379 protein-coding genes, 1 other RNA gene, 4 pseudogenes and 2 CRISPR repeat arrays (2 of these 386 cut by a window edge) are annotated in these 461,373 nt (G+C 67.1%); of the genes and pseudogenes, 202 read left to right on the top strand and 182 right to left on the bottom strand.

Features of this window, described 5'->3' with window-relative positions:
• Together LZC94_10695 and LZC94_10700 are read right to left on the bottom strand one after the other, a co-directional pair.
• A protein-coding gene (locus LZC94_10695; protein WXB17718.1) for a hypothetical protein crosses the window boundary here: on the bottom strand, window positions 1-1,777 show its 5' portion. The gene continues 305 nt to the left of window position 1, outside the view; the window shows 1,777 of its 2,082 coding nt (coding positions 1-1,777); the start codon lies at window positions 1,775-1,777; its stop codon lies off the left edge, out of view.
• A 346-nt stretch (window positions 1,778-2,123) separates the two neighbouring features.
• Window positions 2,124-3,272 (bottom strand): sigma-54 dependent transcriptional regulator, encoded by a 1,149-nt coding sequence (locus LZC94_10700; protein WXB17719.1) that lies wholly within the window; start codon window positions 3,270-3,272, stop codon window positions 2,124-2,126.
• Between the two features lie 1,981 nt (window positions 3,273-5,253).
• Here LZC94_10700 and LZC94_10705 point away from each other — a divergent pair.
• The 3 genes from LZC94_10705 (at window position 5,254) to LZC94_10715 (ending at window position 7,752) form a co-directional block, all read left to right on the top strand.
• Window positions 5,254-5,673, top strand: a complete 420-nt coding sequence (locus LZC94_10705; protein WXB17720.1) for an SgcJ/EcaC family oxidoreductase — start codon at window positions 5,254-5,256, stop codon at window positions 5,671-5,673.
• 19 nt (window positions 5,674-5,692) lie between these two features.
• Complete coding sequence (locus LZC94_10710) at window positions 5,693-6,652, top strand: alpha/beta hydrolase (protein ID WXB17721.1); 960 nt, start codon at window positions 5,693-5,695, stop codon at window positions 6,650-6,652.
• Window positions 6,653-6,744: 92 nt separating this feature from the next.
• A complete protein-coding gene (locus LZC94_10715; GenBank protein WXB17722.1) occupies window positions 6,745-7,752 on the top strand; it encodes a sigma-70 family RNA polymerase sigma factor in 1,008 nt (335 codons plus the stop codon).
• Here the strand turns inward: LZC94_10715 and LZC94_10720 are convergent.
• Entirely contained in the window at window positions 7,718-9,817 is a 2,100-nt protein-coding gene (locus LZC94_10720; GenBank protein WXB17723.1) for a TonB-dependent receptor, read from the bottom strand. The genes LZC94_10715 and LZC94_10720 overlap by 35 nt on opposite strands.
• A 198-nt stretch (window positions 9,818-10,015) precedes the next feature.
• Between LZC94_10720 and LZC94_10725 the strand changes: the two genes are divergently transcribed.
• The 7 genes from LZC94_10725 (at window position 10,016) to LZC94_10755 (ending at window position 22,394) form a co-directional block, all read left to right on the top strand.
• Entirely contained in the window at window positions 10,016-13,264 is a 3,249-nt protein-coding gene (locus LZC94_10725; GenBank protein WXB17724.1) for a DUF4132 domain-containing protein, read from the top strand.
• 11 nt (window positions 13,265-13,275) lie between these two features.
• The gene (locus tag LZC94_10730; GenBank protein WXB17725.1) at window positions 13,276-14,403 is read left to right on the top strand and encodes an AAA family ATPase; all 1,128 of its coding nucleotides are present in this window, start codon (window positions 13,276-13,278) and stop codon (window positions 14,401-14,403) included.
• Complete coding sequence (locus tag LZC94_10735; protein ID WXB17726.1) at window positions 14,400-17,144, top strand: DUF5682 family protein; 2,745 nt, start codon at window positions 14,400-14,402, stop codon at window positions 17,142-17,144. The genes LZC94_10730 and LZC94_10735 overlap by 4 nt, the downstream gene beginning before the upstream one ends.
• The gene (locus tag LZC94_10740; protein WXB17727.1) at window positions 17,141-18,274 is read left to right on the top strand and encodes a VWA domain-containing protein; all 1,134 of its coding nucleotides are present in this window, start codon (window positions 17,141-17,143) and stop codon (window positions 18,272-18,274) included. The genes LZC94_10735 and LZC94_10740 overlap by 4 nt, the downstream gene beginning before the upstream one ends.
• Window positions 18,271-20,436, top strand: a complete 2,166-nt coding sequence (locus tag LZC94_10745; GenBank protein WXB17728.1) for a hypothetical protein — start codon at window positions 18,271-18,273, stop codon at window positions 20,434-20,436. Before LZC94_10740 ends, LZC94_10745 begins: the two co-directional genes overlap by 4 nt.
• A gap of 35 nt (window positions 20,437-20,471) precedes the next feature.
• Window positions 20,472-21,281 carry a hypothetical protein gene (locus tag LZC94_10750; protein ID WXB17729.1) on the top strand — a complete coding sequence of 270 codons (810 nt, stop codon included), beginning with the start codon at window positions 20,472-20,474 and terminating at the stop codon, window positions 21,279-21,281.
• Window positions 21,282-21,347: 66 nt separating this feature from the next.
• Window positions 21,348-22,394, top strand: a complete 1,047-nt coding sequence (locus LZC94_10755; protein ID WXB17730.1) for a diguanylate cyclase — start codon at window positions 21,348-21,350, stop codon at window positions 22,392-22,394.
• On the opposite strand, the gene LZC94_10760 is transcribed toward LZC94_10755, so the two are convergent.
• Window positions 22,395-24,005 (bottom strand): inorganic phosphate transporter, encoded by a 1,611-nt coding sequence (locus LZC94_10760; GenBank protein WXB17731.1) that lies wholly within the window; start codon window positions 24,003-24,005, stop codon window positions 22,395-22,397.
• 187 nt (window positions 24,006-24,192) lie between these two features.
• Between LZC94_10760 and LZC94_10765 the strand changes: the two genes are divergently transcribed.
• The 3 genes from LZC94_10765 to LZC94_10775 are packed head-to-tail and all read left to right on the top strand — an operon-like array spanning window position 24,193 to window position 26,367.
• Window positions 24,193-24,828, top strand: a complete 636-nt coding sequence (locus tag LZC94_10765; protein WXB17732.1) for a thiopurine S-methyltransferase — start codon at window positions 24,193-24,195, stop codon at window positions 24,826-24,828.
• A gap of 16 nt (window positions 24,829-24,844) precedes the next feature.
• The gene (locus tag LZC94_10770) at window positions 24,845-25,297 is read left to right on the top strand and encodes a DUF6196 family protein (protein ID WXB17733.1); all 453 of its coding nucleotides are present in this window, start codon (window positions 24,845-24,847) and stop codon (window positions 25,295-25,297) included.
• Window positions 25,294-26,367, top strand: coding sequence for an aldo/keto reductase (locus LZC94_10775; GenBank protein ID WXB17734.1), 1,074 nt, complete (start codon window positions 25,294-25,296; stop codon window positions 26,365-26,367). The genes LZC94_10770 and LZC94_10775 overlap by 4 nt, the downstream gene beginning before the upstream one ends.
• A 3-nt stretch (window positions 26,368-26,370) precedes the next feature.
• On the opposite strand, the gene LZC94_10780 is transcribed toward LZC94_10775, so the two are convergent.
• The gene (locus tag LZC94_10780; GenBank protein WXB17735.1) at window positions 26,371-26,940 is read right to left on the bottom strand and encodes a hypothetical protein; all 570 of its coding nucleotides are present in this window, start codon (window positions 26,938-26,940) and stop codon (window positions 26,371-26,373) included.
• 357 nt (window positions 26,941-27,297) lie between these two features.
• Between LZC94_10780 and LZC94_10785 the strand changes: the two genes are divergently transcribed.
• Window positions 27,298-27,750 carry a hypothetical protein gene (locus LZC94_10785; protein ID WXB17736.1) on the top strand — a complete coding sequence of 151 codons (453 nt, stop codon included), beginning with the start codon at window positions 27,298-27,300 and terminating at the stop codon, window positions 27,748-27,750.
• A 362-nt stretch (window positions 27,751-28,112) separates the two neighbouring features.
• Window positions 28,113-30,185: a hypothetical protein gene (locus LZC94_10790; GenBank protein WXB17737.1), complete on the top strand. Its 2,073-nt coding sequence runs from the start codon at window positions 28,113-28,115 to the stop codon at window positions 30,183-30,185.
• Between the two features lie 21 nt (window positions 30,186-30,206).
• Here LZC94_10790 and LZC94_10795 read toward each other — a convergent pair whose 3' ends face one another.
• Both LZC94_10795 and LZC94_10800 read right to left on the bottom strand, forming a co-directional pair.
• Complete coding sequence (locus LZC94_10795) at window positions 30,207-30,611, bottom strand: glyoxalase (protein ID WXB17738.1); 405 nt, start codon at window positions 30,609-30,611, stop codon at window positions 30,207-30,209.
• A 149-nt stretch (window positions 30,612-30,760) separates the two neighbouring features.
• Window positions 30,761-31,702, bottom strand: a complete 942-nt coding sequence (locus LZC94_10800; GenBank protein ID WXB17739.1) for an alpha/beta hydrolase — start codon at window positions 31,700-31,702, stop codon at window positions 30,761-30,763.
• Between the two features lie 54 nt (window positions 31,703-31,756).
• On the opposite strand from LZC94_10800, the gene LZC94_10805 reads away from it, so the two are divergent.
• Window positions 31,757-32,389: a GAF domain-containing protein gene (locus tag LZC94_10805; protein WXB17740.1), complete on the top strand. Its 633-nt coding sequence runs from the start codon at window positions 31,757-31,759 to the stop codon at window positions 32,387-32,389.
• On the opposite strand, the gene aroC is transcribed toward LZC94_10805, so the two are convergent.
• The 4 genes from aroC to LZC94_10825 all read right to left on the bottom strand — a co-directional run bounded on the left by aroC (window position 32,338) and on the right by LZC94_10825 (window position 35,072).
• Complete coding sequence (gene aroC / locus LZC94_10810; GenBank protein ID WXB17741.1) at window positions 32,338-33,474, bottom strand: chorismate synthase; 1,137 nt, start codon at window positions 33,472-33,474, stop codon at window positions 32,338-32,340. The genes LZC94_10805 and aroC overlap by 52 nt on opposite strands.
• Before the next feature lie 92 nt (window positions 33,475-33,566).
• Window positions 33,567-33,944, bottom strand: coding sequence for a YciI family protein (locus LZC94_10815; protein WXB17742.1), 378 nt, complete (start codon window positions 33,942-33,944; stop codon window positions 33,567-33,569).
• A gap of 175 nt (window positions 33,945-34,119) precedes the next feature.
• Window positions 34,120-34,281 (bottom strand): hypothetical protein, encoded by a 162-nt coding sequence (locus tag LZC94_10820; protein WXB17743.1) that lies wholly within the window; start codon window positions 34,279-34,281, stop codon window positions 34,120-34,122.
• A 350-nt stretch (window positions 34,282-34,631) separates the two neighbouring features.
• Window positions 34,632-35,072: a DoxX family membrane protein gene (locus LZC94_10825; protein WXB17744.1), complete on the bottom strand. Its 441-nt coding sequence runs from the start codon at window positions 35,070-35,072 to the stop codon at window positions 34,632-34,634.
• A gap of 143 nt (window positions 35,073-35,215) precedes the next feature.
• Between LZC94_10825 and LZC94_10830 the strand changes: the two genes are divergently transcribed.
• Both LZC94_10830 and LZC94_10835 read left to right on the top strand, forming a co-directional pair.
• Window positions 35,216-36,130, top strand: a complete 915-nt coding sequence (locus LZC94_10830; protein WXB17745.1) for a LysR family transcriptional regulator — start codon at window positions 35,216-35,218, stop codon at window positions 36,128-36,130.
• A gap of 1,084 nt (window positions 36,131-37,214) precedes the next feature.
• Entirely contained in the window at window positions 37,215-37,955 is a 741-nt protein-coding gene (locus tag LZC94_10835) for a hypothetical protein (protein ID WXB17746.1), read from the top strand.
• Between the two features lie 25 nt (window positions 37,956-37,980).
• Here LZC94_10835 and LZC94_10840 read toward each other — a convergent pair whose 3' ends face one another.
• Window positions 37,981-38,703 carry a 2OG-Fe(II) oxygenase gene (locus LZC94_10840; GenBank protein ID WXB17747.1) on the bottom strand — a complete coding sequence of 241 codons (723 nt, stop codon included), beginning with the start codon at window positions 38,701-38,703 and terminating at the stop codon, window positions 37,981-37,983.
• Window positions 38,704-39,054: 351 nt separating this feature from the next.
• On the opposite strand from LZC94_10840, the gene LZC94_10845 reads away from it, so the two are divergent.
• The gene (locus tag LZC94_10845) at window positions 39,055-40,608 is read left to right on the top strand and encodes a S8 family serine peptidase (protein ID WXB17748.1); all 1,554 of its coding nucleotides are present in this window, start codon (window positions 39,055-39,057) and stop codon (window positions 40,606-40,608) included.
• Window positions 40,609-40,785: 177 nt separating this feature from the next.
• Here the strand turns inward: LZC94_10845 and LZC94_10850 are convergent, their stop codons facing one another.
• Complete coding sequence (locus tag LZC94_10850) at window positions 40,786-41,241, bottom strand: (2Fe-2S)-binding protein (protein WXB17749.1); 456 nt, start codon at window positions 41,239-41,241, stop codon at window positions 40,786-40,788.
• 11 nt (window positions 41,242-41,252) lie between these two features.
• Window positions 41,253-43,490 carry a molybdopterin-dependent oxidoreductase gene (locus LZC94_10855; GenBank protein ID WXB17750.1) on the bottom strand — a complete coding sequence of 746 codons (2,238 nt, stop codon included), beginning with the start codon at window positions 43,488-43,490 and terminating at the stop codon, window positions 41,253-41,255.
• A 151-nt stretch (window positions 43,491-43,641) separates the two neighbouring features.
• On the opposite strand from LZC94_10855, the gene LZC94_10860 reads away from it, so the two are divergent.
• Entirely contained in the window at window positions 43,642-44,268 is a 627-nt protein-coding gene (locus LZC94_10860) for a nucleotidyltransferase family protein (GenBank protein ID WXB17751.1), read from the top strand.
• Between the two features lie 286 nt (window positions 44,269-44,554).
• On the opposite strand, the gene LZC94_10865 is transcribed toward LZC94_10860, so the two are convergent.
• Window positions 44,555-45,067 carry a hypothetical protein gene (locus LZC94_10865; GenBank protein WXB17752.1) on the bottom strand — a complete coding sequence of 171 codons (513 nt, stop codon included), beginning with the start codon at window positions 45,065-45,067 and terminating at the stop codon, window positions 44,555-44,557.
• 167 nt (window positions 45,068-45,234) lie between these two features.
• Window positions 45,235-46,164, bottom strand: coding sequence for an AraC family transcriptional regulator (locus LZC94_10870; GenBank protein WXB17753.1), 930 nt, complete (start codon window positions 46,162-46,164; stop codon window positions 45,235-45,237).
• A 248-nt stretch (window positions 46,165-46,412) separates the two neighbouring features.
• Here LZC94_10870 and LZC94_10875 point away from each other — a divergent pair, with 248 nt between their 5' ends.
• Window positions 46,413-47,471: an NAD(P)-dependent alcohol dehydrogenase gene (locus LZC94_10875; protein WXB17754.1), complete on the top strand. Its 1,059-nt coding sequence runs from the start codon at window positions 46,413-46,415 to the stop codon at window positions 47,469-47,471.
• A 14-nt stretch (window positions 47,472-47,485) separates the two neighbouring features.
• Here the strand turns inward: LZC94_10875 and LZC94_10880 are convergent, their stop codons facing one another.
• Complete coding sequence (locus LZC94_10880; GenBank protein ID WXB17755.1) at window positions 47,486-48,499, bottom strand: pirin family protein; 1,014 nt, start codon at window positions 48,497-48,499, stop codon at window positions 47,486-47,488.
• A 32-nt stretch (window positions 48,500-48,531) separates the two neighbouring features.
• Complete coding sequence (gene thpR, locus LZC94_10885; GenBank protein ID WXB17756.1) at window positions 48,532-49,128, bottom strand: RNA 2',3'-cyclic phosphodiesterase; 597 nt, start codon at window positions 49,126-49,128, stop codon at window positions 48,532-48,534.
• 68 nt (window positions 49,129-49,196) lie between these two features.
• Between thpR and LZC94_10890 the strand changes: the two genes are divergently transcribed.
• Both LZC94_10890 and LZC94_10895 read left to right on the top strand, forming a co-directional pair.
• A complete protein-coding gene (locus LZC94_10890) occupies window positions 49,197-49,883 on the top strand; it encodes a DNA alkylation repair protein (protein ID WXB17757.1) in 687 nt (228 codons plus the stop codon).
• Window positions 49,884-49,935: 52 nt separating this feature from the next.
• Entirely contained in the window at window positions 49,936-51,285 is a 1,350-nt protein-coding gene (locus LZC94_10895) for a TrpB-like pyridoxal phosphate-dependent enzyme (GenBank protein ID WXB17758.1), read from the top strand.
• 13 nt (window positions 51,286-51,298) lie between these two features.
• Here LZC94_10895 and LZC94_10900 read toward each other — a convergent pair whose 3' ends face one another.
• The 3 genes from LZC94_10900 to ylqF all read right to left on the bottom strand — a co-directional run bounded on the left by LZC94_10900 (window position 51,299) and on the right by ylqF (window position 53,284).
• The gene (locus LZC94_10900; protein ID WXB17759.1) at window positions 51,299-51,709 is read right to left on the bottom strand and encodes a cyanoglobin; all 411 of its coding nucleotides are present in this window, start codon (window positions 51,707-51,709) and stop codon (window positions 51,299-51,301) included.
• A 75-nt stretch (window positions 51,710-51,784) separates the two neighbouring features.
• Window positions 51,785-52,285 (bottom strand): hypothetical protein, encoded by a 501-nt coding sequence (locus tag LZC94_10905; GenBank protein ID WXB17760.1) that lies wholly within the window; start codon window positions 52,283-52,285, stop codon window positions 51,785-51,787.
• 36 nt (window positions 52,286-52,321) lie between these two features.
• Window positions 52,322-53,284, bottom strand: coding sequence for a ribosome biogenesis GTPase YlqF (gene ylqF / locus LZC94_10910; GenBank protein ID WXB17761.1), 963 nt, complete (start codon window positions 53,282-53,284; stop codon window positions 52,322-52,324).
• A gap of 177 nt (window positions 53,285-53,461) precedes the next feature.
• Between ylqF and LZC94_10915 the strand changes: the two genes are divergently transcribed.
• Window positions 53,462-53,896 carry an OsmC family protein gene (locus LZC94_10915; protein ID WXB17762.1) on the top strand — a complete coding sequence of 145 codons (435 nt, stop codon included), beginning with the start codon at window positions 53,462-53,464 and terminating at the stop codon, window positions 53,894-53,896.
• Between the two features lie 122 nt (window positions 53,897-54,018).
• On the opposite strand, the gene LZC94_10920 is transcribed toward LZC94_10915, so the two are convergent.
• From LZC94_10920 to LZC94_10935, 4 genes are all read right to left on the bottom strand, one after another.
• Window positions 54,019-56,256: a M3 family metallopeptidase gene (locus tag LZC94_10920; protein WXB17763.1), complete on the bottom strand. Its 2,238-nt coding sequence runs from the start codon at window positions 56,254-56,256 to the stop codon at window positions 54,019-54,021.
• 287 nt (window positions 56,257-56,543) lie between these two features.
• The gene (locus LZC94_10925) at window positions 56,544-57,068 is read right to left on the bottom strand and encodes a gamma-glutamylcyclotransferase (protein ID WXB17764.1); all 525 of its coding nucleotides are present in this window, start codon (window positions 57,066-57,068) and stop codon (window positions 56,544-56,546) included.
• A 136-nt stretch (window positions 57,069-57,204) separates the two neighbouring features.
• Window positions 57,205-58,062 (bottom strand): Uma2 family endonuclease, encoded by an 858-nt coding sequence (locus LZC94_10930; protein ID WXB17765.1) that lies wholly within the window; start codon window positions 58,060-58,062, stop codon window positions 57,205-57,207.
• A 57-nt stretch (window positions 58,063-58,119) separates the two neighbouring features.
• The gene (locus tag LZC94_10935) at window positions 58,120-59,037 is read right to left on the bottom strand and encodes a pirin family protein (protein WXB17766.1); all 918 of its coding nucleotides are present in this window, start codon (window positions 59,035-59,037) and stop codon (window positions 58,120-58,122) included.
• Between the two features lie 82 nt (window positions 59,038-59,119).
• Here LZC94_10935 and LZC94_10940 point away from each other — a divergent pair, with 82 nt between their 5' ends.
• The gene (locus tag LZC94_10940; GenBank protein ID WXB17767.1) at window positions 59,120-60,097 is read left to right on the top strand and encodes a LysR family transcriptional regulator; all 978 of its coding nucleotides are present in this window, start codon (window positions 59,120-59,122) and stop codon (window positions 60,095-60,097) included.
• Window positions 60,098-60,172: 75 nt separating this feature from the next.
• The gene (locus LZC94_10945; protein WXB17768.1) at window positions 60,173-60,703 is read left to right on the top strand and encodes a YceI family protein; all 531 of its coding nucleotides are present in this window, start codon (window positions 60,173-60,175) and stop codon (window positions 60,701-60,703) included.
• A gap of 13 nt (window positions 60,704-60,716) precedes the next feature.
• On the opposite strand, the gene LZC94_10950 is transcribed toward LZC94_10945, so the two are convergent.
• Window positions 60,717-61,127 (bottom strand): hypothetical protein, encoded by a 411-nt coding sequence (locus LZC94_10950; protein ID WXB17769.1) that lies wholly within the window; start codon window positions 61,125-61,127, stop codon window positions 60,717-60,719.
• Between the two features lie 208 nt (window positions 61,128-61,335).
• Here LZC94_10950 and LZC94_10955 point away from each other — a divergent pair, with 208 nt between their 5' ends.
• Window positions 61,336-62,076, top strand: coding sequence for an SDR family oxidoreductase (locus LZC94_10955; protein ID WXB17770.1), 741 nt, complete (start codon window positions 61,336-61,338; stop codon window positions 62,074-62,076).
• Between the two features lie 124 nt (window positions 62,077-62,200).
• Entirely contained in the window at window positions 62,201-63,778 is a 1,578-nt protein-coding gene (locus LZC94_10960) for a DUF4173 domain-containing protein (protein ID WXB17771.1), read from the top strand.
• 21 nt (window positions 63,779-63,799) lie between these two features.
• Here LZC94_10960 and LZC94_10965 read toward each other — a convergent pair whose 3' ends face one another.
• Window positions 63,800-64,021: a hypothetical protein gene (locus LZC94_10965; GenBank protein WXB17772.1), complete on the bottom strand. Its 222-nt coding sequence runs from the start codon at window positions 64,019-64,021 to the stop codon at window positions 63,800-63,802.
• 109 nt (window positions 64,022-64,130) lie between these two features.
• Here LZC94_10965 and LZC94_10970 point away from each other — a divergent pair, with 109 nt between their 5' ends.
• A complete protein-coding gene (locus LZC94_10970; GenBank protein ID WXB17773.1) occupies window positions 64,131-64,478 on the top strand; it encodes a hypothetical protein in 348 nt (115 codons plus the stop codon).
• Between the two features lie 10 nt (window positions 64,479-64,488).
• On the opposite strand, the gene LZC94_10975 is transcribed toward LZC94_10970, so the two are convergent.
• On the bottom strand, window positions 64,489-65,520 hold the full coding sequence (locus tag LZC94_10975; protein WXB17774.1) for an SDR family oxidoreductase: 1,032 nt from the start codon (window positions 65,518-65,520) through the stop codon (window positions 64,489-64,491).
• A gap of 143 nt (window positions 65,521-65,663) precedes the next feature.
• Here LZC94_10975 and LZC94_10980 point away from each other — a divergent pair, with 143 nt between their 5' ends.
• Window positions 65,664-66,284, top strand: coding sequence for a WHG domain-containing protein (locus LZC94_10980; protein WXB17775.1), 621 nt, complete (start codon window positions 65,664-65,666; stop codon window positions 66,282-66,284).
• Between the two features lie 27 nt (window positions 66,285-66,311).
• Here LZC94_10980 and nthA read toward each other — a convergent pair whose 3' ends face one another.
• Window positions 66,312-66,941 carry a nitrile hydratase subunit alpha gene (gene nthA / locus LZC94_10985; GenBank protein ID WXB17776.1) on the bottom strand — a complete coding sequence of 210 codons (630 nt, stop codon included), beginning with the start codon at window positions 66,939-66,941 and terminating at the stop codon, window positions 66,312-66,314.
• Window positions 66,938-67,506, bottom strand: a pseudogene (locus LZC94_10990) (nitrile hydratase subunit beta). Before LZC94_10990 ends, nthA begins: the two are co-directional and overlap by 4 nt.
• Window positions 67,507-67,579: 73 nt before the next feature.
• Here LZC94_10990 and LZC94_10995 point away from each other — a divergent pair.
• Window positions 67,580-67,999 carry a RidA family protein gene (locus LZC94_10995; GenBank protein WXB17777.1) on the top strand — a complete coding sequence of 140 codons (420 nt, stop codon included), beginning with the start codon at window positions 67,580-67,582 and terminating at the stop codon, window positions 67,997-67,999.
• Window positions 68,000-68,169: 170 nt separating this feature from the next.
• Window positions 68,170-69,648: a TIGR00366 family protein gene (locus tag LZC94_11000; GenBank protein WXB17778.1), complete on the top strand. Its 1,479-nt coding sequence runs from the start codon at window positions 68,170-68,172 to the stop codon at window positions 69,646-69,648.
• 9 nt (window positions 69,649-69,657) lie between these two features.
• Here the strand turns inward: LZC94_11000 and LZC94_11005 are convergent, their stop codons facing one another.
• Together LZC94_11005 and LZC94_11010 are read right to left on the bottom strand one after the other, a co-directional pair.
• Window positions 69,658-70,065: a VOC family protein gene (locus tag LZC94_11005; protein ID WXB17779.1), complete on the bottom strand. Its 408-nt coding sequence runs from the start codon at window positions 70,063-70,065 to the stop codon at window positions 69,658-69,660.
• A gap of 81 nt (window positions 70,066-70,146) precedes the next feature.
• Window positions 70,147-70,593 carry an AraC family transcriptional regulator gene (locus LZC94_11010; protein WXB17780.1) on the bottom strand — a complete coding sequence of 149 codons (447 nt, stop codon included), beginning with the start codon at window positions 70,591-70,593 and terminating at the stop codon, window positions 70,147-70,149.
• A gap of 214 nt (window positions 70,594-70,807) precedes the next feature.
• Here LZC94_11010 and LZC94_11015 point away from each other — a divergent pair, with 214 nt between their 5' ends.
• Both LZC94_11015 and LZC94_11020 read left to right on the top strand, forming a co-directional pair.
• Window positions 70,808-71,053 carry a hypothetical protein gene (locus LZC94_11015; protein ID WXB17781.1) on the top strand — a complete coding sequence of 82 codons (246 nt, stop codon included), beginning with the start codon at window positions 70,808-70,810 and terminating at the stop codon, window positions 71,051-71,053.
• A gap of 75 nt (window positions 71,054-71,128) precedes the next feature.
• Window positions 71,129-72,154, top strand: a complete 1,026-nt coding sequence (locus tag LZC94_11020; GenBank protein WXB17782.1) for an arginase family protein — start codon at window positions 71,129-71,131, stop codon at window positions 72,152-72,154.
• On the opposite strand, the gene LZC94_11025 is transcribed toward LZC94_11020, so the two are convergent.
• The gene (locus LZC94_11025; protein WXB17783.1) at window positions 72,120-72,650 is read right to left on the bottom strand and encodes an isoprenylcysteine carboxylmethyltransferase family protein; all 531 of its coding nucleotides are present in this window, start codon (window positions 72,648-72,650) and stop codon (window positions 72,120-72,122) included. The genes LZC94_11020 and LZC94_11025 overlap by 35 nt on opposite strands.
• Before the next feature lie 110 nt (window positions 72,651-72,760).
• On the opposite strand from LZC94_11025, the gene LZC94_11030 reads away from it, so the two are divergent.
• Complete coding sequence (locus LZC94_11030; GenBank protein WXB17784.1) at window positions 72,761-74,125, top strand: NAD(P)/FAD-dependent oxidoreductase; 1,365 nt, start codon at window positions 72,761-72,763, stop codon at window positions 74,123-74,125.
• Window positions 74,126-74,437: 312 nt separating this feature from the next.
• Here the strand turns inward: LZC94_11030 and LZC94_11035 are convergent, their stop codons facing one another.
• The 3 genes from LZC94_11035 to LZC94_11045 form a co-directional block, all read right to left on the bottom strand.
• Entirely contained in the window at window positions 74,438-75,082 is a 645-nt protein-coding gene (locus LZC94_11035; protein ID WXB17785.1) for a hypothetical protein, read from the bottom strand.
• Between the two features lie 169 nt (window positions 75,083-75,251).
• On the bottom strand, window positions 75,252-77,423 hold the full coding sequence (locus LZC94_11040; protein WXB17786.1) for an FUSC family protein: 2,172 nt from the start codon (window positions 77,421-77,423) through the stop codon (window positions 75,252-75,254).
• Between the two features lie 125 nt (window positions 77,424-77,548).
• Entirely contained in the window at window positions 77,549-78,469 is a 921-nt protein-coding gene (locus tag LZC94_11045; protein WXB17787.1) for an NAD(P)-dependent oxidoreductase, read from the bottom strand.
• 161 nt (window positions 78,470-78,630) lie between these two features.
• Here LZC94_11045 and LZC94_11050 point away from each other — a divergent pair, with 161 nt between their 5' ends.
• The 3 genes from LZC94_11050 (at window position 78,631) to LZC94_11060 (ending at window position 82,685) form a co-directional block, all read left to right on the top strand.
• Window positions 78,631-80,418, top strand: coding sequence for a cytochrome C (locus LZC94_11050; protein ID WXB17788.1), 1,788 nt, complete (start codon window positions 78,631-78,633; stop codon window positions 80,416-80,418).
• A gap of 289 nt (window positions 80,419-80,707) precedes the next feature.
• Window positions 80,708-82,102: an amidase gene (locus tag LZC94_11055; GenBank protein WXB17789.1), complete on the top strand. Its 1,395-nt coding sequence runs from the start codon at window positions 80,708-80,710 to the stop codon at window positions 82,100-82,102.
• Window positions 82,068-82,685 (top strand): hypothetical protein, encoded by a 618-nt coding sequence (locus LZC94_11060; protein WXB17790.1) that lies wholly within the window; start codon window positions 82,068-82,070, stop codon window positions 82,683-82,685. The genes LZC94_11055 and LZC94_11060 overlap by 35 nt, the downstream gene beginning before the upstream one ends.
• Window positions 82,686-82,757: 72 nt before the next feature.
• Here the strand turns inward: LZC94_11060 and LZC94_11065 are convergent, their stop codons facing one another.
• The 3 genes from LZC94_11065 to LZC94_11075 form a co-directional block, all read right to left on the bottom strand.
• A complete protein-coding gene (locus LZC94_11065; GenBank protein WXB17791.1) occupies window positions 82,758-85,484 on the bottom strand; it encodes a protein kinase in 2,727 nt (908 codons plus the stop codon).
• A gap of 26 nt (window positions 85,485-85,510) precedes the next feature.
• Entirely contained in the window at window positions 85,511-86,434 is a 924-nt protein-coding gene (locus LZC94_11070; GenBank protein ID WXB17792.1) for a hypothetical protein, read from the bottom strand.
• Window positions 86,435-86,639: 205 nt separating this feature from the next.
• Window positions 86,640-87,347, bottom strand: coding sequence for a hypothetical protein (locus LZC94_11075; GenBank protein ID WXB17793.1), 708 nt, complete (start codon window positions 87,345-87,347; stop codon window positions 86,640-86,642).
• A 396-nt stretch (window positions 87,348-87,743) separates the two neighbouring features.
• Here LZC94_11075 and LZC94_11080 point away from each other — a divergent pair, with 396 nt between their 5' ends.
• The 3 genes from LZC94_11080 to LZC94_11090 all read left to right on the top strand — a co-directional run bounded on the left by LZC94_11080 (window position 87,744) and on the right by LZC94_11090 (window position 89,729).
• The gene (locus LZC94_11080; protein ID WXB17794.1) at window positions 87,744-88,358 is read left to right on the top strand and encodes a hypothetical protein; all 615 of its coding nucleotides are present in this window, start codon (window positions 87,744-87,746) and stop codon (window positions 88,356-88,358) included.
• 26 nt (window positions 88,359-88,384) lie between these two features.
• Window positions 88,385-89,212, top strand: coding sequence for an MOSC domain-containing protein (locus LZC94_11085; protein WXB17795.1), 828 nt, complete (start codon window positions 88,385-88,387; stop codon window positions 89,210-89,212).
• Between the two features lie 157 nt (window positions 89,213-89,369).
• Window positions 89,370-89,729 carry a hypothetical protein gene (locus LZC94_11090; GenBank protein ID WXB17796.1) on the top strand — a complete coding sequence of 120 codons (360 nt, stop codon included), beginning with the start codon at window positions 89,370-89,372 and terminating at the stop codon, window positions 89,727-89,729.
• On the opposite strand, the gene LZC94_11095 is transcribed toward LZC94_11090, so the two are convergent.
• Window positions 89,680-91,305, bottom strand: coding sequence for a tetratricopeptide repeat protein (locus LZC94_11095; protein WXB17797.1), 1,626 nt, complete (start codon window positions 91,303-91,305; stop codon window positions 89,680-89,682). The two genes, LZC94_11090 and LZC94_11095, sit on opposite strands and share 50 nt — an antisense overlap.
• 60 nt (window positions 91,306-91,365) lie before the next feature.
• Here LZC94_11095 and LZC94_11100 point away from each other — a divergent pair, with 60 nt between their 5' ends.
• Window positions 91,366-93,036: a DUF3459 domain-containing protein gene (locus tag LZC94_11100; GenBank protein WXB17798.1), complete on the top strand. Its 1,671-nt coding sequence runs from the start codon at window positions 91,366-91,368 to the stop codon at window positions 93,034-93,036.
• A 2-nt stretch (window positions 93,037-93,038) separates the two neighbouring features.
• Here LZC94_11100 and LZC94_11105 read toward each other — a convergent pair whose 3' ends face one another.
• A complete protein-coding gene (locus LZC94_11105; protein ID WXB17799.1) occupies window positions 93,039-93,983 on the bottom strand; it encodes an isoaspartyl peptidase/L-asparaginase in 945 nt (314 codons plus the stop codon).
• 76 nt (window positions 93,984-94,059) lie between these two features.
• Window positions 94,060-95,730 carry an FAD-dependent monooxygenase gene (locus LZC94_11110; protein WXB17800.1) on the bottom strand — a complete coding sequence of 557 codons (1,671 nt, stop codon included), beginning with the start codon at window positions 95,728-95,730 and terminating at the stop codon, window positions 94,060-94,062.
• Between the two features lie 97 nt (window positions 95,731-95,827).
• On the opposite strand from LZC94_11110, the gene LZC94_11115 reads away from it, so the two are divergent.
• Window positions 95,828-96,457, top strand: a complete 630-nt coding sequence (locus LZC94_11115; protein ID WXB17801.1) for a TetR/AcrR family transcriptional regulator — start codon at window positions 95,828-95,830, stop codon at window positions 96,455-96,457.
• Between the two features lie 531 nt (window positions 96,458-96,988).
• On the opposite strand, the gene LZC94_11120 is transcribed toward LZC94_11115, so the two are convergent.
• The 3 genes from LZC94_11120 to LZC94_11130 form a co-directional block, all read right to left on the bottom strand.
• Window positions 96,989-97,897, bottom strand: a complete 909-nt coding sequence (locus tag LZC94_11120) for a hypothetical protein (protein ID WXB17802.1) — start codon at window positions 97,895-97,897, stop codon at window positions 96,989-96,991.
• Between the two features lie 118 nt (window positions 97,898-98,015).
• Window positions 98,016-98,972 carry a hypothetical protein gene (locus LZC94_11125; protein WXB17803.1) on the bottom strand — a complete coding sequence of 319 codons (957 nt, stop codon included), beginning with the start codon at window positions 98,970-98,972 and terminating at the stop codon, window positions 98,016-98,018.
• A gap of 4 nt (window positions 98,973-98,976) precedes the next feature.
• Window positions 98,977-99,372, bottom strand: coding sequence for a hypothetical protein (locus LZC94_11130; GenBank protein ID WXB17804.1), 396 nt, complete (start codon window positions 99,370-99,372; stop codon window positions 98,977-98,979).
• A 511-nt stretch (window positions 99,373-99,883) separates the two neighbouring features.
• On the opposite strand from LZC94_11130, the gene LZC94_11135 reads away from it, so the two are divergent.
• The 3 genes from LZC94_11135 (at window position 99,884) to LZC94_11145 (ending at window position 102,369) form a co-directional block, all read left to right on the top strand.
• Window positions 99,884-100,888, top strand: coding sequence for a LacI family transcriptional regulator (locus LZC94_11135; GenBank protein WXB17805.1), 1,005 nt, complete (start codon window positions 99,884-99,886; stop codon window positions 100,886-100,888).
• Between the two features lie 65 nt (window positions 100,889-100,953).
• Window positions 100,954-101,850 (top strand): AraC family transcriptional regulator, encoded by an 897-nt coding sequence (locus LZC94_11140; protein WXB17806.1) that lies wholly within the window; start codon window positions 100,954-100,956, stop codon window positions 101,848-101,850.
• A 75-nt stretch (window positions 101,851-101,925) separates the two neighbouring features.
• Window positions 101,926-102,369: a VOC family protein gene (locus tag LZC94_11145; protein WXB17807.1), complete on the top strand. Its 444-nt coding sequence runs from the start codon at window positions 101,926-101,928 to the stop codon at window positions 102,367-102,369.
• Window positions 102,370-102,527: 158 nt separating this feature from the next.
• Here LZC94_11145 and LZC94_11150 read toward each other — a convergent pair whose 3' ends face one another.
• From LZC94_11150 to rpoN, 12 genes are all read right to left on the bottom strand, one after another.
• Window positions 102,528-103,565, bottom strand: a complete 1,038-nt coding sequence (locus tag LZC94_11150; protein WXB17808.1) for a zinc-dependent alcohol dehydrogenase family protein — start codon at window positions 103,563-103,565, stop codon at window positions 102,528-102,530.
• 295 nt (window positions 103,566-103,860) lie between these two features.
• Window positions 103,861-104,709 carry an alpha/beta hydrolase gene (locus tag LZC94_11155; GenBank protein WXB17809.1) on the bottom strand — a complete coding sequence of 283 codons (849 nt, stop codon included), beginning with the start codon at window positions 104,707-104,709 and terminating at the stop codon, window positions 103,861-103,863.
• Window positions 104,710-104,827: 118 nt separating this feature from the next.
• On the bottom strand, window positions 104,828-106,696 hold the full coding sequence (locus tag LZC94_11160) for a hypothetical protein (GenBank protein ID WXB17810.1): 1,869 nt from the start codon (window positions 106,694-106,696) through the stop codon (window positions 104,828-104,830).
• A 10-nt stretch (window positions 106,697-106,706) separates the two neighbouring features.
• Complete coding sequence (locus LZC94_11165; protein WXB17811.1) at window positions 106,707-108,281, bottom strand: hypothetical protein; 1,575 nt, start codon at window positions 108,279-108,281, stop codon at window positions 106,707-106,709.
• A 50-nt stretch (window positions 108,282-108,331) separates the two neighbouring features.
• The gene (locus tag LZC94_11170; GenBank protein WXB17812.1) at window positions 108,332-110,722 is read right to left on the bottom strand and encodes a bifunctional metallophosphatase/5'-nucleotidase; all 2,391 of its coding nucleotides are present in this window, start codon (window positions 110,720-110,722) and stop codon (window positions 108,332-108,334) included.
• A gap of 68 nt (window positions 110,723-110,790) precedes the next feature.
• A complete protein-coding gene (ptsP, locus tag LZC94_11175) occupies window positions 110,791-112,776 on the bottom strand; it encodes a phosphoenolpyruvate--protein phosphotransferase (protein WXB17813.1) in 1,986 nt (661 codons plus the stop codon).
• Entirely contained in the window at window positions 112,776-113,051 is a 276-nt protein-coding gene (locus tag LZC94_11180; GenBank protein WXB17814.1) for an HPr family phosphocarrier protein, read from the bottom strand. The genes ptsP and LZC94_11180 overlap by 1 nt, the downstream gene beginning before the upstream one ends.
• Window positions 113,048-114,202, bottom strand: a complete 1,155-nt coding sequence (rapZ, locus tag LZC94_11185; protein WXB17815.1) for an RNase adapter RapZ — start codon at window positions 114,200-114,202, stop codon at window positions 113,048-113,050. The genes LZC94_11180 and rapZ overlap by 4 nt, the downstream gene beginning before the upstream one ends.
• Window positions 114,199-115,350, bottom strand: a complete 1,152-nt coding sequence (gene hprK / locus LZC94_11190; GenBank protein ID WXB17816.1) for an HPr(Ser) kinase/phosphatase — start codon at window positions 115,348-115,350, stop codon at window positions 114,199-114,201. Before hprK ends, rapZ begins: the two co-directional genes overlap by 4 nt.
• Window positions 115,347-115,817 carry a PTS sugar transporter subunit IIA gene (locus LZC94_11195; GenBank protein ID WXB17817.1) on the bottom strand — a complete coding sequence of 157 codons (471 nt, stop codon included), beginning with the start codon at window positions 115,815-115,817 and terminating at the stop codon, window positions 115,347-115,349. Before LZC94_11195 ends, hprK begins: the two co-directional genes overlap by 4 nt.
• A 336-nt stretch (window positions 115,818-116,153) precedes the next feature.
• Window positions 116,154-116,489: a ribosome-associated translation inhibitor RaiA gene (gene raiA / locus LZC94_11200; protein WXB17818.1), complete on the bottom strand. Its 336-nt coding sequence runs from the start codon at window positions 116,487-116,489 to the stop codon at window positions 116,154-116,156.
• A 143-nt stretch (window positions 116,490-116,632) separates the two neighbouring features.
• Window positions 116,633-118,153, bottom strand: coding sequence for an RNA polymerase factor sigma-54 (rpoN, locus tag LZC94_11205; GenBank protein WXB17819.1), 1,521 nt, complete (start codon window positions 118,151-118,153; stop codon window positions 116,633-116,635).
• Window positions 118,154-118,402: 249 nt separating this feature from the next.
• Between rpoN and LZC94_11210 the strand changes: the two genes are divergently transcribed.
• From LZC94_11210 to LZC94_11220, 3 genes are read left to right on the top strand one after another with little or no spacing between them, the layout of a single operon-like run.
• Complete coding sequence (locus tag LZC94_11210; GenBank protein WXB17820.1) at window positions 118,403-119,680, top strand: DNA repair exonuclease; 1,278 nt, start codon at window positions 118,403-118,405, stop codon at window positions 119,678-119,680.
• Complete coding sequence (locus tag LZC94_11215) at window positions 119,680-122,862, top strand: AAA family ATPase (protein ID WXB17821.1); 3,183 nt, start codon at window positions 119,680-119,682, stop codon at window positions 122,860-122,862. Before LZC94_11210 ends, LZC94_11215 begins: the two co-directional genes overlap by 1 nt.
• Entirely contained in the window at window positions 122,843-123,505 is a 663-nt protein-coding gene (locus tag LZC94_11220) for a DNA-3-methyladenine glycosylase (GenBank protein ID WXB17822.1), read from the top strand. Before LZC94_11215 ends, LZC94_11220 begins: the two co-directional genes overlap by 20 nt.
• A gap of 85 nt (window positions 123,506-123,590) precedes the next feature.
• On the opposite strand, the gene LZC94_11225 is transcribed toward LZC94_11220, so the two are convergent.
• Window positions 123,591-124,076, bottom strand: a complete 486-nt coding sequence (locus LZC94_11225) for a hypothetical protein (GenBank protein ID WXB17823.1) — start codon at window positions 124,074-124,076, stop codon at window positions 123,591-123,593.
• A 50-nt stretch (window positions 124,077-124,126) separates the two neighbouring features.
• Window positions 124,127-124,537 carry a polymer-forming cytoskeletal protein gene (locus LZC94_11230; protein WXB17824.1) on the bottom strand — a complete coding sequence of 137 codons (411 nt, stop codon included), beginning with the start codon at window positions 124,535-124,537 and terminating at the stop codon, window positions 124,127-124,129.
• A gap of 161 nt (window positions 124,538-124,698) precedes the next feature.
• On the opposite strand from LZC94_11230, the gene LZC94_11235 reads away from it, so the two are divergent.
• From LZC94_11235 to LZC94_11250, 4 genes are all read left to right on the top strand, one after another.
• Window positions 124,699-126,663, top strand: coding sequence for a hypothetical protein (locus LZC94_11235; protein WXB17825.1), 1,965 nt, complete (start codon window positions 124,699-124,701; stop codon window positions 126,661-126,663).
• Between the two features lie 491 nt (window positions 126,664-127,154).
• Window positions 127,155-127,625, top strand: a complete 471-nt coding sequence (bfr, locus tag LZC94_11240; GenBank protein WXB17826.1) for a bacterioferritin — start codon at window positions 127,155-127,157, stop codon at window positions 127,623-127,625.
• 244 nt (window positions 127,626-127,869) lie between these two features.
• Complete coding sequence (locus LZC94_11245; protein ID WXB17827.1) at window positions 127,870-128,949, top strand: dipeptide epimerase; 1,080 nt, start codon at window positions 127,870-127,872, stop codon at window positions 128,947-128,949.
• A 372-nt stretch (window positions 128,950-129,321) separates the two neighbouring features.
• Window positions 129,322-129,525, top strand: coding sequence for a (2Fe-2S)-binding protein (locus LZC94_11250; GenBank protein ID WXB17828.1), 204 nt, complete (start codon window positions 129,322-129,324; stop codon window positions 129,523-129,525).
• Window positions 129,526-129,968: 443 nt separating this feature from the next.
• Here LZC94_11250 and LZC94_11255 read toward each other — a convergent pair whose 3' ends face one another.
• The 6 genes from LZC94_11255 to LZC94_11280 all read right to left on the bottom strand — a co-directional run bounded on the left by LZC94_11255 (window position 129,969) and on the right by LZC94_11280 (window position 135,575).
• Window positions 129,969-130,724, bottom strand: coding sequence for a cobalamin-dependent protein (locus tag LZC94_11255; GenBank protein ID WXB17829.1), 756 nt, complete (start codon window positions 130,722-130,724; stop codon window positions 129,969-129,971).
• A 6-nt stretch (window positions 130,725-130,730) separates the two neighbouring features.
• The gene (locus LZC94_11260; protein ID WXB17830.1) at window positions 130,731-132,281 is read right to left on the bottom strand and encodes a lysine 5,6-aminomutase subunit alpha; all 1,551 of its coding nucleotides are present in this window, start codon (window positions 132,279-132,281) and stop codon (window positions 130,731-130,733) included.
• Window positions 132,282-132,323: 42 nt separating this feature from the next.
• Complete coding sequence (locus LZC94_11265) at window positions 132,324-132,947, bottom strand: hypothetical protein (protein ID WXB17831.1); 624 nt, start codon at window positions 132,945-132,947, stop codon at window positions 132,324-132,326.
• On the bottom strand, window positions 132,944-133,879 hold the full coding sequence (locus tag LZC94_11270; GenBank protein ID WXB17832.1) for a hypothetical protein: 936 nt from the start codon (window positions 133,877-133,879) through the stop codon (window positions 132,944-132,946). The genes LZC94_11265 and LZC94_11270 overlap by 4 nt, the downstream gene beginning before the upstream one ends.
• Window positions 133,876-134,499, bottom strand: a complete 624-nt coding sequence (locus LZC94_11275; GenBank protein WXB17833.1) for a hypothetical protein — start codon at window positions 134,497-134,499, stop codon at window positions 133,876-133,878. The genes LZC94_11270 and LZC94_11275 overlap by 4 nt, the downstream gene beginning before the upstream one ends.
• Window positions 134,500-134,621: 122 nt before the next feature.
• The gene (locus tag LZC94_11280; GenBank protein ID WXB17834.1) at window positions 134,622-135,575 is read right to left on the bottom strand and encodes a sphingosine kinase; all 954 of its coding nucleotides are present in this window, start codon (window positions 135,573-135,575) and stop codon (window positions 134,622-134,624) included.
• Window positions 135,576-135,687: 112 nt separating this feature from the next.
• On the opposite strand from LZC94_11280, the gene LZC94_11285 reads away from it, so the two are divergent.
• The gene (locus LZC94_11285; GenBank protein ID WXB17835.1) at window positions 135,688-136,674 is read left to right on the top strand and encodes a folate-binding protein YgfZ; all 987 of its coding nucleotides are present in this window, start codon (window positions 135,688-135,690) and stop codon (window positions 136,672-136,674) included.
• Between the two features lie 132 nt (window positions 136,675-136,806).
• On the opposite strand, the gene LZC94_11290 is transcribed toward LZC94_11285, so the two are convergent.
• Both LZC94_11290 and LZC94_11295 read right to left on the bottom strand, forming a co-directional pair.
• On the bottom strand, window positions 136,807-137,604 hold the full coding sequence (locus LZC94_11290) for a DNA-binding protein (protein WXB17836.1): 798 nt from the start codon (window positions 137,602-137,604) through the stop codon (window positions 136,807-136,809).
• The gene (locus LZC94_11295) at window positions 137,601-138,737 is read right to left on the bottom strand and encodes a hypothetical protein (GenBank protein WXB17837.1); all 1,137 of its coding nucleotides are present in this window, start codon (window positions 138,735-138,737) and stop codon (window positions 137,601-137,603) included. Before LZC94_11295 ends, LZC94_11290 begins: the two co-directional genes overlap by 4 nt.
• Before the next feature lie 94 nt (window positions 138,738-138,831).
• Here LZC94_11295 and LZC94_11300 point away from each other — a divergent pair, with 94 nt between their 5' ends.
• Together LZC94_11300 and LZC94_11305 are read left to right on the top strand one after the other, a co-directional pair.
• Entirely contained in the window at window positions 138,832-139,428 is a 597-nt protein-coding gene (locus LZC94_11300) for a Maf family protein (GenBank protein ID WXB17838.1), read from the top strand.
• The gene (locus LZC94_11305) at window positions 139,425-141,287 is read left to right on the top strand and encodes a hypothetical protein (GenBank protein WXB17839.1); all 1,863 of its coding nucleotides are present in this window, start codon (window positions 139,425-139,427) and stop codon (window positions 141,285-141,287) included. Before LZC94_11300 ends, LZC94_11305 begins: the two co-directional genes overlap by 4 nt.
• On the opposite strand, the gene LZC94_11310 is transcribed toward LZC94_11305, so the two are convergent.
• A complete protein-coding gene (locus tag LZC94_11310) occupies window positions 141,222-142,232 on the bottom strand; it encodes a hypothetical protein (protein ID WXB17840.1) in 1,011 nt (336 codons plus the stop codon). The genes LZC94_11305 and LZC94_11310 overlap by 66 nt on opposite strands.
• Window positions 142,233-142,295: 63 nt before the next feature.
• Here LZC94_11310 and rnpB point away from each other — a divergent pair.
• An RNA gene (gene rnpB, locus LZC94_11315) (RNase P RNA component class A) lies at window positions 142,296-142,710 on the top strand.
• Between the two features lie 385 nt (window positions 142,711-143,095).
• On the opposite strand, the gene LZC94_11320 is transcribed toward rnpB, so the two are convergent.
• On the bottom strand, window positions 143,096-143,992 hold the full coding sequence (locus LZC94_11320; GenBank protein ID WXB17841.1) for an NAD-dependent epimerase/dehydratase family protein: 897 nt from the start codon (window positions 143,990-143,992) through the stop codon (window positions 143,096-143,098).
• Window positions 143,993-144,085: 93 nt separating this feature from the next.
• Here LZC94_11320 and LZC94_11325 point away from each other — a divergent pair, with 93 nt between their 5' ends.
• Together LZC94_11325 and LZC94_11330 are read left to right on the top strand one after the other, a co-directional pair.
• Window positions 144,086-144,982 carry a LysR family transcriptional regulator gene (locus LZC94_11325; protein ID WXB17842.1) on the top strand — a complete coding sequence of 299 codons (897 nt, stop codon included), beginning with the start codon at window positions 144,086-144,088 and terminating at the stop codon, window positions 144,980-144,982.
• Between the two features lie 17 nt (window positions 144,983-144,999).
• Entirely contained in the window at window positions 145,000-145,953 is a 954-nt protein-coding gene (locus LZC94_11330) for an Rpn family recombination-promoting nuclease/putative transposase (protein ID WXB17843.1), read from the top strand.
• A 9-nt stretch (window positions 145,954-145,962) separates the two neighbouring features.
• Here LZC94_11330 and LZC94_11335 read toward each other — a convergent pair whose 3' ends face one another.
• The 5 genes from LZC94_11335 to LZC94_11355 form a co-directional block, all read right to left on the bottom strand.
• Entirely contained in the window at window positions 145,963-146,877 is a 915-nt protein-coding gene (locus LZC94_11335; GenBank protein ID WXB17844.1) for an RNA polymerase factor sigma-32, read from the bottom strand.
• Between the two features lie 450 nt (window positions 146,878-147,327).
• On the bottom strand, window positions 147,328-147,651 hold the full coding sequence (gene erpA / locus LZC94_11340) for an iron-sulfur cluster insertion protein ErpA (GenBank protein WXB17845.1): 324 nt from the start codon (window positions 147,649-147,651) through the stop codon (window positions 147,328-147,330).
• Between the two features lie 90 nt (window positions 147,652-147,741).
• Window positions 147,742-149,034, bottom strand: a complete 1,293-nt coding sequence (locus LZC94_11345) for a PQQ-like beta-propeller repeat protein (protein ID WXB17846.1) — start codon at window positions 149,032-149,034, stop codon at window positions 147,742-147,744.
• Window positions 149,031-150,650, bottom strand: coding sequence for a cadherin-like beta sandwich domain-containing protein (locus LZC94_11350; GenBank protein ID WXB17847.1), 1,620 nt, complete (start codon window positions 150,648-150,650; stop codon window positions 149,031-149,033). Before LZC94_11350 ends, LZC94_11345 begins: the two co-directional genes overlap by 4 nt.
• Window positions 150,651-150,905: 255 nt before the next feature.
• On the bottom strand, window positions 150,906-151,244 hold the full coding sequence (locus LZC94_11355) for a helix-turn-helix domain-containing protein (protein WXB17848.1): 339 nt from the start codon (window positions 151,242-151,244) through the stop codon (window positions 150,906-150,908).
• A 345-nt stretch (window positions 151,245-151,589) separates the two neighbouring features.
• Here LZC94_11355 and LZC94_11360 point away from each other — a divergent pair, with 345 nt between their 5' ends.
• The 10 genes from LZC94_11360 (at window position 151,590) to LZC94_11405 (ending at window position 166,435) form a co-directional block, all read left to right on the top strand.
• A complete protein-coding gene (locus LZC94_11360; protein ID WXB17849.1) occupies window positions 151,590-152,753 on the top strand; it encodes an FIST C-terminal domain-containing protein in 1,164 nt (387 codons plus the stop codon).
• On the top strand, window positions 152,750-155,563 hold the full coding sequence (locus tag LZC94_11365; protein WXB17850.1) for a response regulator: 2,814 nt from the start codon (window positions 152,750-152,752) through the stop codon (window positions 155,561-155,563). The genes LZC94_11360 and LZC94_11365 overlap by 4 nt, the downstream gene beginning before the upstream one ends.
• Window positions 155,556-155,963: a response regulator gene (locus LZC94_11370; GenBank protein WXB17851.1), complete on the top strand. Its 408-nt coding sequence runs from the start codon at window positions 155,556-155,558 to the stop codon at window positions 155,961-155,963. Before LZC94_11365 ends, LZC94_11370 begins: the two co-directional genes overlap by 8 nt.
• 67 nt (window positions 155,964-156,030) lie before the next feature.
• On the top strand, window positions 156,031-156,951 hold the full coding sequence (locus tag LZC94_11375; protein WXB17852.1) for a tryptophan 2,3-dioxygenase family protein: 921 nt from the start codon (window positions 156,031-156,033) through the stop codon (window positions 156,949-156,951).
• Entirely contained in the window at window positions 156,948-158,114 is a 1,167-nt protein-coding gene (locus LZC94_11380; protein ID WXB17853.1) for an aminotransferase class V-fold PLP-dependent enzyme, read from the top strand. The genes LZC94_11375 and LZC94_11380 overlap by 4 nt, the downstream gene beginning before the upstream one ends.
• Complete coding sequence (locus LZC94_11385; protein WXB17854.1) at window positions 158,111-159,160, top strand: methyltransferase domain-containing protein; 1,050 nt, start codon at window positions 158,111-158,113, stop codon at window positions 159,158-159,160. Before LZC94_11380 ends, LZC94_11385 begins: the two co-directional genes overlap by 4 nt.
• A 508-nt stretch (window positions 159,161-159,668) precedes the next feature.
• Complete coding sequence (locus LZC94_11390; GenBank protein ID WXB17855.1) at window positions 159,669-161,315, top strand: cytochrome c3 family protein; 1,647 nt, start codon at window positions 159,669-159,671, stop codon at window positions 161,313-161,315.
• 36 nt (window positions 161,316-161,351) lie between these two features.
• Window positions 161,352-162,221 carry an MBL fold metallo-hydrolase gene (locus LZC94_11395; GenBank protein WXB17856.1) on the top strand — a complete coding sequence of 290 codons (870 nt, stop codon included), beginning with the start codon at window positions 161,352-161,354 and terminating at the stop codon, window positions 162,219-162,221.
• Window positions 162,222-162,347: 126 nt separating this feature from the next.
• Window positions 162,348-162,638, top strand: a complete 291-nt coding sequence (locus LZC94_11400; GenBank protein ID WXB17857.1) for an oxidative damage protection protein — start codon at window positions 162,348-162,350, stop codon at window positions 162,636-162,638.
• Between the two features lie 53 nt (window positions 162,639-162,691).
• The gene (locus tag LZC94_11405) at window positions 162,692-166,435 is read left to right on the top strand and encodes an FAD-dependent oxidoreductase (protein ID WXB17858.1); all 3,744 of its coding nucleotides are present in this window, start codon (window positions 162,692-162,694) and stop codon (window positions 166,433-166,435) included.
• Between the two features lie 274 nt (window positions 166,436-166,709).
• On the opposite strand, the gene LZC94_11410 is transcribed toward LZC94_11405, so the two are convergent.
• Window positions 166,710-167,891 carry a VWA domain-containing protein gene (locus LZC94_11410; protein WXB17859.1) on the bottom strand — a complete coding sequence of 394 codons (1,182 nt, stop codon included), beginning with the start codon at window positions 167,889-167,891 and terminating at the stop codon, window positions 166,710-166,712.
• 253 nt (window positions 167,892-168,144) lie between these two features.
• Complete coding sequence (locus tag LZC94_11415; GenBank protein WXB17860.1) at window positions 168,145-169,260, bottom strand: VWA domain-containing protein; 1,116 nt, start codon at window positions 169,258-169,260, stop codon at window positions 168,145-168,147.
• A 373-nt stretch (window positions 169,261-169,633) separates the two neighbouring features.
• Between LZC94_11415 and LZC94_11420 the strand changes: the two genes are divergently transcribed.
• The 3 genes from LZC94_11420 to LZC94_11430 all read left to right on the top strand — a co-directional run bounded on the left by LZC94_11420 (window position 169,634) and on the right by LZC94_11430 (window position 172,348).
• A complete protein-coding gene (locus tag LZC94_11420; GenBank protein ID WXB17861.1) occupies window positions 169,634-170,524 on the top strand; it encodes a lysophospholipid acyltransferase family protein in 891 nt (296 codons plus the stop codon).
• 96 nt (window positions 170,525-170,620) lie between these two features.
• Entirely contained in the window at window positions 170,621-171,352 is a 732-nt protein-coding gene (locus LZC94_11425; protein WXB17862.1) for a DUF72 domain-containing protein, read from the top strand.
• 6 nt (window positions 171,353-171,358) lie between these two features.
• Window positions 171,359-172,348 carry a hypothetical protein gene (locus tag LZC94_11430; protein ID WXB17863.1) on the top strand — a complete coding sequence of 330 codons (990 nt, stop codon included), beginning with the start codon at window positions 171,359-171,361 and terminating at the stop codon, window positions 172,346-172,348.
• Window positions 172,349-172,352: 4 nt separating this feature from the next.
• Here LZC94_11430 and LZC94_11435 read toward each other — a convergent pair whose 3' ends face one another.
• The 12 genes from LZC94_11435 to LZC94_11490 form a co-directional block, all read right to left on the bottom strand.
• The gene (locus LZC94_11435) at window positions 172,353-172,628 is read right to left on the bottom strand and encodes a hypothetical protein (protein WXB17864.1); all 276 of its coding nucleotides are present in this window, start codon (window positions 172,626-172,628) and stop codon (window positions 172,353-172,355) included.
• Window positions 172,618-172,965 (bottom strand): hypothetical protein, encoded by a 348-nt coding sequence (locus LZC94_11440; GenBank protein WXB17865.1) that lies wholly within the window; start codon window positions 172,963-172,965, stop codon window positions 172,618-172,620. Before LZC94_11440 ends, LZC94_11435 begins: the two co-directional genes overlap by 11 nt.
• 255 nt (window positions 172,966-173,220) lie before the next feature.
• On the bottom strand, window positions 173,221-174,507 hold the full coding sequence (locus LZC94_11445; protein WXB17866.1) for a glycosyltransferase: 1,287 nt from the start codon (window positions 174,505-174,507) through the stop codon (window positions 173,221-173,223).
• A gap of 23 nt (window positions 174,508-174,530) precedes the next feature.
• Complete coding sequence (locus LZC94_11450; protein WXB17867.1) at window positions 174,531-175,703, bottom strand: beta-lactamase family protein; 1,173 nt, start codon at window positions 175,701-175,703, stop codon at window positions 174,531-174,533.
• A complete protein-coding gene (locus tag LZC94_11455; GenBank protein ID WXB17868.1) occupies window positions 175,700-181,603 on the bottom strand; it encodes a type I polyketide synthase in 5,904 nt (1,967 codons plus the stop codon). The genes LZC94_11450 and LZC94_11455 overlap by 4 nt, the downstream gene beginning before the upstream one ends.
• 1,866 nt (window positions 181,604-183,469) lie before the next feature.
• Entirely contained in the window at window positions 183,470-183,697 is a 228-nt protein-coding gene (rpmB, locus tag LZC94_11460; GenBank protein WXB17869.1) for a 50S ribosomal protein L28, read from the bottom strand.
• Window positions 183,698-183,759: 62 nt separating this feature from the next.
• Complete coding sequence (locus LZC94_11465) at window positions 183,760-184,704, bottom strand: hypothetical protein (protein ID WXB17870.1); 945 nt, start codon at window positions 184,702-184,704, stop codon at window positions 183,760-183,762.
• A 12-nt stretch (window positions 184,705-184,716) separates the two neighbouring features.
• Window positions 184,717-185,565, bottom strand: a complete 849-nt coding sequence (locus tag LZC94_11470; GenBank protein ID WXB17871.1) for an N-formylglutamate amidohydrolase — start codon at window positions 185,563-185,565, stop codon at window positions 184,717-184,719.
• A gap of 41 nt (window positions 185,566-185,606) precedes the next feature.
• Window positions 185,607-186,488: a site-specific tyrosine recombinase XerD gene (xerD, locus tag LZC94_11475; GenBank protein ID WXB17872.1), complete on the bottom strand. Its 882-nt coding sequence runs from the start codon at window positions 186,486-186,488 to the stop codon at window positions 185,607-185,609.
• A 67-nt stretch (window positions 186,489-186,555) separates the two neighbouring features.
• Window positions 186,556-187,368 (bottom strand): indole-3-glycerol-phosphate synthase, encoded by an 813-nt coding sequence (locus LZC94_11480; GenBank protein ID WXB17873.1) that lies wholly within the window; start codon window positions 187,366-187,368, stop codon window positions 186,556-186,558.
• On the bottom strand, window positions 187,361-188,404 hold the full coding sequence (trpD, locus tag LZC94_11485; protein WXB17874.1) for an anthranilate phosphoribosyltransferase: 1,044 nt from the start codon (window positions 188,402-188,404) through the stop codon (window positions 187,361-187,363). The genes LZC94_11480 and trpD overlap by 8 nt, the downstream gene beginning before the upstream one ends.
• 5 nt (window positions 188,405-188,409) lie before the next feature.
• Window positions 188,410-189,030, bottom strand: coding sequence for an aminodeoxychorismate/anthranilate synthase component II (locus LZC94_11490; GenBank protein ID WXB20176.1), 621 nt, complete (start codon window positions 189,028-189,030; stop codon window positions 188,410-188,412).
• Between the two features lie 187 nt (window positions 189,031-189,217).
• Between LZC94_11490 and LZC94_11495 the strand changes: the two genes are divergently transcribed.
• Window positions 189,218-190,381, top strand: coding sequence for a hypothetical protein (locus LZC94_11495; GenBank protein WXB17875.1), 1,164 nt, complete (start codon window positions 189,218-189,220; stop codon window positions 190,379-190,381).
• Between the two features lie 43 nt (window positions 190,382-190,424).
• Here LZC94_11495 and LZC94_11500 read toward each other — a convergent pair whose 3' ends face one another.
• Window positions 190,425-190,853 carry a hypothetical protein gene (locus LZC94_11500; protein ID WXB17876.1) on the bottom strand — a complete coding sequence of 143 codons (429 nt, stop codon included), beginning with the start codon at window positions 190,851-190,853 and terminating at the stop codon, window positions 190,425-190,427.
• Window positions 190,854-190,902: 49 nt separating this feature from the next.
• Between LZC94_11500 and LZC94_11505 the strand changes: the two genes are divergently transcribed.
• A complete protein-coding gene (locus tag LZC94_11505) occupies window positions 190,903-191,601 on the top strand; it encodes a hypothetical protein (GenBank protein WXB17877.1) in 699 nt (232 codons plus the stop codon).
• A gap of 418 nt (window positions 191,602-192,019) precedes the next feature.
• Here LZC94_11505 and LZC94_11510 read toward each other — a convergent pair whose 3' ends face one another.
• The gene (locus LZC94_11510; GenBank protein WXB17878.1) at window positions 192,020-193,342 is read right to left on the bottom strand and encodes a hemolysin family protein; all 1,323 of its coding nucleotides are present in this window, start codon (window positions 193,340-193,342) and stop codon (window positions 192,020-192,022) included.
• A 96-nt stretch (window positions 193,343-193,438) separates the two neighbouring features.
• Window positions 193,439-194,440 carry a dipeptidase gene (locus LZC94_11515; protein ID WXB17879.1) on the bottom strand — a complete coding sequence of 334 codons (1,002 nt, stop codon included), beginning with the start codon at window positions 194,438-194,440 and terminating at the stop codon, window positions 193,439-193,441.
• Window positions 194,441-194,473: 33 nt separating this feature from the next.
• On the opposite strand from LZC94_11515, the gene cysK reads away from it, so the two are divergent.
• The 17 genes from cysK to LZC94_11600 all read left to right on the top strand — a co-directional run bounded on the left by cysK (window position 194,474) and on the right by LZC94_11600 (window position 209,979).
• Window positions 194,474-195,463, top strand: coding sequence for a cysteine synthase A (cysK, locus tag LZC94_11520; protein WXB17880.1), 990 nt, complete (start codon window positions 194,474-194,476; stop codon window positions 195,461-195,463).
• Window positions 195,460-196,212 carry a HesA/MoeB/ThiF family protein gene (locus tag LZC94_11525; protein ID WXB17881.1) on the top strand — a complete coding sequence of 251 codons (753 nt, stop codon included), beginning with the start codon at window positions 195,460-195,462 and terminating at the stop codon, window positions 196,210-196,212. The genes cysK and LZC94_11525 overlap by 4 nt, the downstream gene beginning before the upstream one ends.
• 7 nt (window positions 196,213-196,219) lie before the next feature.
• Window positions 196,220-196,510, top strand: coding sequence for a MoaD family protein (locus LZC94_11530; protein ID WXB17882.1), 291 nt, complete (start codon window positions 196,220-196,222; stop codon window positions 196,508-196,510).
• A 2-nt stretch (window positions 196,511-196,512) separates the two neighbouring features.
• Window positions 196,513-196,926, top strand: coding sequence for a hypothetical protein (locus LZC94_11535; GenBank protein ID WXB17883.1), 414 nt, complete (start codon window positions 196,513-196,515; stop codon window positions 196,924-196,926).
• Window positions 196,923-197,861 (top strand): cysteine synthase family protein, encoded by a 939-nt coding sequence (locus tag LZC94_11540; protein WXB17884.1) that lies wholly within the window; start codon window positions 196,923-196,925, stop codon window positions 197,859-197,861. Before LZC94_11535 ends, LZC94_11540 begins: the two co-directional genes overlap by 4 nt.
• Before the next feature lie 15 nt (window positions 197,862-197,876).
• Window positions 197,877-198,386, top strand: coding sequence for a Mov34/MPN/PAD-1 family protein (locus LZC94_11545; protein WXB17885.1), 510 nt, complete (start codon window positions 197,877-197,879; stop codon window positions 198,384-198,386).
• A 44-nt stretch (window positions 198,387-198,430) separates the two neighbouring features.
• Entirely contained in the window at window positions 198,431-199,726 is a 1,296-nt protein-coding gene (locus LZC94_11550; GenBank protein ID WXB17886.1) for a hypothetical protein, read from the top strand.
• On the top strand, window positions 199,708-201,498 hold the full coding sequence (locus tag LZC94_11555) for a hypothetical protein (GenBank protein WXB17887.1): 1,791 nt from the start codon (window positions 199,708-199,710) through the stop codon (window positions 201,496-201,498). Before LZC94_11550 ends, LZC94_11555 begins: the two co-directional genes overlap by 19 nt.
• A 250-nt stretch (window positions 201,499-201,748) precedes the next feature.
• Window positions 201,749-202,618 carry an ATP phosphoribosyltransferase gene (hisG, locus tag LZC94_11560; protein WXB17888.1) on the top strand — a complete coding sequence of 290 codons (870 nt, stop codon included), beginning with the start codon at window positions 201,749-201,751 and terminating at the stop codon, window positions 202,616-202,618.
• Complete coding sequence (hisD, locus tag LZC94_11565) at window positions 202,615-203,919, top strand: histidinol dehydrogenase (GenBank protein ID WXB17889.1); 1,305 nt, start codon at window positions 202,615-202,617, stop codon at window positions 203,917-203,919. The genes hisG and hisD overlap by 4 nt, the downstream gene beginning before the upstream one ends.
• Window positions 203,916-204,986, top strand: coding sequence for a histidinol-phosphate aminotransferase family protein (locus LZC94_11570; GenBank protein ID WXB17890.1), 1,071 nt, complete (start codon window positions 203,916-203,918; stop codon window positions 204,984-204,986). The genes hisD and LZC94_11570 overlap by 4 nt, the downstream gene beginning before the upstream one ends.
• Complete coding sequence (gene hisH, locus LZC94_11575) at window positions 204,977-205,600, top strand: imidazole glycerol phosphate synthase subunit HisH (GenBank protein WXB17891.1); 624 nt, start codon at window positions 204,977-204,979, stop codon at window positions 205,598-205,600. The genes LZC94_11570 and hisH overlap by 10 nt, the downstream gene beginning before the upstream one ends.
• A complete protein-coding gene (locus LZC94_11580) occupies window positions 205,597-206,310 on the top strand; it encodes a 1-(5-phosphoribosyl)-5-[(5-phosphoribosylamino)methylideneamino] imidazole-4-carboxamide isomerase (protein WXB17892.1) in 714 nt (237 codons plus the stop codon). The genes hisH and LZC94_11580 overlap by 4 nt, the downstream gene beginning before the upstream one ends.
• Window positions 206,307-206,984 (top strand): imidazoleglycerol-phosphate dehydratase, encoded by a 678-nt coding sequence (locus LZC94_11585; protein WXB17893.1) that lies wholly within the window; start codon window positions 206,307-206,309, stop codon window positions 206,982-206,984. Before LZC94_11580 ends, LZC94_11585 begins: the two co-directional genes overlap by 4 nt.
• On the top strand, window positions 206,981-207,757 hold the full coding sequence (gene hisF / locus LZC94_11590; protein ID WXB17894.1) for an imidazole glycerol phosphate synthase subunit HisF: 777 nt from the start codon (window positions 206,981-206,983) through the stop codon (window positions 207,755-207,757). The genes LZC94_11585 and hisF overlap by 4 nt, the downstream gene beginning before the upstream one ends.
• A complete protein-coding gene (gene hisIE, locus LZC94_11595; GenBank protein ID WXB17895.1) occupies window positions 207,754-208,401 on the top strand; it encodes a bifunctional phosphoribosyl-AMP cyclohydrolase/phosphoribosyl-ATP diphosphatase HisIE in 648 nt (215 codons plus the stop codon). The genes hisF and hisIE overlap by 4 nt, the downstream gene beginning before the upstream one ends.
• A gap of 117 nt (window positions 208,402-208,518) precedes the next feature.
• Entirely contained in the window at window positions 208,519-209,979 is a 1,461-nt protein-coding gene (locus tag LZC94_11600; protein WXB17896.1) for a catalase, read from the top strand.
• Here LZC94_11600 and LZC94_11605 read toward each other — a convergent pair.
• The 7 genes from LZC94_11605 to LZC94_11635 all read right to left on the bottom strand — a co-directional run bounded on the left by LZC94_11605 (window position 209,976) and on the right by LZC94_11635 (window position 216,228).
• Window positions 209,976-211,226 carry a hypothetical protein gene (locus tag LZC94_11605; GenBank protein ID WXB17897.1) on the bottom strand — a complete coding sequence of 417 codons (1,251 nt, stop codon included), beginning with the start codon at window positions 211,224-211,226 and terminating at the stop codon, window positions 209,976-209,978. The genes LZC94_11600 and LZC94_11605 overlap by 4 nt on opposite strands.
• Before the next feature lie 325 nt (window positions 211,227-211,551).
• Window positions 211,552-211,860: a hypothetical protein gene (locus LZC94_11610; protein WXB17898.1), complete on the bottom strand. Its 309-nt coding sequence runs from the start codon at window positions 211,858-211,860 to the stop codon at window positions 211,552-211,554.
• 134 nt (window positions 211,861-211,994) lie between these two features.
• Window positions 211,995-213,134: a hypothetical protein gene (locus tag LZC94_11615; protein WXB17899.1), complete on the bottom strand. Its 1,140-nt coding sequence runs from the start codon at window positions 213,132-213,134 to the stop codon at window positions 211,995-211,997.
• Entirely contained in the window at window positions 213,131-214,084 is a 954-nt protein-coding gene (locus tag LZC94_11620; protein ID WXB17900.1) for a PfkB family carbohydrate kinase, read from the bottom strand. Before LZC94_11620 ends, LZC94_11615 begins: the two co-directional genes overlap by 4 nt.
• A gap of 72 nt (window positions 214,085-214,156) precedes the next feature.
• Window positions 214,157-214,831 carry a guanylate kinase gene (gene gmk / locus LZC94_11625; protein WXB17901.1) on the bottom strand — a complete coding sequence of 225 codons (675 nt, stop codon included), beginning with the start codon at window positions 214,829-214,831 and terminating at the stop codon, window positions 214,157-214,159.
• 13 nt (window positions 214,832-214,844) lie between these two features.
• On the bottom strand, window positions 214,845-215,717 hold the full coding sequence (locus LZC94_11630; GenBank protein ID WXB17902.1) for a YicC family protein: 873 nt from the start codon (window positions 215,715-215,717) through the stop codon (window positions 214,845-214,847).
• 49 nt (window positions 215,718-215,766) lie between these two features.
• Entirely contained in the window at window positions 215,767-216,228 is a 462-nt protein-coding gene (locus LZC94_11635) for a DUF507 family protein (GenBank protein ID WXB17903.1), read from the bottom strand.
• A 117-nt stretch (window positions 216,229-216,345) separates the two neighbouring features.
• Between LZC94_11635 and LZC94_11640 the strand changes: the two genes are divergently transcribed.
• The 4 genes from LZC94_11640 to LZC94_11655 all read left to right on the top strand — a co-directional run bounded on the left by LZC94_11640 (window position 216,346) and on the right by LZC94_11655 (window position 225,051).
• On the top strand, window positions 216,346-222,153 hold the full coding sequence (locus tag LZC94_11640; protein ID WXB17904.1) for a tetratricopeptide repeat protein: 5,808 nt from the start codon (window positions 216,346-216,348) through the stop codon (window positions 222,151-222,153).
• A gap of 59 nt (window positions 222,154-222,212) precedes the next feature.
• Entirely contained in the window at window positions 222,213-223,289 is a 1,077-nt protein-coding gene (locus tag LZC94_11645; GenBank protein WXB17905.1) for an ATP-binding protein, read from the top strand.
• Window positions 223,286-223,969, top strand: a complete 684-nt coding sequence (locus tag LZC94_11650) for a hypothetical protein (GenBank protein ID WXB17906.1) — start codon at window positions 223,286-223,288, stop codon at window positions 223,967-223,969. The genes LZC94_11645 and LZC94_11650 overlap by 4 nt, the downstream gene beginning before the upstream one ends.
• Window positions 223,970-224,259: 290 nt before the next feature.
• Entirely contained in the window at window positions 224,260-225,051 is a 792-nt protein-coding gene (locus LZC94_11655) for a hypothetical protein (GenBank protein WXB17907.1), read from the top strand.
• A gap of 149 nt (window positions 225,052-225,200) precedes the next feature.
• Here the strand turns inward: LZC94_11655 and LZC94_11660 are convergent, their stop codons facing one another.
• Entirely contained in the window at window positions 225,201-226,301 is a 1,101-nt protein-coding gene (locus LZC94_11660; GenBank protein ID WXB17908.1) for a TIGR04552 family protein, read from the bottom strand.
• Between the two features lie 66 nt (window positions 226,302-226,367).
• Here LZC94_11660 and LZC94_11665 point away from each other — a divergent pair, with 66 nt between their 5' ends.
• From LZC94_11665 to LZC94_11730, 14 genes and pseudogenes are all read left to right on the top strand, one after another.
• Complete coding sequence (locus LZC94_11665) at window positions 226,368-227,213, top strand: TIGR02757 family protein (protein ID WXB17909.1); 846 nt, start codon at window positions 226,368-226,370, stop codon at window positions 227,211-227,213.
• 138 nt (window positions 227,214-227,351) lie between these two features.
• On the top strand, window positions 227,352-228,467 hold the full coding sequence (locus LZC94_11670; GenBank protein WXB17910.1) for a hypothetical protein: 1,116 nt from the start codon (window positions 227,352-227,354) through the stop codon (window positions 228,465-228,467).
• Between the two features lie 237 nt (window positions 228,468-228,704).
• The gene (gene ndhC, locus LZC94_11675) at window positions 228,705-229,070 is read left to right on the top strand and encodes an NADH-quinone oxidoreductase subunit A (protein ID WXB17911.1); all 366 of its coding nucleotides are present in this window, start codon (window positions 228,705-228,707) and stop codon (window positions 229,068-229,070) included.
• 27 nt (window positions 229,071-229,097) lie between these two features.
• Window positions 229,098-229,562 (top strand): annotated as a pseudogene (nuoB, locus tag LZC94_11680) (NADH-quinone oxidoreductase subunit NuoB).
• Between the two features lie 214 nt (window positions 229,563-229,776).
• On the top strand, window positions 229,777-230,502 hold the full coding sequence (locus LZC94_11685) for an NADH-quinone oxidoreductase subunit C (protein ID WXB17912.1): 726 nt from the start codon (window positions 229,777-229,779) through the stop codon (window positions 230,500-230,502).
• Window positions 230,502-231,716, top strand: a complete 1,215-nt coding sequence (locus tag LZC94_11690) for an NADH-quinone oxidoreductase subunit D (GenBank protein ID WXB17913.1) — start codon at window positions 230,502-230,504, stop codon at window positions 231,714-231,716. Before LZC94_11685 ends, LZC94_11690 begins: the two co-directional genes overlap by 1 nt.
• Window positions 231,717-231,786: 70 nt before the next feature.
• Window positions 231,787-233,397, top strand: coding sequence for a 2Fe-2S iron-sulfur cluster-binding protein (locus tag LZC94_11695; GenBank protein WXB17914.1), 1,611 nt, complete (start codon window positions 231,787-231,789; stop codon window positions 233,395-233,397).
• A gap of 49 nt (window positions 233,398-233,446) precedes the next feature.
• Entirely contained in the window at window positions 233,447-234,814 is a 1,368-nt protein-coding gene (locus tag LZC94_11700; GenBank protein ID WXB17915.1) for an NADH-quinone oxidoreductase subunit H, read from the top strand.
• Between the two features lie 32 nt (window positions 234,815-234,846).
• A complete protein-coding gene (locus LZC94_11705; protein WXB17916.1) occupies window positions 234,847-235,509 on the top strand; it encodes an NADH-quinone oxidoreductase subunit I in 663 nt (220 codons plus the stop codon).
• Between the two features lie 61 nt (window positions 235,510-235,570).
• Window positions 235,571-236,005: a hypothetical protein gene (locus LZC94_11710; GenBank protein ID WXB17917.1), complete on the top strand. Its 435-nt coding sequence runs from the start codon at window positions 235,571-235,573 to the stop codon at window positions 236,003-236,005.
• A gap of 310 nt (window positions 236,006-236,315) precedes the next feature.
• A complete protein-coding gene (locus LZC94_11715; GenBank protein WXB17918.1) occupies window positions 236,316-236,981 on the top strand; it encodes a hypothetical protein in 666 nt (221 codons plus the stop codon).
• A gap of 67 nt (window positions 236,982-237,048) precedes the next feature.
• Window positions 237,049-238,140 carry a hypothetical protein gene (locus LZC94_11720; GenBank protein WXB17919.1) on the top strand — a complete coding sequence of 364 codons (1,092 nt, stop codon included), beginning with the start codon at window positions 237,049-237,051 and terminating at the stop codon, window positions 238,138-238,140.
• A 1,221-nt stretch (window positions 238,141-239,361) separates the two neighbouring features.
• Window positions 239,362-240,705, top strand: coding sequence for a hypothetical protein (locus tag LZC94_11725; protein ID WXB17920.1), 1,344 nt, complete (start codon window positions 239,362-239,364; stop codon window positions 240,703-240,705).
• Window positions 240,702-241,022 (top strand): (2Fe-2S)-binding protein, encoded by a 321-nt coding sequence (locus LZC94_11730; GenBank protein ID WXB17921.1) that lies wholly within the window; start codon window positions 240,702-240,704, stop codon window positions 241,020-241,022. Before LZC94_11725 ends, LZC94_11730 begins: the two co-directional genes overlap by 4 nt.
• A 65-nt stretch (window positions 241,023-241,087) precedes the next feature.
• On the opposite strand, the gene LZC94_11735 is transcribed toward LZC94_11730, so the two are convergent.
• Both LZC94_11735 and LZC94_11740 read right to left on the bottom strand, forming a co-directional pair.
• Window positions 241,088-241,903, bottom strand: a complete 816-nt coding sequence (locus LZC94_11735; protein WXB17922.1) for a class I SAM-dependent methyltransferase — start codon at window positions 241,901-241,903, stop codon at window positions 241,088-241,090.
• 221 nt (window positions 241,904-242,124) lie between these two features.
• On the bottom strand, window positions 242,125-243,078 hold the full coding sequence (locus LZC94_11740; protein ID WXB17923.1) for a cytochrome c: 954 nt from the start codon (window positions 243,076-243,078) through the stop codon (window positions 242,125-242,127).
• A gap of 374 nt (window positions 243,079-243,452) precedes the next feature.
• Between LZC94_11740 and LZC94_11745 the strand changes: the two genes are divergently transcribed.
• The 5 genes from LZC94_11745 to LZC94_11765 all read left to right on the top strand — a co-directional run bounded on the left by LZC94_11745 (window position 243,453) and on the right by LZC94_11765 (window position 251,177).
• Window positions 243,453-245,075: a protein kinase gene (locus LZC94_11745; GenBank protein ID WXB17924.1), complete on the top strand. Its 1,623-nt coding sequence runs from the start codon at window positions 243,453-243,455 to the stop codon at window positions 245,073-245,075.
• Between the two features lie 115 nt (window positions 245,076-245,190).
• A complete protein-coding gene (locus LZC94_11750) occupies window positions 245,191-247,167 on the top strand; it encodes a serine/threonine protein kinase (protein ID WXB17925.1) in 1,977 nt (658 codons plus the stop codon).
• A gap of 204 nt (window positions 247,168-247,371) precedes the next feature.
• On the top strand, window positions 247,372-248,904 hold the full coding sequence (locus tag LZC94_11755; GenBank protein WXB17926.1) for an Ig-like domain-containing protein: 1,533 nt from the start codon (window positions 247,372-247,374) through the stop codon (window positions 248,902-248,904).
• A gap of 30 nt (window positions 248,905-248,934) precedes the next feature.
• Window positions 248,935-249,795, top strand: a complete 861-nt coding sequence (locus LZC94_11760) for a hypothetical protein (protein WXB17927.1) — start codon at window positions 248,935-248,937, stop codon at window positions 249,793-249,795.
• Between the two features lie 44 nt (window positions 249,796-249,839).
• Window positions 249,840-251,177, top strand: a complete 1,338-nt coding sequence (locus LZC94_11765) for a sulfatase (GenBank protein ID WXB17928.1) — start codon at window positions 249,840-249,842, stop codon at window positions 251,175-251,177.
• Here LZC94_11765 and LZC94_11770 read toward each other — a convergent pair.
• Window positions 251,162-251,317, bottom strand: a complete 156-nt coding sequence (locus LZC94_11770) for a YaeQ family protein (GenBank protein WXB17929.1) — start codon at window positions 251,315-251,317, stop codon at window positions 251,162-251,164. The two genes, LZC94_11765 and LZC94_11770, sit on opposite strands and share 16 nt — an antisense overlap.
• Before the next feature lie 25 nt (window positions 251,318-251,342).
• Between LZC94_11770 and gloB the strand changes: the two genes are divergently transcribed.
• On the top strand, window positions 251,343-252,122 hold the full coding sequence (gene gloB, locus LZC94_11775) for a hydroxyacylglutathione hydrolase (GenBank protein WXB17930.1): 780 nt from the start codon (window positions 251,343-251,345) through the stop codon (window positions 252,120-252,122).
• 166 nt (window positions 252,123-252,288) lie between these two features.
• On the opposite strand, the gene LZC94_11780 is transcribed toward gloB, so the two are convergent.
• Together LZC94_11780 and LZC94_11785 are read right to left on the bottom strand one after the other, a co-directional pair.
• Window positions 252,289-253,074 carry an acyl-CoA desaturase gene (locus LZC94_11780; protein WXB17931.1) on the bottom strand — a complete coding sequence of 262 codons (786 nt, stop codon included), beginning with the start codon at window positions 253,072-253,074 and terminating at the stop codon, window positions 252,289-252,291.
• 80 nt (window positions 253,075-253,154) lie between these two features.
• Window positions 253,155-255,341 carry a TonB family protein gene (locus LZC94_11785; GenBank protein ID WXB17932.1) on the bottom strand — a complete coding sequence of 729 codons (2,187 nt, stop codon included), beginning with the start codon at window positions 255,339-255,341 and terminating at the stop codon, window positions 253,155-253,157.
• A gap of 234 nt (window positions 255,342-255,575) precedes the next feature.
• Here LZC94_11785 and LZC94_11790 point away from each other — a divergent pair, with 234 nt between their 5' ends.
• Together LZC94_11790 and LZC94_11795 are read left to right on the top strand one after the other, a co-directional pair.
• Complete coding sequence (locus LZC94_11790) at window positions 255,576-256,745, top strand: serine/threonine protein kinase (GenBank protein ID WXB17933.1); 1,170 nt, start codon at window positions 255,576-255,578, stop codon at window positions 256,743-256,745.
• Window positions 256,746-256,774: 29 nt separating this feature from the next.
• Window positions 256,775-257,887 carry a YncE family protein gene (locus tag LZC94_11795; GenBank protein WXB17934.1) on the top strand — a complete coding sequence of 371 codons (1,113 nt, stop codon included), beginning with the start codon at window positions 256,775-256,777 and terminating at the stop codon, window positions 257,885-257,887.
• Window positions 257,888-257,998: 111 nt separating this feature from the next.
• Here the strand turns inward: LZC94_11795 and LZC94_11800 are convergent, their stop codons facing one another.
• Window positions 257,999-259,270 carry a hypothetical protein gene (locus LZC94_11800; protein WXB17935.1) on the bottom strand — a complete coding sequence of 424 codons (1,272 nt, stop codon included), beginning with the start codon at window positions 259,268-259,270 and terminating at the stop codon, window positions 257,999-258,001.
• Window positions 259,271-259,726: 456 nt separating this feature from the next.
• Between LZC94_11800 and LZC94_11805 the strand changes: the two genes are divergently transcribed.
• From LZC94_11805 to LZC94_11820, 4 genes are all read left to right on the top strand, one after another.
• Window positions 259,727-261,232 (top strand): hypothetical protein, encoded by a 1,506-nt coding sequence (locus tag LZC94_11805; protein WXB17936.1) that lies wholly within the window; start codon window positions 259,727-259,729, stop codon window positions 261,230-261,232.
• Between the two features lie 99 nt (window positions 261,233-261,331).
• A complete protein-coding gene (locus LZC94_11810; protein ID WXB17937.1) occupies window positions 261,332-261,781 on the top strand; it encodes a hypothetical protein in 450 nt (149 codons plus the stop codon).
• The gene (locus LZC94_11815) at window positions 261,778-263,283 is read left to right on the top strand and encodes a cytochrome c family protein (GenBank protein WXB17938.1); all 1,506 of its coding nucleotides are present in this window, start codon (window positions 261,778-261,780) and stop codon (window positions 263,281-263,283) included. Before LZC94_11810 ends, LZC94_11815 begins: the two co-directional genes overlap by 4 nt.
• 274 nt (window positions 263,284-263,557) lie before the next feature.
• Window positions 263,558-265,150 (top strand): IS1182 family transposase, encoded by a 1,593-nt coding sequence (locus LZC94_11820; GenBank protein WXB17939.1) that lies wholly within the window; start codon window positions 263,558-263,560, stop codon window positions 265,148-265,150.
• A gap of 928 nt (window positions 265,151-266,078) precedes the next feature.
• On the opposite strand, the gene LZC94_11825 is transcribed toward LZC94_11820, so the two are convergent.
• The 3 genes from LZC94_11825 to LZC94_11835 form a co-directional block, all read right to left on the bottom strand.
• Complete coding sequence (locus tag LZC94_11825; protein WXB17940.1) at window positions 266,079-266,582, bottom strand: FixH family protein; 504 nt, start codon at window positions 266,580-266,582, stop codon at window positions 266,079-266,081.
• 41 nt (window positions 266,583-266,623) lie between these two features.
• Window positions 266,624-267,769 (bottom strand): GNAT family N-acetyltransferase, encoded by a 1,146-nt coding sequence (locus LZC94_11830; GenBank protein ID WXB17941.1) that lies wholly within the window; start codon window positions 267,767-267,769, stop codon window positions 266,624-266,626.
• A 67-nt stretch (window positions 267,770-267,836) separates the two neighbouring features.
• The gene (locus tag LZC94_11835) at window positions 267,837-268,433 is read right to left on the bottom strand and encodes a hypothetical protein (GenBank protein ID WXB17942.1); all 597 of its coding nucleotides are present in this window, start codon (window positions 268,431-268,433) and stop codon (window positions 267,837-267,839) included.
• Window positions 268,434-268,505: 72 nt separating this feature from the next.
• On the opposite strand from LZC94_11835, the gene LZC94_11840 reads away from it, so the two are divergent.
• Window positions 268,506-269,144, top strand: coding sequence for an OmpA family protein (locus tag LZC94_11840; GenBank protein WXB17943.1), 639 nt, complete (start codon window positions 268,506-268,508; stop codon window positions 269,142-269,144).
• A 16-nt stretch (window positions 269,145-269,160) separates the two neighbouring features.
• Here the strand turns inward: LZC94_11840 and LZC94_11845 are convergent, their stop codons facing one another.
• The 4 genes from LZC94_11845 to LZC94_11860 all read right to left on the bottom strand — a co-directional run bounded on the left by LZC94_11845 (window position 269,161) and on the right by LZC94_11860 (window position 274,082).
• On the bottom strand, window positions 269,161-269,886 hold the full coding sequence (locus LZC94_11845) for an ATP-binding cassette domain-containing protein (protein WXB17944.1): 726 nt from the start codon (window positions 269,884-269,886) through the stop codon (window positions 269,161-269,163).
• Between the two features lie 18 nt (window positions 269,887-269,904).
• Window positions 269,905-270,384 (bottom strand): hypothetical protein, encoded by a 480-nt coding sequence (locus tag LZC94_11850; GenBank protein WXB17945.1) that lies wholly within the window; start codon window positions 270,382-270,384, stop codon window positions 269,905-269,907.
• 26 nt (window positions 270,385-270,410) lie between these two features.
• The gene (locus tag LZC94_11855; GenBank protein WXB17946.1) at window positions 270,411-272,975 is read right to left on the bottom strand and encodes a dynamin family protein; all 2,565 of its coding nucleotides are present in this window, start codon (window positions 272,973-272,975) and stop codon (window positions 270,411-270,413) included.
• 66 nt (window positions 272,976-273,041) lie between these two features.
• Window positions 273,042-274,082, bottom strand: coding sequence for an NFACT RNA binding domain-containing protein (locus LZC94_11860; protein WXB17947.1), 1,041 nt, complete (start codon window positions 274,080-274,082; stop codon window positions 273,042-273,044).
• A 64-nt stretch (window positions 274,083-274,146) separates the two neighbouring features.
• Between LZC94_11860 and LZC94_11865 the strand changes: the two genes are divergently transcribed.
• Genes LZC94_11865 through LZC94_11880 form a run of 4 tightly spaced genes read left to right on the top strand, consistent with a single transcriptional unit; the run spans window position 274,147 to window position 278,937 of the window.
• The gene (locus tag LZC94_11865; protein ID WXB17948.1) at window positions 274,147-275,877 is read left to right on the top strand and encodes a serine/threonine protein kinase; all 1,731 of its coding nucleotides are present in this window, start codon (window positions 274,147-274,149) and stop codon (window positions 275,875-275,877) included.
• Between the two features lie 55 nt (window positions 275,878-275,932).
• Entirely contained in the window at window positions 275,933-277,105 is a 1,173-nt protein-coding gene (locus LZC94_11870) for a hypothetical protein (GenBank protein ID WXB17949.1), read from the top strand.
• 12 nt (window positions 277,106-277,117) lie between these two features.
• The gene (locus LZC94_11875) at window positions 277,118-277,525 is read left to right on the top strand and encodes a response regulator (GenBank protein WXB17950.1); all 408 of its coding nucleotides are present in this window, start codon (window positions 277,118-277,120) and stop codon (window positions 277,523-277,525) included.
• Between the two features lie 5 nt (window positions 277,526-277,530).
• A complete protein-coding gene (locus LZC94_11880) occupies window positions 277,531-278,937 on the top strand; it encodes a HAMP domain-containing histidine kinase (GenBank protein WXB17951.1) in 1,407 nt (468 codons plus the stop codon).
• Between the two features lie 4 nt (window positions 278,938-278,941).
• Here the strand turns inward: LZC94_11880 and LZC94_11885 are convergent, their stop codons facing one another.
• From LZC94_11885 to LZC94_11920, 8 genes and pseudogenes are all read right to left on the bottom strand, one after another.
• On the bottom strand, window positions 278,942-280,363 hold the full coding sequence (locus tag LZC94_11885; GenBank protein ID WXB17952.1) for a Hint domain-containing protein: 1,422 nt from the start codon (window positions 280,361-280,363) through the stop codon (window positions 278,942-278,944).
• Between the two features lie 1,494 nt (window positions 280,364-281,857).
• Window positions 281,858-282,085: pseudogene (locus tag LZC94_11890) on the bottom strand (DUF1565 domain-containing protein).
• 188 nt (window positions 282,086-282,273) lie between these two features.
• Window positions 282,274-283,170, bottom strand: a complete 897-nt coding sequence (gene larE / locus LZC94_11895; protein ID WXB17953.1) for an ATP-dependent sacrificial sulfur transferase LarE — start codon at window positions 283,168-283,170, stop codon at window positions 282,274-282,276.
• A gap of 53 nt (window positions 283,171-283,223) precedes the next feature.
• The gene (locus LZC94_11900) at window positions 283,224-284,150 is read right to left on the bottom strand and encodes a LysR substrate-binding domain-containing protein (GenBank protein WXB17954.1); all 927 of its coding nucleotides are present in this window, start codon (window positions 284,148-284,150) and stop codon (window positions 283,224-283,226) included.
• A gap of 36 nt (window positions 284,151-284,186) precedes the next feature.
• Window positions 284,187-285,326, bottom strand: a complete 1,140-nt coding sequence (locus tag LZC94_11905; protein WXB17955.1) for a glycosyltransferase family 4 protein — start codon at window positions 285,324-285,326, stop codon at window positions 284,187-284,189.
• A 46-nt stretch (window positions 285,327-285,372) separates the two neighbouring features.
• A complete protein-coding gene (locus tag LZC94_11910) occupies window positions 285,373-285,939 on the bottom strand; it encodes a hypothetical protein (protein WXB17956.1) in 567 nt (188 codons plus the stop codon).
• 285 nt (window positions 285,940-286,224) lie between these two features.
• Window positions 286,225-288,711, bottom strand: a complete 2,487-nt coding sequence (gene topA, locus LZC94_11915; GenBank protein WXB17957.1) for a type I DNA topoisomerase — start codon at window positions 288,709-288,711, stop codon at window positions 286,225-286,227.
• Complete coding sequence (locus tag LZC94_11920) at window positions 288,608-289,705, bottom strand: DNA-protecting protein DprA (protein ID WXB17958.1); 1,098 nt, start codon at window positions 289,703-289,705, stop codon at window positions 288,608-288,610. Before LZC94_11920 ends, topA begins: the two co-directional genes overlap by 104 nt.
• A 124-nt stretch (window positions 289,706-289,829) precedes the next feature.
• Between LZC94_11920 and LZC94_11925 the strand changes: the two genes are divergently transcribed.
• Both LZC94_11925 and LZC94_11930 read left to right on the top strand, forming a co-directional pair.
• Window positions 289,830-292,565 carry a M1 family metallopeptidase gene (locus LZC94_11925; protein ID WXB17959.1) on the top strand — a complete coding sequence of 912 codons (2,736 nt, stop codon included), beginning with the start codon at window positions 289,830-289,832 and terminating at the stop codon, window positions 292,563-292,565.
• A gap of 88 nt (window positions 292,566-292,653) precedes the next feature.
• Window positions 292,654-294,471: a hypothetical protein gene (locus tag LZC94_11930; GenBank protein ID WXB17960.1), complete on the top strand. Its 1,818-nt coding sequence runs from the start codon at window positions 292,654-292,656 to the stop codon at window positions 294,469-294,471.
• Between the two features lie 58 nt (window positions 294,472-294,529).
• On the opposite strand, the gene LZC94_11935 is transcribed toward LZC94_11930, so the two are convergent.
• Entirely contained in the window at window positions 294,530-295,297 is a 768-nt protein-coding gene (locus LZC94_11935) for a hypothetical protein (protein ID WXB17961.1), read from the bottom strand.
• Window positions 295,298-295,815: 518 nt separating this feature from the next.
• Here LZC94_11935 and LZC94_11940 point away from each other — a divergent pair.
• Together LZC94_11940 and LZC94_11945 are read left to right on the top strand one after the other, a co-directional pair.
• Window positions 295,816-297,141: a glycosyltransferase family 2 protein gene (locus LZC94_11940; GenBank protein WXB17962.1), complete on the top strand. Its 1,326-nt coding sequence runs from the start codon at window positions 295,816-295,818 to the stop codon at window positions 297,139-297,141.
• Window positions 297,126-299,099, top strand: a complete 1,974-nt coding sequence (locus LZC94_11945) for a glycosyltransferase family 39 protein (protein WXB17963.1) — start codon at window positions 297,126-297,128, stop codon at window positions 299,097-299,099. The genes LZC94_11940 and LZC94_11945 overlap by 16 nt, the downstream gene beginning before the upstream one ends.
• Before the next feature lie 4 nt (window positions 299,100-299,103).
• Here the strand turns inward: LZC94_11945 and LZC94_11950 are convergent, their stop codons facing one another.
• From LZC94_11950 to LZC94_11960, 3 genes are all read right to left on the bottom strand, one after another.
• On the bottom strand, window positions 299,104-302,676 hold the full coding sequence (locus LZC94_11950; protein WXB17964.1) for a hypothetical protein: 3,573 nt from the start codon (window positions 302,674-302,676) through the stop codon (window positions 299,104-299,106).
• 109 nt (window positions 302,677-302,785) lie between these two features.
• Entirely contained in the window at window positions 302,786-304,633 is a 1,848-nt protein-coding gene (locus tag LZC94_11955) for a DUF2079 domain-containing protein (protein ID WXB17965.1), read from the bottom strand.
• A 44-nt stretch (window positions 304,634-304,677) separates the two neighbouring features.
• Window positions 304,678-306,465 carry a hypothetical protein gene (locus LZC94_11960; GenBank protein ID WXB17966.1) on the bottom strand — a complete coding sequence of 596 codons (1,788 nt, stop codon included), beginning with the start codon at window positions 306,463-306,465 and terminating at the stop codon, window positions 304,678-304,680.
• Window positions 306,466-306,871: 406 nt separating this feature from the next.
• Between LZC94_11960 and LZC94_11965 the strand changes: the two genes are divergently transcribed.
• Complete coding sequence (locus LZC94_11965; GenBank protein ID WXB17967.1) at window positions 306,872-307,876, top strand: PIG-L family deacetylase; 1,005 nt, start codon at window positions 306,872-306,874, stop codon at window positions 307,874-307,876.
• A 16-nt stretch (window positions 307,877-307,892) separates the two neighbouring features.
• Here LZC94_11965 and LZC94_11970 read toward each other — a convergent pair whose 3' ends face one another.
• Window positions 307,893-308,792 carry a PfkB family carbohydrate kinase gene (locus LZC94_11970; protein ID WXB17968.1) on the bottom strand — a complete coding sequence of 300 codons (900 nt, stop codon included), beginning with the start codon at window positions 308,790-308,792 and terminating at the stop codon, window positions 307,893-307,895.
• A gap of 11 nt (window positions 308,793-308,803) precedes the next feature.
• Window positions 308,804-310,768, bottom strand: a complete 1,965-nt coding sequence (locus tag LZC94_11975) for a DUF885 domain-containing protein (protein ID WXB17969.1) — start codon at window positions 310,766-310,768, stop codon at window positions 308,804-308,806.
• Between the two features lie 83 nt (window positions 310,769-310,851).
• Between LZC94_11975 and LZC94_11980 the strand changes: the two genes are divergently transcribed.
• Together LZC94_11980 and LZC94_11985 are read left to right on the top strand one after the other, a co-directional pair.
• Entirely contained in the window at window positions 310,852-311,967 is a 1,116-nt protein-coding gene (locus LZC94_11980) for a pyridoxal-phosphate dependent enzyme (protein ID WXB17970.1), read from the top strand.
• 59 nt (window positions 311,968-312,026) lie between these two features.
• The gene (locus LZC94_11985) at window positions 312,027-313,655 is read left to right on the top strand and encodes an NAD-dependent malic enzyme (protein ID WXB17971.1); all 1,629 of its coding nucleotides are present in this window, start codon (window positions 312,027-312,029) and stop codon (window positions 313,653-313,655) included.
• Between the two features lie 19 nt (window positions 313,656-313,674).
• Here the strand turns inward: LZC94_11985 and LZC94_11990 are convergent, their stop codons facing one another.
• Entirely contained in the window at window positions 313,675-315,228 is a 1,554-nt protein-coding gene (locus LZC94_11990) for a serine protease (protein ID WXB17972.1), read from the bottom strand.
• 98 nt (window positions 315,229-315,326) lie between these two features.
• On the opposite strand from LZC94_11990, the gene LZC94_11995 reads away from it, so the two are divergent.
• Both LZC94_11995 and LZC94_12000 read left to right on the top strand, forming a co-directional pair.
• Window positions 315,327-316,565, top strand: coding sequence for a threonine synthase (locus LZC94_11995; GenBank protein WXB17973.1), 1,239 nt, complete (start codon window positions 315,327-315,329; stop codon window positions 316,563-316,565).
• 55 nt (window positions 316,566-316,620) lie between these two features.
• Entirely contained in the window at window positions 316,621-317,400 is a 780-nt protein-coding gene (locus tag LZC94_12000; protein WXB17974.1) for a nuclear transport factor 2 family protein, read from the top strand.
• Here the strand turns inward: LZC94_12000 and LZC94_12005 are convergent.
• Window positions 317,336-318,355: a DMT family transporter gene (locus LZC94_12005; protein ID WXB17975.1), complete on the bottom strand. Its 1,020-nt coding sequence runs from the start codon at window positions 318,353-318,355 to the stop codon at window positions 317,336-317,338. The two genes, LZC94_12000 and LZC94_12005, sit on opposite strands and share 65 nt — an antisense overlap.
• Before the next feature lie 742 nt (window positions 318,356-319,097).
• Between LZC94_12005 and LZC94_12010 the strand changes: the two genes are divergently transcribed.
• The gene (locus LZC94_12010) at window positions 319,098-319,286 is read left to right on the top strand and encodes a SlyX family protein (protein ID WXB17976.1); all 189 of its coding nucleotides are present in this window, start codon (window positions 319,098-319,100) and stop codon (window positions 319,284-319,286) included.
• Between the two features lie 132 nt (window positions 319,287-319,418).
• Entirely contained in the window at window positions 319,419-320,048 is a 630-nt protein-coding gene (locus LZC94_12015; protein ID WXB17977.1) for a hypothetical protein, read from the top strand.
• Between the two features lie 199 nt (window positions 320,049-320,247).
• Here LZC94_12015 and LZC94_12020 read toward each other — a convergent pair whose 3' ends face one another.
• The gene (locus tag LZC94_12020; GenBank protein ID WXB17978.1) at window positions 320,248-321,276 is read right to left on the bottom strand and encodes an aldo/keto reductase; all 1,029 of its coding nucleotides are present in this window, start codon (window positions 321,274-321,276) and stop codon (window positions 320,248-320,250) included.
• A 108-nt stretch (window positions 321,277-321,384) separates the two neighbouring features.
• Between LZC94_12020 and LZC94_12025 the strand changes: the two genes are divergently transcribed.
• The 7 genes from LZC94_12025 (at window position 321,385) to LZC94_12055 (ending at window position 328,901) form a co-directional block, all read left to right on the top strand.
• Window positions 321,385-322,200, top strand: coding sequence for a (Fe-S)-binding protein (locus tag LZC94_12025; protein ID WXB17979.1), 816 nt, complete (start codon window positions 321,385-321,387; stop codon window positions 322,198-322,200).
• On the top strand, window positions 322,200-323,615 hold the full coding sequence (locus LZC94_12030; GenBank protein ID WXB17980.1) for a lactate utilization protein: 1,416 nt from the start codon (window positions 322,200-322,202) through the stop codon (window positions 323,613-323,615). The genes LZC94_12025 and LZC94_12030 overlap by 1 nt, the downstream gene beginning before the upstream one ends.
• Window positions 323,612-324,220 carry an LUD domain-containing protein gene (locus tag LZC94_12035; GenBank protein ID WXB17981.1) on the top strand — a complete coding sequence of 203 codons (609 nt, stop codon included), beginning with the start codon at window positions 323,612-323,614 and terminating at the stop codon, window positions 324,218-324,220. The genes LZC94_12030 and LZC94_12035 overlap by 4 nt, the downstream gene beginning before the upstream one ends.
• 109 nt (window positions 324,221-324,329) lie before the next feature.
• Window positions 324,330-324,773, top strand: coding sequence for a DUF4377 domain-containing protein (locus LZC94_12040; protein WXB17982.1), 444 nt, complete (start codon window positions 324,330-324,332; stop codon window positions 324,771-324,773).
• A 34-nt stretch (window positions 324,774-324,807) separates the two neighbouring features.
• Window positions 324,808-326,520: a M14 family metallopeptidase gene (locus LZC94_12045; GenBank protein ID WXB17983.1), complete on the top strand. Its 1,713-nt coding sequence runs from the start codon at window positions 324,808-324,810 to the stop codon at window positions 326,518-326,520.
• A gap of 274 nt (window positions 326,521-326,794) precedes the next feature.
• Window positions 326,795-328,090 carry an Hsp70 family protein gene (locus tag LZC94_12050; protein WXB17984.1) on the top strand — a complete coding sequence of 432 codons (1,296 nt, stop codon included), beginning with the start codon at window positions 326,795-326,797 and terminating at the stop codon, window positions 328,088-328,090.
• Between the two features lie 43 nt (window positions 328,091-328,133).
• Window positions 328,134-328,901, top strand: coding sequence for a hypothetical protein (locus tag LZC94_12055; protein WXB17985.1), 768 nt, complete (start codon window positions 328,134-328,136; stop codon window positions 328,899-328,901).
• Between the two features lie 45 nt (window positions 328,902-328,946).
• Here LZC94_12055 and LZC94_12060 read toward each other — a convergent pair whose 3' ends face one another.
• On the bottom strand, window positions 328,947-329,957 hold the full coding sequence (locus LZC94_12060; GenBank protein ID WXB17986.1) for an aldo/keto reductase: 1,011 nt from the start codon (window positions 329,955-329,957) through the stop codon (window positions 328,947-328,949).
• Between the two features lie 123 nt (window positions 329,958-330,080).
• On the opposite strand from LZC94_12060, the gene LZC94_12065 reads away from it, so the two are divergent.
• From LZC94_12065 to LZC94_12115, 11 genes are all read left to right on the top strand, one after another.
• The gene (locus LZC94_12065; GenBank protein ID WXB17987.1) at window positions 330,081-331,082 is read left to right on the top strand and encodes a LysR family transcriptional regulator; all 1,002 of its coding nucleotides are present in this window, start codon (window positions 330,081-330,083) and stop codon (window positions 331,080-331,082) included.
• A complete protein-coding gene (locus tag LZC94_12070; GenBank protein ID WXB17988.1) occupies window positions 331,003-331,767 on the top strand; it encodes a cyclase family protein in 765 nt (254 codons plus the stop codon). Before LZC94_12065 ends, LZC94_12070 begins: the two co-directional genes overlap by 80 nt.
• A gap of 678 nt (window positions 331,768-332,445) precedes the next feature.
• The gene (gene cas1 / locus LZC94_12075; GenBank protein WXB20177.1) at window positions 332,446-334,011 is read left to right on the top strand and encodes a CRISPR-associated endonuclease Cas1; all 1,566 of its coding nucleotides are present in this window, start codon (window positions 332,446-332,448) and stop codon (window positions 334,009-334,011) included.
• Entirely contained in the window at window positions 334,011-334,301 is a 291-nt protein-coding gene (gene cas2 / locus LZC94_12080; protein ID WXB20178.1) for a CRISPR-associated endonuclease Cas2, read from the top strand. Before cas1 ends, cas2 begins: the two co-directional genes overlap by 1 nt.
• Window positions 334,302-334,542: 241 nt before the next feature.
• Window positions 334,543-337,550: direct repeats of the CRISPR family, unit length 36 nt; unit sequence CCGATCCGCCGTGATGAACGGCGGCCACGTTGAAGC.
• A gap of 585 nt (window positions 337,551-338,135) precedes the next feature.
• On the top strand, window positions 338,136-338,510 hold the full coding sequence (locus tag LZC94_12085; protein ID WXB17989.1) for a hypothetical protein: 375 nt from the start codon (window positions 338,136-338,138) through the stop codon (window positions 338,508-338,510).
• Entirely contained in the window at window positions 338,507-340,012 is a 1,506-nt protein-coding gene (gene istA / locus LZC94_12090; protein WXB17990.1) for an IS21 family transposase, read from the top strand. The genes LZC94_12085 and istA overlap by 4 nt, the downstream gene beginning before the upstream one ends.
• On the top strand, window positions 340,009-340,794 hold the full coding sequence (gene istB, locus LZC94_12095; protein ID WXB17991.1) for an IS21-like element helper ATPase IstB: 786 nt from the start codon (window positions 340,009-340,011) through the stop codon (window positions 340,792-340,794). Before istA ends, istB begins: the two co-directional genes overlap by 4 nt.
• 78 nt (window positions 340,795-340,872) lie before the next feature.
• A CRISPR array of direct repeats spans window positions 340,873-341,653; the repeat unit is 35 nt; unit sequence CCGATCCGCCGTGATGAACGGCGGCCACGTTGAAG.
• 595 nt (window positions 341,654-342,248) lie between these two features.
• Window positions 342,249-343,424 (top strand): type I-U CRISPR-associated RAMP protein Csb1/Cas7u, encoded by a 1,176-nt coding sequence (gene cas7u / locus LZC94_12100; GenBank protein ID WXB17992.1) that lies wholly within the window; start codon window positions 342,249-342,251, stop codon window positions 343,422-343,424.
• Between the two features lie 20 nt (window positions 343,425-343,444).
• The gene (gene csb2, locus LZC94_12105) at window positions 343,445-344,830 is read left to right on the top strand and encodes a type I-U CRISPR-associated protein Csb2 (GenBank protein WXB20179.1); all 1,386 of its coding nucleotides are present in this window, start codon (window positions 343,445-343,447) and stop codon (window positions 344,828-344,830) included.
• A 62-nt stretch (window positions 344,831-344,892) separates the two neighbouring features.
• A complete protein-coding gene (gene cas3u / locus LZC94_12110) occupies window positions 344,893-347,706 on the top strand; it encodes a type I-U CRISPR-associated helicase/endonuclease Cas3 (GenBank protein WXB20180.1) in 2,814 nt (937 codons plus the stop codon).
• Window positions 347,703-348,587 (top strand): hypothetical protein, encoded by an 885-nt coding sequence (locus LZC94_12115; protein WXB17993.1) that lies wholly within the window; start codon window positions 347,703-347,705, stop codon window positions 348,585-348,587. The genes cas3u and LZC94_12115 overlap by 4 nt, the downstream gene beginning before the upstream one ends.
• Before the next feature lie 418 nt (window positions 348,588-349,005).
• On the opposite strand, the gene LZC94_12120 is transcribed toward LZC94_12115, so the two are convergent.
• Complete coding sequence (locus tag LZC94_12120) at window positions 349,006-349,548, bottom strand: hypothetical protein (GenBank protein ID WXB17994.1); 543 nt, start codon at window positions 349,546-349,548, stop codon at window positions 349,006-349,008.
• Window positions 349,549-350,278: 730 nt separating this feature from the next.
• On the opposite strand from LZC94_12120, the gene LZC94_12125 reads away from it, so the two are divergent.
• The gene (locus LZC94_12125) at window positions 350,279-351,196 is read left to right on the top strand and encodes a hypothetical protein (protein WXB17995.1); all 918 of its coding nucleotides are present in this window, start codon (window positions 350,279-350,281) and stop codon (window positions 351,194-351,196) included.
• On the opposite strand, the gene LZC94_12130 is transcribed toward LZC94_12125, so the two are convergent.
• From LZC94_12130 to LZC94_12155, 6 genes are all read right to left on the bottom strand, one after another.
• Entirely contained in the window at window positions 351,087-352,130 is a 1,044-nt protein-coding gene (locus LZC94_12130) for a hypothetical protein (GenBank protein WXB17996.1), read from the bottom strand. The genes LZC94_12125 and LZC94_12130 overlap by 110 nt on opposite strands.
• 184 nt (window positions 352,131-352,314) lie before the next feature.
• Complete coding sequence (gene cysN / locus LZC94_12135) at window positions 352,315-353,616, bottom strand: sulfate adenylyltransferase subunit CysN (GenBank protein ID WXB17997.1); 1,302 nt, start codon at window positions 353,614-353,616, stop codon at window positions 352,315-352,317.
• Window positions 353,616-354,563: a sulfate adenylyltransferase subunit CysD gene (gene cysD / locus LZC94_12140; protein ID WXB17998.1), complete on the bottom strand. Its 948-nt coding sequence runs from the start codon at window positions 354,561-354,563 to the stop codon at window positions 353,616-353,618. The genes cysN and cysD overlap by 1 nt, the downstream gene beginning before the upstream one ends.
• Window positions 354,560-355,339: a phosphoadenylyl-sulfate reductase gene (locus LZC94_12145; GenBank protein ID WXB17999.1), complete on the bottom strand. Its 780-nt coding sequence runs from the start codon at window positions 355,337-355,339 to the stop codon at window positions 354,560-354,562. The genes cysD and LZC94_12145 overlap by 4 nt, the downstream gene beginning before the upstream one ends.
• Before the next feature lie 42 nt (window positions 355,340-355,381).
• The gene (locus LZC94_12150) at window positions 355,382-356,071 is read right to left on the bottom strand and encodes a sulfite exporter TauE/SafE family protein (GenBank protein ID WXB18000.1); all 690 of its coding nucleotides are present in this window, start codon (window positions 356,069-356,071) and stop codon (window positions 355,382-355,384) included.
• Window positions 356,072-357,115: 1,044 nt separating this feature from the next.
• A complete protein-coding gene (locus tag LZC94_12155; protein ID WXB18001.1) occupies window positions 357,116-357,922 on the bottom strand; it encodes a 2'-5' RNA ligase family protein in 807 nt (268 codons plus the stop codon).
• Window positions 357,923-358,956: 1,034 nt separating this feature from the next.
• Between LZC94_12155 and LZC94_12160 the strand changes: the two genes are divergently transcribed.
• The gene (locus LZC94_12160) at window positions 358,957-361,398 is read left to right on the top strand and encodes a U32 family peptidase (GenBank protein WXB18002.1); all 2,442 of its coding nucleotides are present in this window, start codon (window positions 358,957-358,959) and stop codon (window positions 361,396-361,398) included.
• Between the two features lie 164 nt (window positions 361,399-361,562).
• Here LZC94_12160 and LZC94_12165 read toward each other — a convergent pair whose 3' ends face one another.
• Window positions 361,563-362,192: a cysteine hydrolase gene (locus LZC94_12165; protein ID WXB18003.1), complete on the bottom strand. Its 630-nt coding sequence runs from the start codon at window positions 362,190-362,192 to the stop codon at window positions 361,563-361,565.
• Window positions 362,193-362,267: 75 nt separating this feature from the next.
• Between LZC94_12165 and LZC94_12170 the strand changes: the two genes are divergently transcribed.
• Window positions 362,268-363,254 (top strand): helix-turn-helix domain-containing protein, encoded by a 987-nt coding sequence (locus tag LZC94_12170; GenBank protein WXB18004.1) that lies wholly within the window; start codon window positions 362,268-362,270, stop codon window positions 363,252-363,254.
• Window positions 363,255-363,304: 50 nt separating this feature from the next.
• Here the strand turns inward: LZC94_12170 and LZC94_12175 are convergent, their stop codons facing one another.
• Window positions 363,305-364,879, bottom strand: coding sequence for a hypothetical protein (locus LZC94_12175; protein ID WXB18005.1), 1,575 nt, complete (start codon window positions 364,877-364,879; stop codon window positions 363,305-363,307).
• The gene (locus LZC94_12180) at window positions 364,880-366,289 is read right to left on the bottom strand and encodes an amidohydrolase family protein (protein WXB18006.1); all 1,410 of its coding nucleotides are present in this window, start codon (window positions 366,287-366,289) and stop codon (window positions 364,880-364,882) included.
• Window positions 366,290-366,438: 149 nt separating this feature from the next.
• Between LZC94_12180 and LZC94_12185 the strand changes: the two genes are divergently transcribed.
• The 4 genes from LZC94_12185 to LZC94_12200 all read left to right on the top strand — a co-directional run bounded on the left by LZC94_12185 (window position 366,439) and on the right by LZC94_12200 (window position 368,841).
• Window positions 366,439-367,011 (top strand): MarR family transcriptional regulator, encoded by a 573-nt coding sequence (locus LZC94_12185; protein WXB18007.1) that lies wholly within the window; start codon window positions 366,439-366,441, stop codon window positions 367,009-367,011.
• 126 nt (window positions 367,012-367,137) lie between these two features.
• Window positions 367,138-367,650: an SRPBCC family protein gene (locus LZC94_12190; protein ID WXB18008.1), complete on the top strand. Its 513-nt coding sequence runs from the start codon at window positions 367,138-367,140 to the stop codon at window positions 367,648-367,650.
• The gene (locus tag LZC94_12195) at window positions 367,631-368,065 is read left to right on the top strand and encodes a metalloregulator ArsR/SmtB family transcription factor (protein WXB18009.1); all 435 of its coding nucleotides are present in this window, start codon (window positions 367,631-367,633) and stop codon (window positions 368,063-368,065) included. The genes LZC94_12190 and LZC94_12195 overlap by 20 nt, the downstream gene beginning before the upstream one ends.
• 140 nt (window positions 368,066-368,205) lie before the next feature.
• The gene (locus LZC94_12200; protein ID WXB18010.1) at window positions 368,206-368,841 is read left to right on the top strand and encodes a lytic polysaccharide monooxygenase; all 636 of its coding nucleotides are present in this window, start codon (window positions 368,206-368,208) and stop codon (window positions 368,839-368,841) included.
• Between the two features lie 100 nt (window positions 368,842-368,941).
• On the opposite strand, the gene LZC94_12205 is transcribed toward LZC94_12200, so the two are convergent.
• The gene (locus LZC94_12205; GenBank protein ID WXB18011.1) at window positions 368,942-370,441 is read right to left on the bottom strand and encodes a glycosyl hydrolase family 28 protein; all 1,500 of its coding nucleotides are present in this window, start codon (window positions 370,439-370,441) and stop codon (window positions 368,942-368,944) included.
• Window positions 370,442-370,718: 277 nt separating this feature from the next.
• On the opposite strand from LZC94_12205, the gene LZC94_12210 reads away from it, so the two are divergent.
• The 3 genes from LZC94_12210 (at window position 370,719) to LZC94_12220 (ending at window position 373,817) form a co-directional block, all read left to right on the top strand.
• The gene (locus tag LZC94_12210; protein ID WXB18012.1) at window positions 370,719-371,543 is read left to right on the top strand and encodes a helix-turn-helix domain-containing protein; all 825 of its coding nucleotides are present in this window, start codon (window positions 370,719-370,721) and stop codon (window positions 371,541-371,543) included.
• Between the two features lie 63 nt (window positions 371,544-371,606).
• Window positions 371,607-372,407, top strand: a complete 801-nt coding sequence (locus tag LZC94_12215; GenBank protein WXB18013.1) for an SAM-dependent methyltransferase — start codon at window positions 371,607-371,609, stop codon at window positions 372,405-372,407.
• Between the two features lie 342 nt (window positions 372,408-372,749).
• Window positions 372,750-373,817: a hypothetical protein gene (locus LZC94_12220; GenBank protein ID WXB18014.1), complete on the top strand. Its 1,068-nt coding sequence runs from the start codon at window positions 372,750-372,752 to the stop codon at window positions 373,815-373,817.
• A gap of 39 nt (window positions 373,818-373,856) precedes the next feature.
• Here the strand turns inward: LZC94_12220 and LZC94_12225 are convergent, their stop codons facing one another.
• The 4 genes from LZC94_12225 to LZC94_12240 are packed head-to-tail and all read right to left on the bottom strand — an operon-like array spanning window position 373,857 to window position 380,686.
• Window positions 373,857-375,005 carry a VWA domain-containing protein gene (locus tag LZC94_12225; GenBank protein WXB18015.1) on the bottom strand — a complete coding sequence of 383 codons (1,149 nt, stop codon included), beginning with the start codon at window positions 375,003-375,005 and terminating at the stop codon, window positions 373,857-373,859.
• Window positions 375,002-377,272: a DUF5682 family protein gene (locus LZC94_12230; GenBank protein ID WXB20181.1), complete on the bottom strand. Its 2,271-nt coding sequence runs from the start codon at window positions 377,270-377,272 to the stop codon at window positions 375,002-375,004. The genes LZC94_12225 and LZC94_12230 overlap by 4 nt, the downstream gene beginning before the upstream one ends.
• Before the next feature lie 7 nt (window positions 377,273-377,279).
• A complete protein-coding gene (locus tag LZC94_12235; protein ID WXB18016.1) occupies window positions 377,280-378,365 on the bottom strand; it encodes an AAA family ATPase in 1,086 nt (361 codons plus the stop codon).
• Window positions 378,362-380,686 carry a DUF5691 domain-containing protein gene (locus tag LZC94_12240; GenBank protein ID WXB18017.1) on the bottom strand — a complete coding sequence of 775 codons (2,325 nt, stop codon included), beginning with the start codon at window positions 380,684-380,686 and terminating at the stop codon, window positions 378,362-378,364. The genes LZC94_12235 and LZC94_12240 overlap by 4 nt, the downstream gene beginning before the upstream one ends.
• A 245-nt stretch (window positions 380,687-380,931) precedes the next feature.
• Between LZC94_12240 and LZC94_12245 the strand changes: the two genes are divergently transcribed.
• The 3 genes from LZC94_12245 to LZC94_12255 all read left to right on the top strand — a co-directional run bounded on the left by LZC94_12245 (window position 380,932) and on the right by LZC94_12255 (window position 385,528).
• Window positions 380,932-384,027, top strand: a complete 3,096-nt coding sequence (locus LZC94_12245; GenBank protein WXB18018.1) for a TonB-dependent receptor — start codon at window positions 380,932-380,934, stop codon at window positions 384,025-384,027.
• Window positions 384,028-384,259: 232 nt separating this feature from the next.
• Entirely contained in the window at window positions 384,260-384,772 is a 513-nt protein-coding gene (locus LZC94_12250) for a hypothetical protein (GenBank protein ID WXB18019.1), read from the top strand.
• A gap of 321 nt (window positions 384,773-385,093) precedes the next feature.
• The gene (locus LZC94_12255; protein ID WXB18020.1) at window positions 385,094-385,528 is read left to right on the top strand and encodes a YvaD family protein; all 435 of its coding nucleotides are present in this window, start codon (window positions 385,094-385,096) and stop codon (window positions 385,526-385,528) included.
• 9 nt (window positions 385,529-385,537) lie between these two features.
• On the opposite strand, the gene LZC94_12260 is transcribed toward LZC94_12255, so the two are convergent.
• The 3 genes from LZC94_12260 to LZC94_12270 all read right to left on the bottom strand — a co-directional run bounded on the left by LZC94_12260 (window position 385,538) and on the right by LZC94_12270 (window position 388,211).
• Complete coding sequence (locus tag LZC94_12260) at window positions 385,538-386,740, bottom strand: ABC transporter substrate-binding protein (protein ID WXB18021.1); 1,203 nt, start codon at window positions 386,738-386,740, stop codon at window positions 385,538-385,540.
• 132 nt (window positions 386,741-386,872) lie between these two features.
• The gene (locus tag LZC94_12265) at window positions 386,873-387,868 is read right to left on the bottom strand and encodes a LysR family transcriptional regulator (GenBank protein ID WXB18022.1); all 996 of its coding nucleotides are present in this window, start codon (window positions 387,866-387,868) and stop codon (window positions 386,873-386,875) included.
• Window positions 387,869-387,875: 7 nt separating this feature from the next.
• The gene (locus LZC94_12270) at window positions 387,876-388,211 is read right to left on the bottom strand and encodes a hypothetical protein (GenBank protein WXB18023.1); all 336 of its coding nucleotides are present in this window, start codon (window positions 388,209-388,211) and stop codon (window positions 387,876-387,878) included.
• Window positions 388,212-388,586: 375 nt separating this feature from the next.
• On the opposite strand from LZC94_12270, the gene LZC94_12275 reads away from it, so the two are divergent.
• Window positions 388,587-389,084, top strand: coding sequence for a hypothetical protein (locus tag LZC94_12275; GenBank protein ID WXB18024.1), 498 nt, complete (start codon window positions 388,587-388,589; stop codon window positions 389,082-389,084).
• A 13-nt stretch (window positions 389,085-389,097) separates the two neighbouring features.
• Here the strand turns inward: LZC94_12275 and LZC94_12280 are convergent, their stop codons facing one another.
• The 4 genes from LZC94_12280 to LZC94_12295 all read right to left on the bottom strand — a co-directional run bounded on the left by LZC94_12280 (window position 389,098) and on the right by LZC94_12295 (window position 391,482).
• Window positions 389,098-389,721, bottom strand: coding sequence for an ATP-dependent Clp protease proteolytic subunit (locus LZC94_12280; protein WXB20182.1), 624 nt, complete (start codon window positions 389,719-389,721; stop codon window positions 389,098-389,100).
• An 88-nt stretch (window positions 389,722-389,809) separates the two neighbouring features.
• Window positions 389,810-390,190 carry an SRPBCC family protein gene (locus LZC94_12285; GenBank protein WXB18025.1) on the bottom strand — a complete coding sequence of 127 codons (381 nt, stop codon included), beginning with the start codon at window positions 390,188-390,190 and terminating at the stop codon, window positions 389,810-389,812.
• Window positions 390,187-390,525: a metalloregulator ArsR/SmtB family transcription factor gene (locus LZC94_12290; GenBank protein WXB18026.1), complete on the bottom strand. Its 339-nt coding sequence runs from the start codon at window positions 390,523-390,525 to the stop codon at window positions 390,187-390,189. The genes LZC94_12285 and LZC94_12290 overlap by 4 nt, the downstream gene beginning before the upstream one ends.
• Window positions 390,526-390,567: 42 nt before the next feature.
• The gene (locus LZC94_12295; protein WXB18027.1) at window positions 390,568-391,482 is read right to left on the bottom strand and encodes a LysR family transcriptional regulator; all 915 of its coding nucleotides are present in this window, start codon (window positions 391,480-391,482) and stop codon (window positions 390,568-390,570) included.
• Between the two features lie 129 nt (window positions 391,483-391,611).
• On the opposite strand from LZC94_12295, the gene LZC94_12300 reads away from it, so the two are divergent.
• Window positions 391,612-392,484, top strand: a complete 873-nt coding sequence (locus LZC94_12300) for a polysaccharide deacetylase family protein (protein WXB18028.1) — start codon at window positions 391,612-391,614, stop codon at window positions 392,482-392,484.
• 50 nt (window positions 392,485-392,534) lie between these two features.
• Here LZC94_12300 and LZC94_12305 read toward each other — a convergent pair whose 3' ends face one another.
• The 4 genes from LZC94_12305 to LZC94_12320 all read right to left on the bottom strand — a co-directional run bounded on the left by LZC94_12305 (window position 392,535) and on the right by LZC94_12320 (window position 395,903).
• A complete protein-coding gene (locus LZC94_12305) occupies window positions 392,535-393,101 on the bottom strand; it encodes a TetR/AcrR family transcriptional regulator (GenBank protein ID WXB18029.1) in 567 nt (188 codons plus the stop codon).
• A 7-nt stretch (window positions 393,102-393,108) separates the two neighbouring features.
• Window positions 393,109-394,098: an alpha/beta hydrolase gene (locus LZC94_12310; GenBank protein ID WXB18030.1), complete on the bottom strand. Its 990-nt coding sequence runs from the start codon at window positions 394,096-394,098 to the stop codon at window positions 393,109-393,111.
• 131 nt (window positions 394,099-394,229) lie between these two features.
• Complete coding sequence (locus LZC94_12315) at window positions 394,230-394,757, bottom strand: GAF domain-containing protein (protein WXB18031.1); 528 nt, start codon at window positions 394,755-394,757, stop codon at window positions 394,230-394,232.
• A 42-nt stretch (window positions 394,758-394,799) separates the two neighbouring features.
• Window positions 394,800-395,903: an agmatine deiminase family protein gene (locus tag LZC94_12320; GenBank protein ID WXB18032.1), complete on the bottom strand. Its 1,104-nt coding sequence runs from the start codon at window positions 395,901-395,903 to the stop codon at window positions 394,800-394,802.
• 218 nt (window positions 395,904-396,121) lie between these two features.
• Here LZC94_12320 and LZC94_12325 point away from each other — a divergent pair, with 218 nt between their 5' ends.
• From LZC94_12325 to LZC94_12340, 4 genes are all read left to right on the top strand, one after another.
• On the top strand, window positions 396,122-396,958 hold the full coding sequence (locus LZC94_12325) for an AraC family transcriptional regulator (GenBank protein WXB18033.1): 837 nt from the start codon (window positions 396,122-396,124) through the stop codon (window positions 396,956-396,958).
• Between the two features lie 43 nt (window positions 396,959-397,001).
• Window positions 397,002-397,961: an EamA family transporter gene (locus LZC94_12330; GenBank protein ID WXB18034.1), complete on the top strand. Its 960-nt coding sequence runs from the start codon at window positions 397,002-397,004 to the stop codon at window positions 397,959-397,961.
• Window positions 397,962-398,132: 171 nt separating this feature from the next.
• Entirely contained in the window at window positions 398,133-398,966 is an 834-nt protein-coding gene (locus LZC94_12335) for a hypothetical protein (GenBank protein ID WXB18035.1), read from the top strand.
• A gap of 17 nt (window positions 398,967-398,983) precedes the next feature.
• Window positions 398,984-399,235 carry a hypothetical protein gene (locus LZC94_12340; protein WXB18036.1) on the top strand — a complete coding sequence of 84 codons (252 nt, stop codon included), beginning with the start codon at window positions 398,984-398,986 and terminating at the stop codon, window positions 399,233-399,235.
• A 522-nt stretch (window positions 399,236-399,757) separates the two neighbouring features.
• On the opposite strand, the gene LZC94_12345 is transcribed toward LZC94_12340, so the two are convergent.
• Window positions 399,758-400,678: a LysR family transcriptional regulator gene (locus tag LZC94_12345; GenBank protein ID WXB18037.1), complete on the bottom strand. Its 921-nt coding sequence runs from the start codon at window positions 400,676-400,678 to the stop codon at window positions 399,758-399,760.
• Between the two features lie 102 nt (window positions 400,679-400,780).
• Here LZC94_12345 and LZC94_12350 point away from each other — a divergent pair, with 102 nt between their 5' ends.
• Window positions 400,781-401,818 carry an NAD(P)-dependent alcohol dehydrogenase gene (locus tag LZC94_12350; GenBank protein WXB18038.1) on the top strand — a complete coding sequence of 346 codons (1,038 nt, stop codon included), beginning with the start codon at window positions 400,781-400,783 and terminating at the stop codon, window positions 401,816-401,818.
• Here LZC94_12350 and LZC94_12355 read toward each other — a convergent pair.
• Window positions 401,805-402,959, bottom strand: coding sequence for a histidine kinase (locus tag LZC94_12355; protein WXB18039.1), 1,155 nt, complete (start codon window positions 402,957-402,959; stop codon window positions 401,805-401,807). The genes LZC94_12350 and LZC94_12355 overlap by 14 nt on opposite strands.
• Window positions 402,960-403,162: 203 nt before the next feature.
• Here LZC94_12355 and LZC94_12360 point away from each other — a divergent pair, with 203 nt between their 5' ends.
• From LZC94_12360 to msrA, 3 genes are all read left to right on the top strand, one after another.
• Complete coding sequence (locus LZC94_12360; GenBank protein ID WXB18040.1) at window positions 403,163-404,143, top strand: glutathione S-transferase family protein; 981 nt, start codon at window positions 403,163-403,165, stop codon at window positions 404,141-404,143.
• Window positions 404,144-404,336: 193 nt separating this feature from the next.
• Window positions 404,337-405,002 carry a hypothetical protein gene (locus tag LZC94_12365; protein WXB18041.1) on the top strand — a complete coding sequence of 222 codons (666 nt, stop codon included), beginning with the start codon at window positions 404,337-404,339 and terminating at the stop codon, window positions 405,000-405,002.
• A gap of 124 nt (window positions 405,003-405,126) precedes the next feature.
• Complete coding sequence (gene msrA, locus LZC94_12370) at window positions 405,127-405,771, top strand: peptide-methionine (S)-S-oxide reductase MsrA (protein WXB18042.1); 645 nt, start codon at window positions 405,127-405,129, stop codon at window positions 405,769-405,771.
• Between the two features lie 24 nt (window positions 405,772-405,795).
• Here the strand turns inward: msrA and LZC94_12375 are convergent, their stop codons facing one another.
• Window positions 405,796-406,479 (bottom strand): NAD(P)-binding domain-containing protein, encoded by a 684-nt coding sequence (locus LZC94_12375; protein ID WXB18043.1) that lies wholly within the window; start codon window positions 406,477-406,479, stop codon window positions 405,796-405,798.
• A gap of 50 nt (window positions 406,480-406,529) precedes the next feature.
• On the opposite strand from LZC94_12375, the gene LZC94_12380 reads away from it, so the two are divergent.
• Together LZC94_12380 and LZC94_12385 are read left to right on the top strand one after the other, a co-directional pair.
• Window positions 406,530-407,525 (top strand): LysR substrate-binding domain-containing protein, encoded by a 996-nt coding sequence (locus LZC94_12380; protein ID WXB20183.1) that lies wholly within the window; start codon window positions 406,530-406,532, stop codon window positions 407,523-407,525.
• Window positions 407,526-407,603: 78 nt separating this feature from the next.
• Window positions 407,604-408,758 (top strand): ABC transporter substrate-binding protein, encoded by a 1,155-nt coding sequence (locus LZC94_12385; protein WXB18044.1) that lies wholly within the window; start codon window positions 407,604-407,606, stop codon window positions 408,756-408,758.
• A 125-nt stretch (window positions 408,759-408,883) separates the two neighbouring features.
• On the opposite strand, the gene LZC94_12390 is transcribed toward LZC94_12385, so the two are convergent.
• Both LZC94_12390 and LZC94_12395 read right to left on the bottom strand, forming a co-directional pair.
• The gene (locus tag LZC94_12390; protein WXB18045.1) at window positions 408,884-410,233 is read right to left on the bottom strand and encodes a GNAT family N-acetyltransferase; all 1,350 of its coding nucleotides are present in this window, start codon (window positions 410,231-410,233) and stop codon (window positions 408,884-408,886) included.
• Between the two features lie 38 nt (window positions 410,234-410,271).
• A complete protein-coding gene (locus tag LZC94_12395) occupies window positions 410,272-410,526 on the bottom strand; it encodes a hypothetical protein (GenBank protein WXB18046.1) in 255 nt (84 codons plus the stop codon).
• Between the two features lie 104 nt (window positions 410,527-410,630).
• Here LZC94_12395 and LZC94_12400 point away from each other — a divergent pair, with 104 nt between their 5' ends.
• Complete coding sequence (locus LZC94_12400; protein WXB18047.1) at window positions 410,631-412,334, top strand: hypothetical protein; 1,704 nt, start codon at window positions 410,631-410,633, stop codon at window positions 412,332-412,334.
• A 128-nt stretch (window positions 412,335-412,462) separates the two neighbouring features.
• Here LZC94_12400 and LZC94_12405 read toward each other — a convergent pair whose 3' ends face one another.
• The gene (locus tag LZC94_12405; protein WXB18048.1) at window positions 412,463-412,942 is read right to left on the bottom strand and encodes a DUF2127 domain-containing protein; all 480 of its coding nucleotides are present in this window, start codon (window positions 412,940-412,942) and stop codon (window positions 412,463-412,465) included.
• Window positions 412,943-413,170: 228 nt separating this feature from the next.
• Between LZC94_12405 and LZC94_12410 the strand changes: the two genes are divergently transcribed.
• Complete coding sequence (locus tag LZC94_12410) at window positions 413,171-414,538, top strand: DNA/RNA non-specific endonuclease (protein ID WXB18049.1); 1,368 nt, start codon at window positions 413,171-413,173, stop codon at window positions 414,536-414,538.
• Window positions 414,539-414,580: 42 nt separating this feature from the next.
• On the opposite strand, the gene LZC94_12415 is transcribed toward LZC94_12410, so the two are convergent.
• From LZC94_12415 to LZC94_12425, 3 genes are all read right to left on the bottom strand, one after another.
• Window positions 414,581-415,819: an MFS transporter gene (locus LZC94_12415; GenBank protein WXB18050.1), complete on the bottom strand. Its 1,239-nt coding sequence runs from the start codon at window positions 415,817-415,819 to the stop codon at window positions 414,581-414,583.
• 115 nt (window positions 415,820-415,934) lie between these two features.
• Window positions 415,935-416,330 (bottom strand): glutaredoxin, encoded by a 396-nt coding sequence (locus LZC94_12420; protein WXB18051.1) that lies wholly within the window; start codon window positions 416,328-416,330, stop codon window positions 415,935-415,937.
• Window positions 416,331-416,418: 88 nt separating this feature from the next.
• On the bottom strand, window positions 416,419-417,321 hold the full coding sequence (locus LZC94_12425; protein WXB18052.1) for a LysR family transcriptional regulator: 903 nt from the start codon (window positions 417,319-417,321) through the stop codon (window positions 416,419-416,421).
• Window positions 417,322-417,487: 166 nt separating this feature from the next.
• Here LZC94_12425 and LZC94_12430 point away from each other — a divergent pair, with 166 nt between their 5' ends.
• On the top strand, window positions 417,488-418,363 hold the full coding sequence (locus LZC94_12430) for an NmrA family NAD(P)-binding protein (protein ID WXB18053.1): 876 nt from the start codon (window positions 417,488-417,490) through the stop codon (window positions 418,361-418,363).
• A gap of 12 nt (window positions 418,364-418,375) precedes the next feature.
• Here LZC94_12430 and LZC94_12435 read toward each other — a convergent pair whose 3' ends face one another.
• Entirely contained in the window at window positions 418,376-418,846 is a 471-nt protein-coding gene (locus LZC94_12435) for an Lrp/AsnC family transcriptional regulator (protein ID WXB18054.1), read from the bottom strand.
• Between the two features lie 105 nt (window positions 418,847-418,951).
• Here LZC94_12435 and LZC94_12440 point away from each other — a divergent pair, with 105 nt between their 5' ends.
• Window positions 418,952-419,932 (top strand): aldo/keto reductase, encoded by a 981-nt coding sequence (locus LZC94_12440; protein WXB18055.1) that lies wholly within the window; start codon window positions 418,952-418,954, stop codon window positions 419,930-419,932.
• 2,061 nt (window positions 419,933-421,993) lie between these two features.
• Here the strand turns inward: LZC94_12440 and LZC94_12445 are convergent.
• The 3 genes from LZC94_12445 to LZC94_12455 form a co-directional block, all read right to left on the bottom strand.
• Entirely contained in the window at window positions 421,994-423,004 is a 1,011-nt protein-coding gene (locus tag LZC94_12445) for a phosphodiester glycosidase family protein (GenBank protein WXB18056.1), read from the bottom strand.
• A 110-nt stretch (window positions 423,005-423,114) separates the two neighbouring features.
• The gene (gene mvk, locus LZC94_12450; protein WXB18057.1) at window positions 423,115-424,116 is read right to left on the bottom strand and encodes a mevalonate kinase; all 1,002 of its coding nucleotides are present in this window, start codon (window positions 424,114-424,116) and stop codon (window positions 423,115-423,117) included.
• 33 nt (window positions 424,117-424,149) lie between these two features.
• Complete coding sequence (locus LZC94_12455) at window positions 424,150-425,106, bottom strand: squalene/phytoene synthase family protein (protein WXB18058.1); 957 nt, start codon at window positions 425,104-425,106, stop codon at window positions 424,150-424,152.
• 160 nt (window positions 425,107-425,266) lie between these two features.
• Between LZC94_12455 and LZC94_12460 the strand changes: the two genes are divergently transcribed.
• The 5 genes from LZC94_12460 to LZC94_12480 all read left to right on the top strand — a co-directional run bounded on the left by LZC94_12460 (window position 425,267) and on the right by LZC94_12480 (window position 430,972).
• On the top strand, window positions 425,267-426,283 hold the full coding sequence (locus tag LZC94_12460) for an NAD-dependent epimerase/dehydratase family protein (GenBank protein WXB18059.1): 1,017 nt from the start codon (window positions 425,267-425,269) through the stop codon (window positions 426,281-426,283).
• A gap of 26 nt (window positions 426,284-426,309) precedes the next feature.
• Entirely contained in the window at window positions 426,310-427,323 is a 1,014-nt protein-coding gene (gene hpnH / locus LZC94_12465; GenBank protein ID WXB18060.1) for an adenosyl-hopene transferase HpnH, read from the top strand.
• 117 nt (window positions 427,324-427,440) lie between these two features.
• On the top strand, window positions 427,441-429,444 hold the full coding sequence (gene shc / locus LZC94_12470) for a squalene--hopene cyclase (GenBank protein WXB18061.1): 2,004 nt from the start codon (window positions 427,441-427,443) through the stop codon (window positions 429,442-429,444).
• Complete coding sequence (locus tag LZC94_12475) at window positions 429,441-430,226, top strand: carotenoid biosynthesis protein (GenBank protein ID WXB18062.1); 786 nt, start codon at window positions 429,441-429,443, stop codon at window positions 430,224-430,226. Before shc ends, LZC94_12475 begins: the two co-directional genes overlap by 4 nt.
• A gap of 2 nt (window positions 430,227-430,228) precedes the next feature.
• Complete coding sequence (locus tag LZC94_12480; protein WXB18063.1) at window positions 430,229-430,972, top strand: hypothetical protein; 744 nt, start codon at window positions 430,229-430,231, stop codon at window positions 430,970-430,972.
• 45 nt (window positions 430,973-431,017) lie between these two features.
• On the opposite strand, the gene LZC94_12485 is transcribed toward LZC94_12480, so the two are convergent.
• Together LZC94_12485 and LZC94_12490 are read right to left on the bottom strand one after the other, a co-directional pair.
• Window positions 431,018-432,961: a DUF4056 domain-containing protein gene (locus tag LZC94_12485; protein ID WXB18064.1), complete on the bottom strand. Its 1,944-nt coding sequence runs from the start codon at window positions 432,959-432,961 to the stop codon at window positions 431,018-431,020.
• A gap of 104 nt (window positions 432,962-433,065) precedes the next feature.
• Complete coding sequence (locus tag LZC94_12490) at window positions 433,066-434,442, bottom strand: outer membrane protein assembly factor (GenBank protein WXB18065.1); 1,377 nt, start codon at window positions 434,440-434,442, stop codon at window positions 433,066-433,068.
• Window positions 434,443-434,622: 180 nt separating this feature from the next.
• Between LZC94_12490 and LZC94_12495 the strand changes: the two genes are divergently transcribed.
• Window positions 434,623-435,336 carry a hypothetical protein gene (locus LZC94_12495; protein ID WXB18066.1) on the top strand — a complete coding sequence of 238 codons (714 nt, stop codon included), beginning with the start codon at window positions 434,623-434,625 and terminating at the stop codon, window positions 435,334-435,336.
• Between the two features lie 79 nt (window positions 435,337-435,415).
• On the top strand, window positions 435,416-436,654 hold the full coding sequence (locus tag LZC94_12500; GenBank protein ID WXB18067.1) for an alcohol dehydrogenase catalytic domain-containing protein: 1,239 nt from the start codon (window positions 435,416-435,418) through the stop codon (window positions 436,652-436,654).
• Here the strand turns inward: LZC94_12500 and LZC94_12505 are convergent.
• Entirely contained in the window at window positions 436,629-437,645 is a 1,017-nt protein-coding gene (locus LZC94_12505) for an NAD-dependent epimerase/dehydratase family protein (protein ID WXB18068.1), read from the bottom strand. The genes LZC94_12500 and LZC94_12505 overlap by 26 nt on opposite strands.
• 110 nt (window positions 437,646-437,755) lie before the next feature.
• Here LZC94_12505 and hpnR point away from each other — a divergent pair, with 110 nt between their 5' ends.
• The gene (gene hpnR / locus LZC94_12510) at window positions 437,756-439,273 is read left to right on the top strand and encodes a hopanoid C-3 methylase HpnR (GenBank protein ID WXB18069.1); all 1,518 of its coding nucleotides are present in this window, start codon (window positions 437,756-437,758) and stop codon (window positions 439,271-439,273) included.
• Window positions 439,274-439,277: 4 nt separating this feature from the next.
• Here hpnR and LZC94_12515 read toward each other — a convergent pair whose 3' ends face one another.
• Window positions 439,278-440,192 (bottom strand): LysR family transcriptional regulator, encoded by a 915-nt coding sequence (locus LZC94_12515; GenBank protein ID WXB18070.1) that lies wholly within the window; start codon window positions 440,190-440,192, stop codon window positions 439,278-439,280.
• 53 nt (window positions 440,193-440,245) lie between these two features.
• Between LZC94_12515 and LZC94_12520 the strand changes: the two genes are divergently transcribed.
• Window positions 440,246-440,923, top strand: coding sequence for a glutathione binding-like protein (locus tag LZC94_12520; GenBank protein WXB18071.1), 678 nt, complete (start codon window positions 440,246-440,248; stop codon window positions 440,921-440,923).
• Entirely contained in the window at window positions 440,920-441,249 is a 330-nt protein-coding gene (locus LZC94_12525; protein WXB18072.1) for a multidrug efflux SMR transporter, read from the top strand. The genes LZC94_12520 and LZC94_12525 overlap by 4 nt, the downstream gene beginning before the upstream one ends.
• Here LZC94_12525 and LZC94_12530 read toward each other — a convergent pair.
• Window positions 441,230-441,808 carry an NAD(P)H-dependent oxidoreductase gene (locus tag LZC94_12530; protein WXB18073.1) on the bottom strand — a complete coding sequence of 193 codons (579 nt, stop codon included), beginning with the start codon at window positions 441,806-441,808 and terminating at the stop codon, window positions 441,230-441,232. The two genes, LZC94_12525 and LZC94_12530, sit on opposite strands and share 20 nt — an antisense overlap.
• Before the next feature lie 62 nt (window positions 441,809-441,870).
• On the opposite strand from LZC94_12530, the pseudogene soxR reads away from it, so the two are divergent.
• Together soxR and LZC94_12540 are read left to right on the top strand one after the other, a co-directional pair.
• Window positions 441,871-442,308: pseudogene (gene soxR, locus LZC94_12535) on the top strand (redox-sensitive transcriptional activator SoxR).
• Between the two features lie 376 nt (window positions 442,309-442,684).
• Window positions 442,685-443,788, top strand: coding sequence for an SDR family oxidoreductase (locus LZC94_12540; GenBank protein WXB18074.1), 1,104 nt, complete (start codon window positions 442,685-442,687; stop codon window positions 443,786-443,788).
• Between the two features lie 12 nt (window positions 443,789-443,800).
• Here the strand turns inward: LZC94_12540 and LZC94_12545 are convergent, their stop codons facing one another.
• From LZC94_12545 to LZC94_12560, 4 genes are all read right to left on the bottom strand, one after another.
• Window positions 443,801-444,406 (bottom strand): hypothetical protein, encoded by a 606-nt coding sequence (locus LZC94_12545; GenBank protein WXB18075.1) that lies wholly within the window; start codon window positions 444,404-444,406, stop codon window positions 443,801-443,803.
• Between the two features lie 342 nt (window positions 444,407-444,748).
• Window positions 444,749-448,978 carry a protein kinase gene (locus tag LZC94_12550; protein WXB18076.1) on the bottom strand — a complete coding sequence of 1,410 codons (4,230 nt, stop codon included), beginning with the start codon at window positions 448,976-448,978 and terminating at the stop codon, window positions 444,749-444,751.
• A 120-nt stretch (window positions 448,979-449,098) separates the two neighbouring features.
• Complete coding sequence (locus LZC94_12555; GenBank protein ID WXB18077.1) at window positions 449,099-452,650, bottom strand: serine/threonine-protein kinase; 3,552 nt, start codon at window positions 452,648-452,650, stop codon at window positions 449,099-449,101.
• Window positions 452,650-453,303 carry a sigma-70 family RNA polymerase sigma factor gene (locus tag LZC94_12560; protein WXB18078.1) on the bottom strand — a complete coding sequence of 218 codons (654 nt, stop codon included), beginning with the start codon at window positions 453,301-453,303 and terminating at the stop codon, window positions 452,650-452,652. Before LZC94_12560 ends, LZC94_12555 begins: the two co-directional genes overlap by 1 nt.
• Before the next feature lie 361 nt (window positions 453,304-453,664).
• Between LZC94_12560 and LZC94_12565 the strand changes: the two genes are divergently transcribed.
• Both LZC94_12565 and LZC94_12570 read left to right on the top strand, forming a co-directional pair.
• Window positions 453,665-454,399 (top strand): class I SAM-dependent methyltransferase, encoded by a 735-nt coding sequence (locus tag LZC94_12565; protein WXB18079.1) that lies wholly within the window; start codon window positions 453,665-453,667, stop codon window positions 454,397-454,399.
• Between the two features lie 32 nt (window positions 454,400-454,431).
• A complete protein-coding gene (locus LZC94_12570) occupies window positions 454,432-454,671 on the top strand; it encodes a hypothetical protein (GenBank protein WXB18080.1) in 240 nt (79 codons plus the stop codon).
• Window positions 454,672-454,699: 28 nt separating this feature from the next.
• Here LZC94_12570 and LZC94_12575 read toward each other — a convergent pair whose 3' ends face one another.
• Both LZC94_12575 and LZC94_12580 read right to left on the bottom strand, forming a co-directional pair.
• Window positions 454,700-455,203, bottom strand: coding sequence for a hypothetical protein (locus LZC94_12575; protein WXB18081.1), 504 nt, complete (start codon window positions 455,201-455,203; stop codon window positions 454,700-454,702).
• A complete protein-coding gene (locus tag LZC94_12580) occupies window positions 455,182-456,231 on the bottom strand; it encodes a hypothetical protein (GenBank protein WXB18082.1) in 1,050 nt (349 codons plus the stop codon). Before LZC94_12580 ends, LZC94_12575 begins: the two co-directional genes overlap by 22 nt.
• Before the next feature lie 76 nt (window positions 456,232-456,307).
• Here LZC94_12580 and LZC94_12585 point away from each other — a divergent pair, with 76 nt between their 5' ends.
• Genes LZC94_12585 through LZC94_12595 form a run of 3 tightly spaced genes read left to right on the top strand, consistent with a single transcriptional unit; the run spans window position 456,308 to window position 459,762 of the window.
• Window positions 456,308-457,132 carry a hypothetical protein gene (locus tag LZC94_12585; protein ID WXB18083.1) on the top strand — a complete coding sequence of 275 codons (825 nt, stop codon included), beginning with the start codon at window positions 456,308-456,310 and terminating at the stop codon, window positions 457,130-457,132.
• A 45-nt stretch (window positions 457,133-457,177) separates the two neighbouring features.
• On the top strand, window positions 457,178-457,582 hold the full coding sequence (locus tag LZC94_12590; GenBank protein WXB18084.1) for a hypothetical protein: 405 nt from the start codon (window positions 457,178-457,180) through the stop codon (window positions 457,580-457,582).
• Window positions 457,579-459,762, top strand: a complete 2,184-nt coding sequence (locus LZC94_12595; GenBank protein WXB18085.1) for a SpoIIE family protein phosphatase — start codon at window positions 457,579-457,581, stop codon at window positions 459,760-459,762. Before LZC94_12590 ends, LZC94_12595 begins: the two co-directional genes overlap by 4 nt.
• A gap of 25 nt (window positions 459,763-459,787) precedes the next feature.
• On the opposite strand, the gene LZC94_12600 is transcribed toward LZC94_12595, so the two are convergent.
• Both LZC94_12600 and LZC94_12605 read right to left on the bottom strand, forming a co-directional pair.
• Window positions 459,788-460,159: a hypothetical protein gene (locus tag LZC94_12600; protein WXB18086.1), complete on the bottom strand. Its 372-nt coding sequence runs from the start codon at window positions 460,157-460,159 to the stop codon at window positions 459,788-459,790.
• The gene (locus LZC94_12605; protein ID WXB18087.1) at window positions 460,140-460,577 is read right to left on the bottom strand and encodes a DUF6272 family protein; all 438 of its coding nucleotides are present in this window, start codon (window positions 460,575-460,577) and stop codon (window positions 460,140-460,142) included. The genes LZC94_12600 and LZC94_12605 overlap by 20 nt, the downstream gene beginning before the upstream one ends.
• Window positions 460,578-460,717: 140 nt before the next feature.
• Here LZC94_12605 and LZC94_12610 point away from each other — a divergent pair, with 140 nt between their 5' ends.
• Window positions 460,718-461,373, top strand: partial view of an MATE family efflux transporter gene (locus LZC94_12610; GenBank protein ID WXB18088.1) — the 5' portion only. 763 nt of this gene lie beyond the right edge of the window; 656 of the gene's 1,419 nt are visible here — the first part of the coding sequence; the start codon lies at window positions 460,718-460,720; the stop codon falls past the right edge of the window.

A 461,373-nucleotide genomic window follows, 5' to 3' on the forward strand; every position in this document is an offset into this window, starting at 1 on the left:
GGTAGGCATAGGTAAACGGATCCTGCGCTTCGTCCACGATCTGCACGCGCGCGGTGCCGTCTTTGTGGATGACGGCCGGGATGGTCGCGTATGCCTCGGGCCGCGCGCGGGCGGTGAGGATCATATAGCGGTACGCGTTGTAGTCGCGATCGGATGCTCCTTCCGATAGCTCGAACCAGCGCAGCGCACCCTCCAAGGTGGCCATGGGCGCGAGGGGGCGAATTCGCTCGCGGTATTTGACGAGCGCGTTCAGCACCTCCAAGGTCTTCGGATTGCACGGATTGGCCAGAATCGACCGATGGCCCAGCGCGCGCGGCCCCGTTTCGGCCGCGCCCTGGAACAACCCCACCACCCCGTCGTGCGCCACGATGTAGCCGAGAAGATCCGCGAGCAGCCCGCGCATGGTCGGGCTCGACGTATCCCCCAGCGCGAGCATCCCCATCTCCGGAACGGCCTCCACGGCCTCGCGAACCTGCGCGCTGCTCGGCGCCGAGCCACAATAGAAGGCGTGCTCCAGCGGCGCTCCGGCAGGCGCCCCTTGCGCGAGCGCAAAGTTGAAGGCCGCGCCCATGGTCACCCCCGAATCCCCGGGTGTGGGCGGCACCCATAGATGAAGGCGGGTCTCTTTTTGGCCCAGGTAGCGCTCGTAGAACGCTCGGTCGAAATGATCCAAAAGTCGCATATTGGCCACGCAGTTCAACGCGCAGCCGCCGGAGAGCACCAGGCGCGAGCTCCCCGTTTCTCGGATGAAGCTGCCGAGCAGGTGAAACAACCCATCTTCGAAGACCAGCTGCAGCGCGGCCGCCTTGTCGACCCGGTCCTGGGTAATCTCGGAGTGCTCGATATCGTCCACATTGAGCACGGCGTCCGGGTTCCACCATCGGTCGCGTGGAATGGGCGGCCCCAAAATGTCGATGAGCTCCTGGGAGTAGGGCTCGAGAAACGATTTGCGGTGCCAGTTGGCGAGGCTTCGATTCAAGAGGACCTCGCCCTGGCCGCCAAAATAGAGGATTTGCCGGAGCCTCGCGTAATAAGGATTGGTCAGCCGATCGCCATTGCCCCAGGCCGCCGCCCCCATGTAGCGACCCTCGGATTGCAGGATCTTCCAGCCGCCTTGGGTGCAGCTGATGAGCGAATACAGCATCCCCAGCGAGTCCGCGGGATCGCGGTTCTTCTTGTACAGCTCGAGCTGCCCGCTACGCGCCAAATAGAGCGACACCGCCCCATCGTCGCCGGAGCCATCGAGGACGGCCACCATGACCGGCTCCTCGCCCTTGGCGAAGGGGGACATGGCGTAGGCCAACGCGGCATGATTGTCGTGATGGCGCATGCCGATGATGGGAAAAGGCTCCCCGAGCCCCAGGCTCTTCCCGAGCCGCGCGGCCGCCTCGAACATCACGGCATGAACCATATCGGGGGTCATGGTCGGGTCTTGGGCGTCGGGATCGAACGCCGTGCGAAAGCTGCCCGGCAGCTCGTCGACCATGGCTTTGACCCCCGTGGCGCCGAGGGTCACGTAATCCCATGAAGCGAGGCATGCGTCGATGTCGCGCGGGCCGATGCCCAGTCGATCCATCTGCGCGAGGAGGTCGGCGATGCTCCGCTCGGGAAAGTCGGTGCAGTTCTTCTTGCCCGAGAAGCGCTCTTCTTCGTTGTTCACCAAGAGCTCGATGCCGCGCTCCTTCGAAGCCCGCACCAGGGCAACCCCGGAGTCGTGCCCGCCCGCGCCAATGCCGAGCAGATAGACCGCTTCGCCTCGCCGGAGCTTCGTTTGCACAGCGGCCGCACATCGCTCTCCGTACGAGCTCTTCTCTTGGTGAAATCCCCTTTTGGCCGCCTGATAGCGGTACACCGCGAGCGCCAAACGACGTGCAAGCCTTCCGAGACGAGGGCGTGTGGGTCCGTGCGTGCCGTAGGAGTGTGACATCGTTGTCTTCCTTTGAAAACGGAGGGGTCGATGGCCGTTGCAGCGCAAACCCGATGCCAGACGTGAACAGGCTCCCCGTGGCCGCGTCATTCTCGATGGATGCGAGGGTACGCCTACGACTCAGCCCCTCGTCCCGCCTCCCTCGCGCCAAACATGTGGACGACTTGCGCGTACAATCTGTTCGGCGAGCGCGGCATCAGTCCTTGCGGCGTCGTGCGCGCGGTCGGGGAAGGTTGTATTCGATGAGGCGCGAGACCAAGGTCGTTCGCGATATTCCAAGCATCTTGGCGGCGGAGGATTGATTGCCCGCGCATTGCTGAAGGGCGTCCGTGATCCGCTGGCGCTCGCTGCGGCCGGGGCCAGCGTCTCCCAGCGGTGGGGGAATCGTCGATGCGGACATGGAGAGGAGAGGGTCCGACGCGCGGGCAAACGCGCAGGCGGCCCTGGCCATCTCGCCCACGGGGAGGTGCTCCACCGTGATCATCTCGCCATCGCCGCACACCACCAGGGCGCGCTCGGCGAGGTTTCGCAGCTCGCGAATGTTACCGGGCCACGGGTGCCGGCGGAGCATGGCGCGCACCTCGGGCGAGAGGGTCGGCGGCTTGCGTCCTATTTGCTTGGCGGTACGGTTCAAGAACATCAGCACCAGCGGCTCGATCTCGGAGAGGCGCTCGCGCAGCGGGGGAAGCTCGAGGGAAATGCCATTGAATCGGTAGTACAGATCGGCTCGAAACGCGCCCCGCGCGACCTCGGCCGCCAGGTTTCGATTGGTCGCCGTGACGAAGCGCACGTTGATGTCCCTCGGCTTCAAGCCGCCCACGCGCGTCACCTTGCGATCTTCGATCACGCGCAGCAGCTTCGCCTGCAGGGAGAGCGGCATTTCGCCGACCTCGTCGAGGAACACGGTGCCGCCGTTCACCATCTCGAGCAGCCCGGACTTGGCCTGGGCCGCGCCCGAGAACGAGCCTTTTTCATGACCGAACAGCTCACTCTCGAGCAAGCTCTCGGAGATGGCCGCGCAGTTGAGACGAAGCATGGGCTTGTCCCTGCGCGCCGAGTGGCGGTGAATCGTCTCGGCGAGGATCTCCTTGCCGCTGCCGGTCTCACCGAGCAAAAGCACGCTAATGTCACTCGCGGCCACCCGCCGCGCCAGTTGATGGATCTGGATCATCGAGGGTTCGAGGATGACGACCTCGTCCCCTCGATCGGTCGTGTCTGCGTCCGCGTCCGCGCCGGCGATGACCCGCACGGATTGTTCTCGAACGAGCTCGACATGGTTCCCATCGGGCGACTCCCTCGCCGATTCGGTCGCCTCGACGCTGACGTTCGCGCGTGAAGTGAGCATCAATGACTCCTGGTGAAATGACAGAGCGGGTAGAAATGGCAGAACGAATTCTGGGTCGAGCTCGCCCATGCGCACGACTGTGCGCGAAGGCGCCCGGTGGCGAATGTCTCGGGTGACGATCCTAGGACGCTGGCCGCGCCCCACTCGTGCGTGAATATCGTATCCAGGCCCCCTCCAAGGTGAAACCACCCCCAGCTACCAAAGTAAGTCGGGGCCCACCTGTAAGCGACTTACTTCTTGCGTTACCTCGCGTTTCGTGCGGCCCCACCGGAGGTCGCGATACGCGAGCGTTCGTGCGCATTTCAAGGGTGCCTCGCTCCTTCTGTGCGATCCACCCGTGGGTGCCCCTCTCGAGGCGCTCTGCCTTCATGCTCTCTTCGACGAGGATCAAGCCATGCGGGTCATCGTCGAGCGTAAACATCGTGTGGCTCGAAGGCCTGCGACCTCGAGCCGAGTCGATCGGCTGTCTTCCATTGGAAAGCTCCTTGCACGAGCCAGGATTTGCGCTCATCTCCCTGCAACGCTCCCCCGATGTAAAGTGCCTTTAGCAAACCATCGTGTCAAGTAAAGATTGGACACCGGTATCACCGCAAGCCCCAATTCGGACAGGTGCACGAGACGTTCCGCGCCGGGCGAAGTTGACACTCGCGTGACACGAGCCGCGCGCGGATTCGAGGGGACCGCGCGGGGGCCGATTCGAATGCATTCAATTGCCGTTGAGCGGCATCGGCATTCGATGTTGGTTGGCTGGTCTCATTCGGTAGCCGCGCTCTGCGTCGGGATCGGACGCTAACGCGCTTGCGCGTTGTTATCACATCCATGGGATGTGAGCCGAAACGGGCTGTCGCACGAAGTGCTTTGGAATGGCTCGAAAGCGCGCGAATCACGCGAACTGCGCATCGCAATCATGCGTGCACGAAACATATCTGTACCGGTTCGAGCTTGTTGGCTCGAGACGCGCGAAACACCCGAACGGCCGCATTCGTCCAAGCGGTATGTCCATCGACCGTGCGTTCGGATCGGAGCGGCCCTTCGCTTCATTACGAGGGAAGCCTAAGCGCGATAAGGGCCGCCCACCATGATTTAATGAATTTCGCACTTCGAGCGGTGTGCATACATGCATTCAGGTGCATCGGCCGCGTGCATCCACGCGCTGCGGCGGGACGCAATAGTCGAGAAAATCGACGGCTCCGTACATGGACTTTCATTCCGGGGGCGACCCCCCGGACATCTTCACGGGCAGGGCCGGTGAACGATCGATCCATGTAGGAAGATGAGACGAAGTTGCAAGGTGGATCGGCGTTGATCCGCAGCTCCGCGCGCTGTCCAGAGAGTTGCCCAACGAGCTGCTCAGAAGGTGAGTCGCTCGGTAATGATGAGGACGCTCATCGTTCCGAATGCGCGCTTGTCGCTGTGCTCGGGCGGAAATCAAAGTGTCATTTGCACACTCGTTGGTCCGCCGCTCACGCCGGCTGACGTTGCGTTCGAAGATGCGCCGCTCGCGTCGGCCGGCGATGCTCGCGGAAGGCGATTCGATGAACGAACACCCCGTGTGCGATAGGACATTTTTCATGTCGTTCCTTCCACCCGCATCGAAACAGGCACCTCGGCCGCACCTCGATCGCTTCGCGCTGCACGATCGAGGCTCGTGCTCTACGCTGGTAATACCAGTGGCGCAAGTAAATTCAATTGACGATGTGGACGTGACGCGTTGAACGATTCACGACCGCAAATCCTTCTTCGTCAACTTCGTTATGTAGTTTTGCTTCGAAGTGCGCGCGCATATCGCATTACGAACACGGGTCCTCGCAAAACGTGATTTGCATGGGGCGAGCGAAAGTCCCGGGGCCGCCGATGCTCTTGAGCCTGGTTGTGGGAGAGCGCGGCACGGACCAAAAAAAACGAGCCGCACCGATTCCTTTCGGGTGACGCGCGGGTCTCATCTCCAGGGCGCACGAAAAGCCCGAGAAAAGAGACCAACATGACCAGCAAGAACCACGACACGAGCCGAGATGGGAACGAGGACGCGGTGCGCGCGGCGATCGCGAGCGTCTACAAGGGGTGGGCCGACAACGACGCGGACGCGTTCGTCGCGGCGTATGGGCCGGACGCGACGGCAACCTTGCCGGGGAGCCACCTGCCGTCCCGGAACGCCATCCGGGCCACCATGGCCGCCTTGTTCGCGGGGCAGCTCAAAGGCTCCCGCGCCCAATACGAGGTGCAGGCAATCCGGTTCCTCGGCGACGACGCCGCCATCGTCACCAGCAAAGGCGGGGTCGTCCTGGCGGGCCAGACCGAGCCGCCCGCGAAGGAGTGGGCGCGCGAGACATGGGTCCTCGCCAAGGTGAATGGACGCTGGCAGGTCGAAGCTTTTCACAATTGCCCCGAGCACGCAGCCTGAAAGGTAAGAGGAAATCATCATGGCAAGCAAGGAATCCCAAGCCATCAAAGACATGTATCGGGCCTGGACCGAGGCTCGGCTCAACCCCGATCCGATCGACCCGCTCGGGCACATCGATCACTGGGGCGACGTGACGGCCGAGCCCCGCGCCGTGGACTACCTCGAGGTGGACGCCAACGGTGTCCCCGCCATGTGGGTGGTGCCGAAGGGATGCGCGGCCGACCGCGTGATCTTGTGCCTGCACGGCGGCGGCTTCGTCGGCGGATCGCGCTACACGCACCGCAAGCTCTTCGGCCACCTCGCCAAGGCCGTCGGCGCGCGCGCGTTGATTGCCGACTATCGCCTCTCGTACCAGCACCCTCACCCCGCGCAAGTCGATGATGCGACGGCCGCGTTCCAATGGCTGCTCGATCAAGGCTTCCGCGCGGAGCGTATGGCGTTCGCCGGAGACTCGAGCGGCGGCGGCCTTTGCCTCACCACGGTCCTCCGCGCGCGCGAGCGACGGCTCCCGCAGCCGGCCGCGCTGATGCTCATATCCCCGTGGTCGGATATGGAGCTCTCGGGCGCGTCGTACGAGACGAACCACGAGAAGGACGCGTTCTTCTACAGGGAGGTCGTGCAAGGGTTGGTCGACGCGTTCCTCGGGAAGGAGGGGAGCGCGAAGGATCCGCTCGCCAACCCGCTGTACGCCGATCTCTCCGGCTTCCCGCCCATCTACATTCAGGTCGGCAGCGACGAGACCTTGCTGGACGACACGCGCTTGCTCGAGGGGCGCGCCCGCAAATACGGGGTCGAGGTGCGGCGCGACGTCTTCCCCGACCAACAGCACACGTTCCAGATGGCCGCGGGCCGCGCGCCCGAAGCGGACGAGGCGATCCGTCGGTTTGCGGCGTGGGTCGCGCCCAAGCTCGGCCTCACGGTCCGCGAGAGCGCAGCCGCGGCGGCGATCGACTCGCGCGATCGCGCCGCGGCGCTCTAAGCTGCACCCGCGTGTACCAACCTGCTTTAACCTGAGAATACGGATCATCGAGCCGAGCGGGAGACGTGACGATGCCTTCGACGGAGAGCGGAATGTCGGATAGTGGGGAGTTCGTTCAACGCATCAAGCCGTTCCGGCGCGAGCTCCTCGCGCACTGCTACCGCATGCTCGGCTCGGTGGACGACGCCGAGGACGTCGTTCAGGAGACCTATCTGCGCGCATGGCGCGCGGAAGGCACGTTCGAGGCGCGCGCGTCCTTGCGCGCGTGGCTCTACAAAATCGCGACCAACGCGTGCCTGACCGCGCTGGAGCAGCGCCAGCGCCAAAGGCGCGCGCTCCCCTCGGGCCTGGGCGCGCCGAGCCGCGATCCGCACGCGGCGCCGGTGTTCGCGGGGCCGGAGGTGGATTGGGTGGAGCCCATTCCAGATGCCCTCGTCAGCTCCGAATCCGACGATCCCGGAGCCATCGCCGTGTCGCGGCAGGATTTGCGGCTGGCGCTGATCGCCAGCTGGCAACACTTGCCCTCGCGCCAGCGCGCGGTCCTGTTGCTGCGCGAGGTGCTGGCCTTCTCCGCCGAGGAGGTGGCCGAGATGCTCGACATCACCGCCGCGGCCGTGAAGAGCATGCTCCAGCGCGCGCGCGCCCGGCTCGACGAGGTGATGCCGGCGGCCGAAGACGTTCGCGAGCCCACCGCGCCCGAGGCCCGCGCGCTGCTCGATCGCTATATCGCGGCCTTCGAGAGCTCCGACGCCGCCGCCATCGAGCAGCTTTTGTGCGAGGACGCGACCTTGGAAATGGTGCCGGCCATCACCTGGTTCTCGGGCAAGACGACCTGCGCCCCCTACATCGTGCACCATGCCCTGGGCTCACCCGGCGAATGGCGTATGGCTCCGACGCGCGCCAATGGCCAGCTCGCCACCATCGCTTACCGTCGTGGAGAAGACGGCGTACACCGTGCTTTCGGCGTTGCCGTTTTGAGCTTCGGAGCCGGCGGCATCGCTCGAATCGTGCTCTTCGCCGACCCCGAGCTGGTGGCGCGATTCGAAGGGCCGGTCGCGGATGGCCTCATTCATCATACTGGTTCGGATCCCGTTTCTTAGGCGGAAGGTGAATCTGCAGCGAGACGAAGATGCTGGCCGGCGGCGCGACGAGGACATGGGGGGACGGTGGGGGCAAGTTCGGGTCCTTGTCGAAGTTGGATACATAAACGTATTGCGAATCGTAATATTGGAGATTGAGCAAATTGATGCCGCTGATTCCGAGCTCCACCTCGCGCCAGCCGAGGGTGGCCAGGGCATCGACGTAGAAGACATTCTTTCCGTCGGTGCCGCCGGGCAGCTCGCGCATGGCGGCGCCCTCCAACCCCAAACCGATCCTTCCGACGAGGTGGTCATCGCCGATCTTGGCCAGATTGCCCATCACGTAGGCGTCCTCCCGGAGGACCATCCGCGGTGCGTAGGGGACGATGTCGCCTTCGCGGAACCGTCGATCCGAGCCGGTGAATACGGCGTAGGTGTACGTGCCGCTGGTGGTGCTGCCGAACATGCCTCTTCGCGCCTGCACCGCGAACGAAACGCCCGTGCGGCGCGAGCCGGGCGCCTCGCTGTTCTGCCGCAAGGTGGGATCGAAGACGCGGTCTTGGCTGAGCCACGATTGAAAGCCCGAAAGCGAAGCTTGCCAGATGCGATCCTTCACCCGAACACCCGCCTCGAAGCTCTGCACGGTGGCGAAAGGTACGCGGTCTCCTTCGCTCAAGGTTCGCGCTTGGGGGGATCGAAATCCCTCGCCGTAGCTGGCGATCCAGTGGACGCCGCTGCCGCTGAAGTAGTCGAAGGTCACCTTGTTGCCGAGGTGAAACCCTTGCGCGGAGCGCTCGAGGCCTTGGTTGTTCGTGCGATCTTTGACGGCATACGTCAGGGAATCGAGGCGGGTGCCGCCGCGCACCGTAAGATGCTTGACGGGATGAAGGCGCGTATCGACATAAGCCGCCAAGTTGGTCGCGCTGACGGTGGCATCCACCAGCCGGGTGTGAACCGTTCCATCGGAAACGAGGCGCGTGTCGCTTTGATCGACATTGTCGAGGCGCGCGTAGACTCCGAGCTCCACCAGATCGCGTTTGGACGTCAATTTCACGTGATGGCGATACCGGGACGAGATGCCGATGGTGGAGGACTCGTTGACCTGTTCCGCGTCATCGCTGGCGGCGGGGGGGATGCCCGCGGTGGCATCGAATACGTAACCGGTGAGGTTCTCGTGAAATCCCATTTTCACGCGCGAAGCAAAGGCGCCAACTTCCATGACGCCGCCATCCATGGTCCATTGTAGGACGGCCCCGAGGTGGGCATGCGAGGCGCGATCGCGGCCCAGGGGTTGCCGCGAGGTGTAGGGGTAGCCGCCTCGCTCGACGAAGCCCTGATCGAGATAGCCCGGGAAATCGAAGCGCCCGGTGCCGATGGCGAGGACGGAGCGAAAGGACATGTCCTGCTTGGCCGTCGCGAATTGCGCGATGAACGAGCTTCGCTCGCCGGCGCGGCCGGTCCCTGCGCCGTCCGTCGAATACGTCTCGAAGGCTGCAAAGCAGTCGCGCCAGAAATCCCCATTTGGCACGTACCCCAGGAAGATGCGCCGCGAGCGAAAGGAGCCCAAGGTCCCTTTACCCCAGAATCCTGCTTTCGGAAGCCCGAGCTCCATATGCGCCGATCCGGCGATGGCAAAGTCGCCTTGGTGGGGATCGTAGGGGCCATTCTGGATGCGCACGGATTTGATGACCTCGGGCATCACCAGGCGCATGTCCGCATAGCCCGGGGCGCGAATGTTCGACGCCTGGTTCAGCGGTATGTTCTCGACGAAGACCTCCACGTCTTGCCCCGACGTTCCATCGAACCCGCGGAGCGAAAGGTGGGGCGCACGCCCGAGCAATCCGCGGTCGCTCACGAACGCCCCCGGAATGACTCGGAGCGCATCCGCGCCCGTTTCATGCGGCGTGGAGCCGACCACCTTTTCGTCCGCCTCCCAGTCGGACGCGCTGCGCGGCGGCGGCTTGGCGCGAACGACGACCTCCTCGATCTTTGGCTCCTCCTTTTCGGGGCTCGTGGGGACGGTCCGTGTCTGCGCATACACCGTGTGCGACACCAGGAACCCGGCCATGGGGATCGTGAGGAACATCCCAATTGGACGCCCTCGTGTTCGCTGGATTCAATCGAACTAGCGAAGATTCGCGCGATGCGCATCGATAAGAACCTGACGTGTCGGGGCGACATGCCGTCGAGCCGCTGCGCGCGGTGTGCGGGGGCTGACGTGAAGGGCTTGACGGCGGGGTCGTTCCCGTTCGGAAATGCTCGGGCGCATGATAGAAGTGCGATCATGCGGAAGGTCGCTCGGGAAAAGGTGAAAACGGGGTATGCCGAGGTCGGAGACGCAAATGGCGCCACGGCGCCCGCCGCCTCCGAGCCCGCGCCGGCCGCGCCCGAAGCTCCGTCATCATCCGGAATCTTCGCCTGGACGGACACCGCGCTTCGCGAGGTGGCCCCCATTCGCGGCTCGAACGTGGTTACCCCACGAGAGCCGGATTCGAAGACGGCATATACGAAGATTGCAAAGGCGATGACGGCGCTCGGCGCGCTCCTCGATCGAGGCCAGGAGAGGCCTGGTGCGCACGAAGCGCGTATGATCCGTGCGCGCGCGGCGTTCGCCGATGGGAAGGTGCCGGGCGCGCTCGACCTCGAAACGCAGGCGGACGCATATGCGCTGATCGGCGGAAAGGTGACGTGGGGCGATACCAGCCGCGCCGATGATTTCATTCGCTATTGGGCTGCGGTGGAGGGCGGCGCATTCGCGCTCCGCGCCCTCGCGCTCGTGTCGGCCACCGGCGTCGAAATCGACAGCGAGCACCTCGCCCTCACCCCGGACGAAGCCGAAAAGGTCCCGTGGTTTCGCGATCCCAGCGACGGCTGGCGCGCGTTGCGTGCGGTCGCGGTCCGCGCGGGCGAGGCGGAGCATGCGGAGCTTCGAAACGAGGCGGAGGCGCTCGCCCGCGGTTCGGCTCCCGGGCTGCGCGCCCTGCTCGCGGCCGCGTTCGAGCGCCCCGAGTGGTCCGCCGGCGATCTCGCCATCCCATCGCCCCAAAACCACCGCTCGCCGCCGTGGCTTTGGCCCCTGCTCGTCTCCGCGCCCTCGATGGACGCAGCGCGCGCCCTGCTCGCGCGAGCCGGCCAACCCGGCGCCTGGGAAGTGGCCAATGCCATCCGCGCGATTCGTTACGATCTCGTGGCCCGCTATGGCGCGTCGGCGACGGCCTTCCTCGTCGAGTCGATCTCCGCGCAAGTCGGTAAAAGCGTCGCGGAGGTGGTGCGCGATCTCGCGGAGGCGCTCGCGGTTTTGGTGACCGACGACGTCGCCGCGTTCTTCATCCAGCAGCTCGCCGTTCGGGAGCTCCGCCCGGTGGCCGCTTCGTACCTCACGGCCCACCCGGCCGTATCGGTGGTGCCGCTCGCGCAGGCGGCCACCGGGAAGGGCGCGGCCGCCGAGGCTGCAAAGACGCTCCTCAAGATCGTCGTCTCCTCGGCCAAGAGCGAGGAGCTTTTGGCGGCGAAGGCGGCGCTCTCCCCGGCCGCGCGGGAGATCTTCGTACAGTTGGAAGCGCAGAATCGCGTCGCCGAAGAGGCCTCGGAGGACGAGGTTCCGCGGGTGCTGCGGCCGTCGCCTCCGGTCGCCAGGCCGGCGAAGGCTGCCAAGACCGCCCATGTGCTGGAGCTCACCCCGTTGCCCTTCGACGAGCCGCTGGAGTGGGCCCCCGGCATCGCGCTGCTCGACTTCGCGATCCGCTCGGCCGAGGGCGATCCCGCCGCCGCGGCCCGCGCCCTCGTTCGGGCTCGCTCGGCGCGCGTCGCGCCCCTGATGGCGCACGCCTTCATGAACCTCAAAAGGGCGCGGCCGGACGCCGTCGCTTGGCTCCTCGCGTTCCCCGAGGCAGCCGCCGTGGGCTTGATCCCGCCTGCGCTCGGGCCCTCGGGCGCGCCGCGCGAGGCCGCGGGGCGGGCGCTTCGCTTCCTCGCGGCGCGCGGTCATGGCGCGATCTTGGAAGCGGTGGCGAAGAGATATGGAGCGGGCGCCGAGCAGGGGCTCCGCGCGGTGCTCGACGTCGACCCATTCCTCGTGTTCCTCGCGAAGGCGCCGAAGATGCCGGCGTTCTGGGAGCCCAGGGCCTTTGCGCGCCCTCTGCTCGCGGGGCGAACGAAGGCGCTCCCGCTCGCGGCCGTCGAGAAGCTGGGCGCCATGCTCGCGTTCACCGCGCAAGGCGATCCGTACCCCGGCCTCCTCGAGGTCGCGGAGGCCTGCGACGCCAAATCCCTGGCCGCCTTTGCGTGGGATCTCTTTCACGCGTGGCTCCTCGGCGGCGCGCCCTCCAAAGAGCAGTGGGCCTTTCACGCGCTCGGCCTGCTCGGCGACGACGAGAGCGCGCGCAAGCTCACCCCGCTCATCCGCGCATGGCCCGGCGAGGCCGCGCACGCCCGCGCCGTGGTGGGGCTCGACGTGCTGGCCCGCATTGGGACCGACGTGGCGCTCATGCATTTGCATGGCATCGCGCAAAAGTTGAAGTTCAAAGGGCTGCAGGAGAAGGCGCGCGAAAAGATCCAGCAGGTCGCGGGCGATCGCGGCCTCACGGGGGACGAGCTCGCCGATCGCTTGGTCCCCGATCTCGGCCTGGACGAGCGCGGCTCCTTGCGCCTCGATTTCGGCCCGCGCGGGTTCCGCGTGCGCTTCGACGAGATGCTCAAGCCGCACGTGGTGGACGACGGCGGCAACCGTCTGCCCGATCTGCCGAAGCCAAAGCAATCCGACGATATGGAGAAGGCGAAGGCCGCCGTCGAGACGTGGAAGGCCCTCAAAAAAGACGCAAAGACGATCGCCAGCGGCCAGATCGTGCGCCTCGAGCTCTCCATGTGCGCCGAGCGGCGCTGGTCCGCCGAGGTGTTTCGCGCCTTCTTCGTGGAGCACCCGCTGCTCATCCACGTGGTGCGCCGCTTGGTTTGGGGCCTTTACGATGCGGATGGCGCGCTCCGGCAGGCGTTTCGGGTGGCGGAGGACAATACGTTTACGGACGTGAACGAGCGCGAGTTCGCGCTGGCCGGCGACGCACAGGTGGGGATCGTGCACCGGCTGGAGCTCGACACGGGCCTGGCCACGTCGTGGGGCCAAATCTTTGCCGACTACGAGATCCTGCAGCCCTTCGCGCAGCTCTCGCGCGAGACGGCGGCGCCCACCGAGGCGGAGAAGAGCTCCACGAAACTGGAGCGGGTCGCGGGGATCACGGTGCCCACGGGGCGCGTGCTCGGCCTCGACGCGCGCGGATGGAGGCGCGGGCCGCCGCAGGACGCGGGCGTGGTCTGCTGGTACGAGAAGCCGCTCGGCGGTGGGCTGATCGCGTGCCTCGATCTGGAGCCCGGGATCTACACGGGGATGATAAGCGAGTCGCCGGAGCAAAAGCTCGGCGTGGTCACCCTCGCCCGAGGTGAGCCCTCTTGGAGCAACGACGACACGGCGCCGCTCGCCGAGCTGTCACCCATCGGCTTCAGCGAGCTTTTGCGCGACCTCGAGTCGCTCCTGGGCTAAAACGATGGTCCGTGACGACGCCCAAGAAGAAACCCGTTTCATCGGCCGGCGAGGCGGAGAAGAGCCATGCCCAGCGACCGCCGGCGGAGGTGGTGTACGCCGAGGAGCTCGACGGTTTGCGCGAGGCGGACAGCGCCCCGAGGCCACCTGGTTGGAGGCTCTCGCCCATGGCCGTGCGCACCTTCATCCTGGGCGATCCGGCGCGCGGCATCCGCCGTAAGTTCGTCGGCAATCCTTCGCTGGTCGATCGGGCGATGGTGGCGCTCGCGACCAACCGCGGCCTCATGTTCGTGGGCGAGCCGGGGACGGCCAAATCGCTGCTCAGCGAGCTCTTGGCCGCCGCCATTTGCGGGCGCTCGACCTTGACCATCCAGGGCGGCGCCGGAACGACCGACGATCAAATCAAATATTCGTGGAACTATGCGCTCCTGCTCGCGGAGGGGCCCACCCCGCGCGCGCTGGTCCCGGCGCCGCTCCATACGGCCATGAAGGAGGGGGCCATCGTGCGCTTCGAGGAGATCACGCGCTGCCCGCTCGAAATTCAAGACTCGCTCCTCGCGTCGCTCTCGGACCGCGTGCTGGCCATTCCCGAAATGGAAGGGGCGAACGGGATGCTCTTCGCCGAGGAGGGCTTCAACGTGATCGCGACCGCCAATACGCGCGATCTGGGCGTCAATGAAATGAGCGCCGCGCTCAAGCGGCGATTCAACTTCGAGACGGTATTTCCTATTTCGGATTTCAACGTCGAAATGGAGCTGGTGCGCGAGGAGTCGAAGCGGCTGCTGGCGCGATCCGGGGTGCCGCACGTGCCGGGGCCCGATGTCCTCGAGCTCTTGGTGACCACCTTTCGCGAGCTGCGCGCCGGGCAGACGGTAGACGGCAAGGCCATGGATCGGCTCTCGGTCCCCATGTCCACGGCCGAGGCGGTGAGCGTCGCCCATGCGGTGGGCGTGCGGAGCCATTTTCTGGGCCAGCGGGAGGCGTCGCCGGCCGATCTCGTCGAGTGCCTGATCGGCGCGGCCATCAAGACCGACTCGGAGGATCTGGCGCGGCTGCGGCGCTATTTCGAGCAGCGGGTCTCGAAGGGGAGCGGTCCGCACTGGCGCGCCTACTACGAGGCGCGCCACCTATTGCCATGACCGCGCGGCTCCACGTGGTGGGGGTGCGGCATCATAGCCCCGCCTGCGCGCGGCTGGTGGATTGGACCATTCGGCGCGAGAAGCCTCGCTTCGTGCTCATCGAGGGTCCCAGTGATATGAACGAGCGCCTGGACGAATTGTTGCTCGAGCATCAATTGCCGATGGCGCTCTTCACGTACCGGCGCGGTCCGGAGGGATCGAGCGGCACATGGTCGCCCTTTTGCGACTATTCGCCCGAGTGGATCGCGCTGCGCGCCGCGCGCGAGGTGGGCGCCACCGCGCTCTTCGTCGATCTGCCCGCGTGGCACGCGGCGTTCGACGGCGAGGAGAACCGTTATTCGGATCGCCACGTGCGCGACAGCGAGCGGCTCCACGAGCTGTGCGCGGAGCTCGGCTTCGAGGACACGGACGCGCTCTGGGACCATCTGTTCGAGCAGCCTTCGGACGACATCGATGCGTTGGCTTCGCGCCTCGCCGAGTACTTCGCCATGCTGCGCGGGGACGAGCCCGGCGGGCCGCGCGACGATCCGCGGGAGGACTTCATGGCCCGCTTCGTGGCGTGGGCTATGGCCGAAAGTGGCGTGGGCGGCGGCGGTGAGGGCACTGGTGGCGAGGGCCGCGATAGGAGCGGGGGCCGCGAGAGCGGCGAGGGCCGCGAGAGCGGCGAGGGCCGCGAGAGCGGTGATGGCCGCGAGAGGGGCGAAGGCGGCGAGGGCCGCGAGGGCGCCGGCGGTGAGGGCTGCGAGAGCGGTGATGGCCGCGAGGGCGCCGGCGGTGAGGGCTGCGAGAGCGGTGATGGCCGCGAGGGCGCCGGCGGTGAGGGCTGCGAGAGCGGTGATGGCCGCGAGGGCGCCGGCGGTGAGGGCTGCGAGAGCGGTGATGGTCGCGAGGGCGCCGGCGGCGAGGGCCGCGAGAGCGGTGATGGCCGCGAGAGGCGCGAGGGCGGTGTGGTGCTCGTGTGCGGCGGGTACCACAAACCCGCCATCGAGCGCGCGTGGTCGCGGGTGCCGGCGGAGCGCCCGATGGTCGCGCCGCCCGAAGGGGTGCGGGTGGGGAGCTACCTCGTTCCATTTTCGTTCCGGCGCTTGGATAGCTTCGCCGGCTATGCGTCGGGGATGCCCTCGCCCGCGTTTTATCAGACCGTTTGGCGCGAAGGGCACGCGCGCGCGGGCGAGGCGATGATGTTCGAGGCCATTCGCCATTTGCGCGAGCGCAAGCAGCGCGTCTCGCCCGCCGATGCCATCGCCGCGGCGACCCTCGCCCGAGGTCTCGCGGCGCTGCGCGGTCACCGAGCGCCCGCGCGGGTGGACGTGCTCGATGGCCTGGCCGGCGCGCTGGTGAAGGACGCGCTCGAGGCGCCGCTTCCATGGACCCGCCGCGGGGTGCTCTTGCCGCGCACCGATCCGCTGCTGGTGGAGATCGTGGCGGCGTTTTCGGGGCAGAAGGTGGGGGCGCTCGCGCCGGGCACACCGCAGCCGCCGCTGGTGCGCGACGCGTTCGAGGAGCTCGCGCGGGCCAGCATCGTTCCCACGCGGGATGTGCAGCGGCTGCGCGTGCAGCTCGCGGGCGCGTCGTCCGAGCCCCCGAAGGGCGCTCTGCAAAGCGCCGTGCTGCACCGGCTGCGCGTGCTCGGCATCCCGGGGTTCACCTTCGTGCGCGGTCCCTCGCTGGCGCGCACGCGAACGGATCTGTCCGAGGAGTGGACGGTGGCGCGCCGCCTGGAGACCGATCCGGCGTTGATCGAGGCCGCCCTGTACGGCGCGACCTTGGAGGGCGCGGCCATCGCCAAGCTGGAGGAGCAAAGCCGCGGCGCCGCGGGCGTGATGGAGCTCGCCGCGGTGCTCGTCGATGCGGCGCTCGCCCGCCTCGAGGCGTTCACGCGGCGAGGGCTTTTGGACATGGCGCGGGTGGTGGCCGCCGAGCCCTCGTTCGCGGAGCTGGGCGGCGCGCTCGCCAAGCTCCTCGCCTTGCGCCGCGGCGATTTCGTGCTCGGCGCCCGCGGCATGGCCGACTTGGACGGCGTCCTGGAGGCGTGCTTCGAACGCGGGCTCTGGCTCTTCGAGGGCATCCAGGGCGCGTCCGCCCCCCTCGACGACGCTCACGTCGGCGCGGTGCGCGCGCTGCGCGATACGCTGCGGAGGGGCAGGGGCGAGCTCGCCCTCGATCCGGCGCGCGCATACGGCGTATGCGAGCGCCGCGCGCGCGATCCCGAGGCGCCGCCTGCGCTTCGCGGCGCGGCGCTGGGGTTTCTCTGGTCGGTACGCGGGGACGACGACATCGGCGAGGACGACGAGGCCTCCGCGCTCGCCATCCTGCGCTCCGCCGCGCGCCCCGCCGCCATGGGCGACTTTCTGGGCGGGCTCTTTGCGCTCGCGCGCGAGCAGGTGGTGCGCGCGCGGCGCCTGGTGCACGCGATCGACGCGGCGCTCGAGGGGCTCTCGCGCGAGGACTTCCTGATCGCGCTCCCCGCGCTGCGCCAGGCGTTCGCATATTTTCCTCCGCGCGAGCGGCTCTCCATCGCCGAGGCCATCGCCCGGCGCGACGGAGGCAAAGCCGATCCCATGGCCTTGCTCGGCGCCAACATCGACGTGGCGGCCGTGCAGCGCGCCGCCACGCTCGAGCGTGCCGCCTCGGAGCTCGCAGCACGCTTCGGTCTCAACGATGTACACGACGCACGCGACGTTCGCGATACAGGCGATACAGGCGATATGCGCGATACACGCGACGGAGACCCGGCATGAGCACGCGCGACGACCGCCTGGTGCGCTGGCGCCTCGTCCTGGGCGACGCCGCAGGATCGCTCCTTGACGGACGCGCCGGGATGACGGCCGACGATCTCGCGGCCGACAGCGCGCTCGCCTGGCTTTACGAGCGCGGCGACGAACGGGCCGAGCGCGATCTCCGCGACCGCGGCGGGGGCTTGGGCGGCGCGAGCCTCCCGGTACCCGACTGGCTCTCCGAGGTGCACCGCCTCTTTCCGAAGGAGACCATCGAGCGCATCGAGCGCGACGCCATCGAAAAGTACCAGATCCACGAGGTGGTCACCGACCCCGAGGTCCTCGCGCGGGTGGAGCCGAACGAGACCTTGCTCCGCGCGGTGCTCCTCACCAAGCACCTGATGAACGCCGAGGTCCTGGCCATGGCGCGGGAGCTCTGCGCCAAGGTCGTTCGAAAGCTCATGGAAAAGCTCGCGCGAAGCGTGAAGACGAGCTTTCACGGCACGCGCGCCCGCGCCCGATCGCGCATCAAGATCGCCCGAAACTTGGACGCGAAGGCCACCATCCGGGCCAACCTCGGGATGTACGATCGCGCATCGCGAAGGCTCTTCATTCGAACCCCGCTCTTCGTCGCGCGCACGCGCAAGCACCTGGAAAAGTGGCAGATCATCGTCCTGGTGGACGAGAGCGGCAGCATGGTCGGATCCATCATCCACGCCGCCGTGACCGCCGCGTGCTTGTGGGGCCTGCCGTCGATGAAGACGCACCTCTGCATCTTCGACACCGAGGTGGTGGACCTCACGGACCGGGTGACCGATCCCGTCGAGGTGCTCATGAAGGTGCAGCTCGGCGGAGGGACCGATATCGGCAAGGCCGTGGGGTACGCGCAAGGGCTCATCGAGAATCCGCGGCGCACCATCGTGGTGCTCGTCACGGACTTCTTCGAGGGGGCGAGCCAGGCCGTGCTCGTCGCGCGCGTAAAGGCGCTGTGCGATCAAGGGGTCATCGTGTTGGGGTTGGCCGCCCTGGACGCGCAGGCGAACCCTTCGTTCGATCGCGAGCTCTCGCAGCGGCTGGCGCAGGCCGGCGCGCACATTGGGGCGATGACCCCCGGGCAGCTGGTGAGCTTCTTGGCCGAGAAGGTCCGCGCGTGAGCCGCCTCGATTTGCTCGCCCTGACCCCAGAGGCGCTCGCCTCGCTTGCCAATGTCGGCTTGGTCAAGCGCGCGCAGCGCGAGCTCGAAGGCGGCGCGGGGCCCGCGCTCGACGAGGCGCCCGACGGCACGGTGAGCGGGACCTTCGAGAACGGCATCGTGGCGCGCCTGCCCCCGAGCACGACGCTCGCAGCCGCCCCTTGCACATGCGGCGCAACCGGCATTTGCCGGCATCGCGTGGCCGTGGCGCTCGCATACAAGCCGTGGCACGAACGCATGCGCACGAACCCGTCCGCGCCGGAGACCTCGTCCGCGCTGCGCGCCGACTCCACACCGGGTACCGAGTCTGCGCCAGGAGCCGAGCCCGCGCCGCGGATCGCGTCCGCGCCGAGGGCCGAGCCCGAAGCGGGCGCCGGGAGCGCGCCGGCGAGCGAGCCACCATGGTCGCCTGCGACCCTCGACGATGCGACGCTCGCGCGCGTGCTCGGTCCGAGGCTGCTCGCGCGCGCGCGGGCGCTGCTTCGACGAGGCCTGATCGCGACGGTGGAGCGCGGCGCGGTGCCGGTGGCGAAGCTCCCATCGTGCACCGTTCGATTCCTCGTCCCCCGCGATATCGCCTATGCGCGATGCGACTGCGCAGCATCCGGCGGAGGTTGCGAGCACCTCGCGCTGGCCATATGGGCCTTTCGCGCCGCCCCCGAAGAGGCCCCCACGGCGGTCGTGGAGCTCGGGGAGCCGATCGGCGCGACCGCTGCGACAGCTACGACAGCCGCGACCGACGCGATCGGCTCCATGGGCGCGACCGGCGCCCGCGCCGCGGTGCTCGACGGCGCCGAAGCGCTCGCGCGCGACATTCTGGCGATTGGCATGGTCGAGACGGCGGTCCCGGTGGCGCGCTTCTCGGAGCTGCGCACCCTCCTCGCGCACGAGGGGATGACCTGGATCCATGGCATCGTGGCCGATCTCGAGGCCGCCCTCGACGGCTACCACCGCCGCAGCGCGCTTCACGGCGCGGGCGAGGTCGCGGCGCTGCTCGTCGAGCTCATGGCGCGCATCCGCGCGGCGCGCACGCCGAAGCTCGACTTGTCTGCGCTGCCCGCCCGCTTCGTCTTGGGCGAGGACGAAGCGCCGGAGACCCGCCTCGATCATCTGCGCCTGGTGTCGCTCGGCGCGCGCATCCGCGCCGACGACCGCGCGCGTTTCGCCGACGTCTATTTGGCCGATCCCGACGCGGCGCTCGTCCTCGTGCTCCGCAAACGCTGGGACTTCGACCTCGCGCGCGAGCCCGACGAGGGACCCCAGCTCGCGCGCCAAAAGGTCGCACCGCGCATCACCCTCGACGCGCTGGCCCGCGGCGATCTCGTCTCGAAGGTGGTCACCCGCCGCGCGAATCGTTCCATCGAGCTCGGATCCGGCCGTATGGCGCAAAGCTCGGTCACCCCGCAGCGCGGCGAATGGGACGCGCTCCCTTTGCCCATCCTCGTGCGGAGCCTCGATGAGCACGAAGCGCGCATCGCACACCGTCCGCCGCGCATCCTCCGCCCGCGCGTGCTCGCCGAGGAGGTCCACGCCCTCCAGGTAACCGCCGTTCACGATGTGACGTACATGGCGTCCGAGCAAAAGCTGATCGCCGAGCTGGCCGATGGCGCGGGCCGGCGCTTTCACCTGGTCGTGCAGCACCGCCGCGCCGCGCCGCATGCCATCGAGGCCGCGGCCAGGGCGCTCGCGCACCGCGTGCGGTTCGTCGCCGGCGATCTGGCACGCGGCCCCTCCGGCTGGCAGCTCGATCCGCTGGCGATCGCGGGAGACGAGCTGGTGGTGCCGGATATCGCAGGTCCCACCCCGTCACCCACCGTGCGCTCGCACACGGTGCGCGAGCCGCTCGATCCCCTCGACCTGGCCATGACCCGCGCCGAGTCGGTGCTCGAGGAGCTTTGCCACGCGGGGCTAAAGGCCCCATCGCGAAGCCTCCTCGCCCGGCTCGAGGCTACCGCCGAGCAGCTCGACGATGCGGGCCTCGTTTCGCTGGCCATGCGCTTCGACGCGCTCAAAAAATGCGCGCGCGAGACCCCCGGTGTGCCAGCCGCTCCAAGGTGGGTCGACGCGGCCGTGCGCCTCGCCGTAACGCGCGCCGCCCAGGTGTCGTCCATTGGCGAAAGGTGACCATGGTCGACCCATCCGTCATGTAACATGGCACGATGCGCCTGATTTCTCTGGTGGTCCTTCTGCCCCTCGCCGCCATTGCCGCCTGCAGTACGAGCAACGACACACCCAACGGTCCCGGCACCCACGAAGATGCCGGCGGCCACCTCGATGCCAGCCTTGACGCCACGATCCAAGGGCCCGCGCCGGGCGGCGACGCCGGAGCCGACGCCTCGCTGGACGCGTCCAGCGACGCCGATGGGGCACCCGATGCCGCAACGTGCCCACAAACATTGCTCGTGGGTGAAATGGCGTTGGCGCCGCAAGGCTGGACCGTTGTAACCATCCCAGGCGGTCGCGCGACCGTGACCCATAGCGCCGACGAGGGCGGTTATGTGCAGCTCGAGACGGGGACCGTCACCGGGGAGCGCAGCGGCGGACAACTGCTGATCACCCGTCCCAACACCTTCGAGCCCGGAAAGCCGTTCAAAATTCAAGTCGTCCTGCGCGTCGTTTCGGTGAACAAGCACAATCAGTTCGACAGCGCCGCCGCCATCCTGGGCTCGCTTCATACTTCGGTCGGCAATGCAAACGATCGAGCCCAGATGATCTATCTCGACAGCAATGCCATAGGATGGGCCGACGATACCGGAACGTTTCCCGTGTCCGTCGTAGACGGTGCGTACCATACCTACGAGCTGTCCGTTGACGCCGCCAATGCCGCGCGTGTGAGCATCGACGGCAAGCCTGCGCTCGTGCGCAACGGATTCACGAGCAATGGTACACTCGCCCTCGGCGATCAAACGAATGACCCGAACGTCGATGCCGTGACCCGCATCCGCTCCGTAACCAAGCTTTGCCCTTAGCGATTTCGCTGGCAAACAATCTGCATACGGAGCGCACTCCGGTATCATCCGAAGCGGGGGAACCCCATGCCGCGCGCATCCGATCCGAACAAACCGCCCTTGTCCCCTACGCCCATTTCGCTGAAAGAGAGCGCAAAGGATCCCTCACGGATTCCGCTCAAGGTGCTCGTCGCCGAAGACGATGCGTCGTCGCGCGAGCTGGTCGTGAAAGCCATTACGCTCTTGGGCTACGAATGCCGGAGCGCGCGCGACGGGCAGGAAGCGTGGGAGATGCACCAAGCCGAGCACGCCGACGTCATCCTGAGCGACTGGCGTATGCCGCGAATGGACGGACTCGAGCTTTGCCGCCGAACGCGGGTCGCCGGCGACGAGGAGGCGTATACTTATTTCATCTTTCTCTCGGCGCTGAGCGATCGGGATCACTTCATTCGGGGGACCGAGGCCGGCGCGGACGATTTCCACTCCAAGCCGGTCGATTTGGTCGAGCTTCGGGCGCGCCTGGTTTCGGCCGGTCGCGTTATTGCACTTCACCGGAAGCTCGCCGAAAAGAACGCCATTCTCCGACGAGATAGTCAGGTGTCGTTTCGTGCCGCGCGAACGGATCCGCTGACCGAGGTCTCCAACCGCCTGCAAATGGATGAAGACCTTGCCGAGCTGGACCGCCGTGTCATCCCGGGTGAGGCGCGTCACTCGATCGCCATCGGCGATATCGACTGGTTCAAAAAATACAATGACCACTACGGCCACATCGCCGGCGACGACGTCCTCCGGCGGGTGGCTCGGATTATCCGCGGCGCCCTTCGCGAGACCGACGGCCTGTACCGTTATGGCGGCGAAGAGTTCGTCCTTCTCTTCCCCGGTCTCTCGCTCGCGCGGGCCGTTCGCGCCGTGGAGCGTGTGCGCCGCTCGGTCCAGCGGCACGCCATCCCCACCCAAGGCGATCTCTCCGTCGTCACGATGAGCTTTGGTGTTGCCGAGCTCGACGCGCGCGCCGATACCTCGCTGCAAGACTGCCTTCGCCGCGCCGATCGGGCGCTCTATCGCGCCAAGGGTGCCGGCCGCAACCGGGTCGAGAGCGCCCGCGTGCCCGAAGCTTCGACCGCCTCGACGTGATCACCCCAGGCGGCTGAACGCCCAAAACAGCGTACCGGCCAGCACGATCGACATGGGCAGGGTGAGCACCCACGCCATGAGCAGGTTGCGCACGGTCGCGAGCTGCAGCCCCGAGCCATTGGCCGTCATGGTCCCCGCCACGCCAGACGACAACACGTGCGTGGTGCTGACCGGAAGCCCGAACAGATCGGCCGCGCCAATGGTCGTCATCGCCACCAGCTCGGCCGACGCGCCCTGGGCGTACGTGAGATGATCCTTGCCGATCTTCTCGCCCACGGTCACCACGATCCGCTTCCACCCGACCATGGTTCCAAGCCCCAGGGCGATGGCCACGGCCACCTTGACCCAAGTTGGGATGAACTTGGTCGCGTCATCGATGTGCTTTTTGTAGTTCTTCACGACGTCGCGGTCGGCCGAGGTCAGGGCCGGCTGCTTCGTTTTGTCGAACAGCCGCAAGGTCTCGCTCACCAAATACATGTCATTGCGGAAGTTGCGTGTCTTGTCGTCCGGCACTTGGGCCAGCTCCTTGAACACCGCCATATCGGCCGCGATATCGCCGATCATCGTTCGGGTCGCGGGGACGGTATCTTGCGTGAGCTTGCGCGTGCGAATGTACCGGGTGACCTCGGCCCGCGCATCGCCGACCACGACCTCGGAGGGCGCGTAGCGGGCCAAGGTCTCCGCGGTTTGGTGCGAGACGGCGATGAAGTCCTGCGTTTGACTGGCGGGGATGGCATGGTTCAACGCGTAGGCCGTCGGCACGGTGCCGATGAGGATCAGCATGATGAGCCCCATGCCCTTCTGCCCGTCGTTGGAGCCATGAGCAAAGCTCACCCCGGTGCAGGTGAAGAGGAGGAGCGCACGGATCCAGAACGGCGGCGGATCGATGCCCTCGGGGGCCTGGTACAAGCGGGCGTTCGTGACGGCAGCCTTCATCACGCGGAGGAGGACGGCCGCGCTCACGAACCCGACCAGCGGCGAGAGGAGCAGCGATTTGCCGATGCTCGACGCCTGCTCCCAATCGACGCCGCTGGTCGCGCTCGGATTGCCCAGGAGCTGATTGGCGAGCCCCACCCCAATGATCGAGCCAATGAGGGTGTGCGAGCTGGACGAGGGCAAACCAAAATACCACGTGCCCAGATTCCAAAGAATGGCGGCGGCCAGCAGGGCAAACACCATGGCAAAGCCCGCGCCGCTGCCCACTTGGAGGATGAGCTCGACCGGCAAAAGCGAGATGATCCCGAAGGCCACCACCCCGGAGGACACGAGCACGCCGATGAAATTCCAAATACCCGACCAAACCACCGCGACATGAGGAGGGAGCGAGTGCGTGTAAATCACGGTCGCGACCGCATTGGCGGTATCGTGAAATCCATTGACGAACTCGAACCCGAGCGCGATGGCCAAGGCGATGCCCAAAAAGACGAAGGGCACCATCGACGAAAAGCGCACGTTGGCGAGATCGCCCGCGAGCTGCGCGAGCACATAGACGACGCCGCCCGCGAGCGCCGTCCCGAAGGCGATGGCGCCCCATTTACCGGGGCCCTTCGATACGCGCAGCTTGGATTCGAGCTTCGAGTCGACGAGATGCCCCGGGGTGGATACGGCCATGACGTCCTCCAGCGCTGGATAGCAGTCCGAAATACATGCGCCTCGCGCACGGCGGACTCGGTGGCAAGTACGTGAACTTTCTCCGACTGGCCACACAGCTAAAGCACAACGGCGCGCCGCGCCAGTGCCGCGAGCACCATGCACGAGCGCCGTCGCGCCGTCCATCCCGAGATTGTAAACTGCGGCGATGGAAACTTCGTTTTGGATCGAGCGCTGGCGAGAAGGACGGATTGCGTTTCACGAGGGCCGCCCCAATGCCTACCTGGCGCGGCACCTCGGCCGCCTCGGTCCTTCGCGGCGTGTGCTCGTCCCGCTCTGCGGGAAGAGCGAAGACATGGCCCACCTCGCTGCCGCCGGGCACCAGGTCATCGGCGTCGAGCTCGTCGAAGACGCCGTGCGCGCGTTCTTTGCCGAGCACGAGGTCGACCCTGCCGTGCGCGAGCACGGTCCGTTCACGGCCTACGAAGCGGATCGGATCACCCTGCTCGCGGGCGATTGGTTCGCGGCGACCCCGGAGCTGGTGGGCCCGGTGGACGCCTTGTACGATCGCGCCGCCCTCGTCGCGCTGCCCTCCGAGATGCGCGCGCGCTACGTGGCCGCCCTCCGTGCGCTCGTGCCCAAAGGATCGCCCGGCATCGTGGTGACCCTCGAGTACTATCAAGCGCGCATCGGCGGCCCGCCGTTCTCGGTGCCCGAGGGAACGTTGCGCTCCCTCTTCGACGGACTCGACGTGCAGCTCTTGGACGAAGGCCCCGCCGACGTGACCCGTTTCCTCGAAGCCGGGATTGCGGCTGTAGAACGATGTTTCCTCATCCGGTTTTGAAGCTCATACTGGTGACATGTACGTGAGCCACGAATCACCGGAGCAAACGCATACGCGCCTTCGACGGGTCCTCGCGGAGGCCGAGTTGAAGACATGGCCAGGCCTCTACGCGTTCGACGAAGTGCCTGCCGCAGAGTTTCCCGCGCACCTCGTTGAAAAGGCCTTTGCCTTCGTACGCGACGAAGACGTGTGGAGCGCCCTCGTGCCTGCTACCCGCCCCGAGCAGGAGCGCTTCGTCGTGTTCTCGTTTCATTTCACGCCCGGCCTGGACAACTCGGGGTTCGTGGGCTGGCTCGCCTCCCACCTCAAAGCAAAGGTGGGCACCGGCGTGATGGTCGTCTGCGGACAAAACTCCGCGCGCGGCGGCATCTTCGATTACTGGGGCGCGCCGGAGTCCGTCGCCGATCGCGTCCTCGCCGAGGTGCAGCGTTTGCGCGGCGAAGACGCGAAGACAGGAGGTGCGCCATGACCACGCGTCTCGATACCTACCGGCAGCTGGGCGAGAGCGGCCTCTTCGTGAGCCCTTTGTGCCTGGGGGCGATGAGCTTCGGCGAGGAGTGGGGCTGGGGCGCGACCGAGGCCGATTCGCTCGCCATCGTGGACCGCTATGTGGACGCCGGCGGCAACTTCATCGACACGGCGGATATCTACACGCAGGGCACGAGCGAGCGCATCGTGGGCAAAGCCCTCTCGGGCCGGCGCGACAAAGTCGTGTTGGCGACCAAGGCCGCCTTGAATGTCAGCACCCGCGATCCCAACGCCGGCGGCACCTCGCGCAAGCACCTCACCCAGGCGCTCGACCGAAGTCTGCGGCGCATGGGCACGGACTACGTCGATCTGTATTGGCTGCACGTGCACGACGGCGTGACCCCCGTGCACGAGACCTTGCGAACCGTGGATGACGCCGTGCGCGCCGGCAAAATCCGATATGTCGGGGTTTCGAACTACCCGGTGCGAAAGGTCGTCGAGTGGCAAATGCTGGCGCGCCAGCACGGTCTCACCCCGATCGTGGCCGCTCAATACGAGTACAACCTCCTGACGCGGGGCATCGAGGTCGAGCACGTGCCCGCGTTCGCCGAGTTCGGCATTGGTCAAGTGCCATGGGGACCTTTGGCGCAAGGAGTCCTGAGCGGCAAATACACGCGCGAAAACCGCCGCCCCAGCGACACCAAGCGCGCCGACGGCGAGCTGACCCAAGGCCGCCTCACCGACCGCGCCTTCGACGTGCTCGATGCGGTCGGCGCCATCGCCCGCGAGACCGGCGAGAGCTACGCGCGCGTCGCGCTCACCTGGCTGCGCGAGCAGCCCACGGTGGTCTCGCCCATCGTAGGGTGCCGCACGCAGGCCCAGCTCGACGATCTGATCGACTCGCTCGGCCTCTCGCTGTCGCCCGACGCGCGCGCCAAGCTCGAGGCGGTGAGCCGCCTCGAGGCCCCGTATCCGTTCTGGAGCTGGCCCGCCGATCAGATGGACAAGAAAATGCGCGGCGGCCTCACCACGGTCCCTTGGCCGTATGGATCGAACCGCACCTCGGCATAATCGTTATTTCTTCGAGAGCACCACCCGCGCAAACGAGGTGACATTGGCGCCGGTGCCCGCGTCGGGGCGCAGATCGCCAATGGGCTCGACCTTGATCTTGCCGGTGTACGTGATGTTCGGCGCCGCCGGATCGGCCACGGGGAAGGGCTCGACCTTGCAATCGGGCGGAGGGATCACCATCACCTCGATCCCTTCGCCCGGGGCGATGTTGTAAATCATGACCGTCGGCGTGACGGCGTCGGCTTGTGTCGTGGTCTCGTTCGAGGGGAGCAGACCCTTGAAGTAGACCACGATGTTGGCATTGGCTCCGGCGTCGGCGCCCGCATCCCCCGCCGCCCCGGTGTCGACGCGGACGGTCGCGCCTCCTTCGGTGGGGCAGGCGCCCTTGAGCAGACCGATGCCAAGGGCGCCCTTGGCGGGGTTGGGGGGCGGCTTTCCGAGCCCCGAGAGCGATTGCACGAGCAGCTCCGTGGCCTGGCGATCGGGCAAAATCGTCTTCGCGCGGTCCGCGTCGCCCGCGAGCTGCCACTCCTGCTCCAGGAGCGACGTGTAACCCGGCTTCGCCACACGCATGAAAAACGGAGCGCCTTTGGCGACCTGAATCGAATACGCGCCCTTGTCGTGTATCTCGCCGGAAGCCGGAGGCCCGCGAGCATGGACGGGCGAACTCGGCTTTCTCTTGGATTGAAATTCGTGAAATAGAAAGAGGCAATCGCGAACGAACGGTCGATTCGAATGGCTCGTTGCACGATAAATGTTTGGGTGTTCGGGGTCGATTTTCGGCCGGCGTCCGTATTGATTGAATATTTATCTGAATGGACCAAATGGCGAAATGGCGCATAAAGAACGAGACGGAGCGCGTTCGATGTGCAAATTTGGCCCCCTGGAGGTAAATTCATGTACGCGATTCACGCTATCGCTCTTGGCTCCATGATCGCATTGGCCGCTGGCGCCACCTTGGATACCGAGGATACGGATGCGGCATTTCGCCTCACGCCCGTATCCACGAACTTTACGGCGACGGGCTCGACGACATTGAAGCAGGGCTCTATGACGCTCCCGTGCACCGCCCATTTCAGCGGGGCCACGGACGCCGCGGGCGGGGGTGCGGTCACGGGCGCGAATTTCTCCGGAGGATCGATCTGCAGCAGCCTCGGTGCGCGCGGCTTTCCGTGGACCATCACCGCGGATTCGCTCACCCAGGTCACCATTCGAAACGTGACCGTCGCCAGCCTCGCGGGCACCTGCGGCCCCAGCACGGTCACGGCCACCTACGACAGCGCGGCAGGCACCCTCACCTTCAACGACGCGCAACTATCGGGCGGCTGTTCGGTGAGCGGCACCCTCACCACGTCGCCCCCGATCACCATCGCGAGCCCGTAACGTGCTTTACGTTCGCGCGTGAGTGTCCGCGCGTGAGCGTTCGCGCGTAAGTGCTCGCGCGCATTCGAGCATGGCCGCCCTCCCGAGGTCGCTTGGCGAGGGCGGTCGTATTTAATTTTGAAGTTTCAATTAACCATTTTGATGAATACCTAACGTCTGCACGGGTCGCTATCGACCTTCATGCCGTGTAAGCTGTCTTCGCCGGTGCATCCGGTGGGTTGCGGAGCGGTCGGCGATTTCCGAGATTGAATGAGCACCTTGTTCGGAGGAACGACATGGGAACGAAAACGCCGTCACATCGACCCGAGAACGACGGTGGGGCCGATCCAAACTCGATGCGAACGGTCGTTGGTGTTCCGCCCATGGAATCGTCGACCAACGAGGTCCATGCGCTCCCTGCAAAGAAGGTCGACCGACCGCTTCGTGTTCCACGGCCGGCGCCCAAGGTCGATGCGACCGAGCGCACCTCGAAGGTGCCGCGCGAAGATCTCGATGCGCGCGCGCTCGGAGACCATGGCGACGACGATATCGACGAACTCGATGATTGGGCGCCCGCCGAAAAGAACGATGAACGGCCGACCTTGCGCGTGCTCACCCCGGCTCGCCCGCCGCGCATGCCCGACGCGCCCATTCCCTTTTACGAGCCCTTGCGAATGGTCGTTCCTCGGCTGCCCGAGATCGTGACCCCCGAGGTGCCGGCCGTCCAATCGAAATTTTCGGCCACGACCATCCCCGCGCCGTCGTTCTCCACGCCCACGATTCCCATACCTCCCATCCCGGGTCCGCCTGCCACGCCCATCCCCGTGTCGGATATTTCCCCGATGACCCTGTCCGTATCGGGATCGGCTATGCGGACCCTCATGGGGGTCGGAGACCCGCCGGGCGAAGGCGGCGCATGCGACGAACCCGCCATGAACCCTGGCGATGCGCAGATCCCGAGCCCGCTCCGCCCAACGGGTCGCGGCGATTCGACGGTGCGCTCCCTCGTTCGGGTGCGCGAAGGCGTGGGTGCAGCGGTATCGCGTGTTCGCGAAGGGCTCGATGCCGCCGTATCCCATGTTCGCGAAGGGCTCCACGGTGCCGGTGCCGGCGAAGCTCCCTATCCATGGCTCGAGCCTGTATTTGAACGCTGGCCCGCGCTTCACCGCGTCCAGGAGGGCCGGCCGCGGCTCCTTTTGCCGGCGCTCGCCGGGCTGGGGCTTTTGGTGTGGCTCTTTGGCGCGGGCATCTTCATCAAAGGAACGATCGCCTTGGCGACCCGCTCGGGCTCGCCGGACGCGCGCACGGCCGCCGTCGATCCCGGCGCGCGCGGATCGATCCCCGCGCCGGTCGCGGCCGAATCGGCCACCGGTGCGGCGACCGGCGAACCCATCGCGCCGCCGTGCACCGTGACGGGCCAACCCAAATCGATCGCCGCGCAAGCGCAGCTGGTGAGCGGGGTCGAGGCCGCGCCCGGTCTGCGTGGAATCGGCCTGGGCTTTGCGCGTGCACCACGCGAGGCCGTTACCTTGCTGCTCGACCCCGCGGCGCTCACCGTGGATTTGGTTCGCGCGTACAACGCGCTCGATCCCGTCCGGCGCACCACGCCCGTTCTCTCCACGGTGCCCGCGTTCCGGGGGCCGAACACCAAAGCGGATCGCATCACCGCCGCCATCTCCACCGACTCCCGCGACGGCGCCATGGAAGGGCGTCGCACGGCGTTTGGTCCATCGCCCATCGATCTGGGGCTGGCGGCAGGGCACCTGGTTTGGGCGCACCGCGATTCGCTCAAGACCAATGCGCTCTGGGCGCTCGACGGCGATTCGCCCGTGGAGGCCTTGCGCGCCGCTCCTCTGGAGCCCGCGGAGAGCGGTTATGCCATCGCATTTCGCCGCGGTGGGGCCATTTGGACGGGCGTCCTCGCCCGCGCCTCCGGCGATAAAGGCTATTTGGCCCGCGGCGAGCTATTGGAGATCCGCGGCCTTGGCTCGCAAGTCGGCTCCCCATCGATTGCCGTGAGCGGCCATGCGCAAATGATCGTTTGGGCCGACCGTGCAAGCTCCGACGAAGCGTGGAGCTTGCGCTATCGACGCATGGATACGAACCTCGGCCAGGTGCCGGAGCCGGCGAAGATCTTCGAGGTTCCATCCGGCGGTTTGGGGGCGCCGTATATGTCCCCCGCCGTCACCTCGCTGGGCGGCGGCCGCTTTCTCGTGGTGTGGACGGAGGGCCCGGTCTCCGGGCATCAAGTTCGCGCCCAAACCATCGGCGCAGACGGCCGCCCGCAGGGCGCACCTCTGACGATCTCCGCCGAGGGCGCCAATGCCGGCCAGGGACAAGCCGCCGTTTTGGCCGACGGGCGAGGCGCCGTCGCCTATCTGGTCGGCACGAACGGTGGCTTCGAGCTGGTGGCGACGTCCGTCGTTTGTCCGTCGTCGCCAGCTCCTACCCCGTAATGCTATCGATGATTCAGCGTCTCACTGCGGAATGGCGTTCGGGTCCATCCAGAACGCCTCCCAGATGTGGCCGTCCGGATCCAGAAAGCTGCGGTTGTACATGAAGCCGAGGTCCAGCGGATCCTTGGCGGGCTTGGAGCCGAGCGCCAGGGCCTTGGTCACCAGCTCGTCGACCGCCTGACGGCTGTCCACCGAGAACGACGTGATCACCTCGACATTCCCGGCCGTGTCGATGATGGACTTCGACGTGAACTCCTTGAACTTGCTCTCGACGAGAAGCATCACGTAGGCGCCCTCGTTGAGGACCATGCAGGTCGCCGTCTCATCGGTGAACGCCGGATTGAAGACGAACCCGAGCTCGGTGAAAAAGGCCACCGACTTCTTGAGATCTTTGACCGGCAAATTGACGAAAAGTTTTCGGGACATGTTCTTTGCTCCGTGGTTCGAAAATAGGGAAACGAGATGTTGGGCAATCGATGATTGAAACGACGTAACGGAAATGCAGTGCTTGAATGCCGTGTTGAAACGCTGTGTTGAATCGCGCAGTTGCCACCGCCGCCGCGCGGCGAAATGCTTCAGCGCGATTCGACACGTCGTTCGAGATGCGCTTCGAGATGCGCTTCGAGACGTGATTCGAGAAAGCGTACGCTCGACGCCACCACCGCTTCGGGGTTCACGAGGATGGCCGAGTGATCGCTCCCGGGCAGCACGGACAATTGACCGTGCGGGAGCAGCCGAACCGTCTTCGCGGCAGGCTCGGGGAGGACCAGATCGCGATCGCCGATCATGAGCAGGGTAGGGGCTTGGATGGATCGAATATCGCCTTCGGACCATCCCTTGAACTCGAGAAGCAACGTTTTCATCTTGGCGACGACCGCCGGCCATCGCTTGGGGTCGGGTGCCGTTTTCGCATAACCATCTTGGAAGACGCTCGGCACCTGTTCCGGGGACATCTGCTCCCAAATCGTGGGAAGCGAGGGGTCCACGTTGTCGTAGGCGACAGGGGCGAGTGCGACCACGTGATCTACGAGATTCGGGTGGCGCATGGCAATGCGCAAAGCGATGTTGGCGCCCAAACTGAACCCGAAAAAGTCGGCCTTGTCGATTCCGATTCGTTCGAGGAGCGCGGTGGTATCCTGGGCCATTTGCTCATAGGTGAAGGGTCGATCGATGTCGCCCGTGTGACCATGCCCCTGCTGTTCGATGGCGATGACTTGGTGCGTCCGCGCGAGGATGGGGATGACCTTCCCAAGGCACACGTCGATGGTGCAAAAGCCTCCGTGAAGGAGCACCAGCGGCCGACCGGTACCGTACGTCTCGTAATACATCGAGAGCCCGTTCACCGATTCGTAACGCCCATTTTGCGAGGTCTCCGCGGAGCCGCCGGGGCCAGGAGACGGGGGCGAATCGTCGTCCGACGCGCACCCCACGGGGCTCAGCGCCACCAGCGCGGCGACCGTCGCCGCAAAACCGATTTTTACGCGCGCCCCAAAGCGACTTTGGTTCCTCCTGAACATAACCGGTCCTTCCTCGTGCTTTCCGAAGCTTTTGCGGGTGGGTGAGCCGCCTCGATGGCCGCTCACTGTCTCGTCGCCTGGCGCCTCTCGGGATCGACACGGGGGCTCATTTTTTTTGCGGGCGCCGTCTTTGCCGTCGATGTTTGCCCCTCGACCATCCGGACGTACACCTTCTTTGCGATAAGCTATCGGCCCATGGACCTTCTCTCGCAATTAGAATCGGCGGGCTCGAACCTCGATGAAGCGCTGCGCGCCGTCCTTCGGCACTTCCAAGCGCAGATCGGTACGATTCACATCCTCCAGGACGATGGGATGTTGCACCTGGCCGCGAGCACCCCCGGCATCCCCGAGCCGGTGCTGGCCGCGTCGCGCTGCATCCCCGTCGGAAAGGGCATCGCGGGGCTCGCCGTGCAGCGCAAAGCGCCCGTCAATATGTGCAATCTGCAAACAGATACCAGCGGCGACGCGCGGCCGGGCGCGCGGGCCACGGGCGCCATGGGCTCCTTGTGCGTCCCGCTTCTTCGCGGCGAGGACGCGGTGGGCGCCCTGGGCATCGCCGTCTTGGGCGAGCGCACGTTTGGGCCGGAGGACGAAGACGCGTTGCTGGAAGCCGGCAGGGTCCTCGCCCGCCTCGATCACCCGGGCGTGCGCGAAAAGGGCCAGCCCGGCGGCCCGCCGCCGACCTGACCGCGGTGCCGCAAAAACGCATCGGCGAGGACGATGGCCATCATGGCCTCGCCCACCGGCACCGCACGAATCCCGACGCAGGGATCGTGGCGGCCTTTGGTGCGGACATCGACCTCGTCGCCAAATCGATCGACCGAGCGCTGCGGCGTGAGGATCGACGACGTGGGCTTTACGGCAAATCGCGCGATGATGGCCTGTCCGGTCGAGATGCCCCCGAGGATGCCGCCCGCATGGTTCGAGAGAAACTCCGGCGCGCCGCCGTTCGTTTCACCGCCCCCGTGGCGCATTTCGTCGGCGTTGGTTTCGCCCTCGAGCGCGGCCACGGCCATGCCGTCCCCAATCTCCACGCCTTTGACGGCGTTGATGCTCATGAACGCACTGGCGAGCTCCGCGTCGAGCTTGCCGTAAAGGGGCGCGCCCCATCCCGGCGGAACGCCTTCGGCCACCACCTCCACGATGGCACCGCACGACGAGCCGCGCTTGCGCACCTCGTCGAGGTACGTCTCCCAGGCGACCGCCGCATGCGGATCCGGGCAGAAAAAGGGGTTCTCGTCGATGGCGGCGTCGCTCCATCGCTGCCGATCGATCGCGTGCGGACCGAGCTGCACCAGCGCGCCGCGAATGCGCACATGGGCAATGACCTTGCGCGCCACCGCGCCCGCCGCCACCCGCATCGCGGTCTCACGCGCCGACGAGCGACCTCCGCCCCGGTAATCGCGGAGCCCGTACTTGGCGTCGTAGGTGAAATCGGCGTGCCCGGGGCGGTAGCGATCCTTGATCTCCCCGTAGTCTTTGGAGCGCGAGTCCACGTTGTCGATGAGGAGCGCCACCGGCGCGCCGGTCGTGACCCGCGTCCCGCTCTCGTCCTCCATCACGCCGGAGACGATGCGCACGGCATCGGGCTCGCGGCGCTGGGTGGTGAAGCGCGATTGCCCAGGCCGCCGCTTGTCCAGGTACTGCTGGATCTCGGGCTCGGTGAGGGGGATGCGCGGGGGGCAGCCGTCGATCACGCAGCCGATGGTGGGACCATGGCTCTCGCCAAATGTGGTGACTCGGAAAAGGTGCCCAAAGGTGTTGTGCGACATCGAACGGGGCGAAGACTACCGCGACCTGACCGAGCGAGCGATGCCCGCGTGCGCCGGCGTACGCCGAAGTCGCTTCGAGCCTCCCGGGAACCTCAGGAGAAGTCCGTCAGCTCGAACACCTGACGAAGCTCGATTTCGCCCACCCCGTTGCTCGAGGGGGTCCGGCCCGCGTCGATGGGGCAGCGCTTGGCCCACTCGATGGCCTCCTCTTTCGACTTGACCTGAATGAGCCAGAACCCGGCAATGAGCTCGTTCGCGTCCGTGAACGGCCCCTCGACCACCGTCCGCTTCCCCCCCGCGAAGCGGATGAGCGCCCCCTTCGACGTGGCGTGCAGCCCCTCGGCCGCGAGCAGCACGCCCGACTTCATCAGCTCTTCGTTGTATTTTCCCATGGCGCTGAGGAGCTTCTCGCCCGGTGGCAAATCCGCTTCGGCGTTCTTGTCTCCCTTGATCAGCATCATGAATCGCATGGTCGTGTCTCCTTCGGGGAGCAGAGCGCTCCATCCAAATGTCGAGCGACGACCCCTTGGATCGACAATGCGATTGTTTTTTCTCGCGGGCCGAGCCCAGTACACGGCTGAGCTCGGCCCCCCCGAGCGTGCAGGGGCGCGCCCGAGCCCTTGGTGCGGCGCAATTCCTGCGCCGTTACGGGCAGGAGCCGGCGCGCTTCAGCGGGATCCGCGCGCTCTGCTCCGGATGGTGGGCCGCCATGCGAAGCGGGGAGGGCGTTCTCGGGGCGCTGCAGGGAACGCCGAAGGTGGTCTCGGCCAGCGCCAAGGTGGCGCCGAGCGCTCGCGTTCGTGCCAATCGTGCTGGACGCCGGAGTGCGAGCACCTTATTTCTTCATACGCAGATCTCGTGCATTCATTTCGACCGGAATACGATATTCCGGCTGGTGCTTCGAGATCGTTTTAGGTGAGTGCTCGCACTACGCCGCGGAACAGGCGAAAGGGTCGGCCTTGTCCAGCCGCCCCGAGCTCCATGCGCGAACCACGAGGTGCGGCCATGTTCGGCAGAGGCGCGAGCTTCGGCTCTTCGGAGCGCGCTCGAAGATCCCGCTCCGGTACGACCAAGCCATTTTTCGTTAAGGGGTTTTCCCGCGTCCTCGATAAATCGATGTCGAGCGCGGAGAAGGCGCGCATCTGGAAGGGAGGCCGTCACGTCGCAGAGCGCACCGCCTGCTCGGACCATTCAGGCTCGGCCGCCGCGGCGCGCGCCGCGAAGAGCGGGCGGAAGGCAGCGCGATGCGCCCACGCGAGGCTGATTTCCAAGGCAACGAGCAAGATCCCTATGGGCAGGCCGGCGGGCGCGAGGACGCTGTGGAAGAGAAAGATGTTCACGTTGATGGGCGCGAGGATCACGAGGGCCAAGGGCACGAAACGGTTCGAGAGCAGAAGCAAACTGCAAATCACTTCGGTCCCTTTGATCAGTGGGATCATGTAGCCGGTCGTGACCAAGGCCCCGAGGAAGGCCTGGCCGCTGTCCGGTATCGGAGGCGGCGGGATGAACTGCAAGAAGCCGTTCAGCCCGAACACGAAGAAGACGAGCCCCAGAAGAATGCGGAGAGCGGTCGGAAGCCAGCGTTGGATCGGTTTCATATCGTTCCTCGATGTCTTTTGCGCCATAGGGCGCCGCTTAGGTCTTTCCGCGATATGCAGATCGTCCGTTACGAATGTGCACCCGCGGGTGGGGTTGCCGCAATGTCTCGAAAAGTGGCAACATCCGCCAACAAATGATCCAAATGAACGAACCGGTGGAGAGCGCGGAGCTGCTCGCGTTCACCAAGATCGTGGAGGCCAAATCGCTGTCCCGCGCGGCCTCGGAGCTCGGTGTGCCGCGCGCCACCATCGGCCGCCGCCTTTCGCGGCTGGAAGAGCGCTTGGGCACCCGGCTCGTGCGCCGCACGACCCGCAGCCTCACGCTGACCGATGCCGGCGATACCTTTTACCGCCACGCGCGCGTCGCGCTGGACGCCGTCCGCGACGCCGAGGCGAGCATCCGCCGCACCGACGCCACCATCCGCGGCGAGTTGCGGGTGTCGGTGCCGCCCACGACCGAGGAGAGCTTCTTCGCGATGATCGGGGCCTTTGCCAAGGAGCACCCCAATGTGCGTTTGCACGTCCACTTCGCGAGCCGGTTCGTCGATTTGCGGCGCGACGGCTACGACGTGGCCCTCCGCGCGGCGCGGGATATCGAGCCGGGGCTGGTCGCGCGCACTTTGTTGCGCTCCAAGCTCATCGCGGTGGCGTCGCCCGAGTACGTGGCGGAGAAGGGGGCCCCTCGCCGGAAAAGCGATTTGAAGAAACACCGCTGCCTCATGGGCTTTGCACACGGCGATTTGCCGCAGACGCATTGGCCGGTCTCCGGCGGCATGGTTCATGTGGAGGGAGCTTTTTTCTCCAACAATATTCGATTACTGGCCGACGCCGCCCTGCGCGGGCTGGGGATCGCGTTCCTCGATGGCCGCATCTTGCAGCCGTACCTTCAGAGCGGGGCGCTGGTGCAGGTGCTGCCCGGCATCATCGAGGCCAATGTGCGGCTCGCCGTCGTCTATCTGGAGCGGGAGCTCGTTCCCGCGCACGTGCGCGCGTTCGTCAACGCTGTCATCGCGTGGGCCCCCGTGCTGGGCAAAGCAGGGGGGCGTGTGCGTCGATAGTCTACTTTGGCGCCTCGTGCGCTCGGCTCCTTTCGGCCGGGCTCGCGCTGGACGCGCCGGTTTTACAATGTGAACATGTATTTTGGTTCATATTTTGCCACGGGCCTTCCGCGCGCCTCGAATCGGCGCAAACGCGGGTGGCGGCATCGGCCGGAGGGTGGGGTTTTGGTGTTCGCCGAAAGGCGGGCGCGAACAAGGTCGTGGTCTATTTGCAAGGTGGCGGCGGCTGTTGCAGCGGGGCCACCTGCGCGCTTCATGACGCGAACCCGGCCAATCCAGTCAAAGATTGGAACATCGTCTACATTCCATATTGCACGGGCGACGTGCAGGGTGGTGCCAACCCGGACGAACAGGTCTCGGTTCCATCTACGATCACCAAGCCTTCACCGGCTCGAGCCATGTCGCCGCGCACCTCGCGCGCAACGTCCCCGCGTTCCCCGGTCCCCGTTTCTCCTCCTCGACGCGGGCCAGCGGCTATCCGACGCGCAACTCGCCCCGTGCCTCCAAGCGCATTGGCGGAGCGTGTGGAAGCTCGCGTTGCCGGCCGACTGCCCCGAGTGCACGAAGCCCGATGGGGAAAGGCTCATCGACGTCGTCGGCCATCTGGGCAAGAAGTATCCGGACGCGCGCGTGGCCTTTCATTCGCGGCGATCGGGATCTCGCGCTCCGCGGGTTTTCGGGCTACGGGCACGTCGGCACCCCGCGCGCGAACGGATTCCACGCGTCGACCCCGCGGTGCGACCGTGCATCTACGCACGGTCGCACCGTGCATTCCTCAACGCTTTTTGGGGGGCGCAGGCCGTCGCATCTAAAAATCTCATCCGTGTTTGACAGACAACCAAAAGAGGTTAACTCGGATAGCAATGGGGTCTTGAGCCTGGCGCAAGCACAATCCTCACAATGTGAGACGAGTGGGGTTGTGCGCCGAAGAAGTCGAGACGCCGTCGGTACGTGCGTCGCGATCTTCCGCGGGGGGCTCGCTTTCGACGATGGTTGACTGCACACGAAAAGAAGCTGTTCGTATGTGCCACCGCGCTGGATGCCTGGGGAGACTACGTCTTCATCGTCTCGGCGAGGGCCGTGCATGAGTATGGCGAACAAAAAATCGAAGGCCGATCGGGTTCCCACGCCTCCAGGCGGTCAGCGTGCCGCCCGGGTGTTTGCCGTCCCCAGTCTCGAGGACGCCGAGCTGCTCGTCGACGGTTGGTCCGAGCGAACCCTCGACATTCGGGTGGCCGACTCCGGCATCGTCACCAATGAGAGCGATCTCGCGGGCGAAAAATGGGCACGTGCGCGCGCCCACCTCGTCAAGCTCGATGACGACGACGATGTCAACGAGGGCGATCGCATCACGCCCGTGTTCCTGGAGACGGTGACGCCGGTCTTTCCGGAGGCCGAGGTCCGGGAGGTGATCGCCCGCGCCGATGCGTTGGAGCGCAAGGCCGCGCTCGCAAAGCGTTCGCCCAAGCCGCCCGCGCCCGCGCCAAAAGCGATGGCGGTGCCCCCGGTCGTTGCGCCGCCGGTGGTCGCGTCGGGCGCGGTGCGGCCGGTGGCTGTGTCGCCCGCCGGTGTGCCTCCGATGGCCGCGTCGCTGGTGGCCGCGTCGCCGGTGGTGTCGAAGATGGCGGCGGCACCCATGGCGGGCGAGGACGAGGACGCCATGCGCAACATCATCAGCCAGGCGGCGTCGCGCGGTCGTCATGTCACATGGATCGTTTTGGTGGCGATGGTTTTGACGCTGGTGGTCATGGCTGCCACCTTGGGCAAGGCGGCCCACGACATTGCTCCGCGCCGGACCCCGGCGCCGGCCGCAGCACCCACGTGATCGTGCTTCGAGTCGGAAGAATCGGTCATCGTGCCGATGCAGGCTGCGCCTCGTAGAGTTGTTCGGCGCGGCGGAACAAGATCCAGCTGGTGGCGATGTATTTGTCGCCGCCTTTGGGGCGGTTGCCGCGGTGGGTATGGGTGAAGGCCGTGGGGGCGATGAGCAGGGAGCCTGCCTTTGGCCTGATTTTGCGCGACTGATAGAGGAACTCGGTCTCGCCCTCGGTGAAGGAGTCATTCAGGTAGAGGGTCCACAAAAGAACGCGGTGGAGCGTCTCGCCGTGATCGTCGCGTTTGGGATAGAGCTCGCAGTGCCAATAGGGATAACCGCCGACGTCGGATTCGTATTTTTGAAGATTGATATCGCCGGGTCGAAACGCTTTGACGGCCAAGGTCGTCAAAAAGCTCTCATCGGTGGTCGCCAGCTCCTCGGCGCGAACGAGCTGGAGGGCGCCGGTGGCCGGGTTGGGCGTTTTGAAGTGCAGCGGCGCCACGATGGCGTGGGCGAACTTCCGCAAGTAGAGGCGCAGACAGCGAAGGGCGATTTGGTTGAGCATCACCGTGGTGGACGACCACTCGGGCGCGTTGGAAATGGACATGTCCCAGCTGTCCTTCAGCTCGAGATCGACGCCGCCTCCCGTCCGGCCCCGTTGCACGCGCTCGCTGGTTTGGAACTGACGGATGATGTTGGTGCATGTGACCAAATCCAATGCGTTCTCGTAGACCTCGATGAAATCGGGGTGTTCCATGGCTGCTGCTCCGTCTCGAAGGTCGAAGGTCGGAGGGTACGTTGTTTCGCCCTGTCGCCCCCGGAACCCGCAGCGGATCGTGCGCATGTTCCCGCGCCGCTGCAAATTCGCTCGAGATGAACGACGAAACGCTCATGTAACATGATTCGGCCTGGCGGGCGCCGAGAATCGACGACCTCGCCCGAGCGAATGTGTGGTGGTACATCGAACTACCTCGCACCTCATTTGATTGTGCCGTTCGTCCGATCGGCGACGGTATTTGATGCGCGCGCCCATAGAGGATTAGGCGTGACACGTTCGTAAAAAACACATTCCACAATCCCCAATCGAGCCGTCGATAGGAGGAGACCCATGAAACGACTCGGCCTCGGTGCAACGAAGGTATCCATCGTCGCGACCGCTCTTCTTTCATTCGCTCCATTCGCTTTTGCTCCGCTCGTTCTCTTTGCGGGCGGATGCAGCGCTTCCTCCGATGAAAGCTGGGAGTCGCGAGGAGCGGCGCTGGGGCAGGGGGTTCGCCCGGCGATGGAAGATGGGCACGCGCCGGTGTCGGTGCTCGTCTATTTGAAGGGCGCCGCGGATCTCGCGCCGCGCGCGGAGCTGGCATCGGCCTCGAAGGAGGCGCGGATCACGTCCGTTCATGCGCGGTTGGTCGCGCACGCCAAGCGCGCGCAAGGACCGCTGCTCGGCTGGCTCCAGCGTCAGGGCGTATCGTATCGGCGCTTTCATATCGTCAACGCCGTGCTGGTGAACGACGCGAGCCCCGGCTTGGTGCGGCACCTCGCGGCGCGGCCCGATGTGGAGCGGCTCGTGCTCGATCGGCCGGTAGCTTTGAAGCGGGTGCAAAGCCCAGGTTCGGAGAGCCTGTCCCCCGAGGCGATCGGCTCGAACATCACCGCCACCGGCGCGGTCCGTGTTTGGAACGAGCTGCACGTCAAGGGCGCGGGGGTGGTGGTCGCGGGGCAGGACACGGGGGTCGATTGGACGCACCCGGCGCTCCAATCGCATTACCGCGGCTGGGACGGCGCCACCGCCGATCATCGATACAGCTGGCACGACGCCATCCACTCCGGCTCCGGAAACCGATGTGGATACGATCTCGCCGCGCCCTGCGACGACGATCAGCACGGCACGCACACCATGGGGACCATCGTGGGGGACGACGGCGCCGGCAATCAAATTGGAATGGCCCCGGACGCCAAATGGATTGCATGTCGAAATATGGATGCAGGGGTGGGAAAGCCTTCGACATACATCGAGTGCTCGCAATGGTTCCTCGCCCCCTATCCGCAAGGTGGCGATCCCGAGACCCAAGGCGATCCTTCGAAGGCGCCCGACGTGATCAACAACTCATGGGGTTGCCCCTCGTCCGAGGGCTGCGAGGGCGCCGAGATCGTGCCCGTTCTTCGATCGCTGAAGGCGGCCGGCATCGTCTTCGTCGCCTCCGCCGGCAACGATGGTCCCGGCTGCAAGAGCATCCGCGATCAGCCGGCCACCGATGGCCCCGACGCGCTGGTGGTGGGCGCGTACAACCATGGCAACGGCGCCATCGCCTCGTTCTCCAGCCGCGGGCCCTCCACCCTCGATGGAGGCCTGGGGCCCGAGGTCGTCGCGCCGGGGGTGTCCATTCGCTCCGCGGTGCCGGGCGGAAGGTACTCCGGCTCCTTCAGCGGCACGTCGATGGCCGGACCGCACGTCGTGGGCGAGGTGGCGCTCCTCCTATCGGCCGTGCCCGCATTGCGCGGCCAAGTCGACAAAATCACGAGCATCGTCACCGGCACCGCCGCACCGAAGACGTCCACGGAGACATGCGGTGGTGTCAGCGGCTCCAGCGTTCCGAACAACACCTTTGGCTACGGCGTCATCGACGCCTACAAAGCCGTCGGATCGCAGCTCGGGCGCTGAGCGTTGAACGCCAAGCGCCGAGCGCCGAGCGTTGAACGCAGAGCGCCGCGCGTTGAACGCGGAGCGCCGAGCGTTGAACGCAGAGCGCCGAGCGTTGAACGCGGAGCGCCGAGCGTTGAACGCGGAGCGCCGAGCGTTGAACGCGGAGCGCCGAGCGCTGAACGAGCACCGCGCGGGTCACACGCCGGCGGCTTTTTTGATCGCCTGCCGGATTCGGAAATAAGAGCCACACCGGCATACGTTTTCGATGGTGTCGATGTCGGAATCGGTGGGGCGCGGCTTGGATGCGAGCAATGCCGCGGCGGCCATGATTTGACCCGCTTGGCAGAAACCACACTGCGCCACGTCGCAATCGATCCAAGCTTGCTGAACGGGGTGCAGCACCCCATTCGTGGCGAGCCCCTCGATGGTGGTGACCGAGGCGCCGGGCGGCAGATCGCCCATGTTGAGCTGGCACGCGGCAAAGGCGGCGCCGTCGAGGTGGCAGGTGCAGGCGCGGCACACGCCGACCCCGCAGCCGTATTTGGGGCCGGTGATTCCGAGCTTGTCGCGCAGGACCCACAAGAGGGGCATATCGGCGGGGGCCTCGACGGTGACCGATTGGCCGTTGAGCGTAAAGTCGTAGGTCGGCATGGTGGTGGTCCTTACCCGGAGATGGGGAAACGGCGAGGGCTCGTACCGGTGGCACGGGCATAGGCATTGGCCACGGCGGCGGCGGCGGCCGGATAGGCGAGCTCCCCGGCGCCGCCCGGCTCTCCGCTGGGGGGCAGAATGTGCACTTCGAACTCCAATGGCGTGTTGCGCATACGCGCATAGCGAAAGTCCGAAAAGCTCCCCTCGCGGACCGCGCCCTTGTCGATGTGCAAACCCGCTTGCAAGGTCACCGAGATGCCATCGGTGGTCGCGCCCATGAGCTGCGCCTCCAGCCCGCGTGGATTGATGGCGCGGCCCACGTCGGCGGCCACCACGGCTTTCGTCACGCGCGGGCCGTTCGCGGCATCCCGGGTGTCGATCTCCACCAGACAGGCGACGCACGATTTGTACTCTTCGTGAAGGGCCACACCTTGGGCCGTGCCGGGTGGCATCGTCCGGCCCCAGTGGCCTGCGCTGGCCACCTTTGCGAGCACCGCCTTGGCGCGGGATGAGGACAAAGTCGATTTGCGGAACGCCACCGGATCTTTTCCGAGGGCGCGCGCGATCTCGTCGACCATGATCTCGTTGGCCACGGCGACGAAACCCGAATAGACCGATCGCCAGCTGCCGGTGTGCATCTCGAGCGGCACCTCGGACAAAAGCTGCGTAGTCACCCCGAAATTGTAAGGGACGTTCTCGGACAGAAGGAAGAAGAGCTGGTTCGGCACCCCGCCGAGGAGCGTAAAGCCAATGGCGGTCAGCGCCTCGCCCAGGCCGTGGCCCAAATCGGTTTTGACGGCGGCCACCCGGTGCTCGTAGGTGAGCACGGATCCGAGCAGGTGTGTGGCTCGGAGCTTATGATGGCTCGCGGGCCGCATCCGGCCATGCCGGGTGTCGTCGTTGCGGCTCCACATCAACTTGACGGGGCGGCCGATGGCCTTGGACACCTGCGCCGCCTCCAGCGCGGCGTCGAAGAAGAGCCGCCGGCCAAACGAGCCGCCGCCGCGCACCACGTGCACGGTCACGGCGCTCTGGGGCATGCCCAAGGTGGCGGCGATGGTCTGCTGCGCGATGATGGGCGACTTGGACGAGCACCACACGTCGGCTTTTCCGCCCCGCACATCGGCCACGGCGCTGAGCACCTCCATGGGCGCATGGCTGACGAACGCAAAGTCGAACTCCGCGTCGACGTGCAGGCTCAGGACCGGCGGGACGGCGAGCGGGAGGAGGGCGGAGGTGAGCTTACGCGTGATGTCCGCGTCCGAGAGCGCGGCGATGGGGCCATCGTTCCACGTGATGCGAAGCGCGTCGCGCGCCATGAACGCCTGGTGAAAGGTCTCGGCGGTCACCGCGATGCCGGTGGGGATCGGGGTGATGGCGAGGACCCCCGGCATCCCACGCGCGGCCGAAGCATCGAACGAGGCCACCGTTCCCTTGATGGTCGGGGGCCGCGCGACCACCGTGGGCATCGCGCCCGGAACGTCCAGGTCCATCGTGTACTTGGCGTTGCCGGTGACGATCTCACGCGCGTCGATGCGCGTGGTGGGCTCGCCAATCACCGTGAACTTGGACGGATCCTTGGGCGCCGGCGAAATGGCGGGCAGCACGATCCGCGAGGCCGCCGCGGAGAGGGAGCCGTAGGTGGCGCGGCGCCCATCGGGCGCGATGACCGAGGTGTCCTTGGTGGTGAGCTTGTCCGCCGGCACCTTGAAGAGCTGCGCGGCGGCCGTGACCAAGCGCGCGCGGGCCGCGGCCGCGGTGGCCCGGATGGGGGTGTAGAGCGAGCGCACCGAGTTGGAGCCTGCGGTGAGCTGGTTGAAGAGGATCTCCGGTTCGGCGTCGCAGAGCGCCACCTCGACGTCGGCCAAGCGCGCGTCCAGCTCCTCGGCCACCAACATGGCGGCCGTGGTGGTGATCCCTTGGCCGACCTCGGCCCGCGGCAAGCGGAGCGCGATGCGGTTGTCGGGTTTCACCTCCAGGGCCAGGTTCCACACGGTGAGCGCTCCGGCGAGGATCAAGGCATCGCCAAGGTCGACGATGTCGGGGATCCCGAGCGGCGCTTGCGATGCACCGGCGGTCTCCGCGGGCAGGGGCGCATCGAGCTGCTCCGAGCGACAGGCCACCGTCAGAATGGGCGCCGCGATCAGGTATGTCAGAAAACGTCGGCGTCCGAGGCCCGCGTCCGTGGGAACATCCACCTCGACGGCCGATTCGTTGCGCAACCGATCGCCGCTCGGATCTTTCTGCATGACTCACCGCCCCTCGATGGAGTGAAATACGAATGGCCGTTTTGCGACTGTACATCAAGGGTATACACTTGTATCGATTTTGAAGTGACGCGTAATGTCATGAACCCGCGAGCGTTCAGCCTCAGGACCGATTCATGAGCACGACCGAATCATGAGCTCCGCGCATAAAAGCCGCGCCGTTCATGCCGTGATCCTGGCGGCGGGCGGCTCGCGCCGTTTGGGACGTCCCAAGCAGCTCGTGGAGCTCGGGGGTGTAAGCCTTTTGCGCAGGGCGGTCGATGTCGCGCAGGCGGCGGACGTGGCCTCGGTGACCGTGGTGCTCGGGGCGCGCGAGGAGGACATGGTGGCGGAGCTCTCGGGGCTCTCGGTTCGGGCGGTGCACAATCCGGATTGGGAGGCCGGCATGGGCTCGTCCATCCGTTGCGGTGCGCGCGCGCTGGGCCCGCTCGCCGAGGACGAAGCGATGCTCTTTTTGCTGTGCGATCAGCTGCGGCTGACGACGGCGCACCTCGACGCCATGGTGGCGACCTTTCGCGCGAGCGAGGCGCGCGCCATCATCGTGGCCAGCGGTTACGCGGGGACGGCGGGGGTGCCCGTGCTCTTTTCCACGGCGTTCGTGGAGGAGCTCACGCACCTGGCCGATTCGGAGGGCGGCAAGCACCTGCTCGCGCGGCACGCGCCGCATGTTCGGGTGGTACCGCTGCCAGATGGCGAGCGCGATCTCGACACGGCCGAGGATCTGCGCCTCCTTCGCGCCCGCGCAAACGAAGACGATTAACGATCGCGCGCCGCGCCGTCCGCGATGCGCCCTCGCGATGGCCGATCCGCGATACGGCGTTCCGCGATACGCCGTCCCGCGATGCGGCTCCCGCGATGCGGCGCCCCGCGATGCGCCATCTCGCGATGCGGCGTTCCGCGATGCGCCGTTCTGCGATACGGCGTCCCGCGATGCGCCATCTCGCGATGCGCCGTTCTGCGATGCGGTGTTCCGCGATGCGCCATCCCGCGATGCGCCATCCCGTGATGCGCCATCCCGCGACGCGGCGTTCTGCGATAGGTCGACGTTAGCCTCGGCGCGATAGTGGCTGCCCGGTCCATCGTTCGTCGACGATGACCGAGGAGATCGTGTAGATGCACACACTATCGCCCCGCCGAAAGCACGTGGGCTGCGAGACCAACGAAGGCGCCCCCACGGCGGCCAGCGCGGCCTTGAGGATCCCTTGCTCCATGATGCAGTGGTGCGGTGTGTTCTTCTCCAGCTCCGCGTGCCCCGGCTCGAAGCGCAGCACCTTCCAGCCGCCGATGCCCGTACCACGGTTGGCGTGCCGGTACATATCGTTGAGGCCATGGATGATGTGATGGGCCGATGTGGCCGAGGCCAGCACCCGCTTCTCGTGCGAGAGCGTAAAGACCATGCGTCCCATTCGGAGCAGCCCGTAGTACCCCACGCGGTCGTCGAGCTTCTCCATCAGCTCCAGGAGCCATTCGATCGGATACCACCGCTCCGGTCGCACATCCGAGAGGCGTCGCACCTCGTCTCCGCCCAGCACCTGCTCCGGCAGCGAGAGCGTGCGCAATACGGAAATGATGTCCGAACCGAGCGTCTCGTGATTCGTACTGGTGTATCCCCGGGGGCGGCGCCCTGAATGATGAAGCGACAACCCCGCGAAGGATAAAGCAGATCCGCTCGTTCGAAAAGCCGGGGCCGCCGTCGTGTCGAGAACGGTAGTTACATAGGTGGTTATCAGCTGCGTGCTGCGCGCAGCTTGGCCGTGTCTACGGCTGGGCTATCGCCAAAGAAACGCTTGAACTCACGGCTGAACTGGGAGGCGCTCTCGTATCCGACATGGCGCGCCGCCACGCTGGCGTTGAGCCCCTCTTGCACCATCAGCAGCCGCGCTTTGTGCAGCCGGATGCTTTTGAGGTACTGGAGCGGGGAGCTCGAGGTGACCGCCCGAAAATGATGATGGAATGTCGAGTGGCTCATTCCGGCCTCGCGCGCCAGTGTCTCCACGTCGAGGTTATCCGAGTACTCCGCGTGAATCCGGCGCAGCACCTTGCTGATCTGCCCAAGGTGACTATGCCGGCTGGCCAGCGCCCGCAGCGCACCGCCACTCTGCTCGCCGCAGAGAACACGATACGTCATCTCGCGCACGATGGACCGACCGAGCACCCGGCGATCGGTCGGTGAGCGAAGGCACTCCAGGAGGCGCACGAGGGCGTCCGAGAGCTCGTCGGTCATGGGGTTCGCATAGATCCCGTGCGCCGTTTCGCCCGCGGGTGGGGTGTCGTCCATTTCCAGGAGCAGCTCGCCCAGCGTGGCGGGATCCACGTGCAAGGAGATCCCGAGCAGCGGCTCGGCGGGCGAGGCGAACGTCTCGCACTCGAAGGGGAGCGGCACCGACAGGACCAGATAATTGTCCGCGTCGTACGTGTACACCTGATCGCCGAGGTAGCCTCTCTTCTGCCCTTGGGCGAGGATCACGATGCTCGGCTCGTAGACGGTGGGCGATCGCGGCAGCGACTCGAACGCGGAGACGATGCCCACGCCGTCCAGACCCGAAGGTCTCATTCCGCAGGACCTCGGTTCATCCCCTCGGGCGACGCACGCGGCGTTGGCGAGCTCCTTCAAGAGCGAGGTCACCCGTTCCCTCGCAGCGATCCAGTGGCTCATCGGGTCATCTTCTCCCTCGCGGACCGAGAGGTCGCATTGCAGAAATGTATTAGGAAAACACTCGAACTTCCACGAAAGATGTGGGGCCTCGGAGGATTGGGCAAGGCTTCCGCACGATCGTGCATTGAGGGGCTCGCGGCGATCCCTTATCTGATCAACTGCCGATCCGACGAAGGGTCACCGCCGCGAGGGCGCGGCCCCAGCTCGGTCGGATGGGTGATCGTGCATCGCTCGAAGGGAGATGATTCGTGAGCAAGACGTCAAGCTACGCAGCACAAAGTGCAACTTCTCCGCTGGCCCCGTTTTCGATCGAGCGCCGCGAGCCCGGTCCGCGGGACATCGAGATCGAGGTTCTTTATTGCGGTGTGTGCCACTCCGATTTGCACATGGTGCGCAACGAGTGGAAGAGCAGCCTGTACCCGGTGGTACCGGGGCACGAGATCGTGGGAAGGGTGAGCCGGGTCGGTGCCGAGGTCAAAAATTTCAAGGCCGGGGATCTGGCGGCCGCGGGCTGCCTGGTGGACTCGTGCCGAACCTGCCCGAGCTGCAAAGAGGGGCTCGAGCAGTATTGCGAGGGCACCTTTACCCTCACCTACGGTAGCCCCGACAAGGACTTCCCCGGCAAATCGACCTACGGTGGCTATTCGGGAAAGATCGTGATCGACCAGGACTTCGTCCTTCACGTGCCGAGCAACCTGGACCTGGCGGGCACCGCGCCGCTTTTGTGCGCGGGTATTACCTTGTATTCGCCGCTCCGGCATTGGAAGGCGGGCCCGGGCAAGAAGGTCGGTATCGTGGGCCTTGGCGGGTTGGGCCATATGGGGGTGAAGTTTGCGCACGCGTTCGGCGCCCAGACGGTGCTGTTCACCACCTCGGCCAGCAAAATCGAAGACGGCAAGCGCCTGGGGGCCGACGAGGTCGTCGTATCCAAGAACGCGAGCGAGATGCGCAAGCACACCGAGAGCTTCGATCTCATCGTGAACACCGTGGCCGTGTCGCACGATCTGGACCCATTTACGACCTTGCTCAAACGCGATGGCACCTTGTGCCTGGTGGGCGCCCCGGAGCACCCGCACCCGTCGCCGAACATCTCGAACATCATCTTCAAGCGCCGCCAGATCGCCGGCTCGCTCATCGGCGGCATCCGCGAGACGCAAGAGATGCTCGACTTTTGCGGCAAGCACGGGATCACCTCCGACGTCGAGGTGATCCCGATCCAAAAAATCAACGAGGCCTACGAGCGCATGCTGCGCAGCGACGTTCGCTACCGCTTCGTGATCGACAACGCGTCGCTGTCGGCGAGCTAGCCGCGCGTCGGGGTCTACCGCTTCTCCACGCGCCCGTCCACGTGGCGGGCGAAGCGGCCTTGGTCGCGCGGGTGCACGGGATCGTCGGCGGGCCACGGCCATCCGCCGAACCGGGTGCGCTGGTAGTCGGCGAAGGCGCGCTCGATCTCGGCGCGGGTGTTCATGACGAAGGGGCCATACTGCACGACCGGCTCGGCGATGGGCCGGCCTTGCAGCAGGAGGAGATCGCATCCTGTTGCCCCGGCAACGATCGGCACCTCGGCGCCGGGATCGAGGCGGATGCTGGCGTGCGAGGCCAAGGTCTCGCCGCCGATGCGCAGATCGTTTCCTTGGAAGAAATAGAGCTGCCGCGCGACCGCGGGGTGATGGGCGCGCGGCAGGGTCCACGCGGCGTGCGGCTCCAGGCGGATGCTCCAGATGGCCACGTCCGTATCGGCGCGCGAGGCCCAGGAGCGGGGCGGGGGTGCGGGGGCGCGGCGCTGGTCGAGGCTCCCGGCGACGACCGTGATCTCGGCCTTGCGACCGTCGCCGTCCACCGCGGTGACGCGGGGGATATCGTGGCTCCAGAGCATGAAGTGCGGCGAGGTGAGCTTGTCCTCGCTGGGGAGATTGAGCCAGATTTGAAAGAGCTCGAGGGTGTTCGGCTGCTCGCGATCGAGGAGCGGGAACATCTCCGAGTGCACGATGCCGCCGCCGGCGGTGAGCCACTGCACGTCGCCCGCGCCAAATCGCGCGGCGGCGCCCAGCGAGTCCGCGTGATCGATGTAGCCTTGCCGGACGATGGTGACCGTCTCGAACCCGCGGTGCGGATGCTGCGGGAAGCCGGGCACGACCTTGCCATGGTACATGCGCCATCCGTCCTTGAGGGTGAAGTCCTCGCCCAAGTTTCGCCCGGCCAGCGAGGCGGCCGGCCCCAGGCGTTCGTTGCCCGCGGGGTAGGTGTCGCGATGATGGACGCAGAACAAGAAGGGGTTGGGCGTCTCCCAAGGAAATCCGAGCGGCCGAACATCCAGTATCGGGCTTTGCATGCGCACGAATCTAGCCACCCCGCGCGGGGCGTCTAGCCGCCCAGCGCGAAGCGTACGAGGGGGGTGTAGCGTTCTCGGGTTTGGGCGCCTTGCGGGGGCGTGCGGCTCTCGTAGAGGGTCATCGAGGTAAAGGGGACGCGCCCCAGGTCGATGGGCGGCATGGCGGCGGCCGCGAAGCGTACATCGCACGGAGGGCGCGCCCGCGCCATGGTCACATGGGGCCGATAGCGCCGGCCCTCGCGGGGAAAGCCAAGCCCGAAGGCGGCGTCTTCCACCGCTGCCGCGAGCTGGGCGCAGGGGCCCTCGTCGTCGAGCTCGAAGACGAGCACATTGGCGCGATCCAAGCGCGGGAAGGCCTCGAAGATCGCGCGGCGAAAGCAGGGCGCGGTGGCCGCCGCGGCGATGGGCCCCAGGGCGGCCTCGATGCCGGCGATGCGCTCGCGCGGGGTGTCGCCCAGGAACTTGAGGGTCACGTGCAGATCGTTGGGCACGACCCATCGAAGGCGGGGCAGCCCGGGGAGGGCGCGTACGGCGGCCATGCGCTCCGTCAAGAGCTCGCGGGTTCGCGGGTCGGGATCGAGCGCGATGAAGGCGCGCGCCGCGTCCTCGGAGCGTGCTTCCTGGCTCATTTTCGCCTCCGCGGCGGGGCGGGGTTTCGCGGGCTCCACGCGCGCCTCAAGCGCGCTACCATCGGCGGATGGACCCCGAGGACGCCGTCCGCTTCTTTCGCGCCCGATTTCGCGCGGAGGGCGATGCCGATCGTGCGCGGCAAGAGAAAGCCTATCTCAAGAGCACCCTTCGCTTTCACGGCGTGAGCATACCCAAAGTTCGCCGGGCCGCCGCCGACTTTGCGCGGGCGCACACGGAGCTCGATCGAAGCGACCTTCGCGCCATCGTGGACGCGCTCCTCGGGACCGACTACCACGATCTGCGCTCGGCCGGCATCGCGCTGCTCGAGCGCCTGCGCGATCGCCTCGACGCGCGCGACGCCGCGTGGCTCCTCGCGTGCGTGCGGCAGTGCCCGGGGTGGGCGCACGTCGACTGGATCGCGACCAAGGTGCTCGGCCCCACCGTGCAAGAGCACCGCTCGATGCCCGGGCTCTTGCGCGCTTGGGCCCGCGATCCCGACTTTTGGGTGCGCCGCACCGCGCTCCTGGCGCAGCACGACGCGCTCCGCGCAGGGGAGGGGGACTTCGCGCTGTTCGAGGAGCTCGCGGTCCCCATGCTGGGCGAGAAGGAGTTCTTCATCCGCAAGGCCATCGGCTGGGTGCTGCGCGAGACTTCCAAGAAGCGCCCCGAGCTGGTGCACGCGTTCGTCGCGCGCCACGGCGAGCGCATGGCCGGCCTCACGCGGCGCGAGGCGACCAAATACCTATCGAGTTGAATCGCGTTGAATCGGATGAGCGATGGATCGCGGGATAGAAAGGAACGAGCCGATGACGACCAAATACCTTCTGAACGAAGATCAGCTGCCGCGCTATTGGTACAACATCCTCGGCGAGCTCTCCACGCCGCCCGCGCCCGTGCTGCACCCGGGCACGCGGCAACCGGTGACCCCCGACGATCTCGCGCCGCTCTTCCCCATGGCGCTCATCGAGCAGGAGATGAGCGCGCAGCCGGAGATCGCCATCCCGGACGAAATTCGGCAATCCTTGGTGCAATGGCGGCCCACGCCGCTCTTTCGCGCGCACCGCCTGGAGCGCGCGCTCGGTACGCGCGCGCATATTTATTATAAATACGAGGGCGTCTCGCCGGCGGGGAGCCATAAACCGAATACGGCGGTCGCGCAGGCTTATTACAATGCGCGGGCGGGGGTGCGCCGGCTGGCCACGGAGACGGGGGCCGGTCAGTGGGGCAGCTCGCTCGCGTACGCGGGGCGGCTCTTCGGGCTCGAGGTCACCGTGTACATGGTGAAGGTGAGCTACGAGCAAAAGCCCTATCGGCGCTCGATGATGCACGCGTGGGGCGCGGAGGTGTTCCCGTCGCCCACGGACCGCACGAACGCCGGGCGGGGCATGCTCGCCAGCGATCCCACGAGCCCGGGCTCGCTCGGCATGGCCATCTCGGAGGCGGTGGAGGACGCGGCCACCCACGCCGATACGAACTATGCGCTCGGCTCGGTGCTCAACCACGTGTGCCTGCACCAAACGATCATCGGCCTGGAGGCGCAGGAGCAAATGAAGCTCGCCGGTGAATACCCGGACGTGGTCATCGGCTGTCACGGCGGCGGGAGCAATTTCGCCGGCATCGCGCTCCCCTTTGCGCGCGACAAGCTGCACGGCAAGGAGGTGCGCCTGCTGGCCGCCGAGCCCACCAGCTGCCCCACCCTCACCAAGGGGACGTACGCCTTCGACTTCGGCGACGCCGTGGGCATGACCCCCATCGTCAAGATGCACACCCTCGGCCACGACTTCATGCCGCCCGGCATTCACGCGGGCGGCCTTCGCTACCACGGGGCTGCGCCGCTGGTCTCGAAGCTCGTGCACGAGGGGTTGGTCTCCGCGGTGGCCTACCCGCAGCTCGCCTGCTTCGAGGCGGCCATCACCTTCGCGCGCGCCGAGGGCATCCTCCCCGCCCCCGAGAGCGCCCACGCCATTCGAGCGGCCATCGAGGAGGCCGAGGCCGCGGATCGCGAGGGCGCGGCGCGGGTCATCCTCTTCAACCTGTCCGGCCACGGGCACTTCGATCTCGGCGCCTACGACGCCTACTTCGCCGGCAAGCTGGAGGACTTTGCCTACCCCGAGGAGGCCGTCGCCCGATCCATGGCGAAGCTACCGCAGGTCTGACGGGGGCGCGCGCTCAACGATCCGGCTTGTTGCGCAAGAAGTCGGCGACCTCGGCGAAGCGGCGTCCGAGGTAGTCGCGCACGTCGGGGTGGACGGTGGGGTGATCGAGCGCCGCCTTCATGCAGCGCAGCCACGCATCGCGCAAGGTGCTCTCGATGGGCACGTGGCCGTGGCGCATGCGCAGCCGCGGGTGCCCGTGGACGCTCGAATAGATCTGCGGGCCCCCGAGCCACTCCACCAGGAAGGCGCCGAAACGGTCGCGAACCTCGCGCGCGACCCGTCCCTGCGCGTCGGTGCGGTGCACGGCCACGAGCTCCGGCTCGTTCGCGTCCATGTGATCGTAGAAGCGGGTCGCGAGCGCGAGGGCTCCGTCGTGGCCAAGGTTGTCGAAGGGGGTATTGCTCGGTCCGATGGGCGATGCCACGCGATGACTGTAGTCGAATTCCGGGCGAACGCAGGAGGTCGGATCCGGTTTCCGGGCGCCGCGCGGGGAGCTCCGCTAGCGGGCGGAGCAGAGCGGGCACGGCTGGCGCCGCTCGTCGATGGTCGGACAATCCATGCATGCTGCACGGAACGCGTGGAACCCCGGATCCTCCGGCGCCACGTGGGTGCGGGCTTTGCTCGCGCGCTTGCCCTCGTACACGACGGTGGCCGGGACGAACGCGGTGGCGGTGAGGCGCTCGCTTCCGCAGCTCGCGCACGCGGCCGGGAGCGGAAAGGCGTTCTCCTCGGCCAGCGCCCGCTCGACCCCACCTTCGGCCTGGCAGCGAGGGCACGCCTGGGCGGAGAAGAGCTCCTTTTTGCAGCTCGCGCACGCGATGAGGTAGGTCCCGCGCACGAGATCCTCCCCCTTGTAGACCCACGAGGGAGCCCCGTACACCTCACCCCCGAGCAGGGGGAGCTTCTGCGCCACCAGCGCTTCGATGGTGACCTTCTTCGTCGGGCAATCGGGGCACCCCGTTTCGACGAGCGCGGAGAAAGCTTCTTCCGAGAGCGGCATGGTGGCGACCATGCCACAAGTTGGCCCGCGCGGCCCTCAGGGATCGCTCGGCGGGCCCGCCTCGGGATCGTCGCCGGGGGTCTCCAGGTCGCCTTGCGCCGCGCGATCGCCTTGCGCGGTACGAGCGCCTTGCGCCGCGCGATCGCGGTCGTCGGGCGCCTCCAGGCTGATTCGTCCCAGGGTGCCGTTTCGGAACTCGTGGACCAGCACGTCGCCCGCCTTGTGCAAGTCGATGACCCCGCCGCTCCGGACGCAGCCGCGCTTTCGTCCAATGGCACGAAGCGTCTCCAGCGGCGAGCCCGGGAGCTCCTCGAGCTTGAAGCGCGCGCGGAGCAGCGGAGCGTAGCGCGCCATGAAAAACTCCGCCGCGAAGAGCCCCACGTGCTCGTAGTCCATGACGGTGTCGGGCACGGCGCCGCCGAGGGCGAGCCGCATGGTCGCGTCGCTGTCGATGTCGCTGCGAGGCCAGAGGATGCCGGGGTTGTCCGAGAGGGTCATGCCGCTCTTGAGGGTGACCAGCTGCTGGCTCTTGGTGACCGCCGGCTCGTCGCCCACCTTGGTGACCTTTCGCTCCATGAGCGTGTTGATCAAGGTCGACTTGCCGACATTGGGGATGCCCACCACCATGGCCCGCACGCTCTTGCCCGGCCCGGTCCGGTGGGGAACGAGCCGCTTGCACAGCTCGGGGATCTTGGCCCGTATTTCACCGGGGCGCGCGGTGGTGAGCGCGATGGCGGCCACCTTTCCGTCCCCGCCCGCGCTCGCCGCCTGCTCGAGATAACGGATCCACGCCTTGGTGACCTCGGGATCGGCGAGATCGCTCTTGCTCAGGATCTTGATGCACGCCTTGTGCGCGCAGAGCTCGCCCAAGACGGGATTGGCGCTGGCGCGGGGCATGCGCGCGTCCAGCACCTCGAGCACCACGTCTTTGGTGGGCAGCGCCTCGGCGATGGCCTTGCGGGCCTTGTTCATGTGGCCCGGGTACCACTGGATGGTCATCGCCCTCCGGTATAGCACTACCTCCTCGGGCACCTAAAGCTTACCGACTCTTCCGTCCTCGGTTGGCATGCGGGAAGACTCGCCGGCGTGCGGAGGGCGCGAGCTTGACACGTCCGCGCGCGACGGCAGTATGTGCCCGTTCGCGAGCAGGCGACCCACGAAGCGAGGAGACGAACCATGATCCGTAAGAGCACTGCCGTGTGGAAGGGGAACGGACTTCAAGGTGAGGGGGCACTCACGACGCAGAGCGGGGTCTTTACCAATCAGCCCTATTCGTTCAAAACACGATTTCAAAGCGAGGATGGTAAAGCGGGCACCAATCCCGAAGAGCTCCTCGGCGCGGCGCACGCGGGGTGTTTCGCCATGGCGCTGTCCTTCGCGTTGACCGACGCCGGCCACGCTCCCCAAGAGCTGCGCGTGGTCGCCTCCGTCGATCTCACCAAGGTCGAAAACGGATTTGCCATCCGAACCATCGCCCTCGAGCTGGAGGCCCGGGTCCCCGGCCTCGATCCCGTAAAGTTCCAAACCCTCGCCGAGGGCGCAAAGCAAAATTGCCCCGTCTCGAAGGCCCTCGCCGCCACCCCCATCACCCTCAACGCAAAGCTGCTTTAGTCCCGTCTAGCCCAAACGCCGTCCGCTATACCCGTACCCGTACCCGCTCCCGTTCCCGTTGTCTCCAGAGAGAAGATCGGGAAAGGGAACGTGTACGGGCGCGCGCGCGCGCGCGAAAACGATTACTTCGCGGTCTTCTTCGCCCCCGAGTCGGCAAAGCCTCGCTTGCGCATGAGCGGCCCGATCCCGGCATCTTTGCCGCGGAACGCGCGGTACGCCTCCGCCGGATCGATGGTATCGCCGGTGGCGAACACGTTCTTGCGCAGCCGCTCGGCGACCGCCGCATCGTACGGCCCCTTGGCCTCCGTGAACGCCTCGTAGGCGTCCGCCGTGAGCGTATCCGACCAGAGGTAGCTGTAGTACCCGGCCGAGTAGTCGTCGCTGGCGAAGATGTGGCTGAACTGCGGTGTGCGGTGCCGCATCACGATTTCATCCGGCATCCCCAGGGACTTCAAGGTATCGCGCTCGAACGCGTCCGGGTCGATGTCCTTGCTCCCAGCCAGGTGCAGCTTCATATCGATGAGCGCACTGGAGAGGTATTCGACGGCGGCAAATCCCGTATTGAAGGTGGACGCCTTCTGGATCTTCGCCAAGAGCTCCTGCGGGATCGGCTGCCCCGTTTTGTAGTGCAGCGCAAATCGATTGAGCACCTCGGGCGTCTCCACCCAGTGCTCGAGCAGCTGCGACGGAAACTCGACATAGTCGCGCGCCACGTTGGTGCCGGAGACGGTCGGATACGTCACGTCGGAGCTCAGTCCGTGCAGGGCGTGCCCGAACTCGTGGAAGAGCGTCTTGGCGTCGTCCCAGCTGATGAGCACCGGCTCACCCTCTTTGGGCTTCACGAAGTTGGAGTTGTTGCTCACGATGGTCGTGATCTCGCCCTTGAAGCGCTCCTGCCGGCGGTAGTCGTTCATCCATGCGCCCGAGCGCTTGCCCGGCCGCGCATAGGGATCGAAGTACCAAAGGCCGACGTGCTTGCCCGTTTGCTTGTTCTTCACCTCCCAGACGCGCACGTCGGGGTGGAACACCTCCACCCCGCTGACGGGGGTGAAGCTGAAGTTCAAGAGCTCGCCCGCCACCCAGAACATGCCCTCGCGCAGCTTCTCGAGCTGGAGGTACGGCTTCACCTCGTTGGCGTCGAGATCGTACTTCGCTTTCCGGACCTTCTCCGCGTAATAGCGATAATCCCAGGGCGCGATCTTCTGCTTCGCCGGCTTCTTGTCCTTCTTGTTCTCTTTGTTGGCGACCGCCAACATGTCGGCCACCTCCTCGCGCACGCGCGCCACCGCCGGCTTCCAGACCGCCTCCATCAGCGCCGTCGCGCGCTCGGGCGTCTTGGCCATCGTGTCGTCGAGGCGCCAGTGCGCGTGGGTCGGGTACCCCAAGAGCTTGGCCCGCTCCGCGCGGAGCTTGAGGATCTCGGCGATGATCTTGTTGTTGTCGTGCGCGCCGCCGCCATCGCCGCGATTGACGAAGGTCTTCCACACCTTCTCGCGCAAATCGTCGCGCGTCGAGTACGTGAGGAACGGCTCCACCGACGAGCGCGTGTTGGTGACGGCCCACTTCCCCTTGGCGCCCCGCGCGGCCGCTGCCGCCGCCGCGCCCGAGCGGACCGAGTCCGGGAGCCCCGCGAGATCGGACTCCTTGTCGAGGATGAGCGCCTCGTTCTCCTCGTCGGCCAGCACGTTCTGGCTGAAGGTGGTGAACAAGGTGGCGAGCCGCTGGTTGATCTCCGACGCCCGCGCCTTGGCCGTGGCATCGAGCTTGGCCCCCGCGCGCACGAGCGTGGTGTAGTGGCGCCACACGAGCCGCTGCTGCTCCGGGGTCAGCTTCGCCTTCTCGGGCGAGTTGTAGACGGCCTCGATGCGCTTGAAGAGCTTCTCGTTCTGGTTGATCTCATCCGAGAACGCCGCGAGCTTCGAGGCCATTTCGCGCTCGATCGCCTGGAACTCGGGGCTGTTCATGTTCGACGACCAAATGTCGTAGATCACCGTCACGTCGTGGAAGGTCCGCCCCGCGTCCTCCAGCGCCGCGATCGTGTTCGCGAACGTCGGCGCCGCCGGGTTGTCCACGATGGCCGCGATCTCGCGGCGCTCCAGATCCATGGCCCCTTCGAGGGCCGGCTTGAACTGCTCGACCTTCACCTTGGCGAACGGGGGCACACCCCCGTATGGGCCGGCCCACTTCGCGAGCAACGGGTTGTTCCCATTGGGCGCCGGCGGCGGCGCGGAGGGCGACGAGCCGCCGGGTGCGGCCGCGGAGGCGCTGTGGGCTGGACCCTTCGCATCTTGCGCGGCCGGTGCGCACGACGCGGAGACGAGAGCTACGGCACCTGCACCGAGGAAAAAGGCATTTCGCATCGACGAACTACTCCTGGACGATAAAAACGAGGAAACCGCGCAAAACGCGGGCAGCGTGCATGATGGATAGGCGTGAACGCGCCCGAACGCCAGGGGTCGCCAGGCGGACGAAAGAGGAATTTTCGCCCGCGATGCGCCCGCGACGGCCCGCGCGGGGCCCGAGGCGCGTATTGACGGACTCGGCGGAGGTTGCACGGGAGCGCGCGCGGGTACGCGTCCGGCCTCCCCGTGGCTCATCGCCGTCCGCGCCGGCGCCTTTTGCAGCGCGCCGACGGCGCCGTCCGCGTTCACCGTCGCGGTGCGAGCAATCGCGCGATGGTCTCCACGTGGGGATCGTCGATCGCGAGCTCACGCAGCGCGACATCGAGCGCGCGCGCATAGTCCGCGTTGGGGCCGCTCGGCCCGTGGCTCCGGTCGATCCAGGCGGCGATGGACGGCTCGTCGAGCGGACCTAAAAAATGCGGATTGGTCATGGGGGCGACATAGGTGAGCCCCTGGGCAAAGGGCGCGGTGCCATCGGGCGAGTCCCACAAATGCAGGTGATGGCGCTCGAAGCCCGCTTGCTCGCGCGAATCGAGCGCCGCGAGCACGGTATCGGCGTGGGCGGGATCGATGCGGTAGGCGGAGCCTCCGCACCAAGCTTTTTCGTCGGCGATCAAGGTGACGACGCGGCCGGGCACCTCCGGGGTGCCGCGATGATCGGGCGAGCCTTGCCAAAAGCGCCGCATCCAGCCCGAAACGAAGGCGCGGCGCTTCTCGAGGTAGTCGAACGAGGGACGAAAGATGAGCGAGCCATAGGCGAAAATCCACACGATGCCGCCAACTTACTCCAACGGGGCCGTTCGGCCAGCCGCCGCGCGCGGGTCCACGGCGCCACGTCCTGGTAGCTCGCACCGATCGCGAGCCCATCGACGGGGCGGGGCACCGTGCTCGCCCTTCGCGCCGTCGCTATTCGAGGATATCGACCACCGACTTGGCATTTGCCACGCGCAGGACCCAACGCTCGAGCACCTTCGGATCCGTTTCGCCCTCGATGCGCGCCCGCGCAAGGTCGTCGACGGCGAGGCCGCGGCCTCCGATCAACGAAAACAGCACCGTGCGCCAGGTTTCGATGGCCCCCGCGCGACGCCCCTCGCGACGCCCTTCGATGGTCCCCGCGCGGTGCTCATCGCGAAGGGCGGCCTCGATGACCTCGTTCTTCTTCACGAGCAGCGCCCGCGCCACGGTCTCATCGGCCATGGCCGCGTCGATCAGGGCGCGCGCTTTGATGGGAACGACCAGGCACGCGTCCTCGATGACGGCATCGGCGGGCATCGGCTGCCAGCCGTCCGTGTGGCGCGACCACTCCAGCACGCGCGGCTGCGCGACCCGCGTCGACTTGACGAGGATGCAGAACACGCGGCGCACCCCCCGGCGAACCAGCTCGCGCGCCTTCTTGCTCGGTACGCTGAGCGCTTGCTCGTTGGTGACCTCGAAGGCCAGCTCCTCGAGCCGGCGGTGACCGCTGGCGTCGGGAGCGCTCGGATAAATGCTCGCGTCCGGCGCAAAGTCGCTGGCGTCGTCCGTGCGTGTCAGGAGGTCGACGGCCGCCGTGTAGCCGGGGCCGACGGATGCGCGAAGCACCATGGCGATGTCGGCGTGGCGCGTCGCGTGGGATGCTTCGGCGGGCGCGGCGAACAACTCGATTCCGTGCAAATACTCCAGGCGCGTCTCCGGCGGGGCGAGCCGCTCGTCGATGCGGGGGGCGCGGACGGGCTCGTCCCGTGCACCCGGCGCCTGCAGCAATTCGTACTTCTTCGAATCCATGCACCCCAATCTAGCACAGACCGCCGCCCCCGCCCCGCCCCGAGCGCCCTTCAGCTTTCACGCCTCGGGCAGCGGAATGAACTCCCGATCGTCGCCCGGAATGAGCGGAAAGCGGCGCTCGCGCCAATCGGCCTTGGCTCGCTCGATGCGCTCCTTCGAGCTCGATACGAAGTTCCAGAAGATGTGACGCGGACCATCGATGGGCGCCCCGCCCACGATCATCACGTCGCCCGCCGTCTTGGCTCGAACGGTGGCGTGCGCGCGCGGGTGCAGCACCAGCATGGTCCCCTCGTGGAGATCGCGCCCGTCGCACTGGAACGAGCCGGTGACGGCGTAGATGGCGCGCTGCTCGTGCTCCTCGTCGATCGCGAGCTCCGCCCCCGCCTCGAAGCGCGCGTGGACGTAGATGGTGGGCGACAGCACGCGCGTGGGCGCCGTTTGGCCGTACGCCGTTCCGGCGATCACGTGGAGCGTGACGCCGGGGCGCTGCAAGATGGGCAAGGTGCGCGCAGGGTGATGCTCGAACGTCGGCGCGCTCTCTTCGTGCTCGGTGGGCAGCGCGATCCAGCTCTGGATGCCGTGCAGCTTGGAGCCGCTGGCCCGGATGGCCTCGGACATGCGCTCCGAGTGCGCGATGCCGCTCCCCGCCACCATCCAGTTCACGTCGCCGGGGCGGATCGCCTGCTCCGAGCCGAGGCTGTCGCGGTGGAGGATCTCCCCCTCGAACAGATAGGTCACCGTGGCCAGCCCGATGTGCGGGTGCGGCCGCACCGTGATGCCGTCGCCGGGCGCGAACTGCACCGGGCCCATGTGATCGAAGAAGATGAACGGCCCGACCAAGCGCCGCTGCATCGCGGGGAGCACGCGCCGGACGGAGAAGCCGCCCAGATCGCGCGCCCGCGCCTCGATGGCGAGGTCGACGGAGGGGGTTTGCACCTGGGTGCACTCGGGCTCGTGATCCGGCAATTGGCTCATCGCGTGGAGTGTACGTGGCCGAACCATCGTGTAAATCGGCAATCGTTTGACGTCGATCATCTGCCGATGAGATGGTCACCGCATGTTCGATCCCTTTACGCTCGACCAGCTTCGCGCGTTCGTCTCCGTCGTCGAGGAAGGGAGCTTCTCCGCCGCCGCGCGCAAGCTCCGGCGCGTGCAGTCGGCCATCAGCACCTCGATGGCCAACCTCGAGAGCCAGCTCGGCCTGCCCATTTGGGATCGATCCACCAAGATCGCGCGGCTCACGGACGAGGGGCAGGCGGTGCTCGCGGGCGCGCGGCGCGTGCTCATCGAGGTCGACGCGCTCAAGCGGCGCACGGCGGGTATGGCCATGGGCCTCGAGGCCTCCGTCTCGCTCTGCGTGGATGCGCTCTTTCCGGTCGGCGCGCTCACCGATGTGTGCGCGCGGTTCGCCGAGGAGTTCTCCGCCGTCGATCTCCGCGTCGACACGCAGCTCCTCTCGGCCGTGTCGAACCGCGTGCTGCAAGGGGCTGCCACCCTCGGCGTGGTGGCGCCGCCCGGGCTCGCGCCGGGGCTCGAGTGCAAGGCCATCGCGGAGGTGCGCATGCTCCCGGTGACCGGACCCGGCCACCCGCTCGCGCGCTTGCGCGCCCCCATTCCCATGATCCGCATGGCGGACGCCGTTCAAATCGTGCTCTCGGAGCGGCCCGCGCCCTCCGACGCGCCGAGCGATCCGCGCGCCGGGACGGGGGTCGAGGATCAAGGCGTGCTCTCGCCGCGCACCTGGCGCGTGGCCGATCTGCATACGAAGCACGCGATGCTGCGCGCGAACCTGGGGTGGGGGAACCTCCCCGAGCACCTCGTGAAGGAGGATCTGCGCGAGGGGAGGCTGGTCAACATCCGCCCCGAGGTCTGGCCCACCGGTGAGCTCATGCTGCGCCTGTTTGCCATTTACCGCAGCGACACCACCTTTGGCCCCGCCCACCGCTGGCTGCTCGAGCAGCTGGAGCGCTCCTGCGCGGGCAGCACGGCGCGACCGAAGCGCCCACGACGGTCCAGCCGGTCATCTCATCGCTAGATGATCGTTATCGATTTTTCATCGATTCCACGAATGGGTGGTGGGTCCTACAGTTTCGGTTCAGGAGGCTCACACATGGCAACGCAGAGCATCGACGTCGCGCATTCCGAGATTGGGTTCGTCGTACGCCACATGGTTTTCTCGAAGGTTCGAGGACAATTCAAGAAGTGGAGCGCCACCCTCGACTACGACGCGGCGGATCCGACCAAGTCGCGGGTCGGCGTCGAGATCGAGACCGCCAGCATCGATACACGCGAAGAAGATCGCGACAAGCATCTGCGCTCGGCCGACTTCCTCGACACCGAGAAGTTCCCCAAGATGATCTTCGCCAGCAAGCGCATCGAGCGCGCCGGCAAAGACCGATACAAGCTCGTGGGCGATCTGACGATCCACGGCGCCACCAACGAGGTGACCCTCGACGTGGAGGCCACCGGCGGCGGCGCCGATCCCTGGGGCAATCAGCGCGCGGGCTTCAGCGCGAAGACCACCATCCTGCGCAGCCAGTGGGGCCTGAAATGGAATCAGGCGCTGGAGGCGGGCGGCGTTTTGGTGAGCGACAAAGTCGACGTCGAGGTGGAGGTCGAGGTCGTGCTCGGCAAGGCCTGAGCGCCCGGCCGGATCACTCGTGGGCGAGCTCCAAGCGCCCTTCGCGGAGCGCTCGCACGACGGCGAGCGCTTCGTCGCGGGTGTTGTAAAGATTGGTCGGGACGTGCAGCTTCATGCCGCGAAGCCGTGAGCCGGTGCGGGTGAGCGGATCGCCGCCGAAGCGGACGATGGTGATGGCACACTCGTCGATCACGCGTTTGACCTGCTTCGCGTTGAAGTCGTTCTCGGTCAAGTTGGTCGAGTAATGCGTGTAGTCGACGACGTAATAAACGCGCCTGCGACACTTCGCGCGCCAGAACTCGATCACCTGATCGAACATTTGCGAGATCTCTTGCCGCGTCTCGAGGTGGAATCCCTCGGGGTAGCTGACGAAGATGATCTCGTCTACGGCGCTGTAGCGTTGAAAGAAAGCCCTGCTCGTCACGGCCTCCAAGGCTCGCTCGGAGCACGGGGCACGTCAACGGCCGCCGTCGACAAACGCTGTGGTCGAGTTCCGTTTCGGCGGATGGCTCACCGTGCCAAATATGGGACAATGGATGCCATTCTTCGCTATGGTGCCGATTCCGGCGTGATCGTACGAGATCCCTCGCAGCGCGCGGCCCTTTTGGCCGCCGCTCGACGAGGAATGGCACATGAATCTCGAAGGTCACAACGTCGTGGTCGTGGGGGGTAGCTCGGGCATTGGATGGGCCGTCGCGAAGGCGGTGCTCGCAAAGGGGGCCGAGGTCGTCCTTGCTGCGCGCAATCACGACAAATTGGAGAAGGCGCGCGCCGAGCTCGGGGCGGGCGCGCGCGTGCGCAGTGTCGTGGCAGACATCGGGCGCGAGGCGGATGTGGCGCGCCTGCTCGAGGAGGCGCGCCAGGGCAGCGCGGCCCAAACCGTTCATCATGTGGTGGTGACGGCAGCCGATCCCGCCTATCAACCCCTACCTACCTTCGACATCGAGGGCGCGCGCCGCGTGATCGACTCGAAGCTCTTGGGGCCCTTTCTGGTGGCCAAACACGCCGCGGGTGTCCTCGATCCCCAGGGCTCCATGACATTCACCTCGGGGATCGCCTTCGAGCGGCCCGCGCCCCAGGGATCCATGGTCGCCGCGGCCAATGGCGGCATTGTATCCTTGGTGCGGGCCTTGGCCATCGAGCTCGCGCCCATTCGCGTCAACACCCTCTCACCCGGGTGGGTCGATACGCCCATTTGGGATCGATTGGCGGGCGATTCGAAGCCCGCGCGGTTCGCACAAATGGCCGAGCGCCTACCCGCCCGGCGCATCGGCCGTCCCGAAGAGCTCGCGCACGCCGCGATCTTCCTCATGGAGAACACCTTCACCACCGGCACCGTGCTCCACGTCGACGGCGGACACCGCATGGCCTAGCGCTCCCGGCGCGGCCGCTCATCCGCGCTTCGCCGTCATCCCGGTCTCTTTTGTTTCTTTTGTCCCGAATGCGCGCGCCGAACGAAGCGTTCTCGTTTGGAACTTCGGGCGAGGAGAAAAGAGAATGCAAGACGATGCAATGCCCCGCGTCGCCGGCGCCGATGTGTCCCTACCGTTCACGGACACGCAGCGCCGCGCGCTCATGACGCTGACCATTGCGCTCGCATTGGGCGTCGCGACGCAGTCCCTCTTTTGGAACACGCGGCTCGGCCTCAATTTTCTCCTATGGGATCTGATGCTCGCCGTCGCCGTCCTCGTGACCATCGGTCCGCGCCGGCCGGTGGCCACGGTCTGGGGGGCGGGGACGGCGAGCGTGCTGTTCGGCGTTTCCATCGCCCTCCGCGCGAGCGCATGGAGCGCGGCCATCGCGGCACCGGTCGCGGTGGCGCTGCTCTGGGCCCTGCCGCTCCTCGCCCGCGAAACGACGCAGCCCTGGGAGCTCCCGAGGGTGCCGCTCCGGCTGCTGGCGCGCCTCGCCAAAGGGCCATCGGCTGCGGCGGCCGTCGTCACGCTTCCGTTTCGGATCGTGGGGGCCTCGCAGAAGACCCGCGCGCGCCGGGTGTTCGTGGGGCTGCTCCTCGGGCTGCCCGCGGCCTCGGTGTTCGTCGTGCTCTTCTCGAGCGATCCGGAGTTTGGTTGGCTCATCCACCGCGCCACGCGCAGCGCCAACCGCGCCGTTTCGTTTGGAGCGTGGTCGCTCCTGACCGCCGCGGGCTATCTCTTCGTCCATGCGCTGCACCGCCCGTCGCCGTCGCAGCAGCCCGCGCGCTCGCCCTTGCCCCCGCCGCCCGCGGTGATCGATCCCGCGCTTCGCCCGCCCCAGTCGTTTGCCTCGGGCGAAGGATCCGCGTACCGCGATTGGATCGCGCCGCCGGCCGCGACCTCGGTTCCGAAGGCGCCGGAGCCGCTCCTCTCTCGTGAAACGTGGGGAACCCTCCTCGTTCCCATCATTGGCGTGTTCGCCCTGTTCGTCGGCCTCAACCTGCGCCATGTGTTCCATGGCCACGCGTACGTGCGCGATGCGTCGGGCCCCAGCTATTCGGACTATTTGCACGCGGGGTTTTATCAGCTGCTGGCGGCGACCATTCTCTCCGTGTGCCTCGTGCGGGTCGGGCATGCGCTGCTTCGCGCGCGCGGCGAGGTCGGCGAACGCGTCCCCGGTGGCGCGCGGATCCGCGCGCTCGAGGTGACCTTGCTGGCCCTCACCGTGCTCACGTTGTTCTCGTGCGTTCAGCGGCTGGCGCTTTACGAAGAAGCGTATGGGGCGACGTATTTGCGATTGGGCGTGGCCGTGATTGCGCTGGGCGTGTTTGGCGTGCTCGGGCTGAGCATCGCCAAATCGATTTGCCGCGGCTGGAGAAATTTCGGAGGCGCGACCATCTTTTGGCTGATCGGCTTGGCGCTGGCGGCCAGCGCGTTCAACGCAGACGCCTACATCGCCATGCGCAACCTCGATCGCGCGGCCATCGGCAAGCCGCTCGACGTCGCCTACCTCTCCGGGCTGAGCGCAGACGCCTTGGTGGCACTAAAACATCCGTACTTGACCTACCCCGGTCATGCCGACCTGCGTTGCGAGCTGGAGCAGGCGTGGCGCTCCGCGCGCCGTTCGCCCCGCGACTGGCGCGAGGCCCGCGGCTTTTGATGGCGCTCGGCGCGCGCTCCGTTACGAGGCGAGCTGGCGACGCAGCCGCAATCCATCGCGCAGCGCCCAGCCGCCGCCGCCCATGAAGACGAGGATGCCGAGCACGAAAAGGGGCGAGAGCGAGCGACCCTCCATGAAGGCCACCACGCTCAGCACCACGCCCCCGACGAGCCCGAGCGTGCCCGTGACGATGCGCTTGTAGGCCACCATTTTTGCAAAGGAGCGATCGACATACTGTGCCATGCGCGCCTTGATCTAGCAGAAGCTGGCCCTCATGACGGGCGACGGCCGATTTTTTCGAGGGTGTTTGCCCGAAGGTGCCGTACAAAGGGCAGAGGAGTCGGGAGCTTCCATGGCGCGCATCCTCGTACTGAACCCCATCGATCGCTTGATCCGGCGCGCGATTGCCGAGCGCCGGCTCTTGAAGCTGACGCTCAACGACCGCGTGCGCATCGTGGAGCCGCACGACTATGGGATCAAAAAAGGGCTCACGCAGCTGCTCGCGTACCAAGTGGCCGGCGAGTCGTCCTCGGGCGGCTTGCCGCAGTGGCGATGGCTGCAGCTCTCGAAGATGAAGAACGTGGAGCTCCTCGACACGCACTTCGCCGGCGGACGCGAGACCGCCACGGGGGAGCACCACGGCTGGGACGTTCTCTTTGCGCGCGTCGAGAGCGCCCCCGAGCACGACGCGGAGACGTAAGCGCCCGCGCTCACGCGGAGACGGGGCGCGCGAGGACGCCGCCGGCGACGGCGTCGTGCGCGCGGTACCACGCGACCTCGTCGCGCAACGTATCGATGAGCGGGCGCGCGCGGAAGCCGAGCTCGCGCTGCGCCTTGGTCGAATCGGCGCGAAGGCGCGCTTGCATCATGCGCACCGCCTCGAGGGTGACCAAGGTCTCACCGCCCGTCAGCCGCGCCCACGTTTGCGAAACGAGCGCGTACGTCCAGGCGATGGCATACGGAAGGCGGGTGCGCGGCGGCGGTACGTCGGAGACCTGGGCGAGGATCTGAACGATGTCCTCCAAGGTCGCGAAGTCTCCGGCCAGAATGTAGCGCTCGCCCGGCCGCCCTTTCTCGGCCGCGCGAATAGCGCCCACCGCCACGTCGCGGGCGTCGACCACGCTGGTGCCGCCCGGAGGAATGGCGGGGAGGGCCTTCGCCAAGTAGTCGCGCACCAATTGGCCGCTGCCCGTCGGTGCGGCATCCCAGGGGCCGAACATCCAACCCGGGAGCACCTGCACGATCGCGAGGCCGGTGCGCGCGCCCACCTCGCGCAGGCGCTCGGCCACCATCACCTTGCTCTTCACGTACAGGTTGTCCTTGGCGAGCGGCGAGGGCGGCGTGCTCTCGTCGCCGGCGCTTCCGTCGGGGCGGAGGCCGATGGTGCCCGAGGAGCTCACGTCGACCAGCCGGCGAACGCCGCGGGCGTGCGCGGCCTCCGCCAGCGCCACGGTGCCGTGCACGTTGATGGCTTCGAGCTTGGGCCAATGATCCCCCGAGCCGTAGTACTCGCGAAAGTACGCGGCCGTGTGAAACACCACGTCGCAACCTTCGAGCGCGTGCGCGAACGCGGGAACGTCCTCCATGTCCCCGCGCACGAGCTCGGCGCCCGTGTCGCCCAGGTAGGTTCGTGCTTTTTCCGTCGAACGAACCAGCGCGCGGACGGTGTGGCCCTCCGCGATGAGCGCGCGAACGAGGTTGTTGCCAAGAAGGCCGGTGGCTCCGGTCACGAAAGCTTTCATCGAACGATCTCCTGCGGTGGATGAATCTGAATGATGTTCAGATAGGCCCCGATCTAAACAGTGTCAAGTCCGAACCAAGCGGTGTTCAGATTGCGGGACGGCCGGCGGCGCGCGCGCTATGCTAGGTGGTAGCGACGGAACGCATGGCGAAGCTGCAGCCGCAAAAGTCGGAGCGGAAGTACCACCACGGCGATCTGCGCCGCGCGCTGGTGGACGCCGCGCTGGCGCTGATCGGGGAAGGGGAGCTCGGCACCTTGTCCTTGCGCGAGGTCGCGCGCCGCGCGGGGGTGACACCGGCGGCGCCCTACCATCATTTCCGCGACAAGACGGAGCTCTTGGCGGCGGTCGCCCAGGAAGGGTTTCTCGCGCTGGGCGAGCGCATGGACGCGGCCGTCGCCGACATCCCCGCGCGGAGCGGCCGGCGCCGCCTCGCGGCCATCGGGCGTGCGTACATCGAGTTCGCGCGCGAGCGGCAAGCGCACTACCGGGTCATGTTCCTACCCGAGATGAAGCAGACCGATCCCTCGCTGGGCATGCACGCCGCGGCCGATGCGGCGCTCGCGCGTCTGATCGCCGCCGTCCAGGCAGCCGGCCCGCCGGCCGACGACGAAACCGCGTGCCGCCGCGCGGTGCTCGCGTGGGCCACGGGGCACGGCATCGTGTCGCTCTGGAACGATGGGCTCCTCGATCACAAGCTGCCCATCGATGCCAGCTTCGTCGACGCGGCCGTCGCGCAAATCGTGGCGGTGGCTCGGGCGGGGTAGTTCAGCCCGTACACGTGTCGAAGAGCGTCAGAGCACCGCGGTGCCGATCAGCGCGTCGCGGGTGACGGCGGCGCCGAGCTCGTCCTCGGTCCATGTTTGGGTCCCGGCGGGGCGGCGGGGGATGACGACATAGCGCAGCTCCGCGGTGCTGTCCCAGACGCGGATCTCGGTGCGGGGATCGAGCTCCACCCCGAACTCGGCGAGCACGCCGCGGGGATCGCGCACGACGCGGGCGCGGTACGCCAAGCTTTTGTACCAGCTGGGGGAGGGGCCCAAGAGGGCGATCGGGTAGCACGAGCAGAGCGTGCACACGATGACATTGTGGACGTGCTCCGTGTTCTCGACGGCGCGCAAGGTCACGCGCGCCCAGTGGCTCATGTCGAGCCCGAGCTCGTCGAGCGCCGCGTTGCCGTCCTGGAGGAGGCGCGCTTTGAAGGCGGGATCGACCCAGGCGCGCGCCACCAGCGCCGCCCCGTTCGACGGGCCGGCCTTGGCCAGAAACGTCACGATGGCCGCGTCGATTTGCTCCTCGGTCACCAGCCCCTTGTGCGCGAGCTTCTCCACCAGCCCGGCCACCCGCGACGCCATCGTCGCGCTGCCCTCGTGGCCATGGCCGTGCCCGTGATCCTGCTCGCCGTGCGGGTGATCGCCGCTCATGGTGCCTCTTCGAGGTATGCGTCCCAGAGATCCGCCGAAACACGGAAGCCCGATGCGCCGTCGCCCCACAGCTCGCGCGCCTCGAAGACGACGCAGTAGATCGCCTGCGGCGCGGCGGCGCGCCCCTCGGCGCGATCGTCGGCCAGCGGGTAGAAGCCTTGCACGCGCTCGATGATGCCCTGGCGCTCCGAGAGAAAATGGGGAAGCCGGGTGTGGCCGGTCGCGCGTGCGGCGCGGGTGCGTACGCGCTGGCCTGGGACGAAGCGCGCAGGGAGCGAAGGAAGCGGGAGCGGGTCCATGGTTACGGCAGCACCCGCTTCTCGGACAGAAGCCGCTCGATGGCGATGAACCACTTTTCGTAATAGCTGGCGGCGCGGTAGGCCGCGGGATCCATGCGCTCGATCGCGTAGCGGAACTCGTCCAGGTTGTAGACCCCCTGCTTCAGCAGCAGCCGATTCAGCGCAAACACGCGGGCCTCCCACTCGTGGTGAAACGGTGGCTCGCCGGCCTCGCGCTCGATGCGACCGAATCCTTCGTCTCCCCCGACGTCGTGCGGTCCTTTCACACCCGCGAGCTTACTTCTCGAACCTGGTAGGCGCCACTAGAGTCGTCGGTCCAAGTCGGAAAGGAATCGCACCATGACCACGACCATTCGACGCATCAACCCGCCTACGCTTGCGACGCCGCGTGGCTACAGCCACATCGTGGAGGCGCGGGGCGGACGAACCGTTTACATCGCCGGCCAAGTGGCCCTCGATCGCGAGGGGAACCTGGTGGGCGGCGGCGATCTGGTCGCGCAAACCGAGCAGGTGTTCGCCAACCTGAAGGCCGCCTTGAGCGAGGTGGGGGCCGACTTTACGCACGTCGTCAAATTCGGCGTCTTCATCACCAAGCCGCTCACCCCCGAGGATCTCGCCGGCGTTCGCGGTGTGCGCGAGCGCTATGTGGGGGCCGGAAACGTCCCTCCCGCGAGCACCTTGGTTCAAGTGGTGGCGCTGGTGCTCCCCGAGCTCCTCATCGAGATCGAAGCGATCGCCGTCGTGCCCGACGCGCCGTAGCCACCCGCCGTCCCGACGCGTCCCCACCTATCCGCGACATCGCGGGGCGCCTTCGGTGTCTCGATGCGCCTTGGCCGCGAGAGAGACAATTGATTGTCTCTGAAACATCGCGCATTATCGCGTTTTCATGGCCTGCGCCCGCCCGCGGGCGCTCCGACGAAAGGTGCGCGATGACCACGAGTGTCCAAGCTCCGAACGGGGGAACGCAGGACAACGCGATTGCACGGCTCGCCCAGCGGTTCACCGTCTGGACCGAACGCTTCCTCCCGGACGCCTTCGGGTTCGTGCTGGTCGGGACGTGCATCGTGTTCGTCTTCGGCCTCGCCACCGGTGAGGCCCTCACCCGCACACCGGAGAACGTGGCCACCGCCACCTCGGGCTTCGGCTTGGTGGACGCGTGGGGCAAAGGCTTTTGGGCGCTGATCACGTTTACCATGCAAATGACGATGATCATCGTCGGCGGCTACGCGGTGGCCATGTCGCCGCCGGTGGCGCGCTTGATCGCGCGGCTGGCGCAGATCCCCAAGACCGCCCGCGGCGCCATCGTGTTCACCGCCGCGGTGGCCATGATCTCCGGCTACTTGAATTGGGCCTTCAGCCTGATCTTCACCGCCGTCCTGGCCCGCGAGATCGCGCGCTTGATCCGCGGCGTCGACTACCGTGCCATCGGGGCCATGGCCTTTCTCGGGCTCGGCACCGTGTGGGCGCAAGGCTTATCGGGATCGGCCGCTCTGCAAATGGCCAGTCCGGCCTCCACCCCGGAGGCGCTCAAAAAGATCATCGCCTCCGCGCGCGGCGGCACGGGTGTGATCCCGCTCTCCGACACCATCTTCTTGTGGCAGGGCATGGCCTCCACCGCCATCATCTTCCTGGTGGGCTTGGCCATGGCGTGGCTCCTCGCTCCGTCCCCCGAGCGCGCGAAGACGGCCGAGGATCTGGGCATCACCCTCAAGCCGCTCCTGGCCGAGAGCGAAGAGGCCAAGATCCGGAGCACGCGGCCCGGCGATTGGTTGGAGCATAGCCCCCTCTTCGCCATCCTCCTGGCGCTCTTGGGCTTCTGGTACATCGTTCGCCATTTTGCGAACGCCACCGGGAGCCCCCTGAATGCGCTCGACTTCAACACCATCAACTTGATGCTGCTGATGCTGGCGCTGGTCCTCCACTGGCGCCCGCTCTCCATGGTGACCGCCGTGCGCTCGGGGTGCACGGCGGCGTCGGGCGTGCTGCTGCAGTATCCGTTCTACGGCGGCATCTTCGGGATGATCGCCTTCACGGGGCTCTCCAAGACCATCGCCGGGTGGCTGGTCTCGGCGTCGAGCACCTTGCTCTTTCCGCCCATCATCGCGCTCTATTCGTGTGTGCTCGGTATCTTCGTCCCGAGCGGCGGAAGCAAATGGCTCATCGAAGCCCCCTACGTGATCGACGCCGCGAACCAGCTCCACGTCAACCAAGGCTGGATGGTGGTCGTCTACGATCTGGGCGAGGCCAGCGCGAACCTGTTGCAGCCGTTTTGGATGCTGCCCACCTTGGCCATCCTCGGCCTGCGGGCGCGCGATGTCATGGGCTACACCTTCGCGATGTTCCTCGCCTGCTTCCCCGTGGTGCTGGTGCTGGTCACCGGCTTCGCGCAAACGCTACCCTTTCCGTAGCGGCGGCCCTCAGCGCGGCTGGACCAGGGCGAACCAGTTGCCCGAGTCGTCCTTGAACACGGTCTCCACGCCGTAAGGACGCTCCTCTGGTTCGCCCATGAACTCGACCCCGCGCGCCTTCAGCTCCTCGTACGTCTTTCGGCAGTCGGCGGTGTGAAAGGCGCCAAAGCCAAAGGTCCCTTTCTCGACCAGGGCCCGCACGGTCTCGGCGGTCTCTGGCTCCCAATGCGTGCCCGGCTTGATCGCCATGAGCGCGATCTGCAGATCCGGCTGTCCCTTCGGCACCACCGTGATCCAGCGGAAGCTGCCGACATGGGCGTCGGTGCGCACTTCGAAGCCCAAGATCTCCGTATAAAAGCGCTTGGCGCGCTCCTGGTCGAGGACGTAGACGCTGGCGATACCCAATCGTTGAATCATGAATGACCTCCGAGGCGTGGGGTACCATTCTCCGCGCGATCCCCGCTTCTTCGAAATTGCTCTTTTGCGCCTCGGTCGTCGTCAGGTCGTGGCGGGCCCGAGGTGCTCGAAGAAACAGAAAGGGATGTACACCCGCACCAACCCTGCGGGAACCTGAACCAGCGGCGCGATCTCGCGATGGTACTGAATGGGCGAGCGCCCCGTGCGTTTCGAGAAGAGCGAGCTGAAGGAGCCGACGCTGGAGAAGCCCACGTCGAAGCATGTCGCGGTGACGGAAGCCCCCGAGCGGGCAAGGAGCTCCTTGGCGCGCGCCATGCGCACGTGCGTGAGGTACTGCCGCGGCGTCATGCCGAACGCCACCTGGAACTCCCGAAGAAAGTGGTAGGGCGAAAACCCCGCCTGCCGCGCCATCTCGCGCACCGTGAGCGGCTCGCCGTACCCGTCGTGAATGAGCTCGCGCGCGCGGCATAGCGCACGAAACGTGGCCTCGGGTACCAGGGGTGGTGAAAGTCGTCGCGGGATCGTCATCGGCGCGCTCGTCGTCCGTTTCTCCTCCCCGGGCAGGCGGTGCGGCAGTGCGGCGTTGCAAAATGCCACGGATGTCGCGCGAGCGCACGCGGTGTGGGGCTCCGCTGCAGCGCCAAAGCATCGGTTCCGGGAACGGCCCTTGCGTTGACCGGGTGCGTCACATGCGGGGTGAGCCCCTGCAATTCTTCATTCGAACGAACGAAAGGACAAGACCATGGGCGAGATCACCACGAACCTGAAGGCGGAGATTCAAAAGGGCCTCTCGCAAATCCAAACCCTCCGCGACGAGGTGCGCGTTCGATTGCACCTGGCGGGAATGGAGGTCAAAGACGAGTGGCAAAAACTCGAGCCGCGCGTGGAGGAGATCGAGCGCCGCGCCGAGGAGGTCACCGACGCCACCAAGACGGCCGTCGAAGACGTGCTGCAAAAGCTCTCCAATCTACGCAAATCGCTTAGTTGACCGCAGCTGACCCACCCCTCCGCCCCACCGACGCCGGCGGTTGACAGCCGCGGCCGCGCCGGGTACGTAACCTGTATGAAGTTGATTACAGGTTACGCGCTCGCCGCGTGCCTCGCGGTGGCGTGTGCCAAACAGCCGGATCGCCTCGCCGCCGCAACATCGGACCTTGCGACCCATGCCTCGACGGCGCCGGCGCCCGACCTCCCAAGGTTGCCCGACCGACCAAGCTTGAAACTCGCCGTGCTGGACGCGCCTTTCAACTTGGGCCTCCGTCCACCGGCGCCCGGCCGCGAGCCCGGCACGCGCCGGTTGGCACAGGCGCTTCGCGCGAACGATCTCGTGGCGCGCTTGGGCGCGACGGATCGCGGTGTGGTGCCGGCGCCCCCGTATGCGTTCGTGAGCGATTCGAAAACGCGCATTTACAATGCAGCCGCCATTCGCGCGTACAGCGAAATACTCGCCAAGCGGGTCCAGAGCATCACCGAGCAGGGCGAGCTCGCGTTGGTCCTGGGGGGCGATTGCAGCATCCTGGTCGGCTCGTTGATGGCGCCCCCGGTGCGCGGGCGACGCGGGCTCGTCTTCATGGATGCGCACACGGATTTTGGCCCGCCGCCGGCGGTGGGCGCCGGCATCGAGCTGGCGCTGGTCACGGGTCATGGCCCCGAGGGGATGCGTGAGTTCGCCGATCGAAGTCCGCTGGTCCGAGAGCGCGACGTGGTGATGTTCGGCCCGCGCGACGAGGACGATTTGCGCGAGCTCCGCGGACAGACGAAGCTGCGCATCCTCGACTTTGCGTCGATCCGCCACAAAGGGGCGAAGGAGTCCGCGCGCGAGGCACTTGCATACCTGCGCGCGCAAGGTGTCGATGAGCTATGGATTCACCTGGACGCGGACGTGCTCGACGATGCCATCATGCCGGCCGTCGACTCCCGCGGCCCGGGCGGCCTCTCGTATGCCGAGCTCCGGGATAGCGTCTCGGAGCTCGTGGCCTCGGGCATGGTCCGCGGCGTGGACGTGACCGTGTTCGATCCCGATCGGGACCCGAAGGGGGATATGGCGCGCGCCTTCACCTCGGCGTTGGTGGAGACGTTTCGCCGCTGAGCGCTCCTCCCGGATGCCACCCCGTGCGCCGCGGAATCCAGCGCGGCACATGGCGCGTGTACTCTGTGTATTCTGCACCGAATCGTTCGACCAGGCCGGGCTCCTCGGACAGCACGAAATAGACATGGTTCACGGCGAAGAACACCGCCGCCCAAATGGAAATGCCGCGCGAGGCAACGAAGAGCGCCTCCCCCACGATCAGGGTGAACACGCCGCTGATCATGGGGTTGCGCACATGGGCATAGGGGCCCACCACGACGAGCTTTCGCGTCGGCTCCCATGGCGCGAGCGTTCCGCGGCCGACGCGCGCGAAGAGCCCAACCGTCCATGCGAGCATGGCCAGCCCCGCAAGGATGAGCGCGGCGCCGGCGGCGGTTTGCAACGTCATCCGCGGGGGCCAGCAGCCCGGCTCGAGGCAGAGCGCCGGAACGAGGATCGCGGCCGACAGAGGCAGCACGAAGGATCGCAGATGGGAGAGCACGATGGTAGCATGCACCTTCGCGCGCTCTTGGGGCACGGATTTCGCAAGTTCGCACGGCGGATTGCGATTCGCGGTTGGCACGCGTCTCGTCGCATCGTCCTTCATCCCTCCGTCGAGGAGCTCGAATGAAACACTACGATTTGGTGGCGATAGGCAGCGGAAACACCGGGCTCGTGGCTGCGTTTCGCGCGGCGGGCGCGAAAAAGAAGGTGGCCATCGTGGACGAAAAGCCGGTGGGCGGGCTCTGTTCCATCGCCGGCTGCAATCCCAAGAAGGTCCTGGTGCGCGCCACCGAGATGCTCGACGAGGTGCGTCGTGCGGACAAGCATGGCATCGCGGCGCGGGACGTGAGCATCGATTGGGGGCGGGTGGTGGACCGCAAAAACAGCTTCACCGATCCGGTGCCCGAGCAAACCGAAGAGTCGCTTCGCTCCAGCGGGATCGATCTCGTGCGCGGGCACGCCCGCTTCACCGGGCCCGATCGCATCGAGGTGCGCGGCGCCGGGCAAACGGAGGAGGTCTCCGCCGAGGCCTTCGTGGTCGCCACCGGCTCGCGCCCCCGCGCCCTCGATTTTCCCGGCGCGGAGCACGTTCGAACCACCGATGACATCCTCTCGCTCCGCCGCATCCCCGCGCAGCTGGTCATCGTGGGCGCTGGCGTGGTGGCCTTCGAGTTTGGCTTCGTGTTCGCGCGCCTCGGCAGCGAGGTCACCCTGCTCGCGCAGGGCTCGAGCGCGCTCGCGGACTTCGACCCCACCTTCCTCGGGCCGGTCCTTGCGCTAGGAGAGCGCTTGGGTTTGCGCGTCCGCCGGCAGACGCGCGTCACGAAGGTCGAGCCAAAGGATGGCGCGCTCGCCGTCTCGGTCCAATCCGATTCGGGCGGCTCCCCCGAGGCGCTGCGCGCCGATTTCGTCCTCAACGCGGCCGGCCGGATCCCGGCCATCGACGGCCTCGGCCTCGACCGCGCCGGGGTCGCCTTCGACAAGCGCGGCGTGCGGGTGAACGAGTACCTGCGAAGCCCGGAAAATCGGCGGGTCTTCGCGGGAGGCGACGCCCATGGCCGCTACCAGCTCTCGCCCATGGCCTCATACGAGGGCCGGGTCATCGCCGACAACGTTCTGCAAGGCGACGTGCGCAAAGCCGATTACACCATCGTTCCGCGCGCCATCTTTACGACCCCGCCGCTCGCGCAGGTCGGTCTCACCGAGCAGCAGGCGAAGAAGCAAGGCGTGGCCGTCGAGGTCCTCGACCGCGACATGGAGACGTGGAAGGTGTTCGCCATCGCCGGCGACGAGCAGGCGCGGGCCCGCTTGGTGATCGACCAGGCCAGCGGCCGGCTCCTGGGCGCCCAGCTCTGGAGCGCGACCGCTGCGGACATCATTCACTTCCTGGCCATGGCCCTGCGCGCCGGCGCCACGCGCAAGGATCTCGCCGAGTTCGTCTATGCTTATCCCACGGCCACCAGCGCGCTCGGCTCCGCGTTCCAGTAGCCCGGGCGGGTCGAGCGCTCATGGCACCCGACGCGCCGGGCCTCCTTTGACGATCATGGCCCGGTCGATCCCCACATCGCCGTCGCCGGTGACGCGCACCGTGCGCGTAGGGGTCCCTTCGGCCAAGGTGGGGTCCGTTCGCGCCCGCGCCGATTTGTGATCGACACGCCGGCGGCGGCGACTTCGAATACGGACCTTACGGCAGAGCGTACGACACGCATCGTACGCTCTGCCGCGCATGACCGCGATGACGTCAGGAAGACGGTGACCTCGGCGTCTCGGGCGTCTCAGGCGTCTCGGGCGTCTCAGGCATCACTGGAGCTCGAGCTCGACAGCGCGCAGGAACGCTTGGCAACCCGTGCGGGTGCCCGCTTCGCTGCCCTTGGTGTCGCCGACGCAGACGACGCGTTCGGCGAGCTCCGGATATCCGAAGTGGAACTCGTCGTGATCGTGATCGGTGTCCGTATAGTCCCACGAGGTGTTTCGGTCGCTCAGGATATTCTTGATATTTCGAGGTGCCGTGTAAACGTGGTACGACTGCGAGCCGCGCGCTTCGGTCCAATCGGATTTGGTCTCCTTGGCGTGGACGGTGATGGTCGCATAGAGATTGGGGCCGCTCCAGTTCAAGGTGACGCTGCCGACGACGTGCGGGCCATGGCCCTTGAACTCGCGATCGCCGCCCACGTGCGGGGGGATGTAAAAGCCCGTGGCGAGATCGAAGACGGTGCAGCGCGAGCCGTCGCAGCTCAAGAGCGATTCGGGGTTGATCGAGGCGATCGCTCGATCGAGGGCCTCGGTGTCGTTCGCGGCCTCGGTGTCGTTCGCGTTCGCGGTGTCGTTGTCGGCCGGGGTGTCGGCGGCGCAGCCGGTCACCGCGGCAAGGCCGAGGGTGGCGGCGAAGAATGGAGCTCGGAGTAGGTTGTTCTGCAGATTCGAAGAAGACGATCGTGCGCGCATGGGCGCTCCTTTCAAAGATGGAATCGAAATAGCGATTCCCGATGTGTGAGTGATATCGAGCCAAAGCGATTTCGCGCCGGCTATATCCCTCTCTACGTGTTGCCGGCTTCGTTCGTTTCGCACGCGGGGCAAAGGCCGGCGCGCGCGCGGATTGCGTCGAGGATGCCGTTTACGCCGGGGCCGCGGAGCCTTCGAGCCGTCGCGCCTCGCGCGGCGCGTTCTCGTTCGGCACGATGCTGGCCACCAGCTCCGCGTGACGGAGCACGCGGGCCAGGGCGTCGCCGATCGACTCGGGGGCGTGGGCTGGAAGCGATGGCGGCTCCGGCAAATGGGGCGGGGGTGCCGTCGGCTGGGCGCGCACGAACGCATCGACGGCCGCCAGCACCGCATCGACGTAGTCGCGTACGGGCGCGATCCGACCCGCGAGGGCGGCCCGTGAAGCTTCGTCATCGAACAGGGTCGATGGCGCGCCCCCGAGCCGAAGATCGAGCGCCGTGAGCGCGCCGGAGAGGCGGCGCGCATAGGTCATGAGCTGCACGGCGTCCTCCGCCCGCTGCTGAAAGCTGCGCGGCTCCGCCAGCATGCGCTCCAGGGACGTCTCGGCCTCGCCCAGCGCGATGCCGATGCTCCGCCGCGCGGCGGTCGTTCGTGCCGCATCCTCGGGGTCCCGCGCGCCCGGCGCGTTCGACGCGTCCTGCCCGTTCGACGCGCGCCGCTCGAGGATGTCGAACATCGTGTGCGCGTAGTGTCCGAGCGAGGCCACCACGGCGGTCATCGCATCGGCCAGCCGCTTTTGTTCGCGGGACGGAAAGAACACGAGGGCCAAGACGATGGCGATCGAGCCGCCGATGAGGGCGTCGCCCACGCGCGCGGCCGCCGTCCACCAATCGGAGCGACCGCGGTCGGCGAAGAGCACGAACACCGGTGTCAAAAAGAACGTAAAGAGACGGTAGCTGCGGGGGCGGGTGACGACGGCGGCCGTCGACAGCGGGAACATGGCGAGCGCCAGCGCCCATGGCTCGTGCAGCACCATCATGAGCACCACCGCCGCCACGCTTCCCAGCACGGTCCCCACCACGCGCTCGATGGCCCGCCCGAGCACCGCACCCGCGTACGGTTGGAGCACGGCGAGGGCGGTGATGCTCACCCACGGGACGTGCGTCGGCGAGACATTGCGCCCGATGACGAAGGCGACGCAGCACGTGACCATCACGCGCGCCGCGTGCCGGAAGATGGGCGAGCGCGGTGAGAAGGCATCGCGAAGCTCCGCCAGCTCGCTTCGCAGGTCGGGGATGCGCGCGCGAAGATCGATGGGCGCCGTGCGCTCCTCGTTGCTCACCGAGACCTCGTCCGGCGCGCAGGCGACCACCACCGCCACCTTGCGGAGCTCGCGCAGCCGGGCCGCGAGCACGGCCACCGGGCCTGCGGCCGCGCGCTCCGGCTCCTCCGGCGGAGAGGACGGGCCCGCGGGCCGCATGAGCAGCCGATCGCGCACCTCACCGTACGAGCTCGCGAGCGCATCGAGCATGCGCGCCATCGCCGCGCGCTCCTCGGGATTGCGCGCGGTCTCCATCTCCTCGCCGAGCGCGATCAACGCAAAGAACGCGAGCTCGGCGTTGCCGATCAGCATGCGCAGGTTGCTCCCGAGCTGGCTCTCGCCCGATCGCCGCGTGCGCAAGGCGACGGAGACCGTGCGCGCGTCCTCGATGGCCGCGCGAATGGCGCGCTGGTGCGTGCGACCGAGCGAGCCCCAGCGCGGGTCTGGCGCGCCGTGCGCGGCCGGCTCGGTGGTGCGGATGCACGCGCCGAGCGCCGTCGCATAGGCCGCGAGCGCGGTGAACGCGTCGCCGACCGCGCGGCGCATGGGCCGATGGGTCCACACCGGCCACACCACCGAGGAGAGCAAGAGCGCCCACGACGCGCCCACGAAGAACAGGAGCGCGTCGCGCGCGGGATCGCCGCCGGTGCTGGAGATGGCGACGGCGGCGGCGATGAGGAGCACCGTCCCTACGCTCGAACCCCAGCCGCCCACGGCGCGCAGCATCGACGTCGCAAACCCAAAGAGCGACAGGACGATGGTCGCCAGCCATGGCCAAGGCGCGACCGCTTGGGCGATCGCCACCGTCGCGGCGCCCACCGAGGCAAAGACGAAGGTGCCCACCGCGCGCACGCGCCGCGCGCCCCCGGGGTCGGCCAGCGAGCCAAGCCAGCCGCCGAGCGCCATCCACACCAGCTCGGGCCGCCCCAGCGACTCCGCCAAGAAAAATGGGACAACGGTGGCGGCGGCAGCGCGGACGCCTCGGGCGATATCGGGGACGATGGCGTCGAGGGTGGCGCGCACCCCTGCATTATGAAGGAATTGGCGGCGCGCTCGCTACCCCATGGCGCGCCTACCACCCCGCCGTGCGCTCGCTACCCGCCGTGCGCCCGCCATCCCGCCGTGCGCTCGCGACCCCGCGGCGCGCCTTAGCGGCGCGCTTCCCAATCGATGCCGGAGATGCGAGCGAGCGCGAGCTGCAGGGCGTGCGTGCCCTTCTTTCCCCAGCCGTTGGCCTGCACCGACAGGTAGAGTTGCTCGGCCAGCGCCAGCCCGGGCAGACTCAAGCCAAGGCGCCGCGCTTCGTCGAGCGCGATCCCCATGTCCTTGATGAAGTGCTCGACATAGAAGCCGGGCTCGAAATTGCCCGCCAGGATGCGCGGCCCATAATTGGCGAGCGACCAGCTCCCGGCCGCCCCCGGCCCCACCGACGAGAGCACCCGCTCCGCGTCGAGCCCCGCGCGGTGCGCGTACAAGAGCGCTTCGCACACGCCGATCATGCCGGTGGCGATCAAAATTTGATTCACCATTTTCGTGTGCTGCCCCGCGCCCGCGTCCCCCTGGCGCACGAAGGTCTTGCCCATGGTGGACCACAATGGCTCGAGCGCCTCGACGATGGCCGCGTCGCCGCCGATCATGATCGAGAGCCGCGCCTCGCGCGCGCCAATGTCGCCGCCGGAGACGGGCGCGTCGATCGCGTGCACCCCGCGCGCAAGGCACGCCGCGTCGATCTCACGCGCCAAGCTGGGCTCGCTCGTGCTCATGTCCACCAAGATTTGTCCCGGACGCGCCGATGCGACCAGTCCTTCGTTACCCAGGAACACGGCGCGTACCTCCTTTGGAAAGCCGAGCATGGTGAACACCACGTCGGCCTCCGCCACCACCGCGCTCGGGCTCTCGGCCCAGCGCGCGCCGCGCTCCAGCAGGGGCTCGGCCTTGCTGCGCGAGCGGCTGGACACGGTGAGCGCGTAGCCCCGCGCGAGCAGGTGCCCCGCCATCGATGCTCCCATGACGCCGGTCCCGATCCATCCGATGCGGGTTTTTCCGGGTGCGATCTCCAGATTGCTCATGGCTTCTCCTTGGTGTCGTTCATTTTCCAGTCTGCCGCCAGGTTTACCCCGTCAGGGCATTTTCGTGCATGTGAATTTGTCATCTTCGAAGTTTGGATGGTCGCGCGTCATGTGACGATGTTTCGAAAATTGAAATGCAATGTTACGAGCGCAATGCCACTATGATGTCCAATGTCATGAACATGCGCGCGAACATTGGATTGTCGGCCATGCTGTTGCTCGCGGGATCGTCCGCCTGCGAGGTGATGACGTCGGGTCCCTCGACCGAGACCGCTCGAGCGCCCGAAGGTTCGGGCGATCGCGCCGTGCGCGCGGGCACGTTCGTCACCACGCTCGATACGCCGGTGGGGTTCGCGTTCGAGATCGACAACGGCAAGGGGGTGCCTCTCTCGGTCCGGCGCGGGCAGACCTTTTACGTCAGCCAGATCGACCTCCGAGCCTCGGTCGAGGCGCGGGCCGACGAGGGCATCCGGGGGCTCGGCCGGGAAGGCGACTTCGCGTCCCTCGACTGGAGCGGCAGGCCCGGCGAGGGGCCCGACGACGAGTCGTTCATCCCCGCCAAGGGCCCGGGCGACACCTTCGTGCGGAGGCGCTTTTACCAGGGCGCGCGGTGGATGCGCGCGCCGAGCATCTTCTCGGTGGAGCAGCTCGACGCCCACGGCCGGAGGACCGCCGAGCCCATTTTTTTGACCATCGACGCCGCCGATTGCGCGAGCGGCGCGGGCGCCTTCTTCACGCGGCGCTTTCGCGCCATCCAATGGACGCACGATTGTGCCTCCGCGTCCGACTGTGCGCGCGCCCAGCGCTTCTCGGAGGAGGCGCTGGTGGAGCTCCGCAACGCGAACCGGCCGGCGCCCACCTCGAAGATGCAGCCCAATACCGTCGCGCTCCGGATCCATTGGTCGCAGAAGCGCGAAGACTACACGATCCCCGTCACGCAGATCGACGCGCCGCGGTGGGACTACGGCTTCGACATGGACATTCAGGCGCTCACGCCCCCGGGGCCTTCGGGGTTCTACGCGCCGGGCCAGCGCGTGACCTTCGAGTTCACGTTGAAGGATGGGGCGGGCAATCCGCTGCACGCGCCGGGGGAGATGCCGAGCTTTCGCGACTTCATGCAAGGAAAGGTCGAATCGGGTATTCAGTATTGGCGGGGGTTCCAGGAACCGAGTGCCTTGTTTTATCGGCGCAAACATCGGGAGAGCCACCTCAACTTCGGTTTGATGGGCCCCATCCACCGGAGCAAACCCATCTACACCACCTTGGACATCGCCAGCCGCATGGATCCGGCCACCGGCATGCTCACCACCGCCTTGCCGAGCACCGATGGAATGTTCGGCCAAGCCACCGCCGTCCCCAGCTTCGCATCGCTCTTCGGCGGACAGCCCGCCTGGTCCAAACCCTCGACCGACACCTGGACCTTCGATCTTCCCCCCGACGCGGAGCCGGGTACGTATTACGTCGTGCTCAAGGCTCGCCGAAAATATTTGGGCGAGGAAGTGCCAATGAGCAAAGTCATGGAGATCCAAGTCGGTAAAACCGAGAGGACCCCGCCGCGCCTCGGCACCGGCGGCTGCGGGAGCTGCCACCGCAACGGCGGCGATTTCAAGCGCGCGCTGCACGGCCTCGGCGTCGAAGCGCGCGCGGCGTGCACCGTGTGCCACGCGCCGATGACCGAAGAGATGGACGCGCCGATCGCCTCGCGCGTGCATTTCATTCATTCGCGCGCGGACAATTACCGCGCGAGCCGCGCGCGCTGCGAGGTCTGCCATCTCACGCGCGAGAGCATCCAGCGGACGAGCAAAGGCGCGTGTCTCTCCTGCCATCGGACGTACCCGGCCGATCACGTGAGCAAGTGGGGACCGATCACCGATTCGTACACGGGCGGCGGTCCCGACGCGTTCGTTTCGTGCGCGAGCGGCTGCCATACGCGGCACGACTTTTACTAGTAGTAACTTGACGGCCGGCGCGCGGGCCCTACCCAGATATGCCATGACGCGTGCTGCTTGGCTGCCTTGCACATTTTCGGTGGTGCTCCTCGTCGCGTGCGGCTCCAGCGCACCGCCCGCTGCGGAGTCTCGCGGCGCGCTCGCGCAGGATCGCGAAGGCCCGTTCGACCCTGTCGAGGCGTCGATTCCCGAATTGCGAGATGCGCTGAATGCGGGTCGTACGACGTCGCGTGCATTGGTTGATTCGTATCTTGCTCGAATTGCTGCTTACGATCAAAGCGGCCCCGTCTTGAACGCCATCTCCGCCATCGCCGCCGACGCGCGGGAGCAGGCGGATCGGCTGGACGAAGAGCGGCGCACCCGCGGTCCGCGGGGGCCGCTGCACGGTATTCCGGTGGTGGTCAAAGACAATTTCGAGACCGCGGATATGCAGACCGCGGCGGGATCGATTTTGCTCAGAGGCTGGACCTCGGGCGAGGACGCCACCATGGTGAAGAAGCTCAGGGCGGCCGGCGCCATCGTGCTCGCGAAGACCAATATGCACGAGTGGGCGTGGGGGTGGGAGACGCGCGGAACGCTCTTCGGGCAGACGCACAATCCGTACGCGCTCGATCGCGTTCCGGGCGGTTCCAGCGGTGGTACGGGCGCCGCCGTGGCCGCGAGCTTCGCCAGCTTCGGCCTCGGGACGGACACCTGCGGCTCGATCCGCGTTCCTTCGGCGAACAACAATTTGGTGGGGTTGCGACCGACCTACGGGCTCACCAGCCGCAAGGGCATCATCCCCATGTCGCACACGCAAGACGCGGGCGGACCTCTGGCGCGGTCGGTCACCGATATCGCGTTTGCGATGGACGTCCTCACCGGTTACGACCCCGCCGATCCGGTGACGAAAGATGGCGCCGGCCGCGCGCCCGCCACCTACACGACGTTCTTGCAGCGCCAGGGGCTGCGCGGCGCCCGCGTCGGGATCCTCGGCAATTTGCTCAGCCGAGGGCCTGCGGATGAGGAGATCGCGGGCATCATCCGCAAAGCCGCCGAGACCATGCGCGCCGAAGGTGCTACCGTCGTCGAGGTGACCATGCCCGCGCTGCCCGATTTCGTCGACGTCGAAGATGGGGCCCCCGCGGATCTGAGCATATCGGAGTTCAAATTCGACCTGAACGACTACCTCCGCGATCACCCCACCGCAAAGGTGCGCACGCTCGCCGACGTCCTCGCGTCGGGAAAGCTGGATTCGAGCATCGAACCTTATTTGCGAATGTCGGAGGCCCAGAAGCAACGCAACTCACCCGATTATCTCCGCCGGGTCGCACAACGCAAGATATCGGGTGCAGCCACCGCGGGCGCCCTCGCCGCGCAGCGCCTCGACGCGCTCCTTTATCCAACCTTGCGCCAGAAGGCGACGAAGCTCGGCGAGGCGCAGCATGGAGTCAATTGCCAACTGAGCGCGCACACGGGCTTCCCGGCCATCAGCGTCCCCGCGGGCTTCACCGCCGATGGCGTGCCCGTGGGGCTCGAGCTCATCGGACCCGCCTGGAGCGAGGGCTCCCTCATCCGGCTGGCTTACTCCTTCGAGCAGGCCACGCGCTACCGCCGCCCGCCTGCGAGCACGCCATCGCTACCGCGCCCGAGCGCGCCCGATCCCCGTCATGCCGCTGACGAATCGCGTCGATCCGTTCGGTGAAATCTTCGCCGATCCGGCGCGGGGTCTTTGGATGGGCAACCGCGGCTGGCTGCACGATCCCTCGCGCACGCTTTTGCGCACGTGGCAGCTGCGCCGGTGGATCATCTGCCAGCTCGAGTTTCGAGGCCGCCACCGCGAGGTGATGAGCCCGCGCCGGACCTGGACCGAGCTATTCTTCTTGGACGAGGCCACCGCGTTCGCCGCCGGCCATCGGCCCTGCGGCGAGTGCCGCCACTCCGCCTACCGTCAGTTCCGCGCGCTCTGGCGCTTGCAAGATCCGGAAGATCCGGCGGGCGCCGATGAAATCGATCACCACCTCCACGCGGAGCGTCTCATCGGCCGCGACACCAAGCGCACCTCGCGCGGCGAGCTCGGAACCTTGCCCGATGGAACCTTCATCGCCGACGGCCGGCGCGCGTGGCTGGTGCTCGACCGGTATCTTTGGGCGTGGTCGCCCGCCGGTTACGTGGAGCGCTGCGCCCGGCCCCTGCACGCGGAGGTCGATGTGCTCACGCCGCCCAGCGTGGTCGGCATCTTCCGCGCGGGCTACCGTCCGCACATCCACCCCTCCGCCGCACCGTAAACGATTCGCGTGCGGCGGCCCGCGTGGGGAGCTCGCCCGCGCATCGGGTCGCGCGCGGCGCGGGCCATGGGATCACTTCAAGCCTTCGACGATGTAGAGCCGCGACAAGGTCTCGCTCGTGCAGTAGGCGTATGAGCGGCCGTCGGCGCTGAGAAAGAGCGTCATGATGGATGCCAGCCCCGGACGAGGTCCGCCGGATGGAAGCGCGAGGTGCTCGGTCACCGCGCCCGAGGTGAGGTGGACGCGGCGGACGTGAACGGGGATGGAGCGCGTGCGCAGGTAGACGGAGGCCCCGTCGTGGTGAAAGCCGATGGCGATGTGATCGGGAAAGCGCCCGGGCACCTCGCCCCGATCCTCGCCGCGCGCTCCGTACAGGTGCATGGTGCCGTCCGCGCCTACGGCGGCGATGCGATCGCCGTCGGGCGAAATGGCGGCGATGGGCGCGACGCCCTCGGCCGTGATCGGGCGCGGCGCGGAGGCGTCGAGATCGTGCACCCAGAGGCGCGGCAGATGGCCGGCGCCCGCGATGCCGCGCAAGAGCAGATGGCGGCCATCGGGGAAGAAGCGGCCATCGAAGAGGGTGGCGAGCGGCGCGATCGAGAGAGCGCGCGCGGTGCCGGCGCCGGTGGGAACGAGCGCCAAGGTGTCGGGCGGTCCCGCGCGTCGGATGGCGGCCCAGCGACCATCGGGCGCGAGGTCGACCGGCGTGCCATCCCCCAGCCGCACGGGCGGCGCGCCGTCGGCGGTCCGCAGATACGCGCCGTAGTCGGGCCCCTCGCTGGCGTCTTCTTCCGCGTACAAGAGGGTGCGTCCGTCGGCGGACATGCCCGTGAGAAACGAGCTGTCCGACCATGTGAGATCGCGCTCGCTGCCGCCTTCGCCCGCGTAGAGCGCGGCGCGATGATCGCGGCGCTCGATCAACGCCCGGCCGTCGGCCGCCACGTCGTGCAGCAGCATGCTGCCGGCGATCCGATCGATCAGGCGCTCGCGCCCGTCTTCGTCGACGGCGTAAAGGGCATATTGTGCTCCGGTGCGGGCGGCCGTAAACCATATTTCCTTGCCGCCGGGGCCAAAGGCCAATCCCCGGGTGCTCGTCCACCCGCGCGACAGCTCGCGCGGCGGCCCGTTTCCATCGAGGATGGCCACCGAGCCCATATCGTCTTTGGGATCGCGGTGGAGCAACAGGGCCACGCGCCGGCCGTCGGGCGCGACGCGGATATGACTCGGCCAAGCTTCGCCCTCGTAGCGAATGGTGCCGATGGGGTACTCCAGCCGGTAGCGCGTCCCGGTCTTGCTGACGGCGGCGAGCTCGTCGCCGCTCGGGCTCCAGTCGGCCTCGAACACGTGCTCGAGCACCGCCCGCGGAGCACCTGCGCCGAGCCGCATGCGCGCCAAGGTGCCGCTGGGCGTGGCCGACTCGAAGAACTGCGGATCGAGCAGCATGGCCAGCTCGCCCCGCGCGGAGATGGCGCGCACATCGGCCTGGATGCCCAGCGGCTTCGTGCCGGGTAGCTCGGTGCGCGTCGTGTAGAGCTGCGGAGGCCCTCCGTCCCACGAGGCGCCATAGACCACCGTGTGGCCGTCGTTCGAATAGCGCGCGGCGAGGATTTGCCCGCGTGCAAAGGTGATGGCGCGGTACGTTGGCGGCTCCGCGGGGGCGGGGTGGATCGCGGTGCGGCGGCCCACGTGAAAGCTGGCGGCGGCGATACCCGCGGCCAGGAGCGCGCCCAATCCCAAGGCGCGCAGGAGACGGCGCGGCCGAGGCGATGGAGGCGCGGCCACCTCGGCGGCTTGGGGCGCCTGCGCCGCACCCGACGTCGTTTCGAGATGAAACGCCAGATCGTGCGCCGACTGGAATCGATCGGCGGGAGACTTCGCGAGGCAGCGGGCGACGATGCGCTCGAGCTCACCGCCGCACGGGGGCGGCTCGTCGCGCAAGGTGGCGGTCATGCGCTCGATGAGGCTGCGGCCGCCAAAGGGCTTTTGCCCCGTGATCATTTCATGGAGCACGGCGCCCAGCGCAAAGAGATCGGTGCGCGGGTCGACCTCTTCGCCGCGGATCTGCTCCGGCGACATGTACCCCACGGTGCCGACCTGCGTGCCGGGCTCGGTGGCCGTCTCCGGGCGGGGCTCCTCGAGCGAGGCCACCAGGCGCGCCACGCCAAAGTCGAGGATCTTGCAGCTGCCGTCGGCGCCGAGGAACACGTTCCCGGGCTTGAGATCGCGGTGAATGACCCCGCGATCGTGCGCCGCACCCAGGGCGCGCGCCAGCTGCGCGCCGATGCGGCGCACCTGCGCGATGGGGAGCTTCCCGCGCGCGAGCCGCTCCTGCAAGGTGGTCCCCGTGAGCCACTCCGTGACCAAGTAGGGGACGCCGTCGTGGGTCCCCGCGTCGAACACGGTGACCGCGTTCGGGTGCACGACCCTCCCGGTGGCCAGCGCCTCGAGGCGGGCGCGGCCCCGGCGGTCGGCGTCGCCTGCGAAGCGGGCCGGCAGCACCTTGATGGCGACGTCGCGCCCGAGCCGCGGATCGCGCGCGCGGTACACGTCGCCCATGCCGCCGCGGCCGGCGAAGGCCACGATGGTGTACGGCCCCACGCGCGCGCCGGCCGCGAGCTCCGCGGGCTTTTCCGCGCGGCCCTCGTCGCGTTGAGCAAACCAGGCCTCGGTGACGCGGGCCACGAGCGCGCAGCACGCGTCGCAGTCACCGAGGTGGCTCTCGAGGTCCGCGCGCTCGCCCGCGGGCAGCCGATCCTCGACGAAGGCTTGTACGAGCTCGTCGGATGCACAGTTCGGCATGGCGTCGATTAACGCCATTCACACGTTCAACGGCGCGAGGGAAGGGGAATTCGCTCCAGACGGAACGGCAAGGTCGGATGGCCGTCCGGGGCCCTCAATTGGCTGATCACCACCCAGGCGCTTCCGCGATAAAGGGCCGATGTCGTGGGCTGGGCCAAGCCGCTTCGAAGGACCTCGCGGCGCCCGCGGGCTCCGTCGATGGTCACCGAGACCACATTGCCCGCACGGTGTTCGCCGATGATCAAGGTGTCGTCGTCCGCCATTTCGATGCCGTCGGGGAATTGCAGCGGCGGGTCGACGGGAATGATCCGGGCCGCCCCGGCGCTGCCGTCGCTCCGGATGGGCACCGACAAAAGATCCCCCGAATCGGATTTGACGACCAAGAGCCGGTGGCGGCGCCGATCGAAGACGATCCCGTTCAGGGTGATGGGGCCCGGTCCGGGTTGGAACAACGGATCGTTCGACCAGGTCTCGAGCTTCGTTCCGCCCGAACGCAGCCGCACGACGGTGTTGGCCGCGGCGTCCGTCGCATAGACATTGCCGCGATCGTCGAGGATCACGTCGTTGCAAAAGCCGTCGACACCGGGCAGCACGTACTTGGCCGTGAGCGCGCCCGTGCGCAAATCGTACCCGTGAAGGTAGGCGGCTTGTTCGGGGAGCAGGTCGTCGTCGGAGACGCACGCCCAAAGCGTCCGTCGCCGCGTATCCACCGTCACCCCTGCGACATAGAAGTTGCTGCGCCCCGCGATGAACGGCTCCGCGGCGTCCGCCCCCGGACGCGCGCGCGCAATGGCCCCCGTTTGAAAGCTCCCGATGTAAAAGCTGCCATCGGGCGCGACGGCGACACCCTCGGGGAAAAAGTCCTCCCCCGGAACGGTGATCCCCGTACGCGAATCGCCGCACCCCGATTGCAGCGGCTCGCGGTCGCCGGAAATCTCCGGGTCGGACATGGCGACGTCGCCATCGGAATTGGCCGCACACGCTGCAAGAAGCGAAGCCAGGGTAAGAGCAAACATTCGAACGATGGTGCGCATGGGACGCTCGACCTCCTACCCCCCTGACACCGCCCGCCCCACCCTTTGCAAAAATAGTCGCCAAGGGTCGTCACTGCGAACGGAGCCAAGGAGCGTCCTCACCCGACGGGAGCCGCCCGCATCAACCCACGCGATTCGAATCCCCGAGAAGCCGCACCAAGCTGATATCGAGCTGGCTCATCACCATGGCGGCAACGCTCTCCGCATCGCTCGGCGCCAGCCGCAGCTCGTCGCTCAACCGGCGCAACGTCGTCTCCGCGATCCGCTCGCGCGCACACGTCAACCAGCGCGACACCGTCGAAAGGTGAACCCGGTAGAGCGCGCCCAGCGCCTCGAGCGCGACCCCCTCGGCGTGGTAAAGGCGCAGAAGCGTGCGATCGCGCGCCGAGAGCTCCGAGACCGCCGCGCGCAGCGCCTCGCCGAACGCATCGCGGTACTGCTCACGCGCGCACGCGAGCTCGGGGCTCAGCGCCACCACGGTGGCCGCGGTCGCGCGCGTGGCATCTTCACGCGCCGACGTCCGCCGCGCCTGCCGTTTCAAATTCAGGGCCGCCCGCACCGCGGCCACACGTACGAATCCGCCCAGCGTTCCACGCCCGCGGTAGGCGGCGATCCCCGGTTCATGCCCATCGCGGCCGGGTGCGAGCAGCGCCACCCGCAAGGTCTGACGAACCTCGTCCGCGAACGCCGGCGTGCGATCGATGTGGGCGACGAAGGCACCGACCGCATCGAGGTGCTCCCTCTCGAAGACGGCGAGCGCCTCCCGATTTCCCTGCAGGCACGCGACCGCCAAATCGAGATCGCGCTCCGAAGGTGACAACCCAGCCATCGAAGGCAATTCTACACCTTTGGCGCCGCTCGCGCGTCCGTTGCGAGGCCGCGAAAGAGAAGATCGAGCGAACGGCGAAGGCTGGTCGCGAAATCGATGTTTGGCGGCGCGAGGCCCGAGAGGTGCATGATGCTCGATGAAGCGAAGCGCCAGATCCGGGTTCTGCGCGAACATGGCGTGGAGCTCCCCGAAGACGTGCATCGAGCGCCCCACGAGCGAGCGCCGTTTGGGGGTGGTCTCCCTGTACGCCACGGGCGGCGCCGTGCCTCTTGGGCGAGTGGCCGCGACCTGACGGCGCGAGGCGTGATCGCGAACCTCCCCGTTGACGCCCGTTCCGCGGACCCTAGATGCGGGGCGCTCGAACGTGAGCGTCGTCAAAAAGGGAGGCATGCGCCCATGAGAGCCTACGATCCAGGGCAGTCTCTTCGCGATGCGCGGGATGTGTACTTCTCCGAGAACGACTTCGGCGCGAACGGCGGTTACGACGAGCCTTGGGCGCGCGTGAAGGTCGGCCCCATCGTGCTGCACTTTCCCAACACCCCAGGGCGCAAGCGCGCGATTCGCTTTCACGATTTGCATCACATCGTCACGGGCTACGACACCAGCCGGGTAGGGGAGTCCGAGATCGCGGGCTGGCAGCTCGGGAGCGGCTGCCTGCGCACGGGCCCGGTGGTGGCGCTGTTCAATCTGACGGCCTTCTTCGCGGGCCTCCTCTTCGCGCCGCGCCGCGTGCTGCGCGCCTACAGCCGCGGCCGTCGAAGCCGGAACTTGTACGCGCGACGCTACGACGATGCGCTGCTCGACACCACGGTCGGCCAAGCCAGGAACGAGCTCGGCCTCGACCCCGCTCCGTCCACCGCGCTCACGCTCGGCGACGCTGCGCACGTGGCGCTGTATGCTCTGCTCGCGGTGCCGGCGCTGCTCGTCTTTCCGCCGATGGTCGCGGTGGTGACCGCGATCGCCCTTCCTCTTTCTTGGGTGAGCGGCCGAAACCGCAGCCCGGCGATGTGATAGAGAGAGACGAAGGAGGCACTTCGTTGCGCGTCGTTTCGCTGCACGTTTATCCGCTCAAATCCGGCGCCGGGCTCGCCCCGGACACCGTCCACGTCGAGCCCTGGGGCATCGCCGGCGATCGGCGCTGGATGGTCGTCGACGCCGAGGGCGTCTTTCTCAGCGCCCGGGAAGAGCCGCGCCTCTTCCATGTGCGCGTGACCCCCGAGCCCGGGGGCGCGCTGCTTCTGCAGGGACCGCACCTCGATCCCCTCCGCGTGATGCCGCCCGCCCCGGCGCCGGTGCCCGTTCGCGTGCAGCGCGATGTGGTGACCGCGACCCCGGCGGGCGCCGAGGCCGATGCTTGGCTGGGCCAACTGCTCGAGCGCACCGATGTGCGCCTGGTTTGGCTGGACGATCCCCGGCGCCGCCCCAGCGATCCAAAGTACAGCGAGCCCGGGGATCTCGTGAGCCTGGCCGATGGCTTTCCGCTGCTGGTCACCACGCTCGCTTCGCTCGGGCGCTTGAACGACTGGATCGCCGAAGGCGCACGCGAGCGCGGCGAGCCGCCGACGGAGTCGCTCCCGATGCAGCGATTTCGTCCCAACATGGTCATCGACCCCGTTCCCGAGCCGTTTGCGGAGGACACCTGGAAACGCATCCGCGTGGGGGACATGGAGTTTCGCGTGGTCAAGCCGTGCGCGCGATGCGTCATGACGACCATTCACCCCGAGACCCTCGCCAAAGGCAAAGAGCCGCTTCGCACCTTGGCGCGCCGTCACAAATGGAACGGATCAGCTTGGTTTGGAATGAACCTCATACCCGTTCGCGAAGGCGAATTGCACCTGGGCGATCCCGTCTCCGTATTGGAGTAAGCCTCCGAGGAGCGTAGTCTCGGACCCGGGATCCTTCATGGATCTTCACGGGCGACGTACGGGCTTCTGCGGGGTTTTGGCGAGGATCTTACTGCCTGTACGGCTTTTACGGGGCCCTAGCGGGGCTTTAACGAGGCTTAACGAGAGAGGTGCTGCGATGAAATCGGTCAATCTCTGGATGGCTGCGGCGTTTGCGGCCTCGTGGGCGTGCGGCTCGCCGCCGGCGGGCTCCGGTGAGTCGGGCGATCATCGCGCGGGCCCGCAAGGGATCAACGTGCCCAAGGCTCCCATCATGGGCGCGCTCGACATGCCCGCGGTGCACGAGGCCGAAGAGCGCGCGGCGGCGGAGCGCCCGGAGTCGCCGGCCCTTCGCCGCCAGTACCTCAATGGCTACTTTCAAACGCGGAACGCGGAGTTCCCGGTCGAGGTGGAGCAAGCCATCGCCGGCGTGCCCACCGACCACCCCGTCATGGTTTGGGCGGGCTCGAACGAGACGCCGCGTCGCCTTTCTCGCTGAGCCGGCGCCGGTAGGACTCGATCCGGCCGACCAGCGCCGGGGCGCTCGCGCCATCGGGAAGCAAGTGGAGCGCGAGGGTCGCCGTCTGCAGCGCCTCGCGAAGCCGGCCTTTCTGATCGAGCATGATCGACGCCGCCGAAAAGCACGGGTAGCAGCTCGGATCCGCCGCGATCGCGCGCTTCTCGTACGCGAGCGCCCGATCCACGTCGTCGTGCACCAGAAGATGCGTCCAGCCCAGTAGATCGAGCTCCGCCGCGGTCTTGGCCAAGGGCTCGAGCTTCTCGGCCACGGGCGTGAGCGCCGCCGGCGGTCGCGTCTTCTGCCCGATGGCGTTCAGCTCGATCCACCCCATGGCGTTGAGCAGCCGAGGATCGTTGGGCCGCTCCGCCAGTGCAGCCTTCAACGTGGCCTCCGCCGCGGCGACATTGCCGCGATCGTTTTCCATGTACGCGGTCAGGATGGCGAGCTCCGGATGATGCGGCTCGTGCGCGCGCGCCTCGTTCATATCGCTGCGCGCCGCCGCGAGCCCGTCCGGTGTTCGCCAGTCGCGAAGCCGCGCCCAGAGCATGTGCACGTCGGCGTCGGAGAGCGTGCGGGTGGCCTCGGCGGCCCTGCGTGCCGGCGTGTACTTCGTTCGGTACGTGATCACCTCGCTCGGCACGAGCGCGTCGGTGTAGTCCTTTTCCAGCTTGCCCTCGGGCACCTTTCCCAAGGTCTCGGCCCACGCTTGCTCGCTCGATTCGCCCTTGAGCAGACGCTGGCGGTAATCCTCGAAGGGCGTGCGGTAGTCGGGGTGGGCCATCAAGAGGTGCACCAGGGTCCACGCGCCCGCGTAGTGCGCGCTCATTTGCTGAACGGCCTTGAGCCCTTCGGGCGTGCTCACATCGCGATTGGAGGCTCCCTCGAACGCCACGGCATCCATGGACAAGAGCGCGCGGGCGGTGGGGGCCTCGCTCATGGGGATCATCCACGTGTACTCGCCGTCGACGAGCTTTGCGCTCCACGGCCCCTTCCAAAACCGAGAGCTCCGCGGCGCGCGCCCGAGGACGGCCATCTCGCCATCCAAGTCCAGCGATTCGTAGTAGTCGGCCAGGCCCTCGTTGAGCCAGATGGGGGCCTGCGGATAGTACGCGTGCACGAAGAAGTGGGTCAGCTCGTGCTGCACCAGCTCCTTGGCGCGTTGGGTGAAATCCCCTTGCAGGATGGCGATATGGCCGCGCTCGAAGTCGCCGCCCTCGCGCCCGAACACGCCCGCGGTCGCTTTGGGCGCGACCTTCTCGTACTCCTCGCGGTGCCGGAAATACACGATGTCCAGCCGCGTTCGCACATCGAGCGGGGGCTCGAACCCGAGATCGGCGAGGGCCGAAAAGCGGGTCTCCAGCTCCGCCGAAACATGGCGTGCGACCTCGGGCTCCAGATCGGTTCGAAGGGTGAAGTGCGTGCTTTTTACCTCGCTCCAGGCCGCGCCGCCCTTTTCCGGGCAGGTGAACGGCCTTCGGGCGAGCGTCCCCCCGCATCCGCCGGCCGCCACGGAAGCAAGCCAAAAGGTGACGGCGGCCATCGCGGTTCGTTTCATCGACATGAAAACGATACCAGAGTCTCCCCACCGCCGAGAATCGCTCTAAAAGATAAAACCATGTCGTCTCCCTCGAATGCCGCTACCGCGCATTGGTGGCAGCGCGGTGTCGTCTACCAAGTTTACCCGCGGAGCTTTCTCGACACGAACGGCGATGGCATCGGAGATTTGCGCGGCCTGATCGCGCGGCTCCCTTATCTTGCGTGGCTGGGGGTCGATGTGGTGTGGGTATCCCCATTTTACCCATCGCCCATGGCCGACTTCGGTTACGACGTCAAAAACTACACGGACGTCGATCCCATCTTCGGCGATCTCGGCACCTTCGACGAGCTGGTCGCGACCGCCAAAAGCCACGGCATTCGGATCATCGTCGACTTCGTGCCCAACCACACGTCGCACGAACATCCATGGTTCCTCGCGGCGCGTACTGCGCGCACCAGCGACAAGCGCGATTTCTACGTTTGGGCCGATGCGCGCCCCGATGGCTCGCCCCCCAACAACTGGGTCAGCGTGTTTGGCGGCTCCGCTTGGCAATGGGACGAGGCCACCGGGCAATACTACCTTCACACCTTCTTGCCGGAGCAGCCCGATCTCAATTGGCGCAACCCCGAGGTCGTCGCCGCCATGCACGAGGTGATGCGCTTCTGGCTCGACCGCGGCGTGGGCGGCTTTCGCGTCGACGCGCCGCTGCCGATGATGAAAGACCCTGCGATGCGGGACAACCCGCCCAACCCCGGGCGCCCCACATTTCACCGTCCGTTCGGCGACTACGACACGCTCATCCCGCTGCACAACCAGGGGCACCCCGACATTCACGGGATCTTTCGCGGCTTCCGCCAGGTGCTGGAGGCGTACGGCCGCGAGGATCCGAGGGTGGCCATCGGTGAGATCTACGAGTTCGATTGGTCGGCGTGGGCGTCCTATTACGGTGTGGACCTCGACGAGCTGCACATGCCGTTCAACTTTGGCCTCCTCGGCATTGCATGGAAGGCCAGCGCGGCGGCCCGTCTGGTGGCGGACATCGAGGCAAGCCTCCCCACCGGCGCATGGCCCAACTACGTGCTCGGCAACCACGACGAGCCGCGCATCGCGAGCCGCCTTGGCTCCGAGGCGCGTGCGCGGGTGGCCATGATGCTGCTGCTCACCCTGCGCGGTACGCCGACCCTTTACTATGGCGACGAGCTGGGCATGCCCAATGTCCCCATCGCGCCCGAGAACGCGCGCGATCCCTTCGAGCACCGCGTCCCCGGCCTCGGCGTGGGCCGCGATCCCGAGCGCACCCCCATGCTCTGGGATGCCTCGCCCAACGCGGGATTCTGCGCGCCCTCGGCCACGCCTTGGCTTCCGGTGGGCGACGCCTACACGCAACGCAACGTGGAGACGCTCCGCGCCGATCCGCGGAGCATCCTGACCTTGACCCGCACCTTGCTCATCTTGCGCCGCCAGATCGCCGCGCTCTCGGGGGGCACGTACCGCGCGCTCGTGGAGGGCGACGACGACGGCTTCGTCTACCTGCGCGAGGCGGCAGGCCGCCGTTACCTGGTCGCCCTGAACTTCGCCGACACGGAGCGCACGCTCACGTTGACGGGCGTCGCGGAGGGGACGTTGCTCGTCTCCACGTACCTCGACGGGGGCGAGAGCCTGGGTGACGGAGGTGGTTCGAGCGCGCCGCGCGATCTGCGCACCCTTCGCCTGCGCCCCGACGAGGGCTGCATCTTCGAGCTCGCGTGACGTTACGATCCCGGCCCGAGCCATGTGCTCGCGCCGGACTCGCGCGCGGCCCACGCCATGGGTGACTCGGTGGCGGCGCTCATGGCGGTGGGGCTCATCACGATGATGCTGCCATTCTTGCCGCCGACGAGATCCACCGCGCGCTTCGCCGCTTGCTCCGCGGGGATCCCGGCGGCGAGCCAGTCGTAAACGTGGCGCGCGAGCCCCACGTCGATGATGCGCTCCCCGGTCCCCGTGGCCGCGACCGCGCCGTGCACACCTGCGAAGAGCCCTGCGCCCGGGATCGGCACATCACCGACCCGCCCGCGCAATGTGAGCGCGGTGCCCCCCGTCGACAGCGCCACGCCAAAGCGCCCATCGGCCGCGCGAACGGCGACGCCCACCGTATCGCTTCCCGCGTCCACCTTGCCGCCTGCGGGCACCTTGCCGTCTGCGGGCACCTGGCCGCTGCCGCCCGCGCTCCCCGCCGATGCGCCCTGGGACAAGCCGTGCTCGAAGTTCCAATGCCGCCGCCAGTCGAAGCGCGCCCACTCGGCGGGCAAGGTTGGATCGCGGGCCAAGAGCCGCTTTTGCAGATCGCGCGCCCGCGCGCGCCCGTCGTCGGTGGTCGGATCGTACGGCGGCATCCCCAGGGTCCGCGCGAAGCGGGTGGCGCCGTCGCCGGCCAGGAGCAGGTGCGGCGTATCGAGCACGGCCCGCGCCACGCACACCGGATTTTTCACCTGCTCGATGGCCGCCACGCCACCGAAGCGCCCGGCCGACGTCATCACCGCCGCGTCCATCTGCACGGTGACCCCATCGATCCGAACGCGCGATCCGGTCCCCGCGTTGTAGCGGGGATCGTCCTCGAGCACGACCACGCCGGCCACCGCGGCGTCCACCGGCTCGCCCCCCGACTCGAGCACGCGGAGGGCCGCATCCACCGCGGCGCGGCAGCCATCGGACACGCTCGCCGGACTTCCCTGACCCCCGTGCGCTATCGCCGCCGCCCGCGCTCCACGCATCCTTGGAGCATATCGCAACTCACCCCAAGATCCGTTCGAGCACGTCCCCGAGCACATGGGCCGGCGTCTCCACGCCCCCGCGCGCTCGAAACGCTACGAACCCATCGGGTCGGACCAAAACGGCTCCGCCAGCCTCGATCCCCGCCGCGTCCGTCCACGATGGCTCGCATCGAAAATCGCCGCCTTCGCCCAAGGTGTAGGCGGCGAGCGGCACGCGCGAGCGCGCCCCGAACGCGCGGGCCGCATCGCAAAAGCTCGCGCCGTCCGGCCCGGTGAGCAGCACGAACGAGCTCCCGAACAGGTCGAGGGTCGAGGTGCGCTTTCCCTCGCGTTCGAGCCAGACATGGGGCGCGCGCGTCCCCGGGCGCCCGTCGAGCTCCTGGCAAGCCACCTCGCCGGGTTGCGCTCGCGTTCCGTCCTCTTCGCTCCTTTCGTCCTTCTCGTCCGCCTCGGCGAGCACGGCGGCCGAGTGGTAGCGAAAGCCAACCGGCGCAAAGTTCTCCTTGAAGCTGCCGGCCCATTTTTCCGGCGACACGATGCCGGTGCGGTCGCCCATGTTCCCCGATCGCTCCGCGGCCAGGCGCGCGACCGGGCGGCGTTCGACGTCGTAGGTGGACAAGAGCGAGGGCGCCGCGCGCCCATCGAGCACGGCGGCGAGCTTCCACGCGAGGTTGTGCGCGTCTTGGATGCCGGTGCTGGCCCCCATGCCTCCCCAAGGCGGCATGAGGTGCGCCGCATCGCCCGCCAAAAACACGCGACCATGTTGAAAGCGCTCCGCCACCGATACGGTGGCCGCCCACGGCAGCACGCTCCGGATGGTGATGGCGATATCCGGTATACCGAGCGCGGTGCGGATCAAATCGACGCAGCGCTCGAGCGGATAATCCTCCGGCTTCTCCCCCAAGCCGGGATGGTAAATCGCGTGGAAGACCCAAAGGTCCGTGTTGTTGATCGAGGTGAAAATCCCGCGCACCTCCGGGTGATCGACGGTGCAAATGCTGAACTCGCGCCCCTTCACCAGCTCGCTCAAGTCCGCCTGAAAGTAGATATTGAGCTGGTGCGATATCTCGCCCCGTCCCTCCATCGCCACCCCGAGCCGGTTGCGGATGGGGCTCTTCGCGCCGTCGGCCGCGATCATGTAGTCGGCCCGCACGGTGTGCGTCTCGCCCGTGCCGCGGTCCAAAAGGGCGGCGGTCACCCCCGAGGCGTCTTGCTCGAAGCTCACGAGCTCCATGTGAAACCGCAGATCGCCGCCGCGGGCGCGCGCGGCCTCGAGGAGCACTGGCTCCAGCCGGTCTTGGGGGCAGCGCGCGGCCGACGTGGGGCTCGCATCGCTCGGCGCGAACGCGAGCCCGAACGGGGAGGGGGAGGCTCCGCCCGTCGCGCCAGGCGCCGGCATGCGAAAGGCCGTCCCCTCGCCGGAGAGCACGCCGAGCAGCGTTTTGCCCATGAGAAAGCCGTTGCTCTTCGCCAGCTCCGCGCCGGCGCGGCGGATGGCATCCTCGAGGCCCAGGCCTCGAAAGAGCTCCATGGTGCGCCCGCTCACGCCGCGCGCCCGCGGGTGAATGCAGGTGGTCGGATGCCGCTCCACCAGAAGATGCGGCACGTGGTGGTGGGTGAGGAACAAGGACGAGGAAAGCCCAACGACGCCCCCGCCCACGATCAACACGGGAACCCGGATGTCAGCCATGTGTGGCTCCTATAAAAATGTGGCAGCAAAAATTATATAGTAACTATAAGTTTGGCGCCGCCCCAGTCAAGCGCCGCTGCGCTAGACTCGGGCCAGCATGTCCAAGCCGGAGGGCCTTCGAGAGCGCAAGAAGCGCAAAATGCGGGAATCCATCGCCAACGCGGCCGCGCGTTTGTTCACGCGACGGGGCTTCGAGACGGTCACGGTGGCCGAGGTGGCCCGGGAGGCCGAGGTGTCGGAGCAGACCGTGTTCAACTACTTTCCGACCAAGGAAGACCTCGTCTTCGACCGCGATCTCGAGATCGAAGAGGGTTTGGTGCGGCTGGTGCGCGAGCTCAAACCGGGCGGAAAGCCGCTCGCGGCCATCCGCGAGTACACTTTGCTCTTCCTCGACCAGCTCGGCGAGGTGCCCCCCGAGAACCACGGTTTCCTGCATCTCGTATCCGAGAGCCCGGCCCTGCAGGCCCACGGCCGGGAAATGCGGGCGCGGCACACGGCCTCGCTGGCCAAGGCGCTGGCGGAGCGCATGCAAAGGCCGGACAGCGATACCGAAGTATGGACCGTGGCGGAGATCCTGATGGTCACCCAATCGTCGTTCATGCGCTCCTTGGTGCAGCACATGCTCGGCGGCAAGGACAAGAAGCGCGCCCTCGCCGCCGTCCGCGCCGAGATGGATCGGGTCTTCGAGCTCCTCGGCGAAGGTTTCTCCAAGTACCGCGTCCCGTGAGCCACGCGCCATCGTAGCCGCGCCATGGCCTCCCGCGGGCGAAGGCGCCTCCGTCTGGAAAGACGGCTGCCGCCGCAGGCGAAGGCGCCTCCGTTGGGAGACGACGACGGCTACGGCCGCGGCCGAAAGCGCCTCCGTCTGGAAAGACGGCTGCCGCCGCAGGCGAAGGCGCCTCCGTTGGGAGACGACGACGGCTACGGCCGCGGCCGAAAGCGCCTCCGTCGGGAAAGACGGCTGCCGCCGCAGGCGAAGGCGCCTCCCGCCGAGCCGAAAGACGGCTGCCGCCGCGGGCGAAGGCGCCTCCGTCGGGAAAGACGGCGCGGGCGAAGGCGCCTCCCGCCGAGCCGAAAGACGGCTGCCGCCGCGGGCGAAGGCGCCTCCGTTCGGAAAGACGGCGACGGCTACGGCCGCGGACGAAAGCGCCTCCGTCTGGAAAGACGGCTGCCGCCGCAGGCGAAGGCGCCTCCCGCCGAGCCGAAAGACGGCTGCCGCCGCGGCCGAAGGCGCCTCCGTTGGGAAAGACGGCGACGGCTACGGGCGCGGGATCACGGCGCCTTTTTCGTCGACGTTGTTGGTCCAGTCCACGAGCTCGGGGTGATCGGTAATGTCGAGCGGACCGTAAATCCAGATGCGATCGATCCGGTTCTCGCGAACGGTCGCGCGCCCCGAGCCGGTGAGGTGATAGATGCGCACGGGGTATGCGCCTTGGGCGTGGATATGATTGTGCTCGATGAGCCAATCACCGACCTCGTCGCCCACCTCGTTCTGGAGCAACGCGGCGTTGGCGCCTGGCGTGGTCACATCGAAGTACGAATAGCGTACGGTCACGTGGGCGACGGAGCCCATGTCGCTCTGCAGGCCATCGGCGTGCGCGTAGGGGAGCGTCGGGTGATCGTATTGAAAGACGCTGTCCTCGATGACGAGGTTGCTCCCCACTTTGGCCGAGTCGCCATAGCCGTCGGAGGTGCCGCGGAAGATGGATGCGATAACCTTGGCCGGCTGCGCGGGGTCGGCCGAGTAAATGGCCGGCAGGGCGTCGGCAAAGTCGTTCCGTTCGAAGATGACGCCGGCCGTCCGCAGATCGTCGAAGTCGGCCGGGTCGAAGGCCCAGTGGTTGTCGCCCTGGGTCGTCACCCATTTGCAATTGCGAAAATGGACGCGGGCGTGTCGGATTTTGGGTTGGGAACGGAAGACGAGATTTTCGATGAGCTGTCCGTCGCGGCTCGTCACGAAGTTCCGCGGTGCATCGCGGAGGGTGACCCCGGGGGCAATGCCCGGCGTCACCCGCGGACCGTATGCCGTACTGCCCGGCGGTGTTTGGGAGCGCGCGTCCGTCTCGGACGGCGCATGGTTCGGAGAGGGATTCGTAGGCGAGGCATCGTCGGAGCTGCAGGCTACGAGCCCGAAGCCCAGGGCAACTGCGAAAGCAAGGTTTCTCATGCTTGCGCACTGTGCCCGGAAGACAGGCGCGCAACATGGCCCCACACGCCAACCGTGCGACGGTTCGCGACAGACTCCTTCGCCGTTCGAACCCCCCTCGAATTCTCCTCCGTGACGGTTATGGCGTGGTGGCCGGCAATGTCCAGCCGATGTCCTTCATCAAGGCCGTCGTGAGATCCAACCCGTGCGTCAAATCCCCATTGATGACCGGCTCCATCAACAGATTCGGCGACAGCGATTTATCCCAATGCGAAACGGAGGACCCCGATTCGAACTTCGCCGGCGTGTACAGGAGCGGGGTAGGGGTGGTGGACGACAGGATCTCCTTCGCCGCCGCCGTGACGGCCGGCCCCTCCCATCGCACGTTTCCATTGTTGAGGGCCGAGGACTTGCGCTGGTTGTCGGTCAGCTGCGTCCACGGTTTGTCTTGCGTCGCATCGTGCAGGAACGTCTCGTAGATGTCGGGGCGGCCGCTCATCTCTTTTCCGGTGGTGCCATCCACGAAGGTGAGAAAGCCCAGCCCGTGCCCGAACTCGTGCAAGAGCACGGTCAGGAAGTCGATGCGCTTGCCGTGATTTCCGTCGAATCCCATGTACCAGCCGCCGCGGCTGGAGAGGCACCCGGGCTTGCCCAGCTCCGAGTTGAATTGAGCTTGGATGTCGGGTTGGTTGGTATTCATATCGCGGTTGGCCAGCTGGTTCGCGAGCGCGACCGGATACCACGCCGAGGCGTTCGGAAACCTCGGGTTGTAATAGGCCGACATGGGCCCCGCCGATCCGAGCGTGCCGTACGTCTCGCTGCACTGAAGCGGCGCAAACGACGCAAGGACCTTGACCTCGACGGTGCCGCTCAGGGCGGAGCCCCAGATCTCGGCCGCCTTCTTGAACACGTTGAGCGCTTGTTCGCCCTTGGTGGTGCCGGGGTTGTCGCCCACGGGGGTGACCGGGGTCGGATCGTTGAATCCCGTGTTGGCACCGTCGTTGTTGATGATCGTAATCGTGACGGCCTTGGCGCTCCCGGCGATGGAAAAGACCGCCAGCGCGCCCAGGGGGCCCGCAATCCTTCGATGGCTCATTGGCTCAGTCCTTTCCGTTTTGCCCGTTCAGCGGGAGCCGGAGCTTGATCCCAATATTCGCCGCGAAGAACGCATTCGCCTGCGGCGCCGAATCGACGCACGCCTCGCTGACCGTGCCATCGGCGTTGATGCGCGCCAACATGGCATTCTGAAACCCACCATTGAAATGGGCACTACCGCCGCCCTCGACGACGCTTACCGTCACATTCGAACGATCCAACATCGGGGCAATCTGCTTCGTCGCCTCATCGACGTCTTTTGCAGTCGGCTCGGCAACGGCCTGGGGCGACGGCGCCTGAAGATCCGTCTCTCCCGTGCTACAGCCGACCAACGAGAACACACCAACGGCTGCTGCGCCCCAGATGAATGAATTCATCCAGGACCTTCGTCGTGATTGCATACATCCTCCCTTGTTCGCCTACGGGGGGTTGATAAGTTTCGGGTGAAGCCGGTCCACCATATCGCGACCTGCTCGCGATGAGTTGCGAATTTAATGAAACTGAAATCAATTGTCGTACAAGTCAGCACCCTCACCCAAAAGGCCGTTGACACGCGGCGAACCCGCAACGCTTCGGCGGTGTCGGAGAAGTTGTTCGGACGTGCGCGGTGGCGTCTCGGCCTGACGGCGCTCGGGCCAAGGAGCGATGCCGCACCCCGCGGCCCGGGGGAACCCGCAACACGCTCGCGCCAAGTCGCGCCGCTGCACGGCGCCCCGTTGGGAACCCACAACACATTCGCGCCAAGTGCGCCGCTGCGCGCGGCGCGGTAGGCGATCGCGTGCACGAAAAATGCGGTTGCTGCTGACAACGTTGTCTCTATGCATTAGTTAAAGCGAGGAGGTCACGGCGCAGGATCGTTCCGGTACGGCCTAGCTCGCGCATATGTCCAAGCTGTCGACAAATCGGCCGACGATGAATGATGTGGCGGCCGCCGCAGGCGTCGCGCTGAAAACGGTTTCCCGCGTGGTCAACGATGAGCCGGGGGTGAACCCGGCCACCGCCGAGAAGGTCCGCGGCGCGATTGAGGCGCTTGGTTTTCGCCGGAACGATGGCGCGCGCACCCTGCGTCGAGGTCACACATCGAGCATTGGCGTCATCGTTCGTGACCTCGCCGATCCGTTCTATTCGACCCTGACGCGCGCCGTCGAAGAGGTGGCGCTGACGCATGGCTTTCTGGTCTTCACCGGATCGTGCGATGAGAGCGCCTCGCGTCAGCGCGAGTTGGCGCTCGCCTTCTGCGCCCGCCGCGTCGATGGAATCATCATCGTCCCCGTGGGCGACGATCAGCGGTACCTCGAGCCCGAGATCCATGCGGGCGTCGCCGCCGTGTTCGTCGATCGCCCGGCCACCAACATCGACGCCGACTCCGTGCTGGTCGACAACGTGGGGGGCGTGCGCAAAGGGATCGAGCACCTGCTCGCCCGCGGCCATCGCCGCATCGGCTACATCGGCGATGCGCCCGAGATTTTTACGGCGGGCGAGCGCGTGCGCGGCTACCGCGAGACCCTGACGGCCGCGGGCCACCTCATCGATCCATCGCTCATCGCCATGGCCTCGCCGAGCCGGCAGGGCATTCGCGCGGCGCTCGAGCGGATGCTCCTCTCGAGCCCGTCCCCGGCGACCGCCCTGTTCACCGGCAACAGCCGGATCACCGTGACCGTGCTGCGCGAGCTCGCCGAGCTCGAGGCCAGCGGCCAGGGGCTCGAGCGCCGCCCCGCGCTCGTCAGCTTCGACGATTTCGACCTCGCCGATCTCCTCACCCCCGGCGTGACCGTCATCGCGCAGGACCCCGCGCGCATCGGGCGGACGGCCGCCGAGCTGCTCTTTCGCCGGATGGAGGGCGGCAACCTCTCGCCCGTGCGCCGCGAGCTCCCGACCCGCCTGATCCCGCGGGGCTCCGGCGAGGCTCTGCCTTGAAGCCGGATTTCGCGCGCATTTCGGCGTAGACTACGCCTCGTTCCGCCAAAGAGGCGCGCTCGAGCATGATGGTCACCCGCGATCCGAGTCCGCAACTTCGCCCCTTCGTCAAAGCGATGTGGGCGACCGACGGCCGTCCCCCCGGGGGAGGACCCGAATCCGAACCCCGGCCCAGCCCCGTCCCGCGCCGCGAGCGCGTCTTGCCCAGCGGCACGATGCACGTGGTCTTTCGCCTCTCGGACGATCCGCTCCGCCTCTTCGAGGACGAGAACGATCCCGTCGGCCATGTGGTGGGGCACTGCATCGTCGGCGGAGCGCGCTCCGCGTATTACGTGCGCGACATCTCGAGGCCCGCGCGCAGCATCGGCGTGCAGTTCCATCCGGGCGTGGCCGAGCGATTGCTGGGCGTGCCTGCGGGCGAGCTCATGGAGCACCACACGCCGCTGGAGGACGTGTGGGGCCGCGCCGCCCCCGAGATCCGCGAACGCCTCGAGCTGGCGGGCTCGCCGGAGCGGAGCCTCGCGCTTCTCGACACCATCCTCTCCGAGCGCCTCGGGGTCGTCCGCGCACGCGGGCCGCATCCCCTGGTGACGAGGGCGCTCGCGCTCTTCGAGGCCACCACCGACGTGCGCCGCGTGGTCGACGCCAGTGGCTACAGCCATCGCCAATTCATCGCCCGTTTCCGCGACGCCATCGGCCTGACCCCCAAAATCTACTGCCGCATCCTGCGCTTCCAGCGCGCGCTCGGCAGCGTCCTCCAAGGCGGGTCAGCCTCGCGGGGGTCGTGGGCCTCGTGGGCCGACTTGGCGATGGCCGCCGGCTACGCCGACCAAGCACACTTCAACCGGGAGTTCCGCGCGTTCTCCGGCATCACCCCAGGCCGCTACCGCGATCTCGCCCCGCCGTGGTCGCATCACGTCCCGATCCCCTCGGCCGCCGAGCCCTCGCCGATCCGGCGGTAGGTCAAATCCGTTCAATACGGCGCCGGCCCGAGGGCCCAGAATGACGGCATCGTTTCCCTTTGCAGGAGAAGTCCCATGTCCGTCCACGAGCTGTTCGCTTACCTCCGCGTCCGCAACGCCGCCAAGGCCATTGCCTTCTACGAAGCTGCTTTCGGCGGCAAAGAGCTATTCCGCCTCACCGAGCCGAGCGGCCGCGTAGGTCACGCCGAAATCGACTTCAACGGCCACGTGCTCATGGTCTCCGACGAGTTCCCCGAGTTCGCCTGCATGGGCCCCGAAACGATCGGCGCCACCACCGTGACCCTCCACCTCCACGTCGACAACGCCGACCAAGTCATCGAACGCGCCATCTCCGCCGGCGCAACCCTCGTCCGTCCCCCCACCGACGCCTTCTACGGCGAACGCTCGGGCGTCGTCCGCGATCCCTTCGGCCACGAGTGGAACATCGGCCACTCCATCGAAAAGGTCACCCCCGACGAAATGCAACGCCGCTACACCGCCATGCTGACCAAATCCTGAGCCCGGGCACCTCTCGGGCCGGTCGCCGATTTTGCGCATCCGGCGAGCTCCCCTCTTCGAGGCAGCAGAGGGGAGCCTCCGATTTGGGAGGGGACGGCGCGCGCAGGTGGCGCGCCCGCCGAGCACCACGGGGTCGGGCGCCTGAAATGAAGGAGCTTTTACTTCGAATCGATTGGCGAATCGCCGTCGACGAGCACCACCGCGCCCTTGCGGCCGGGTGTCTCGGCGCGGCGGACGGCGTCGCGGAACGCAGCAAACGGAAAGGCCGTATCGAGGGCGGGGACGATATCGCCTTGGGCGATGTGGCGCAGGATGTCATCGACCAATGCACGGTGCCGCGCGGGCCCCGCCAGTTCGGTCCACCGGCGTAGCCAGAAGCCGCGAATCGCGATCTCTTTGAAGAGCACCGCGCCCACGGGGAGCGGCAGCGGGCCGCGTTCGAGGGCGCCAAAGAGAACGATCTGGCCGCCCACGCCCATGGCCTCGACGAGCTTGGCCCCCGTGGCCCCGGCCACGGCGTCGATGGCGTAGCGAAGACCGCCCTCGCCCGCGAGCTCACGCACCCGCGCCACGAAATCGTCGTCCTCCGTGCAGAGCACCGGACCGCCGTTCAACGCTTCGAGCTCCTCCACTTGCTCCCGGCGCCGGACCGCGTTGATGAGCCGGAAATTGCGCAGGCGCGCGAATTCCATCATGGCGCGTCCCAGCTGGGAGCCGGCCGCCGTTTGCAGAACGAGCCCGCCCGGCGGGACCGCGAGGAGCTCCTGCACCATGATCCAGACGCTCAAGTAGTTGACCCATACGGAGCCCGCGTTGGCCTCGGGGAGGTTGTCTGGCATCTTGACGACGGCCGCCGCCGGCACGCGCACCTGCTCGCGCCACGTTCCCTCGCCACGGGTAGCGCCGAGGAGCAAAATCACCCGATCGCCCGGCCGCAAATCGGACACCTCCGCCCCGACCTCCACGATCCGCCCCGCCGCGTCGGTCCCCGGGATGCGCGGCAAGGTGGGCTGCACCAGCCCATAGCGGCCGCGGATGTTCATCAAATCCGAAGGATGGATCGCGCACGACGTGAGGTGCACGCGGACCTCCCGCGCGCCGAGCGGCCCCGCCGGCGTTTCGTCCTCCTCGAGCCGGAGCACGTCGGCAGGCTCGCCGAATTCATGGAAGCGGATGATCCGATTCGTCGTCGTCATCAATGCGTCTCCTCGGCCCAATCGGGCCGCGCTGGTCGTTCGTTGGATCGGCTCAATCAAGCCGCGCTCGTATCTCGTTGGATCGGCCCAATCAGGCCGCGCTGGGTCGTTCGTTGGATCGGCTCAATCAAGCCGCGCTGGTCGTTCGTTGGATCGGCTCAATCAAGCCGCGCTGGTCGTTCGTTGGATCGGCTCAATCAAGCCGCGCTGGTCGTTCGTTGGATCGGCCCAATCGGGCCGTGCCTCATTCGCCCGGCCAATCAAGCCGCGCGCATAGCTCGTTCAACGAGCCCAATCAGGCCGCGCCCGCCGCTCGTTCGATATGCTGCACGATGAGATCGTTCACGGCGCCCGCATGGGTGATCGGCGCCATATGCCCCGCCCCCGCGATGGTATGCGCCGTGGCGTCGGGCAGCGATTCGGACAAAAGGTGCACCACCCGGCGCGCGGCGATCGGCGAGCTCTCGCCGGTGAGGAGCAGCGCGGGGGCCTTCACCCCGCCGTAGGCCGCGCACGGCGTGCGATCGCGCAGGAGCGTCGTTACCTCGTAGAACACCTTTTTGCCCACACGCAAGAACGCGTCGCGCGTGGTCGCGGGCAGCGCGCGCCAGCTTCCGGGACCGTTCCAATAGTCGACGAACTGTTCCATCCACGCATCGCCGCCGCCAAGGGCGGGATCGTTGAACGCATCTTCTCCATCGACCGTGCCGAGATTGGCGAGACCTTCCGGGTCCTCCGCGTCGTGAAGAACGCCCATGGCCACCGGATCGAACAGGGTGAGCGAGCGGATGATATCCGGATTTTTGCGGGCCAAGGTCGCGGCGATGAAGCCGCCGTACGAGTGCCCGACGAGGTGGATGGGCCGAGCGAGATCGCGCACGATGGCCTCGACGGCCGCCACGTCCATGTCGAAGTGGAAGGGCTCGCCCTGGGGCCACGGAGGATTGTCCCCCGACCCGATGAAATCCGGAGCAAGAACTCGGTAGCCGGCCGCCAGACGATCCATCAACCTCCGCCACTGACGCGAGGACATTCCCCCGCTGTGCAAAAGAACGACGGGCTCCCCGGAGCCCGCGGAGGCAATGGACGAAATCGAAGACGGGGAGGACGAGACAGACCGGATGGACGCAACAGAAGACGACATGGACGAACTCGTTTTCGCGAAGACGATGTGACCCCCGCCTCGACCTTGTTTGTATGACGACCGTTCATGAAGTCAAGACGATCCAAGGAAAAATAAGCCCCCGGCCGCACCCGGGGACTCAAAATCGCGCTTGCAGACTCATCCCGGCGCCCAACCGGTTCGGACTTTGGAACACGCGCAAGGAGGCGGTGCCCTCGGTCGGATCGCGCACGACCAGGGTGCCGTTGTTGTCCCGGACCCACTGCCCCCACACGAGCGCGCTGAGGATGGTCGACAGATCCCACCGCACGCTCACCCGGGCCTGGAAGATGGCGGTGCGCTCTTTGTTGTAGGGCAGGATCGACTCGTCGCCCTGCTGGCGAACGACGGTGGTGCGCGACGCTTGAATGCCTCCCTCCGTGAACTCGCTGCGGAAGGTGGCGGGGAGCTGCACGCCGGCCCCGAGCCCCGGGGTCAAATGGAGCGGCTCGATGTAGTAGTCGGCCGCTACGGCCCCGAACAGCTCGGGATCGGTCTTGGCGTTCTCGGGGAGCGTCTGGAAGGGGATGAACCCCGGCACATTGCGCTGAACGAAGTTCAAATTGCGGAAGATGCCCGAGACGCTCACCCGCAAGTAGTCGGCCTTGAGCACCGCCTGCAGCGCGCTCGCATACGCCAATTGGTCCTTCACCGCGCCCGGCTCGTCGAAGTCCTTCAAGTGCTGCCCCAGCGCATCGAGCTCGGCGCTCACGCTCCACGCCATCTCACCCCGCCGGTAGCTCTCGGGCGCGAACAGGATCTGCGGCGCCGCCGGATCGTTGCGATAGAGCCGAAAGTCGACCGACTGCGGCACCGGCATTTTATCGTGGACCACCACCCGCACCGCGCCGCCGTACGTGTAAATGGCCTTTCCGCGGACGTCGTCGAGATCGAACTTCCCTTGCTGGAAGATGCCGCCGCCCAGGTCGAAGCGCACGTGCTCGTGCGGATCGACCCCGATGCCGCCGAGGAATCCAAAGTTCGTTTCGCCCACCCGCACCGTCTCGACGTCGTTCTCACCGCCCGGGTTCAGCACCTTTTGCGGCTGCACGATGGTGGCCGTCTTGAACCCTGCGAACGCATAGAATTTGTCGCGATCGTATTGAATCTTCAGACCCGGCGACGAACCTTGAATGCGCGGAAAGATCGATTGATTGATGCTTGGATTGGTGCCACCCCAGCTGATGTCGTAGAGGTATCCCAAGCGAAAACGATCGGTGTCGAGCGGAAAGAAGACGGCCGAGATCCCCTCTCGCTCGTTCGTGCGCCCCGTTTGGTAAAAGACACGCAAATACGAGCCCGAGTCGTACAACGCGCCGTTCAAGCTCCCCGTGTTCGACGAGAGCGAGGCCAGATCGAACCGGAGCACCAACGACGCCTCGGTGGTGAGCCGGGGGAGGAAGCCCGGCATTTTCTTGTACATCACCACGTGCGTAAGGTTCTCGCGGCCTGAAAAGCGCGAGTTCAAATTGTCGAAGAAGAGCCGGTATTGCGGGCGATCGCCGATCGAGAAGGTCGGCGATAGCGGGATGAGCTCTCCGGTCTTATGGAGAAAGTCGTCATCGCCAAATGTCCATGTGAGGCGCGTGTCCATGAAGCTGCTGTCACGGGTCCCCGGCGGCGGCAAACCCACCCCGCGCGCGCCCGCCGTTCCCAACATCGGATCGGCCGGTGGGGTCGGGGACGTCGGAGGCGTCGTCGGGGACGTTGGAAGGGTAGGCCCTGCCGCGGGCGATGGCGCCGCGGTCGATGGCGCAACGGGAGGCGCCGCGGTCGATGGCGCAACGGGAGGCGCCGCGGTCGATGGCGCCACGGGAGGCGCCGTGGTCGCGGGGGGCCCGCCCGGGCTCGGGGTCGCGGGCGGTGAAGGCGGCGGCTCCGGTGCGGCGGGCGGTGTTTGGGCCGATGCGACGGCGGGAAAGGCGAGGATCGCGAGGGAGGCGGCGAGGAGGGAGAAGAAAGCGCGCATCGACGTGGTCTCAATTGCCGGGGTTGTCGGAGGAGGTCCGCTTCACACACGCTCGATCGGAGGCGAGCGCGGGCTGCGCGAGATCGACGACGATGTCGTCGGCGCAGCGCGCTTCGACGGTGAACTGGCTTCCGCCCGAGAAATAGCGGAGGGTCCCGGTGAACGACTTCAGCGGCTTTCCACGCAGCGCGGCCGCGCGAAAGGTCGCCACCGACGAGCCGTTCGCCTGCATCTGCGCGTCGCGCGCCGCGCCCGAGGGCACGCGCGGATCGCTGTCGTGGAGCACCAGCCGAAAATCCCCGCGCGCCGCGTACGCCGACCACTCCGAGCACTGCACATCGCGCGCGCACGCCGCCGAGCACGACTTCTCCGGATCGGTGTCGAAGTCGATCCGGCCGTCGCCGTTCAAGTCGCAGTTGCTCGCGTCGTCCTTTGGCGCGAAGGCAGGCGCCTCGGGAAACCCGGGACCAAAGTGCGCGGCCACCGCCAAGGTGTGCGGGTGCACCCGCGGCTCGGGCGCGTCGGCCGGCTGCGGCACATCGCCCGTCCACGCGCGCACCAAGGACGCCACGGCGCGGAGCTTCGTCGGCGTATCCAGCGCTCGCGCCACGTCGAAGACGAACGGCTCCGGGACCATGCAGGGCCGCGCGCCGGGCACACCGGGCAGCCATCGCTCGACGCTCCACGTGGGGAACCCCAGCTCCGTAAAGCCGAAAAAGTCCGACGCCGTCCCCGCGAGCGACGTAAGCCGATCGCACACGCCCAGGTTCGAGGGCGCGCTGAAGTTGTATGCGAACACGCTCGCGAACCCGCGTGGATCGTCCAGATCCGTCACATAGAAGCCATCCGGCGCGATGCGCGTCACCACCACGCTGAACGCGAAGGTGTTTCGCTCCGGGCGGTAGCCGGTGTCGAGCTGCACCTGCTCGTGCGGAAACGAGGTCGCCGTCCCGCCTTGGGACACGCCCCGCACATCGGCCACCCGAGGGAGCGCAAAGTAGAAGATGGGGCTCACCCCGGTGGCGTAGGTGCCTACGTCCTCCGAGTCGTCGTTGGCGAAGGCGCAGCCGGGATCGGCCGGAAAATCCACGGCGCCATCGCCATCGTCGTCTTTGCCGTTCGAGCATTGGGGCGGCGGATCGACATGGGGCTCCACCGGAAAATAGCCCATGTCCTCCGCCCAGATCCGCGCGTTGCCATAGGCGCCCACCATGCCGACGGTCACATCGTCCGCCACCCCTCGGGCGAGCCTCACATTGCGCCCGACCACGCGCGGCCCGCTCACCGTCTGCACCGTTCCCGGCTTGACGGAGAGCCGCACATACCCCGAAAACTCCGTATCGACGCCCCCATCCGCGCGCTGCGCCGCGATGCGCAGGGTGGCCTCCGCCGGCGTCTGAAAGGTGAGGGGGATGCGCGCGTCCGCCGTCCCCCGCTCCCCCGAGCGCACCTCGACCACCAGCCGCCTCCCCGCGCCCAGCTGCGGAAACGCGTCGTGGCACCCCATGCCGAGCGCGCCCGTCCCCACCAAGGTCGCGAGCGCGCAGCCGGCGCCCATCGCGCGCGCCGCGAGGTTCGTACGCACGGCACGCATCCCCGGGCGCCGCGCGCGCATCGGCCTCGACCGCCGCGCGCTCATCGGCCGATCATCTCCTGGCGATCATCCGAAAAATTCCCCGCCCGCGCGTCCACGCACGACAAGATTTTGCACTCTTCGCCGGCGATGGAGCACGCATCGCGATCGATCTCGCAGTTGGGCCGATCGGGCGACGCGGCGCACACGCGGTTGTGAAACACGGCCACCGAGTCGCGGCATCCGCGATCCACGCAGCGCCCGACGGACGGATCGCAGCTCCCGTTGGTCACGCACACGGCGGCGCCCGATGCCTCCTCGGCCTGCGCCTGGCCGGGGCACGCGCACACCGCGTCGATGCCGGCGCCGGCGCAATCCGAATCGCGGCCGCACGCCTTTAGCCCCTCCGGTGTTCCCGCCTCCTCGCCGATGTAGCCGCATGGCTTCTGCTGCCGCAGATAATCGATCAGCGCATCGCGCTGCTGGATCTTCGTATCGAACTGCGTCGTATTGCGTTGAAGGACGCGAAACCCCGAGCCGCCCGCCGCCAGGTAATTGCTGGTCGCGAGCTCGTAGAGGTTGGTGGGCGCGATCAACGCCAAACACCGCTTGGTCCCGCGCGTATCGCAGGAGCCGGGGTGCGGCTTCCCGTTTGCGTCCGGCGGGCACTCCGCGTCCGCCTGGCACGTGATGCTGGTATGCCCGATGTAGACTTCATCGGCGCAGCTGGTGACGGGGCAAAATCCGGCCTCTTGGCCCGCCGCTCTTTGGCAGAACCCCTTGGTGCCCTCCCGGCAATCGGAGTCGTTCACGCAGCTCGGCCCCGCGCCGGGGCGCGCGCACTCGGCGCAATCGAGCCTCACGCGGGCCCCTGCGATTTGCACCTGCGACGTGCAGCCGCGCGAGGCGGAGCGGCGCGCGACGTAGTCGAAGAGATCCTGCACCTCGACCCCCGTGAGCTGCATCTTGGTGATCGAGTTGTCGAAGGGGAAGATGTTGTACATCTGCTCGATGGTGACCGGCCCGGGATTCAAATCGGCGCGGATGCCGCCCGTGTTGGTGAGCGAAAAGTCCGTTTGGATGCCGAGCCGCAGCCACATGGCCGCCGCGACCAAATTGCCGAGCGGTGAGTCGCCGCCGCCCGGGGCCGTGCGCTTGGAGCCTTGCGGAGCATAGCCCACCAGAAGATCCAAGTCGGCCACCCGGTCCAAGGTGCGCCGGTACGGCTGCAGCATATCGACCACCACCGGATCCTCCGGCACCTGCGCGTCGATGGGGAACGCCGTGTATTTGTGCGAAACGATTTCGAACTTGTTGATGGCCTCGTACGCGCTGGGATCGCCGTTGGGGCTCGCCTCCGCCGGATCGTTCGATAAGACCACGTCGAGGCGGCCCACGTATTTGGCAAATGCCCCCGAGTGCGCGATCACCACGTTTCGTGGTTTGCACAGGCGCTTCATCATGTAGGGGTGATCGACCGGATCGGGGTGTTTCTCGTCGTGGGGTGGCGGCGCGTCGGGATCGAGGTCCAGATCCGGATCGAGGGTCCAGATGAAGCCCGGGTGGGCCGGATCGGCGCTGCAATCGCGGACCTGTTGCGGCGGGTTGATGACCACGTGATTGTGCCCGCCGAGCACCACATCGATGCCGGTGGTCTCGCGCACCATGCGCTGATCCGTCTCGAGGCCCAGGTGCGTGAGCATGACCACGACATCCGCGTACGGCCGCACCAGATCGATGTAGCCTTGCGCGGTCTCCACCGTGTTGAGCGGGGTGATGCCCAATCGATTCGGTTGATCGAAAATCGAGGTGAGGCTCGAGAGATTCCCCATGCCGATGACCGCGATCTTCAAGCCTTCGCGGTTGATGACCGTAAATGGTTTGGCGATGGTGGAGAGCTTCGGGCTATCGGGGTTTTGCGGATTGTCGAATTTGTAATTGGCCACCAACGACGAAAACGAGCCCCAGCGCTGGAACTGCTGCGTCACATTGAGGGCGCCGCGGTCGAACTCGTGATTGCCGATGACCGCCGCGTCGACCCCCATGGCGGAGAGCGCGCGCACCTCGGGCTCGCCCGCGTAAAAATTGAAGATGGGCGCGCCTTGAAACGAATCGCCGGAGTCGAAGTGCACCACCCGCTCGGAGCGCGCCCGCTCGCGCGCGAGCACATACGACATGCGCGCGACCCCGCCCACGTTGCTCAGCTGACCGAGGGTCCCGAGGCCCAGATCCGCGTCGACTTGGGTCACCAACAGATCGTACGGGAGCAGCCGCGAGTGAATGTCCGACGTGTGCAACAGCGTCAAACGCGTTTGGCACGTCTGCCCCGGCGGGCAGGGCGAGCTCGGACCCTCCACCGACGAGCTACAACCCGCCCCACCCCCGACGGCGAACAGGGTCGCCGCCGCAAACCACGCGGAGACCACGCCACGGCACCACGACCCCGACCCCATGCGGGCCGGACCTTAACATATCTTCGTGCGATTCACGCGGGCGACCGGAGGGCGCGAGCCCGATCCGATCACTCCAGGCCCGGCTCCTCGGCGCTGCCGGCGAGCAGGTCGAAGAAGCGCGGCGCGAACACGCGCGCGACCAGCGACTCGACGGTCTCGGCCGAGTCGCAGCCCAGCGCTTGCTCGGCCGCGCTCTGGCACTCGGCCAATCCGACACGGCGGATGGCCTCTTTCAGCTCGGGGATGGCCGCCGCTTCCATGCTGAGCTCACGCAGCCCGAGGCCCAGCAAGAGCGGCGCAGCCAGGACGTCGGAGGCCATGGCGCCGCAAATGGAGACGGGGATGCGGCGATCGTTGGCCACGCGGGCCACGTTGTAGATGAGACGCAAAATCGAGGGATCGAAGGGGGAGGCGAGGCTGGCGAGGGTGCGGCTCGTGCGGTCGATGGCCAGCGCGTATTGGATCAAGTCGTTGGTGCCGATGCTGAAAAACTCGGCCTCGCGCGCGAACACGTCGGCCATGACGGCGGCCGAGGGCACCTCGATCATCATGCCCAGAGGAATGCGCACCGCGTGGGCGAGCCCGCGCTGCCGCACCTCGTTCATGGCGCGGTTCAAGAGCTTTCGCACCTCGCGCATCTCGTGCACGCTCGCCACCATGGGCACCATGATGCGGACGTCGCCGTGCGCGCTGGCCCGCACCATGGCCCGAAGTTGCGTCATGAACACGTCGGGCCGGCTCAGCGCGAGCCGCACCGCGCGCAGGCCGAGGGCCGGGTTCATCTCGGCCGGCAGCGCAAAGGTGCTGGCGAATTTGTCGCCGCCGATGTCGAAGGTGCGCAAGGTCACCGGGTGCGGCGATACGGCTTCGACCACCGCGCGGTAAAGCTCGTATTGCTCGTCTTCGGTCGGAAGGCTGGAGCGATCGATGTAGAGGAACTCGGTGCGGTAAAGCCCGATGCCCTGCGCGCCATGGTCGAGCGCGAGGATCGCCTCCGCCGGGAGCTCCACGTTGGCCTTGAGGGTCACCGCCTCGCCCGACGCCGCCACGCAAGGCTGGTTGCGCGCCGAGAGCAGCCCGCGCGCGAACGCCAAATGCCGCGCGGAGCGGGCGTGCGCGTCGGCGATTTGCCGGTCGTCGGGGTGCACGGTGACCTCGCCGCGCAATCCGTCGACGATGATGGTGTCGCCGGTGCGGACCAAGTTCAGCGCGTCGGCCACGCCCACCACCGCCGGGATCTCCAGCGCGCGCGCCATGATCGACGTGTGGCTCGTGCGGGTGCCGACCTCGGTGACGAAGGCCAGCGCGGGCTCGCGCACCATGCCGGCGGTGTCGGCGGGCGAGAGATCGCGCGCCACCACGATCATCGGTTGATCGAGCCGCGGGATGACGTGGCCCGGCTCACCCATGAGCGCGCGCAAGATGCGGTCGCACACGAACTCCACGTCGTGGCGGCGCTCTTGGATGTACGCGTCCTTCTCACCCGGCCCGCCGTCGAACAGGCGCAGAATGTCCTCGCTGGCGGCGGCGACCGCCCACTCCGCGCACTTCTTCTCGCTGCGCACCTTGCGGTTGATCCGCTCGTGCAGCATCGGATCGTCCAGCATGAGCAGGTACGCATCGAGGATGGGCGCCTGCGTCTTCGCTTGGTCGGTGGGCAGGCGCGAGCTCACCTCGCGCAAGCTCGCCTTGGCCGCCTCCACCGCTTGCCGCACCCGCCCGAGCTCCTGCTCCATGGCCGCGGTGTGAATGTGCCGGCGCGTGTAGGCCGAGCGCATTTCGCCGATGACGAGGGCCGTTCCCACGGCCACGCCCGGCGAGCCCGCGATGCCTTTGACGACGCGCGCCTCGAGCGACGCATCGCCCGACGAGGGCGGCGGCGGCGACGACGGCGACGATGTGCGCGCCGCGGGAACTCCGCCCGAGGGCGTGATGCTCGGCTTCGAGCCCGGGGCCGATGCCACGGGGAGGTTCGGCCTGGAGGACGCGGGGGCGGGGCGGGAGCGTCGGTCTTTGGGTGGGGCCGGGGGCGGGGGAGGGCGCGAGTCGCTCATCAGTTCGCCTCTCCGAATTTGTTGGCGATGAGCTCCCCGATCGCCTCCACGCACTCCGTCGCCTTTTCACCGCTGGCGCGCACCTCCACCACGGTGCCGCGCGAGCCGCAGAGCAAGAGCACCCCCATGACGCTCTTTCCATTGGCGGCCTGTTCTTCCCGTGCGATTTCGACGTCGCACGGAAACTTGGAGGCCAGCTGCACGAGCTTGGTGGCCGCGCGCGCATGCAACCCGAGCGCATTGACGATGGTGAAACGCCCTGTCGCTCGAGTCATGGACTGCCTTTGCTTCCTGGTGAAATGGCCGGGGAGACGATGCCTTTGAGTTCCGTATTGGATTGACGCCCCGAGTCAGGAAAGTCCTCGTCCACCAACATGGGTCGGCTGGGCGTTGGCGCCGGAGGCGGCTTCGTCCACCCATCTTGGAAGCGCGCCACATCGCGGTGCACCACGCTCACCTGCGTAACCTGCGTATCCGTGGTCCCCTCGCGCACGAGGGCCTCGGAGAGCGCCTCGGCCAAGACCACGGAGCGGTGCCGGCCGCCGGTACATCCGACGCCAATCGTGAGATAACTTTTCCCTTCTCGCTCGTACTTGGGGAGCATGAACGTCAGGAGCTCCCTTGTCTTCTTTAGGAACTCCTGGGCCTCCGGCAAGCCGAGGACGAACGCCTTGACCCGAGGATCGGTGCCCGGAAGGCGTTTCAAGTCCTTGACGAAGTAGGGATTCTCGAGAAAACGCACGTCGAGGACCAAATCGGCATCCACCGGCGTTCCGTATTTGAATCCGAACGAAATGATGCGCGTGAGCATCCGCGGAGCTCCCTCCGCGGCGGGACCGAAATGTGCAATTACCGAGCGCCGCAGATCGTGGACGCTCAGGTGGGTCGTGTCGTAGACGTGGGTGGCCTGCGCCCGCATGGGGGCAAGGCGCTCCCGCTCGAGCCTTACGCCGTCGAGCACCGCGATGGCCCCCACCAAGTCGGCCCCGGCGCGCGTGGCCTCCTCCGTGGCCTCCGTCGTCAACGGGTGCGGCCGGCGCGATTCGCTGAATCGATGCAGCAGCGATTCATCCGACGCGTCGAGGAAAATGACATGAACGTGGCGGCGCCCGTGGGCCGAGAGCTCGGAGAGGACCTCCCCGGCCGACGTGATGAAGCTTCGGACGCGCACATCCATCCCGAGCGCGACCCGCGTCATGCCGCCTTCTTCGCAGACGCTCACCGCGCGCGGCGCGAGCACCGTGGGCAGGTTGTCGACGCAGAAGAAGCCGAGATCCTCCAGGGTGTGCAGGGCGGTGGTCTTGCCTGCGCCCGAGAGCCCCGTGACGATGACGACGCTCGTCTTGTTCGCGGCCGCCTCCTCGCCGCCAGGACCTCCCGCGCTCCCCGGGTCTCCCGGATGATGCTTGTCCCCCGGCGGGTTCATTCGTCGTCCCCCTTGGGCACCGGGCGGACCGGGATCCACGCCGAGCTCTCGTTCAATCGGGCCGTCGAATCGGCCAGCGCGGCCCACGAGGGGCGCTCGGCGGTGGCCTCCGGCGAGCTCGGGCTCGAGGCATCGGGCGCGCTGTCGTAGACCGAATCCGGCTCGTCGATCGCGGCGCGCGTCACCAGCTGCTGCTCGAGGCGATCTTTGAACTCGCGCGACGAGTTGGTGCCCGCGCGGCGAAGCAGCTCGTTGCGGGCGGCGATTTCCAGAATGCTCCCCATGTCCCTCCCCGGGCGCACCGGCACCGTGAGCTCGCGAATGGGCGTGCCCAGGATCGTGTAGTACTTGTCCTCCAGGCCCAAGCGGTCGTACTCGACCCGCTCGTCCCAATCGGCCAGGCGCACCACCACGTCGATGCGCTTGCGCTCGCGCACGCTGGTCACGCCGAACAATGCTTTCACGTTCAGCACGCCCAGGCCGCGCACCTCGATGTGATGCCGAAGCAGGTCCGCGGGCGCGCCGAAGACCATGCCGGGCGGGCGCCAGTCGCAGAGGACGACATCGTCGGCCACCAAGCGATGCCCGCGCAGGACGAGCTCCAGCGCGCACTCGCTCTTGCCGATGCCGCTCTTGCCGAGGAGGAGCAGCCCCACGCCAAAGACATCGACCAGCACGCCGTGCAGCTGGGACTGCGGCGCCAGGCGATCATCGAGCACGGCGTGCACCGCGTTGATGGTCCGGCTCGACCGGCTCGGCGAGACGAACAGCGGGGTTCCGGTGGCTTCGGCCGCGACCACCAGCGCGCGGGGCGGCGTGTGGTTGCTCGTAACGATGACGCATGACAGTCCCAAGGAAAAAAAGCCGCGCGCGCAGACGCCGCGCACTTCGGTTTCGAGCGACTCGATGTACGACAGCTCGGTCTCCCCCAGCACCTGAACCCGCGTGGGGACCACTCCGTAGAAGTGTCCGGCGAGCGCCAAACCGGATTTCTGCACGCGCGGGTGGCGGATGGGGCGTCCCAGCCCGCCGCCTCCCGCGACCTGTCGAAGGCGAATGGCAAGTCCCGGATCGGAGACGAAGGCCTCCACCGTGATTTCCCCCTGCGGTTGAGCGCTCGGAGGATTGCCACTCTGCCAATCGGTCATGCAGTACCCCCTTCTTCCGAGGCGATGAGCTCATAAGCCGTGCGCCCGTCCTCGGCCGCGAGGAGGCGCTCTCGGAAGCTGCGGTTGCGAAGCAGGCGCGAGATGCGCGCCAGGGTCTTCAAGTGTTCGCCGGTCGCCCGCTTGGGCCCGATGACCGAGAAGAGCAGGTTCACTTTTTCGCCGTCGATGGCGTCGAAGTCGATTCCGTCGGGCGCGATGAGCAACGCGGCGCATTGCTTGTCGAGCTCCGCGATCGCGCCATGCGGAATCGCGACCCCATCCCCGATTCCCGTCGATTGAAGCTTTTCACGCTCGGTGAGGACGCTCTCGATCGTCGCCCGTGGAATGCGGGCTCCCTCGGCGAGCAGATCCGCAAGCAGGGCGAGCGCCTCGGGCTTGCTCGAAACCGTGTCGTGACCCCGGCGGACGCAAACACGCTCCGCCGAGAGAAGATCCGTAAGTCGCATGGCGTCTTTTCGTCGGTTCACTGCGGCCGGATGGCCGCCGTCGGTCGAGATTACGTAACCCCCGCCGACGGGTAACGGTCCGCCGACCCAAAAAACACTGTAGCAGCCTGTTGGGAGAGTCCGAAGGGGTTCGGGCGGAGAGCCGACGAAATGCCGAGCCTCGTTGCCCGCACCCGTACGCGTGCGCGAACCGACGCTACGGTCTCGGCAGGCACCTGGGAGCCGAGAAGATCGGGCACGTGTACGGGGACGGGCACGTGTATGGGCCGAATGAAGAAAGCCTCTCGAGCGCCTTCTTCATCCGTCGGAGCTAGCCGGTCTGCTCTCTCTTCCGTCTCAGTCTTCGCCGCTCCCGAGATCCGGGATCAGATGGTCCGACGCGCGCTCGAGCCCCTTTTTGACGTCCTTGGTGCTTCGAATCTGGGCCTCGAGCTTGTCGGACACTTTGTCGATGGAGGCGTACATATCCTCGCTGGTCTCTTTCGCGTGGAACCGTTCCGCCGCGGCGTGGAGCTCGACTTCCGCAATGTGAGCACGGTGTTGCGTGCTCAGAACGACCTGCACTTTCATCGGGTGGCGTAAAAATCTTTGAAGCTTGGCGATCTTCTCCTGCGCATATCCCTTGACTGCTTCGGTCGAATCCATGTGCCGGAAGGTGATGGCTATGTTCATGAGACCTTCACACGCTCCTTCCCGGGAGGCTGACTCCTGCAACGAACAGGTAAACAGGAAGTGACTTTTTCCCGAGCCTCTCCGTATACAAACGAGATTACCGATCCCTTGCGGGGAAAAGGTATGAAAGGTCGAAGTACACTCTAAAAAAGCTTCTTCCGCTTGCTGGAGGCCAGGATCCCCAGCATCTCCCGGTATTTGGCGACCGTGCGCCTGGCAATTTGGATGCCATTCTGGGACGCCAGGATCTCGACGATGGCCTGGTCCGACAGGGGATTGGCCTTGTCCTCCCCCTCGATGATCTTCTTGATGGCCTGCTTGACGCTCTCGGAAGCGATGTCTTCTTCCGCCATCCGGCGGATGGAGGAGTTGAAGAAATACTTGAGCTCGAACAGGCCCTGCGGTGTGTGCACGTATTTGTTCGTGGTGACCCGGCTGATCGTGGACTCGTGCATGCCGACCGCATCCGCCACGTCCCGCAGGATCATGGGCTTGAGGAAGGCCACGCCGCGCTCGAAGAACTCCCGCTGCTTCTCGACGATGCACTCCGTCACGCGGATGATGGTCTTGCGGCGCTGCTCGATGGCGCGAATGAGCCACTGGGCATTGCGCAGCTTCTCGCCGATGAACTCCTTGGCGCCCGGATCCTTCAACAGCCGCTTGGTGAGCGACTCGTTGATATAGAGCCGCTGTACGCCGCGGTCGTTGTCCGTCACCACGAAGCGGTCGCTGTCCTTGATGACGTACACGTCGGGCGTGATGCCGATGGTGCGCTCGTCGGTCTCGCTGAAGTTGCGCGCCGGGCGGCTCTCGAGCTTTTGAATCTCTTTGACCGACTCGTAGACCTCTTCGACGGGGACCTTCAGGTCGCGCGCGATGGCCTGGTAGTTGTGCTTCTCCAGGTTATGAAGGTGCTTATCGATGATCTGCAGATCGAGATCCTCGTAGCCGAAGACCTCCGCCTGCACCCGCAGGCACTCACGCAGGTCCCGGGAGCAAGCGCCGACCGGATCCCACTCCTGCATCATGCGCAGGACCTCGGGCGCGTCCTCCGGATCGAGGCCCGACTCGTCGGCGAGCTGTTCGATCGTGAGATCGGGGGTCTTCTCCCCGCTGTCGCGCTCGGTTCCCTTCAGATCGAGCAGCCCATTTTCGTCGAGATTTCCAAGCACCAGCTCGGCAAACCGCCGTTCGGCCTCGGTAAAATCGCTCATCTGCAATTGCCACCGCAGATGATCCACCAAAGACGTGGGCTTGGTCAGGTTTTGCTCGATGGGGGGCAGGTCGTCGAAGCCGCCCCGGTTGGCGGGGAGCGCCTGCTGCTGGCTGCGATTTTCGAGCAGCTGCTCCCAGTCGATGTCCTGGGTCTTCTTCTCGGTTTGAAGCTGCTGGGGATCGGTGTTCTTGAGTCGCTCGAGGCCCTCGAGCCGCTCCACCCGCTCATCGGTCTGAAGCCCGCCACTGGCTGGATCGTTCCCGATTCCTTCGATTCCCCGTGTCCGCGGATCGATGTCGTCATCGGCCAGGACGGGATTGGCATCGAGCTCTTTGCGGATTTCGTCAATCAGCTCGAGGCGCGACAGTTGCAGGAGCCGAATGGCTTGCTGCAACTGCGGGGTCATCACCAGCTGCTGACTCAGTTTGAGCTGTTGCTTGATTTCCATGGTTTCCCTGGCGGGCAGACGCTGCAACCGTCCGCCAACCTTCGAAGCTTATCACGTGGGGAGGGGCGCAAAAGCGATAACCATGCCAGCCGTAAGAAGAAAAACGGCTCAGCGCGGCTCGAACGCGGCATTTGCCCGTACCCGTTCACGTTCCGGTGCCTGTTCCCGATTCTTTGCTCTTGAATTTTCGCGAACGTGTACGGGACGGGCACGTGTACGGAGAGGGAAGGATCGGCTAAAGACGGCCCCGTGAAGTTCGTCCACGCGGCGGATCTGCACATCGACAGCCCACTCCGTGGTCTAACCCGCTACGAAGGCGCACCTCTGGAACGGGCTCGGCGTGCAACCAGGGAAGCGCTCGAGCGCGTCGTCGGGCTCTGTCTCGAGGAGCGGGCCGATTTTCTCGTGCTGGCGGGGGATGTCTTCGACGGGGACTGGAAGGACATCGGCACCGGGCTCTTCTTCGTCAGCCAGCTGGCGCGCCTTCGCGAGACGGGGTGCCGGGTGCTGCTCCTCCGCGGCAACCACGATTTCGAGCTCACGAAGAACCTCTCCTATGCCGACCACGTCTTCGAGTTCGCGGCCGCGGGAGCGGGAAGCGCTGCGTCGAAACGTGGAAAGTACACCCACCTCTTCGAGGAGGAAGGCGTGGCCTTTCACGGGGTGAGCTACGCGCAAAAGAAGACGGACAAGAGCCTCTTGCCCCTCTACGCGCCCCCCGTTCCCGGTCTGCTCAATGTGGGCGTGCTGCACACGAACGCGACGGGTAGCCGCGATCACGCGGCCTACGCGCCCTGCACCGTCGCCGAGCTCGTGGGCCATGGCTACGACTACTGGGCCCTCGGGCACGTGCACTCGCACCTGGTGCTGCATCGGGATCCGTGGGTGGTCTACCCCGGCAACACCCAGGGCCGCAGCGTCCGCGAGCTCGGCGCGAAGGGCTGCGTGCTGGTCGAGGTCTCCGGCGAGCGCTCCCTGGAGCTCCGCTTCGTCCCCACCGATACGATGCGTTACTTCATCGAGCCCGTGGCGCTCGAGCCGGAAGACGACACCTCCGCCCTCTTCGACAAGGTGCGCCGTGTGCTCGACGACGTGGCGGGTCGCGCGCAGGGCACCTTGGCGGCCGTGCGGCTGGAGATCCGAGGCGCGTCCCGGGCGCACGGCGCCATCGTGGCCGAGCGCGAGACGATCCTGGGGCAGATCCGCGCGGACGCCATCGATCGCGGGGGCGATGTGTGGCTCGAGAAGGTGAAGCTGCTGACGACGCCCGCGCAGTCCATCGAGGCGCTGCGCGCGGCCAAGGGCCTGGTGGCGGAGCTCCTGACGTGGACCGAGCGCCTGCGCGGAGAGGACGCGGAGACCGAGCGCCAAGGGCTGCTCCGGAGCTTGGAGCCCTTGAAGAAGAAGCTGGGGCGCGAGCTGGAGGAGCTGGAGCTGGTGCTGGAGGACGGGCCTTGGTTCGAGGGCGTGCTCGATCGGGCCGAAGCTCTTTTGGCCGAGAGGCTGACGTCGGGCGTGAACGACTGATGCGTCTTTTGCAGCTTCACCTCGAGCGATTCCGCCATTTCCGCGACAAGAGCCTGGTGCTCGCGCGCGAGGGGACGGGCAGCGCGGGAAAGAGCAAAGGGCTCTCCGTCGTGTACGGGCCGAACGAGGCCGGCAAGACGACGGTGCTCTGGGCCATCCGCAGCTTTCTCTTCGGCTTTCGCGACAAGAGCCCGGAGTTCGCGCTGGACTTCGAGCAGAGCGAGCTTCGCATCGGCGCGCTGGTGGAGCTCGACAACGGCCGGAGGTTCGAGGCCACGCGCACCAAAGGGCGCAAGCAGACCTTGTTCGGGCGGAGCCTCGACGGCGGCGAGGAGTTCGACGAGGAGTGGTTTCACGCGCGGCTGTCGCATCCGAGCCGGGCGGTGTTCGAGAACGTGTTCGGGTTTTCGCTGGAGATGCTCGCGCGCGGCGCGGAGTCGCTGAAGGAGCACGAGGTGAAGAGCGCCATCTACGGCGCGGGCTTCGGCGGCAACGTGGACCTGGAGAAGCTGCTCGGGGATCTGCGCAAGGAGCGGGAGTCGCTCTTCAAGGAGGGCGGAAAGGTCCCGCGCATCAACCAGCTGGCGCGCTCCCTCGACGAGCGCCGGCGGGCCGTGCGGCAGGCGACGACGCCGAGCGAAGAGCACCGGCGGGCGACCGATCAGCTGCGCGAGCAGAAGCAGCTGGCCGAGAGCACGTACGCCGCCGAGTCGGCGCGCCGCGCGGAGGCGGAGCGGGCGCGCGCGGTGACCTTGGCCATCGAGCCGTATCGCCGGCTGCGGGAGGCGGAGGCGGAGCTCTCGGGCCTGACGTGGCCGAGCGGCTTCGGCGCCGACAGCGGGCGCGCGTACGAGAAGCTGGTCACCTTGCGCGAGCAGGTGCGCGAGGAGCTCGCATCGCTCGATGAGCGCCTGCGCGAGACGCGCGATCGGCTCGGGGAATGGCCGGGCGATCCGGAGGTGCTCATGGCGGGCGACGAAATCGATGCGCTGGTGCACGATCTGGGCGCCTACAAAAAGGCGCTGGCCGAGCGCCCCAAGAACGACGACGCGCTGGATCGTCTGGGGCGGCGCACGGGCGAGCGTCTGCGGGAGATGCACCCCTCGTGGGATCTCCCGGCGCTGCGCGAAATGCGCTTCGATGCGGTGGGCACGAAGCGCGATTTCTCCGACGCGGCCGCCGATCACGAGCGCCTGCGGGCGGAGCGGGAGCAATGGTCGCGGCGGGGGGCGGCGATGGAGGCGTTGGGGCGGCAGCGCGAGCAACAAAGGCGCAAGCTCGATGCGGCGCTCGCGGCCGACGCCTCGGCCGCGGCGCTGCCGGATCCGGCGGCGATGATCGTCCCACCGGTGGCCGAGGTGGCGCGCTACGAGGCGCTCATGGCGGAGGCGGAGCGCGAGCTTCAGGCGGCCCGATCGCGGCGGGCGGATCTCAAGGCGCGGCTCTCGGCGCATCGGGAGGAGCTGTCGGCCATCGAGGCGTCGGGTCGCGCGCCGGCGGAGCGGGAGCTGGAGTCGGCGCGAACGCGGAGGCAGATCGGCTGGCGGCTGATCGAGCGCGCGCTGCTCTCGGGCGCCGGCTCGGTGGAGGAGGACGCCAAGCGCTACGGCGAGGGCGAGCCGTTGCCGCGCGCGTACGAGCGGGCGGTGGCGCAGGCCGACGACGTGGCCGATCAGATGCGCGTGCGGGCCGACGTCGTGCAAAAGCGCGCGCTGTACGAGGCGCTGGCCGCGCAGCTCGGGGAGCAGCTGCGCGAGGTGGACGCGGAGATCGCGCGCGCCGAGGCGGCCGAGCAAGAGCGCCGCCGCGCCTGGTGCGCGCTCTGGGCGAGGTCGGGGCTCTCGCCGCTCGGTCCTGGGGCGATGCGGCGGTGGCTGGAGGACCGGCAAGGCTACGTCGATCTGGACGCGTCCTTCCGCGAGGAGCAAGCGGCGTGGCAGCGCGAGGGCGAGCGCCTCGATGCGGCCGAGGAGGCGTGGAGCACGCGGTTTTCGGCCTTGGTGCAGGGGATGGGGCTCGCGCGCGATCTGGGGGCCGCCAAGGCGCTGCGGACGGTGGAGGAGCTCGCCGACTTGCGGCGGTCGTTCCTGACGGAGGAGCAGCACTTGGTGGACGCGAGCCTTCGTCTGACCAAGGAGCTCGCGGTCTACGAGGAGCGGCTGCGCGCGCTGGATCCTGCGCTGGCGATGGGCGACGTGGTGCGCGCGGTGGAGCGGCTCGCGGCGCGGCTCTCCGCCGCCCGCGAGGCGGTGCGGATGCGCGAGGAGCTCGCGCGCGCACGCAAAGCCGACGAGCACCGGGCCGCGGCGGCCGCCGAGCGGCTCGCGAAGGCCGAGGAGGAGATCCGGGCGTACCGGGCGCTGGCCGGGCAGAGCGACGACGAGGGGGTGCGCCGGGTGGTGGCCATCGCGCTCCGCGCCGACGCGCTGAAGCGCACCATCGACGAGCAGCGGCGCGTTCTTCTGCGTGCGGGGGCGCGCTGGGGTTCGGAGGCTTTCTTGGCGGAGGTCGAGAGCGCGGCGCCCGAGCTCTTGGAGCACCGGATCGCCACCTTGGAGCAGGAGGCCGACGCGATGCGCGAGCGGGCGCGCACCATCGATCAAGAGGTGGGCAAGCTCACCGAGTCGCTGGGGCACCTCGACGGCGGCTCGCGCGCGGCCGACGAGCAAGCGGCGGCGGAGGCCGATCGCGCGGCGCTGGCGGAGGACGTGGAGCGCTACGCGGTGCTCACGTTCGCGGAGGAGATCTTGCACGGGAGCATTCGCCGCTTCGAGCGGGAGCATCAGCCAGAGCTCTTGCAACAAGCCTCCATCGCCTTCGAGCGCATGACGCGCGGCCGCTATTTGCGCATCGAGCGGCGCCTCGATGGCTCGCTGCTCGCGTGCCGAAACGACGGGCGCACCGTGCTCCCCGACGCGCTCTCGACGGGGACGCGCGAGCAGCTCTTCATCGCGCTGCGTCTGGCGTACGTGGCCAGCTACGCCAAGAGCGCGGAGTCGCTGCCGATGGTGCTCGACGACGTGCTCGTCAACTTCGACGAGGCGCGCACCCGCGGCGCGCTGGAGGCGCTGGCCGGGTTCGCGGAGCGCACGCAGGTGCTCCTCTTTACGTGCCACGCGAGCCTTCGCGATCGCGTGCGCGACGTCATTCCCCAGGCCCACCATGCCGAAATCCCTGTCTGATCCCGCACCGGCGATCGCCCCGCCCGCCTCTCCGCCATCGTTCGGCGAGCGCCTCGGTCTGGAGTTTTTCGCGCGCGACGCGTTGGTGGTGGCGCGCGATCTGCTCGGGACCTTGCTCGTTCACCGCCTGCCGGATGGCGAAGCGCGGGCCGTGCGCATCGTGGAGACGGAGGCCTACCGCGGGCCGACGGATCGGGCGTGCCACGCCCGCGTGGGGCTCACGAAGCGCACGCGCACCTTGTACGGCCCGCCGGGGCACGCCTACGTCTATCTGATTTACGGGATGTACGATTGCTTCAACGTGGTGTGCTTCGGGGAAGGGAAGGGCCACGCCGTGCTTGTGCGCGCGGGCGAGCCGCTGTCGGGCATTCCAAAGGAGCTACGCACCGATGGCCCGGGGCGGATGACGCGGGCCCTCGGCATCACGCGCGCGCACGACGGCTTCAACCTGCGCGAGGGCGCGCTTTTTCTGGTGCCGCGCGCGACCAGCCGGCGACCCACGATGACCACCACGGCGCGCGTCGGGGTCGGTTACTCCGGCGTTTATGCCGACAAACCGTGGCGCTTCTTCGATGCGGCCAGCCGCCATGTCTCCCGTCCCAGTCCGAGTCAGATTGGCACGGGTGGGGTGCGCGCGCGTTAGCGGGCTCTCGCCTGATTCCGTTCCCGTTCCCGAGCCGTCGTTCGCCGAGAGCTCGGGAAACGTGCACGGGCAGAAGATCGAATGGTTACCGCGATGTCCACGCGACGTAGCGAACCACCACGTCTCCCTTCGCGCCCCCGAACCGCACGCGCACGGTCTCCCCGCGCCGCGCGCACACGGGGCCGCGCTCGCCGAGCTTGCCGTCCGTGACGGTCGAAGGTGTCTCCGCGAGCACGCGTCCTTTGTCGTCTTCCAGACGTCCGACCACGGCCTCGGCGGCGCTGAAGGCGACACGAAGGCACGCATCGGTGTCGAGCCCCGCGGCGAGCTCCTCGCCCACGTCGCCCGTCCCCGAGAGCTCGGCGCTCTTCAGCACGCGCATCCCGGCCGCGAGCCGCTTTCCTTCCTCGCCCAACGCCTCCAGCGACCGCGCGGGTCCCGATCCCGTGCCCCCGTCGGAGACGACCGCGGCCACTGCCGTTGGATTTTTCCCAGCAGGCGCGGTAGGCGTTTGCAGGTTCGCAGGGCGCTCCTCGGGCAGCCCGCAGGCGGCGAGGACGAACGTGATCACGCACGTCGACAACGCGAAGCGCCGGGTGGGCGCAAACGGCGCGCCGCGGTTCAAGCGATGGGTTGCCCCGCGCGCGGCGGTGCGACGCCGGGCTTGGGGGCGGGGGCGGGTTTGCCGTCCACCGGATCCATGCGGCAGCTGCCTTGGAACTCGACGCCGCGATCGATGAACACGGACGGGGAGTGGATGTTGCCGATCACCTTGCCCGGTGCGTGAATTTCCAGCGCGTGCTTAGCGCGGATGTTCCCGTGCACCTGGCCGCCGCGGACGATGACGGTGGCCACGTCGACCTCGGCGTGGACCTCGGCGCCCTCGCCGATGACCAAGGTGTCGTCGCTCTTGATCTCCCCCTTGAAGATGCCGTCGATGCGCACGCGCCCCTCGAAGGCGAGCTTCCCTTCGAATTGTGTCCCACGTCCAAGAAGCGCCGTAATCTCGGTGGCAGGTAGGGAGGAATCCATGGTCGGGCAGTTAGCAGGCAAGCCGGATCGGGGCAACTGCTCCGAGCCGACGGGTCGATGGTCAGCCCCGGCCACCACCGCCGCCCGCCTGGGATCTCGACCCTGAATCGCGACGACGGATTTTGACTACACCGCCTGTAAAAGTGCTACCAATCGGCACGATGCCCCGCGCGGCACGTGCAGCGCTCGCAGCCTTTGCAGCGCTCGCAATCGGGGCGGCGCTCGTCGCGCCACGTGAAGCGCGCGCCGACATCGCGCCGCTCGAGACCCACGCCGACGACGTGACCCTCGATGCGCGGTTGCGCGAGCTCGAGCTGCGAGGGAACGTCCGCCTCGACTCACCGCCGTTTCATCTGCGGAGCGATGCCCTTCGCCTTCGCCGCACGCCGCATGGAATCGAGGTCGATGGGCGCGGGCGCCTGGCGTTTTGCCAGTGCCTCGGCACCCCGGTGGCCGTGGGGTTCGATGGAGCGGTGGTCGCGCCGCCGGGGGATCTGCTCCTTCGCCATCCTCGCCTCGAGGTGCTGGGGATCCCGCTCTTTTGGTTTCCGTATTTCTGGCTGCGCTCGCCCGCCCGCTTCGGCCTCTTGGCCCCCGATCTCGCCTACCGCGGATCGGATGGTCTCTTTGCCGGCGGCGGCGTTCATTTGCCTTGGGGACCCGACGATCCGCTCTCGGCGCTCGACGTGCGCGCGGGCGCCTATTTTCGCGGTGGAAGCGCGTATGAGATGTACTTGCGCACCCCGTCGAGCCAGACGCGCGTGCGCTACGATCACGTAGGCGGCGACGGCTTGGTCGTCGATGCGCGCGGCGCCATGGTGCCCGCTGCATCCGCGGCTTCGGCCGAGGGCACGCGCCTCGATGGGCAGACCCTCGCATGGGACATCGACGTGCTTCGCGGCGCACGCGGCGTGCGCGCGACGACCGCGCTCGAGGCGGTGGCCCGCAACTACGATCGCGCCCGCGCCGAGGGGCAGCTGCGCGAGGGCGCCTTTACCTTCTCCGCCGGTTTGCGGACCACCTCGGTGCGCGGCGGCGATCTGGGGACCTTGGGCGCGTGGGGGCCGTTCGTCACCGCCCGGCGCGCCGAGGCGATTGGCAACTTCGGCACCTACGAAATGACCTTATCCGGAGGCGGTCTCCATGCGGCGCGGGCGCTCGGCCCCGCGCCGCGGCCGCCCGACACCCCGGACTCGGAGATGATTCCGTACCTCCGCGGCGAGGCCGGCGCGCTCCTCGCGACCCGCCTGGGCGCGATGGGCACCTCGCTGTCGCTGCGCGGGGCAGGGAACGTCGCCGGTGGCGAAGGGCGAAAGGGGGGCGATGGTGCGGCGAGCGCGCGCGCCGAGATGACGTTTCCCCTCGTGCGAAGCTTCGCCTCGGAGGACGCCGCCGATCCCTGGCGCCATCGGCTCGAGCCGCGCGCCGGCGTGGCCGGTCTGGTCGTTCATGCCAACGATGCGCTGGTGAGCGACTTCGGTCGGGGCCGCGGCTTCGGCGGGGTACGAGGTGGGACGTGGGTCGCCGAGCTGGGGCTCTCGAGCGCTATCGGCCGGTGGGGGCGGGGCGACGGCTTCGAGGCCGCGGCCTCCGCCGGCTTCGTCGGCGACGATGCGCGCGCCGATCCCGTGATGCGCTGGCGCGCGGCCGCCACGCACCCATGGTTCGGCCTCGGCGCCGAGGGCGCCCACGTCCTGCGCGCGTTTCGTCCGTCGGCCGACCTCGATCCGGCCGGTCATGCGGTGGTGGCGCGCTCGCGCATCGGGCGGGTCGACGGGCTCCACCTCTCGACCAACATCGCTGTTCGCAAGGACACCGACCCCGTCGCCGCCCGCCTCCTCACCGACGCGCCCCTCGAGCCGTCGGGCGGCTTCTTCGCGGCCCCCGGCACCACCGGAGGCGCAGCCGCATCGCTACCGTTCTCCCGCTCCATCGTCACGCGCGCGGGCGTCGACGCCGACCTCACCGAGCCGCGCCTCCTCGGCACCCGCGGTTCGATCGAGCTGCGCGATCGCTGCCAGTGCATCGTGCTCCGTGTCATCGGCTCGCACCGCTTGGGTCGCGACGGAGTCGACGTATGGATGACGATCGATCTCACCCCGCGCACCTCGAACGGCGGCCCTTGAGCGCGGTCCGCCGTCGTGGTTCGGCGGGGTTCGGAGCGCATTGCGCCGGTGCTCCCGAGGGGCGTTCGGCGGGGTTCGGAGCGCATTGCGCCGGTGCTCCCAAGGGCGTTTGGCGGGGTTCGGAGCGCGTTGCGCCGGTGCTCCCGAGGGCGTTTGGCGGGTTCGGAGCGCATCACGCTGGTGCTCCCGAGCACGTGCGCCGGTGCTCCCGAGGGCGTTGCGCGGGCGGTCCGGAGGGCCCTCCGCGAGCTGCGCATCCGGCGACCGGTTGCCCGCGATAGCCCACTTCGCTGCGCCGTTTTCATGTCGAAGTTGCAAATGAAATTCGGCAACGATCTAAGTGGAATATTCGATGCGGTTCTCCTTGCGACGAAGCTCGAACGGTGGTCTTTGTTCGCTATGAGTCCGCGTTCGATTGAAAACCATTTTCAAGGCATCCAATGCCTTCGCCGAGCGGCTCGCGGCGATGACGGTGATGCGAGGAGGTCGACATGAAAGGCCAGAAGGAAGTCATCGACCTCTTGAACGAGATCCTGACCGGAGAGCTCACCACGATTAACCAGTACTTCTTGCACGCCCGCATGTGTGAGAACTGGGGCTATCAGCGGCTCAACGAGAAGATCTACAAAGAGTCGATCGACGAGATGAAGCACGCCGACAAACTGATCAAACGGATCTTGTTCCTCGAGGGGCTCCCCAACGTGCAGCGCCTCGGCAAGATCAACATCGGCCAAAACGTCCCCGAGATCCTGAAGAACGATCTCGCGGCCGAACAGGCCGCCGTCAAACTCCTCAACGACGGCGTCCAGCTTTGCCGCGACCGAAAAGACAACGCGTCGGAAGATCTCGTCAAGGACATCCTGGTCAGCGAAGAGGAGCACATCGACTGGCTGGAGTCGCAGCTCGAGTTGATCTCGCAAGTTGGCGAGGCCCACTACCTCGCGCAGCAGATTCGGGACTGATCGGTATCTTTCATTTTTCGTCTGCCATCTGCCATCTGCCATCGATTGCGCGCGCGCGCAGGACGTGCGAATGGGTGCGTTCAGGCGGACGCGTGAGACCGGCGCGTCCGAGGCAGGTACGTAACCGGCGCGTGGGACGCGCGCGTCGACGGGGGCGACGATGATGAGGTGCTCGCCGCGAGGAAGTTGCGCGGCGTTTATTTACGGATGTGCCTCGTGCAAAACTGTGCTCGAGTCATGGTCGATGACTCCCACCACGGTCCGGCGCCTCGAAGTCCACGATCTGAACGTCACCCTCCGCGAACCCTTTGGCATTTCGGGCGGCACCCAAGACGCTGTCCGCAACCTGCTGGTCGTAGCCGAGCTCACCGATGGTACGCTCGGCTATGGCGAGGCGGCCCCTCTGCCCGCCTTCAACGGTGAAACGCAAGACGTCGCCCGGGCCGCCATCGAGTCGGTGCGGAGCACGGTCGAAGGAAGCGACGTTCGCGAGTGGCGAGCCATCGCCGATGCCCTCCGCGTCGCCACCCGGGTCGGCTCGGCGCGCTGCGCCATCGAAACGGCGCTCCTCGATGCGCTCACCCGCCGCGCCCAGATGCCCCTTTGGGCCTTCTTTGGCGGCCGCGAAGCCGAGCTCGTAACGGATATGACCATCCCCACCGGCTCGGTCGCCCGCGCGCGCGAGGCCACGCTCTCATGGGCCAGCCGAGGCTTTCGCACCTTCAAGGTAAAGATCGGCGGCACCAAGCTCGAAGAAGACGTCGATCGCATCGCCGCCGTTCGCGATGCAGCCCCGCAAGCGCTCCTGGTGGCCGACGCCAACGCGGCCCTCGACAGCGACACGGCGCTCGCGCTGCTTGCCGCGCTCGAGGCGCGCGGCGTGAAGCTCGCGCTGTTGGAGCAGCCGGTTGCGGGGAGGGACTTGGACGGTCTTGCGCGCGTGACCGCCGGCACGAGCATTCCCGTCGCCGCCGACGAGAGCCTCGCCGGTCTATCCGACGCGTGGACCATCGCCCGCCGGGGCGCCGCGGGCGTGCTCAACCTCAAGCTGAGCAAGTTCGGGGTGGCGGAGGCGCTCGACATCGCCGCCGTGGGACGCGCGGCCGGCCTTGGGCTGATGATCGGCGGCATGGTCGAGTCGAAGCTGACCATGACCATGTCGGCCTGTTTTGCCGCCGGCCTGGGCGGCTTCACGCACATCGACCTAGACACACCGCTGTTCATGGCGGAAGAGCCCCTGGACGGCGGCTTCGAATACCAGGGCGACCGCATCCACCTGCGCCACATCACCGCAGGCCACGGCGTGACCCCGGCCAAGCGCTAGGGCTCGCGAGCCGCGGCGAGACGGCCAACGCTGCGGCGAGACCGCCAACGCTAGGTGCTCGCGAACGGCCAACGCTAGGCGGCTCGCGAGACGGCCCTACGGGCATGAGCCGCGGCCACCAGGGGCGCGAGGCCCGGCCAAACGCTAGGATTGCGCCGAAGCGGTCCGCGTTCGAGGTCGCTCTGCCTCCGCCTGGCGCAGGGGGGCACTTCTCTGCAGGGAATAGGCGTCCCGAAGGCCCGCAAGTGCGCGTGAACGCGGCAGTTTCTCATGCCCTGGCCGGCGTCGTCCAAAGAACGGCTTGAAACTGAAAATAGCTTTCATTATCCTAGCGGAAGTCGAGGCGGCTCTTGAACGTCCGACGTCCGACGCATGTTCATCTGCATTTGCAACGCCGTCACAGACTCGGAAGTCCGCGCCGCCATCGAGGGTGGTGCTTGTTCGCGCGAAGAGGTGACCCAAGCCTGTAGCGCTGGCGGCGACTGCGGCTCATGTCACCACATGATCGAGGACATGGTCGAAGAGCACGAGGAGCTCATCGCCGCCTCCCGCCTCGTCCGCGAACGCGCCGCTTAGGCACTTCTCGCCGAGCTCCCACTCCGCGACCCGCGCAGAGGCACGCCGCGCCCGCGAAAGGCGCCCGACCGTCGAAAGGCGTCCTTAGCCGAAGGCACCTCGACCCCCAGCCGGAAGGCGCCTCGATCAAATCGACGCCGCCTCCCGCCTCGTCCGCGAACGCGCCGCTTAGGCACTTCTCGCCGAGCTCCCACTCCGCGACCCCGGACAGAGACACGCCTCGCCCGCGAAAGGCTGATTTCGCGGTCGAATCGCTTCAGCGAGGCGGAGGAGCGCAAACGGCGCGGTGCGGCGTGCGCTGAAGGACTTGGAGCATGAGCGCGCCATCGGAACGATCGACGACGAGGATTCCGAGGCGCGCCCGTGCTTCCACAGTCAAAAGGCGCCCTTAGCCCAAGGCGCCTCGACCCGTAGCCGGAAGGCGCCTCGAGCGAAAGGCGCTGCTAGCCGCAAATCTTTTCGACCAGAAACGACGCCACATCACTCGGCTTGGTCCCGGGCCCAAACCCCGCATCATACCCCAGCTCCAGCGCGAGCTTATGATCGATCCGCGGCCCCCCGAGCAGCAAGATCACCCCCTCGCGCCACCCCTGCTTCTTCGCCAAGTCGATGAACGCCCCCGCGTTCTCCTTGTGGCAATTGCGCTGCGTGATCACCTGGCTCACCAGGATCGCGTCGGCTTGCAGCGCGCGGGCGCGCTCCGCCAGCTGCTCGTTCTCCACCTGCGCGCCCAGGTTGTACGACTCGAAACCTTTGTAGCTCTCGAGCCCCTTGTCCCCCGCGTAGCCCTTGTAATTCAGCACGGCGTCGATCCCCACGGTGTGTGCGTCCGACCCGGTGCAGGCGCCCACCACCACGATCTTGCGCCCCAGGCGCGCCACGATGCGGTGCTCGATCTCCTCGCGCGACAGCGCCTCCGTCCGCACCTCGGGCACCTCGATTTGCGCGATGTCGATGGTGTGCTGCGAGTGCCCGTACACCACGAAGTACGAGTAGCCCTGCGCGCACTCTTCCATGGTGGCCACGATGGGCTCGCGCAGCCCGTGCAACTCGGCCAGCTGCTTGGCGGCCTCGCGCCCGCGCGCGGAGGGAGGCACCTGCAGGGTAAAGGAGATTTGAACCATGCCGTCGCCCTCGCGATCGCCGTAGGGGGAGAGCGGGCGGCTGGGATTGGTTGCGGTTTGCATCTTGTTCGGCATGGGCGGTCAACCTTTGCCTTCGAGCTGGTCGAGCACGGGGTTGAAATAGTCGGGGGAGCGCTCGGCCACCCCGCGGTAACCTTTTCCACCGGTTCGTGTTCGTTTTACGTCGGCGAAGGCGCCGGTGCCAATCGCGTCCCAGATCGAGTCGCGTTTCACCTCGGTGAGCAGCGCGTGCGCCTCGTCGAGCACTTGGCGGGCGCGGGTGGCGACGATGCCGTCCTTCTTGAACTCGATCTCGTCGCCCAGGTGCTTGGCCGCGCCGAAGACGTAGCGCGTGGCCTTGAGCGACAGGTAGCGGTCCATGAGCAGCGGGGTGTGAATGGCCTCGCTGAACATGCCCAGCAGCTCGATGGACTGGTTCGTCGTGACGCCCACCAGGTTGAACATGGCGTCGTGCACGTGCGCGAAGAAGATGTCGCCCACCTTGTGCTTGGTGGGCGGCATCCACTTGATGGGGTGCCGCGGGAAGATCTGCCGAATGAGCTGCGCCTGCGCGATCTCCAAGAGAAAGCTGTCCTCCAGCCAGGGATCGATCTCGTAGGCGTGCCCGAGCCCCATTTGCTCGTCCGCGATGCCCGCGCGCTTGGCGAAGGCCTCGTTGATGAATTGGCTGGTGAGCACGGTGTGCGCCTTCTCCACCGCGTCCGCCGTGGTGAGGTAGTTGTCCTCGCCCGTGTTGATGGTGATGCCCGCCCGCGCGATGAACCTCCGCGACACGTATTGGTCGACGAAGTTTCGGCACATGTTGATGTCGCGGAACAAGATGCCGTACATGGCGTCGTTGAGCAGCATGTCCAGCCGCTCCACCGCCGCCATCCACGCGATCTCCGACATGCACAGGCCCGACGAATAGTTCGTCTGGTGGATGTAGCGGCCGTACTCGTTGGTGGCTTCGTCGGTGGCCCGGCGGATGATGCGGAAATTTTCTTGGGTCGCGAAGGTGCCGCCGTAGCCCTCGGTGGTCGCGCCGTGGGGCACGTAGTCGAGCAGCGACTGCGCCGTCGCGCGGATGACCGCCACGATGTCCGCGCCCGCGTAGGCCGCCGCCTTGGCTTGCACCGCATCGTCGTAGATGTTGCCGGTGGCTACGATGACATAGCGCAGCGGTGAAGCCCCCGGCACGACCCGCGCCTTGAGCGCCTCGCGCTCCGTGCGCGCGCGGTCGATGCGCTCGATGGCCGCCGCGGTGTGCGGTGCCAGCGCGCCGCGGACCTCTTCGATGGATGGCCCGCCCTCGCCCGAGTCCAGCTCGTGGCCGTATGCCAGCCGCTCGGCCGCGTCTTGAATGGTGCTCGAGCCGTCGAGCAGCGCGCGGCCGAGAAAGTACGTCATCCCGCGGCCGAGCAGACCTGCCTTGTGGTACCGGTCGACCGCCAAGTTGACGAGCGGCGCGCCTTGATCGTCGACGCCGTCGACCCCGTAGGCGCGCAAAAAGGTCCGTTCCGCGCCGACCGTGGTGTGGCGGTCGATATAACGCTGTACGTCATCGGCGATGTCGGAGGCGAGCGCACGGCATTCCGCGACTTTGCGCTCGTCCATGGGTACGGTCGGCATGATCGGCATTTGCCATGACCATGCCTTCGTCCACAACCCCCGTCAGGAGATGCAGCCAAGCGCGGCGAGCAGCGCGCCCGCCGCGACGAGCCCGAATGTCAGCGCCGGTGGCCATCGCTGCGGACCTTGCATGAGGAGCGAGCCGATCCCGAGGTAGAAGAGCAGCCCCCCCGCGCCCAGGGCCGCGTAGGCAAAAAGGCCGGGGCGCTCGTCGCGCGCGAGATCCTCCTGCAACTGCGCCTCGAGCGAGGCCGCCGTTTGGTCGGTGTCCGCGGCCCGGTGGTTCGCGCCGATGCGTGCAAGCTGCACATTCGCCTGGCGCAAGCGCTCGCGGCCGTCTTCCGCGCCCACCCGCGTCGACAGCGCCGCCGCGCGCACCGCCCGCCACGCGCGCGCCGCCTCGGACCAATGGCCCTCCTGCTCCGCCTTTTGGGCCATCGCCACCAGCCGCTCGTAGCCGCGCGCAGGGTAGGGGCTCCCCGGCGCGCGCGCCTCCGCCGCGGCACGCGCTTCATCGATGGCGGCCGGAATGTCGCCGCGCGCGAGGGCCGCGTCGCTCGCGACCATGGAGCGCGCGCCGATACCGAATTGACGCGCGATCGCCACCGCAAAGACGATGGCCATCGCCAGGAGCAATCGGAGAGCGATGCGCGGAACGCTTTTCACGGGAGGTCACGCCGCTGAAACAGGATGGCCGCCAGAGTGACGAACAGGAGCGCGTACATCAACGCATTTTGCGCGGCAGAAGCGACGAAAGACCAAACGGGCATCTCCGGCACCTGCCCCAGGAGCAGCGCCCGCGGCGGAACATAGAGCTGCAGGTTCGGCACGGCGTGGGCGAGCGCCTTCCCGACCGCCCGAAACGTGGGGCCGAGCGGGCCAAACACGCGCGCGGGCAAGTTGCCCAACGCGTCCGCCTCCCGCCCGGCCACGAAGGCCCCCAACGTGAAAACCGCCGTGAGCGCAGGCGACGCAAACGACGCAAAGAAGCTCGCCAAGGCGCACACGATGGCCACCTCGGACACGGCCAGCGCGCACGAGGCGAGCAACAACCGACGCTCCCCGTCCGCCGGCACCAGCGCCGCCATGGCCGCAAACCACACGAACGACCACGGAACGACCGCGTCGGTGCTCCGCCGCGGCATCCACCGCGCGACCACGACCAGCGCCGCGACCAGGGCGGCCGACACCGCGAGCGCTTGGCCGGCCGCCCCCGACTCCGCGGCCAAAAAACCGAGCGCGCAGCCACCTTGCAGCGCGATGAACACGACCAACGTGAGCAAGGTCCCGAGGTATTTTCCTACGAGATACTCGTGTCGCCGCAGGGCGCGGGTCAGCATGGGCACGATGGTTTTGCGCTCGATTTCGCGGTGAAGCGTGGTCGATCCCAGAACGATGGCCGCCAGCACCGCGCCGAGCGAGGTGGACGCCGCCCCGAGGTCGGCCACCACGCGCCGCTCCTCGTGGATGGACAGCGCCCCCACGAACAGCGCGTACACGCTCGCGGCGAACCCCAGCGCGAGCATCGCGTGCAGCACGCGCGCCCGCACCGCCTCGCGGTACGCGTTCAGGGCGACGGCGAGGACGCGCGCCATCATCGCCTGCGCGTGCGCGCCACGTAGTCGCGAAGCCTCTGGGGAAGCGAGAGCATGGCCACCCGGATGCGTTCTTCGTAGAGCGAGCGCACGATGCCGTTTCCGAGGTTCACCAGCGCGCCGTACGTCAGCAAAACCCGCGGCCCGCCGTCTCCGGGCAGCGCGGCGTAGCGGAAGTAGCCCCACGCATCCTCGAGATCGTGCGGTCGCGAGAGATCGACCCAGAAGCGGATGCGCGCGTGCTCGGGCTCCTTTTTGAGGTGCAACGTGTACGCCGCGTCGATCAGCGCATTGCCATGGTGGACTTCCATGTACGCATCGCGGCTCGCGTCCGGCGTGGATCGATCGCGCGTGCGATCGAGACGCCGCACGAACTTGGCGCGCGGCAGGACCTGCCCGTACGCGCTCTCGTCATCCATCAGCGCCGTGAGCTCCTCCGGCGTGGCCGCCACGATGGTGTACGTCACGCCGCCGACATACCGGTGGCCCTCGAGATCGAGCGTCTGCGGCCGCACCACCGTTTCGCCCCGTTCGATGCGCAGAAGCTCGGCTTGCGACAAGCCCTCGGCCCTCGCCTCGCGGCACCCCACCGCCGCCCCGAGGGGCGCCAATGCGAGGGTCAAGAGAAGCGTCCTTCGCGTTGCGCTCGCCATGTGCGATGCACTCTAGCGACAACGCGCGACAAAGCGTCGCGAAACCACGCAGCGTTCATGCGAAGTTCATGCAAACGTGCTCGAACGTTGGCTCACTCCTCCGAGCCGACCACGATCTTCACGCGGGGCCCGACCGCGATGGGGAGCTCCCCGCGCAGCTCGTGCAGATCGCCGTCGATCATGTACCGCATGGTTCCATCGGCGCTCTCGATGTACGCCCGATCGGAGGTCGCCTCGAGCGTCTTGCCCGCCCGCATCGGCTCCGCGCGCCAGATACGCGGTAGCTCGCGCACGAAACCCATCGGTGACGCCGTGATGCCAAGCATGTGAAACGACTGCGGCCGCTCCGCATACCGATAGAACGGCCGGAACCCCAGCCCGATCTGATCGATGGTCCCGCCGGCGACGGCGAGGAAGTCGCGCTTCTCCCAGCGCGTTCCATCGGCGAAGGTGACCTGCCCGCGGAAAGGTTGGGCCATACGCCGGATCATCTCGCCGCCGACCAACGTGCTGCCCACGCCGCGCGCCAAGGTCTTGGCCGCCACCAGCGGGGTCGGATCGCCGCCGCGGTAATACTCGGCGAGAAACCCGTGCACCACGCCCGTGCCAAAGAGAAACCCGTAGTGCTCGCCGATGCGCATCACATGGCGCTCCACATTGAGCAGCGGCCGGGTGGCGCGCTCCGCGTAATCGCGAATGAGCCGCCCGAGCAGCCCCTCGGGCTTGCCCCGCCGGATGCCCACCGAGTTGGCCACCGTGTTCATGGTGCCGCCGCGCAAGAAGGCGAGCTGAGGTAAGGCGCTGCCGTTGTAGACGTTGATGAAACCGGTAATCGTGACGTGGTTCGTCCCGTCGCCGCCGCTGATGCCGAGCACGTCGATCTTGAGCCGCTGGAAGTCCTCCGCGATGCGGTGCAGCTCATCGATCGAGCGCGCCTCCCGCAAAATACCGTGATCGCCGAGCGCGCGCGCCAGACGACGTGCGGCGCGAGGGTCGCGCGAATTTCGCCTGCTGCGGGGGTTGAGGACGACTCCGATTCCCGACATGACCGCTTGGTATGACGATTGTGGGCTCATCGGTCAAGAGCCGCGGTAGCCCGAAGCGAAGCGTGAGGAAGCCGCGAGCGCCTCGCGCACACTCGTGCTTATGATGCCATTCATGGTGACTTCCTCCCTTTCGGGGTCCAGCTTTTCGCCCGAGCCGAGCCTATCCAGCCAAATCGAGCACGCCCGGCGCGCCGCGCTCCTCGTTCGCGCGACCGACCTCGCGGTCATCGTCGTAACCGGTGGCGACCGCATCTCGTGGCTCAACGGTCTGGTCACGTGCAACCTCGCGAACGTGACCCCTGGCCACGCCGTCTATGGCCTCGCCGTCCAACTGAAAGGGCGAATCGTCTGCGATGTCACCGTGCTCGTGGCCGAGGATCGCGCTCTGGTCGTGGTCCCCGCATCGGCCCGCGAAGAGCTTACGCAAGCCTTCGATCACTACTTGGTGATGGAGGATGTGGAGCTCGCACATCTGCCATTTGCCATCTGGCAAGCGCATGGCCCTCGCGCACGCGATCTCGTCGCCCCCGCGCGTGCCGCATCCCCCGCCATCGCCGCCGCGGAGATCGATTTCACGGGTCTCGGCGGTGCCATCGTGCTCGCGCCCGAGTCCGAGGAGGCGGCCGCCTGGCACGCGCTCGAGCCCACCTTGAAGTCCGCCGGTGGTCTCGTAGGCGACGACGCGGGCTGGGAAGCCTTGCGCCTCGAGCACGCGGTGCCGCGCTTTGGAAAGGACTTCGACGCCACCACCTATCCGCAGGAGGCCACCTTGGAGCGCCGCGCGGTGTCCTTCGACAAGGGCTGCTACCTCGGCCAAGAGGTCGTGTGCATGCTCGAGATGCGCGGCCGGGTCAAACGCAAGCTCGCGCCGCTCGTCCTCGCCAACCACGATCCCGGCGATCCGCCCGCCAAAGGCACCGCCGTCTTCGACACGACCGGCAAACAAGTGGGCGAGGTCACGAGCAGCGCCCCCAGCCCCACGTTGCAAACGCACATCGCCTTCGCGATGCTCAAAGCCGCATCCGCCGCCGCCGACACCCTCGTCAAAGTCGGAAGCCGCGACGCGCGCGTCGTCGACAAACCCGCGCGCGCGGGCTGATCGCCCGTCGCTAAACTTGCCAGACCTGCGCGAGCTGCCAGATCTGCGCGACCTGTCAGATCTGCGCGATCTGCCGGCCTTGCGCGATCTGCGCGACCTGGCAGACCTGCACGAGAAGCGAGCGAGACGCGGTTAGAGCTTGCGATCGAGGCGAAAGAGGCGCTTGTCGCCCACGGGCGCCAAAGGCTGTACGCGGAGCATTTCCAATGCGATTTCGCGGATGCGGCTGTCTTTTCCGACCCGCAGGTGCAGGCGGTCGCCGTCGCTCTTGAGGACCTCGCACCGGCCGAAGGCGAAGTGATCGACCAGATCGCCGGCCTCGGGAAAGAGGGTGTCGAAGTCGTCGGAGCCGCGGCGGATGGGGCGCGGTGGAACGGGGGCGTTCGTGCCGACCACTTCCCGCACGCCGGTGGAGGCGGCGATGGCGTCCGACCAGGTGGTTGGCGGCTGGATGCGTTCTTCGGCGGCGGGTGCCGGGGTGGCCGCGGGGCTCGGGACGGCGGTGACGGCGGGCACGGGGGGAGCGAGCGGATCCGTGCGCTCGGCGCCCGCCCCGTCGAGCGCGGTGGCGATGGCCTCGAAGGTGACGATGCGCGCGGCCACGATTTCACCGGCGAGCGTGTCCATGCCGCGATCGGTCTCGCGGGCGAGCACCCCGCGCAAGGAGAGCGCGGCGCCCTCGGCGATGCCCAGGCTCCCCTCGAGAAACAAGAGCTGCACGGGCCCGGCGATGCGCCGGAGAACATCCGGTGCGCCGGCACCTTCGCTCACGGTGCGGAGCACGACATCGGACACGACGCCGCTGCCGCGCAACCAGACGCGTGTGATGCCATGATCGCGGCAGGCGGTGGCCACCGCGTCGGGGAGGGGCTCCCCGCGGGTGCCGTTGAGAAGCAGATAACGAACTTTTTCGCTCAGGGTCGTTTTCATCGCATCATTGGGAACATCGAGGCCGATGCCGCGTGCTGTGCAGGCGCGGTGGGCGTGGTGGAAGAAGAAGCAGCGCGTGGTGCTCTGGGCGCATACACGATGCCCAGGGTGAAGCGAAAGCGCGGCGTGGTGACCGCGTCATCGCCGAAGGGAATGGCGCCGCCTCCGCCGATTTGAAAGGCCACGTCGGCCTGGGCGAAGGGGGCGCTCCGAAGCGCCGCGGTCCACTCGGCGGGCACGATGTGTTTTCCGTTCGGTTCGCTCCCGAGGAAGGCGCCCCTTTGCACGAGCCCGTGTTGTTCGGTGAAAATTGGAAGCACGCGGCCCTCGCCGCTCACGCTGAGGAGCTCCCGCGGCAGAATGTCGAAGCCCGCGCCGAGCGCCGCGTACCCCTGCGTGCCGATGCGCGCGCCCACGAACTCCGAGGTTTGCCGCAGCCGCGCGCCGAGCTCGACCCCGCCAAAGAACCGACCGAGCCGCAGATCGGCCGCGAGCGACGGCACGAAGACCGCGCCTTTGTCGCCGGCGAATTGCCCCGTATCCCCCGTGGGGGCCGACACGACGAAGCGCCCCGCGAGCGACCACGGTCGCACCTCGCGCGCATCGCCTCCCTTGTCGCGCGAAGTCCCCGAATCCCGGGATGGCGCAGGGCTTTCGCGGGGGACGATGGCGTAGGTGAGCCCGAAGCGCAAATCGCGGCGGGCCGTGTCGCGCAAGGGCTCGCCGGCGGTGATGCCGCTGACGCCGCTGCCGCTCTGGACCAAGGTGAGCGGCATCGCCGCATCGAGCTCCAGCCGTTTGGTCAATCCGTAGGCGAAGAGGAAGGTGGCGTTGACTTGATTGTCGACCGCGTTGACGTCCGTGCCGGTGGGCCCCGGTGTCGGCAGGTGCAGAACGATGGGGCGCGATAAGTACGACGTGACGAGCCCGAACCCGATGTGTCCCGGTGCAACCGTCTCGGTGCCGCCCACGCCCACGAAGCGCGAGGGTCCGGCGTGGGGCCAGAGCGTATCGCTGTCGATGCACGTGTTGGTGAGCGGGTTGTCGCAGCGCGCATGGGCCGCGCTCGGCGCGAACGCCGCCGCGAAGGACCCGAGGACGAAGGGAAGCACGAAAGGCCGCGATCGGCGCATGCGCGGGCACGTTATCATGGTGCACATTGGCGCTCGTTGATTTAGAACGCCCGGCGTGTCGTTCTCATCGTCGGACCAACCTACGCCTACACGAATGGCCGCGGCGCGATTGGTTTTGGGCAGCGGCTCGCCCCGCCGTCGCGAGATCCTCGAGTCGCTTCGCATTCCGTTCTTCGTGCGCATCCCGCACGTCGACGAGACCGTGCAACCCGGCGAGGGCCCGGACGCGTACTTGGAGCGGGTCGTAGGGGCCAAGCTCGGCGCCGTTCATGCTTTGCTCGACGAGGCGGAGCAGCAAACGGCCGCTATCATTCTGGTGGCCGACACCAGCGTGATCCACCGCGGCGAGATCCTCGGAAAGCCTGCGAACGTGGAGCACGCCGAGGCCATGGTGCGCGCGCTCGCCGGCGACACCCACGAGGTGAAGACGCGCTTTGCGCTCGCATCCAGCGCGACGGGCTTGCCCTTTCACGCGGAGACCGTGACGACCAAGGTCACCTTCCGCGCGCTCTCCGACGAAGAAATCCGCGACTACGCGGCGAGCGGGGAGGGGGCGGACAAGGCGGGCGCGTACGCCGTCCAAGGCTTTGGCGCATCGTTCGTCTCCCGCATCGACGGCAATTATTCCAACGTGGTGGGCCTCCCCGCGTGCGAGCTGGTGGTCGCGCTGCAACGCCACGCGCCGCGATGAAATACGGCGCCGCGCTGGCCTCGGCGCTCGCGTTGGCCGTCCGCCTCGCGACCGTCGTGTGGGCGTGCGATCGCTTCCCGCCCGCAGGCGACGGGACCTACTACCACGTGTTGGCCACGCGCATGGCGGAAGGTCACGGCTACACCTGGCTCTGGCCCGATGGCGCGGTCACGTATGCCGCGCACTACCCGGTGGGCTACCCGGCGCTGCTCGCGTTGGGGTATGTGGTGTTTGGCGCGCGGCCCGTCGTGGCCATGGTGATCAACGCGCTGCTCGGCGCGGCGATGACCTTCGCCGTGTACCGCTTGGTCGACACGGGTGCGCCTGCGCCGGGTTCGCGGAACGGTGCGCTGGATTCGCGGAGCGGTGCGCCGGGCTCGCGGAGCGGTGCGCCGGGTTCGCGGAGCGGTGCGCTGGATTCGCGGAGCGGTGCGCCGGGCTCGCCGATCGGTGCGCTGGATTCGCGGAGCGGTGCGCCGGGCTCGCCGATCGGTGCGCCGGGTTCGCGGAGCGGTGCGCGGGAATCGCGGAGCGGTGCGCCGGACTCGCCGATCGGTGCGCCGGGCTCGCGGAGCGGTGCGCCGGACTTGCGGATCGCGGCGCCGGACTTGCGGATCGCGGCGCCGGACTTGCGGATCGCCGTGCCGGACTCGAGGATCGCTGCGCCGGGCTCGCGCATCGCCGCGTTGGGCTCGCGGATCGCGGCGCTGGGTTCGCGCATCGCCGCGTTGGGCTCGCGGATCGCGGCGCTGGGCTCGCGCATCGGCGCGCTGGGGTTGCGCGTCCGCGCACCGTGGATCGTGCCGCTTGGCGCCGCGCTGGTGGTCGGGCTTCACCCCGCGCTGGTTCCGTACACGGCGGCCGTGATGACGGAGGGTGTGACGGCCGCGTTTCTCGTCTTTGCCGCGGCGATTGCGGCGCCGGCGCGCTCGGTGGTGCGCACGCGAAGCTTGGCGCTTCGTCTGGGCGCCGCGGGCATCGTGATGGGGCTTGCGACCCTGGTGCGCCCGCAGTCGCTGGTGCTGGCCCCCGTGCTCGGGGGGCTCGCGCTCGGCCCGGGCTTCTCCGTTCGCGCGCGCGCGTTCGCGGCGGCCTTCGTGTGCGCGTCGACGGTTCTCGTGTGCGCGCCTTGGACGGTGCGCAATTGTTTGCATATGCAACGATGCGCGCTGGTGAGCGTCAACGCCGGGTGGAACCTGTTCATCGGCGAGGAAACGAAGAGCGGCGCGTGGGAGGAGATCCGCTTTCCCGACGCGTGCAGCACCGTGTGGGACGAGGCGCAGAAGGACGTCTGCCTGGAGCGGGTCGCGCGCCGAAATATCCGGGGAGCGCCCGTAGGCTGGCTCGCCCGCATGCCCAAGAAGCTCGCGGTGACCTTCGACTATTTCGGCGCCGCGCCTTGGTACCTCCACGTCTCCAATTCGCAGGCCTTCCCCGAGCGCGCCAAGGTGGTGCTCGGCGCGATCGAGACGGTGGTCTCGCGCCTTCTCCTGATCGCGGCCCTCGTCGCCCTCGCCGCGCGCCAAGGTGCACGGCGCGCGATGCGCGTGGCCTTGGGTGTCGCCGGCATCGCGCTCGCCTTGTCGCCCTCGGGCTGGCCCGCGTACCTGGTGCTGGCGCTGCTCGCGGCCGAGCGCGCCCTCGAACACGACGCCGCCGACCGTTTTCTCCTGGGCTGGACCGCCGCCGTCATCGCCGCCACGGCCGCGACGCACGCGGTGTTCTTTGGCGCCGGGCGGTACGGCCTGGTGGTCGTACCGTTCGTCTCCGCGCTGGCGTGTGGGGTGCTCGGATCAGGGACCGGGGCCGGGAAAGCGTCCCGTGAGGGCGAGACCGCCGGGCACCTCGAGATCCTTTAAGAACTCGAGGAGCAGATCGTTCTCCTCGCTCCCGCGCGCCGTGCGGAGCTCGCGCAACGTGGGCGGTGTCGCGTGGCGCGCGAGCGCCTTGTACTGAAAGAAGCGGATGAACGTATTTTTGTCGATGCCGGTCTCGATCCCGCCGAGCCAGGGCCGATCGGGCGCGCTGGCCATGGCGACGGCGTTCCAGGCGGCCGCGCGCGAGACATCGTCGAGATCGCGCCGGTGGGCGGCGTCCGCGAAGGGGCGTACGGTCTCCGGATCTTGGGTGAGCGCGGCGGCGCCGGCGGGGGTGTCGTTGACCCCGGCCAGCTGGCGCTCGGCGTCCTGATCGGCGAACACACGGGCGGAGGGCTTTCCCTCCAGATCGAGCACGCGGATGGCCAGATCGCTGGCCAGCTCGCGGGTCATGTCGCTGATGGCGCGGTCGGCGAGGATCTGATCCATCACGCTCGAATCGGAGAAGTACTGGAGCGTGCCGAGGGCCGCGCTGCGGCCGCGAAGCTCGCCGCGCCAGACGGGCGCCTGGTCGGCCTTGCGTTTCACCTCGCAGCCCAAGTCCGCGTAGACGATGACATAGCCGTGCCCTTTGTCCGAGGCGCGCCGCAGGGCGAATCGATCCAGCCGGCAGCGGGCGACATACCCGCCGGGCTCGCCGCCGTGAAACGCGCGCGCCTCGATTTCACTGCGGATCCCGCTAGCCAGCACGGCCGCCGGCCCCGGGGCTCGAACCCCGCCGGGCACCACGATGGCCGCCTCGGGATCGAGCGGGGGGCTGATGGGCTCGAAGTCCAGCACGGGCGGGCCTTGCCGCGGGTTGGGGCTGAGGGTCGGCGTGTGCAAGGCAAGGGGGCCGGAACCGCAGCCGGTCGCGAGGGTCGCGGAGGTCGCGAGGGTCGCGTAAGCCGCGAGAGAAAGCGTCCATGCAATCGTCTTCGTGCGCATCGCGCGCGACTTAATCACGCTTTCATTGCGAAGCGTCGCGCAAAGTGCCACTTTGCGCTTCGTCGACGCCGAACAAGCGATCGCCGGTTCGAAAACGACGGCCTCCGGGCCCACTTGACGAACGGGAGGAAAGTCCGAGCTCCAAAGAGTGCGATGCCGGGTAACGCCCGGTGGCGGAAACGCCCAGGAGAGTGCCACAGAAAACAAACCGCCTCGCCCCGGCGCACGTTCGTGCTCCGCGCGAGGTAAGGGTGAAACGGTGGGGTAAGAGCCCACCGCATCGGCGGCAACGTCGATGGCATGGCAAACCCCATCGGGAGCAAGGCCGCGTAGGCAGGCGCTACAAGGGCTACTCGCCCAAGCCTGCGGGTTGGCTGCTCGAGGCGTCCGGTAACGGCCGCCCTAGAGGAATGATCGCTGCCGCGCAAAGGGCAACCCTTGCGCGGAACAGAACTCGGCTTACGGACGACGTCGACCACGCGCCTGCGTTTCCCGCGAGGGAGCGCAGGCGTCGTGCTTTTTTGCGGCCGCGTTCCGCGAGGGGTCGCCGGCGTCGTGCTTTTTTGCGGCCGCGTTTCCGCGAGGGGTCGCAAGTGTCGTGCTCTTTGCGCCCCGTTCACCGCGAGGGGGTCGCCGGTGTCGCGATTTTTTGCGGCCACGTTCCGCGAGGGGTCGCCGGCGTCGTGCTTTTTGCGCCGCGTTCACCGCGAGGGGTCGCCGGCGTCGTGCTTTTTTGCGGCCGCGTTTCCCGCGAGGGACCGTGTCGTGCTTTTTGCGGCCGCGTTCCGCGAGGGGTCGCCGGTGTCGCGCTTTTGCGCCCGTTCACCGCGAGGGGTCGCAAGTGTCGTGCTTTTTGCGCCCGTTCACCGCGGCGGGGACGTATTTTCGAGCCAGGCGACGATGGACGGATGGTGCGGTTTCCACCCGAGCTCGGCGCGGGCTCGCTTGGCGCGCACGCGGCTGTTGGACGCAAGGTGAAGGTGCGCATCGGCGAAGCCCCAGAAGCGCGCGGCCTCCTCGATCGAAAGGCTGGCCGCCGGCAGCCCAAGCCGCCGCCCGACGGCGGTGACCACGGTCTTCAGGTCCGCTTCGCCGTTTTCGGCATAGTAGAACGCACCCCCGGGCGCCTTCTCCAGCGCGAGCAGGTACAGATCGGCCAGGTCCTCTACGTGGACGTTGGACCAGACGTTCGCACCCCGCCCAATCCAGTGCGCCGCGCCGCTCGCGCGCGCCTCGCGCTCGATGTTCGGGATCTGGATGCTCTCCACCTTCAGCCCCAGGCCGTCGCCGTACACCATGGTCGGGCAGATCACGATGGAGTGGACCCCCTGGTTCGCCGCGCGCTGCACGGCGCGATCGGTGGCGACGCGATCGGCCTTGTCCGCGATGGGCTCGTAGTCCGTGTCCTCGTCGAAGACGTCGGCCACGAGCTCGCCCTTGGCGTCCGTGGAGACGATGCTCGAGCCGCTGGTGTGAAGGAACCGCTTCCCCGAGCCTTCCACCCCGCGCAAGAGCGCGTCGACCGAAGCCCGATGGTCGGCGTCGGCCGCGCTGATCACGGCGTCCGCCTCGCGCGCCGCCTCCGTGAGGGCGGCCAAGTCCGAGAGGCTCCCGAGCACGGGCTCGATGCCCCGCGCGCGCAGCGCCGACGCGCGCTCCTCCGTGCGCGCGAGCCCGCGCACCCGATGCCCCGCCCGCCGAAGCCGCTCCGCGACCGTCCCGCCGATGTACCCCGTCGCACCCGCCAAAAAGATGTTCATGGTCCGCCTCCTTTGCTGCCCCGGACCTTAGGTCGCGCCATTTACGCTCGATAGACCCGTTTCTTTCGCAGGACTCGTTCCTAGAATTCGCGAATGACCATCCTTCAAGAGCCGCTCACCGGCCTCGCCGCCTTCGTCCACGCGGTGGAGACCGGGAGCTTCAGCGCGGCCGGGCGCCTGCTCGGCGCGTCGCCCTCGGCCGTGAGCAAGGTGGTGGCCAAGCTCGAGAGCCGCCTGGGCGTGCGCCTCCTGCAGCGCACCACGCGCGCGCTCCACCCCACGGCCGAGGGCTTGTGGCTCTACGAGCGCGGCCAGCGCATCGTGACGGAGCTCGCCGAGACCGAGGTGGCGCTGCGCGAGGCACACGGCCCGCGCGGGCTGCTCCGCATCACGGCCCCCGTCGATCTGGGCCGCCACTGGCTCACCAAGCAGCTGCCGAAGTTCTTCGCGCAGTACCCCGAGATCACCTGCGAGCTCAGTCTCACGGATCGCTTCGTCGATCTGGTGGACGATCGCTTCGACGTGGCGCTTCGCATGGGCGAGGCGGCCGACGGCCCGCTCATCCGGCGCAAGCTCGGTCCCACCCGAACCTCGATCTGCGCGGCCCCGCGCTACTTGCGAAGGCGCGGCACCCCGCGGCACCCCAAGGATCTCGCGGCGCACGACTGCCTGCCGTACGCGCGCGACGGCAAACGCCAGACGTGGACCGTCGGCAATGTCACCGTGTCGGTCACCGGCCCCTTCGCGGCCGACAACTGCGACGCGCTCCTGGCCATGGCGCTCTCCGGCGCAGGCGTCGTGCTTCTGCCGCGCATCGTAGCCGCGCCCGACGTGGGCGCGGGTCGGCTGCGCGCGCTCTTTCCCAAGTACCCCTCGTACGGGCCCAACGTGTATGCCGTTTATCCGGAGCAGCGGCATCTCTCGCCGCGCGTGCGCGCCTTCGTGGACTTTTTGGCCACCGAGTATCCGCGGTCGCTCGATGTCCTCTGACGTGCGTCGATGGTAGAATGAGCGCCGTCATGCGGCCGCTCTTTGCCGATCCTCGAACCGACTACGCATTCAAGGCGATCTTCGGTACGGAAGAGCACAAGCCGTTGCTCGTCGCGCTGCTGAACGATCTCTTGGAGCTCGACGAGGCGCATCGGGTGGTGCAGGTGGAGTTGCTGTCGGCAGAACAGCGTCCGAAGGTAAGTGAGCTCAAACACTCCATCGTCGACGTGAAGTGCCGCGATGCACGCGGCACCACGTACGTGGTCGAGATGCAGGTGCTCAATGTGGAGGGCTTCGAGAAGCGCGTCGTCTACAACGTGGCCAAGGCCTACACGAGCCAGCTGGGGATCGGGGAGCATTACCCGACGCTGAACGACGTCATCGGCGTGACCATCTGCGATTTCAACCTCTGGCCGGAGGCGGAGGTGCCGCTCTTGAGCCGCTGGCGCATGCAGGAGCAGCACACGCGGCGGGTCGGCTTGCCCGAGCTCCAGTTCGTCTTTTTGGAGCTGCCAAAGCTCGACCGAACGCGCGAGCCGCAAACGGTGATTGAAAAGTGGGCCTACTTCTTCCGCGAGGCCTCGAAGCTGAAATCCGTTCCGCCCGTGCTCGCGCAAAAACCCCACCTCGACGCGCTGGATGCTGCCCGCACCGCCCGATTCTCCGAGGAAGAGTGGGAGGCGTACATCCGCGCGGGCATGGCCATTCAAGACGAGCGCGGCGCGCTCTCGCTCGCCCGGCGGGAGGGGCGCGAAGAGGGCCACAAAGAGGGGCACAAGGAAGGGCACACGGAGGGCCAGCTTATCCAAGCTCGCACCACACTGCGCCGCGTGCTGCGCGCACGCGGGCTCGCCATCTCCGCCGAGGACGAGGCCCGCATCGATGCGTGCTCCGACCTCGCCACCCTCGACCAATGGCTCGATCGCAGCCTCACCGCCGACACGGTCGCGGCCGCCCTCACATCGGCATAGACTCGGCCGCTAAGCGGCTTTGCCGGTCGTCGCAACAGGCGTCTCCGCCTCGGCGACCATCGCGCCCTTCATCTCCAGCTCCTGACCGAGACGCCGGCGCAACTTCATCTTGGCACGCGACTCGATTTGGCGGGCCCGCTCGCGCGACACGCCCAGGCGGCGTCCGATTTCGGCGAGGCTCAGCTCGTCGGGATCGTCGGCCATCACGCGGACGGTGACGATGTAGCGCTCGCGTGGATCGAGCTCGTCGAGCGCTTCGCGCACCCGGTGCTCGATCTCGTGCGTGCGCTCGTAGCGCAGAAAGCGCTCTTCCTGCGAGGGAAGCGGGGAGGGGAGCGCGTCGACAATCGATGCGGTCGTATCGTCGTGGGCCTTGGTGTCGAGCGACAGATCGCGCGCCTCCACCCGCTGCGCGAGCTGCGAGATCTTTTCCTTGGTGGTGCCAAAACGGCTCGCGAGCTGTTCGGCGACTTCGTCCGAGTCGGAGGTGAGCGCCGAGATTTTTGCTTTCTCCCTTCGGAGTCGAAAGAACACCTTGGAGCGCAACGGACCGGCTCCAACGCCCACGATGCTCCACGCGCGAATCACGTAGTCGAGAATGTACGCGCGGATCCAGTGCGCGGCGTAGGTCACGAAACGCGTTCCGCGGTCGGGATCGAATTTCCGAAGGGCGGTCATCAGGCCCACATTTCCCTCGGAGATCAGATCGGCAAGGCGCAGTCCGTAGCGGCGGTAGGTCAGAGCAATCGCGACCACGTGCCGCAAATTCGCCTCCACCAGCGCCCCCACGGCCTCGGGATCGCCGAGGTCGCGCACCCGCACGGCGAGTGCCCACTCGTCTTCGCGCGATAAAGCGGGTGCTCGCTGCACGCGCGCGATGTACCGCGAGACGCTCGAATTCGGATCGAGGGAACTCTTCATCATGGTCGCTCCCTCCGCATCTCGGCGCCCCGTGCCGAAGAAAGGACGATGCTGGCGTTGTCCACGCCGCGCATCGATGCAGGATCAGTGCGAGCAGTCCGTCCACGCTCCCGTCGTCAAGGACTTGACGTGGCGTCGGCGAAAAACCGCCACCTCAGCAAGTCGACGCATCGCGCTAGCCGCCGTCTGGCATCGTTCGCCACGTGGCAATCTTGCCCTCCCGTGGCAGTCCGGCGCCCGCTTGCGGTTCGCCCAATCCGCGACTTTTTCAGCGCCGCGACCGTAGAACCGCCGCGCGTATCCCGCCCTGCACCGCCCCCGCGGCGACGCTTCAAAAACGGCGCGCCGCTCCACGCAAAACCGCCGGTCATCGCAACGCGTTCGTACGCGCGCGCGACACCGGCGGCCTTTCACAACGAAAATGTACGCGAGCCCGCGATCAGCCGGGGCCGATCAAGCCGAAAAAGACGACCCGCAACCGCAGGTGCCTTTGACATTCGGGTTGTTGAATTTGAACCCGGAGCCGTGCACGCCCTCGACGTAGTCGATCTCCGTCTCCTCCAGGTACTGGTGGCTGAGCGGGTCGACATACAGCTTGACGCCGTTGGACTCGTATTCCTCGTCCATCTCGCCAACCGCGTCCTCGAAATAAAGGTCGTAGCTGAAGCCGGCGCAACCACCGCCAACGACGCGCAAACGCAACCCTTGCCCCTCGAGGGCCTCGGCGGAGGCGATCTCTTTGACCTTCGTGGCGGCTTTCTCAGTGATGGTGATCATAGTGATTGTGGCGATTATACGGACGGAGCCGCATCCGCGCCAGGGGAGCCCCCCGAGATTCCCGCGCCGCGCTGCCCCTGCGGCTCGCGCCTAGCGCCCCGCGGCCTCGGCACCGACGACCTCGACGAGGTTCCCCGTGTCGGACACCACCACGAATCCATCGCGCGTCGGCGCCATTCCCACGATATTTCCGCTGCGCGGCTTGCCCGCCGCGGTGATGCGCGTGGCCCAAGGCGTCTCGCCCAACAGGCGCACGCCGGTGTTGGCGGATGCCACCCCAATGAATCCCTCTGGGGTCGCGAACGCGACCGTTCCCGCGCCATCGACGAGCACGCCCGAGTGCGTCGGCGCCACCAGCGCCAGCTGCCCACCGTCCGACAGGGCCATCGGGGCAAAGGTCGAGACGGGATGGCGGGCGAGCTCTTGCCCCGCCCCATCGATGGCCACCAGCAAGGTTCGGCCAGGGGACATCGAGAGCAGATGCGCAACCTCGCCCTGGAGCGCGGGCGGCCCGAGGTAGACCCCCGCTTGCACGGACGAGCGCGTCACCACCGTACCGTGCGCGAGGTCCATCGCCGCGAGCCGCGTTCCCTCCACCACGGCCAGCAAGGTCGAGGGGCCCCCAAGCACCGCGCTGCCATCGATGGGCGCGCCGAACGTGCCGATTTTTTGCGCCTCCCGCCCCGGGATCCACCCGTACACCGCGCCCGTCGCGCTCACCGCCAGGACCTGTCCGCGCGCCGCCAGGAGCGGCGTCGCCAGCGGCTCCGGCACCGAGGCCCGCGCCCGCACGCTCCCCTCGGCGTCGAGGGCCGCGAGCTCGGTCGACGTGGCCACCACCACGCCGCCGTCCTCCAGCGAGAGGGGCGATACGCGCCCGGCCAGCGAGCGCTCCCCGCCAAGGCGCGTTCGAAAACGCACGGTCCCATGGCGCACCCCAAGCGCCTCGCCGGCCGAGTTGACCGCCACGATGGTCCCGTCGGAGAGCGCCGTGAGGGGGCCCAGCGCGCCGCCCCCGAGCAAGCCCACGTACTTGGGCGTGCGATCGCCGGCGAGGAGCACCAGCTCGTTGCGGTTCACCACCACCGCGATGCTGCCATCGTCGAGCACCAGCGGCGCGTGCTCGATGACCTGCTCGAACGCGTGACGAAAGCTCGTGCGCAAGCCGGAAGCCGGGAGCCGCGTGCGTGAAAAGCCGCTGCGGCGCGCGTCGACCCGATCGGTGGGCGCCAGCGCGCGCGAGGCCCCGACGATCACCGTGCGCGGCCTCCCCGGCTCGACCCGTTGGGCGGAGGCCGCGGCCGCGATGCCCAGCGCCGCACCTCCCATGACGCCGACGAGCGCCGCGCGCCGTGCCCAGCTCGCGCGGAAGGCGCGGATCACTTCGACTTCCTGCCGTTCGAAGCGCCTTGCTTCGCGCGCAGCACGAAATCGGCCTCCACCTCGGGGATCGGCTTTCCGCCCGGGGTCGCCGCGTCGCTGGGGCTGAAGCCGCGCGTCACGCGCCCGTAGGCTTTCAGCTCCTGCCGCGGCTGCAGATCGAGATCCCCGCCGTACAGGACGCGCACCAGGCAAGGGTGCTTCGCGCACCCGCGCGCGTCGTCCACGATGATCACCGTCTGGTGGTTCACCGTTCGGGCCTGGCGCACCTCGCCCTCGATCGCGATGTCCTTGCCGATGTGCCCCTCGATGTTCGCCGCCACGGCATCGTAGCCGAGCGGGTTCGCGGCCTCGAACGACTTGGCCTCCGCCTCCAAGCTCGCCACCCGCCGCACCGAATAGCGTGCCGTGCGCGCGGCTACGTGCGGCGCGGAGGCGCGGATCTCCACCGGGGTCTCCTTGCCCGCCGGCAGCTCGAAGGTGCCGAAGAAGATCCCGGTGCCCGACTCGATGGGCCGCCCGTTCACCGTCACGCTCGCGCCCTTGGCCGTGCGCCCCGCCACCACGAACCGATCGAGGTCCGTCATCAAGCGCGCGCTGGGGGCGTCGATGTGCAGCGGCACCACCCCGAGCCGCGCCGTGAGCGTCCCGCGTTCGGTGGCGCTGCCCTTTGGCGTCACCTCGTAGGGGATCGATTTCTCGAGGACCTTGCCCTCGTCCGAAGCGCCCTCGGTCTCCGCGCGCACGTCCACCGGCTGCGCGCCGCGCCCCTCGCCGTCGAGCGCCACGTCGCGTCCATCGACCTTCACGACCGTTCCGGGCAATGTCTCCACCCGCACCACGATGGGATCGGTCGTGCCCGACAGATCGACCTTCATACGGTAGGGCACCGGGATCGATGCCTTCACCGACTCATCGCGCCCCATCCCGGGCCGATCGAGCCGGATCTCCAGCGGGTTGTCGCCGACCTTGAGCGGGCTCGTAAGCTCGAGCAACGCCTCCTTGTCCTTGAATGTCGCGCTCGCGCCGCCGAGCGCGGCCGTCGTTCCATCCGGACAACTGGAGCACACCAGCTGCAGCTGCTCGTTTCCTTGCGCGCCCAAACGCGGCCGCACCACCAACGGTGCGCCCGCCCTCCAGAAGAAGTAAACCGCGACCCCCGCGCCCGCGACCAACACCGCGATGAGCCCCGCCACCACCCCGAGCGGAAATCCGCCCTTCTTTGGCACCACCGGCGCCTGCGGAAGCGGCTCCTGCAAGAGCGGGGGAGGAGGCGGCACGATGGGCGGAATGGCCGCCGGCGCCAGCGGCGCACGCGCGATCGGCGCCATGGGCGCAGGCTCCTGCGTGGGGGCAATCCCCGGCATGGCTACGCCCAGCATGGTGCGGTTCTCGCTGCGCATCGGCCCGGCACCAGGTGATCCGGGTGCGGCCGGCGCAGGCGAATCCGCCGCGGGCCTCGTGGGCGCGATCCCCGGCATGGCCACCCCCAGCATCGTCCGATTCTCGCGCACGGGCGGCGCCGCATGCGCAGACTGCGCCGCATGCGCGGATTGCGCGGCCATCGGCACCGTCTGCTGCTGCGCGGGAAAGACGTCCGCAGCCGACAGGCCAATCATGGTGCCGGCTGCGGGTCCACGCCCGCTCGGTGATGCCGCGGGCGCTTGGGGTGCGGCCTTCTCCGCCTCTGCGATCAGGGCGCCGCAGCGACCACAGAAGCCAGCGTTTTCAACGATCTCGGTTCCGCATTGCGGGCACGATCGGGTGGCCATGGGGGTCGATACTAGTCAACCCACACGGCCCTGGACCATTTCTCATTTTTGTCATTTTTCGCCTTGGCTCGCTCACGGCGCGCGCGCTCGGCCTTTGCGGGCCTACGGCTCGCGCGCTTCCGAGCTCTCTTCGGAGGTCTCGCGTGAGCTCGCGCTCGTGCGAATCACACCGTTGAAGCGTTGCCATCGGCGTTCGAGCGCCTTTCGGTCCATGCCGAGCACGCGCGCTGCCTCGCTCTTGTTGTGACCACAGTTTCGCATCGTGACGGCGATGGCCGCGCGTTCGATTGCTTCTAATTTGCTTCCCAAGCTGCCTGGGAGGGCGAGCAGCTGGGTCGCCATCGCCTCCAGCTCACTCGTCGTGGAAAGCGCCACGATCGCTTGAGCCGATTCGCGGCTCCCGTCCATTGCATATTCGTCCTCGACAATCGGAGCGCTCATGTGAAGTAAGAGGGCACGCGAGCTGAAACAGAGCCGTAGATGCCCGTGATATTCCTAACCCTTTTTGGGCGCAAACTTCAAGCAATCACGCTTCGACATCGCGATCGATCGACGGATGTCGTCGAAACACCGAGAAAATGCGTGGTTGCCCCACGGCCAATCCCGTCCATTCTTTGGACGAATTCGGGCGAGCGATGATTCCGTGCAGGGTTGTTGTCGCCCTTTCCCAACAAAGTAAACTGGCCCGACCAGTTCTCGAAAGGTTCCGAAAGCCGCCTTTGAAAGCTGTCCCCCGAAAGCTCTCTGAAAAGCTCCCTAAAAAACCTATGCAAACGGCGAGCCCCCATGTCATCCGTTGAGCTCCATCGTGCCCGTACGCTCGTCGCCGATCCGAAGGAAGCGGCGGAGCGTCTTCTCGAGCAGCTGCCCTCGGCCGCGACGCCGAAACTCGTCACCGTCTTCGCCTCCCGAGGCTACGACCAACTCGCCTTGAACCGCGCCCTGCGCGAACGCCTCCCCAAGGGGACGCGGATCGTGGGGACCACCAGCTCCGCGGAGCTCGACAACGAAGGTATCCATGAGCGCTCCATTGTCTTAGGGGCGTTGTCGGGGGACTTCGAGGTGGGCTTGGGCGTGGGGCGCGACTTGTCCCAAGACGCCATCGTATCCGGAAATGTGGCCATCTCCTCGGCCTGCGATCAGCTGGGCATCGCCCCGGTGAACCTCGGTTCCCGCCACGTTGGAATGGTGATCGACGACGCCTTTCGTTACAAGAAGGAGGAGTTCCTTCTCGGGATGCTGGAACCCAACCCGGCGCTGGTCCTGGTCGGCGGCGGAGCGTCCGATATGGAGCTCGATCCCGCCAAACAGAGCGCGCAGATGCACGTCGATGGCGACGTGGTCACCGACGCCGTCGTCGTCGCGCTGTTCAAGACCGACGTGCGCTGGGCCGCGATGCGCTCGCACTGGTACGTACCCACTGGCCGCACCTTGCGCGTGACGCGGGTGGACGAGACGTGTACGCGCGCCCTCGAAATCGACGGAAAGCCTGCCGCCAAGCGTTACGCCGAGCTGCTCGGCGTGTCGCCGGAGGATCTGGAGTTCGGCAAGCCCCGTGGCTTCGCCACCCAGCCTACGGCGCTGCGCGTCGGACGCGAATACTTCGTGCGGGCGCCCTGGAAGCCGCTCGACGATGGCTCCATCCTCTTCGCCAACCTGCTCGAGGAGGGGACGGAGCTCGAGATCATGCAGCTCGGCGACATCGTTCGCTCCACCACGCACTTTTTTCAAGAGGAGCTCCCCTTCCGCGTCGGCAACCCCAGCGCGGTCCTCCTCTTTCAGTGCAGCGGGCGACAATGGTTCGCCGATGCGACCGGTCAGCGGGCCGAGCTGGCCAAAACGTTCGCGGCGGCGCCGCCGGCCGTCGGCTTCAATTGCTACTTCGAAATATACTGCGGGTTCCATATCAACACGACCCTCACCGCGCTGGCGTTCGGATCCACCTCGTGAAGAAAATCGTCGTCGCACAGTCTCGAATCTCACCACCTGGCACGCCGCCGCGCCTCCTCGTCGCGCTCCCTTCGGGGGATGCCGTCGCCGCCGTCTCCGAGGAGCTCGCGCGCTGGAACGTCACCTCCGAGAGCCGGACGGTGCACACCGCCTCCGAGCTCGAGGAGGCGCTCGCGAGCGCCTGGGATCTGCTCGTCTTTGGCGCGGAGTTCTTCCCCGCCGTCCGAGCTGGGGCCCACGAAGGGCGCTCGGTGCTCGTCACCCGCGCCCACGATCCCGCGCTCGAGCGCGAGGCCATCGCGGCCGGCGTTCGGGACGTCATCGAGCTGGGTCGCATCGGCCGGCTCACGGCCGTCCTCGAGCGCGAGATCGCGTGCGTCCGCCGCCACGGTGCCTTGGCCGCCAAGGCGACCCTGCTCGAGGGCGCCATCGATGCGCTCCCGTTCATCGTCTTCGTCAAGGAGGCGGCGACCCTGAAGCAGGTCTTCGCCAACCAAACCTTCGCCGACGCGTTTCATACCACCAAGGACTGGCTGGTCGGCAAGCACGATCACGAGTACTTCCCCGAGGACCAGGCGGAGTCGTTCGCCGTCATCGACCGCGAGGTGCTGCGCAACCAGGAGATGAAGACGTTCGAGGAGATCGCCCGCACCGACGGCATCAACCGCACGTACCTCACGCGCAAAGCGGCGCTCCTCGACGAGCACGGCAACTCGGCCTATTTGCTCGGCGTCACGGAGGATATCACCGAGCGCAAACGCACCGAGGAGGCGCTCCGCCGCACCCGCGAGCTCTCGGCCCGCACCTTGGCCGGCTACCAGCGGCGCGTGCTGCAGATGGAGATCATCCGCCAGCAGAACGAAGATCTGGAGCGGCTCTCGGCCGACTTGGTGCGCGCCAAGCGCATCGAGGAGGAGCGCGCCCGCGAAATCGAAGCGGCCGCGCGCCTCAAGAGCGAGTTTTTGGCGAACTTCTCCCACGAGATCCGCACCCCGCTCAACGGCATCCTCGGCTACTGCGATCTCTTGATGCGCGGCGAGGGGACGCGCCTCACGCCGCACGGCCGGCGCGACTTGAACGTCATCAAGACCAACGCCAAGACGCTCTTGTCCCTCATCAACGACATCCTCGACCTCTCCAAGATCGAGGCGGGCCGCATCGAGATCGTGCGCGAGCGGGTCGACGTGACGGAGCTCATCGAAGAGTCGGCCGCCACCATCAAGGAGCTGATTCGCAGCAAGGACGTCGAGCTGGTCACCCACGTGGCCGACAACGCGGCCCTGGCCTTCACCGACTCGCTCAAGCTGCGGCAGATCATCCTGAACCTGCTCTCCAACGCCGCCAAGTTCACCGACACCGGCGAGATCCACGTGTCGGCCAGCGCCACCGGCGACGATCTGGTCATCGAGGTGGAGGACACCGGCGTGGGCATCCCCGCCGAGGAGCTCCGCAACATCTTCGAAAAATTCCGCCAGGTCGATGGCTCCAGCACCCGCCGCGCCGGGGGCACCGGGCTCGGTCTGGCCATCGTGCGCGAGCTCGCCCGCGTGCTCGGAGGCACGGCCTCGGTCACCAGCGCCGTCGGCCGCGGCTCCAAGTTCACCGTCATTCTACCGGGCGCCATCGACGCCGGCCGGGTCACCCCGCCCGTGGAAAATCCGAATGTCATCGCCCGCGCCCTGCCCGTCGACGGATGCAGCGTGCTCGTGGTCGACGACGATCCCATGGTGCAAACCCTCGTCCGCAGCGAGCTGGAGACGGCCGGGTTCACGGCCATCGTGGTGGGCGACGGGGTGCAGGCGCTCCAGCAGGCGCGCGCCCGAAGGCCCAATGTCATCTTGCTCGATCTGCACCTGCCCAAGCTTCACGGGTGGGACGTGCTCACCGAGCTCAAAAGCGATCCGGCGCTCTCCAGCATCCCGGTGGTCATCGTCTCGGTGGAGGAGCAGCGCGCCCGCGGCTTCTCCATGGGCGCGTGCGAGTACCTGGTCAAACCCGTGGAGTCCGACCACCTGGTCAGCGTGGTGCGCCGCGTGATTGCGCCCGGCGGCGGCGAGGTCCTCATCGTCGACGACGACGCGGCCACCCGGGAGCTCGTGACCCGCGTGCTGCAAGGCCACGGCTTCCCCACCGCCGATGCGCGCGATGGCTCCGAGGCGCTGGTTCGGATGAAGGTCAGCCCGCCATCGCTCCTCATTCTCGATCTGGTCATGCCCAAGGTCGATGGCTTCGAGGTGATTCGCCGCATGCGGGCCGAGGGGCCCAATGTCCCGGTGGTCGTGCTCACCGGCAAGGATTTGAGCAAGGTCGAGGAGCAGGAGCTCTCCGAGGCGTTTACCCGCATCGTCCGAAAGGGCGGGCTCGCCATGGCGGACTTGGTCGCAGAAGCTCGCCGGTTGGTGGTCGAGCAGCGGGTCCAGCAGAAGGAGCGCCTGCCGCGCATCCTCTATGTGGAGGACTCCGCGCAGAACCGCGACATCGTGCGCCGCTATTTGGAGCCGGAGTTCAATGTTTTCGAGGCGGAGGACGGCGAGCACGGCCTGGAACGTGCTCAGCGCGATGCCCCCGATCTGGTGCTCATGGATTTGTCGTTGCCACGAATCGACGGGTGGGAGGCCACCCGACGTATCAAGTCAGACCCTAGACTTCGCCACCTCCCCGTGGTTGCACTCACAGCCCGCGCAGGCACCGAGGACCGCGAGCGGGCCGACAGCGCCGGGTGCGCGGACTACTTGACCAAACCGGTCGAACGCGAGCTCCTCATTTCCACCATCCGCAAACACCTCCGGGGGCGCGCCGGGCATGGATAAAAAGCGGGCCCGCATCCTCGCCGTCGACGACGATCCTTTGCAGTTGGACCTTTTGTACAGGGGGCTTACCCTGGAGGGATTCGAAGTAGCCACCCACGAGGGTCCCATTGGCGTCACCAACATGGTGCGCGCATTTCGCCCCGACATCGTACTCTTGGACCTCAACATCCCGAGCTTGCGCGGTGACCGGCTCATCGAGCTGATTCGCCGCGCCGCCGGGCCGAACACCAAGTACTTCTTGCTTTCCGCCAGCGACGAATCGGAGCTTCGCTTACGCGCAGCCGAAACGAGTGCTCACGGTTGGCTCTCGAAAAGTCTTACAATGAACGAGATTGCCCATCGACTTCGAGAGATCCTATCGCCTCCATCGGAAGGTCCGGTATCGAGGCGTCCACGGTAGCATCCGCCGTATGAGACGTAGTATCGTCCGTACGAGACCAGCGAGACTGGGGTAGAGGGGGATAAGCATGGAAAGCATTTCCTCCAAGAAAGCGTTTCGGAGTGCGCGGGCCGAGACGCTGAATACAGCGCTCCAAGCGCCACTCGAGAACCGCTACTTGGGAAGGCCCGTGGGGGCGGGCCTGCTCGATTACGAGATTTACCTGCGGACGTCGGAGCTGCGCTCGCTGCAGTCGTCGCCCAGCGATCTCGTCGTCCCCGACGAAATGTTGTTTCAAGTGACGCACCAGAGTCAGGAGCTCTGGCTCAAATTGGCCGCATTCGAGTCGGTCACCCTCGTCGAGGCCATCGACACCGACGACCTTTGGGCCGCGTGCGAGACCTTGAAGCGCCAGGTGCTGGTGATGCGAAACCTGGAGCACGAGCTGGGGGTCATCTCCACCTTGTCGCCCGAAGCGTTCCTCGTCATACGCAAATTCCTCGGAAATGGCAGCGGGCTCCAATCGCCAGGCTACTTCGAGTTGCTCCTCGGGGCCGAGAGCTGCAACGAAGCACTGCATCAATTGCTCGAACGGCGCGCGGCCAAGCTTCGAGACGTGTACGAGTCGCCCTCCCGATATCGCGATTTGCACCACATATGCGAGCTGTTTCTCGATTGGGACGCCGGATTCCAATTGTGGCTCACCGCGCATTTTTCGCTGGTCCGTCGCACGTTGGGCATCGATCGCACGGTCAAAGCGCTCGACGGCTTCCCCACGGTTGCCCTCGGTCCCCGCACCACCAAGCCGCTGTTCCCCGCGCTCTGGGAGATTCGCGTCGAAATGTCGCGCGTCTGGACCCGCGAGGGCGGCCCGACCCCCGGGGCCCGACCGCGTTCGCCTTCGGAGGGCCGCGCGCCCAGCCACCCCAGCGTGGTGGCCAGTCCGCTGGTGGCCTGCGACGAAGACAGCGCATCGGGCGTGCGCACCGGTTTCCGGAACCGGAAATGAGCGAGGCGCTCGACGTCGTACGATTGCGGGCGCAGTTCCCGCAATTGGAGCAGTGCGTTTATCTCAATAGCAACTCCACCGGCATCGTGCCGAAGGGCGCCAAGGCGGTGCTCCAGGACTATTGGGAGACCCTCGCCCATTGGCGCGATGACGCGTGGGCCGTCTGGTGGACCGAGCTGCACCGCTACGCCGACGATCTGGCGGCTTTTCTGGGCGCCCCCGCCGGCTCGGTGATCTGCGACGTCAATGTCGCCACCTTGCTGGGCCGATTCGCGAGCGCGCTCGACTACACGCCGAGCGGCCCCGCGGCGAAGTACCGCATCGTGACCAGCGATTTGGAGTTTCCGACCGCCAAGCCCCTCTTTCGAGGCTTGGCCCGCGCGGGCGCGGAGACGGACGTCGTCCCGTCACGCGATGGTTTCAGCATCGACGAACGAGCCGTGATCGACGCCATCGATGCGCGCACGCGCCTCGTTTTTCTCTCGCTCGCCACCTCCAATACCGGGGCGCTGCTCGACCTTTCGGGCATCGTCGCCAAGGCGCACGAGGTGGGCGCATTGGTGGCGGTCGACGCCTATGCCGCGCTGGGAATCGTTCCGCTGGACGTCACCGAGCTGGGGGTCGACGTCCTCTTCGGCGGCGCCAGCAAATGGCTGTGCGGCACCTACCACGCGGCCTTCATGTACATCCGGCCGGAGCTCACCGCCACCCTTACGCCGCTCACCCCCGGGTGGATGGCCACGCGCGAGCCGCTCACCTTCCAGCCCCAGGGCGAGCTGGCCGAGGGGGCGCGGCGCTTTGCCGGGGGCACGCCGCTGGTGCTTCCTCTTCTGATCGCGCGGGTCGGCTTCGAGTTGATGCGCACGTTTGGCATCGTCCACCTTCGGGCGCTCTCCCTCGCGCACACCCAGCGCGTGATCGACCACGCGGACGGCGCGGGCCTGACGGTGGCCACCCCGCGCGAGCCAAGCCGGCGCGCAGGGATGGTCTGCCTTCGGTTCGAGGGCGACGAGGACGTGGCGCGCGCGCTCGTGGGGCGCCAGATGATCTGCAGCTACCGGGGCGGGTTGCGCATCGGGCCGCACGCATTCAACACGGCGGGCGAAATCGACACCTTTATGCGCACCCTCATCGAGCTGGCCAAGGCCCGGGGGCGTGGGTGAGCGGCGAGGCCGCCGAGCCGTTCTCACCGCGGGCTCTTTTGAGCCTGCTCTTCAACGCCAGCAAAGGCCTCGATGTAGTTCGTGCCTCGCTCGATCTCGGCGTTCTGGCGCGCCTCGATCGGGGCCCCGTCACCTTGGGCGAGCTGGCGCACGAGACGGGCGCGGTTCCGCTGCGGCTTTACAAGCTGCTCGACGCGCTGGAGACCTTGGGCTTCGTTCGCCGCGAAGATCTCGGAAACGAGCTCGAAACGACGCGCTACACCGCGCGCGAGCCCTTGGAGGCCGCCGCGCGCGCGGTCTTGGGCGAGGGCTCGATCGAGCGCGATCGGGACAAGTACCCCTGGCGCATCCTGGAAGGAAAATTGCCCGCCACCTTGCGCGGCGAGCATCACATCCCCCGCGCGGCGTTCGACTGGCCTCCGTCCACCTTCGAGCAGTTCGAGCAGTTCGAGGCCAGCATGGCCGCGGGCGTCCCACCCATCGCCGAGGCGTTTCGTGCGGCGCACGATGACCTTTTTTCCTTTGGCGGCGCCGGCGCGGATCCCGTGCGCTGGCTCGATATCGGCGGCGGCGATGGGGCGCTGGCCGCCTCGGTCCTCGCGGCCGACGCCCGCGTCACGGCCGATGTGTACAACCTCGGCATGACGGAGCCGCTCGTGCGAAAGCGCGCGCGCGACGCGGGCCTCGAGGGCAGGCTCGGGTTCGTGGCCGGCGATTTCGCGAACGAGGAGCTCCCGGGCGGCTACGACGTCGTCTCCTTCGTGCGCGTGCTGCACGACTGGCCGGCCCCGTTCTCGCGCATGCTGCTCGACAAGGCCACGCGGGCGCTCGCACCCGGAGGCCGCCTCGTGGTGTGCGAAGAGTTCCGAACGCGCGAGCGCTTGGCGATTCAATTTTTCTGGACCTATTTTCTGATCGGTGTCGATTCGTGCGTGAGCCGCTTGCGCGAGGTCGAATTCTATGTCGGCGAGCTCGCGAGGCGCGGTTACCGCGATCTCCTCGTGCGCCCCGGTGCGTTCGATGTCCTCGTCGCGACGCGCGCGTGAGTCCATCGAACGCCAAAGGTTCCCGTCTTCCATTCGGTTGATCGCGGAAGCGTGCGCGCGCGCCGGCGCCGCGCGGTCGGAAACGTCCACCTACAGCGGAGTTGGACGGACACAAATCACCTTCAAATTTTCGTGATTGGAAATCATTCAAGTAGAAACTCACGGTTCAGCACCGTATTGTTTGGATATCGGGTTCTTCCGGTGCGGGATCACTTCGGTATTGCCCCGCGTCCGGGTTGCGCTGGATCCCGACAGAACCAGCGAACCTTCGTACTCGAGGGTGCGTGCATTCACGTGCCTTCGGGGGTAACGAAAGAACGCGCCGGGAGCGGCGAGCGGCGACGAAAGGAAAACTGAAATGGGGCGGGCAAATGCGGCTTTCTATCTCGCGTTGGTAGCGAGCGTGTCGGGAGGACTGCTCAGCGGTGCGTGCGTTTCGGCGGACGCGGGCGAGTCCAATGCGGCGTCCCCCGATGAGGGCGCCGCTTCTACGGTTGAAGCGTCATTGATGTCCCACGCACCAACCACGCGCCAAACGCCGATCGCGCTCGCGCTCGACGTGGACAATGGAAAAGGGACTCCCATCCAGGTTCGCTCGGGGCAAACGTTCTTTCTCAATCAACTCGATTTGCGCGCAGGCTTCGACACCGACGTGGACGAAGGCCTCGACGGACTGCGTCGTCACGGTGACTTCTCCGATCTTTCCTGGCGGGGGCTCGAAAAGGCGGACGAATCCGCCCTGGACGCGCCGGATGCCACCACCCGCTTGTTTACCAATCGCCGTTTCTATCGCAATGCGCGGTGGATGAACGAGCGTTCGTTTTTCGTCCTCGAGCAGCTGGACACGCGCGGCCGGCCCACATCGTTCCCCCTGCTGTACGACGCGGGGGTGGATCGGGACCGGCGTGATTCGGATTCCTTTTTCGTGCGAAGGACGCGCGGCATTCAGTGGACGTTCGATTGCGCCACCCGAACGGATTGCCGCAGGGCAAAGCGATTTCGCGAGGAGGCTTTGGTCGAGCTGCGCAACACCCTCCACCCGGAAAAGACCTTCGTCATCGCCAAGGCGACCACGCAATTCCGATTGACTTGGTCGCTCCATCCGACCCGCAGCTACACCATCCCCGTCGCGCAAGATCCATCGCCTGCCTTCGATTACGGATTTCAGATCGACGTGAAGGCGCTCACGGCGCCCCGGGCCGATGGAACGTACCCGCCGGGATCGAATATCAAATTCAAATTGACCCTCCGGGACGGCGCCGGCAATCGGCTGCACCCGGAGGGCTCGCTCCCGACGTACAACGATGTGCGCTTCGGGCGTGTAGATAGTGGCATATATTATTATCGCGCCTTCTTCGACGCGACCACCACGTACTACCGCCGCAAGCACCGTGAACGGATGCTCATGAGCACCTTGGAGGGGCCGGCCCAGGATATCCAGGCTGGACGCAATATCGTCCCCGGGAGCCTCTTCTTCGATCCCGAAATCGATGTTCAGCCCACGGCGCTGCCCGAGCGCGACGGCTTCCTGGCGGAGTTCCGGACGTTCCCCACCTCCCACGATTTGTTCGGGGGCGAGCGATTCTGGGACAATCCGGTGACCGATACGTGGGAATACCCCATTCCCGCCAACGCCAAGCCGGGCACCTATTACGTCACCACCAAAGGCCGCCGCGTCTACCGCGGCGAAGACATTCCGGCCACGCAAACGCTGAAGATCCAAATCGGTTCGCCCGAGCCCACGACGACCCCCTTGCCCACCGGTCCGTGCAACACGTGCCACGCGGGCGGCTCGTCGCTGGCCGTGGTGGCCCACGCCAACCCGGATCGCGCCACCTGCACCGGGTGCCATGTGCCGTTGGAGTTCGAGCTCGAGGGGCCCGTCTACGTGCGCACACACTTCATCCATTCCCGCTCGAACCGGGTCGACGCGCGCATCGACCAATGTGAGAAGTGCCACCTCACGGCCGACAGCATCCAGCGCACCAGCAAATCGGCGTGCCTCTCGTGCCACAAGACCTACCCCCGCTGGCACGTCCAACGGTTCGGGCCGATTGACAACATGTACGTGGGGGAAACGTCGCAGCGAAGCTTCGACCAATGCACCTCGAGCTGCCATGCGACGCACCCGGGGAGCAAACTCGGGCGGGAGTAGCGGCGCTCTTCCACGTGTACGGGGAGGGGGAGCCAGGTGTACAGTGCGCCCGTGCGCGTCTGGATCCTGGGAAGCGGCTCGAGTGGCAACGCCACGATCGTCGAGGCCGGTGGCGCGCGGGTGCTCATCGATTGTGGGATGGGCCCGCGCGCCCTCGCGAACCGCATGGCGGCGCACGGGGCGGGCAAGCTTTACGCGGGGGATCTCGACGCCATCGTGGTCACCCACGAGCACCAGGATCACGTGGCGCATCTGGAGGCCCACGCCCGCACCTTCGATGCGCCTGTGTATTTGCACCACGGCATCGCGGCGCGCGAGGTTCGAGACCGCTACGAGGTGCGCCCGTACGAGGCGCGCGCGCCGTTTCGGGTGGGCCCGTTCTCCATCGAGGCGCTGTCCGTGCCCCACGATGCGCCGCAGGTGGCGCTTCGCATCGCCACCGAGCAACACGCCTTTGGCTTGGTGACCGACGTGGGGCACGTTCCGCCGGACCTCGCGCCGTTTCTGGGCACGTGCGATGCGGCGTTGGTGGAGGCGAATTATTGCCCCGAGCTCCTTTGGATCGGGCCCTATCCGACGTTTTTGAAGCGCCGGGTCTCGGGTGGTCTGGGGCACCTGGCGAACCATGAGGCAGCCGAGCTGGCGTCCCGTTTGGTGGGAACGCGTCTGGCGCGCTTGGTGTTGGGGCATGTCTCGCGCACGAACAATGAGCCGGAACGGGCTCTGGCGGCCGTGCGGCAGAGGTCTGGTCCCCTCGATGTGCGAATGGTACGTCCTGGTGCTGTGTCCGTGCTCGACATGGCCTCCCTCGAGGCGGCTGCGTCGTCCGGAGCGCGTGGCAGCGTCACGAAAGCCGGCAAAAACGCCCGAAGAAGCGCAGCGGCGCAACTGACCTTCGGGTTCTAAGCTTTCGAAGGCTTGGGATGGCATCGGGCCGGATTGGCCCGCCACCGCTCCTGGATTGGCCCGTCATGGCGCTGTCATTGCCCTGGGGTGGAACGACGGAGGAGCGAGTGGTAGAAGCACAACGCCATGTCAGAAGAACGGATCGTCCATTGCCGCCTGCTCAAGAAAGACCTCCCTGGCTTGCAGAAGCCACCCTACAAGAACGAGCTCGGGCGACAGATTTACGAGCAGGTCTCCAAGGAGGCGTGGGACCGATGGTTGAAGGACTCGGTCAAATACATCAACACCTACCGCCTCGACCTCGCGTCGCCCGAGGGGCAAAAGTTCATGCTCAAGCAAGCCGCCGTCTACTTCGGCTTCGAAGAGGGCGATTTGGCCCCCACGGCCTTCGTGCCGCGCGACGACGAATCGAAGTGACCTAGCTCATGTAGCGAATCTCAGCGCATTGCAGCGCAAAACCGAGGGGAACGATGACCGCTCATCCCGACACCGCCACCGCGCCGAGCGACGGACAAGGTCCCGAGCTCCACCTGGGCATCCCCGGGTTCTCCTACGAAGATCTGTACGATCCGGCGCGCCTCGCCGAGCTCCACGCCATCTTCGACCTGGACTTCGCCCAGCGCGCGCCGGAAGCGTACGCGCAGTTCGACGCTTACCGGCGGGTGCGCGGTGAAGGGATGACCCCCGAGCAAAAGAGCGAAGCGCTGCTCGCCGCCGCCCCCCACGTGAGCGCCTTCGTGGGGCGCCTCTTCGGGGTCGAAAAGGAGCTCGCCGTTCTGCGCGATCAGATCGCGTCGCGCGGGCCGCTCTGGCAATTCAAGCACGAGTTCGCGAAGAAGCGCGTGCTCGGCCCGAGCGCCGGCAAGGCCTGGAAGGCCCTCGGCTACGACTCCGAACGCGCCGCCAACGTGTCGCGCCTCGCGCTCACCACCGTGCTCGGTGGCAACGGGCCGCTGGAAGCCGACGAGGAGCTCGCGACCGCGCGCGCCGTCCTCGCTTTATTCGAAATCGACGATACGGCGCGCAAGGTGAAGAAGGGTGGCGGCGCCACCTGGACCGACGAGCTTCGCGACCGCGCCCATGCCGTGGCCGAGGCCCTTCGCGGCGCGGGCTTGGCGGGCGAGCCCTCGGCCAACCTCGACGACGCGGCCTTGGTGGCGCACGCGCTCGACGCCATCGAGGCCTACCTGGCGAGCCGCTACGCCGATCACCACGATCCGGTGTCGGACTGGCCTTCGCTCCACCAGCCGAAGAACCTGGACTATGCGAACCTGGTGCAGCTCCGCCGCCCGGAGCCCGACATGCCGGAGCTGTTCGTGGGCCCCTCGCACGAGCGGCGCGAGCGCGGCAGCTTTACGTTGACCGATCGCAGGTTCAACGCGCGGCAGGCCGAGCAAGAGATCAACTACTGCATCTTCTGCCACAACCGCGACAAGGACTCGTGCTCCAAGGGGCTGCTCGATCCCAAGCAGCACGTCATCAAGAAGAACCCCTTGGGCGTGAAGCTCGACGGGTGCCCGCTGGAGGAGAAGATCAGCGAGATGCACACCGTGCGAGGGCAGGGCGATCCGCTGGGGGCGCTGGCGCTGGTGACCATCGACAACCCCATGTGCCCGGGCACCGGTCACCGCATCTGCAATGATTGCATGAAGGCCTGCATCTTCCAGAAGCAGGAGCCGGTCAACATCCCGCAAATCGAGACCCGGGTTTTGACCGAGGTGCTCGACCTGCCCTGGGGCCTGGAGATTTACGGCTTCCTCACCCGATTCAACCCGCTCAATGTGTTTCGGCCGCACATCAAACCTTATTGCGGCAAGAACGTGCTGGTGGTGGGGCTCGGCCCCGCGGGCTATACGCTCGCGCACCATCTGGCGTGCGAAGGCTTTGGCGTGGTGGCGGTCGACGGGCTGAAAATCGAGCCACTCCCGGCCGATATCATCGGGCGCGGCCGCAGCGCACCGGTCCCCGTTCACGATTTCCAAAAGCTCTATGGAGAGCTCGACGAGCGTATTCTGCTCGGGTTCGGCGGGGTGAGCGAATATGGGATTACCGTTCGCTGGGACAAGAACTTCCTCACCGTCGTTTACGTCACGTTGGCCCGGCACCGGAATCTGCGCATCTACGGGGGCATCCGCTTCGGCGGCACGTTGACCTTGGACGACGCGTGGGATTTGGGGATCGATCACGTGGCCATCGCGGCGGGGGCAGGAAAGCCGACCATCATCGATATGAAGAACAACCTTTCGCGCGGCATCCGAAAGGCGTCGGACTTCTTGATGGCGCTGCAGCTCACCGGGGCTTACAAGAAGAGCTCGATTGCCAATTTGCAAATCCAATTGCCGGCCGTGGTCATCGGCGGCGGCCTCACGGCCATCGATACGGCCACCGAGCTATTGGCCTATTACGTCATCCAGATTGAAAAGACGCGGGAGCGCTTCGAGCAGCTCGGGCGCGATCGCACGGCGGATGAATTGAGGTCGATGTTCGACGCGGAGGAGTGGGAGCTCTTGCAGCAGCACCTTTTGCACGCGAGAGAGCTGGCCGAGGAGAAGGCGCTCGCGCAAAAGGAGAACCGCGAGGCGCGGGTGCAGCAGCTCTGCGACAAGTGGGGCGGCGTTTCGCTCGTGTACCGCAAGACCTTGCAAGACTCGCCCGCGTACCGGTTGAACCACGAGGAGGTCGAAAAGAGCCTCGAGGAGGGGGTGCGCTACATCGAGAACATGTCGCCGGTCGAGGCGGTGCTCGACGAGCGCCGCCACGTTCGGGCCATTCAATTCAAGCGCAAGGACGGCTCGCTGGTGGAGCTGCCGGCGCGCACGGTGTGCGTCGCGGCCGGCACGAACCCCAACGTGACGTACGAGCGTGAGTACGAGGGGACCTTCGAGCTCGATGAGCGGCAGTACTTCTTCAAGGCGCACTACGCCACCGTCGATGCGGCGGGGAAGGTGACGTTGCATCCGATTCAGGCGGGGGCTGCTGCAGCCGTGAATGGCGGCGGGGCGCCGGCGCCGAAGATTGGCTTCTTTACGAGCTATTCGAAGGACAACCACACCGTCACGTTCTACGGGGACAACCATCCGCACTACGCGGGGAGCGTGGTGAGGGCGATGGCCAGCGCCAAGGATGGCTACCGTCACGTGGTGGCGCTGTTTCCGGACATTCAGCGGCTCGATGCGGCGGCGCAGCCGGAGCGGGATCGGGCGCTGGCCGCGACCTTCGAGCGGCTCGATCGGGAGCTCATCGCGCAGGTGGTGGGGGTGAATCGGCTGACGCAGACCATCGTGGAGGTGGTGGTGCGCGCGCCGCTGGCGGCGCGGAAGTTCAAGCCGGGGCAATTCTACCGGTTGCAAAATTTCGAGACATTTGCGCCCATCGTGGACAACACGCGGCTGGCGATGGAGGGGCTGGCGCTGACCGGTGCGTGGGTCGACGAGCAAAAGGGCGAGATGGGCACCATCGTGCTCGAGATGGGCGGCAGCTCGCGCTTGTGCGCGGCGCTTCGGCCGGGGGAGCCGGTGGTGCTGATGGGGCCCACGGGAACACCGACGGAGATTGCCCATGGTGAGACGGTGCTGCTCTGCGGCGGTGGGTTGGGCAACGCGGTGCTCTTCTCGATCGCCCGGGCGTTCAAGGCGCTGGGGTCGAAGGTGCTGTACTTCGCCGGGTACAAGCGGGGCGAGGATCTGTTCAAGCAGGACGACATCGAGCGGTACACGGACCAGGTCATCTGGTGCACCGACATGGGCAAGACGATCGAGCCGCGTCGGCCGCAGGACCGTCAGTTCCGGGGCAACATCGTGGAGGGGATGCGGGCGTATGCCGAGGGGCTGCTCGGCGGCGTGGACATCCCGCTGTCGACCGTGAACCGCATCATCGCCATCGGCTCGGATCGGATGATGGCGGCCGTGAAGGAGGCGCGCCATGGGGTGCTGGCGCCAAAGTTGAACCCCGTGCACCGGGCGATCGCGAGCATCAACTCGCCGATGCAGTGCATGATGAAAGAGGTGTGCGCGCAGTGCTTGCAGAAGCACGTGGACCCGGTGACGAAGAAGGAGACCGTGGTGTTCTCTTGCTTCAATCAGGACCAAGAGATCGACTCGGTGGACTTCGCCCACCTGCGGGAGCGGCTGCGCATCAATTCGATGCAGGAGAAGCTGGCGGATGCTTGGTTGATGCGGCTCTTGGCGAAGAAGCCGGATTTGTTGCGCGTGTAGGGGCGGGGGCAGCTGCGGCTGCGGGGGGGCTGCGGCTGTGACGCTGTGAAGCGGCGGTGCACACGGGTGTGTTGCGGTGCGTTGTCACGCGGCTTTTCGCGCGATCCCGGCAAGGGGGTACATCGCCGTAGGCGGTACAACCCCCGCAAGCGGGTATACACCCCCGTAGGCGGGGACACCGCCGCAGGCGGATACAAAAAAGAAACCGCCAGGGGCTTCGAGAGCACCCTGGCGGTTCGTTCGCTTGGTTCGACGTGGAGTTGGGTGTGGCCGATCAGTGGATCGGGCCGCCGCCGTTGCCCTTGCAGTCGAAGGCGATGTTGATCTTGCCGTTGGGGTCGCCCTGGATGGTGCTGCACGTGTTCGCGCAGAGCGTGATGCTGTGCGGCTTCACGGTCGCGGACGGTTTCACGTCGTAGCGCCAGCCGTCGTTGCCGGCGCACGTCTCGTTGTACTTCAGCGTCGTCGCCTGGCCGGCTCCGTTCGTGAAGTTCACGCGGACGGCGTCGAAGTTGATCTCGCGTTTGTCGGACGGCTCCGGGATCGCGAAGGAGCAGGACATGACGGAGCCGCGGATCTTTTGGAGCTCCGATACGAGCTGGCTCGTGGTTTGGTCCGGGTTGTCTACGTCGACGTGAACTCCGGTCGTACCACCTGCGGTTGCAATGCGGTCGATCGCTCCCGTCGAGGGTCCGACCCCGATGGCGTAGACTGGAACCGAGGGAATCCCCGCCGCCGGAATTCCTTTGTAGGAATCCTCGGCGATTTTTGCGGCTCCATCGACGGTGCTGCTGCAACCATTGGGCTCGCCGTCGGTGACGAAGAGGACGACGGCCTTTTCTCCTTTGCGGCTCGCGAGAATGGCCCTTGCTGTATTGACGGCACCCTGGAGCGAGGGCTCCGTCGGGGTATTTCCTTCCGGAGTGGTGGCGCTCAACGAGTTCGAGAAGGCACCGTTCGGTAGCGGGGTTAGCCCGACCGAAGGACTACTGTAGGTGCCCACGTTGCAAATGTTGCCCTTGCTGTCGGAAAGCGGGAAATACTGGAGCGTCGCATTCATCCCCGCCGATTTGGGATCGGAGTAGAACGCCGTCATTCCCTTGCTGACCGGCGTCCACCTCTTTGCGGTGTTGTCGATCCAGTTGCCGCTATCGTCCTTGTACCTGCCCATGCTCCCCGACTTATCGAACATGGTGATCAAGTTGACCTTCACGAGCGCGCTCTGAGCCGTCGCGGCCGCGCAGTTCGCCACGTCGCCGATATTTCCGCTCGTGCCACCGTCGCCTTTGCCACCACCGCGGATATCACCGCCCGGGTTGTCGCCGTTCGGCCCGCCAGGATTTCCACCTGGGTCGTTGGGAAGCCCGGAGCCACCATCACTGCCACACCCCGCAAAAGCAACGGTCGCAATCATGGCCGACATCGCGGCGAGAGAGATGCTTCGAAGTCGGATCATGGAAGAGCCCTCCTAGGAGAAAAGGAATGTGACAAAGCAGGTGTACCCCTACTCCGTCGACCAATGGCCGCTTCTAATCCGAATTGTGATGTAGGTCGCAAGTTTTATATGTGACTATCGGTACCTCGCACACACGGGCGCGCATTTCGTTCAATGGAAAATGCCGACCAGACGGTTCGAATGCGCACGGGTTCTGCATTAATTTTCGAGAACGTCACAGCAGCGTGCAGGAGAAGCGAACGCCACGGAGCTGTTAGTTGATTTTGCCGTTGAGAGCACAACCAAAGGCAATTTGAATCGTGCTCCCCTTCGCATTTTTCACGCTGTCACATGTCGCGGGGCAGAGCTCGATGCTCTTCGGGGCTGCAACATGGTCGTAGTGCCACCCTTGTCCACCGTCGCACGAAGAGTTGTACGTCATGGTCGTGGGCTTCCCGCCGGCGGGGGTCAACACGACGTTGACGGATCGAATGTCAAGCTCCTTGCCGTTCGGTGGTCGCGGCAGCGTGAACGAGCACGATGCCACCTGTCCGCGAATTTTATCGAGCTGCGTGAGGAGGTCCGCGGTGGTCTTCGCCGGATCGGCGCTGGCGGCCACGTAGATCGCGCTCGCCGTTCCGCCGCTCTTCGCGATGTCGTCGAGGTTGCCGGTGTCGGGGCCCACGCCGACGACATAGGTCGGGACCGATGGCGTCCCTTCGAACCCCGCTTTGGCCGTCGCGTAAACGTCCGGCAATTTCCCGCATGCCGTGGGTTGACCGTCGGTGACCAAGATGATGACGGCGCGCTCTTGCGGCCGTGAAGCCAAGGTGGACTTTGCCGTTGCGATGGCCCCTTCGAGCGCACCCCGCGTGGGCGTGTCGCCGCCCGGCCGGATGCCGCCGATCGAGGTCTCGAAGCTGCGGCTCGGCAACGCGGTGCGCGGCACCGCGGGGTTCGTGTACGTGCTCGCGTTGCACTCGGCGCCGCCGATGGGAAAATATTGAAGCGACGCGCTGAGCCCCGCCGATTTCGGATCGCTGAAGAACGTCGACATGCCTTTGCTGACCGGCGCCCAGCGCGTGCTGTAATTGTTCCCCGCGTCCGTGCCGTCGCCCATGCTGCCGGACTTGTCGAACATCACGATCAGGTTGACGGGCCGGAGCGAGCCTTGTTCGCGCGCCGTCGCACATGCCTCGAGATCGCCGAGCCCGCCGATGGAGGGCTTGCCGCCGAACTCACCGCCGATGCCGGCGTTTCCGTCGCCGCTCCCGCCGTTGCCATCGTCATCGTCGCTGCCGAACACCGAGCCAACGACGCCGCAGCCCGACGACGCGGCGGAGGCGAGCAACGCGAGTGCTGCCCAAGCAAGTCTTTGCATTTGCACCATGGAGCCCTCCTCGGGACCTGCGCGGTGCTGTGCTCTCCACGCTTCGTGCCAGGTGCGGTCGCTCGCTGCACGCGTAAGCGGTGCAAGGCGGGATATGTGAATTTGGGCGCGCGACGCGAAGGAGGCCGCGCGAAATGTCACCCGAGGTCATCCGAGCGCGTGGGGAGCGCGCGATCGACGGTGGAGGATCGGCGCACCAGTGGATCGTCGGTCCCGCTGTACGCGCGGCGGAGCGCTCGCGGCACATGCGCATGCGGAACGTCCGAGTGACGGGCCGGTGTTGGGCGTGCGCGGGCGCTCGGCGGGATCCGCGGGTATGGTCGCGAGATGCGATGTCGGAAAGGGCTGTGGTAGAAGCGGGCCGATTCCAACCATGTTCGAACGTATGAAGCTCGGGCGCGAAGCACTTGCCCACGATGGCCTGTTCTGGCGACGGATCGCAGCATGGGGCGCGCAAAGCGGTCCCGAGTGGTGGGTCAAGTACAGCCCCGCGTTCTTCGGGCTCGCGGGGGCGGTTCTGGTGCCTAGCGCGCGGCGCAAGGTGGTGGCCAACCTGCGGCGTATTCGTGGGGAGACGTCGGTGTTGCGCAACGCGGTCGAGACCGGGCAGACGTTTACGACCTACGCGGGCTGCTTGGCCGAGGTGCTGTCGAACGGGTCCAAGAACGGGCGGGTGCCGCAGGCCGAGCTCATCGGGCGCGAGCGGGTGCTCGAGGTGGCCGCGCTCAAGAAGGGCATCGTCGTGGTGACGATTCATACGGGCGGGTGGGAGACCGTGGGCCCTCTGTTCTCGCGCATCGGGCTCCGGGTGATGATGGCCATGGAGCCGGAGCGCGATCCCCGCGCCCGCGAGCTGCAAGACGAAGCGCGGCGCGCGGCGGGGCTCCTGGTGGCCCACGTAGGGGGCGATCCGCTCGACTCGCTGCCGCTCCTGCGTCACCTGCAAACGGGCGGCGTGGTGGCCCTGCAGGTCGACCGCTTGCCCCCCGGCATTCGAACCGAGAGCGTTCGCCTCCTGGGCGCGCCGGGCGAAATTCCGCTGGGGCCCTTGCGCCTGGCGCAGCTCTCCGGGGCGCCGCTGGTGCCGATTTTTTGCGCCCGTGAGGGCTACCGCCGCTACCGCCTCGAGGCGAGCCCGCCCATTTTTCTACCGAGGCGGGCGTCGCGCGACGAGGTCCACGATGCGGCGCAAAAAGTGGCGGACGCCGTCACGGCATTTCTACGGGTTCACCCGACCCAGTGGTTTCATTTCGGCGACTACTGAGCCCCGCGCCGAGCCTACCGGGCGCCGCGGCGCGGCAAGTACGGTGCCGCTGGCACTTTACGTCGGGCGAGCTTGGTGCTGGTATGCGCCCCCTCCATGAGCACGCGTTATCACATCGGTGCCAAAAGTCTGCGCGGAGGTATCCCCGCGTACTCCAAACGTTTCGACCTGCTCGAGGTGCACGCCGATCCGACGTCGCCGTCGATTGCGGCGCTTCGGCGCTGGCGCAAGGCGGTGCCTCCACACTTCGAATTTTGCGTCGTCGCGGGCAAGCACCTCGGGGCCGTCAAGGAATCGCCGGAGCTCGTTCGCGAGCTGGAGCTGGCCATCGAGATGATCGCTGCGCTCCAGGCGCGCTGTTTTTTGCTCCCTACGCCGGTGGAGGTCACTCCAAGCTCGCTTTGGCGCGAGCGCATCGCACGTTTGCTCGAGCGGCTTCCGCGCGATGCGACGTCGGTGATCTGGGAGCCGCGTGGCGTGTGGGAGCATGAAACCGCGGCGGCCGCGGCGAAGAAGTGGGGCGTGGTGTTGTCCGTCGATCCGGTGCGCGAGACGGTTCCTCCGGGGCCGGTGGCGTATGCGCGGCTGCGTGCGCTGGGCGAGACGCAGTCGTACGGCGAGAGCGCGCTCGCGCGCGTGGTCTCGGCCATCGGGCCGCGCCGCGATGCGTACGTGGTGCTCGAGACGGCGTCGGCGCTCGCGGAGTGCAAGACGTTGCGGCGCTTGGCCGCGCGCGGTGATGGCGCCGTCGAGCGGGGCGGCGGGGGGCGCGTGGTTCGGCCGCGCACGGTCACCACCATGAAGGTTCGCGACGACGAGCAGGAGTAACGGGACGTGCATTATGCGCTGGCTGCCTCGCAGCCGAAAATCGTCGATGCGGTGATGTCGCTCGCCCCGAAGGGCAACGCCGTCGATCTGGTGGTCGCCGCCGTGTTCGCGGCGGCGGCGCTCTCTCCGAGCACCTTGCTCGGGCCCGTGCAGATCTTGATGGGCGGCGGCGGCGCGGGCCTTCGCGCCATCGATGGGCGCACGCGGCAGCCCGGCATGGGCGCTCCGCGTCCGCGCGGCTTTCTGCCGAGGGACGTCATCCCGGAGGCGGCGTACGTCGGCGTGCCGGCGCTTCCGGCGGCCCTCGCGGCCGCGCACGCGCTCGCCGGCGAGCTCTCGTTCGCGCGCGTGGTCGGGCCGGCGGTCGCACTCGCCAAGGACGAGTCGGATGCGCGCCGCGAGGTGCTCGCGCGCGTCTCGCGACGGGGGGCGTTGGCGCTGGGCGAGGGGGATCTCGGCGAGGATCTCGTGAGCACGGCCGGGCGCCTCGGCGGCGGTCTGCTGACGCACGAAGACTTTGCGAACGCGCGCCCGACGGAGACGGAGTGCCAACTCGAGACGTGCGGCCCCCGCGCCATTGGACGCGCGCCGTGGCTCGATGATGGCGCCCCCGCGCCCACCTTCGCCACCGAGGTCCATGTCGTGGCCGCCGCCGATGTGCGCGGCCGCATCGCCATCGCTTGCTACAACGTCACGGCGGAGGGCCTCGATCTGCCGGCTTGGGGGCTCCTCGCGCCCCGCACCGCCGCGCCCGTGCGCCGCGGTGAGCCGCGCATCCGGCCCGGTGAGCCGCGCCCGGCGCCGGCGCCCTGCGTCCTCCTCAGCGCCGACGGTGTGCTCGGCGGGGCCATTGGCTTCGTGGGGCCGCGCGGCGCGGTCTCCCTGACGTCCGCCGTGGAGTCGTTCTTCTCCGGCATGCCCATCGAGTCGCTCTCGCCCGAGGGCACCCGCCCCACCGGCGTCCTTCGCACCCCGTCGAGCGCGCGCGCCCTCTGATGGCTCAGGGACGGCCGCCGAAGCGGGCCAGCACGAGGAAAAGCACCACCAGCGCGGCGTAGCCCGCCCAGGCGCGGGCGCCGCTCTTGGCCGTAAAGCCAAAGCACGCGCCGGCGATCCACAGCGGCACGAAGCCGTAGTGCGCGATCGCGAAGCGCGTCGAATGCGAGAACGGCGCCACCCGGCCGATGCAGATGCTGGCCGCGATCGCGAGCGCCAAGGAGCCAAAGACGGCGGCCGTGATCCGCACGGCCGTGTGGCCGGCGGTTTTACGGGCCATGCAGGCCTCCCACGACGATCCCCAGGGTCGCGGCGACGGGCAAGAGCAGCGCGAGCCCCCACGACAAACGTGGTGCCACGGGCGCCGCCACGACGAACACGCTGCCGGAGAGCACCCACGACAGCACGAACAGGATGCCTCCCGTCGGCCAACCGCCCTCTCCCGAAACCCAGAGCGCGAGGGAGGCGCCCGCGCACGCGAGCGCCCCCAGGCGGAGGAGCGTGCCCCACCGCGGGTGCCGTTTGGCGCGCAGCTCGAACGACAATCGATGGGGGACGGCCGCGTGCAGGAGCGCGAAGCCGAGGAGACTCAGTGAAAAGGCCCAAAGATCGTGCATCGGATGGCGCCGCGCACGCGCGTGCGCGCTCCTTTGCTAGCACGCCCGAGCCGTCCGGCGCTCGGCGATTCGCAGCGCGCGCCGTCCGAGCCGTCCGGCGCTCGGCGATTCGCAACGCGCGCCGTGCCGTGCGCCGAGCGCCGCGTATCGAGCGCGCCGGATGCGGAGCGCGAGCCACGACGTTTCGAACAGGTGCAAAGCGACGCGCGGCCGCCGAACTTTGCAAAGTAAGACTGCCCCTTCGTTCACTGCACGCTAATTGCTGGCGGCGATGCGCTCCACGGCTTCGACGATGCGGCCCGCGCCATCCTCGGTGCGGATGCACTCGGCCACGCGCTGCGCCGCTTGGCGGTGTTGCGGCTGCGTGACGGCTTGCTGGACGAAGTACGAGAGCCGCGCCGGCGACAATTTCTGGAAGCGAAGGGCGCCGGGGGCCACGCCGAGCTTCACCAGGCGCTCGGCCCAGAACGGCTGATCGTTCATCGCCGGTATGGGCACGGCGGGCACGCCCGCGCGCAAGCCCGCGCCGGTGATGCCGGCGCTCCCCGCGTGCACCACGGCGGCCATTTGCGGAAAGAGCCAGTCGTGCGGCACGGGGCCGATGGAGAGCACATCGTCGCGGTGGGCCCCGTTGGTGGCGCCGTCGATGGCGAGGCTCCCCCATCCCGCTTGCACCACCGCCCGCACCTTGGCGTGGCGCACGGCGGTGGCGATCAGCTCGGCCAGTCGCTCGCGCTCACCGGGGACCAGGCTTCCGAACCCGATGAACACCGGCGCCGGCCCCGACTCGAGGAAGTCCACGAGCTTCGCCGGCGGCTTCCAGTGCGGCGCGTGCTCGGGCCAGAAATAACCGACGATCTCCAGGCCCGGCCGCCAGTCCTTGGGGCGCGGCACCACCGTGGGGCTGAAGCCGTGGTAGATGGGCCATTGCTCGAGGTCCATCTGCCGATAGAACTCGGCGAGGGTGATGGGGGCCAAGCCCAGCTCCTTCTGGAAGTCCTGGAGCTTCGCGATCAGCTTGGCCGACTTTTCCGTGCTCGCCCGCAGGAGCTGGTAGACGGCGCGGTTTCCCCAGCTTCCGAGCGAGCCCGCGCCGAACACCGCGGGGAGAAACTCCGAGGTGGGCGCGATGCCGCTCGGAAAGAGCTCCAGCACCATGCTCGGGATGCCCATGGCTTTGGCGACGAACTGCCCGTGCATGAGCGCGATGCGGTGGATCAGAAGAAGATCGGCGCCGCGCGCGGCCTCGGCGATGCCGCCCGCCAGATCCTCGAACATCTTCGACGCCAGGCGCATCATGGCCGGCGCGGCTTGGATCCACGAGCCGGCTTGGTGCAAGCGCTGGCCGTTTTCGGACGCGAGATCGGCGCGGATATCGCCCGGGAGCAGCCGGAACTCCAGGCCGGCCTCGTGCACCCTCTCCGCGAAGCCCTCCTGGGCTGCGATGGCCACATCGTGGCCGGCGGTCCGGAGCCGAACGCCTAGGCCGATGTAGGGAGCGGTGTCCCCGAGCGAGCCAACCGTCACAATGACTATCTTCATCGAATCTACCTACTACCTTGCTCCTACGGCGCGTGCACCGCGCGCTTGATGTCGTCGGCGAGCGGACCGAGGGTGCAAGCAAGCGCCACATTGGTCAGGATGACCGCCGACACGCCCGCGCGGGGATCCACCCACCCATGGTGGCCATAAGCGCCGCCCCACTGAAAGCTCCCCGCCGTCAGCGCCGAGCCGCTCTGCGATGGATCGCGAACCACGGCCACGCCATAGCCATATCCAATTCCGGGGCGCAAAAGCGATGACGTGAAATCGCCAATTTGATTGCGCGTCATCTCGGCCACCGTCTCCTCGCGCAGGATGGGCGCGCCGCCGGTGCGCAGCGCCTCGAGGAACCCGAGCACGTCGCGCGCGGTGCCGGCCATGCCCGCGCCGCCCGAGGGATACGAGTCGGGATCGAAAATGCGGGTGGGGCTGAATTGGATTTGCGTGGGCCCCAAGGCGACCACGTGCGGCTCCGACATGGGGACCGGCCCTTTCGGTCCGCTCGCGTAGTGCGTGACCAGGCGCGTTCGGTCGACCACCTCGAACGCCGTGTCCTTCATCCCCAGCGGCGCCGTGATCACCCTTTGAACCACCTCGGCGAAGCCCGCGGGCGATCCGGCGCCGCCCGCGCGTGCCACCACCCCGCCGAGCACGTCGGACGCGAGCGAGTAACCCCACGCGGAGCCCGGCTCGTAGAGCAGCGGCACCGAGCCAAGGCGGCGCAGGTTCTCCTCGAGCGACACGCCGCGAACGTCACCGCCATCGGAGACGCCGGCGCGGTGGTATGGCCCACCCTCGATCTCGAGGAACCGATAGCCGAGGCCCGCCGTGTGCGTGAGCAAGTGGCGCACGGTGATGACCGGCTCGCGCCCGTCTTCGAGCTTGGGGCGAAATGCGGGGAGCCAGCGGGTCACCGGATCGTCCAGGCGGAGCGCGCCCGCGTCCAGGAGCGCGAGCGCCGCGGCTGCCGCGATGGGCTTCGTGAGCGACGCGAGGAGGAAGATGGCGTCCTCGCGCATGGGGCGCCCAGCCTCGCGATCGGCGAAGCCTACGGCGCGCTCGTAGGCGAGGTGCCCATCGCGGGCGACGAGCACCACCGCGCCCACGATGCGCCGTTCGCCGAGGGCCCGTTCGAGCACGGCATCGACGCGGCGCGCGAGCGCCGCGTCTGGGATGGATGCCGTGCCGTTCGTCATGCTCCGTTCCGCGCGAACCAACCGCGGAGGATGTCGGCCGTGGTCTCGACCTGCTCGTTCATCAGGGTGAAATGATCGCCCGGGACGTCGAGGATTTCGAGCGGGATGTCCCAGGTGGCCTTCCAGAACTCCTCTTGCACGTCCTCGGCCTTCCACTCGGGGATCGGCTCGGTGGCGCGGATGAGGACGATGGGGGCCTGGATCGACTCGGGCTTCCAGTGCTCGAACTGGTCGAAGTAGCCGGCCATGGCCGTGAGCTGGTCGTCGGTGGTCAGGCCGAACGACTGCTCGCGCACCGCCAGGGTCTGCAGCGGGCGGTGCACCTTCTCCCAAGCGCGCTCGCGCACCGGGAGCGCGTCGAGGAAGACGACCGCCTTCGGAAAGACACCCTGCTTCTCGAGGTACGCGGCGACGGCGTGGACCACCCAGCCGCCGGAGGAGTAGCCGGCCAGCATGAAGGGCGTATCGCCCATCTGACGGCGGATGGCGTCGGCGTGCATCTTGATGACCACCTCGCGGGTGGCGGGGAGCGGCTCGCCGTCGCCGAAGCCGGGGTTGGCGAAGGCGTAGACATCGCGCTCCTTGTGGAAGCGCGCGGCGAGGTGCGCGTAGTTGTGCGGACCCGAGGGGGCCACGATGGGGGGCAGGCACACGAGGGCCGTCTTCGGGCCCTCGGCGAGCTTGACCGCCTCCATCGGCTTGCCGAACTCCTCCGCGTTCTGCATGACCGGGCGCAGCTTGGCGCATGCGCGCAGCAGCTGGATGCCTTCCGCGACCAACATGCGCTGGCACGCGCTTCGGTAGAGCAGGCGGATGCTCGCCGTGGGGCTGACCGCCGAGGCGTTGGCGTCGCCGGCTTCGCCCGCGGCTCCTTGGTTCGCGGTCGGTGCGGCGGCGGCGCGCGGGGCATGCTCGGCCCACGCCTTGGCCACTTGCTGCGAGAGCGCGACGCAGTTGGGGTGCTCGAGCACGATGGCGGCGTGCAGCTTCAGACCGGTGCTCGCCACGAGGCGCTTGCGCAGATCCACCGCGGCGAGCGAGTCGAAGCCGAGGTCGAGGAAGCGCACCTCGGGGTCGACGTCGTTCGGCGAGCCGTAGCCCAGGATGGCGGCGGCGTGCGTGCGCACCAGCTCGACGAGGATGGGACGAATCTCGGCCTCGGAGGCGGCGGCCAAGCGCTGCACCCAGGGGGAGGGGGCGTTCGCCGGGGTGGCTTCCGCGGGCGCATCTGCGCTGGGCGACGAAGCCGGCGCCGGACGCGTCTCGGGGATGTCGTCGAACAGGCGGATGGTCCTGCCGGGGCTCAAGGTGGGCAGGAAGGTGGGCCAGTTCACGTCGATGACCGTGAGCGCCGTGTCACCGCGGGCGACCGCTTGCCAGAGGGCTTCGGTGGCCACCGTCGGGGCCATGGGCGGCACGCCGTGGCGGCGCAGGTGCTTGTCGAGGGTGGGATCGGCCGCCATGCCGGCCTCCGCCCACGGTCCCCAGGCCACGGAGGTCGTGGGGAGGCCGCGCGTGCGGCGCTGATGGGCGAGGGCCTCGAGGAACGCGTTGGCCGCGCCGTAGGCCGTCTGGCCGCGCGCGCCCCACGTGCCGGCCACGGACGAGAAGAGCACGAAGGCATCGAGCGCCGGGATCGACGGGAGCGCCGTGAGCGCGTCGAAGTGAACGGCGCCCTCCACCTTGCCGGCGACGACCTCGGCGAACTCCTCCAAGGTCGTATCCGTCAGCGGCGCGATGCGCCCCACGACGCCGGCGGCATGCACCACCGAGGTGACGGGCTCCGGGAGCGATGTGAGCAGCTTGACGATGGCGTTCGAGTCCGCGATGTCGCAGGCCGCGACCGTGACGTGCGTGCCCAGCGCCACCAACTCCGCCATGAGCTCCGGGGCGCCCGGCGCATTCAAGCCGCGCCGGCTGACGAGCACCAGGCGCTTGGCCCCATGGCGCGCGAGCCAGCGGGCCGACTGCGCACCCAGCGCGCCCGTGCCGCCGGTGATGAGGACCGTTCCCTGCGGCTGCCACGGCTTCTCCGGCGCGGGCGTCTCCGCCCGCACCAAGCGCCGCACCCACGCGTTCTCCCCGCGCAGCGCGATCTCGCGCTCCGCCTCGTCACCATGCTCGCTGGCGAGCACGCGGGCGAGGGCCGAGGCGCTCGCCGGATCCAGGTTGGCGTCGCCCGCGGGAAGGTCGATGAGGCCACCCCAGCGGGTCGGCTGCTCCAGCCCGACGATGCGTCCGAGGCCCCACACCATCGCTTGCGTGGGGCTCTGCAGCGCGTCCGCATCGGAGATGGACACCGCGCCTTGCGTCACGCACCAGAGCGGGATCTGCGTGTTCAGATCGTGAAGCGCCTGCGTCGCGGCCACCGTGAGGGCGACACCCGTGGCCAGCGCGCGGTGCTCGCCGTGCGGCGCCTCGTCGAGCGCGAGCAGCGACAGCACCCCGCGCACGCCCTCCGCGGCCAGCTCCTGCTCCAAGCGCGCGCGCAGCGTCTCGCGGTGCGCGTCGCTGCCTTGCAGCTCCATGCGGATGACCGAGGCGCCCGAGCCCTCGAGCCCGCGCAGCACCGTCGCCACGCGCGCGTCGTTGCTCCGCGAGGCCGGCACGAGCGCGAGCCATGTGCCACCGGTGCGCGGCGGCGCCGAGGGCTGGAACGGGTTCCACGTGACCCGGTAGTGCCACTTGGCCACCGGGTTGGTGGCCGGCGCGGCGCCGCCCTCGGGCGCGAGGCGCGGGGCCTCGAGCCAAAAGCGCTGCCGCTGGAAGGCGTATGTCGGCAGATCGATCCGCTGCGGGCCGCGGCCGGTGAAGGCCGCCTGCCAGTTGACGTCGACGCCGCGAACGTACAGCTCGGCGAGCGCCGTCATCAAGGTCTCCACCTCCGGGCGCTTGGCGCGCAGCGACGGCACCAGGACCGCGCGCTCGCTGTGCTCCTCGCTCAGGCAGCCCTGGCCCATGGCCGTGAGGATGGCGTCGGGGCCGAGCTCCAGGAACGCCGTCACGCCCTTGTCTTGGAGGGTGCGCATCCCGTCGAAGAACCGCACCGCCTGGCGCACGTGCCGCACCCAGTACTCGGCCGATCCGAGCTCCTGGGCGGTGGCGAGCTCCCCGGTCACGTTCGAGACGATGGGGATGGCCGGGGGCGCGAACGCCACCGACTCGGCCACCCGCCGGAACGTGTCGAGCATGCTGTCCATGTGCGGCGAGTGGAACGCGTGGCTGACCCGCAGGCGCTTGATTTTGCGGCCCTTCGCCTCCCACGCGCGGGCGACCTCCATGACCGCCTCTTCGTCCCCCGCGATCACGGTCGACAGCGGGCCGTTCACGGTGGCGATGTCGACCATGCCGCCCTCGGGCAAGGTCGCACGAACCTCGTCCTCGCGCCCCTGCACGGCGACCATGGCGCCGCCCGGGCGGCACGCTTGCATCAACCGGCCGCGCGCGGCGACCAGGGCGCACGCGTCCTCGAGCGCGATCACGCCGGCCACGTGCGCGGCCGTGAGCTCGCCAATCGAGTGCCCGATGAGGAAGTGGGGCGTGATTCCCCACGCTTCCATCAGCCGGAACAGCGACACCTCGACGGCGAACAGGGCGGTCTGCGTGTAGACGGTCTGGTCCAAGAGCTGCGCGTCGGGCGAGCTCTCGTCGGCGAAGATCACCTCTCGCAGCGAGCGCCCGAGGTGGCCATCGAGCTGCGCGCACACGGTGTCGAACGCATCGGCGAAGGGCGGAAACGCCTCGTAGAGCGCGCGGCCCATGCCCAGGCGCTGGCTTCCCTGGCCGGTGAATAGGAAGGCGAGCTTGCCGCCCGGCTGCACCACACCTTGGAAGATCCCCGGCGCGCTCTGCTCGTTCGCGATGGCCGTGAGGCCCCGAAGAACCCCTTCGCGCCCTTCGGCCAGCACCACCGCGCGGTGCTTGAAGTGCGTGCGCGCGGCCAGCGAGTAGCCCACGTCGATGGGCTCCCAGTCGGCCGCCTCCCAGCGCAGTCCGAGCTGCGCGGCTTGCGCGCGAAGCGCCGGGGCGCCTTTGCCCGAGATGGGAAACGGCAGGAGCGACACGGTCCACGGCTCACAATTCGCGACGCCGGACGCCGGCGGCGCACTCTCGGGATCGTCCGTCTCGAGCACACCCACGGCGGCGCCGGGGGCCTCCTCGAGGATCACATGGCCGTTGGTGCCGCTGACCCCGAAGGCCGACACGCCGCACCGGCGCGGATGGCCCGCGCGCAGCCACGGCTTGGCCTCGGTCAACAAGGACACGGCGCCGGCCGACCAATCGATGTGCGGCGAAGGCTCCGATACGTGCAAGGTCTTGGGGAGCACCCCGTGGTGCATCGCCATCACCATCTTGATGACGCTGCCCACCGCGGCCGCCGCCTGGGTATGGCCGATGTTCGATTTGAGCGAGCCCAGCGCCAGCGGCTTACCGTCCGGACGCCCTTGCCCGTAGGTAGCGAGCAGCGCCTGCGCCTCGATCGGATCGCCCAAGGTGGTTCCGGTGCCGTGCGCATCGACGGCATCGACCTCCGCCGCCGTCAGCCCCGCGTTGGACAGCGCCTGGCGGATGACCCGCTTCTGCGCCGGCCCGTTGGGGGCGGTGAGGCCATTGCTCGCACCATCTTGATTGAGCGCCGTGCCGCGAACGAGCGCCAGCACCTGGTGCCCATTGCGCCGGGCATCCGACAGGCGCTCCAGAACGAGCATGCCGGCGCCTTCGCCCCAGCCCGTGCCATCGGCGTCCTTCGAGAACGACTTGCATCGTCCATCGGCCGACAGGCCGCGCTTGACGCTGAACTCCAGGAACACGCCCGGCGTGGCCATCACCGTGGCCCCGCCCGTCAACGCCAGCGAGCACTCGCCGTTGCGCAGGGCCTGGCACGCCAGGTGGAGCGACACCAAGGACGAGGAGCACGCCGTATCGACGGTGAGCGCGGGGCCCTCGAGACCCAGAGTGTACGCAACGCGCCCCGACGCGGCGCTGGTCAGGCTCCCCATGAGGAGGTGCCCATTGAAGTCTTTCGGCGGCTCGTGCCAATTCGGACCGTAGTCCTGGTACGCGATGCCGACGAACACCCCCGTCCGGCTGCCACGAAGCGACACGGGGTCGATGCCCGCGCGCTCCAGCGCCTCCCACGAGGTTTCGAGCAGCACGCGCTGCTGCGGATCGAGCGCGGCCGCCTCGCGCGGGCTGATACCAAAGAACGCCGGATCGAACTGATCGACGTCGTGAATGAATCCGCCCTCGCGCGTGTACGTCTTACCGAGCTGGCCCGGCTCCGGATCGTACACGCCGTCGACGTCCCACCCGCGATTTTCGGGCATCGTCGAAATGGCATCCCGACCGGCCGAGACGAGCTCCCAGAGCTGCTCGGGCGAGGTAATTCCACCGGGATAACGACAACCCATGCCAACGATGGCAATCGGATCGTCGTGCATGCCCGATTTTTCCGGCTCGGGGACGTCGGCCGCCGTGTGCTCTCCCAGGAGCTCGGCCACCAGATAGTCGACCAGCGCGCCGGGCGTGGGGTAATCGAAAAACGAAGTAGCCGGCAAGCGGAGCCCGGTAGCCTCGGACAACCGATCGCGCAGTTGGTTGGCGTACTTTTGATAAATTCCCAACTGCCGCCAAGGGGCATCGGCCTCGATGATCTGCGGATTGCCGCGGCCGGTGATCCCGGCGACATGGCCTGCGACCAGCCCCAACAAGATGCTGGTCCGCTCCGAGCCGGAGACGCCAACCAATCGCCTTCGCAGCCCGCCCGGCCAGCCGCGCTCGCGGCCCTCGCCGATTTCCCGAGCCGTACGGAGGCCCGAGACGGGTGTTAAGTCCGCTGCACCGATATTTTCGGACGGGTCGATCCTCCGCGGGATGACGGACTCAGACGACTTTGCCATATGAAACTCCTTGCTGGGAAAAATCTGCAGGAGACGGATTGTTGTTTGTAATTCACCGTGATCGAATTAATTCCAGATAAAGATCACGGCTGCGTCACTGCCTCGACCTGCCAAAACGCCGCAGATTCGGCGAAAGCGAAAACGGAAACCGCTAGGAAAACCTTCCCCGGAGTGACCAGGAACGGGAGCTCGAGGATCGAGCTCCTACACGCGCACGAACTGACGGTTTGATCTTCGTTATTTGCAGTACGCACGAGCGCTCATCGCGAGACCCGGCATTTGCCGATGTCTGCGACACATTTGTGTGATTGGGACGAATCGAATCGAGTTGAGGTCTCCCGGGTGTCGTCGGCATACCTGCATCACGACCGCGCGCGGGGTGGTAGTGGTGACCACCGCAAAACGCGCCCGACGCCGCACCAAACCAGCGCTGCATCGGCCAAACGGGAAACCCTCGCTCGCCCTTCCCAATCGCAGGTGCTCGCAATCGGAATGGGAGGCGACTACTAGGCAATTAACATCCCCAGCTCTCGACCGCAAGCGTCATTTGCGTAAAAGATTTTGCAGATCAATGTCTTAGTGAAATTCCAATCTGCCTACCGTTTGGCCAACGCATCGCCCCTTGTCTTACCCTCGATGTCCATCACTCATGGCCCCCGCCATGTGCGCGGCGTTCCTCTCCATGTGAACAAATCCCATGAATCCGAATGGGAATAACGAATATTCACAATAAGACCAAATACGAATTAGTCTTCATGTTACCGGTAAAGAGATACAAACCGGTGATGGTTTTGAAGGGCGTTCGCTAAAATGAGCGGAAAAAGCCAGGGTGAGAAGGGGAGGGGCTCAGATGGGATCGCAGGATTCAAGCGATCGTATGATTTGTTCGAAATGAGCGAAAGTCGCATGCGTGGCACGCGCGGGCGAATCATCGATGAACGGCGTGCGCCAGTGGCTGGCGTGAATCTGCAATGTGCGGTTGTTTGATGTGCACGGTCGTCTGCGATGTGGAGGGGTTTGCGGTGCCCCGCCATTGGCGATGTGCCCTTGCGAGGACGGTTGTCCGCGATGCGCCCGCGAGGACGGTCGTCTGCGATGCACCTGCGAGGACAGGTCGTCGGAATGCGCCTGCGTGGCGTGAGTCGAACGCTGCGCCGTCTTCGGCGATGTGAAGGCGTCGGCGATGGGCCTGCCGTGGGCGGTCGTCTGCGACGTTTCTGCGACGCGAAGGTGTCGTGTTGTGCCTGCGATCACCTTCGTCACCGGGCGCGACGGGGAGCACGGAGCCCGCACCCGCGATGCACGCCACGGATAGGGCGCCGCGCGCGCAGATCGCCAAGCCTCGCCACGTACGAAGGCAGACGCCTCCCAGCAGAGCACGTCCACACGTTACGCGGAGGCGGACGGCACCCTCAGAGCACGCCCACACTCATGGAGGCGGGTAGCACCCTCAGAGCACGTCCACACTTTGCGCGAAGGCAGACGCCTCCCCGAGCACGTCCACACTTTGCGAAGGCAGACGCCTCCCCGAGCACGCCCACACGTTACGCGGAGGCAGACGGCACCCTCGGAGCACGCCCACACGTTACGCGGAGGCGGACGGCATCCTCAGACCACGTCCACACGTCTCCGCGCAGCCCGCGACGGCGTTTGGCGCGCAGGGGCCAAACGCTCTTTGCGGATACTTTGAAAAATTCGCCGCGAGGGCAAACCGACTCTCGGCCCACCGCCCGCGCCCGGCGCAGCCCCGAAGGGGCGCCATTTCGGCGCAAGCGAGCCGCCTCGCCGCTTCCTCGGGGGTCGCGGCGGTGCATCCCTGGTGGCGCGCTGCTGCAGAATTGCAGCCGACGGCCAACCTTCGACGAACTAAGCTAGCTTGGCGTTGTGCTGCTTCGCGAACTCGGACAGACCGATCTTGTCGATCGTGCGGAGATCGCGCGTGGTGACGTTCAACGTCACGAATTTGTTGAGCTCGGGTACCCAGAGCCGGCGCGTCTGGATGTTCAGATTCTGCCAGCGCTTGGTCTTGATGTTCGAGTGCGAGACGTTTTGCGCCTTGAGCTTGCGCTTGCCTGTAATGTCACTTTTAGCCATGGCGAGGGGCGCAACCTGGCGAAAAAAACGCCTCGTGTCAAGAGCTGCCGAGCTTTCCGGCGCTATTCGGAGGTCATCGAGGTGAGCGGAGGGCGATCTTCGGCCCCAGGACCCACGATCCGGTGCACATCGACCTTCCGCGCTTCCCTGGCGAACGCGACCGCGAGCAGCTGAAAAATCGCAAACGCCATCAGCGCGGCCGATACGAACTCGCCCACCGCCCCCACCACGAAGCCCCACGGCCCGTACAGCTGGCTGTTGCTGCCCAAGGTCTGCAGCCCCAAGCGGACCGCATGCCCGAAAATCACGAGCAAGGCCCACGCGGTGCACGCCCCCGTGGTCTCCTCGCCCATGAAGCCGCAAAAGGCCGTCAGGGCGGTCAGCAGGGTGGCGCCGTGGATGATGCGCAGCACGGTCTCCCCCTCGGCGGCCGCGTCCAAACCAAGGCCCACCATGGCCGGCGCCGACAGCAAAATCGTGAGCGCCAGGATGATGCGCGCAGCCCGAAAGGCGCGGTAGCGGGCCCGAAAGAAGAGCGCGCCCGGCAGCAAGGTCACCATCACCAGGCCGGCCGCCGCCCAGAAATGACCCTGGAAGCCCAGCGCGGCCAGCGGCCCCTCCCCGAGCGCGCCAAGGGCCAGCGGGACCAAGCCCGCGATGACCGCAAGCGACGCGCGCGCGGCATACGGCGCGGGAAGGAGCGCGGCCAGCAGGGCCACCACCGCGGTCGCGAGCGAGCCGTTGAAGACGTTGCGCGAGTGCGGTCCAAACCCCAGGCGCGATGCCACGGCGACCGCCGCAAAGGCGAGCGCAAAGCCCACCAACCAAATGCGCACCGCGCGCTGGGCCGGGGCGATGGGGGCCACCTCTTCGCGCAGGATGTCGGACGCCAGCACCGGCGGCTTGATGGGGGCCGGCGGCACGATCGTGATGGGGCGTACGTCGGGCGGGAGGGAGGACGTCGACATCGGCGGCGGCGGAGGCGTGAGGGGCGGCACCGAGTCCATCAGCCTTCGCCCCTAGCGTAGCGCCGTTCGGACGAGCTTTGCCACCAAGCTTCGACACCAATTTCGCACGGCGTCGAAGCCCACCCCGCGCGCGAGCGACCGTTCGTCCATGTAAAGACGTCGCGCCAGCTCGACCTGCACGGCATGGAGCCCTTTGTGAGGCTGACCATAGTGCCTCGCGGAAAAGCCACCGCGGTAGGGATCGTCGTGGCGCACGGTGTAGCCATATGCGCGGGCGTGTGCATCCACGCATTCGATGAAGACGGAGGCGGACGTGGTTCGACCTTGCGTTCCGGGTACAATGTCGGCTCTTGGCGCACCGGGTTCTCCGTTCAGCGTTCGCGCGCTGCTCGGCATCGAGTGCGCGGCGAGCAAAACCGCGTATCCGAACCGCTCGCGTTTGCGCTCCAGCACCGACCAAAGCGTGCGGTGGTAAGGGCGATGGATGCGATCGATGCGCTCGTCGAGCTCCGCGAGCGAGAGGGGGCGCGCGAGGGCCGGCTGCCCATCCGTGGTGAGGCGCCATACGAGCCCGCGCGGCATGCGCGCCGAGCCATGGTTCGTGCCCCCACGAAACGAGGCCGGCGCCGCGACGGCCTCGCGATCCCAATCTTCTTCGCCGCGATTCAAATCGAGCACGTAGCGCGACGTGTGCGCGACCAGCAAGGTGGCCCCTTCGCTCGGCGCGTCGGCATAGAGCTCGTCGACATAGAGATCCGCGTCTTGGGCGATGGAGCGCGCGGGCGCGGTGAGATTGGCGAGGTAGGTGGCCGGAACCTCCAACCCCGCGTGAGGCACCTCCACGACGACCGGGGACTCCCCGCGCTCCGGCTCGATGAGGGTAAAGAGCGCCTTCTGCACGACAGCCCCCAACGCTAGCCTGATTTTGCGTCACGCGCGAGTCATGCGCGAGGGTGGGCGCGCGCATGGGCACGACGAACGTGCTCCTGGGCGACGCGGGTGTAGATTTCGGTTGTGCCGAGGTCAGCATGACCGAGCATGGCTTGAACCGCGCGCAAGTCGGCGCCGCCATGCAGAAGATGCGTAGCAAAGGAGTGGCGCAGCTTGTGCGGCGAGAGCGTGGCGGTGATGCCGGCGATGGCCGCGTAGCGCTTCAAGAGCTTCCAAAAGCCTTGCCGCGTGAGCGGCCCACCGCGCGGCGAGACGAAGAGGACCCGGGTGTCGGGGCGCGCATGACGGTTGCGCGCGCCCTCGACATAGGTCTTCACGTGCGCGAGCGCGACCTCGCCCACCGGCACCAGCCGCCGCTTTCCTCCTTTGCCGAGGCAGCTCACCACGCCGCGCTGCATGTCCAGCTCCGAGAGCTTGAGGGCGCATAGCTCGCTCACGCGCAGGCCCGACGCGTACATCAAATGAATCATGGCGGCGTCGCGCACGCCCCTCGGCTTCGCGAGGTTGGGCGTGGCCAAGAGGCGCTCCACCTCGGGGAAGGAGAGGATGCGCGGGAGCTTGCGTCCCAGCTTGGGGCGATCGATGAGCGCCGTGACGTCGGCGGGGATGACGCGTTCGCGCACCAGGAACCGAAAGAAGCCGCGCAGCGCGGAGAGCTGCCGCGCGCTCGAGCGGGCGCCGAACCCGCTGCGCACGTTGTCGGCCAAGAGCTCGGCGATGTGGGCGATCGTGATGGTCTTCACATCGTCCGTGGCCACGTGCGACGCGAGCCGGTTCAAGTCGCGCGCGTACGCGTCGAGCGAATTTTTGGCGAGCGCCCGCTCGACCCGCAGGTGGTTCAAATAAGCGTCGATCCAGCCGTACAAGTCCATGCGCGTAGGTCACGCCATGTTACGGGAGCCGCCCGCGCAATGCGATTTTTCAGCGGGCCGCCGCCGATCACGCCGCGGCCACGAGCTCGGCGAGCAGCGCGGTCGGATCGTCTTGCCGCATCAGGATCTCGCCGAGGAGGGCGCCATCGGCCCTTCCTCGGGCCACCGCGCGCACATCGTCGGGCGTCTTGAGGCCCGAGAGATGAAGCGCCACCCGCCCCTCGGGAATGGCCGCCACCAGGCTGGCCGCGCGCGCGGGATCCATGCGCAAGGTGTCGAGATCGCGCGCATTGACGCCGATGAGGCGCGCCTCCGTGGCGAGCGCGATGCGGAGCTCGGCCTCCGTGGCCACCTCCACCAGCGGCTCGAGGCCCGCGTCGCGCGCCGCCGTGACCAAGCTGCCCAGCTGCTCGGGGCTCACGATGCGCACGATGAGCAGCGCCAGATCGGCCCCCGCCGCCGAGGCGCGCCGGAGCTGCACGGGGTCCAAGATGAACTCCTTGGCGAGGATGGGCGTGGATAGCCCTTCGCTCTCCAAGGCCGCACGCACGCGCGTGACGTCCTCGTAGGAGCCCCCGAAGAAGGGACCGTCGCAAAGCACGCTGATGGCGCTCGCCCCCGCGCGGGCGTAGGCGCGCGCGCGATCGTCGACGCCCATGGCGGTCGAGAGCGCGCCCGCGCTCGGGCTCTTGCGCTTGATCTCCGTCAGGAGCCGCAGCGGTGCCCCCGATGGGCGGGCCAGCCGCTCGGCCACGCCTTCACGGCGCGCGCCGGGGGCCGCGGGGCTCTCCTTCGCTAGCTCGAGCTTCAGGGCCTCGATTTCGGCCCGTTTGGAGGCCACAATGGCGTCCAGAACCCTTTCGCGACGCGCTTCACCCATGGTCGGGCCGCCTCCTCGCGGTGGCTCTTCGCCAAGCTTCGAGCACCGCGATCGCCTTGCCGGAGACGATGGCCTCGCGCGCGCACGCAGCCGCATCCTTCGGATCGCGCGCCACGCCGGCCACCACCAGCGCCGCGGCCGCGTTGAGCACGACGGCGTCGGTCGCGGGGTGCGGCTCGCCGCGCAGGATCGTCAGGATGGCGCGCGCGTTCTCCTCGGCCGTGGAGCCGGCGAACGTCTCGCGCCCGCGCCGCTCGAGGCCGAAGTCCTCCGGCACCACCACGCGCTCGACGAAGGTGCCGTCCTCGGTGAGCTCGGTCACCTTGGTGGCGGACGACGCGCTCATTTCGTCGAGGCCGTCGTCGCTTCGGACGACCCAAGCGGCGCGCACGCCAAGGCGGGCGAGCGCCCGCGCCATCACCGGGCGAAGCGCATCGTCGTACACGCCGACCAGTTGATGGGTGGCCCGCGCCGGGTTGGCCAGCGGGCCGATGGCATTGAAGATCGTGCGCACGCCCAGCTCGCGCCGCGCCTGGGCCGCATGCTTCAGCGCCGGGTGGTGCGCGGGCGCAAACAGAAAGGCGATGCCCACCTCGGCCAGCACCTCGGCCTGGAGCGAGGGCGGAATGTCGGTCGGAACGCCCAGCGCCTCCAGCACGTCGGCGCTCCCGCACCGGCTCGAAACGGAGCGGTTTCCGTGTTTGGCCACGCGCGGGCCGCAGGCGGCGGCCACGATGGCGGCGGCGGTCGACAGGTTGATGGTGTGCGATCCGTCTCCCCCGGTTCCGCACGTGTCGAGCACCGTCCCGCCGCCGGTGACGTCGACGGTGGTCATGGTGGCCCGAAGCGCCTCGGCGGCCGCCACGATGATCTCCGACGTTTCGCCCGCGAGGCGAAGGGCGACCGCAAAGGCGCCCGTCTGCATCGGGGTCCACTCTCCGCGCAAAATGGCGTCGAAGGCGGCGCGCACGGTGACCGCATCCGGCTCACGGGCGGTGAGCCGCGCGAGCACCTCGGCGAAGGTGATCGGGCTCACGGCGCTCACGCTGTGCCCTGCGCGGCGGGAGCGTGTTCGCGGTGCGGGGCGAGGCGCGCGAGCCAGTTGGCCATGAGGCGCTTGCCCTCTCGGGTCAGGATGCTCTCGGGGTGGAACTGCACCCCTTCGATGGGGAGCGTGCGATGGCGCAAGCCCATGATTTCCCCTTCCTGCGTCCAGGCGGAAATCTCGAGCTCACCCGGAAACGAGGCGCGCTCGACCAGCAGCGAATGGTACCGTGTGGCCTCGAAAGGGGAGGGGAGTCCGGAAAAAACACCCCGTCCGTCGTGCACGATGGGGGACGTCTTGCCGTGCATGAGCCGCTCGGCGGAAACGACATGGCCACCAAAGGCTTGCCCGATCGCCTGGTGTCCAAGACACACACCGAGCAAGGGCATCGTACCGCCTCGTTGTTGGAGCTCGCGCACCACGTCGAGGCAGATGCCGGCCTCGTTCGGGGTGCATGGGCCGGGCGAGAGAAGGATCCCGTCGGATCCGGAGGCAAGGACATCGGCGGCCGCCATTTCGTCGTTTTTGACCACCCGCGTTTGCGCTCCGAGCTCGCCGAGGTATTGCACGAGGTTGAAGGTGAACGAGTCGTAGTTGTCGACGACGAGGACGCGCAGCGGCGGCGATGGCGCGGAGGAGGAACGCGGTGTGGAGCCGAAAAGAGTCCCCGAGGCAGTGGGGGCGGGCGCGGACATCGCGCACAAGGTGCACGCGAGCGTCCGCCATGTAAAGTGTGGAACGTTGACATTCAAGGTGAAGGGCACGTAACTTCTCGCGAAAGTCTCTGGCGAATGCAGGAGCCCGATGGCCGAAGAAAGAAAGCCTAAGATCGATCTGAAGGCGCGACTTGGAAAGGGCTCCGCAGGTGGGGGTGCAAATCCCACGGCCGGCGCCGCGATTCCGGTTCCCGTCCCCCAGCCTGACCAGGCGCCGCCGCCGGTCATGCCGCCGCCTCCGATGCCGGGCATCCCGGTCGGTTCACCGTCCCCGTTCGCGGTCGATCCGTCGAATCCCTTGGCCGCCGTGGCCGCTCCCTACCGTCCGCCGGCACCGCCGCAGCCCACGCGGATCGAGGTCGATGAGGCCACGGTCCAGCAGGCCCGCACCGGCGCGCGCAAGCAGGGGTTGCTGGTGGCCGCCGTGGCCGCGGTCGTCTTTTTGGGGGTCGGCTACATCGCAGGCCAAGCCGCGGAGAGCGGTGAAGGTCGCAACAAGAGCCGAAAAGACGCGTCCGAGCTCGCGAGCGATGTGGGCGCGGCCAAGACGAAGCTGCAGCAGCTGGCCGAGAAGCTCGAGGCCGGGCGCACGGCGCTCCTCAAGGATCGGAGCTACCCGTCGACCCTCGCGAAGGATCTCGGCGGCATCAACATCGACTTCGACGGGAGCAAGCTGGCGGGCCGGCGCTTCAGCGGTTTTCCGACCGACGTGACCTTCCAGCTCGTGGAGTTCGTGACCGCCGTGCAGGCGCTCAACGATCGCAAGCAGCTGGTGCAGGGGCTCCTCACGAAGCTGGAAAAGCCGCTCACCGACCAGCTCAAGGCCCCGCCGGGTCAGACGACCGTCAACTACGTGGTCGTCGTCGACAAGGATCCGGGCGGCAACAACTCCGCGATCCTCGCGCCCCTCACGGCGCCCATCCAGTTCACGCCGCCGAACCTGTCGCTCCCGGGCGAGTTCAATTTCACGAACCCGCTCACCGGCAGCGCGAGCAAGCTCGCCGCCTACAAGAGCGGCGACGTCTCGCGCGCTCCGGGCGCCATCTACGTGGTGCCAAAGACCTTCGACAAAGCCTGCCCCAGCGAAACCTCCGGGCAGACCGCGCAACTGGCCGCGCAGTTGGCCAACGCCATCCGCGATATCCGCGGCGAAAAAGGCGGCCCGCAAGACGTGGTCACCGACTCGAAGCCCGGCTTGCTCGAGCGCGCCGATCTTCTGGTCACGGGCCTGACCCAGCGCGTGGCGAAGTAGCCGGCCTCGAACGCGCCGAGCTAGGTCGGGATCGCTCGACCCATCACGCCGGCGCAAAGCCCCACACGAGATCGTGCGCGCTCGCCTCGTCGCGAGCCGCGCCGATCCGCGTGTAGCCGCGGGCGAGAAGGGCGGATGCGCGGAGGCTGCGGGCCACGGGTTCGGTTCGGCGGATGCTGTGGAGAAACCGAGCTACGAGGCCGGCTTGGGCGGGGGCTTCCCCCAAGACGATCACGAGGCTGCCGGCGGGCAAGCTCTCGGGTGCGGGGAGCGCGTCGGCAATTTGCTTGGTGCAGTCGAGAAATGCGCGGCCGGTGAGGGGGCCGAGCTCGATGGCCACCGCCGGCGCCGCCGGATCGTCGGACCACGCGGGAAGGCCGAACGGAACGCGGGGGACGGCGGTGCTCGCCGCGCCGGGGCGGCGAAGATGGATGGCGCGTGGCGTTGGGGGGAGCGGGCGTTGCGCGGTCATCGGGTACGCTTGCCTAGCACGGGTCCGCCGCGTAGAAGAGAGAGCGACGATGGCCACGCGCAAGGCGGTCCGCTCGAAGCCGAAAACGAGCACACGCGTCAATCCGGCGCTGGAGGCGGCCCTCACGGAGCTGCGGGAGAACGACCGGCTCCAGGCCGAGCGGCTGGCCGCCCTTTCGGGCACGGTGGCCACGCTCGCGGACACCGTTCGAGCGCAAGGGATCGAGTTTCGCGAGGAGATGAAGTCCCAACGCGAGGAGATGCGCTCCCAACGCGAAGGGATGTCCTCCTTTCGCGAGGAGATGAAGTCCCAACGCGAGGAGATGTCCTCCTTCCGCGAGGAGATGCGCTTCCTGGGGGTGCGCTTCGAGCAATTGCAGTCGCAAGTCGCGACCATGCTCGAGGGGATGCTGGCCGGATTTGCGCGGCTCGATGCCAAGATCGACGCCGTGGAGGCGCGGTTGTTGGAGCGCATCGGCGTCCTCGAAGAGGTCGTGCGCCAGAACTCGGCGGACATCCGCCAAAATTCGGCCGACATCCGCCAGAACTCGGCGGACATTCGCCAAAACTCGGACGACATCCGCCAGAACGCGGCCGACATCCGCAGGCTCGACCAACGGATCGACTCACTGCAGGAAGAGGTGGCACGCCTGCGCCACGATTTCGAGCATCGGAAGGAGCACGAGCGCTTCGACGTCCTGGAACGTCGGGTCGCCGCGCTGGAGGCGCGCCTGGGAATGCCCTCGTAAGCTATTCGCTCGAAATCGTTCGCAGCCCTGGTTTCGCAGCCCTAGCAGCCCATCGATGCTCCGCGCGTTCCTCGCTGGAGGCGCGCCTGCGAATGCCCTCGTAAGCCGTTCGCTCGAAATCGTTCGCAGCCCTGGTTTCGCAGCCCTAGCAGCCCATCGATGCTCTGCGCGTTCCTCGCTGGAGGCGTACTCGGAATGGCCTCGCAAGCCATTCGCTCGAAATCGTTCGCAGCCCCTGGTTCGCAACCCTGGCAGCTTATCGATGCTCTGCGCGTTCCTTCCGGCTTGGTAGCGCAGGGATCCCCCTCGGCCCCCCTCGCGATCGGCCCATGCCGCCCGCTGGCAGCGATCGCCCTCGTACGCATCGAGCAGACCGCCGCGCCGGCGAGGGGCCGCGCACCCCACGGCGCCCGCTCGGCTAGGATGGAGGCGCCGAGGCCGCGGGCCGCGCGCTCATTTCAATCGGCACGATCTCGACCTTGACGACGCGCGTTTTGTCGGCCTCGCGAACAATCAACTTGAGCCCATCGACCGTGAGGGTGGCCCCCACCTCCGGCACCCGCCCCGCGCGGTGCACAATCAACCCGCCCAGGGACTCGAACTCCCCATCGGCCGGGATATTGCGACCCAGGCGCGCCGAGAGATCGGCCAGCGGCACGGCTGCATCGGCGACCAAACGCCCCTCGCCGAGCTCCTGGATTTGCGTCTCGGTGTCGTATTCGTCGTGAATTTCGCCCACGATTTCTTCGATGATGTCCTCGAGGGTCACCAGCCCCGAGGTGCCGCCGAACTCGTCGCTCACGATGGCCATGTGCAGCCGCCGCGCGCGCATCTCGCGCAGCATGCTCAAGATCGACTGCGTCTCGATCACGAAGAGCACCGGGGAGCGCGCGATGTCCGAGAGCTTGGTGGTGTGCACCTTCTTCTCTTTCACCACCGCGAACAGATCCTTCGCGTAGAGGAGGCCGACCACGTTGTCGAGCGTCTCGCGGTAGACCGGGTAGCGCGAGTGCCCGTCGGCCGCGACCAGCGCCACCACCCGCTCGAGCGACGTCGACACCTCGATGGCCGAGATGCGCCTGCGCGGGACCATCACCTCGCGCGCCGTGAGATCTTTGAACTCCAGCACGTTGCGGATCATCTCCGCCGGCTCGTTGGCGATGGCGCCGGTGCGCTCGCCCTCCATCACCACCCACTGCACCTCGGTCTCCGCTCGGCGCGCGTCGATTTCGCTCTTCTTCTTCTCGAAGCGGTTGCCGATGAATCGCCCGAAGGCCGCCAGCGGATCGGCCAGCGGGACCAGAACGAGCTCGAGCGGGCGCAGAAAGCGCAGGGCAAGCGTCCCAAGGACCTCCGGCCGCCGTCGCGCTGCGTTGAGGAGGCCCGCGGAGAGGGTGCCGTAGGTCGACACCGCGCACAGTACCGCCGCAACGGTTTCCAGAGCGGGTGAAGCCCCGATGGATGTGGCGACGAAGACCGACTCCGCGACCCGGCTGTAGAGCACCGCCGCCACGCTGATGGCGATGATGCGCCCGACCAGCCAGCGCGAGAGCACCACGTGCCGGTTTTGCACATAGCGGCGGAAGGCGTCGCCCACGACCCCGGGCTGCTCGCTCAGCGACTGCAGATGCGCCGCGGGAATGGCAGCCAGGGCTCCATCGGCGGTCGCGAACAGCGAACCGACCGCCGACGAGATGATCCCCGCGATGATCCAGGTAACGGACTGTCCTGGATTAATCATTCCAAGGCTATCCTACACGAAATCCATCGATCGCGGCCCATGCTCGCGGGCTCGGGTCCCAGCTGAGTCGGTGGTCGCCGACCGAAAGGTCCTTCCTCAGCCCGCTTCAAGCACACGAAGCACATTCCGTCGCAAAATTTTGCCGATGACCCGCTCGTGCACCCCGGCGGCGAGCAGCGCTTCGGTAAGGAGTGGAAGACCGGTGGGATCCTTCAAGGGCGAGGTGGGAACGATGAACCCATCCCAGTCGCTTCCCAGCGCCGGCACGTCCTCGCCCACCACATCGAGGATGTGGAGCATGTGTTTGACCACCGGCTCCAAGCCGTTCCCGCCCAGGTAGCGCGGATAGAAGATCACCCCCACGCACCCGCCTTTGTCGGCCACCGCGCGCAGCTGAGCATCGTCGATGTTGCGCCAGTGATCGAACACGCCGAGGACACCGGTGTGGCTCACGATGGGCGGCCGGGTGGCCATCGCGCACGCATCGAGAAAGCCGCGTCGATTGATGTGGGCGAGATCGACCAGCACCGATGCGTCCTCGCAGCGGGCCACCAGATCGCGTCCCCACGCGGTGAGCCCGCGCTCATCGTCGCGCCCTCGCCCATAGGCCGGAAAGCCCGCCTCGTTGGCGCTGAAGTGGAGCAGCCCCATGTAGCGCACCCCCCGCCGCGCAAAGTGGGCGACTCGGTCGAGATCGCCTTCGAGCGCATGGGCGCCCTCGATGCCGAGCAGGGCCGCGACTTGGCCCTCGTCCTCGCACGCGCGAATCTCGTCCGCCCGTTTCACCAAACGAAGGGCCCGCGGTCGCCGTTCGATGGCCTCCACCAGCGCGTCGATCTGCTCGTCCACCGCCCGCGCGAGCCCGGCGCCGCGCTCGCGCAGCGGCAGGGAAACCAGGCTAAAAAACTGCGCGGCCATGCCTCCTTCCCGCATGCGCGGGATGTCCACGTGACCCCCCAAGGCAGCCCACGGCAACGGCGGCGTGTGGCGCGCGTGCAGATCGTAGCCAAGCCAGCGCGTCCACATGAGCGTGTCGGCGTGAAGGTCCACCGCCGGGTAGGCTGCATGAACCGCTTTCGCTTCATCAGAGACCATCATGGGTAGGTCGCGCATGTTACTCTGCCATACGTCATGTCCGTTATAGCGAACGATCTCCTGGAGCTGGTTGGCAGCACGCCGCTCGTGCGTCTGCGTCGGATGTCCGGTGGCGAGCCTGGGGAGCGTGGCGCGCGCGATGCGCGAGGCGAGCGCGCCGAGCCCGCTGCGACCATCTGGGCAAAGATGGAGCAGATCAACCCCGGCGGATCGTTGAAGGATCGCATTTGCTTGGCCATGGTGGAAGAGGCCGAGCGCGAGGGAAAGCTTCGCGCGGGGGGCGTGGTGGTGGAGCCGACCAGCGGCAACACCGGCATCGGGCTGGCGCTCGTGTGCGCCGTGAAGGGGTACCGCTGCATCTTGACCATGCCGGAGAGTATGAGCCTGGAGCGAAGGCAGCTCCTCGAGGCCTTCGGGGTCACCATCGTGCTCACGCCGGAGGAGCAGCAAATGGAGGGGGCCATCGCCCGGGCGCGCGCCATCGCCGCGGATACCCCGGGCTCATTTTTGCCCCAACAGTTCGACAACCCCGAGAACCCCGAGGTGCACGCGCGCACCACGGCGCGGGAGATCGTGGAGGCCATGGAGGACCTGCGCATCGACGCGTTCGTGGCCGGGGTGGGGACGGGAGGCACCTTGACCGGCGTGGGGCGGGTGCTTCGGGGCGAGCTTGGCGCGCGCGCGTCGGGGGGGCCGCTCATCGTGGCCGTCGAGCCCGAGTCTTGCGCCACCTTGTCGCGCGGGGAGCGCGGGCCCAGCAAGATTCAAGGCCTGGCGCCCGGGTTCGTCCCACGCAATTACGATGCGAAGGTCGTCGACGAGGTGCGCACGGTGAGCGACGCCGACGCATGGCGCACCAAGACCGAGCTGGCGCAGCGCGAAGGCCTGCTGGTGGGAATCAGCTCGGGGGCGACGGTGGCGGTGGCCCTGGATGTCGCGCGCGAGCTCGGACCCCATAAGAATGTGGTCACCATGCTTTTCGATACCGGCGAGCGCTACTTCAGCCTGGGCGAGTACTTCGCATGAGCCTCCGGAACGCGCGCGTCCTCGTGGTGGGAATGGGCGGCCTCGGCGCCCCGCTTTGCTTGGCCCTGGGCCGGGCGGGGGTCGGCACCTTGGGCCTCGTCGACGACGACGCGGTGGAGCGCTCGAACCTGCACCGTCAGATCCTCTTTCGGGACGGCGACGTGGGCACCTCCAAGATCGCCGCGGGCCAAAGGGCGCTCTCGGAGCTCTTCCCCGATCTTCGCTTCGAGGCGCACGAGACGCGGCTCCTGCCGGACAACGCGGTCGAGCTGGTTTCGCGCTACGATCTGGTGGTCGAGGGGAGCGACAACTTTGCGACCAAGTTCCTCACCGCCGACGCGTGCGCGATCGCGGCGCGGCCCGTCGTGCACGGAGCGGCGGTGCGCTGGGTGGGAACCGCGCTGGCCGTGCCCCCGTCGGGCGGGCCTTGCTACCGCTGCCTCTTCGAAGACCTCCCGCGCGATCACGTCCCCAACTGCGCCGAGGCGGGCGTGATGGGGCCCGTGGTCGGCTTGGCGGGCGCGCTTCAAGCCGATCTCGCCCTGCGCTGGCTCGAGGGGGCGCGCGAGGTGGCGGGCGAGCTGGTGACGGTGGACGGGCGCGCGGAGCCCTCGCGCATGGTGCGGCGACGCCGCATTCCCCGGCGCAGCGACTGTTCTTTGTGCGGAGTGCTCGGCGACAGCAAGAGCAACATCACGGCGATCGACCGCGGCCGCTACATCATGGCGGACGCCTGCTTGGAAGGATGAAAGGCCAATGAGTCAAGAGACGAAATTCGAAACGAACGTGCGCATCCCCGCCAGCCTTCGGACCCTCACCGGGGGCAAAGAAGAAGTGACGGCCGCCGGCTCCACCATCGGGGCGCTGATCGACGATCTCGATCATCGGCACCCCGGGGTCAAAGCCCGCCTGCTCGACGAGAAGGGCGTGCGCCGCTTCATCAACATCTATGTCGGCGAGGAGGACGTGCGCTTCCTCGAAGGGCTCTCGACACAGCTCAAAGCAGGCGATTTGGTCAGCATCGTTCCGGCCATCGCGGGCGGCTGAACGTGGCCTCGCTTCGGTACACGAGGCAAACGCGTCTGGCAGATGTAGGGCCTTCGGGGCAAGCGCGCCTCGAAGGCCTTCGCGTGCGCGTCACGGGGAGCTCTCTCGACGCGCGGGTGGAGGCGCTTTACCTCGCCGGCGCGGGCGTGGGCACCATCGTCGAGGACGAGACGATGGCCGAGGTGGTGCGCGGGATCAACCCGGGGGTGGGGGTGACCATCGCGGGCCCGCGCGCGCAAACCGATGCGGGCGCGGCGAACGGGGCTACGGCGGGGTCGACCTCCGCGGTTTCGGAGGGCGACGCGGTGGAGAAGCTTGGCGCGCTCCATGGAGGGGCGGCGGAGGTGGCGCAAGGGGCGATGCGGGCGTTGTTGGCAATGCGAAGGGGGCTTTTCGACGGGGAGACGGGGCGTTGAGACGGAGTCGGCGAATCGAGTCGGTGGTGGATGCGGTGGGAAATACACCGCTCTTGCGTCTGCGGAACGTAACGGCGAATGCGCCAGGGGTGGAGGTGTATGCGAAGTTGGAGTTCGCCAATCCGGGCGGGAGCGTCAAAGATCGGCCTGCGCTTCGGATGATCACCGACGCGCTCGCGGATGGGCGGCTCACGAAGGACAAGATCCTCATCGATTCGACCAGCGGAAATACGGGGGTGGCGTACTCCCTGTACGGCGCGGCGCTGGGGGTGAAGGTCCACTTGGTCATGCCCTCGAACGTGTCGCAGGCGCGCAAGGACATCACGCAAGCGTTTGGGACGGAGATCATCTATTCCGATCCGCTCGAGGGCTCGGATGGCGCCATTCGCATGGTGCGCGAGGTGGTGGAGCGCGATCGCGAACGGTATTTCTATCCCGATCAATATGCCAATCCCTCCAATCCGCGCGCCCACTACGAGGGCACGGGCCGCGAGATCCTGGAGGCGGTGGGCGATCGCATCACCCACTTCGTGGCTGGTCTGGGCACCACCGGAACGATGATGGGCACCACACGGCGGCTGAAGGAGCACGTGCGTCCCATTCGGTGCGTCGCGGTGGAGCCCGAGGACGCGCTGCACGGCCTGGAGGGCTTGAAGCACTTGGCGAGCAGCATCGTGCCCCCCATCTACGACGCGGGCGTTCCCGATGAGACGCGGCCGTGCAGCACCGAAGATGGCTGGGACATGTCGGATCGGCTCGCGCGCGAAGAGGGGCTGCACGTGGGGCACTCCTCGGGGGCCAACATCTTCATCGCGGTGAAAATCGCGGAGGAGCTCGCGCAGCGCGGGGAGAAGGGTTGTGTCGTGGCCATCGTGGCCGACCGGGGTGACCGGTATTTCGCGCCCCTCAAGTGGGAGCGGCGCTACATTTGGTGATGGGAGCTGGCAGGGATGAATGACAAAAATCCGTGGGTAGGCGGTAACCTCGTCCTCGACAAAGCCATCCTCGAGGATGTCTATGCCCATGCGCGCGAAGGCTACGCGCGCGACGAAGAGAGCTGCGGGCTGCTCTTCGGCCCTGCGAGCGATGCGCTCTTCGTCGGGAGCACCCAGCGCTTCGTCAACCGCGCCAACAAGCTCCACGAGCTCGATCCGGAGCGCTACCCGCGAACGGGGCGAATGTATTTCGATATCGATCCGCTGAAGTTCGATCGCGCGGTGCGGGAGGGCGCGGCCTCGGGCGCGCCCGCCAAGGTGCTCTACCACTCGCACCTGGACGTGGGCGCGTACTTCTCGGAGACCGACGCCACATCGGCCACCATGGGCGGCGATAGCCCGACGTACGAGCTCGCGTACCTCGTCGTCAGCGTCCGCGCCGGCGAGGTGGACGACGCCAAACTCTTCATCTGGAGCGCAGCCTCGCGCACCTTCGTTCCTTCGAGCTTCACGGTCAAAGGCTGAGCGCCGTGCGGGGCGGGCTGGCCGCGCTATGTTTCGTCGCGAGCATGCTCGCGTGGCCGGCGGCTGCCTCCGCCGATCTGCGGGAGGTCGCGTCGCGCGCCCGGAGCGAGTGGCGCAACGCCGGCGCGACCTTGGTCGATTCGGTGCCGCGTTTTCTCTTCGAGGGCGACACCGTCACCATCCGCATCCCGCCCACGCCGGGCTCCGCGCGCTGCACCACCATCGGCTTCATCGGGGCGCGCGGGGTGAGCTTTCACGCGGCCATCGCCCCCGGTAAAAACCAGGGAGGTGGCGACGCGGGCGACGACGTGATCGGCAAATCGTCGAGCATGGCCGGCTTGCTCGAGCTGGTGCGGTGCTCGGGCGCGCCGGTGGAGCGCGTGATCCTCACCGGCGACGCAGGGCGCGGGGCGGTGGAGGTGGTGGTCGCCCGTTCGAAGGCGCCGCTGCCCTCCTTGCGCACCGTCTTTCCCGAGCGCACCGGCGGTGTCTTGCCGCCGACGCAGGAGCCGGGCACCTTCCCGCCGTTGCCCCCGGTGGGGCGCCGGGTGGAGGTGGCGGAGGCGCGCGCCCGCGCCGATGGCGGCGCCGTTCAAAAGCGCTCCGGCTGGGAGTCGGCCGACGATGGAAGCGGCGTGGGCGAGCTGGAGCTCGGCGCCGGCTGTCACCGCATCGAGCTGTTCGCCGCCGAGCCCCCGCGCCCGGCCGCGCCGCCCGCGCAAGGCGGGTGGGAGCGCGGCCCGCGCCGCCGCTACCGCTACGATCTCGACGCCGAGCTGCGCGACGGCGACGACGATCGGCTCCTGGCGCGCGACCGCACCGACACGGCCGACGCCCGCCTCGATGCGTGCGTGGGCGGCCCCACCTTGGGCAACGTGGTCTTCGTGGGCGCCGGCCCGCGCGCGCTCATCGTGGCCATGCACGCCTGGTGGCCGATCCCCGAGGGCCTCCCGCGGATCTGGGGGCCGGAGGCGCGGTCCAAAATGGCCTCGGCGCTGCTCGCGCGCCGGCTCTCGCCGCCCAAGGGACGCGAGCCGGTGCTGGTGGTGCAAGGCGCCTCGGGCATCACCCCGGTGCCGGTCGAGCTCGAGGCGGGGGCCTGTTACGTGGCCGTGGCCGCCGTCGCCCATGGAAACGCGCGCGGCATCGGGCTTCGCGCGCTCATCGGCGGCATCGAGTCGGCCGACGAGCGAGGGCACAACGACAACTCCGGAGTGGTTGCATTCTGCACACATGATCGCACCCGCGGGCGGCTCGAGGTGGAGGCGCGCGGGGCGCGCATGACGTGGGGGCTCGCCTTGTACCGGGTGGAGAGTGGCGCATGGGAGTTGCCGCGATGAAGGGGGAGCGCTTTCGGGCGACGGGGTGGTCCGCTTGGTCGTGCGTGTGGCTCCTTTTGGTGGTGGCGTTGGCGATGCTTTCGGCCTGTGCGTCGGCGACGTCGGGGACGTCGCCGCGGAAGGTGCAGCCGGCGCCTGCGGGGGCGCCGCGGATCGTGCTCGGGGAGCTCGACGCCAAGATCATTCTCGGCGATCTTCCGGCGCGGGCGCTCAAGCTCGGCGCGGGGCCGCTGGCGATGTTGAGCGCGGGCGAGCAGGTGGAGGGGGAGCGGATCGGTGGGTTCTTCGAGGCGCCCGAGAACGCCTGTTTGCTGGCGTATGCGCGCGGCTCGACCACCATCGACGATCTCGACGTCGTGGCGTTCGCCGAGGAGGGCAACCCCATCGCGGCCGACCAGGCGCCCGACGCGCACCCGACCATTCTCGTCTGTCCGCCGCACCCGGGGCGCATGTACATCGCGGCGCACGTGGCGAACGGGGAGGGGCTGGTCGGCATTGGGGCGCATATCGTTCCGGTGGCGCGGGCCGCGGAGATCGGGCGCGCCTTCGGAGCGCGCGGGAGCCACGGCGATGGAACGCGCGCCGCGGAGGCGTGGCCGGGGCTCGACGATCGGCTGCGCACCCATCGGCAAGCGGTGGGGGGAACGTGGGAGGATTTCCGGCGTGTGGCGGTGCGCGTCGATTCGCGCTCGCAGGCCAATGTCGCGTTCCCGGTGGAGGCGAACCAATGCATCCACGTCGTGGTGGTGCCCGACGAAGACGTGGCGCTCCTCGAGGTCGAAGCCCTGGACGACGCCGGCCGCGTGGTGGCGCGCGCCCACGAGGGCCTCAAGGAGCCGAACTTCGTCCTCTGCTCGCCCGTGGCCTTCGAGGGCGTGCTCACCGTGCGCCCGCACGTCGGCAATGGGCTGGCCGCCGTCGTGCTCGCCCGCACCAAAGGCGAGGGCGCCCGCGAATTTTCCGGGCGCGCCTCGGTGGTCTGGACCGCCTCGCCCCTCTCGCTCGACCTTGCCCGCACCGCGCGCAACGCCGAGCTCACCCGAGCCGGCTATGCCGCGCCGACCTCGACCCGCAATGGCCAGCTCGTCCTCGGCCGCCGGTTGACCGTGCCGCTCGATCTGCCGCCTCAAACCGGCGGCCCGAGCGCGTGCGCCCGGGTCGACGTCGTGGGCGGCGCGCCGCTCGCGCTGGTCGAGGCGAACATCTGGGCGGCGCCGTCCGCCTCGGCGCCGTCCGCATCGAGCAGCGACTCGGGCGGCGCGCTGCTGGCGAGCGGGGAGGGCACCGGCTCCACCACGCTCTTCGTGTGCGGACGCACCAAAGCGCAGATCGAGCTGGAGACGCGCGGCCGGCCGGGCCCGTTCTCCGTGCTCGTTCGCCCCGAGCGCTGGCAAAATGCGCTCTTCGCGGCGCACCCGCTGGCGGCCACCCGCATGCTCGCGCGCGCGGCCGTCGGCGAGAGCCTGGTGCACGAGGGCGTGGTGGCCGGCGTCAAACACGTCACGCTCGACCCCGCCCGCCGCGTCACCTACGCCATGACGGCGGGACCGGGGCAGTGCGTGCGCATCGCCGTGGGCATCGACGGCGAAGGCTCCGGCGTCGAGCTCCGCCTTTTCGATGCCGCCACCTCCGAAGAGTTGGACCGCGCCGCCGGCGAAAAGGGCGTCTCCGCCCGCGCCTGCGCGCCCCCTTCGTCACCCCGCTCCCTGCGCATCGAAATGCGCGGCACGGCCGGCAAACCCGAAGCCATCGTCGGCGAGCGCATTCGCTGAAACGCACGCCGCGCTTGACGGAGCGGCGATTGCCGCCATAATGCTCACCGTCGTGCCGCGTCATCCCCACCACGTCCACCATCACCACCACCACCATTGGGTCCGTGGTGCGCTTCGTGTGGACTGGTTGGCGCATCCCGGTACGTAGTCGCAAGCTCTCGAGCGCGACCTTCGACAGACCAGTCCCTCCCGCTCACCGCGCGGGGGACACGCGATGCCATTTCGCCCAAAGGTCTCTGGAGGTTTTCGCATGCTCAAGATTGCTCTTCCGAACAAAGGACGCCTCGTCGAAGACGTCCGAAGCGCCCTGCTCGATGCGGGGTTGAAGGTCCGCGCCGCCAACGAACGCGCGCTGGTCGCGTCGATGGGGGACGAGTTTTCGGCCTTGTTCGTTCGCGCCGAGGACATCCCCGAGTTCGTGGCCGACGGCGCCGCCGACGCGGGCATCACCGGCTGGGACTGCGTCGGCGAGTCCGGCCGGGAGCTCGACGCCCTGGTCGATCTCGGCATCGGCCGCTGCCGCCTGGTGGTGGCACTCCACCCGCGCCCGGGCGGGCCGACCACCGTCGACGAGATCCCCGATGGCGCCCGGGTGGCTACCTCCTTTCCGCGCTTGGCCGAGCAGTTCTTTCGCGCCCGGCAGCGCAAGGTGCAGCTGGTCCCCGTCAACGGCGCGGCGGAGGTGGCTCCCCACCTCGGCATCGCCGACGCCATCGTCGATCTCGTATCGACGGGCAGCACCTTGCGGGTCAACGGCCTGTTCGAGGCGGCGACCGTCCTCGAATCCTCCGCGCGCCTCATCGCCCGCCCCCGCCGCGAGCTCACGGAGGAGACGGCGGCGGCCCTCGACGATCTCGCCCTCGCCCTCTCGAGCGTGGTGCGCGCCCGCGAGCAGCGCTACTTGATGGCGAACGTCCCGCGCGATCGGCTCGACAGCGTGCGCGACGTGCTGCCGGGGATCTCGGGCCCCACCATCATCGAGGTGCGCGGCCAGAGCTCGGATTTCCTGGCGGTGCACGCGGTGGTCCCGGAGAACCAGGTGTACCGCATCGTGTCGCGTTTGAAGGGGCTCGGCTGCCAGGGCATCCTGGTGACCCGCATCGAAAGGCTGGTGCCATGAGCGCCGCGCTCTCCGTGCGATTCACCGGCCCGCTCGAACGCCTCTCGAGCCGCGCCCGCCGCGACATCATCGACCGCGCGCGCGCCGACGAAGACGTGCGCGTCACGGCGGTGGTGAGCGGCATCCTCACCCGGGTGAAGCGCGAAGGCGACGCCGCCCTCATCGCCCTCGCCCGCGAGCTCGACGGCGCCGCCCTCGCGAAGCTCGAGGTGCCCCGCGCCGCGATCGAAGCCGCCAAAACGAACCTCGATCCCGACGTGCGCCGCGCCCTCGAGCGCACCAACGAAAACCTCGCCACCGTGCACGCGGCCATGATGCCCAAGCTGGTCGAGGTGGAGAGCGAGCCCGGGATCGTGGTGGGACGCCGTCCCGATCCCCTGGCCGCCGTGGGCATCTACGCGCCCGGCGGCCGCGCCGCCTACCCGAGCAGCGTGCTCATGGGCGTCGTCCCCGCGCGCGTCGCGGGCGTCCCCGAGATTGCCGTCTGCTCGCCGCCGGGCAAAAACGGTCTTCCGTCCGACGTGGTGCTGGCGGCGGCCGCGATCGCGGGCGCCAGCCGCGTCTTCGCCATCGGCGGCGCGCAAGCCATCGCCGCCCTCGCCTTTGGGACCGAAACGGTGCCGCGCGTCGATCGCATCGTGGGCCCGGGCAACGCGTACGTGGCCGAGGCCAAGCGGCAGATCGCCGGCTCGGTGGGCATCGACGCGCCGGCTGGACCGAGCGAAATCCTGGTGATCGCCGACGAGACGGCGGATCCCGAGCACATCGCGCGCGAGCTCGCGGCGCAGGCCGAGCACGATCCGGAGGCGAGCTGCGTGGCGCTGGTCCTCGGGGACGCGCTGGCGGCGCGGGTGGTGGAGGCGCTGGGCCGCGTGGTGGTCGATCGCGGCGAGGTGGTGGCTGCGTCCTTGGGATCGCGCGGCGCGGTGCTCTCCATCCAATCCTTGGACGATGCGTGGCCGTTCGCCGCCGATTACGCGGCGGAGCACTTGATGCTCCTCGTGCGTGAGCCGCGCGCCGCCCTTGCGCGCGTGCGGCACGCGGGGACGGTGTTCCTCGGCGATGGCTCCTCGGTCGCCTTTGGCGACTACATGACGGGCGCCAACCACGTGCTGCCGACGGCGGGGGCCGGTCGCAGCTTCTCCGGGCTTTCTACGCTCGATTTCGTGCGTTTTACCACGTATCAAACGGTCACCCGGGAGGCGGCGGCGCGCATGGCGCGCGACGTCTCCGTGCTGGCCGAGGCCGAAGGTTTGAAAAATCATGCCGCCGCTGCCGCGGCGTTTGGAGCATCGCGATGACCCGTCCGTCCGTCGATACCCTGGTGCGCACGAGCATCGCCAAGATGACCCTCTACGCCTCGAACCGCGAGCCGTGCGCCATCGACCTCTCCGACAACACCAACCCGCGCGGCGCGCCCCCCAGCGCGCGCGCCGTGGTGCCGCAGACCAACGTCGATCTCTTCGCCCGCTACCCCTCGCACTACGCGGCCGATCTCAAAGGCGCCATCGCCGCGCACCTCGGCGTGGGGCCCGACGAAATCGTCACCGGCTGCGGCAGCGACGACGTGCTCGACTCGGCCATCCGCGCCTTTGCCAACCCCGGCGGCGCGCTCGCCTACCCGGATCCCACCTTCGCCATGGTGCCGTACTTCGCCCGGGTCAACGATCTCGAGCCGCGCCCGGTGCCGCTCCTGGGCCCCGAGCGCGGCTACGACGTGGACGCGGAGGGCCTCCTCGCGCAGCGCGCCTCCATCACCTACGTGTGCTCGCCGAACAACCCCACCGGCACCCGCACCTCGGCCGCCGCCATGGAGCGGCTCTTGGCGGAGGCCGAGGGCGTGGTCCTGCTCGACGAAGCGTACATCGAGTACGCGGGCGACTCGCTGGTGCGCCGGGCCAAGAGCCAGGGCCGCCTGCTGGTGGTGCGCACCTTCTCCAAGGCGTTCGGCCTCGCCGGGGCGCGCGTGGGCTACGCGGTGGGCGCGCCCGAGCTGGTGGCGGCGGTCGAAAAATCGCGCGGCCCGTACAAAGTCACCGCGCTGGCCGAGCAGGTGACCGTCGCCGCCTTGAAGAACGACGCGGCGTGGGTCGAGACGGGCGTGCGCGACGTGCTCTCCGCCCGCGAGCGGTTCGTCGCGTTCCTCGCGCAGCGCGGGATCGCGTCGCTTCCATCGTCCGCCAACTTCGTCCTCGTCCCGGTCCGCGACGCCGCGGGCCAAGCCAAGGCGCTGCGCCAGCGTGGCGTGGCGGTGCGGCCGTTCCCCGGGCTCACCGGCATCGGCGATGCGGTGCGCATCTCCATCGCCCCGTGGGAGCTCCTGGAGCCCGCGCTCCCGGCGTTCGAAGAGGTGCTGTCGTGCGCGTGACCTTGCTGGATTTGGGCATCGGGAACCTTCACTCGCTCGGCAAGGCGCTCATCCGGGTGATCGCCGGCGCGTCGGTCACCGTGGAGACGGACATCGCGCGCGCCATCGACACCGAGCTCCTCGTCCTCCCTGGCGTGGGCGCGTTCCCCGCGGCCGCCGCCCGCCTCGCGGCGCAAAAAGGCACCTTGCGCGACGCGGTGGCCGCCGGGCTCCCGTGCCTCGGCATCTGCGTCGGGATGCAGGTCATGTTCGACGCCAGCGACGAGGGCCCGGGCGAGGGCCTCTCGTTCTTCTCCGGCCGGGTCACCCGGCTCACGACGCCGCGCTCTCCGCACATGGGGTGGAGCCCGATCGCCCCGGCCGCGAAGGCGCCCGCGTGGGTCGCGCACGGCGCGCGCGGCGTCTACTATGCGCACTCGTTCGCGTGCCGGCCGGACGATCCCAACGTGGTGCTCGCGACCACGGAGCTCGACGGCGACGCGTTTGCCGCCATCGTCAAGAAGGACCGGGTGGCGGGCCTTCAGTTCCACCCCGAGAAGAGCTCGGCGGATGGAATGGCGCTCCTCGGCTCGTTGGCGCGGGAGCTCGTCGCGCCGGGGAGCTCGCCGTCATGATCGCGCTCCCGGCCATCGATCTTCGCGAAGGAAAATGCGTGCAGCTCGTCGGCGGCGACTACGCCAACGAGCGCGTTCGAATCGACGATCCCCTGGCGCAGGCGCGCGCGTTTCACGCCATGGGCTTCACCTGGCTCCACGTGATCGATCTGGACGCGGCCACCGGCCGCGGCGAAAACCTGGCGCTCACCGAGCGGCTGGTGCGCGAGTCGGGCTTGCGCGTGCAAGTGGGCGGCGGCGTGCGCACGGTGGAGCGCGCCGCGCAGCTGTTCGACGCCGGCGCCGAGCGGGTCATCGTCGGCACGCGCGCCATCGAGGACCCCGCGTTTCGCGAGGACGTCGTCCGCGCCTTTCCCGGACGCATCGTCGTCGCGGCCGATGTGCGCGATCGCGAGGTGGTCACGCGCGGCTGGGCGGCGCGCACCGGCCTATCCATCGCGAGCTTCGCCCTGGAGCTGGGCGCGCTCCCCATCGGCGGGATCCTCGTCACCGCCGTGCACCGGGAGGGCGCCCTCGCCGGCGCCGACACCGCGCTCTGCCAAGAGCTCACCCAGGTGACCGCCGCGCCCATCTTCGCCTCGGGCGGCGTCACCACCCTGGACGATCTGGCGCGCCTTCGCGACGCGGGCGGCGCCGGCGCGGTCATTGGAATGGCGCTTTACACGGGGGCATTGGACGGGCGCGCGGTCGCCCGGGAGTACGGCCGATGAAACGCATCGTTCGCGAGACGAAGGAAACGCAAATCGAGATCCGCATCGGGGTCGCCAAGGCCAACGAGGCAAACAAGGGAGCCCCGGGCGCCGGCGGATCGGGGCTGGGCGGAAGGGTTCAGGTGTCGACGACCCTGCCGTTCTACGACCATATGATCTCCACCTTCGCGCGCTACGCGGGCTTCGATCTGGTGCTGAACGCCAAAGGCGATCTGCGCCACCACATCATGGAGGACGTGGCCCTCGCCCTGGGCCACGCGGTGCGCAGCATCACCCCCAAGAGCGCCGCGCGCTACGGCGAACGGACCATCCCGATGGACGACGCGCTGGTGCAAGCCGTGATCGACGTGGGCGGCCGCGCCTTCTTCGTCGGCAAGCTGCCCAGCCGCCTCTACACGCACGTGCTGCGCTCGTTCGCCGATGCCGTAGGGGCGACCTTGCACGTGCGCGTGTTGCGCGGCGAAGATCGGCACCACATCATCGAGGCGGGCTTCAAGGCCACCGGCTTGGCGCTTCGCCAGGCGCTCCGCGAGACCGACGCGGGGATCTTCAGCACCAAGGGCCAAGTCCGGCTCGTCGAAGAAGAGATCGAAGAAGCCGAAGAGGCGTTTTGTGGCGGCGGCGGCGGCGGCTCGCGCGCGGCCACGGATTTTTCACGCGGAGGTGACTCGTGAGTGCAAAGCTGAGACGCGTGGTCGTCTGCCTGGACGTCGATCATGGCCGTGTGAAGAAGGGCGTGCAGTTCGAGAGCTTGCGCGACGTGGGCGATCCCGTCGAGCTCGCGGCCCGCTACGAGGCGGAGGGCGCGGACGAGATCGTGCTCCTCGACGTGTCGGCCAGCGTGGAAGGGCGCGCCACCCTGCTCGACGTGGTCCGCCGCACCGCCGAGCGGCTCTTCATCCCGCTCACCGTGGGCGGAGGCGTCCGCACGGTGGACGACTTCGAACGCGCCCTGCGGGCCGGCGCCGACAAGGTCGGCATCAACTCCGCCGCCGTGGCCGATCCCGAGCTCATGTCCCGCGCCGCCGAACGATTCGGCGCGCAGTGTGTCGTTCTGAGCATCGACGCCAAGAAGCAGGACCCGAGCGCGTTCCCCTCGGGGTATGGCGTGGTGACCCACGGCGGCCGCAGGCGCACGGAGCTCGACGCCATCGCCTGGGCAAAGCGCGGCGTGGCGCTCGGCGCGGGCGAAATCTTGCTGACGTCGATCGACCGCGACGGCGTGCGCGGCGGCTACGATCTCGAGCTTACGCGCGCCGTCGTCTCGGCGGTGACCGTCCCCGTCGTCGCCTCCGGCGGGGCAGGAAATGCCTCGCACGTGGTGGACGCGCTGGGCTCCGCGGGGGCCGACGCCGCGCTCGTCGCCGGCATTTTGCACGATGGAGAGACCACGGTGCGAGCCATCAAAGACGCGGTGACCCGCGCCGGGATCGCGGTGCGCGCATGACCACCGAATCGACCCCCCACTTCGCGCTGGACCCGGCCCAGCTCGACTTCGACAAGGGCAACGGGCTGCTCGTCATGGTCGCCCAAGACGCGGCCGACGGCGCGGTGCTCATGGTCGCCTTCGCCGATCGCGAGGCGGTGACGCGCACCTTGGAGACCGGCGAGCTGCACTTCTTCTCGCGCCGGCGCGGCCTCTGGAAGAAGGGCGAGACCAGCGGGAACACCCTGCGCGTGGTCGACCTTCGCGCCGACTGCGATGGCGACGCCATCGTCGCGCGCGTCGTGCCCGCCGGCCCCGCGTGCCATACCGGCGCCACCACCTGCTTCGGCGAGCCCCAAGGCGATGCGCTCCGCGCGCTCGAGCGCGTGATCCAGCAGCGCGCGGCGGAGGCCGCGCGCCCGCCCGATCCCGACGCCACGCAAGGTCGCCCTTCGTACACCCGGAGGCTGCTCGCCGATCGCAACCTGCGCTTGAAGAAGCTGGGCGAGGAGAGCACCGAGCTCGTGGTGGCGCTCGCCGACGGCGACAAGGCGCGCGCGGCCGAGGAGGCGGCGGACGTCGTGTACCATGTCATGGTGGCCCTGCGCGCGAGCGGCGTGGAGTGGGCCGACGTGCTCGAGGTCTTGCGCAAGCGGGCGAGGTAGCCGGACGGGCGATAGAGAACGGCTATCACACTGAGCCAGACAAGGTCTTGGATCTATCACGCCGCCAGGGGCAAGGTGCTCTTCACGAGGCGCACCCGAAGCGCCCAGGAGGCTTTGATGGCGGACGAGACGAATGAAAAGAAGCTCACCACGGCGGCGGGCATCCCGGTCGCAGACAATCAGAACTCGCTGACGGCCGGGCCCCGCGGCCCTGTGTTGCTGCAGGACCTTCACCTGGTGGAGAAGCTCGCGCACTTCAACCGCGAGCGCATCCCCGAGCGCGTCGTCCACGCCAAGGGCGCCGGCGCGTACGGCACGTTCACCGTCACCCGCGACATCACGGCGTATTCGTCGGCCAAGCTCTTCAGCGCCATCGGCAAGAAGACGCCGCTCCTCCTCCGCTTCTCCACCGTGGCGGGCGAGAAAGGCTCGGCCGACACCGTGCGCGACGTGCGCGGGTTCGCCCTGAAGTTCTACACGGAGGAGGGCAACTGGGATTTGGTCGGCAACAACACGCCGGTGTTCTTCATCCGCGATCCGCTCAAGTTTCCGGACTTCATTCACTCGCAAAAGCGCGATCCCAAGACCAACGCGCGCTCGGCCACCATGCAGTGGGACTTTTGGTCGCGCTCCCCCGAGAGCCTGCACCAAGTGACGATTCTCTTCTCCGACCGCGGCACGCCCAAGAGCTACCGGCATATGCACGGCTTCGGCAGCCACACGTACAGCTTCCTCAACGCCCAGGGCGAGCGCTTTTGGGTGAAGTTCCACTTCAAGACCCTGCAAGGCATCCAGAATTTCACGCCGGAGGAGGCCGCAAAGGTGGCCAGCGAAAATCCGGATCACACCACGGTGGACCTGTTCGACGCCATCGCGCAAAAGAACTTTCCCAAGTGGCGCGTGTGCGTGCAGATCATGCCGGAGCGCGAGGCCGATCGTTACGCCATCGACCCCTTCGATCTGACCAAGGTGTGGCCGTACAAAGATTACCCGCTCATCGAAGTCGGAGAGATCGAGCTGAATCAAAACGCCCGCAACTACTTCGCGGAGATCGAGCAAGCGGCCTTTTCGCCCGCCAATGTCGTCCCCGGTATTTCGTATTCACCCGATAAGATGCTCCAAGGCCGCCTGTTCGCCTATGCCGACGCGCACCGGTACCGGCTCGGGGTCAATCACGGCGATCTCCCCTCGAACCGCCCGCGCTGCCCCGTCCACTCCGCGCACCGCGATGGCGCCATGCGCTTCGATGACAACGGCGGCGACGCGCCCAACTACGAGCCGGGCAGCTACGGCGCCCCCACGGAAAATCCCGCCTACCGCGAGCCGCCGCAAGCGCTGCCTGCCACTTACATCGATCGCTACGATCACCGCCAGGGCAATGACGATTACACGCAGGCGGGCAACCTGTATCGGCTCCTCTCGGCCGACGAGAAGACGCGCCTGGTGCAGAACATCGTGGGCGCTTTGAAGACCGTGCCGCGCGCCATCCAGGAGCGGCAGATCGCGCACTTCGCCAAAGCCGATCCCGAGTACGGCGCGCGCATCGCCGAGGCGTTGGAGCTCGGTTCGGCGCGCTAGCCGCGGTCGTCGCGGGCGTGGGCGATGGTCCCCAGCACGCCGTCGGCGCTGGCGATGTCGACCGAGCCGACGCAGACCGAGGGGCCCTTGCTGGGTACGAACACCACGCGGCAGCGACCTTGGGCGCCGGGAACGATGCTCGAAAAGAGCAAATCGAGCCCGACGCCCGCGGCCACCACGATCAGGCCCACCAGGAGCAGGGAAGGGGAGGCGGCGCGCACCCCATCGATCAAGGTCGATACGCCGATGTACGTGCCCACCGCGAGCGACAAGAGCCCCGCGTAGAACCCCAGGCGCGGATAGCGCACGTCGCGCACCGCGCGAACGAGCCCCTCGCGGCCGATGACCGTGGACCTCTCGCGCAAGGTGCGCCCCAGCATCTCCACCCGCGAATCGACCCGCACGCTCTCCGCCGTGAGAACGATGTCCGCCGGGCAGCGGTACGCCAGGGCCAAACGCGCAAGGGCGCGAACGCCGTGGTACACGAAGAGCAGCCCGGAGAGCGCCAGCGCCGTGGTGACCACCCAGCCCCGCGGCGCGGGGACCAGCTCGCCGTGCAGCTGCGCGGTGGTCTTCGCCGCCTCGCCGGGGCCGGCGAGCCCGGGGCCCGCGCTCGCAGCGGCGCCGGACAGCACGCGCAACAACGCAAGGTCGTGAAGCTCGGAGCGGAGCGAGGTGACGAGCTTTTGCGCGTCCTCGGACGGCGACGCCGCGAGCGCGATGCAGCCGACGAGCGCTTCGCCGCGGCCGAGCTCGGGCAGCTGGTGCGCGTCGATGCGGCGCACGCGATCGGCCACCGCGCTCCAGACGGTGACCGCCTCTTCGCCGAGGGCGCGGTCCACCAGGGCGGTCGCGTCGAACGGCGTGTGGGTCGCGAGCCAGAGAACGTCGGCGGCCAGGCGGTTGTCGACCTCCCGATCGCGCGGTCCCTCCTGCAAGAGATCCTCGACCACCGCGTGCGCATAGAGGCCGCACGCCACGGCGCGCTCATCGTCGTCGGCCGGACCGCGCTCGAGCACGGCCACCGCATCGATGCTGGCGGCGTCGGCGCCGAGCGACACCTTGAGCTCGGGGTTCTCGGCATGCGCCTTGGCGTCTTCGGGGTTGAAGGTCGTGCGCCGGGTCGAGACCATGCGGCGGGTCACGCCTTGGGTCAGCGCCACCAGCTCCGCCAGATGGCCATGTTGGCCAAGCGCATCGAAGGCACGGATGAGTGCTTCTTCTCCACCACCGCTCGGCGGCGTCATCGGGGGCCTCGCATCCGCCTCGTGTACCCTACTGTGCACGGCAATTGAAGTGCACAACGCCAGCTTCCGTGTCGCGATTCCCGGTCTCCGCGCGCCCGAAGGCCAACGGCGCCCGCTTCGCCCTCCGCAGAGACGCGACGCCGCGGCCGTCTCGGCGTCCACGAAGACGCTACGCTGCCGCGTTTCGTCCTCGACGCTACGCCGCGGCCGTTACGACGTCCACGAAGCTACGCTGCGGGCGTTTCGGCGTCCACGAAGACGCGACGCTGCGGCCGTTCGCCGTCCACGACGCGACGCTGCGGCCGTTTCCGCGTCGGCGAAGAGGCTACGCCGCGGCCGTTTCGCCGTCCGAGTCGTCGCCGTCGCTGAAGGCCTCGGGTGGCAAGCTCGGGGACGAGTCGGAGCGGTAGATGGGGCGAATGGCGGGGCCGGCGGCGCGCTCACGCTCGGTGGCGACCATCTCGACCAGCTCGCCCCGCGTGGCCAGGCCCGTCTCGAGCATCGCCCGCATGTACCCGTCTACGTATCCGTGCGCGCGCGCAAGGCGGACGTGCGTCTCGCCGGCGGCCTTGGCGGTGAAGATATCGCGTAGCATCGTGCGAAGCTCGCCCAGGATCTCGGTCTTGTTGCGCATGCGTATGGGCTTACCCACCCCATCGCCTACGGGCCAAGTTTCGGGTGCGATTCCTGATTACGGTTGCACCCGCTCCCCGACCGTTCGCCTTCTCGTGCGATCGGGGAGCGGACGTGACGCGCTTCGACGGCTCGTTACGGATTGCACTCCGCGACGCCGCTGCCGTCGTGGATGGTCGCGGCGCTGGCGGCGAAGGTGGCGGAGAGCCAGAAGCTATCGCGGCAGCCGCCCGGACCCGGCGGGGTTCCATCGGCGCCCGAGCAGTAGTCGCCGCGCTGCGATTCTTCCAGCTTCAACGAGCCGTCCGGATTGCGCGGACAGCGGGGGAAGCCGTCCTTGATCTCGCCCTTCGGCGAGTCGGCGAGCACCACGCAGAGGCTCGAGCCCAAGTCTTTGACATTCACGTTGTCGGCTTCTTCCAGGGTGATGAAGCCGCCGAGCGATGCGCTGGTCTTCCACTTGGTGCAGGTCTTGGGGGCCTCGAGGCAGTCGCTGTCGAGCGCCTTGAGGTCGAACTTCCCCACGCAGTTGTTGTCGTCGGAGAGCACGACCTTGTTCATGACCATGTTGGTCAGCGGAAGGACGATGGCGTTGTTCTTGTCCCCGCCGACGAAGATGGGCACATTGAGCTTCGCGAACTTGTCGCTCGTGAACTCGTTGCCCGTAAAGGTGGCGTTGACCTTTTGCGGCGAGACCGCGATGCCGCTGGGCGTGGTGTGGTTGTAGAAGCAGAAGCCCTTGCCGAAGGGATCGTCCGAGGGCGGCGCGCCGCCGGTCTCCACCGTGCCGGTGTTGGAGCCCGCCTGGTGGGTGACGCGCAAGAGCCAGTTGAACGAGCCGGTGCCCACCTCGCCGCAACGCGACTCCTTCAGATCCATCTGCCCGGTGACGACCACCGCCTCGATCTGCTCCTTCGCGAGGGTCTTGGGGCTGATGATGTGGAGCCTTCGAATGCGGAGGTCGAGCGTCTCCTTGCCCTTGTTGTCGTCGAGCGGCATACAGGTCGTGGGCGAGCCGCAGAGCGCCTCGTTCTCGCTGATCTTCTTGCAGCTGTCCTGCGTGCACTCGTTGGCGGAGTCGTCGCAGTTTCCATTCGGAAATTCACCCGGCGGCGCGCTGCACTTCTGGCCGGGCGGGGGTTCGGGCCTTCCCGGATTTTTCTCCGGCGGATCGTAGCAGGCCGGCATGAGCGCCGACAGCGCGAGGCCAAAGACGCCTGCTCCGATCACGATATTCTTCCACCCCGAAACCATCGCGACTTTTCCTAAGGTCATCGACTCTCCTCCTCCACGGGAAGCGTCAAGTTGGCGCCGTAATCCACGAGGCGAACGAAGGACTGAATGCGCGCGTCGAGCTCCGCCCGCGTGACCTCTCCGATGCGCGTCGTGCCAACACCTTCCACGCAGAACGAAGCGAGCGCCGATCCGAAGAACATCGCGCGCCGCAAGGTGAGCGGCGACGTGTCGGCGTGACGGGCGACATAGCCCAAAAGGCCGCCGGCGAACGTATCGCCCGCGCCCGTGGGGTCGCGCACTTCTTCCAGGGGAAAGCCCGGGCAAAAGAACGTTCCCGCGTCGTCGAAAAGCAGCGCGCCGAACTCGCCGCGCTTGATGATCAGGTGCGACGGGCCGCGCTTTCGGATGTCTTGCGCCGCCCGCGAGATGTTCTGAATGCCCGAGAGCTGCCGCGCCTCTTCGTCGTTGATGATGAGCAGATCGGTGCGCTTCAAGAGCTTGGCCAAGGTCTCCGGCTCGCTCGAGATCCAGTAGTTCATCGTGTCGACGGCGATGAACTCGGGCTTCTCCATTTGATCGAGCACGTCGATCTGGAGCTGCGGGTGGATGTTTCCGAGGAGCAGATAAGGCGTCGCGCGGTGCGACGCGGGGATCTTCGGTTGGAAGTTGGCGAAGACGTTCAGCTGCGTGTCGAGCGTCTCGCGCGTATTCAAGTCGGCCGAGTAGCGGCCGCGCCAGAAGAAGCTCTTGCCCGGCACGCGCTCGACGCCCACCGTGTCGATGCTGCGCCCGCGCAAGGAGGCGAGATAGTCTTCCGGAAAGTCCTCGCCGACGACGCCGACGATGCGCACGCCGCGCGTCAGGAGCGAGCCGGCAATCGACGCGAAGCTGGTGGAGCCGCCAACGACGTATTCGAACGTACCGTAGGGCATCTCCAGGGAGTCGAACGCCAGCGATCCGACGATCAGCAAGGATTGGGAAGAAATCACGTTTGTCTCGCTCCGGTTTCTTTAGTCGTCCAGCAAATGATCCGACGTCGATAAGCCTTCGTCAGGCCGAGCCTAACTCCTCAAAAGCAATTCGGCTATGTGAGCTTTGCGTATTCGGCGGGCCCGCTCGGCGAGGATGATCCCGCGCAGGGTGGCGAAGGCCGATTCGAGGTCGTCGTTGACGAGCACGTAGTCGAACAGGGCGTAGTGCTCGATCTCACGCATCGCGGCGCGAAATCGGCGCTGGACGACCTCCTCGGTCTCACTGGCCCGGCCCCGCAGGCGCCTCTCGAGCTCCGCCATCGAGGGGGGGAGGATGAAAACACCCGCCACCTCCGGCAGCTTGGCCCGGATTTGACGCGCGCCTTGGTAGTCGATGTCGAAGATCATCCCGCTCTTGCCCTCGGCCTTGGCGCGTTCGATCTCGGCGAGGCAGGTGCCATAAAGGTTGCCATGGACCTCCGCCCACTCCACGAAGCCATGGGCGCCGGCCAGCCGCTCGAACTCGGCGCGATCGACGAAGTGGTAGTCCCGGCCGTCGATCTCGTTCGCGCGCGGCTTGCGGGTGGTATGCGAGACGCTGAAATGCAGGTCCGGAAAGGTCTCGAGCAGCTTGCGGGTGAGCGTGGTCTTCCCCGCGCCGCTGGGCGACGACAAAATGAGGAGCAGAAAATCGAGCGGCGCGCTCAGCTCTCCCAGGTTGCCCGCCTGCTTCAGGGTTTTGAACTCGGCCTTCTGCGTTGACATAGCGGCGCTCTCGTCACTCCACATTCTGGACTTGCTCGCGCATTCGCTCGAGCTCGGCTTTCATTTCCACGATGGCATGCGCAATCTGGGCATCGGGGCTCTTCGCGCCCGCCGTATTGGCTTCCCGCACCATTTCCTGCAAGAGGAAATCGAGCCGGCGTCCGCACGATTTTTCGCCCTCGAGGAGCGCGATGAACTGGCTGCAGTGGCTGATCAGCCGCGTGAGCTCCTCGGAAATATCGACCCGCTCGGCGAAGAGCACCACCTCGGTCTCCAGCCGGCCGGCGTCGATCTGCAAGTCCATGTTCGAACGGAGGCGCTCGGTGCGCTCGCGCAGGCGGCGGCGGTGCTCCTCCAAAAGCTCGGGCGCGCGGGCGGTTACGGTGGTGGTCAGATCGCGCACGGCGGCCAGGCGGCGGCCGAGGTCCTCGGCCAGGGTGGTGCCCTCGCGCTCGCGCATCTCGTCGAGGGAGGCGACCGCGAGCTCGAACGCGCGCCGCGTCGCGTCCTTGGTCGTCTCCATTTCGCGCTCCACGGAGGAGACGAAGAGATCCGGTATGGCGCCGAGCAGCGAGAGGGGGACTTCGGAGCCGGGCGCGATCTCGTCGCGCAGCTCGCACAGGGCGCGGTAGGCGCTCTTGGCCCGCTCGCGGTCGAGCGTGGTCAGCCCGAGCCCGATTCCATCGACCCGGACCGTGACCTCGAAGCGCCCGCGGGTCAGCCGCTCGCGCGCCAGCTGCTCGACATAGCCGGCGAGATCGCCGAGCTCGCGGGCGATGCGCACCCGCACGTCGAGGAATCGGTGATTCAAAGCGCGAATTTCGACGCCGAGCCGACCGGCTCCAAGGGGATAATCCCCGGCTCCAAAGCCGGTCATACTCCGCATGGGAACGCCTCGTTCATCAGTCTCGTGGGCCCTCGTTGGCGGCAATCCTTCAGGACACGCCCTTTTTTCGCTTCACCTGCTCGAGGACGCGCGTGTATTCGACTTCCCAGGTTCGGGAGCCTTCGCTGACGTGCTTCAGTTGTGCGCGGACCTCGGCGTCGATTTCATTATCGAGCGCCATGTGCTTCTTGAAGACGGTCGCCATTTTGCGTCGTAGCTCTACATCTTCGACGTAAATTTCCTCTACGTGTGCAGAATGGTGAAAGATTTGGACCACCTGGTCCAGTAGGTAATCGAGCATCTCATCGCCGACTTTGATACCTTTGCTATCGGCGATTTGTGTGCGGACACGGCCAAACTCGTTCATGGAACGTCCAGTGCGCTCGAGAAGCTCTTTGGTGCGATCGTTTACGTCCCGCTCGGCCGCGAGATAGCTCCGAAGCACGGCCTCCACGTCCGCTTGGACCTCTTTTTGCGACTCCGTCTCAATGTCTCCCGCCGCAACGAGCACGCGTACGACTTCGGCCGCTATGGGCGCTACCCGCCCTGCAAATAGACGCATCCGAGCACTTTACCTTTCTTTTACCCGGCGCGGAACGGGCGCCACACACCCTGCGAGGAAAAGATCGTGAGTGACACGGTGACCGGACTGCAAGCACCGACGGTCCCCCAGGGGGCCAAGGGCCCTTCGAACGAGACCGCTGCGGCCGCCGCCTCCAAGCCCGTCCAAGCCGAAACTGCGGGCAATGCGGGTGGCGCCACCAGCTCGAGTGCTGCGCCAACCGCGGGTGGGGCGACGGAGCCGAACGCCGTGCCTTTGGGCCAGGTTCGGACCGTCGAGCTATCGCTGCTCGACCTCGAGGAGGGCTGGAATGTCGAAGAGGCCCGCTCCACGTTGCTCGAGGCGGCGAGCCAAGCCCAGCAGGTCGCTAAAGTGCCGGTGGTCGAGTCGCGACGGCGCCCGCCGCCTATCCCACCGAGTACGCCGCGGTCGGGCGACCGCCCGTCGTTTCCGCCGCGGATGCGTCCACCCCTTCAGGTGCCCTCGGTCATCCCGCCGAAGCCCGATGCCGTCCGATCCGACGCCCCCAGCGTCCCGCCTCCGTTGCCGAGCCGGGAAGGGCGCGAGGTGCGCGAGAGCGCATCGAGCACCCCCAGCACGTCCACCGTCTCGGCCCCCGCGGCGGCGGAGCGGGCGCGCGCCGAGACCCCGATCGAGCAACTGACGTCGCTCTTGGAGGTGCGCGTCGCCGCGTTTCGGGCGCGCACCAGCGGCGGCGACAAGCTGGCGCACGCGCGGGCGCACCTGGAGCTCGCGGTGCTCGACGAGACGGCGGGCGACGGGACCAAGGTGCTGGAGCACGCGGAGAGCGCGCTCAAGATCGAGCCCTCGCTGCTCATGGCGCACAGCTTGGTGCGCCGCGCGCGCCATGGACGCGGGGCCGCCCGCGAGCTGATCGAGCCGCTGGAGTTCGAAATTGTTGCCTCGGCAACCGACGGAGAGCGGGCCGATCTCTTGGCGGAGAAGGCGCGCTTGCTGGAGGCGGCCGGCGGGCGCGAGATCGCGGTGCGCGAGGCGTGGGAGGCGGCGCTCACCGTGTCGCCGAACCACCCGGCGGCGCTCAAGGGGCTCGAGGGTGCGCTCACCACCGCGCACGGCGAGCGCGAAGGCACCAAGGTGGCCGAGCGGCTGGCGGCGCACCTCGGCCGGATGGCCGACGCGTACGAGGAGGAGCCGAAGCTCGCGGCGTGGCTGCACGTGGAGCGGGCGCGCATCCTCGATCGAAGGCTCCACGATCCGAAGGCGGCGTGGGGGGCGCTCAAGCAAGCGCTCGCGCTCGACTCCGGGGTGGGACCGGTGCGGAGCGCGTGCGTGCGCCACGCCGCGCGCCACAACGACGTGTCGGCGCTCTTCGAGCTCTTGGTCGAGGAGGCCCAGGTGGAGACGGAGCCCGCGCGCCTGGCGCGGCTGGAGCTCGACGCGGCCACCTTGGCGGCCACCCGCTTGGGCGACCTCGATCGCGCGGTGGCGCTGCTCGAGCGCGCGCACACCCGGGCCCCCACGGCGGAGACGGTCGACCGGCGCGTGCTCGATCTTCTGGTCATGCTCCACGAGGCCGCGGGCCGCCTCCACGACGCCATCCGCGTGCGCCGCGCGCGCGCGTCGTACATCGAGGAGCCGCGCCGGCTGGCGTACGAGCTGCGCGTGATGGCGGCGCTGGCCGAGCGGGCAGGGGATCTGGTGAGCGCGCTGGCGAGCGTGGAGCGCGCGATGGCGCTCGACCCCAAGGATCCCACCTTGCTCGAGACCATGGACCGCCTGTTCGCCAGCGTGGCGCGCGAGGACCGGCGCGCGCAGCTGTGGGCCGACGTGGCGGCGCGCACCGAGGAGCCGCGGAAGCGGGCGCGCCTCTTGATGCGCGCGGCGAAGATCTCGGAGGGCATGGGGCGGCCGGCGGAGGCGGTGATCCATCTGCGGGCCGCGCTCTCGGCCGCGCCGGCCGACGCCGAGGTGGTGGAGGCCCTCGCGCGCTTGCTCACACCGCAGCCGGCGGAGGCCAGCGAGGCCCGCGCGCGCATCGCCATTTACATGCACGCGGCGGAGGAGGTCACCGATCCGGTGCGCAAGGTCGGGTACCTGGAGCGCGCGGCGCTCCTCTGGGAAGAGTCGCTGGGCGACGCCGTGCTGGCCACGCGCGCCTATCAACAGGTGCTCGAGATCGACCCCGACCGGCGGAGCGCCATCGTGGGCTTGCAGCGCACCGCGGCCCGCGTGGGCGACGCGCGCGCGCTCGGCCGCGCCTTGCTCGACGAAGCGCGGGTCCTGGGCGACGCGGCGCACCGGAACGAAGCGCTCGACTTGATGACCCGCGCGGCCGCGGCCTTTGCCTTCGAGGACTCGGAGCGGGCGCTCTCGCTCGTGGTCGACGTGCTCGAGAAGAACCCGGCGCACGAGGAGGCGAGGGCGCTGGAGGTGCGGCTGCACGAGGTGGCGGGCCGCTGGGAGAAGGCGGTCGAAGCGCTCACCGCGCGCATCGAGGCGACCAAGGACGACGAGTCGAAGATTTACCTATGGCTCGCGCGCGCCGACATCGTACAGACGCGGCTCGGGCGCATCCCGGAGGCCATCGCCTCGCTCCGCGCCGTGCACGCGCTCGATCCGGCGCACCCCGTCCCGCCCGACACCATCCCGCGCTTGCTCGAGTCCTTGGGCGAATGGAGCGGGCTGCGCGACGAGCTGGTCTCCCTGGCGAACAAGGCCGACACGCCGTTCGAGCGCGTGCGCCATCTCTTGCGCGCGGCGGAGATCGACGAATATTCGCTGCGCGAGGACGAAAAGGCGGCCGCGCTCTACACGCGCGCCCTCGGCGAAGCGCCGTCGCACCCGCTCTTGCTGGAGCGCTTGGTGCGCCTGGCCGCGCGCCTCGGCCCCGATCGCGCGGATCCCACGGGCAAGCTCGAAGGGGGAGGGAGCCAGGGCGCCTTCGAGCGGGCCATGCTCTTCGTGGAGGCGGGCGCCGATCCGCAGCGCGCGATCCCGCCCTTGGAGACGGTGACCGCCCGCCAGACCACGCACCTGCCCGCGCTGCGCACCTTGGAGACCTTGGCGCGCACGACCCAGGCGCTGCCGCTGCTCGCCAACGCGCTGGCGCAGCAAGCGACGACCTTGCACGCGCCCGTCGCGCGCCTGGGGGCGCTCTGGTCGATGGCGCAGCTCGTGGAGTGGCGTCTGCCGGAGAGCGGCGACACCTCGGCGTACGCGCGCATTCTGGAGCTCGCGCCCGAGGATCGCAACGCGCTGGAGGCGGTCTACCGGCGCACCGTCCCGCTCGCCCGCGCCGGCGACGGCGTGGCGCGCGCCGCGGCCACCAGCGCGCTGCTCGTGCTCCTGGCGCTCAAGTCCGGCATCGCCAAGGGCAACGACGATACGTCGCGCCTCATGATGCACCTCACGTTGGCGCACCTCTATGTGCCGCTCAACGAGGCGAACGGCGCGGCCAACGCGCACCTGGCGGCGGACATCCCGAGCGTGGCCGCGCGCTCGGCCCTCGATCACCACCGCAAGGCGCTGGCCATGGATCGCCTGAGCGTGACCGCGGCGCTGGGGACGGCGCGCTTCGCCTCGCAGCTCCGCGATGGTGAGGCGGGGATCGCCGCGGCCACGTCGCTGGCCGATCTGGCGCAGGATCCCAAGGTGGCGGCGCGCCACTTGCTCGAGGCGGCCGATCTTCTGCTGTCGGCCCCCGAGGACACGCGGCTCGGCTCCTCGGATCAGCGCCGCACGCGGGCGGTGGAGCTGCTCGAGCGCGCGCTCGACGCCGATCCGGAGTCCATCCCGGTGGCCGGGCGGCTCGCCACCGTGCGCGCCGATCAGCACCGGCCCGATCGCCTGGTGGAGGTGTTCCGAAGCGCCATTCGCCGCGCCAACGCGCCCGACGCCATCGTGATGCTCGGCGGCGAGATCGCCCGCCTGGCGCGCACGGAGCTCAAGGATCTCACGGTGGCCGTCGACGCCATGCGCAGGGTGCGCGAGGTGGCGCCGCGCCATATCCCGTCGCTGCTCACCTTGGCGGAGCTCTACATCGCGCAGCGGGCGTGGCCCGAGGCGGTGGACGCGCTCGAGGCGGTGGTGCAGCACGCGCACGGCCCCGGCGTGGGGCGCGATGGCGTGAGCACCGTCTCCGCCGGCGATCCGCGGCTGACGGCGCTCTTTGCGCTGGCGAGCCTCTACGAGCGCGTGCTCTCCAAGCCGGAGCAAGTCGATCGCGTGCTCCGGCTGGCGCTCGACATCGAGCCGACCAGCGCGCGCGCCCTCCGCGGGCTCATCCGGCGCCTCGGCAGCTCGCCGGAGGCCAACGATCGCGCCGTGCGGGAAGAGGTCGCCTCGCTCCTGGAGCGCCTGGCGATGGTCGAGACGGCGCCCGATCAAAAAGGCGCCATCTTCTTGGATCTCTGCGGGGTGCGCGCCACCCTCGAGGATCGCGCGGGGGCCGAGCGGGCGCTGTGCGAGGCCATCGCCTGGATCCCGTCGCTCTTGGATCGCCTGCTCGCGTTCCACACCACGCCGCAGGGCCTCGACCGAAAGCCGTACGGCGCGGCCCTCCGGGCCATCTCCAAGCGCCAGCAGGAGATCGGCCGCCCCGATCCGCTGGTGCTCGCGACCTTGGGGCAGCTCGAGCTCGACGCCGCGCACCTGGTCGCGCCGGGCCAGCCATCGTCGCAGCTGGAGGAGGCGATCGCGCACCTGCGCGCGGCGCTGTCCCTCTCGCCCGGCATGCACGAGACCCGGCTCTTGCTCGCGGCCGCCCTGAGCCGCGCGGGCCGCCACGACGAGGCCTCGAAGAGCGTGGTGGATCTGCTCATCCCCGACTCGCGCCCGTTCCTCTCGCTGCGCGCGCCGGCGAGCGCCCTGGAGCTCCTCGAGCGCGCCTTCGCCGCCGATCGCCGCACCGAGGAGGCGCTGGTCGCGCGCGAGCTCCGCGCCTTGGCCGGCACCCTCGACGACGCCAGCCAGCTCTGGCTCCGCGGCCGCCGTCTCTCCTTCGACAGCGCGAGCACCGAGCCGTTCGACCGCGCGGCGCTCATCGGCCAGGTGCTGCCGCCCGAGGGCCGCCACGTCTTGCTCGACGTATCCTTTGCGCTCTCGGGGTGCGAGGGAAAGCTCTTTCGCTCCACCGCCCACGAGCTCGGCGTCTCGTCGCGCGATCGCGTGAGCCCGCGGAGCGGTCACCCGCTGCGGCCCGTCTTCGATCGCCTCGCGTGGCTCCTGCGCATCCCCGAGACGGAGCTCTATGTCTCCGAGGCGGTCTCCTACACGCGCGTGGTCTCCCAAGACGTGCCGTGGGTGGTCTTTCCGCAGAGCCAGCTCGAGCAACCCGAGTCGCGGCAGCTGGCGTCGCTCGGCCGGGCGCTCACCCGCATCGCCCTGGGCGTCCCCTGGATCGAAGACCTCCCGCCGCCGCACGTCCAAGCGCTGCTCACGGCGGCCGCCCGCCACGCGAACCCCTCGTACTCCTACGACGTCCGCGATCGCCACCTGGCCGATCTCATCGCCGAATACGAGCCCCGCGTCAGCCGCGCCCTCGGCCGCAAGCAGCGCAAGCTCCTCTCCGATCTGGCCTTCCGCCTCGACGCGCCGTCGAACCCGAGCGCACAAGAGATGGAAGCCTTCGTCCGCGCCATCGCCCGCGCCGAGCTGCGCGTCGCCTTCCTCGTCACCGGCGATCTCCTCGCCACCTTCGACGAGCTACGCACCCTCGACGTCCACTTCGCCCGCAGCATCGGCGCCGTCAACGAGCACTCCGTCGCCTCCATCTTCTCCCACCCCCTGGCCGGCGATCTGGCTCGCTTCGCGCTGTCCAAAGAAGCAACGGCGCTGCGCTGGCGCATGGGCAGCACCTGGGGCGGCGCGTCGAATGGTGCGCCGGGGCGGTAGGCGGTCGGCGTGCCCTGCGGCGTTGATCGTGCTGTCCGCTCCGCGTAGGCTCGCGGTCGATGACGAATCCGTCCATCGAGCGGCTCGAGGTCGAAAACTACGGATGCATCCGTAAAGGGTCGTTTCGCCTCACGCCCCTTCACGCGCTCATCGGCCCGAACGATAGCGGCAAGAGCACGGTGCTTCGTGCGCTTCGTACGGCGGCGCAGCTCGGAGCCGAGCAATTCCGCGTGAGCGACGACGGCGCGTGGTCACCCTTCGATCCCACGCTCGGCTTGACGCCGAACACCCGCATTGGTTTTCATGTTGCGGACGAATTGGTCTATGCCATCCGCGCTACGGAAGACGGTCTCGAAGAGGCGGTCTACGTGGATGGGAAGGGGATAGCGGAGACGCAAACGCGCTCGTGGAATCGGCGCGGGCTGCTCGCCGTGAAAGACGCATCACCCAGCATCGAAAAACTTCGGAAGCGATTCACTGTGGCGACCCTGGTCCGCTTCGATCCGGATCACCTGCGGGTCCCCGTCGAGCTCATTCCGGAACGTGAGAAGATCGCTTTCGCAGACGAGCGGGGGACCGGGCTGGCGAGCGTCTTCGACGCCATTATCAATCGGGATTTCGAGGCGTTCTCCCAGATCCAGGCCGGTGTTCGAACGCTCTTTCCGAGCGTCGCGAAGCTCGGGCTCATCAATGTCTCCAGCTCGCACAAGGAGATCGCCGTAACCCTGGCCGACGGCACCCGAGTCGGAGCACAGGGCATGAGCGAAGGGCTCCTCTATTACCTCGCCTTCGCGGCCTTGAGGCATATCCAAGGCTCCCGTCTCTACCTGGTCGAGGAGCCCGAAAACGGCCTTCACCCCGCACGAATTGCCGAGGTCATGGGGGTCCTTCGCGAAATTTCGAGGACGAATCAAGTGGTGGTCGCGACCCATAGTCCCCTGGTCGTGAACGAGCTTCGTGGAAACGAGATCAGCGTCGTCACGCGAGACCCGAGCACGGGGACGCGCGCGGTGCTCCTCGAAGACGTTCCCGGGTTCGACGAGGCGTCGGCGATCTACCAGCCCGGCGAGTTCTGGGTCAGCTACGCGGACGGCAAGTCCGAAGAACCCCTGCTCACGGGAAAACCCCGGCCATGAGCGAAAGCCCGCGCACGGGCAAGGTGAACGTGTTCCTCGGCGGCGAGGGGCCAAACGAATTGGGGGGTCGCGCTGGGGACCCCGTTTACCAAACGGGCACCCTCCCTGGCGTTGTCGAGACCCTCTTGCTCCGGGTTCAGCCCGATGGCTGGAACGTCGTTGGCGCCACGAAGTGGTCGCAGATCCGCAAGCTGCGCGCAAAAGGACCGACTCCGAACGAGGAGCGGAACGTCCTCGGCCTGGTCTACGAGGCGAAGCGTGCGGGGGCCCATGTCGCAGCCTTCGTTCGTGACGCCGACGACGACAAATCCCGACCGAAGGTGATCGAGGATGCCATCGCCAAGGCCGAGCTAGCGTTTCCCGAGGTCCAGGTGATCGGCGGCGCCGCCCTACCCGTGCTCGAAGGTTGGATTCTCGCCATCCTCGGCGCCGAGGGGACCGAGAAGCTGGGCAAAGTCGCCGCGCAATCGAAGCTCGACGAGCGGGGGATTGCACGAAAAGATACGGCGGCGATGGTCCAGGTTGCCGTGGACGCGGCGCTGGACGAAATCCCAGCCGACGCGACGAGCCTCCGGAAATGGCTGGGCACCGCCGCGAATGTCTTGCCCCGTTTGGTCCAAGGAGCGGTCCGGCGTGATGTCCAGGCGCCCGAGAACGATACGCCTACCCCGCGTCGATGAGGTTGCGGTACGCGACCGCCGTGCAGCCCCACGATCCGTCGAACCTGCGATCCACCTCTGAAAACGCTGCTCCGACGCGGATCGCTCGCATCTGCGAACATGTGACAGATTGCCCCTCCAAGGCGCTTTGCCACGAGAGTCGCATTTCGCCGGATTGTCGCGCGCATCGAGAAAAGCTCACGCGATCGCGAAGAAACGCGCCAGCCGATGCGGAAAAGGCACCGCGGTTGCAACTCGGGCGGGCATGCGATTGGCGATCGGTTCGCCATTCTTCGAAGAGGAGCGAAGTCATGAATCCCATTCTTGGACGTGCGCGTCTTCGCGCGATCATCGCAGCTTCTGCGTCGCTATGTACATTGGCCCTCGGAGCCAACGGATTTGCGCAGACGGCTCAAACGCCGCAAACCCCGCAAACGCAACCCCCGCCCCAAGCGCCGCAGGCCCCGCAAACGACCCAAGCCCCGCAAACCACGCAGGCCCCCCAAGCGCCTCAAACCCCCCAGACCCCCCAAACGCCGCAGACTCCTCAGACCCCGCAATCCCCGGCGCCGCCGGCCACGCAAACGCAGCCCGCGCCCACGCACATCACCTCGGCCCCGGTGGTCGTATCGGAAACATCGCAGCCCCCGCCCCGGGAGCGCGACACGACCTCCACGGGATATCGACCGAACCGCGCGCTCCTCTTCGGCGGCGCCCTCACCCTCGGCCTCTCGTACGCCCCCGCGGCCATCGTAGGCTCCACCAGCGATCACCAAGGCGATCGCAACCTGCTCATCCCCGTCGTCGGCCCCTGGATCGATCTCGCCGACCGCGGCGGGTGCAATGGGCCCGGGCAGCCGCGATGCAGCGACGATACGGCGCCCCGCGTGCTCATCGCCATCGACGGTGTGTTGCAGGGCCTCGGCGCGTTGCAGCTGGCCAGCGCGTTCATCTGGCCGGAGACCCGGAGCAGCAAGACCGTCATCGTGGAGGGCCGCTCGCGCACACACGCGCCCGTCGCCGCGCAAAAGCTTCAATGGCAGGTCGCGCCCGGGCACGTGGGACGGACCGGTTATGGCGTCTCGGTGGTCGGCACGTTCTAATCCAGGGTGCACGAAGGTTCGACATCCGGGGGAGGTGGCACTCCGGCCCGCCGGCCGCCGTGGGGCTCTTCGCGCTTCGAAAATCGACGATCGCGAGGGGCATCGCCCACGGGAACCGTCCTAAATAACGCCCGACGAAGAGCCGGGCGTCATTTCTTACGGCGACTGGGCGGACCGCTGCTTCCGGGGGGGAGCCGCATTTCGCGCATGCCCAGCTGAAGGCGCCGCATCACCGCCTTTTTCTGGCGCTCTTTGTATTTCGCGTGGCTCGCTTCGCCGCGCTCATTGTTGGCCTCCGTCTCGCGGTCGATGATTTGGAACTCGCAGATGACGAAGATGACGGGCCCGAGGCCCCAAGCGCTCGAGGGCGCCCGCTCCAAGAGCTTGCGCGGCAGACGCACCGGCATGTCGACCACGAAGTGGATGATCTTGTACGTGTCGGCCGTAAATCGATTGTCGGTCGGCGTGTAGTCGAGATCTTTACCGGCTTGCATCTCCGGGAGCATCGGCCGCAGGTGCGCGTTCGCTTTGCAATATTCGCGAAACGGAAACATCGAATTGATGCTCTGCCCGGGTATCACGTAATTGAATGGAAACAGCCGCTTCGACAGATATTGCATCACCGGGAAGATGTCGTCGTACGACCGGGTGACGATGCGAAATCGCAGCTTGTCGTAGATCTGCGCGGCGACCGTGTCCTGCTTGGAGAGCAGCTTCGTGTAGAGCGAATCTTTGTTCTTCCGCCCGCCGATGAACTCGGTGATGGGAAAGCCCCCGGCCAGCATGCTCCCGATGACGCGGTAGACCTTCTCCTCCACCACGTGGAAGATCTCCTGGTCCGAGAGCGGCAGCAGGAAGAGCAGCTCGCGCCCCTCCAGGTGCTGGATGATGTGCATACACTTCAGGATCGTGCACGCACAGGTCTGCCGGTGCCCGCGGTTGGAGGCGAGCAGGAGCAGCTCCTCGATGGTGGCGCGCTCCACCGGCTTGGGAATGGGGTACTCGAAGTGACGGCGCAAGTAGCTGACCGCCTCGTTCTTGAGCCACTCCATGCGCGTCCGGTCGGCCGGCTCGTCGGGGTGGAACTCCTGCGCGATGAGCAGCTCGCGCACCTCGTCCTCGCCCTGAAGGTTCAATCGATGCCAGTCGATCACCGAGTCGCCGCGCAAGATGAGACGAACCGTTTCCAGATCGGCGAGCGTGAACTCTTCGAGGCGCTTCAATCGCTCCGGCTGCTTTTCCTCCGTCATCGCCCCCGAAGATAGTACGGGAGAGGTGCCCGAGGTGCGTTATACGTATCGGTCGACATGGCGGTCGTGAGCGATGCCCAACTGCGCGACGCGCTCGATGCCGTGCGGGCGCGGGCCGATCTGGCCGCGCGCCGCACCTCGGATCCCGTGGGGGTCGTCCACCGGTACGAGGACCCGCTCGACCGGGAAATCGTAGGCTTGATCGCGGCTGCCATTGCCTTCGGCAATGTCAAGACCATTCTGGCCAAGCTCGGCGATCTGCTCGACCGCGTCGGCCCGAGCCCTTCGCGCGCCGCCGATCACCCCGCCGAGCTCAAAGCGCGCCTGCGCGGCTGGAAGCACCGCGTCTTCATCGGCGACGATCTGGCGCGCCTCCTCATCGGCGCCCGCTCCGTGCAGCTCGCCAATGGCTCCCTCGGTCGCGACTTCGCCGCCAAATTCGAGGAGCACGGCGCCATCCGTCCCGCGCTCGCCGCCTTTTGCGATGGCATCCGCGACGCGGGCAAGCTTCGCTCGCGCACCCGGCGCGGGCCTTCGCATTTGCTCCCGGATCCCCGAGGGTCGAGCGGGGTCAAGCGGCTGCTCCTGTTCCTGCGGTGGATGGTGCGGCCCGCCGATGGCATCGACCTGGGCCTCTGGTCGCTGGATCCCGCCCACTTACTGATGCCGGTCGATACCCACATCCATAAGCTGGCGCGAAACCTGGGCCTTACGCGCGAAGAGCGCCTGACGTGGCGGGCGACCGAGGAGATCACGGCCGCGCTCTCCCGGCTCGATCGGCGCGATCCCACCAAGTACGATTTTTCGCTCTGCCACATGGGCATGCTCCAGCGGTGCCCCTCGCGCCGCGATCCCGTGCGCTGCGAGGGCTGCGGGGTCATGCCCGTCTGCCGGCACTGGCATGTGCGCTGAGGCATGTGCGCGGACGTCCCCCTTCCGGCTGCTCCTTCGACATCCGCCGCGACCTACACCCCGTCCGATACCTCCACCCGCCCATGCTTCACGTCTTGCGGAAGAGACGAGAAACATGGCACGGTAAAAGCTTCCCGTATGGCCGAAAAACGACAAGAGTTCTCGCTCGACGCCGTTCGCACCGATGGCTGGTTCGAGCGCATCGGCGAAGGAATCGGGAGCTTTCAAGCGCTCTGCGAGATCGTGGGCGAGCGCTTCTTCGCCTTCTCCATCATCGTGGGGGCGCGCATCACCGCGCTCACGGTGGACCGGCGTAGCCCCGATCAAACCTTGGTCGACTTCGTGGTCGGCGTGGGCGATGGCGACACCGATCTCGAGCCCCAGCGTCTGACCCTGGCCGATTTTCGCCGCCGCCTGGTGGGCGCGCTGCTCGTCGAGGAGGAGCGCGATCCGGCCGTTCCCTCGCGCGAGACCGACACCGAGGCCATCCAGCTCTACATCGGCGTGCGCTACCTGCTCCTGGCGCCGCTCTACGGCTACTCGCTCCGCAAGCTGATTCTCACCAAGGGGCGCCAGCAGCTCGTCGTCTCGCACGACGGCAGCGACGAGGACTACGAGCTCGAGGCCTTTCGCACCCGCATCCGCTCGCTGGTGCGCGACGAGCTCGATCGCATCGCCGCCGGCTCCCGCAGCGCCATCGATCTGTCGAAGGTCGCCGAGGCCGAAGCCGCCGCCCTCCGGCAGGAGTGGCCCAAGGTCGTCTCCTTGCTCGGCGCATGGCCTGCGCCCCTGGCCATCTTCTTGCGCACCCCCGAGGGCCAGATGCTCGCCCCCGACGCACGCGGCCTCATCGCGCGGGGTCTGGGCCTGCTTGGCTCGGCGTGCGTCCACCTTGGCGAGGTCGACCAGGCGGAAGAGGTCTTCCGCATCGGCATCCAGTACGCCCAAGAGGGGGTCGCCGCCGCGGACCTGTTCCGCCGCCTGGGCGAGGCGCTGCTCATCAGCGAACGGGCCGGCGAGGCCATCGCACCCCTCCGGCGCTCCCTGGCCTTTGGCGGCAGCCCCGCGGAGGTCATGCCGCTCCTCGGCCGTGCCCTGCTCAATCGTGGCAAATACGTGGCGGCGTACGGGTGCTTCCGGGATGCGCTCGAGGCCGGTGTGGGCGAACGGGAGCTGGCGGAGGAACTCCAGCGGATCGAGGTCGCCCTGGGCCCCGCGCTCACCGCGTGGAAGGCAACCCGCGTCACCGGCTAGGCGATTTCGCCCGGAAAGCCACCTTACCCGTACACGTGCCCGTGCCTGCACACGTCCCCGAAATCCTCGAGGAAAGAGGCTCGCGTGCGGGAACGGGGACCGGAACGTGCACGGGCGGGGGTAGGGGGCCGGGAGGACGCCGTTACGAGCTCGTTGACACGGTTCGGGCTTACCACTATTCCCCCACCCAAAGAGTCGTTCCCACCTGCGGAATAGCGCGCTAATCAAGAAGGCACGATGACCCTCATCCAAAAGTACGGGCCGATGTTTCTGATCATCGGTGTGGCTGGCGCCGTTGCGTGCCTCTTTTTCCTGGGCGCAACCCTGCTCGGGCCCAAGAAGCCCACCCCCGAAAAGATGCTCCCCTTCGAGTGCGGCTCGGAGAGCTCGGGTGGCCGCCACGTGAAGCTGAGCGTCAAGTTTTACCTGACCGCCATCCTGTTCGTCGTGTTCGACATCGAGACGGTCTTTATCTACCCGTGGGCGGTCCAATTCCGGTCGCTCGGCTGGTTCGGCCTGGCCGAGATGATCGGCTTCCTCGTCGTGGTCGTGGTCGCCCTGATCTACGTCTGGCGAAAAGGCGCTCTGGAGTGGGAAAACTAGGAAATAACCAGGGACTCTAGGAAAATCATGGCACCGACCAGCACCGTCACCCTCGAAGGGGCCGAGAAGGGGTTCGCCACCACCCGCTTCGATGCCCTTCTAGGCTGGGCCCGCAAGTACTCGCTGTTTGCTTACCCCTTCGTCACCGCCTGCTGCGGCATGGAGTTCATGGCGCTGACGAGCCCCCGCTTCGACATCGCCCGCTTCGGCGCCGAGGCCCCGCGCTTCTCCCCGCGCCAGGCCGACCTGCTCTGGGTGGTCGGCACCATCAGCCAGCGCCAGGCCCCCGCCTTGAAGCGCATCTACGAGCAGATGATGGAGCCCAAGTACGTCCTCGCCTTCGGGACGTGCGCGAGCTGCGGCGGCTTCTACGACAATTACACCACCGTCCCGGGCATCGACAAAGTCATCCCCTGCGACGTGTACGTCCCCGGCTGCCCCCCGCGCCCCGAGGCCGTGCTCGACGGGTTGATGCTCCTGCAGGACAAAATCGCCCGCGGCGACCGTACGCCCGCCGTCGTCAAGCCGCGCACCGATCCGGTGCCCAACCTGGTGCAGCTGCGCCGGGGCGACGACGAGCTGACCCTCGGCGAGCGCGAAGCGCGTCTCAAGGCCGAGAAGGCGCTGCGCGACCTGGGGCACGTCTCGCCGCACGAGGCGCATGCGGCCGCCGCCGCCGCTCACGTGGTCGGCAATGGAGCGCGCCATGAGTAGAGCCGTCCTCGAGAAGCTCAAAGCCAAGTTCGGCGCGGCCGTCCTCGAGACCCATAGCGACTTCGGCGACGACACCGCGGTGGTCACCGCGCAGAGCTGGAAGAGCGTCTGCGAGTACCTCCGCAACGAGCCCACCCTCGACTTCGACCTGTTCGTCGATCTCTGCGGGGTCGACTACCCCACGCGCCTGCCGCGCATGGAGGTGGTGCTGCACCTGTACTCGATCGCCCGAAGGCACCGCATCCGCCTCAAGGCGCGCGTGGGCGACGAGGACATGGAGGGCGCGCAGATCGACAGCGTCACCAGCATTTGGTCCGGCGCCGACTGGTTCGAGCGCGAGGTCTACGACTTGAGCGGCGTGACCTTCCGCGGTCACCCCGATCTGCGCCGCATCCTGATGTATCCGGAGTTTCAGGGGCACCCGCTGCTCAAGGACTACCCGGCGCAGAAGACGCAGCCCCTGGTCGAGTACCGCACCGAGGAAGAAGCCGGCGTGCCGCTGGGCAAGCAGGCTCCTTTCCGCGCCGACGAGGGCATGGCCTTCGGCCGCGTCGACTGGCTGCACCAAGACGATCAAGACGAAGACGGCAAGCCCCGCCCCAAAGGCGTCGTTCGCTCCGTGAAGGCGTCGGAGGCCGGGCACTACAACGGCCAGGACCCGAGCGCCAAGCATACGCACCCGGAACCGACGCAACCGAATCAGGAAAAGGTGAGCTGATGGAGCCCATCGACCTCGAGCTGGAGGAGGGCGAGCTCGAGCTCCCCTCCGAGCCCATGCACTTGAACATGGGCCCCTCCCACCCGGCGATGCACGGCACCGTGCGCATCGTCCTCGAGCTCTCTGGCGAGACCATCGTCAAGGCCGACGTGCAGATCGGCTACCTGCACCGCGGCTTCGAGAAGATGTGCGAACGCGGCACGTGGGCGCAGGTTTTCCCGTATGTCGACCGGCTGAACTACGTCTCGCCCATGCTGAACAACGTGGGCTACGCGCTGGCGGTGGAGAAGATCTGCGGCATCCAGGTGCCCGATCGCTGCCAGTGGTACCGCATGGCGCTGGGCGAGCTGGCGCGCATCAGCGACCACCTCACGTGCACGGGCGCCATGGCCATGGAGCTCGGCGCCTTCACGCCGTTCCTCTGGTTCATCAAGGCGCGCGAAATGGTGTGGGACATCCTCGAGGAGGAGACCGGCGCCCGCCTCACGCACTCCTTCGGCCGCATCGGCGGCATGGCCTCGCCCCCCACCCGCGGCTTCAAGGAGCTGTGCCGCGGCGCCCTCGAGCAGATCATCGACATCGTCGAAGAGGGCGAGAAGATGCTGCTCAAGAACCGCATCTTCATCGACCGCCTCGAGAACATCGGGATCATCAGCGGCAAGGACGCGGTGGCCCTCTCCTGGACCGGCCCGTGTTTGCGCGCCTCCGGCGTCGCCTACGACGTGCGCAAGGCGCACCCGTACCTCAAGTACGACGAGGTCGACTTCGACGTCCCCATCGGCAAGACGGGCGACAACATGGATCGCTTCCTGGTCCGCCTCGAGGAGATCCGCCAGTCGAAGCGGATCATCGAGCAAGTCCTCGACCGCATGCCCGACGAAGGTCCGGTCAATGTCAACGATCCGCGCGTGATGCTGCCGGAGAAGAAGGACGTCTACACGACCATCGAGGCCACCATTCAGCACTTCAAGCTGATCATGGAAGGCGCCAAGGTCCCCAAGGGCGAGGTCTACTCGTACACGGAGGGCGGCAACGGCGAGCTGGGCTTCTACCTGGTCTCCGATGGCTCGGGCACGCCGTACCGCGTGCGCATCCGCCCCCCGTGCTTCCCGATCGTCTCGGGCCTCCAGAAGCTCATCACGGGCAACATGCTCAGCGACATCGTGCCCACCTTCGGCTCGCTCAACATGATCGGCGGCGAGTGTGATCACTAGTCCTTCGGGCCCCGCGAGCGTCCGCCCCGTCCGTTCTTCGCCTTCGACGAAACAACCATAGGTTCCACGAATGCCGACCTTCACCTACGACGGGACGACCATCCCCTTCGAGCCCGGCGAAACCATCATCAAAGCCGCATGGCGCCAGGGGATCGAGATCCCGCACTATTGCTGGCACCCCGGTTTGAGCGCACCGGCCAACTGCCGCATGTGCCTCGTGGAAATTGCGCCCGCACCCGGCCAGCGCGCCATGATGCTCGACGTCCTCGAGTGGGATCCGGCGCTCAACGACTACCGTCCCCGTCAGAAGCCCAAGCTCCAGCCCGCGTGCCAGATGCAGGCGGCGGAGGGCATGCAGGTCCGCGGCGACACCAGCGAGAACGTGCGCGAAGCCCGCAAGGGCGTGCAAGAGTTCCTCCTGCTGAACCACCCCGTCGACTGCCCCATCTGCGATCAGTCGGGCGAGTGCAAGCTGCAGGACTACTGGCTCGAGCACGGCCAGTACCAAAAGCGCATGCGCGACGAGCCGATCCACAAGCCCAAGGCCGTGCGCTTCGGGCCCTCGATCGTGTACGACGCCGAGCGCTGCGTCATGTGCACGCGCTGCATCCGCTTCATGGATGAAGTGGCGCAGGATCCCGTCCTCGACATGCGCGAGCGCGGCAACTTGAACGAGGTCTTCGTCGCCCCCGGCCGCGAGCTCACGGGCCACTACACCTTCATGACGGAGCACGTCTGCCCCGTCGGCGCGCTGACCACCGTCGACTTCCGCTTCAAGGCGCGCGTGTGGTTCCTGCGCACGGCCAAGAGCGTCTGCCAGGGCTGCGCCACCGGCTGCAACGCGCACCTCGACTACGATCCGCGCTACAACAAGGTCTACCGCTACCGCCCGCGCGACAACGAGCAGGTCAACCAGTACTGGATGTGCGACGAGGGCATGGTCAGCTACAAGCGCGCGCACACCGATCGCGTGCTCGACCCGCGGGTCAAAGGCGCCACCGCCACCGTGAAGAAGGCGCTCGAAGCGGCCAAGAGCCAGCTCGAAGGGGTGCCGGGCGAGGGCGTCGCCGTGGTGCTCTCGGCCCAGCACTCGCTCGAGGACAACTGGGCGCTGCGCGAGCTCGCCGGCACCTTCCTCGGCACCCGCAGCTTCTACGCGACCGGGTTGGGGGAGGGCTACGCCGACACCATCCTGATCCACGCGGACAAAAATCCGAACACGCGCGGCGTGCTGGAGCTCGTGCCCAGCCTGCGCTCCTTCGGGCAGCTGATCGACGACATCGAGGCGGGCAAGATCACCCACGTGATCGCCCTCGGCGGCGAGACGCCGGTGGCCGATTCGCGCACCGAGGCCGCGCTCGACCGCCTCGCGGGCTTGGTGGTGATCGCCGCGCACGATGGCCCGCTCGCGCGCGCGGCGCACGTCATCTTGCCGGCCACCTCGTGGGCGGAGTCGTCGGGCACGTATGTCAACGCCAAGGGCTTGCACCAGGTGGCGGAGAAGGCCATCGAGCCGCAAGGCGCCGCGGCGCCGGGCTGGCAGCTGGTGGCGGAGCTGGGGCAGGCGCTCGGCTACGACGCCCAATGGACCAAGTTGAAGCAGGTGCGCGCCCGCATGATCCAGGTGCCCACCGTCCCCGAGTCCTTCACCGTGCGGCCATCCTCCCAGGCCACTCCGTGAGCCCCCAACGTGAATTGAGCGCGAAGCACCGAGACGAAAGCAAACAGCGATGACCTTGGCGCAATGGATTTGGACGATCGTCAAACTCGCGGTGATGATCGGCTTTCTCATCAACGTGGCCGCCCTGCTCACGTGGCTCGACCGCCGTCAGAGCGCGATGATGCAAGACCGCGTGGGCCCCAACCGCGCGGTGCTGAAGATCGGCAAGTTCGAGCTTCGCGTGGCCGGCCTGCTCCACACGGCGGCCGACGGCTTGAAGTTCTTCTTCAAGGAAGACTTCGTCCCCCCCAAGGCGGACAAGCTCCTCTTCGGCCTCGCGCCCATCCTCTCCATGATGCCGGTGCTCGCGCTGGTGGCCGTCATCCCCATGGGCGACACGGTCTTCCCGCAGTACCTGGTGCGCTCCACCGATCACGGCTACGTCTTCCCGGCCATCGAGCGCATGGGCCAAATGGTCGCGCGCGGCGTGGCGCCGGTCGATCTGGCGGTGGCGCCGCTCAGCTCGGGCATCCTCTTCATCTTTGCCTTGGCGGGGCAGGGCATCGTGGGCGCGGCCATCGCAGGTTGGTCGAGCGACAACAAATTCAGCTTGATGGGCGCCCTCCGCGCCGCGAGCCAGATGGTCAGCTACGAGGTCACCATCGGCCTCTCGCTCATCGGCGCCTTCATGCTCTACGGCACCGTGCGCCTCGAGGAGATGGTGCGCTGGCAAGGTGAGAACTGCTGGGGCCTGTTCGCGCAGCCGGCGGCGTTCTTCCTCTTCTTCGCCTCGGCGGTGGCCGAGTCCAAGCGCATCCCCTTCGACCTCCCCGAGGCCGAGAGCGAGCTCGTCTCCGGTTACTTCACCGAGTACTCCGGCATGAAGTTCGGCATGTTCTACTTCGCCGAGTACATGGAGGTCGTCACCAGCAGCATGCTGCTCGTCACGATCTTCCTGGGCGGCTGGCAGCTGCCGTTCTTCCACCGCGACGGCATCACCATCGCCATCGGCGATTGGACCTTGGTCCACCAGGCCATCCCGCACATCTGGATGAGCATCATCGGCGTGGTCGTCTTCTTCGGCAAGGTGCTGGCGACCTGCGTCTTCCAGGCCTTCGTGCGCTGGAGCCTCCCCCGTTTCCGCTACGACCAGCTGATGAAGCTGGGCTGGCGCGTGCTCTTGCCGCTCTCCCTCGGCAACCTCTTCCTCACGGGGGTCATCCTGCTCGTGATCGATGGCTCGCCCGAGGTCTCCTCGACCCTCAAGGTCGCGGCCGACATCAGCCAGCTCGTGGTCGCCCTCGTGATCACGCTCTTCGTGCTCCGCGGCCTGGTCGGCTTCTTCGCCCCCAAGCGCCGGTCCCTCTGGATCGTGGGCACCTCCGCGGAGATGGCCAACGCCCGCGGCGGTACGGTCACCGGCCCCATGCAACTGTAAGCTCCGCTCGTTACCCGAAATCGAGACATCCCATGGCGACTGCAACCTTCCCCAAGAAGCCCCCGTCTCCGAACAACGCGTACGTGGTCGAGCACGTGGAGCCCACGCCCGCCACGCAGGTGTACCTGCCCGAGATCTTCAAGGGCCTGGGCGTCGCCATGAAGCACTTCTTCCGGAACACCAAGGAAATGGTGCGCGGCGAGCGCCCCGATCCGGTGACCGAGAGCATCTCGCAGGGCATCACCACCATCTCGTACCCGGAGCAAAAGCGCCCCTATCCGGAGCGTTTCCGCGGCCTGCATCGCCTCACCCAGCGCGACGATGGAAGCCCCCGCTGCGTGGCCTGCCTTTGCTGCTCCACCGCGTGCCCCGCCCAATGCATCTTCATCGAGGCCGGCGAGTACCCGGAGGGCGACGCGCGCCGCGGTTACGAGCGCTACCCGGTGAAGTTCGTCATCGACGAGCTGCGCTGCATCTTCTGCGGCTACTGCGTCGAAGCCTGCCCCTGCGACGCCATCCGCATGGACACCGGCATGCACGCCGTCCCCTACGACTCGCGCGAGCAATTCATCTACCGCAAGGATCTCCTCCTGGCCGCCTCCGGCCGCGACGGCTCGCACGAGACGGCCAATCCTCGCCACGAGCCGGGCGACGAATCGCACCCCGGCGTCACGCGTCATCATATGACGCATTGATTTTCATCGCGGAGTTCGCCGCATTTTTGGGAGCCGCCGCGCAAACGCGTATTCTTCGTGCATGATGCACGGAGTTTCTCGCGTTCTGCTCGCGGCTTCTTTTGCGTCGTGGTCGGCCGCGTTCATCGCGGGCTGCGGCGGCGCGTCGTCTTCTTCGCAGGCGAGCGCGCCCGCGGCGGCGGCGCCATCCGGCGGTAGGCCGGATCCCTACGACAAAGAGTTCTTGGCGCGCCCCCCGCCGACCAAAGACGTGGAGGTGAAGAACCTTTGTCCAAACGGTGTAGCCGTCTACATAGGCGACGTACCCAATGGCACGACGGGTGATCATCTGATGTTGCGCGGGGGCGGAACGTCGCATTTCCCGAGGCGCCCCGACGGGACGTTCACGATTTGGCTCGAGGACGAGCGCGGATATGGTCTCGCCAAGGTGCACGTAAAAAAGACCATGAGCCGCGTGGAAATCGGCGCGAGCTGCCGAACGCTCAGCGCACATTAGCCCCATGGGCTGCTCACCCCAGCCGGCGCACCCATTCGTCATGTCGCGCGCGCTGTGCGACCGCGACATTTACTTGAAGTACCCGAACTCCATGGTAAGCGATCCCAGGCTCGTTGTAGCGTCATAGGACGCCGAGGTGACACTGATGATAGCCAGACTTTCTCTTACCGCACTGGCAGCGGTAGCCGTAATCGTTCCCATTACCGCCGGATGCGACGATCTCTCCCCGCAAGACAATCCGGGGTCGACCGACATTCCGCTCGACAAATCGGATGCAAACCAAACGGTGATACGCGGTGAAACGAAGGAGATGTTCGGGAAGCGCGTGACCAACTGGGTGGTGCTCGACAAAGCCGGAAAGCTCAAGGCCTTCAAATGGACCTTGCCCGTCACGGCCGTCGAGAACGTCCCCTCGGGCGTCACCTCGGACGTGCGCTTCTGGATGAAGGTACCCACCGAGTTCTCGACCCAGACGGTCTTCACCGGAATGTCGTACGACTATCTGCCGCACGGCCACGCTCCCGCGGGCGTTTACAACGTCCCGCACTGGGAGAATCACTTCATTACGTTCTCGCAAGAAGAGTCGGTGGCGATCAACTGCAAGAATCCCAAATACCCGAAGGACAATCTGCTCCCGCCGGATCCGGGCTGGTTCATTCTGCCGCCGCCCGACAATTGCGTGGCGGGCATGGGCCTTCACGCCGTCAACGCGGGGATGCCCGAGTTCAACAAGGAAGATTTCACCAAGAGCTTCGTCCCCGACTACTACGACGGAAAGTTCGCGTCGCTCGAGGCCAAGGCCACCTCCAAGATGCTGATCCAGCGGAAGTCGTTCGAGATGATCGCGCCGAACGTCCCCGCGCCGCGCGCGTCCTTGCTGCCCGGCAAGATCGAGGTGACGTACTACCGGCTCCCGGACACGTACGTTTTTTCGATGACCGACTTCACCGAGGCGAGGGTGGTGGCGCCGGAGTAAATCCGATATCGATGTTTTCGAGGGATGCTTTGCAGAGACTTTTCCTCATCAATCCTTGGAGTCACGGATGAGTTTTCGCCGTTCCTGCCTTTCCATTTCCTGTGTACTGAGCATCGCCGCCGTCGGCGCTGCGCTGTTGAATTGCAAAGACGACGACAATAAGAGCAACCCCCCCGTCGACACGGCCGATGCGTCCGCGTTCGAGGACGTCGTCATTCCGGACTCCGAGGCGCCGCTCGTGAAGTTCCAGGGGACGGTCATCGCCGGCGAGTTGCGGAGCCAGCCGAGCTCGCGCGTGGCGGAGAGACGCGTCTATCCCGGGGTCGTCACGCAGCTTCAATCGAGGCCGCCCAAGCTCCAGCCGACCGCCGGTCAACCCCCGGCCAACAACGTCATGATCGACGGCATGGGCTGCGTCGGGTTCAAGGCGCCGAACCCCGCGCTCCGCGGCGACGCCGACATGGGCAAGATCACCATCGAGGGCCTCAGCGCCCCGTCCGTGCCGAAGCCGTTCATCTGCGATCGCATGCAGCTCGGCCCCGTCCCCGGAGTGCTCAACTACGGGTGCAATCTGCCGCCGAACATGGGGCCCGCCGGGCCGCTCGGCGGCATTGCGCTGCCCTACGCGCCCGTCGCCAAGTTCGTCGATCCGGCCGACAGGTTGGTCGCGACGATCGCGGGCGGCGCCGACGTGCCGGCCATCAAGAAGACCGAGCCGGCACCGCCGGCGGCCAACAACTTGAACGTCTCCACGGATCTCTGGAGCATCAAACCCGGTGACGTCGACGGTACCAAAGACTTCACCATCAAGTTCGATTGCGGCGGCAACAAGTGCTTCCAGAGCGCCGCCATCGCCGTGACGATCATCTCCTCGGACGGCGACATTCCGGCCAAGGACGCGGGCGGAGACGATCCGTACTTCTTCCCGATGCCGAAGCCGGGGCCCAACTGGGGTCTCGTCGTTTGCCAGGAGCTCCCGGCGCAAGTCGAGACCTCCCTCACCGTGAAGGCGAACGTTCTGCAGACGCTCGGGAACTCGTGGAGCCGCCTGTTCGTGCAGGTGGTGCCGGCGTCCACGCGCACCGCCACCTCGGACAACAACGACTTGGTCGTCCTCGGTACGGGCATCGGCCTGTTCGGCATCAGCGCCCGCAACTGAGCATCGCGCCCGCCCGTATCGCGCCCGCCCGTATCGCGTGCGCCGCGAACCGCGTGCGCCGCGAGGCGCGCGAGCCTGGATGAGAAAGAAGGAGATCCGCTCGGGTCTCCTTTTTTCATTTGGCGCCGGCCTCGACCACCTTCGACATGCCGGGAGGGGCCGCGCGCAACTCATGAGGCGCACCGTGGGCACGGATTCGGCACAGTGCGCGGCATGTGGGTGGGCCACACGCGCATCGTTCGTAGGTCGATGCGAAGCCAAGGTCTCGACCGGCTCGAGCCGTCGATGGATCCCCGAGCGTCCCGACGAGCTATCCGGAAACCTCGTAGGCGAACCGCTTACGTGTGGGAGGGTACCCGCGGCACGTGAACAGCGTCATGCGCCATCGCGCAAAGCGGATGTCGGCGATAAACGAAGGATCGCGATATCGCAGTTGCGATCGCCGCAGGGTGCGAGCTCGCAAGCCGCGGCCCGCAAAGGCTCGCGAGCGCTCGCGAGGGGCGCGTCGCAAGTGAGGATTGTGACGCACGGCAACGGATCTTCGCCGTGATGCTGGATCCGTGCCCGGAGCTCGTGCCGGCTGGGTTTCCGAGCTCCGCGCGCGCGCGCGCACCCGCCGGAGACGCGACATGGTTGGTTATCTCGACAATTTGTATGGGCAATTCGTTCGTCCAGAACACGTGGAGGTCCACGCATCTCGGACAGCGACGGTGCATTCGTCGCGGCTGCGCGAACCGGCCTGTCGCGCGTGCGTCCGCCCTCGTCATGGCGATGACGATAAGCGGCATCGCGCAAGGGAGGTGAGCGGAGCGAGGAGCACGAAAAGAGCAGGTGCCCGAGAGCGTCCGGCGGAAGGCGCGAAACGATATGCGATTCCAACGAACGCCCTTCTTTTCTCCCGTTTCCGTCACACGCTTGGCAGCGGGCGGCGCTCGTCTTGGCGGCTTACTCTTTGCTTTGCAATCATCGCACTGCGATCGAAGTGCTGCCCGTTCGTATTCGAGCACTGGGCTTGTCAAACCTTGCCCTTGTGTGTAAAAGATAATGCAATCAGACTCGTCCGTGAACCCCACGTGAACCACACGTAAGGACGCACACCTCATGCTGCGCAGTCCAGTTCGAGAAAGCCAGCTACGTGTTCAGATCCGTCCGCTTTCCGAAGATTCGGTATGCATTCCTTTCTCGGAGTTAAACCGGGACGTTCGTCATTGGAAGGAGTCCGTGCTCGACATACCCGCCCCGCTCGAAGTCCCGTTTCTCGTTTTGGAAGGCAACCGTTTGGAGTTCGACTACGGCAGCGAAAAGATTGATTTCGAGGCCCTCGGGCCCCTTGCGTCATTGGGGATGCTCGCGTCGACCCAATGTGGATTTCTGCGGGAGACGGCGCCCGACTTTCGTTTCCCGGCGCCGCTGGACTCCATCTGCGAATTGTGTACAGCGGCAGCGGTCGAGTATGCCAAGCAAGACAAAGATGGATTTCGGGCCTGGCTGACGGAGCAGAGCCATCTTTTCGCCGAACGGGCGGGGGACTTGAGCGTGCTGCGTCAGCACGTGGAGCCTCTGTCCTTGTCTCAGCGCGAAATGCTGATGATCCCGCTCATTTACCTGAACCATATGTGGCGTCAGGGGAGCCCGGTCATCGAGCCCGCGAAGGGGCCGAGCCGCATGCCGGATCCTTTGCACGCCCTGATGCTGTCGCTCTCCGAGGACACGCGCATCATTCCGCGTTTCAACCAGATCATCATGACCATGCGCGCATGGCGATTGGACGGCAAAGCCGACGGCGAGCCGACGTCGTACCGAGAGCTCACGGCCCTCGATCGCATGGATCCGTATTTCTGGATGAACACGAACAACGAGAGCGAACGCAATCTGTACCGCGCATTCTTCGCCGTGGAGACATTCGGGATCCCGCTCTATGGCTGGGGATGTCTCGCGCTCGAATGCGCCGAACGGGACGACGTGGAGAGCGCCGTCACCGCGTTGGCCATGGTCCGCGCGACCCTTCGGAACGTCTATACGTTCACCAAACACATGATTCCGCGCGTCACGGCGGAGGAGTTCCGGAAGATTCAGGTGACCGGCGGCTGGATCGAGGACGACGTCACGGGGGTCGCGTCGGGCTACCAGCTGCCCTTCATGCTCATGATGGATTCACTCTTTCACGTGAATTTCACGCACGCGGGGGTCATCGAGGCGAGGAGGAACAACCTGCGCTTCGTGCCCGAGCACTGGAAGGGCTTCTTTCGAATGATTTACGATCGGCAGCCTGCGCTCAAGACGTGGGTCCACGAAAAGGGGAGCCCCGAGCTGACGGAGGCCTATCAGTCTTGCGTCAACCTGTTCACATTGTTTCGCTCGATGCACAAGCATTTGGGGGGCCAGGTCATCAAAGGCAGCTCCACCACCGGCCGTGCCTTCGCGTCCGCCGACGACAACTACCGGCAATTCATCGATGAAATGAGCGGTCTCATCACCGATACGGCCGCAGCGGGCGATACGTCGGCCCCCGCGGCCCCCGACATCCCCGCGGCGGCGGCCAGCCGAGGGGAGCGCCGATCATGATGCTCGCGCACGAGCCGCGACCGGAGCCTCGAAAAGTGGTGAAGCTGCGCATCGCCACCGACGCCCTCGAGATCCCCGTCGAAGTCGGCACCACCCTTCAAGAAGTGTGCGCCGCGAACGAGACGAGCATCATTTTCGGATGCCGCAAAGCATGCTGCGGTGCATGCATCATCCGAGTCATCGAGGGCGGCGAAAACCTCAGCGGCCTGGCCGACTCGGAGCAAACCGTGCTCGAAGTTCTAGGAGCCGACGCCGACCGCCGGCTCGCGTGCCAATGCACCGTGCTCGGTGACGTCACGATTGAAATCGCAGGCTGAGCGCGCGCCCCCCCGGGTATTTCGCGGGCGCGGGCGCTCGATCTCGTTGTATCTCGTGTTTTACGCTAGCCTTTTGTCGCCCAGGCCGTGAGCAGGGCAGGGTGCACGAATACGGCATCGGCGGCGGCGAAATCGGCGCTGAGCCGCGACGCGAGGGTCTCGATGGCGATGTCCTCCGCCTTGGCGACGCCGGTTCGTTCGATCACCGGTAGCAGCGATTTGACGATGCCGGCGAGGAGCGCGGAGCCATTCGCATCGTCGGAGCCGAAGTGCGGTTGGACCCCAATCATTCCGCGCGGCGTCAATCCCGCTTTGCGCAGCACGCTCCAGAGCTGGGTGCCCAGCGCGGGCGCGATGTTCGCGCGCTGAAATGTCTCGCCAATCCAAGACAGAAGTTGCGTGACCAGCGGCACGGCCGGCAAGGAGCCCGCGATCCGCATATCGAACTCGATGGGCGCCACGAGCCCGCCCGGGCGCAGCTGCGTGGCCTGCGTCGCAAGCACCGCGGCCGGATCCGGCACATACATCAGGACCAAGCGCCCCACGATGGCATCGAACGGCCCATCCGGCGCCGGCTGATGAATATCGCCCTCCACGAAGGTGACCGCATCGAGCCCCGCGGCCTTGGCGCGGGCCTTCGCCGACACAACGGCCTCTGGCGATCGATCGATGCCGAGCACACTGCCCGTCGGTCCCACCAACTCGGCCACGGCGAAGCTCACGTCCCCCGCGCCGCACCCCAAATCCAGCACGCGCATGCCCGGGCCGATGCCTGCCGCCTGGAGCAACATGCGGGTGGCCGGTGCCAGCGCGGCACCCTGACGCGCGAGTCGGTTCAGCTCAGCTGCATCGCTTCCCAAATGATATTCCGACCCACTCATGACACCACCCTGCGCGTTGGCGACGCGTCCATGAAATCGTCGCGAGCAACATCTGCGAAACGATTTTGCCAATGGTGAATGACGAACGAATGAATGAAAGGAAGAAGAACAAGAAAAGGGCCTGCCGACGCGCCCCCCTCGGCTCCTCGATACCTTGTGGTTTCGAGCTCGAACGCAAGGAGGGAAAAGGAGGGCGCGCCGCGGCGCGATGCCATCGGCGGTTAGCGGATGGCCGACGCAGGCACCGTGTTGTTGACGGGGGGAATGGTTCGCAGGGCGGCGACGATGGCGCGCTTGTCGTCATCGGTCAGGCCCTTGAGGGCCGCCCACGGCATCAAATAGAGGGGACGACCGTTCTTCGTGACACCCTCGTTTAGCACCTTCAGCAATTCTTCGTCGGTGTACGCGCCAATCCCGGTGCTCTTGTCGCTGGTGATGTTCGAAGCGTAAACCGTGCCGGCCGCGATCTTGAACTCCTGACCGCCGGCCAGGTGCTTGCCTTCGATGGGCTGGTGACGGCTATCCATCGTATCGTGGCACATACCGCACGACTCCATCTGAATGAGCCACAGACCGCGGCCGACGGGATCCGCGGGCGGCGGCGGGGGCGGCGCTTCGACGGGCTTCGGTGCCGCGCGGATGAACATCGAAACGGGGAAATCAATCTGCGTCGCCGGCCCCGGATCGTTCTTGATGGCCGGGAGGCTGCGCAAGTAAGCAATGATGGCGAGCGCGTCTTCGTCGGTCAGGTTTGCGAAGTTTTGATACGGCATCAGCGGGAAGAGCGCGCGCCCATCGCGCCCGATCCCTTCCCGCATCGCGCGGAGAACTTCACCGTCCGTCCAACTGCCGATGCCCGTCTCCTTGTCGGGCGTCAAATTGAGCGCGCGAATATTGCCGGGAAATCCTGCTTCTTTGGGATACATACGGCCGGCGCCGCGCTTGGCCTCGACCACCACGTCGCCGGGGACCTTTTCATCGACCGTCGAGTGACACGTGGTGCATTGCGCGACGTGATCCGCGAGATATTTGCCGCGTGCGATGGCTTCGGCCGACGTTGGAGCATGAACGTCGGGGGCTGCGCGCACGACGGGTGAGAGAACGAAGAACTTGACCACCAACGCCAGGATCGCGAGGGCCAGGAGCCCTCCGATCCCGATGAGAACCTTCTTCATTCATGACCTCCGACCGTCGGTTCACGCTCGTGAATTCCGTTCCGACGGCGGCTAAGGGGACCCAAAATTGCGCGCAATTCTGCCCGTACCCAGCTCAGCATGTCAACTTCCGACAGGGCTGTTCTGGCGTGAAAGGACGAATGTTGGGTGCGTATGTGTGCGGGGGGCGCGCAACCCTACCTCGCCCGGAACTTGCACCGGCGATTTGGGACGTCGATCCCCGTTCGGACCCGCTTTGGACGCCATCGACCATGTCTGTGAGGTCGCGACGAATCTTGCCCCAGGAGGTAGGACATTCTAACCTTGGCCTAAGCTCAGTGGTCGAATCGAACCGGGGAAAGTACCGCGACGTCATCCCCCTTGGTCGTGGTGGAATGGGGGATGTAACGCTTGCCGTTCTCCAGGGTCCGTCCGGCTTCAGCAAGCTGCAAGTCATCAAGCGTCTGCGGATCGAGATCGCGGACAACTCTGAGTTCGTGGAGATGTTCCTCCACGAGGCGCGGATCGCTGCACGTCTGTCGCATCCGAACATCGTTCAGACGAACGAGGTCGGTCAGGACGGTGACATCTTCTTCATCGCCATGGAGTACCTGGAGGGCCAGACGCTCCACGCGATCTTGCGGCAGTCGCGCCGGAAGGAGAGCCTCGATCCCCTGGTAGCCAGCACCGGAGCCGGAGCCCACATCAGCGATCCCACACCGCTGTCGGGCAACCTGGCCCCTGGGATACCGACCCACACGCCGCAAGCCGAGCGCGCGCTCCCGGTGGCCATCGGCCTGCGCATCGTCTCCGATGCGCTCGAGGGGCTTCACTACGCGCACGAGCTCACCGACGAAAGCGGCACCCCGATGGAGCTGGTGCACCGCGACTTCTCTCCGGGCAACGTGTTCGTCACCTACGACGGAAACGTCAAGGTGCTCGACTTCGGGATCGCCAAGGCGGCCGATAGCCATGTGTACACGCGCACCGGCATCATCAAGGGGAAGGTCCCCTACATGGCGCCGGAGCAGTTCCGCAGCCGCACCATCAACCGCCGTTGCGATCTTTACGCGGTGGGCGCCGTGCTCTGGGAGATCGCGGCCGGCGTCCGGCTTTGGCACGGGCTCTCCGATCTCGAGATCATCACGCGCCTCTCGAGCACGGGCATCCCTTCGCCGCGCACCGTCAACCCCTTGGTGCACCCGCGCCTCGAGCAGATTTGCATGCGGGCGCTCTCGCTCAACCCGAACGAACGCTACGCCACCGCCGCCGAGATCCAAGCCGACATCGACGCGGTGCTGCGCGAGATCGGCGGGGCGTCGGGCCGCGCGGTCAGCAAGTACGTGGGCTCGCTCTTTGCGCAGAAGAGAGCGCAGCAGCAGGCCATCATCGAATCGAAGCTGCGCGAGCTCCGGCAGCAATCGGGCTCGGGGCTGCACAACTTGTCGGTGGAGATGAGCGCACCGTGGACGGTGTCGCGCCCCTCGGCCAGCTCCTCGTCGACCAACTCCGCGGTGAACTCCGCCGTGGCCTCGGGCGCGGTTCGGTTCGGACAAGTCGTACAAACGACCAGCGGGGTCACCACCCCCAACCCGCCGTCGACCTCGCAGCGATCGCTCGGGTGGATCATCGCGCTGGGCTCCCTGGCCGTGATCGGCCTGGCCATCGGCGGCGCCTATTGGGTCACGCGCATGAACCAGCCCCAGACCCTCGGGGGACCGCCGCCCTCCTCGAACGTTGCGGATCCCACGCCGGGCCCCAGCGCGCCTCCGCCGATGCCGCGCACCCGTCTGGTGGTGCAAGCCTCGCCGGCCGACGCGCAGCTTTTCCTGGATGATGCGCCGCTGATGATCAACCCCTACAGCGGCGAGGTCCCGCAAGACGGGCGGGTGCACTACATCCGCGGCGAGGCCAAAGGCTTCGTGTCGCAGACGCAACCCGTGACCCTCTCCGGGCCCACCGCGGTGATCAACCTGCGGCTCGAACGGGGCACCCGCCGCCGCGACGGTGGGAAGTAACGCTCCACGCGCGTCCACCACGATGTGAGGGCTATCGCCCACGGACCATCTCACATCGTGGGGGCTTCGATCATCGTTCTCCGAAACGCGGCTCGTCCCTGCTACCGTTAGGGCGGTGACGGAATCGGTCCAGGAAGGAAGCCCCACATCCGAAGCGCCCAGCTTCGTGGGGCAGGTGATCTCCGGCCGGTACAAGGTGCTCGCGTTGATTGGCGAGGGCGGGATGGGCGCCGTGTACCTCGCCGAGCATGTGCACATGCGCAAGCGTGTAGCCATCAAGGTGCTGCACCCGGACATGGTGGGTCGCGCGGAGGTGGTGGCGCGTTTCGAGCGCGAGGCCATGGCCGCGGCGCACATCGAGCACCCCAATGTCGCCGCCGCGACGGACTTCGGCCGCACCGACGATGGCGCCTTCTTCCTGGTGCTCGAGTACATCGAGGGCACCGATCTGCGCAGCGTGCTCCGGCAGGGGCCCATGGATGTGGCGCGCAGCTTGGACGTGGCCCGGCAGATCGCCTCGGCCTTGGTGCGCGCGCACGAGCTGGGGATCGTCCATCGCGATCTGAAGCCCGAGAACGTAATGCTCGTGCATCGCCCCGATGAGGGCGAGTTCGTCAAGGTCCTCGACTTCGGCATCGCCAAGGTGCACGTCGAGGCGCTGGCCGCGACGCATGGCGAGCCGGGTGCGGCGCCGGGGCCCGCGCTGACCCGCGCCGGCGCGGTGTTCGGCACCCCCGAGTACATGGCGCCGGAGCAGGCCCTGGGCGACGCGGTCGATCATCGCGCCGATCTGTATGCGCTCGGCGTGATGCTCTTCGAGATGCTGAGCGGCCGGCTGCCCTTCGAGGGCAACGACACGCTCTCCCTGCTCGCCCGTCAAATCGCCGAGAACGCGCCGATGCTTCGCACCTTCGCGCCCGACCGGCCGATTTCCCCCGAGCTCGAGGCGCTGGTCATGCGGCTGCTCGCCAAGCAACCGCGCGAACGCTATGGCAAGGCCGAGGAGCTGCTGGTCGCCATCGACGCGCTCGCGCAACCGGCGCAGCCCGTGTCCCTCCGCGCGCAGCCGCGCTCCCTGCCGCACGCGGCCACCGTGGCGGTGGGCCCCGAATCGGTCCCCTCGTCGCGGGTGCTTCCTCCCTCGTCGCCCGCGATCTTCACCCCCGCCGACGCGATGGCGCGAACGAGCCCCGAGCTCTTCGTGGCATCCTCGGCACCGTCGGTGCGCTCCGATGGGCGGATCCCCATGATCGCCCCGGCTTCCCCGGCGGAAAACCGGCGGCACGTCTGGGTGGCCATCGTCGTGGCGTTGTGCGGCGGCGCGCTGCTGGTGGGCGCGCTGTCCCTGATTGCCTTGTTCCGGCATGTGAAGGCGAGCGTCCTTGGCGAGAGGGCCGATGGCGGGGTGCTCTCGTCGCTCGTGGGCGGTGGCAGCGATGGCACGGCGACCCCGCCGCCAAAAGTGTTGGCACAGGAGCAGCTCGACGCCACGGCGAGCAAAGGGGCGGAGGCGCTCGAGAAGCTCTCCGTCGAGTTCCCAGCCGACGCGAGGGTCTTTCGGGCGCTTTTTCGCAGCTATTTTATGCGCGGCGACACGCCTGAGGCGATTCGCACCATCGGTCGTTTGGCCGCGGTGGACCCCGCGGCGGCGGGCGATCCGGACCTCATCGCGGCCGTCACGGCAGCGGCAACGAACGATCCGAGCCCCGAGGCCCGCGACGCCGCGATCACGGTGCTCGAAGGTCCACTGGGCCCGAAGGGCGTCGACGTGCTGTACGATCTGGCGAACCGTACACCTGCGCTACCGGGAAAAGCGCGCTTTGCGGCAAGCTTGGCCAAACCCGAGGTTCTCGCGCACGCTTCGCCGGCATTGAATGTGCTTATGGACTTTCGTGCCGCAAAAAAGTGCGAAGACAAGCGCGATCTCCTTCCAAGGGTGCGCGAACACGGTGACGCACGGCTCTTGCCGCAGCTCAAGACCCTCCAGAAGACCCGCGGCTGCGGGTTCTTCGGAACGCGTGACTGCTACCCGTGCCTCCACAAGGACGGCGATCTCGATCTCACCGTCCTGACGGTTCAATCGCGTCTTTAAAGCCGGGAGGGCGGAGCCCCCCTTCAACCGTGCCCGATTTATCGAGCTCGTCGATTTCAAACCGACGAACTCTTGCGAAACATGCCGGAATTGTGGGAATCAACGTCGACAACTCGTCACACGGCACCCGTCGTCCCGTTACACAACTTTAGTCAGCCGCGGCCGATACCCATCCCAGGCCGCCGTCGCGTTTTTCGGAGCTTCGTGCGGATACCCAACCATAGATGCGAGAGGGGTAAATCGATGCGAATCCGCAGAAGCGTGAGGGGTGTAGGCGGGGTGACCTGGTTCATGATGACCGCCGTTGGCATGGCGGGGAGCGCGACCGCGTGCGGCTCGAGCGAGAGCTCGCCGGCATCGCCGAACAAGGACGGTGGACCGAACGACATAACCATCCACGCGCCGGTCACCATCGTGTCGCGCACCCCCGCGGACGGCGATGACAACGTTTCCGTTCACGCTCCGATTCAGGTGACCTATTCGGAGCCGGTCAAGCTCGGGCCGAATGCGGTGAGCCTGGTCGGGCCGGGGTCGGTGACCTTTGGGGCGACGGCGTCGCTCTCCGACGATCGGAAGACGCTGACGGTGAAGCCGGTGGCTCCGTTGGTTGCCCCGGGGGCGCTGGCGGTGACGATGAATGATGTCACCAGCGTGAACGGGGGGCCCGTCGAGAAGAAGGCGTGGGGGTGGACGGTGCCGCTTTGGTTGCGGGTGGGGGAGAAGACGAATGGTGCAGCGGCCTACTTGGCGGCTCCCGTCGTCGCCGCCGGGCCAGGTGAACGGATAAGTGTCGTGAGTCGGCTCTCCAACGATTCCATCGTGGAAACGATCGACGGCTTCCAAGGCAAGTGGTCGCAAATCGGGAGCCCCCTGCTCACCCCCGCGAGCTTCAAGCCGAGCATGGTGCTCGACCAAGCGGGCGCAGTGGTCATTGCGTATGCGGACAGTAACCTCGACGTGCGCGTTCGACGATGGTCGGGTGTCGCCTGGGACGACGTGGGGGTTGCTCTCGGTAAGAGTCGCGGTGACGTCGGGTTTCGCTCGCCCGCTATTGCCGTAGACCCTACAACGGGGAACCTCTTCGTCGTGTACTCGCCTCTCGACGCCGCCGAGGCACGCTCGATTGTATACGTCAAGACATTCCAAAATGGAAATTGGCTTCAAGTTGGCGGTGAAGTAAATGATCCTTCGGAGTCCGGAGAAGATCTCGGAATCGCCATCAGTGGTGGTGGAGTCAAGTACGTTCAGTACAGGTCCGGCAGCTCCGGAGCTTTGAACCCGCTTCGAGTCAGGCAATTTGTTTCGGCGACCAACAGGTGGGACCTCGTTGGGGCTACACCGAATCCACCCGGCGAAGACCTCTCGACGCAGAGCAGGAGCCTGGTGGTAGATGACTCGGGCAATCCGGCCGTCCTGGCCTGCTTCAACAATGCTTTGCGACTTCGCCGGTGGGATGGTGCGAGCTGGGTAAGTGGTGGCGACCTCCTTGGCGCCAACTGCACGCAGTACGCGATCAACTTGAAAGGTCAAAGCGGACGTCTCTTTGCGTTTTGGTCCGACCAGGACAAGACTCTCAAAGTCGCCGATGTCACGAACAAGAGCTGGACGGCGCTCGATCCGACGACCGCGTCCAAAAAAGTACGAGCAAATTCGCTCGCAATCGATCCCGGCGGTCGTCCGATCATCGCCTGGTCCGAAGACGACGATTTCATCAAGGTGAGCCGACTCAATCGCTAACTGGCGATTATCAACAAGTGAGGAACCATCATGTCTTTTTCGACTTACAAGATTGCAACGGTAATCGGCCTAACGGCGCTCAGCGTTGGCGTTTCTTTCATCGGATGTTCGTCGGACGATACGTCGAACCCTCCGCCAACGCAGGATGGCGGTAAGGACACCGGCACGCCTTCCGGTCCGCAGCAGAAGGGGACGATCGTCAGCCTGATCAGCCCGGCCACGGTCGCCCCGGGGCTAACGGTCGACCTCGGAGGAAAGACCGGCGTGACCGACTCCAAGGGCGCTTACGCGATTGCACCGACGCTCAATACGCCGTTCTTCATGAAGGTCTCCGGGCCGAACTACACGACCTTGATCGAGCAGGAGTGGAGCATCTCGGGAGACGTCGAGCGCGGCAAGACGCCGGTGCCCGACATCGGGACGGCCAAGCTCCTTGCCGCGGGCCTGCCGGGCCTCGATGCCGCCAAGGGCGTTCTCGGTGTTGGCGTCGCCATCAGCAAGACGGGAACCTGCACGTCCGAAGAGGGTGCGAAGATCCGTATCGACACGGGAACCGTTGCGGACGCAGGCGCCGACGGCGGCGACGCTGGGGCTGACCCGAGCGCGCCTCGCGTCGTCTACTTCGACGGCCCGACCGCGCGTGGCGATCAGAGCTTGGGCGTGAAGAAGGATCAGACGCAGCCGTCGGCCATTATTTACAACGTCCCGCCCAGCGACAACGTGAAGGTCGTCGTGACCCTCACAGGATGCACGCAGCTCAAAGATTCGGATTTCCCGATCGCCGATCCCACGGCTCCGAACCTCAAGTACACTGGGAAGATCAAGGTCGTTGCGGCGGGTGACGTCGCCAAAGGCGGCACGATCTCCTTCGGACGCGTCTTCCTCAAGTGACAAGACCCGGCACCGCGCTGCTCTCGAGATGCGCCATCCTCGCGATGGCGCTCGCCGCTTGCGCACGCAAAGAAGACACGAAGCCCGCGCAAGACCTGAACGCATCTGCACCCGCGTCCTCGAGCAGCGCGACCGGATCCCCCGTCGCCGCAGCCAACGACAAACCCACTCCGGAGAAAGCCGCAGGTGTCGCGGGCGCTTCTCCGGATCCCGCGGCACAGAAGCCGCTGAACGTCGTTCTCATCACCATCGACTGCTTGCGTGCGGACATGCCGTGGGCGGGCTATCCACGTCCCATTGCGCCGCGGCTCACGGAGTTTGCGGCGCGCGCGGTGGAGTATACGCATGCGTACGCGCTCTCGTCGTACACGTCGATGAGCGTGGGGGGCTTTCTCTCGGGGCGCCTGCCGGGCGAGCTCAAACGCGACGGTTACTTCTTCGGCACCTACGCCAAGGAGAACCTCTTCTTCCCGGAGCTGCTCCAGGACGCGAAGGTCTTCACGGCGGCGGCGCACGCGCACGGCTACTTCAAAAAGTCGGGCCTCGAACAAGGCTTCGACGCGTGGGAGATCGTCCCCAATTTGAAGTGGAACAACACCACCGACGAGAACATCACGTCGCCCGAGCTGGAGGCCATCGCCGAGCGCCTCCTCTCCGATCCCCGCGCCGAGCTAGGGCGCCTCTTCGCGTGGGTCCACTTCCTCGATCCGCATGACAAGTACATGCCGCACGACGGCATCTCCTGGGGCAAAACCCAGCGCGATCGCTACGACGGCGAGATCACGTACACCGATCGCTACATCGGAAAGCTGCTCGACTTCATCGCCGCGCGCCCATGGGGCCCGCGCACCGCGGTCATCATCACCGCCGACCATGGCGAGGCCTTCGGCGAGCACAAACAATACGTCCACGGCTTCGAGCTCTGGGAAAACCTGGTCCGCGTACCGCTCCTCGTTTCCATCCCCGGCGTGGCCCCGCGCAAAATCGACACCCCCCGCAGCGCCATCGATCTGGCACCCACCGTGCTCGATCTCTTCGGCGTGCCCACGAGCCCCGATTTTCTCGGCAAGAGCCTGGTGCCCGAGATCCGCGGCGCCGCCGAGCCCACGCGCGACATCCTCGTCGATCTCCCGGCCACCAGCGACAACGACCGAAAGCGCGCGTTCCTCCACGGCAACCTGAAGGTCATCGCCGCGGGCGAGGCCGATCTGGCCCAAGTCTTCGACATCAAGGAAGACCCCGGCGAGCTATCCCCCATCCGCGGCACCGACGCCACCAAAGAAATTGTTGCACTCTACAAGGAACGCCAAAGGTCCATCCGCGACGTTCCGCCCACCAAGTGCAAAGAGGGGTGCCTCAACGGCGGCTACCGCAAAAAGTAGCCGTTCGCGTAGGCGAGCAACCGCAGCGGCATGAGCTCGTCGGGCTCACTCGGATGCCCGGCGAACACATAGAAGGTCGCGACCGTGGTGCGCGGCGGGGTGTTTCGCCGGCGAAGCGTGCGCTCCCTTTCCTCATGCATGAGGAGGAGTAGAATCCCGCGCACGATGAAGATCACTCCGATCCCCTGTCTCTCGGACAACTACGCCTACCTCGTCGAGTGCGAGGCGACGGGAGCGAACGCCCTCGTCGATGCTTCGGAGGCGGCGCCCGTGTTGAAGGCCCTCGAGGCGCGCGGCGTGCGGAAGCTCGGCGCCATTTGGAGCACGCATCATCATTTCGATCACGTCGGGGGCAACGAGGCCGTGGCGAGCGCGCTCGGCGTCTCCGAAATCGCGGGGCATGCCTCCGACAAGGGACGCATTCCGGGGCAGACCCGGTTCGTCGAGGAAGGGGAGGAGTCGGCGCTCGGCGCCATTCGCGTGAAGACGCTTCACATCCCAGGGCACACCTTGGGCGCGGTCGCCTATGTGCTGACGGACGATACGGGAGCGCCCGCCGTGTTTACGGGGGATACGCTGTTTCTCGCGGGGTGCGGCCGACTCTTCGAGGGGACGCCGGCCATGATGCACACGTCGCTCTCGAAGCTGGCCGCGCTTCCTCCCGATACGCGCGTCTACTGCGGCCACGAGTACACCCAGAGCAACCTGCGCTTTGCCGCGCACGTCGAGCCGGGCAACGCCAAGGTGCGCGCGCGCGCCGAGAGGGCCTCCGAGCTTCGCGCCCGCGGGGTCGAGACCGTGCCGGGGACCATGGCCGAGGAGCTCGAAACGAACCCGTTCCTGCGCGTCCGCTCCGAGGAGATCCGCCGAACCCTCGGCATCCCACAAAACGCGAGCGACGCGGAGGCCCTTGGGGCCATCCGCGCCGCAAAAGACGCGTTCTAAAACCGCACCGCGGCGAACGCGCCAACCGCGCGCCCGCCGCGACCTATTCGGCGGGCTCCGCTTTCGAATCGCCTGGCTCCCAGCGGATCATCTGGGGGCCGAGCTTGACGATGCCCAGCTTGGCGAAGATGCGGATCACCACATAGGCCGGATCGATTCCCGCGACCTATTCGGCGGGCTCCGCCTCCGAATCGCCTGGCTCCCAGCGGATCATCTGGGGGCCGAGCTTGACGATGCCCAGCTTGGCGAAGATGCGGATCACCACGTAGGCGGGATCGATCTCGAACCAACGGGCCGCGAAGTTGGGGCTCATCGAGAACTTGTGGTGGTTGTTCTGAAAGAGCTCGCCGGCGGTCAGGAAGTCGAAGACCAAGGTGTTCTTCGAGTCGTCGCCGTTGCTGAAGTTGCGGTAGCCGTACTTGTGGCCGCACCAGTTCACGATGGCCCCGTGGATGGGGCCCATGACGAAGTGCGCTGGCAGAAACAGGTACATCCACCAGGCCGTTGCAAAGTGCACGTAAAAGGCGATGTACGCCGCGATCCAGACGAAGCGCATCACCCAGTTCTGGCCCAGCCGGTCGAGCGCCGGCCACTCGGGGTAGCCGCCGAGGAAGCGCGGCTCGGGCTGCACGCGGTCATAGGCGTAGTCGTCGTAGGTGTGCTTGGTCTTCCACATCAAGCTGAACACGTTGCCGTGGTTCGTCGGCGAGTGCGGATCCTTCGGCGTGTCGCTGTACGCGTGGTGCATCCGGTGCAAAATCGCGTAGCCGCGCGGCGAGAGGAAGCTCGAGCCCTGCGTGATGTATGTGCAGAGGTGGAAGAACCGCTCCCAACCCTTGCTCATGGTGAACTGCTTGTGGGCGCCGTACCTGTGCAGAAAAAAGGTCTGGAAAAAGACCGAAGCCTGCCAGTGACCCACGAACAAGACGAGGATGGGAAGGAGTCCGTTCACGATGCCGGCCATCCTAAAGGCCCCGAGCCACGAGGGCCGCCATCCTTACGTCAGCGATTGTCAGATTTTCGTCACGTCCGTCAGTCGAAGTTGAACGTGTAGGTCACGTTGCCGCTGACGCCGCCCGCGGGCTGCGGAAATGTCCAGCTTTGAAAGGCGCCGATCAGGCACTGCTCCAGCCGCGTGCTGTTCGCCGAGGAGTTGGCAACCCCGGCGTTGGTGACCTGACCTTGCGGTCCGATGGTCGCCGACACCACGACTTTTCCGTGCAAATCGCTGCGGTCGAGGCGCGCGCGGTCGTAGCAAACCTGCACCTCCGACGAGTGCGCCCGCACCGTCGCCTTGACACCCCGCGGATCGACCGTGCCAGGCGCCGGGGCCGCAACGGTGGGCGTGGTGGTCGGCGGGGGCGGCTGCCCGGTATTTTGCGGGGGAGGCGGCGTGGTCGCGGTGACGGTCGGCGGCGTATAGGTCGACGTCGGCGGGGAGGTCGGCGGCGGCTGCGTGATCATCGTCGGCGCCGTGGTGGTGGTCGTCCCGCTGCTCCCTCCGTGCCCTTTGTTCGGCAGCCGCGCCCCTGGGTTCCCATGGGCCCCAGCAGGAGGAGATGGAGGGGCGACGCCATCGCGTTCGAGCTGGATGACCACCTGCTTCTCCGCTTCATCGTAAACGACGAGCTCGACCTGGCGCGCATACCCCGGCGCTTCCCCGAGCACGCGGTGCGGGAGCTTGTCGCGGAAGAACCGAGCGCTCGCAGGGTTCGACGAGAGCGGTACGTCATCGACGAAGACGTTGGCGCTGTGCGGGATGACCTCCACCTTGAGCAAGGTGAGCGTATCCTGCGCCGCCCCCGGATCCGCCGCAGCGGTCGGGTGCGCGCCCGTGCCCGATGATGTGCCTGATGATGTGCCTGACGACGTGCCCGTGCCTGGTGATGCGCCTGGCGAGCCGAGCGCACCGGGCGTTCCTGCCGAGGTCGTCGTACCGCCGCCGAGCCCCGGATTGTCGGCCATTTCCTGATGGCTCTTGCGCCACCAGAGCGAGCCCAGCACGGCGCCTGCCACCACCACCGCGGCCAGGCCGATGAGCACCACCGCCTTCGTCTTCGAAACGCCTCCCCCCGCGGGTGCGCCGGGCGATGGCTCGAGCAGGCGAATTTCGGGGGTGGGGACCGCGTTGCTGGCGCCGGCTACAGGCTGCGAGTTGCTGTCGTCGCGGACGGCGTCGGGGTCGACGAAGATGGGGATTTCGCCGGTGTTGGTCGGGTACGTCTCGTTTCGCTTTCGCTCCGCCTCGATGGCCGCCTTGACCTTGGCGCGGCTGTCGGCGAAGAGATCGCTCACGTATTTGCCGATCTCGCGCGAGGAGGGCACGTCGGGCAAGGTGGCGAGGTAGGCCTCGATGGCCTCGCCCAGCTCCTGCGCCGTGCCGAAACGAAGATCGCGGTTTGGGGCGAGGGCGCGCTCGCAGATGGCCACCAAGCCCGTGGGCATCGAGGGATCGATGCTGAGCGGCGAGGGGATCTCACCCGTGGCCAGCCGGTGGAAGATCTCGATGTCGGTGAGACCCTTCCAGAGGCGGGTGCGCGTGGCCGCCTGCCATGTCATCACGCCCAGCGCAAAAATGTCGGCGCGGCGATCGATGCCCTCTTGCCGGAACTGCTCCGGGGCCATGTACGCGCACTTGCCCTTGACCACACCCGTTCGCGTGTGATGCGACGAGTCGGCCGCCTTGGCGATGCCGAAGTCGAGCACCTTGATCTGCCCCGCGTAGGTGACGAAGACGTTGTGCGGCGAAACGTCGCGGTGGACGATGTTGAGCGGCTTGCCGTCGATGTCGGTCAGATCGTGCGCGTAGTGCAGGCCCGAGCACGCGTCGGCGATGATGCGCAAGTGCATGGCCAGCGGCAGGCCGCCGCGCTTGGCCGAGGCCCGGACCACCGCGTCGAGGGTCTGCCCCTCGAGGTACTCCATGGCCATGAAATGGTTCACGCCATCGAAGCCGATCTCGTTGATCTGGACGATGTTGGCGTGATTTAGCCGCGCGGACAGCCGAGCCTCTTCCAGGAACATCTCGAGGAACTCGGGATCGGCCGCGAGGGTGGGCAGAAGACGCTTGATGACCTGCAGCTTGTTGAAGTCCCCCGGACCTCGCACGAGCGCGAGGTACACGCGGCTCATTCCGCCCTGTCCGATTTCCAGAATCGGGCGGTACTTCGACTGAGGTTGGGCGATCCCGTCCGGCAGCGGACCGGGTTGACCCCGCATCGCACTCATAGAGGAGGCCATTGTATCGGGAACCTTGGCGCGATCCAACACGATGTCGTACTTTTTCACCTGTCTTTGAGGAAAAAACGGTGCGAAAATCCAGCAGCCGTACTTTCCATACGGGCCAACGGTCGGATTCGTTCTAAGAATTCATGCGGAGCCCGCGGCCTGGGCCCACCACCGCCACCCATCCAGCGCTTTTCCACGTCGTTGATGCAAACAGGTCACAAACCCATGGGGCAGCATCTGTTCTTCGCGCGTTGCCGGCATTGTGGGTATGCCCATCCGCTCAACGAGGCGGTCTGCAAGCTCACGGGTGAGAAGATCACGCCCACCAAGGGCTTGACCAGCCAGCATCGCAGGGCGGTGGCGCCGGCGGGGAGGTCGATCTCCGGACCCCGGCTCGGGACCCTGCTCGGGCGCATCGTCGGTGGAAAGTACCGCGTGCTCCGGGAGATTGGGCATGGCGGAGCCTCGACGGTCTATGGCTGCCTCGATTGCAAGAGCGGCGTGCATGTAGCCCTCAAAGTGCCCCTCGAAGAGATGGCCGCGAGCGAGACGAACTTGCGGAGATTCTATCAGGAGGCGAAGGTCATTGGCACCATCCGCCACCACAACGTGTGCGCGGTCATCGACACCGGGCAGCTCGAGAACGGTGTCCCGTACATCGTGCTGGAGTTGCTCCGCGGCGAGTCGCTGCAGGTGCGCATCGAGCGAAAGGGCCCTCTCGGTTTCGAGGAGACGTGCGCGATTGGACTGCAGGTCCTGGAGGCGCTCGCGTTCACCCACGAGCTCAAGGTCATCCACCGCGATATCAAGCCGGCCAACGTCTTCTTGTGCGAGGACCAGCAGGTCAAGGTGCTCGATTTCGGCATCTCCCGGTGGCTCTCGCAGGATGCTCCGCAGCTCACACCGGCCGGTCGCATCATGGGCACGCCGGTCTACCTCGCGCCGGAGCAAATGAAGATGGAGCCCATCGACGGCCGCGTCGACATCTACGCCATGGGCATCGTGCTCCAGGAGTGCCTCTTCGGCCGCGCGCCCTTCTCCGCGCAGACCCTGGACGAGCTCTTGCGCGAGATCCTCGAGGTGGGCCCGATCCCCGTGCGCGTCGGCCGGCGCGATGTCCCGAGCGTGCTGGCGTCGGTGCTCGAGCGCGCCGTGCACCGCGATCGCGATCAGCGCTTCGCCACCGCCGCAGAGATGTACAACAGCCTTCGCTTCGCCTGGTCCAGCCTACCCGAGCGTCGGCAGGAGCCGCCGCCCTCCCTCCGGCGCACCTTGCCCGCGAGCCCGCTCCGCAATCCGCCTCCGTTTTCCCTTCGGGTGGTGCCCGGCAACGCGGGGCTCGACTCCGAGGATGACCTGGACGAGGAAGATACCAGCCCGGATTCGCACGTGTAACCCGAGTCCGTTCTGCTAGGTTCAGGGGCGTGCGATTTCCCTCGATCGGAGCGACGATTCGATTTGCGCTGGCCGCATCCACCGTAACCGCAGCATCCGTGCTGGGCGCGGCCTCCGTGCTGGGCGCGGCAGGCTGCGGCGACTCGGGCCCCGTTCAACAAGCGCCTGCGCGCCTCCCCTCGACGGCGCCCATCGAGGCCATCACTTACGACGCGCTCTTCGTCGTCAACGGGGGCGATCACACGATCTCGGTCATCGACACGGAGCAGCGGCGGGTGGCGGGGGTCATTCGCGTGGAGAACGCCCTGTTCCCGCACCATGTGTACTTGAACCGCGCCGGCACCAAGATGCTCGTGGCGGCGCCCGGCATGGATCTCAGCGGCGGACACGTGGGGCACCACGGTGGGTCCAGCCCGCCCGGCGCCGTGTTGCTCTTGGACACGCGCACGGGGGCGACGATCGCATCGCGCACCCTGCCGCTCATGAACCACAACGCCATCTTCTCGCCGGGGGACGAGTCCGAGATTTGGACCACGCAGTTCGATGGCTACGTCTGGGTGCTCGACGCCGTGACCCTGGAGCGAAAGGCCATGATCCGCGTGGAGAACGGCCCCGCCGAGGTCACCTTCTCGCTCGATGGCCGCTATGCGTACGTGGCCAACTCGGAGTCGCGGAGCGTGAGCATCATCGACCCATCGACCAAGACGGTGACCAAGACGATCCCCGTGGGCAACACCCCGGTCGGGGCCTGGCAGGGCTCGAACGGTAAGGCGTACGTCGACAACGAGACCGACGGCACCATCTCGGTCATCGATACGCTCAACCTCAACGTGCTTCAGACCTACCGCCTCGGTTTCACGCCGGGGATGGTCAGCTTCGGACCCGATCAGAACGTGTGGGTCGCCGACACCTACAACGCCAAGGTGGCCATCCGCGACGGGGTCGAGCCGGATCGGGTGGTGGCGAACGTCTCCGCCGGACAAGGCGCCCACGGCATCGTCTTCAACGGCGACAAGAAGACCGCGTACATCTCCAACCAAGACGCCAACACGGTCACCGTGCTCGACATCGGATCGCGCGCCGTGCTCGCGACCATCCCGGTCGGCACGAAGCCGAACGGAATGGTCTGGCGAAAGAAGTAGCGCGCCGTTAGGGGCGCCGCGCCGGTCGAGCGCGGCGGCGTCGCGCGAGCAACCCGAGCCCGGTCGGCACGAAACCGAACGGAATGGTCTGGCGAAAGAAGTAGCGCGCCGTTAGGGGCGCCGCCCTGGTCGAGCGCGGCGGCGTCGCGCGAGCAAACCGATCCCGAAGACGGCGGCGGCGATGCCCGTCGCCGTTTTGGGGGCGGCGCTGGGGATGGTGCGCAGCGCGCAGCCGCCGCCGTCCGACGGCGCGCTCGGGTTGCCGGTCCCCGCGTCGGGTTGAAGGACCTTGGCGCACTCGTCGAGCTGCCCGGGCTTGGCGAAGAGACAAGCCTGGCGGGGCCAGTCGGGGATGCATTTCTCGTTGTAGTCCGAATTGGCCGGACAGCGCGTGAGGGTGGCGCTGATGTCCTCGAGCGCCGTGATCATCGGGGTCCAGTGGGCGCCGTCGTCTTCGGAGTGCGCCACCACGAAGGTGCCTGGCCCTTGGTTGGGATAGCCGCACCCGTACAGCGTTTCATCCGTCCAGCGCAAACAGTTGACTGGGGTCTCCGCCTGCTTCTTGAAGACGTAGCCGATGCCGCTCGCCGGGCGATCGGCCATCCAGACGCCGTCGGCCGAGCCCCCGATGACCACCTTCGAGCCCGTGGGGTGAATGGCGAAGCCGTACATCGATCCCTTGAATTGAATGAGCTCCTTGTACGTGGCAAAGCCATCGTCCGAGACGAGCAAGGTATCTTTGTTGTCCGGGCTGTAAATGCGCGCAAATACCCGGTCCGCGTTGGTGGGATCGACCCCCGACATGTAAATGGCGACCGCGGGCTTTTGCCGGCTCCCAATGCTCGTCTTGGGACCCCAGGTCTTGCCCCGATCCTTGCTGGTCATCACGAATCCGAACCGCTCGCCGTTAGCAAAGTACGATCCGGAGATGTAGAGCCGCTTGGGATCGGAAGGGGCCACGTCGATGGTGGTGACGACGAGCTGCTCCTTGATGTCGTCGCCCGTGGGCTGCCAGGTCACGCCGTTGTCGCGGGTCTCGACGACCTGAATGTGCGTGGACGGCAGCCCCTCTTTGAGCGCCGTGATGGCCACCGCGTTGCGGGGAGTCTTGGCGTCCACCGAAATATCGATGACGTACTGGTCCTTCAAGCCGCCGCCCATGAACGGAAAGGAGCACGCATTGTCGTGGCTCACCGCCAGCCCATAGTACCCCGCGACGGCGTACGAGCCGTCTTCGAACACGCCGACACCCGGATCGAGCCCGTTGCTGAATCCGATGATCGGCTCGCAAATCCAGTGAAACGATTTGCCGTGATCTTCGGACAAGAGGATGCCGAAGGTCGTTCGCTCCAAGATGATGTCGGGGTTTCTTGGATGGACCATAAGCTGATTACCGTACGGATAACGCGAGTTCGCGTGCGCCGTATTCGGGAGCAGCAGAGGGAGCGCCAGCGAGGCTGCGGCGATCGACGTGAGAAGGACCGAGGCCCGCGCCGCGCGAGGCCGTGAAGAGCGTATGCGCATTTCGAAGGTTCCGTGACGATAGGATGAGCCCTCGCCGGAAGCGAGCAGTCAATTTGGGGAATCATTCGTGTAGCATGCTTCACTACCCGGCGCCGCTTTACGAAGAATCGGTTGGTGGCGTATGTCGTCCTTTGCATCCATGTGACGTGGGGGTGCCATCCACCGCATATGGGAAACACGAGAGGCATGAACGGATTGTGTCCGGGCCTCTCTTTGGTCCGGACGAGGCAACATCCACCTTCGGGAACGACCGTCCCGCGAACGACTGAGATCGATTCGTGTGGCGTGCTCACGGGATGTTGGACTAGATGAGGTATGCCGCAGACGCGTTCGCTCTTTTCCTCCTTGGTGATGGCCGGTTTGGTGTCCTTGGGTGCCGTGCCGGCTGCATTCGCGCAGACGACTCCAGGTAGTCCGACAAATCAGCCAAATCCGCAGAGTCCTTCGACCAACCCTCCCGGCGATCATCCCACGCCGCTGCCCGCGCCCGCGCCCTCCAATGGCGGGAATGGGAAAGCCGGAACGAGCTTGGAGGCCCCTATCTCGGGAGAAGCTTCGACGAGCGCGCGTCCGGGCGCACCGACCCCGGTGAATCCGCCGCCGGCCGCGGACGAAGGCGACGATCTGTCGATGACGTTCCACTCCTCGCGTACGACGGACATGCAGCAGTTCGCCGAGGGGAGCATGAACGAGATTCACATCGGCACCGCCAAGCCGCGGTTCGCGCTGAACCTCTTCGGCGACGTCTCGTTCGGCATCGCGAACAGGGACGAAGGAAACGCCAAGTCGGAGCCCGCGTTCGCGGCCGGCGTGTTCGACCTCCTGTTCAACGGCGATCTCGATGGGAAGATCCTCGCCACCAGCGAGGTCACCTTTCAATACGACGCCAGCGCGCCGTTGGCGTCGCTCGAGCGCCTCCATATTCGATGGAAGCCGACCAAATCGTTCTTCGTGGAGGTCGGCCGCTTCCACACCGATATTGGCTATTGGAACGTGGCGTACCACCATGGAAAGTGGCTGCAGCTCACCATCGAGCGCCCGCGCACCATTCTCCTTCACGGCGGCTTGCTCCCCGTGCACTGGATGGGGCTGCAGAGCGGCGTGAGCGCCCCCGTGGGCAAGGCCACCCTCTCGCTGGTCGGCTCCATCGGCAGCTCGCGCGATCCGCTCCCGGACAGCGCGCCGGGCGCCGCGCACAACTCGCACGGCACGGCGTTCACCCCCGTCAACGGCGGCCACGCCAAGCTGGAGCTCGCGGGCCTCGGCCACAGCGATCTTCGCGTGGGCGTGTCGGGCGTGTACACGCGCATCCGCGGTGAAATCTCCGCGCTGCGCGCCGGTCTCCCCGATACACCGATGGATGAGTTCATCGGCAACGCCTACATTGCATTCCCCAGCGTGCCGTTCAACTTCATCGCGGAAGGCTATGTCATCGAGCACCGCGTCTCCTCCGGCGCGCAATCCTCCGGTCTGGCGGGCGCCAAGTGGCGAACCTACGCGGCCTTTGCGGTGGCCGGCTACACCTTCGGCCGCATTACGCCGTACATCAAGGGCGAGTACGTGACGAACAAGAAGAACGTGAGCCAGGCCGACCCCTACTACATCCCGAAGCCGAAGGTCCCCACGCCGCCGGACGTGACCATGGACTTGGTCGAGGGCACGATCGGCGCACGCATCGATACGAGCACGTGGAGCGCGCTCAAGCTCGAATACCGCATCACCGGCGGGATCGGGCAGCGCCGCGAATACGATGAGCTGGACCAAAAGCTCAACAACCCCATCATCCACACGTGGACGGCCAACTGGTCCTTCGGTATCTAGTCCGCATCCCCGAGGATCTCGATCCCGTGGGGTTCTCGGGATCCTCGGGCTCGACTGCACTTGGATTCGTTCGTTGGACGCGGGGGACTGGAGCTTGACGTGGGGCGTGCTGCAATTGGCTCTCTTTTCGGTTCTCTCGTTCTTCTGACGATTTTTGCGGCCTGCGGGGGGGACGACGACCCCCCCGGGAAAAAGTGCGCGGCCACGCAGCCCGCCGACTGCAAGCCGTTGTACGATCCACCTGTGTACTCCACGGTGTTCGAGAAGATCCTGCGCCCGACCTGCGCGTCGGGCACGGGGACGTGCCATACGGGTGACGCGGCCAAGGGCGGTCTGGTGTTCGAAGACGCCGACGTCGCCTACGCCGCGCTGACGGGAACGAGCGGCGGCAAAAAGCGCGTGTCGGCCGACGATATGGCGTGCAGCCTGCTCGTGCAGCGGATCGAGTCGACCGATCCGCTCGTGCGCATGCCGCCGGGCAATACACCGCTCTCGGCGGCCGAGCGGTGCGCCATCGAAAAGTGGATCGCCAACGGAGCCAAGCGATGAAGGTGTTTCAACGGCGGGCCCTCGGCTCGTTGGTCTCGCTCGGGGTGGTTCTCGGCGTCCCGGCCATGGCCGCGAGCTGCTCGAGCAGCTCGTCCAGCGGCCCCGACGATCCGCCCCCAACGCTCGACCGCCAAGCGTTGCTCAACCCGGAGTCGTGCAAGAAGTGCCATGTCAACCACTACGAACAGTGGTCGGGGAGCATGCACGCGTACGCGTCGGAGGACCCTGTGTTTCGCGCGATGAACGCGAAGGGGCAAAGGGAGACCAAGGGGCAGCTCGGCGACTTCTGCGTCAAGTGCCACGCCCCCATGGCCGTCCGCGAAAACGCCACCAAGGACGGTCTCAACCTGGACACCGTGGACAAATCGCTCCACGGCGTGACCTGCTACTTCTGCCACAGCGCCGACAAGATCGAGGGCACGCACAACGCGCAGCTCGGCCTCTCGCAGGATCTGGTGATGCGCGGCTCGTTCGAGGATCCGGTGAAGAACACCGCGCACCGCTCGGGCTTTTCGGTGCTGCACCACCGCGACCGCATCGAGTCGTCCGATCTCTGCGGCTCGTGCCACGACATCGAGACGGGGCACGGCGCCAAGATCGAGCGCACCTACATCGAGTGGAAAGAATCCATCTTTTCGCAACCGCCGATTGGCGCAACCTGCGGCCAGTGCCATATGCCGCAGAGCACGAACAAAGAGCCGATTGCGCAATACGACGGCGTCTTTCAGCGGCGCACGCACGATCACTCGATGGTCGGCGTCGACGTGGCCCTCACCCCCTTTCCGCACAAGAAAGAGCAGCGTGAGCAGATCGACAGCTTCTTGAGCACCACGCTCCAAAGCGCCATTTGCGTCTCCACCGCGGCCGGTGGAGCCGTGCGCATCATCCTCGACAACGTCGGGGTGGGGCACCACTTCCCGAGCGGCTCGTCGCAAGACCGCCGTCTCTGGACCGAGGTCGTCGCCTACCGCGGCGGCCGCAAAATCTACGAGAGCGGCGTGGTGGCCGACAATGTCCCCGCCACGAAGAACCCCGATCCCGACATGTGGATGATGCGCGACTGCATCTTCGACCCCGCCGGCGTCGAAACGCACAACTTCTGGGAGGCCGCGAGCTACGAGGGCAACGCCATGCCTGGCAAGCTCACGTTCAATCCCCTCGACAAGCGTTATTACCAGACGCACGTCATGCAAAAGTACCCGCGCACGGGCGGCATCCTCCCCGAGGTGCCCGACAAGGTCACCCTCCGCGTCCGCCTCCGGCCCATGGACGTCGACGTGCTCGAGGACCTCGTCAACGACAAGGACAAGCTCCTCGACCCCGCCGTCCTCAAAGCGGTGCCCACCTACGATCTCAACGGGACCCTCACCTGGACCCCCGAGACCGCAAAAGACGACTTCATCGACGCCAGCCGTCAGGCCTACAAGTGCATCACCAACACGGCCTTGAACTTCAACATCGAAACCGTCGTCCCCATCGAACGCAAACGCTGCTCTCCCTAAAACGGCGCGCGGAGCTCTCGAACGGGAAGCGTTGACCGCCCAGGCTCCCGAGGTTTCGCCCAAGGCGGCCGGCGCGTGTTCGGAACGAAAAGAGTCGACCGCGAGGGCGCTAGGTGGGACCAAAGGTCTGTCGACCTAGCGCCCCTAGAGCAGCGATCAGTTCGTTTTCTCGACGATTCTCGATCATTTGCGCGAGGGGGATCGACACGGAGATCACGGTGTGATCTTTTCGGTCCCGCGGATGCTGTCGTGCTCCGCGGAGGTGGTGAGGATCATGATTCGTTGGTCTCCGAGTGTATCGATGAGCAAGCGAGAGAAATTTCTCATCGGTCGCATGACGCGCACGGGGAAGCTCTTCGCGTTCCTGCGTACCCACCGCCACGAGCTGTTTGACGACGCCTTCCAGTCGGAGCTCGAGGGGATGTACCGCGAGTCTGGCGAAGGAAAGCAGCCCGTGGCGCCTGCGCTGCTGGCGATGGTCATTTTACTGCAGGCATACACGGGCGCCTCGGACGCGCAGGCGGTTGAACTCTCGATTGTCGATGCTCGATGGCAGATGGTACTCGGGGTGCTCGGCGAGGATGACCCGCCGTTTTCTCAGGGCGCGCTGCCCGCATTCCGCCAGCGGCTCATGGCTCACGATATGGATCGCCGGCTGCTCGAACGCACGATCGAGCTGGCTCGCCGAACGGCGGCATTCGATTGGAAGAAACTTCCGAAACAGCTACGTATCGCGATCGATTCGCGACCGCTGGAGGGGGCCGGCCGCGTCGAGGACACCTTCAACTTGTTGGCGCACGCCGCGCGCAAAGTCCTTGCGTGTGCGGCCCGCTTGGTGGACATGACGCCCGAAGAGATCGCTCGGCATGCGGGCGCTCCACTGCTTCTCGACACGAGTATCAAGGCCGGTCTCGACATCGAATGGAGCGATCCAGCGAAAAAAGCGGCCGCCATCGGGACACTCGTGAAGCAACTCGATGGTCTCGAGCGATGGATTGCGCGCGAACTCGGCGAGGAAGCGGGCGAACCACCGCTCGCTGAACCGCTTGCAACCCTCCGACAATTGCGCGAGCAAGACCTCGAGCCCGAACCGCCCGATAACAAGCCGCGCATTCGCAAGGGCACCGCTGAAGACAGGCGCGTGTCCGTCGAAGACAAGGACATGCGCCATGGGCACAAGAGCAAGGCGAAGCGCTTCAACGGATACAAGGGACACATTGCCTGCGACCTGGATACAAACTTGATCGTCGCATGCGCGATCACGCCTGCCAATCGTCCCGAGGTGGAGGCCTTGCCGAGTCTGCAGGCCGACATCGCGCGCATCCCCCAGCGCAATACGATTGCGCAGCTCTCGATCGATCGCGGCTACATCAACAGCCCTATGGCTTCCGAAGTCTTCGCGCGTGGCGGCGAAGTGCTCTGCAAACCTTGGGTTTCACGCAACGGGACGCTATTTCCGAAGAGCGCCTTCACCATCAACATGCGCTCGCACACGATCACCTGCCCCACCGGGCAAACCAAATCGTTTACCCCCGGTGACTTCGTCGAATTCGACGCCGAAGCGTGCGGCCGGTGCCCACTCCGTGCGAAATGTACATCCGCGGCACCGGGTCGTGGCCGCAAAGTCGCCATCGCACGCGACGAACCCCTGCAGCATCGCCTACGAAAGCTCATGGCCTCGTCCAAAGGGCGCGAACGCTTACGCGAGCGCGTCAAGGTGGAGCACGCTCTTGCGCACCTCTCTCGCAAGCAGGGGTGCCGTGCGCGATACCTTGGAGTCCGAAAAAATGTCTTCGACCTCCGCCGCCACGCAGCCGTCGTCAACCTCGAGGCCATTCACCGGACTGAGAGCGCGATGGCTGCGTAATTGCTGGTAAATTCAAACTGTTTGTCGCTCTAGCGTCCTTGCGGTTCTCTCTCCACGAAAGCACGACGTTCGGCCCAAGGCGGCCGGCGTGTATTCGGAACGAGAAGAGTCAACCGCGAGGGCGCCAGGTGGGACCAAAGGTCTCTCGACCTAGCGCCCCTAGCGTCCTTGCGGTTCTCTCTCCACGAAAGCACGACGTTCGGCCCAAGGCGGCCGGCGCGTGATCGGAACGAGAAGAGTCAACCGCCAGGACGCCAAGGGCGCTAGGGGACGCGTCTATTTGTGATTGCGCGCTGAGGTTGGCGATCGAGCGCTCGAGACGAGGCGTTTTCACCCGAGGTAGAGGTGGCTGTTCGGGCGCGTTTTCATCTCCCAACACGCTGAAAGACAACCGAGACACCAAGGACCAAAGGTCTCTCGACCTAGCGCCCTTGCGGTTTCTCTCTCTCCACGAAAGCACGACGTTCGGCCCAAGGTGGACGGCGCGTGATCGGAACGAGAAGAGTCAACCGCCAGGACGCCAAGGGCGCTAGGGGACGCGTCTATTTGTGATTGCGCGCTGAGGTTGGCGATCGAGCGCTCGAGCCGAGGCGTTTCGCGGGAGGTAGAGATGGCTGTTCGGGTGCGTTTTCATCTCCCAACACGCTGAAAGACAACCGAGACACCAAGGACCAAAGGTCTCTCGACCTAGCGCCCCTAGCGTCCTTGCGGTTTCTCTCTCTCTCCACGAAAGCACGACCCTTCGGCCCAAGGCGGACGGCGCGTGTTCGGAACGAAAAGAGTCAACCGCTAGGGACGCCAGGGGGACCAAAGGTCTGTCGACCTAGCGCCCTTGCGGTTTCTCTCGTTCCACGAAAGCACGACCTTCGCGGTCGAGGAACGCCGTTGTTCTTCCCTTTACGGGGCGCGCGGAGCGCGTGGAGAAGTGTCAGCCGGGGACGCAGAAGTAGAATTCGGCGGAGTCGAGGACGGTGTTGGGGATCTTCACGTTGACGGTGATTCGCCACACGCCGGGCATGAAGAAGTGGAGGGGGCTCGTGAAGCCCACGTCGTAGTTGCCGTCGCCGGTGGGGATGACGCTGGGGGTGACGGAGCTGCCGTGGCCGTGGTCGGGCATGAAGGGCGGCGGGACGGTGACGACACCGTCGGGGATTTCCGCGCCGTTTTGGTCGACGATTCGGATTTTCCACTTGTTGTGGTTCTTCTGGGGCGGCGCGGGGTCGGCCGACACCAGCTTGAACTTGAACTTTTTCTGCGCCGATGCGACTTCCATGTTGGGCGTGTACGGAATGACGCGCTTGTCGTCGTCGCACTTGACATAGACATTGCCCGCGTCGCCGGGGTCGGCGGGGGAGTCCGATGTCGAACAGGCAGCCGTACAGATACCCAGAATCGTCGCCATGGCGGCAACCGCGAAGTAAGAACGAGCCATTGGCTGATCCATATAGCTCGAAATTGAAAATCGGCGAGCGCTTACCCGTCGTGATCCGACGATGCCTCGTCCGATTCCACGTGCTGCATCACCACGGCACGCTCGCGCGCGAGGTGCGCTTCGAGGATGCGCCGCATCCGGTTCTCGACGATCCAGTGGACCGAATGGGTCAGGGTGGGCTCGAAACCACGCACGCGTTTGTGTTCACCCCCCGCGCCCGGTTCGAAGACCTCGATGCCCTGCTCGATGCATTGGCGAATGCCGTGGTAGTAGCAGACGTTGAAATGCAGGAACGGTAAGTCGGTTTTGGCGCCCCAGTACCGACCGTAAAGGCGTTTGCCTTTTTTGACATTGAACGCCCCCGCGATGATCTGCCCCTCGCGCCGCGCCACCACCCACGAGAGGCGCGGGCGGAAGGACTCCGCGACCTTCTCGAAGAAGTCGAGATTCAGGTATTGGCGGCCCCAATGGAATTTTTCCACGGTCGAGCGATAAAGCTCGAACATCTCGCGGACGGTGTCCGGTGTGTAGCCATCTTCGGCGAGCGTCTCGATGACCACCCCGTCGCGCTCTGGCTGGCGCATCTCGCGACGAAGCTGCGTTCGCTTCTTGGAGGGGAGCTCGCGCAGGAAGTCCTCCACGTTCGTGTAGCCCCGGTTGCGCCAGTGAAACTGAATGCCGTAGCGCTCCACGTACCCCGCGGAGGCAAAGGCCTGCGCCTGCTCCGCAACGGGAAATAGCGTGTGCACGCTCGACGCGGAGATCTTGGGCGCGATATCGCGAAGGGCCCGGGCGATGGCGCCGAGGATGGTCGCGCGATCGGGGCCCGGGCGGGTCAGCACGCGCGCCCCGGTGGCGGGGGTGAAGGGCACGGCGACGATGAGCTTCGGGTAGTACGGGAGCCCGATGCGGTCTGCGAGATCGGCCCAAGCGTAGTCGAAGACGAACTCGCCCTCGCTGTTGGACTTCAAGTACATCGGCGCCGCGGCCACCAAGGCGCCGCTGCCGTCGCGCAAGGCCACGTGGCAGGGAGCCCAGCCCGTGCCGCGGCCCACGCAGCCCGAGGTCTCCAGCGCATCGAGCCAGGTCCATTCGACGAACGGCGAGTCGTCCTCGCCCACCAGCGCGTCCCACTCTTCCCGCGGGACCTCGCTCACGCGTTCCAGCAATTTGAGCTCGTAGGTCACGTCATCCGTTCTCGCCCGATCGCGCTGCTCGCTCGGATCGCGGAGGCCGAAGAGGGCGGCTGGCAGGCTAAGCGCTGGGTTCTTCTCGGCAGAGAACGAACCACGCGTCCATGAAGGTTCCTTTTTTCTTCGCGCGGCCAATCGAGACATGCTGGGAGACGCCGCGCATCACGTCCACCATGCCGCCGTACACCAGGCGGGCGAGGCCGTGATCGTTGTCTTGAATGGGAGGCCATGCGGTGGGTTTGTCCTTTGGGGTCCGCAGGTAGTCGATGTCCACCTCACCGGAGGCCTCCGACGGGTGAACGACGAAGTAGCCCGGACCCGTAGCCCACATGAGCGTCTGATGGTTGTAGCCGAGCAGCTCGGCTTTGTCCTCCGCCGCCGCGTCGGTCGGCTTACAGAACCGCTTCTGGAAGTGCGAGAAGCTCGGAAGGGTGTTCTTTCCGTGGTGAATGACTTCGTGCAGCGGATCGGTGGCGGGCGGGACGAAGTCGTCCAACGTGATGGGGTGAAAGCCCTGCGCGGCCTCGTAAAGGCGGGCCTGCGTCCTTCGGCCCCAGCCCCGGATGGTGTCCAAGCGGCCCAGGTGGCCGAGCTCGTCGAGGATCTTCGCCAGGCTCGGGAGATCGACAGCGGGCTCGAGAAAGACGTCCAGATGCATGGGTGGCTCCGCGTCCTCGGGCCAACAACCACAAAGTTGGCCGCTCGATCTTTTCGCACAAAGATCGCGCCCATGACAGCGTGGAAAACGGTGGCGGCGTTGGTGTGTGCGGGCGCGGGTCTCTTCGGATGCGCCGAGCAGCCCAAGGCGGTCAAAATTCCCCCCACGGGGACCTCGGAGACGGCGTTCAAGAGCCATTGGGAGAAGGGCGCCAAGAAGGAACGCGGCGTGGCCGGCAAAGACGACGCGGCGGGTGCGATGTCCGCGGCGCAGGCCAAGCGCGATGGGGCGTCGGGCGACGAGGGCTCGGTGCTCACGTCGGGCCTGCGCGTCCCCTCGGAGATCGTGCGCGCGTGCGACCTTCCGCAGCAGCAAGCCTCCGCGACCTTCGCGCCAAAGTTCGACTTCGACGGGGCGACCATCGGCCCCGACGATCGCGACGTGCTGGCCACCCTCGCGCGATGCCTCAGCGATGGCGCGCTTCGCGGCCGCCGCGTGACCTTGGTCGGACGCGCGGATGCGCGGGGCGAGGCGGAGTACAACATGTCGCTCGGCGAGTCGCGCGCCGACGCGGTGCTGCGCTACCTGCACGATCTGGGCGTGGCGCGCGATCGCGTGAAGACGAGCTCGCGCGGCGAATTGGACGCGGCGGGCAACGACGAAGCGTCGTACGCGCTCGATCGACGGGTGGACATCGAGCTCGCGAACTGACGCGCCCAACGCGACGCTACGCGACCCGGGGGTGGAAGGTGCCGAGGTAGCGCCCGCGCACGAGCGGGTGCTCCTTGAACGCATCGGGGGCCGCGCTCACGGCCACGGCGCCGTCGAGCAGCAGGATGGCGCGCGTGCAGACGGAGAGCGCCTCCTCCACGTGGTGATCGGCGAGGAGGACGGCGGTGCCGTGCGCGGCGCGGGCGCGCAGAAGCTCGCCCAGCCGGGCGGCGCCCACCGGATCGATGCCGCTGAACGGCTCGTCGCACACGAGCACGCGCGGATCGCCGGTGGTGGCGCGCGCGAACTCGAGCCGGCGGCGCTCGCCCCCCGAGAGCTCCCCGGCGCGAACGTCGAGGCGTTGGTCGAGGCCGACGGCTTCGGCGCGCTCCTCGGGCTTGCCGTCGGTGCCGTGCACGATGCGGTGGAAGGCGACGAGGTTCTCGCGCACCGTCAGATCCCACAGCACGCTGGGCGACTGCGGGATGTAGCCGACCCCTTCGCGCGCCCGCTTCCAGAGCGGCCACTGGGTGACGTCTCGTTCGCCGAGCCGCACGGTGCCCGCATCGGGGAGGCGCTCGCCCACCAAGGCGCGAAACAAGGTCGATTTGCCGGCGCCGGACGGGCCGAGGACGCCGAGCACCTCCCCCTCGTGCGCGGTGACGTCGACGTCGCGCAGAATGACCTTTCCGCCTCGTAGGACGCGCAGCCCCTTGGCCTCGAGCGCCTCGCGTTTGGCCATGGCCTCGCCCACGGACCTTCAGGGACCCTTCGGCGAGACGGGGATGGAGCCTTTGACCTGCGTCAAGGTGACCTTGGCGGTGGCGATGTCGATGGTCGCCTTGTCGGCCTGGAGCCAACCTTGTCCGCGCGTGAGCCGGACGCCGCCGCGCAAGTCGAGCAGCTGCTTTTTCAGGTCCAGCTCGACCTCCGGCGCCTCGGCGTGCACGCCTTTCACATCGGCCAGCACGCCGCCCGAGCCGCGGGCCCAGTTCACGTGCGGGGTCTGATCGAACTTCAAGTCGATGCGCGGGCAGTTGACCTTGAGGCCACCTTTGGCGAGCGACACATTGCCCGTGAGCAGCGCCACGCCCTCGGTCACGTCGACCTCCAGCTTGTCGGCTTGCACCTCGAGGGGCTCGCCGCCCACATTGAGGATCGGCTGCGCCCCCGCCGGCGAGGAGGGGATGGACAAGACGCCGATGAGCGCGGCGAGAACGAGGGTCCGAAGCGGCGTCATGTCGTTGGATCCATGGTACCTCGTTGTTACCCGAGAGCCTCGGAAAAGCTGAAGAGCTCGCGTTCCAGCCAGGTGGCCGCGCCCGTCCGGAGCTCCGGGGTCGCGCGGGCCGACGCGTGCTCGATCAAGGTGCCGAGGGCTGCGCGCGCCAGGGTGTGGCTGCTGGTCGCGCCGGTGAAGGCCAGCTGGCGAACCAGCGCGCGCGCCAGCGGGGCGAGCTCCGAGGGGGTGATCCCGGGGTCGAGCGGAGGGCCATCCCCATCGCCGGCGCCCAGGCTCGCGCCGATGCGGCTCGATTTGTCGCGCGCGACCGCGGCCATGGCATCGGCCAGGGGAGGGGCGAGCCGCGCGAGCGCCCGCTCGACCCGGTAGCGCATCAAGACCGGATCGCTGGAGACGGCGTCGCGATCGCGCCCGGTGACCACCACCGAGAGATCGCCTTGCCACGCTTGGAGCGCGGGCTCGAGCGAGGCGCCCAGCGCCCGGGCGATGTCCTCGGTGTCGCGATCGAGCGAGGCCGCGAGGCGCGCCATGATCTTCGCCCGCTGGGCGGCCCGGCTGTTCCGGTCGTTCTCGTCGTTGGCAAGGCCGAGGGCGCGCTCGCGAAGGCGCGCCACGATGCTCGCGGCGCGGCGGCGCAGGGCGCGCTCTTTCAGCTCGGTGCTGCGGCCGACCAGGTGCTCGTCGAGCAGGGCCTGCACATCGGCCCACCCCGAGGCGGCGAGCGCCTGCGCATCGCCGAGCCGGCCCGCCAGCGCGAGGCGCGCCGAGAGCGCGCGCGGGGCCGTCCACGAGGTGACCCCCAGCTCGCCCAGCTCGAAGGCGACCCGTTCCATCACCTTGGCGAGATCGGAGGGGGTCAAGCGATCGGCCTTGTTCACCAGGATCTGCACGGGGATGCGCGCGGCCTTGGCCTCGTCGAGGACGAGCCGCTCGCTCTGCTTCAAGGCTTGCCCCGCGTCGAAGAGCCAGATCACGGCGTCCGCCTCCTCGAAGGCGGCGCGCGCGGCCTTCCCGTGCGCGACGTCGGGCGCGTTGAAGCCGGGCGTGTCGATCACCTCGACCCGGGTGAGCGAGGGCAGGGGAAGCAGGATCTCGACCCGCCGAATCGTTGCGTGGGCAACGGTTTTCAAGGTGGCGCGCAGCTCGCTCACCGGCACGATGCGCTCGCGCGGGCCCTCGGCCTCCGGCTCGAACCAAATGCGCGCGATGGGATCGGACGCATAGCGCAGGTGGTGCAAGGTGGCGGTGGTCGGCAAAACGCCGGTGGGGGCGACGTCTTTGCCCATCAGCGCGTTGATGAAGGTGCTCTTTCCGGCGTTGAACTCGCCCACGATGGCCACGCGCACGGGCCGGCTTCGCTCGGCGGAGAGCTCCGACAGGCGCGCGGTGCTCTCGAGATCGTGCAGGGTCTGGGCGTGCCGGTCGAGGCGCGCGAGCAAGGGGCCCCACGCGGCGGGATCGCCGGACGGCGGGATCCACCTGAGCGCGATTTGCTTGCGCACGGCCTCCGCCCAAGGCTTGGCGCGCCCTTCGGTGACGGTGGCCAGGTGGTCGAGCAGGGGCGCGAGCTCCTCGCCGGTGCCGAGCTTGGCGGGATCGGGGAGCTTGCGCGCGTCGGCCACCACCGGATCGGGATCGTCGTCGAGCGCGGCCAGGGCGACCTCGAGCCCCGCGGGATCGCCGTCCTCGAGGGCCGCGTCGAGCAGGGGGTGCGCCGCGCTTCGATCGCCGCTCTCCAGCGCGTCGCGCAGGGCGGCGCGCGCTTCGTCGCGACGGCCATCGGCGCGGGCGAAGGCGGCGCGCCATCGCGCGAGCTTGGTCTCGCCCCGGTGCTCCACCACCAGGCGCACGCGGGCGCGGATCGCGTCGTCGCTGGGGGCCCACGCCAGGGTCGACGCGAGCAGCTCGCTGGCGCCGGGGACCTCGAGCACGTACGCGCGAATGAGGGAGACGAACGCCGCCTTGTCGCCGGAGACTGCGAGGATGCGGCCGCGCACCAGCTCCGCGCGTCCATGCGTCGGATCGGTGGGCGCCTCCTCGATGGCCGCGTGCGCGCCTTGCACGTCGTGCTGCGCCAGGCGCGCCTCCGCGCGGCGGAGCGCCACCTCGGGCGAGCGCCGATCGGCCAGGCGTTCGAGCCATAGCTCGGCGCGCGCGCCGTCGCCCTGCGCCAGATCCAGATCCGCCAGGGAGAGGAGCGCCTCGCGGCGGGCGTCGCTGCCGGGGCCGGCCACCGCCAGCGCGCGCACCAAGGTGTCGCGCACCTCGTCGGCCGGGGCCATCGTCTTTTGGCGGGCGCGCGCCAGCCGCACCCACACCTCGGCGTTCGAGCCGGCGAGGCCCGCGAGCTCCTCCAAGGTGAGCGCCAGCTCGGCGTCGAGGCCCGCCGCTTCGCAGGCGTCGGCCAGGAGCGCGAGCCCGAGGAGCGAGCCGGGGAGGCGTTTGAGCACGGCGTGGGCGAGTGCGCGCGCGAGCATCGCATCGCCGGAGGCCAGCGCGTCTTCGCCCGCGCGCAGCTCCTCGTCGGCGCCGGCCAAGACGACCTCGACCCGCCCCATCCATCGGCTTATGATCTCGAAGAGCCGCATTCGGTCATCCCTCGTCCTTCTGCGTTCCTTTTTCGGTTCTTCTTCGCTTCGTTCGAGCTTCCGCGCTCACCCTTCCACCTCGGTGGCCAGCAGCGCCTTCAGGTGCGCGGGATCGATGCGCACCGAGAACACCTTCGCGCGATCGGCGATCACGAGCCCTGGCGGGGCGCGCCTTGGTTTTCGCACGTACCGGCGCGGGGTGTACGTCACGTCGATGATCGGCTCGCCGCGCGCCTCGGAGAAGTGTCCCGCCAGGCACGCGGCGTCCGCGAGCTCGGCCTCCGTCAGCGCTTTTCCTTTTTCGTTCCATGCAATGACGTGTGCGCCGGGCTGGTCCTTCGCATGCAACCAGAGATGATACGGGCGCGAAACTTGAAACGTGAGCTCGTCATTCAGCTCGGCCCGCCGCCCCACCAAAATCCGCATCCCGCTGCGCGCCGTGAACGTCCGAAAGGGCGGCTTGCGTCCCTCCGACAGCGCTTTGGCCTTCGGGGAGATCGGGCGAACGGCGCCGGGGATCACGCCGCGAACATCGTGCGGGAGCGCCGCGATGGCGCGCTGCCGTAACTCCGCGAGGCGCCCTAAGGGCGAGGGAGCCGAATCGCCATTCCGCTCCCCGTCGCGAAGTTCCCCGCCGTCACCCATCCCGCCGTCACGCGCCCCCTCGTCGTCCGCCACGATCCCGTGCAACTCTGCCCGCAACTCGTCCACCGCCACGATGGCCCGCTTCGCCTCGGCGAGCCGCTCGCCGGCCAGCGGCCTCCCACGCCGCAGCCGGCGCGCCCGTTGAAAGGCCGCCTCGACTTGTTCGCGTGCCGTTCGGCTCGGATCCAGCGGAAACGTCAGCTTCTGCTCCTCGCCCTCGGGGGACCAGTCGCTCACCTCCAGGAACCGAGCTCCACGGGGTGCGCGCGCCGCCGCCGCCACCAGCCAAGGTGCGCGGGCCGCCCAGGCCTCCGCTTCGTCGATGCGGTCGAGATCGCGTTGGATCGCGAGGACGCGTTGCGACAGGCGCTTTCGTGCGCGGGTCAGCGCGGAGGTGAGGGCGAGCGCGTCCTCCCGCGTGGAATCCCGCGATCGGCCGTCTTTTTGCGGTGGGTTGGACATCGGTGATCCTTTGTCATCCTACCTTTCGCCGAGCGGCTATAGTTGGAAACAGATTGGAGAGGGCGTGAATCGAACGAGCTTTCCCGCAGGCCAGGTGAGCACTTCGTTCGTGAAGGCGCTCTTGATGTACCTCGAGGCGGAAAAAGGCCCGGCCGAGGCGGACGCCTGGCTCCATCGTTGCCACATCCAACGCGACGATCTCGATGACGAGACCCGCCCCATGTCCCTCATGGCGCTCCACGATGCGCTGGTCGCCTTCGTCGACGTGGCCTCGCGCGCGGCCATCATCCAGGCGTGGCGGTTCATCATCCTGCCCGACAACCTCGGGTTCTGGATGCGCGTGCTGCGCGGAACGAGCGGCCCGCTCGATGCGTTCTCCCGCCTGGACGCCAACGAGAGCGAGTACGGCCGCACCACCCGCTGGCAGACCCTCGTCGCCGGAAACGCCATGTGGCGCGGAAGGGTGCATATTGCACACGATCCCCGCATCGAGGAGGATGGCCTCCTCGACGATATGCGCGTCGCCCAGCTGAGCGCCGTCCCCGCGCTGTTCGGCTACGGGCGCGGCCACGTGGTCTCCCTGGGCAAGCGCAAAGGCGGCATCAGCGAGCTCGCGTGCGACTACGAGGTGCGCTGGTACCCGTCGCGCGTCGCGGTCTGCACCACCATCGCGGGCGCCATCGGCTCGATCTTGGGCGGCGCCACCTTCTTCACGGACCTGTCGCTCACCGGGCAGCTCCTGTGCGTGGGCGCCACCGCCACCGGCGGCGCCCTCTTTGGCGCCGCGTGGGCGCGCGAGCACCGAAGGCGCGCCGAGGTCTTCGCCCAGTCGATGCGGGTCAACGCGCTCGAGCGCAACCTGGCCCTCAAAGAGACGCGCGAGCGGGTGGCGGCCGGGAGGCTCGAAGGCACCGTGGTGGCCGGCCAATACCGCATCAAGCAGCGCATGGGATCGGGCGCCAGCGGCGTCATTTACGAGGCGTGTCGTGTCCGCGACGATCTGCCGGTGGCGATCAAGCTCCTGCGCGCCGCCGCCGCGCACGACGCCGTGGCCTCGGACCGCCTGCGGCGCGAGGCGGAGGCGCTCGGCCTCGCGTGGCACCCCAACGTGGTGGAGATGATCGACCACGGGCACCTGCCCGATGGCACCGCGTACCTGGTGATGGAGCTGCTCGAGGGCGAGTCCTTGGCCGTGCGCCTTCGAAACAAGGGCGCCCTCTCGCCCGATCACCTCCTCCCCGTGGCCCTTCAAATTTGCGAAGCGCTCATCGCCGTGCACGCGGCCGGCGTGGTGCACCGCGATCTCAAGCCGTCGAACCTCTTCATCGAGCAGCCGGTGCCCGAGGCCGGCGCCGCGCGCCCGCCCGAGCGGGTCAAGCTCCTCGACTTCGGCATCGCGCGCGTGGAGTGGGAGGAGACGCGCATCACCAACATGGGCGCGCCCCTCGGGACCCCCGGGTACATGTCGCCCGAGCAAGAGACGGGCGGCGAGGTCGACGCGCGCAGCGACTTGTTCGCGCTCGGCGCGGTCCTCTACGAATGCCTGGTGGGCGAGCCTCCGCCTCCCACCCCCAGCGGTCTCTGGCTCTCGGGCCCGAGCCCCACCGGCACCGGCCCGCGCGCCGCCCGCATCAAGATCGCGCTACGCAATCTCCCGCTCGGCTGGCAAACCGTGATCGAGCGCGCCCTCGCGCCCTCGCCGCGCGACCGCTTCCAAGACGCTCGAGCCTTTGCCCACGCCCTGCGCGAGCTCGGCGAGGCCGCGCCGCCCGCCGTGGGGAGCACGACCTCCTGAGACCTTAACAAGGGGAGTGACGGCACCCACGCCACCGACGAGAATAGGCGCGCTCATGAAGCCGTCCTACCTCGAGTCGATCATGCTTCGCCCCTCGCGCGCGCTCCTCCCGCTCCTTGCCCTTCTCCCCCTCGTCCTCGCCGTGGCGAGCGGGTGCGCCTCGTCGGATCCCCCGCGGCGCACCTCATACCCGCCGCCGCCCGGCGCCTATGGCCAACAAGGGCCGTACGGCCAGCCCGGCCCGTATGGCCCGCAAGGCCCGTATGGCCAACCGGGCCCCTACGGCCAGCCGCCGCCCTATGGCCAGCCATACCCGCCGCAAGGACAGCCCTATCCGCCGCAGGGCTACCCTCCTCCGCAGCAGCCCCCGCGCGCCGCGCCCATGCCGGGCGCGTCGCAGCCGCCGCCGGGCGCGCCCTCGATCTTGCCGCCGCTGGTGGGCGCCATGGCGCAGCAAGCCGAGGTTCGCGCGATCCTGGGCGAGCTCATTCTGCAACTGAACCCGACCAATCAGCAAAAGGTCCGCGGCATCCCGCTGGTGTTCGATGCCGATCCCGATGTCAACGCCTACGCGGGCTGCGACGACAACGGCGCGCCGTTCCTCGCGGGCACCGCCGGTTTGCTGGACGCGGTCGATGGTGTCGCGCAGACCCGCGCGACCGACGAGCTATTCGGCACGCAGACGTACGAAGCGTACATGAGCGCGGTTCTGCCGCGCTTGATGCAGGCCAAGCCGCAGAGCCCCGCGCTCCCGCAGGGCATCATCCCCATCCAGTACGCCATGAACCCGCAGCGCCTCTCGCACGCGCGCGAGCTGTTCGACGACATCATCGCCTTTACGTTCGGGCACGAGCTGGCCCACCACTACTTGGGTCACACGGGCTGCGCCAACGGTCAGGCGATGAGCTCGGGGCCCAACCCCGCGGTCGTGGGGCACATGGTGACGCGCATCCTGCCGGGCCTCAACCAGTTCAACGAGGCCGCGGCCGACAACTTCGGGTGCATCGACGTGCTCGACACCGGCCGCGCGCGGCGCCCGCAATACCGCTGGTCGGAGAAGGGGGGCATCTTCCTCTTCGACTTCTTCTCCCGATTGGAGCGCGCCTCCGGAATATCGGTTTTCAACCCAATCGGCTTTTTGCGCACCCACCCCAATCCGCAACTTCGCACGCCGCTCATTCAAGCGACGGCGCGAACTTGGTATTCGCAGCACCCCGACGTCCGGTAGTAGAATACGGAGATGGAGGACACCCCCCGCCCCAAGCCGTCCAGGCTCCCGACCGTTTTGATCGTGGATGACAACCCCGACATGCTGGTGCAAGTGGGGTCGTATCTCGCGGCGCGGGGCATCCGGGTGGTGCCGTCGAACTCGGCCCTGGGGGTCAGCTCGCTGGTGATGCGGCACCGCCCCGAGATCGTGGTGCTCGACGTGATGATGCCCGCGCTCGACGGCGGCGCCCTCGCCAAGCTGCTGCTCGGCCTGCGCTCGGTGCCCGACATGCGCATCGTCTTCTATTCGTCGATGGACGAGGAGCGGCTCTACGAGCTGGCGCGCAGCACCCCGCGCGCCTCGTACGTGCTGAAGTCCGACGGGCTCGCGGCCCTCTACGACGCCGTCTCCACCATCTTGGAGCACCGAACCGGATGAAGCCCGTGGGTGACCTCTCGGCCGCCCGCTCGTCGAAAAGCCCGCCGCCGGCGCCCGCGTCGCGCCGTTTTTTGCTCGCCACGGCGCTTCTCGTCATCGGGTTCGTGATGCTCCAAGTCCACGCGGCGCGGCTCCAAGTCGAGCTCGACGAGCTGCACCGCCGCGGGTCCATCGAGCGCGTGCACATCGAGCTGGGCACCCAAATCCGCCGCAACTGCCGCCTCCTCTACGTGGCGCTGCTCGAGCACTGGCACGGGCACCCGAGCACCGTATGGGAGAGCCGTTTCACCGAGGTCGGGCGCCTGCTCTCCTCCTTGATGGCCGCCTCCGCCGACGATCCCGAGGAGGACCAAGCGCGCGCCCACCTGCGCGAGGTGGTCGACGCGTGGGTCGAGCGGCTGCGAAGCGTCCTCGCGCGCGGCGAGGGGCCCTCGGAGCTCGACGGGATGCGCCTGCTCCACGCGCACGTCGACGAGTGGGCGGACAAGGTGCTCGACGCCGACGTGCGCGCGGGCCAGCTCTTCGACGCGCAGCACGGCACGGTGCGCAACCAGTGGATCATCGTGGAGGCGATCGCCGCGTCCATACTGGTGTGCATCGCGGTCGTCGCCGTGTGGTGGCGCCTGCGCGTGCGCGCCGCGAGCTCCTATGTGGAGCAAACGCGCCGCGATCACGAGCGCGCCGCGCGGAGCGAGTTCTTCACCAACATGTCGCACGAGCTGCGCACCCCGCTGGTCTCCATCGGCGGCTTCGCGTCGATGATCGAGGACAACCCCAGCACCATGCCCGACGTGCGCAGCTACGCGCGCAAGATCAACCACGTCTCGCGGGAGCTGCTGGCCATCATCAACAACATCCTCGACGTGGCGAAGCTCGAGTCGGACCATATGAAGTTCTTCATCGAGCCCGTCTCCATTCAAGAGGTGCTGGAGCGGTGCATCGCCCGCGCCGAGGGGCTCATCGGCCACAAGCCGCTGAAGCTCGCCCTGCAGGTCCCGGCGCCGGAGAGCGTGCCGCGCGTGCGGGGCGACTTCGTGAAGCTCCAGCAAGTCTTCACGAACATCATCGGCAACGCCGTGAAGTTCACGGAGAAGGGCCAGATCGTCACCCGCGTCTCCTCCGAGGGCAAGAGCGTGGTGGTCGAGGTGCAAGACACGGGCATCGGCATCGAGCCGCAATCGCTGCAGACCATCTGGGAGCCCTTCCGCCAAGTCGATCACAAGGTCTCGCGCAAATTCGGTGGCTCCGGCTTGGGCCTGGCCATCGTCCACGCCGTCATCACCCGCCTCGGCGGCGCCGTCTCCGTCGAATCCACCGTGGGCGTGGGCACCACGTTCCGCGTCACCTTGCCGGTCGACGCCAACCCCGCCGCCGTCGTTCGCGAACGCAGCTCGAGCCGCACGTTGCCCTGAGCGATCATGGCGCGGACGGGCGTTTGAGCTCGGGCGCGATTCCGCCGGTGCTTTGTTTGCCCGTTGGGTTTTCGATCCCGTACTGCTCTTGCAGCCTTTGGCAGTCCCGGCATGCGGCCCCGTTGTGGCCGGCGCCCGAGCTCGACCACTGCTTCGTCGGCATGCTGCCGTGTTGGAGGGCTCCCCAAATGCCCTTTCCTTCTCCGTGGTGTCCGCTGTCCGTGGGCCGGCCGAACTCGGAAGCCACACCATCGGGGCCCGCCTTGTAGATCCGACCCGGGTCCCTGGCGCCGAGATAGGCGAGGTTTCCTCGCTCGTCGGCGATGAGCACTTTGTTGGCGATGACGTCTTCCCGATACCCCGCGCGCCTCAGCGCTTCGCGCAGGGCCTGGCGCTGGGCGGGGCTCGTCCCGGACTGCTTGCCGGACGTCGTCAAGAGCAGGCTTCCGTCCGCCAAGAGGGTGATGGTCGTGGTCGTTCGGTTGCTCGCGATGGTCCCGGGCGCCCCCACCTTGTTGTGAACCCCTTCGACGAGCATTTGGCCGACGGTGTCGTCGAGACGGGAAAAATCGTCGTGTTGCCTGTAATCGTCGGGAAAGTCGTCGACGAATTGCCGATCCCGCTGCGGCGGGGGTTGTTCGCCGGGATCCGGTGGTGGGGTTTGCCCGCCTTGGCCAGGCGCCGGAGCTTGCCCGCCTTGGCCAGGCGCCGTGGCTGGCTCGCCACCGCAGCCCGGCGGATTGTGGACCCATACGGCGCTGTGGCCGACGAAGTACGTATGATCGACGTCGACCTCGACATTGTAGACGACGGCCTCTTGCGCAACGGCCGCGACCTTGGTCACGCGAACGTCGCGCCCTGCGCGATCGAGCAGCATTTCCCCCGGCCTGAGATCGCTCGCCGGCAGCCATCCATAAATGTGTGCAAAATACAAATGCTCGGGGGTCGAGCGGATCGTCTCGCGCGCGCCATCGTCGGTGACGACGTGCACGTCGACCAGCGAAGGGGCCGGACGAACGAACGTTCGAAGGATCGGGCGCGCCGTCACCGCGTCATCGAGCTCACCGCGTGCGAGCACGAGATCCCCGGCGCGAAGGCTCTCGATGGCCCGCTCGCCGGACGGCGTGGCCACCTGGGTTCCCGCCACGAAGCAATTGCCGCCGGGGGTGATGCAGCCCAGGGCATTGCACGCGGCGCCCGAGCTTCCCCACTCGAGCGAGCCGCCGATGGGCGCTTGGCCGCCGAAGAGGACCGCGGTCGTATGGTTGGCCGCGATCGCGTTCGCTCCGCCGAGGGCGCGAAAGCCGCCGGCGACCGCGAGCAGGATCCCGACCAGCAAGAGCACGTACTCGACCGAGGAGGCACCGCGTCCATCCCGAAGCAGGCGCGCACACGCGATCCATGAGCCAAAGCCGCTATTTTTCATTCGATATCGCTCGCAGGGAGAAGGAGACCCGAGCACCAACCTGTCCTCGGACGCCCCTGTAAGCGACTTAAACGGCGCGCGTGTGCGCCAGCTCGCAGCTCTCTCTGTCCGTGCACGAGCGTCGCCGGACGCCGCCTTCCGCGTCACGTTGCCGGTCGACCCGAACCCCGTCGCCGTCCGCGAGCGCAGCTCGAAGCGTACGCTTCCCTAGCATGACGTGATGCCGTTTTTGTAGGGCGGTACGAGCTCCAACTCGCAGGCCGCTGTGCTCGGCGCGTTGTCGCGGTCGACCTCATTGGCCTGCCATCCCGTTTTGCCGGCGCCGGTCGAATTGCTCGCGGGCGGACCTCCGTTCCCTTGATCACCCGCCGCTCCGGCTTTGCCAACCACCACACCGGTCGCGGGGTCGCGCGAGGGTTTCGGACCGACGTACGCGATGCCCACCGAGAGACCACCCGCGCCGCCGCCACCACCGCCACCGCTCGCGCCATTGCCGCCGTCGCCACCTTGGCACCCCGTCGTCCCCAGAGATACAGGTCCCCGGGTGGCTCCGGGTTGTGCAGCCTCTCCATCCGCCCCCCGGGCACCGTCGCCACCATCGGCAGCGAGGAGGCTGCAGCTTTCGAGTGTGACCGGCGATTGATACACCAGGAGCGCAAAGCTCGAACCACCCCCGTCGCCCCCTGGTCCTCCCGCGCCTCCGCAGCCACCCGCGCCGCCGCCACTTCCGCCGAGGGTCGACCCTGCGGTTGCGCCGCCGCCTCCACCACCTTGTCCGGGAAGCCCGTTGGAGCCCTTTTCACCCGATGCGGGCGTCCACCCCGAAGGTTCTAGCTTGCCCAAGGTTTTGGCACCCCACGCGATAGAGCCCCGCTCACCGTTCGCGCCCGGTAGGCCGGCCGTGCACGCCGCGCCGCCTGTTCCGCCCTCTCCCGTGCGCCCTGGCTCGGTGATCGGGTTCGGGGCCGAGCTACCTCGGGTGCCGCTCGTATCACCACCTGCTGCGCTCCCTCCTCGTCCGCCCTCCGAAGACCTTTTGTCCGTGCACTCGACGCGTCCCCCGCGTCCTCCCGAGACGCCGGATGGAGCATCGCCTGCGGGGTGGTCCATGGCGTTGTCGCCGTAGTTTTTTCCCGTCGGCAAGGTAACGCCCCGCCGCCCCGTGCCCGCTGTCATTCGAACGCGCCGAAAGAGGACTTGGCCCGAAGCCGTCACGAACACCGCAATGCTCGAGCCGGAAGCGACCGTCGTCGCATGGGCGGCGCTCGCAGCCTCGATGTCGAGATCCGCGATCGTCGTCCCCCCGGGGATCGTTCGGATGCCGTCGATCTTCAGTGGAATGGCCGGCGGTGCAGCCCTCAACTTGGTCGCGCCCTTTCCAAAACTCCACGTGCCGCAGGTGAAGCCCCCGAAGATGGACACGGCCTTGTCGAGGGTCACGGCCTCGTTGTACTCGCCTTCGCAAATGTAGATGCGCGGCTTGTCGTTCGCGAGCTGGATCGCCTTACCCAGGGTGCGGACAGGCTGCGCTTTCGTTCCAGGATTGGCGTCGTCGCCCAAGGGCGATACGAAGATGCCGACGCGATCATCCACGCACGCCGGATTGTCCTTCGGTTCTTGCGTCAACGTGCAGTCGCCAGGTAGCGCGACGCCACCTCCCGAACCGCGCGACAAATCATCCGGCGAAAACGCCAACGAGCAACTCGCGGCGGCGGCGAGCATCGGCGCCAGGGCGATCCCCATTCCGCCGTCGCGGAGACTTGCTTTCATGAACGCCAGCGATAATCACGGCGAGCGGTGGTGCAATGGCTGCGTTATCGTTCATGCGCGACATTGTCCACGCGACATGGTGACGGAGCATGCGTGAAGCCCGTCGCACATCGAGTAGCTTGTTTCGCCTTGGTGTGTCGTCAGCTCACCACCCGCAAGCTTCGCCCGACGAGCACCTCGTTGTGGCTCCCGGTTCGATACCCTTGCAGATCCAAGGTCACATAGCGGAAGCCGCACCGCTTGCCGGCTTCCACGATGGTGTCGCGCAGCTCGAAGGCTCTCATCAGCTCGCGCGCCTCCACCTCGATGCGCGCAATCGCACCGGGCGCCGTGTCGCGCGTGCTCCCCAGCGCGTGCCAGCGGACGCGCACTTGCTCGAGACCGAGGCGATGGAGCTCGCCCTCCAGGCCATCGATTTGCGCGAGGCGCTCGCGGGTCACCTCGGTGCCATAGGGAATGCGGCTCGACAGGCACGCGGAAGCAGGTTTGTTCCACACCGGAAGCCCGAGGAGGGCCGCCCCGCGGCGCACGTCTTCTTTGCGAAAGCCGCACTCGACCAGCACGCTGCGCACCTCGGCGTTTTTGGCGGCCTCGAGGCCGGGGCGGTAGTCGCCGAGATCGTCCAGGTTGGTGCCGTTGGCGACCCAGTCCAGCGACCAGTCGACCTTCTTCTTCGCGCTCAACCGATAGAGCTCGGACTTGCAGTGAAAACAGCGGTCGACGTCGTTCTTCGTGTAGTTCGCGTCCTCGATTTCGCCCGACTCCACCAGCTCGTGGCGGGCGCCAATGCGGCGCGCCAGATCGACGGCCGCATCGCGCTCGAACGAGGGGAGGCTCGGGCTGACCGCCGTCATGCCCACCGCGCGCGGCCCGAGCACGCGATGCGCCGCCGCCAGGACGAAGGCGCTGTCGACCCCGCCCGAATAGCAGACGAGAACCGAGCCCATCTCGGAGAGCAGCGAAAAGAGCCGCTTCAGATGCGGATCGTTCTCCACGGTGGGGTGCTCGGATTGCGGCGGGGTGGGCGAGAGAGCCATGACGGGCCTTTGATCTAGCAAAATCCCGCGGCTTTGCCCGAGCCGGCCGCGCGCTATTTCTTCCTCGGCCCCAGGGCCTCGAGCGCCGGATCGGCCTTGGCCTCGCCCAGGATCCAGCTCACGAAGGTCCGGATCTTCTCCGACCGGCGCCGAAACTCGGGGTAGGCGACCCAATATGCGTTCCGATCCCGAACCACCGGCCCGAAAGGGTGGACCAAGAGCCCCGCCTCGATCTCCCGCGCAAAGAAGAGCGGCGAGGCCAGCGCCACCCCGTGCCCCTCGATGGCCGCCGTTACGTCGAACTGCTCTTGGTACAGCGCGAGCTCCACCCGGCCCGACAAGTCGACCCCTTCGACCCCGGCCTCGGCGAACCATCGGATCCACCAGGCCGTTCGCCCCAAGAGCGAGAGCTTGAGAAGATCCAACGGCTTCGGATGGGGCCCGAGCGTCCGCAAGAGCTTCGGGCCGAGGAGCGGGGTGTACGCGTTGGGTAGGAGAAAATGCGATGCGAGCCCCGGCCACTCACCGCTGCCGAGCCGCACGCTCACATCGAACGCTCCGCCCGTGAGATCGACCAAGCCAATCGACGTATCCAGGCGCACGGCCAGCTTCGGGTTTCGCAATTGAAACGTCCCGAGGCGGTGAACGAGCCACTTGGACGCGAAGGTCGGCAAGGTGGAAATGGAGAGCTCCCCCTCGGCCCTCTCCGAAGTGTCGGCGAACGCCGCGCGCAAGATCGTAAAGGCCTCCACCACCGGCGACGCCAGCCGCTTGCCGGTGGCCGTCAGCACCACCTTTCGCGGCAGCCGCTGAAAGAGCGGCATCCCCAGCTCTTGCTCGAGCAGCTTGATCTGGTAGCTCACCGCGGCTTGCGTCATCCCCAGCTCCTCGGCGGCGCGCGTAAAGCTCTCGTGGCGCGCCGCCGCCTCGAAGACGCGAATGGCGCTGAGCGGCGGCAGCGGGGGAGGGCGGAGCAACATGCGTAGGGCTCTCGATGAGCGTGATGCGCGCCCGGACTACGACAGGCCCACGTACGTATCGAGGATGATCTTCGCGTGCGACGTCCACGAAAAGCGCGCGGCCTGCGCCAAGCGCACCGTTTCGGATGGCGCGTGCGCCGGGTTGCGCAGGAGGTCCGAGACGGCGGCGGCCCACGCGCCCGTGTCGCCGACGGGGAGGAACGGCACGGCGTCGCCGCCCACCTCGCGCAGCGGCGGGATATCGCTCGCGAGCACGGTGGCGCCGCACGACAGGGCTTCGATGACGGGCAGCCCGAAGCCCTCCGCCTCGCTGGGCATCAGCACCAAGGTGGCGCGCCGGTAGATCTCGGCCAGCTCGGTGCGATCGATGCCGCGCAGCTGCACGAGCGATCCGCCGATGTGAAGGCGCTCGATGCGCGCCTTTTGCTCGTCGGTGAAGCTCCCGCCCACTTGCACCAGGCGCAGATCGGGGCTCTCGCGCTGGACCTCCGCGAACACGTCCAGGAGCACGTCGATGCGCTTTCGCGGGATGCAGCTCCCGACGTGCAGCAAAAAGGGGCGATGGCCGATGGTGCGAATCGGCAGATGCTCGAGCGAGATCGTCGGCCCGGCCGCGGGCACGAACTCGGGCGAGACGCCGTAGTGCGCTTGCACCAATTTTCGGTCGTCGATCAAATCGTATTTGCGAATGCCATCGCGCACGGAGTCGGTCGAATAAAAGACCACCCGCGCCTTCTCGAGGCCGCGCAAGAGACGGCGCGACATGGCCCGGAACCAGAGCGGGCGCGGCTCGCGCGCGGGCTCGAGCACCGAACGAAAGGCGTCCAGATCGTGGCAGAACACGCCCACCCGTTCGGCGGGCAGGGCGTGGACCACGTGCGCATAGCTGTGATCGCACACATGGAACAGATCGCTGGTGCGGTGCAAACCCCGTGCGGCGCGCGGCACGTCCCACATGCGGTTGATGAGTCGGTCCGCGTTGAAGCCGAGGTTCTTGCGGCGCGCGCCGAGCGGCAGGCGCGAGACCCGGCGCTCGAACACTGGGCGGATGCGCGTGGTGGTGACCCGCGCATCGCGCGCGAGGTGGGCGAGCAGCATCTCGGCGACGAGATCCATGCTCGGCCATCCTTCTTCCAGAAGATCGCAGACCACGGCGAGCCGAAGCGGGGCGTTCATGCGCCGCGCAGTTTGCAGCGCGCGCCGCGAAGCTTCAACCGAAGCTTTAACCGGAACGACTTGGCTCGCCCTTGGCGGGCGCGGTCTTCGGCGCTGCCCCACCCGGATCGGACGATGCGTGCGCGCGCGCCCAGCTTTTCGAGAGATCGCGCGAGATCTTGTCGAGCGTCACGGAGGCGAACGGGTCGAGCTTGAGCTCGTCGGCGATGGGGTTCAGCACGCACAACCACGGGCTCGGAATGGCGCGCGGTTCGTCGTGCTCGCCCAGCACGATGGGGAACTGCCCATGTGCGCCGCCCGCGATCTCGAACCCCGAGCTGGAGCTCCCGTTTGGAACGCGCACCAAGAACAGCAAGGACGGCCACGTCTTTTGCAGGACCGCTTCGCCGTCGACGAACTGGCAAATCGAGCCGATGGTCCCGCCCTTGGTTCGAATCCAAAGGGGCTCGTTGCCCAAGTGACCGGCGATGGCGCGGTCGATGCGAACGCGGGAGTGCGTGACGATGCGCCCCTCTTCCCAGGAGCTTTTGTCCTCGAGCGCAGAGGCGATGACGATGGCGTCGGCCACGTCAATCAGCGATGGAAGGTCCCAAATTGGCGTACCAACACGCATTTGACCAGACGAAACCCTTCGAGGACGCGCGGGTCGCGCACGCTCTTGCGTCCACAGCTTCATTGGAACCCCCTTGGACCGCACGTGCGTTGGTCCTTAGCACACGGCAGGACTCGATGGTCGCGTTCTTTTTGGGTTTTTGCGCTCATTGGAATGGTTTTGTCCCTGGCCGCGTGAATGCCGGCACCCGCCATCGCGGGCGCCGGATCCTTCGAATGGACAAAGCCTGAGCAAACTGTGGAGCCCTCGATGTCGTTCGTCTACGGCTTAGCTGATACGAAAATGTCATCGACCCGATGCCGTGGACGCTTCCGCGCCGCCTACACTCGGAAGAGGAGCCAACTTCGATGCCGAAGGTCGGGTTTTGGATGCGACCTCTTCCTCGCCAGGGGTCGCGGGCGATGCGGCGGCCGTTTCCTCGGGTAGGTCGGGCGAACGCTTGTAGCCGCACTCTTTGTTGGCGCAGGCGATCATGGGTTTGGCTTTGGTGCCGCCCATGACCAAGAAGGCCGCGCCGCAGTCCGGGCAGGGGGACTGAATCGGCTTCTGCCATAGTTTGAAATCGCACTTGAGCGTTTCGTGATTGTAATTCGAGCAGCCGTAAAAGGTTTTTCCGCCCTTCTTCTTCGGCCGTACCTCGATGAGATCGCCCCCGCATTTGGGGCACGCCACGCCGAGCGGAACCGGCTTGGCGTTCTTGCACGCCGGGTATCCGGTGCACGATAGGAACTCTCCGTAGCGGCCGCTCCGGATGACCATCGGCTTCGAGCATTTGTCGCAGACGATGTCGGTCTCGCGCGTCTGCGTGCCCTTGCCGTCGGGCCCGAGATCGCGCGTGTTCTTGCACTTGGGGTAGTTGGCGCAGCCGAGGAACCAGCCGTTCTTCGACCAGCGCTTCATCATGGTCCCCTCGTTGCAGACCTCGCAAATCTCGTCGGTCGGCTCCGGGTCGGGGTTCCAGCGCTTGCCCTTCTTGCCGACGTCGAGCTGCTCGCGGAAGCGCTTGTAGAAGCGCGTGAGCAACGCCACCCGGTCTTCGTTTCCGGCCTCGACCTCGTCGAGCTGGACCTCCATGCTCGAGGTGAACGCCGGGTCCATGAAATCGAGCTCGCTGCGCACCAAGCCATCGACCACGTATTTGCCGAGCGTGGTCGGGCGGAAGCGCCCGTCGATCTTCTCGACGTAGTCGCGCGCTTGCACCTTGCTGATGATCTCGGCGTACGTGCTGGGGCGGCCGATGCCTCGGTCCTCGAGCTCGCGCACCAGCGAGCCTTCGTTGAAGCGCGGGGGCGGCTGGGTGAACTTCTGCTCCGTCAAGACGCCCGGCGGATCGACCACCTTGAGCTTCTCGCCCTCGGCCAGCTCCGGCAAGGTGGCCTCATCCTCGGAGGCACCTTCGGCCGACTCCAGCTTGAGCGGGGCGGCGTTGGCTGCTTCGTCGGCCTCTTCCTCGCCGGCCATCTCGCCTTTGCCGCCGCCCTCGCCGTAGGCCGCGAGCCAGCCGGCGAACTTGAGCACGCGGCCGCTGGCGCGCAGACCGTAAGCGGGACCGCCCGAGACCTTGGCCTCGATGTCGACGCCCGTTTGATCGTAAACGGCTTCCTTCATTTGAGACGCCGTAAAGCGATCCCAAATCAACTTATAGAGTTTGAATTGCTCCTCCTTGAGGTGCTTGCGCACCGTCTCGGGGGACAGCTCGAGGCTCGTCGGGCGAATGGCCTCGTGCGCGTCTTGCGCGCCCTTCTTCGACTTGAAGGTGTTGGGGTTCGCGGGGACGAACTCCTTGCCGTACACCTGCTCGATCCGATCGCGGCACGCGGCCACCGCTTCCGGCGACAGGCGGGTGGAGTCCGTACGCATGTACGTGATCAAGCCCACCGGGCCGCCGTCTTTGCCCAAGTCGACGCCTTCGTAGAGGCCTTGGGCCACCTGCATGGTGCGCTTGGCGCCAAAGCCGAGGCGGTTGACGGCGTCTTGCTGCAGCTTGCTCGTGGTGTACGGCGCGGGCGCCTTCCTCTTGCGCTCCGAGCGCGTGATCTTGGTGATCGCGTACGCGGCCGACTGGAGGTGCCCCTTGACGACGCCCGCGTTCTCGGTGTTCTCGACCGCGTACTTCTTTCCGTCGCGCGTGGTGAGCCGCCCCACGAAGGACTGCGGACGCGCTCCGTTGGACTTGGCGCTCGCCAGCGCCACGCTCGTGTTCCAGTACTCCACCGGCACGAACGCTTCGATCTCGCGCTCGCGATCGACGATGAGCCGCAGCGCCACGCTCTGCACGCGGCCCGCGCTCAGCCCGAAGGCGAGCTTGGACCACACGAGGGCCGACACGTCGTAGCCGACGATGCGGTCCAGCACCCGGCGCGCACGCTGTGCGTCGTAGAGAGGTTTGTTCAGTTCGCGCGGCGACTCGATGCCACGCTGGACACCGGCCTTGGTGATCTCGTGAAATTCGACGCGCTTGGTGGCGGTCTTCTTGTTCCCCAGCTCGTCGGCCAAGTGCCATGCAATGGCCTCGCCCTCGCGATCGGGGTCGGTCGCCAGAAGCACTTCCTCCACGTTCTTCGCGGCGCTCTTGAGTTCGGCGAGGACTTTTTCTTTCCCCGCGATGACCTCATAGGTCTCCTCGAACCCGTTCTCGATGTTGATACCGAGCTTCTTGGGAAGATCCTTAACGTGCCCCTTCGATGCGACGACGTCGTACTGAGCCCCCAGATACTTCTTGATCGTCTTCGCCTTGGCGGGCGACTCGACGACTACGAGCGTCTTCGCCATCGTTCTCTGCGTCTTTCGGCAAAAAGTTCAATGATGACAGGTGTTTATAACCTTCAGCCCGACGGAAGAAGCCGTTCGGGCCCTCTACTAGTACGTTCTCTAAGGCGAGGGTCAAGAGTGCCGTGCTTACCGTAGCGGCCGGTAGCCTCGTTCGCTCAGTGAGCTCATCTATATGAAGTGGCATGGATTCGGCCACCTGAAAGACCGCTTGAGCTCCATCGGTCCCAACGAAACTTTTATTGGAGACGAGACAACCGTCCAGGCGGTCGGTGTGCTGGGCTTCCTTTCGAGGCGGACCGCTCGCCCTGGGCCTGCGTGGTTGGATGTCGGCTTTGCGCGGGGTGACGCGCGGCACAACCCCCAAAGCGCAAAGTAGCTCACTCCCCCTCGTTAATACGCGCGCGCCCAGGTCGACCAGCGCAAGCGATCCGGCGAAGCGCTCGCTCCATGCAGGCGGCGCCACCACCCAAAGCGGGCGCTCGAAACGGCGCGCGTGCTTGGCGGTGTTGAGGGCACCGGACGGAATGCCGGCTTGCACCACCACCACCGCATCGGAGAGCGCGACGAGCACGCGGTTGCGCGCATGGTACGTGTGGTAGTGGGCCCGCTGATCCGGTGGAAAGGGCCAAATGAGCGTGCCCTCCTCCTGCGCGATGCGCTCGAAGAGCGAGGCATGCTCGCGCGGCGAAACGTGGTTGCACCCGGTGGGGAGCACGGCCCATGTGCGCCCTCCCGCTTCGAGCGCCCCGCGGTGGGCGGCGGCATCGATCCCGACCGCGCCCCCCGAGGCCACCACGATCCCGGCCGCCGCGCACTCGGCCGCGAGCTCGCGGGCAAACTGTTCGGCTTCCGGGGCGGGCTCGCGCGTGCCCACGATGGCGACCACCAACCCCGGACCGAGCGGGCTGCTCAACGTGATCGCGGGCAACCGAAGCCCCACGAGGCGGGGCGGAAACCGCGGATCGTCGGGCGTGAGTGTGTGCGAAGTCTTCACGCTTTTTCGATTCGGCCGGCGCCCGGCGCACGTTGCGTGGTACGCGGTACGCGGTGACCCGTGCGCGTCTGAAATTTATTCCCGCGCGCGGCGAAGACTCGTTTGAACCCCGAGGAAGCGATCGATGCCAACCTTCCACGTCCCGACCGTTCTTCTGCCCGCGCTGGCATGTGTCCTCGCCGCCAGCGTCGCAGCCTGCAGCCCGAGGCCCGGAGCCTCGCCGCCGCCGTCCGAAACGGCCCCCGTCGCGTCGGAGCCCGCGCGCCCCGAGGCTCCTCCACCGCCCGAGTTGCGGCTTCCGGAGACCGTGCGCCCGACGGCCTACGATGTCGCGCTCACGGTGGTGCCGACGGAGGATCGCTTCGAGGGGCACATCACCATCGCGCTCGACGTCGCGGCGTCATCGCGGATCGTGTGGCTGCATGCCCTGGGGCTCGACGTGCGCACCGCGACCATCGACGGAGCGCCCGCGAAGGTGCACTCCACCGGGAGCGGCGGCCGGATCGGCCTCGAGCCGGCGCGCCCGCTGTCCGTCGGGCGGGCCACCGTGGTGATCGACTACACGGGCGCGATCTCGCCGAAGAACGAGTTCGGGGTGTTCAAGCAGAAGGAAGGGGAGCACTGGTACGCCTTTACGCAGCTCGAGGCCATCGACGCGCGGCGCGCGTTTCCTTGCTTCGACGAGCCGGGCTTCAAGGTGCCTTGGAAGCTGCGGCTGAAGGTGAAAAAGGACGATCGGGCGCTGAGCAACACCCCGCCCATCTCGGAGAAGATCGAGGGCGACTACAAGATCGTGCAGTTCGCGGAGACCAAGCCGCTGCCCGCGTACTTGGTGGCCTTCGCGGTGGGACCGATGGATGTGGTGGACGCAGGCACGGCCGGGAAGAACCACACCCCGGTGCGCATCGTGGTGCCGCGCGGTCGCGGTGCCGAGGCGCGGTTCGCCAAGGAGGTGACGGGCAAAATTCTCGCGCAGCTCGAGGACTATTTCGGTATTCCGTATCCTTACGAGAAGCTCGATTGTGTGGATATCCCGGTCTTCTCCGGGGCCATGGAAAACCCGGGCCTCGTCACCTTCGGGCAGTCGCTCATCTTGTCCGTTCCCGAAAAGGAAACGGTTCGCTTTCGCCATCAGTACATCGATATTACGGCGCACGAGCTCGGGCACCAATGGTTCGGGGATTTGGTCACCACCGCGTGGTGGGACGACGTCTGGCTCAACGAGGCCTTTGCGAGCTGGATCACGAACCGCCTCATCGAGACATGGCAGCCCGAGCGCCACAAAGACACTGAGCGCGCCGCCGACACCGCGCGCGCCATGCGGGCCGACAGCTTGGTGAGCGCCCGGCGCATCCGCCAGCCCATCGCGACCGAGGACGACATCGGCAACGCCTTCGATCACATCACGTACGAGAAGGGCGCGGCCGTCATCGACATGTTCGAGAACTGGGTCGGCCGCGACGCGTTCCGCGCCGGGGTCACGCGCTATCTCACCAAGCACGCGCACAAGAACGCGACCGCCGAGCAGTTCCTCGCCGTGGTGTTCGAAGGTGAGCGCGCGCCGGTGGGCGCGGCCTTCGAGACGTTCTTGAATCAACCGGGCGTGCCGCTGGTGACCGCGTCCTTGCGCTGCGACGCGGGGCAGCCGCCGAAGCTCGCGCTCGCCCAAAGCCGCTATTTGCCTGCAGGTGCGCAGGCGCCGGAGACGTCGTGGCAGATCCCCGTGTGCGCGCGCTACCCCGGCGCAAAAGGCGTCGCCTCGTCGTGCACCTTGCTCCAAAAGCCTCGAGGCGAGCTGACCTTGGGCGAGGCGCGCGCGTGCCCCGCGTGGGTCTCCGCCAACGCCGATGGGCACGGCTACTACCGCGTTCTCTACCAAGGCGATCTGCTGGCCAAGCTGCTCGCGCCGCGCTCGGGTGACGCGGAGCTGACGCGCGCGGAGAAGGTGGCGCTGCTCAGCGATCTGGCGGCCCTGGTGCGCACGAGCAAGCTATCCTACCAAGACGTGCTGGCCGTGGTGCCGAAGCTGGCAGGCGATCCGGTAAAGGACGTGGTCGAGGGCACGATCGAGCTGGTGGCCGATCTGCGCAGCACCGAGATGGTCCCCGAGGCGCTCCGGCCGCAGTATGCGCGCTTCATCCGCGACACCTACGGCGCGCGCGCGAAGAAGCTGGGCTTCGTCTCGCGCCGTGGGGACAGCGACGATACGCGGCTCCTGCGCGCGAAGCTGCTCCTGCTCGTGGCCGACCAGGGCGAGGATCGCGCGCTGCAAAGCGAGGCCAAGGCGCTCGCATCGAAGTGGCTCGCCGATCGCAAAGGCGTCGATCCCGATGTGGTGGAGACCGTGCTGGCCATTTCGGCCCAAACCGGCGACCGCGCATGGTTCGAGCGCATGCGGGCCGCCCTGCGCGCCACCACGAGCCGCTTCGAGCGCAACCAGATCCTCGGCGCCCTGGCCCACTTCCGCGATCCCGACGCGCTGCGCGCGGCGCTGGCCGTGAACCTCACCGACGACGCCGACATCCGCGACTCGCTCTGGACGATCAAGTCCGCCCAGGCCACGCCGGCGACACGCGCCATCGCCTACGCCTTCATGAAGGAGAGCTTCGAGGCCCTCGCGGCGCGCATGCCCGACGAGGCGGGGGCCTTTGGCTTCGGTGCGGCTGCCCCCGCGCTGGCCGGCGGCGGCTTTTGCGACGAGGCCCACGCGGCCGATCTGGAGGCGTTCTTTCGCGAGCGCGCAGCGCGGTACTCGGGTGGGCGGCGCTCGCTGGCTCAGGTGGTCGAGTCCGTGAAGGGATGCAGCGCCTTCCGCGCGCTGCAGGCGCCGAATGTGGGCGCATTTTTCCAAAAGCGGTAGCAACGCTTTTTCCGCAACCCCCGCCTCCGGCCAGCCGACTTAGACGAGCAAGATGGCTCGTCGTGATTTTTGGAGGAGGGGGGAGCTCATGGCCTACAAAGTGCGTCGTTGGGGTGGCCCCATCGTGGCCGCGTTCCTTGCGGTGGGGTCGGCCGCGTGCGGCGGGGCGCAGACGGTCGAGGCTTCGCGCCCGGCGGCCGTGTTCCCGACCCGCGCCGAGATCGAGGCCATCCCGGAGAAGAAGGTCACCCCGGCGGCGTTCGACATGAACAACGTGCAGGTCGAATCGTGGAGCTACGCGTCGTCCGGCGGCAGCACCGATGTTCCGTATGAAGACGCATCGCCCTGGACGGGCGCCCTCACCGACGCGATGCGCGTGGCGCCCCGCGCCCGGGTGCGTCTCTCCAGCGCGCTCCGTTGCGCGGCCGAGCAGGTGGCGCGCTTCGAGTTGAAACACGGGCGTCCGCCGTCGGAGAGCTGGCGGCGCTTTACGATGGCGCGTTGCGGAAGCGCATCGCCGCTCGGGTCGACGTTTGCATGGACGAACGACGTTCCACAGGGCGCGCCGGAGGCGCTGCTGGCCGATGGCTTTCGCAAAGCCGCCGCGCCGGTGCTGGCCCAGGTGTTCGGCACCGTGAACGAGCCCATGGCCGCGGGGCTCTCGGTGGTTCGCGAGGGCGCGCGGCTGGCCGTGGGCATCGTCCTTGCGCGCGACGGCGTGCAGATTGACAGTGGCCAGGGTGGCAAGCTGCGCGCCGATGGCCGCCGGCGGGTGAGCGTACGGGGCGTGCTTCGCAGCGGGGAGGCCGAGGCCATCTTCGGGCTGGTGAACCGGGGGAAATACGGCGTCGCGGAGTGCATCAACGAGCGGGGCGTCGCTCCGCCGTACTTTGCCTTTACGTGCGAGATGGCCGAAGGCGACACGTGGGCGTGGGTGGACGTGCTGGCGCGAAAGCCCGGGCGCGCGCTGGCCAGCGGCGTCGCGCGGGTGATGGTCGCGGCCGAAGGCGAGGAGCTGCCCGCCGAGTACGTGGCCCCGCGCGGCTCGGGCCCTCCGATGCCGGTCCGCACCACGGCCGAGTTTCGAAAGGTGCTGGTCGAGGGGTTGAACCGCGTGCGCGCGGCGGGCCGGCTCGCGCCCTTGGTGCTTTCGGCCGAGCAGAGCGCCACCAGCGAGCGCCTGGCCGGTGTGCTGCTCGACAACGAGGTTTCCCATGAAAACATGGCGGATCGTGCGGCCATCGGCCTCTTGGCCGGGTGGAACGTTCGCGGGCTCATTCGCAGCGGGTGGCTGTTCGCGGCGGCGCAGCCCTCCACCCGCGACGCGATGGTCTGGCTCGACTTTGCGCTCGAGCGTCCCTTGGGGCGTCTGACCTTGCTCGATCCGCGGGCGCGCATCATCGCCGTGGGGGCAGGCATGCCCGAGACGGTGGAGGCGCTGGGGGCGGTGGTCACCACGTATTCGCTCTTCGACAACCCCGATCACAGCGCCGAGGCCGAGCACGTGTTCGCGTGGATCGCGGCGGAGCGCGCAAAGGCGGGGCTCTCGGCGCCGGTGCGCCTGATGAACGTGCCGTGGTTGGCGGAGGAAGCGGCGCTCGTCCGCGCGGAGAAGAAGGCGCCGATGGCCGTGTTGAACGACGTTCTTGCCGATGTGGCGTCGCGGCTGCCCACCGGGCGGGTCCAAGGCTTCGTCTTCGAGACCATCGACGTCGACCGGCTCCAGCTTCCCAAAGAGCTGCTCGATCCGGGGCCCGTGCGCATCGCCGTGGAGGTCACGCACCACCGTGCCCCCGGCGCGGCGTGGGGGCAGTACGTGGTGTACGTGTTCATGCACTCGAAGTTCGGGCCGGAGACGATGACGACGGCGCGGCTCCCGCGCCGGGGCGGGGGAGCTGCGTTTTAATGCGCGTTCGGACGCCGTGCTGCGCTGCGTGAAGGGCGCGCGCTTTGGGCAGCTAATTTCATTTCATGCGCGAGAACACCTGCACCCCGAATTGCCCGCCGCCTTTTTGCGCGTGGATATCCAATTTGTATTGGAGCGGAAACGGCGTGATGGGGCAGGTGGCGGCGCTGCTTTTGCCGACGATGGGGGTGCCGTCGACGGTGTCGTCTTGGCCGGCTTGCACATTGTAGAAGGGGGGCGAGAGCAGGCGCAAATCCAAGTTTCGAACCTGCCCGGCCGGTGAAAAGCCGATGATCGTGTAACACTTGCCGCCGGTGAGGGTGACGAGCATCGTCTTGTGCTCGTTCTCACGGAGCGAGTCCTTGGCCATCTGCCCCTCGGGCTGCATGTTTGGCGCAAAGCGGGTGGCGGCCGTTTTGATGCCGCCCTCGATGGGATCGCCCGCCACACCCCCGGGGGTCAGGACCGCGAGGCTCGCGGAGCCCACTTGGGCCATCAGCGCCGGATCGAGCGGGATGCCGGGCAGCGGGCTCGGTGCAGAGCCGGGGGCCGGTGCGGGGGCATTCGCCGGCGCGGACTCGGGTGCGGGCGCCGCTTGCATGGCAAAACCCTGCGGGGGGGCTGCGCTCGGCGCGGGCTGCACACCCACTTGAAGCTTCTGCGCTTGCGCCATTTGGCGGGGCGCCGCGGGACCCGACGCGGCGGGCGCGGACTCGGGCGCCGGCGGATAGTTGTCCTGGAGGTTGTAGCCCTGCGGCTGATCGGCGGGCTTGCCGTTGTCCACGCACGCGACCAGCGCGCCGCTGAAGCTCAGCACCAGAGCCATGGAGCGTGCACCTCGATGCACCGTGCCATGTTCCTTCACGCTCTTGCCGGGACCCCCAGGCGTCACACGGCTCTCAGCCATTCCGCGACAGTTTTTTTTCACGTCGTGGAAGCCTACCACTTCACGCCGGCGCCTAATGAGCCTACGCGATGCGGCCCATGAAGCGATTCGACGCGGTCCTCGCTCGAGCTCCGCGGGCTCGTGCGCTCGTTCGCGCGGCGCAGGGGTGCTCCCGAGCTCCCGGCTTCAACGCCGCAGCTCGAGCGTTGCGCGCTTTTTGCGCACGACCGCGCCTCAGATAAGATGATTTCGCTGTTTGAACTACTTTCTAGGCTCATGTGGGAAGTTTTCGGATTGGGGGCCGTTTGTCACCCTGAATGAAGCGCTGGTTTCATTCTGGTTGTATTTTAGAAACCCCTTGGATGCGATGGCGCCCCTGAATTCGATGTGAAGTCTTGCGTCAAACCGGGGTCACGCTATCGTCCGGAACGAAACGTGGGGGGCGAGCTCAACATACAATGATCCGCGCGTCTCACCTCAAACGCATCGCATCGGCCACACTTGGAGCGCTGCCTTTCGTCGGCGCGTTCGCGAGCGTCCTCTGGATGCTCTGGGGAAGCGGAAGCCTCCAGTCACGCGGCGTTGGTGCGCTCGGTGACTGGGCCATTGGTTGCGCGACCCACCCCATCGGCGCCATCGTTCTGATTCAGGCGCTCTACACGGGGCTGCAGAGCCTTCTGTGGATGCGGTACCGGCCCTTCGAGCGCCCCGAGGGCGTGGTGTGGCCGAAGGTCTCGGTGGTCATCCCCGCCTTCAACGAAGGCCCGATGGTGGAGCGAAGCATTCGCTCGGTCGCGCGCTGCGCGTACCCGAAGGAGCTGCTCGAGATCATCGTGGTGGACGATGGATCGCGCGACGACACCTTCTTTCACATGCAGCGGCTGCGTCGCGAGTTCCCCGACGTCGTCCGCTTGATCCGCTTCATCTCGAACCGCGGCAAGCGCGCGGGCCTCGAGGCGGGCTTCCGCGCGGCCACCGGCGAGATCGTGGTCACCATCGATTCGGACAGCGAGATCGAAGCGCAGACCATTCACGAGATGGTGACGCCCTTCTTGGTGGATCCCAAGATTGGCGGGGTGGCGGGCCGGGTGGCGGTGCTCAATCGCGATTCGATCATCAGCCGCATGCTCGAGGTGCAGTACGCGCTGGCCTTCGACTTTGCGCGCGCCGCCCAATCGACCTACCGCTGCGTGGCCTGCTGCCCGGGCGCGCTCTCCGCGTTCCGCCGCGAAGCCATCGTGCCGCACCTCACCGAGTGGACGAACCAAACGTTCCTCGGGCGGCCCGTGGGTCACGGCGAGGACCAAGCGCTCACGAACATCGTGCTGCGCCAGGGCTACGATACCGTTTATCAGCGCAGGGCGGTGGTCCACACCCTGGCGCCGACCACGTACGGCCAGCTCTCGCGCATGTTCGTGCGGTGGGACCGGAGCTACATCGTCGAGGGGTTCTCCTTCGCGAAGTTCATGTTCAGCGGCTACCGCGAGAAGAACCGCGTGCTGCCGGTGGTGACCTTCATCGTCTCCAACATGCGCCTGGTGCTCTTTGCGTGGGGCATCGTCGAGCTGCCCCTGGTCTTCACCGAGGACCTGACCACCTTGGTTCACGCGAGCATCGCGCTGGCCGTGGGCGCGCTCTTCTCCGCCGCCTATTACCTCCGCATCGAGCGCAGCTTCCGCTTCATCTACGGGCTGCTCTACGCGCTCTTCAGCGTCTGCCTCCTGCAGTGGATCCTCCCGTGGGCGCTCATCACCGTGCGCGATGAACGGTGGGGCACGCGCTGAGACGCTGGCTGCTCGACGTTCGCTTCGTTCGTCTCCTTCGTCTCTCGAGCGTCGTTTTTCTCGTTCCGCTGGTCGTCTACCTCGCCGTCTACCTATGGGCGGGGGAGGCCTTTCAGCCGTCGCCGGACGGGTATTACTCGTGGTTGTTCGCGCGGTCGCTGGTCTTCGACGGCGACTTCGACTTCACGAACGACTACGCGCTCTGCGGCGACGAGTTCGACATCGGCATCGTTCATGCGACAGGCCGCCCCGACAATCCGTTCTATGTCGGGCCCGCCGTGTTCTGGACGCCTTGGCTGCTCGTGCTCCGCGCCGGGTGGACCGTCTTTTTGGGCGCCCAGGCGGCCGAGCGCGCGTCGTGCGGCGGCTGGATGACCGTCCTTGGTTTGCTCACCGGGCCGCTCGCGGGCGCGCTGGTGGTCTGGCTCTCGTACGCGACCGCGCGCATGGTGGTGAGCAAGCGCGCGGCGGCCGCGTGTGCGCTGCTGTTCGCGTTTACGTCGCCGCTGTTCGGGTATTCGACCACCATCGCGCAGTACTCCCACGTGTACCTGACGCTCTGCGTGGCGGTCCTGGTGTACGTTTCCTTTCGAGCGGTGTCGTCCCAGCCTTGGGCCCGAGGGGGCCGCGCGTGGGGCCTCGTGGCGGCAACCTTGGCCGTGGCGGTGCTGCATCGGCTGCCGGCGGTGCTCTATGCGGCCATTCCGGCGGCGGCGGTCGTCATCCTTCTTTGGCGCAGGGCGCGCTCGCGCGGGTGGGCTGCGGGGAGCGTGGTGCTGGGCACGGCCTCGGGGATCGGGCTGACATTCGGCCTTTACGTGTACCTGTATGGCTCGATGTTCGTGACCCCGCAGGGATCGTATTACGTTCACCTTTCGCAGCCGAATCCGTTTCTTCTGCTCTTCGGCGTGCAGGGCGGGTTCTTCTTCTGGATGCCTGCGGCATGGCTCGCCGTGGCCGGTGCGGTTCTGGCGCTGGTGGGGAAGCGCCCGCGCGCAGTCGACCCGCAGCCCGGTGCGCCTGCGGCGGAGGCGCCGCCTGCGGCCGAGGTGCCGCCTGTGCTCGGAGCGCCCGAGCTGCGTATCGTCGCGCTAGGGTGCCTCGCCGCGGCCGCGGCGGAGGTGTACGTCTCGTCGTCGGTCCTCGATTGGTCGGGTCGCTTCTCGCTCGGGGCCAGGCGGCTGCTTCCGCTGACCCCGATCGTCGTCCTGTTCGCGGCCTTGGTCGTGGAGCGGCTCGTTCGATCGATCCCCCGGCGCGCATTCGACGGTGGCGCCGCGATCGGGATCGGGCTCACCTTGATCAACAACGTCCCTGCGACGACGAGGATCCCGTATCGCTACCAGGATCTCACGCAAGAGCAGCTCTACGGCGCGTGCTCGCCGTTTCGGCCGCTGTGGGCATGGGCCGATCGCCACATCGGCGACGTCGCGCTGCTGCCCGCCCAGCTCTACTTCCGCTACCGCTACGGCCTCCCCCCGGCGGGTTACCGGGCTGCGATCGTTCGCCGTTACCAGAAGGAGCTCCGCAATTTGCAGGACCAGACCGCGGAGTTTCGCTTTGGGAACGCGTGGATGCGGGAGACGTCCACCGGGTTCGTGTACGCCGAGGATGGCGCGCGCATGACCGGCGATGAAGCGCGCGTGGTGTTCGCCGCCGAGTGGCCATCGGCGACGCACGTCGCGGTGCTCGCCAAGACGAACGAGCCCGTCGAGCTCCGCATCGAGCGCGGCCCCGCGGGCGCGCACCCGCCGTTCTTCACCGCCACCCTCGCGCCCACCCGCGAGCCCGTCTGGATCGAGCTTCCGGTATCGGGCGCGGCGCTGCGATCAGGGTTGAACGAGTGGATCTTTCGGAAGCAGGGGACGGCCGATCTGGTCCTCGTGGCCATCAAGCCCGACGATCATGCCCTCCCCAAACCGGCCGGCAACGCCTCGACGCAGCCTCGAAGGAACTGAACCATCACACGGACGACTCCGGCCCGAGGCTCGTTGGCTCGGCGCGCGCGGAGCTCGTTCGCTCGGCGCCGGCTCGCAGTACGCGGCGGATGGCGCCGTCGGGGAGCTCGTACGCCTCGGGGCCCGTCAGATCGCCGATGGGCTCCACCAAGCCCGTCTCGCCGAGCAGCCGCAGCATGACGCTCGCCGCCTCGTGCGCGCGGCGGCGGAGCTCCTCCTCCGGCAGGTGGCTGGTGAGCCCCGTCGACGCGAATTGGGCCAGAACATGGCGCTCCGCGATGGCGCTCAGCTGGGCGACCGACACGCGGCCTTCGACGGCCAGCTTGCGCAGCATGGCGCCGGCCGGTCCTTGCGCCTCCGCGATCTCCGACTCGACCCAGACGCGCAGCGGTGCGCCTTCGCGCTCCTCGCGGGCGATGGCCTCGCGCGCGCCCTCGATGCCGATCTGCACGGCGCCGAGGCCGCCTTGGCGGGCATGGTCTGCGTCGTAGAGCTCCAGGATGGAGGCGCCGATGCGGCGGAGCAAGAGCGGCACGCCTTGCGCTTGCTGGACGATGAAGTCCAGCGCCTCGTCGTTGAAGCGGATCCCCTGGCGCGCGCCGAGGCCGCGCATCATTTGGCCGGCCGCCTCTTGCTGCAGGTGCGGCACGCACACGGCGGGGTAGGCGCCGATGATCGATTGCCCGCCCAACGTGCGGAGCGGCGCCCAGAGGAGCGGGTGCAGGGCCGAGCAGAGGATGATGCCGACCGAGGAGCTCCCGCCCGTTCGCGGGGCATCGCCCACCGCGTTGCGCAGGCGCCCGAGCAGGATGGCCAGGGCGTCGAGCACATGGCCGAGGCGCTCGGGGCCGACCGTCAAGAGCTGCTCGATCTCGTCGACGATGAGCAGGATGGGCGGCGGGCGGTGATCGGTGAACGGTGAGCACGCCGCCGACAGGGCGCGGATCCAGCGGGTGAACGCCGCCGCGTCGATCTCGGCCCCGGGCGGCTCCGGGATGTCCGCCTGCGGGTAGAGCGTGCGCGCCGAGTCCACCAGGCGCTCGCAGAACGAGCGAAGCACCGCGTCGACCGCGCGCCCCGGATCGCCCACGAACGCGAACTCGTGATGGAAGCCGGCGAGATCCACGTAGGCCGAGGGCCCCGTCAGACGGCGCGCGACCTCGAGGGCGAGCGACGATTTTCCAAAGCGCCGGAGCCCGGTGACGATGGACCAGCGGCCCGCCCGCGTCTCGGCCAGGAGACCCGACACCAGGCGCTCGCGGTTCCAGAACTGGCTCGACGACGTGATGCGCCCGCGCATGTCGAAGGGGTTGCCGCGCAGGCTCGTCTCCTCCACGAGCTCCAGCAAATCGGAGGCGTTGTGGGCCCAATGAAGGCGCGAGATGGCCAGCGGCAAGACGTGCATGGTGCGCGCGCCGCCTTTGGCCGCCCAGTCGAGGATGGCCCGCACGGCCCCCAGCGAGAGCGACGCCGTGTCCTCGTGCAGCAGAAAGACCACGCGCGCGCCCACGCGGCGGCTGATGGCCACCGCCTGATTCACGTCGCTCTCTTGGATCTTCCCGTCCGGCGCGTCGACCCGCGCGACGCTGGCGCGCGTTCCCCACGGCTCCCACGCGGGATCGTGCGGCAGCTCCACGATGAGCACGTCGTGGTGGGAGGGGAACACCACCCGCATGGGATCGGGGCGCGAGGTGAGCCCCAGGGCCCCGAGCCGCTCGCCGGCGGCGACCGCCCACTCGGAGAATGCGCGGCGCGCGCGGTGCATGCGCATGCCCCAGACCAGGAGGGTCACGGCGAGGAACAGCACGAACGCGGCGCCGATGGTGACGCGGGCGCGGTGGGTCCACACCTCGTCGAGCTCCAGCTCGATGCGGCAGTCGTAGAACGACTCGCGCGGGAGCTCGAGGCACTGCTGGCACCGCGCGTCCGGGATGCCCACGGCCTGGCACGACGTCTGGCGCGAGAACAGGTGCTTCACCCAGGCGCCGTACGTCTTGGCCTGCGCGAAGCGCACCTTTTCGATGGGCGCGTGGGTCGCGGGGTCCACGCGCCACGGGGCCGCGGCCGGGGGTTCGCCGAAGCCGCGCGCGATCTGCGAGAGCTGGTGGATGCTCTCGCCCACCGCCTCGCCCTCGCCGTGCCGGTCCTGGCACGCGCGCCGCAGACGGGCGAACGACGTCTCGGGGACGCGCACGTCGACGATGACGATTTCATCCGGCGACGGCGGGCGCTCGAACGATCCCGGGATGGTCGCCGCGCGCCCTTCCCAGAGGAGCCGCGCATACTGCGAGCAAACTTGGAGCGGAAAATCGTCGTCGGCCGGGTTGGTCGCGATGGCCGCCCAGCGCTCCACCGGCGAGCGGATCTCGGGGGGCGGCGCCGTGCAGGCCGACGGCATGGCAAACTCCTGCATCGCGCGCACGGCACGTCCGCAGGTGTCGGCCGGTGAGCCATCGCGGGCGCGCGAGCGGATGTCGTCGATGCGCGCGAGCGTCTTGGCCGTGAGGCGCTTGGGGCTCGGCAGCTTCGACTCGAGCCAGGTGCGGAAGGAGGGCTCGCCGCCCGCGTCCTCGAGGAAGCAGGTGAACAGCTTGGAGTGGGCGGCCGCGGCGACGTCCGAGTAGTCGGTGCTGCGGGCGGTGATGTGCGGGGTCGGGAAGTCTTGCGCCCACGCCAGGATGCGATCGGGGCCCACGTCTTGGCACTCGGAGGCCCACACGTCCTCGATGCGGCGGCGCACGAGCAGGGGCCCGGTCGACTCGAAGAGCTGCTGCAGCTGCCGGGCGCGCGTGCACGCGGGGGTGGGGGTCTCCTCCGTGCAGCGCGCGATGTAAAGGTACGACTGCACCAGGCGGAGTGCCGCCGAGACGGGCGGGCTACCCTGTCCGTTCGGCGCAGCGTGGGAGCGGTCGACCTCTTCGACCAGCTTGGGCTCCAGCGGCGCGGTGGACGAGAACCAGCCCTCGATGCCGGTGGCGCCCCCGGTGCGAATGCGCTGCCACGCTTGGGGCGCGGCGAGCCGCAGCGCCTCGGTGAGCAGCCGGCGGTAGAACATCGGCTCGTGGGGCCCCTTGCCGATGAGACGCTCCACGGCCCTCTCCGCCGCGGTCGTCCCGGTGGGAGCACGCGGGAGCGTGTCGCTCTCGCCCGCGCCGAAGGCGGCCAGCTGTCCGAGGGCGGCCGTGGACGTCTCCCACCCTCGAAGCAGGGCGCTGAGCTGCATCTGCTCCTTGCTCGGCACGCACGAGCCCACGTTGGCCACGCGCCCGTCGAGCAGCGAGCGCGCGAAGCTGGCCGCTTCCGTGCAGAGTGCATCCTTCGACGTGCGGCACGCCTTGTCGCTCGCCTGCGCATCGTCGAGCTTGTTCGACGTGGAGGAGAGCTCCTCGTTGCACGTGGCGCGCTCGCCCTCGGCGGTCTGCCGATGGCGCTCGCAGGTCTCGAGCGTGCGCCGCGTTTCGGCGAGCCGCTGCTCGATCGCCACGCACGAGACCGCGCCTGCGTCCGGGGCGTTGGGGGGAGCCGCAGGGGCCGCTATCGCCAAGGTCGTGACGACGAGGGCGATGCACAAGGTCACTATTCTTCGAAAACCGAGCATGGACTGGATGGGAGACTCTTTTCGTAGACCGAACTTACCCTTCAATTGGAAGAAAAGAGCCGCGTGCTTCAAATGCGCTTGAGGTTGGTCACGGCGGCAGCCTCTCGTAAACCGCACATGGGTTCCAAGGGCAAGCAAAGAGTCGAGCGACCCGGTCCGCATGCGCGCGCACCCATTGCGCGCCCGCGCTGTCGTCCTCGACGCTGAAGACGCGCACGTGCTCGCGCTCGAGCAGCTCCCCCACGCGATCGGGCGTCAGATCCTTGGGGATGAACACGACCCGGTAGCGCAAGTCGGGCTCCCAGGACAGGTACGCCGTGTCCGTGCGATCGTACGCAAAAGTTTCGTGCTCACCGATGCGCTCGCGTGCGCCTTGGTACAGGGCGTTGGGGCACGAGATGGGGATGGAGTTCGCGCGCTCGGGATCGGTCATGCGCGCATACGCCCAGAGCGACGATGCGCCGCCAAAGGGCCCCGCCGCCAAAATGCCCGGCCACGCATACGCCATTTGCGCGATGCCCACGACGCTGCACGCCGCGAGGATCACGGGTCGAATCGTCATTCGCAGCGTCGAAAGACGGGAACCGCACGAACCGCGCGAAAGACGGGAAAGGCGCGACAGCTGCGGCGCGGCCAGCGCGAGGACCAGCCCGGGGAACGGCAGAACGAAGCGGGCCCACGTGGGGTACGGGTTCGCGAAGATCGCGAGCAGCGCGACGACGAGGGTCACGTTCCGCGCGCGCACGAGGCCCCAGAGCGCGAAGGGCAGGGCGACGAGAAAGAGCGGCCCGTATCCGCCCACGCGAACGTCGTACGCGGCCAGGTGCGTGAGGTTGAACCACGATTGGACCATGCGCACGGGCAGGGGGCCCAAGGTGGGCGAGAGATCGGGCGAGGGATCGAGCACTTGTTTCAGGCTCACCGTGCCCGGAAGGTGCAAGGGGCCCACATCGATGGCGACGGGCCAGGTCGGGTTCCCATGCCGAACGAGGTTGCTTACGTACGAGCTGACGCCGAAGGCCGTCGCGAGCGCGATGGCCACCAGGGTCGGCCCCACGAGCTTGGCCCGCGCCCCGCGCACGACCAGCAGCAGCCCGAGCACGGCGGCCGCCAACGGGGCGCTCGGCTTCGATCCGAGGAAGAGCCCCAGGGCGAGGCCGGCCAGGGCGATGCTTCGAGGCGTCGGCGCCGCGAGCACGAAGTAAACGGCGGCGAGGTAAAACGCGGCGCTGCCGACGTCGACGTAGTTGGTCGGGAGCTCCATGAAGACCGCAGGAATGACGATCCACGCGCAGCCCGCGGCCAGGGCGTGCGGCCGCTCGGCGCCGTGCATGCGCGCGATGCCCGCGACCGCCATGGCCCCGAGCACGCCGAGGGGCACCTGCGCCAGATCGACGAGGCGGTCGTCGGGGAGCATGGCCCGCATGGCCACGGTGAACAGCTCCACGTTGTGCGGGTACGTGGAGAGGTACGGGACGTCGGACGGAACCCCCGCCTGGCCGTGACCCATGGTGAAGAAGTTCACGTATGGCAGATGGTACGCGAGCGAATCCCACGCCCAGATGGGCAGCCAGCGCGCCACGAGAACGGCCGAGCCGAGGGCCGCGAGGGCCACGAGCAGCATGGGAAGCACCTCGAGCGACAGCGCGGCGCGAAAGGGAAAGGCGAAGCGGCGCTCGCGTTGGACGAGGACGAGCGCCACGGTGACGATCCCCAAGGACACGGCGGCCGTGGTCGGGGTGAAGAGCCGAACGGCGCCGAGGAGGCTCACATCGGCCACGACCAGCGCCAGGGCCAGCACGGCGCCGCCGAGCGCCCGGTGCGCGGCGTTCTCGGGGAACGCCAGGCTCCCCAGCCGCGCGGCGACGAACATGAGGGCGGGGACGGCGAGAGGCAGGAGCCCCCAGGCTCCGGTGAGGGTCGCGAGCGCGCTCATGTCAGAGGCCCCACGCGCCCGGGATGGTCGGCCATGAGGTCACGTCAGCGTCTTTCGTATACGGAACCCGGTCCGGTGCGAAAGGAAAAGAGCCGCTCGAAGCGCTCGGGGTGGGCCTGGGCCCAGCGCCCGACCGCGCTATCGTCTCGGGTCATCACCACGCGGACGTGCTCGCGCGCGAGCACCTCGTCGATGCGCTCGCCCGACGCCTGCTCGCCGATGGCGACCACCGGGTACGTGAGCTGCCCGTCCCACGCCAGGTAGTAGAGCAGATCGTCGCCGATGGCGAACGCGTACGTCTCACCGGGCCCCACCCGGCGTTGTGCCTCGAGGTACGGCGCGACGGGCCCGCCCACGCCGATGGCCATCCTGCGCTCGTCGTCGGACATGCTCGCGTAAGCCCGAAGCGGCGGGCCGCCCGCGAACAGGCCCGGCCATGCGTAGACGATCTGCGCGATCCCCAGCGCGGCGGCGCCCGCGAAGACGAGGCTGCGCGGGCGCGGCGCGAGGCGCGCGAGGTGGGGCGCGGCGAGCGCGAGCACCATCGCAGGAAAGGCGAGGACATAGCGGGCCACCTCGGGCGCGGGGCTCGCGAGGGTCGCGGCCAGCGCAACGCCGAGCGCCACGCTTCGCGCGCGCACCAAGATCAGGACGGCGAAGGGGAGGGCGACGAGAAAGATGGGACCGTAGCCCCCCAGGCGCATGTCGTGCACCGGGGGCGCGGCGAGCGCCGCCCACGACGAGAGAAGGCGCCAGGGGAGAATCCCGTGGGCACGGATGACCAGCGGCCCGCCCCCGAGGAGATCGTTGGCGCTCAAGGTGCCGGGCAGGTGCAAAGGCCCGAGCACCACGTTCACCGGCCACACCGGATTGCCATAGTGGATCCAGTTGGTGATGTACGTGTCCGCGCCAAACGCCAAGGCGGCCGCGAGCGCGAGCAGCGCGGCGGCGCCGAGCTTTGCGCGCACGCCGCGCACGAGCAGGACCAAACCGAGGATGGACGCGGCGACGGGGGCGTTCGCTTTGGAGCCCAAGTAGAGCCCCAGCGCGATGCCCGCGGTCATCAAGGTGGCGCGCGTGGGCGGCGCGAGCACGAAGTAGATGGCCGAAAGAAAGAACGCCGCGCACCCCACGTCGATGTAGTTCGTGGGCAGCTCCAGAAACGTCGCCGGAACGAGGATCCACGCGGCGCCTGCCGCGACCGCGTGCGCGCGCTCGGCGCCGGCGAGGCGCGCGATACCGGCCGTCGCCGCCGCGCCGGGGATGGCGAGTGGAACTTGGGCGAGGTCGACGAGCCGATCGTCGGGGAGCATGGCCCGCAGCGCCACCATGAACCGGTCGACGTTGTGCGGGTAGCTCGAGAGATACGGGATGTGCGTGGGCACCGCGTCCAGGCCGCGCCCCACCAGCACGAAGTTCACATAGGGGAGGTGGTAGCCGAGCGAGTCCCACTGCCAGATTGGGAGCCAACGCGCGACCAGGATCGCGATGCCGAGCGCGGCCCCGGCGACCACCAGCAGCGGAACCGTGTCGCGGCTCAGGACGGTGCGAAGCGGAATGTCCAAGCGGCGATCGCGCCGCAAAAGACCCAGGCCGACGGCGGCGATCGCCAGCAGCAGCGCAAACACGCCGAACGACACGAGATGGACCACGCCTGCCAGGCCGACGGTGGCCACGATGAGGGCCAACGTGAGAAGGGGCCCACCCACGGCGCGGTGCGCGGCGCTCTCCGGGAACACGAGGGCCCCGATCCGGATGGCGACGAAGATGCACGCGGGCACCGCGACCGGCAGAAATCCCCACGCACCCGTGAATGTCTCGAGAAAGGTCAACGTCGATCGCGCATACCGCATGCGAGCGTGAATGCCAAATCGTTACGCACGCGCACATATCCGGATGGCGACGAAGATGCACGGGGGCACCGCGACCGGCAGAATCCCCACGCACCCGTGAATGTCTCGAGAAAGGTCGACGTCGATCGCGCATACCGCATGCGGGCGTGAATGCCAAATCGTTACGCACGCGCACATATCCGGATGGCGACGAAGATGCACGGGGGCGCCGCGACCGGCAGAAATCCCCACGCACCCGTGAATGTCTCGAGGAAGGTCGACGTCGATCGCGCATACCGCATGCGAGCGTGAATGCCAAATCGTTACGCACGCGCACATGCGTCGGCGCAATACACACATGGAGCGGCGCGCGCCTTGAGGTATATAACGCGGTGAAAGAGTCGGAATGATTGAAGGTAAGCTTCGGCGCTATGGTTTGGGCCTCTTCGCCGGTGCCCTGATGGTCGGTGTTCTGGTCGTGAAGGGAGGGACCGCGCTTTCTCTTCCGTCTTCGCCGCCCGCATCGGCATCTGGAGCTGGCACCCCGGTGGAGCTCGCGCCCGTCGATGTTGTCATTTTCGCGCCGCACCCCGATGACGAGACGATTGGATGTGCAGGCGTGATCCAGCAGGCGGTGGCCGCCGGCAAAAAGGTGCGCATCGTCTTCTCCACCCTGGGCGATGGATACTCGCTGGCGGCGGGGATGCTCTTGCACAAGGACGAGAGCACCCTGGCCCAGGCCGACTTTTTGGCGCTCGGGCGCGCGCGCCAGCAAGAGGCCATCGACGCAAACCGCACGCTCGGCGTCAACCCGGCAAACCTCGTCTTTCTCGGCTACCCCGACGGCGCCTTCGATCGCGTGGCGGCCAATACCGACGGCAAGCCCGTGGTATCGCCCACCACCGGGCGCTCCTCCACCTACGGTCCCGTGGTGCCCGACTACCACGCGAGCGCGCACGGCCAGCCCGCCTCGTACACGCGCGCGGAGGCCCTCGCCGATCTCACCGAGGTGCTGCGTCAGTCGCACCCCTCGCAGGTCTATGTCACCGATCGAAATGACGCGCACCCCGATCACAAGGCCACCTACGAGTTGGTCAAGGCCGCGGTGGAGGCATCCGGCTACAAAGGCGCCTTCTTCACCTTCGTGGTGCATAGCGGCCCGCCCCTCGATTGGCCCTGGCCGCAAGGCGCCACCCCGCAAGCTCCATTTCAGCAGCACACGGCGAACGGCCACACCTATCCGCTCGGCGTCCCGTGGCCGCCCAATGTGCGCGTGCCGATGACGGTGGCCGAGTCGGTGCTCAAGGCGAACGCGCTGGCCGCGCACCGCTCGCAGTGGAACCTGCCCTCGGATCGCGGCCTCCTCGGCGCGTTCGTGAAGTCCGAGGAAATTTTCTGGACCGGGCGCTGAGCCGCGGACCCGCGACCTAGGATCCCATCCGGCGGCGAACGTCGTCCGGCGTGGGGAGCGCTTCGATGCCGAACCCCTCGAGGGAGCACGACGCGGCGGCGCAAGCCCAGCGCGCGGCGTGAATGGGATCACCGTCTTGCTTCAACGCGGCAAAGAACGCCGCGGCAAAGACATCGCCCGCGCCCGTGGGATCGACCACATGGGCGGGGTAGGCGGGAACGTCGGTCGGCCGCCCCGAGACGAACACGGTGGCCCCGCGCTCGGCGCGCGTAAAGACCACGAGCGGCAGCATGGCCGCGAGCTTGCGCACCAGAGGCTCGTCGTGCTGCACGTCTTCCTCGCTCAAGACGACGATTTCGCGACCGACCCAGGGCAGCTCCAGGAGGGTCTTCGGATCGGTCGTCACTGACTTGGACGGATGGATGGTGCGCAGCCAGCCCTGGGGCGTGGCCCCGACCAGCGCGCCCTCGAACAGCTTGCAGCCGTCCTTTGGCACCTCCTGGATGATGGGCGCAAGGTGCACGATGGCCGCCTTCTCCCACCCCGCGGGGAGCGCACCGGCCGCGCCGGCCGCACCCGCACGCGCGCCGGCCGCACCCGCGCCGCCCGCACCCGCACCGGCCGCACCCGTCCCGAGCTCGATGCTCCGCGCCCGCGCGTGCACCGTTTGAACGCGCCCGGTCTCGAGGTAGCGATTCTCGAACACCGTGGTCACGGGCGAGGACTGCCGCACCACGAGCAAATCGGACGGCAGCATCGACAAATCGAAGTCGTCTGCGCACGCCGTGATCACGGCCGTTCGAAGCCCGAGCCGGTGCGCCGTGAGCGACGAAAAAAGCCCCGTACCGCCCAGCCGCGTGGACCCATCGGGCTGCCGATCCGCGCAGATGTGCCCAATCACCAAATAGTCAATCATCGATGGCCCGATCAGCGCGCCGGGGCCGGCGCCGCGGCAGACCCGGCAGGTGCCGACCCGGCAGGTGCAGACGTCGGTGCCGGCGCGGGCGGCGCCGCGATTAGACCGCGCAGATGACGGAACGAGGGCTCGCCGAACGACAGGAGCCGGTCGTGGTACGTGCGCTCGGTGAAGCCCGGCTGCTTCTCCGCGATGGCGCGCAGCTTCATCATCTCCGTGAACCCGTAATAATACGTCGTCAACTGCGCGCTGGTGAGCCGCGCCCGCTGCCACTTGGCGACGGCCTCGCCCTCTTCTTGGAAGCCGTCGTTCATCATCAGCGCCAGCGCTGCTTTCTCGTCCATCGTGCCGGCGTGGATGCCATGATCGAGGATGGCGTTGCAAGCGAGCCGCAGCACCATTTTCTGCCGTTGAAGGCGCACCTTCGGCCCCCCGAAGCCGTGCTGGGCCATGAACCACTCGGCGTACACGGCCCAGCCCTCCACGAACGCCCCGTTGGCGAAGACGGCGCGCACGTTCGACTTGAACCGGTTGGTGTGCATCGCCTCCAAGTAGTGACCCGGCATGGCCTCGTGGATGGTCAGATCCGCGAGCATGCTGCGGTTGTACTCGCGGTAGAACGAGTCGACCCGCTTCTTGGGCCAATCCGACGGCGTCGGCGCGATGGCGTAGAAGGTCTCCTGCTTCTTCTCGAGCGGCCCCGATGAATCGCAGTACGCGATCGAGACGCCGCGCCGGTACTCGGGCATCTCGATGATGCGACAGGGCTCGTCGGACAAGCCCACCAGGTTCTTCTCGCGCACGAACGCCGTGGCCTGCTCCAGCAGCTGCTGCGCCTCGGGGATGATGGTGGCGTTGGTCGAGTGCTCGGCGCTCAGCTGATCGAGCACCTTCTTCACGACCTGCCGTCGCTCGGCGGGCGACTTCGGATCGAAGGCGGCGCGGATGCCGTAGAGCGTGGGCCAGAGCTCGCGCGCGGTGGCGTACATTTGCTCCTGCGTCTCGGTGAGCAAGGCGCGCGCGCCCTTGGCGATGGCGTCGATGTCGACCTCGTCGTCGAGGACGAAGCGGAGCTTCTTCTCGAACTTGGCGCGGCCGAGGCGCAGATCGCCATCGCTCCGCGGCAGGACCTCGTGCTCCAGGAACGTCTGCAGGTCCTCGAGGCTCGCGGCCGCCCTCTTGGCCGCCGCTTCGACCTCGCGCCGAAGGCCGGGCGACACCTTGCCGAGCTGCTCCGGAAAGCCCGCCTTGCAGAGCGCGATCAGGCCCTTGTTCTGCGCGATGGCGGTCTCCGTCTGCACCCGCGCCGGATGGCCCAGGCGCTTCTTGGCCGCCGCCACCAGGGTGGGTACCCCGCGCAGGCGGTTGCGCAAGCTCTGCATCCGCTCCTCGATGGGCGCGAACTCCCGCGACACCAACGGATCGATGCCCTCGCCCAACGCGGTCGTGTACAGGGTCGGGTTGAGGACCGCCTCGCGCAGCTCGTCGAGGCCGAACTGCCAATAATCGAGCTGGTTCTGTAGAATGGCGGCGTCGATGCGGTTCTGCACGCCCAGCCCCTCGCGGCGGATCTTGTCCAGCTCCGCCCGCGTCTGCGCGATGAACTGACGGGTGACCGCCTCGCCGGCCTCGCTCAAGTCGGGCCAGCGGCCATCGTGCCGGTGCTCTCCCAGGCGGGTGGCGTCCACCGGCAAGAGCTCCAAGTAGCGCGCCAAGAAGCGCTCGCCCAGCCGCTGGAATGCTTGGTCCTCCGGGGTGCCCACCTTGCTCTCCTCGTGCATCGCCGTGTGCGCCTCATGCTCGCCTCCGGAGGTGAGCGCCATGGTCGGCGGCGGTACATCGGGCGGCGGGGGCTCCCGCGAGCCGCACGCCGCCGCGCCCGCGATGGGGACCAGGGCCGCGAGCATGACGGGGTTGACGAAAATTCCAAACCGCGGCCCAGGCGCGCTTTCCTTGCGGGTCTTTCGTGTACGCACCCTCGCTGTTTATCTCATTTTAGATGCCATTTGAACGGATTGCCCCCTGGATCTGGCGCGATTCACGCACTAGACGGAGGACCATGGCAGCCGAATACCTCAATCCACGTACGGGGGAAACCTACGCTCTTGACGTGCCGCGTTGGTGCAGCCCCGATCGCGCGCCGCTGCTCCTGACACCGCAGCCGGGCATCACGCGCGACGGTGTCGACACCTCCACGCGAAGTCTCTGGCGGTATCGTGCTGCGCTCGCTTTATCGATCGCGGAGCCCATCACCCTGGGCGAGGGGTGCACCCCGCTGGTGCCGCGCGTTCTTCATGGTGCGCGCGTGCACGTGAAGTGCGAGTGGTTCATGCCCACCGGCAGCTTCAAAGATCGCGGCGCCTCGGTGATGCTCTCGTTTCTGCGCGCCCAGGGGATCGACGCCGTGCTCGAGGACAGCTCCGGCAACGGCGGCGCCGCCATCTCCGCGTATGCCGCAGCAGGCGGCCTGCGCGCGACCATCCTGGCGCCCGCGTCCACCAGCCCCGCCAAGACGGTGCAGATGCGCGTGCACGGCGCGGCGGTGGATCTGGTCCCCGGCACCCGGCAGGATACGTCGGACGAGGCCGTGCGCCGCTCGGACAGCGTGTTTTACGCGAGCCACAATTGGCATCCGTTCTTCCTCGAGGGCACCAAGACCTTGGCCTACGAGCTCTGGGAGGATTTGGGCTTTTGTGCGCCCGACAACGTGATCGTCCCCTGCGGCGCGGGCTCCAATGTGCTCGGCTGCGAAATCGGCTTCGCGGAGCTTCTGCGCGCGGGCGCCATCGCGCGCATGCCGCGCATCTTTGCGGCGCAGCCGGCCAACTGCGCGCCCATCGCCGATCCCGGCGCGCCCATTCTTCCGACCCTCGCGGAGGGCACGGCCATCGCCCAACCGATCCGTCGTTCGGAGGTGCTCGCGGCCTTGCAGTCGACCGCGGGACGCGCGGTCACCTCCACCGAGGCCGAAATCGCGGACGCCACGTTCGATCTCGCCAAGCTCGGCATCTACGTGGAGCCCACCAGCGCACAAGTTGCGTCGGTGTTTGCGAAATTACTCGCATCCGGCACGATTGGGGCGCATGAGACGACGGTGCTCGTGCTCACGGGCTCTGGCTTGAAGGCGACTCCCCGCATGGCCGATCTGCTCGAGCTGCGGTCGAGACCCGCCTGAACGTTGCGCCGAACGACGACGCGATACGCAATCGATAACGTGGAAAAAAGGATCTGGGAATGACGATTCCGTTACGTGGCGCCCCTCTCTTGCGCGATCCGCGGTTCAACAAAGGGACGGCTTTCACCCTGGAAGAGCGCGAATCTTTGGGCCTCCTGGGCCTTCTGCCGGAGGGGGTCGACACCCTCGAGAACCAAGTTCGCCGCGCGTTCACGCAGCTGGCGGAGAAGAACAGCAACCTCGGCAAATACATTTACCTGTCGAGCCTGCAGGACAACAACGAGACGCTCTTCTACAAGGTGCTCCGGTCGGCGCCGGCCGAGCTCCTGCCGCTGGTGTATACGCCCACGGTGGGCGAGGCGTGCGAGCGATACGGCCATATCATGCGCCGCGCGCGCGGGCTCTATGTCCCCATCACGCGAAAAGGGCATGTGCGCGAGCTCTTGCGCAACTGGCCCGTGACCGACGTGCGCTTCATCGTGGTCACCAACGGCAACCGCATCTTGGGCCTCGGGGATCTCGGCGCCAACGGTATGGCCATCCCCATCGGCAAGCTCGCGCTCTACACGGCCTGCGGCGGGGTGCCGCCGGAGCTCGCGTTGCCGGTGCTCATCGACTGCGGCACCGACAACGCCAAGCTCCTGAACGATCCGCTCTACCTCGGCTTGCGCCGCCCGCGTCCCTCGGCCGAGGAGCTCGACGAGTTCGTGGAGGAGTTCGTCGAGGCCGTGAAGGAGGTCTTCCCGCGCTGCTGCATCCAGTTCGAAGATTGGGCGGGCATCGACGCCATGCGCCTCTTGGAGCGCTACCGCGATCGCGCGTGCTGCTTCAACGACGATATTCAAGGCACCGCCGCGGTGGCCCTCGCCGGTTTGATGGGCGCGACCCGCATCACCGGAACGCCCCTCGCCCAGCAGCGCGTGCTCTTCCTGGGCGCAGGCTCGGCCGGCCTCGGCATCGCCGGCTTGCTCACGCAGGCGATGGTGCTCGACGGGCTCTCCCTCGATCAGGCGCGGTCGCAGATCGCGTTCTTCGACGTTCATGGGCTCATCGAATCGACCCGCACGGATCTGCACGCGTTCCAGAAGCCGTACGCGCACGCGCACGCGCCCACCACCGATTTCGTGGAGGCCATCGAGGCCATCCGTCCGACCGCCATCGTGGGGGTGAGCACGGTGGCGCGAGCCTTCGACCGGAGGGTGATCGAGGCCATGGCCAAGGTCAACGCGCGCCCCATCATCTTCCCCTATTCGAACCCCACCTCGCGCTCGGAGTGCACGGCCGAGGAGGCGTACCAGTGGTCGCAAGGGCGCGCGGTCTTCGCCAGCGGCAGCCCCTTTCCGCCCGTTCGCTACGAGGACAAAACGTTCGTGCCGGGGCAGGGGAACAACGTGTACATCTTCCCGGCCATCGGCATGGCCGTGTACGCGACCCAGGCCACCCGGGTCACCGACGAAATGTTCATCGCCGCCGCCCGCGGCGTCGCCGAGCAGGTGACGCAGGCCGAGCTGGACGTGGGCCTCATCTACCCGCCCCAGTCCGTCCTGCTTCAAACCGAGCTCTTTGCGGCGACGCGCGTGGCGGAGATCATCTACGACCGCGGGCTCACCCGCATGCCGCGCCCCGACGATCTCGAGGGGCTCATCCGCGCCCACGCCTACGTGCCCGAGTACCGCAGCATCCCTTGAGCGGCGGCGCGCTCGGATCCTACGGCGTATCGAGGATCCCGGCCGCGTAGCGGATGTCCTCGATGTAGAGCTTCTGGCCCAAGCTGGCGCGATCATCGGCCGCCAGCTGGGCGAGGAGCTTCTTGGTCTCGTCGGCCTTCATCTGACCGTCGTTGTTGAGCCAGAGGGCGGTGGCCGCGATTCCATTGAGCGACAGCTCGTAGTGGACGGTCTTCGTATAGTTGCGCACGAAGTTGGCGATCGAGGTCCCGCCGTAGTCGGTGACGCCAAAGACGGCGAGGTAAATCGAGAGCGAAAAGTCGAGCGGGGGGCGGACGTCGGACAGCATTTGCTGCAGCTTGCCCCGCGCGACGGCCTGGCTCTCGTTGCCGCTGCGTTCGAGCGACGCCGGGGCGTAGGTGATCATCTCGAGCGGGAGCTGCCCGTTGAACGCGCGGTACTTGTCGAAGGCGCTTTGAAAGCGCGTCCTCCACGCCGCCTTGGCCTCGTCGCTCGGGCAGAGGTGATAGCCGTCGGATTTGGCGCTGGCATCGCACACGATCCAGTTGATGGCATCGGTGCAGGGCGCGAGGGCGGACGCCAGATCCTCGGGTGAATCGAAATCGGCGCGGGCGAGGCCTTTGTCGCACGCCGCGCCCAAGATGGTCACCAGATCGCGCGTAGGGTTCGGCGGCGGATCCGTCGTGGGGTTCGCGGGGGGATCTTGCTTCACCGTCGCGGTGGAGACGTGCGCGTTCAGGTAGACGGATTGATGCTCGGCGATGTCGGCCTCGGTGGCCGGCTGGGTGAGCGATCGCGTGGCCGGCGGGAGCGGCGCGTTCATGGCCGCGACGACGGCGGCCGAGGCGGTGCCGATCGAATAGACGTTGATGCCTTTGCGCGTGACCAAGTCTTGGGCGGTGGGCCCGCGGTGAAGCAAGCCGACGATCTTCCCATTGTCATCGAGGAGCGGCGAACCGCTGTTGCCCGGCAGGATGAAGGCCGTGCTCTTGAACCACGTTCCATAGGTTTGCGCGACGTCGCCCGAGGTCCACTTCTTGAGCTTCCCCTCCGGGTGGCCCACCACATTCACGTGCGTGCCCAGGAGCGAGGCCGAATCGCGCGCCTCGATGGTCAAAAACTGCGGGGTCGCGAGCCGCTCCTGCGTCCTCTTTCCATCGGTGCCGACCTTGTACGCTTGCAATACGGCCATATCGAGCCCCGGGTCGATGTGCTGCGGCTCGACGAAGATCTCTTCGGCGCTGCGGACGGCCTCGTAGCGCTGGTACATGCGCGTGATTTTGACGTAGCAGCCCTCCTTCGGACACACGTCGACGCCGAGGACATGGTTGTTCGTGAGGAGCAGGCCGTCGCCCGAAATGAACGAGCCCGTGGCGTACGATTCGGTGGTGCGGATCCGCACCACCGCTTGGGCTGCGGTTCGAATGGCCGGCGGCGCCTCGGAGAGATCTTTGAATGCCGAGAACTCGGGGATGTCCCCCGATCCCGGGGGGTCGTCGTCGGACGAGGAGCAGGCGCTGGTGGCGGTGGCCGTTGCAAGGAGTAAGAGCGCGGTCAAGCGATAGGCGTTCATTGGAAACGATCTCCCTTGGAGTCGAAAAAGCTCGTTCGACAGTGTCTCGATCTATCGCCCGCGCCAAGTACCAAGTTTCCGCTATTCTCCCGGTCGCCATGACGGATCCGGTAACGAGCGCCACGCGTGAGCCGAAAAGTACAGTATCCCCCTTTTCGCACCCTTCGCATTTGTCGCACCTGGAGTGCACCGCGTGCGGCGGTCGCCACGACGCCGATCGGCTGCTGCGCCTCTGCCCGGATTGCGGCAAGGTGCTCTATGCCCGCTACGATCTGGCCGCCGCGCGGCGCACCCTGACCAAAGAGTCGCTCGCCCTGCGCCCGCGCGGCATGTGGCGCTGGCGCGAGATCATGCCGGTGCGCGATGCCTCGCACATCGTCTCGCTCGGCGAGGGCGACACCCCGCTGCTTCGCGCGTCGCGCCTGGGGCCCAACCTCTTCATCAAAGAAGAAGGCGTCTGCCCGACGGGATCCTTCAAGGCGCGGGGCATTTCGGCGGCCGTGTCGCGCGCGCGGGAGCTCGGCGTCACCAAAGTGGCGATTCCTTCGGCGGGGAACGCGGCCTCGGCGCTGGCGGCGTATGGGGCGCGCGCGGGCATGGAGGTGCATGCGTTCATGCCCGTCGATACGCCGCTGCTCAATCAGAAAGAGTGCGTCGTTTATGGCGCCAAGGTGACCCTGGTGCGAGGGCTCATCAGCGACTGCGCGGCCATCGTGCGAAAGCGCGCGGAGGCCGAGGGCTGGTTCGATATCTCCACCTTGAAAGAGCCTTATCGCGCGGAGGGCAAAAAGACGATGGGGCTCGAGCTCGCCGAGCAATTCGATTGGGAGCTCCCCGACGCCATCATCTATCCCACGGGCGGCGGCACCGGCATCGTGGGCATGTGGAAGGCGTTCGCCGAGCTCGAGGCGGTGGGGCTCATCGGGCCGAAGCGCCCTCGGATGATCAGCGTGCAGGCCGAGAACTGCGCGCCCATCGTGCGCGCGTTCCAGCGGGGGCTCGATCACGCGCCGCCTTGGGAAAATGCGTCGACCCGCGCCAGCGGGCTGCGCGTCCCGAGCGCGGTGGCCGACTATTTGATTCTCCAGACCATCCGCGAATCGGGCGGCACCGCGCTGGCGGTGAGCGAGGATGAAATCGACGTGGCGTTGCACGAGGTCGCCGCGCGCGAGGGGATCTTTGCCGCCCCGGAGGGCGCTGCCACGTGGGCGGCCGCCAAGCGGCTCTACGCGGATGGAACGCTCCGCCCCGAGCAGCGGGTCGTGCTCTTCGATACGGGTACCGGGTTGAAGTATCCCGACTTCGTGCAGCTCGATCTCGAGGTGGTCGATCCGTAGCCGTTTTACCCGCAGAACCTTGGCAAACCCCCATCGCCACTCTACGAGGCTTTCCATGTTCCTTTTTCGTTCTCGGGTGCCCGCGGTCCTCCTGGCTCTCTCGGCTCTCGGCGCCTTGGGCGCAGGCAGCGCGGGCTGCGCGGCCCAACCCGGCGGAGGAGCCACCGCTCCGACCCGCGGGGGTGGAAAGGACGAGCTCGTGCAGGTGACGCAGGAGCTGCTCGACGCCATCGCGCCCGGGAAAAAAGAGGTGTGGGATCGCTACTTGGCGGCCGACGCCATCTACACCGACGAGAACGGAAAGACGTTTACGCGCAAGGAGTTTTTGGAGGAGCTCAAGCCTTTGCCGCCGTACGCGCGCGGGACGCTGAAGATCAAGCACTCCATCGTGCGCCTCTCCAGCGATCACGCGGTGGTGGTGCACCAAGACGAGGAGAACGAGGAGATCTACGGGCAGAAGATCACCACCGGCTTCGTCATCACCGACACCTGGCGCCTGCGGCAAAATCGTTGGGAGCTCTTGGCCTCGAGCGTGGTGGGCCTCGCGTCGGATCCGGTGGCGGTGAAGCTCGGGTCCGCGCGGCTCGATGCCTTCGCGGGGGAGTACTCGGTCGGCTCCGGCGCGAGCTTCGTCGTGCGGCGCGAGGGCGATCATCTGGTCGCCGCGCGCGAGGGGCGCCCGCCGATCGCGCTCTACGCCGAGGGGGATGGGCTCTTCTTTGCGCGCGGCAGCACCGATCGATGGGCCTTCGTGGCCGACGACTCGGGGGCTATCGCGGAGATGAGGCAGCGCCGTCGTGGGAACGACGTGGTGTGGAAGAAGAAGCGTCCTTGAGCGGCTCCGGTTCGGCGGGCGCGCGTCCGATCTGAGCGAGGATCACGCCCACGAAGAGGGTGGCCGCGCCCGCGAGCTCGATGGCGCTGAGCGTCTCGCCGAGCAGGAGCCATGCGGTGGCCGACGCCACCACCACCTCGAAGGTGCTCAGCACGCCGGCCACCGGCGAGGGCAGGTGACGCAAGGCCAAGAGGCCCGTGACATAGGCGGCCACGGTGCCGATGACCACGACATACGCGAGCGCGGCCCACGCCGGTACGCTGACGGGGCCCAGCTGCGTGCTGTTGGTGAGGCTATCGAGCGGCAGCCGCCACATCGGTGAGATCACGTTGGAGGCCACGGCGCCCACCAGCGCGCCCATGGCCGAGAGCCCGAACGGATCGCGACCGCGGGTCCCCCGCTCGCCCAAAAGAAAATACGCGGCGAGGCAGACGGCCGCGCCCAAGCCGGCCAGCGCGCCGAGCCCATCGAGGGTCAGGCCCTTCCACACTTGCTCGATGAGCCCGAGCCCGGCCACGGCGAACCCAATGCCGAGCCACGTCGTGCGCGCAAGGCGCCTCTTCTCCACGAACCTCGCCCAAAATGCGACCAGGACGATGGCCAAATACTCCAAAAGGAGCGCCACGCCGACTGCGAGGCGCGAGAGCGCAACGAAGTAGAGCGCCTGGACCCCGAAAAAAGCCAGCAATCCGTACGCGAGGAGAAACGGCAGATCCCTGGGGGTCACCCGCAGCGACTTGGGGTCGCGCGCAAACGCAATCAGCGTGAGGAGAATGGCGGCGCCGGTCACCCGCAGCAGGACGACTTCGAGCGGCGAGAGGCCCACCAAGAGCAGCGCCTTGACGGCCGGACCCGCCGTGCCGAAGCACACCGTGGACAAGAAGACGAGGAAGACCCCGAGCGAGGGGCGGGCGCTGGACTTGGAATCAGGGGACACGGCGTAAGCGGAGACCATAGGGTCAGTCTGCTAACGGCGCCAGGGTAGCGTTGGATGGAGCCGCTCGCGCGGTCCGCCCCGGGCTTTGCGTCGCTGCCGCTGCACGCAGCCAATTGGCGGGGGGTCGATTCCGCGAACCGGCGTTTTCGACCAACGGGGTCGCGGTGGGTTGCCGCGAACCGGCCGCGTTCGACTGCCACCGTTCCCCGCGCCGCGCTCGAATTCCACGCCTTCGGCCTCCGCCGACTCCACGCCCCGCGCCGCGCTCGAATTGCGCTGCCCCAGGCCTCGCCCGATTCTGCGCGCCGGGCCGCGCCCGGATTCTGCGCGCCGGGGCTGCGCTCGGATTCTGCGCGCCGGGCTGCGCTCGGATTCTGCGCGCCGGGCTGCGCTCGGATTCTGCGCGCCGGGCTGCGCTCGGATTCTGCGCGCCGGGTCGCGCTCGGAATTCTGCGCGCCGGGCTGCGCTCGAATTCTGCGCGCCGGGCTGCGCTCGGATTCTGCGCGCCGGGTCGCGCTCGGATTCTGCGCGCCGGGCTGCGCTCGGACTCCACGCCCCAGGCCTCGCCCGATTCTGCGCCGGGCCGCGCTCGGACTCCACCCCCCAGGCTGCGCCCGATTCTGCGCGCCGGGCCGCGCTCGGATTCTGCGCGCCGCGTCGCGCTCGATTTCGGCGCCCCGGCTCGCGTTTCGTACGGAGAACACCGGGGATGGTCGATCCCGCTCACCATGACGGTCCCAGGGAGGCTAGGTTGCGCCGATGGAATCGCGATTGACCGAACTGGAGATTCGTTATTCGCATCTCGAGCGGCTCGTGGACGAGCTGAATCGAGTCGTATTCGAACAAGGCAAAACGATTGACCTGTTGCGCCTGGAGTTGCTTCGCCTGCGCAGCCTGCTGGAGGAGAGCGGCGAGGCCATCAAAGACGAAAAGCCGCCGCATTACTGACACGATATCGACATCGTATTTGGACTCATCGACATCTCGGCTTTCACGTAGTTGGAATGACGACGTGATTCTGCGGTTAAGTCGTCATTTAGGGGGTTGAAGTGGGTTATGCGACGCGTTAAACGAACGCGCATGAAAACCCTATTTACTGCCGTCCCTGTTGGGATATGGGCTGTCATTTCGACCTGTGCGTTCATGGGCTGCGCTGCGTCCTCCGATGATCCGTCCGCCCGGGCAGGTGAGTCGTCGGGTGAATCCTCCGGCCAGGTCTCGGAGCCGCTCGCCGAGGCGCCGGACTCGGTGGTGGGCGCCTACGAGTCGACGACCCCGACCACCGGCTACCCCGACCTTCGCGCCATCGTCTTCACCCGCCACCGCGCGGGGAATGGGCTGGAGTTCTTCGCCGACGTCGACACCGGCATCCGCTGCGTCACCACCCCCTGTCCATCGATGGCGCGCATCGAAGGTTGGTACACCGCGACCGATCGCGTCGTCACCCTCCACACCACGCGCGTGGTGGTCGTCCCTCGAACGGACGTCTTCGACGAGGGCCGCTTCGACGGCACCTACGACTACCGCCGCGAGCCGAACGGGGCCTTCGCCGTGACCCGCGAGGGCGAGACGCGCCATTTCCAATCCGTCGACACGTACTGCCGCGCCGACAAAGATTGCGATCATCAAAGTTACATCCGGCCCTATTGCTTGGGCCACGCCATCTGCGGCGATGATTCGCGCTGCGGCTGGCAGTGCGGCAACCCCTAGCTCGAAATTCGTTTTTACGTATCTTAGTTACTTATGCGCTCTCCACCGGAGCGCCAAACATAATCGGAACGATGGAACGAGCTTGCCTCGTGCCGCTCGCGGCTTTGGGCCGATGGGCCTCTTGCGCGCGCGGCACGGGGCGTATGCCGTATGGCTCTTTATGCCGTATGCCTCTTATCGAGCTAGTCTCGATCCCAAATCAAACCAACGCCGGATTGCGCTCGTACCCGCGCTGGTGCCAATAGGGGTAGACGGGGGTGGTCGCGCTGGCCTGGTCGAGCTTGGCCACCTGCGCGGCGGTGAGGCTCCAGCCCACGGCGCCGAGGTTCTGACGGAGCTGCTCTTCGTTGCGCGCGCCGAAGATGACGCTCGACACGGTGGGGCGCTGGAGGACCCAGTTGAGGGCGATCTGCGCGACGGTCTTGCCTGTCTCTTTGGCGATTTCGTCGAGCACGTCCACCACCTGGTACACGTACTCGTTGGACACCGGCGGGCCGTTGTCGACGGTGACCTTGGTGTGAAGGCGGCTGGTCTCCGGCAGCGGCTGACCGCGGCGAACCTTGCCGGCGAGGCGTCCCCACCCGAGGGGGCTCCAGACCAAGGTGCCCACGCCCTCCGCCACGCCGAGCGGCATGAGCTCCCACTCGAGCTCGCGACCAATGAGCGAATAATACGCCTGATGAGCCACATAGCGTGTAAGGCCATATCGGTCGGAGGTCGCCAGCGATTTCATCAGGTGCCAACCCGAGAAGTTCGAGCAGCCGATGTAGCGGACTTTGCCGGACTGCACGAGATCGTCGAGCGCGCGGAGCGTCTCGAAGATGGGCGTCTGGGCGTCGAAGCCGTGCATTTGGTAGATGTCGATGTAGTCCGTGCCGAGCCGCTTGAGCGAGCCCTCGCAGCTCTTGATGAGGTGGTGGCGCGAGGAGCCAACGTCGTTCGGGCCTTTGCCCAGGCGAAAGCTGGCCTTGGTGGAGAGGATCACCTGCTCGCGGCGCCCGCGAATGGCCTGGCCCAGGATCTCCTCCGAGAGCCCGTCCGAGTACACGTCCGCCGTGTCGAACATGTTCAGCCCGGCCTCGAGGCAGATGTCGACCAAGCGCGTGGCCTCCTCCACATCGGATTTGCCCCAGCTGCCGAAGAATTCGCCGCGGCCTCCGAACGTTCCCGTGCCGAAGCAGAGAACCGGTACCTTGAATCCCGAACCGCCAAGCTGCCTGAACTCCATACGTTCTCGACCTTTCTTCGTGATCCCGTCAACGCGAGCCGAGACGGGCCCGCTCCGATGTGGTAAGCGCTTCCCTTTGGGGCTGGGATACGACCTTGTCGAGACCCGATGCGTGACGTCGCTCTTTTTGTCCCTTGTTACATCGATCAATTCTACCCGCAGGTAGGGCTTGCCGCGCTCGAGGTGCTGGAGCGCTTCGGCGCCGAGGTGGACTTTCCTCCCGCGCAAACCTGTTGCGGTCAACCCGTCTTCAACTCGGGCTCGTTCGACGCCGCCTTGCCGCTGGCCGAGAAATTCCTCGATGTCTTCTCCTCGTACCGCTACATCGTGAGCCCCTCCGGGAGCTGTACCTCGATGGTGCGGCATCACTATGCCGAGCTCGTGCCGCATCGGATGGGTGAGCTTCGCGGAAAGACCTTCGAGCTGTGCGAGTTCCTCCACGATGTCCTCGGCGCCAAGCCCGAGGGCCACTTTCCCCATCGGGTCGGACTGCACGCGTCTTGCCATGGCCTTCGTGAGCTTCGTTTGGCCAGCGGGAGCGAGCGCCGCATTCAACCCTTCGACAAGGTGCGCGCGCTCCTGTCCGGGCTCGAAGGCATCGCGTTTGCCGAGCTCGCGCGCAAGGACGAGTGCTGCGGGTTCGGCGGCACCTTCGCGGTGGCCGAGGAGGCGATCTCCGTGGCCATGGGCAACGGCCGCATCGCCGATCACGAGCGCGGCGGGGCCGAGATCATCGCGGGGGCCGATATGAGCTGCCTGATGCACCTCGACGGCTTGATCCGGCGGCAGAAGAGGCCCGTGCGCGTGATGCACGTGGCCGAAATTCTGGCGCAGGCCGCGAGGGATCCCGGCGCCGAAGGGGCGGGAGGTGCGGAGGGGGCCGAGCGCGCAGACGGCGCGGACGAGTTGGTGGAGGCACGCTGATGGAGCACCCGGAGCACGTGAAGCACCCGGAGCACGTGGAGCACCCGGACCGAGCCGCGGCCTTCGTGGCCAACGGCGAGCGGCTCCAGTGGCACGACAAGTCGCTCTGGTTCGTGCGCGAGAAGCGCGATCGCGCGTCGGGGGTGATCCCGGAGTGGGAGGAGCTGCGCGCGCTCGCCGCCGGCATCAAGGCGCACACCTTGTCCCGGTTGGCGGACTACCTGGAGGCGTTCGAGGCGAAGGCCACGGCCCTGGGCGCGCACGTGCACTTTGCGCGCGACGCCGAGGAGCACAATCGCATCGTGCACGAGCTGCTCGCCCGGCGCGGGATCACGCGCGTCGTGAAGAGCAAATCGATGCTCACCGAGCAGTGCGGGCTGAATCATCACTTGGAAGCGCACGGCATCGAGGTGATCGACACCGACTTGGGCGAGCGCATCGTGCAGCTGCGCCACGAGCCGCCGAGTCATATCGTGATGCCGGCGATCCACCTGAAGAAGGAAGAAATCGGCGACTTGTTCCACGACGCGCTGGGCGGCGCCCAGGGCATCTCCGATCCCAAGGCGCTCACCGAAATGGCGCGGGGCCACCTTCGCGACAAGCTCCTGGGCGCGCAGGCCGGGATCACCGGGGTGAATTTCGCGGTGGCCGAGACGGGCGGGTTCGTGGTGTGCACCAACGAGGGAAACGCCGATTTGGGCACCGCGCTGCCTCGATTGCATATTGCATGCATGGGGGTGGAGAAGATCATCCCGCGCGCCAAAGACCTGGGCGTCTTCTTGCGGCTGCTCGCGCGCTCGGCCACCGGGCAGCCGGTGACCGCGTACTCGTCGCACTTCCACGGCCCGCGGCAGGGCGGCGAGCTGCACATCGTCATCGTGGATCACGGGCGCAGCACCATCCTCGGGCGCGAGCACTACCGTCGCACCCTCCAGTGCATCCGCTGCGGCGCGTGCATGAACACCTGCCCGGTCTACCGCCGCAGCGGCGGCCATAGCTACGGCGTGACGGTCCCCGGACCGCTCGGCGCCGTCTTGGCGCCGCACGTGGATCCGGCCAAGCACCGGAGCTTGCCCTTTGCATCGACCCTCTGCGGCTCGTGCACCGACGTGTGCCCGGTGAAGATCGACCTGCACGAGCAGCTCCTTTTGTGGCGCGGCGATCTCGGTCGCCAAAAGCTCGTCCCCTTGAAGAAGCGCATGGCGTCGCGGGTCGCGGGGTGGATCCTCGTGCGCACCTGGGCGTATCTGCTCCTGGGGAGCATCGCCCGGTGGTTCATTCCAAAGTTGCCCAAGGCGCTGGCGCAGCACCGCTGGAACGATTGGGGGCGCCAGCGCGAGCTCCCACCGGCGCCCAAAGAGACGTTCCGCGAGCTGTACGCGAAGCGACGCCGCACGTCGGGCAAGGCCAAATGAGCGACCGCAGCCGCGATCACGTGCTTCGTTCCCTGCGCGCCGCCACCGCCGGGATGACACCGGTGGCGTTGCCGGAGCGCAGCTTCACCGGGGTGCGCTTTGCCGACGTGGAGGCGCAGTTTGCGAAGAGCGTGGCGGAGGTGGGCGGACGCTGCATTTTTGCAGAAGATGCGGCCCTCGAATCGACACTTTTGCAGCTCCCCGCGTACGCCGCGGCCAAGCGCGTTTTATCCCGCGTGCCCGGCCTCGCGCGCGCGAACGTGGAGCGCGCCGAGCTGCGCGCGCCGCGCGAGACGTGGAATATCGACTTTTGCGTGCTGCCGGGGGAGCTCGGCGTGGCCGAGAACGGCGCGGTGTGGGTGGTGGAGGCGGGGTTCTCGCACCGCGCGGCGTGGTTTCTGGCCGAGCATATGGCGCTGGTGGTGCCGGCGCGGAAGCTCGTGCACAACATGCACGAGGCGTATGAACGGATTGAGCTGGGCAGCGCTGGATTTGCCACCTTCGTCTCCGGGCCCTCGAAGACGGCCGATATCGAGCAGTCGCTCGTGATCGGTGCGCAGGGGCCCCGATCGTGTACTGTGCTCGTCACCCGCGGGCCGGCCTAGCGGTACAGGCCTGAAACGCGGATAAGCCGGATAGGCCGGACCAGCCGGATAAACCGGATAAGCCAGCGCGATAGAAAACGAGAAAACGGAAGGGGAGGAGGCACGAGCGATGAAAACGAATCGGAGCGTGGGAAGCATCGCGAGCACGGCCGCGCTTTGCGCGATGGCCGCCATCATCTCCGGCTGCGGCAATGGCACGGCCAGCGGCTCCGGCACGGCATCGCCCACGGCGGCATCGACCGACGACGGCGGCGCATCGAGCGGCGGAGGGTCGGGCGGCGGCGCGGCGGCGGGCGAGGTCCGCGAGATCGAGGTCGACTCGCAGCTCGCCGACTGCACCGGGGTGGGCCCGCAAAAGTGCCTGAAGATCCGGCGGACGCCCGGCGCGCAGTGGGAGTTCTGGTACTCGGGCATCGAGGGCTTCAAGCACCAGGCGGGGACCAAGTACCGCCTTCGCATCCGCGAGGAGAAGGTGCCGAACCCGCCAGCCGACGCGCCCAACGTGCGGTGGGTGCTGGTCGAGGTGCTCGAGCAAAGCGCGGCGAAGCCTTAGCGCGGAGCTCCAGCAAGGGTGCTAGGGTCGCCGGATGACCCAAGCTTCGAACGAAGCGTCGCTTCGCACGCTTGCCGAGCAAACCGATTTCAAGAAGACGGGCCGGTACGACGAGGTTCTTCGTCTGGCCAAAGCTTACGAGCGGACATGGCCCGAGGCGGTCCGCTCGTTCGAGTACGGCCACACCCCCGAGGGGCGGCCGCTGGTGGCGCTGGTGGCCTCGAGGACGGGGGCGCTGACCTCCGAAGAGGTCGCGAAACGAAAGATCCCGGTGCTGCTCCTTCAAGGAGGCATCCACCCCGGCGAGAGCGACGGCAAGGACGCCGGCTTCATGGCGCTGCGCGACATGCTGGAGGCCCGGCACCCCGCGCTCGAGCGCATCGCGATTGTGTTCGTCCCCGTGGCCAACGTGGACGGCCACGAGCGCTTCGGCCGCTGGAGCCGCCCCAACCAAGTCGGCCCCGAGGAAATGGGCCGGCGCACCACCGCGCAGAACCTCAATATGAATCGCGATTACACCAAGGCGGACGCCCCCGAGATGCAGGCCCTGCTGCGCCTGCTCACCGCGTGGGATCCCATCGTGTACGCGGACCTTCACGTGACCAACGGCGCCGACTTCGAGCACGACGTGTCGGTCCAAGTGGAGCCCATTTACGTCGGCGATCCGGGCTTGCACCCGACCGGAACGGCGCTCCGCGATCATGTGATGCAAAAGCTCGCGGCCAGCGGCTCCCTCCCGCTGCCGTTCTATCCGAGCTTGCTGCGCCGCGACGATCCGGCCTCGGGTTTCCAGGTGGACGCGTATTTGCCCCGGTTCTCGACCGGCTATTTTGCGCTTCGCAACCGCTTGACGCTCTTGCTCGAAACGCACTCGTGGAAGGATTACCCCACGCGCGTGCGCATCACGCTGAACACCATTTCGGCCTTGGTCGAGTGGACCGACGCCGAGGGCGCGCGCGCCCTGGCCCTCGCGCAGGAAATCGATGCAAAGGCCGCCAAGCTCGGGGGAACGGCCGTTCCCGTGGAGTACGAGACCGGCGAACACGTCACGACCGTCGCGTTTCGCGGATATGCCTATACGCGCACGCCGTCGGCCGTCTCCGGTATTCTGGCCACCCGCTACGATCCCACCAAGCCGGAGATCTGGCACGTTCCGCTCAAGGACACGGTGCAAACCAAGCGCACCGAGATCGCGCCCAGAGGCGGTTACGTCGTCTCGGCGGCGTTCGCGGAGCTCGTCGGCGAGCGGCTGGCGCTGCATGGAATCGCCTTCCGCCGTCTGACGGCGGGCATCGCGCGAGCGCCGGTGGAGACGTTCCGCGCGAGCCAAGTCACCTTCACCCCGAAGCCCTTCGAAGGGCGCACGATGGTGTCGCTGGATGGTCAGTGGCGCTCGGAGCCGAGGGACATCGCCGTAGGCTCGCTGTTCGTGCCCATCGAGCAAGCCGGCGCGCGCCTGATCATGGCCTTGCTGGAGCCGGCGGCGCCCGACTCGTTCGCGTCGTGGGGATTCTTCAACGCCATGTACGAGCGCAAAGAGTACATGGATGCCTACGTGACCGAGCGGGTCGCGGAGGAGATGCTCGCGCGCGATCCCGAGCTTCGGGCGGAGTTTGCGCGCAAGCTCGACGATCCGAGCTTTGCGCGCAATCCCGAGGCGCGCCTCGACTTCTTCTACCGACGTCATCCGTCGTTCGACGACCACTTCGAGCTCTATCCGGTCTTCCGCGCGAACACCGTGCTCTAGGCGGCTCGAGCGGCGCTCTCGTTGCTCCCGCGGCGCGAGCTGCTCCCGCGGCGCGAGCTGCTCCCGCGGCGCGAGCTGCTCGAGCTGCTCGTGACGCGGGAGCTCCGCTCGAGGTCGATCGCCCCTTGCGCCCTTCGTGTCGAGCGACTAGATACACCGCCCCCCCGGCCACGCCCCGTGCGTACGCCTGCGCCGTGTACAAATGCCACGGCGCGCTGCCCGTCCCCGCGACCCGCCAAGCTTGGCCGGTCCGGGGGCGACGAGGAGGTCCATCATGCGGAGATGTCTTGGGCTCGACTTAGGGACGACGAACAGCTCACTTGCTTTGGCCGATGCAGACCGTGCCGTCTCATTGGCTCGATTCCCGCATAGCGGCGGTCTCTCGGAGACGTTTCGCTCGATTCTTTATTTTCATCCCGACGCGCAGGATGCCCGCCGCGGAATCACCTCCATCGCAGGCGGGGAGGCGATAGACCGTTATCTCGAGGCCGATGGAACGGGCCGCCTGATTCAATCGCTCAAATCGTACCTGGCCGACACGGGCTTCGAGTCGACGAACGTCTTTGGCCGCACGTACTCGCTGACCGAGCTGCTCTCGTTTTTGGTGCGCGCCCTGCGCAAGATCGCCGAAGAGCAAATGGGCGAGCTCGGCCCGCGCATCGTGGTGGGGAGGCCGGTGCACTTCTCCGGCGGAAGAGCCGACGACGACGACGCCTTCGCGGAGGGCCGCCTGCGCACCGCCATCGCCGCCGCCGGCTTCGAGGAGATCGTCTTCGAATACGAGCCGGTGGCGGCCGCCTATTATTACGAATCGCGCCTCGACCACGACGAGCTGGTGCTCATTGCCGACTTCGGCGGCGGCACCAGCGACTTCTCCCTCATCCGCGTAGGCCCCAGCGCACGAAAAGCCAAACAGGCCGATCGCATCTTGGGCAACGATGGCGTCGGCATCGCCGGCGACGCCCTCGACGCCAAGATCCTCCACAACCTGGTGTCGCCCTCCATCGGCCTCGGCTCCTCGTACCAATCGATGCTGGGCAAAGAGCTCCCGGTGCCGGTGTGGATCTACGCGAAGCTCCGTCGCTGGCACCATTTGTCGTTTCTCAAGTCGAAGCGCACCACCGAGCTTTTGCGCGAGATCCTCGATCAGTCGTTGGAGCCCGAGAAGATCCAAGCGCTCGTGCACATCATCGACCACGATCTCGGCTACCATTTGTACCGCGCCGTCGAGCGGTCGAAGGTGGCCCTCTCGAAGAGCGACCGCACCACCTTCCTCTTCGAAGACGACACCCTGCGCATCGAGCACCCGCTCTCCCGCACCGACTTCGAGGCGTGGATTGCCGAGGAGACGGACGCGATGTCCGAGTGCGTCGATCGCCTGCTCACCCGCGTCGGCGTCGACGCCCGCGAGGTGGACCGCGTGTTCATGACCGGGGGAACCTCCTTCGTCCCGGCCGTCCGCAACATCTTCGACACGCGCTTCGGCTCCGCAAAAATCGAAGCCGGCGGCGAGATGATCTCGGTCGCCAGCGGCCTTGCCCTACGGGCGCTCGATCTGGATCGCGCATAACCGGTATGCGTCGCGCCGAGATGAGCTATCGTTTCGTTCCACGATGAACCAGTATCCGCCGCAAGGTCCGTCCGGGCTTCCCCCTCAAGGTCCGCCCGGAGCACCGCCGCAAGGTCCGCCCGGTCCTGGCATGCCGCCGCAAGGTCCGCCCGGTCCTGGCATGCCTCCTTACGGGACGCCGCCGGCGCGCAAGTCGGGCAAAGGATGGGTGATCGCGCTGAGCATCCTCGGCGGGCTGACGTTCCTGGCCCTCGTGGGCCTTGGCGTTGGGGTTTATGTTTTCACCAAGAGCGACGTGGGGCAAGCGGCCTTCAAGATGGTCGACGTCTCGAAAAAGTCGCTGAACGCCCCCGGAACCGAGGAGCTCCGCCGTCTTGGATGTGCGCAGGCGTTGGTGGTCGACGCCACCGAGTTTGCATCCGCCATGGCGGGCATCTTCGACGGCGGCACCGGTGTGCCCGAAATCGATCGACTGGTCGTGACGTGCCAGCTCGAGAAAGAACCGGGCCCCACGTGCAATGACGTCGCCGCCGCCTATGTCCGCGCCGTCGGCACCGTGAAGAAGGAGTTCATGGTGTCCGTGCAAAAGCCGAACGACTCCGAACCTGCGTGCCAAGCCGCCTACGATTCGTCGGGCAAGTTCGTTCAGGATCTGTCCGGCGCCGTCGGCGGTCTGGGGGCCCAGCCCGGGGAGGCGCTGCAAGTTCCGGAGAACCTGCCGACGCCGACGGACGAAACCGCGCCCGCGCCGGAAAATGCCGCGCCGGCCGAGCAGCCGGCGCCGGCGAAGAAGGCACCGGCGGGTAAGTAAGAAGGGGAAGTTGGCGCGCGGGGCGCGGGGCGGCGTGCGCGGAGGTTAGCGCTCGCTGTCCAAGTGCGCCATTTGGCCGGCTTGGTAGCGGTCACCGCGGATCGAGCCGGGGGGGACGATGTCCTCCAATGCGCGAAGCTCGTCGGCGGAGAGCGGCTTGGCGAGGGCGCCGAGCACGTCGTCGAGCTGCTCGCGCGTTCGCGCGCCGACGAGGGGAACGAGCTTCGGCTGTTTGGCGAGCGCCCACGCGACGGCGATTTGGGCGGTGGTTCGGTTCGACCTCGCCGCAAAGGCGCGGAGGCGTTCGACGATGGCCTCGTTGTGGGCGCCGTTCTCACCGGTGAACCGCGGAAGGTGCGCGCGGAAGTCGCCGGGGCCGCTCGGCTTTCGTCCGCTGAGCAACCCGCGCGAGAGGACGCCATAGAGGGTCGCGCTGATGCCCAGCTCCTCGAGCACGGGGAAGATCTTCTCCTCCGGGCCGCGGCTCGCGAGCGAATACTCGATTTGCAAATCCACCACGGGGTGCACGGCATGCGCGCGGCGGATCGTCTCGACGCCGACCTCCGACAACCCCATGTGCCGGACGTATCCTCGTTGAATCAAATCGGCGATGGCCCCCACGGTGTCCTCGATGGGGACGTGCGGATCGAGCCGCGCGGGCCGATACACATCGATGACGTCCACCCCGAGGCGCTTCAAGCTATACGCGGCGAAGTTCTTCACGGCGGCGGGCCGGCAATCGATCCCGATGAAGGCGCCATCGGGTGAGCGCATACCCCCGAACTTGACGGATATCTGCAGCTCGTCGCGGCGCGCGCCCAGCCCTTCCAGGGCACGCCGCACGAGCAGCTCGTTGTGCCCATGGCCATAAAAGTCGCCGGTGTCGATCAACGTCACGCCGCGCTCCACGGCGGCGTGGATCGTTCGAACGCCCTCGTCGTCGGCGCTCGCGCCGTACATCCCGGACATGCCCATGCAACCGAGCGCGATGGGAAAGACCTTCGGACCGGTGGCACCGAGCGGGATCGCGCGGGGGCTCGTTTTCTCTTGGCTCATGGGGACTCCTTTTCGTGTGCAAGGAGCGTAAGGCGCGCCGTCCCATCAGACCAACGAATAGGATCGATACGAGACATGAACGTAGTTTATGTATTGCGCCGGTGAATGCGTTACATAGAAGCCATGAACGAGGATTATGGACGAAACCTCAATCTGAACCTTCTGCGCGTCTTCGTGGTGGTGGCCGATTGCGGGAGCGTCACGGCGGCGGCGTCGCAGCTGTATTTGACCCAGCCGGCCATCAGCGCCGCGTTGCGAAGGCTGACCGAGAGCGTCGGCGCCCCGCTCTTCATGCGGCAAGGCCGAGGCCTGGTGCTCACGCACCGCGGCGCGAGCCTGCTGGCCACCGTGCGTCCGCACCTCTCGGCCCTGGTCGAGGCGGCGCTGGATCCCGCGCCCTTCGATCCGCGCACGAGCGAGCACATTTTGCGATTGGGTTTCGCCGACGCCATGGAAGCGTCCCTCCTTCCGGGCCTCTTGCGGGCGCTCGAGCGGGAGGCCCCACGGATGCGCGTCATCTCCGTGCCCATCCAATTCCGCACGGTGGCGGCCGCCCTCATGTCGCGCCAAATCGACGCCGCCATCACGGTGGCGGACGAAATGCCGCCGGGCATCGAGCGCCGCCCCTTGTCCAAGGGCAGCTTCGTCTGCCTGTACGATCCACGCCACGTGCGTCTGAAGAAGCCCTTGCGCGAGCGCGACTACTTTGCGCGCGACCACGTCATCGTCTCCTACAACGCGGACCTCCGCGGCATCGTCGAGGACATGCTGCACAAGAAGCGCAAGGTGCGCTGCTCGGTCGCGAGCTTTGCAAACGTCGGAGCCATCGTCGATGGCTCCTCGCTCTTGGCGACCGTCCCCCACGACGTCGCCCATCAAATCTGCGCGACCCGCCCACATCTGCGCACGATGGCGTTACCCTTCGACCTCGGCGGCGCACCGCTGGAGCTTTTGTGGCACGGCGCCGACGACGACGCAGCCGGCCGTTTCATTCGCGAAAAGATTATCGCGCTGGCCGAGCGGGGAAAGCACTATTCTGACGAGAATGTCCGTTCTCGCGCAACTCGTCGAAGCGATCGCCCACCGCCACATCGCCGTCATCGATCTGACCGCGCCTCTTCATGAGGGCACGCCCATCTTGAACCTGCCGGAGCCGTTCGGCAATACATGGCGCTTCCAGCTCGAAGAGATAAGCCGTTACGACGAGCGCGGGCCCGGGTGGTATTGGAACAATATCCGCACCGGGGAGCACACGGGGACGCACCTCGATGTGCCCGTACATTGGGCGACGGGCAAAGACGGAGTCGACGTATCGCGTGTACCGGTGGAGCAATTGATCGCGCCGGCCGTCGTTCTGGACTTTACGGAGCAGTCGGCGGCGGACCACGATTTCTTGTTGCAGATTGCCCATGTGCGAGCGTGGGAGTCCGCTCATGGGCCGCTGCCTCGCGGGGGGTGGCTTTTGTATCGAACCGGGTGGGATGCGCGCGGCGAGAGAGAGGCGGACTTCTTGAATGGCGGACACACGCCGGGGATTTCTCCGGAGTGCGCAAAGTGGTTGGCGGAGGAAAGTGCGATTGTGGGGATTGGCGTGGAGACGGTGGGGACGGACGCCGGGGCGGCGCACTCGTTCGAGCCGGCGTTCCCTTGTCACGCGCACTTTTTGGGCAAAGGGAAATATGGGCTTACGCAGCTGCGGCGATTGCGTGAATTGCCGGCGCGGGGCGCGGTGCTGATGGTGGCGCCGTTGCCGATTGTCGGCGGGTCGGGGAGTCCATGCCGGGTTTTGGCGTTGGTGGAGAGGGGGTAGGGGGTAGATGGGGAGGGGGGGGCATGGACGAGTGGGCTGGGGCTACGGGTAGGGGGTAGAGGGGGGCGCCGCGCGGCAAGTGAACGGAGGGGGGTGCGGCGGTCGCGGTTGCATGCGGGTCGTGGTTGCATGCGGAGGGGCGGTGTGCGGCTCTTGGCTTTGCGGATGTTTATCGAACGCCGGACGTCGATGCATGGCCGTGGATTTCGTGGTGGATGAGGGCGGGCGATTGGGGTCGAATGCGAATTGATTCGGTGCGCATCGAGCTGTCGGGGTGGGGCGTGTCGCGGTTGGAAGCGAAGAGGGGCGGGGGGGACAATGGTCGAGGAAGCGAAGAAGACGGAACGTGCGGATGCCGCGTCCGTAGAGCCAGTTGCTCCGCGCGCGAAGACGCTCGGGCGCTTTCCGTTGGAGCCCGAACCACCTCCGCTCATTCCGGCACGCATGATCAACGAGGTGCTCTATTGCGAGCGGCTGATGGCGCTCGAGTGGATGCAGGGGGAGTTCGCGGACAATGCGTTTACCGTGGAGGGGCGAACCGTGCATACGCGGGCCGACCTTCCCGGGGGTGCTCTGCCGCCGGTTCCTGCCGGTCCGAAACGGGGCGTGCGCGCAAAGAGGGGCGGGTCGGTGGCGGGGCGGGGGACGGGTGACTCGGAGTCGACGGCCGCGGTGGAGATGGTGCTCGCAGACGAGTCGGAGTTGCGCTCGACGGACGAGCGCGGGTTGGCGGATGAGGGGAGCGTATCAGAAGGTCCTCGGCCTTACGTCGCCCGCTCACTGTGGCTCTCGTCCGAGGCGCTCGGGCTCACGGCGAAGATCGATGTCGTCGAAGGGAGCGAAGATGGGAGTGTCATACCCATCGAATACAAGCGCGGCAAAGCGCCTGAAGTGCCCGAGGGGGCTTATTTACCGGAGAGGGCGCAGCTCGGCGCGCAAGTCCTGCTACTTCGGGAGCACGGTTACATTTGTAACGCGGCCGATATTTACTTCGCAGGCTCGAAAAAGCGGATCTCGATTGGAATCGACGACACGCTCCTGACGACGGTGCGCGACGCCGTGCGGAGGGTGCGCGTCTTGTGCTCGCGGACCGAGCTTCCTCCGCCGCTCGAAGACAGTCCGAAATGCGACGGCTGCTCCCTCATCGGAATTTGTTTGCCCGACGAAACAAATCTTTTACGAAAGGAGCGTTCGCGCGCAGACGACGCGGCGCCGTCTGCACTACGACGTTTGCATCCTGCACGCGACGATCGTCTTCCGCTCTATGTGACAGAGCCAGGCGCACGTATCGGTGTCGATGGCTCGGAGCTCGTCGTGCGCGGCAAGGAGCAGACGACACGTGCTCGGTTGCCGAACACCTCGCACGTCTCGCTCTTCGGCAACGTGCAAATCAGCACCCAGGCTCTTCGCCGTCTCATGGAGCAAGGAATTTCCGTAACTTTTCTGTCGAGCGGCGGCTGGTTCTACGGTCGCGCGGAAGGCATCGGCTCGAACAATGTCGATCTTCGTATGGCCCAACACCGGGCTGCGGCAGACCCCGCGACATGCCTGCAGCTCGCGCGTGCCTTCGTCGAAGCAAAGATCCGGAATTCCCGCACCATGCTACGTCGCAATCACGACGGCATTGCGCAGAGCGTACTCTTCGAACTCGAACAGCTCGCGCGCAAGGCCGCGGAGTCCGAGCGCATCGAGAGCCTGCTCGGCCTCGAGGGAACAGCCGCCCGGGTATACTTCGGCGCTTTCTCGGGCATGCTGCGTGGCGAGGCAGCGCGAACATTCGACCTGGATGGCCGCAACCGGCGCCCGCCGAAAGATCCGGTGAACGCGCTGCTGTCTCTCGCCTACGCGACGCTCGCGCGCGAGCTCACCGTTGCTCTTGGTAACGCCGGACTGGACCCGTTGCTAGGATTTTATCACCGTCCTCGATTCGGCCGTCCGGCACTCGCGCTCGATATGATGGAGGAGCTACGGCCGGTCATCGCCGATTCGGTGGTGCTCACCGCGCTCAATACAGGCGTCGTGGGCGAAAGCGATTTCTTGCGGCATCCCGTCGGCGTTTCGCTGACACCAGCCGCGCGAAAGCGCCTCCTGCTCGCACACGAACGCCGAATGGACCAAATCGTGACGCACCCCGTTTTCGGCTATCAAGTGAGCTGGCGCCGCATGCTCGAAGTGCAGGCGCGCCTCCTCGGCCGTTTCCTGCTCGGCGAGATCCCGACCTATCCTCAACTCCGACCTCGGTGATGCGACAGGCCTTCATCGTCACCTACGACGTCCGCGACCCGAAACGCTTGCGCCGCGTGTACCGCGTGCTTCGCGGATACGGGCGCCATTTGCAGCTCTCCGTCTTCCAGTGCGAGCTCGATGCACGCGAGCGCGTCGAGCTCATGGCCAAGCTGCGCAAGGCGGTTCATCACGATGAGGATCAGGTGCTCTTCGTCGACATCGGGCCCGCAGATGGTCGCGGCGCGACCTCGATCGAGTCGATTGGCGTGGCGTATGTGCCGGAGGAAAGGCGAGCTATTATCGTTTGAAGGGAGAAAGGGGGTGGAAATGTGGTTGTAGGGGGGCGGTTGGAGGTGGCTTGCGAGCGGTGAGGTGATCGGCAAATGCCGGGAGGCGCTCGCAGTGCCTACTTGTTCTTTGAAAATAAGGAGTTACGGTTCGTATACATGCCGGTGGTCGTGTTGACGCGCTGCGGAATTGGTCGGGGGGAGGGGACCGCTCGCAAAGTGGGTCGCAAGAAAGTAGTTTCATTGGGGTTCTGGGCGACCCCCGATCCGCCGTGATGAACGGCGGCCACGTTGAAGCCCAGTTGTCCGCCCGGAGGACGAACGCCGGGTGGAGCGCCGATCCGCCGTGATGAACGGCGGCCACGTTGAAGCTAGAGCAAATCGGTGTCAACGCTACGCCCTGGACTGCTCTGGCCGATCCGCCGTGATGAACGGCGGCCACGTTGAAGCGAAGCGGGGGAACGCGCCGCGAAAGAAGCCGGCAACGAAGCTTGGCCGATCCGCCGTGATGAACGGCGGCCACGTTGAAGCTCGTCGCTGGCGAAGACGTTCGCGCCGAAGCTCGCGATGGTCCGATCCGCCGTGATGAACGGCGGCCACGTTGAAGCGGCGATGAAGCAGGTGTCGCGAACATCATCGGCAGCCGATCCGCCGTGATGAACGGCGGCCACGTTGAAGCGTCGTCGGGTGCAACTCGATGGCGTCGACATAGGTCCGATCCGCCGTGATGAACGGCGGCCACGTTGAAGCCACCTCGTGGGCCATGAGGCGTCGAAGCCCCCGCGCGCTGGACCCCGATCCGCCGTGATGAACGGCGGCCACGTTGAAGCGGCATCTCCTCGAGTAAGTTCAATAATATTCTCTGGGAGCCGATCCGCCGTGATGAACGGCGGCCACGTTGAAGCCGTCGGGAGCCCCGTCGACGGGACGACGCCGCGGATGGCCGATCCGCCGTGATGAACGGCGGCCACGTTGAAGCTGCCTCTCCGGAGTCGAGCCCCACGGGGCGCTGGGCCTCCGATCCGCCGTGATGAACGGCGGCCACGTTGAAGCATGACCGCCTCCACACATTTAACATAGACCCAAATATTTGCTCGCCGATCCGCCGTGATGAACGGCGGCCACGTTGAAGCTCAATCGCTTCGGGCGTAGCGCGAGAAACGCCGCTCTCACCGCCGATCCGCCGTGATGAACGGCGGCCACGTTGAAGCTCTTTCCGGTATTCCCGGATGGTGCGTCGGAGGAGGCCGATCCGCCGTGATGAACGGCGGCCACGTTGAAGCCAAGACTTCTTCGCCGCGCGTTGGCCCGTACGCCTCCCGATCCGCCGTGATGAACGGCGGCCACGTTGAAGCGTCGCCGAAGAACATTGGGGCGATCGCCCCGGCGAGCTCACCGGCCGATCCGCCGTGATGAACGGCGGCCACGTTGAAGCATCCAGGGTTTCGACTTGCAGTCGAAGCAACTCTATTTCGGCCGATCCGCCGTGATGAACGGCGGCCACGTTGAAGCATGTGCACACCGACGCCGGTCGTGCACGTGGATTACGAGCCGATCCGCCGTGATGAACGGCGGCCACGTTGAAGCACGACGCTGAAAATCCAATGCGCGTCCAAGATGTGACGCTCCGATCCGCCGTGATGAACGGCGGCCACGTTGAAGCCAGCGCTCCAAGCGCCCGCCGAGGAGTGCATCGAGAAAACCGATCCGCCGTGATGAACGGCGGCCACGTTGAAGCACGAAGACCCCGGCGACTGCAGGCGTAGTCTCGAGCGTCCGATCCGCCGTGATGAACGGCGGCCACGTTGAAGCATGGTAGAGTGCAATGGCGTCGTCGTCAGAAAGAATCTTACCCCGATCCGCCGTGATGAACGGCGGCCACGTTGAAGCGCAACGACGGAACCCATATACCAGAGTATAAGGTTTGATCTCCGATCCGCCGTGATGAACGGCGGCCACGTTGAAGCAAGTCGATCCATATTTTCGCGAATATTAGCCGCACGAGCTTTCCGATCCGCCGTGATGAACGGCGGCCACGTTGAAGCCTTTCCAAGCACTCTGCCTTGCGCTGTGCCATCTGGACCCGATCCGCCGTGATGAACGGCGGCCACGTTGAAGCATCACATATCCATCGCTACAACTCGTCGGCATCTCACCGATCCGCCGTGATGAACGGCGGCCACGTTGAAGCGCTACAGGATGGCTCGAGAGCGAAAGGACCCGAAAAAGAGCGCCGATCCGCCGTGATGAACGGCGGCCACGTTGAAGCACACCGACTTGTCCAAGCTTACGGTAGAGGAGCTCGAGAACCGATCCGCCGTGATGAACGGCGGCCACGTTGAAGCGAAGTTTGACGCCAAGGGCAAGTCGGAAGAGTACCTCCGCGCCCGATCCGCCGTGATGAACGGCGGCCACGTTGAAGCCACCCGAATATACGGGCCGGTCAAAAAGAGCCTCGCCAAGCCGATCCGCCGTGATGAACGGCGGCCACGTTGAAGCACCGAGAATGAGACGTTCCAGCGTGACGGTAACGTTCGCCAGCCGATCCGCCGTGATGAACGGCGGCCACGTTGAAGCGGGCGCACCTTCCGCCAGCGAAGAGGACGTGACCCGTGGCCGGCCGATCCGCCGTGATGAACGGCGGCCACGTTGAAGCACGACCCGGAGGAGGTGGACGCGTGAAATTCATAACGAAAGCCGATCCGCCGTGATGAACGGCGGCCACGTTGAAGCTTCACGTCCTTCATGCGCCGATACCCCTCGTTTGCGCCCGATCCGCCGTGATGAACGGCGGCCACGTTGAAGCTTTTTGAGCACCGCGGGCCTTCGGTTGTCGTGTTCCGCGAGGCCCGATCCGCCGTGATGAACGGCGGCCACGTTGAAGCGAGAGGACTCTGCTAGGATCAGCGCACCACGACAAATCCGTCCGATCCGCCGTGATGAACGGCGGCCACGTTGAAGCCACTCTACGTACGTGGCTTGACCCCAACGGGCAACCGGGGCCCGATCCGCCGTGATGAACGGCGGCCACGTTGAAGCATGTCCGCCATGGAGTTATCTAGTGCGAGGCCCGACTCCTTGCCGATCCGCCGTGATGAACGGCGGCCACGTTGAAGCACTTCGACCGTCGAACCCTTCAATCGGCGAACCGCCGCGGCCGATCCGCCGTGATGAACGGCGGCCACGTTGAAGCGCGTTCGGCATCGCCGACCAGCGCTTCGCGTTCTCGCTCCGCCGATCCGCCGTGATGAACGGCGGCCACGTTGAAGCGGGAAGTGAATGCCCGACGCTGATTATGTTGGCGGGCGCCTCGAAGCGGGGAATTTCGGGCAGGCCGGTCTCGTGACGTAGTTGGCCACCGCGCGCCGGTTCTGGGACGATTTGGGATGACCGCCTGAAAAAAGAGAAGGGCCCGAAGTCTGACCACTTCGAGCCCAGGTCGCCCGCGGTGTGCACGCGTTCGACGATGACGTTGTCGCACGAGTGCCCAGCGCCGGCCCAATTCCTGGCGGCGCCGTGTGCACGACGCTCTCGATCTTCGACAAATTCAGTGCATTCGCGACACCTGTCGTCGGCTCATCCTGCTTTGCTCGTCTTGCGATCGGGGTCATCTCTATTGCAGTGAGACCTGTCGCGATTTGCAACGCGCCGAGGCTCGAGCCTTATCGAAGCGAAGGCATTGGCAGAGCTTCGAAGGTCGGTGGGCCACCGCCCGTCGGGTCGCTCGCCTCCGCGATCGCGGGCGAAATGTAACGGACACCGGTCGCCCAGAAGTTGGCCCTCCAGCAACCCTCGTTTCGCCCGAGCCGCCCGCCGTCACGGAGATGGCGCAGCCCTCGGCGATGGAGACGCTCGATGACCGACATTTGGATGGGGATCTCCCCCGGACCGCTCACCACCCGCGTACTCGCGATGGCCGGCGCCCGCGAGACGATCGTAAAGGCCAATCTGCGCGCGGACCCTGCGCACCCGCGCGCCCTCGCGACGCTGCTCGAGGCCGTGGCCCTCTGGCAGGGGCAGAAGGTCCGCGCTGCACTTTGTGCCAAAGACCGGGATGGGGCATCCGACTCCATCCTCTATCGCGCGGCATTCGGGGACGAGGGCGGATTGCTCTATTCGCTCGATTGGTTGCCCGCGCTCCCCCCGAGACGACGGCGCCATCGTGATCTCGCGGGCGTTGGCGATTTCAACGACTTGCGACAGTTGCTCCTCTTCGAGGTGGCTCGATGATCGCGCCCGAGCTTCGCTCGCGCATTCGCCGCCTCTTCTTCGCCGAGCACTGGAAGATCGGCACCATCGCGGCCGAGCTCCGGCTCCACCGCGACACCGTCGAGCACGCGATCGAGCCACAGCGATTCGCCAATGTCGCCTATCGCGCGAGCGCTTCGATGCTCGATCCGTACAAAGCCTTCATCCGCGCGACCCTCGAGACCCACCCGCGACTGCGCGCCACCCGCGTGCTGGAAATGATCGCGCAGCGTGGTTACGAAGGCTCCGTGTGGCCGCTTCGGCGATATGTTCGGCGCGTCCGGCCCATCTCTCGGCACGAAGCCTTTTTCCGTCTCACGACGCTCCCAGGGGAGCAGGCTCAAGTCGATTGGGGCTCGTTCGGTTCCATCACCATCGGCGAGACACGGAGACCGCTCTCGTGCTTCGTGATGGTGCTCTCGTATTCGCGGGCCATCTTCGCCCGTTTCGTTCTCGATCAAACGCTCGAGAGCTTTCTGCGCTGCCACGTGGCGGCTTTCCATACGTATGGCGGTGTCCCGCGTGCCCTCCTTTACGATAATCTCAAGACGGCGGTGCTCGAGCGCGTGGGCGATGTCATCCGATTCCACCCTCGATTGCTCGATCTCGCCGGGCACTACCACTTCTCCCCCCAGCCCGTCGCGCCGGCGCGCGGCAATCAAAAGGGTCGTGTGGAGCGCGCCATTCGGTACCTACGCGAATCGTTCTTTGCCGCCCGCGCGTTTCGCTCCGTCGAAGAGCTCAATCGCAAACTGGACGACTGGATTGGCAGCGTCGCACATGCGCGCATCGTCCCTGGCGATCTGCACAAGCGCACCATCCATGACGCCCTCGAGCAGGAGCGCGGACGTCTGCTCGCTTTGCCCGAGCACCCTTTTCTCTGCGACTACGTTCGAGCTACCGCCTCCGGCAAATCACCCTACATCCGTTTCGACGGCAACGATTATTCGATTCCTCATACCCTCGTGCGCAAGCCACTGACACTCGTCGCATCCGACGCCCTGCTTCGCATCCTGGATGGCAACACCGAGGTCGCGCGCTACCCGAGGTCATGGGAGAAAGGACGGCAGATCGAGACGCCGCAGCACCTCACGGCGCTCGCCGACGAAAAACGACGTGCGCGCGAGCATCGCGGTCGGAATCGACTCTTTGCCGTGTGCACGAGCGCCGAGCCCTTCCTCCACGAGGTCGCGCGCCACGGCGGACACCTCGGAGGGACCACGACCCGATTGTTGCACCTGCTCGAGGAGCACGGCGAAAGCGAGCTCCAAGCCGCCCTTTCCGACGCCCATCGGCGTGGCGCGTTCACCGCGCAATCGGTTGCTCACATCCTCGACCAGCGCCGACGCGCCCGCGGCGCTCCGCTGCAAGTGCCCCCCGTACTGCCCAACGATCCGCGCGTGCGCGACATCGTCGTCGCACCGCGCTCACTCGCCGTCTACGACAAACTCGCCAAGAGCCACGACGGGGAGGACGAGCCATGACCGAGCTTCGCGAGCGCCTTCGCGCCCTCGGACTGCTCTCCACCGCGAGCGCCTTCGACGATCTGGTCGCGCTCGCGACGAAAAAGCGTTGGGGATTGACCGAGATCCTCGAGTACATCGCCGACCTGGAAGAGAAGGACCGGGCTAGGCGCGGTCTCGAGCGGCGGATGTCGCGCAGCCGGCTGGAGAAATTCAAGCCGATGAGCGACTTCGAATGGGACTGGCCGACCAAGATCGACCGACCTCTGGTCGAATCCGTCCTCTCTGTCGACTTCGTCGCGGCGCATCGCAACGTCGTGCTCGTGTCGCCGAGCGGGCTTGGAAAAACGATGATCGCGCAAAACATCGTACATCGCGCGGTGCTCGCCGGGCATTCCGTGCTCTTTCTTTCGGCCGCAAAGCTCTTGCTCGATCTCGGAGCTCAAGAGTCGGCGCGGGCGCTCGAGCGCCGGCTGCACTACTTCTCCAAGATCGGCCTTCTCGTGATCGACGAGGTGGGGTTTCTCGCCTTCGACAATCGCAATGCCGATCTCCTCTTTCAAGTCGTCAGTCGAAGGTACGAAAAGAAGAGCCTCGTGCTCACCACGAACCTCGCTTTCAAGGACTGGCACACGATCTTCCCATCGGCCACCTGCGCAACGGCCCTCGTCGAGCGAGTGATTCATCACGCCGACGTGGTCACCATCGAAGGAGAGAGCTACCGAATGCGCGAATCCGAAGCCACCGCGAAGGACAGGCGGGCAGCCCGCAAGGCGAAGAAGGACCCGCCGGCCGACTCGTGACGGAATGGGCAGCCCGGATCATCCGCGTTCACGCGGCGACCGGGCTGCACCGAATTCTGCGCATCGACACGCTCGGCAACAATCCGCCGTGATGAACGGCGGCCACGTTGAAGCGCAACAGTTGCGTCGGCAATCGTTGCGCTCGTGAGCCGATCCGCCGTGATGAACGGCGGCCACGTTGAAGCAGGAAGCGCTCCTCGAGTTGAAACGACGCCCACCAACCGATCCGCCGTGATGAACGGCGGCCACGTTGAAGTTGCAAGTGTCTCACCTGCCCATGGCGCTGAATCCACGATCCGATCCGCCGTGATGAACGGCGGCCACGTTGAAATACCAACCCTGTTCATGCCGATCGGCGCACACGTCACACCGCTCCGCCGTGATGAACGGCGGCCACGTTGAAGTGCTCGGCTCTACGCATTTGCCGCATAGTCGACGGGACCGATCCGCCGTGATGAACGGCGGCCACGTTGAAGTCACAGACTCGGGATTGCGCCGTCCCTACTGACGCCTCGGCCGATCCGCCGTGATGAACGGCGGCCACGTTGAAGTAGAACCAATCTCCAGAGCGCGTACGCCGAGGTCAGGTACGGCCCGATCCGCCATGATGAACGGCGGCCACGTTGAAGCGAGCTATGTGTCGACCACGCTGGGGCCGGCGGTGCAGCTCGGGCCGATCCGCCGTGATGAACGGCGCCACGTTGAAGCGGCCATCCTTCCTCGCGTCGCACCCGCTCACGGAACAGCGCGCCGATCCGCGGTGATGAACGGCGGCCCCGTTAAAGCCTCAGCATCGACCGACACGGAAACATGAGCTATGAGGCCCGCTCCGCCGTAACGAACGGCGGCCCCGTTGAAGCCATATGTGCGGTTGCAACGGGGCCGCCGTTCATCTCGGCGGAGTGGCCGTCTTTGGCGCACGGGGCTCGATAGTGCAGGCGCCAGCTTCACGTGGCCGCCGTTCATCGCGGCGGAGCGGTCATCGCTCGTTCGGCTACGACCCGGAGTTGTTCCTAGGTCAACAGTTCCGCCAATCTGGAGACGAAAGGTCGCTGCATTCGTGATGCGCTCTGAGGCTGTACTCAGGTTGCCGCGCTCCGCCAATCCGCCCAGATGAATGGCCGTCACGTTGAAGCCTGTGCCGCGTCCAAAACGGACGCGCACGTTTCGGTTGCGCTATGAATACATGCTCCAAGAACGCTTCGGCGTCATGTCCACACGTTGCAAATTTGACGATGTCTCTCCTCTCGGCGAAGGGAATGCCCTCTTCGTCGAGGACGGATTGCGGCCTCCCTTCTTGATCGACGCGCCCCGCATGGCGAGTCCTTGCGCAGGCTTCGTGGAGTGAGCAAGCTTCGTCGGTTGCCTCGCTGCCGCCCTCCGATGCACGGAAACTCGCCGCCAGTTCATCGGCCGTGGCGCGTCTCGACTTCCTCGATCCCGGAGAGTGAAACGTGAACTTGAGTGATCTCCTAGCTGGTCCGTATGCCGCCATCCGTTTGACCCAACGATTGCAATCCTCCGCGGGAGACGGTTCGAAGGTTTTCCCGCCAACGTTCGAAGGTGGTGTGTACTGCCTCGAGCAGCGCCGTATTGGTGGAATTTCGGTCCCATGCGTGATTCTCGATAGCGTACCGTCGAGTGCCAATCGGCAAGAGGAGGTCCTTGGGGCTCTCGTCGAGGCAGGGAAAATCGAAATTCCGCACTTTCGAACGGAGTTTTCGGAGTTTCCAGAGCTTGGAGAGGTGACGACATTGAACGCTCCGCATCGCGTGTTCGATGCTATTTTTCGTGATTCAGAGCTCGATGGGAAGCCGTTTCCCAAGCATCCGCTCTATGCCGAGTTGTGTCGGAGCAATACGCAAAATGCAACGGCGCTGTTCGCTCATGGCCCGAGTGCGCTCGTGTTTGGTACTTGGGATTCGACTGGGTCGGCGGGTGGTCTCGGCAACAAGTTTGCGCGTAATATGGTTACCGAGATCATCGGGGTTCACGTCGAGCGGGGAGAGACGCGGGGTGGGGTGCGGCAAGATCCACTCGGCATCAGTCGACACGTCGAAATCGAGATTGATAAGTCGGGTGATTGGAGACCGAAAGGCGTGGCGACAAAGAAGGACGATCGGGCCAAAGGAACGCGGCCTTCGGAGGTCAATCACGGTAATATCTTGGTTTCGGTTGCGTACGAAGGGGCCGGTGCGGAGCGTCGCTCGCTCAAGGGTGGCGTGACGTGTGATTACGCGCTGCAGCTGAGCGTCATCACTCTGGCGGGCCTTCGCCGCCTTAGATTCCCGCTCGCAGGGCGGCGTGACCCGGCGGTGGACGAAGCTGCGCGTGCCGTTCTCGTCGCGCTCGGACTCGTAGCTCTTACAAGTACGAGAGAGCGCGGTTATGCATTGCGATCGCGTTGCGACCTCGTTGCGGATGGCACGAGTAGCTTCGAAATCGTGGGGCAAGACGGCACCGTGACGACGGAGGCGCTCGATTCCAAGGGCGCAATCGCCCTCTACCATGAAGCCGTAACCCGCGCGAAAAAAGCCGGGCTTCCCTGGGATCCCGCCCCGAAGGTGATGAAGCCGCACGCCAACCTCTCGAAATTGATTTCGCTCAGCCGACAGGCTGGTGCGGAGTAATCGACGTGTTCGCGATCGAGGTGGAATACCTACTTGGCCGTGCCGTCGCGAGCGACGTCAGCCAACGCGACGCCGCCGAATGGCCGCCGCACCCGTCCCGATTGTTCTCGGCCCTGGTCGACGCACTTGCCGACGTTCGCGTGGACTCGAGCGATGAGCATGCGAGGTGCGAGGCGGCACTTCGATGGCTCGAGAAACTTCCTGCGCCCGAGATAGCGGCGAGCATCGACGACGACGTGTCGTGTCGCACGATGGTCAAGCACTGGGTACCGATCAACGACGAGACGGTCGAGCGTCTCCGCTCCGCTCCGCTCGTCGAGCAACGAAAGCGTCAGGAGCGCTTTTTCCCGGCGATCATACCCGCCAAACCCGTCGTAACGTTCATTTGGCCATCGGTCGAGCCCGAGAACGAGCACGCCCGTGCGTTGGATCGTTTGGTCGAGCGTGTGCCCTATCTCGGTCACAGCAGCTCCTTGGTTCGGATGACGCGGCGCTCGGACGCCCCTCCGCCGACCCTCGCGCCGTCGCTCGACGGCAATCATATTTTGCGCGTTCCCGGCCCGGGACGACTCGATCGGTTGAACGCCGTGCACCAGCTTCGGAAATCGGACACACTGGTCCAGCCCCCGAAGGGGCGTGAAGTCGCATATGGCCGGATTCGCCCCGCTCGACCATATGGCCCGTACGGGGCCGCGCGGATCGTCACCGTCGGTGGTGTCACCCTCGGGCTCGAGCACATGGCGTCGCTGATTGTTCGCTACCGCGAAGCTCTTTTGTCGTTACTCGGCGATAACGCTCCCGAAGTCCTCACCGGGCACTCCGGGCGGGGCATCCCGGCGGCTCGGACGCATATTGCGTATGTGCCGCTTGCCAATATCGATCACGAATTTGCCGACGGCACCATAAAGGGCATTGCGGTCGTGCTACCCCGCGAGATCGCCGATGACGAACTTCTTCGGCTCGACGTCGCCATGTCTCGTTTGCGAACACTTCACTTCGGATCCCTTGGAAACATCGCCGTGGGGGCACGACATCGCGAGGACGGTCGCCGCTCGCTCGACTTCCGACGCTATGCAAGGGCCGCGACCACTTGGGTGTCGGTCACGCCGGTCGCGCTGAGCCTTCACCCCAAACCGAAAAAGGGCCTCTCCGAGGAGCAAGTCGTGCTGAAGGATTTGGCAAGACTCGGCTTACCCCAGCCCGTCGAATTGTACCTGCAGGACGTCGCCTTTCTCCGTGGAGCACCGCGAGCCCGCGACGTTCTGCGTCGGGGAGTGTCTTCGGTTCGAGGTCGCCTCCTTCGGCACGTTCACGTCCGCTTCCCTTGCGAGGTGGAAGGGCCGCTTCTCCTCGGGGCCGCGCGCCACATGGGACTCGGGCTGCTCCTACCAAGGGGGAATTCGTGAACGCCGATTCGTTCCGAGAATATTTTCTCGCGCTTCATGCTCATGAGCCATTCCCATGGCAAGTGCGCCTCGCAGCATTGCTTTGTAAGACGAACGAGTGGCCTCGTATGATTGATCTGCCGACCGGTGCGGGGAAGACGGCATGCATCGATATTGCCCTCTTTCATCTGCTGGTCTCGTGGACCCATGGACAATTTGGAAATGCGGCGCGACGGATTGCGTTCGTGGTCGACCGCCGCATCATCGTCGATGAAGCTGCAGATCGCGCGAAGCACATCGCAACATCGATTCGCAACGCGAAAGACGGCATCCTCCGCCGGGCGGCCGATCTGCTCGCGGAGCACTCCGGCCGAGCCGAGATCGACGTCATGACGTTGCGAGGAGGTGTCGCCCGTGAGAGAAACCTCGTACGCGATCCAACGGCGGTTGCCGTCGTGTTGTCGACGGTCGATCAACTCGGATCGCGCCTCTTGTTTCGCGGCTATGGCGTGTCCGATTTCGCGGCACCGATGCACGCGGGAATGTTTGGATTCGACACGCTCGTTCTTCTCGATGAAGCTCACATCGCCGAGCCGTTTCGGAAGACGCTAGCGGGGCTCGAGCGCGAACAAAAACGAATGACGGAGCCCCTCGGCGTCCGAGCGCTGCGATGGAGCCAACTCTCGGCGACACCCTCGGTTGGTCCGGACTTCTCCTTGGACGAAATGGACGAACGGCACCCTGTGCTTCGACGAAGGCTACAGGCCAACAAGCCAATGCGCCTCATCGAGGTGCCGAAGCGCGACGCGTTGCCGAAGACATTCGTCGATCTCGTGAAGGTGGAGCTGAATGCACCCCCGCAGGCCGTGGGCGAAAAGCCCCGAATCGGCATTGTGGTCAATCGTGTCGCCACGGCGCGAGAGATTCACTCCTCGCTGCTGCGAGCGCTCGAAGGTACGGCGGACGTGCATCTTCTCATTGGCCGTATCCGACCTCTGGACCGCGATACCCTGATGGCGGATCTGACGCCGAAGCTCAAGTCGAGCCAGGCTCCACGCGCTGGTGAGCTTCCTATCGTGATCGTTGCCACGCAGACCATTGAAGTCGGTGCGGACTTCGATTTTCACACCATGTTCGTCGAGGCGGCGAGCTATCCGGCCATCCGGCAGCGGGTGGGGCGGCTGAACCGGCTCGGCATACGAGATAGCGCGCGGGGGGCGCTTGTTTTGGCGAAGGCCGACGCCGAAGATGATCCCGTCTATGGCGCCACGATCGCCTCGACATGGACGCTTTTGGAACGAGCCGCGTCCGACGGAATCGTCGATCTCGGAATCCGGCAAGCGCCCGAGGCGACGCCGGACACGATTCCATCGAGCCCCGCGACCCCCGAGCTCTCTCCCGCCCTCGTTCATCTTCTTGCGCAGACGAGCCCGCGGCCTGCGATCGAGCCCGACGTGGCACAGTTCCTTCACGGGTTCGTGGAACAGGCGCCCGATGTCGCCATCGTATGGCGCGATGGGATTTGCGATGGCGACAAAAACCTCGATAGCGCCAAAGCAAAGCAAATTCTCGACGTGCTTCCGCCGTTGGCGTTGGAAGCGATGAGCCTCCCCCTTTCCAGCTTTCGATCGTTGGTGCGAGCTAAGGCCGCGAAGAAGCCGATCAAGCTCGTGGACGCCGGAGATCTGGACGGGGATGTCGTGGCGGACGATGACGATGGACGGACGAATGCCAACGTACTCGTGCTCGATGATGATGGGGTGAACACGGTGCCTTTCCAGCAGGTCCGACCCGGATCGATGGTAGTGATTCCGTGCGAGTGGGGCGGGACGGATCGCTATGGTTTTTCGCCCGGAAATAGGGACCATGTACGCGATCTCTCTCTTGCCGCGCGGCGCCGGGGTTCGCGCGCTGCGATGTTGGTCTTCACGGACGAAATAGCGCGAGGGTGGGGCAAGGATGGGCTCGGAGAGGGCGACCGGAACGAGCTCCGGGAGGCTGCTCGCGGAATAACGAGGATACTCGGGGACGAGGAGGACTTCGACGGTGCAGGCGTGCGAATTGCGCTCTTCGAATGGTTCAAGGTGTACGGCCCTCTGCTTCGAGACGAAGTTGTCGAACTAGCAAAGAAGTTGCGTACCCGGCCAAGCGTCATCGAAGCATTGTCCCAGGCAGGGAAAGATGCCTTTGGCATTGCATTGCGGGCTCGATATCCGAAAGCGGATGACTTGAGTGATGACGTGATTGGCCTCCAACGTACGGTGGAGGTCCCCTTGGAGGAGCATTGCCTTGGGGTGGCGGAATACGCGAAAAGGTTTGCACGTCATGTCGGGCTTGCGAGCGTGCTCGTCGATGACTTGACGCTGGCCGGGCGTCTTCACGATCTCGGCAAAGCCGACCCCCGTTTTCAGGCGATGCTTGGCGCCGACGGTAGCCGATTGCTCGCGAAGGGCCGTTCTGTCGATCGGGGGGTCGTCCTCGGCGCACGTCATGAGTGTTATTCGGTTGCGCTCGTCGACCGATATCCCGTGCTCATGGCGAGCGCACACGATACGGGGCTCGTGCGCTACCTCATTGGGTCGCATCATGGTCGTGGTCGCGGCCTTCAACCCATTGTCGATGATGCCGGCACATGGTTCGAGCTCGAAGTCGACGGTCACGAACTTCTCTTTCGCGGGCGACCGAACCTTTTGGCTGTCGACTCCGGATGGGTGGAGTTGTTCGTCCGGTTGCAGCGGAAGTATGGTGTTTGGGGGCTCGCCTACCTCGAAACGATTCTTCGACTCGCGGACCACCGACGGTCCGAAGCGGAAATCGAGGAGAAGAAGCGTTTGGAGGCCGGGCGAGGGATCGAGAACAATGAAGAGGAGATGCGGGTCGAGGAGGCAAGGGGATGAGCGTGCTCGAGCTCGATGGGCTGATTGGGAGTCATCCTTTGGGAGCATTGGCATCCTTCGGGCTGCTTCGTGTGCTGACGCGGCAAGGTGGTGAGCCGCGCCTTTACTTCGAAGAGCGTGACGATTGGGTGGCGCGAATCGAATGTGAGCACGCGAGCGTCGACGACCTGATCGGCATCCTGGCGAAGTGGAGTCGCTCGAGCCGCGATGAGTTACTCTCCTGGGCGAAGGCCGACGTGCGTGTGCCGCTGGAAGAGTACCGAGCGGTGCTCGCTCGCGCGTTGGGAGAAGATCACGAGCTCGCCAATTTTCTTTCTGCGCTTGCAGCAGACGGCGCCGTGGACAAGTCGAAGGGTCTGATCAAGCCGACGGCGTTTTACATGGCATCGGGGCAACAAAATTTCATTGAAACGATGCAAAGCATTCTCACATTCGTCCGCGAGGCGCCATCGAAGGTGTGGCGTGAGGCGCTCGTCGGGCCATGGGCGTATTCGGCGCCGATCTGGGGAGCCGGTTGGGATCCCGGTACCGAACGGATGCATGCTCTCCGCCATAAGGCTCCAACGAAGGACAAAACATCGTGCGTCCCCGGTGCCGTTTGGCTTGCCTTCGAGGCACTGCCGCTCTTTCCGTCGTTTACGCGCGATGGTCGAGATCGCACCGTGGGTTTCGTGCTTCGCGATCGCGTACGACATTGGCGCTGGCCCGTACCAATCCGACCCGTGACCTTGGACGCGCTCGCGATGCTCGTGAGCTCGCGCGAGGTGGCATCCGCCACCGAGGCTCGACGGCGTGAGGGAATTGGCGCCGTGTACGAATCAACGCGATCCGAGTTCGGTCAGGGCTATGCGGTGTTTCGCCCGGCTCGTCGAATTGTGTAAGAAATGGCAGTGAAGAACATGCGGTATTGGTCCGGCGGACGATCCCGATCCGCCGCGACGAACGGCTGCCACACTGAATCCACACGGCCGCCGTCCTTACTCGTTCGAGGGTCGGCCGGGTGCCTTACCCGACAACCACATCGCGAGGGGTAGACTACTACACAAGTCGTTCAAGAAGACTTCCGCGTGAAGCTCCCAGTCTGCGGAGCCACACTGCTCTTCTTCGAGTCCACCGGCGGAATGGACCATTGCGAGGCCGGGCTGGGTGCGGCGCCAGCCCATCGCCAGCTCGAATATTGCGCACCGTCCCCGGCCGGTCCGGCATTCACCCACCCGCGCATACGCAACGTCGACCATGACAGTCGACACGTTCGCGCTCAATTCGAGCCGCATCTTACCGCTGCGACGCGCGAACGAATTACTCGAAGGAGGCGACGGGGGGCGGCTCGAGGGGCGGCGCGGATGGTTCGAGCCACCGGACTTCGTCGAGTAGGCTGTTGGCCTTGCTTTCTACGTCGCGGTAGCGGCCCCCGCAGCAAGAGACTTGCACCTTCTGCGCGATGTCGTGCGCAGGCAATCCAGGGTATCGCCTCTCCACGTCCATTGCCCGATTGAAGAAGCTCGCCGCAGAGTGCTCGACGTTCATGACGTCGTCGCGCGAGCCCCAGCCCATGGACGGGCGCTGTTGAAACACTCCGAGCGAGTCGTCCAGGCCGCACCCGAGGTTGTTCATGTGCGACTCCACCCAGCCCGTCTCGAAGCTCGCGAGCATCACGCGGTCGGATACCCCAAGGCGTTTTCCCGTGGCATACACGGCCTTCGTGACATTCAAGTCGCGATTCGCGGGAATGGCGGAGCACGCGAACGGGGACTCGGCGCGTTCGCTGCGGGCGGCGCACGCCATGAGCGAGCAACAGGCCATCCATCCAGCAAGGAGCGCACGACTTCGCTGAAAGCTCATGGCGATAATCATTTGCAGACGCGTCTCGCCGTGGGCAACTTCTCCGTTGCACCTCCGGCTCGTGCGGGAGGAGGTCTCCCGATGAAGAGCCGGCGGCGGGCCCGGCCCGCTTGCCCGCGGTCAACGACACCGCGGGAGGGCGCGCAGGCAACATGGTCTATTCTCCGTTGCACCTCCGGCTCGTGCGGGAGGAGGATTCCCGACGGAGAGCCGGCGGCGGGCCCGGCCCGCTTGCCCGCGGCCAATGACACCGCGGGAGGGCGCGCAGGCAACATGGTCTATTCTCCGTTGCACCTCCGGCTCGTGCGGGAGGAGGTCTCCCGATGAAGAGCCGGCGATGGGCCCGGCCCGCTTGCCCGCGGTCAACGACACCGCGGGAGGGAGCGCAGGCAACATGGTCTAGCTTCGTTGTCGAAGCTTCGTCGTCGAAGCTTTGTTTCGAGGGGCAGGACTCGAGCCGAAGGCGCGATGGCTCCAACGTCTCCTCCGGGGTCCGCCACCTCGCGGCGTGACGGCGAGACGGCGAACGCGCCGCGGCCGGCTCAACCAGGGCGATATGCGATCAGGTCGGCTAAAATGGTAGCATCACGGCCGTGATCTCCTTCTGGCGGCGTCGCCAAGGGCGGGCTCGAACGTGAGCGAGCAGCTCCCTGACCCTCGATTGCGAGCCGGTGTCGCATCGGAAGCATCGGAAGCCACGCCGTCGCAGACGAGCGCGCTCATCGGGCCGATGCGGCCATCTCGGCTCGAGCATCCCGCGGTCTTCCTGCTCGCGACCTTGCTCGGCGCGGGGGCCGTCTGCCTCGCCCACGTCGGGCACGCCGGTGGGGGCTGGCCTCCCACGTTCAAGTTTGCGGTCTCATTGGCGCTCATGGCGGTTTGCGTAGGCCCTCGGCCGTCGTATCGGCCTCGCCTGCGCACATGGGTCGCGGCGGCGATCGGGGCGATGGGGTTTATCGCGTGCAGTGTCGTGGCGCCGGTATTTCGTGAGGTAGAGCCCGTGGTGCCCGTTGGCTGCTCGTTCGCTTGGGCCATCTTCGTGTCCGGATCCCCGGAGGCTCCGATGGCGGTCCTGTTCGTGTCGGCCATGCTCCTTGGGGTGCTCGCGCTCGTGTCACCGCTTCGCCGCGCGCCGGCGTTGCGCAATGCCGCGACGGCGATGTGGCTCGTTGGAACGGGCTCGCTCGCCGCGTGGTGCGCGGCAATCCGGGTTCCCCACGCGCTTCACTGCGCCTCTTCGAGCGACCGCATCGCCAATGGGTCATGTGCTCCTTTTGGTGAAAATGCGGAGTGGGTGCAGTGCTTGCTCCCGCTGCCGCTCGGCCGCGCACCCGAGGTCCTGGGGCTTCTCGTCGCTGCGGGTGGCGTCGCCTTCGGAATTCACGCGGCCGTCCTCGATGGGCGACGACGGCGCTGGCTCGACGCCGTGAGCCGCGGCGCCGTGGAAGGTGTGCGTCTCGGCCTCGCCGAAGACGAGCAGACCCTCGAGATCGCGGTGAGTGTCGGCCGCTATCGGGAGGGAGCCGACTGGCGGCGGGTCATGAGCTGGCCTGCCCTCGCCCTCCGCAATCGATCCACGGCTCACCGTCTTCTTTGTCTCCAAAACGATTGCGCCGACCTCCCGGCGCTGTGGCGAGCTCGCCGATGAAGGCATTTCGTGTCCGTGGATCCGATTCGAGCGCGTTCAGGTCTTCGAGCGACGAGTCGCTGATCCCCGCGAGCCACTTGGCGTTCGCCCCCAGGCTCCCCCTCAGGCCCGGCGTCGCGCCGTAATAGTGAAACTGGGGCATGGTCCCGGTGGGCATTCCTCCCCTGAGATCGTTGAAGAAGCGATGGCCGACCGTGGAGGCAAATCCTTCGGCTTCGATGACCTTCAGGCACTCGGAAATGAAGCGCGACATCGTCTCCCGCGAAGCATCGGGCCTCCAGCTCTTGGTGTGGGGGCGATGGTAAAAGGGTGTCGCGTTGACCAGGTTCCAACGAGGCTCATTGACGACCTCCCAAGCGAATACCGTGCTTCCGAACGCCTTGCTCTCCTGGACGAGAGGTTTGAGCATCGTCTCGATGAAGGCCGCCCGTTGGAACGAGAGAATGTCCGCGCGTCCGCCGCCGGCACCCTCGAAGGGTTCCACGGGATAGAAGGCCCCGAAGTCGATCAAAGAGGGGAGCATCTGCATCCCTTCGTCTTCGAAGATTCGAAGCATCTGGCGAAAATGCTCCCTGAAGAGAGGGTGAGCCACGGACGGCGCCGTGAACTTGAATCGTCCGTGCCTCGTCTCACCGTGCCCGAGCACGGGCACCGGCCGGTTCCCATAATTGTAGGCATTTCCGAGCAAGAAGATTCGTACTTTACGGATCTCGAGCTCGTCGCGCAGGACGCGGAGATTTCGCGCGAGGGAGCCACCGGGTGGCGAAGCACCCACGTGGAGCCACTCCGGAGGATCCCGGTCGTTCGCGCCGGTGGGGGGATCGTTCTCGATATCCCTCGGTCCGATCGTGGTGCCGTATCGGGCAAACGGCCAAGTGTAGTTGTAGCCCACCTCGAGGCGCGGTGGCTCCAAATCGGGGACGGCGGATGCCACCAGAACCCTGGTTACGTCGCCCAATGGATCGACCTGCCTTTCACGAGAAAGGTCATCGCGATCGAGCACGGTAGGCGAACGAGCGCGCCGTCGTCAACGCGACGAAGGCGCGCGCCATTTTCCACGAAGATCCCGGAGAGCGCTCGCGGAAGGTGCGGCGGCGGGCGAGGGGGCCTGGGCTCCGCTACGCGGCCGGCGCGGAGAGGAGCATTCCCGCCCCGACGGTGTTGTTCGTGGTCGAGTCGATGAGGATGAAGGCACCGGTGGCGCGATTGACCTGGTAGGCGTCGAACGCGAGCGGGTTTTGCAGCTTGAAGCGAACCTGCCCAATATCGTTCATCTTCAACTCCGCCGCGCTCTGGCGGGTCAGGGTGTTGACATCGAGGCGATGGTCGATCCCCTCCACCCGCGCATGGACGGTGCGCGTCGTGTGCTTCATCAGGTACTTCCGGCGCGGGTCGAGCGGCGCGTCGCCCATCCAGCAAACGGTGGCGCGAGCCTCCCGCGCCACCTGAACCCGGTGTGTCCTATCGAGCACACCGGAGCTGCTCTCCGATTTGACGATCATGTCGCCGCGGGAAATGTCGATTTCGTCTTCGAGCATCAAGGTGATGGATTGCGGAGCGAAGGCCTCCCGGAGCGCGCCGTCGTACGTGAGAATTCCCTTTACCCGCGAGTTGCGCCCCTGTGGAAGGATGGTGACCGCGTCGCCGATGCGGATGCTGCCGGATTCGATTCGTCCCATGTATCCACGGAAATCATGGTGCTCCCGCGTCTGTGGACGGCTCACCAGCTGGACGGGAAAACGGAAGGGCGCGAGGTCGATATCGCGCTCGACCGGCAGATTCTCGAGCAGCCCGAGCAAGGTCGGTCCGGTGTACCACGGTAGATTGTCCCCGCGCTCCACGACCATGTCGCCGTGCAGCGCCGACATCGGGACGTAGTGCAGGTGGGGGAGCTCGAGCGCTTTGGCGAAGGTCGAAAACTGCGCCTCGACCGCGTCGAAGGAGCTCTTCGAATAGCCGACGAGATCCATCTTGTTGACCGCTACCACGATGTGCGGAATCCCGAGCAGCGCGGCGATGGCTGCGTGACGGCGGGACTGCACCGACGCCCCCTTGCGCGCGTCGACCAGGATGATCGTGAGCATCGCGGTGGAGGCGCCCGTCACCATGTTGCGCGTGTACTGCTCGTGCCCCGGCGTGTCGGCGATGATGAACTTTCGCTTCGGCGTCGCGAAATAGCGGTAGGCCACGTCGATGGTGATTCCCTGTTCGCGCTCGGCGATCAGTCCGTCGGTCAAGAGCGCGAGATCGGCCGCCGCGCCCCCGCGACGGGCCGTGGTGCGCTGGATGGCCGCGTACTGGTCCTCGAAGATCGACTTCGAGTCGTACAAGAGGCGCCCGATCAAGGTGCTCTTGCCGTCGTCGACGCTGCCGGCGGTGGAGAAGCGCAAGAGATCGGTCGCATGGTTCGCGTGGGACATCAGAAGTATCCTTCCTTTTTACGGAGCTCCATGGCCGCTTCGGCGACCTGATCATCCATTCGGGTCGCCCCCCGTTCGGTGATGCGCGTCGAGGCGGTTTCGCGGATGATGGCCTCGACGTCGGCAGCGTCGGACTCCACCGCACAGGTACACGGCATGTCCCCCACGGTACGAAAACGTACTAGCCGACTCTGGGTGGTCTCACCCGGCTTCGGTTGCACCAGCTCGTTGACCGCGAGAAAGCCGTTTCCACGCGCGACCACCTCGCGCCGGTGCGCGAAATAGATGGAAGGAACCTCGAGGCGCTCCTGGGCGATGTACTGCCAAATATCGAGCTCCGTCCAATTGCTGATGGGGAACACGCGCATGTGCTCCCCCTTGTGAACGCGCGTGTTGTAGAGATCCCAGAGCTCGGGGCGCTGGTTCTTCGGGTCCCACTGACCGAAGTCGTCCCGGAACGAGAGAATGCGCTCTTTGGCGCGTGCCTTCTCCTCGTCCCTCCGCGCGCCGCCGAAACAGGCGTCGAATCCGAGCTCCGCGATGGCATCGAGCAGGGTCACCGATTGCATGCGGTTGCGGCTCTCGTCGGGGCTCTTGGGCACCACCCGTCCGCGGTCGATCGAGTCCTGAACCGAGCGTACGATCAGCCGCTCGCCCAGCTCGGAGGCACGTCGATCGCGGTACTCGATGACCTCGGGAAAATTGTGCTCGGTATCGATGTGGAGCAGGGGAAAGGGGAATCGCCCTGGGCGGAAGGCCTTCTCCGCTAGGCGCAGCATGACGATCGAGTCCTTACCGCCGGAGAACAACAACACCGGGTTGCTGCATTCGGCGGCGACCTCCCGCATGATGTGGATCGATTCCGATTCGAGAACTGCGAGATGACTCAAACGCAAACGCGCAGGTGATTTTCGTCCGGCGTTCGATGGCTGGTACGTGACGTTCATGAATCGTGACTCCTCGGAGGGTTCTCATGGGTTTCGCGGCGGTCGCGCCCACTGCCGTCGGGGCTCTCTGGGCTGCCACCGGTGAGCGGATCCGTGGCAGCCCCCCGGATGTGTAGTCCGCACTCTTTCTGATCGGGGCGCTCCCACCACCAGCGACCCGCGCGGATATCTTCTCCCTTGGCGATGGCGCGTGTGCAGGGTGCACACCCGATGCTCGGATAGGAGCGATCGTGCAGTCTGTTGTACGCAACATGGTGCTCTCGGATGTAATTCCAGACATCCTCCTCGGTCCAATCGATGAGCGGATTGAACTTGACGAGCCCGTTGTCGGCGTCCTCTTCCTGCTCGGCGAGGTTGGCTCGGGTCGCCGCCTGCTCGCGCCGCAGACCGGTGACCCATGCCTTCTTGCCGACGAGCGCGCGCTTGAGCGGCAGCACCTTTCGCGCATGACAGCACGCCTTGCGCGCCTCCACGCTGTCGTAGAAGCCATTGATGCCGCGGAGCTCGACGAAGGCCTCCACGTCGCGGCTCTCGGGAAAGTAGATGCGGAGCCGGATGGGAAAACCGTCCGCGACCTTGCGGATCAAGGCGTACGTCTCCTCCGGCAGACGACCGGTGTCCAGGCTGAAGGCCTCGATCTCGGGAGCGTTCTTCGCGATCAGATCCAAGAGCACCATGTCCTCCGCACCGAGGCTGCTTGCAAATGCCGCGGGCGCGAAGTCGGCCGCGATGCGCTTCAACAGCGCGACGGTTCGCTCGATTTTGATATTTCCCATGACGGATCTCCGGAGCTCGGCCCTTGGAGAAGTTGAAAGCGTTTACAGCACCAGGCGCCCACCAATGATCGCCAGCACCGACGCGAGGATGGGTCGGAGCACCTTGTCGGGCACGCGGGTCGCCAGGCGGCTTCCAATGTAGATCCCGGGGATCGATCCGAGCAGCAGATTGACCAATAGCGAATAGTTCACCGTCCCCAGCACGGAGTGCCCCAACCCCGCCACCGCGGTCAGCGGAACGGCGTGCGCGATGTCGGTGCCCACATTGCTCACCGTCGGCCTTTCGGGATAGAGAAAGACCAACGCGACCATCCCGAGCGCGCCGGCACCCACCGACGAGATCGAGACCAACACGCCCAGCACGACCCCCGTGGCGATGGTGGCGGGAACGACGCCGCGAGTCCGCCACCTTCCATTACCGCGGGTGAGGCGGAGCAGGCGCTCGCGGAAGAACACGGCCCCCGCCGTAAGCATCAGCGCGATCCCCAGCGTATAGGTCACCACTTGGGAATAGTGTTTGCTGTCGACGCCCAATCGCCGGAGGGTCAACAGACAGAGGATGGTGGCCGGAAGACTGCCGGCCGCGAGCAGACCGACGACCCGCCAGTCGATGCATCCGCGCCGCCCATGAACCCATGTGCCGGCGGACTTCGTAATCGATGCATAGAGCAGATCGGTCCCCACGGCAACGCCGGAGGGGACGCCGAAAGCGAGAACGAGAATCGGTGTCATCAACGATCCACCGCCAACTCCCGTGAGTCCGACCGCAAAGCCGACGAATAGACCGGCAAAGGTATGGATCCACTGCATGCGTGCCTGACCTTTCTCGAGCGAAGGATGAGCGCGTGACGCAAGGCTCCACGGCGACGGGTGACCGGCCACGTGATTGGGATACACGTCGGCCGAGCCACCGGCGGTCGATGCGGCGCCGGAGGTTGTATAGACTACGAATCGAAGGAGCATGGCCGGTCAAAAATGGCCGACCCCTCGTGCCTCGAGCAGCGAGCAGACCGAGGTGAGCAGATGTCTATCGTCTAGGGAGCGGGCCGGGGCGCCAAGGTCGCAGGCATCTTTGGGAATTAGCAAGTTGCGTCAACCCGCATAATCCTTCGATGCTGTGCGATAGACAGCATTTCTCGACGCGATCGAGCCGTTATTGTAATGACCTTTCGTAATATCGATGTACCTCGAGGATATCTGCGTATCGACACTTCCGGCTCGATGCTTCAGTAAGGTTGATGGTGTATTCGTGCGTGAATTATGAAGATGAGTTCTGCGTCGAAGGCAATTAATGCTTGTGCGCGACTGTCATCCGATGTGCTGCCCGCCGATGGGATCTTCAGCGCTACGGTATTTGGATGAGTCGTATGCTTGAGCAGCGGAATCACTCGCCGCCGGGGTCGGGCCCGAGGATCGGCGGCGCCGACCGGGGCGGTGGCGTACGGGTGTGCTTCCTCGAATTTCCTCCACGGAGGCGCTGCAAATTTCAGGGCAGGAAGCTGCGGGCGAGCCGCCTAATTGTCTTTGAAGGAGCGTTGCGCGCGCACCGTACACCGACCCGTGGACCAGTCAACAACACAATTGTCGGCGTCTGCCGTAACAGAGATTCATGTCTTGCAATACAATCTCCGTTATCCAAACAAATTCGCGGGCTCGTGAACAAGGCCAGTGTCCTCCAATGGCCGCGGACTTTCCGCAGTGCGCCGCCTCCCAGCCTGGATGGTTGCGCGCGCCAACGAGAAGGCGCGAAGCTTGAATCGATGTATGCGCAACATCCTACGACGAGCTCGGTGGGCGCGGATACGCGGCGGGGACTGGGTCTCGACCTCGACGGTGCGAGCAGGCTTCGAGCATCGCGTCGTCGACCTCGACGCGGCGCGTCCCGCCCCCCCGTCGCATCTGGGATGCGGAGCGCCCCCTTTCCAATCTATTGTAAGATACACGCATACCGCTGCCGTCGAAGATGGCAATCTCGAGGGCGTGCCGCCGTCGACCTCGTCGACGATATCGAACCGTCATCGCGAGGCGATTGCCATCTTCGTGCCCCGGCCCCGCACCCACCGGCCGGCAGCCGGCAGGAAAGGACTCGAGCGGCCTGCCGTCCACGAGACCGACCTCCGCGACCACGACGTGACGGACAGTAAACGGGTGCAACAAGGAGACGGCACGGCGGATGCTCGTGCCGTCGAGGTTCACGGCGAGGGTAACGTGCGGCACCCACGTGCCGGGTACGTATGGGTCCCACGGATCCTGGTAGCTCTTGCCGAGCGCTCGATGAACCGCGGCGTGGGCATCGAGCAGCGGGCGGGTCGCGGTCACTGCGAGGAAGAGTGCGGCCTGCGCACCCGGAAAAATACCGACGCCGTGCATGCGGATCTCCATCCCGCGCAAGACGCGAACGGCTTCGGCCACCTCCGGTGTCACGGAAATGGCCTTCGCAACGGCCAGCGCGATGTGTGGCCGGTGCCGACGGTGCGAGAAGGTCGCGAGGCTCCGCACGCCACCTCGTTCGAGTCGCGACCCCAGCTCCTCGACGCGATCGTTCGTCTCGGGCTCGAACAGCATCTCCAGGGCCTTGCTCATCGGCACCTGCTCAAGGTGGGATGGCATACTGTGCAAGCAGAAAGCCAAGGACGAGGACGAGCAAGGCCGACATGGCCGCGGGAACGAGGCATCCAAGCCACTTTGGCTTCATGAACACGAAGGCACCGCAAACTGCGACGGTGCCGAATATCCAAATGAGCCCAACCCCACCGAAAAAGCGCTCGCCGGCTCCTCGGGGGCCACGGACAATGCCGTTTAGGAACGCGGCCAATCCAAGGACCAGCATTCCGAAGGCTTGAAGGCCGGCGCCGACCAGATTGAATATTCCACCCACATTGGGGGGCCTTCGAAAGACGAACCGGTCACTGTCCAGAGCTCCAGGGGCGAGCTTCGGTGGAGCGTGAACCTCGGTGCCCGCGTGCAATGCTTGCACACTGGATGTCTGGAAGCATGTCTGACATATCGGGTCCCCCTTCGGCGTAACGATATCCGCCTCCCGGTCGTTGCAGAACGCGCAGGTGACCATCGACACCAGTAGTCGCAGTTTTCGAGCACGCGCGCAATCGCCGCCGCGGACCAAGCCTTGTTCGTGGTGTTCGACGCGCTGAACCTCGCGCGGATCGCCGCCGCCTCGTTCCAGCCATTTCGGTCCCATATGCCAGCAGGCACGATCTCCGGAAGCTTTCCTGGATGCGCCATGACAGCACCTCGAACGGCCGTGCGACGCCGGCCGGCCGTGGTGGCCGATTCGAAGGGTCGAACACGAGGTGCGCACCCCGCGGAGTGATGCCCTCCGCTCGCACGCCATCGGCGGCATCGCCCACACAGGGGTCGTCGGGCGGAGTCGAAGCCGTGCGCGAGGTCGCGAGCTCCTCACACGCCGTGGGGCCGCCGTCGTCGTCGCGGTGGCGGACCTCGAACCAACCCCGGGCGAGCTCCGAAGAGCAGCGGGACGACAAGGGAAATCGGGCGCGGCGAGCTCGAGTGTGCTCAGGGTGGGGATTTTATGCTTTTTCAGGCGAAGAAGAGGTGAAGAGGAGCGCGGCCAAGCGGAGTGGGGTAAGAAGCGGGCCATGTTCCCCGAAGTTCTCGCACCGGCTGGAGATCGCGCGTCACTCGAGGCTGCCGTTCGAGCAGGGGCCGACGCGGTGTACTTCGGGTTGCGTGGGTACAACGCGCGCGCGCGGGCGACGAATTTCGACGAGGAGGAGCTCGCGCAGACGATTCAGTATTTGCACGACCACGGGGTGAAGGGGTACGTGACCTTGAACACGCTCGTCTTCGACGACGAGGTGGCCGGGGTCGAGCGCGCGATTCGGACGTGCGCGGCGGCGGGGGTCGACGCGGTGATCGTGCAGGATCTCGGCGTGGCGAAGCTCGCGCGGGCGATCGCGCCGGCGCTCGCCGTGCATGCGTCGACGCAGATGACGTGTACGGACGCGGCGTCGGTCGAGCTGGCGAAGGAGCTCGGCGCGACCCGCGTCATCCTCGCGCGCGAGCTCTCGCTCGACGACATCGCGAAGATTCGCGCCGGCACGGACGTCGAGGTCGAGGTCTTCGTCCACGGAGCCTTGTGCATCTCGTATTCGGGGCAATGCCTCACCAGCGAGGCGATCGGCGGTCGAAGCGCCAATCGCGGCGCGTGCGCGCAAGCGTGCAGGCTCCCGTACGAGCTCGTGGTGGATGATCAGCGCGTCGATCTGGGCGACCGCGCGTATCTGCTGTCGCCGGAGGACCTGGAGGCGTCGAGCATCGTCGGGGATCTGGCGCGGCTCGGCGTGTCGTCGCTGAAGATCGAAGGGCGCCTGAAGGGACCCGAATACGTCGCCGCGACGACGCAGCTCTATCGCGCCGCGCGCGATGCGGCCCTCGGGGCGAGCGCCGGACCGACGGACGAGGATCGCAACGACGCCCTGCAAACGTTCACGCGCGGCTCGGGCGTCGGTTTCTTTCGCGGCGTCGATCACCAGCGCCTCGTCGAAGGCCGCTCGTGCGATCATCGCGGCCTCCTCGTCGGCCACCTCGAACGGGTCGAACGCGCGCGCGGCCGCGCGTGGCTGTGCATCCGCGCGGAGGCGGAGATCGCGCGCGGCGACGGTCTGCTCGTCGAGGGCGGCTTCGCGAGCGCCGGCGAGTTCGGCGGCCGCGTCTGGGACGTGATCGGCGCCGGTGGTGCCGAGCCGAACGGAGCCGTGGTGCGCGTGTGGCTCGGGCCCGATGCCCAGGTGCCTCCGGATCTCGCGCGCGGGCGGGTCTTCAAGACGAGCGCGCCCGGCGTCGAAAAGCGCATTCGGGCGCGGGATGCGGCGAACAAAAAGACGCCTCTTCGGATGACGATCTCGGGCTCGATGGGCGGGCCGTTCGTGCTCGAGGGAGCGGCAGGGGAGCGCCGCGCGCGTGTCGTGGGCGATGGATCGATCGAGGCGGCGCGCTCCGCCCCCGTCGATGAGGCGACGTTGCGCGACAAGCTCGGGCGCCTCGGTGATACGCCGTTCGAGCTCGACACCTTGGAGATCGCGTTGCCGCCGCACGTGATCGTCCCGCTGTCGTCGGTAAACCGCGCGCGCAGGGCGCTCGTCGCGGCGCTCACCGCGCGGCAGCCCGTCGCGCTCACGGACGCGCGCGCCGAGGACTTGATCCGCGCGGCCGTGCCGCCCGACCGCGCGCCGCCCCAGGGCGGGCTCTATGTGCTCTGTCGCACCTTGGAGCAAGCCGCGAGCGCATTGGATGCCGGCGCCGCGGGCGTCTATCTCGACTTTCTCGAGCTCACCGGGACGGGGGAAGCGGTGCGGGCGCTGCGGGCGCGTCCGGGAGCGTTCATCGGCGTAGCGCCGCCGCGGATTCGAAAGCCGGGCGAGGAGAAGATCGATCGCTATCTGGCGTCGCTGTCTCCCGACGCGGTCCTCGTCCGTGGGCTCGGCGCGTTGCGCGAGCTCGATCGGGCACGATCCAACGTCGGCGACTTCTCTCTCAATGTGACGAACCGCATCACGGCCGCGGAGGTGCTCGGTCGCGGGCTCGATGCGTTCACGCCCTCGTTCGATCTCGACGCCGCTCAGCTGCTCGTTCTCGCGCGCACCGGCTTCGGTCCATGGATGGAGACGGTGCTGCACCATCCCATGGCGCTCTTCCACATGGAGCATTGTGTGATCGCGGCGCTGCTCTCGGAGGGGCGCGACTACAAGACGTGCGGCCGACCTTGCGAGAAGCACCGCGTCTCGCTGCGCGATCGCGCCGGGATGGATCACCCGGTCGAAGCCGATGTCGGCTGCCGCAACACCGTCTTCCACGCGCGCCCGCAGAGCGCCGTCCAGCTCCTCCCGGAGCTCGTGCGAGCGGGCGTGCGCCGCTTCCGAATCGAGCTGGTACGCGAGACCGCGGACGACGTTCGCCGCCTCGTGACCGCGTACCGCGAAGCCATCGACGATCCATCGAGCTCGTCGCGCATCTGGAAGACGCTCCGCACGGACAGCGGTTACGGCGTCGTCAAAGGTTCACTGCGCGTCCTCGGATGACGAGCGGCAAAGCGTAACGCGAAGCCGCATGGCGTGAAGCTCTCCCCGGGCAGCGCGGGGTGTGGCCGCTCCGCCGTGATGAACGGCGGCCACGTCGAAGCCACGCGGCCGCCGTCCTTGCGCGCTCGCGGTTCGGGCCCGATGCTTACCTCCGCAGCCCCGGCCTACGCCGCCCCCCGCTTGTTGCGCGCCGTTTGATTCGACACGAGCAAGTTGCCCCGCTCCGGCGCGCGCCCGGTCTCGACGCTCTCGATCCACGCGCTGGTCTCGAGCACCGCCGCGAAGTTCGAATGCATCACCACGGTGAAGACGCGATGAATCTCCTCGGCGCTGGCCGCCCCCGCGCGATTCTCGTACGGCAGCGATCCGGTGGCGTCCGACAGCACCTCGACGGAATAGCCCGAGCCTGCGGCATCGAACGTCGTGGTGGCGTCGCAATTGTGCGTCATGTAGCCAACGATGGTCAGCGTATCGATCTTGTGCGCGGTCAGCCACTCCCCGAGGCCCGTGCCGGCGAAGGAGCTGGCGGACGTTTTTTCGAACAAAGCGGCGTAAGGTCGCTTGGCGATTTCGGCGTGAAGCTCCCAGCCCGGCGAGCCTTTGTCGAAGATCGGTGCTCCGGCCGGAGCCGTGTGCTGAATGATGATGACGGGGATATCGGCCGCACGGGCCGCGTCGATGGCGCGGGTGATGTTGGGGAGCGATATCTCCGTGGGCGGATATTCGATGGGCAGGTTGCCCGTGAAGTATTCGTTCTGGACGTCGATGACGAGGAGGGCGCGTCGAGGTTTCATGGTCCTCGAAGATGGCACCCGTGCGCCGATCCGGCTAGTGGCCCAAAAGCCAATCTTCGATAGAATCGGGCCACCATGTCGTCCTCCGTGAAGCCGTCGACCGCCTCGCCCTCCACCGTGGCCGTCGTGGCCTTCGATCGCATCAGCCCATTTCACCTATCTGTGCCGTGCATCGTCTTCGAGGAGGAGCAACCCGGCTTGCTCGCGGAGCGGTACCGGTTGCGCGTGTGCTCGGCCGAGCCTGGGCCGCTTCGGGTGAACGCGGGGTTCGAGCTTCGGATCGAACGGGGGCTTCCCACCTTGAGCCAGGCCGACATCGTGATTGTTCCCTCGTGGCGCGCCATCGAGGAGCGGCCGCCCGAGGCGCTCCTCCAGGCGCTACGACGCGCGCATCGCAGGGGGGCGATCATCGTTGGGCTGTGCCTCGGTGCGTTCGTGGTGGCCGAGGCGGGGCTGCTCGATGGGCGCAAGGCGACGACGCATTGGCACTGGGCGGCGGATTTTGCGCGGAGGTTTCCGGCGGTGGAGCTGCAGCCCGATGTGCTCTATGTCGATGAAGGGGATGTGCTGACGTCGGCTGGAAGTGCGGCCGGCATCGATTGTTGCCTGCACTTGATTCGAAAAGAGTGCGGTGCGGAAATTGCCAATCATGTCGCGCGGCGGCTCGTGGTTTCGCCGCATCGTCAGGGTGGGCAATCGCAGTACATCGAGCAGCCGTTGCCCGTCGTGCCCCACGGTCATCAATTGGGCGCGCTGCTCGACTGGGCCCGCGCCCACTTGGATCAGCCGCTGGACGTCGATGCGCTCGCGTCGCGCGTGGCCATGAGCCGGCGCACATTTACCCGCCACTTTCGGAAGGTCACGGGGACCAGCGTCACCCGTTGGTTGCTCGAGCAACGTCTTTTTCTGGCGCAGCGGCTGCTCGAGACCAGCGACGAGTCCATCGACGCGATCGCCGCCGCCGCGGGGTTCGGCGGGGCGGCTTCTCTGCGGCAGCACTTCGGTGCGGCTTATGCGACCAGCCCTTCCGCGTGGCGCCGCGGGTTTCGCGGGCCTCGCTAGGGGGGCCCTCATGGACTCGGCGCGGCCCGCGTCGAAATGGCGGAAATGACCTACCACGTATCGACGAATCGGCGTTTCTCCCCCCGCACCGCCTTGGGCACGGACCGCAATCCGCGCAAAAGCCACGCGCGCGTCTCCGCCGGATCGATCACCGCATCGATTTCGAGCAGGGACGCCATGTTGATCGCCTTTCCGCGCTCGTACGCCTCGGCCACCGTGGCTTGGAACGCCTTTTCGCGCGCCTCGGTGTCGGCGATGGCTTCGAGCTCTCGCCGCATGGACAAACGAACGGCGCCCTCGAGGTTCATCGCCCCGAACTCGCCGGTCGGCCATGCCGCGGTGAAGAATGGCGCGTGAAAATGCCCGCCCGCCATGGCCTGGGCTCCGAGGCCGTAGCCTTTGCGCAGTACGACCGTGAAGTACGGAATGGACAGGCTCCCCGCCACCACGAACATGCGTGAAACGTGACGGACGAGCGCCGTGGTTTCGGCCTGCGGCCCGACCATGAACCCGGGGGTATCGCACAAGGATACGATGGGCAGCCCAAACGCATCGCACAGCTGAAAGAAGCGCGCCGCTTTGTCCGAGGCGTCGGCGTCGAGCGCGCCGCCGAGGAAGAACGGATCGTTGGCGACGAGGCCCACGGGCTCGCCCTCGAGGCGGATCAACGCCGTCACCAAGCTTCGCCCGAAATCGCGCCGCAGCTCGAGCACCGAGCCCGCGTCGGCGATCGTCTCCACGATTGGCCGAACCTTGTAAGCCCGGCGCCTTCGCTCGGGGAGCGCCGCGCGAAGCGTGGTTTGGTCCGCGCTGCTCCAAGGGTCGATCCGACCTTGGAAATAGCCCAGGTACTTCTTGGCGACGGCGACGGCCTCCGCCTCGTCGCGCACGCGTATGTCGACGACGCCGTTCTTGCTTTGGACGTCGATGGGGCCGACTTCGTCGGGCGTGAAGGAGCCGAGGCCGCCGCCCTCGATCATCGCAGGGCCACCCATGCCGACGGTGCTGTTCTCGGTGGCGATGATCACGTCGGAGCAGCCGAGCAGCGCGGCGTTCCCAGCAAAGCAGCGGCCGGAGACGATGCCCACGCGCGGGGCCACGCCGGAGAGCGATGCGTAGGCGAGAAAGCTCGGGGTGTCGAGCCCCGCGACCAGGGGCATGTCGGTGTCGTTGGGGCGGCCGCCGCCCCCCTCGGCGAAGAGGACGATGGGCAGGCGCCAGCTGGCGGCCAAGGACAGCATGCGATCGAGCTTCTTGTGGCCCATGCCGCCTTGGGTTCCCGCGAACACCGTGTAGTCGTAGGCCAGCACCATGGTGCGGGCGCGCTCCTCGCCCACGAGCGCGCGGTTGACGGTGCCCACGCCGCAGACGATGCCGTCGGCGGGGCTCTTGTGCACCAGCTCCTCGACCGTGTGCCGCCGCCGTTGGGCCGCCAACGCAAGGGCGCCGTACTCCACGAAGCTCCCTTCGTCGACGAGATCGGCGACGTTTTCGCGCGCGGTGCGCTGGCCCGTTTTGCGCCGCTTGGCGACGGCGTCGGGACGGGCCGCATCGGTCGTGGCATGAAGGCGGCTCCGAAGCTCGGCGAGCTCGGGACGGACAGCGTCATCGTCGGAGGTGCTCATTCATCCGTTGTACCCGTTCTCCATCCGACCTACCCGCCAACCAGCTGTCCCGCGTACCGCACGCCCTACCGCTCGCGAGCGCCTCGCGTCGCCCTCTTCACCCAGCAAAAACGCCTGCGAAGCGGCCAACCGCCTGCGCGCGCCGTCGAGATCCGCGAGCAACCGGCCGCCGCGTTTTCGAACGCGACCCTTTACGAGCACCGTATCGACATTACCCGGGTGCGCCGCGGTGACCACGGCATTGGCCGGTGTGCTGACCGGAAAGAGGTTCGAATCGGTCGCACGCACGAGCACGATGTCCGCGTCCTTGCCCACCGCGAGCGATCCGGTGCGCCGATTCAAGCCGGTGGCGCGCGCGCCCTCGATGGTCGCCCACCCGAGAACGTCGCGCGCCGTCACCGTGGGGACCGACACCCCGCCCGCCGGGAGCGCACGATAGGCGGCATACGCCATCCGCATTTGCGTGAACATATCGGACGAGGCGCTCGTTTCGGCGTCGACGCTCAAGCTCGGCGTGATGCCCGCGGCCAGCATGCGCCCGACGATGGGCGTGCCCAGGCCCTCCATCACCAGCTCGATCTGCGGCGACACGGACACGGTCACCCCGCGATCCGCCAGAAGGCGAAGCGCTTCGTCCGTAGCCGCCGCCGCGTGAACCAACGTCAGGTCCGAACCCAACAAGCCCGCCGCGTGCATCCACTCGATGCTGCGGTTGTCGGAGCTGGGATCGCCCGCCGCCACGTGCGTCGTGATCCGCAGGCCGAGCTCGCGCGCCGTGGTGAAGTCGGCCGCGGCGACGTCGCGCGCCGAGAAGTCGGGGCCGTCTGCGGCCATCGCCAAGGTCACGAGCGCATCGTCACTGGACAGGCGCTCGCGGCGGATGCGGCGAAGATCCGCCGGGTGGGGCTGCGTCTGCGGATCGATCCCCGGCCCCGGTTTGGTGCGGGGTCGCCCATGGCCAAAGACGGCGCGCAGACCGGCCTCGGTGAGCGCATCGATGGCGGCGTCGGCGTGGGCCGGGGAGTTTTGCACGTGCGACCAATCGAGCAAGGTGGTGATGCCGCTGTCGAGGGCGGCCAGGGCGGCGAACGACGTGCTCGCGTACACGTCCTCGGGGCGGATGCGCGGCCCCACGTCGAGAAAGAGCGCGTTGAAATATTCGCCCAAGGACCAGCAGGCGCCGCGGTGCCGGAGCGCCGTTTGCCAGGTGTGGCGGTGGGTATCGATCAGCCCAGGGAGCACCAGCATGCTCGATGCGTCGATCACCTCGGTGTCCGGTGCGACGGCGACGCCGTGCCCGATGTGCGCGATCGAGCCATTTTCGATGAGGAGATCGGCGTGGGGCACGTCGGGTGCACCCGCGTCGACGCCGACGATCGTGCCGCCGCGGAGGAGAAGTCTTTCGGTCATGTCGAGCTCCGTTCGTTCGAGGACGCTTCGCGAGAAAGATTCTCGAAAAGATTTGTAAAAAGCTTTTCAAAAATCTTTCTAGAAAGCTTTCTGGTGATCTAGTGGCCGGGCGCACGTCCGTCAAGCGCGCGCCTGCTATGCTGCGCGTCATGAAGGAAGAGCGCGCGACGGTCCCCGACGTCGTGGACGAGGTCATGGCCGATTGGCGAGCGGAGATCCCCGAGGCCGCCGAGCTCCCCGGCGAGCTCGCCAAGAGGGTGCAGCGGCTGGCGAGCATCTTGAACGAGGCCACCGATCGCGCGCTCGCCCCGTTGGGCCTCCAAAAGGCGGAGTTTGGCGTGCTTTCGACCTTGCGGCGCGTGGGGCCTCCGTACCGCCTCAAGCCCAATGAGCTCACGCGCGCGCTCTTCATCTCGTCCGGCGGCACCAGCAATGTGCTGCGCCGGCTGGAGAGCGCGGGCTTCATCGAGCGCGGCGACGATCCCACCGATCAGCGCAGCTCGTGGGTCCGCCTCACCCGCGAAGGCGTGCGCATGGCCGAGCAGGCCGTGCAAGCGTGGGCCGCCGCGCAGACCAGCGCGCTCGCCCCCGTCCCCGAACGCGCCGCGCGCGAGGCCGCCAACCGCCTTCGCGAGGTGCTCGTCGCCCTCGGCGATGCGCGTCCGCAAAACCGCGCCCCAAGCCGCACCCGACGCCGGCCCGATACGCGCAAGGTCGGTTGAGGCGCATCTCCCGCCAAGCCAGCCCATGCACAGCGATCCGATGTGCAATCATTTGGTTGCATGTCCCGATGGCCATGGTAAGCAACCAAAAGGTTGCATATCGCACCGCTTGCAAAGGAAGACGGCATGAGCACGACGGATCGCATCGAGAAGAGAATCGTTCTACGCGCACCGCGGTCGCGCGTTTGGCGGGCGCTCACCAACGCCGAGGAGTTTTCGGCTTGGTTCGAGGTGAGCCTCGAACACCAAGGCACGTTCCGAGCGGGCGACGCCGTGCAGTGCCGATGGTCCGGCCATGATCCGGGGTGTGAAGGGTCGACGTCGCCCGAGGGCGCGCAGGAGCGCGGGCAGCTTTATACCTACATGACCATTGATCGGGTCGAGCCGGAGCGGGTGTTCGCGTATCGTTGGGTCCCTGGTGATCACCAACCCGGCACCGATTTTTCGAAGGAGCCAACGACCCGGGTGGAGTTTCATCTGGACGAATCGCCGGAGGGAACGCTCCTTCGCGTGGTCGAAACGGGGTTCGACGCCCTTGCACCGGAGCGCCGCGCTCGGGCGCATGCGTTGAACGACAATGGCTGGACACACCAAATGAAGAACATCGCGCGCTACCTCCATGAACGAGCAAAGAGCTGATTCGCGCGGCGCACACGGCGCCCACCACCCCCACGATGCGCACAACGCGCACAACGCGACAGACCTCCGCCTCACGAGCTCGGTGGCGGTCTTTGCCGCCTTGGGCGATCCGCTGCGCATGCGCATCGTGGGGCGCCTGTGCTCCGATGGTCCGCTGTCCATCACCCACCTGACGTCCGGCTCCGGGGTGACGCGTCAAGCCGTGACCAAGCACCTCCAGGTGTTGGCCGATTCCGGCCTCGTTCGAAGTCTCCGCGATGGGCGCGAGCGCATCTGGGAGCTCGAGCCCCAGAAGCTCGAGCAAGCGCAAAAGGATCTGGAGCGTATCTCGAAGCGTTGGGACGAGGCGCTCGGTCGCCTCAAGGCCTTCGTGGAGACGGTTTCGCGGGACACGGGGCAGGGAACGCGCAGGTGATCGTTTGTCGGGAATCCAGGCATGGGGCGATCATGGATCATCCAATCACCATGATCGCATCGTGCACCTGGCGATGGATTTGGGCCTAAATGGCATTGGTACCGGCATTGCTCGTGGGCGCCCCAATCGGAGGGAATCCCATGAAGAACACTACGGCTACCTTTCTCAAGTTCGTCCTTCTCGCGGGAGCACCGGTCTTATTGTCGTCGGTGTCCGTCGCAACGGATGTACATGCACATGGTGCGTTCGAGTTCCCGCTCAGCCGGACATATGGATGCCGGCTGGAAAACCCCGAGAGCCCCAAGTCGGAAGCGTGCAAGGCGGCCGTCGCCTTGGCCGGCACCCAGGCTCTCTACGATTGGAATGAGGTCAACATTGGTAATGCGGCCGGACGTCATCGCCAGATCATCCCCGATGGCAAATTGTGCAGTGCCGGGCGCGACAAGTACAAAGGCTTCGACCAAGCGCGCGCGGATTGGCCGGCCACGAAATTGACGTCCGGTGCATCGACCACCCTCCGCTACAAGGCCACCGCCGCCCACCGCGGCGGCTTCGAGCTCTACGTCACGCGCAACGGCTACAGCCCCACGCAGCCGCTGAAGTGGTCCGACTTGGAGAAGTTCCACACCGTCAGCAATCCGCCGATCGTCAGCGGCTCGTACCAAATGCCCGTCACTCTCCCCGCCGGCAAGAGCGGGCGCCATTTGATTTACGCCGTCTGGCAACGCACGGACAGCGAGGAGGCCTTCTACAGCTGCGCGGACGTCGACTTCTGATTCCTCGTGAAGGTAGCTCCGGCGCCACGGTCCCCGTGCCCACCTCAGGGCACGGGGAGTAGGAGCCTGACGGCATCGATCCCGGCGCGGGGGGGCGCGGCTAGGGGCAACTCTGCGACGAGCTGGACGCGTCGATGCGCAGCGCGCCGCCTTTGGTGTTGGTCGCGTTCTGGACGCAGTAACCGGTCACCGATTGAAAGCCGATGTCGAACGGGCTGTTCGAGCCGCGCTCGTCGATGAACTTGTCGAACCGGAGGAAGCTGCCGTTGCTCGCCAGGATGCCCGGGCGGCCGTCGTTGTTCTTGAAGTGCACCTCGCTATTCAGCCACGTGATGTGATGTGCATTGTGCACGTACCAGCCATACGACGGGCGGGTGCCGATGCTCTTGGGATTGTACTCCTTGGGGTCGTTGCTCGGCAGCCCGGTGCCCATGGTGCCGCTCCCTCCGGGGACCTCCAGGTTCACGTTGTTGAAGGTCACGTTGCTGATTTGGTGACTGTCGGCCTCGCCCCAGAGGGTTGGACTAAAGGCGCCATCGCCCGTGTAGCTGGCCTTGATGTTGTCGTACGTGATGTCGCTGATCTGGCCCACGCCCGGGTTGTTTCCGCAGCGCTTTCGTGTGCCGACTTTCTGCATGATGTGTGACTTCGTGCCGGTCATCGTGATGTCCCGGTAGTGAACATCGGAGATGATGGCGCCATCCATGGAGACCAGGCCGAGGCCGGATTTGCCCGCGCCTTGGATGGTGATGCGCTCGAATTTGTAATCGGTGAAGTCGCCGCACGTCTCGGAGCCGAACATCAAGGCGTTGCAACACCCGGCGGTGAGGGTGGAGTCGGTGACCGTGACATGGCCGTTGGGGAGCTTGGCGCCGAGGGCGTAGTCGCTCTTGAAGGCCAGCGCATCGTCGTTGGAGGCGATGTTGGCGCGGGTGATGGTGACGTTCTGGGCGCTGATGATGTTCCAGCCGTCGCGATCACTGGCCGTGTCGATTCGGAGCTGATCGGAGCGGATGTCGTTGCAGTTGTTGGTGAGGATCGCAAAGTGGCCGCCGCGCCGGAAGCGCACGCCGTTCAAGGTGAGGCCGTCGCAGCGGGTGAGCGAGAGGATCTTGTCGGCCTCGCCCCGTTTGGGGTTGCCGGTGATGAGGTGGCCCCCGCCATCGATGGTGCCGGCGCCGACGATGGCGATGTTCGTCAGGCGGTCGCCGTAGAACATGGCATTGTGAAAGTGGCTGTGGCCGTAGTCCTGATATTTGTCGTAGGGGTTGTCCTCCGGCGGATCGTAGGTGTCCGCGTTCGAGCCGACGATGGTGGCCTCGGCGTCGATTTGGAGGGTGACCTGGCTCTTCAAGTGGACCGTGTTGCCGGACTTGTAGGTCCCCGCCGGGAACAGCACGATGCCGCCCCCCGCCTTGTTCGCCGCCGCAATGGCCTTGTCGATGGCCGCCGAGTCATTGGCGGACCCATTGCCAGCCGCGCCGTAATCTTTGACGTTGAAGGTTGCCGCCGGTGCAGACGCACTGACGCTCGGCACCGCATCGATGGCCGCCAAGGTGATGGCGGCGAGGACCGACTTCGTGAGCCATTGTCCGCTCATTGCAGACCTCCTCCCAACTGGGTGTACGTGGGAACCATGTTGTCGTTGCAACATGGTCAGGTTGCCAAGTGGCCTTACCAATTCGAGCATGGAATTGGTCGGATCTCTTGTCAAGAAACATCTTCGATACGGCTCGGGTGCTCCGCGCCGTGGGCGTCGAAATAAACATTCGATCCATCCCATCATGATTTCGCGATGCACGACGCTTCGCGCGCGCGGACGGTGCGCGGTCACGCCGCGGGTGCCCCTTGGCCGAAGCGGCCCTACGATCGCGCGCATGAGGATGGACGCGCGCATTCACCGACCGAAGGGCCCGCTCGCAGGCTTCGTCGACTGCATCTGGAGCTGGCAGAATGACGGCGGGGGACAGCCCAAGGAGCGCGTCATCCCCTCGGGCGCGCTCGCCATCGCCATCCACCTCGGCGAGGATCGCGTGCGCATCTCCGAGCGGGGCGACGCAGCGCGGTTCGTGTCCCATGGTGGGAGCGCGATCACCGGGGCGCACTCCCGTTATTTCGTCATCCAGACGCCGCCGCGTCCATCGGTCATGGGCGTCCTCTTCAAGCCGGGCGGCGCGTTCCCCTTCCTTGGGGTGGAGGCCGGCGATCTGGAGGACGCGCACGTCGATCTCGAGGCGCTCTGGGGGCCTCGCGCGCGGCGGTTGCGCGAGCGGCTGCTCGAAACGAGCGATCTCGCGGCGCGCGTTCGCCTGATCGAGGCGGCCTTGCTCGAGGGCGCCGTTCGTTCGCTCGAGCGAACACCCGCCGTGGCGCTCGCCCTCGAGGCCATGGAGCAGCCGGATTTCACCCGGGTGGCCGATCTTCGCGCGCGAACGGGGCTATCGGCCAAACGCCTCATCGCTCTCTTCCGCGATGAGGTCGGGATCGGACCCAAGACGTATTGGCGCATTCGACGGTTCCAGGCGGCGCTCCGCTCGCTCGAGCGCGCGCGGACACCCCGCGGCGCCGAAGTGGCAGCCCAGTTGGGGTATTTCGATCAGGCGCACATGATCCGCGATTTTCAGGCGTTCGCGGGGCTCAGCCCTCAGGGGTACCTGCGGGCTGGGGTGGACCGTCCGAACCACGTTCCGCACGACGGGTAAAAATATCCAATACGCGGGAGGCGCCGGGCCTCATGCTTCGGGGCAAAGGAGAACGCTCGGATCATGAACCCCGTTGCCATCACTGGACTGATCGTCGCCGCCATCCGCGCCGAGGAATCGAAACGCTCGGACCGTCTCTTCGAGGATCCCTTCGCCACCGTGCTCGCGGGCGAAGACGGCCGCCGCGCCCTCGCCAAATATCGGGAGGCGGCGGGGCTGTCCGTCCCCATCATCGAGGTTCGAACCCGCTACTTCGACGAGGGCCTCACGCGGGTCGTGAACGCGGGCATCCGCCAAGTCGTGATCCTCGCCGCGGGCATGGATGCGCGCGCGCATCGCCTGGTGTGGCCGTCCGGCACGCGCGTGTTCGAGCTCGATCAACCCGAGGTCCTCGCGCACAAAGCGGAGGTGCTGGCCTCCGTGAAGCCGAGCTGCGATCGCGTCGTCATCCCCGTGAACCTGGAGCACGATTGGACCGAGCCGCTGCGCGCGAGCTCCTTCGATCCAGCCCGGCCGACTGCGTGGCTGGTCGAGGGGCTCCTTCAATACCTCGAAGAGCCGTCGGTGCGAACGCTCTTCGCGCGGATCGAGGCGCTCTCGGGCTCGGGCTCGGTCGTCTTTTACGATGCCGTGGGGCGCGCGCTGCTCCATGCGCCGCAGGTCGCGAGCACCTTGGCGGTGATGAAGGAGCTCGGCGCCCCGTGGGTGTTCGCCACCGACGATCCCGGATCGCTCCTCTCGAAGGGCTGGGCCGTCACCCTTGACGATCCCGCCGAGTTGGGCCGGCAGTGGACGCGTTGGCCTCTTCCCGCCGTGCCGGGAATGCCGCCGCTCGGGCATTTGATCGAAGCGCGAAAGGCGTAAAAAAAACGCCCGTCAAGTGGCCATTTTATGGCGCTGGATGTGGTGAAGACGCCTATCGAAAACATCGTCCGAAGGCTGCCAAAGTTGCGTTTTGGGAGTGCGTATAAATCAAATAAAGGAGGGGAGGTTTCAATCGTCAGTACGTAGAATGAACGAACCCTGCGGACGTTCGCTGCGGGCGATGACGGCTCTACCTGCCGGCTCGGCTCGATGCGGACGTCTGCCTTTGCGAGGAGCTCGTTCATGCTTCCATTTTCGAACCTTCGTCGCTTTTTGTTTCTTTCACTCGCACCGTGCGCGCTCGCCGCTTGCGGCCTTTCGAGCGACGAGGATGCCCCCTCCGTGGAGCCCAGCGAAAATCGCGAGCTGGAAACGCGGGTCACCCCCGGCGGATCGGATTTGCCCGGCCGTCTCAAGGTCGTCGCCCCGGGTGTGCCATCGGGCGAAACGCGTATTGCGGTGCTCAGCACGTCGCCTTATCTCGCCGGCGCCCTCGGCGAGGAAATGGGGCCGCACCGCGTGGGGGCGGCCAACTATCGCCTGACGTCGGGCGGTTTCTATACGGATGGAACGGCGCAGATTGCGGCCAATCAGCTGACGACGGTGCAGGTCGGGCTCTTCGCGGTCGACCTCAAGAATGCGCCGCCAACGTTGGGTTTGCGAAATTACGCGTCTGCGGCCGCGCCCAATCCCAGGATCTATCGATCGGCGGGCGATTCCCAAGCCATCGCGACCACCTCGGACGGTACTTACTATTGGGGTGTCGTTCCAGGTTCCTACTATCTGGAGTATGGCATGATCGACGGCGTGCCGATCGACGTCGCGGCAAGTGAAACCAAGCGTTTCAAAGGCTGGGAATACGCGGGCCGTCGCGTGGCCAAAATCATCGCGCCGGTGCGCGAGCTGCCGACGGCGTCCTGCGCCCAGGGGGGAGGAAGCCTGGCCGTCCCGAAATACTCCCTGACCGCATACCACCCGAGCTTGGGATCCCGCTATGACTACCTCTCGCTCGCCGACGGCGAAACGGTCGAGGTGGGGGCTGCCGCGAAGCATGCGAGCCAGGGGTACACCTTGACCATCACGGGCGTCTCCGGCTCGTTCTCCTTGCCGCTCGGCGCGACGGGGGCGGGGCCGCAGGCATTTCCCATCGGCCGCCTCGATGTGGACGATGTGCGGGTTACGCAGGCCGATGGCTCCGTCAAAATCGTGCGCGGCACGTATGCGGCGTACCTCAAGACGGGCGTCGATTCGAGCGGGAACGAGGTCTTCGCGTACTCCAACTCGCTCAACTGCACGCCGGACACCAACACGGGCGTGGACCTCATTCGCGGGCGATACAAAGTGGTCGTGGCGTATCCGACCGTGGAGCAGGGGACCAAATACAGCAACATCGTCGTGGACGTCGAATAACCGCGCGTCGCGCGGCGTTCGTCGCGGAATCCTTCCGATCTAACCGCTCGATCGCACGGTGACGATGTCGTGGCGCGCGGCCCACGCCGAAATGTCGCCCCGTGCGAGGGCGGTCGCCATGAGATCCGGAAAAAGATCGGGTGTGCAGGCGAAGGTGGGGATCCCCAGGCTCGCGAAGCGGGCCGCGTTGGCCGAATCGTGGCTTGGGGCTCCCTGATCGGAGAGGGCGAGCAAGCACACCATTTGCACCCCGCTTCGCACGAGCGCGGCGGCGCGGTCGACCATTTCGTCCGAGCTGCCGCCCTCGAACAAATCGGTAATCAGCACCACGATCGTCTCGAGCGGGCGCACGATGATGCGCTGGCAATAGGCGAGCGCTTGGCGGATGTCCGTCCCGCCGCCGAGCTGCGCGCCAAAGAGAAGATCGACGGGATCGTCCAGCCGCTGGGTCATATCGGCGATGGCGGTATCGAAGAGGAGCATGCGCGTGCTCACCGAGCGCAGGGACGCCAGGATGGCTCCAAAAATGCTGGAGTAGACGACGGAGCTGGCCATCGAGCCGCTTTGATCGACGCAAAGAACGATGTCGCGCAGGCCGGTGCGCTTGCGGCCGTGCCCCACCAGGCGCTCGGGAACCAGGACGCGCTCCGCGGGGAGGTACGTCTTGAGGTTGGCTCGGATGGTGCGGTCCCAGTCAATCTCGGAGGTGCGCGGGCGACGCACGCGGCTTCCGCGATGGAGGCTGCCGCGAACGGCTTGGAGCATGGGCTCGCGCAGCCTTCGTTCGAGCTCGGCCACCACGTTCGCCACCACCCGCCGGGCGGTGTCCCTCGTCTTTTGGGGGATGACTTGGCTCAACGAGAGCAGGGTGGCCACCAAGTGAACATCGGCGTCCACCGCCTCGAGGGTCTCGGGCTCGAGGAGCATCTGCGTGAGGTTCAAGCGGGAGAGCGCGTCGGCCTGCATCACGCGCACGATGGACGAGGGAAAATATTCGCGGATGTCGCCGAGCCAGCGGGCCACGTTGGGCGAGGAGCTTCCAAGGCCGCCCTTGCGATCGCTGTCGTAGAGCGCTTGCAGCACGTGGTCCATGCCCGCGTCGTCGCCGGCCAGCGGACCCAGATCCGGATCGGTCTCCGCGCCCAACACCAGGCGCCATCGGCGCAGTCGCTCGCGATCGTCGCTCATGGAAGGTCGACCCCCAGGATTTGCGAAAGCACCGGGTGCACCAGCGCGGCGCGCGCCGCATCGCGGTCCGTGTCGCAGGTGGCCTCGGCGCGCGGTGCGGGGTTTCGCAGCTGCCGCACCCGCTCGCCCATGCGGCGGCGCTCGATCGGACCAAAGGCGGAGAAGCCGCGGCGCACCAGCGGCAGCATCTCGACGAACACCTCGTCGCGCAGCCCGCCGAGCCACGCGTCGAGCGCGCCCCAGAGGCCATCATGTTGCAACAGGAGCAGCGCGCTGCCCCGCAAGAGCCCTTCGATCCAGGCGGCGGCTTGCGCGGGCACGGCCACCGGCGAGAGGGCCAGGCGCGCGAGCCGCTCGAGCTCGTTCCGATCGACGCTCCCTCGCTCGACCAAGATGCGGCACGCGCTCCCGCGCACCAGGCCGTGAATGGGCTCGCGCCCGAGCACATCGTGAAGGAGCTCCGTCCAGGCGCTGCCCAAATGGTGGAGCAGCGCGACGCTCTCGTCCATGTGCGCGATGGCGCCGCGCATGTCCACGGCGGCCGCATCGTCGAGGGAGGCGCACGCGGGGACGAGGCCGACCGCGATGCGCTCGAACAAGCCGTCGACGATGGTGACCAGGTGCTCCGAGCGTGTCTGCCTGACGCTGCCGTAGCGGGTGGCGCGCGCGAGCGGTGGAAAGGCGGTCATCAGGGCGAGCACGTCGGCCGAGAGCGCGGCGCGCTCCTGAACGCACGCCAATACGCGATCCGTCGCCTCGGGCAGATCGCTCAGGATCGTGGCATCGAGCGAGGCCGTGAGCCGCGGCAAGCTCGCGCCCTCGGCCTGCTCCGAGACCTTGGCGGTGGCCGCCGACTCCAACGTGTTGCCGTAGATGCTGGCCTCCACCAACGCGACGGTGAGCTCCGGCCGCCAGGCCAGCGACCAGTGCTCGTGAAAGGTCCCCGTCTTGCTGGCGCTCACCTGCTGCGGCGTGCCCCATGGAATGTCGAGCAGCACCAGCCGGTGGAGCAGGTGGCTTCGTTCGCGATCGTGCTCGCCGCGCAGATCGAGCTCGAGCGGCTTGGGCTCGGCGGCCGGCTTGAGCCGCAGGCGCCGCTGCGCCGCCGCCAGATCGCGCTGCAGCGGCACCGCGGGCGATTCCTCCGGCACCTCGCCGAGGTCTTCGCCCACCTCCAGCTTGGTGCGAATCAGCTCCATGGGCGCCGGTGCGCCCTGGCACAACACCGACAGCGCCGCGTCCGAGAGCTCGGCGAGCCCCGGGATCGGCAGCTCGCGCAACGCGGCGAGGGTCTCCGCGAGGCGCACCGCTTCGATCACGCTGGCCGGCGGCGCATCGAGATCCGCCTCGCGCAGCAGCCCTGCGATCTGCGCCATCCACGTGATCGACGCGCGCCCCGGGCGATCGCCCGATCGCCAGAGGTGCGCATACCAGCCGGGCGATGCGATACCAGCGCCATATCCGCTTCGGTACGCGAGGCGCGCCGACGTCCACGGCACCCAGGTGGCCTCCGTCTTCGTGCGCGGCAGCTTCTTGAGCAGCGCTTCGTCGCGTCGATCCCGCGCTGCGCGCTCATCGTGCTCGTCGCGCGCGGCCCGCCCTTCGCCATCGCCCCCGGCGGGGTCCTCCAACGCCGGCGCATGCCACGCCCCGCACACCACGGCGATGCGCGCGAACCCCTCTCGCTGCGCCGCCCGAATCGTCCGGCGCATGTGCGCCTCGCGCCGCGCCTCCCGGACCGCGTGCGCCGACTCGCCCGCGTGCGGCGGCAGCCCCGCGCGCAGGGCACGCATCGCCTCCAGGATCGCTTCGAAGACGCCGCGGGGATCGGCGCGCTGCTCGATTTGCTGCTCCCACCAGAGCTCCCGATCGCGGTATCCGGCGGCGGCCGCCAGCGCAGCCAGGGGATCGTGGACGGCCTCGTCCGGCGCGGAGGGCGTCTCCTGCGCGGTGTCCCCGAGCTGGTGCGCCAGCGGCAAATCCATGAAGCGCGCGGGGATGCCCCGCTCCAGCGCATAGGTGAGCGCCTGCCACTCGGGCGAGAAGATGGCGAAGGGGTAAAAGACCGCCTGGCTCGGCGCGTCGCTCGCATAGACCAAGAGCGCCACCGGCGGCTTCATGGCCGGGTGAACGAGGAGCGGCAGCACCGATTGCGCATCGGGCGGACCCTCGACCAGCACGATGTCGGGCCCGAGCTCGTCCAAGGCAAGGCGCACCGTGCGCGCGCTGCCCGGGCCGTGGTGCCGGATGCCGAAGACGTGCACCATCACGGCGCTACACGACGTCCATGCAGGCGCGGTAAAGCTCCTGCCAGCTCTCGCGCTCCTTGGCGACCGTCTTCAGGTACTCGAGCCACACCAGCCGATCCTGCACCGGATCGCGCACGATGGCGCCCGTGAGGCCCGCCGCCAGATCGCCGCCGCGCATCACGCCGTCGCCGTAGTAGCCGGCCATGGCCAAGCCTCCGTTGATGACCGAGATGGCCTCCGCCGTCGACAGCGTGCCGGAGGGCGATTTCAGCTTGGTCGCCCCATCGACGGTCATCCCATCGCGCAGCTCGCGGAAGATGGTCACCACCCGCCGGATCTCCTCGATGGCCGGCTTCTCCGCCGGCAGCTCCAGCGCGCGCCCCAGCTCTGCCACCCGCTTGGCCACGATCTCCACCTCTTGCTCGAGGGTCTCCGGGACGGGCAGGACCACCGTGTTGAAGCGCCGCGTGAGCGCGCTCGAGAGCTCGTTCACCCCCTTGTCGCGGTTGTTCGAGGTGGCGATCACGTTGAAGCCTTTTCGCGCTTGCACCTCGCTCGAGAGCTCGTGGATGGGGAGCGTCTTTTCAGACAGGATCGTGATGAGCGCGTCCTGCACGTCGCCCGGGATGCGCGTCAGCTCCTCGACCCGCGCGATCTTGCCGTCGCGCATCGCGTGCATCATGGGGCTCACCACCAGCGCGCGATCGGACGGCCCTTCGGCGAGCAGCCGCGCGTAGTTCCATCCGTAGCGCAGGGCGCTCTCGTCGGTGCCGGCGGTGCCTTGGATCAGCAGGGTCGAGTCGCCGCTGATGGCGGCCGCCAGGTGCTCGCTCACCCAGGACTTGGCCGTCCCGGGGACGCCATAGAGGAGGAGCGCGCGATCGGTGGCCAAGGTGGCGATGGCCACCTCGATGAGGCGCACGTTGCCGATGTACTTGGCGCTCACCTCGAAGCCGCTCGCCAGCTTGCCGCCGCAGAGGTAGATGCGCACGGCCCAGGGCGAGAGCCTCCAGTTCGGCGGCCGCGGTCGTTCGTCGGCTCGGGCGAGCTCCGCGAGCTCCTCGGCGAACTGCTGCTCGGCGTGATGACGAAGAACGGGCGATGGGCTCAAGGTGCGATCTCCTGAACGAGTTCGTGGCGGATGCGGATGACGTCCATGAATTCGACGAAGGCGCGATGGCTCGAGGGCGGAGGACCCTCGCCATCCAAGGTGGCACACGCCAGGCGCACGCTCGCGTGCGAGAGCGCCAGCGACGCATCGCGGAGCGACGCGACGATCGCGTACATGCGCGAGGAGCCGGTGCCGAGCTCGCGCCGGATGGCCTCGATGTAGCGCGCGCCGATGGCGTCGGGCCACGGGGTGCTCAAGGCGCAGAGCGCCATGGGCAAGGTGATGCGGCTCGGGATCGCCATCTCGCCGAAGAGCGGCTCCACGCAGGCGCACGCCTCGGCCTCCGGCAGGTGCTGCACGATCTGCACGAGCATGGCGTTGGCGACCGACAAACTGGCGACCTTCTCGTCGCACCGCTGCCAGAAGTCCCACAGCGCCCGCAGCCACTCGGTGCTGCCATGAAGGAGCGCGGCCCGCGTCCACCCTTCGCAGAGGGCCGCGGCCCAATCCGTTCGCTCGGCGGCCGCCACCAGCGCGGCGGCGCTCATGGTCCATCGCTCGGTCCAGTGCGACGGCGGGATCTCGGCCAAGGTGCGCGAGAGCCAAAACGCCCGCGCGCCGATCCCTTGCGGCCGCAGGCGCACCACCAGCGCCGTGAGCTCCCCCGCGTCGAGGGCCAGCACCTCGTCGAGCCGCGCCACGTCTTCGGGCGCGAGCGGCGCCGCCGCCCGCGGACGAAAGGCGGGCTTGGACGCAGGGCTGGTGAGCGCCCACTCCCACGCGGGGTTCATGCGCGCGAGCCAGATCCCGCGCTGCCCCATCACGCGCCGCGTGGCCGCCCGATGCGCCTCGCTGCGGGCGTTCAGCGCGCGCGGGAGGAGCGCGTGCGGGAGCCTTTGCCCTGCGCGGTCGAGGAGCACCAGCGCCTCCAGCAGGAGCTCCTTGTGCTGCCCACGCAAAATCGTCTCCAACAGGCGCGCCGCCTTGGCGGAGCACGCCGGGCGGCTCTCGGCCTCCGCCGGCGGAAAGGGATGGTGGCTCTCCAGCGCGCGGGCACCCGCCGTTTCGGCCACCGCGCGCGCGCCGGCCGCCAGCAACATGCGATGCTCGAGCGGCGCGTCGAGCGCGCCCACGATCCGCTCGGCCAGCGGATCGGCGTCCCCGGTGAGCTCCGTCTGCCGCGAGGTGCCGGCCACCGCCCAGCGGGTGAGCGCATCCATCGATCGGCGGCAGGGCGAGCCCGCGGCCAGCTGCGCACCCCCGCTGCGCGGAGAGTCGGACGCCGCCACCGGTACGCTCTCCGGCGCGTGGTATTCGCCCGCGGCGAGCACGGCCAGCGGCGTGAGCGACTGTCCGTCCCACTCGGCCGCGAGGTCGACGGGCGCGCCGCCCGACAAGGCAAAGAGCGTCCACACGTCGCCCATGCCCAGCGGCAACGCGGCCCCCGCGGTGTCGCGCACCAGAAACGCGCCCTCGTGGTGCACCGGGGTCACCGCGAGCAACCCCGCGAGCATCCGATCGAGCCACGGCTGACACCCCAGCGCCCGCGCATACGCCGTGCGAAAGGCCTCGATCCGATCGAAGCCCGGCAGCGCCGGGGGAGAGGGGCGGAGCGCCTCGCCGCGCGTGCGAACCAAGGCCCGCTGCGGACAAGCGCTCGGCCAATAAACCAGCTCGCCCTCGAAGACCGTCCCCGGAACCCAACTCTCGGCGAACGCCGCGCTCCCCGCCGCATATTGAAGGAGCAGCGCCGTCTTGCCCGAGCGCATCCCGGCGAGCCAGGTTCGCTGCACCCGCAACCGATCCTCCTCCGTGATCGATTGCCCCGCGACCATCCACGCATCGGCCGCCGCCTCGCCGCGCGCGAGCACCTCCTCCTGCGTGAGCGACCAGCCCACGAGCTGGCGCACGTCGGCCTGCAGCGGCTCGGGGAGCGCGTCGAGGCGGCGAAACGCGTGGGTGAGCATGGCCACGCGTCCCAGCTCGTGGAGCAACCGGACGGGCCAATCGGCGTCCTCTTGCCGCCGTGAATCGGGCGGCGTGCGCCGCGAATCCGGTGGCGCGCCGCGCTGGAGCTCGAGCGGGACATCCGCACCGCAGCGCGCCAAGCGCCGCACGCGCGCGGCCAATCCCGGCGCTTGCGCATCCACCAGCCGCGCCGCCTGCGTCTCCCAAAACGCAGCCGGTCGCTCCTCGAGGCCCGCGAGACCATGACGGATCACGTCTCCGAGCCAGCGATCGAGGGCCTCGATCCCCTCGAAGACCCTTTTGCGCCGTCGCTCCGCGCGCGGCGAACTTGGAGCTGGCGGCGTCGAAGCCACGCGACTCATCCCTTCGGGGGTTACCACAAGTAGGAGCTCACCAGAAAGAGTGGATATTCGTCGCCGGCCGATGAAAGTCAGGGGCGGTAAGCGGCCTCCTCCGGTATTGTGCGCCGTGTTCGAACCTCATCGCATAGGTCGGACAGGGAGGGGGAATCATGCGATTGCCATCGTTCCGGGGGATGTTCTCGGGTCTTTGCGGTGTTTCGACGTACACGCCGCATGGGGCATTGGGTTTGGCCGCTTTGGCCGTTTCCGTCGCATGGACGACGTCCGCCCGCGCCCAGCAAGGCGCGGCGGTCCTCACGGGCAAAGTTGTCGATGCGTCATCCAAAAAGCCGCTGGTCGATGTTGTTGTCACAGTCACATCGCCGGCACTCCAAGGGGAACAAATCGTCACCACGGACAAATCGGGTGCGTACCGGGTGCCATCGTTGGCGCCGGGCGTCTATACGCTGCGTTTGGACAAAGAAGGCTACAGGCCTCATCGAAAAGACGAAATCCAACTTCGCGCCGATACGACCATTCGCCTCGACGCCGATCTTTTGCCCGAGGGGCTCGCGGCCCAAGAAGTGGTCATCGTTGCCCACGCTCCCACCGTCGACGTGGGCTCCAGCACCACCGGCGGAAATATCGATAGTAGCTTTACATCGCGCATCCCGGTGACCAACCCGGGGGCCCGCGGCGGCGCCCAGCGCACCTTCGAATCGGTCGCCGAGGCGACACCTGGCGCATCCTCCGATCAATTCGGCACGGCCATCGCGGGCAGCACCTCGCCCGAGAACACCTATGTCATCGACGGACTGCGAACGAGCAACGCGCGCTACGGGACCAATGGCTCGCCGCTATCGATCGAGTTCATCAAAGAAGTCAATGTGCTCTCGGGCGGCTACATGCCCGAATACGGGCGCTCGACCGGCGGCATTTTCAATGTGGTCACCAAATCCGGCTCCAACGAGCTCCACGGCAACGTCTGGGCGAACTGGACCCCGGGCGCCCTGGAAGGCCCGCGCAAATACCCCTACTTTCAGGGCTACGCGGTCCAGACGCGGCGCTCGCTCGGCGATGTCTTCGACCTCGGCTTCGACCAGAGCGGCCCAATCGTCAAAGACAAGCTTTGGTACTACGTGGGCTTCGGCGTCTCGCGGGCCATCTACGATTTGGATCGAAGCATCCACCGCGACGTCCTCGATCCCAACGATGGCGCGGTCCTCGGCCGGGAGCCAATCCCCGGCTCGACCGAGTCCTTCGAGGCCACCCAGACCTCGTATCAATTCTTTGCCAAGGTGGATTATCGCATCAATCCGGACAACAAGCTGGCGTTGACCTTCGCCGCCACCCCGACCTTCGCGGGCGGGGGAGGCGATTACGCGGTCAACCCGCAATCCGGCCTGGTCGAAGGTGCCATTACCGAGTTGAACCTCGCAGGCGCCTATGGGGCATTGGCGCACACCTACCGCTCCGGCGCCTACGATACGGTCCTCAAGTGGACCTCGGAGCTCGACAACAAAGCCAAGATCATCGAGACCTCGGCGGGTTGGCATCACGAGCTCGGCGGAAAGCTCGGGGCCGATGGCTTCGACGTGGGGAGCGGGTTGGGGCTCTCGGCCGTCGCGCAAGTGCCCTTTCGCCGCACCGATCCATCGTTGCACAATTTGACCGACTTCGAGAATGTACCAGGCTGCCGTCCCATGGCCTTGCGCAATGGCAATATGGGCTCTCCCTGTCCCATGCTCACCTATACGGGCGGCGGACCCGGGCAGCTCGAGCAGCTCGTCCTCGATACCTATGCGGCCAAGAGCATCCTCACCGTCCTCGCGCAGGGCGCAGGGCATCATGTGATCAAAGTGGGCGCGGAGCTGGAGCTCTCCACCTCGTGGTACAGCCGCGGTTATTCGGGCACCGTGCAATGGCGCGAGGCCACCGACGGAGCGACCTTCTTTGCCGCCCACGGCTACGGTCAATTGACCCGGCCCGACGAGGCCTTGCTGCTCGATCGATTGGTGTCGCGCTCGCACTCGCTCAACGCCGGGGGCTTCATCCAGGACAGCTGGCAAATCGTCGACAGGATCACCTTGAACGCCGGCCTTCGCTACGACAACCAATTCATGTTCGGCACCGATGGCAAGCTCCTGATCACGATGCCCCATCAACTTTCACCGCGCATCGGCGTGATCTTCGATCCGACGCAAAACGGGCAATCGAAGCTCTTTTTCAACTATGCGCGCTTTTACCAGAGCGTCCCCCTCGATCTGATGGATCGCCAGACCGGCGAGGAGGAGCTGCGCCAGGCGGTTTCATCGTCCGCGTGCGATCCGCTGAACCCCAATCAGGCGTCTGGCGTCTGCCGCACCTCCGCGGCGCGCGTGAGGTACCCGGCCTCGGGCGGCTTTCAGGCCAACGGGCTCACCGATCGGCAATACCTGCCGTTCGGCGCCGGCAAAGCCATCATCGATCCGGATCTCGACCCCCAGTCGTCGAGCGAAATCGTGGCGGGCGGCGAATACCAGATCTCGAAGAACGCGCGGGCCGGCATCTCCTACACGCGCCGATGGATGAACCACGTCATCGAGGACATGAGCAAGGACGAAGGCGCCAGCTTCTTCATCGGCAATCCCGGCAAGGGCCTGGCGAGCAGCTTTCCGGAGGCCACGCGCAACTACGACGCGGGTACCGCGTACGTGATGAAGGCGTTCGCCGATCGCTGGCTCGCGCAGGTGAGCTACACGCTCTCGTGGCTGCGGGGCAACCAGGCGGGCCTGTACGATCCGGCCACCGGGCAGCTCGATCCGAACATGAACTCCACCTTCGACCTGAAGTCGCTCCTGCCGAACCAACAGGGCGATCTGCCGAACGATCATCGTCACGCCATCAAGGTCTTCGGCGCCAAGGATTTCGCGGTGACGCGGGAGTCGGAGCTGCAGCTCGGGGCCTCGGTCTCCGCGCGCTCCGGCGGGCCCACGAGCTACCTGGGCGCGCACAACCTGTACGGGCCCGACCGCATCTACATCCTGCCGCGCGGCAGCGGCGATCGCCTGCCGTGGAACGGCAGCGTGGGGACGCACGCGGGCTATGTGTGGCGCTTCCAGAGCGGCACGTCGTTCGGCCTCACCTTGGACATTTTCAATCTGCTCAACCTGCAAGGGCCATTGAGCTCGGACCCGACGTACACGACGTCGGACGTTCTCCCCATCGTGAACGGCTCGCGCGGGGATCTGGGGAACATCCAAACGCCCACCGGCGCCGCCTTCGATCCGAAGAGCCTGAATCCCAACTTCGGGAGCGCCAACTCTTACCAAGAGCCGCGGCAATTCCGCTTTGGCGTTCGCGGAGGCTTCTAGCGGTCCGCGGCAGGCGCCCGCTGCAGGGTATTGGTGCCTGAAGCGAGATCGGAGGTGCGCGTGCCTCGACACACGTGGTCGCGGAATGGCTTACATTGCAAGGGCCGATGCTGGGTGATACGCGAGATGGACCATGAACCATCGCCCATCTCGCGCCTCTGTCGCGTCTGTCGCGTCTGTCGCGTCTTTCGCGTCTTTCGCGTCTTTTGCGGCAGCGACCTTCGTCTCGTTGATGGCATCCATTGCGTGCGGCGCGTGCGGAGGGTCGAGCTCCTCGGGCAACGGCGGCGACGTTTCCCCCGATGGAGGGCCGGGCGCGCCGCCTTCGGGTGGTAAGATCAACGCGACGAGCACCAACGCCGAGCGCCAGGGGCTCTGCTCCCTCATCGAGTCGAAGAAGTGCGAGGCGTACCAAGGCAAGGCGGGCAACTGCCTTGCCGATCACGGTCGGGCGGCCGGGTGCTTCGTCAGGACGGTGCGCGACTGCGTTGCGCAGCTCGCGACATGTGAGTCGGAGAACTACGACGGCTGCATGACCGAGGGCATTCGTGCCTGCGATCCCAACACGCCCGATTACGTCCAGCGGTGCTTCGAAAAGAACGAGGCTTGTCATTCCACACAGCGGGTCAAGGACGCGTGCACCTTGCTGGCAGCCCTCGACGACGAGGGCCGCGCCATTGGCGCGGGGTGCGTTGCGGGTTCGTGCAGCGCGCTCGACAAGTGCCTGAACGAGCTCACGCCGTAACGAGGGGGCGTCCAAGGTTCGGGGCGACGGGCGCCCTGGGCGATCAGGGCCGCGCCATGGGAGCGGCGGTGTGGGGGCCTGCGACAAGCTCGATACGTGTCTGAACGAGCTCACGCCGTAACGAGGGGGCGTCCAAGGTTCGGGGCGACGGGGGCCCCGAGCCTTTGCCGCCGGATGAGCGCCGCGTCGTGACGCCGTTGTTTCCTTCGGGTGAAGGTCGCGCGGCTTCGCGCCTGTGGGGGCCGAGGCTCGGGGCACCCGGCGGGAGGGCTCACGTCGTTCCCTTGACGCCTGGCGCGCTCGGGCTAATGCCGTAGAGGAATGCTCCCCACGTTTCTACGGCGCGTGCGCCCGTTCTTTCTGCTCACCGATATTGGGTTTCTCCTCTACTGGGCCATCACGGCGCTGCACGTGCTGCCGGCGGCGTGGCTGTTCAAGGACTACGATCAGTCGCTGGCGGTCGCCTGGAATTGGTCGTTTCTTCCGCTCGATCTGCTGATCTCGGCGACCGGGCTCGGCAGCCTTGCCATCGGCCGAAAGCGTCCGGTGGTGGCCGTGCGCCTGGCCGTGTTTTCCCTGGTGCTGACGTCGTGCTCGGGCCTGCAAGCCGTTGCGTTCTGGGCGGCCCGATGCGACGTGGACGTGGGGTGGTGGATCCCGAATTTGTACTTGCTGCTCTACCCGCTGCCTTTCCTCGGGTCGTTCCTCCGCGCCGAGGCGCCCAAGGCCCCCGAAGCTTCCATGGCGGGCATCTGAGCGGGCGTATCAGGGATTGACGGTCGAGGCGAACTTCGATTTGTTCTTCTCGATCCCCAGCACGGCGGCAGGTTTGATGGGGTTGTGATCGGCGTCGAACGCAATGGCGCCGGTCACGCCGGTGAAGTCCTTCGTTTGCTCCAGCGCATCGCGGATGGCCGGCCCCGTGAGCTCCTTGGCCCGCTCCAGCGCGCTCACGGTGAGCCGCGCGGTGTCGTAGGCGAGGGTGGCCCACGCGTCGGGCACCGTGCCGTAGGCCGTTTTGTACTTGGCCACGAACTCCTGCACCACCGGCGCGGGGTTCTCCTCGCTGTAGTGACCCGAGTAATACGAGCCATCCAGCGCGCCCTTGGCGATCTCGAAGAGCTTGTCCGAAGGCCACCCGTCGCCGCCGAGGAGCGGCTGCTTCAAGCCGAGCTCCCGCGCTTGGCGGGCGATGAGCGCGACCTCCGTGTAATAACCTGGCACATAGATGGCGTCGGGGTTCTTGCCTTTGATGGCCGTGAGCTGCGCCTTGAAGTCCTGATCCCCGGACTTGTAGCTTTGCTCGGCCACGATGGCGCCGCCCAGGTTCTTGTACGTGCCGGTGAAGAACTGCGCGAGGCCCACGGAGTAGTCGCTCCCCACGTCGCGCAGGATGGCCACCTTGTCGATCTTCAGGTTCTCGCGCGTGAACTTCGCCATCACCGTGCCTTGAAACGGATCGATGAAGCACGTGCGAAAGACGTATTGCCGCGTTTTGTCGCCGTCCTTGGTGACCTTCGGGTTGGTCGACATATGGGTGATCATCGGGATGTGGTTCGACTCCGCGACCGGGGCCATGGCGAGCGATCGGGTCGAGGCCACCTCGCCAAAGATGACCGATACATGATCCTGGGTCGCGAGCCGAATGGCCGCCACCGCCGCTTCCTCCGGCTTGCCCTGATCGTCGAGCGTCTTCAGCTCGATCTTCTTTCCCTTGATGCCGCCCTTGGTGTTTTGCTCGTCGATGGCGAGCTTGAACCCGCGGTCGCTCGACTGGCCGAAGGTGGCTTCGTTTCCCGTGAGCGAGCCCACGTGCCCCAGCACGATGGTGCTCCCCGCCGACGAAAGCTTCGTCTCGGCGGCGGCCTGCGCGGCCGGTGCGGCTTCCTTGGTGACGTCTTTCTCTTTGCAACCTGCGGCAGCGGTCATCGCCAGAACGGCGACCAGCAGTCCACGTACGTGTTCCATGGCGTCCTGTATAATGACGATGTGTCTATTATACAAGACGCGTTGTGAAGCATCGCGTCGAAAGCCTCGGCGAAAGCGTTCGAGCACGGCCGCGCTTGCCGCCGCCGGCGCCATCGCCCGGTGGCACCCTCGTTACGAGATGCGAACGTGCGCGACCAAGTAGTCCAAAAAGGCGCGGACCCGCGCCGGGAGGTGACCGCTCTGCCGCACGAACACGGCGTGCACCGGCTCCACCTCCCCGGGGTTGTACGCTTCCAAGATGGGCACCAGCCGTCTTGCTTCGACATCCGGGCCCACGTGAAAGGTGGCCAGGCGGGCGATGCCAAGGCCCGCGAGCGCGAGCTGCCGCATCGCCTCTCCGTCGCTGACCTGCGCGTTGCCGCTCGGCGCAAGCAGGGTCGTCGCCGGGGCGGCGCGCGCCTCACGGGAAGCGCCGGAATCGCGGGAAGCGCCGGAATCGCGGGAAGCGCCGGAAGCGCCGGGATCGCGCGCGGCGCGCACATCGAGAAAAGGCCAGCCGCTCGTCTCGCGGGCGAAGCAAAAGCCCAATCGATTGTGGGCGGCCAAATCGGCGGGGGACTTTGGCTCGCCGTGCTTCTTCAAATAGGCGGGCGAGGCGACCACGATCATCCGGCTCTCGCCCAGCTTGCGCGCGACCAACCGCGATTCACGGAGCGCGCCCGTGCGGATGGCGACGTCCGTGCGCTGCTCGAGCAGGTCCACCACGGCGTCCGTGAGCACCACCTCGATGGTGATCTCCGGGTGGCGCTCGAGAAACCCGGGAACGAGGGGGAGCAAATGGTGCAGGCCAAAGGGCACATTCGCGTTGACCCGCAGCCGCCCGCGCGGCGTCGATCCCGCCGCCACCTCCCGCTCGGCGCTATCCATGTCGCCCAGGATGCGAATGGCGCGCTCGTAAAAGGCGCACCCCTCGGGGGTGAGCGTGAGCTTGCGCGTGGAGCGGTTGATCAGCCGCACCCCGAGCCGCGCCTCCAGCCGCGCGAGCAGCTTGCTCACGGCCGAAGGGGTCATCTTGAACGCGCGCGCCGCGGCCGAAAAGCCCTCGAGCTCCACCGCGCGGACGAAGACCTCCATCTCGCCCGATCGATTGACGTCCATACGTGCCATGGGACTCTCAGCGCACCACGAGGGCCGAGCCCTCGATCGCGCGCCGCGCGCCTCCGCGACCGGCCTCGGCATCCGCCGCCGCGCAATGGAGGGCGTCACGGATATCCCATTGGGGATTGCCAAATACGCCGGCGCCGATCCACGTGAGCACCGCCGCGCGCTCTCCGAAGGCGCCCTCCGGTGATCCGGCGTCGAAGGGCTCGATGCGTCCGAGTTGCTCGCGCACCGCCAGGGCGCCCGCGCCGCCGACGAGGGGCGCGTCGAGGGGGCCGAGGTGCGAAGGCCCGGCGAGCGCGGTCGCGTGCCAAGGGGCTTCGTGGGGGGTGAGGGGAACGTAGGTCATGGCTCGAGGGCATGCTAGCGCCTCGGTGCGCTTCTTTGAACGGCAGAGTCGACCTTGCGGTTCGAACCTCCTGGAGCGTGATGGGCGCGCGAACACCGCCGAACGCATGGCGCTGCCGAGGTCACGAAAAGGATGCGACCCACATCAGCGGAACGGACGATGCGAATTGCAAACGCAAAATGCAAATCAGGATTTGACTCCCCCTCGCCCGACGGTCAATGTCGTTATTCGCGACAGCGGGGGGCCCTGTCCATGGTGTGTGTGGGTGGTGGCACCCAACTCGACCGTTTCTGACAGGAGGGGTGGTTCATGTCTCTACAAGACCTGTCTCTCGGCGGATTGCTTCCGCCCATCGGCATTGAAGTTCCATGCACCATGCATGCTGCTCACGTCCCGCTCAAGGTGGACGTTCTCGGCGTCGTCTCACTCGACTTCAAGGGCGGCATGATCGTCCGTGTCGAGGACATCATCAAAGGCGGCAAAGGCGGTTTGGGTGGGGTCAAGCTCAAGGTCATTGGCTTCGAGGTGTCGGCGAGCTCGCCCATGCTCGGCGCGATCACGCTCGCGCAGGCCGACGTGAACACGACCCCACTCAGCCCGCTGGAGCTCGTGAGCAAATTTCCTCCGAAGTTCACGAGCGCCCTGCTCCTCGACTTCGAGGTTACCGTCGAGAGGCCGCCCAACGGTGGACCTCCTCTGGTGCTCGCGAACACCAAGACGGCCACGCTCTTCGACGACAGCCTGACCGTCTTTCCACCGCAGGGGAGCGTCTACCAGCTGCAACAACCGGTCGATCTCGCGCCGGCAGACGCACCCACGCAGGTGATAGGTCAGCTCCTGCAGTTTCCCGTGACGGTGAGTCACAATCCCTGAGCCACCCCGAGCCCTACGCCGCAGCTTTTTTCGGGTGCGGCTCGAGGATGGTATCGATCAACCCGTACTCCTTCGCGGCGCCCGCGCTCATGTAATTGTCGCGATCCATATCGGCCAGGAGCGTCTCGCGCGATTTGTCGGTGGCGTTGGCGAGGATGCGCACGAGCGTATCCTTCAAAAAGCGCACCTCGCGCGCTTGAATTTCGATATCCGACGCTTGGCCGCGGGCGCCGCCGTGCGGCTGATGGATCAAGATGCGCGCGTTGGGGAGCGCGACCCTTCGCCCTCTCTGCCCAGCCGCCAAGAGCACGGCGGCGGCCGACGCCGCCATGCCGACGCACATGGTGGAGACGGGCGTGCGGACGTGCTGCATCGTATCGTAGATGGCGAGGCCGCTGTAGACGACGCCGCCCGGCGAGTTGATGTAGAGCATGACCTCTTTGTCCGGGTCTTCGCTCTCCAAAAACAGAAATTGTGCAATGATGATGTTGGCGACCGTATCGTCGATCTCATTGCCCAAAAAGACGATGCGGTCCTTGAGCAGTCGATCGAAAATGCCCCAAGCGCGGTCCCCCTTGTGCGTGGTCTCGACGACGGTCGGCAAAATAATGTCGCGGGCGCGCTCCAATGTCTCCATGGCCTGCGCGCGCGTCTCCGGACGCTTCATGGACGTGTGCCTCCTAGGTGCGAATAGGTTTTTCGAAATTGAAAGAACGAACGAACGATTAGGCCGCGAGCCGCTGGGCGCAGGCCTGGGCCGGCCCGTTGTCGTTCGCGGGCTTCCGCTCCGTGCTCACGCCGTCGCGCGCAAGCTCGGTGTGGAGCACGAGCACGCATCCCTCGGGGGTGGGGGAGAGCTCCCAGCGGAGCGACTCGTCGCCCATGGTGTACGCGAGAACGCGCGGCGGGTCCCACTCGGTGATGGTCCCCCCGACCTCGGGGCCCTCACCGTTGCGAAAGACGAAACGAAGCTGCGCGCCTTTCCCGCGCTCGCCCTCGATGGTGGCGGGGAACCAACCCGAGAGCTCGCCCTCCTCGGTGAGCGCGCGCCACACCTTTTCGGGGCGGTGCGGGAGCTTGCGCTCGAAGGTCTCGCGCTTCTTCATCGGCGGCGCCCCCGCGCAGGGGCATCGCCATCGACCATGGTCGAGAGGTGGCGTTCGAGCGCATCGAGTCGGTCATCCCAGTGCGGCCGATACGGCGCCACCCACTCGTCGAGCTCCCGAAGCGGCCCCGCTTGCAGCCGATAAAGACGCCGTTGGGCGTCCACCTCGGCGGAGACCAGGCCCGCCTCGCGAAGAATGCGAAGGTGTTTGGAGATGGCGGGCTGCGCCAGTCCCACCTCGCGCACGAGGTCGCCCACGGCGCGGTTCTCCACGCGCAGGAGATCCAGGATGCGCCGCCGGCTCGGCTCGGCCACGATCTCGAAGGTGCTCAGCATGGTCTATATATGTCTCGCACGGCATATGTCCGTCAAGGCATTTTAAGTTTTGCGCCCATCGAGCTCGGACTCGGTCGCAAAGAGGCGCTCGGCCATGAAATCCACGAACACCCGAAGCTTGGGGGACAAGTAGCGGCTCGATGGCCACAGCATGCGAAAGATGCCCTCGTGGTGCACGTAAGGATCGAGCACGGTGACGAGGGTGCCCGCTTCGAGCTGACGGCGGACGCCGAAGTCCGGCAGGCACGCGATGCCGAGGCCTTGCTCGGCCATGGCGATGAGCGGCTCGATGGTGTTCACCACCGCGGTCGCCGGCAGCTCCAGGTCGACGTCTCTGCGTCCGCGGCGCAGGGGCCAGCGCTCGAACTTGCCGCTGGTGGCATAGCGGTGAAGCAAGCACGCGTGCGATCGAAGATCGTCGGGCTTTTGCGGGGTGCCCCGGCGGGCGAAATAGTCGGGTGAGCCCACCAGCTTCAGCCGGAAAATGCCCAGGGTGCGGTTCATCAGCCGTGAGTCGTCGATTTCGCCCGCGCGCACCACGGCGTCGAAGCCCTCTTCGATGATGTCGACGAAGCGGTCGCTGAAGTCCACGTCGAGCTCGACGTCGGGGTAGGCGCGCATGAAGGCCGAGAGGGCGGGCATCATGAGCATGCCGGCGAGGGGCATGCTGACGCGCAGCTTTCCGCGCGGCGCGCCTTGCGTTTGCGCCAGCTCGAGCTCGGCCGCCTCCACCTCGGAGAAGATGCGGCGGCAGCGCTCGAGAAACAGGGCGCCCTCCGGGGTCAAGGTGATGGTGCGGGTCGATCGGTGAAAGAGCCGCACCCGAAGGCGCTCCTCCAGCCGGGCGATGGCCTTGCCGATGGCCGAAGACGAGACGCCCAGCTGCCGGCCCGCCTCCGTGAAGCTGCGGGCCTCCGCGGCCTGAACGAAGGCGTTGAGCGCGCCGAGACTGTCCATGTGCGGTCCCTCGATTTCGGACACACATGTCCGATGTGTTCGGAACTATAGCGCAGTTCTCCGCAGTTTCAGATGCATTTATCTTCCTCCTCGACCTCGCAATCCTCCCATTCGGAGCGGAGACCCAACATGGATAACGCACTCTACGACTATTCGCCCATCGTTCATCGCCCCAAGCTCGTCTGGCCCAATGGCGCGCGGGTCGCGTTCTACATCGGCTTGAACATCGAGCACTACGAGGTGGACAAACCCTCCACGAGCATCTTCGCGGGCACCTCGCACCTCAAGCCCGACGCGCTGAACTACGGCTGGCGCGACTACGGGGTGCGCGTGGGAATCTGGCGCATGATCGAGGCTTTCGACCAATACGGCGTTCGCCCATCGGTCTTGCTGAACTCGGACGTCGCCCGCCTCTATCCTCAAATCATCGAAGCCGGAAATCAACGCCGGTGGGCTTGGCTGGCGCACGGAAAGAACAACTCGATCTTCCAGGCCGATATGACGGTGGAGGAGGAGCGGAGGTATTTGAAGGACGTGGTCGAAACCATCTCCGGCGCCACCGGGCGCCCGGTCAACGGCTGGATGGGGCCGGCCCTCACGGAGACCTTCGAAACGCCGAGGCTCATCAAAGAGCTGGGGCTATCGTACGTGCTCGATTGGACGGCCGACGATCAGCCGTTCCCGCTCAACGTCCCGGGGGTGCTCTCGGTGCCGTATTCGGTCGAGTTGAATGACATTGGATTGTTCGTCGGGAAGAGCCTATCCGGCGATGAATTTTACCAGCGCGTGGTCGACCAATTCGATCGGCTCTACCAAGAAGGAGAGCACACCGGCCGGGTGATGGCCCTCGCCCTGCATCCCTTCGTCATGGGCCAGGCGTTTCGCCACAAATACCTGGAGAAGGTGCTCGCATACATCACGGGTCGCGAGGGCGTTTGGGTGACCACGAGCGATGAAATCGCGGCGCACTATGCCCAGTCGTATCGGACGCTGGGTCGGTAAAGGGGACACGCGGAGCGCGTCTCCGCGGGGGGCGGCCGCGAGCCTCGGTGTCACTCGAGAAAATGCCGGCGCAGATCCGCCATGGTCCGGTGGAACGGCTTTGGATCGTTGAGCCCCGCCGAGACGACGAGGGCGCCTTCAATGCGGAGCACGGCGTCTTCGGCGCGGGCGTGCGCTGTTTCTTTTGCGAGCCCCGCCTCGAGGGCGAGCCGTGCGAAGGCCTCGATCCACGCGTGGAAGGAGCGTTTGAGCCGCTTTTGAAAGCGATGACGGGACGAGGCGGCGCTCAGGACCCCGAGGATGCACCCTTTGCGGCCTCGCGCGTAGACGCCCTCGAGGGTCTCGAGCGCGCGTTCGAGCTTTACCTGGGGCGATACGTCGTTTGCGTCGTCGAGCAGCGGTTCGATGAGGTCTTTTTGCATCGAGGCATCGACGAGATCGAGCACGGTGAGCGCCATCTCCTCTTTGCCGCCGGGAAAGTAATGATACAAGCTCGATTTGCCGAGCCCCGTCTCCTTGGAGAGCTCCGCCAAGGACGCGCTGTCATAGCCATTTTTGCGGAACGTCTCGTAGAGGAGCGCGACCACGTCCTCTTTGCTCATGATGGGGGCCGGCATCGGGCGGTCATCCCGAGTGCTTACCGATGAAGCTGCGGATGAGCGAGCTTATCGCCTCGGCGTGCTCCTCGAGCGCAAAGTGGCCGCCGTCGAGCAGGTGCAGCTCGGCGTCGGGCACGTCGCGCAAATAAGCCTGCGCGCCCGCGGGGACGAAGAACGGATCGTTCTTTCCCCACGCGAGGAGGACCGGCGGGCGATGTTCGCGCAGCCACGTTTGCCACGCGGGATAGGCGGCGATGTTGGTCGAATAATCGTCGAGCAAGGAGAGCATGACCGCGTCGCGGCCGGGGAGGTCGAGGAAGTACTGGTCCATGGTCCAAGCGTCCGGCGAAATCCGGTCCGGGTGCTGGGCGCCCGTGAGGTATTGGCTCTTCGTCCCCTCGCGGGAGATCAAATGGCGGCGCGCGGCGAGCTTCTCCTCGGGGGGGAGGCTATGCTCGGCGCGGATCATCGCGCTGAGGCCCTCCTCGTAGGCGTTGCCGTTCTGCGAGACGATGCCCGCGATCCATTCGGGATGCCGCACCGCCAGGCGGAACCCCACCGGCGCCCCGAAGTCGAACATGTAAACGAAGAATCGCGTGAGCCCGAGCTGCTTGCAAAACGCCTCCGTGACATCGGTGAGCCGGTCGAAGGTATACGGAAACGATCCGCCCGCCGTGCGGCTCGCGGGGGCATCGGAGTGGCCGAAGCCGGGATAATCGGGGGCCACCAGGTGAAACTCGTCCCCGAGGAGGTCGAACAATCGACGGTACTGGTGCGACGACGAGGGAAATCCGTGCAGGAGCAGCAAGGTGGGGGCATCTTTGGGGCCCGCCTCGCGGTAAAAGATGCGCAGCCCGTCCACCTCGACCTGACGATGCGCGACCGCAACGGCGCCCCGGGCTGGCTCTTTGGCGGGAGCTCCGGCGCCTCCGGCCTCGGCGCAGCTCTCGGTGACCGTGGTCGCCGAGCACAAAAGGGAAGGGGGCAGGTTCTTCATCGGCGGAAAGGTGTTCATCGAAGGCTCGCGGCGGGTTGTACGGAACGTTCGGTACAATAGGTGGCGCGACGAACCGCGTCAAGCGCCTGCGGCGATGGTCGTGCGCGGCTGTACGGTAAGAAGAAGGCTCCGCGTGAACAGCGTTGGCCTCAGGGCCACCTGACGGAGCTTGGAAACGCCGCTGCCAGGAGGTGTTCGAGGCGGGTGGCCTCGGTACGGGAGAAGGCGTCGAGCAGGTGCGAGTCGAGATCGAGCACGGCTTGGACGGTGCCGGAGGGATCGCGGATGGGGAGCACCAGCTCGGAGAGGGTCGAGTCGTCGCAGGCGATGTGGCCGGGGAAGAGGCGGACGTCGGGCACGAGTTGGACTTCGCCGGTGCGGGCGCAGGCGCCGCAGACCCCGCGATCGAGAGCGATGTGGAGGCAGCCCATGGCGCCTTGGTAGGGGCCCACGGAGAGCTGTTGCGGGGCCACGCGCCGGTAGAAGCCGACCCAGCTCGCTTGCGGGAGGGTCTCCCAGAGCAGCGACGCGAGGGTGGCTTGGATGACGATGGGATCGTCCTCGCCGGAGATGGCGGCGAGGATTTGCGGCGCGGCCTCCTCGATGCGCGCGAGGCGCTCGATTTCGGGAAGCAAGACGCCGCGCGGTGCGGCCTCGAGGGCGATGCCTTCGCTCATGGGGCGAATCCTACACATACACGCGCGTGCGATTGAGAGGAATCACACGGGCGTCGCGCGCTGCGGCTGCTGCTGCGTGACGCAGTGGATGCCCCCGCCGCCCTCGCAGATGCGGTCGACGTTGAGCTGCACGATCTGCCGCCCGGGAAAGAGGCCGGCCAGGATCTCCTTGGTCGCCCGATCGGCGCGGAGATCGCCGAACTCAGGGGCGAACACGGCGTGGTTGGCCACGTGGAAGTTCACGTAGCTGTTCACGAAGTCCCGTCGACGGGATCGAACCGTGCGCGGCTGACGCACCTCGACCACCTCGAGGCGCTTGCCGCCGAGGTCGTGGGCCTCGCGCAGGAGGTCGCGCGTTTCGATGGCCGAGACCCACGCAGGATCGCGCGGATCGTCCTCGGCCGGAAGCTCGACGAGCACCACGCCCGGCCGTACGAAGCGGGCGATGCCGTCGATGTGCCCATCGGTGATGTCGCGGCCGGCGAGGCCGGGGACCCAGATGAAATGATCGACCCCGAGGAGCCGCCGCAAGCTCTCCTCGATCTGCGCGCGGCTTCGACCGGGGTTGCGGTTCGCGTTTTGCCAGCAGCTCGCGGCCGCCAGGAGGGTGCCCGCCCCATCCACCTCGAGGCCGCCGCCTTCGCCCACCACATCGGACGCCACCTGCGGGATCCCGAGGTGCTCGGCGATGCGCCGGGCGAGGGTTGCGTCGTGGTCGTGCGCTTGCTTTCCGCCCCACCCGTTGAAGTTCAAAATGCCGGCCGCCAGATCGCCATGCTCGTCGAGCAAGAAGCAGGGGCCCGTGTCGCGCATCCAGATGTCGTCGATGGGCATGGGCAGAATGGAGACGCGCGGCGCGCAGGCTGCCGCGGCGATGCACGCATGTTCGGGCGGCACCACCAGGGTCACCGGCTCGACCTCGGCGATGGCGCGCGCCAGGCGCACGATGGTCTGCTGAATCGGACCCAGCTCGTCGCCCCAGAGATCGCGCCGGGTGGGCCATGCCATCCAGGTGCGCTCGTGGGGCCATGCCTCGCCCGGCATGAACCAGCGCACACCCCCCAACCTCGACACCTCGCGCTCCGGCACGGAGACCCGCGTGCACGATTCTGCGGGCGCGCGGCCCACCCCCGTTGTGTTCGTCATCCACCAACTCCGATGCTCGCGCCCGCTCGTGCGGCGCATTCTTCTTTGGGTGCAGTTGCTTCGTTTGCTTCGATGCTTCCCTCGAAGGACGCAGGTCGCGCCAGGTTGGTGCATGGAAATCGGTCGGCGCATGGTAATTTTCACCCTGGTCGATGGCAGCGCGCGAGCTCTCTCGGTCTTCGGAGTCTTCTCCCTCGCCCTCCTCGTTGGAGGTTGGGTTGGAGGTTGCGGCGGCCTCGGCCGCGGCTCCGCGCGTCTCGGTGCGGTGCTATCCACCGGAGAGCGACAGCCATCAGCATGATTGGCATCAAATCGTCGTGCCGCTCGAGGGCGCGCTCGGTTTGGAGCTGGGCCACCGCTCGCACCGGGTGGATCGCGCGCGCGGCGCTTGGATTCCGCCCGGGCAGGCGCACGCCTTCATCGGCATCGGCGACAATCGTTTTCTGGTCTTGGATGTCGCCGAGGAGGGGATGGGCGAGCTCGGTGGGATCCCGGGCATGGGGCGCGGGTTGGGGGCGCTCGAGGGAAGTCTCTCGTTTCGGGTGGAGGCAGGGGTCGACCATCTGGCGCGCGGGCTTCTCCATCTGGTGGAGCAACGGCCGGAGGATGCGCGGCTGCACCGGCATGGCGCGGGGTTGATCCTGCTCGCGCTCGCCGAGCTCGGAGCGGGGGGCGCGGACCATGCGCCGGAGCGGCTCCAGCGCGCCGTCGATTTTATCCACCGCCACTTTGCGCGTCCGCTGCGGGTGGCCGACATCGCCTCGGCGGCGTCGCTCGGCGTGAGCCAGCTGCACGCGCTGTTTCGTACCTTTTACGGGGTGACGCCCATGGATTACGTGGCCGAGCGCCGGCTCGATCGGGCCGAGCGTCTGCTTGAGGCGGCGCGCCTCCCCATCGCGGAGATCGCCCTTCGCTGCGGATACTCCGATCAGGCGAGCCTCACGCGCGCCATGCGCGCCCGCCGCGGGGTGACGCCGGGAAGCGTGCGCCGAGGTCGTGCGATGGCGAACGGTGCGAACGGGCGAGCATCGCAGTCTGGAACAAAGCGGCCGTAGTCCGCGCCAAGACGGCGCGCCGCACGCGCTTTATACGGCTCGTGTGCCGACACGCCGTCATTCTTCTTCTTCTTCCTCTTCTTCTTCTTCCTCGCAGGCGGCGCATGCGCGCGCGGCCGGTCCAACGCATGCGACGGCGCGTTTGCGAGCGACGCAAATTGGAGCGCTGGCGATCCTGCTTTGGGCGATGCTGGCGCTGCTCAGCACCCAGGCCCGGCGTCTGCCGCCCTTCGAGCTCCTGGCGCTGACCTTTGGCGTCGCCAGCTTGCTTGGAATTTTTCGGATCGTGCAGTCGGGGCGCTCCGTGCTTTCGGCGCTGCGCCAGCCGGTGGCGGCGTGGGCGGTGGGCGTGGGAGGACTCTTCGGGTACCACGCGCTGTATTTCTTCGCCCTCGCCAAAGCGCCAGCCGTGCACGTGAGCTTGATCGCGTACCTCTGGCCGCTGCTGCTCGTGCTCATGTCCGGGGGCTCGCCGCGCGGGCGAAGGCGGTTTTCGAGCCTCGCGGGCGCCGCGCTGGGGATGGGCGGCGTGGTGCTCCTGGTGGGCAGCGGGCAGGGCGGGGGGATGATGCGCTTCGATCGGGCGTACGTCGCGGGCTATGCGGCGGCGCTCGCGTGTGCCTTCACATGGTCGGGCTATTCGCTGCTGAATCGCCGGCTCGATAAGGTGCCCGTCGACTTCGTGGCGGGGGCCTGCCTCGTCACCGCCGTCCTCGGGGGCATCGTTCATGGTGCGATTGAGACCACCGTGGTGCCGACGGGGCGCGAGGCGATGGCGGTGCTGGCGCTTGGTGCAGGGCCCGTGGGTGCGGCGTTCCTCCTGTGGGATCATGGGACGAAGCAGGGCGATCTGCCGCTGCTCGGCGTTTTGTCGTATGCGACGCCTCTTCTCTCCACCTTCGTTCTGGTGGCGTTTGGCGCGGCGAGCCTCTCGTGGAGTTTGGGGGCGGCGTGCGTGCTCATTACGGGCGGCGCGTGGATCGCGGCGCGCGGCGCGGCGTAGTGAGAAGACCATTTGCCTGGAGAGGCGCGGGTTCATGAGCTGGGACACGTCCAAGCCGGAGAGGGCCGATCGGCGCGCAATGTGCAGAAAATGATGCCAATTTGGCGCTGATTGGACGCAATCGGGGCATAACGCTCGAGGCACGCGGATTGCTCATCGCGCGGCATGGACTTGAAACGTCATTCCCTCGCCGCGAAGGCGGCCGGCGGCTGGACCCGTCTCGTTCGGGATCGCCGCGGCGTCACGACGGCCGAGTATGCGCTGCTCCTCGTTGGAATCGTGTTGGTGGTGGTGCTCGGCTTCCGAGCCCTCGGCCTTGCGACGCAAAAGACCTCCACGACGACCACCGCGGTTCTCATGGGCGGCACGGGCACCGGCGCCGGAGGAACCGGCGGCGCCAACCCGGGCTCGGGTGGGCCGAGCAGCGGCACCGGGGGGACCGGAGGAACCGGCAGCGCCGATCCCGGCACCGGCAAGGGCGGCACCGGTGGTACGGGCGGCACCGGCGGTACGGGGGGCACCGGTGGTACGGGGACGGGCGGCACGGGCACCGGTGGTACGGGTCCGACCACGGGCCCGGTGACCGGCAACCCGAGCGGCCTCACCGACGCGCAAGAAAAGGCGCACCTGGAAACGTTCCGCAATGGCGGATCCTTCTTGGTGCCCGAGGGCGCGTACAAACAGTTCATCGAGGGCAAGCCCACGGTGGGGCGTCCGGATGGACTGTTCATCACCACCCGCGGAACGGTGGACCAGATCCTCCGCGACGCGAACGGCGATGTGAACATCATCAACCAGCGCCTCGGAACGAATTTTCCGCCCGGCACGAAGATCATCCGAATCGATGTGCCGGCCCCGCTCAACCATGGGGCGCGGCTGCCCACCGGGCGCGAATCGGGGGCCAACGAGCACTTTATCCCTGGCGGATATACCAGCGGTGGTATCCCTGAAATCGTGACCAACCCGGTGCCGAGCACGGATATCACGGTCACGCCCATCAATTGATAAACCCGGGGGAGACCATGAAAGCCGTACGATCCGTCGATTGGGAATACACACTCCTCGAAGGGGACGGCGGCGAGCGCTTCATCGACGTCCTCTGCGGAACCAGCGCCCTCTTCGCCCGCCGCGTCACCCTTCGCCCCGACGAATACCAGCGCGCCCTGGACGACGAGCGGTATGCGCGCGAGCTGACCCTTCGCATCCGCCGCGAGCCCGCCGCGTTCGAAGGTCGCTACCAAGACAATCCGCCCAAGGCATTTGGTCGCGATTAGCGGGGGCGCTGCGTGAACGTGACGAGTGAACGCGACGCGTGAATGCGATGGGTGAACGCGACGCGTGAATGCGATGGGTGAATGCGATGGGTGAATGCGACGCGTGAATGCGATGGGTGAACGCGACGCGTGAATGCGATGGGTGAACGCGACGCGTGAATGCGATGGGTGAATGCGACGAGCGAGGATCGCGCCGCGACCCACGAGGAGCGCGTCACCTTCACGCGCTGAGGAAGCGCAGGACCGGTCGCCCCTTGGACCATGGATCCCCGGACCGCGAAATGTACCAACGCGGTACACACGGTCCGGACCTGTACCGGATCGACGGCGCTTTTGGTACACGAACAACCGGCCGTTCGTCCTCGATTCGCCCTGGATTCGAGGACGCGGCCCCGACGGCACCTTGGCATTGGACTTGATAGTCCTTGCGCACAATGCCGATACGAACGGAATGGTGGCGGGACATCCGCGGCGCGGGCACGGTCAAGTATGCGCTGCTCTTATTTGCGATTGTTCTTGCAATTACCGTCGCGCAGCGCGACGCGGTTCCGTCCTCGGCGCCTTTCGAAACAGGGTTGCGAGGAAGTCGATGAAGACGCGCACCTTCGGCAACAGGTGCCGGTTCTTCGGATAGAGCGCGTGAACGGGCCACGAGGGCAGCGTATGCTCTTCGAGCACCCGCACCAACTGCCCCTTCGCCAGCGCCTCGTCCACCGTGTACTCGAAGAGGGCGATCAGCCCCTTGCCGGCGATGGCCCCGTCGCACAAGGTCGCGGCGTCGTTGGCGTGGTACGGCCCCGCGATGTCCACGGCGATGATGCCCCCCTCGGTCTGGAAGCGCCACGCGTCGGGCCGCCCCTCGCGCAAGTAGCCGAGGCAGTCGTGCTTCGCCAGATCCAAGGGCGTCTTGGGGCGCCCGCGCTTCTTCAGGTACGCCGGCGACCCGCAGACGTAGACGCGGGCGTCGCCGAGGTGGCGCGCGATCAAGGATGAATCGGTGAGGGGGCCGATGCGGAGCAGCACGTCGATGCCCTCGGCCGCCGCGTCCACGAACTGATCGCGCAAGGTGAGCGCCAGCTTGATCTCCGGATAGCGATCGAGAAACTCCGGCAGCCGCGGCACCAGCATGTTTCGGCCGGGCGAGAGCGCCGCGTCCACGCGCAAGAGCCCCGACGGCTTCTTGCTCGCCCGCGCGATGGCGTCGTGCGCCTCGCGCAGCTCCTCCAGGATGCGCACGCACCGCTCGTAGAACGCGCGCCCGTCGTTGGTGAGGCTGAGCGAGCGCGTGGTGCGCGCCAGAAGGGACACCCCGAGCTCGCGTTCGAGCTGCGCGACCCGGCGGCTCACGGCCGACGCAGTGACCCCCAAGCGGCGCGCCGCCGACGCGAAGCTGCCGGCTTCCACCGTGGTCGTGAAGAACTCGATCCCTGCCAGCGCGCTCATGATTCATTCCTTTTTATCACGAGTGACATTCCAAGCGCGGCTCTACTGCCGCGAAGGTACGAATCTAACGTCTCCCGCAGAACACACTGCTCGGAGGAACTCATGAAAGCTTGGATCATCGACGGCAAATTCGGATTCGACGCGCTCAAGATCGTGGAGCGCGAGACCCCGAAGCCGCGCCGCGGAGAGGTGCTGGTCCGCGTGCGCGCGGCGTCGCTCAATTACCGCGATCTCACCTTCGTCGAGGGCAACGCCAACCCGGACCACCCGCTGCCTTTGATCCCCGTCGCCGACGGCGCCGGCGAGGTCGCGGCCGTGGGCGAGGGTGTGACGCGCGCCAAGGTGGGCGATCGGGTGACGTGGACCTTCGCGAGCTGGCTCGGTGGCCGCCCCACCACGACCAACATGTTCGACGCCACCCCCGGCGGTCTCTATGTGCTCGGCCTGGGACGCCCTCCCACCCAGGGCGCGCTCGCCGAGTACGCCGTCTTCGACCAGGAGCGCATCGTCCACATCCCGGAGCACCTGTCGTTCGAAGAGGCCTCCACCTTGCCCATCGCGGGCGTCACCGCATGGCACGCGCTCTTCGGCGAGCACCCGGTGCGGTCCGGCGACACCGTGCTCGTGCAAGGCACGGGCGGCGTGGCCACCTTCGCCATCCAGCTCGCGCGCGCGGCCGGCGCGCGGGTCATCGTCACGTCCAGCAGCGACGAGAAGCTCGCCCGGGCGCGCGAGATCGGCGCGCACGAGGGCATCAACTACAAGAAGACGCCGGCGTGGGATCAGCGCGCGCTCGAGCTGACGGACGGCCGCGGGGTCGACGTCGTGGTCGATGTGAGCGGCGCGGAGCTCGGACGCTCGGTGAACGCCCTGCGCGTGGACGGGCAGGTGAGCGTCATCGGCTTCCTCTCCGGCTTCGCGGCGCAGGTGGACATCCTGCCGCTCCTGATGAAGAACGCCCGCATCCAGGGCATCTTCGTGGGCCCCCGCGACTGGTTCGAGGACTTGAACAGCGCGCTCGTGCGCCATCGCATCCACCCGATCATCGACCGCACCTACCCGTTCGAAAAGGCCGCCGAGGCCATCGCGCAGCTGCGGAGCGGCAACTACGTCGGCAAGCTCGTGATCAAAGGGGTGTAGCCGAGGTCACCGAGGGCGCCGATGCCGCCGGCGCCGCGAGGGCAGGGGATGCCTCGGCCGAGCCCGAGCCCGAGCTCGCGCCCGAGCCCGAGCTCGCGCCCAGCGGAATGCGGACACAGGCCTCTGCGCCCCCGGTGGCGCGGGGTGACAAAGTCGCGGAGGCCTGCTCGCCGTAAAGGCGGACGAGGCGGGCCCGCGTGTTGCTCAACCCCACGCCGCCCTGGACGGCCGGCTTGGCCGCGGCGCCGGGGCCCACCCCATCGTCCATCACGCAGAGCTCGAGCACGTTCGACTGGATGCGGGCGCGCACCAACACCTCGCCCGCGCCTTGTTTTCGCGCCAGGCCATGCCGAATGGCATTTTCCACCAGCGGCTGAAGGACGAAATGCGGCACCTGCACGTCGCGGGTGGCCGCGTCGATTTCCCAGTGCACCAAGAGCCGCTCTCCGAATCGAATGCGCTGCAGCTCCAGGTAGCGCTCGAGGAACGCGATCTCGTCGCGCAAGGCCACCGTCTGCTGCTCGGAGCGCGAGAGCACCTGCCGCAGAATGTCCGACAGGAGCAGGAGCACCCGCGTCGCCTCCGCGGCCTGGCCATCGCGGTTGAGCGCCACCGCCGTGTTGAGCGCGTTGAAGAGGAAGTGCGGGTGGAGCTGCGCTCGAAGCGCCGAGAGCTGGGCCCGATCGAGCGCCGCCGAGAGCTCGCTCTCCCGTTTCGCCCGCTCCGCCGACTCCTGTCCGAGGCGCCACGCGGTGGCCACCGCCGCCGTCAGGCCATAACAAAGGATCGACATGGGCATCCAGCTGAAGAGATCCGGCTCGAACGCGCGCGGAACGGGGCGCACGGCCACCCACCGATTCGTCGCCGTCCAGAGGACGACGAAGGTGAAGTGAATCGTTGCCAAGGCAGCAAGATGCGCCAGGGCCGCGCGCAGGTGCAGCGGGCGCTGGAGCCGATAGCGCTCGCTCCAGGCGAAAATAAAGGGGGTCCCGAGGATCCACAGGCCCCGCGCCGGCAGCTCGGCCAGCGCCACCCGCCACAGCGGTGCATGGAGGTACATCTGCACCTCCAGAAGCTTGAGCAAGGCGAGCGCCGCCCAGCCCAGCATCATCCACAGCCACGTGGCACGCGAACGCCGCATGGATTCGTTCTAACGATCGCGTCCCGCGAGCGGCCAGGGCAGTGCAGCGAACGGCGCCCGGCGTGCAGCGAGCGCGCCCGCCGATGGCCTGCTCGGCTCGCCGAGTCGGTTCATGGCATCATCGCGCCAGGCCGCGCCAAGCAACATTTCGATTCCAATCGGGTGAGGGGTGGCGGATAGCGCTTTTGCGCTATGGTGCGATCATGGGCCTGCTCATCGATGGCGCGTGGCATACACACTACGCGCGCACCACCAAGGACGGTCGCTTCGCGCGCCCGCAAACGCAATTCCGGCATTGGGTGACACCCGATGGCGCGGCCGGTCCCACCGGCGAGGCGGGATTTCCGGCCGAGGCGGGGCGCTACCATCTTTATGTCTCGTACGCCTGCCCATGGGCGAGCCGGGCCTTGATCCTCCGTGTTTTGAAGGGGCTCGAGGGCCTGGTGGGGCTCTCGGTCGTGCATTGGTTTCTGGGGGAGGATGGGTGGCATTTCGATCCAGCCGATGGGGTGATCCCCGACACCGTGAACGGCGTGCGTTTTTTGCGCGAGCTCTACACGCGCGCCGATCCCGCGTGCAGCGGTAAGGTCACCGTGCCCGTGCTCTGGGATAAAAAACGGGGAACCATCGTCAACAATGAATCGGCGGATATCTTGCGCATGTTCAACCGTGCGTTCGATGGGGTCGGCGCCAATCGCGAGGATTTCTTTCCCGAGCCGCTCCGCGCGGAGATCGATCGCATCAATGCGCGGATCTACGACACGGTGAACGACGGCGTGTACAAGGCGGGGTTTGCCACCTCGCAGGAGGCGTACGAATCGGCGGTGGTGCCGCTGTTCGAGACCTTGGATTGGCTGGAGGAGCGCCTCGGCCGCGCGCGCTTTCTCGTGGGGGCGCGCCCCACCGAGGCGGATTTTCGCCTATTCACCACCTTGGTGCGGTTCGACGCCGTTTACCACGGTCACTTCAAGTGCAACCTTCGGCGCCTGCTGGATTATCCGAACCTCTGGGCCTACACACGTGATTTGTACCAGTGGCCGGGTGTGGCCGAGACCGTGCGCTTCGACCACATCAAGGGGCACTATTATGGAAGCCACCGGAACATCAACCCTACGGGAATCGTGCCGGTGGGCCCTGCGCTCGACCTGCTCGAGCCGCACGATCGCGCCTCGAAAGGCGGTTGACGCACCCCGAGCCATCTCCAGACCGTACGGGCATAAGCCCATGTGGGCGCGCCGCGTCAGGGTTTTGCCACGCCCTCGGCGGCCGTGCGCGCGTGGCGCCTGTTCGAGCGGATCCCGCGCACTGAACAAAAATGTCGTTGGGGCCACGGAACCGCTCGACGCCGCGCGCGCGACAACGTAAACCCTTGCGCCCGTGAAGCCTCGTTCTATTTCCTTCGCCGACACGGTCGCGCGACTCGAGACCGAATTCGTCGATGCTCTTCTGAAAGCCGTTCGCGAATGCGCCCTTGCCGCGCTCGACGACGTGCTGTCCTCCGCCCCCGGCGTCTTCCGCTCCATCGACTTGGTCGACGCGAGCGAGTCGCGCGAGGTCCGCGAGGCCCGTCCGGCGCGCGCGCCTTCGCGGCCGAAGGCCCGCCCTGCGTCGCGACGCACCGAGCGCTCGTCGGCCCGCAAGAGAGAGTCGGAGCACCTCGCAAATGGGTTTACGACGTTCTCCGATGACGACGATCTCCTGACGGCAAAGGACGAAGCGGCCTTCGTCATCACCGATCCTTCGGTGGTGTTGGCGGAGGTCGCGGCCCTCGAAGAACCTGCGCCCGAGGCCCCGCTCCGCCGCCTGCGCCGCGTTCGATCGGGTGTAACGTCGCGCCTGGTGGAGGTCCCCGCTCTGCCGTCCGAAGATGGAGGTTCTTCGTCCGAAGCGTCCGATTCATCGGGCTCGCCCGGCTCCCTCGATGCATCCGAATCGGCGCACGAGGAAGAGCCTGCCTCTACCGCACCCGCCCTTCGCGATGGCGAAGAGGTAGCCCGCGCGGTCGTGGGTGGCGGTGTGGTGCTGCGCCGCCGCCGCGGTTGATCCGACGCACGAGCCGGCCGAACAACAGACCGGAAAGCGGCGCGCACGCGAAACCGGGCGTGCGCTTGCGCGTAATCGGGTCATGATCTCGGCGATTCGGTCGGTAGCGTGGTTGGGAATTTCGATGGCAGTGGGCTCCGGTTGTCGTGCAGGCTCCGTTCAGCCCGCGCCTGCGCAAACGACATCGGCGACGGTGGCGAAGACCAACGTCGGCGCCAATCCGGGCAATGTGGTGACCATTGCGCGCGGTGCGCCGCTCACCCCTGCAAAGGGGCACGAGCTCGCCGCCTTTGCGGAGGGGTGTTTCTGGGGCTCGGAGAACACGTTTCGACACGTGCCCGGCGTGGTGGCCACCGCCGTGGGCTACACGGGCGGAACGACCGCGTCGCCCACGTATGAAGACGTGAGCTCGCACACCACCGGGCACGCCGAGACGGTGTTGGTGGAGTTCGATCCGTCGCAAGTGACCTATGCGAAGTTGCTCGGCGTCTTCTTTCGCTCGCACGATCCGACCACCAAGAACCGGCAAGGGCCGGACGTGGGGAGCCAGTACCGAAGCGCCATTTTCACCTTCTCGGCGGCGCAAGAGCGCGACGCGCGCGCCGCGCTGGCCGACGCGCAGCGCACGACGAAAAAGCCCATCGTCACCCAAATTGCGCCCATGGGCGCCTTCTGGCGCGCCGAGGACTACCACCAACAATACGACGAGAAGACGGGGCGCGAATCGTGCCCGCTCCCCTCGGTCCTCGGCACGCAGCAAACGCAATAGACGCGCGCGCAGTCCGCACACGCACTACTTCAAACGGGTCGCCGTGCGGCCGCCGAAGCGCGATGAGGCGGCAGGGAGCACCTCGACGGAGATGGTGGTGTAAGGCCCGCGGTGGTCGACACCCATCATGTAGCGAATGAAATCGCCGAGCCCCTCCAGCATGCCCGCCGCGCGGAGCGGGCCGGCGTCCACCGGCACCAGCCCCATGTCCTCGGCCAGCTTGGCGACCACGCGCTTGGCGCCAACGTCGTCTCCCGCCAGAAACGCGGAGACGCGGTGGGCGCGAAGCGTCGGCGGTGAATGATTGAAAATCTCCTGCGCCGCCGTATTGAAGGCCTTGATCACGCGCGCCCGCGGCAGCTCCACGGCCAGCCGCTCCGCGTGCGAGAGGAGGCCCGGCCCGGGGCCCAAGGTGAAGTCGGCCGGCAAGGGGCCGTTGTTGGGATCGATCACGATCTTGCCGTCGAGCGCCGTGGGGCGGTTCAGCACCTCGCTGGCGTTCACGTCGCGCACCGTCCAGAGCGCGACCTCGCCGAAGCTCGCCGCCTCGTCGTTCGAGCCATGACCCACGCTCCGCGAGGAGCGCGCGGCGGCCGCCTGGGCATCTTCCAAATTACGCGCGCCGAAGAACACTTCGTGCCCGGCGGCCGCCCAGAGGAGGCCCAACGTCCTCCCCATGTTGCCGCTCCCGATGATTCCGATTCGCATCGGAAAGAAAACTAGCTTGGCCGCCAGGAGCGTACAAATTGAACACAGTGATGAACGAGATCAACGAAATTGATCTGAGGCGTGTCGACCTGAACCTCCTCGTGGTCTTCGCGGCGCTCATGCGCGAGCGCAGCGTGCGGCGCGCGGCCTCGTGCCTCTACATCGGCCCTTCGGCCGTGAGCATGGCGCTCGGCCGCTTGCGCGAGGTCTTTCACGATGAGCTCTTGGTGCGCGGCCGTGAGGCGATGGAGCCCACCCCGCGCGCCGTGGAGCTGTACGAGCGGCTCGGCCCTCTCCTTCGTTCGCTCCACGAGGTCGTACTCACCCCGCCACCGTTCGATCCGGCGCGCGCCGAGCGCACCATCCGCCTCGCGTGCCCCGACGATCTCGACGCCGTGCTCTTACCGCGCCTCATGGCCGTCCTGCAGCGCAAGGCGCCGGGCATGAAGCTCATCGTGCGGCCCAGCGACTTCCGCGTGGCCACCGAGCTGCTCGACACGGGCGACGCCGACGTGGCCATGACGCCCACGCGCCCGATGGCGCCGCGGTTCGAGGGCCGCTACCGCAGCGAGACCCTCTACTCCGATGGCTTCCTCGCCATCTTCGATCCGAAGCAGATCCCCGAAGGCGCGCCCCTCGGCATGGATCGCTACCTCGCGGTGCCGCATCTCCTCGTCTCGTTCACCGGCGTGCTGCGCGGGGCCATCGACGATCGACTCGCCGAGCTCGGCAAATCGCGGACGGTGGCCGCGGCCGTCGCGCGCTTCGCGACCTTGCCGTTTCTCTTGAAGCGCGCGCCCATGCTGGCGAATGTTCCCTCGCTCACGGCGTGCCGCTACGCCAAGGCGTTTCGCCTGGCGGTAAGCCCGCTTCCCTTCGACTCGCCACGCTTCGATCTCGCCCTGGTATGGCACGCACGCTTCGAGGGCGATCCCGCGCTGCGATGGTTTTGCGATCAACTCCGCGCGGTCCTCGCGGCGGCGCGATTGGCCGCGGTTGACAACGCATGTGCGGCGACCCTAAAGCACCCAACTGGGCGTCTCTAGTTTCAATTGGCGGGGAATGGCAAGGTGGCGATGGGCAGTGCACGTGCATTGGTAATTGCGGTTTGGGCGTTTGCTGCAATGGGCTGTCGGGAGAAGACGGCCACGGAGAGCAAACCGGCTGGAGAATCGACTGCAGCGAGCGCAGCAGCAGCGACGGCGACGAGCGATACCATCGTCATTGGTCACGTTGGCGCACTCACCGGTGGCGACGCGACCTTCGGCACGTCCACCGACAACGCGTTCAAGATTGCAGTCGCCGAGCAAAATAAGAAAAACGGTATCAAAGGAAAAAAGATCGAGCTGAGGTCGCTCGACGATCAGGGCAAGGCGGACGAGGCCTCCGTGGTCGCGACCCGGCTCATCACCCAAGACAAGGTCAGTCTTCTGCTCGGTGAGGAGTCGTCCAGCCGTTCGCTCGCCGTGGCCCCCATCGCGGATTTGAACAAGATCCCGATGATTACGGCGACCTCGACCAATCCCAAGGTCACCCAAGACGGCGATAAAACGCGCCCCTACGTCTTTCGCGTCTGCTTCATCGATCCCTTCCAAGGGACGGTGATGGCCAAGTTCGCGCACGACAACTTGAAGCTCACCAAGGTCGCCATTTTGCGCGATATGGGCAACGACTACTCGGTTGGCCTCTCGAAGTACTTTACGGCCAAATTCACCGAGCTCGGTGGGCAAGTCGTTGGCGAGGTGAGCTTCAAGGTGGGCGATCAGGACTTCAAGGCGCAGCTCACGGCCCTGAAGTCGAAGAACGCCGAGGCCATCTATATCCCTGCATACTACACAGAAGTCGCGCTCATCGCGCGCCAGGCGCGCGAGCTCGGCATGAAGCTGCCGCTCTTGGGCGGCGACGGGTGGGACTCGCCCAAGCTCTACGACGTGGCCAAGGGCGCGCTCGACGGTTCGTACTTCTCGAACCACTACAGCCCCGAGGATCCTTCGCCCATCGTTCAGGACTACATCGCCAAGTACAAGACCACCTACGGCGTGGCGCCGGACGCATTCGCCGTTCTGGGCTACGACGCCGCCAACATCGCCTTCGCCGCCATGGAGCGCGCCAAGGATCTCACCGGCCCGTCCATCCGCGAGGCGCTGGAGCAGACCAAGGACTACAAGGGCGCGACGGGCACCATCACCATCGACGGCAAGCACGACGCCGTCAAATCGGCGGTGGTCATGACCATCGAGAAGAATCAGCCCAAGTACAAGGCGACCATCGATCCGTGATGGCGTGATCGCGTCCGGCCCGGCGCGCCGATTTTCGAATCGGCGCGGCGATCTCGAGCCGTGGCGCCGATTTGGCTGACGCGCCGATTTCGAGTCGTGGCAGCCGATTCGGCTGGCGCGCTGAATCACGGCTTCGAGAATGGAATCGTCGTGGTGAGCCGGATGAACCCGAGCCGCTCCAGAATGGGGCGGCTCTCGGGGGACGCATCGACATGCAGATACCGCACGCCCCGCTCTGCCGCGAGGCGTGCGCGGTAGGCGATCAGGGCGCGGTACAGGCCGCGCCCGCGCCATTGGGGGAGGGTGCCGCCGCCCCACAAGCTGGCGAACTCCGCGCCGTCGTGAAACTCGATGCGCGCGGCGGACACCGGGCGATGCTCCGCGAGCACCATCACCGGCACCACGCTGTGGGGTGCGGCCGTCATTTGCGCGAGCAGCGCTTCGCCAAAGCCGGGGCGCGGGCCGAACACGTCATCGTGCAGCGACGCGAGCAGGGCGATGCTCGCCGCGTCGGTCGCGGGCACGAGGCGCACGCCGTCCGGCACGATCCCATCGGTCGCGAGCTCGGAGACTTGGGCCACCATGACCGACTCGGGCTCCCCCGCGTCGAAGCCCGCGGCCTGCAGGCGCTGGGGCAAATCCGCGGGCTGGTCGTGGCCGTGGTACTTCCACTCGAACGATCGACCGAGCTTGGCAAAGTCGTGCACCTGTTCGGCGATGAGGGCGTCGGCGTTGGCGGCGTCGAGATCGGACCAGAGAACGGCGCACTCGCGATCGAGCTCCGCGTTCACCCAACGAACGATGCGCCCCGCGCGCTCCTCGGCGCGGGTGCCGGGATGATTCGGCTTGGCGTGACGGCGCATCTGCGCGTCGAATGTGGCGAGCATGGCCGGCGTGGGCGAGATGGAGGACATGGACGATGGGGGCGGGCTGCCCGCAGGGTGCGAGCTCGGTTGGGGATGGCTCATGATGTCGGTGTCGGTACCCCCATGGGATGACCGCACGATGCGGGCGGGCGCTTGCGGAGTGATGCGGCTGGCGATGCGGGCGGGCCAATCGTCGACGAGCAAGGTCATGCAGCGCTGCGAAAAGAGGCGTTCGAAAGGCCCGGTCGCATGGTCGGGAGGCCCTGCGACCGCGTGAAGCGCGAAGCCCTCGTGGATGGGAACGAGCAAAACGCCGCGCGCGCCGGGTTTTGCTTCGGGAACGATGCCCATGGCCACCCGATCGCCGGCCCGCAAAGTATGGTGGAGCAGCTCAAAGTCGGTGTGGTCTTCGGTGGTGAGCGCGGTGACCAGCCAGTAGAGCGACGGCCACCGCTCGGCGCGCAGCTCGCGTTGGGGCACGAACTCCACGATTCGGATGGTGCCCGGGGTGGGGTCGGCCTTGAGGAGGCGGCCGCCCTCCGCGCGCGCGAAGGCATCGATGGGACGCACGATGGTCTCGATGATTCGCGTGGGCGCACGGCGGGGCATGCAGACCGTATCGGCCGGCAAGCTCGGCGTGTTGTGCCCTATTTCGTGTCGATCTTTTGCACCACCATCTTGTAGTAGACGGTGACCTTGTCTCCTTTTTTCGCCTTCAGATCCTTGGACCCCTCGGTGGAGAACTGCCAAATCTCTCCGCCCTTGTCGACCGAGATGGTTCCGGAACCGACCTCGGTCACGGTCCCCGTGTACTGATACTGCTTGGCGGCGGCGGCATAGCCGGCGCCAGCGGCGAGCACGAGCGAGAGGGCAATCGCGCTGACGATGGTGAGACGACGCATGGGTACGGCCTCCTGGTACGAAGTCATCCGCCTGGATCGGCGGGCGCCGCGATCCTAGCAGTGTGGAACGAAGCTCCGACAGGAGTGTTAAGCTTGCGCCCGAAATGGTCACGCCCATGGAGCCCCTCGCGCTCGCGGCAAACGCAGCGCCGGAGACCTTGCTCGACGAGTTCGCCGAGGAGCGCGTTTACATCGCGGTTCACGATGCCTCGCGGCTCGCGTGGAACGTGTCGGTGCCGGTGCTGGAGAGCGGCCGCCTCGCCTACGAGCTCACGGTGGAGCTCGAAGTGCCCACCAACGTGGTCGGCTCGTTCGATCCCTGGGCCGGGCTGCAGTCGTACGCGCGCCTCGATGGCGAAAGCGAACGAGGCGCCAAGAACGAGAGAGGTACCAAGAGCCCACCTGGAACGCCGGAGGCCTTCCGCCGCGAGATCATCGGCGTCTCCTTCAAGCTGGCCCGCGCGCGCAGCGGTTTCGCCCGGCACTGCACCTTGGTTCAATCCTCGAACCTCCCCGACGCCGACCATGTGCACGCATTGGTCCTCTGGATCGCGGCCGGCCGCGGCGCGCTCGCCCAAGCGCGCTCCAGCCTCCTGCGCGCGGCGCCCGCCCGCGATGCCCGCGACGAACGCAGTTCGCCGGACGAACGCGCCGCCCGCGACGAACGCGGATCGCCGGACGAACGCACCGCCCGCGTTGAACGCAGTTCGCCGGACGAACGCGCCGCCCGCGACGAACGCGACGAACGCGATCCCGGCGACGAACGCGCCAAGGAACGGCGCCTGGCCGACGAGTTCCTCAGCGCGCAGCTCTGGAGCGTGCTGACCGACTGCGCGCGCGCGCTGGCCGACACCAAGCGGGCGCTCTTGGAACGTTCACGGAGCGAGGCCGACGCGCTCGACGCCGTCGAGGAAGCGCTCTCCGACGCGCTGCGGGAGGAGATCGCCTACCGCCGGCAAGCGCAGTTCATCTATGCCGAGCCGGCGAACGCCCTCGAGCTCGAGCGGCTCGTGGCCCGGCTTCGCGGGTTGAAGAAGCACTTCGAGCGGGTGCTGTTCCTCGAGATCGAGAGCTACGAGGTGCTCAATCGGCTGGGCAGCTGGTTCTCGGCGGCGGCGGCGATGCTGGCCTACCTCTGGTTCTTCTTTTGGCAGCTCACCTTGGAGCGGCACCGCGGAACGGCGGCCATTGGCTCGGGCGTGCTGGTGTTCGCCTTGGTGACCGCCGTCGTCTACGCCTCGCGCGAGCGCCTCAAAGAGGCGGGCCGCAACTGGCTCGCAGGGCGCGCGCAGAGCATGTTCGCCCAAAGGCGGACGCACTACCGCCTGCCCGCGCAGCCCGTGCTCCCCGCGCAGGCCGTGCTGCCCCTACGACCGAGCCGGCGCGGCGCCGTGGTGGGCGCGGCGCGCGAGTCGTTCTCCCAGAGCGTTGCGCAGCGCCCCGATCCGGTGAGCCCCGAGGCCTCGTCGATGCTCGATGTCACGGTGCTGCGCTTTTCGCACCGCGGCTTCGTGGCGGCGCCATCGGAGGTGGCCGGCCCTCTGCAGAGCCGCGGCCGCGCGGCCCAAGTTCGCCTGGTCTTCCGGCTCGATCTCTCACCGCTCTTGCCGCGCCTCCACGACGCCGTACGCGGCTTCGCCTCCCCCAACTGCGAAACGGGACGCATCGTCATCCTCGACGTGCCGCGCAACTACGAGCTCCCGGTGCACGCCACCTTGCGCTTCCCCGGGACCCACGAGGACGTGCACCGCACCCTGGTGCTCAACAAAAACGGCCTTTGCCGGATCGACGAGCGCGCCGCTACCTAGCTCCTGCCGGATCGACGAGCGCGCCGCTACCTAGCTCCCGCCGGATCGACGAGCGCGCCGCTACCTAGCTCCTGCCGGATCGACGAGCGCGCCGCTACCTAGCTCCTGCCGGATCGACGAGCGCGCCGCTACCTAGCTCCTTCGTTCTTCGCGTGCCGCCGCGCATGCCGCGCGAGGTACACCACGATGATCCCATTGATCACCAGCACCGCCCCCCGAACGGCGCTCGCATGACGCGCGAGAGCAACGATCTCCGGCGGAAGAAGCAACGATGTGGAGGCGACGACGAGCCACGGTCCCCACCATGCACCGTGGTGCAGCGCCCACCCTTCGAGCAGTGTAAATGTGCCATCGGCAGACAGCACGGTCGCCGCGATCATCAAATAATGCCCGCTGAGCGCACGAACGATGGCATCGCCCAGCCGGTATGCCCATGGGTGTGCCAAATGGTGCAAATGGCGTGACACCATTTCCGCGAGGGCCGCGCCCGAACCCCCGAGGGCCACGATCCAAACGAGGATCGCCAGCACCAGGGTCGCTCCTCCTTTAATGTACTTGTAGGCGATGATGATCCGCAGCCCGGAAGGACGCTCGGATCGCGCAGCCATTCCGGGGGCCATCCGTCGAATGTACACCCATCGACATGGAAACCACTCCGCGCGCGGCAACCCAACCGATGCCGAGATCCCGCGGCGGAACCGAAAATTACCGCACCAAGACAATCATGTGCCGGGAGCGTGAATTCGAATTCGGAGTGCTACCACTTCAATTTGTCCAATTGACATGCAATTCGAGCCCATGAGAGCTTGAGCTCGTATCGTATCGAAAGGCATCCCATGCGATCGAAACGCGATTGGCTATTCGTCCTCGTCGCCGCCAGCAGCATGATTGCGTTCCCGGCCTGTGCCGTGGCGACCGCGGATTCGGGTGGTGAGCCCCGCTCCGAAGGGGCGCTCGCGCCCGCGGCGGCGACGGCGGAGGATTTCGAGGCTGGAACCAAGACCGCGTACGCGGCCGCCAATGTCACGTTCGCGTCGGGCACGTGGAACCTCGACGATGCGCTGGTCGGCACCTTGGACACGGACGTCAAGAATGGCGCCAAGGCCGCGCGCATCCGCAACTCCGGGCGGGTGACCATGGGGTTCGACCGCACCACGGGCGCGGGCACCGTCACCGTCAAGCACGCGACCTTCGGCTCCGACGCCAATGGATCGTGGGGCCTCTTCTACTCGCTCGACCAAGGCAGCACGTGGACCCAGGCCGGCAGCTCCGTCACCACGGCGCCCAGCACGCTCCGCACGGCCACGTTCACCGTCAACCGCGCGGGAAACGTGCGCCTGCAAGTGCGCAAGTTGGACGGTGGAGCCAATCGGGTCGACATCGACGATATCGCCATTGGCGACTATTCCGATGGGGGTGACGGCGGGACCGACGGCGGCGATGGCGGCTCGGACGGAGGCGGCAGCGGTGGCTCCATCAGCGTGCACACCACGCTCGGGCTCCCGTCGCCTGCGACCACCACCAACGCGAACGATTACCTCTCCGTCAAATCGCAATACGTCATTTCGTACAACGGCAGCCGCAAGATCCCCAATTGGGTGAGCTGGGAGCTGAAGACGAGCTACCTCGGGAGCAGCGGCCGCTCCGACGACTTCCGCGCGGACGACACCTTGCCGTCGTGGGTGCCCCAAGCGCTCTTGAGCGACTACAGCGGCAGCGGCTACGACCGCGGCCACATGTGCCCCTCCGGCGATCGCACCGTGACGGCGGCCGCCAACTCGCAGACCTTTTACCTGACGAACATGCTCCCGCAAGCGGCCCACAACAACCGCGGCCCGTGGGAGAAGCTCGAGTCGTACAGCCGCACCCTCGCCAACGCGGGCCGCGAGCTCTTCATCATCTCCGGCGGCATCGTCACCAGCGGCTCGTCCACCATCGGCGCCGGCGTGGTGGTCCCCGACAGCACCTTCAAGGTGGTGGCCGTCCTCGATCACCCCGGGCAGGGCCCCGCCGATCTGACCACCGCCTCGCGCGTGATCGCCATCGTCATTCCAAACGACGACTCCCAGGTGAACCAGAGCGACGATTGGAAGCCGTTCCGGGTCACCGTGCGCAGCATCGAGGCGGCCACGAACTTGAACTTCCTGTCCGAGGTCGCCCCGGCCGTGCAGGACGTGGTCGAGAACCGAATCGACAATCAGTGACCGCTCGGGCGTCCGCGCGTCCGCGTGCGGAAAGGTGAGCGGTCAGCGGGCCGGCGCCGGTCGCGGAGCGGTCTCCGTGCCCGCGGCCGCCAATTGTGCGTTCACCTTGTACATGAGGCCGATCGTACACAGCACGGCGGCGCACACCACGTACCCCAGAACGTCGTACCGATCCAGCTGCCCGCCGGGCGTTTGCACGACGATGAGCCCTGCGATGGATGCCGCGACGCCGCCCGACAGCTGCTGAATGGCCGCGTTGATGGCCATGAACGCGCCGCGATCTTTCATCGCCGGCACGGCCGACAAGAGCGACTGCGACGAGATCACCCGGGCCATGATGCACGCGAAGAGCAGCACATTGAGGAGGATCACCACCTCGATGGGCGTGATGCCGCGCGTGCAATAGATGACGATGATGACCGTGCACACCAGCGAGCCCGCGAGGAACACGCGGTACTTTCCGATCGCGTCGCTCAGGCGGCCGAGCAGCGGGCCCACGACCATCGCCGAGATGCCGGTCACCATGTAGACGAGCGGCAGGCGCCCCAGCGAAATGCCCAAATTGTGGACGCTGAAGGTGCTGCCGAAGGGCATGAGCATGAAGCCTCCCGTCGACAGCAGCATGGTGGTCAGGAACGCCCAGAGATAGCGCGGCTGCGACACGGTCGCGACGATATGCTTGATCGGATTTTGCTCGGACGGGACCTTGAGGTGCGCGTCGATGGGCTGCAGGCGGAACAGAAGGACGAACCAGACCAGGAGCGCCGCGGCCACGATCATCAAGAAGGGGGAGTGCCAGCCCCAATGGTTCGAGAGGTACAATCCGACCGGAATGCCCATGACTTGGCTGGCGGCGAAGGCCGTTTGCACGAACCCCATCACCCGCCCGCGCATCTCGAAGGGAAACAAGTCGGCGATGATGGCGAAGCTGATCGAGCCAATCACCCCGCCGAACAGCCCCGTGACGACGCGGGCCACGAGCAGCATGTGGTAATCGCTGGCGACGCCGCATAGGAGCGTGCCGACGATGAATCCCGAATAGAAGAACATCAGGAGCTTCTTGCGATCGAACTTGTCGGCGAAGCCCGCCGCGAGGATCCCCGAGAGCCCTGCGCTGAACGCATACGCGGACACCACCAAGCCGAATTGGGCGGTGGTGATGTGCAGCTCTTGGAGCAGCAGCGCACCGAGAGGCGACAGGATCATGAAGTCAAGGACGATCGTGAATTGGAGAAACGCGAGTACGGCGACCACGAAGGTCTGATATCCGGTGAATTTCATGCGGCGTGATGCGTTCCTATAGGGCGAGGAGCTCGTCACGACGAGGCCGTAATCGCGCGGTGAATGCGCTTGACCTCGAGGGCGCTCGCGGCCCTACGATATGGCGCGGGGGCGTCTAGCGCGAATCTTTGGACGAAAGACGGCCTTCGGCGATGGCGGCCACCGTGAGATCTTCGCCGCCCAGCAAGGTGCCGCGCAAGAACACCTGCGGGAAGGTGGGCCAACCGCTCCACAGTTTGATGGCGAGCCGCTTTTTCCACCCAGAGAAATAGCTTCCGTACTCGAGATACTTAAATGTGATTCCGGCGGCGGTGAGGGCCTTGCGCGCGCGCTTCACATGTGGATTCTGCGCCATGCCGACCACCACCACGGGGGACACAGCGATCGCGCGCTCCACCTCCTGGATCACGTCCGCGTGAAAGGCGGACATTTGCCGGAGGGCCTCCGGCGCGATGCGGGCTGGTACGAGGAGCGGTTTGCCGGCGAGGGTGCCGGCGACTTGCAGTGCCATGGCGCACATCTTACGTCGCGGTGCGCGGCAGGCTCGACCCGCCGGCCAAAATTCACGAATTTTCACACTTCGGCCGGTCGGCGGGGCTTCACAGATTTTCACACTTCAATCGCGCCGCGAGGAACTCGGTGAAGAGCCGCGTCTTCGCGCCCAGCCGCGCGTTCGTCGCCGGAAAGACGGCTTGAATCGGGACCGCGGGCGTCTCGAAGTCCGCGAGGATCAACTCGACCGCGCCCTCGTCCACCAACGGCCGGATCTGCCAGAGCGGCGCATTGCCCACGCCGAGACCCGACGCGACCGCGGCGTGGGACGCGGCCGCGTCGTCGGTGAAAAAGCGCCCCGCTACTTTGATGTTCACGGGCTTGCCGTGAACCTGAAAGGGCCATGACGTCGGGCTCCGATCCGCGGTGCGGATGACGCAGACGTGCTTCATCAGATCGCGCGGATGCTCGGGCCGTCCATGTGCGGCGAAGTAGCGCGGCGCCCCGAAGACCACCAGGCGAAGGCTCCCCAGGCGGCGCGTCTTGAGCGGCGAGTCGGGCATGGTCCCGATGCGCACCGCCAGATCCAGCCCCGACTCCATGAGATCGACGAAGCGATCGGACAGGAGGAGCTCCACCTCGATCTTGGGGTGCCGATCCATGAAGGCCGCGATCACGGGGACGATGTACGCGGGCCCGAACAGCACCGAGGCGCCGATCCGCAGCCGCCCCGAGGCTTCGTCGCTCTGCTGGGCGGCCTCGAGCGCGGCCTCGCGGAGGGTGTCGAGCGCGGGCTTGATCCGCTGGTAAAAGGCCGAGCCGGTGTCGGTGGGCAACACCCGCCGCGTGGTGCGGCGGATCAACGAAGCGCCCACGTTGCGCTCGAGCGCCGACAGCGATCGGCTCACCGATTGGAGCGTGCGCCGCAGATGGCGCGCGGCGGCGGTGAGGCTCCCGCGCTCCACGATGGCCACGAACGCTTCGAGATCGTCGATTCGGTCGATGCTCATTGTTCCGGTACGCGGAACGAATTCTCGCACTTTTCGCGCGTTGCCGCGAGCCTCGGGCGAGCCAATCCTCTCCGTCGTGAAGGTTCGAGGGCCTCCCATCGCGGAGCGTTCGAGGACCGCATCGCCGAAGTGAACGCCGACGCGCGCGCGCGCGAAAGGAAAGAACATGTCCGGATCGAGACCCGTCGTTTTGGTGGTGGGCGCCCCAGGCCGTTTTGCAGGGCTGGTCGTCCCCGAGCTCGCCCGCCGCGGCGCCGTGGTGCGCGCGCTGGTGCAGCACGAGCACGAGGTGGACGCCGTGCGCGCGAACGGCGCCGCGGAGATCGCCGTGGGCGATCTGCGCGATGGCGCGAGCCTCGATGCGGCGGTCCGAGGGGCCTTCGGGGTCTTTCACATCGGCCCCGCGTTCGTGGCCGACGAGGCCGAGCTCGGTCTCGCCATGGTCGCGGCCGCCCAGCGCGGCGGGGTGCGCAAGTTCGTCTTCTCGAGCGTGATCCAGCCGACGAACTTTCGTCTGAAGAACCACGCGACCAAGCAACCCGTCGAGGAGGCGCTCTTTGGATCGGGCCTCGAATACACCATCTTGCAGCCGACGAACTTCTTCCAAAACATCGGCGGCGCCTGGAGCGCGGTCCTCTCGACCGGCGTCTTCGCCGAGCCCTTTCCAAAGACCGCGCGCGTCGCCCGCGTGGACTACCGCGATGTGGCCGAGGTGGCCGCCATCGCGCTCACCTCGGACCGCCTGACGTATGGAACCTTCGAGCTCTGCGAGGGCACCATGCCGAACCGCGAGGACATCGCGGCCATGATGAGCCACGCGCTGGGCCGCCGCATCGAGGCGGGCGAGCCCACCTTCAAAGCGTGGGCGCAAAATGCGAACCTGCCGTACGACCTTCGCCAGCGGGAGCTCCTCGCCCGCGTGTTCGAGCACTACGGCGCGCACGGCTCCGGCGGCAACGGCTTGGTGCTCCGCGCCATCTTGGGCCGCGCGCCGCGCACCTTGCCGGCTTACATCGACGAGCTGGCGCGCGCCGCCCGCTGAGTCACGCGCGGCTCACCCCGCACCTGGGAGCGGGGGCGCGCGAAGGGGGACGGGGGTCGACTGCACGATGGAGGTCGTGGTTTGGCCGAAGAGCAAGAAGCGGTCGAGGATGCGATCGAGGTTCTCGAGCGCGTCGATGTGCAGCTTCAAGATGAAGCAGTCCTCCCCCGTGACGCGATGGCATTCGACGACCTGCGGGATGGCCTGCGCGAGCTCGATGAGCTTGGGCAGCTTGCCCGGCATGGGGCGAATGCGAACGTAGATGGTGATGGGCAAGCCGAGCGCGGCCGGGTCCAGCTCGAGGCGGTAGCCTTTGATGATCCCCGCGTCCTCCATGCGCTGCACGCGCTCCTTGACGGCCGGCGCCGACATGCCGATGCGCCGGGCGAGCTCGGACACGGGGATGCGCGGATCGTCTCGCAAGAGCCGCAGGATCTCGGCGTTGCGCGGGTCGCAGACCAGGTTCATGGTTCGCAGGCTCAATCGCATCTACTCCTTCGAAACAAAGGCAAAACCGCTTGAAAAGCTTCGACTCGGCATGGACGAAGCGGCGGTTCTTCCCCATTATGTGAAGCACGAGGAGCGAACATGCAATACGTGAGGTTGGGATCGTCGGGGTTGAAGGTCTCTCGGATCTGTCTCGGGATGATGAGCTATGGCGATCCGGCGCACCGCAAATGGCATTTGAGCGAGGCCGATGGCGAGCCGATCGTGCGCAAGGCCGTGGAGAGCGGGATCACGTTCTTCGACACCGCCGACATGTACTCCAACGGCGTGAGCGAGGAGGTCACGGGGCGCCTCCTCCGCAAGCTCTTTGCCCGCCGCGACGAGTACGTGCTCGCCACCAAGGTCTATTACCCCATGGGCTCGGGGCCGAACGATCAGGGCTTGTCGCGCAAGCACATCATGTCCAGCATCGACGCGTCCTTGAAGCGCCTGGGGCTGGACCACGTGGATCTCTATCAGATCCACCGATGGGACAACGAGACGCCCATCGAGGAGACGATGGCCGCGCTGCACGACGTGGTGAAATCCGGAAAGGCGCGCTACATCGGCGCGTCCAGCATGTACGCGTGGCAGTTCTCGAAGGCGCAATACACGGCGTCGCTCGCGGGCACCACCCGGTTCGTGTCGATGCAGAACCACTACAACTTGGTCTATCGGGAGGAGGAGCGCGAGATGATCCCGCTCTGCATCGATCAAGGCGTGGGGCTCATCCCTTGGAGCCCGCTCGCGCGCGGTCTGCTCGCGGGCACCTGGGAGCGCGGCGGCGGCCGCAACACCGTTCGCGCGGGCAGCGACGCCTACGCCGAGACACTCTACACCGACGCGGACTTCGATGTCGTCGACGCCGTGCGCAGGGTGGCCGAGGCGCGCGGGCTCCCGGCGGCGCAAGTGGCCTTGGCGTGGCTGCTCGGAAAGCGCGAGGTGTCCGCGCCCATCGTGGGCGCCACCAAGCTGCGTCACCTCGAAGATGCGCTGGCGGCCGTAAACGTGGCCCTGAGCGCGGAGGAATCGGCGCAGCTGGAGGCGCCGTACAAGCCGCGCGCGCTGGCGGGGCTCGCGTAAGCGGCGCGCGCGACCGAAGGCGCGGTGCGGACCATGGTGGTCGTGTGGCGAATGTTGCGATGGGTGATGTCGCGAGTGTTGCGACAGTCGTGACAAGGCCGAGGTGACATATTTGGATCGCCGCGATCGTGGACGAACCCCGAGGAGTTTCGAGCATCGCCGTGGGCGATGTCGCGAAAGCCATTGCGTCGGTTGAAGGCTTTATGCAGATTCGCACGCCCTATCGCGGAGGGTGCCATGAATCGGCCGGCGTGTGTGCTGTCAATCGGACTGGGTTGGATGGTCGTGGCGTGCGTCCACTCGGAGATCTCTCCGATCAACGGGGTCAAGCTTTCACCGCGCCCCGAGGGTTGCTGCGCTCCGAAACCAATTGCTCGATGCGCTTACACAGATCTTCGTGGCCGTTCGTGCTCTTCATGTGATCCAAATCGCACCTTCGCCATCATGCCGGCAAGCCCACACCGAACGGTTGCCGTCAATATCTTGCTGGCGCGTGCTCGTCTCGTCGCGTGGACGTCCGCGCTGTCGATCGCCAGCAGCGAACCATCATCCGTCAGTCCAAAGGCGCCCACCACGCGTCAAGACTGCAGCCTCCACCGCCCAGCGCCGCTCCAACGGCGGTCAAGCAGACGTGCTCTTGGAGCCACTCGGCAACTTGCAGCGATCGATTCTCGAAGTCGGGGGCATCGAGCCCGCCAAAGGACGTGCTGGCGTCGTAGTGTTTCCGGCAATCGATTCGAAGCTGCGCATCAGGCGGCATCGGCGGCGTTGCCTGCCATGCATACTTCCCGCGCGATCGGAAGCTGTCGAGGCATTCGGAGGTGCAGAACCACAGTCCGGGGCTGACGACGAGCGGTTCGCGAGCCGCGACGTCCACCTCGGATCGCAATCGCGTGCCGCATGCGGCGCAAAGCATTCGCGTCTGAATGGAGAGTGCTTGGTACTCGATGGACCGCCACAACCCTCGTGAGCGCAGGTCCTCGTGCCACTCGACGTCCAAGTCGTCATTCCAGGGCGGGTCGATCGCCGTGAGGTCGGAGACGACCACGAGTCTGCAAGCATCGGTGAGACGCGCAACCGTGTGAACCGCGAAGAGCTCCGCAACGGCCCGGTTGCCAGCCTGAAAACCATCCCACTTCCACGGCTTCTGCGAGCCGAGCCACGCATGGTGCCGACACGTCGTGCAGGCCAGAGTCCACTCGACACCCATGCAAGCTATCTAAACACCGAACGTGCACGCACGCATACCTCGATCGCGCTACGCTAGTCCTCACGGCGAGGTGGCGCCCTTCGCCCTCGGGAAATATCGCGTGAGATGGCGACACCCGACGGCACGGACCCGACCGGCCCGCCGCAGCAAGGTCACCGACCGGTGCAGCTCGCGCGCGGACACGCCCACTGCGGGGCCAGTACCGTCATCGTTTCGCCGGGCTTGGCGCACACGGCGCGGTAGAACCGTTCGCCGAGCGCCGCGACATCCGCCGATGGGCGTCGCTTTCTCTCATCCAACGGTCTGCCCCGTCGGGGAGCGACCGCCGGCGCCACTGCGGCCGATACAAATGCCCGATCGACCGCTTCTCGCGCCGCCCTGTGGCTCGCTACGATGTGCTCCAAAACCAATTGCGCGATGCGCTTGCACAGATCTTCGTGGCCGTTCGTGCTCTTCATGTGACCCAAATCGCACCTTCGCGATCGGGCCCGCAAGCCCACCTCTGAACGGTTACCATGGAGAGGCTGGCGTTGCCGCGACCGACAGGCGCCTCAACGGCTCGGGAGCGCCGGCCCCCGGCCTCGGAGGAGTTGGTGTTGACCTTTGGAAGGAGATCTACGAGGACAGAGGGACCACCATCATCCATCCATTTACGCGTAAGCCGGTTACGACGAAGGTGCGAGGGAACGCGAAAGGGCGCCCCTGGGGTTCATAACGATCGTTGACAGATTTCGACGACCGAACGCGGCGACGGGACGAGCTCTCGTCGGACGAGCCTCAGCGCCGTCAGTATCGGGCGCTGCGCGGAGGCTGTTGCCCTCGAGAAGAAACACGTGCCCAGCGATGTGGGGCTATGGAGCTACGAGGTTCGGAGGTGTGCGGAGCGAAAGGCCATCCGCATCTTCCCTGTACACGCGCGGACATGCGGACGCGGGGCCGTCGCCGCGGGCGAAGATGGCGAGGTGGTTGGCGACTTTGCGCTCGCGGCCGTCGGTGGGATAATTGAGGACGCCTTGGCCTTGGAGCCACATGGTGGCGGAGCCGCCGCCGTCCAGGTTGAGCGCATCGTCGGCGCCCAGGCGGAGCATGAGCTCTCCGAGCTCGTTGCACGTCATGCCCACGCGCGAGGTGGCGCGCCCGTCGACGACGGCGACGAGCAGCGTGCTGCCGTCTTTGGTGAGGCCCACGGCCGTGCGCGGGTTTCGTTGGCAGAGAACGGCGTGGCCCGAGGTGTCGGGGATCGTTCCATCCACCAAGACGGTGGGGCGACCGCCGACCACGTCGGTCATCCACGCTTCCGGTTTTCGAATCCCAAGGTCGCGAAGGATCTCGAGGCGATGTGCGCCAATGGCCAATTGGCCGGTGCTGGCGTCGTCCGGTTTGCCCGCCGGCCATAGCGCGCCGCCGCCGATGGCGAATCCGCGCTCCAGACCAAAACCGGAGACGAAGAAATCGCCGTTGATGGCCGCTTGGGCCCTCATCGATGCACCGAACGCCGACGTCGTCTGCCCGCGCTCCTCGTACTTGGTCGCGCGAAACGAAATACCGCTCTCGCACAAATCAATCGCGAGCGCGTGGATGTTCTGATTGGGATTCGTGGTGACCCGGTGCAAATGCCGCACACCGCGAAAAGGCTCGGTCCACGTGTCCCCGATGAGCAGGGGCTCCTCGAGCCCCGCCTCGTCGCGCGCCGATTCCTCGAGCCCCGCATCGTCGCGCGCCGATTCGGCACGCGCCGCCTCGGCAAACACTGCATCGGCACGCACCGTCTGCGCACGCGATGTTTCGGGGCCCATGGCCAGCGCGAGGAAGGAGACGCCGACGAACATCATCCGCCCAACGAAATTCCGGATTCGCTTCATGCTGCACCTCCGCGTAAGGGGTGCTCTTAGACGTATCCGAACCCCGCGCCCCCACGTGTCACGATGCCGTGACACGCCCGGGTCGCCATCCGCTCGCCCATCTGCTTCGTCTAATCGACGCCGGCGCGCGCACCCGCGCGAACCTCGAGCGCGTCGCCCGAGCGCGCCTCACTCGCGCGAAGAGCTCGCGGCACAACCGGCTTTTCCTGGCCGGCCACGGTGGCAAATCCCGTGTATCCTGCATGTTTCCAACGGGCCACGATGCCGCGCGCCACGTGGGCCGAGGGCGCGAGCGCCACCGCGCAACCGCCGCCGCCGCTGCCCGTCAGCTTCGCCCCCAGCGCCCCCGAGCCCCGCGCGAGCTCGCACATGCGTTCGAGATCCGGGGTCGAGAGGCCGAGCGCCGCGAGCAACCGCTGGTTCGCATCGAGCAGCTTCCCCAGCTCCTCCCGATCGGACGCTTGGATCGCGCGCGTCGCCGCCGCAGAAATATCGGCGATGGATGCGAACACCTCGCCCACGAACTCGGGACGCCGTTCCATCTGGCGGGCCACCGACGCCACCATGGCCTTCGTGGACGCCGCCATCCCGGAGTGGCCGATGGCCAAATGAAGCACACCGTCGAGCGCCATCGACACCCCCGGCCCCGGGCGCCGGTACGAAAGCGCACCGCCCCGCGCGCACACGGCCGCGTCGATGCCCGATGGATTGCCATGGAAGACGCGCTCCCAAGCCATCGCCCGCGCCTCGATCTCCGAGACGTTTGCGCCCGGATCCAGCGCACGCGCGATCGAAATGGCCACCGCCGCCGAGCACCCGAGCCCCGCGCCCGCCGGAAGATCGACCGACACCTCCACCGCGAACGCCCCGCTGCCAATCGCGCCACGCGAGGCGTCGAGCAGCGCGCGATAGCCCCGCGCCAGATCGCTCGCATCGTCTTCGGCGATGCCCGCGTTCCACGCGGCGATGGATAACTGGCTCGGCCCTCGGGGGAGGGGACGCGCGCTCGCCACGCAGCCTCGATCGATCCCGACGGCGATGGCAGGGACGCCGTGGACCACGGCGTGCTCGCCTACCAAAATGACTTTTCCGTGCGCACGGCCCGATTGCATGGTCGTTCGTGGCCCAGGCGGGCGTTTCGTAACCTACGTCCCGTCGCTCGATTCTTCCAAGGCGCCCACAGTAGCTGCACTGCGCACGCGTTCCTGAATCCGCGCGACCAGGGACAGCACGCTGGCGCGCGGCACCTTGGCGCCTGCGCCGCGCTTCTCCACTTGGGTGAGCGCGCGCTCTGCGAGCTCCACCGGCAAGGTGGTGAAGGCCACGTACCCTGCGGGGGCGCCCGCCGCCGACAGCGCCGCGATGTACGCGCGCGCCTCGTCGAGATCGGCCCGGGCGAGGGCCACCACCTCGTCGCGCGGGACGCTGGGGGGCAGGTAATTGCGGCCGTCTTGGGCGTCGGCGCGCTCGTCTTTGAGGATGTTCACCAGCTGCAGCGCCTCGCCGAACGCGCGCTCGTGTCGAACGAGCGTCTCTTTAACGGAGACGAGGGTCGGCGCATCGTTGACGAAGAGCGCGGTGACCAGCTCGCCCACGATCCCGGCGACCACATAGCAGTAAGCCCGCAGCGCGGGGAGGGAGCGAAGCCGGACTCGGCCCGCAGCGTCCGCTTCGCGCAGGGTTTGCGCCATGCCTTCGGCGGTGCGGGCGGCGTGATCGCACACGATGCGCACGCGCACCGGTTCCCAGGTGGACACCTCTTCGAGGAGCGCCGGAAACGCGAGCAGCAAATCGCGGCACCCTTCGTCGCGCGTCACGTCGCGTTCCACCCACTGACGGCTTGCCGTCCGGGCGCGCGCGATGTCCACGGTGCGAAAGATGGGTAGCAGCTCCTCGAGCGCGGCGACCCGTTCGTCCCGCGACCAGTGCGCTGCGTCCTCCACGGTGTCGGTGACGCGAAAAAGAAGGTAAGCGAGGGCCAGGGCGTTCTGCGTCGGCTCAGGGAGAAGCGGAATGGACAGAGCAAAGGTGCGGCTTGTCCGCTCCAGCAGATCTCGTATCGTGGCTTGTGCTCCGCGCAGTCCTGTCGCGAATCGATCCATATCTCCGACCTATAGGGTAATCCCGCTCGAGGTCGAGAGTTTCTGGCTTAGCCTCATTTCGAATCTCAACGGAGCAGAACAATAAAAGTGTCTTTCCATACCAGACATGCGGACGCACGATGGCCCTAAACAAAGAAAACGAACAGCCCTAATCGGTGACATGAACGTGACCAAGGTGTTGGTAACAGGTGCAAGCGGCTTCGTCGGCGCAAACGTCGTCCGAGCTCTCCTCGAGCGTGGACGGTCGGTTCGCGTCTTGGTCCGTCCTACGTCCGACCGGGGCAACATCGAGGGCTTGGACGTGGAGGTCTTCGAAGGGGATCTGCGGGACGAAGGCGCCGTGGCGAGGGCAGTGCGGGGCTGTGACGAGGTGTATCACGTGGCGGCGGAGTACACGTTCTGGTCCAGCGCACCGAAGGAGACGTACCGCAGCAACGTCGATGGGACCGCGCACGTCATGGAGGCGTGCCTGCGTAGCGAAGTACGCCGTGTGGTCTACACGTCCACGGTTGGCACCATCGGCCTCGCGCCCGGCCCCGGCGGGGATCTCGGCGCCCGTGACGAGCGCACCCCGCTGGCGGAGGGCCAGCTCGCGGGTCACTACAAGCGCTCGAAATTCGATGCGGAAAAGCTGGTCCTCGATTATGCAGGGCGCGGATTGCCGGTCGTCATCGTGAACCCCAGCGCTCCGGTCGGACCCTGGGATCGCAAGCCCACACCGACCGGCCAGATTCTCGTAGACTTCATGCTTGGAAAGCTGCCGGCCTTCGTGGACACCGGCCTCAACATCGTTCACGTGCGTGACGTGGCGGAAGGACATCTTCTAGCGGCGGAGAAGGGCCGTGTGGGGGAGCGGTATATTCTGGGTCACCAGAACATGACCCTGGCGCAGATTCTACAGACCCTGGGTCGCATCACGGGCAAGCGCGCCCCCACCACACGCATCCCGTATGGGGTGGCGTATGCGGCGGGCTGGTTGAGCACCGCATTCTCCGACCTGGTGACCCACAAACCCCCGGCCATCCCGCTCGAGTCGGTGAAGATGGCCAAGCGACACATGTTTTTCAGCTCGGCGAAAGCACTGTCCGAGCTGGATTTACCGCAAACCCCCGTCGAAAAAGCATTCGAAGATGCGCTCGACTGGTTTGCAAAACGCCACTATTTCAAGGCGGCTTAGCTGGGTAGACAAGCGGGAGATCACGTATGGCAATTCCGATGAAGCAGGCAGCGGCGGTCGGCAAATACATCCTTACGCAGAAGCTGAAAGGACGAAAACGCTACCCCCTGGTCACCATGCTCGAGCCGCTGTTTCGCTGCAACCTGGAGTGCATTGGCTGCGGAAAGATTCAGTATCCCGAGGAGATCCTGAAGAAGACCGTCACCCCCGAGAAGTGCTTCTGGGCGGTCGAGGAGTGCGGGGCCCCGGTGGTCACCGTGGCCGGCGGCGAGCCGCTCATCCACCCCCAGATCGGGGAGATCGTGGACGGGTTGGTGGACCGGCAGAAGTTCGTCTACCTGTGCACCAACGCCATTCTGCTCCGCCGCAAGCTCGACATGTTCAAGCCGAGCGATTACCTCACCATGAGCATCCACCTCGATGGCGTGCGGAACCACCACGACGAGTGCGTGAGCCGCGAGGGCGTCTACGACACGGCGGTGGCCGCCATCAAAGAGGCCAAGAAGCGCGGCTTCCGGGTCACCACCAACACGACCATCTTCGAGGGGCACCCCGCGAAAGATTTGCACAAGTTCTTCGACGACATGATGGAGCTCGGCGTCGACGGGATGATGATCTCGCCCGGCTACAGCTACGAGCGCGCGCCCGTGCAGGACAAATTCCTCAAGCGCAACCAGACCAAGGCGCTCTTCCGCGAGGTGCTTGCACCTGCAAAGGAGCGCAAGTGGACGTTCAATCACTCTCCGTTCTACCTGGATTTCCTCCAGGGTGATCGCGACTACGAGTGCACCCCGTGGGGCAATCCCAACTACACCATCTTCGGCTGGCAGCGGCCTTGTTACCTCATGAGCGAGGGCGGCTACACCGAGACGTTCAAAGAGCTGATGGAGACCACCCCGTGGGAGAAGTACGGCACCAAGAGCGGCAACCGTAAGTGCCGCGACTGCATGGTGCACTGCGGGTACGAGCCCACCGCCGTGGAAGACAGCATGGCGAGCCCCAAGAACATCTACCGCTCCATCACCGCCGCCTTCATGTGATTCCGGCGGCCTTCCCGAGATTCCTTCGATCCTCGTGACGCTTCCTTCCGTGATGCCATGACAACTTCCGCGATCCTTCCCAGCACAGCACGCGAAACCAGCCAACCCAGCGACACCGTGGCGTCAGCCGCCGCAAAAGCCATTCAGCGGGCGGTGGGCTACACGTACGAGAAGCAAAGGGCCGATGGGCACTGGTGCGCGGAGCTGGAGTCGAACTGCACCATCACCGCCGAGTACGTGCTCATGTGCCAGGCGCTCGGCCTGAACCTCGACGCCAAGCGCGCGGGGCTGGTGCAGTACCTCGCCGATCATCAGAACGAGGACGGCAGCTGGGGGATCGCGTACGACGTGGCCGGCGATGTGTCGACCACGGCCGAGTGCTACTTGGCGCTGCGCATCCTCGGCGTCGCCACCGACGATGCCCGGCTGCAGCGCGCGCAGCGCTTCATTCTGGCCAAGGGCGGGCTCGAGAAGATACGGGTGTTCACGCGCATTTTCTTCGCCCTGTTCGGGCTCTTCCCGTGGGGGGCGGTGCCGATCCTTCCGCCGGAGCTGATCCTGCTGCCGCCGGCCAGCCCCGTGAACATCTACGCCTTCGCCAGCTGGGCGCGCGGCACCATCGTGCCGCTGCTCGTCCTCTTCCACCACCGTCCGCTCTTTGCGCTGCCCAACGGCAAGCGCAGCGACAACGACTGGCTGGACCACCTCTGGCACGACCCGCGCGACAAGAACGTGCCCTTCTCCGATCCGCTCCTCGACATCGTGCGCAAGCACGGGGTCTCGTGGAAGTCGGGCTTCTCGGTGGGGTACTTGGCGGTGCGCGGCTACGAGAAGCTGCTGGCGCAAGGGATCTCGCCCGTGTCGAAGCTGCGCCAGCACGCGGTCGAAAAGTGCGTGGCGTGGGTGCTGGAGCACCAGGAGGCGGACGGCGATTGGGCCGGCATCTTCCCGCCCATGGTGAACGGGGTGCTGGCGCTCTTTGCGCACGGCTATGCGCTCGACTCGGACCCGATGCGCCTGGGGCTCGAGGCGATCGAGCGGTTCACCATGCAGGACGGGAGCGGGGTGCGGGTCGAGGCGTGTCAGTCTCCGGTTTGGGACACGTGCCTCACCATGATCGGCCTGCTCGACTGCAACGCGGGCGACGTCCGGCTCTCGGCCGCGCGCTCGTGGATCACCAAGCTGCAGATCCTCGAGGATCGCGGCGACTGGAAGGTCTACAACCCCAAGGGCCGCCCGGGCGGGTGGTCCTTCGAGTACGCCAACACCTGGTATCCGGACGTCGATGATACGGCGGCCGTGGTCATGGCCTTCCTGAAGCAGGATCCCTCGTCGGCCAAGACCGAGGTGGTGCGAAGGGCCATGGAGTGGGTCGTCAGCATGCAGAACGACGACGGCGGGTGGGCCGCGTTCGACCGCAAGAACGACAAGCTCTACCTCAACGACATCCCGTTCTCCGACATGGACTCGCTCTCGGATCCAAGCACGCCCGACATCGTCGGCCGGGTGCTCGAGGCGCTCGGCATCCTCAAGGATCGCCGCTACGAGCGCGCGGTGGCCCGCGGCATCGCGTACCTGCGCACGTCGCAGGAGCCCGAGGGCTCGTGGTTCGGGCGCTGGGGCGTGAACTACGTCTACGGTACGTCCAACGTCTTGTGCGGGCTCTCGCACCATGGATTCACCGCGCGCGATCCGATGATCGCGCGGGCGCTCGCCTGGCTCAAATCGGTGCAGAACCCCGACGGCGGGTGGGGTGAGCACGTGAACTCGTACGCGGACCGAAGCTTGATGGGCAAGGGCACCTCGACCGCCTCCCAGACGGCGTGGGGGCTCATGGCGCTGCTCGCCTTCTTGCCGGCGAGCGATCCCGCCGTGCAGCGGGGCGTGGCGTGGCTCTCCGCCCAGCAGACGGAAGAGGGGACCTGGAACGAAAAGGAGTTCACCGGCACCGGGTTCCCGCGGTTCTTCTACCTGCGCTACCACATGTACCGGCACTACTTCCCGCTCATGGCCCTCGGTCGCTTCGAGCAGGCGAGCCGGTCGCCGCACGCGGCGGATCCTCGGGGGCAGGCGAGCCGGCTGCCACAGGCGGCGGAGCTCCGGGCGCAGCGCGTGTCGTGAGCTCGCTGAGCCTCCTCTGGGGCAGCGTCGTTCATCGGCCGTACGTCTACGCGTTCCTTACGTGCTTTCTGGTGTTCGCCGTGCGCCACTTGGGCGTGCGGCGGATGCTGCTCTTCTGGTTACCGACGCACCTGGTGGCGTTCGCGTGCGAGTACAGCTCCACCCGCAACGGCTTTCCCTTCGGTCCCTACCGCTATTTCGACGACACGCGCGGGCAGGAGCTCTGGATCTCCAACGTCCCGTTCTTCGACTCGCTGTCGTTCGTCTTCCTCTCGTATTTCAGCTTCGTGCTCGCGTCGGCGCTGGTGGGCGACGTCGCGCGGCCCGTGTCGCGCGCCATTCCATGGATCGGCGGCGTCTTGATGACCATCCTGGACGTGGTGATCGATCCGGTGGCCCTGCAAGGCGAAAAGTGGTTTCTGGGCCGCATTTACGATTATCCGTACCGCGGGTTCTATTTCGGGGTGACGGCGGCGAACTTTGCCGGTTGGTTCTTCCTCGGCTTCGTCAGTCAGGCGCTCTTTCAGCTCCTTCGAAGCGCGTTCGGCTGGGCGCGCGCGCCGTTGCCGCCCACGGGACGGCTGTTCGTGCTCGGTTGCTTTGGCGTGTACGCGGGGATTTTCCTCTTCAATTTGACGATGACCGTGATCATCGGTGATCACCGACTGGCGATGGCGAGCGCCATCGTCACCGCCGGGACGTTGGCCGCCATTGGGCTAGGGTTGCGCCAGCGAAGCCTCCGGCGCGCGCCGGATTTGCCCTCGGGCGCGGGGGGAGCGTAGGCGTGCTCCTTCTTTGCGCCGCCACGCGGACCGAGCACGACGCGTGCGCGGAAGGGCTCCGGGACGCGGGGCCGGAAGCTTCGGGGCGCTTCGAGCTCTTGCTCGTCGGTGTGGGGCCTGCGCGCGCGGGGCGCAGCTTGCGCGCGCGGCTCGCCAAGGAGGCGGCGCCCCGGCGCGTGATCTCCACCGGGTTCGCCGGCGCGCTGGTGGAGGGCGTTCCGCTTGGCGCGTGGGTCGAGGGGGAGACCTTGTCGGAGTGGACGAACGGCGCGCGGGTGGCCATGGCGGCGCCTCGGGCGCTCTCCGTTTCGAGCGCGCTCTTTCCGCGCATCGCGTGCGATGTGGTCTCCGCCGATCATCTGGTGGGGCGGGATTCGCCGCTTCGTGCGCCGGGCGCGTCGGGCGTATCGGGTGCGCCGGGGGCGCCGGGTGTGCGGCCGCTGGTGGCCGACATGGAGTCGGCGGCGCTCGCGCGCGAGGCGGGGGCGCGCGGGATACCGTGTTCGATCGTGCGCCTGGTGAGCGATACGCCGGAGCATCCGCTTCCGGAGTTTCTCGCGCCGTTCACGGCGGCGATGGCGGGCGACGGTGCACGTGGACGGCTCGGCCTGGTCGCGCGCGGCGTGGGCTCGGCGCTCACCGATCCGCGCGGCGTGGCCCGGCTGCTCGGCGAGGGCCGGAGCTGGACGAAGAAGCTGCGCGATGGAGTGGGCACCCTCGCGCGGGCGCTCGCCTCGCTCGACTGAACGCGAGCCACGCGTCCAAGCGCAATCAAACGCGATGAAACGCCACTAAAACGCGAGCTTCTGCAGCCCCAGGGTCGCCGTCACCAGCGCCTGCCACGTCCCCGGCGAGGAGGTCGACACGAACGGCGCGGCGATCTCGGGGTACGCGTTCTCCGGGCGTGCCCAGTACGAATAGCTGCCCTCGAGCCCCACCGAGGCAAAGCCCCAAGGCCCGCTGCGCGCCTGATCGGTCGGCGCGGCGCCCACCAGGAAGTGGTACGCGAGGCGAAGATCCGACTCGAACACGCCGTCGCGCGGGGTGCCCGGGTGGAGCCGGTAGCCGGCGGCACCGCGCAGCTCGACCCGGCGCGCGGGGGTTCGCAGTAGAAACGAGAGGCTCGCGCCCGTGCGCGGGATGGTTCGGCTGCCGAGCCCTTCGCTCCAGATGTGCTCGACCTCGCCGCCCACGTGAAGGAGCAGCCGCGCGGCGTCGTAGCTCGCCGATTGTCCGTTGCCCAGCGGGTTGACGACCCCCGCGAGGCGAATGGGCCGGAGCGCCGTTCGCCCGGTGCCTCCATCGTGGAGCGCCTCGCCGATGGCGCCGCCGATGCCGAGCCACTCGCCCGGCGCGCAGGGCCCGAGCAAGGAGACCAACGGCGCGCGCAGCTCGCGCGTCTCCGGATCGTGGCAAAACCAGAGCGCATCGGCCTGAAAAAAGGCGGCGCCCGCCATGAGCCCGCGGGCGGGCGCGTGCAACATGTCCAGCCGCAGCACCCCGAAATCACCGCCGCGCGTATCGCCGCGGACGATGGTGAGCGAGCCGCCGCCCGCGCCCTTGGGCTCGTCCCCGGTGCCGCGCACGCCGCCCATGCCCGAGAGCTCCACCAGCCGGATGGACGTGACATAGTGCCCGACCTCGCCGCGCACCCCGGCCTCGCGCGGCGCGTTCGGATCGTTGACCTTCCCTGTGTCCAGGACCTTGCGCACCTCGTCGATCAGCCGCGGGATGTCCTCTTCGCCGAGGGCCTTTCCCTGCTCCTCGCGCGGAAAGCGCACCATCTCCCCGAGGTGCGGCCGGATCTCGAGCTTGTAGTAGCTCGCGAGCGGCTCGCCGTGCTCGTCCGTCTGGGGAACGTCGAGCGGCATGGGATCGCCGTTCGACGCGATGACATCGGCGGGGGCGAGCGTGGGGTAGATCCGCGGGCCCGCCGCATAGCTTCGCTTGATCGCAATCTGGGGCGCGGGCCACGCATGATCGGGGCTCCACCACCGGCCCGCCAGGCGATCGAGCGTCCTGCGCGTCTCGGCTTGCGAGACGGCGCCCAGCCGATCGAAGACGGTGGCGAGGCCCACGTCCATGGCGCGGTCGTAGGGCAGACGGCTCTCGAGGGCCGCGATCCCCAGGTGGGCGCCGAGCAAGTTCGAGTACAGATCGTCGGGCGTGAACGAGGAGTAAATCTCCTCCGCCGCGCGGTACTTGGTGAGCCCGTAATATTGAACCAGCTCCGCCCAGACCGAGAGGTGGAAGCCGATGCGGAGGCCAATGAGGTTGCTCGTGCGCTCCAGATCCTCGGCGGGGACCGCGCGGGTGATGCGAACGATCCGCTCGGCGCCCTTGGGTCCCAGATCGAAGGTGCCCGCGCCGCGCGCGAGCAGCGGCCGCAGATGCATCGCCAGGTACGCCGCCGTGTCGGCGTTGTCGCGCGTGTGCCCCAGATCGACGAAGCCGCCGCGGCGCGTGTACAGAAAGCCGCTGTTCTCCGTGAGCTCACCGCTCTTGGCGTAGGAGTGGTTCCCCACGCCCGCGGCCGAGATGACCCCCGCGATGACGACGGGGATGTGCGTGGCCCCCAGGTGAATCGGCATGTCGGGCGCGAGCGCGCAACAAGGCCTCCCGCGCGGCGAGAGGGCGCCGGGACCTTCGGCATCGGCGCGCGCGACGGACGAGACCAGCGGCAGCGCGAGGGTGAGACACCAGGGTAAAAGACGGCGGAGGGGGCGGCGCATCATGAACGAGAACGAGGAACGAAGGCGGGGAGGCGGACGAGCGGACGAGCAGGCGAGGGCAGACCAGAACGAACAGCGAACGAGTAGAACAAGAGAGGGCGCTGCGATCAGAAAATGAGACCGTTCGACACGTAATACGCGACCGGCATACCGGTGCGGGGATGGTCCGTGGGCGAGTACGCCACATCCACCCGGAACACGCTCGACCGATCCCAGTGGAAGTAAAAGCCGCCGCCCACGCCATATTTGATGCCCGGCGTTCGGCCGTCGGGCGCCGAGGAGCGGTAGTCGGCCCAAACGCGGCCCGCGTCCAAGAAGGTGGTGGTGCCGACCTGGAGCATCCACCGCGCCACGCGAAAGCGCGGGAAGGGCGTGGTGCGCACCTCGTAGTTCACCATCATTTTGACGTGGCCGGCATACCGCCCGAAGGGAATACCGCGCACGCCCAGCGCGCTCCCAATCGTGTACTGCTGATTGAACACGCCGCCTTGCTCCAGATCGTAAAAGGGCACGCGGCCAAACTGGAAGCTCGAAAAGACGCGGCTGGCCAAGGTCACCGGGCGGGCGATGGGGATGTACGAAGCAAACACCCCGGCCACCTCGCCATAGGACACGCGCTGGGCGCTGCCCACGGTGGCGCCCGCACCCAGTTGGTAATAGACGCCCTTGTGCGGGGCGAATTCGTTGTCGCGCGTATCGAGGATGACCCCGCCCGCGAGCGACGCGAGGAAGGCGTTCCGGGTGCCCGGGAGGTCGGCATTCTTCGCGTCCAGATCGAGCTTCGAGCCCTCGTAGAGCTCGGGCGCGTTGTAGCGAAGGCTCACGCCGATGGCGGCGTCGAACGGGGTGCCGGTCTTCACCCGCACCAGCGACCGAAGGCGCACCTCTTGGGCGACGTATTGATTGGCGTGCGCGGCATCGCTGCCCGGGGCGCCGCCGCCCGGGTGGGAGTCGTTGCCCAGCCCATACCAGCGCGCGCTGATGACGCGCACGAAGTTCAGTCGGGAGTCGATGCGAACCCGTCCGCCAAAGAGGTTGGGCACATCGAATCGGAGGACATGGTATTGCTGAACGAGATGTAAGCCATGCTCCGAATCGTTCTTGACGCTGGTGCTGACCACGCCACCCAGGAGCCATCGGTAGGGCTTGGCGTTGTCGTAAAAACGCACGAGGGTGAACGCGGCGCCCAGCTCCACACCGACATCGCTGTTGCCGCCGATGTTGGGGACCGGCAAAAACTCGTAGCGCCGGGGCGGCGGCTCATCATTTGGAAGGGTGGTGGCGCTCGAAGGGCCGCTCGCGCGCGCCACGCCCGAGCTCGCGATCAGCGCCAGGCCCGCGAGACCGGCGAGCGACGCACGAAAACCCTTTCGCGAAGGGCGGCGAATTCGGTAGGTCGAGCGCGAGAGCTCCGCGAACGACGATGACGACGGAGTGGACGAGGGTTGCTGCGGATGATGACGCAAGAGGCACACGATGAGCATTCACTGCCAGGGGCCAAAATGTTTGGTCCCGCTTATAGGGCGCCGCGGCCGGGTGACCGCACGAAAGACGAAGAATCGATGCGCACGCAGCATTTTCGGACCGACGGGGTGGGCGGTTCGACGGGACGTGCCGCAATCGCCACTTGCCGGCGGCCTTCGATACGCCCTAGGGTTCGGCAGATGAACAGCCGCCATGGAGTTGCCGCGGCGGTGGCGGTTCTCCTCACCGGCGCAATCAGCCTCGAATCCTCGCCGGCCGTGGCGGACGACGCGCCCGCCAACGCGGCGCCGGCCGCAGGCGACGCGGGAGCCTGCGATGCATGGCAGATCGAATACGAGGTGAACGCGACGGTCGAGATCAGCGACACCACCATGGGCGCGGGCGACGGCAAGTTCCCGAACGGCCCTGGAAAGGTCGTGCTTCGCTTCGAGAACCGCGGCGGGCAGCCCGGCGGCAATGTGAGCTTGCTCGACTACGAGATGAAGGACAACTTCACGGTCGTGAGCCACGCCCTCATGTGGGAGGCGCGCGTCACCGCCGACACCATTAGCCGCACCACCAAGAACACCTGCGGCGCATCGGCCGAGGGCGTGCTCGATGGTCGCACCCTTCGCTGGTCGGGTCCCTGGCGGGGCATGCGCAGCGACGGCGCCGTCATCTGCCAGGGAGGCCTCTGCGGAAAGTTCGGCGCGCCGCCCTCGGGCCGCAGCCCCATGCATGTCCCTCCGCACTCGGTGAGCTTCAAATCCTTCGACTACAGCCCCGATCTGAAGACGTTCGGCATGGGCTACTCCATCGTCTCGCAACAGTCGTCCCCCAGCCAGACCTCGCGCATCGCCCTGGCCGGCCGCGAACGAAAGCGCTCCTGCGTCACGGTGAAGCCGTGCCCGTGATGCGGACGACGCCGCTGTCTCGGGCGACCTTCGCGCCCCGACCGAGCCACGCCGCACGCGCCGCACACGAGGAGCACCGGTGAAAGCCCTCACCTTCGACTTTCACTTCCCGAGGCTCGCGTTCGCGCGCACCCTCGGATCCATCACGGCCAACGGCTACCTGAGCCCCCTCGGCCCTCTGCGCCTCTCCGAGGTCCCCGACGCGCGCATCCTCGGCGATCGCTGGGTGGTCGTCGAGACCAAGTCGTGTGGCATCTGCGGGAGCGACGTGAAGGAGGTCTTCATGGACGGCGCGCTCGACAACCCGCTCACCGCCGTCATCTCGTTTCCGCACGTGATGGGTCACGAGCACGTGGGCGTCGTGGCCGAGGTCGGGCGCGCGGTGACCAAGGTCAAGGTCGGCGATCGGGTCGCCTGTTCGCCTTGGTTCAGTTGTGCGGTGCGCGGCCTCCCCGAGTGCGACGCCTGCCAGCGCGGGCACATGTCGCTGTGCGAGAGCTTCTCCGGCTCCGAAGCGAAAGGCGATCGCTTTGCGCCGGGCATGCACGCCGGCACGTGCCGGGATATCTCGGGCGGCTTTGCGCCGTGGGTCCCGGTCCATGAATCGGCGTGTTTTCCCCTGCCGGAGCCGGTGCCCCTCACCACCGCCGTCCTCGCCGATCCATTGGCGGTCGCGCTCCACGCGGTCCTGAAGTCGCCCCCCGAGCCCGGCGAAACGGTGCTCGTGTACGGGTGCGGCGGCCTGGGGGTGCTGGTCGTTCATATGCTCGCGCGGCTCTTCCCGCGCACGCGCATCGTGGCGGCCGATCCGCGCCCGCACGCGCGCGCGCTGGCCGAGGAGCTCGGCGCGAGCGCCACCTTCGCCGGGCGCGGCGCGGAGCTGATCGAGGCCATCGCCAAGGCGACGGACGCGCCCGTGCGCCGGCCGAAATTTGCGCTCCCCTGGCTGCACAAAGGGGTCGATCGCGTTTACGACACGGTGGGCTCCGCGCAGACGTTGGAGACCGCCGTGCGCGCCATCAAGCCCATGGGGGCGCTGGTGCTGGTGGGGGTGGCCACGCCCGCGCGCTTCGAGTGGACGCCGCTCTATTTCAAGGAGCTGCAGATCCTCGGCTCCAGCGGCTACGGCATGGAGACGCTCTTCGGCCGCAGGGCGCACGCGTTCGAGCACGTCTTCGAGCTGCTCGCGCGCGGCGATCTCGATCCCGCCGGCGTCGTCACCCACCGCTTCCCGCTCGAGGGCTACAAAGAAGCGTTCTTGACCGCGCGCTCGAAGGGCACGGCGCCCTCCATCAAAGTGGTGTTCGACTTTGTGTAGCCCCCGCGCCTCCCCGATAGAGCGCACGAAGCTCTTCGAAGGCGCGGGCGAACGAATACCTCGGGGCGAAGCCCAAGAGCTCGCAAATCTTGCGGCTCGACATCGCGCTCGTGGTGGTCACCATGTCGATGGCGGCGTGCGTGAGCAGCGGCCGCGAGGTCGCGCGGCGAAGGCGCGCGATGGTCTCGAAGGAGGAGGCCATGGTGCGCGCCACCGCGAGCGGGATGGACCGCTCGATGGGCCCGCGCCCCGCGAGCGAGGCCACGGCGCCGAAGAACTCGCGAAAGGTCACCGGCTCGCCGTCGCCCACGATGAACGCCTCGCCCAGCGCGCGCGGGTGCTCGGCTGCGAGCAAGGTCGCGTCGACCAAGTTCTCGATGTAGCAAGGGTGGCAGGTGCCGGCGCCGCCGCCCAAGAGGAACATCTTGCCCTGGCGGATCATGGAGAGCGGCTCTTCGAGCCATGTGCCGCGCGGACCGTACACCACCGCGGGGCGCAGGATGGTGAGCGGCAGCCCGCCCGCAAAGGCCTTTCGCGCCACCTCTTCGCCTTCGGCTTTGGTGGTGGAATATCCATCTCGAGACTTCGTTCCATGGGTGGGGGTCGCATCATCGAAGTAGGCCGGCGACGGCGTCCCGAACACCGCGATGGAACTGAAATGAACCGCACGCTCCACCTTGGCCTCGCGTGCCGCGCGATAGAGCGCTTCCGTGCCGCGCACATTGGTAGCGGCGAACTCATCTTGCGATCCCCAATCCGACACATGGCCGGCGCAATGAAAGATGCGCGCGACACCCGCGACCGCCCGGCCGAGGGACGCGTGATCCCGCAGATCTCCGTGCATCACCTCCACGCGCGGCCGGAGATCCGCCGGCAGCTTGCTTTCGCTCCCTGGCCGGCAAAGAACGCGCACCCTACGCCCCTCGCGGACGAGCCGCTCGGCGAGGTGGCTGCCAATGAATCCCGTTGCACCGGTCACCAGATCGGTCATTGCGCTTCCGCTTTTAGATCGGGTGCACGGCGGTGCACCATCGTATTCGAGCCTGTGCAGTCGTGAGCGAGCACGTGCACCCGTGCGGTACGGGTGCCGGGAGGTTAGCCATGAAGGTCCTGTGCGTTCATCCGAGTGGTCTCATGTACACCGAGATTTTCCTGCGGCTCGAGCCGCTGGGGGTCGAGCTGGTGGCAGCGTCGGTTCGAAGAGCGGGGCACGACGTGCGCCTCTTGGATCTCCAAGCGGCCACGCACAAAGACTTCTTCCGCATGCTCGACAGCTTCCGCCCCGACGCGGTCCTGTTCGGGATGAACTACCTGGCCAATGTCCCCGAGGTCGTCGACCTCTGCAAGGCCGTCAAGCAGCGTCTGCCGCGCACCCTCACGTGCGTGGGCGGCCATAGCGCGTCGTTCACCGCCCGCGAGCTGCTCGAGCATGCGCGCGGCGACATCGATTGCGTGGTGCGCGGCGAGGGCGAGGAGGCGGCGCCGCGCGTGCTCGATGCCTGGCGCGACGATCCGAAGAATTTGCACCTGCTCGACGGGGTCATCACCCTCACGGGCGAGGGCCCGCCGCCCAAGCAGATCCACTCGCTGGACGATCTGCGCCCCGCGCGCGATCTCCTCCCGAACCGCAAAAAGTACTTCATTGGCGTCTTGGATCCGGCGGCCTCCATCGAGTTCTCGCGCGGCTGCCCGTGGGACTGTTCCTTCTGCAGCGCCTGGACGTTCTACGGCCGGAGCTACCGCAAGGTCGCCCCCGAGCTCTGCGCGGAGGATCTGGCGAGCATCCGCGAAGAGGGCGTCTTCATCGTGGACGACGTGGCCTTCATCCAAGCCGAGCACGGCCACGCCATCGCCGACGCCATCGAAAAACGAAATATCAAAAAGCGCTATTACCTGGAGACGCGCGGCGACGTTCTCCTGCGCAACAAGGAGCTCTTCGTCCGCTGGAAGAAGCTCGGCATGGAGTACATGTTCCTCGGGCTCGAGGCCATCGACGCCGAGGGCCTCAAGGCATTTCGCAAGCGCGTGCCCTTGGGGAAGAACTTCGAGGCCCTCGAGTACGCGCGGTCGCTCGGCATCATGGTGGCCGTCAACATCATCGCCGATCCCGACTGGGACGAGGCGCGCTTCGCGGTCATCCGCGAGTGGGCCCTCTCGGTGCCCGAAATCGTGAACATCAGCGTCAACACGCCCTACCCGGGGACCGAGACCTTCCTCACCGACGCGCGCACCTTCACCACCCGCGACTACCGCCTCTTCGACATTCAACACGCCGTTTTGCCCACCAAGCTGCCGCTCGCCCGCTTCTACGAGGAGCTGGTGAAGACGCAGCAAGTCCTGAACAAGAAGCACCTCGGCCTCGCCGCCCTGAAGGCCACGGCCGAGATCTCCGCGCGCCTCTTGCTCCAGGGGCAAACGAACTTCGTGAAGATGCTCTGGAAGTTCAGCTCCGTCTACAACCCCAAGCGCCAGCTCGCCGACCACGCGCAGCCCGTCAAATACGAAATGAAGCTCCCGGTGGTCGCCGAAAAGAAGAAGATCGATCCGCGCAAGCTCTACGTGCTCCCGCCGAACAGCAAGGCGGCGCAGGCGAACCTCTTGATCACGCGCGAGTCGTAGCCGCTCACCCGCGGGGGCGCTCGCCCTCCAGCAACGTACGATGGCGCACCAGCTGCTCGGCGAACGCGTCGAGCACCACGCGCACCCGCGCGGTGCGCTGCAAATCGGGGTGCGTGAGGAGCCAGAGCGCGCTCGCCATCTCCGCGAGCGGCGCCATGGCGCGCACCAGCTTGGGGTCGACGTCGCCCATGTAGCAAGGCAGCGCGCAGAGGCCCAGGCCCGCGCGCGCCGCCGCACGCAGCGCGGGCAGGGCGCTGGCGCGGTGGACGATCCGCTCCGCCGGTACGTGCGCCGCGATCCAGCGCGCGGAGCCCAGGTGCGCGAGGTTGTCGTCGGGGGCGAGCCAGTCGAGCGCCAGCGGATCGGCCTTGCTGCGGCCGCGCAGATACGCCGGTGCGGCATACACCGCGGTGGCGATGCGCGCGATCTTGCGCGCCGCGAGGTGCTCCGGGGCGGTGGCCGAGGGGCGCAAGGCGATGTCGGCGTCGCGGCGGGTCAGGTTGAAGAAGGCGTCGGCCGTGACCACCTCCAGCACGATGCCCGGGTGCGAGGCGCGCAAGGTGACGGCCACGGGGGCCAGTAGCTCCAGCAAGGTCTCCGTGGTGGTGAGGCGCACGGTCCCCGTGGGGCGCACGTCTTGGCCGGCCAGGGTTCGCTCCAGCTCGTCCAGCTCCGACGTCATGCGCGCGGCGGCGGCGATGGCTTTTTCGCCCGCGAGGGTAGGGGTGTAGCCGTTTCGATCGCGGTCGAAGAGGCGCACGCCGAGCCGCTCTTCCATGGCGCCCAGGCGCCGCCATGCGCTGGCGTGGTTCACGTGGAGCCTCCGCGCGGCGCCGGCGAGCGAGCCCGATTCGGCCAAGGCGGTGAGAAGTCGGAGATCCTCCAGGGCGAACGATGTTTGTCCTGAGCGCAAACTCACATTGCAATTTTGGCATATTTTCTTGCGCTCAGGTAGGCACCAACATCGGGCGCATGAAACTCTATTACGCCCGTGGAACCTGCTCGCTCGCGTCCCATATCGTCGCCCAAGAGGCCGATATTCCGTTGGAGCTCGAGCGGGTCGACATCGCCAAGACGCCGCATCGCACGAGCGACGGCAAAGACTTCGGCGCCATCCACGCGAACGCGTACGTTCCGGCGCTGCGCTTGGACGATGGATCGCTGCTCACCGAGGGCGTGGCCATCGTGCAATACCTCGCCGACCGAAGGCCCGAGTCCCGCTTGGCACCCCCCGCTGGCACCCTGGAACGCTACCGGCTCCAAGCGTGGCTCACGTTCATCTCCTCCGAGCTGCACAAGATGTACAGCCCGTGGCTCTTTCACCCCGAGTTCGGCGAACAGGCCGCCGAGGTCGCGCGCGCGAAGATCGCCACCCGCCTGGCCTTCGTCGAGGATCACTTCGCGGGCAAGGGGCACCTGGTGCCCTCGGGGGCGGCCGAGCTCTCAGGGCCGTATCTCCTCGGTGAAACGTTCACCGCGGCCGACGCGTACCTGTACACCATCGTCGGCTGGTCGCCGTTCACCAAGATCGATCTCCAGCCGTTCCCGCGCATCCGCGCGTTCATGACGCAGGTCTCGTCTCGTCCCAAGGTTCGCGAGGCCCTGCGCGGCCATGGGATGAAGGTCCCTGCCGAGGGAGAATGGCGATGACCTCGCTGGTTGCATGGCTCGCCCTGGCGTTCGCGGGGCTGCTCGACGTGGCGTGGGCCATCTCGATGAAGTACGCCGAGGGCTACACGCGGCTCGGGTGGAGTCTGGTCTCGCTGGTGCTCCTGGGCGGCTTCGTCTTTCTGCTGGGACGAGCGCTCCAAGTGTTGCCGATGGGGACCGCCTACGCGGTGTGGACGGGCATCGGCGCCGTGGGCACGGTGCTCACCGGTGTGCTGCTCTTCGGCGAGGCGCTCAACGCGGTGCGCGTGGGCGGCATCGTGTTGGTGCTCGCCGGGATCGTCGCGCTCAAGCTGGCGCCGTCGTGAGGGCGCGCTGCCTTCGTCCTTCTTGCAAGAGGCGCCCCCACCAGAGGAGCTCCTCGACCATCGCGCGCGCGCTTCGAAGGGCGCCTTGGTCGGCGGGAAATCCGCGCTCGTTGGTGGCGTAGGCGCCCACGCGCAGGTTGACCTCGTCGCGCACGGCGACCATGCGAAGCTCGCCCACCACTTGGCGCAACTGCTCCACCGCGCGGGCGCCGTTGGCGGAGAAGCCGTAGCTGACGAACGCCACCGGCTTGTGATTCCATGGATTATACAAGGAATCGAGCGCCGTCTTCAGCTCGCCGGGGTAGCCGTGGTTGTACTCGGGGGTCACGATGACGAAGGCGTCGAGCTCGGGGATCCGCTCGGTCCATGCGCCGAGCTCGAAGTCGCGCAGATCGAGCAGCTCCGCGTGAACGTCGGGGGATTGGCCGAGGAGCTCGACGACCCACTTGGCCAAGATTTCACCGCGGCGGCCCTCGCGGACGCTCGCGAGGATGACCCCAATGGATAGAAGACGCCGATCGGACGACGACGCAACGCGTTCGGTAAGAAGTTCGTTCATGCACCAACCGTAGGACCTCGACTTTGCTTGAGGTCAATGCGAAATCGACTAGGGTACGAAGCATGAGCGCTCAAGGATTGTCGGTGGGCGAGCTCGCGACCCGCAGCGGGGTCGCGGTCTCCGCGCTGCACTTCTACGAATCGAAGGGGCTCCTCCGCAGCCATCGCACGCGCGGCAACCAGCGCCGCTACGCGCGCGACGCGCTCCGCCGCGTGGCCTTCATCCGCGCCTCGCAGCGGGTGGGCATTCCGCTGAGCACCATTCAAGATGCGCTCGCGAAGCTGCCCGAGGGGCGCACGCCCACGCAGGAAGATTGGGCTCGCTTGTCGGCGGCCTGGCGCGACGAGCTCGATCACCGCATCGAACAGCTCCGGCGCTTGCGCGACAACCTCACCGATTGCATCGGCTGCGGCTGCCTCTCGCTCGAACGCTGCGCGCTCGCCAATCCCCACGACGTCCTCGGCCGCGAGGGGCCGGGCGCGCGCCGCCTTTTCGTGGATCTGGAGGCGCGCCCTCGGCGGGAGAGCGGGCCAAACGGTGCCAATGAGCCAAGCGGCGCCCCTGGGCCGAACGGTGCGGGCGGGCCAAATGGGCCGTGCCGCTCGTGCTCATGAGGCGCGGCGCTGTGCGTGGGTGAGGCGCGGCGCTGTGCGAGCGTGAGGCGCGGCGCTGTGCGAGCGTGAGGCGCGGCGCTGTGCGTGGGTGAGGCGCGGCGCTGTGCGAGCGTGAGGCGCGGCGCTGTGCGAGCGTGAGACGCGCTGGTTTCCGCGTGTGAAACGCATCTGGGAGGCCGCGGCACAAGTGCTGTGACGTTGGTTCGTCTACCGGCGCGGCGGGGGGCCGATTAGGTTGCGTGCATCCTCGAAGGAGAAAGTCATGCACGTTACGAACGCTTCGTCCGAGTCCGATGCACGTCGAAAGAACCTTTTGCTGGTGGGCGCCCACGGTGTGATCGGCCGCGCCATGACCGAGCACTTCGTGGGGCTCGAGCCTTGGTCGCTGACGACGGCGGCGCGCCGCGGCGCCGTGACGGGGCTCGATGTGCGCGGCGGCACCCCGCCGAGCGCGCTCTCCGTCGATTTGCTCGACCCGCGCGCGGCGACCGCGCGGCTCGCCGAAGCGCGATCGACCACGCACCTCGTGTATGCCGCCTATGTGGAGCGCCCGACCATGGCCGAGACCGTCGCGCCCAATGTGGCCATGCTGGCGAACACCTTGGACGGCCTCGCGCAGGCCGGCGCGCCGCTCGAGCACGTGGTGCTGGTGGGCGGCGGCAAGTCGTACGGCGAGCACCTCGGGCCCTACAAGACGCCGGCGAAGGAGAGCGATCCGCGCTTTCTCGGACCCATCTTCTACAACGACCAAGAAGATCTGTTGCTCGACCGCGCCGCGAAATATGGATTCAAATGGACGGTCCTCCGCCCCGACGCGGTGATTGGCTTCAGCGTCCAATCGCCCATGAACCTGCTCATGAGCATCGCCGTGTACGCCGCCATCAGCAAAGACGCCGGCGTGCCGCTCCGCTTTCCGGGCAAGCACGGCACATGGTCGGCGCTTCATCAAATCACCGACGCGGGATTGTTCGCGCGCGCGGCCGAGTGGGCCCTGACGTCGCCCGCCGCGGCGGGGCAAATCTTCAACGTGACCAATGGCGATCTCTTTCGATGGCAGCACCTCTGGCCCGAGATCGCGGCCTTCTTCGATATGCCGGCCGCCCCGCCTCAGCCCATGAGCCTCGTCGATCAAATGGCCGACAAAGAACCGCGATGGAACCAATTGGTCGCGCGCCATGGTTTGGTGCCCACGCCGTGGTCCCAAGTCGCCTCGTGGGGCTTTGCCGACGCCGTCTTCGGGATGGAGTTCGATCTCGTGCAGAGCACCATCAAAATCCGAAAAGCAGGCTTCCACGGCGCCGAAGATAGCCATGAGAGCGTCCTTGCCCACCTCGCCCGCCTGCGCCGCGAAAAGTACATTCCGTGACCCGCAAACGCATCATCGCGCGCGCGGCAAGAGCTCCGGCGGAATGGGGTGCTGGGGCGTCTCCGCTTGCCAGATGGCGCTGGTGATCCACCAGCGCTTCCCGTCGAAGTAGAGCTCCAAGCTGTTGACGCCGCGCGAGAGCTTGCCCTCGGGCCCCACGCGCAGCTCGTAGGTCGAGTCCACGTGCGCGATGTCGCCGTAGCGGCGAACGGTGCGGAAGATCTCGCGCTCGTGCAGCCCCTTGCGAACCAGGGGCTCGCTGTTGTCGACGAGCTGCTGATGATCCATCACGCGGATGCGGTCTCCGATGGCGACGAACCGAATCCAAGGGCTAAAGAGCGTCCGATCGCGCGCCCACTGGCGGGGTGCGTCGGGCGCCACGTCGACCACCTCGTAATAGGCGCGCACCATCCCATCGATGGACGAGACATCCTCCGCGCGCGGAGCGATCGTCTCGACCGGAAACGACGTTGTGGTCGCAGCGGGCGTGCCCGTGGTCGTGGTCGCAGCGGGCGCGCCCGTCGCCGTGGTCGGCCGGGCCGATTCGCCCGCGTTTCCCGTCTGGGGAGCATGCGCACACGCCGAAAGAACGAGGAGCAAACACGAGAATCGTCGCATGGGCGCGAAGATGCCCAAGCGAAACGACCCTGGCAACCTGTTTCCGAACCGCGGCGAGAGGGCGTCAGCCGCCGGCTCGTGTGCGCAACCTTCGCCCGCCGCCCTTGGCGATGTGCGGAGCGAGCCGCGCAAGCTCGGTCGGCGCCAGCGTACCGACCCTCGGATGTCGAGAGCCGCCGAGGGCTCGGGCAGAGCCGCGTTTCCGGCAAAAGGGTGATGCCGACATCCGTTTCCAAACGCGGCGGCGCGCGACATCGGCTTTCGCTGCATCTGGATCGATCGCGGCACCGGGCGCACCCCCGACTACCACGATCCCGACGCTCTCCGAGGTCCCCGCGTATTTCACCCGCCTCGGCTGGATGTAGCCTCGCGCGGCTCGCGCAACTCGAGCGGCTCGCACAACTCGAGCGAGTCCAGAAACGCGCGCGCCTCGCGCACGTCCGCCGTATCGCGCCCCTCCGTGAGTGCCGCGAGGGCGGGGGCGAGCGCTGCCTTCGCCTCTGCGGTGCGCGAAAGGCGCGCGAGCAGCCGCGCGTAGCTGTGCGAAAGGCGCAGCGCCCAGCCGGTGGCCCGTTGACCTTGTGCGATCACGAGGCCTCGCTCGAACAGCTCCAGCACCGAGGACGGATCGGCGCCTTTGGCGAGCAAGATCTCACCGCGAAGGCGCAAGAGCTCCACCTCGGCCGTGCGTTCGCCCTTGGCCACCAGCACCATCGCCTCGTCGATGGTACGCAGCCCCTCGTCGAGCTCTCCGTCCTTCCACTGGGCCCACGCCAAGGTCATGTAGCAGAGCGTGATCGCGGTCATCCGCCCCGACTCGAGCTGGCCGGTGAGGCCCTCGCGGATCTCACGCACGGCCCCGCGCGCGCCCTTGGCTCGACGCGACCAGCCGCGCACCACTTTGGCGAGCGCCAGCACCGCATCGAGCCCGTGCTCCTCCCCGAGCCGTGAGGCTTCGTCGGCCCGCTTGCGCGCCAGGTCGTGCTCCCCGCGGCAGTTGTGCAAGTTGCCCAGATGAAGGAGCGCCAGCGCCAGGCTGAACACGTGCTTCTTGCGCCGCGCTTGCCGAACGGCGTCGGTAGCGTAGCGCAGGGCTTCGTCCGCGCGGCCGAGGACCCACGACGAACAAGCGAGGCACATGCCGCTGTCCACCCAAGGGTCGACCCCCGCGTGGAACGCGAGCTCTCCATGGGCTTGCTCGTCGTAGAACGAGCGCGCAGCCTTCTCGTGCGACTGGCAGCCCTCGAAGTCCCCCTCGAGGATGGATCGCATCCCCATGGCGATGTGCGCGAGCAGCATCGCCCCGGGATCGGCGCTCATTTGGGCGTGCGCCATCAGCTGCCGCCCGAGCTCCGCCGCCAGCGCGATTTCACCCGCGAGGGAGTAGAACCGCCAGAGCCCGAGCAGCGAGGGGAAAGGCAGCGCGCCGCCCGCGCCGTCCGCGCCCGCGCCGTCCGCGCCCGCACCGTCCCCGCCCTCGTCGCGACCGAGCTCCCGAATGCGCGCGTACACCCGGCGAATGTCGGTGGACCAGTTGGTGGCCAAGAGCGCCCGGCCGAGCGCGAGATGCAGCGCGAGCTCCCGCTGATCGCGCGCGCGTCCCTCGGGCAGGTGCCGGAGCTGGGCGATCGCGCGCCGGCAATGAGCGGCCGCGTCGACGTTGGCCGAGCGCGCGAGCGCCCGCTCACCGGCGCGGTGGAAATAGACGACCGCGTCCTCGTGGCAGCCTCCTTCCACGAAGTGCGCGGCCAAGAGCTCCGGGTTGCGTTCGCCCACCCGAGGCGCGTGCTCGATCAGCACCTCGGCCGCGCGCCGATGGAGCGCGCGACGCTTCCCCTTGGTGAGCGACTGGTACGCCGCGTCCTTCACCAGCACGTGCTTGAACCGGTAGCGCGCCGCGCACGGCCCATCGCCTTCGTCGCCACGGCGGAGGATATCGGCCTCCACCAGCTGCCTCAGGCCCGTCCGCAGGGACTCCTCCGCGTGCTCCCACACCTTGGCCATGACATCGTAGCCCGCGTCGCGATCGAGGACGGCCACCAGCTGCGCCACGTCCTGCGCATCTTGCGGCAGCACGTCGAGCCGCGCGCGCAGCGAGGCCTCCAGCGTCGCGGGGATGCGTGTAGACAGCGCGCCCCCCGCGCGCGCGGCGTCCTCGGGGCCGGCCTCGCCCAGGGCATCCGCCACCCGGTGCGTGAGCTCTTCGATGAACAGCGGCACCCCGTCCGCCCGCTGCACGAGCTGCGCGACGATCGGCGGCGGCAAGTTGCGTCCTTGGCTCGCGAACGCGATCATCGTGGCGGTCTGCTGCGCCGAGAGCCTCGCCAGCGCAAAGCGGCGCAGGTGCGAATGCCGCGACCATGGCTCACGAAAATCGGGCCGCGCCGTGACGACGATCATGAGGCGCGCCTTGGCCATGGCGGCGAGCAAAAGGCGGAGCAGCTCGAGGGTCGAGTCATCGCTCCAGTGCGCGTCCTCGACCACCAGGATCGTGGGCCGGCGCTTCGCCAGGCGCAGAAAGAGGACGACCCACGCATCGAGCGTCTCCCTCGTGATCGACGCGAGATCGAGCGAACCATGCGCCGAGGTCGAGGGCGGCGAAATCTCGGCCAGCGCCGCTTCGAGGGCCGTGAGCTTCTCCTTCGACGTCTCGCTCCGCACCCCGAAGGTGGAGAGCAGACCCTCGGAGATGGGCTGCAGCGCGCTGTTCCGGAAGTACGCCCAGCACTGGCAGCGCACGATGTGGCGCGGCGCGTTCGCCGTCCGCGTCAGGTGGTGCTCGAGCAGCCGCGATTTACCGATCCCGGGCTCGCCGACGATCAAGGCGAGCTGCCCGTTGCCCGCCCGCGCCTGGTCCCAGAGGGCGCGCAGCCCCTCGAGCTCCTCGTCGCGGCCCACGAACGGGGTCAGCGCCCCGCTGGCCACCGGATCGAACCGGCAAGGGGCCTCTTTCGTGCAGATGACCCGATGGATGCGGATGCTCCGCGCTCCGCCATCGAAGCTCGCCTCGCCCAGGGACGCCAGGTGAAAGACGTTCCGCACGAGCACCTGGCTCAATGGCCCGACGAGGATCTCGTTCGGCCCTGCGCGCTGCTCGAGCCACTGCGCCACGCGCGGCGCGTCGCCCAGCAGGTTTTGCGGGGTGGCCGATCCGTCGATGCCATTGACGATGGCCACGCTGGTGTCGATCCCGATGCGCACGGCCAACCGCGCGGCGCTCGCCGTCGCGCAACCCGCGATGGCCTCGACCATCAGCGACGCGGCCCGGAGCGCGCGCTGGGCGTGGTCCTCGTGGACCATCGGGTAGCCAAAGCAGGCCACGATGCGGGGGCCGATGCTGGTGAGGAGCGTCCCCTCGAGCTGCCGAACCACGGTCGTTCCCATCTCCAGGAACTCGGAGAGCACCTCGTCGATGTCGTCGAGCACCGAGTCGCCCGAGAGCTCGGGGGCTCCGTCGAGCGAGCACGATAAAATGGTGATCTGGCGCCGATCGGGCTTGGGGCGCTTGGAGCGCACCGCCGGCTCGCTTCGGCCCTGGCGCTTGTGAAATACGCGCAAACGTGAGAGGGCAATCTCGAGCGCGAGCAGGCCATAAAGGAGCTCGTCGGCCGTCCCATAGCGGGCGTCGGGATCCTTTTGCAGCGCGCGCCGCACGATGTCCTCCGCCTCCGCGGGCAGATCGGGCCGCGCGTGGCGCACGGAGGGCGCAGGGGTGGGCGCGACGACGGCGTCGCGCAGCGCCGCGAGCGATCCACCCGAGAAGGGCAAGAGGCCGGTGAGCAGCTCGAAGAGCACGACGCCCAAGGCCCAGAGGTCCGTGCGCCCGTCTTGGGCCTGCCCGTTCCATTGCTCGGGGGACATGTACGCGGGGGTTCCCGCGAAACCCTCGCCCTCGGAGTCGGGCACATCGGCGACGCTGGCCACGCCGAAATCGAGGATTTTGACCGTTCCATCGCGGGTGATGAAGATGTTGCTCGGCTTGAGATCCCTGTGCACGATGCCCATGCGATGGGCCTGCGAGAGCCCTCGGCAGACATCGATCGCGATTCGCACCGCGCGCTGCGTATCCAGCCGCTCGTCGCGCAACATCGCGTCGAGCGACCGCCCATCCAAGTGCTCCATGACCAAGAACGGCGTGCCCGCGTCCGTCCCCATATCGAACAGCCGCACGATATTTTCATGATTCAGGCGCGCGCACGCGCGAGCTTCGAGCCGAATGCGCTCGAGCGCCTCCGCCGTATCGAGGCCGCCGCTGGTGAGGAACTTGATGGCCACCATCCGGTGAAGCACCGTATCCCGCGCCAAAAATACAATGGACATGCCGCCGCCGCCCAATCGCTCCAGCACCTCGAACCGCTCCCCGTCTCCCCCGCCGAGCCGCTCGCCCGGCCGTCGATCGACCACGACGTGCGTGGCCTTCGGCGATGCAAGGGTGGCATCGATGGGGCGCGCCACCTTCCACTCTCGCTCCGTGACGGTGGGGGTCGGGGGCTCCTCGTGACGAAGGCCGCTCTGGGGTCTCTTCGAACCCACACCCGCATCGAAGCCCTCGATTCGATTCGCGACACCCATCGTCGGACTCTCCCAGCTGTCGAAACGGATGGTCTCTTGCTCCGGCAACGATCCTGTTCGCAAAGCGGGATGGGCTTCGTAGGTGGAGATGCGCATTTCTTCATGACCCTTCCCAGCTCTTCACGTTTCGCATCGAAGGGCTCGTTGATGTCGTTCTGCCTCCTGGGCGGTGAGCGAGAGGGGTTTCGCGTTTCCCCAGCGCTGCATGACCCGGCCATACGCCTGGCATGCGCCGGCTCGATCGCCCAGCTTCTCCTTTGCGAGGCCCAGCCAGAGATGGCTTCGCACATGGAGCGCGGCTCGCTCGATGCCGAGACAACCTTGGCTGGCGGCTTCCAGGAGCGGCAAGGCGCCTTTGGCGTCGCCCGCATCCAAGCGAATACGTCCTTCGTACGCTTCGCGCGTTCCAATCAATGCCCCGAGCAAGCGCGTGATGCGGGGCGAATCGTGGAGTTCGCCCGCCGCCCTCGGTGGGGCCTGGCGAAGGGCTTCCTTCCCGGACACCCGTGTACCGATGGCCGGCCCCCATCGGTAAAGCCACCGATAAAAGGGGGTAAGCTGGGTGTTCTCGGATCGCTCCCACGCCTCCGTCGCTTTGGACCAATCCGCGGGCGACAATCGGCCGTGTTCGAGCATGGCAGCCAATAGAGCGGGCCTCGCGCGATCGGACCGATCATCCTCGTCGTCGTTGCTCCAAGCCGCCTGGCGGCCCACGAATTGTGCTGCGACGGCGCCCGCCTCCGGGCCTTTGTTGCTCTCCGCCAGCGCTTCGACGATCGTCTCGGTTGCGCACGAGTGCCGTTCGACGACGCCGAATCCGTCCGCGTGGTGCTCCAGTCGAACGGCGAGCGCGAGCGCTCCGTCGAAGTCGCCGGCCCAGATGGCGAGCTGCGCCGACCTGCACATGTGCCCAACGTCTCGGCTCGTCGTCGGGTCACGTTGGGAGGCGAGGGTGAGGGCCTCGGCGATGGCCTCCCGCGAAGCCTCTCGTTGGGATGCGAGCGCGTTCGCGAGCGCGATAAAAGCGAAATGATGACGGGGGTTCCACTTGATCCAACGGCGGGCGACATCCAGCGCTTCGTCGCATCGTCCGAGGTCGCGCAGGGCCGTAATCCTCTGATCCATGCACGCCGTGGCGCCCGGGGAGATCTTCAGGCACCGATCCAAGGCCGCGAGCTCCTCCGCGGAACGCTCGAGAAACCCTAGAAGGACGGATTTGTGCAGCCAGGCGTCGGCGTACTCGGGATCGAGCCGGGTCGCGCGGTCGACGCGCTCGATCGCCGTTTGGATGTCGCTGCTCAGGGGCCGGCGATAGATCGGCCACGATGTCGTGACGAGAAGCTCCGCGTCGTTCGGGAATCGGCGGGTCGCTTCCTCGAGGATCTGCCGCGATGCCTCCTCACGCGGCGAATCCTCGGTCAGGATGGGGACCAGCGCATCGAGGACGAGCTGATCGCGCTCACTGAGCTGGTCGCGAAGAGCGAGCGCCCGGCCCAGCTGCTGGCGTCGCTCCGCCGGCAACAGGTAAAGGTAGGTCGTGATCGTCAAGCGAAGTTGGACTTGCGCACACGACGGATCCAAGCTCGCGGCCCGTTCGAACGCATCATGGGCCTCCTCCCAATTCGCCTGTCGGAGGAATTGCAATCCCTGCTCGTACTGCGAAACGGCCTCGGGGGAACACGAAGGCGACGCAGGAAGATCCGTCATCACCGTCACGGCCGGACGTTGCGGCCCTTCGGATCGCGCGCGCGAGGGCTGCGGTACCGCGAGCGCGCGCTGGACCACGAAAATCCCCAACGCGATCGCCACCGCGGCCAGCGCGAACCATCGCCCGGGGCGGAGCCAAAGACCCTGCGCTCGGCCGGTGCGAGACCCGTCGGGCGCCACCTCGATGTCTTCGCGCGCCGGATCCGATTGAAGCGCTTCAATCAGCGCATCCATCGTAGGAAATCGCTCTGCGGGGTTCGTACGAAGCGCGGTCGCCACCGCACGGAAGACGCGTTCGTCCTCGGCGCAAAGCGCGCTCGGGATCGGGATGACCTGCGGGCCGTCGCCCTGGGCAGGTGGAAGCCGCCCCGTGAGGAGCTCATGAGCCGTTACGCCCCAAGCAAATTGCTCCGCGAGCGCGTCGGGCGGTTCACCGTGCACTTGCTCCGGCGCCATGTACGCGCGCGCGCCGGCCCCGCCCGCGGAGATGGCATTCGCATCGGCAAGAGCAAGTCCGAAATCGACGATTTTGATTCGGCCGACGGCGCCGCCGTCCGCTCCATGCGTATCTTCGACGAGGACGTTATCCGGACTCACGGCGCCATGAACGATCCCCGCGCGATGCGCGGCCGCAAGCCCCTGCGCCACCTCGGTCAGCCATTGGACCCGCACCGCACGATCCACCGAAGACGTCTCTTCCACGTAGGCCCGCAAGGCCTTACCCGCGACATACTCCCGCACCAAAAATGGAATCCCCGCGTGCTCCCCCGCATCGTACAGTGTCGCGATGTTCGGGTGCCGCAGCCCCGACCCGATCCGGGCCATCCGCCGCAGCTGCGCGACGCCGATTCGGTTTTTCGAGCCGTTGAGCAGCTTGAGCGCGACCGGCCGGCCCAGATCGGCATCGCGCGCACGAAAAGCCCCTCCTGGACCGGTCGCCTCGTCCTCGACGATGTAGCGCGCAAAGAAGACATGCGCCGGCGATTCCAAGGTCCGCATTTCGCTCACCGGCGCGGATCCGAGCTTGTTCAAATCGTCCAGGATCCGCTCGAGCGCATCGAGCACGAGGGACGCCGACCCAGGGCGCTCCTGGATATCCTTCGCCAGCAAATGGGCGACGAGCCGCTCGAAGGCGGCGGGGACGCCTGCCCGCAACTCCGAGACGCGAGCCGGCTCGAGCAGTGTCACGCGCGCGAGCGACGTGAGCTCGCTGGTCCCTTCGAACGGCCCCACGCCCGTCAGGCACCGATAGAGCAAGCACCCCAGCGAAAACAAATCCGTACGAGCGTCCAGCGCGCACGTACCCCGCGCCTGCTCCGGGGCCATATATCCGGGCGTACCTACGATGATCCCGACCGCCCCCGCCGACGAAGGGGGATGCTCGACGCCGGCCCCCTCTCGGGAGCGCTCCCGTTCGCCGGGACCAACGGCTTCGCCGGGACCAATGGCTTCGCCGGGGCCGATGGCGCGCGCGAGCCCGAAATCGGTGAGCTTCGCCTGGCCGACGTCCTTCGCGGGCAATAAGACATTTCCTGGTTTGATATCGAGGTGAAGAATGCCGAGCGCGTGCGCCTCGGCCAGGGCCCACGCGATGCGCTTGCCGAGCATGGCCGCCTCGGCCACGTCGAGCGCACCCCGTCGCAGCCGCGCGTGGAGGCTCTCGCCGTCGATCCACTCCATGGCCAAGTAAGGCTCGCCCTCGTCATCGACGCCGTGGGCCACATAGCGAACGATGGCCGGGTGCTGGAGCCTCGACAGCGCCTGCGCCTCGGCGTCGAAGCGCTGCACCACGGCAGGATCGGTCTTGCAAACGACTTTGAGCGCGACCACCTCCCCGAGGTGCTGATCGAACGCCCGGTACACGGTCCCCATGCCGCCGATACCGGCCTCTCCCTGGAGGCGAAATCGTCCGGCGAAGACGTCGCCGGCCAGCTCCATGGCCTCGCGCAGATCGGGCGCGCGCATCAGAGGATGTTCCCCAAAAGGAGGCGGGCCTCGTCGTTCATTTCCTCGTCGGTGGCCGTGCAGGCCCGAAGGGTGGCGAGGATGGCGCTGCGAAAATGGCGCCGCGCGTAGACCAGCCGATTGTTCACGTCCACGACGGAGATGCCCAAGGTGGTCGCGACGCGCTCGTAGGAGGGCTTTTCTGCCCCGTCGGTCAAATAAAAGAGCTCGAACGCGCGAAAGTGCACTTCCTTGGCGTTGCGCGTGCAGTGCGCGCGCAGGCTCGCGACCGCGGTCTGAAAGAGACTTCGGAGCCACTCGGCCTCGAACAGCTGCTCGGGGTCCACGCCGATCGGGTGCTCGCGACCGAGCTCGTTCTCCGCCTCGTGAACCTCGAAGGGCACGAACGCGGCGGCGCCTCCGCGCTTCTTGGCATGGCGCGAGCGCCGGTGGCTGATCACGAAGCGGTCGACGCACAAACGTACGAAGGTACGAAAGCGAGCGCGTCGCGGATCGAAGGCGGCGAAGACGTTCTTGTCGGTGACGAACACGAAGAACTCCTGCACCAACTCTTCGGCTTCGAAGCACGGTTTTTGCCATCGAAGGCGGACGTACTTGTAAATCGCCTTCCAGTAGCGCTCCGCGATGGTTTCGCGGGAGCGGGCCCGCTCCATCGGATTCGCATGGCGCACCGCCAGTACGGTCGACGGAGAGGTCGTGGGAAAACTCTCGTCAATTCCCATATGCACGCACCCCATGGCTCGCCATTGGCATTGGCTCTTTCGTATGCGCACGGAGGAGACTAGGTCACCGACCGCGAGGATGTTTCGCTCGGCACTTTCACAAATTTCGTACCAACTCGTGCGATATGGCGCATTTGCCGAATGCCGCCACTTTCACCTTCTTTCGCCGCGAGGTGTACCGATGGTGGCGTCGGACTGCCGGTACACCGGGCGGTTCATCTGGTACAGATGCGGTACGGTTGACCGTCGATGTGAATTGCACTCGCTCTGGAAGGGCGTTTAGCCTCGGCGGATGACCACCGACTGGAGCTCGCCGGGCGTTGCCCAGGCTTACGAAGACTACGATCCGATGCGCGAGCGCGCGCTGGCCTATCCCGTGATGTTCGATGCGCTGCGCCTGGGCACCGCCGATGGCCGAGTGGTGCTCGACTACGGGTGCGGCACCGGCAAAGTCGCCGAGCGCATCGTGCGCACCTACGGCGCTCGGGTGATTGGCGCCGAGCCTTCTCCGGGCATGTTGAGCATGGCGCGCGCCAAACGCTCCCTCCCCGAGATTACGTATCGAGCCATTGCGGACGATCAACGCCTCGACCTGCCCGACGCGAGCGTCGACGGCGCGCTCAGCTGTTTCATCTTCGTGTGCATCTCGGAGGCCGATCGCATTCAGCGCATCGCTCGCGAGGTGCACCGTGTCCTGAAGCCGGGCGCGGCCTACGCGATGCTCGAGATCAACCCCGACACCACCGGCATCCCCTTCGCGACCGCCCAAATGGGCGATCCGGGCCGCACCTACCGGGCAGGGGAGCCCATTGAAGTAAGGCTCGCCCGCCCGGATCGCGAGCCGATGATCCTCATCGATTACTTTTGGCCCGAGGAGTCCCAGCGCCATTTTCTGTCCACGGCCGGCTTTCGAACCATCACCGTTCACCGGCCGACCTTGCCCGACGACTACCAGGGCCCGGACCTCGCGCAGATGCAGGTGGAGCGAACGCATCCGCCCTATGCGATTTACGTGGCGCGGAAATAGGCTCCTTCGCGCGATGACGTTACCCTAGCGGCATGCGCCCGCTCCGTCCCGTCTTCGCGTTGACCGTCGCCGCGACCCTCGCCATCGCCGCGACCCTCGCCGTCGCTTGCTCCCCACGCGAGAAGCACGAGCCCGCGCCGAGCAAGCCCGAGCCCTGCGCGCGCATCGGACAGAATTGCGAGGTCGCGCCGGGGAAGCTCGGTACCTGCGTGCTCAAGGAGATGTGCACCGACCCACCGCCGGCGTGCTTCGTCTGTCAGTCGCAGCACTGACGTGCGCACGCCACCCGCGATGACCGGCTCAAAACTCGTACGCCATTTCCAGCGATGGGGTGTACGCGAACCGCTTCTCCGGTGAGAAGTACGTGACGGCCGCCGGGTTCACACCGACCCAAAAATCGGCGACCGGTCGAACGCGCGCCCCGAGGGTGGGGGAGACGCGGACGCCTTCGTCGGCCACCGCGAGTTGGGAGCCCAGAAAAATGGCCAGCCTGGGGATGGCCGGGAATTGACCGTGCAACCCCAACCCGAAGGTGGCCCACAACGGTGCGCGTGTATCGCGCTCCCAGCGCACGCCGCCCGATACCTCCAGGAAGTTCATGAACGTGAGCCCGATCCGCGCGGCGCCCGCGAGGCACGCGCGGCCCGTCGCGCACACCGCTCCATCGACCCGCAGCGACGGTCGGAAGGTGGCGCGTCGCTCGGCGCTGCCGGAGAAGAGCGGGGTCGCATCCCGGGCGCCCGCGATCGCGCGCGCGGGGTCGATCTCGGTCGTCGGCTCCGTCACGCCGTCGCGGGTGACCACCGAGTATCCTCCGCGGGGCTCGGGCGCATTCTCCGCGGCGGTGTTCGGCACGGCGGCGGCGGCCGTCGCCTCCTCGGGCGCCGACGTCTCGTCCCCATCGTCCGGCGTGCGCGCACCGCCGGTTCCACCCAGTGCCACGGATCGGCGACCCGTATGGGGGCAGGCTCGCGCGGACGCGATGCCAGCGCGTACATGCCGACGGCCGCGGCGCGCGATAGGCCCGCGCCGACGCGCAGCGCGCCGCTTCCGCCGCCCCCACCACCGCCGCCCGAGCCCGACTTTTTGGCCGTTCCCATCACGACGAGCACCACCACCACGGCCACGGCGGCGGCGAATGCCGTGACACCCACGGTGGCCGCTCCGTCGAATTGTTCGACATCGACCTTGCCGATGTCGTCCCAGCTACCGACGTAAATGGCGCCTTCGCACGTGCCGCCCTCTTCGCGTAGGAAGAGGCCTTTGGCGCTGCGGCAGAAGTCTCTTCCCTTTCCCTCGAAGGTCCGTCCGTTGGAGGTGGTGATGCGAAGCGTGTCGCTCGCGCGCACGTGAACGGAGGATCCGTCGGTCCCGCGAAGGTGGTATGCGCCGTCGGAGGTCTCGAATCCTTGCAACCCGGAGGCGGACTCCGCGCCGTGGATACTCGAGCTGGTGGAGCAAGCAAGAAGTGACGAGGTAAGAAGTGCGATCAACGCACGGTCGCGCACGTAAGCATGAAAAGGCATCATCTGCCGGCGGCATATAGCAACCGGCGGGCCCGGCGTTGATCCGATGGCCGCGGCATCCATGCAGAGCCCGGCGAGCTCACCCGCTCCCACGGATCCCCGCGCGAGCTCCGCCAAAAGGGCGCGGTTGGTGCGGCGGCGCGCGCAAACCGCACGTGTCGCCTCCCGGCGTCGTGACGCAAGAATCACCCATGTACCGAGCGATACTGGCTGCGTTTTGCGGCGAAGCGCGACATGATGCAGCTCGCGCCGTGCAAAGGTGCAGGGGGCGATGTGCGCGACCGCCGATGTGCGCGGCTTGGGCATCGACTGGGCCAAGCGGGGAGATCCGATGGATCGAGGTAGGGGGCGAAGGGTGGAGACGGAATTCCGAGTTCGAAGGATGAAGCCCGATGAGACGGATTTAATTCGGAATTGGGTGGCCGCCGAGGGATGGAATCCCGGCGTTCATGATGCGAAATGTTTCTTTGCCGCCGATCCGCAGGGGGTCTTCATCGGTGAAGTCTCGGGCGAGCCCGTCTCCATGATCTCCTGTGTGGCGCACGATGCGTCATTTGGTTTCGCGGGCCTGTACATCGTTAAAAGAGACTTTCGTGGTCGGGGATATGGCTACCAAACCTGGAAGTCCGGCATCGAATACCTCGGTGCCCGTACGATCGGACTCGATGGCGTCCTGGAGCAGCAGCAGAACTACGAGCGCTCCGGGTTCGTGTTCGCCTACAACCACCTTCGCTTCCGTGGGGAAGGGGGCGGCTCGGCGCCCGCGGGCCTGGTTCCTCTGGGCTCGATTCCCTTCGAGGACGTCCTCGCCTTTGACACCGCCCGCGCGCCATCTCCGCGCCCGCGGTTTTTGCGTGGTTGGCTGGATTTGCCCGAGTCGGTGGGGCTTGCGTCCACCCGAAACGGAAAACTCTCCGGCTTCGGTATGCTACGCCGCTGCGTCGAGGGCTACAAGATTGGACCGCTCTTGGCGGACGACGTGGCGGCGGCGGAGGCCCTCTTGCGCGGCCTCTTGGCGCAATTTCCGGGTCAGCCGATCTTTCTCGATGCACCGGACGCCGCCCCCGCGCCCATCGATCTCGCCTCCCGCTTCGGGATGAAGGAGGTATTTCGGACCGCGCGGATGTACACTCGTCCGGTCGCAGCCCCTCTGGGTGGTTCGAGGATTCCAGGGGTGTTCGGTATCGCGTCGATGGAGCTCGGGTGATCGCCAAGGCGACGTGAGCGCATAAAGCACACAAGGATGGGGGCGATGGGTGCGGTGGAGAGATTCAGCCACGACGGGCTGACGATTGAAGTCTTCGAGTCGCACGCCTCCGCGCAGGTCATATGGCGCGGTGTGAGCGAGGCCAGGGATCCCGACGCCGTCCTCGTCCCGTTCCTGAACGCGCTCGCCGATCGCTGGCGGGTGGGGAAGAGCAAGCCGGTGACCGTGGACTTCCGGCCCTTCGAGTACATGAACTCCGCCACGGTCATCCCCATTTTGCAGTTCGTAAAGCGCCTCGACGCGGCCGGCGTTCGAACGCGCGTCATCTACGACCAGAGCGTGAGCTGGCAGCGCGTCAATTTTCGCTGCATGAAGACCATCGCGCGGACCTTGACCAACATCGAGGTCTGTAGTGAGCCGCGTGATCCGAGCGAGCTCGAATCACCATGAGGGGGTCGCTCCGGCGGTCGCTCACCGGGCAGACCCTTCTCCAGATGGCGATGCGGGTCAGCCTGATCATCCTTCTGGCCACCGTCTTTGGCTACTACCATCTGGTTGCTAGCCTTCGCGCCGAGACGCTCTCGCACCTGACGAAATACGTCGTCGAGCGCGGTCATCGCGAGCGGGCCATCTTTAGCTTGGCCCAGGACAACCAAGCGGTCTTGCGCGACGCGCTCGCCCAGAGCCTGCAGAGCCCGAGCGAGATCCCGCGCGATTTCTCGAGCGAGTTCGAGGCGGTGACCGAGCGCCGCGAGGATGGGTGCCTGCGAAGCCGCGATCCGGTCGACAAGCGCACGGGCATCAGCCTCTATGTCGGGCGCCGGGCGCAGGTGACCGATGACTTCCGGCGTAAGATGATGATCTCGCGGGACGCGGTGTTGAAGTACGGGCCCGGCTGGCACAATCGATTCATCAATACGTACGTCAGCTTCCCCGAGAACGCCATCGTGCTCTACACGCCCGATTTCCCCAATATGGAGCGGGGTTTTCCGGCCGATTACGACATCCCGAGCTTGGAGTTCCACTTCATCACCGACGCCAAGCACGATCCCTCGCGCGGGCCCGCGTGGACGGGGCTCTACTTCGACGAGATCATCCGCGAGTGGATGGTCACCTGCGCCACCCCCGTGTACCAGAACGGCCAGGTGGTCGCCTCCGTCGCCACCGACGTGCTCTTGAGCGAGCTTTTCAAGCGCTCCATCAACGAGCGCTTGCCGGGCACGTACAACCTGATCTTCCGCGGCGACGGCCGCCTGGTCGTTCACCCGGACAAGGTGGGCGAGATCCAGGCCAAGCAGGGAAACTACATCATCGCGGAGTCGGGCGACGAGCACCTCAAACGCATCTTCGCGCTGGTGATGGGCAGCGCGCCCGGCACCGCCGTCGCCGACAACGGCAAGGACGAGGAGTACGTCTTCTTCGCCAAGCTGGACGAGCCCAATTGGTACTTCGTCACCATCTTTCCCAAATCGATCTTGAGCAAGCAAGCGTTCGAGAACTCGCGCGTGTACCTCTTCTTGGGGGTGGCGTCCTTGCTCCTCGAGATCATCGTGATGTATTTCGTGCTTCGCAAGCAGGTGGCCACCCCGCTCATCGAGATGGCGACGGCCACCAGCCGCATCGCGGCCGGCGATTTGAACATTCACCTCGACACGAAGCGCGAGGACGAGCTGGGGCAGCTCTCGTCGCAGTTCAACGCGATGGCCGGGGCGGTGAACACCCGCGAGCAGTCGCTGAAGACCGCGCTGGTGGAGCTGGAGGAGTCGCGGCGGCGGCTGGCGGAGAAGGAGGCGCTGGAGCGCGAGCTCGCGATCGCGCGCACCATTCAAGTTTCGCTGGTGCCGCAGACTTTGCCGCTGAAGGGGCTCGACGCCGCCGCGAAGATGCTGCCGGCCGAGGAGGTGGGCGGCGACTACTACGATGTGTTTCAAGCCGCCGGGGTGGACTGGCTGCTCATCGGGGACGTGTCCGGACACGGCGTGACGGCGGGCCTCATCATGATGATGGTGCAGACCGCCGTGCGCACCGCGGTCCTCAATGCGTCGTCGCTGCCAGGGGCCGAGCCCGGGGCAGGGGCTCTGTCGCCCTCGCGCGTGCTCAATATGGTTAATACAGCGATTTTTGGCAATCTTCAGCGGATTGACAAGAATCAATATATGACGCTCACCGCGTTTCGGGTGGAGGGCAGGACCTTCACCTACGCGGGCCGGCACCAAGACGTCATCATCTACCGCGCGGCCACCGGCACCATCGAGACCATCGAGACGGATGGAATGTGGCTGGGCATCCTCGACGATATTTCGAAATTGCTCGAGGACAAGACGTTCCACATCGACGAAGGCGACGTGGTGCTCCTCTACACCGACGGCCTCACGGAGGCGAAAAAGGACGGGCGCTTCCTCGGCCTCGAGGGCCTCTGCGCCATGCTCGACCGGGCGGTGGGCAAAGAAGGCAACGGGGGCAAAGAAGGCAAGCGGAGCCAGGCCATCATGGAGAGCATCCTCGACGAGGCGAAAGGCTACGAGTTCAAAGACGATGTGTCCCTGGTGGTGGTGCGCTGTTCCGGGGAGGCCTCTTCATCGTCGTTATCGACGTCATCGTCGAGCGCGCCGCCGCGCCTCCAAACGTGACCATCTCGGGTAAAAGCAAACGCGTTCACTCACCGTGCATCTTGACCTCGACGTGGGAGAGCGTGCGGGCGATGGTGCGCATGCATTGGTAGTTGACGCGCTGCCAATCCACGCCGGTGTCGTAGAGGACGGTGGTGGCCACGTGATCGGTGTCGCACCTCTTGATGAGGTTGAGGATGGGCGACACGGTCGCCGAGTTGATGTACTCGAGCAGGCGGAGATCGACGGTGACCTTGGTGGCCCGTAGGCCCGCCAGGATTTTTTGCAGGAGCGGCTCGAGGAATGCGTTGGGGTTGCGCGCGTCGCTCACGCCTTCCCAGGCGATGGTGGCGGACGCGTGCCTATCCCGCGTGACCCGGATGGTCAGCCGATCGAATTCAAAGCATTCCGTGCTCATGCACCCCCCTGACCGCGGTTACCGTCACCACCGAATCGACGAACGTATAGTTCATGTCGAATCCCCCCTCGAAACCTATTCGATAGAGACCCAGACCGCCTCGTTCGCTTGGGTCCTCCAAGAGCGCCCGAATCCGGCTCATGTAGAGGGCCTCTTTGTCGTCGCTGCCGGCGATCTCGTCGAGGCGGCTCTTGAGGTGGCGCACGCGCTCCACGGTCACCACCCCATTGGCGACCTCGATGAAAATGCGCTCCGAATCGGCCTTCAAGCGAAGGTGGATCGAGAGGAGGCTCGGCACTTCTTCGCCGTACTTGATGGCGTTTTCGACCAGCTCGGAGGTGGTCATCACGGTCGCGCTTCGCAAGGATGGGGAGTACGTCTCCAGCGCACGCTCCACCTCGCGACGCGCTTTGCTCACGAATTTCCATACGAGCGGAAGCTCGAGCGCGACGGATTGAGTCACTGCTCAGCCGCTCCCCGGCATGGTAGGAAGATACACCGTCACGTTGACCTCTCCTCTTTGATTGTACCACGCCGGCGGGCCGGAGGCCGCCGCTCTTGAGTTCTTCGACCGCTTCGACGTCATCGTCCGCTTTGCCCCGGCCATCCTCCATCCGCCACGAGCTTCGCGCGCTCGCCGGCCTCTCTGCGCCCATTTCGCTCGCGCAGGTCTTGCTCATTTTGATTCACCTGGTCGACACCTCGGTGCTCGGCCGGGTATCGGTGGAGGATCTCGCGGGGGCGTCGATCGGCCGGTCCCTCGGCTTCGCGGCCGGTTGCATCGGGATGGGGATCGCGATGGCGCTCGAGCCGCTGGCCTCGCAGGCGCTCGGCGCCAAAGAACCGGAGCGCGCGTGGAAGGCCTATCGGGTCAACTTGCGCTTGGGGGTTCTCGTGTGGATACCCACGGTGAGCGCGGCCTTGCTGGCGACCTTCCTCCTTCCGCTGCTCGGGCTCGAGCCCATCATCGTGGAGCGGGCGCGGGCTTACCTGCTCGGGCAGGCGCCGGGCATGGCGGCCACCATCGCGTTCCTCTCGACCAAGACGCTCTTGCAAGCCCACGGGATCACGGGACCAGCCTTCGCGGGCGCGTGCCTGGCCAACGTCTCGAACGTCGTCTTCTGCAACCTCCTCGTGCGCGGCGACGACGCCCTTCGCTCCGTAAACCTTCCGCCGCTCGGCCTTCCGCGCCTCGGCGCCTTCGGCGCGGGTCT

Source organism: Sorangiineae bacterium MSr11954 (assembly GCA_037157815.1).
GTDB classification, from domain to species: Bacteria; Myxococcota_A; Polyangia; order Polyangiales; family Polyangiaceae; genus Pendulispora; species Pendulispora albinea.

Bases quoted from the DNA above. Each gene is read 5' to 3' on its own strand.
- LZC94_10700 (WXB17719.1), bottom strand. From the start codon at position 3,272: ATGCTCACTTCACGCGCGAACGTCAGCGTCGAGGCGACCGAATCGGCG.
- LZC94_10705 (WXB17720.1), top strand. From the start codon at position 5,254: ATGACCAGCAAGAACCACGACACGAGCCGAGATGGGAACGAGGACGCG.
- LZC94_10710 (WXB17721.1), top strand. From the start codon at position 5,693: ATGGCAAGCAAGGAATCCCAAGCCATCAAAGACATGTATCGGGCCTGG.
- LZC94_10715 (WXB17722.1), top strand. From the start codon at position 6,745: ATGTCGGATAGTGGGGAGTTCGTTCAACGCATCAAGCCGTTCCGGCGC.
- LZC94_10720 (WXB17723.1), bottom strand. From the start codon at position 9,817: ATGTTCCTCACGATCCCCATGGCCGGGTTCCTGGTGTCGCACACGGTG.
- LZC94_10725 (WXB17724.1), top strand. From the start codon at position 10,016: ATGCGGAAGGTCGCTCGGGAAAAGGTGAAAACGGGGTATGCCGAGGTC.
- LZC94_10735 (WXB17726.1), top strand. From the start codon at position 14,400: ATGACCGCGCGGCTCCACGTGGTGGGGGTGCGGCATCATAGCCCCGCC.
- LZC94_10740 (WXB17727.1), top strand. From the start codon at position 17,141: ATGAGCACGCGCGACGACCGCCTGGTGCGCTGGCGCCTCGTCCTGGGC.
- LZC94_10750 (WXB17729.1), top strand. From the start codon at position 20,472: ATGCGCCTGATTTCTCTGGTGGTCCTTCTGCCCCTCGCCGCCATTGCC.
- LZC94_10755 (WXB17730.1), top strand. From the start codon at position 21,348: ATGCCGCGCGCATCCGATCCGAACAAACCGCCCTTGTCCCCTACGCCC.
- LZC94_10760 (WXB17731.1), bottom strand. From the start codon at position 24,005: ATGGCCGTATCCACCCCGGGGCATCTCGTCGACTCGAAGCTCGAATCC.
- LZC94_10765 (WXB17732.1), top strand. From the start codon at position 24,193: ATGGAAACTTCGTTTTGGATCGAGCGCTGGCGAGAAGGACGGATTGCG.
- LZC94_10770 (WXB17733.1), top strand. From the start codon at position 24,845: ATGTACGTGAGCCACGAATCACCGGAGCAAACGCATACGCGCCTTCGA.
- LZC94_10775 (WXB17734.1), top strand. From the start codon at position 25,294: ATGACCACGCGTCTCGATACCTACCGGCAGCTGGGCGAGAGCGGCCTC.
- LZC94_10780 (WXB17735.1), bottom strand. From the start codon at position 26,940: ATGCGTGTGGCGAAGCCGGGTTACACGTCGCTCCTGGAGCAGGAGTGG.
- LZC94_10785 (WXB17736.1), top strand. From the start codon at position 27,298: ATGATCGCATTGGCCGCTGGCGCCACCTTGGATACCGAGGATACGGAT.
- LZC94_10790 (WXB17737.1), top strand. From the start codon at position 28,113: ATGGAATCGTCGACCAACGAGGTCCATGCGCTCCCTGCAAAGAAGGTC.
- LZC94_10795 (WXB17738.1), bottom strand. From the start codon at position 30,611: ATGTCCCGAAAACTTTTCGTCAATTTGCCGGTCAAAGATCTCAAGAAG.
- LZC94_10800 (WXB17739.1), bottom strand. From the start codon at position 31,702: ATGTTCAGGAGGAACCAAAGTCGCTTTGGGGCGCGCGTAAAAATCGGT.
- LZC94_10805 (WXB17740.1), top strand. From the start codon at position 31,757: ATGGCCGCTCACTGTCTCGTCGCCTGGCGCCTCTCGGGATCGACACGG.
- aroC (WXB17741.1), bottom strand. From the start codon at position 33,474: ATGTCGCACAACACCTTTGGGCACCTTTTCCGAGTCACCACATTTGGC.
- LZC94_10815 (WXB17742.1), bottom strand. From the start codon at position 33,944: ATGCGATTCATGATGCTGATCAAGGGAGACAAGAACGCCGAAGCGGAT.
- LZC94_10825 (WXB17744.1), bottom strand. From the start codon at position 35,072: ATGAAACCGATCCAACGCTGGCTTCCGACCGCTCTCCGCATTCTTCTG.
- LZC94_10830 (WXB17745.1), top strand. From the start codon at position 35,216: ATGAACGAACCGGTGGAGAGCGCGGAGCTGCTCGCGTTCACCAAGATC.
- LZC94_10835 (WXB17746.1), top strand. From the start codon at position 37,215: ATGAGTATGGCGAACAAAAAATCGAAGGCCGATCGGGTTCCCACGCCT.
- LZC94_10840 (WXB17747.1), bottom strand. From the start codon at position 38,703: ATGGAACACCCCGATTTCATCGAGGTCTACGAGAACGCATTGGATTTG.
- LZC94_10845 (WXB17748.1), top strand. From the start codon at position 39,055: ATGAAACGACTCGGCCTCGGTGCAACGAAGGTATCCATCGTCGCGACC.
- LZC94_10850 (WXB17749.1), bottom strand. From the start codon at position 41,241: ATGCCGACCTACGACTTTACGCTCAACGGCCAATCGGTCACCGTCGAG.
- LZC94_10855 (WXB17750.1), bottom strand. From the start codon at position 43,490: ATGCAGAAAGATCCGAGCGGCGATCGGTTGCGCAACGAATCGGCCGTC.
- LZC94_10860 (WXB17751.1), top strand. From the start codon at position 43,642: ATGAGCTCCGCGCATAAAAGCCGCGCCGTTCATGCCGTGATCCTGGCG.
- LZC94_10870 (WXB17753.1), bottom strand. From the start codon at position 46,164: ATGAGCCACTGGATCGCTGCGAGGGAACGGGTGACCTCGCTCTTGAAG.
- LZC94_10880 (WXB17755.1), bottom strand. From the start codon at position 48,499: ATGCAAAGCCCGATACTGGATGTTCGGCCGCTCGGATTTCCTTGGGAG.
- thpR (WXB17756.1), bottom strand. From the start codon at position 49,128: ATGAGCCAGGAAGCACGCTCCGAGGACGCGGCGCGCGCCTTCATCGCG.
- LZC94_10890 (WXB17757.1), top strand. From the start codon at position 49,197: ATGGACCCCGAGGACGCCGTCCGCTTCTTTCGCGCCCGATTTCGCGCG.
- LZC94_10895 (WXB17758.1), top strand. From the start codon at position 49,936: ATGACGACCAAATACCTTCTGAACGAAGATCAGCTGCCGCGCTATTGG.
- LZC94_10905 (WXB17760.1), bottom strand. From the start codon at position 52,285: ATGCCGCTCTCGGAAGAAGCTTTCTCCGCGCTCGTCGAAACGGGGTGC.
- ylqF (WXB17761.1), bottom strand. From the start codon at position 53,284: ATGACCATCCAGTGGTACCCGGGCCACATGAACAAGGCCCGCAAGGCC.
- LZC94_10915 (WXB17762.1), top strand. From the start codon at position 53,462: ATGATCCGTAAGAGCACTGCCGTGTGGAAGGGGAACGGACTTCAAGGT.
- LZC94_10920 (WXB17763.1), bottom strand. From the start codon at position 56,256: ATGCGAAATGCCTTTTTCCTCGGTGCAGGTGCCGTAGCTCTCGTCTCC.
- LZC94_10930 (WXB17765.1), bottom strand. From the start codon at position 58,062: ATGGATTCGAAGAAGTACGAATTGCTGCAGGCGCCGGGTGCACGGGAC.
- LZC94_10935 (WXB17766.1), bottom strand. From the start codon at position 59,037: ATGAGCCAATTGCCGGATCACGAGCCCGAGTGCACCCAGGTGCAAACC.
- LZC94_10940 (WXB17767.1), top strand. From the start codon at position 59,120: ATGTTCGATCCCTTTACGCTCGACCAGCTTCGCGCGTTCGTCTCCGTC.
- LZC94_10945 (WXB17768.1), top strand. From the start codon at position 60,173: ATGGCAACGCAGAGCATCGACGTCGCGCATTCCGAGATTGGGTTCGTC.
- LZC94_10955 (WXB17770.1), top strand. From the start codon at position 61,336: ATGAATCTCGAAGGTCACAACGTCGTGGTCGTGGGGGGTAGCTCGGGC.
- LZC94_10960 (WXB17771.1), top strand. From the start codon at position 62,201: ATGCAAGACGATGCAATGCCCCGCGTCGCCGGCGCCGATGTGTCCCTA.
- LZC94_10965 (WXB17772.1), bottom strand. From the start codon at position 64,021: ATGGCACAGTATGTCGATCGCTCCTTTGCAAAAATGGTGGCCTACAAG.
- LZC94_10970 (WXB17773.1), top strand. From the start codon at position 64,131: ATGGCGCGCATCCTCGTACTGAACCCCATCGATCGCTTGATCCGGCGC.
- LZC94_10975 (WXB17774.1), bottom strand. From the start codon at position 65,520: ATGAAAGCTTTCGTGACCGGAGCCACCGGCCTTCTTGGCAACAACCTC.
- LZC94_10980 (WXB17775.1), top strand. From the start codon at position 65,664: ATGGCGAAGCTGCAGCCGCAAAAGTCGGAGCGGAAGTACCACCACGGC.
- nthA (WXB17776.1), bottom strand. From the start codon at position 66,941: ATGAGCGGCGATCACCCGCACGGCGAGCAGGATCACGGGCACGGCCAT.
- LZC94_10995 (WXB17777.1), top strand. From the start codon at position 67,580: ATGACCACGACCATTCGACGCATCAACCCGCCTACGCTTGCGACGCCG.
- LZC94_11000 (WXB17778.1), top strand. From the start codon at position 68,170: ATGACCACGAGTGTCCAAGCTCCGAACGGGGGAACGCAGGACAACGCG.
- LZC94_11005 (WXB17779.1), bottom strand. From the start codon at position 70,065: ATGATTCAACGATTGGGTATCGCCAGCGTCTACGTCCTCGACCAGGAG.
- LZC94_11010 (WXB17780.1), bottom strand. From the start codon at position 70,593: ATGACGATCCCGCGACGACTTTCACCACCCCTGGTACCCGAGGCCACG.
- LZC94_11015 (WXB17781.1), top strand. From the start codon at position 70,808: ATGGGCGAGATCACCACGAACCTGAAGGCGGAGATTCAAAAGGGCCTC.
- LZC94_11020 (WXB17782.1), top strand. From the start codon at position 71,129: ATGAAGTTGATTACAGGTTACGCGCTCGCCGCGTGCCTCGCGGTGGCG.
- LZC94_11030 (WXB17784.1), top strand. From the start codon at position 72,761: ATGAAACACTACGATTTGGTGGCGATAGGCAGCGGAAACACCGGGCTC.
- LZC94_11035 (WXB17785.1), bottom strand. From the start codon at position 75,082: ATGCGCGCACGATCGTCTTCTTCGAATCTGCAGAACAACCTACTCCGA.
- LZC94_11045 (WXB17787.1), bottom strand. From the start codon at position 78,469: ATGAGCAATCTGGAGATCGCACCCGGAAAAACCCGCATCGGATGGATC.
- LZC94_11050 (WXB17788.1), top strand. From the start codon at position 78,631: ATGATGTCCAATGTCATGAACATGCGCGCGAACATTGGATTGTCGGCC.
- LZC94_11060 (WXB17790.1), top strand. From the start codon at position 82,068: ATGCCGCTGACGAATCGCGTCGATCCGTTCGGTGAAATCTTCGCCGAT.
- LZC94_11065 (WXB17791.1), bottom strand. From the start codon at position 85,484: ATGCCGAACTGTGCATCCGACGAGCTCGTACAAGCCTTCGTCGAGGAT.
- LZC94_11070 (WXB17792.1), bottom strand. From the start codon at position 86,434: ATGTCCGACCCGGAGATTTCCGGCGACCGCGAGCCGCTGCAATCGGGG.
- LZC94_11075 (WXB17793.1), bottom strand. From the start codon at position 87,347: ATGGCTGGGTTGTCACCTTCGGAGCGCGATCTCGATTTGGCGGTCGCG.
- LZC94_11080 (WXB17794.1), top strand. From the start codon at position 87,744: ATGAGAGCCTACGATCCAGGGCAGTCTCTTCGCGATGCGCGGGATGTG.
- LZC94_11090 (WXB17796.1), top strand. From the start codon at position 89,370: ATGAAATCGGTCAATCTCTGGATGGCTGCGGCGTTTGCGGCCTCGTGG.
- LZC94_11095 (WXB17797.1), bottom strand. From the start codon at position 91,305: ATGAAACGAACCGCGATGGCCGCCGTCACCTTTTGGCTTGCTTCCGTG.
- LZC94_11100 (WXB17798.1), top strand. From the start codon at position 91,366: ATGTCGTCTCCCTCGAATGCCGCTACCGCGCATTGGTGGCAGCGCGGT.
- LZC94_11110 (WXB17800.1), bottom strand. From the start codon at position 95,730: ATGGCTGACATCCGGGTTCCCGTGTTGATCGTGGGCGGGGGCGTCGTT.
- LZC94_11115 (WXB17801.1), top strand. From the start codon at position 95,828: ATGTCCAAGCCGGAGGGCCTTCGAGAGCGCAAGAAGCGCAAAATGCGG.
- LZC94_11120 (WXB17802.1), bottom strand. From the start codon at position 97,897: ATGAGAAACCTTGCTTTCGCAGTTGCCCTGGGCTTCGGGCTCGTAGCC.
- LZC94_11125 (WXB17803.1), bottom strand. From the start codon at position 98,972: ATGAGCCATCGAAGGATTGCGGGCCCCCTGGGCGCGCTGGCGGTCTTT.
- LZC94_11130 (WXB17804.1), bottom strand. From the start codon at position 99,372: ATGCAATCACGACGAAGGTCCTGGATGAATTCATTCATCTGGGGCGCA.
- LZC94_11135 (WXB17805.1), top strand. From the start codon at position 99,884: ATGAATGATGTGGCGGCCGCCGCAGGCGTCGCGCTGAAAACGGTTTCC.
- LZC94_11140 (WXB17806.1), top strand. From the start codon at position 100,954: ATGATGGTCACCCGCGATCCGAGTCCGCAACTTCGCCCCTTCGTCAAA.
- LZC94_11145 (WXB17807.1), top strand. From the start codon at position 101,926: ATGTCCGTCCACGAGCTGTTCGCTTACCTCCGCGTCCGCAACGCCGCC.
- LZC94_11150 (WXB17808.1), bottom strand. From the start codon at position 103,565: ATGACGACGACGAATCGGATCATCCGCTTCCATGAATTCGGCGAGCCT.
- LZC94_11155 (WXB17809.1), bottom strand. From the start codon at position 104,709: ATGTCGTCTTCTGTTGCGTCCATCCGGTCTGTCTCGTCCTCCCCGTCT.
- LZC94_11160 (WXB17810.1), bottom strand. From the start codon at position 106,696: ATGCGCGCTTTCTTCTCCCTCCTCGCCGCCTCCCTCGCGATCCTCGCC.
- LZC94_11170 (WXB17812.1), bottom strand. From the start codon at position 110,722: ATGGGGTCGGGGTCGTGGTGCCGTGGCGTGGTCTCCGCGTGGTTTGCG.
- ptsP (WXB17813.1), bottom strand. From the start codon at position 112,776: ATGAGCGACTCGCGCCCTCCCCCGCCCCCGGCCCCACCCAAAGACCGA.
- LZC94_11180 (WXB17814.1), bottom strand. From the start codon at position 113,051: ATGACTCGAGCGACAGGGCGTTTCACCATCGTCAATGCGCTCGGGTTG.
- rapZ (WXB17815.1), bottom strand. From the start codon at position 114,202: ATGAACCCGCCGGGGGACAAGCATCATCCGGGAGACCCGGGGAGCGCG.
- hprK (WXB17816.1), bottom strand. From the start codon at position 115,350: ATGACCGATTGGCAGAGTGGCAATCCTCCGAGCGCTCAACCGCAGGGG.
- LZC94_11195 (WXB17817.1), bottom strand. From the start codon at position 115,817: ATGCGACTTACGGATCTTCTCTCGGCGGAGCGTGTTTGCGTCCGCCGG.
- raiA (WXB17818.1), bottom strand. From the start codon at position 116,489: ATGAACATAGCCATCACCTTCCGGCACATGGATTCGACCGAAGCAGTC.
- rpoN (WXB17819.1), bottom strand. From the start codon at position 118,153: ATGGAAATCAAGCAACAGCTCAAACTGAGTCAGCAGCTGGTGATGACC.
- LZC94_11215 (WXB17821.1), top strand. From the start codon at position 119,680: ATGCGTCTTTTGCAGCTTCACCTCGAGCGATTCCGCCATTTCCGCGAC.
- LZC94_11220 (WXB17822.1), top strand. From the start codon at position 122,843: ATGCCGAAATCCCTGTCTGATCCCGCACCGGCGATCGCCCCGCCCGCC.
- LZC94_11230 (WXB17824.1), bottom strand. From the start codon at position 124,537: ATGGATTCCTCCCTACCTGCCACCGAGATTACGGCGCTTCTTGGACGT.
- LZC94_11235 (WXB17825.1), top strand. From the start codon at position 124,699: ATGCCCCGCGCGGCACGTGCAGCGCTCGCAGCCTTTGCAGCGCTCGCA.
- bfr (WXB17826.1), top strand. From the start codon at position 127,155: ATGAAAGGCCAGAAGGAAGTCATCGACCTCTTGAACGAGATCCTGACC.
- LZC94_11245 (WXB17827.1), top strand. From the start codon at position 127,870: ATGACTCCCACCACGGTCCGGCGCCTCGAAGTCCACGATCTGAACGTC.
- LZC94_11250 (WXB17828.1), top strand. From the start codon at position 129,322: ATGTTCATCTGCATTTGCAACGCCGTCACAGACTCGGAAGTCCGCGCC.
- LZC94_11255 (WXB17829.1), bottom strand. From the start codon at position 130,724: ATGCCGAACAAGATGCAAACCGCAACCAATCCCAGCCGCCCGCTCTCC.
- LZC94_11260 (WXB17830.1), bottom strand. From the start codon at position 132,281: ATGCCGACCGTACCCATGGACGAGCGCAAAGTCGCGGAATGCCGTGCG.
- LZC94_11270 (WXB17832.1), bottom strand. From the start codon at position 133,879: ATGATGGCGCGCGTCCTCGCCGTCGCCCTGAACGCGTACCGCGAGGCG.
- LZC94_11280 (WXB17834.1), bottom strand. From the start codon at position 135,575: ATGTCGGGAATCGGAGTCGTCCTCAACCCCCGCAGCAGGCGAAATTCG.
- LZC94_11285 (WXB17835.1), top strand. From the start codon at position 135,688: ATGGTGACTTCCTCCCTTTCGGGGTCCAGCTTTTCGCCCGAGCCGAGC.
- LZC94_11290 (WXB17836.1), bottom strand. From the start codon at position 137,604: ATGAAAACGACCCTGAGCGAAAAAGTTCGTTATCTGCTTCTCAACGGC.
- LZC94_11295 (WXB17837.1), bottom strand. From the start codon at position 138,737: ATGCGCCGATCGCGGCCTTTCGTGCTTCCCTTCGTCCTCGGGTCCTTC.
- LZC94_11300 (WXB17838.1), top strand. From the start codon at position 138,832: ATGGCCGCGGCGCGATTGGTTTTGGGCAGCGGCTCGCCCCGCCGTCGC.
- LZC94_11305 (WXB17839.1), top strand. From the start codon at position 139,425: ATGAAATACGGCGCCGCGCTGGCCTCGGCGCTCGCGTTGGCCGTCCGC.
- LZC94_11310 (WXB17840.1), bottom strand. From the start codon at position 142,232: ATGCGCACGAAGACGATTGCATGGACGCTTTCTCTCGCGGCTTACGCG.
- LZC94_11320 (WXB17841.1), bottom strand. From the start codon at position 143,992: ATGAACATCTTTTTGGCGGGTGCGACGGGGTACATCGGCGGGACGGTC.
- LZC94_11325 (WXB17842.1), top strand. From the start codon at position 144,086: ATGACCATCCTTCAAGAGCCGCTCACCGGCCTCGCCGCCTTCGTCCAC.
- LZC94_11330 (WXB17843.1), top strand. From the start codon at position 145,000: ATGAGCGCCGTCATGCGGCCGCTCTTTGCCGATCCTCGAACCGACTAC.
- LZC94_11335 (WXB17844.1), bottom strand. From the start codon at position 146,877: ATGATGAAGAGTTCCCTCGATCCGAATTCGAGCGTCTCGCGGTACATC.
- erpA (WXB17845.1), bottom strand. From the start codon at position 147,651: ATGATCACCATCACTGAGAAAGCCGCCACGAAGGTCAAAGAGATCGCC.
- LZC94_11350 (WXB17847.1), bottom strand. From the start codon at position 150,650: ATGATTGGCCTGTCGGCTGCGGACGTCTTTCCCGCGCAGCAGCAGACG.
- LZC94_11355 (WXB17848.1), bottom strand. From the start codon at position 151,244: ATGAGCGCTCCGATTGTCGAGGACGAATATGCAATGGACGGGAGCCGC.
- LZC94_11360 (WXB17849.1), top strand. From the start codon at position 151,590: ATGTCATCCGTTGAGCTCCATCGTGCCCGTACGCTCGTCGCCGATCCG.
- LZC94_11370 (WXB17851.1), top strand. From the start codon at position 155,556: ATGGATAAAAAGCGGGCCCGCATCCTCGCCGTCGACGACGATCCTTTG.
- LZC94_11375 (WXB17852.1), top strand. From the start codon at position 156,031: ATGGAAAGCATTTCCTCCAAGAAAGCGTTTCGGAGTGCGCGGGCCGAG.
- LZC94_11380 (WXB17853.1), top strand. From the start codon at position 156,948: ATGAGCGAGGCGCTCGACGTCGTACGATTGCGGGCGCAGTTCCCGCAA.
- LZC94_11390 (WXB17855.1), top strand. From the start codon at position 159,669: ATGTCCCACGCACCAACCACGCGCCAAACGCCGATCGCGCTCGCGCTC.
- LZC94_11400 (WXB17857.1), top strand. From the start codon at position 162,348: ATGTCAGAAGAACGGATCGTCCATTGCCGCCTGCTCAAGAAAGACCTC.
- LZC94_11405 (WXB17858.1), top strand. From the start codon at position 162,692: ATGACCGCTCATCCCGACACCGCCACCGCGCCGAGCGACGGACAAGGT.
- LZC94_11410 (WXB17859.1), bottom strand. From the start codon at position 167,891: ATGATCCGACTTCGAAGCATCTCTCTCGCCGCGATGTCGGCCATGATT.
- LZC94_11415 (WXB17860.1), bottom strand. From the start codon at position 169,260: ATGGTGCAAATGCAAAGACTTGCTTGGGCAGCACTCGCGTTGCTCGCC.
- LZC94_11420 (WXB17861.1), top strand. From the start codon at position 169,634: ATGTTCGAACGTATGAAGCTCGGGCGCGAAGCACTTGCCCACGATGGC.
- LZC94_11425 (WXB17862.1), top strand. From the start codon at position 170,621: ATGAGCACGCGTTATCACATCGGTGCCAAAAGTCTGCGCGGAGGTATC.
- LZC94_11435 (WXB17864.1), bottom strand. From the start codon at position 172,628: ATGGCCCGTAAAACCGCCGGCCACACGGCCGTGCGGATCACGGCCGCC.
- LZC94_11440 (WXB17865.1), bottom strand. From the start codon at position 172,965: ATGCACGATCTTTGGGCCTTTTCACTGAGTCTCCTCGGCTTCGCGCTC.
- LZC94_11445 (WXB17866.1), bottom strand. From the start codon at position 174,507: ATGAAGATAGTCATTGTGACGGTTGGCTCGCTCGGGGACACCGCTCCC.
- LZC94_11450 (WXB17867.1), bottom strand. From the start codon at position 175,703: ATGACGAACGGCACGGCATCCATCCCAGACGCGGCGCTCGCGCGCCGC.
- LZC94_11455 (WXB17868.1), bottom strand. From the start codon at position 181,603: ATGGCAAAGTCGTCTGAGTCCGTCATCCCGCGGAGGATCGACCCGTCC.
- rpmB (WXB17869.1), bottom strand. From the start codon at position 183,697: ATGGCTAAAAGTGACATTACAGGCAAGCGCAAGCTCAAGGCGCAAAAC.
- LZC94_11465 (WXB17870.1), bottom strand. From the start codon at position 184,704: ATGGACTCGGTGCCGCCCCTCACGCCTCCGCCGCCGCCGATGTCGACG.
- xerD (WXB17872.1), bottom strand. From the start codon at position 186,488: ATGGACTTGTACGGCTGGATCGACGCTTATTTGAACCACCTGCGGGTC.
- LZC94_11480 (WXB17873.1), bottom strand. From the start codon at position 187,368: ATGGGTGAAGCGCGTCGCGAAAGGGTTCTGGACGCCATTGTGGCCTCC.
- LZC94_11495 (WXB17875.1), top strand. From the start codon at position 189,218: ATGGCCGAAGAAAGAAAGCCTAAGATCGATCTGAAGGCGCGACTTGGA.
- LZC94_11500 (WXB17876.1), bottom strand. From the start codon at position 190,853: ATGACCGCGCAACGCCCGCTCCCCCCAACGCCACGCGCCATCCATCTT.
- LZC94_11505 (WXB17877.1), top strand. From the start codon at position 190,903: ATGGCCACGCGCAAGGCGGTCCGCTCGAAGCCGAAAACGAGCACACGC.
- LZC94_11510 (WXB17878.1), bottom strand. From the start codon at position 193,342: ATGATTAATCCAGGACAGTCCGTTACCTGGATCATCGCGGGGATCATC.
- LZC94_11515 (WXB17879.1), bottom strand. From the start codon at position 194,440: ATGATGGTCTCTGATGAAGCGAAAGCGGTTCATGCAGCCTACCCGGCG.
- cysK (WXB17880.1), top strand. From the start codon at position 194,474: ATGTCCGTTATAGCGAACGATCTCCTGGAGCTGGTTGGCAGCACGCCG.
- LZC94_11525 (WXB17881.1), top strand. From the start codon at position 195,460: ATGAGCCTCCGGAACGCGCGCGTCCTCGTGGTGGGAATGGGCGGCCTC.
- LZC94_11530 (WXB17882.1), top strand. From the start codon at position 196,220: ATGAGTCAAGAGACGAAATTCGAAACGAACGTGCGCATCCCCGCCAGC.
- LZC94_11545 (WXB17885.1), top strand. From the start codon at position 197,877: ATGAATGACAAAAATCCGTGGGTAGGCGGTAACCTCGTCCTCGACAAA.
- LZC94_11550 (WXB17886.1), top strand. From the start codon at position 198,431: ATGCTCGCGTGGCCGGCGGCTGCCTCCGCCGATCTGCGGGAGGTCGCG.
- LZC94_11555 (WXB17887.1), top strand. From the start codon at position 199,708: ATGGGAGTTGCCGCGATGAAGGGGGAGCGCTTTCGGGCGACGGGGTGG.
- hisG (WXB17888.1), top strand. From the start codon at position 201,749: ATGCTCAAGATTGCTCTTCCGAACAAAGGACGCCTCGTCGAAGACGTC.
- hisD (WXB17889.1), top strand. From the start codon at position 202,615: ATGAGCGCCGCGCTCTCCGTGCGATTCACCGGCCCGCTCGAACGCCTC.
- LZC94_11570 (WXB17890.1), top strand. From the start codon at position 203,916: ATGACCCGTCCGTCCGTCGATACCCTGGTGCGCACGAGCATCGCCAAG.
- LZC94_11580 (WXB17892.1), top strand. From the start codon at position 205,597: ATGATCGCGCTCCCGGCCATCGATCTTCGCGAAGGAAAATGCGTGCAG.
- LZC94_11585 (WXB17893.1), top strand. From the start codon at position 206,307: ATGAAACGCATCGTTCGCGAGACGAAGGAAACGCAAATCGAGATCCGC.
- hisIE (WXB17895.1), top strand. From the start codon at position 207,754: ATGACCACCGAATCGACCCCCCACTTCGCGCTGGACCCGGCCCAGCTC.
- LZC94_11600 (WXB17896.1), top strand. From the start codon at position 208,519: ATGGCGGACGAGACGAATGAAAAGAAGCTCACCACGGCGGCGGGCATC.
- LZC94_11605 (WXB17897.1), bottom strand. From the start codon at position 211,226: ATGACGCCGCCGAGCGGTGGTGGAGAAGAAGCACTCATCCGTGCCTTC.
- LZC94_11610 (WXB17898.1), bottom strand. From the start codon at position 211,860: ATGCGCAACAAGACCGAGATCCTGGGCGAGCTTCGCACGATGCTACGC.
- LZC94_11615 (WXB17899.1), bottom strand. From the start codon at position 213,134: ATGACCTTAGGAAAAGTCGCGATGGTTTCGGGGTGGAAGAATATCGTG.
- gmk (WXB17901.1), bottom strand. From the start codon at position 214,831: ATGTCAACGCAGAAGGCCGAGTTCAAAACCCTGAAGCAGGCGGGCAAC.
- LZC94_11630 (WXB17902.1), bottom strand. From the start codon at position 215,717: ATGCGGAGTATGACCGGCTTTGGAGCCGGGGATTATCCCCTTGGAGCC.
- LZC94_11645 (WXB17905.1), top strand. From the start codon at position 222,213: ATGACGAATCCGTCCATCGAGCGGCTCGAGGTCGAAAACTACGGATGC.
- LZC94_11650 (WXB17906.1), top strand. From the start codon at position 223,286: ATGAGCGAAAGCCCGCGCACGGGCAAGGTGAACGTGTTCCTCGGCGGC.
- LZC94_11655 (WXB17907.1), top strand. From the start codon at position 224,260: ATGAATCCCATTCTTGGACGTGCGCGTCTTCGCGCGATCATCGCAGCT.
- LZC94_11660 (WXB17908.1), bottom strand. From the start codon at position 226,301: ATGACGGAGGAAAAGCAGCCGGAGCGATTGAAGCGCCTCGAAGAGTTC.
- LZC94_11670 (WXB17910.1), top strand. From the start codon at position 227,352: ATGGCCGAAAAACGACAAGAGTTCTCGCTCGACGCCGTTCGCACCGAT.
- ndhC (WXB17911.1), top strand. From the start codon at position 228,705: ATGACCCTCATCCAAAAGTACGGGCCGATGTTTCTGATCATCGGTGTG.
- LZC94_11685 (WXB17912.1), top strand. From the start codon at position 229,777: ATGAGTAGAGCCGTCCTCGAGAAGCTCAAAGCCAAGTTCGGCGCGGCC.
- LZC94_11690 (WXB17913.1), top strand. From the start codon at position 230,502: ATGGAGCCCATCGACCTCGAGCTGGAGGAGGGCGAGCTCGAGCTCCCC.
- LZC94_11695 (WXB17914.1), top strand. From the start codon at position 231,787: ATGCCGACCTTCACCTACGACGGGACGACCATCCCCTTCGAGCCCGGC.
- LZC94_11700 (WXB17915.1), top strand. From the start codon at position 233,447: ATGACCTTGGCGCAATGGATTTGGACGATCGTCAAACTCGCGGTGATG.
- LZC94_11705 (WXB17916.1), top strand. From the start codon at position 234,847: ATGGCGACTGCAACCTTCCCCAAGAAGCCCCCGTCTCCGAACAACGCG.
- LZC94_11710 (WXB17917.1), top strand. From the start codon at position 235,571: ATGATGCACGGAGTTTCTCGCGTTCTGCTCGCGGCTTCTTTTGCGTCG.
- LZC94_11715 (WXB17918.1), top strand. From the start codon at position 236,316: ATGTTCGGGAAGCGCGTGACCAACTGGGTGGTGCTCGACAAAGCCGGA.
- LZC94_11720 (WXB17919.1), top strand. From the start codon at position 237,049: ATGAGTTTTCGCCGTTCCTGCCTTTCCATTTCCTGTGTACTGAGCATC.
- LZC94_11730 (WXB17921.1), top strand. From the start codon at position 240,702: ATGATGCTCGCGCACGAGCCGCGACCGGAGCCTCGAAAAGTGGTGAAG.
- LZC94_11735 (WXB17922.1), bottom strand. From the start codon at position 241,903: ATGAGTGGGTCGGAATATCATTTGGGAAGCGATGCAGCTGAGCTGAAC.
- LZC94_11740 (WXB17923.1), bottom strand. From the start codon at position 243,078: ATGAAGAAGGTTCTCATCGGGATCGGAGGGCTCCTGGCCCTCGCGATC.
- LZC94_11745 (WXB17924.1), top strand. From the start codon at position 243,453: ATGGGGGATGTAACGCTTGCCGTTCTCCAGGGTCCGTCCGGCTTCAGC.
- LZC94_11760 (WXB17927.1), top strand. From the start codon at position 248,935: ATGTCTTTTTCGACTTACAAGATTGCAACGGTAATCGGCCTAACGGCG.
- LZC94_11765 (WXB17928.1), top strand. From the start codon at position 249,840: ATGGCGCTCGCCGCTTGCGCACGCAAAGAAGACACGAAGCCCGCGCAA.
- LZC94_11770 (WXB17929.1), bottom strand. From the start codon at position 251,317: ATGCATGAGGAAAGGGAGCGCACGCTTCGCCGGCGAAACACCCCGCCG.
- gloB (WXB17930.1), top strand. From the start codon at position 251,343: ATGAAGATCACTCCGATCCCCTGTCTCTCGGACAACTACGCCTACCTC.
- LZC94_11785 (WXB17932.1), bottom strand. From the start codon at position 255,341: ATGCGGGGTCAACCCGGTCCGCTGCCGGACGGGATCGCCCAACCTCAG.
- LZC94_11790 (WXB17933.1), top strand. From the start codon at position 255,576: ATGGGGCAGCATCTGTTCTTCGCGCGTTGCCGGCATTGTGGGTATGCC.
- LZC94_11800 (WXB17935.1), bottom strand. From the start codon at position 259,270: ATGGTCCATCCAAGAAACCCCGACATCATCTTGGAGCGAACGACCTTC.
- LZC94_11805 (WXB17936.1), top strand. From the start codon at position 259,727: ATGCCGCAGACGCGTTCGCTCTTTTCCTCCTTGGTGATGGCCGGTTTG.
- LZC94_11815 (WXB17938.1), top strand. From the start codon at position 261,778: ATGAAGGTGTTTCAACGGCGGGCCCTCGGCTCGTTGGTCTCGCTCGGG.
- LZC94_11820 (WXB17939.1), top strand. From the start codon at position 263,558: ATGATTCGTTGGTCTCCGAGTGTATCGATGAGCAAGCGAGAGAAATTT.
- LZC94_11825 (WXB17940.1), bottom strand. From the start codon at position 266,582: ATGGCTCGTTCTTACTTCGCGGTTGCCGCCATGGCGACGATTCTGGGT.
- LZC94_11835 (WXB17942.1), bottom strand. From the start codon at position 268,433: ATGCATCTGGACGTCTTTCTCGAGCCCGCTGTCGATCTCCCGAGCCTG.
- LZC94_11840 (WXB17943.1), top strand. From the start codon at position 268,506: ATGACAGCGTGGAAAACGGTGGCGGCGTTGGTGTGTGCGGGCGCGGGT.
- LZC94_11845 (WXB17944.1), bottom strand. From the start codon at position 269,886: ATGGCCAAACGCGAGGCGCTCGAGGCCAAGGGGCTGCGCGTCCTACGA.
- LZC94_11850 (WXB17945.1), bottom strand. From the start codon at position 270,384: ATGACGCCGCTTCGGACCCTCGTTCTCGCCGCGCTCATCGGCGTCTTG.
- LZC94_11855 (WXB17946.1), bottom strand. From the start codon at position 272,975: ATGCGGCTCTTCGAGATCATAAGCCGATGGATGGGGCGGGTCGAGGTC.
- LZC94_11860 (WXB17947.1), bottom strand. From the start codon at position 274,082: ATGTCCAACCCACCGCAAAAAGACGGCCGATCGCGGGATTCCACGCGG.
- LZC94_11870 (WXB17949.1), top strand. From the start codon at position 275,933: ATGAAGCCGTCCTACCTCGAGTCGATCATGCTTCGCCCCTCGCGCGCG.
- LZC94_11875 (WXB17950.1), top strand. From the start codon at position 277,118: ATGGAGGACACCCCCCGCCCCAAGCCGTCCAGGCTCCCGACCGTTTTG.
- LZC94_11885 (WXB17952.1), bottom strand. From the start codon at position 280,363: ATGAAAAATAGCGGCTTTGGCTCATGGATCGCGTGTGCGCGCCTGCTT.
- larE (WXB17953.1), bottom strand. From the start codon at position 283,170: ATGGCTCTCTCGCCCACCCCGCCGCAATCCGAGCACCCCACCGTGGAG.
- LZC94_11900 (WXB17954.1), bottom strand. From the start codon at position 284,150: ATGTTGCTCCGCCCTCCCCCGCTGCCGCCGCTCAGCGCCATTCGCGTC.
- LZC94_11905 (WXB17955.1), bottom strand. From the start codon at position 285,326: ATGAACGCCCCGCTTCGGCTCGCCGTGGTCTGCGATCTTCTGGAAGAA.
- LZC94_11910 (WXB17956.1), bottom strand. From the start codon at position 285,939: ATGCGTGTTGGTACGCCAATTTGGGACCTTCCATCGCTGATTGACGTG.
- topA (WXB17957.1), bottom strand. From the start codon at position 288,711: ATGGCGAAGACGCTCGTAGTCGTCGAGTCGCCCGCCAAGGCGAAGACG.
- LZC94_11925 (WXB17959.1), top strand. From the start codon at position 289,830: ATGCCAACCTTCCACGTCCCGACCGTTCTTCTGCCCGCGCTGGCATGT.
- LZC94_11930 (WXB17960.1), top strand. From the start codon at position 292,654: ATGGCCTACAAAGTGCGTCGTTGGGGTGGCCCCATCGTGGCCGCGTTC.
- LZC94_11935 (WXB17961.1), bottom strand. From the start codon at position 295,297: ATGGCTCTGGTGCTGAGCTTCAGCGGCGCGCTGGTCGCGTGCGTGGAC.
- LZC94_11940 (WXB17962.1), top strand. From the start codon at position 295,816: ATGATCCGCGCGTCTCACCTCAAACGCATCGCATCGGCCACACTTGGA.
- LZC94_11955 (WXB17965.1), bottom strand. From the start codon at position 304,633: ATGAGCGCGCTCGCGACCCTCACCGGAGCCTGGGGGCTCCTGCCTCTC.
- LZC94_11965 (WXB17967.1), top strand. From the start codon at position 306,872: ATGATTGAAGGTAAGCTTCGGCGCTATGGTTTGGGCCTCTTCGCCGGT.
- LZC94_11970 (WXB17968.1), bottom strand. From the start codon at position 308,792: ATGATTGACTATTTGGTGATTGGGCACATCTGCGCGGATCGGCAGCCC.
- LZC94_11980 (WXB17970.1), top strand. From the start codon at position 310,852: ATGGCAGCCGAATACCTCAATCCACGTACGGGGGAAACCTACGCTCTT.
- LZC94_11985 (WXB17971.1), top strand. From the start codon at position 312,027: ATGACGATTCCGTTACGTGGCGCCCCTCTCTTGCGCGATCCGCGGTTC.
- LZC94_11990 (WXB17972.1), bottom strand. From the start codon at position 315,228: ATGAACGCCTATCGCTTGACCGCGCTCTTACTCCTTGCAACGGCCACC.
- LZC94_11995 (WXB17973.1), top strand. From the start codon at position 315,327: ATGACGGATCCGGTAACGAGCGCCACGCGTGAGCCGAAAAGTACAGTA.
- LZC94_12000 (WXB17974.1), top strand. From the start codon at position 316,621: ATGTTCCTTTTTCGTTCTCGGGTGCCCGCGGTCCTCCTGGCTCTCTCG.
- LZC94_12005 (WXB17975.1), bottom strand. From the start codon at position 318,355: ATGGTCTCCGCTTACGCCGTGTCCCCTGATTCCAAGTCCAGCGCCCGC.
- LZC94_12010 (WXB17976.1), top strand. From the start codon at position 319,098: ATGGAATCGCGATTGACCGAACTGGAGATTCGTTATTCGCATCTCGAG.
- LZC94_12015 (WXB17977.1), top strand. From the start codon at position 319,419: ATGAAAACCCTATTTACTGCCGTCCCTGTTGGGATATGGGCTGTCATT.
- LZC94_12020 (WXB17978.1), bottom strand. From the start codon at position 321,276: ATGGAGTTCAGGCAGCTTGGCGGTTCGGGATTCAAGGTACCGGTTCTC.
- LZC94_12025 (WXB17979.1), top strand. From the start codon at position 321,385: ATGCGTGACGTCGCTCTTTTTGTCCCTTGTTACATCGATCAATTCTAC.
- LZC94_12030 (WXB17980.1), top strand. From the start codon at position 322,200: ATGGAGCACCCGGAGCACGTGAAGCACCCGGAGCACGTGGAGCACCCG.
- LZC94_12035 (WXB17981.1), top strand. From the start codon at position 323,612: ATGAGCGACCGCAGCCGCGATCACGTGCTTCGTTCCCTGCGCGCCGCC.
- LZC94_12040 (WXB17982.1), top strand. From the start codon at position 324,330: ATGAAAACGAATCGGAGCGTGGGAAGCATCGCGAGCACGGCCGCGCTT.
- LZC94_12045 (WXB17983.1), top strand. From the start codon at position 324,808: ATGACCCAAGCTTCGAACGAAGCGTCGCTTCGCACGCTTGCCGAGCAA.
- LZC94_12050 (WXB17984.1), top strand. From the start codon at position 326,795: ATGCGGAGATGTCTTGGGCTCGACTTAGGGACGACGAACAGCTCACTT.
- LZC94_12055 (WXB17985.1), top strand. From the start codon at position 328,134: ATGAACCAGTATCCGCCGCAAGGTCCGTCCGGGCTTCCCCCTCAAGGT.
- LZC94_12060 (WXB17986.1), bottom strand. From the start codon at position 329,957: ATGAGCCAAGAGAAAACGAGCCCCCGCGCGATCCCGCTCGGTGCCACC.
- LZC94_12065 (WXB17987.1), top strand. From the start codon at position 330,081: ATGAACGAGGATTATGGACGAAACCTCAATCTGAACCTTCTGCGCGTC.
- LZC94_12070 (WXB17988.1), top strand. From the start codon at position 331,003: ATGTCCGTTCTCGCGCAACTCGTCGAAGCGATCGCCCACCGCCACATC.
- cas1 (WXB20177.1), top strand. From the start codon at position 332,446: ATGGTGCTCGCAGACGAGTCGGAGTTGCGCTCGACGGACGAGCGCGGG.
- cas2 (WXB20178.1), top strand. From the start codon at position 334,011: ATGCGACAGGCCTTCATCGTCACCTACGACGTCCGCGACCCGAAACGC.
- LZC94_12085 (WXB17989.1), top strand. From the start codon at position 338,136: ATGACCGACATTTGGATGGGGATCTCCCCCGGACCGCTCACCACCCGC.
- istA (WXB17990.1), top strand. From the start codon at position 338,507: ATGATCGCGCCCGAGCTTCGCTCGCGCATTCGCCGCCTCTTCTTCGCC.
- istB (WXB17991.1), top strand. From the start codon at position 340,009: ATGACCGAGCTTCGCGAGCGCCTTCGCGCCCTCGGACTGCTCTCCACC.
- LZC94_12115 (WXB17993.1), top strand. From the start codon at position 347,703: ATGAGCGTGCTCGAGCTCGATGGGCTGATTGGGAGTCATCCTTTGGGA.
- LZC94_12120 (WXB17994.1), bottom strand. From the start codon at position 349,548: ATGAGCTTTCAGCGAAGTCGTGCGCTCCTTGCTGGATGGATGGCCTGT.
- LZC94_12125 (WXB17995.1), top strand. From the start codon at position 350,279: ATGCGGCCATCTCGGCTCGAGCATCCCGCGGTCTTCCTGCTCGCGACC.
- cysN (WXB17997.1), bottom strand. From the start codon at position 353,616: ATGTCCCACGCGAACCATGCGACCGATCTCTTGCGCTTCTCCACCGCC.
- cysD (WXB17998.1), bottom strand. From the start codon at position 354,563: ATGAACGTCACGTACCAGCCATCGAACGCCGGACGAAAATCACCTGCG.
- LZC94_12145 (WXB17999.1), bottom strand. From the start codon at position 355,339: ATGGGAAATATCAAAATCGAGCGAACCGTCGCGCTGTTGAAGCGCATC.
- LZC94_12150 (WXB18000.1), bottom strand. From the start codon at position 356,071: ATGACACCGATTCTCGTTCTCGCTTTCGGCGTCCCCTCCGGCGTTGCC.
- LZC94_12155 (WXB18001.1), bottom strand. From the start codon at position 357,922: ATGAGCAAGGCCCTGGAGATGCTGTTCGAGCCCGAGACGAACGATCGC.
- LZC94_12160 (WXB18002.1), top strand. From the start codon at position 358,957: ATGTTCCCCGAAGTTCTCGCACCGGCTGGAGATCGCGCGTCACTCGAG.
- LZC94_12165 (WXB18003.1), bottom strand. From the start codon at position 362,192: ATGAAACCTCGACGCGCCCTCCTCGTCATCGACGTCCAGAACGAATAC.
- LZC94_12170 (WXB18004.1), top strand. From the start codon at position 362,268: ATGTCGTCCTCCGTGAAGCCGTCGACCGCCTCGCCCTCCACCGTGGCC.
- LZC94_12175 (WXB18005.1), bottom strand. From the start codon at position 364,879: ATGAGCACCTCCGACGATGACGCTGTCCGTCCCGAGCTCGCCGAGCTT.
- LZC94_12180 (WXB18006.1), bottom strand. From the start codon at position 366,289: ATGACCGAAAGACTTCTCCTCCGCGGCGGCACGATCGTCGGCGTCGAC.
- LZC94_12185 (WXB18007.1), top strand. From the start codon at position 366,439: ATGAAGGAAGAGCGCGCGACGGTCCCCGACGTCGTGGACGAGGTCATG.
- LZC94_12190 (WXB18008.1), top strand. From the start codon at position 367,138: ATGAGCACGACGGATCGCATCGAGAAGAGAATCGTTCTACGCGCACCG.
- LZC94_12195 (WXB18009.1), top strand. From the start codon at position 367,631: ATGAACGAGCAAAGAGCTGATTCGCGCGGCGCACACGGCGCCCACCAC.
- LZC94_12200 (WXB18010.1), top strand. From the start codon at position 368,206: ATGAAGAACACTACGGCTACCTTTCTCAAGTTCGTCCTTCTCGCGGGA.
- LZC94_12205 (WXB18011.1), bottom strand. From the start codon at position 370,441: ATGAGCGGACAATGGCTCACGAAGTCGGTCCTCGCCGCCATCACCTTG.
- LZC94_12210 (WXB18012.1), top strand. From the start codon at position 370,719: ATGAGGATGGACGCGCGCATTCACCGACCGAAGGGCCCGCTCGCAGGC.
- LZC94_12215 (WXB18013.1), top strand. From the start codon at position 371,607: ATGAACCCCGTTGCCATCACTGGACTGATCGTCGCCGCCATCCGCGCC.
- LZC94_12225 (WXB18015.1), bottom strand. From the start codon at position 375,005: ATGAGCGACGATCGCGAGCGACTGCGCCGATGGCGCCTGGTGTTGGGC.
- LZC94_12230 (WXB20181.1), bottom strand. From the start codon at position 377,272: ATGGTGCACGTCTTCGGCATCCGGCACCACGGCCCGGGCAGCGCGCGC.
- LZC94_12250 (WXB18019.1), top strand. From the start codon at position 384,260: ATGGCATCCATTGCGTGCGGCGCGTGCGGAGGGTCGAGCTCCTCGGGC.
- LZC94_12255 (WXB18020.1), top strand. From the start codon at position 385,094: ATGCTCCCCACGTTTCTACGGCGCGTGCGCCCGTTCTTTCTGCTCACC.
- LZC94_12260 (WXB18021.1), bottom strand. From the start codon at position 386,740: ATGGAACACGTACGTGGACTGCTGGTCGCCGTTCTGGCGATGACCGCT.
- LZC94_12265 (WXB18022.1), bottom strand. From the start codon at position 387,868: ATGGCACGTATGGACGTCAATCGATCGGGCGAGATGGAGGTCTTCGTC.
- LZC94_12270 (WXB18023.1), bottom strand. From the start codon at position 388,211: ATGACCTACGTTCCCCTCACCCCCCACGAAGCCCCTTGGCACGCGACC.
- LZC94_12275 (WXB18024.1), top strand. From the start codon at position 388,587: ATGCATGCTGCTCACGTCCCGCTCAAGGTGGACGTTCTCGGCGTCGTC.
- LZC94_12280 (WXB20182.1), bottom strand. From the start codon at position 389,721: ATGGAGACATTGGAGCGCGCCCGCGACATTATTTTGCCGACCGTCGTC.
- LZC94_12285 (WXB18025.1), bottom strand. From the start codon at position 390,190: ATGAAGAAGCGCGAGACCTTCGAGCGCAAGCTCCCGCACCGCCCCGAA.
- LZC94_12290 (WXB18026.1), bottom strand. From the start codon at position 390,525: ATGCTGAGCACCTTCGAGATCGTGGCCGAGCCGAGCCGGCGGCGCATC.
- LZC94_12295 (WXB18027.1), bottom strand. From the start codon at position 391,482: ATGGACAGTCTCGGCGCGCTCAACGCCTTCGTTCAGGCCGCGGAGGCC.
- LZC94_12300 (WXB18028.1), top strand. From the start codon at position 391,612: ATGGATAACGCACTCTACGACTATTCGCCCATCGTTCATCGCCCCAAG.
- LZC94_12305 (WXB18029.1), bottom strand. From the start codon at position 393,101: ATGCCGGCCCCCATCATGAGCAAAGAGGACGTGGTCGCGCTCCTCTAC.
- LZC94_12310 (WXB18030.1), bottom strand. From the start codon at position 394,098: ATGAACACCTTTCCGCCGATGAAGAACCTGCCCCCTTCCCTTTTGTGC.
- LZC94_12315 (WXB18031.1), bottom strand. From the start codon at position 394,757: ATGAGCGAAGGCATCGCCCTCGAGGCCGCACCGCGCGGCGTCTTGCTT.
- LZC94_12320 (WXB18032.1), bottom strand. From the start codon at position 395,903: ATGACGAACACAACGGGGGTGGGCCGCGCGCCCGCAGAATCGTGCACG.
- LZC94_12340 (WXB18036.1), top strand. From the start codon at position 398,984: ATGAAAGCCGTACGATCCGTCGATTGGGAATACACACTCCTCGAAGGG.
- LZC94_12345 (WXB18037.1), bottom strand. From the start codon at position 400,678: ATGAGCGCGCTGGCAGGGATCGAGTTCTTCACGACCACGGTGGAAGCC.
- LZC94_12350 (WXB18038.1), top strand. From the start codon at position 400,781: ATGAAAGCTTGGATCATCGACGGCAAATTCGGATTCGACGCGCTCAAG.
- LZC94_12355 (WXB18039.1), bottom strand. From the start codon at position 402,959: ATGCGGCGTTCGCGTGCCACGTGGCTGTGGATGATGCTGGGCTGGGCG.
- LZC94_12360 (WXB18040.1), top strand. From the start codon at position 403,163: ATGGGCCTGCTCATCGATGGCGCGTGGCATACACACTACGCGCGCACC.
- msrA (WXB18042.1), top strand. From the start codon at position 405,127: ATGGCAGTGGGCTCCGGTTGTCGTGCAGGCTCCGTTCAGCCCGCGCCT.
- LZC94_12375 (WXB18043.1), bottom strand. From the start codon at position 406,479: ATGCGAATCGGAATCATCGGGAGCGGCAACATGGGGAGGACGTTGGGC.
- LZC94_12380 (WXB20183.1), top strand. From the start codon at position 406,530: ATGAACGAGATCAACGAAATTGATCTGAGGCGTGTCGACCTGAACCTC.
- LZC94_12385 (WXB18044.1), top strand. From the start codon at position 407,604: ATGGGCTGTCGGGAGAAGACGGCCACGGAGAGCAAACCGGCTGGAGAA.
- LZC94_12390 (WXB18045.1), bottom strand. From the start codon at position 410,233: ATGCCCCGCCGTGCGCCCACGCGAATCATCGAGACCATCGTGCGTCCC.
- LZC94_12395 (WXB18046.1), bottom strand. From the start codon at position 410,526: ATGCGTCGTCTCACCATCGTCAGCGCGATTGCCCTCTCGCTCGTGCTC.
- LZC94_12400 (WXB18047.1), top strand. From the start codon at position 410,631: ATGGTCACGCCCATGGAGCCCCTCGCGCTCGCGGCAAACGCAGCGCCG.
- LZC94_12405 (WXB18048.1), bottom strand. From the start codon at position 412,942: ATGGCTGCGCGATCCGAGCGTCCTTCCGGGCTGCGGATCATCATCGCC.
- LZC94_12410 (WXB18049.1), top strand. From the start codon at position 413,171: ATGCGATCGAAACGCGATTGGCTATTCGTCCTCGTCGCCGCCAGCAGC.
- LZC94_12415 (WXB18050.1), bottom strand. From the start codon at position 415,819: ATGAAATTCACCGGATATCAGACCTTCGTGGTCGCCGTACTCGCGTTT.
- LZC94_12420 (WXB18051.1), bottom strand. From the start codon at position 416,330: ATGGCACTGCAAGTCGCCGGCACCCTCGCCGGCAAACCGCTCCTCGTA.
- LZC94_12425 (WXB18052.1), bottom strand. From the start codon at position 417,321: ATGAGCATCGACCGAATCGACGATCTCGAAGCGTTCGTGGCCATCGTG.
- LZC94_12430 (WXB18053.1), top strand. From the start codon at position 417,488: ATGTCCGGATCGAGACCCGTCGTTTTGGTGGTGGGCGCCCCAGGCCGT.
- LZC94_12440 (WXB18055.1), top strand. From the start codon at position 418,952: ATGCAATACGTGAGGTTGGGATCGTCGGGGTTGAAGGTCTCTCGGATC.
- LZC94_12445 (WXB18056.1), bottom strand. From the start codon at position 423,004: ATGAAGCGAATCCGGAATTTCGTTGGGCGGATGATGTTCGTCGGCGTC.
- mvk (WXB18057.1), bottom strand. From the start codon at position 424,116: ATGCAATCGGGCCGTGCGCACGGAAAAGTCATTTTGGTAGGCGAGCAC.
- LZC94_12455 (WXB18058.1), bottom strand. From the start codon at position 425,106: ATGGATCGATTCGCGACAGGACTGCGCGGAGCACAAGCCACGATACGA.
- LZC94_12460 (WXB18059.1), top strand. From the start codon at position 425,267: ATGAACGTGACCAAGGTGTTGGTAACAGGTGCAAGCGGCTTCGTCGGC.
- hpnH (WXB18060.1), top strand. From the start codon at position 426,310: ATGGCAATTCCGATGAAGCAGGCAGCGGCGGTCGGCAAATACATCCTT.
- LZC94_12485 (WXB18064.1), bottom strand. From the start codon at position 432,961: ATGATGCGCCGCCCCCTCCGCCGTCTTTTACCCTGGTGTCTCACCCTC.
- LZC94_12490 (WXB18065.1), bottom strand. From the start codon at position 434,442: ATGCTCATCGTGTGCCTCTTGCGTCATCATCCGCAGCAACCCTCGTCC.
- LZC94_12495 (WXB18066.1), top strand. From the start codon at position 434,623: ATGAACAGCCGCCATGGAGTTGCCGCGGCGGTGGCGGTTCTCCTCACC.
- LZC94_12505 (WXB18068.1), bottom strand. From the start codon at position 437,645: ATGACCGATCTGGTGACCGGTGCAACGGGATTCATTGGCAGCCACCTC.
- hpnR (WXB18069.1), top strand. From the start codon at position 437,756: ATGAAGGTCCTGTGCGTTCATCCGAGTGGTCTCATGTACACCGAGATT.
- LZC94_12520 (WXB18071.1), top strand. From the start codon at position 440,246: ATGAAACTCTATTACGCCCGTGGAACCTGCTCGCTCGCGTCCCATATC.
- LZC94_12525 (WXB18072.1), top strand. From the start codon at position 440,920: ATGACCTCGCTGGTTGCATGGCTCGCCCTGGCGTTCGCGGGGCTGCTC.
- LZC94_12530 (WXB18073.1), bottom strand. From the start codon at position 441,808: ATGAACGAACTTCTTACCGAACGCGTTGCGTCGTCGTCCGATCGGCGT.
- LZC94_12540 (WXB18074.1), top strand. From the start codon at position 442,685: ATGCACGTTACGAACGCTTCGTCCGAGTCCGATGCACGTCGAAAGAAC.
- LZC94_12545 (WXB18075.1), bottom strand. From the start codon at position 444,406: ATGCGACGATTCTCGTGTTTGCTCCTCGTTCTTTCGGCGTGTGCGCAT.
- LZC94_12550 (WXB18076.1), bottom strand. From the start codon at position 448,978: ATGGGTGTCGCGAATCGAATCGAGGGCTTCGATGCGGGTGTGGGTTCG.
- LZC94_12555 (WXB18077.1), bottom strand. From the start codon at position 452,650: ATGCGCGCGCCCGATCTGCGCGAGGCCATGGAGCTGGCCGGCGACGTC.
- LZC94_12560 (WXB18078.1), bottom strand. From the start codon at position 453,303: ATGGAGCGGGCCCGCTCCCGCGAAACCATCGCGGAGCGCTACTGGAAG.
- LZC94_12565 (WXB18079.1), top strand. From the start codon at position 453,665: ATGACCACCGACTGGAGCTCGCCGGGCGTTGCCCAGGCTTACGAAGAC.
- LZC94_12570 (WXB18080.1), top strand. From the start codon at position 454,432: ATGCGCCCGCTCCGTCCCGTCTTCGCGTTGACCGTCGCCGCGACCCTC.
- LZC94_12580 (WXB18082.1), bottom strand. From the start codon at position 456,231: ATGCCCAAGCCGCGCACATCGGCGGTCGCGCACATCGCCCCCTGCACC.
- LZC94_12585 (WXB18083.1), top strand. From the start codon at position 456,308: ATGAAGCCCGATGAGACGGATTTAATTCGGAATTGGGTGGCCGCCGAG.
- LZC94_12590 (WXB18084.1), top strand. From the start codon at position 457,178: ATGGGTGCGGTGGAGAGATTCAGCCACGACGGGCTGACGATTGAAGTC.
- LZC94_12595 (WXB18085.1), top strand. From the start codon at position 457,579: ATGAGGGGGTCGCTCCGGCGGTCGCTCACCGGGCAGACCCTTCTCCAG.
- LZC94_12600 (WXB18086.1), bottom strand. From the start codon at position 460,159: ATGAGCACGGAATGCTTTGAATTCGATCGGCTGACCATCCGGGTCACG.